417 protein-coding genes, 2 tRNA genes and 7 pseudogenes are annotated in these 457,283 nt (G+C 66.0%); 192 read left to right on the top strand and 234 right to left on the bottom strand.

Annotation, left to right across the window (positions count from 1 at the left end; all coding sequences use genetic code 11):
* Positions 1-157: 157 nt before the first annotated feature.
* The gene (locus AC5Y2S_RS20390; RefSeq protein WP_499957949.1) at positions 158-970 is read right to left on the bottom strand and encodes a DUF3060 domain-containing protein; all 813 of its coding nucleotides are present in this window, start codon (positions 968-970) and stop codon (positions 158-160) included.
* 81 nt (positions 971-1,051) lie between these two features.
* Positions 1,052-1,999, bottom strand: a complete 948-nt coding sequence (locus AC5Y2S_RS20385; RefSeq protein WP_499957948.1) for a 2-oxo acid dehydrogenase subunit E2 — start codon at positions 1,997-1,999, stop codon at positions 1,052-1,054.
* Between the two features lie 218 nt (positions 2,000-2,217).
* On the opposite strand from AC5Y2S_RS20385, the gene AC5Y2S_RS20380 reads away from it, so the two are divergent.
* The 4 genes from AC5Y2S_RS20380 to AC5Y2S_RS20365 are packed head-to-tail and all read left to right on the top strand — an operon-like array spanning position 2,218 to position 5,099.
* On the top strand, positions 2,218-3,510 hold the full coding sequence (locus AC5Y2S_RS20380) for a hypothetical protein (protein WP_499957946.1): 1,293 nt from the start codon (positions 2,218-2,220) through the stop codon (positions 3,508-3,510).
* Between the two features lie 35 nt (positions 3,511-3,545).
* Positions 3,546-3,818, top strand: a complete 273-nt coding sequence (locus AC5Y2S_RS20375; RefSeq protein ID WP_499904256.1) for a type II toxin-antitoxin system Phd/YefM family antitoxin — start codon at positions 3,546-3,548, stop codon at positions 3,816-3,818.
* Complete coding sequence (locus AC5Y2S_RS20370; RefSeq protein WP_499904255.1) at positions 3,818-4,225, top strand: type II toxin-antitoxin system VapC family toxin; 408 nt, start codon at positions 3,818-3,820, stop codon at positions 4,223-4,225. Before AC5Y2S_RS20375 ends, AC5Y2S_RS20370 begins: the two co-directional genes overlap by 1 nt.
* Positions 4,226-4,250: 25 nt before the next feature.
* The gene (locus tag AC5Y2S_RS20365; protein ID WP_499957945.1) at positions 4,251-5,099 is read left to right on the top strand and encodes an SDR family NAD(P)-dependent oxidoreductase; all 849 of its coding nucleotides are present in this window, start codon (positions 4,251-4,253) and stop codon (positions 5,097-5,099) included.
* Here the strand turns inward: AC5Y2S_RS20365 and AC5Y2S_RS20360 are convergent.
* Entirely contained in the window at positions 5,096-6,055 is a 960-nt protein-coding gene (locus AC5Y2S_RS20360; RefSeq protein ID WP_499957944.1) for an SMP-30/gluconolactonase/LRE family protein, read from the bottom strand. The two genes, AC5Y2S_RS20365 and AC5Y2S_RS20360, sit on opposite strands and share 4 nt — an antisense overlap.
* Before the next feature lie 311 nt (positions 6,056-6,366).
* Here AC5Y2S_RS20360 and AC5Y2S_RS20355 point away from each other — a divergent pair, with 311 nt between their 5' ends.
* From AC5Y2S_RS20355 to AC5Y2S_RS20345, 3 genes are all read left to right on the top strand, one after another.
* A complete protein-coding gene (locus tag AC5Y2S_RS20355) occupies positions 6,367-6,639 on the top strand; it encodes a hypothetical protein (protein WP_499957943.1) in 273 nt (90 codons plus the stop codon).
* 384 nt (positions 6,640-7,023) lie between these two features.
* Positions 7,024-8,118 carry a DNA cytosine methyltransferase gene (locus AC5Y2S_RS20350; protein WP_499957942.1) on the top strand — a complete coding sequence of 365 codons (1,095 nt, stop codon included), beginning with the start codon at positions 7,024-7,026 and terminating at the stop codon, positions 8,116-8,118.
* A gap of 62 nt (positions 8,119-8,180) precedes the next feature.
* Entirely contained in the window at positions 8,181-9,233 is a 1,053-nt protein-coding gene (locus AC5Y2S_RS20345; RefSeq protein WP_499957941.1) for a hypothetical protein, read from the top strand.
* 63 nt (positions 9,234-9,296) lie between these two features.
* On the opposite strand, the gene AC5Y2S_RS20340 is transcribed toward AC5Y2S_RS20345, so the two are convergent.
* Positions 9,297-10,493: a sigma-70 family RNA polymerase sigma factor gene (locus AC5Y2S_RS20340; RefSeq protein WP_499957940.1), complete on the bottom strand. Its 1,197-nt coding sequence runs from the start codon at positions 10,491-10,493 to the stop codon at positions 9,297-9,299.
* Positions 10,494-10,586: 93 nt separating this feature from the next.
* Here AC5Y2S_RS20340 and AC5Y2S_RS20335 point away from each other — a divergent pair, with 93 nt between their 5' ends.
* The 6 genes from AC5Y2S_RS20335 to AC5Y2S_RS20310 are packed head-to-tail and all read left to right on the top strand — an operon-like array spanning position 10,587 to position 20,620.
* Positions 10,587-12,206: a nuclease-related domain-containing DEAD/DEAH box helicase gene (locus AC5Y2S_RS20335; protein WP_499957939.1), complete on the top strand. Its 1,620-nt coding sequence runs from the start codon at positions 10,587-10,589 to the stop codon at positions 12,204-12,206.
* Entirely contained in the window at positions 12,203-15,445 is a 3,243-nt protein-coding gene (locus tag AC5Y2S_RS20330; protein ID WP_499957938.1) for a helicase-related protein, read from the top strand. Before AC5Y2S_RS20335 ends, AC5Y2S_RS20330 begins: the two co-directional genes overlap by 4 nt.
* Positions 15,445-17,319, top strand: a complete 1,875-nt coding sequence (gene drmB, locus AC5Y2S_RS20325) for a DrmB family protein (protein ID WP_499957937.1) — start codon at positions 15,445-15,447, stop codon at positions 17,317-17,319. Before AC5Y2S_RS20330 ends, drmB begins: the two co-directional genes overlap by 1 nt.
* A complete protein-coding gene (locus tag AC5Y2S_RS20320) occupies positions 17,316-18,416 on the top strand; it encodes a DEAD/DEAH box helicase (RefSeq protein WP_499957936.1) in 1,101 nt (366 codons plus the stop codon). Before drmB ends, AC5Y2S_RS20320 begins: the two co-directional genes overlap by 4 nt.
* Entirely contained in the window at positions 18,413-20,161 is a 1,749-nt protein-coding gene (locus AC5Y2S_RS20315; RefSeq protein WP_499957935.1) for a hypothetical protein, read from the top strand. Before AC5Y2S_RS20320 ends, AC5Y2S_RS20315 begins: the two co-directional genes overlap by 4 nt.
* A 6-nt stretch (positions 20,162-20,167) precedes the next feature.
* Positions 20,168-20,620 (top strand): very short patch repair endonuclease, encoded by a 453-nt coding sequence (locus AC5Y2S_RS20310; RefSeq protein ID WP_499957934.1) that lies wholly within the window; start codon positions 20,168-20,170, stop codon positions 20,618-20,620.
* A 121-nt stretch (positions 20,621-20,741) separates the two neighbouring features.
* Here the strand turns inward: AC5Y2S_RS20310 and AC5Y2S_RS20305 are convergent, their stop codons facing one another.
* The 3 genes from AC5Y2S_RS20305 to AC5Y2S_RS20295 all read right to left on the bottom strand — a co-directional run bounded on the left by AC5Y2S_RS20305 (position 20,742) and on the right by AC5Y2S_RS20295 (position 24,152).
* Positions 20,742-22,631 (bottom strand): DEAD/DEAH box helicase, encoded by a 1,890-nt coding sequence (locus AC5Y2S_RS20305; RefSeq protein WP_499957933.1) that lies wholly within the window; start codon positions 22,629-22,631, stop codon positions 20,742-20,744.
* A gap of 153 nt (positions 22,632-22,784) precedes the next feature.
* Positions 22,785-23,309 (bottom strand): hypothetical protein, encoded by a 525-nt coding sequence (locus AC5Y2S_RS20300; protein ID WP_499957932.1) that lies wholly within the window; start codon positions 23,307-23,309, stop codon positions 22,785-22,787.
* A 390-nt stretch (positions 23,310-23,699) separates the two neighbouring features.
* Complete coding sequence (locus AC5Y2S_RS20295; RefSeq protein WP_499957930.1) at positions 23,700-24,152, bottom strand: VOC family protein; 453 nt, start codon at positions 24,150-24,152, stop codon at positions 23,700-23,702.
* 87 nt (positions 24,153-24,239) lie between these two features.
* Here AC5Y2S_RS20295 and AC5Y2S_RS20290 point away from each other — a divergent pair, with 87 nt between their 5' ends.
* Positions 24,240-25,508 carry a cytochrome P450 gene (locus tag AC5Y2S_RS20290; RefSeq protein ID WP_499957929.1) on the top strand — a complete coding sequence of 423 codons (1,269 nt, stop codon included), beginning with the start codon at positions 24,240-24,242 and terminating at the stop codon, positions 25,506-25,508.
* Positions 25,509-25,547: 39 nt separating this feature from the next.
* The gene (locus tag AC5Y2S_RS20285; RefSeq protein WP_499957928.1) at positions 25,548-25,724 is read left to right on the top strand and encodes a hypothetical protein; all 177 of its coding nucleotides are present in this window, start codon (positions 25,548-25,550) and stop codon (positions 25,722-25,724) included.
* Between the two features lie 4 nt (positions 25,725-25,728).
* Here the strand turns inward: AC5Y2S_RS20285 and AC5Y2S_RS20280 are convergent, their stop codons facing one another.
* Both AC5Y2S_RS20280 and AC5Y2S_RS20275 read right to left on the bottom strand, forming a co-directional pair.
* Entirely contained in the window at positions 25,729-26,880 is a 1,152-nt protein-coding gene (locus tag AC5Y2S_RS20280) for a serine/threonine-protein kinase (RefSeq protein ID WP_499957926.1), read from the bottom strand.
* Positions 26,881-27,155: 275 nt separating this feature from the next.
* Positions 27,156-28,562 (bottom strand): CehA/McbA family metallohydrolase, encoded by a 1,407-nt coding sequence (locus AC5Y2S_RS20275; protein WP_499957924.1) that lies wholly within the window; start codon positions 28,560-28,562, stop codon positions 27,156-27,158.
* Positions 28,563-28,780: 218 nt separating this feature from the next.
* On the opposite strand from AC5Y2S_RS20275, the gene AC5Y2S_RS20270 reads away from it, so the two are divergent.
* From AC5Y2S_RS20270 to AC5Y2S_RS20250, 5 genes are all read left to right on the top strand, one after another.
* Complete coding sequence (locus AC5Y2S_RS20270; protein WP_499957923.1) at positions 28,781-29,050, top strand: type II toxin-antitoxin system TacA family antitoxin; 270 nt, start codon at positions 28,781-28,783, stop codon at positions 29,048-29,050.
* A 3-nt stretch (positions 29,051-29,053) separates the two neighbouring features.
* Positions 29,054-29,566 (top strand): GNAT family N-acetyltransferase, encoded by a 513-nt coding sequence (locus AC5Y2S_RS20265; RefSeq protein ID WP_499957922.1) that lies wholly within the window; start codon positions 29,054-29,056, stop codon positions 29,564-29,566.
* A 21-nt stretch (positions 29,567-29,587) separates the two neighbouring features.
* Positions 29,588-30,442, top strand: coding sequence for a phytanoyl-CoA dioxygenase family protein (locus tag AC5Y2S_RS20260; protein ID WP_499957921.1), 855 nt, complete (start codon positions 29,588-29,590; stop codon positions 30,440-30,442).
* 298 nt (positions 30,443-30,740) lie between these two features.
* Positions 30,741-30,977: a DUF6400 family protein gene (locus AC5Y2S_RS20255; RefSeq protein WP_499957920.1), complete on the top strand. Its 237-nt coding sequence runs from the start codon at positions 30,741-30,743 to the stop codon at positions 30,975-30,977.
* Positions 30,978-31,188: 211 nt separating this feature from the next.
* Positions 31,189-32,568, top strand: coding sequence for an FAD-binding oxidoreductase (locus AC5Y2S_RS20250; protein ID WP_499957919.1), 1,380 nt, complete (start codon positions 31,189-31,191; stop codon positions 32,566-32,568).
* Here the strand turns inward: AC5Y2S_RS20250 and AC5Y2S_RS20245 are convergent.
* From AC5Y2S_RS20245 to AC5Y2S_RS20235, 3 genes are all read right to left on the bottom strand, one after another.
* Positions 32,565-34,007, bottom strand: a complete 1,443-nt coding sequence (locus tag AC5Y2S_RS20245) for a serine/threonine-protein kinase (protein WP_499957917.1) — start codon at positions 34,005-34,007, stop codon at positions 32,565-32,567. The genes AC5Y2S_RS20250 and AC5Y2S_RS20245 overlap by 4 nt on opposite strands.
* Positions 34,008-34,174: 167 nt before the next feature.
* The gene (locus tag AC5Y2S_RS20240; RefSeq protein WP_499957915.1) at positions 34,175-34,402 is read right to left on the bottom strand and encodes a FitA-like ribbon-helix-helix domain-containing protein; all 228 of its coding nucleotides are present in this window, start codon (positions 34,400-34,402) and stop codon (positions 34,175-34,177) included.
* A gap of 201 nt (positions 34,403-34,603) precedes the next feature.
* The gene (locus AC5Y2S_RS20235; protein WP_499957914.1) at positions 34,604-35,248 is read right to left on the bottom strand and encodes a TIGR03085 family metal-binding protein; all 645 of its coding nucleotides are present in this window, start codon (positions 35,246-35,248) and stop codon (positions 34,604-34,606) included.
* A 34-nt stretch (positions 35,249-35,282) separates the two neighbouring features.
* On the opposite strand from AC5Y2S_RS20235, the gene AC5Y2S_RS20230 reads away from it, so the two are divergent.
* The gene (locus AC5Y2S_RS20230) at positions 35,283-36,578 is read left to right on the top strand and encodes an alpha/beta hydrolase fold domain-containing protein (RefSeq protein WP_499957912.1); all 1,296 of its coding nucleotides are present in this window, start codon (positions 35,283-35,285) and stop codon (positions 36,576-36,578) included.
* Here the strand turns inward: AC5Y2S_RS20230 and AC5Y2S_RS20225 are convergent.
* Entirely contained in the window at positions 36,524-37,111 is a 588-nt protein-coding gene (locus AC5Y2S_RS20225; RefSeq protein ID WP_499957911.1) for a TetR/AcrR family transcriptional regulator, read from the bottom strand. The genes AC5Y2S_RS20230 and AC5Y2S_RS20225 overlap by 55 nt on opposite strands.
* Positions 37,112-37,175: 64 nt before the next feature.
* On the opposite strand from AC5Y2S_RS20225, the gene AC5Y2S_RS20220 reads away from it, so the two are divergent.
* Positions 37,176-37,586: a DUF1707 domain-containing protein gene (locus AC5Y2S_RS20220; RefSeq protein WP_499957910.1), complete on the top strand. Its 411-nt coding sequence runs from the start codon at positions 37,176-37,178 to the stop codon at positions 37,584-37,586.
* A gap of 2 nt (positions 37,587-37,588) precedes the next feature.
* A complete protein-coding gene (locus tag AC5Y2S_RS20215) occupies positions 37,589-38,353 on the top strand; it encodes an SDR family NAD(P)-dependent oxidoreductase (protein ID WP_499957908.1) in 765 nt (254 codons plus the stop codon).
* On the opposite strand, the gene AC5Y2S_RS20210 is transcribed toward AC5Y2S_RS20215, so the two are convergent.
* From AC5Y2S_RS20210 to AC5Y2S_RS20190, 5 genes are all read right to left on the bottom strand, one after another.
* Positions 38,350-39,168 carry a lysophospholipid acyltransferase family protein gene (locus AC5Y2S_RS20210; RefSeq protein WP_499957906.1) on the bottom strand — a complete coding sequence of 273 codons (819 nt, stop codon included), beginning with the start codon at positions 39,166-39,168 and terminating at the stop codon, positions 38,350-38,352. The genes AC5Y2S_RS20215 and AC5Y2S_RS20210 overlap by 4 nt on opposite strands.
* 49 nt (positions 39,169-39,217) lie before the next feature.
* On the bottom strand, positions 39,218-39,697 hold the full coding sequence (locus tag AC5Y2S_RS20205; RefSeq protein WP_499957905.1) for a hypothetical protein: 480 nt from the start codon (positions 39,695-39,697) through the stop codon (positions 39,218-39,220).
* Between the two features lie 43 nt (positions 39,698-39,740).
* Positions 39,741-40,175 carry a protease inhibitor I42 family protein gene (locus tag AC5Y2S_RS20200; RefSeq protein WP_499957995.1) on the bottom strand — a complete coding sequence of 145 codons (435 nt, stop codon included), beginning with the start codon at positions 40,173-40,175 and terminating at the stop codon, positions 39,741-39,743.
* A gap of 68 nt (positions 40,176-40,243) precedes the next feature.
* Complete coding sequence (locus tag AC5Y2S_RS20195; RefSeq protein ID WP_499957904.1) at positions 40,244-41,050, bottom strand: SDR family oxidoreductase; 807 nt, start codon at positions 41,048-41,050, stop codon at positions 40,244-40,246.
* A 4-nt stretch (positions 41,051-41,054) separates the two neighbouring features.
* The gene (locus AC5Y2S_RS20190) at positions 41,055-41,963 is read right to left on the bottom strand and encodes an RNA polymerase sigma-70 factor (protein ID WP_499957902.1); all 909 of its coding nucleotides are present in this window, start codon (positions 41,961-41,963) and stop codon (positions 41,055-41,057) included.
* Positions 41,964-42,047: 84 nt separating this feature from the next.
* Between AC5Y2S_RS20190 and AC5Y2S_RS20185 the strand changes: the two genes are divergently transcribed.
* The 5 genes from AC5Y2S_RS20185 to AC5Y2S_RS20165 all read left to right on the top strand — a co-directional run bounded on the left by AC5Y2S_RS20185 (position 42,048) and on the right by AC5Y2S_RS20165 (position 48,200).
* Positions 42,048-43,100 carry a DUF5685 family protein gene (locus AC5Y2S_RS20185; protein ID WP_499957900.1) on the top strand — a complete coding sequence of 351 codons (1,053 nt, stop codon included), beginning with the start codon at positions 42,048-42,050 and terminating at the stop codon, positions 43,098-43,100.
* Between the two features lie 116 nt (positions 43,101-43,216).
* Positions 43,217-44,809: a Na+/H+ antiporter gene (locus tag AC5Y2S_RS20180; protein WP_499957899.1), complete on the top strand. Its 1,593-nt coding sequence runs from the start codon at positions 43,217-43,219 to the stop codon at positions 44,807-44,809.
* 8 nt (positions 44,810-44,817) lie between these two features.
* Entirely contained in the window at positions 44,818-45,969 is a 1,152-nt protein-coding gene (locus AC5Y2S_RS20175) for an AAA family ATPase (RefSeq protein ID WP_499957897.1), read from the top strand.
* 55 nt (positions 45,970-46,024) lie between these two features.
* Entirely contained in the window at positions 46,025-46,672 is a 648-nt protein-coding gene (locus tag AC5Y2S_RS20170; RefSeq protein WP_499957896.1) for a TetR/AcrR family transcriptional regulator, read from the top strand.
* Positions 46,665-48,200 carry an FAD-dependent monooxygenase gene (locus AC5Y2S_RS20165; RefSeq protein ID WP_499957894.1) on the top strand — a complete coding sequence of 512 codons (1,536 nt, stop codon included), beginning with the start codon at positions 46,665-46,667 and terminating at the stop codon, positions 48,198-48,200. The genes AC5Y2S_RS20170 and AC5Y2S_RS20165 overlap by 8 nt, the downstream gene beginning before the upstream one ends.
* On the opposite strand, the gene AC5Y2S_RS20160 is transcribed toward AC5Y2S_RS20165, so the two are convergent.
* On the bottom strand, positions 48,171-48,836 hold the full coding sequence (locus tag AC5Y2S_RS20160) for a maleylpyruvate isomerase family mycothiol-dependent enzyme (RefSeq protein WP_499957893.1): 666 nt from the start codon (positions 48,834-48,836) through the stop codon (positions 48,171-48,173). The two genes, AC5Y2S_RS20165 and AC5Y2S_RS20160, sit on opposite strands and share 30 nt — an antisense overlap.
* Positions 48,833-49,783: an LLM class flavin-dependent oxidoreductase gene (locus AC5Y2S_RS20155; protein WP_499957891.1), complete on the bottom strand. Its 951-nt coding sequence runs from the start codon at positions 49,781-49,783 to the stop codon at positions 48,833-48,835. The genes AC5Y2S_RS20160 and AC5Y2S_RS20155 overlap by 4 nt, the downstream gene beginning before the upstream one ends.
* 84 nt (positions 49,784-49,867) lie before the next feature.
* On the opposite strand from AC5Y2S_RS20155, the gene AC5Y2S_RS20150 reads away from it, so the two are divergent.
* Together AC5Y2S_RS20150 and AC5Y2S_RS20145 are read left to right on the top strand one after the other, a co-directional pair.
* Positions 49,868-50,650, top strand: coding sequence for a helix-turn-helix domain-containing protein (locus AC5Y2S_RS20150; protein WP_499957890.1), 783 nt, complete (start codon positions 49,868-49,870; stop codon positions 50,648-50,650).
* Between the two features lie 80 nt (positions 50,651-50,730).
* Entirely contained in the window at positions 50,731-51,846 is a 1,116-nt protein-coding gene (locus tag AC5Y2S_RS20145; RefSeq protein WP_499957889.1) for a glycosyltransferase, read from the top strand.
* A 3-nt stretch (positions 51,847-51,849) separates the two neighbouring features.
* Here AC5Y2S_RS20145 and AC5Y2S_RS20140 read toward each other — a convergent pair whose 3' ends face one another.
* The 3 genes from AC5Y2S_RS20140 to AC5Y2S_RS20130 all read right to left on the bottom strand — a co-directional run bounded on the left by AC5Y2S_RS20140 (position 51,850) and on the right by AC5Y2S_RS20130 (position 53,398).
* Positions 51,850-52,554: a TetR/AcrR family transcriptional regulator gene (locus AC5Y2S_RS20140; RefSeq protein WP_499957888.1), complete on the bottom strand. Its 705-nt coding sequence runs from the start codon at positions 52,552-52,554 to the stop codon at positions 51,850-51,852.
* A complete protein-coding gene (locus tag AC5Y2S_RS20135; protein ID WP_499904213.1) occupies positions 52,538-52,984 on the bottom strand; it encodes a hypothetical protein in 447 nt (148 codons plus the stop codon). Before AC5Y2S_RS20135 ends, AC5Y2S_RS20140 begins: the two co-directional genes overlap by 17 nt.
* 84 nt (positions 52,985-53,068) lie before the next feature.
* The gene (locus AC5Y2S_RS20130; protein WP_499957886.1) at positions 53,069-53,398 is read right to left on the bottom strand and encodes a DUF732 domain-containing protein; all 330 of its coding nucleotides are present in this window, start codon (positions 53,396-53,398) and stop codon (positions 53,069-53,071) included.
* Positions 53,399-53,646: 248 nt separating this feature from the next.
* Between AC5Y2S_RS20130 and AC5Y2S_RS20125 the strand changes: the two genes are divergently transcribed.
* On the top strand, positions 53,647-54,498 hold the full coding sequence (locus AC5Y2S_RS20125; RefSeq protein ID WP_499957884.1) for a sulfurtransferase: 852 nt from the start codon (positions 53,647-53,649) through the stop codon (positions 54,496-54,498).
* Position 54,499: 1 nt separating this feature from the next.
* Here the strand turns inward: AC5Y2S_RS20125 and AC5Y2S_RS20120 are convergent, their stop codons facing one another.
* Entirely contained in the window at positions 54,500-55,432 is a 933-nt protein-coding gene (locus tag AC5Y2S_RS20120; RefSeq protein WP_499957883.1) for a phosphorylase family protein, read from the bottom strand.
* A 138-nt stretch (positions 55,433-55,570) separates the two neighbouring features.
* Here AC5Y2S_RS20120 and AC5Y2S_RS20115 point away from each other — a divergent pair, with 138 nt between their 5' ends.
* The 7 genes from AC5Y2S_RS20115 (at position 55,571) to AC5Y2S_RS20085 (ending at position 60,930) form a co-directional block, all read left to right on the top strand.
* On the top strand, positions 55,571-56,377 hold the full coding sequence (locus AC5Y2S_RS20115) for an alpha/beta hydrolase (protein WP_499957882.1): 807 nt from the start codon (positions 55,571-55,573) through the stop codon (positions 56,375-56,377).
* The gene (locus AC5Y2S_RS20110) at positions 56,374-57,156 is read left to right on the top strand and encodes an SDR family NAD(P)-dependent oxidoreductase (RefSeq protein ID WP_499957881.1); all 783 of its coding nucleotides are present in this window, start codon (positions 56,374-56,376) and stop codon (positions 57,154-57,156) included. The genes AC5Y2S_RS20115 and AC5Y2S_RS20110 overlap by 4 nt, the downstream gene beginning before the upstream one ends.
* On the top strand, positions 57,153-58,016 hold the full coding sequence (locus AC5Y2S_RS20105) for an LLM class F420-dependent oxidoreductase (RefSeq protein ID WP_499957880.1): 864 nt from the start codon (positions 57,153-57,155) through the stop codon (positions 58,014-58,016). Before AC5Y2S_RS20110 ends, AC5Y2S_RS20105 begins: the two co-directional genes overlap by 4 nt.
* A gap of 15 nt (positions 58,017-58,031) precedes the next feature.
* A complete protein-coding gene (locus tag AC5Y2S_RS20100; protein WP_499957879.1) occupies positions 58,032-58,406 on the top strand; it encodes a hypothetical protein in 375 nt (124 codons plus the stop codon).
* Positions 58,403-59,134 carry a hypothetical protein gene (locus tag AC5Y2S_RS20095; RefSeq protein WP_499957878.1) on the top strand — a complete coding sequence of 244 codons (732 nt, stop codon included), beginning with the start codon at positions 58,403-58,405 and terminating at the stop codon, positions 59,132-59,134. The genes AC5Y2S_RS20100 and AC5Y2S_RS20095 overlap by 4 nt, the downstream gene beginning before the upstream one ends.
* A 99-nt stretch (positions 59,135-59,233) precedes the next feature.
* Positions 59,234-59,737, top strand: a complete 504-nt coding sequence (locus AC5Y2S_RS20090) for a lipoprotein LpqH (RefSeq protein ID WP_499881047.1) — start codon at positions 59,234-59,236, stop codon at positions 59,735-59,737.
* A 203-nt stretch (positions 59,738-59,940) separates the two neighbouring features.
* Positions 59,941-60,930 carry an alpha/beta fold hydrolase gene (locus tag AC5Y2S_RS20085; protein ID WP_499957876.1) on the top strand — a complete coding sequence of 330 codons (990 nt, stop codon included), beginning with the start codon at positions 59,941-59,943 and terminating at the stop codon, positions 60,928-60,930.
* A 13-nt stretch (positions 60,931-60,943) separates the two neighbouring features.
* On the opposite strand, the gene AC5Y2S_RS20080 is transcribed toward AC5Y2S_RS20085, so the two are convergent.
* The gene (locus tag AC5Y2S_RS20080) at positions 60,944-61,546 is read right to left on the bottom strand and encodes a TetR/AcrR family transcriptional regulator (protein ID WP_499957874.1); all 603 of its coding nucleotides are present in this window, start codon (positions 61,544-61,546) and stop codon (positions 60,944-60,946) included.
* A gap of 128 nt (positions 61,547-61,674) precedes the next feature.
* Between AC5Y2S_RS20080 and AC5Y2S_RS20075 the strand changes: the two genes are divergently transcribed.
* Entirely contained in the window at positions 61,675-62,484 is an 810-nt protein-coding gene (locus AC5Y2S_RS20075; RefSeq protein ID WP_499957873.1) for a TIGR03621 family F420-dependent LLM class oxidoreductase, read from the top strand.
* Positions 62,381-62,911, top strand: coding sequence for a peroxiredoxin-like family protein (locus AC5Y2S_RS20070; protein ID WP_499957994.1), 531 nt, complete (start codon positions 62,381-62,383; stop codon positions 62,909-62,911). Before AC5Y2S_RS20075 ends, AC5Y2S_RS20070 begins: the two co-directional genes overlap by 104 nt.
* Here the strand turns inward: AC5Y2S_RS20070 and AC5Y2S_RS20065 are convergent.
* Entirely contained in the window at positions 62,898-64,097 is a 1,200-nt protein-coding gene (locus AC5Y2S_RS20065; RefSeq protein ID WP_499957871.1) for a cytochrome P450, read from the bottom strand. The genes AC5Y2S_RS20070 and AC5Y2S_RS20065 overlap by 14 nt on opposite strands.
* A gap of 8 nt (positions 64,098-64,105) precedes the next feature.
* Positions 64,106-64,744: a TetR/AcrR family transcriptional regulator gene (locus AC5Y2S_RS20060; RefSeq protein WP_499904199.1), complete on the bottom strand. Its 639-nt coding sequence runs from the start codon at positions 64,742-64,744 to the stop codon at positions 64,106-64,108.
* A 173-nt stretch (positions 64,745-64,917) separates the two neighbouring features.
* Between AC5Y2S_RS20060 and AC5Y2S_RS20055 the strand changes: the two genes are divergently transcribed.
* A complete protein-coding gene (locus AC5Y2S_RS20055; RefSeq protein WP_499957869.1) occupies positions 64,918-65,703 on the top strand; it encodes a spirocyclase AveC family protein in 786 nt (261 codons plus the stop codon).
* Between the two features lie 81 nt (positions 65,704-65,784).
* Here the strand turns inward: AC5Y2S_RS20055 and AC5Y2S_RS20050 are convergent, their stop codons facing one another.
* From AC5Y2S_RS20050 to AC5Y2S_RS20040, 3 genes and pseudogenes are all read right to left on the bottom strand, one after another.
* Entirely contained in the window at positions 65,785-66,978 is a 1,194-nt protein-coding gene (locus AC5Y2S_RS20050; protein WP_499957868.1) for a cytochrome P450, read from the bottom strand.
* A complete protein-coding gene (locus tag AC5Y2S_RS20045) occupies positions 66,975-67,967 on the bottom strand; it encodes an LLM class flavin-dependent oxidoreductase (RefSeq protein WP_499957867.1) in 993 nt (330 codons plus the stop codon). Before AC5Y2S_RS20045 ends, AC5Y2S_RS20050 begins: the two co-directional genes overlap by 4 nt.
* A gap of 69 nt (positions 67,968-68,036) precedes the next feature.
* Positions 68,037-69,098 (bottom strand): annotated as a pseudogene (locus tag AC5Y2S_RS20040) (NAD(P)H-dependent amine dehydrogenase family protein).
* A 220-nt stretch (positions 69,099-69,318) separates the two neighbouring features.
* Here AC5Y2S_RS20040 and AC5Y2S_RS20035 point away from each other — a divergent pair.
* Positions 69,319-70,413 (top strand): NAD(P)H-dependent amine dehydrogenase family protein, encoded by a 1,095-nt coding sequence (locus AC5Y2S_RS20035; RefSeq protein WP_499957865.1) that lies wholly within the window; start codon positions 69,319-69,321, stop codon positions 70,411-70,413.
* Positions 70,414-70,479: 66 nt separating this feature from the next.
* Positions 70,480-71,619 carry a MalY/PatB family protein gene (locus AC5Y2S_RS20030; protein ID WP_499957992.1) on the top strand — a complete coding sequence of 380 codons (1,140 nt, stop codon included), beginning with the start codon at positions 70,480-70,482 and terminating at the stop codon, positions 71,617-71,619.
* On the opposite strand, the gene AC5Y2S_RS20025 is transcribed toward AC5Y2S_RS20030, so the two are convergent.
* A complete protein-coding gene (locus AC5Y2S_RS20025; RefSeq protein WP_499957864.1) occupies positions 71,616-72,341 on the bottom strand; it encodes a DUF2652 domain-containing protein in 726 nt (241 codons plus the stop codon). The two genes, AC5Y2S_RS20030 and AC5Y2S_RS20025, sit on opposite strands and share 4 nt — an antisense overlap.
* Before the next feature lie 109 nt (positions 72,342-72,450).
* Between AC5Y2S_RS20025 and AC5Y2S_RS20020 the strand changes: the two genes are divergently transcribed.
* Positions 72,451-73,356, top strand: coding sequence for a haloalkane dehalogenase (locus AC5Y2S_RS20020; protein WP_499957863.1), 906 nt, complete (start codon positions 72,451-72,453; stop codon positions 73,354-73,356).
* 7 nt (positions 73,357-73,363) lie between these two features.
* On the opposite strand, the gene AC5Y2S_RS20015 is transcribed toward AC5Y2S_RS20020, so the two are convergent.
* From AC5Y2S_RS20015 to AC5Y2S_RS20000, 4 genes are read right to left on the bottom strand one after another with little or no spacing between them, the layout of a single operon-like run.
* Positions 73,364-74,395 (bottom strand): amidohydrolase family protein, encoded by a 1,032-nt coding sequence (locus tag AC5Y2S_RS20015; protein WP_499957860.1) that lies wholly within the window; start codon positions 74,393-74,395, stop codon positions 73,364-73,366.
* Between the two features lie 17 nt (positions 74,396-74,412).
* Positions 74,413-75,417 (bottom strand): VOC family protein, encoded by a 1,005-nt coding sequence (locus tag AC5Y2S_RS20010; protein WP_499957856.1) that lies wholly within the window; start codon positions 75,415-75,417, stop codon positions 74,413-74,415.
* Entirely contained in the window at positions 75,414-76,274 is an 861-nt protein-coding gene (locus AC5Y2S_RS20005) for an alpha/beta fold hydrolase (protein ID WP_499957854.1), read from the bottom strand. Before AC5Y2S_RS20005 ends, AC5Y2S_RS20010 begins: the two co-directional genes overlap by 4 nt.
* A complete protein-coding gene (locus AC5Y2S_RS20000) occupies positions 76,271-77,857 on the bottom strand; it encodes a bifunctional 3-(3-hydroxy-phenyl)propionate/3-hydroxycinnamic acid hydroxylase (protein WP_499957852.1) in 1,587 nt (528 codons plus the stop codon). Before AC5Y2S_RS20000 ends, AC5Y2S_RS20005 begins: the two co-directional genes overlap by 4 nt.
* Before the next feature lie 96 nt (positions 77,858-77,953).
* On the opposite strand from AC5Y2S_RS20000, the gene AC5Y2S_RS19995 reads away from it, so the two are divergent.
* Genes AC5Y2S_RS19995 through AC5Y2S_RS19980 form a run of 4 tightly spaced genes read left to right on the top strand, consistent with a single transcriptional unit; the run spans position 77,954 to position 81,026 of the window.
* A complete protein-coding gene (locus tag AC5Y2S_RS19995; protein ID WP_499957851.1) occupies positions 77,954-78,583 on the top strand; it encodes a TetR/AcrR family transcriptional regulator in 630 nt (209 codons plus the stop codon).
* Between the two features lie 20 nt (positions 78,584-78,603).
* Positions 78,604-79,536 carry an acetaldehyde dehydrogenase (acetylating) gene (locus AC5Y2S_RS19990; protein ID WP_499957990.1) on the top strand — a complete coding sequence of 311 codons (933 nt, stop codon included), beginning with the start codon at positions 78,604-78,606 and terminating at the stop codon, positions 79,534-79,536.
* Positions 79,533-80,534, top strand: coding sequence for a 4-hydroxy-2-oxovalerate aldolase (dmpG, locus tag AC5Y2S_RS19985; RefSeq protein WP_499957850.1), 1,002 nt, complete (start codon positions 79,533-79,535; stop codon positions 80,532-80,534). The genes AC5Y2S_RS19990 and dmpG overlap by 4 nt, the downstream gene beginning before the upstream one ends.
* A 48-nt stretch (positions 80,535-80,582) precedes the next feature.
* Positions 80,583-81,026 carry a hypothetical protein gene (locus AC5Y2S_RS19980; RefSeq protein WP_499957849.1) on the top strand — a complete coding sequence of 148 codons (444 nt, stop codon included), beginning with the start codon at positions 80,583-80,585 and terminating at the stop codon, positions 81,024-81,026.
* Positions 81,027-81,078: 52 nt separating this feature from the next.
* Here the strand turns inward: AC5Y2S_RS19980 and AC5Y2S_RS19975 are convergent, their stop codons facing one another.
* Both AC5Y2S_RS19975 and AC5Y2S_RS19970 read right to left on the bottom strand, forming a co-directional pair.
* Entirely contained in the window at positions 81,079-81,948 is an 870-nt protein-coding gene (locus AC5Y2S_RS19975; protein ID WP_499957847.1) for an alpha/beta fold hydrolase, read from the bottom strand.
* A gap of 80 nt (positions 81,949-82,028) precedes the next feature.
* Positions 82,029-82,772 (bottom strand): 3'(2'),5'-bisphosphate nucleotidase CysQ, encoded by a 744-nt coding sequence (locus AC5Y2S_RS19970; protein ID WP_499957846.1) that lies wholly within the window; start codon positions 82,770-82,772, stop codon positions 82,029-82,031.
* Positions 82,773-82,904: 132 nt separating this feature from the next.
* Here AC5Y2S_RS19970 and AC5Y2S_RS19965 point away from each other — a divergent pair, with 132 nt between their 5' ends.
* Positions 82,905-83,489 carry a hypothetical protein gene (locus AC5Y2S_RS19965; RefSeq protein ID WP_499957988.1) on the top strand — a complete coding sequence of 195 codons (585 nt, stop codon included), beginning with the start codon at positions 82,905-82,907 and terminating at the stop codon, positions 83,487-83,489.
* Between the two features lie 3 nt (positions 83,490-83,492).
* On the opposite strand, the gene AC5Y2S_RS19960 is transcribed toward AC5Y2S_RS19965, so the two are convergent.
* Positions 83,493-84,668: a thiolase family protein gene (locus AC5Y2S_RS19960; protein WP_499957844.1), complete on the bottom strand. Its 1,176-nt coding sequence runs from the start codon at positions 84,666-84,668 to the stop codon at positions 83,493-83,495.
* Positions 84,669-84,825: 157 nt separating this feature from the next.
* On the opposite strand from AC5Y2S_RS19960, the gene AC5Y2S_RS19955 reads away from it, so the two are divergent.
* The 5 genes from AC5Y2S_RS19955 to AC5Y2S_RS19935 all read left to right on the top strand — a co-directional run bounded on the left by AC5Y2S_RS19955 (position 84,826) and on the right by AC5Y2S_RS19935 (position 88,635).
* Positions 84,826-85,338 carry a winged helix-turn-helix transcriptional regulator gene (locus tag AC5Y2S_RS19955; RefSeq protein WP_499957843.1) on the top strand — a complete coding sequence of 171 codons (513 nt, stop codon included), beginning with the start codon at positions 84,826-84,828 and terminating at the stop codon, positions 85,336-85,338.
* 44 nt (positions 85,339-85,382) lie between these two features.
* Complete coding sequence (locus AC5Y2S_RS19950) at positions 85,383-86,255, top strand: alpha/beta fold hydrolase (RefSeq protein WP_499957842.1); 873 nt, start codon at positions 85,383-85,385, stop codon at positions 86,253-86,255.
* A 3-nt stretch (positions 86,256-86,258) separates the two neighbouring features.
* Complete coding sequence (locus tag AC5Y2S_RS19945) at positions 86,259-87,047, top strand: HD domain-containing protein (protein WP_499957841.1); 789 nt, start codon at positions 86,259-86,261, stop codon at positions 87,045-87,047.
* A 102-nt stretch (positions 87,048-87,149) separates the two neighbouring features.
* Positions 87,150-88,208, top strand: a complete 1,059-nt coding sequence (locus AC5Y2S_RS19940; protein WP_499957839.1) for a cupin domain-containing protein — start codon at positions 87,150-87,152, stop codon at positions 88,206-88,208.
* Positions 88,209-88,242: 34 nt separating this feature from the next.
* Positions 88,243-88,635, top strand: coding sequence for a DoxX family protein (locus AC5Y2S_RS19935; protein ID WP_499957838.1), 393 nt, complete (start codon positions 88,243-88,245; stop codon positions 88,633-88,635).
* A 452-nt stretch (positions 88,636-89,087) separates the two neighbouring features.
* Here the strand turns inward: AC5Y2S_RS19935 and AC5Y2S_RS19930 are convergent, their stop codons facing one another.
* Complete coding sequence (locus AC5Y2S_RS19930; protein ID WP_499957837.1) at positions 89,088-89,675, bottom strand: TIGR03086 family metal-binding protein; 588 nt, start codon at positions 89,673-89,675, stop codon at positions 89,088-89,090.
* A gap of 12 nt (positions 89,676-89,687) precedes the next feature.
* On the bottom strand, positions 89,688-90,245 hold the full coding sequence (locus tag AC5Y2S_RS19925; protein ID WP_499957836.1) for a PNPOx family protein: 558 nt from the start codon (positions 90,243-90,245) through the stop codon (positions 89,688-89,690).
* A gap of 57 nt (positions 90,246-90,302) precedes the next feature.
* On the opposite strand from AC5Y2S_RS19925, the gene AC5Y2S_RS19920 reads away from it, so the two are divergent.
* Positions 90,303-91,181: a DMT family transporter gene (locus AC5Y2S_RS19920; RefSeq protein ID WP_499957835.1), complete on the top strand. Its 879-nt coding sequence runs from the start codon at positions 90,303-90,305 to the stop codon at positions 91,179-91,181.
* On the opposite strand, the gene AC5Y2S_RS19915 is transcribed toward AC5Y2S_RS19920, so the two are convergent.
* A complete protein-coding gene (locus tag AC5Y2S_RS19915) occupies positions 91,152-91,520 on the bottom strand; it encodes a bleomycin resistance protein (RefSeq protein ID WP_499957986.1) in 369 nt (122 codons plus the stop codon). The two genes, AC5Y2S_RS19920 and AC5Y2S_RS19915, sit on opposite strands and share 30 nt — an antisense overlap.
* Positions 91,521-91,770: 250 nt before the next feature.
* On the opposite strand from AC5Y2S_RS19915, the gene AC5Y2S_RS19910 reads away from it, so the two are divergent.
* From AC5Y2S_RS19910 to AC5Y2S_RS19900, 3 genes are all read left to right on the top strand, one after another.
* Entirely contained in the window at positions 91,771-93,099 is a 1,329-nt protein-coding gene (locus AC5Y2S_RS19910; RefSeq protein WP_499957834.1) for a magnesium transporter MgtE N-terminal domain-containing protein, read from the top strand.
* Entirely contained in the window at positions 93,096-94,733 is a 1,638-nt protein-coding gene (locus tag AC5Y2S_RS19905) for an NRAMP family divalent metal transporter (RefSeq protein WP_499957833.1), read from the top strand. The genes AC5Y2S_RS19910 and AC5Y2S_RS19905 overlap by 4 nt, the downstream gene beginning before the upstream one ends.
* A 96-nt stretch (positions 94,734-94,829) precedes the next feature.
* Positions 94,830-95,072: an excalibur calcium-binding domain-containing protein gene (locus tag AC5Y2S_RS19900; RefSeq protein WP_499957831.1), complete on the top strand. Its 243-nt coding sequence runs from the start codon at positions 94,830-94,832 to the stop codon at positions 95,070-95,072.
* Positions 95,073-95,084: 12 nt separating this feature from the next.
* Here AC5Y2S_RS19900 and AC5Y2S_RS19895 read toward each other — a convergent pair whose 3' ends face one another.
* A complete protein-coding gene (locus tag AC5Y2S_RS19895) occupies positions 95,085-96,386 on the bottom strand; it encodes an MFS transporter (RefSeq protein WP_499957829.1) in 1,302 nt (433 codons plus the stop codon).
* A gap of 103 nt (positions 96,387-96,489) precedes the next feature.
* Here AC5Y2S_RS19895 and AC5Y2S_RS19890 point away from each other — a divergent pair, with 103 nt between their 5' ends.
* Positions 96,490-97,212, top strand: a complete 723-nt coding sequence (locus AC5Y2S_RS19890) for a GntR family transcriptional regulator (RefSeq protein WP_499957827.1) — start codon at positions 96,490-96,492, stop codon at positions 97,210-97,212.
* A gap of 1 nt (position 97,213) precedes the next feature.
* Here the strand turns inward: AC5Y2S_RS19890 and AC5Y2S_RS19885 are convergent, their stop codons facing one another.
* Together AC5Y2S_RS19885 and htpG are read right to left on the bottom strand one after the other, a co-directional pair.
* Positions 97,214-97,429, bottom strand: a complete 216-nt coding sequence (locus AC5Y2S_RS19885; protein ID WP_499957825.1) for a hypothetical protein — start codon at positions 97,427-97,429, stop codon at positions 97,214-97,216.
* A gap of 67 nt (positions 97,430-97,496) precedes the next feature.
* Complete coding sequence (gene htpG, locus AC5Y2S_RS19880) at positions 97,497-99,422, bottom strand: molecular chaperone HtpG (RefSeq protein ID WP_499957823.1); 1,926 nt, start codon at positions 99,420-99,422, stop codon at positions 97,497-97,499.
* A gap of 92 nt (positions 99,423-99,514) precedes the next feature.
* Between htpG and AC5Y2S_RS19875 the strand changes: the two genes are divergently transcribed.
* Entirely contained in the window at positions 99,515-100,135 is a 621-nt protein-coding gene (locus AC5Y2S_RS19875) for a TIGR03085 family metal-binding protein (protein WP_499957821.1), read from the top strand.
* A gap of 48 nt (positions 100,136-100,183) precedes the next feature.
* On the opposite strand, the gene AC5Y2S_RS19870 is transcribed toward AC5Y2S_RS19875, so the two are convergent.
* The 3 genes from AC5Y2S_RS19870 to AC5Y2S_RS19860 form a co-directional block, all read right to left on the bottom strand.
* Positions 100,184-101,743 carry an AMP-binding protein gene (locus AC5Y2S_RS19870; RefSeq protein ID WP_499957819.1) on the bottom strand — a complete coding sequence of 520 codons (1,560 nt, stop codon included), beginning with the start codon at positions 101,741-101,743 and terminating at the stop codon, positions 100,184-100,186.
* Complete coding sequence (locus AC5Y2S_RS19865; RefSeq protein ID WP_499957985.1) at positions 101,740-102,510, bottom strand: acyl-CoA thioesterase domain-containing protein; 771 nt, start codon at positions 102,508-102,510, stop codon at positions 101,740-101,742. Before AC5Y2S_RS19865 ends, AC5Y2S_RS19870 begins: the two co-directional genes overlap by 4 nt.
* 148 nt (positions 102,511-102,658) lie before the next feature.
* On the bottom strand, positions 102,659-103,372 hold the full coding sequence (locus tag AC5Y2S_RS19860) for a VIT1/CCC1 transporter family protein (protein WP_499957817.1): 714 nt from the start codon (positions 103,370-103,372) through the stop codon (positions 102,659-102,661).
* Between the two features lie 250 nt (positions 103,373-103,622).
* Between AC5Y2S_RS19860 and AC5Y2S_RS19855 the strand changes: the two genes are divergently transcribed.
* On the top strand, positions 103,623-104,174 hold the full coding sequence (locus AC5Y2S_RS19855; RefSeq protein ID WP_499957984.1) for a chitin-binding protein: 552 nt from the start codon (positions 103,623-103,625) through the stop codon (positions 104,172-104,174).
* A gap of 66 nt (positions 104,175-104,240) precedes the next feature.
* Here AC5Y2S_RS19855 and AC5Y2S_RS19850 read toward each other — a convergent pair whose 3' ends face one another.
* Complete coding sequence (locus AC5Y2S_RS19850; RefSeq protein WP_499957816.1) at positions 104,241-105,161, bottom strand: TIGR03619 family F420-dependent LLM class oxidoreductase; 921 nt, start codon at positions 105,159-105,161, stop codon at positions 104,241-104,243.
* Positions 105,162-105,255: 94 nt separating this feature from the next.
* Here AC5Y2S_RS19850 and AC5Y2S_RS19845 point away from each other — a divergent pair, with 94 nt between their 5' ends.
* Positions 105,256-105,576, top strand: coding sequence for a helix-turn-helix domain-containing protein (locus AC5Y2S_RS19845; RefSeq protein ID WP_499957815.1), 321 nt, complete (start codon positions 105,256-105,258; stop codon positions 105,574-105,576).
* A gap of 1 nt (position 105,577) precedes the next feature.
* Complete coding sequence (locus tag AC5Y2S_RS19840; RefSeq protein ID WP_499957814.1) at positions 105,578-106,066, top strand: hypothetical protein; 489 nt, start codon at positions 105,578-105,580, stop codon at positions 106,064-106,066.
* Here the strand turns inward: AC5Y2S_RS19840 and AC5Y2S_RS19835 are convergent.
* The 3 genes from AC5Y2S_RS19835 to AC5Y2S_RS19825 form a co-directional block, all read right to left on the bottom strand.
* Complete coding sequence (locus tag AC5Y2S_RS19835; RefSeq protein ID WP_499957813.1) at positions 106,063-106,698, bottom strand: class I SAM-dependent methyltransferase; 636 nt, start codon at positions 106,696-106,698, stop codon at positions 106,063-106,065. The genes AC5Y2S_RS19840 and AC5Y2S_RS19835 overlap by 4 nt on opposite strands.
* 137 nt (positions 106,699-106,835) lie before the next feature.
* A complete protein-coding gene (locus AC5Y2S_RS19830; RefSeq protein ID WP_499904159.1) occupies positions 106,836-107,132 on the bottom strand; it encodes a hypothetical protein in 297 nt (98 codons plus the stop codon).
* Positions 107,133-107,220: 88 nt separating this feature from the next.
* A complete protein-coding gene (locus tag AC5Y2S_RS19825; protein ID WP_499957811.1) occupies positions 107,221-108,174 on the bottom strand; it encodes a GlxA family transcriptional regulator in 954 nt (317 codons plus the stop codon).
* A 70-nt stretch (positions 108,175-108,244) separates the two neighbouring features.
* Between AC5Y2S_RS19825 and AC5Y2S_RS19820 the strand changes: the two genes are divergently transcribed.
* The gene (locus AC5Y2S_RS19820; RefSeq protein ID WP_499957810.1) at positions 108,245-109,474 is read left to right on the top strand and encodes an MFS transporter; all 1,230 of its coding nucleotides are present in this window, start codon (positions 108,245-108,247) and stop codon (positions 109,472-109,474) included.
* Here AC5Y2S_RS19820 and AC5Y2S_RS19815 read toward each other — a convergent pair.
* Complete coding sequence (locus AC5Y2S_RS19815; RefSeq protein WP_499957808.1) at positions 109,467-110,159, bottom strand: type 1 glutamine amidotransferase domain-containing protein; 693 nt, start codon at positions 110,157-110,159, stop codon at positions 109,467-109,469. The two genes, AC5Y2S_RS19820 and AC5Y2S_RS19815, sit on opposite strands and share 8 nt — an antisense overlap.
* Positions 110,160-110,404: 245 nt before the next feature.
* Between AC5Y2S_RS19815 and AC5Y2S_RS19810 the strand changes: the two genes are divergently transcribed.
* A complete protein-coding gene (locus tag AC5Y2S_RS19810) occupies positions 110,405-111,412 on the top strand; it encodes a YihY/virulence factor BrkB family protein (RefSeq protein WP_499957806.1) in 1,008 nt (335 codons plus the stop codon).
* A 218-nt stretch (positions 111,413-111,630) separates the two neighbouring features.
* Positions 111,631-113,193, top strand: coding sequence for a PE family protein (locus tag AC5Y2S_RS19805; protein ID WP_499957805.1), 1,563 nt, complete (start codon positions 111,631-111,633; stop codon positions 113,191-113,193).
* Between the two features lie 9 nt (positions 113,194-113,202).
* Here AC5Y2S_RS19805 and AC5Y2S_RS19800 read toward each other — a convergent pair whose 3' ends face one another.
* From AC5Y2S_RS19800 to AC5Y2S_RS19785, 4 genes are read right to left on the bottom strand one after another with little or no spacing between them, the layout of a single operon-like run.
* The gene (locus AC5Y2S_RS19800) at positions 113,203-114,285 is read right to left on the bottom strand and encodes a PDR/VanB family oxidoreductase (RefSeq protein ID WP_499957803.1); all 1,083 of its coding nucleotides are present in this window, start codon (positions 114,283-114,285) and stop codon (positions 113,203-113,205) included.
* A 2-nt stretch (positions 114,286-114,287) separates the two neighbouring features.
* Entirely contained in the window at positions 114,288-115,202 is a 915-nt protein-coding gene (locus AC5Y2S_RS19795) for an alpha/beta fold hydrolase (RefSeq protein ID WP_499957802.1), read from the bottom strand.
* A gap of 10 nt (positions 115,203-115,212) precedes the next feature.
* Positions 115,213-116,121: a metal-dependent hydrolase gene (locus tag AC5Y2S_RS19790; protein ID WP_499957983.1), complete on the bottom strand. Its 909-nt coding sequence runs from the start codon at positions 116,119-116,121 to the stop codon at positions 115,213-115,215.
* A gap of 19 nt (positions 116,122-116,140) precedes the next feature.
* Complete coding sequence (locus tag AC5Y2S_RS19785) at positions 116,141-119,392, bottom strand: thioester reductase domain-containing protein (RefSeq protein ID WP_499957800.1); 3,252 nt, start codon at positions 119,390-119,392, stop codon at positions 116,141-116,143.
* Between the two features lie 580 nt (positions 119,393-119,972).
* On the opposite strand from AC5Y2S_RS19785, the gene AC5Y2S_RS19780 reads away from it, so the two are divergent.
* On the top strand, positions 119,973-120,233 hold the full coding sequence (locus AC5Y2S_RS19780; protein ID WP_499904149.1) for a hypothetical protein: 261 nt from the start codon (positions 119,973-119,975) through the stop codon (positions 120,231-120,233).
* 14 nt (positions 120,234-120,247) lie between these two features.
* Here AC5Y2S_RS19780 and AC5Y2S_RS19775 read toward each other — a convergent pair whose 3' ends face one another.
* Positions 120,248-121,315 carry a diacylglycerol/lipid kinase family protein gene (locus AC5Y2S_RS19775; protein ID WP_499957799.1) on the bottom strand — a complete coding sequence of 356 codons (1,068 nt, stop codon included), beginning with the start codon at positions 121,313-121,315 and terminating at the stop codon, positions 120,248-120,250.
* A gap of 175 nt (positions 121,316-121,490) precedes the next feature.
* Between AC5Y2S_RS19775 and AC5Y2S_RS19770 the strand changes: the two genes are divergently transcribed.
* Both AC5Y2S_RS19770 and AC5Y2S_RS19765 read left to right on the top strand, forming a co-directional pair.
* Complete coding sequence (locus tag AC5Y2S_RS19770) at positions 121,491-122,360, top strand: oxidoreductase (protein WP_499957798.1); 870 nt, start codon at positions 121,491-121,493, stop codon at positions 122,358-122,360.
* Between the two features lie 137 nt (positions 122,361-122,497).
* Entirely contained in the window at positions 122,498-123,415 is a 918-nt protein-coding gene (locus AC5Y2S_RS19765; protein WP_499957797.1) for a DMT family transporter, read from the top strand.
* Between the two features lie 12 nt (positions 123,416-123,427).
* Here the strand turns inward: AC5Y2S_RS19765 and AC5Y2S_RS19760 are convergent, their stop codons facing one another.
* Complete coding sequence (locus tag AC5Y2S_RS19760) at positions 123,428-124,555, bottom strand: BTAD domain-containing putative transcriptional regulator (protein ID WP_499957795.1); 1,128 nt, start codon at positions 124,553-124,555, stop codon at positions 123,428-123,430.
* Between the two features lie 17 nt (positions 124,556-124,572).
* Positions 124,573-125,979 carry a serine/threonine-protein kinase gene (locus tag AC5Y2S_RS19755; protein ID WP_499957793.1) on the bottom strand — a complete coding sequence of 469 codons (1,407 nt, stop codon included), beginning with the start codon at positions 125,977-125,979 and terminating at the stop codon, positions 124,573-124,575.
* A gap of 197 nt (positions 125,980-126,176) precedes the next feature.
* Here AC5Y2S_RS19755 and AC5Y2S_RS19750 point away from each other — a divergent pair, with 197 nt between their 5' ends.
* The 7 genes from AC5Y2S_RS19750 to AC5Y2S_RS19720 all read left to right on the top strand — a co-directional run bounded on the left by AC5Y2S_RS19750 (position 126,177) and on the right by AC5Y2S_RS19720 (position 144,993).
* A complete protein-coding gene (locus tag AC5Y2S_RS19750; RefSeq protein WP_499957792.1) occupies positions 126,177-127,361 on the top strand; it encodes a TolB-like translocation protein in 1,185 nt (394 codons plus the stop codon).
* 16 nt (positions 127,362-127,377) lie between these two features.
* On the top strand, positions 127,378-128,343 hold the full coding sequence (locus tag AC5Y2S_RS19745; RefSeq protein WP_499957791.1) for an NHL repeat-containing protein: 966 nt from the start codon (positions 127,378-127,380) through the stop codon (positions 128,341-128,343).
* Positions 128,340-129,002 (top strand): hypothetical protein, encoded by a 663-nt coding sequence (locus tag AC5Y2S_RS19740; protein WP_499957790.1) that lies wholly within the window; start codon positions 128,340-128,342, stop codon positions 129,000-129,002. The genes AC5Y2S_RS19745 and AC5Y2S_RS19740 overlap by 4 nt, the downstream gene beginning before the upstream one ends.
* Before the next feature lie 51 nt (positions 129,003-129,053).
* Positions 129,054-129,794 carry an esterase gene (locus AC5Y2S_RS19735; protein WP_499957789.1) on the top strand — a complete coding sequence of 247 codons (741 nt, stop codon included), beginning with the start codon at positions 129,054-129,056 and terminating at the stop codon, positions 129,792-129,794.
* A 23-nt stretch (positions 129,795-129,817) separates the two neighbouring features.
* A complete protein-coding gene (locus tag AC5Y2S_RS19730) occupies positions 129,818-131,077 on the top strand; it encodes a hypothetical protein (RefSeq protein ID WP_499957788.1) in 1,260 nt (419 codons plus the stop codon).
* Between the two features lie 181 nt (positions 131,078-131,258).
* Positions 131,259-132,002, top strand: coding sequence for a sensor domain-containing protein (locus tag AC5Y2S_RS19725; protein ID WP_499957787.1), 744 nt, complete (start codon positions 131,259-131,261; stop codon positions 132,000-132,002).
* 145 nt (positions 132,003-132,147) lie between these two features.
* Positions 132,148-144,993: a BTAD domain-containing putative transcriptional regulator gene (locus AC5Y2S_RS19720; protein ID WP_499957786.1), complete on the top strand. Its 12,846-nt coding sequence runs from the start codon at positions 132,148-132,150 to the stop codon at positions 144,991-144,993.
* On the opposite strand, the gene AC5Y2S_RS19715 is transcribed toward AC5Y2S_RS19720, so the two are convergent.
* Together AC5Y2S_RS19715 and AC5Y2S_RS19710 are read right to left on the bottom strand one after the other, a co-directional pair.
* Positions 144,977-147,922 (bottom strand): DUF4349 domain-containing protein, encoded by a 2,946-nt coding sequence (locus tag AC5Y2S_RS19715; protein WP_499957785.1) that lies wholly within the window; start codon positions 147,920-147,922, stop codon positions 144,977-144,979. The two genes, AC5Y2S_RS19720 and AC5Y2S_RS19715, sit on opposite strands and share 17 nt — an antisense overlap.
* Positions 147,919-148,536 carry a MerR family transcriptional regulator gene (locus tag AC5Y2S_RS19710; RefSeq protein ID WP_499957784.1) on the bottom strand — a complete coding sequence of 206 codons (618 nt, stop codon included), beginning with the start codon at positions 148,534-148,536 and terminating at the stop codon, positions 147,919-147,921. The genes AC5Y2S_RS19715 and AC5Y2S_RS19710 overlap by 4 nt, the downstream gene beginning before the upstream one ends.
* Positions 148,537-148,669: 133 nt before the next feature.
* On the opposite strand from AC5Y2S_RS19710, the gene AC5Y2S_RS19705 reads away from it, so the two are divergent.
* The gene (locus tag AC5Y2S_RS19705) at positions 148,670-149,665 is read left to right on the top strand and encodes a PE family protein (protein WP_499957783.1); all 996 of its coding nucleotides are present in this window, start codon (positions 148,670-148,672) and stop codon (positions 149,663-149,665) included.
* Positions 149,666-149,701: 36 nt separating this feature from the next.
* Here AC5Y2S_RS19705 and AC5Y2S_RS19700 read toward each other — a convergent pair whose 3' ends face one another.
* The 9 genes and pseudogenes from AC5Y2S_RS19700 to AC5Y2S_RS19660 form a co-directional block, all read right to left on the bottom strand.
* Entirely contained in the window at positions 149,702-151,135 is a 1,434-nt protein-coding gene (locus AC5Y2S_RS19700) for a nitrate/nitrite transporter (RefSeq protein WP_499957781.1), read from the bottom strand.
* 112 nt (positions 151,136-151,247) lie between these two features.
* The gene (narI, locus tag AC5Y2S_RS19695) at positions 151,248-151,991 is read right to left on the bottom strand and encodes a respiratory nitrate reductase subunit gamma (protein WP_499957780.1); all 744 of its coding nucleotides are present in this window, start codon (positions 151,989-151,991) and stop codon (positions 151,248-151,250) included.
* Positions 151,988-152,659 carry a nitrate reductase molybdenum cofactor assembly chaperone gene (gene narJ / locus AC5Y2S_RS19690; protein ID WP_499957779.1) on the bottom strand — a complete coding sequence of 224 codons (672 nt, stop codon included), beginning with the start codon at positions 152,657-152,659 and terminating at the stop codon, positions 151,988-151,990. The genes narI and narJ overlap by 4 nt, the downstream gene beginning before the upstream one ends.
* Positions 152,656-154,254, bottom strand: a complete 1,599-nt coding sequence (gene narH / locus AC5Y2S_RS19685) for a nitrate reductase subunit beta (protein WP_499957778.1) — start codon at positions 154,252-154,254, stop codon at positions 152,656-152,658. Before narH ends, narJ begins: the two co-directional genes overlap by 4 nt.
* 3 nt (positions 154,255-154,257) lie before the next feature.
* Positions 154,258-157,923 carry a nitrate reductase subunit alpha gene (locus AC5Y2S_RS19680; RefSeq protein ID WP_499957776.1) on the bottom strand — a complete coding sequence of 1,222 codons (3,666 nt, stop codon included), beginning with the start codon at positions 157,921-157,923 and terminating at the stop codon, positions 154,258-154,260.
* 304 nt (positions 157,924-158,227) lie between these two features.
* Positions 158,228-159,196 carry a carbon-nitrogen hydrolase family protein gene (locus AC5Y2S_RS19675; protein ID WP_499957775.1) on the bottom strand — a complete coding sequence of 323 codons (969 nt, stop codon included), beginning with the start codon at positions 159,194-159,196 and terminating at the stop codon, positions 158,228-158,230.
* Between the two features lie 73 nt (positions 159,197-159,269).
* The gene (locus tag AC5Y2S_RS19670) at positions 159,270-160,166 is read right to left on the bottom strand and encodes a TPM domain-containing protein (protein ID WP_499957772.1); all 897 of its coding nucleotides are present in this window, start codon (positions 160,164-160,166) and stop codon (positions 159,270-159,272) included.
* Between the two features lie 128 nt (positions 160,167-160,294).
* Positions 160,295-161,335 (bottom strand): annotated as a pseudogene (locus tag AC5Y2S_RS19665) (lytic transglycosylase domain-containing protein); the annotation flags it as partial.
* A gap of 53 nt (positions 161,336-161,388) precedes the next feature.
* The gene (locus AC5Y2S_RS19660; protein WP_499957768.1) at positions 161,389-162,465 is read right to left on the bottom strand and encodes an ABC transporter ATP-binding protein; all 1,077 of its coding nucleotides are present in this window, start codon (positions 162,463-162,465) and stop codon (positions 161,389-161,391) included.
* Between the two features lie 533 nt (positions 162,466-162,998).
* Between AC5Y2S_RS19660 and AC5Y2S_RS19655 the strand changes: the two genes are divergently transcribed.
* The 4 genes from AC5Y2S_RS19655 to AC5Y2S_RS19640 all read left to right on the top strand — a co-directional run bounded on the left by AC5Y2S_RS19655 (position 162,999) and on the right by AC5Y2S_RS19640 (position 167,020).
* A complete protein-coding gene (locus tag AC5Y2S_RS19655; protein WP_499957766.1) occupies positions 162,999-163,691 on the top strand; it encodes a TetR/AcrR family transcriptional regulator in 693 nt (230 codons plus the stop codon).
* Positions 163,692-163,752: 61 nt separating this feature from the next.
* Positions 163,753-164,904, top strand: coding sequence for an acetyl-CoA C-acetyltransferase (locus AC5Y2S_RS19650; protein WP_499957765.1), 1,152 nt, complete (start codon positions 163,753-163,755; stop codon positions 164,902-164,904).
* Positions 164,905-164,907: 3 nt separating this feature from the next.
* Positions 164,908-166,086: an acyl-CoA dehydrogenase family protein gene (locus tag AC5Y2S_RS19645; protein WP_499957764.1), complete on the top strand. Its 1,179-nt coding sequence runs from the start codon at positions 164,908-164,910 to the stop codon at positions 166,084-166,086.
* A gap of 280 nt (positions 166,087-166,366) precedes the next feature.
* Positions 166,367-167,020 (top strand): TetR/AcrR family transcriptional regulator, encoded by a 654-nt coding sequence (locus AC5Y2S_RS19640; protein ID WP_499957762.1) that lies wholly within the window; start codon positions 166,367-166,369, stop codon positions 167,018-167,020.
* On the opposite strand, the gene AC5Y2S_RS19635 is transcribed toward AC5Y2S_RS19640, so the two are convergent.
* Genes AC5Y2S_RS19635 through AC5Y2S_RS19625 form a run of 3 tightly spaced genes read right to left on the bottom strand, consistent with a single transcriptional unit; the run spans position 167,017 to position 170,721 of the window.
* A complete protein-coding gene (locus AC5Y2S_RS19635) occupies positions 167,017-168,312 on the bottom strand; it encodes a phytoene desaturase family protein (protein WP_499957982.1) in 1,296 nt (431 codons plus the stop codon). The genes AC5Y2S_RS19640 and AC5Y2S_RS19635 overlap by 4 nt on opposite strands.
* Before the next feature lie 29 nt (positions 168,313-168,341).
* A complete protein-coding gene (locus AC5Y2S_RS19630) occupies positions 168,342-169,499 on the bottom strand; it encodes an acyl-CoA dehydrogenase family protein (RefSeq protein ID WP_499957761.1) in 1,158 nt (385 codons plus the stop codon).
* A 4-nt stretch (positions 169,500-169,503) separates the two neighbouring features.
* Complete coding sequence (locus AC5Y2S_RS19625; RefSeq protein ID WP_499957760.1) at positions 169,504-170,721, bottom strand: enoyl-CoA hydratase-related protein; 1,218 nt, start codon at positions 170,719-170,721, stop codon at positions 169,504-169,506.
* Positions 170,722-170,950: 229 nt separating this feature from the next.
* On the opposite strand from AC5Y2S_RS19625, the gene AC5Y2S_RS19620 reads away from it, so the two are divergent.
* Positions 170,951-171,643 (top strand): hypothetical protein, encoded by a 693-nt coding sequence (locus AC5Y2S_RS19620; RefSeq protein ID WP_499957759.1) that lies wholly within the window; start codon positions 170,951-170,953, stop codon positions 171,641-171,643.
* Between the two features lie 38 nt (positions 171,644-171,681).
* On the opposite strand, the gene AC5Y2S_RS19615 is transcribed toward AC5Y2S_RS19620, so the two are convergent.
* A complete protein-coding gene (locus AC5Y2S_RS19615) occupies positions 171,682-172,680 on the bottom strand; it encodes a spirocyclase AveC family protein (protein WP_499957981.1) in 999 nt (332 codons plus the stop codon).
* A gap of 511 nt (positions 172,681-173,191) precedes the next feature.
* On the opposite strand from AC5Y2S_RS19615, the gene AC5Y2S_RS19610 reads away from it, so the two are divergent.
* Positions 173,192-174,688 (top strand): carotenoid oxygenase family protein, encoded by a 1,497-nt coding sequence (locus tag AC5Y2S_RS19610; RefSeq protein ID WP_499957758.1) that lies wholly within the window; start codon positions 173,192-173,194, stop codon positions 174,686-174,688.
* Between the two features lie 7 nt (positions 174,689-174,695).
* On the opposite strand, the gene AC5Y2S_RS19605 is transcribed toward AC5Y2S_RS19610, so the two are convergent.
* Entirely contained in the window at positions 174,696-175,796 is a 1,101-nt protein-coding gene (locus AC5Y2S_RS19605) for an NAD(P)H-dependent amine dehydrogenase family protein (protein ID WP_499957757.1), read from the bottom strand.
* A gap of 117 nt (positions 175,797-175,913) precedes the next feature.
* Here AC5Y2S_RS19605 and AC5Y2S_RS19600 point away from each other — a divergent pair, with 117 nt between their 5' ends.
* The 6 genes from AC5Y2S_RS19600 to AC5Y2S_RS19575 all read left to right on the top strand — a co-directional run bounded on the left by AC5Y2S_RS19600 (position 175,914) and on the right by AC5Y2S_RS19575 (position 182,413).
* Positions 175,914-176,546, top strand: coding sequence for a TetR/AcrR family transcriptional regulator (locus tag AC5Y2S_RS19600; RefSeq protein ID WP_499957756.1), 633 nt, complete (start codon positions 175,914-175,916; stop codon positions 176,544-176,546).
* Between the two features lie 100 nt (positions 176,547-176,646).
* A complete protein-coding gene (locus tag AC5Y2S_RS19595; RefSeq protein WP_499957755.1) occupies positions 176,647-177,822 on the top strand; it encodes a spirocyclase AveC family protein in 1,176 nt (391 codons plus the stop codon).
* Positions 177,819-178,610, top strand: coding sequence for a hypothetical protein (locus AC5Y2S_RS19590; RefSeq protein ID WP_499957754.1), 792 nt, complete (start codon positions 177,819-177,821; stop codon positions 178,608-178,610). Before AC5Y2S_RS19595 ends, AC5Y2S_RS19590 begins: the two co-directional genes overlap by 4 nt.
* Positions 178,611-178,705: 95 nt before the next feature.
* Positions 178,706-180,343: a nitric oxide reductase activation protein NorD gene (locus AC5Y2S_RS19585; RefSeq protein WP_499957753.1), complete on the top strand. Its 1,638-nt coding sequence runs from the start codon at positions 178,706-178,708 to the stop codon at positions 180,341-180,343.
* Entirely contained in the window at positions 180,340-181,161 is an 822-nt protein-coding gene (locus AC5Y2S_RS19580) for a CbbQ/NirQ/NorQ/GpvN family protein (protein WP_499957752.1), read from the top strand. The genes AC5Y2S_RS19585 and AC5Y2S_RS19580 overlap by 4 nt, the downstream gene beginning before the upstream one ends.
* 67 nt (positions 181,162-181,228) lie before the next feature.
* Positions 181,229-182,413, top strand: a complete 1,185-nt coding sequence (locus tag AC5Y2S_RS19575) for a spirocyclase AveC family protein (protein WP_499957751.1) — start codon at positions 181,229-181,231, stop codon at positions 182,411-182,413.
* A gap of 18 nt (positions 182,414-182,431) precedes the next feature.
* Here the strand turns inward: AC5Y2S_RS19575 and AC5Y2S_RS19570 are convergent, their stop codons facing one another.
* On the bottom strand, positions 182,432-183,256 hold the full coding sequence (locus AC5Y2S_RS19570; RefSeq protein ID WP_499957750.1) for a hypothetical protein: 825 nt from the start codon (positions 183,254-183,256) through the stop codon (positions 182,432-182,434).
* The gene (locus AC5Y2S_RS19565; RefSeq protein WP_499957749.1) at positions 183,253-184,608 is read right to left on the bottom strand and encodes a protoporphyrinogen/coproporphyrinogen oxidase; all 1,356 of its coding nucleotides are present in this window, start codon (positions 184,606-184,608) and stop codon (positions 183,253-183,255) included. Before AC5Y2S_RS19565 ends, AC5Y2S_RS19570 begins: the two co-directional genes overlap by 4 nt.
* A 79-nt stretch (positions 184,609-184,687) precedes the next feature.
* On the opposite strand from AC5Y2S_RS19565, the gene AC5Y2S_RS19560 reads away from it, so the two are divergent.
* Positions 184,688-185,368, top strand: a complete 681-nt coding sequence (locus tag AC5Y2S_RS19560) for a TetR/AcrR family transcriptional regulator (RefSeq protein WP_499957748.1) — start codon at positions 184,688-184,690, stop codon at positions 185,366-185,368.
* A 24-nt stretch (positions 185,369-185,392) separates the two neighbouring features.
* Here the strand turns inward: AC5Y2S_RS19560 and AC5Y2S_RS19555 are convergent, their stop codons facing one another.
* From AC5Y2S_RS19555 to AC5Y2S_RS19545, 3 genes are all read right to left on the bottom strand, one after another.
* Positions 185,393-186,904, bottom strand: coding sequence for a class I adenylate-forming enzyme family protein (locus tag AC5Y2S_RS19555; protein ID WP_499957747.1), 1,512 nt, complete (start codon positions 186,902-186,904; stop codon positions 185,393-185,395).
* A 103-nt stretch (positions 186,905-187,007) separates the two neighbouring features.
* Positions 187,008-188,210, bottom strand: a complete 1,203-nt coding sequence (locus tag AC5Y2S_RS19550) for an acyl-CoA dehydrogenase family protein (protein ID WP_499957746.1) — start codon at positions 188,208-188,210, stop codon at positions 187,008-187,010.
* 25 nt (positions 188,211-188,235) lie between these two features.
* Positions 188,236-189,150 (bottom strand): LLM class flavin-dependent oxidoreductase, encoded by a 915-nt coding sequence (locus AC5Y2S_RS19545; protein ID WP_499957745.1) that lies wholly within the window; start codon positions 189,148-189,150, stop codon positions 188,236-188,238.
* A 368-nt stretch (positions 189,151-189,518) separates the two neighbouring features.
* Between AC5Y2S_RS19545 and AC5Y2S_RS19540 the strand changes: the two genes are divergently transcribed.
* From AC5Y2S_RS19540 to AC5Y2S_RS19520, 5 genes are all read left to right on the top strand, one after another.
* The gene (locus AC5Y2S_RS19540) at positions 189,519-191,075 is read left to right on the top strand and encodes an aldehyde dehydrogenase family protein (protein WP_499957744.1); all 1,557 of its coding nucleotides are present in this window, start codon (positions 189,519-189,521) and stop codon (positions 191,073-191,075) included.
* Positions 191,076-191,146: 71 nt separating this feature from the next.
* The gene (locus tag AC5Y2S_RS19535) at positions 191,147-191,797 is read left to right on the top strand and encodes a TetR/AcrR family transcriptional regulator (protein WP_499957743.1); all 651 of its coding nucleotides are present in this window, start codon (positions 191,147-191,149) and stop codon (positions 191,795-191,797) included.
* Between the two features lie 103 nt (positions 191,798-191,900).
* Positions 191,901-193,208: a Rieske 2Fe-2S domain-containing protein gene (locus AC5Y2S_RS19530; protein WP_499957742.1), complete on the top strand. Its 1,308-nt coding sequence runs from the start codon at positions 191,901-191,903 to the stop codon at positions 193,206-193,208.
* Positions 193,205-193,387: a hypothetical protein gene (locus tag AC5Y2S_RS19525; protein ID WP_499957740.1), complete on the top strand. Its 183-nt coding sequence runs from the start codon at positions 193,205-193,207 to the stop codon at positions 193,385-193,387. Before AC5Y2S_RS19530 ends, AC5Y2S_RS19525 begins: the two co-directional genes overlap by 4 nt.
* Before the next feature lie 64 nt (positions 193,388-193,451).
* A complete protein-coding gene (locus AC5Y2S_RS19520) occupies positions 193,452-194,702 on the top strand; it encodes a cytochrome P450 (RefSeq protein ID WP_499957739.1) in 1,251 nt (416 codons plus the stop codon).
* Between the two features lie 143 nt (positions 194,703-194,845).
* Here AC5Y2S_RS19520 and AC5Y2S_RS19515 read toward each other — a convergent pair whose 3' ends face one another.
* Both AC5Y2S_RS19515 and AC5Y2S_RS19510 read right to left on the bottom strand, forming a co-directional pair.
* The gene (locus tag AC5Y2S_RS19515; protein ID WP_499957738.1) at positions 194,846-195,985 is read right to left on the bottom strand and encodes an epoxide hydrolase family protein; all 1,140 of its coding nucleotides are present in this window, start codon (positions 195,983-195,985) and stop codon (positions 194,846-194,848) included.
* Positions 195,986-196,141: 156 nt separating this feature from the next.
* Positions 196,142-196,882 carry a TetR/AcrR family transcriptional regulator gene (locus AC5Y2S_RS19510; protein WP_499957737.1) on the bottom strand — a complete coding sequence of 247 codons (741 nt, stop codon included), beginning with the start codon at positions 196,880-196,882 and terminating at the stop codon, positions 196,142-196,144.
* Here AC5Y2S_RS19510 and AC5Y2S_RS19505 point away from each other — a divergent pair.
* Complete coding sequence (locus tag AC5Y2S_RS19505; RefSeq protein WP_499957736.1) at positions 196,839-198,437, top strand: phytoene desaturase family protein; 1,599 nt, start codon at positions 196,839-196,841, stop codon at positions 198,435-198,437. The two genes, AC5Y2S_RS19510 and AC5Y2S_RS19505, sit on opposite strands and share 44 nt — an antisense overlap.
* Here the strand turns inward: AC5Y2S_RS19505 and AC5Y2S_RS19500 are convergent, their stop codons facing one another.
* On the bottom strand, positions 198,438-199,139 hold the full coding sequence (locus AC5Y2S_RS19500; RefSeq protein ID WP_499957735.1) for a TetR/AcrR family transcriptional regulator: 702 nt from the start codon (positions 199,137-199,139) through the stop codon (positions 198,438-198,440).
* 54 nt (positions 199,140-199,193) lie between these two features.
* Between AC5Y2S_RS19500 and AC5Y2S_RS19495 the strand changes: the two genes are divergently transcribed.
* The 5 genes from AC5Y2S_RS19495 (at position 199,194) to AC5Y2S_RS19475 (ending at position 203,368) form a co-directional block, all read left to right on the top strand.
* The gene (locus tag AC5Y2S_RS19495; RefSeq protein WP_499957734.1) at positions 199,194-200,066 is read left to right on the top strand and encodes a hypothetical protein; all 873 of its coding nucleotides are present in this window, start codon (positions 199,194-199,196) and stop codon (positions 200,064-200,066) included.
* Positions 200,067-200,074: 8 nt separating this feature from the next.
* A complete protein-coding gene (locus AC5Y2S_RS19490; protein ID WP_499957732.1) occupies positions 200,075-201,118 on the top strand; it encodes a DUF7064 domain-containing protein in 1,044 nt (347 codons plus the stop codon).
* Positions 201,119-201,146: 28 nt separating this feature from the next.
* Positions 201,147-202,265, top strand: a complete 1,119-nt coding sequence (locus tag AC5Y2S_RS19485) for a phosphotransferase family protein (RefSeq protein WP_499957730.1) — start codon at positions 201,147-201,149, stop codon at positions 202,263-202,265.
* Position 202,266: 1 nt separating this feature from the next.
* Positions 202,267-203,019 carry a hypothetical protein gene (locus tag AC5Y2S_RS19480; protein ID WP_499957729.1) on the top strand — a complete coding sequence of 251 codons (753 nt, stop codon included), beginning with the start codon at positions 202,267-202,269 and terminating at the stop codon, positions 203,017-203,019.
* 133 nt (positions 203,020-203,152) lie between these two features.
* Positions 203,153-203,368 (top strand): hypothetical protein, encoded by a 216-nt coding sequence (locus AC5Y2S_RS19475; protein WP_499957728.1) that lies wholly within the window; start codon positions 203,153-203,155, stop codon positions 203,366-203,368.
* 7 nt (positions 203,369-203,375) lie between these two features.
* On the opposite strand, the gene AC5Y2S_RS19470 is transcribed toward AC5Y2S_RS19475, so the two are convergent.
* Genes AC5Y2S_RS19470 through AC5Y2S_RS19460 form a run of 3 tightly spaced genes read right to left on the bottom strand, consistent with a single transcriptional unit; the run spans position 203,376 to position 206,290 of the window.
* A complete protein-coding gene (locus AC5Y2S_RS19470; RefSeq protein WP_499957726.1) occupies positions 203,376-204,140 on the bottom strand; it encodes a crotonase/enoyl-CoA hydratase family protein in 765 nt (254 codons plus the stop codon).
* Positions 204,141-204,176: 36 nt separating this feature from the next.
* Complete coding sequence (locus tag AC5Y2S_RS19465; RefSeq protein ID WP_499957725.1) at positions 204,177-205,169, bottom strand: acyl-CoA dehydrogenase family protein; 993 nt, start codon at positions 205,167-205,169, stop codon at positions 204,177-204,179.
* Complete coding sequence (locus tag AC5Y2S_RS19460) at positions 205,166-206,290, bottom strand: acyl-CoA dehydrogenase family protein (protein WP_499957724.1); 1,125 nt, start codon at positions 206,288-206,290, stop codon at positions 205,166-205,168. Before AC5Y2S_RS19460 ends, AC5Y2S_RS19465 begins: the two co-directional genes overlap by 4 nt.
* Positions 206,291-206,424: 134 nt before the next feature.
* Between AC5Y2S_RS19460 and AC5Y2S_RS19455 the strand changes: the two genes are divergently transcribed.
* Both AC5Y2S_RS19455 and AC5Y2S_RS19450 read left to right on the top strand, forming a co-directional pair.
* Complete coding sequence (locus AC5Y2S_RS19455) at positions 206,425-206,913, top strand: MaoC/PaaZ C-terminal domain-containing protein (protein ID WP_499957723.1); 489 nt, start codon at positions 206,425-206,427, stop codon at positions 206,911-206,913.
* A gap of 122 nt (positions 206,914-207,035) precedes the next feature.
* Positions 207,036-207,230, top strand: a complete 195-nt coding sequence (locus tag AC5Y2S_RS19450) for a ferredoxin (protein ID WP_499957722.1) — start codon at positions 207,036-207,038, stop codon at positions 207,228-207,230.
* A gap of 14 nt (positions 207,231-207,244) precedes the next feature.
* Here the strand turns inward: AC5Y2S_RS19450 and AC5Y2S_RS19445 are convergent, their stop codons facing one another.
* Positions 207,245-208,399: an acyl-CoA dehydrogenase family protein gene (locus AC5Y2S_RS19445; protein WP_499957721.1), complete on the bottom strand. Its 1,155-nt coding sequence runs from the start codon at positions 208,397-208,399 to the stop codon at positions 207,245-207,247.
* A gap of 313 nt (positions 208,400-208,712) precedes the next feature.
* Here AC5Y2S_RS19445 and AC5Y2S_RS19440 point away from each other — a divergent pair, with 313 nt between their 5' ends.
* From AC5Y2S_RS19440 to AC5Y2S_RS19405, 8 genes are read left to right on the top strand one after another with little or no spacing between them, the layout of a single operon-like run.
* The gene (locus tag AC5Y2S_RS19440; RefSeq protein WP_499957720.1) at positions 208,713-209,588 is read left to right on the top strand and encodes an SDR family NAD(P)-dependent oxidoreductase; all 876 of its coding nucleotides are present in this window, start codon (positions 208,713-208,715) and stop codon (positions 209,586-209,588) included.
* Positions 209,589-209,629: 41 nt separating this feature from the next.
* Positions 209,630-210,862: a cytochrome P450 gene (locus AC5Y2S_RS19435; RefSeq protein WP_499957719.1), complete on the top strand. Its 1,233-nt coding sequence runs from the start codon at positions 209,630-209,632 to the stop codon at positions 210,860-210,862.
* Between the two features lie 5 nt (positions 210,863-210,867).
* Positions 210,868-212,043: an aromatic ring-hydroxylating oxygenase subunit alpha gene (locus AC5Y2S_RS19430; RefSeq protein ID WP_499957718.1), complete on the top strand. Its 1,176-nt coding sequence runs from the start codon at positions 210,868-210,870 to the stop codon at positions 212,041-212,043.
* Between the two features lie 10 nt (positions 212,044-212,053).
* Entirely contained in the window at positions 212,054-212,950 is an 897-nt protein-coding gene (locus AC5Y2S_RS19425) for a hypothetical protein (RefSeq protein ID WP_499957717.1), read from the top strand.
* Positions 212,947-213,699, top strand: a complete 753-nt coding sequence (locus tag AC5Y2S_RS19420) for a Zn-ribbon domain-containing OB-fold protein (protein ID WP_499957716.1) — start codon at positions 212,947-212,949, stop codon at positions 213,697-213,699. The genes AC5Y2S_RS19425 and AC5Y2S_RS19420 overlap by 4 nt, the downstream gene beginning before the upstream one ends.
* A complete protein-coding gene (locus AC5Y2S_RS19415) occupies positions 213,696-214,862 on the top strand; it encodes a thiolase C-terminal domain-containing protein (RefSeq protein ID WP_499957715.1) in 1,167 nt (388 codons plus the stop codon). The genes AC5Y2S_RS19420 and AC5Y2S_RS19415 overlap by 4 nt, the downstream gene beginning before the upstream one ends.
* A 24-nt stretch (positions 214,863-214,886) precedes the next feature.
* Positions 214,887-216,413: a class I adenylate-forming enzyme family protein gene (locus AC5Y2S_RS19410; protein ID WP_499957714.1), complete on the top strand. Its 1,527-nt coding sequence runs from the start codon at positions 214,887-214,889 to the stop codon at positions 216,411-216,413.
* The gene (locus AC5Y2S_RS19405) at positions 216,379-217,041 is read left to right on the top strand and encodes a TetR/AcrR family transcriptional regulator (RefSeq protein WP_499957713.1); all 663 of its coding nucleotides are present in this window, start codon (positions 216,379-216,381) and stop codon (positions 217,039-217,041) included. The genes AC5Y2S_RS19410 and AC5Y2S_RS19405 overlap by 35 nt, the downstream gene beginning before the upstream one ends.
* On the opposite strand, the gene AC5Y2S_RS19400 is transcribed toward AC5Y2S_RS19405, so the two are convergent.
* Entirely contained in the window at positions 217,038-217,700 is a 663-nt protein-coding gene (locus tag AC5Y2S_RS19400; protein ID WP_499957712.1) for a TetR/AcrR family transcriptional regulator, read from the bottom strand. The two genes, AC5Y2S_RS19405 and AC5Y2S_RS19400, sit on opposite strands and share 4 nt — an antisense overlap.
* A 192-nt stretch (positions 217,701-217,892) precedes the next feature.
* Here AC5Y2S_RS19400 and AC5Y2S_RS19395 point away from each other — a divergent pair, with 192 nt between their 5' ends.
* The 4 genes from AC5Y2S_RS19395 to AC5Y2S_RS19380 all read left to right on the top strand — a co-directional run bounded on the left by AC5Y2S_RS19395 (position 217,893) and on the right by AC5Y2S_RS19380 (position 220,378).
* Positions 217,893-218,636, top strand: a complete 744-nt coding sequence (locus tag AC5Y2S_RS19395; protein WP_499957711.1) for a hypothetical protein — start codon at positions 217,893-217,895, stop codon at positions 218,634-218,636.
* A gap of 85 nt (positions 218,637-218,721) precedes the next feature.
* A complete protein-coding gene (locus tag AC5Y2S_RS19390) occupies positions 218,722-219,324 on the top strand; it encodes a cytochrome c oxidase subunit 3 (RefSeq protein WP_499957710.1) in 603 nt (200 codons plus the stop codon).
* A gap of 5 nt (positions 219,325-219,329) precedes the next feature.
* Complete coding sequence (locus tag AC5Y2S_RS19385; protein WP_499957709.1) at positions 219,330-219,599, top strand: cytochrome C oxidase subunit IV family protein; 270 nt, start codon at positions 219,330-219,332, stop codon at positions 219,597-219,599.
* Between the two features lie 74 nt (positions 219,600-219,673).
* On the top strand, positions 219,674-220,378 hold the full coding sequence (locus tag AC5Y2S_RS19380) for a hypothetical protein (RefSeq protein ID WP_499957708.1): 705 nt from the start codon (positions 219,674-219,676) through the stop codon (positions 220,376-220,378).
* On the opposite strand, the gene AC5Y2S_RS19375 is transcribed toward AC5Y2S_RS19380, so the two are convergent.
* The 5 genes from AC5Y2S_RS19375 to AC5Y2S_RS19355 form a co-directional block, all read right to left on the bottom strand.
* Positions 220,375-221,016 carry a TetR/AcrR family transcriptional regulator gene (locus AC5Y2S_RS19375; RefSeq protein ID WP_499957707.1) on the bottom strand — a complete coding sequence of 214 codons (642 nt, stop codon included), beginning with the start codon at positions 221,014-221,016 and terminating at the stop codon, positions 220,375-220,377. The genes AC5Y2S_RS19380 and AC5Y2S_RS19375 overlap by 4 nt on opposite strands.
* Before the next feature lie 133 nt (positions 221,017-221,149).
* Entirely contained in the window at positions 221,150-221,851 is a 702-nt protein-coding gene (locus AC5Y2S_RS19370; protein WP_499957706.1) for a hypothetical protein, read from the bottom strand.
* Positions 221,852-221,903: 52 nt separating this feature from the next.
* Positions 221,904-223,226 carry a protoporphyrinogen/coproporphyrinogen oxidase gene (locus tag AC5Y2S_RS19365; protein WP_499957705.1) on the bottom strand — a complete coding sequence of 441 codons (1,323 nt, stop codon included), beginning with the start codon at positions 223,224-223,226 and terminating at the stop codon, positions 221,904-221,906.
* Between the two features lie 7 nt (positions 223,227-223,233).
* A complete protein-coding gene (locus tag AC5Y2S_RS19360) occupies positions 223,234-224,232 on the bottom strand; it encodes an LLM class flavin-dependent oxidoreductase (RefSeq protein ID WP_499957704.1) in 999 nt (332 codons plus the stop codon).
* Between the two features lie 33 nt (positions 224,233-224,265).
* A complete protein-coding gene (locus tag AC5Y2S_RS19355) occupies positions 224,266-225,309 on the bottom strand; it encodes an LLM class flavin-dependent oxidoreductase (RefSeq protein ID WP_499957703.1) in 1,044 nt (347 codons plus the stop codon).
* Between the two features lie 138 nt (positions 225,310-225,447).
* On the opposite strand from AC5Y2S_RS19355, the gene AC5Y2S_RS19350 reads away from it, so the two are divergent.
* Positions 225,448-226,341: a DUF1295 domain-containing protein gene (locus AC5Y2S_RS19350; RefSeq protein ID WP_499957702.1), complete on the top strand. Its 894-nt coding sequence runs from the start codon at positions 225,448-225,450 to the stop codon at positions 226,339-226,341.
* 1 nt (position 226,342) lies between these two features.
* Positions 226,343-227,899 (top strand): phytoene desaturase family protein, encoded by a 1,557-nt coding sequence (locus AC5Y2S_RS19345; protein WP_499957700.1) that lies wholly within the window; start codon positions 226,343-226,345, stop codon positions 227,897-227,899.
* Between the two features lie 27 nt (positions 227,900-227,926).
* On the opposite strand, the gene AC5Y2S_RS19340 is transcribed toward AC5Y2S_RS19345, so the two are convergent.
* The gene (locus AC5Y2S_RS19340; protein ID WP_499957699.1) at positions 227,927-228,649 is read right to left on the bottom strand and encodes a hypothetical protein; all 723 of its coding nucleotides are present in this window, start codon (positions 228,647-228,649) and stop codon (positions 227,927-227,929) included.
* 219 nt (positions 228,650-228,868) lie between these two features.
* On the opposite strand from AC5Y2S_RS19340, the gene AC5Y2S_RS19335 reads away from it, so the two are divergent.
* A complete protein-coding gene (locus tag AC5Y2S_RS19335) occupies positions 228,869-230,290 on the top strand; it encodes a cytochrome P450 (protein WP_499957697.1) in 1,422 nt (473 codons plus the stop codon).
* Position 230,291: 1 nt separating this feature from the next.
* Here the strand turns inward: AC5Y2S_RS19335 and AC5Y2S_RS19330 are convergent, their stop codons facing one another.
* On the bottom strand, positions 230,292-231,626 hold the full coding sequence (locus tag AC5Y2S_RS19330; RefSeq protein ID WP_499957696.1) for a protoporphyrinogen/coproporphyrinogen oxidase: 1,335 nt from the start codon (positions 231,624-231,626) through the stop codon (positions 230,292-230,294).
* Between the two features lie 407 nt (positions 231,627-232,033).
* Between AC5Y2S_RS19330 and AC5Y2S_RS19325 the strand changes: the two genes are divergently transcribed.
* Both AC5Y2S_RS19325 and AC5Y2S_RS19320 read left to right on the top strand, forming a co-directional pair.
* Positions 232,034-233,080, top strand: a complete 1,047-nt coding sequence (locus AC5Y2S_RS19325; RefSeq protein ID WP_499957694.1) for a phosphotransferase family protein — start codon at positions 232,034-232,036, stop codon at positions 233,078-233,080.
* Between the two features lie 12 nt (positions 233,081-233,092).
* Positions 233,093-234,112, top strand: coding sequence for a DUF7064 domain-containing protein (locus AC5Y2S_RS19320; protein WP_499957692.1), 1,020 nt, complete (start codon positions 233,093-233,095; stop codon positions 234,110-234,112).
* Between the two features lie 28 nt (positions 234,113-234,140).
* Here the strand turns inward: AC5Y2S_RS19320 and AC5Y2S_RS19315 are convergent, their stop codons facing one another.
* A complete protein-coding gene (locus AC5Y2S_RS19315; protein ID WP_499957690.1) occupies positions 234,141-235,238 on the bottom strand; it encodes a phosphotransferase family protein in 1,098 nt (365 codons plus the stop codon).
* Positions 235,239-235,471: 233 nt separating this feature from the next.
* Here AC5Y2S_RS19315 and AC5Y2S_RS19310 point away from each other — a divergent pair, with 233 nt between their 5' ends.
* From AC5Y2S_RS19310 to AC5Y2S_RS19295, 4 genes are all read left to right on the top strand, one after another.
* Positions 235,472-236,245, top strand: a complete 774-nt coding sequence (locus AC5Y2S_RS19310) for an enoyl-CoA hydratase/isomerase family protein (RefSeq protein WP_499957688.1) — start codon at positions 235,472-235,474, stop codon at positions 236,243-236,245.
* Positions 236,246-236,310: 65 nt separating this feature from the next.
* The gene (locus AC5Y2S_RS19305) at positions 236,311-236,934 is read left to right on the top strand and encodes a TetR/AcrR family transcriptional regulator (RefSeq protein WP_499957687.1); all 624 of its coding nucleotides are present in this window, start codon (positions 236,311-236,313) and stop codon (positions 236,932-236,934) included.
* Positions 236,935-237,054: 120 nt separating this feature from the next.
* A complete protein-coding gene (locus AC5Y2S_RS19300) occupies positions 237,055-237,801 on the top strand; it encodes a hypothetical protein (RefSeq protein WP_499957686.1) in 747 nt (248 codons plus the stop codon).
* Between the two features lie 99 nt (positions 237,802-237,900).
* A complete protein-coding gene (locus AC5Y2S_RS19295; RefSeq protein ID WP_499957684.1) occupies positions 237,901-239,160 on the top strand; it encodes a phosphotransferase in 1,260 nt (419 codons plus the stop codon).
* Here the strand turns inward: AC5Y2S_RS19295 and AC5Y2S_RS19290 are convergent.
* On the bottom strand, positions 239,117-239,815 hold the full coding sequence (locus AC5Y2S_RS19290; RefSeq protein WP_499957682.1) for a TetR/AcrR family transcriptional regulator: 699 nt from the start codon (positions 239,813-239,815) through the stop codon (positions 239,117-239,119). The genes AC5Y2S_RS19295 and AC5Y2S_RS19290 overlap by 44 nt on opposite strands.
* Between AC5Y2S_RS19290 and AC5Y2S_RS19285 the strand changes: the two genes are divergently transcribed.
* From AC5Y2S_RS19285 to AC5Y2S_RS19260, 6 genes are all read left to right on the top strand, one after another.
* Positions 239,816-240,925 carry a spirocyclase AveC family protein gene (locus AC5Y2S_RS19285; RefSeq protein WP_499957681.1) on the top strand — a complete coding sequence of 370 codons (1,110 nt, stop codon included), beginning with the start codon at positions 239,816-239,818 and terminating at the stop codon, positions 240,923-240,925.
* On the top strand, positions 240,922-242,274 hold the full coding sequence (locus AC5Y2S_RS19280; protein ID WP_499957680.1) for a protoporphyrinogen/coproporphyrinogen oxidase: 1,353 nt from the start codon (positions 240,922-240,924) through the stop codon (positions 242,272-242,274). The genes AC5Y2S_RS19285 and AC5Y2S_RS19280 overlap by 4 nt, the downstream gene beginning before the upstream one ends.
* 38 nt (positions 242,275-242,312) lie before the next feature.
* The gene (locus AC5Y2S_RS19275) at positions 242,313-243,134 is read left to right on the top strand and encodes a hypothetical protein (protein ID WP_499957678.1); all 822 of its coding nucleotides are present in this window, start codon (positions 242,313-242,315) and stop codon (positions 243,132-243,134) included.
* Between the two features lie 134 nt (positions 243,135-243,268).
* Entirely contained in the window at positions 243,269-244,840 is a 1,572-nt protein-coding gene (locus AC5Y2S_RS19270) for a phytoene desaturase family protein (RefSeq protein ID WP_499957676.1), read from the top strand.
* A gap of 40 nt (positions 244,841-244,880) precedes the next feature.
* Positions 244,881-245,657 carry a hypothetical protein gene (locus tag AC5Y2S_RS19265; RefSeq protein WP_499957674.1) on the top strand — a complete coding sequence of 259 codons (777 nt, stop codon included), beginning with the start codon at positions 244,881-244,883 and terminating at the stop codon, positions 245,655-245,657.
* Positions 245,654-247,114 carry a protoporphyrinogen/coproporphyrinogen oxidase gene (locus tag AC5Y2S_RS19260; protein ID WP_499957672.1) on the top strand — a complete coding sequence of 487 codons (1,461 nt, stop codon included), beginning with the start codon at positions 245,654-245,656 and terminating at the stop codon, positions 247,112-247,114. The genes AC5Y2S_RS19265 and AC5Y2S_RS19260 overlap by 4 nt, the downstream gene beginning before the upstream one ends.
* Here AC5Y2S_RS19260 and AC5Y2S_RS19255 read toward each other — a convergent pair.
* A complete protein-coding gene (locus tag AC5Y2S_RS19255) occupies positions 247,029-248,192 on the bottom strand; it encodes a cytochrome P450 (RefSeq protein WP_499957670.1) in 1,164 nt (387 codons plus the stop codon). The genes AC5Y2S_RS19260 and AC5Y2S_RS19255 overlap by 86 nt on opposite strands.
* A 442-nt stretch (positions 248,193-248,634) precedes the next feature.
* On the opposite strand from AC5Y2S_RS19255, the gene AC5Y2S_RS19250 reads away from it, so the two are divergent.
* From AC5Y2S_RS19250 to AC5Y2S_RS19240, 3 genes are read left to right on the top strand one after another with little or no spacing between them, the layout of a single operon-like run.
* Entirely contained in the window at positions 248,635-250,209 is a 1,575-nt protein-coding gene (locus tag AC5Y2S_RS19250; protein WP_499957668.1) for an AMP-binding protein, read from the top strand.
* A complete protein-coding gene (locus AC5Y2S_RS19245; RefSeq protein WP_499957667.1) occupies positions 250,210-251,373 on the top strand; it encodes an acyl-CoA dehydrogenase family protein in 1,164 nt (387 codons plus the stop codon).
* The gene (locus AC5Y2S_RS19240) at positions 251,370-252,509 is read left to right on the top strand and encodes an acyl-CoA dehydrogenase family protein (protein ID WP_499957666.1); all 1,140 of its coding nucleotides are present in this window, start codon (positions 251,370-251,372) and stop codon (positions 252,507-252,509) included. The genes AC5Y2S_RS19245 and AC5Y2S_RS19240 overlap by 4 nt, the downstream gene beginning before the upstream one ends.
* A 37-nt stretch (positions 252,510-252,546) precedes the next feature.
* Here the strand turns inward: AC5Y2S_RS19240 and AC5Y2S_RS19235 are convergent, their stop codons facing one another.
* The 7 genes from AC5Y2S_RS19235 to AC5Y2S_RS19205 form a co-directional block, all read right to left on the bottom strand.
* On the bottom strand, positions 252,547-253,224 hold the full coding sequence (locus AC5Y2S_RS19235) for a TetR/AcrR family transcriptional regulator (RefSeq protein ID WP_499957664.1): 678 nt from the start codon (positions 253,222-253,224) through the stop codon (positions 252,547-252,549).
* Positions 253,225-253,428: 204 nt separating this feature from the next.
* A complete protein-coding gene (locus AC5Y2S_RS19230; RefSeq protein ID WP_499957663.1) occupies positions 253,429-254,724 on the bottom strand; it encodes a protoporphyrinogen/coproporphyrinogen oxidase in 1,296 nt (431 codons plus the stop codon).
* A gap of 241 nt (positions 254,725-254,965) precedes the next feature.
* Positions 254,966-256,087, bottom strand: coding sequence for a spirocyclase AveC family protein (locus tag AC5Y2S_RS19225; RefSeq protein ID WP_499957661.1), 1,122 nt, complete (start codon positions 256,085-256,087; stop codon positions 254,966-254,968).
* Entirely contained in the window at positions 256,084-256,848 is a 765-nt protein-coding gene (locus AC5Y2S_RS19220; RefSeq protein WP_499957659.1) for a hypothetical protein, read from the bottom strand. Before AC5Y2S_RS19220 ends, AC5Y2S_RS19225 begins: the two co-directional genes overlap by 4 nt.
* A 31-nt stretch (positions 256,849-256,879) precedes the next feature.
* Positions 256,880-257,965, bottom strand: coding sequence for a spirocyclase AveC family protein (locus tag AC5Y2S_RS19215; protein ID WP_499957658.1), 1,086 nt, complete (start codon positions 257,963-257,965; stop codon positions 256,880-256,882).
* Positions 257,953-259,029 (bottom strand): spirocyclase AveC family protein, encoded by a 1,077-nt coding sequence (locus AC5Y2S_RS19210; RefSeq protein WP_499957656.1) that lies wholly within the window; start codon positions 259,027-259,029, stop codon positions 257,953-257,955. Before AC5Y2S_RS19210 ends, AC5Y2S_RS19215 begins: the two co-directional genes overlap by 13 nt.
* The gene (locus AC5Y2S_RS19205) at positions 259,026-260,372 is read right to left on the bottom strand and encodes a protoporphyrinogen/coproporphyrinogen oxidase (RefSeq protein WP_499957655.1); all 1,347 of its coding nucleotides are present in this window, start codon (positions 260,370-260,372) and stop codon (positions 259,026-259,028) included. The genes AC5Y2S_RS19210 and AC5Y2S_RS19205 overlap by 4 nt, the downstream gene beginning before the upstream one ends.
* Positions 260,373-260,441: 69 nt before the next feature.
* Here AC5Y2S_RS19205 and AC5Y2S_RS19200 point away from each other — a divergent pair, with 69 nt between their 5' ends.
* Complete coding sequence (locus AC5Y2S_RS19200) at positions 260,442-261,068, top strand: TetR/AcrR family transcriptional regulator (protein WP_499957654.1); 627 nt, start codon at positions 260,442-260,444, stop codon at positions 261,066-261,068.
* A gap of 10 nt (positions 261,069-261,078) precedes the next feature.
* Here the strand turns inward: AC5Y2S_RS19200 and AC5Y2S_RS19195 are convergent, their stop codons facing one another.
* From AC5Y2S_RS19195 to AC5Y2S_RS19180, 4 genes are all read right to left on the bottom strand, one after another.
* Complete coding sequence (locus AC5Y2S_RS19195; protein WP_499957979.1) at positions 261,079-261,888, bottom strand: CbbQ/NirQ/NorQ/GpvN family protein; 810 nt, start codon at positions 261,886-261,888, stop codon at positions 261,079-261,081.
* Positions 261,889-261,917: 29 nt separating this feature from the next.
* Complete coding sequence (locus AC5Y2S_RS19190) at positions 261,918-263,612, bottom strand: nitric oxide reductase activation protein NorD (RefSeq protein WP_499957653.1); 1,695 nt, start codon at positions 263,610-263,612, stop codon at positions 261,918-261,920.
* Positions 263,613-263,679: 67 nt separating this feature from the next.
* Positions 263,680-264,855 (bottom strand): spirocyclase AveC family protein, encoded by a 1,176-nt coding sequence (locus AC5Y2S_RS19185; protein WP_499957652.1) that lies wholly within the window; start codon positions 264,853-264,855, stop codon positions 263,680-263,682.
* Positions 264,856-264,879: 24 nt separating this feature from the next.
* Positions 264,880-265,710: a mycofactocin-coupled SDR family oxidoreductase gene (locus tag AC5Y2S_RS19180; RefSeq protein ID WP_499957651.1), complete on the bottom strand. Its 831-nt coding sequence runs from the start codon at positions 265,708-265,710 to the stop codon at positions 264,880-264,882.
* A 193-nt stretch (positions 265,711-265,903) separates the two neighbouring features.
* On the opposite strand from AC5Y2S_RS19180, the gene AC5Y2S_RS19175 reads away from it, so the two are divergent.
* Genes AC5Y2S_RS19175 through AC5Y2S_RS19155 form a run of 5 tightly spaced genes read left to right on the top strand, consistent with a single transcriptional unit; the run spans position 265,904 to position 269,883 of the window.
* Positions 265,904-266,377 carry a PaaI family thioesterase gene (locus tag AC5Y2S_RS19175; protein WP_499882368.1) on the top strand — a complete coding sequence of 158 codons (474 nt, stop codon included), beginning with the start codon at positions 265,904-265,906 and terminating at the stop codon, positions 266,375-266,377.
* A gap of 52 nt (positions 266,378-266,429) precedes the next feature.
* Positions 266,430-266,849, top strand: coding sequence for a nuclear transport factor 2 family protein (locus tag AC5Y2S_RS19170; RefSeq protein ID WP_499957650.1), 420 nt, complete (start codon positions 266,430-266,432; stop codon positions 266,847-266,849).
* Between the two features lie 29 nt (positions 266,850-266,878).
* Positions 266,879-268,072, top strand: a complete 1,194-nt coding sequence (locus tag AC5Y2S_RS19165; protein ID WP_499957649.1) for a thiolase family protein — start codon at positions 266,879-266,881, stop codon at positions 268,070-268,072.
* A 24-nt stretch (positions 268,073-268,096) separates the two neighbouring features.
* Entirely contained in the window at positions 268,097-268,864 is a 768-nt protein-coding gene (locus AC5Y2S_RS19160; RefSeq protein WP_499957647.1) for an SDR family NAD(P)-dependent oxidoreductase, read from the top strand.
* Entirely contained in the window at positions 268,861-269,883 is a 1,023-nt protein-coding gene (locus AC5Y2S_RS19155; RefSeq protein WP_499957646.1) for an acyl-CoA dehydrogenase family protein, read from the top strand. The genes AC5Y2S_RS19160 and AC5Y2S_RS19155 overlap by 4 nt, the downstream gene beginning before the upstream one ends.
* 123 nt (positions 269,884-270,006) lie before the next feature.
* Here the strand turns inward: AC5Y2S_RS19155 and AC5Y2S_RS19150 are convergent, their stop codons facing one another.
* Genes AC5Y2S_RS19150 through AC5Y2S_RS19140 form a run of 3 tightly spaced genes read right to left on the bottom strand, consistent with a single transcriptional unit; the run spans position 270,007 to position 272,260 of the window.
* Complete coding sequence (locus AC5Y2S_RS19150; RefSeq protein ID WP_499957645.1) at positions 270,007-270,657, bottom strand: TetR/AcrR family transcriptional regulator; 651 nt, start codon at positions 270,655-270,657, stop codon at positions 270,007-270,009.
* Between the two features lie 17 nt (positions 270,658-270,674).
* Complete coding sequence (locus AC5Y2S_RS19145) at positions 270,675-271,439, bottom strand: hypothetical protein (protein WP_499957644.1); 765 nt, start codon at positions 271,437-271,439, stop codon at positions 270,675-270,677.
* A gap of 32 nt (positions 271,440-271,471) precedes the next feature.
* Positions 271,472-272,260 (bottom strand): hypothetical protein, encoded by a 789-nt coding sequence (locus AC5Y2S_RS19140; protein ID WP_499957643.1) that lies wholly within the window; start codon positions 272,258-272,260, stop codon positions 271,472-271,474.
* Between the two features lie 375 nt (positions 272,261-272,635).
* Between AC5Y2S_RS19140 and AC5Y2S_RS19135 the strand changes: the two genes are divergently transcribed.
* Positions 272,636-274,339, top strand: coding sequence for a phytoene desaturase family protein (locus AC5Y2S_RS19135; protein ID WP_499957642.1), 1,704 nt, complete (start codon positions 272,636-272,638; stop codon positions 274,337-274,339).
* 18 nt (positions 274,340-274,357) lie between these two features.
* Here the strand turns inward: AC5Y2S_RS19135 and AC5Y2S_RS19130 are convergent, their stop codons facing one another.
* The 5 genes from AC5Y2S_RS19130 to AC5Y2S_RS19110 form a co-directional block, all read right to left on the bottom strand.
* The gene (locus AC5Y2S_RS19130; protein ID WP_499957640.1) at positions 274,358-275,512 is read right to left on the bottom strand and encodes an LLM class flavin-dependent oxidoreductase; all 1,155 of its coding nucleotides are present in this window, start codon (positions 275,510-275,512) and stop codon (positions 274,358-274,360) included.
* A gap of 2 nt (positions 275,513-275,514) precedes the next feature.
* Positions 275,515-275,784, bottom strand: coding sequence for a cytochrome C oxidase subunit IV family protein (locus AC5Y2S_RS19125; protein WP_499957638.1), 270 nt, complete (start codon positions 275,782-275,784; stop codon positions 275,515-275,517).
* A gap of 2 nt (positions 275,785-275,786) precedes the next feature.
* Positions 275,787-276,389 carry a cytochrome c oxidase subunit 3 gene (locus AC5Y2S_RS19120; RefSeq protein WP_499957637.1) on the bottom strand — a complete coding sequence of 201 codons (603 nt, stop codon included), beginning with the start codon at positions 276,387-276,389 and terminating at the stop codon, positions 275,787-275,789.
* Positions 276,386-277,114, bottom strand: a complete 729-nt coding sequence (locus AC5Y2S_RS19115) for a hypothetical protein (RefSeq protein ID WP_499957635.1) — start codon at positions 277,112-277,114, stop codon at positions 276,386-276,388. Before AC5Y2S_RS19115 ends, AC5Y2S_RS19120 begins: the two co-directional genes overlap by 4 nt.
* A 66-nt stretch (positions 277,115-277,180) precedes the next feature.
* Positions 277,181-278,224, bottom strand: coding sequence for a hypothetical protein (locus AC5Y2S_RS19110; protein WP_499957633.1), 1,044 nt, complete (start codon positions 278,222-278,224; stop codon positions 277,181-277,183).
* A gap of 192 nt (positions 278,225-278,416) precedes the next feature.
* On the opposite strand from AC5Y2S_RS19110, the gene AC5Y2S_RS19105 reads away from it, so the two are divergent.
* Positions 278,417-279,052 (top strand): TetR/AcrR family transcriptional regulator, encoded by a 636-nt coding sequence (locus AC5Y2S_RS19105; protein WP_499957631.1) that lies wholly within the window; start codon positions 278,417-278,419, stop codon positions 279,050-279,052.
* A gap of 17 nt (positions 279,053-279,069) precedes the next feature.
* Here AC5Y2S_RS19105 and AC5Y2S_RS19100 read toward each other — a convergent pair whose 3' ends face one another.
* Positions 279,070-279,960, bottom strand: a complete 891-nt coding sequence (locus tag AC5Y2S_RS19100; protein ID WP_499957630.1) for a DUF7064 domain-containing protein — start codon at positions 279,958-279,960, stop codon at positions 279,070-279,072.
* Between the two features lie 210 nt (positions 279,961-280,170).
* Between AC5Y2S_RS19100 and AC5Y2S_RS19095 the strand changes: the two genes are divergently transcribed.
* On the top strand, positions 280,171-280,929 hold the full coding sequence (locus tag AC5Y2S_RS19095; protein WP_499957628.1) for a hypothetical protein: 759 nt from the start codon (positions 280,171-280,173) through the stop codon (positions 280,927-280,929).
* 19 nt (positions 280,930-280,948) lie between these two features.
* Here AC5Y2S_RS19095 and AC5Y2S_RS19090 read toward each other — a convergent pair whose 3' ends face one another.
* From AC5Y2S_RS19090 to AC5Y2S_RS19055, 8 genes are all read right to left on the bottom strand, one after another.
* Positions 280,949-282,103 (bottom strand): acyl-CoA dehydrogenase family protein, encoded by a 1,155-nt coding sequence (locus tag AC5Y2S_RS19090; protein ID WP_499957627.1) that lies wholly within the window; start codon positions 282,101-282,103, stop codon positions 280,949-280,951.
* A 113-nt stretch (positions 282,104-282,216) separates the two neighbouring features.
* Complete coding sequence (locus tag AC5Y2S_RS19085; protein WP_499957626.1) at positions 282,217-283,827, bottom strand: FAD-dependent oxidoreductase; 1,611 nt, start codon at positions 283,825-283,827, stop codon at positions 282,217-282,219.
* A gap of 5 nt (positions 283,828-283,832) precedes the next feature.
* Complete coding sequence (locus tag AC5Y2S_RS19080; RefSeq protein ID WP_499957624.1) at positions 283,833-284,024, bottom strand: ferredoxin; 192 nt, start codon at positions 284,022-284,024, stop codon at positions 283,833-283,835.
* Entirely contained in the window at positions 284,024-285,409 is a 1,386-nt protein-coding gene (locus tag AC5Y2S_RS19075) for an aldehyde dehydrogenase family protein (RefSeq protein WP_499957622.1), read from the bottom strand. Before AC5Y2S_RS19075 ends, AC5Y2S_RS19080 begins: the two co-directional genes overlap by 1 nt.
* Before the next feature lie 18 nt (positions 285,410-285,427).
* The gene (locus AC5Y2S_RS19070; protein WP_499957621.1) at positions 285,428-286,219 is read right to left on the bottom strand and encodes a coniferyl-alcohol dehydrogenase; all 792 of its coding nucleotides are present in this window, start codon (positions 286,217-286,219) and stop codon (positions 285,428-285,430) included.
* Positions 286,220-286,226: 7 nt separating this feature from the next.
* A complete protein-coding gene (locus AC5Y2S_RS19065) occupies positions 286,227-287,492 on the bottom strand; it encodes a cytochrome P450 (protein WP_499957620.1) in 1,266 nt (421 codons plus the stop codon).
* Positions 287,489-289,027: an acyl-CoA synthetase gene (locus tag AC5Y2S_RS19060; protein ID WP_499957619.1), complete on the bottom strand. Its 1,539-nt coding sequence runs from the start codon at positions 289,025-289,027 to the stop codon at positions 287,489-287,491. The genes AC5Y2S_RS19065 and AC5Y2S_RS19060 overlap by 4 nt, the downstream gene beginning before the upstream one ends.
* Before the next feature lie 4 nt (positions 289,028-289,031).
* Entirely contained in the window at positions 289,032-289,436 is a 405-nt protein-coding gene (locus tag AC5Y2S_RS19055; RefSeq protein ID WP_499957617.1) for an SCP2 sterol-binding domain-containing protein, read from the bottom strand.
* A 378-nt stretch (positions 289,437-289,814) separates the two neighbouring features.
* On the opposite strand from AC5Y2S_RS19055, the gene AC5Y2S_RS19050 reads away from it, so the two are divergent.
* Complete coding sequence (locus AC5Y2S_RS19050; RefSeq protein ID WP_499957615.1) at positions 289,815-290,576, top strand: PaaI family thioesterase; 762 nt, start codon at positions 289,815-289,817, stop codon at positions 290,574-290,576.
* A 16-nt stretch (positions 290,577-290,592) separates the two neighbouring features.
* Positions 290,593-291,345, top strand: coding sequence for a hypothetical protein (locus tag AC5Y2S_RS19045; RefSeq protein WP_499957613.1), 753 nt, complete (start codon positions 290,593-290,595; stop codon positions 291,343-291,345).
* Here the strand turns inward: AC5Y2S_RS19045 and AC5Y2S_RS19040 are convergent.
* Complete coding sequence (locus AC5Y2S_RS19040; protein ID WP_499957612.1) at positions 291,326-293,008, bottom strand: class I adenylate-forming enzyme family protein; 1,683 nt, start codon at positions 293,006-293,008, stop codon at positions 291,326-291,328. The genes AC5Y2S_RS19045 and AC5Y2S_RS19040 overlap by 20 nt on opposite strands.
* A gap of 30 nt (positions 293,009-293,038) precedes the next feature.
* The gene (locus AC5Y2S_RS19035) at positions 293,039-293,902 is read right to left on the bottom strand and encodes an SDR family oxidoreductase (RefSeq protein ID WP_499957610.1); all 864 of its coding nucleotides are present in this window, start codon (positions 293,900-293,902) and stop codon (positions 293,039-293,041) included.
* A 130-nt stretch (positions 293,903-294,032) separates the two neighbouring features.
* On the opposite strand from AC5Y2S_RS19035, the gene AC5Y2S_RS19030 reads away from it, so the two are divergent.
* Positions 294,033-294,596, top strand: a complete 564-nt coding sequence (locus AC5Y2S_RS19030; RefSeq protein WP_499957609.1) for a TetR/AcrR family transcriptional regulator — start codon at positions 294,033-294,035, stop codon at positions 294,594-294,596.
* A 103-nt stretch (positions 294,597-294,699) separates the two neighbouring features.
* On the opposite strand, the gene AC5Y2S_RS19025 is transcribed toward AC5Y2S_RS19030, so the two are convergent.
* From AC5Y2S_RS19025 to AC5Y2S_RS18980, 10 genes are read right to left on the bottom strand one after another with little or no spacing between them, the layout of a single operon-like run.
* Entirely contained in the window at positions 294,700-295,422 is a 723-nt protein-coding gene (locus tag AC5Y2S_RS19025; RefSeq protein ID WP_499957607.1) for a hypothetical protein, read from the bottom strand.
* 30 nt (positions 295,423-295,452) lie between these two features.
* Complete coding sequence (locus AC5Y2S_RS19020) at positions 295,453-296,646, bottom strand: acetyl-CoA acetyltransferase (RefSeq protein ID WP_499957606.1); 1,194 nt, start codon at positions 296,644-296,646, stop codon at positions 295,453-295,455.
* A complete protein-coding gene (locus tag AC5Y2S_RS19015) occupies positions 296,639-297,994 on the bottom strand; it encodes an OB-fold domain-containing protein (protein WP_499957604.1) in 1,356 nt (451 codons plus the stop codon). The genes AC5Y2S_RS19020 and AC5Y2S_RS19015 overlap by 8 nt, the downstream gene beginning before the upstream one ends.
* On the bottom strand, positions 297,991-299,202 hold the full coding sequence (locus AC5Y2S_RS19010; RefSeq protein ID WP_499957602.1) for an acetyl-CoA C-acetyltransferase: 1,212 nt from the start codon (positions 299,200-299,202) through the stop codon (positions 297,991-297,993). Before AC5Y2S_RS19010 ends, AC5Y2S_RS19015 begins: the two co-directional genes overlap by 4 nt.
* Complete coding sequence (locus AC5Y2S_RS19005) at positions 299,199-299,453, bottom strand: hypothetical protein (protein WP_499957601.1); 255 nt, start codon at positions 299,451-299,453, stop codon at positions 299,199-299,201. Before AC5Y2S_RS19005 ends, AC5Y2S_RS19010 begins: the two co-directional genes overlap by 4 nt.
* 6 nt (positions 299,454-299,459) lie before the next feature.
* Positions 299,460-299,993: an aromatic-ring-hydroxylating dioxygenase subunit beta gene (locus AC5Y2S_RS19000; RefSeq protein ID WP_499957600.1), complete on the bottom strand. Its 534-nt coding sequence runs from the start codon at positions 299,991-299,993 to the stop codon at positions 299,460-299,462.
* Positions 299,990-301,261 carry an aromatic ring-hydroxylating oxygenase subunit alpha gene (locus AC5Y2S_RS18995; protein ID WP_499957598.1) on the bottom strand — a complete coding sequence of 424 codons (1,272 nt, stop codon included), beginning with the start codon at positions 301,259-301,261 and terminating at the stop codon, positions 299,990-299,992. Before AC5Y2S_RS18995 ends, AC5Y2S_RS19000 begins: the two co-directional genes overlap by 4 nt.
* A gap of 22 nt (positions 301,262-301,283) precedes the next feature.
* The gene (locus AC5Y2S_RS18990) at positions 301,284-302,069 is read right to left on the bottom strand and encodes an enoyl-CoA hydratase/isomerase family protein (RefSeq protein WP_499957596.1); all 786 of its coding nucleotides are present in this window, start codon (positions 302,067-302,069) and stop codon (positions 301,284-301,286) included.
* Positions 302,066-302,869, bottom strand: coding sequence for an enoyl-CoA hydratase/isomerase family protein (locus AC5Y2S_RS18985; protein WP_499957595.1), 804 nt, complete (start codon positions 302,867-302,869; stop codon positions 302,066-302,068). The genes AC5Y2S_RS18990 and AC5Y2S_RS18985 overlap by 4 nt, the downstream gene beginning before the upstream one ends.
* Entirely contained in the window at positions 302,866-303,636 is a 771-nt protein-coding gene (locus AC5Y2S_RS18980; protein WP_499957593.1) for an enoyl-CoA hydratase/isomerase family protein, read from the bottom strand. The genes AC5Y2S_RS18985 and AC5Y2S_RS18980 overlap by 4 nt, the downstream gene beginning before the upstream one ends.
* A 177-nt stretch (positions 303,637-303,813) precedes the next feature.
* Between AC5Y2S_RS18980 and AC5Y2S_RS18975 the strand changes: the two genes are divergently transcribed.
* A complete protein-coding gene (locus AC5Y2S_RS18975; RefSeq protein ID WP_499957592.1) occupies positions 303,814-304,611 on the top strand; it encodes an SDR family NAD(P)-dependent oxidoreductase in 798 nt (265 codons plus the stop codon).
* 18 nt (positions 304,612-304,629) lie between these two features.
* On the opposite strand, the gene AC5Y2S_RS18970 is transcribed toward AC5Y2S_RS18975, so the two are convergent.
* The 3 genes from AC5Y2S_RS18970 to AC5Y2S_RS18960 form a co-directional block, all read right to left on the bottom strand.
* Positions 304,630-305,028: a DUF732 domain-containing protein gene (locus AC5Y2S_RS18970; RefSeq protein ID WP_499957591.1), complete on the bottom strand. Its 399-nt coding sequence runs from the start codon at positions 305,026-305,028 to the stop codon at positions 304,630-304,632.
* Between the two features lie 120 nt (positions 305,029-305,148).
* The gene (locus tag AC5Y2S_RS18965; RefSeq protein WP_499957590.1) at positions 305,149-305,523 is read right to left on the bottom strand and encodes a hypothetical protein; all 375 of its coding nucleotides are present in this window, start codon (positions 305,521-305,523) and stop codon (positions 305,149-305,151) included.
* Positions 305,524-305,609: 86 nt separating this feature from the next.
* Positions 305,610-306,407, bottom strand: a complete 798-nt coding sequence (locus AC5Y2S_RS18960) for an enoyl-CoA hydratase/isomerase family protein (RefSeq protein WP_499957589.1) — start codon at positions 306,405-306,407, stop codon at positions 305,610-305,612.
* A gap of 80 nt (positions 306,408-306,487) precedes the next feature.
* On the opposite strand from AC5Y2S_RS18960, the gene AC5Y2S_RS18955 reads away from it, so the two are divergent.
* Positions 306,488-307,291: an alpha/beta fold hydrolase gene (locus tag AC5Y2S_RS18955; RefSeq protein WP_499957588.1), complete on the top strand. Its 804-nt coding sequence runs from the start codon at positions 306,488-306,490 to the stop codon at positions 307,289-307,291.
* Here the strand turns inward: AC5Y2S_RS18955 and AC5Y2S_RS18950 are convergent.
* Both AC5Y2S_RS18950 and AC5Y2S_RS18945 read right to left on the bottom strand, forming a co-directional pair.
* Entirely contained in the window at positions 307,281-307,850 is a 570-nt protein-coding gene (locus AC5Y2S_RS18950; protein WP_499957587.1) for a TetR/AcrR family transcriptional regulator, read from the bottom strand. The genes AC5Y2S_RS18955 and AC5Y2S_RS18950 overlap by 11 nt on opposite strands.
* 12 nt (positions 307,851-307,862) lie before the next feature.
* Positions 307,863-308,990: an acyl-CoA dehydrogenase family protein gene (locus AC5Y2S_RS18945; RefSeq protein WP_499957586.1), complete on the bottom strand. Its 1,128-nt coding sequence runs from the start codon at positions 308,988-308,990 to the stop codon at positions 307,863-307,865.
* A 220-nt stretch (positions 308,991-309,210) separates the two neighbouring features.
* Here AC5Y2S_RS18945 and AC5Y2S_RS18940 point away from each other — a divergent pair, with 220 nt between their 5' ends.
* The 5 genes from AC5Y2S_RS18940 to AC5Y2S_RS18920 all read left to right on the top strand — a co-directional run bounded on the left by AC5Y2S_RS18940 (position 309,211) and on the right by AC5Y2S_RS18920 (position 314,687).
* A complete protein-coding gene (locus AC5Y2S_RS18940; RefSeq protein ID WP_499957585.1) occupies positions 309,211-310,374 on the top strand; it encodes an acyl-CoA dehydrogenase family protein in 1,164 nt (387 codons plus the stop codon).
* Positions 310,375-310,512: 138 nt separating this feature from the next.
* The gene (locus AC5Y2S_RS18935) at positions 310,513-311,751 is read left to right on the top strand and encodes a cytochrome P450 (protein WP_499957584.1); all 1,239 of its coding nucleotides are present in this window, start codon (positions 310,513-310,515) and stop codon (positions 311,749-311,751) included.
* Positions 311,752-311,767: 16 nt separating this feature from the next.
* On the top strand, positions 311,768-311,962 hold the full coding sequence (locus AC5Y2S_RS18930) for a ferredoxin (protein ID WP_499957583.1): 195 nt from the start codon (positions 311,768-311,770) through the stop codon (positions 311,960-311,962).
* Positions 311,963-311,964: 2 nt separating this feature from the next.
* A complete protein-coding gene (locus AC5Y2S_RS18925) occupies positions 311,965-313,536 on the top strand; it encodes an aldehyde dehydrogenase family protein (RefSeq protein WP_499957582.1) in 1,572 nt (523 codons plus the stop codon).
* A gap of 11 nt (positions 313,537-313,547) precedes the next feature.
* On the top strand, positions 313,548-314,687 hold the full coding sequence (locus tag AC5Y2S_RS18920) for a CaiB/BaiF CoA transferase family protein (RefSeq protein WP_499957581.1): 1,140 nt from the start codon (positions 313,548-313,550) through the stop codon (positions 314,685-314,687).
* A 15-nt stretch (positions 314,688-314,702) separates the two neighbouring features.
* Here the strand turns inward: AC5Y2S_RS18920 and AC5Y2S_RS18915 are convergent, their stop codons facing one another.
* The 5 genes from AC5Y2S_RS18915 to AC5Y2S_RS18895 all read right to left on the bottom strand — a co-directional run bounded on the left by AC5Y2S_RS18915 (position 314,703) and on the right by AC5Y2S_RS18895 (position 319,746).
* The gene (locus AC5Y2S_RS18915) at positions 314,703-315,503 is read right to left on the bottom strand and encodes a hypothetical protein (protein WP_499957580.1); all 801 of its coding nucleotides are present in this window, start codon (positions 315,501-315,503) and stop codon (positions 314,703-314,705) included.
* Positions 315,504-315,841: 338 nt separating this feature from the next.
* Positions 315,842-317,797, bottom strand: a complete 1,956-nt coding sequence (locus AC5Y2S_RS18910) for a flavin-containing monooxygenase (protein ID WP_499957579.1) — start codon at positions 317,795-317,797, stop codon at positions 315,842-315,844.
* Positions 317,798-318,093: 296 nt separating this feature from the next.
* A complete protein-coding gene (locus AC5Y2S_RS18905) occupies positions 318,094-318,771 on the bottom strand; it encodes a TetR/AcrR family transcriptional regulator (protein WP_499957578.1) in 678 nt (225 codons plus the stop codon).
* 73 nt (positions 318,772-318,844) lie between these two features.
* Positions 318,845-319,120: a cytochrome C oxidase subunit IV family protein gene (locus AC5Y2S_RS18900; protein WP_499882746.1), complete on the bottom strand. Its 276-nt coding sequence runs from the start codon at positions 319,118-319,120 to the stop codon at positions 318,845-318,847.
* 2 nt (positions 319,121-319,122) lie between these two features.
* Positions 319,123-319,746, bottom strand: coding sequence for a cytochrome c oxidase subunit 3 family protein (locus AC5Y2S_RS18895; RefSeq protein ID WP_499957577.1), 624 nt, complete (start codon positions 319,744-319,746; stop codon positions 319,123-319,125).
* A 206-nt stretch (positions 319,747-319,952) separates the two neighbouring features.
* On the opposite strand from AC5Y2S_RS18895, the gene AC5Y2S_RS18890 reads away from it, so the two are divergent.
* Entirely contained in the window at positions 319,953-320,702 is a 750-nt protein-coding gene (locus tag AC5Y2S_RS18890; protein ID WP_499957576.1) for an enoyl-CoA hydratase, read from the top strand.
* A gap of 70 nt (positions 320,703-320,772) precedes the next feature.
* Here the strand turns inward: AC5Y2S_RS18890 and AC5Y2S_RS18885 are convergent, their stop codons facing one another.
* The 4 genes and pseudogenes from AC5Y2S_RS18885 to AC5Y2S_RS18870 form a co-directional block, all read right to left on the bottom strand.
* A complete protein-coding gene (locus tag AC5Y2S_RS18885) occupies positions 320,773-321,987 on the bottom strand; it encodes an aminoglycoside phosphotransferase family protein (RefSeq protein WP_499957575.1) in 1,215 nt (404 codons plus the stop codon).
* A 5-nt stretch (positions 321,988-321,992) separates the two neighbouring features.
* Positions 321,993-322,592 carry a hypothetical protein gene (locus AC5Y2S_RS18880; RefSeq protein WP_499957574.1) on the bottom strand — a complete coding sequence of 200 codons (600 nt, stop codon included), beginning with the start codon at positions 322,590-322,592 and terminating at the stop codon, positions 321,993-321,995.
* Between the two features lie 203 nt (positions 322,593-322,795).
* Positions 322,796-323,845, bottom strand: coding sequence for an LLM class flavin-dependent oxidoreductase (locus AC5Y2S_RS18875; RefSeq protein WP_499957573.1), 1,050 nt, complete (start codon positions 323,843-323,845; stop codon positions 322,796-322,798).
* A 383-nt stretch (positions 323,846-324,228) separates the two neighbouring features.
* Positions 324,229-324,339 (bottom strand): annotated as a pseudogene (locus AC5Y2S_RS18870) (CAP domain-containing protein); the annotation flags it as partial.
* 289 nt (positions 324,340-324,628) lie between these two features.
* Between AC5Y2S_RS18870 and AC5Y2S_RS18865 the strand changes: the two are divergent.
* The gene (locus AC5Y2S_RS18865) at positions 324,629-325,534 is read left to right on the top strand and encodes an alpha/beta hydrolase-fold protein (RefSeq protein WP_499957571.1); all 906 of its coding nucleotides are present in this window, start codon (positions 324,629-324,631) and stop codon (positions 325,532-325,534) included.
* 43 nt (positions 325,535-325,577) lie between these two features.
* Here the strand turns inward: AC5Y2S_RS18865 and AC5Y2S_RS18860 are convergent, their stop codons facing one another.
* Positions 325,578-326,021: a lipoprotein LpqH gene (locus AC5Y2S_RS18860; RefSeq protein WP_499957570.1), complete on the bottom strand. Its 444-nt coding sequence runs from the start codon at positions 326,019-326,021 to the stop codon at positions 325,578-325,580.
* Positions 326,022-326,225: 204 nt separating this feature from the next.
* Between AC5Y2S_RS18860 and AC5Y2S_RS18855 the strand changes: the two genes are divergently transcribed.
* Positions 326,226-326,738 (top strand): CAP domain-containing protein, encoded by a 513-nt coding sequence (locus tag AC5Y2S_RS18855; protein WP_499957569.1) that lies wholly within the window; start codon positions 326,226-326,228, stop codon positions 326,736-326,738.
* A 205-nt stretch (positions 326,739-326,943) separates the two neighbouring features.
* Complete coding sequence (locus tag AC5Y2S_RS18850) at positions 326,944-327,369, top strand: hypothetical protein (protein WP_499957568.1); 426 nt, start codon at positions 326,944-326,946, stop codon at positions 327,367-327,369.
* A 10-nt stretch (positions 327,370-327,379) separates the two neighbouring features.
* Here the strand turns inward: AC5Y2S_RS18850 and AC5Y2S_RS18845 are convergent, their stop codons facing one another.
* From AC5Y2S_RS18845 to AC5Y2S_RS18800, 10 genes are all read right to left on the bottom strand, one after another.
* Entirely contained in the window at positions 327,380-328,216 is an 837-nt protein-coding gene (locus AC5Y2S_RS18845; protein ID WP_499957567.1) for a hypothetical protein, read from the bottom strand.
* Between the two features lie 92 nt (positions 328,217-328,308).
* Positions 328,309-329,025, bottom strand: a complete 717-nt coding sequence (locus AC5Y2S_RS18840; RefSeq protein ID WP_499957566.1) for an Rv1363c family protein — start codon at positions 329,023-329,025, stop codon at positions 328,309-328,311.
* Complete coding sequence (locus tag AC5Y2S_RS18835; protein WP_499957564.1) at positions 328,989-330,488, bottom strand: MCE family protein; 1,500 nt, start codon at positions 330,486-330,488, stop codon at positions 328,989-328,991. The genes AC5Y2S_RS18840 and AC5Y2S_RS18835 overlap by 37 nt, the downstream gene beginning before the upstream one ends.
* Before the next feature lies 1 nt (position 330,489).
* Entirely contained in the window at positions 330,490-331,611 is a 1,122-nt protein-coding gene (locus AC5Y2S_RS18830; protein WP_499957978.1) for an MCE family protein, read from the bottom strand.
* A gap of 32 nt (positions 331,612-331,643) precedes the next feature.
* A complete protein-coding gene (locus tag AC5Y2S_RS18825; RefSeq protein WP_499957562.1) occupies positions 331,644-333,047 on the bottom strand; it encodes an MCE family protein in 1,404 nt (467 codons plus the stop codon).
* Positions 333,044-334,441 carry an MCE family protein gene (locus AC5Y2S_RS18820; RefSeq protein WP_499957560.1) on the bottom strand — a complete coding sequence of 466 codons (1,398 nt, stop codon included), beginning with the start codon at positions 334,439-334,441 and terminating at the stop codon, positions 333,044-333,046. The genes AC5Y2S_RS18825 and AC5Y2S_RS18820 overlap by 4 nt, the downstream gene beginning before the upstream one ends.
* Positions 334,442-334,467: 26 nt before the next feature.
* Positions 334,468-335,496 (bottom strand): MCE family protein, encoded by a 1,029-nt coding sequence (locus AC5Y2S_RS18815; protein ID WP_499957559.1) that lies wholly within the window; start codon positions 335,494-335,496, stop codon positions 334,468-334,470.
* Positions 335,497-335,541: 45 nt separating this feature from the next.
* The gene (locus tag AC5Y2S_RS18810; RefSeq protein WP_499957558.1) at positions 335,542-336,951 is read right to left on the bottom strand and encodes an MCE family protein; all 1,410 of its coding nucleotides are present in this window, start codon (positions 336,949-336,951) and stop codon (positions 335,542-335,544) included.
* 4 nt (positions 336,952-336,955) lie between these two features.
* Positions 336,956-337,819 carry an ABC transporter permease gene (locus AC5Y2S_RS18805; protein WP_499957557.1) on the bottom strand — a complete coding sequence of 288 codons (864 nt, stop codon included), beginning with the start codon at positions 337,817-337,819 and terminating at the stop codon, positions 336,956-336,958.
* Complete coding sequence (locus AC5Y2S_RS18800; protein WP_499957555.1) at positions 337,816-338,763, bottom strand: MlaE family ABC transporter permease; 948 nt, start codon at positions 338,761-338,763, stop codon at positions 337,816-337,818. The genes AC5Y2S_RS18805 and AC5Y2S_RS18800 overlap by 4 nt, the downstream gene beginning before the upstream one ends.
* Positions 338,764-339,485: 722 nt before the next feature.
* Here AC5Y2S_RS18800 and AC5Y2S_RS18795 point away from each other — a divergent pair.
* Entirely contained in the window at positions 339,486-340,094 is a 609-nt protein-coding gene (locus tag AC5Y2S_RS18795; RefSeq protein WP_499957553.1) for a DUF305 domain-containing protein, read from the top strand.
* Positions 340,095-340,266: 172 nt separating this feature from the next.
* Here AC5Y2S_RS18795 and AC5Y2S_RS18790 read toward each other — a convergent pair whose 3' ends face one another.
* From AC5Y2S_RS18790 to AC5Y2S_RS18760, 7 genes are all read right to left on the bottom strand, one after another.
* Positions 340,267-341,757 carry an MCE family protein gene (locus AC5Y2S_RS18790; RefSeq protein ID WP_499957552.1) on the bottom strand — a complete coding sequence of 497 codons (1,491 nt, stop codon included), beginning with the start codon at positions 341,755-341,757 and terminating at the stop codon, positions 340,267-340,269.
* Positions 341,758-341,766: 9 nt separating this feature from the next.
* Complete coding sequence (locus AC5Y2S_RS18785) at positions 341,767-342,849, bottom strand: spirocyclase AveC family protein (RefSeq protein ID WP_499957551.1); 1,083 nt, start codon at positions 342,847-342,849, stop codon at positions 341,767-341,769.
* 11 nt (positions 342,850-342,860) lie between these two features.
* Positions 342,861-344,051: an acyl-CoA dehydrogenase family protein gene (locus tag AC5Y2S_RS18780; protein WP_499957550.1), complete on the bottom strand. Its 1,191-nt coding sequence runs from the start codon at positions 344,049-344,051 to the stop codon at positions 342,861-342,863.
* A gap of 137 nt (positions 344,052-344,188) precedes the next feature.
* A complete protein-coding gene (locus AC5Y2S_RS18775) occupies positions 344,189-346,876 on the bottom strand; it encodes a helix-turn-helix transcriptional regulator (RefSeq protein WP_499957549.1) in 2,688 nt (895 codons plus the stop codon).
* Positions 346,877-346,936: 60 nt separating this feature from the next.
* Positions 346,937-347,566 carry a TetR/AcrR family transcriptional regulator gene (locus tag AC5Y2S_RS18770; protein WP_499957977.1) on the bottom strand — a complete coding sequence of 210 codons (630 nt, stop codon included), beginning with the start codon at positions 347,564-347,566 and terminating at the stop codon, positions 346,937-346,939.
* Between the two features lie 98 nt (positions 347,567-347,664).
* On the bottom strand, positions 347,665-348,432 hold the full coding sequence (locus tag AC5Y2S_RS18765) for a hypothetical protein (protein WP_499957547.1): 768 nt from the start codon (positions 348,430-348,432) through the stop codon (positions 347,665-347,667).
* 47 nt (positions 348,433-348,479) lie between these two features.
* Positions 348,480-349,547: a spirocyclase AveC family protein gene (locus tag AC5Y2S_RS18760; RefSeq protein WP_499957546.1), complete on the bottom strand. Its 1,068-nt coding sequence runs from the start codon at positions 349,545-349,547 to the stop codon at positions 348,480-348,482.
* Between the two features lie 125 nt (positions 349,548-349,672).
* Here AC5Y2S_RS18760 and AC5Y2S_RS18755 point away from each other — a divergent pair, with 125 nt between their 5' ends.
* The gene (locus AC5Y2S_RS18755) at positions 349,673-350,344 is read left to right on the top strand and encodes a TetR/AcrR family transcriptional regulator (protein ID WP_499957544.1); all 672 of its coding nucleotides are present in this window, start codon (positions 349,673-349,675) and stop codon (positions 350,342-350,344) included.
* A 124-nt stretch (positions 350,345-350,468) separates the two neighbouring features.
* Here AC5Y2S_RS18755 and AC5Y2S_RS18750 read toward each other — a convergent pair whose 3' ends face one another.
* Positions 350,469-351,248, bottom strand: coding sequence for a hypothetical protein (locus AC5Y2S_RS18750; protein ID WP_499957542.1), 780 nt, complete (start codon positions 351,246-351,248; stop codon positions 350,469-350,471).
* Positions 351,249-351,641: 393 nt separating this feature from the next.
* On the opposite strand from AC5Y2S_RS18750, the gene AC5Y2S_RS18745 reads away from it, so the two are divergent.
* The 6 genes and pseudogenes from AC5Y2S_RS18745 to AC5Y2S_RS18720 all read left to right on the top strand — a co-directional run bounded on the left by AC5Y2S_RS18745 (position 351,642) and on the right by AC5Y2S_RS18720 (position 359,442).
* Entirely contained in the window at positions 351,642-352,622 is a 981-nt protein-coding gene (locus tag AC5Y2S_RS18745; protein ID WP_499957541.1) for a glycoside hydrolase family 6 protein, read from the top strand.
* Positions 352,623-352,732: 110 nt separating this feature from the next.
* The gene (locus tag AC5Y2S_RS18740; protein ID WP_499957540.1) at positions 352,733-353,599 is read left to right on the top strand and encodes a cyclopropane mycolic acid synthase family methyltransferase; all 867 of its coding nucleotides are present in this window, start codon (positions 352,733-352,735) and stop codon (positions 353,597-353,599) included.
* A gap of 96 nt (positions 353,600-353,695) precedes the next feature.
* Positions 353,696-356,227 (top strand): annotated as a pseudogene (locus tag AC5Y2S_RS18735) (PE family protein); the annotation flags it as partial.
* A 36-nt stretch (positions 356,228-356,263) separates the two neighbouring features.
* On the top strand, positions 356,264-357,829 hold the full coding sequence (locus tag AC5Y2S_RS18730) for an alkaline phosphatase family protein (protein ID WP_499957976.1): 1,566 nt from the start codon (positions 356,264-356,266) through the stop codon (positions 357,827-357,829).
* Positions 357,830-357,954: 125 nt separating this feature from the next.
* Positions 357,955-358,824: a cutinase family protein gene (locus AC5Y2S_RS18725; protein ID WP_499957539.1), complete on the top strand. Its 870-nt coding sequence runs from the start codon at positions 357,955-357,957 to the stop codon at positions 358,822-358,824.
* 60 nt (positions 358,825-358,884) lie between these two features.
* Positions 358,885-359,442 carry a M15 family metallopeptidase gene (locus tag AC5Y2S_RS18720; RefSeq protein ID WP_499957538.1) on the top strand — a complete coding sequence of 186 codons (558 nt, stop codon included), beginning with the start codon at positions 358,885-358,887 and terminating at the stop codon, positions 359,440-359,442.
* 26 nt (positions 359,443-359,468) lie between these two features.
* On the opposite strand, the gene AC5Y2S_RS18715 is transcribed toward AC5Y2S_RS18720, so the two are convergent.
* The 19 genes from AC5Y2S_RS18715 to AC5Y2S_RS18625 all read right to left on the bottom strand — a co-directional run bounded on the left by AC5Y2S_RS18715 (position 359,469) and on the right by AC5Y2S_RS18625 (position 375,761).
* Positions 359,469-359,879 carry a cupin domain-containing protein gene (locus AC5Y2S_RS18715; protein ID WP_499957537.1) on the bottom strand — a complete coding sequence of 137 codons (411 nt, stop codon included), beginning with the start codon at positions 359,877-359,879 and terminating at the stop codon, positions 359,469-359,471.
* A 126-nt stretch (positions 359,880-360,005) separates the two neighbouring features.
* A complete protein-coding gene (locus AC5Y2S_RS18710) occupies positions 360,006-360,758 on the bottom strand; it encodes an SDR family oxidoreductase (protein ID WP_499957536.1) in 753 nt (250 codons plus the stop codon).
* An 88-nt stretch (positions 360,759-360,846) separates the two neighbouring features.
* Positions 360,847-361,377, bottom strand: a complete 531-nt coding sequence (locus tag AC5Y2S_RS18705) for a cupin domain-containing protein (protein ID WP_499957534.1) — start codon at positions 361,375-361,377, stop codon at positions 360,847-360,849.
* 109 nt (positions 361,378-361,486) lie between these two features.
* Entirely contained in the window at positions 361,487-362,257 is a 771-nt protein-coding gene (locus AC5Y2S_RS18700; RefSeq protein WP_499957532.1) for an SDR family NAD(P)-dependent oxidoreductase, read from the bottom strand.
* Between the two features lie 244 nt (positions 362,258-362,501).
* Complete coding sequence (locus AC5Y2S_RS18695; RefSeq protein ID WP_499957530.1) at positions 362,502-363,935, bottom strand: MFS transporter; 1,434 nt, start codon at positions 363,933-363,935, stop codon at positions 362,502-362,504.
* Between the two features lie 107 nt (positions 363,936-364,042).
* The gene (locus AC5Y2S_RS18690) at positions 364,043-364,273 is read right to left on the bottom strand and encodes a hypothetical protein (RefSeq protein WP_499957528.1); all 231 of its coding nucleotides are present in this window, start codon (positions 364,271-364,273) and stop codon (positions 364,043-364,045) included.
* Positions 364,274-364,331: 58 nt separating this feature from the next.
* Positions 364,332-365,012, bottom strand: a complete 681-nt coding sequence (locus AC5Y2S_RS18685; RefSeq protein WP_499957526.1) for a nitroreductase family protein — start codon at positions 365,010-365,012, stop codon at positions 364,332-364,334.
* Positions 365,009-365,398 (bottom strand): RidA family protein, encoded by a 390-nt coding sequence (locus AC5Y2S_RS18680; protein ID WP_499957525.1) that lies wholly within the window; start codon positions 365,396-365,398, stop codon positions 365,009-365,011. The genes AC5Y2S_RS18685 and AC5Y2S_RS18680 overlap by 4 nt, the downstream gene beginning before the upstream one ends.
* Positions 365,385-366,368 (bottom strand): NADP-dependent oxidoreductase, encoded by a 984-nt coding sequence (locus AC5Y2S_RS18675; protein WP_499957975.1) that lies wholly within the window; start codon positions 366,366-366,368, stop codon positions 365,385-365,387. The genes AC5Y2S_RS18680 and AC5Y2S_RS18675 overlap by 14 nt, the downstream gene beginning before the upstream one ends.
* A 59-nt stretch (positions 366,369-366,427) precedes the next feature.
* Positions 366,428-367,900, bottom strand: coding sequence for a dihydrolipoyl dehydrogenase family protein (locus AC5Y2S_RS18670; protein ID WP_499957523.1), 1,473 nt, complete (start codon positions 367,898-367,900; stop codon positions 366,428-366,430).
* Positions 367,887-368,357: a hypothetical protein gene (locus AC5Y2S_RS18665; protein ID WP_499957521.1), complete on the bottom strand. Its 471-nt coding sequence runs from the start codon at positions 368,355-368,357 to the stop codon at positions 367,887-367,889. The genes AC5Y2S_RS18670 and AC5Y2S_RS18665 overlap by 14 nt, the downstream gene beginning before the upstream one ends.
* A gap of 12 nt (positions 368,358-368,369) precedes the next feature.
* Entirely contained in the window at positions 368,370-368,807 is a 438-nt protein-coding gene (locus AC5Y2S_RS18660) for a cupin domain-containing protein (RefSeq protein ID WP_499957520.1), read from the bottom strand.
* A gap of 18 nt (positions 368,808-368,825) precedes the next feature.
* The gene (locus AC5Y2S_RS18655) at positions 368,826-369,746 is read right to left on the bottom strand and encodes an NADP-dependent oxidoreductase (RefSeq protein ID WP_499957518.1); all 921 of its coding nucleotides are present in this window, start codon (positions 369,744-369,746) and stop codon (positions 368,826-368,828) included.
* The gene (locus AC5Y2S_RS18650; protein ID WP_499957974.1) at positions 369,746-369,979 is read right to left on the bottom strand and encodes a DUF8691 family protein; all 234 of its coding nucleotides are present in this window, start codon (positions 369,977-369,979) and stop codon (positions 369,746-369,748) included. The genes AC5Y2S_RS18655 and AC5Y2S_RS18650 overlap by 1 nt, the downstream gene beginning before the upstream one ends.
* A 108-nt stretch (positions 369,980-370,087) precedes the next feature.
* A complete protein-coding gene (locus AC5Y2S_RS18645) occupies positions 370,088-371,272 on the bottom strand; it encodes an alpha/beta hydrolase (protein ID WP_499957516.1) in 1,185 nt (394 codons plus the stop codon).
* Between the two features lie 503 nt (positions 371,273-371,775).
* Entirely contained in the window at positions 371,776-372,129 is a 354-nt protein-coding gene (locus tag AC5Y2S_RS18640) for a phosphoenolpyruvate carboxylase (RefSeq protein ID WP_499957515.1), read from the bottom strand.
* Positions 372,130-372,781: 652 nt separating this feature from the next.
* Positions 372,782-373,093, bottom strand: a complete 312-nt coding sequence (gene usfY, locus AC5Y2S_RS18635) for a protein UsfY (protein WP_499957514.1) — start codon at positions 373,091-373,093, stop codon at positions 372,782-372,784.
* 121 nt (positions 373,094-373,214) lie between these two features.
* On the bottom strand, positions 373,215-373,595 hold the full coding sequence (locus tag AC5Y2S_RS18630; protein WP_499957513.1) for a hypothetical protein: 381 nt from the start codon (positions 373,593-373,595) through the stop codon (positions 373,215-373,217).
* A gap of 402 nt (positions 373,596-373,997) precedes the next feature.
* Positions 373,998-375,761, bottom strand: a complete 1,764-nt coding sequence (locus AC5Y2S_RS18625) for a sigma-54-dependent Fis family transcriptional regulator (RefSeq protein ID WP_499957512.1) — start codon at positions 375,759-375,761, stop codon at positions 373,998-374,000.
* 300 nt (positions 375,762-376,061) lie between these two features.
* On the opposite strand from AC5Y2S_RS18625, the gene AC5Y2S_RS18620 reads away from it, so the two are divergent.
* The 7 genes from AC5Y2S_RS18620 to AC5Y2S_RS18590 all read left to right on the top strand — a co-directional run bounded on the left by AC5Y2S_RS18620 (position 376,062) and on the right by AC5Y2S_RS18590 (position 388,351).
* On the top strand, positions 376,062-376,277 hold the full coding sequence (locus AC5Y2S_RS18620) for an Rv2628 protein family (RefSeq protein WP_499957511.1): 216 nt from the start codon (positions 376,062-376,064) through the stop codon (positions 376,275-376,277).
* 191 nt (positions 376,278-376,468) lie between these two features.
* Entirely contained in the window at positions 376,469-379,261 is a 2,793-nt protein-coding gene (locus AC5Y2S_RS18615) for a helix-turn-helix transcriptional regulator (RefSeq protein ID WP_499957510.1), read from the top strand.
* An 89-nt stretch (positions 379,262-379,350) separates the two neighbouring features.
* A complete protein-coding gene (locus AC5Y2S_RS18610; protein ID WP_499957509.1) occupies positions 379,351-382,164 on the top strand; it encodes a helix-turn-helix transcriptional regulator in 2,814 nt (937 codons plus the stop codon).
* A gap of 701 nt (positions 382,165-382,865) precedes the next feature.
* Positions 382,866-385,142 (top strand): winged helix-turn-helix domain-containing protein, encoded by a 2,277-nt coding sequence (locus AC5Y2S_RS18605; RefSeq protein ID WP_499957508.1) that lies wholly within the window; start codon positions 382,866-382,868, stop codon positions 385,140-385,142.
* A gap of 275 nt (positions 385,143-385,417) precedes the next feature.
* Positions 385,418-385,942 (top strand): YkgB family protein, encoded by a 525-nt coding sequence (locus AC5Y2S_RS18600; protein WP_499957506.1) that lies wholly within the window; start codon positions 385,418-385,420, stop codon positions 385,940-385,942.
* A gap of 46 nt (positions 385,943-385,988) precedes the next feature.
* Positions 385,989-387,398, top strand: coding sequence for a dihydrolipoyl dehydrogenase (gene lpdA, locus AC5Y2S_RS18595; RefSeq protein WP_499957504.1), 1,410 nt, complete (start codon positions 385,989-385,991; stop codon positions 387,396-387,398).
* A complete protein-coding gene (locus tag AC5Y2S_RS18590; protein WP_499957503.1) occupies positions 387,395-388,351 on the top strand; it encodes an NAD(P)/FAD-dependent oxidoreductase in 957 nt (318 codons plus the stop codon). Before lpdA ends, AC5Y2S_RS18590 begins: the two co-directional genes overlap by 4 nt.
* Before the next feature lie 39 nt (positions 388,352-388,390).
* Here the strand turns inward: AC5Y2S_RS18590 and AC5Y2S_RS18585 are convergent, their stop codons facing one another.
* From AC5Y2S_RS18585 to AC5Y2S_RS18545, 9 genes are all read right to left on the bottom strand, one after another.
* The gene (locus AC5Y2S_RS18585) at positions 388,391-389,047 is read right to left on the bottom strand and encodes an RraA family protein (protein ID WP_499957502.1); all 657 of its coding nucleotides are present in this window, start codon (positions 389,045-389,047) and stop codon (positions 388,391-388,393) included.
* Complete coding sequence (locus AC5Y2S_RS18580) at positions 389,044-389,316, bottom strand: DUF6510 family protein (RefSeq protein WP_499957501.1); 273 nt, start codon at positions 389,314-389,316, stop codon at positions 389,044-389,046. The genes AC5Y2S_RS18585 and AC5Y2S_RS18580 overlap by 4 nt, the downstream gene beginning before the upstream one ends.
* A gap of 18 nt (positions 389,317-389,334) precedes the next feature.
* Positions 389,335-390,114, bottom strand: coding sequence for a ferredoxin reductase (locus AC5Y2S_RS18575; protein WP_499957499.1), 780 nt, complete (start codon positions 390,112-390,114; stop codon positions 389,335-389,337).
* A complete protein-coding gene (locus AC5Y2S_RS18570; protein ID WP_499957498.1) occupies positions 390,084-390,683 on the bottom strand; it encodes a sulfite oxidase-like oxidoreductase in 600 nt (199 codons plus the stop codon). The genes AC5Y2S_RS18575 and AC5Y2S_RS18570 overlap by 31 nt, the downstream gene beginning before the upstream one ends.
* Positions 390,684-390,711: 28 nt before the next feature.
* A complete protein-coding gene (locus tag AC5Y2S_RS18565; RefSeq protein ID WP_499957496.1) occupies positions 390,712-392,079 on the bottom strand; it encodes an NAD(P)/FAD-dependent oxidoreductase in 1,368 nt (455 codons plus the stop codon).
* A 125-nt stretch (positions 392,080-392,204) separates the two neighbouring features.
* Entirely contained in the window at positions 392,205-392,666 is a 462-nt protein-coding gene (locus tag AC5Y2S_RS18560) for a DM13 domain-containing protein (protein WP_499957495.1), read from the bottom strand.
* A 95-nt stretch (positions 392,667-392,761) separates the two neighbouring features.
* Positions 392,762-394,177, bottom strand: coding sequence for an NAD(P)H-quinone dehydrogenase (locus AC5Y2S_RS18555; protein WP_499957972.1), 1,416 nt, complete (start codon positions 394,175-394,177; stop codon positions 392,762-392,764).
* A 10-nt stretch (positions 394,178-394,187) separates the two neighbouring features.
* Positions 394,188-394,622: a DUF5709 domain-containing protein gene (locus tag AC5Y2S_RS18550; RefSeq protein ID WP_499957494.1), complete on the bottom strand. Its 435-nt coding sequence runs from the start codon at positions 394,620-394,622 to the stop codon at positions 394,188-394,190.
* Between the two features lie 37 nt (positions 394,623-394,659).
* Positions 394,660-395,049: a four-helix bundle copper-binding protein gene (locus tag AC5Y2S_RS18545; RefSeq protein WP_499957970.1), complete on the bottom strand. Its 390-nt coding sequence runs from the start codon at positions 395,047-395,049 to the stop codon at positions 394,660-394,662.
* 379 nt (positions 395,050-395,428) lie between these two features.
* On the opposite strand from AC5Y2S_RS18545, the gene AC5Y2S_RS18540 reads away from it, so the two are divergent.
* Complete coding sequence (locus tag AC5Y2S_RS18540) at positions 395,429-396,094, top strand: sigma-70 family RNA polymerase sigma factor (protein WP_499957968.1); 666 nt, start codon at positions 395,429-395,431, stop codon at positions 396,092-396,094.
* A 70-nt stretch (positions 396,095-396,164) separates the two neighbouring features.
* A complete protein-coding gene (locus AC5Y2S_RS18535; protein WP_499957492.1) occupies positions 396,165-396,398 on the top strand; it encodes a hypothetical protein in 234 nt (77 codons plus the stop codon).
* A gap of 30 nt (positions 396,399-396,428) precedes the next feature.
* Here the strand turns inward: AC5Y2S_RS18535 and tal are convergent, their stop codons facing one another.
* The 4 genes from tal to AC5Y2S_RS18515 form a co-directional block, all read right to left on the bottom strand.
* Positions 396,429-397,517, bottom strand: a complete 1,089-nt coding sequence (gene tal / locus AC5Y2S_RS18530) for a transaldolase (RefSeq protein WP_499957490.1) — start codon at positions 397,515-397,517, stop codon at positions 396,429-396,431.
* 156 nt (positions 397,518-397,673) lie between these two features.
* On the bottom strand, positions 397,674-398,231 hold the full coding sequence (msrA, locus tag AC5Y2S_RS18525; protein ID WP_499957488.1) for a peptide-methionine (S)-S-oxide reductase MsrA: 558 nt from the start codon (positions 398,229-398,231) through the stop codon (positions 397,674-397,676).
* Entirely contained in the window at positions 398,228-398,719 is a 492-nt protein-coding gene (msrB, locus tag AC5Y2S_RS18520; RefSeq protein WP_499957487.1) for a peptide-methionine (R)-S-oxide reductase MsrB, read from the bottom strand. The genes msrA and msrB overlap by 4 nt, the downstream gene beginning before the upstream one ends.
* Before the next feature lie 73 nt (positions 398,720-398,792).
* Positions 398,793-399,563, bottom strand: coding sequence for an SDR family NAD(P)-dependent oxidoreductase (locus AC5Y2S_RS18515; protein ID WP_499957966.1), 771 nt, complete (start codon positions 399,561-399,563; stop codon positions 398,793-398,795).
* A gap of 479 nt (positions 399,564-400,042) precedes the next feature.
* On the opposite strand from AC5Y2S_RS18515, the gene AC5Y2S_RS18510 reads away from it, so the two are divergent.
* Positions 400,043-400,354 (top strand): putative quinol monooxygenase, encoded by a 312-nt coding sequence (locus AC5Y2S_RS18510; protein ID WP_499957485.1) that lies wholly within the window; start codon positions 400,043-400,045, stop codon positions 400,352-400,354.
* 116 nt (positions 400,355-400,470) lie between these two features.
* Here the strand turns inward: AC5Y2S_RS18510 and AC5Y2S_RS18505 are convergent, their stop codons facing one another.
* Positions 400,471-401,076, bottom strand: coding sequence for a GNAT family N-acetyltransferase (locus AC5Y2S_RS18505; RefSeq protein ID WP_499957484.1), 606 nt, complete (start codon positions 401,074-401,076; stop codon positions 400,471-400,473).
* Between the two features lie 360 nt (positions 401,077-401,436).
* Positions 401,437-401,513: transfer RNA gene (locus tag AC5Y2S_RS18500), tRNA-Ile, on the bottom strand.
* 253 nt (positions 401,514-401,766) lie between these two features.
* Here AC5Y2S_RS18500 and AC5Y2S_RS18495 point away from each other — a divergent pair.
* The gene (locus AC5Y2S_RS18495) at positions 401,767-404,343 is read left to right on the top strand and encodes a cation-translocating P-type ATPase (protein ID WP_499957483.1); all 2,577 of its coding nucleotides are present in this window, start codon (positions 401,767-401,769) and stop codon (positions 404,341-404,343) included.
* On the opposite strand, the gene AC5Y2S_RS18490 is transcribed toward AC5Y2S_RS18495, so the two are convergent.
* From AC5Y2S_RS18490 to AC5Y2S_RS18480, 3 genes are read right to left on the bottom strand one after another with little or no spacing between them, the layout of a single operon-like run.
* Entirely contained in the window at positions 404,325-405,152 is an 828-nt protein-coding gene (locus AC5Y2S_RS18490) for a carboxymuconolactone decarboxylase family protein (protein WP_499957482.1), read from the bottom strand. The two genes, AC5Y2S_RS18495 and AC5Y2S_RS18490, sit on opposite strands and share 19 nt — an antisense overlap.
* A 10-nt stretch (positions 405,153-405,162) precedes the next feature.
* Positions 405,163-406,536, bottom strand: coding sequence for a metallopeptidase TldD-related protein (locus AC5Y2S_RS18485; RefSeq protein WP_499957481.1), 1,374 nt, complete (start codon positions 406,534-406,536; stop codon positions 405,163-405,165).
* The gene (locus tag AC5Y2S_RS18480; RefSeq protein ID WP_499957480.1) at positions 406,533-408,050 is read right to left on the bottom strand and encodes a TldD/PmbA family protein; all 1,518 of its coding nucleotides are present in this window, start codon (positions 408,048-408,050) and stop codon (positions 406,533-406,535) included. The genes AC5Y2S_RS18485 and AC5Y2S_RS18480 overlap by 4 nt, the downstream gene beginning before the upstream one ends.
* Before the next feature lie 74 nt (positions 408,051-408,124).
* Between AC5Y2S_RS18480 and AC5Y2S_RS18475 the strand changes: the two genes are divergently transcribed.
* From AC5Y2S_RS18475 to AC5Y2S_RS18460, 4 genes are all read left to right on the top strand, one after another.
* Positions 408,125-408,994, top strand: coding sequence for a carbohydrate ABC transporter permease (locus tag AC5Y2S_RS18475; RefSeq protein ID WP_499957964.1), 870 nt, complete (start codon positions 408,125-408,127; stop codon positions 408,992-408,994).
* Positions 408,981-409,805, top strand: a complete 825-nt coding sequence (locus AC5Y2S_RS18470; protein WP_499957479.1) for a carbohydrate ABC transporter permease — start codon at positions 408,981-408,983, stop codon at positions 409,803-409,805. Before AC5Y2S_RS18475 ends, AC5Y2S_RS18470 begins: the two co-directional genes overlap by 14 nt.
* On the top strand, positions 409,802-411,139 hold the full coding sequence (locus tag AC5Y2S_RS18465; RefSeq protein WP_499957478.1) for an ABC transporter substrate-binding protein: 1,338 nt from the start codon (positions 409,802-409,804) through the stop codon (positions 411,137-411,139). The genes AC5Y2S_RS18470 and AC5Y2S_RS18465 overlap by 4 nt, the downstream gene beginning before the upstream one ends.
* Before the next feature lie 79 nt (positions 411,140-411,218).
* The gene (locus tag AC5Y2S_RS18460; RefSeq protein WP_499903974.1) at positions 411,219-412,178 is read left to right on the top strand and encodes an SPFH domain-containing protein; all 960 of its coding nucleotides are present in this window, start codon (positions 411,219-411,221) and stop codon (positions 412,176-412,178) included.
* A 91-nt stretch (positions 412,179-412,269) separates the two neighbouring features.
* Here the strand turns inward: AC5Y2S_RS18460 and AC5Y2S_RS18455 are convergent, their stop codons facing one another.
* The 4 genes from AC5Y2S_RS18455 to ddaH are packed head-to-tail and all read right to left on the bottom strand — an operon-like array spanning position 412,270 to position 416,682.
* A complete protein-coding gene (locus tag AC5Y2S_RS18455) occupies positions 412,270-413,148 on the bottom strand; it encodes a universal stress protein (protein WP_499957477.1) in 879 nt (292 codons plus the stop codon).
* A complete protein-coding gene (locus AC5Y2S_RS18450; RefSeq protein WP_499957476.1) occupies positions 413,145-414,575 on the bottom strand; it encodes an amino acid permease in 1,431 nt (476 codons plus the stop codon). The genes AC5Y2S_RS18455 and AC5Y2S_RS18450 overlap by 4 nt, the downstream gene beginning before the upstream one ends.
* Before the next feature lie 29 nt (positions 414,576-414,604).
* Entirely contained in the window at positions 414,605-415,840 is a 1,236-nt protein-coding gene (gene rocD, locus AC5Y2S_RS18445; RefSeq protein WP_499957475.1) for an ornithine--oxo-acid transaminase, read from the bottom strand.
* Entirely contained in the window at positions 415,837-416,682 is an 846-nt protein-coding gene (ddaH, locus tag AC5Y2S_RS18440; RefSeq protein WP_499957473.1) for a dimethylargininase, read from the bottom strand. Before ddaH ends, rocD begins: the two co-directional genes overlap by 4 nt.
* A 112-nt stretch (positions 416,683-416,794) precedes the next feature.
* Here ddaH and AC5Y2S_RS18435 point away from each other — a divergent pair, with 112 nt between their 5' ends.
* Positions 416,795-417,241, top strand: coding sequence for an Rv2324 family transcriptional regulator (locus tag AC5Y2S_RS18435; RefSeq protein WP_499903969.1), 447 nt, complete (start codon positions 416,795-416,797; stop codon positions 417,239-417,241).
* A gap of 54 nt (positions 417,242-417,295) precedes the next feature.
* On the opposite strand, the gene AC5Y2S_RS18430 is transcribed toward AC5Y2S_RS18435, so the two are convergent.
* From AC5Y2S_RS18430 to AC5Y2S_RS18415, 4 genes are read right to left on the bottom strand one after another with little or no spacing between them, the layout of a single operon-like run.
* Entirely contained in the window at positions 417,296-419,110 is a 1,815-nt protein-coding gene (locus tag AC5Y2S_RS18430) for a sulfatase-like hydrolase/transferase (RefSeq protein ID WP_499957472.1), read from the bottom strand.
* Positions 419,103-419,555: an SRPBCC family protein gene (locus AC5Y2S_RS18425; RefSeq protein ID WP_499957470.1), complete on the bottom strand. Its 453-nt coding sequence runs from the start codon at positions 419,553-419,555 to the stop codon at positions 419,103-419,105. Before AC5Y2S_RS18425 ends, AC5Y2S_RS18430 begins: the two co-directional genes overlap by 8 nt.
* A gap of 2 nt (positions 419,556-419,557) precedes the next feature.
* Complete coding sequence (locus AC5Y2S_RS18420; RefSeq protein WP_499957469.1) at positions 419,558-420,409, bottom strand: CbiQ family ECF transporter T component; 852 nt, start codon at positions 420,407-420,409, stop codon at positions 419,558-419,560.
* Positions 420,406-422,457, bottom strand: coding sequence for an ATP-binding cassette domain-containing protein (locus AC5Y2S_RS18415; RefSeq protein WP_499957468.1), 2,052 nt, complete (start codon positions 422,455-422,457; stop codon positions 420,406-420,408). The genes AC5Y2S_RS18420 and AC5Y2S_RS18415 overlap by 4 nt, the downstream gene beginning before the upstream one ends.
* 118 nt (positions 422,458-422,575) lie before the next feature.
* On the opposite strand from AC5Y2S_RS18415, the gene AC5Y2S_RS18410 reads away from it, so the two are divergent.
* On the top strand, positions 422,576-423,073 hold the full coding sequence (locus AC5Y2S_RS18410; RefSeq protein WP_499903964.1) for a MarR family winged helix-turn-helix transcriptional regulator: 498 nt from the start codon (positions 422,576-422,578) through the stop codon (positions 423,071-423,073).
* An 80-nt stretch (positions 423,074-423,153) separates the two neighbouring features.
* Positions 423,154-425,544: an ATP-binding cassette domain-containing protein gene (locus AC5Y2S_RS18405; protein WP_499957467.1), complete on the top strand. Its 2,391-nt coding sequence runs from the start codon at positions 423,154-423,156 to the stop codon at positions 425,542-425,544.
* Here the strand turns inward: AC5Y2S_RS18405 and AC5Y2S_RS18400 are convergent.
* Entirely contained in the window at positions 425,541-426,107 is a 567-nt protein-coding gene (locus AC5Y2S_RS18400) for a methyltransferase family protein (RefSeq protein ID WP_499957466.1), read from the bottom strand. The genes AC5Y2S_RS18405 and AC5Y2S_RS18400 overlap by 4 nt on opposite strands.
* A gap of 120 nt (positions 426,108-426,227) precedes the next feature.
* On the opposite strand from AC5Y2S_RS18400, the gene AC5Y2S_RS18395 reads away from it, so the two are divergent.
* Positions 426,228-428,168 carry an acyl-CoA dehydrogenase family protein gene (locus AC5Y2S_RS18395; RefSeq protein ID WP_499957465.1) on the top strand — a complete coding sequence of 647 codons (1,941 nt, stop codon included), beginning with the start codon at positions 426,228-426,230 and terminating at the stop codon, positions 428,166-428,168.
* Between the two features lie 35 nt (positions 428,169-428,203).
* Here the strand turns inward: AC5Y2S_RS18395 and AC5Y2S_RS18390 are convergent, their stop codons facing one another.
* Entirely contained in the window at positions 428,204-428,671 is a 468-nt protein-coding gene (locus AC5Y2S_RS18390) for an LppP/LprE family lipoprotein (protein ID WP_499957963.1), read from the bottom strand.
* Between the two features lie 334 nt (positions 428,672-429,005).
* Between AC5Y2S_RS18390 and AC5Y2S_RS18385 the strand changes: the two genes are divergently transcribed.
* From AC5Y2S_RS18385 to AC5Y2S_RS18375, 3 genes are all read left to right on the top strand, one after another.
* Entirely contained in the window at positions 429,006-433,136 is a 4,131-nt protein-coding gene (locus tag AC5Y2S_RS18385; protein ID WP_499957962.1) for a bifunctional nitrate reductase/sulfite reductase flavoprotein subunit alpha, read from the top strand.
* Between the two features lie 104 nt (positions 433,137-433,240).
* Complete coding sequence (locus tag AC5Y2S_RS18380) at positions 433,241-433,522, top strand: hypothetical protein (protein ID WP_499957464.1); 282 nt, start codon at positions 433,241-433,243, stop codon at positions 433,520-433,522.
* 54 nt (positions 433,523-433,576) lie between these two features.
* Positions 433,577-435,223 carry an NAD-dependent malic enzyme gene (locus AC5Y2S_RS18375; protein ID WP_499957463.1) on the top strand — a complete coding sequence of 549 codons (1,647 nt, stop codon included), beginning with the start codon at positions 433,577-433,579 and terminating at the stop codon, positions 435,221-435,223.
* Positions 435,224-435,226: 3 nt separating this feature from the next.
* On the opposite strand, the gene AC5Y2S_RS18370 is transcribed toward AC5Y2S_RS18375, so the two are convergent.
* Genes AC5Y2S_RS18370 through AC5Y2S_RS18320 form a run of 11 tightly spaced genes read right to left on the bottom strand, consistent with a single transcriptional unit; the run spans position 435,227 to position 445,858 of the window.
* A complete protein-coding gene (locus AC5Y2S_RS18370; RefSeq protein WP_499957462.1) occupies positions 435,227-435,712 on the bottom strand; it encodes a CAP domain-containing protein in 486 nt (161 codons plus the stop codon).
* Positions 435,712-436,287 carry a hypothetical protein gene (locus AC5Y2S_RS18365; protein WP_499957461.1) on the bottom strand — a complete coding sequence of 192 codons (576 nt, stop codon included), beginning with the start codon at positions 436,285-436,287 and terminating at the stop codon, positions 435,712-435,714. The genes AC5Y2S_RS18370 and AC5Y2S_RS18365 overlap by 1 nt, the downstream gene beginning before the upstream one ends.
* On the bottom strand, positions 436,284-436,829 hold the full coding sequence (locus tag AC5Y2S_RS18360) for an Rv1363c family protein (protein WP_499957460.1): 546 nt from the start codon (positions 436,827-436,829) through the stop codon (positions 436,284-436,286). Before AC5Y2S_RS18360 ends, AC5Y2S_RS18365 begins: the two co-directional genes overlap by 4 nt.
* A 17-nt stretch (positions 436,830-436,846) precedes the next feature.
* On the bottom strand, positions 436,847-438,331 hold the full coding sequence (locus tag AC5Y2S_RS18355) for an MCE family protein (protein ID WP_499957458.1): 1,485 nt from the start codon (positions 438,329-438,331) through the stop codon (positions 436,847-436,849).
* The gene (locus AC5Y2S_RS18350) at positions 438,332-439,453 is read right to left on the bottom strand and encodes an MCE family protein (protein WP_499957456.1); all 1,122 of its coding nucleotides are present in this window, start codon (positions 439,451-439,453) and stop codon (positions 438,332-438,334) included.
* The gene (locus AC5Y2S_RS18345; RefSeq protein ID WP_499957961.1) at positions 439,450-440,784 is read right to left on the bottom strand and encodes an MCE family protein; all 1,335 of its coding nucleotides are present in this window, start codon (positions 440,782-440,784) and stop codon (positions 439,450-439,452) included. The genes AC5Y2S_RS18350 and AC5Y2S_RS18345 overlap by 4 nt, the downstream gene beginning before the upstream one ends.
* Entirely contained in the window at positions 440,781-441,950 is a 1,170-nt protein-coding gene (locus tag AC5Y2S_RS18340; protein WP_499957454.1) for an MCE family protein, read from the bottom strand. The genes AC5Y2S_RS18345 and AC5Y2S_RS18340 overlap by 4 nt, the downstream gene beginning before the upstream one ends.
* On the bottom strand, positions 441,947-442,975 hold the full coding sequence (locus AC5Y2S_RS18335) for an MCE family protein (RefSeq protein WP_499957452.1): 1,029 nt from the start codon (positions 442,973-442,975) through the stop codon (positions 441,947-441,949). Before AC5Y2S_RS18335 ends, AC5Y2S_RS18340 begins: the two co-directional genes overlap by 4 nt.
* Positions 442,972-444,240 carry an MCE family protein gene (locus AC5Y2S_RS18330; RefSeq protein ID WP_499957960.1) on the bottom strand — a complete coding sequence of 423 codons (1,269 nt, stop codon included), beginning with the start codon at positions 444,238-444,240 and terminating at the stop codon, positions 442,972-442,974. Before AC5Y2S_RS18330 ends, AC5Y2S_RS18335 begins: the two co-directional genes overlap by 4 nt.
* A 5-nt stretch (positions 444,241-444,245) precedes the next feature.
* Positions 444,246-445,094 carry an ABC transporter permease gene (locus AC5Y2S_RS18325; RefSeq protein WP_499957450.1) on the bottom strand — a complete coding sequence of 283 codons (849 nt, stop codon included), beginning with the start codon at positions 445,092-445,094 and terminating at the stop codon, positions 444,246-444,248.
* On the bottom strand, positions 445,091-445,858 hold the full coding sequence (locus AC5Y2S_RS18320; protein ID WP_499957449.1) for an MlaE family ABC transporter permease: 768 nt from the start codon (positions 445,856-445,858) through the stop codon (positions 445,091-445,093). The genes AC5Y2S_RS18325 and AC5Y2S_RS18320 overlap by 4 nt, the downstream gene beginning before the upstream one ends.
* A gap of 787 nt (positions 445,859-446,645) precedes the next feature.
* Between AC5Y2S_RS18320 and cysK the strand changes: the two genes are divergently transcribed.
* Positions 446,646-447,578: a cysteine synthase A gene (gene cysK, locus AC5Y2S_RS18315; protein WP_499957448.1), complete on the top strand. Its 933-nt coding sequence runs from the start codon at positions 446,646-446,648 to the stop codon at positions 447,576-447,578.
* Between the two features lie 2 nt (positions 447,579-447,580).
* The gene (gene cysE, locus AC5Y2S_RS18310) at positions 447,581-448,264 is read left to right on the top strand and encodes a serine O-acetyltransferase (protein ID WP_499957447.1); all 684 of its coding nucleotides are present in this window, start codon (positions 447,581-447,583) and stop codon (positions 448,262-448,264) included.
* 352 nt (positions 448,265-448,616) lie between these two features.
* Here cysE and AC5Y2S_RS18305 read toward each other — a convergent pair.
* Both AC5Y2S_RS18305 and AC5Y2S_RS18300 read right to left on the bottom strand, forming a co-directional pair.
* Positions 448,617-448,904: pseudogene (locus AC5Y2S_RS18305) on the bottom strand (muconolactone Delta-isomerase family protein); the annotation flags it as partial.
* A gap of 76 nt (positions 448,905-448,980) precedes the next feature.
* Positions 448,981-449,053: transfer RNA gene (locus tag AC5Y2S_RS18300), tRNA-Asn, on the bottom strand.
* 163 nt (positions 449,054-449,216) lie between these two features.
* Between AC5Y2S_RS18300 and AC5Y2S_RS18295 the strand changes: the two genes are divergently transcribed.
* Positions 449,217-449,495 carry a hypothetical protein gene (locus AC5Y2S_RS18295; protein ID WP_499904263.1) on the top strand — a complete coding sequence of 93 codons (279 nt, stop codon included), beginning with the start codon at positions 449,217-449,219 and terminating at the stop codon, positions 449,493-449,495.
* Here the strand turns inward: AC5Y2S_RS18295 and dnaG are convergent.
* The 3 genes from dnaG to AC5Y2S_RS18280 are packed head-to-tail and all read right to left on the bottom strand — an operon-like array spanning position 449,470 to position 453,328.
* The gene (dnaG, locus tag AC5Y2S_RS18290; protein ID WP_499957446.1) at positions 449,470-451,404 is read right to left on the bottom strand and encodes a DNA primase; all 1,935 of its coding nucleotides are present in this window, start codon (positions 451,402-451,404) and stop codon (positions 449,470-449,472) included. The two genes, AC5Y2S_RS18295 and dnaG, sit on opposite strands and share 26 nt — an antisense overlap.
* A 27-nt stretch (positions 451,405-451,431) precedes the next feature.
* Positions 451,432-452,040 carry a superoxide dismutase[Cu-Zn] gene (sodC, locus tag AC5Y2S_RS18285; RefSeq protein ID WP_499957444.1) on the bottom strand — a complete coding sequence of 203 codons (609 nt, stop codon included), beginning with the start codon at positions 452,038-452,040 and terminating at the stop codon, positions 451,432-451,434.
* A 10-nt stretch (positions 452,041-452,050) separates the two neighbouring features.
* Positions 452,051-453,328, bottom strand: coding sequence for a deoxyguanosinetriphosphate triphosphohydrolase (locus tag AC5Y2S_RS18280; RefSeq protein ID WP_499957959.1), 1,278 nt, complete (start codon positions 453,326-453,328; stop codon positions 452,051-452,053).
* Between the two features lie 151 nt (positions 453,329-453,479).
* Between AC5Y2S_RS18280 and tnpA the strand changes: the two are divergent.
* The 3 genes and pseudogenes from tnpA (at position 453,480) to AC5Y2S_RS18265 (ending at position 457,161) form a co-directional block, all read left to right on the top strand.
* Positions 453,480-453,894: pseudogene (gene tnpA, locus AC5Y2S_RS18275) on the top strand (IS200/IS605 family transposase).
* Positions 453,895-453,896: 2 nt separating this feature from the next.
* Positions 453,897-455,015, top strand: a pseudogene (locus AC5Y2S_RS18270) (RNA-guided endonuclease InsQ/TnpB family protein); the annotation flags it as partial.
* 148 nt (positions 455,016-455,163) lie between these two features.
* Positions 455,164-457,161, top strand: a complete 1,998-nt coding sequence (locus tag AC5Y2S_RS18265) for a TPM domain-containing protein (protein WP_499957442.1) — start codon at positions 455,164-455,166, stop codon at positions 457,159-457,161.
* The last annotated feature ends 122 nt before the right edge of the window (positions 457,162-457,283 follow it).

The raw sequence follows: 457,283 nt of genomic DNA, 5'->3' as shown, positions 1-457,283 counted from the left end.
CAGCGCCGACAACGAAAAGCTCGTTCTCAACGGTACGCCAGCGGTTCGCCGCGACCTAGCGTGGGTGTGGTTTCGGGGATCGGCGGCCCGCTCCCGGCCGCGGCTGATGCTGGGACTTGGGAACGATGGTGACACCGGTTCCCCACCCGTCGCCGATTCAGCCCCGCTGGATGTTGTTGTCGTAGCCCGAATTTGTGACCTTCGGCGTGCCCGTGTGGTAGGTGATGTTGTTGCCGTAACCCGAGACAGTGATGGCGTCGACGCTGTCGACGCTGACCTTGTTGTTGTAGCTGGAGATCGCCAGGCCGGCGCAGTGGCCGGTCACGTTGAATTCGTTGCCGTAGCTCGAGATCTTCAGGTTGCCGTTGTCGCAGCCTTTGACCATGACGACGTTGCTGTACCCGGTCGATTCGATGGCGTCGGCGTCCTCGACGGTGACGTTGTTGTCGTAGCCGCCCACCAGGAGACTGGCGCAGTGGCCGGTGATCACGTACTTGCTGTCGTACGCGGCGAGGGTGAGCTTGCCGTTGTTGCACGCGATCGTTCTGGCCTGGGAGTTGTCGCTCACGCGCAGCTCGCCGCCCTGCGGCACCGCGGTCGGGCCGCTGGACGTCGTCCTACCGGCACCGCCTCGCGAGATCGAACTGCCCATCGACGACCTGGCGAACATCATCACCAGGCTGATGATGATCGGCACCACGACCGCCAGTAGGACGAGGACGAGGTACCACGGGTAGGACCTGCGCCGCGGCGGCGGGGCGCCCCAGGGGTACTGCGCGCCGCCGGTGTAGGTCGGGCCGCCGGTGTAGGTAGCGCCACCGGTGTACGTCGCACCGCCCGTGTACGGCGGGGGGTTCTCGGTGTACGTCTCGCCGCCCGTGTACGGGGGCGGGCTTTGCGGGGGCCGGGTGACGTCGGCAAGCTCTCGCTCCAGCTCGCGGATCCGCTTTTCGGGATCGTCGTCCTTCATTTGCCAAATGGTTCCACATCCGCAGCTGGGCTGACAGCCCTCAATTTGCGGGCGATTTGGGGGCGATTTGCTCGCCTCCCCTTAGGCGTGGCGCTGCGCCTTGGCCCGCGTTCCTGCGCCCGCGGCCGCCGGCCTCTCGCCGTTGGACCGCGCCGGGGCAGCCTTTCGCTTGCGTGGCGGGATGATCCTGGGCACCGGGTCGAAGGCGGCGGGATCGGCGAGGTACGCGCGGAAGATGCCGGCCATCGTCGCCGCCTGGTAGCCGTCGACGAACCGGTGATCCAGGCCGATCGACAACGGCAGCACCGGACGCACGACGGGTTGGCCGCCCAGCGCCAACACCTTGTCCTTCACCGCGCCGATCATGATCCCCAGGGGCACGTGGCAGAACGTGGGCCACGGGGCGGCGGCCGTGTCGAGGCCGTAGGTGCCCACGTTGCTGACGAGTATCGAGCCGTAAGGGCGAGCCTCCAGCCCAAGGAAAGGAATGGGCAATTGCAGGCTCTCGGTGACGAAGCCCATCGCGTCCATCACCGGGCGAAGGAGCAACGGCGGCAGCCCCTTGACCAGCGCCTTGCTCTGCTTGAACTGGGGATCTTCGTCGTGGCGGATGCGCCCGACGTGATCGGCGAGTTCCTTGGCGATCTCCCAGGGCGGTTTCTCGTTGATACGACGCACCACGGTGCCCGACAGATCGGTGCCGGCGGCTTCGGCTCCGGTTACGAGGTCCGTCCGCAGCGACACCACGAAGAAGCAGTCGACGGTCGGGGACGGCAGGAAGCCGCCGAACACGACCCTGCCGTTCAGCCCGGGCAGCGCCTCGATGACCTTGCCGGCGGCCCTGCCCACGAGGTCCATGGGTGTGACGTGCTGGCCCGTTGCCTCGCGGACCTGGCGCAAGTATTGGAGCAGCCGCGCCGCTTCGACATCCATCGTCGCCCAGATCACCGGGTCTTTCCGCGGCCGCCAGGTGGCCATGGCGATCTTTCGCCAGACGGAGAACGGGATGACGGCTGGAGTGGTCCACATGGTCGGAACTTCCTCTTCGAAGCAGGTACCCGAGTCTCCGCCCAGGGCGGGGATGCAGCCCAGAGCACAAGGTCCCCTCGTCCCGGGTGAATTCCTGCCCAACAGGCGGCGAAGCGGAAGGTTCGCCCTGAAACATGGGTGTAACGTCCGCACTCACCAGACCACCTGCTCACTCTCGGCCTGCTCGCCTGCAAGCCGACGGATTAATAGGGGATGCCGTGAGCACATCCGAGATGTCCGACGTGTCGGCGACGACCGTTACCGACGAGGTCGTGGTCTCGTTGCAGGACGAGGCCCTGCTGCTGGGCGGGGACCCCGCGGCCGTCGACTCCTATCTGGCGCGGCTGCGGGAGACCGCCGGGCAGGCCATGCGGGTCGCCGGCATCGACGGCGCCTCGCTCGCCAACGGGCTCGCCGGGCTGGCGTCCCTGCTGGCCGAGTCGGGCAAGTACGTCCAGCTGCATCGCGACGGCCTCGAAGCGTTGAAGGACGGCAATCTAGTTCCCCTGAGCGACGGCATCTTTCGTTTGACGACGGGCGCCGATGCCTTCCTTGCTCCCCTGCAGTGGCGACCGGCCGGGTTTGGGCCGGAAGCGGTGCTGTCGGCGCAGATGATCGCGGTGCAGGTCGCGCTGACGTCCGCGGTTGCCCAGGTGGAAGACGCCGTGCGGCGCGTGGAGGACAAGGTCGAGTCGGTGCTCGAGGTAGCCCGGGCGCAGCGCGCCGGCGACGTGCTGGGCAACAACCTGACGCTGTCGCGGATGGTCGACTCGCTGGAGAAGTACGGGTCGCTGCCTGATGCGTACTGGGAATCGGTGGCCGGGCTGGGGCCGGCGCTCAACGTCACCGTCGAGCAGCTGCGCAACCACGTTCGGCGCGTCCTGGCAGCTCTGGATGACGCGTCGGGCGTGCAGCACCGCGCCGCGAAGCTGCGAAATGCGGTCAACGACAACCGGCTTGGCGACACGTTGAGCCTGCTGGTCATCGCGGAGGAGGCGCTGCACAAGTGGCAGCGGCTGAACCTCGCGCGGATCGAGTCGACGCAACCCGAGCAGCTGCTGCGCGCGATCGACGAAGCCCGCGAGCTCGTCGACCATCATTTCCGCGAGGACGTCGACATCTATGGGAGCGCGAAGGAAGCGCTCGACCGGTTCGGAAAGCCATCGGTTCTCGATGGCTTCCGATTCTGGGCGGTGCGGGAGCTGGCCAGGCAGCGCGGCGCCCTGCGCGACGAGCTCGACCGTTTCGCCGAGGCCCGCCACCACCAGGTCGAGACCTGGGAGGACTTCCACATTCCGAGCGTGTTCGACGCTGCGTTCGCCACCATCGGCGCCGCCGCGACGACGACGGGCCATGTGCTCGGGGTCGTGGGCCGCGGAATCGTGTGGGTGGGCGCACAGGTGGCGGGGCCGTTCCGGGGCAATGGCAGCAATGGACGGCCAGATATCGGCGACGGCAAGGACTTTGAGCTTCAGCCGGACAGCGCCGGGCTCGAGCACTCCGGGACGTAATTGCTGTAGTACAAATACGTAGTACCATGGCTGGCATGTCTGAGGTGCCGGTGCGCGAGCTGAACCAGAACACCGCTGGGGTGCTTGCACGGGTCAAACGCGGCGAGCAAATCGACATCACTGAGCGCGGAGCCGTCGTGGCCCGCCTGGTCCCGGCCCAGGAAAATCCCCTCGCCGAAATGATCAGCGCGGGAAGGCTTCGTCCCGCCACTCTGAGCGGACCGGCGCCGCGTCCCTCCGGACCGGTGAAGACCGATCACGAGGCCGGCCAACTGCTCCGCGAGCTGCGCGACAACGAGCGCTATTGATGCTTTATCTCGACACGTCGGCCCTGATGAAACTGATCCGGCGTGAACCCGAAAGCGATGCCCTCGCCGACTGGCTCGACGCACAAACACCGGCGCCGTGGGTGTCGTCGACGCTGATCGAAGTGGAACTCCCTCGCGCCCTCCGCCGGGTAGAGCCCTCGCTGCTCGCCGAAGTTCCCGCGATCGTGGCTCGAGTGGCGCGCTACGAAATCGACGAGGTGGTTCGGGCGGCCGCGGCGGCGTATCCAGACACCTCGTTACGGTCACTCGACGCGATCCATCTCGCGACTGGGGACGGAGTATTCGGCACCCAGCTGACGGCGTTCGTCACCTACGACGAACGCCTCTTTACGGCCGCCGCGGCAGCCGGCCTGCCGACCGTTGCTCCGGGCCGCCGAGAGCCGTAAGGATTCATCGGATTGGAGGTCGGCCGTGATCGATATCGGACTATCGGGTAAGCGCGCCGTGGTGTCGGGTGCCGGCTACATCCCCGAGCGCGCGGGCCATGGCTGGTTCACGTCGCTAGCCCTCGCCGAGGCGGGCGCCTCGGTCGCCTGTATCGACATCGACGAGCAGCGCGCGCATCGCGTCGCCGACGAGATCGCCGGCCGGGGAGGCAAGGCCGTCCCAATCGTCGCCGACATGACCGACCCCGTGCAGGTCGGTCGGGCGATCGACGACGCGGTCGCGGCGCTGGGCGGGGTCGACGTGTGCGTCGACATCATCGGCGGCGCCACCTGGTCGAAGGTCGAGGAAACCAGCACCCAGTTGTGGGACGCGGCGATCCACTACAACCTGACCCAGGTGTTCTACCTTTTCCAGGCCGTCGGGAGATACATGGTCGCCCAGCGCACCGGTGGATCGTTGGTCGCGGTCGCCTCGGTCGACGGCATCGCGGCGGCGACCTACCATGCCGCCTACGGCGCCGCCAAGGCCGGCGTCATCTCGCTCGTCAAGACCTTTGCCGACGAACTGGGGCGATACGGCATTCGCGCCAACGCGGTCGCGCCGGGCAATGTGGGCACCGGCAACGAGGACCAGCCGCCAAACGAGTACGCCGTCAACGGAATTAACCCGCTGGCCGCGCCCCGCGCGCATGACATCGCCAACGCCGCGTTGTTTCTATCCTCCGAACTGGCCGCCCGCATCACCGGTCAGACGCTCGTCGTCGACGGCGGGGCCACCATTCGGCAGCTGTGGGGGCTGCCCGAGTCGATGATCCCTTCGGACCCGGATCAGGGGCTGCCCGACTTCATGAGACCCGGGCCGTCGGGCGGCTAGCGCTGGTGTATCAGCGGGAGGCCGGGCACCGAGCTTCTGCCTTTGAGCACGTACGGGGTGGCGATCGAGCCGATGTAGATGTCGCGCATGTCCGGCCCGCCCCAGGCGATGCTGGTCGGGGCGCTCAGTAACTCGCCATCGGGGTCTTCGATAACGGTTATTGCCTGCCCATCCGGGCTGATCGCCACGATCCTATTGGCGAGAACGAGTGTCACCCACAGGTTTCCATCGGCATCGAAGGCGCAGCCGTCGGCCATCCCCCACCGACGACTCGCGTGCGGGTCAGCCAGGAACCGGCCGGCGTCGGGGCCGTATTCGTCGGGTCGCCGGTCGCCGAGCGGCGGCCCAAATCGCTCTGGCCGCCCGAGTGTTTCGCCCCGGATCGGAAACCGCACCACGTCGGTGGCAACCGTGCGGACGACATACAGGTAGTCCTCATTACGATCCAACGCCATGCAATTCGGGAAGCTCACCGCATCGGCGACCACTTGCGCCGACTGGCGATCCGGCGCGACTCGAAAGAGGAAGCCGTCAGCGGTGCCCCGCGCGATTGTATCGAGAAGGTCGACTGCCATCGTGCTCACCGAACACCACAACGCCCCAACGGAATCCACCAGAACGAAGTTCACCCATCGCAGCGGGCATCCATCGAGTTGTCCGCTTAATATCGCGGTGATCGCGCCGGTCACCGGGTCGAGATCCTGCAGCACACCGAGGCTCCAATTGGCGATCAGAAAGTGACCGTCACGGTCGAGCGCGACCCCGTTCGGCTCGCCGCCGGCCTTGCCTATCTGCCGAATGGTCTGCTCATCAATGAGTTCTGCGACGGCCGAGGCCTTGTCGGAAGCGAACACCCGGCCATCACCAGCCACGACAACGTGTTCCGGGCGATCCACGCCGCGCCCAATGGGGTGCAAACCGGTCACCGCGATGGTGGTCTCGCCCGTTATGCTCATCGATGCCTTCGTGAACTGATTAGCAGCCCAGACGCTAGCGGAGCGACACGGTTGACCGGGGCAGACCATCATCGTCTTGCCCACCCGAGTTACTGCGGTTCGCGCCAGCGTACTTCCAGGCGAGGTCGGTCCTACGTCACGGACCGTGCCGACAACCGGACCAGCCGCGTGCATTCTCTACATTCCTACTCCCGGCTCTGGTGAGGTGTCAGGCTGTGTTGCTCTAAATCTGGGTCGTGTTATGACACCACCCCGGTCTCATCGCGTGCCGAGCCCTGTCAGCGGCCGGGGGCGCGTTGCTTTCGGATGAGGTGACATTCGGCGATACAGGCAGCGTGCTATTCGGGACACTAGGCAAGCCAGGCAACGACGGGCCAGGCGACGTGCTGATCGAGGTACTAGGAGACGGGGCAGACGGCGCGCTGCCGCCGTTCTCGCGGGTAACGGCGAAGGTGACGTACACGAATGCGATGGTGGCGAGTGCGAGCACTATCGTCGCGACTGCCAGCACCCACGTTGCCATAACCAAGCGTGCCGAAGTCCTTTCTGTGGCGTTCTTCAGCTCGGTCGAAGTCCTGTCCTAAGCGCGTCAGTTGCCCTTGTCAGCCGGTCGGTGGCACGGCGTTCGGCACGTACTCGGTGTTCTGCGATGAAAATCTCTAGGCGAGCCAGCGCCTCGTTTGAGCTACTAAGGCCCAACGGCCTCATGAACGCATTCAATCTGGTTCGGTCGGCATCTGTGTACAAACGCAGCAGGTCGTCCTATGCATGGACGTCATCGTCGTCACTAGTTGTTGACACAGACTGGACGCTACTGCGAGCAGAGGTCCCCCGCCCTGAGCAACGAGGCTGGCAACACCACACGCATCCAGGTATGGGAGCCCGGTGGCCATCTACATGTCAGGCGGCGGTCTAGATCGGCCTATCGCCGACACGCCGGCCGCGTTCTGTCGGTGGCGGTGGTGACAATGACTACGATCGAACAAACCTTCGGAGGGCGGATGGCCATACTGCGTACGCTGGACCTATTTGCGGGTGCCGGTGGTTTGTCGCTGGGGTTCGAGCGAGCGGACCTTGGCTTCGAGTCGGTGTCGGCCATCGAAATCGATCCCGCTGCAGCTCGTACATTTAAGCGAAACTTCGGGTGCCCTGTCATAGATGGCCCTATCGAGGATATTGATAGGTTTGAAGATGCCGAGATTATAATTGGAGGACCTCCGTGTCAGGGGTTTTCTCCGCTCGGGCGCGATCGTGACCACGAATCACGCGCTCAGCTCAACAGTCTTTGGCGCCACTACTTCCGCGCAGTGCGACAGATGATGCCGCACGCATTTGTGATCGAGAATGTGCCCGAGTTCCAGAAGAGTGCGCAATTTGCCCGTCTGCTTAGAATGATGAAAACCGACAAGAAACTGCGCGAATACAGCTTCGGGTATGGCGTGTTAAATGCTGCTGACTACGGGGTCCCCCAGCGCCGTCGCCGCGGAATCTTTGTCGCTGTTCGTGGGTATATCGGTGACCTGCCATGGCCGCCGATGCCGACGCATGGTCCCGAATCTCCTGACGGTAGGCCACACCGCACGGTGCGGGACGCCATTTCCGACCTCCCGCTGTATCCCACCCAGGCCGAGGTAACCCAGGGTCGGCGAGGTCAACAACTGCACATCGGACGCAATCCCCGCAGCTCAAGCCTCGAACGGTACATTGCCGTCCCGGAGGGCGGCAACCGGTTCGATCTAGCGCGAAACCGTCCGGATTTGCTTCCCCGGTGCTGGGCGAGGAAGCCAACGGGTACGACCGACGTAATGGGAAGGCTGTGGTGGGACCGTCCCGCCTTCACGATCCGAACTGAGTTCTTTAAGCCTGAGAAGGGCCGATATCTGCATCCAGAAGCGCACCGGCCGATTACCCACCGCGAGGCTGCCCGGTTGCAGACTTTTCCCGATCAGTTCGAGTTCGAGGGTACAAAGATTGAAATTGCCCGCCAGATTGGCAACGCCGTGCCTCCCGATTTGGCGACTGAACTTGCGCGATATGTCTACGGCCTACTGCAGCAGGTCTAGGTGCGGCCTCTTCGGATTGCACAACACAGATCAACACGGTCAATCGAAGGACCCGTTCAGAAATGAATGAAGGCATTCCGTCGCAATTCGACCGAGGCAATCTTGATGAGGTAACGGCCGACCTGCTGGATGCACATGCGGACAATCCGGAAGGTCTGCAGGTGGTCCTCTTCGGCCGTTGCTGGCCGAACTCCACCAAGCTCCCTAACGACTTGTCACTAGGAGGTGCTGTCGATATCGAAGTCGAGGCCGGTGAAACCGTCCAAGAGGCTGCACTTCGACTAGGTCAAGGTTGGTCACCCCAGTGGTTGTTCGACGCAGGACACCGCGCGATCGATGCCAGAGGAGCTGTGCTCGACGCCGATGATCGAGCCAGTGCAACAGGGCGCATTTGGTGGGCACCTGAGGTTCGACTACCGAGGGTCGAGGACGGCATCAACAATGGCAGTGCAGAGGATGCCCAGAAGCGCCGTCTCGCGGGCGAAGTTGCACTCACCGCGCTGTGGCGCCATGCAGCAATTCGAAATGGGATCGGCACCGACGGTGATGAAGACATTCGGCCAGCTGGGAACCTCAACGGCAATAGCAGAGGAGCACGTTTTAAGAACGCACTCCTGTACATCCTCCGTCGGCACATGCCCCCGACGTGGCAGCTCGAGGGCGAACTTGCTCTTGAGCAGATTTATGGGCTACATCTTCGCCGTGACGTGGGCACTCGCAGCAGTGACATCGTTGTGTTTGACGAGCGCAAGCGACTGGTTGTGGTAGTCAGCAGCAAGTGGACGTGGCGCTCGGACCGCGGCACCGAAGCCGCCCAGATGGTGCCACTGCGCCGGTACCGGCCAGATGTGCCCTACGTCATGGTGACTGCAGAGTTTCCGAGATTGCGCAGCATCGTCCTCGAAAGCGCCGAAGACAGAGTGTATTGCGTTTGCCCAGACTGGGCCGCGGCCGCGCTCGCCCTTCGGGAATTGGAGGATTACAGAATTGGCCCAGCGAGGTTCCCAGGACTGACACAGCTGTTGGGGGAAGCCGCGCGTCACGTTGAGGTACTCGCACTCGACGACGTCGCGAGCCTGGTCAACGATGTCAGGACCAGCGGTCGTCTTGGTTGACATAAGTCCGCGATATTGGGGCAGTGGAAACCTATGTCGGAATCGAGCTCTTTTCGAATGGGCCTAACTGCTCAAGTCGTACATGTACGGCTTGAGCACCTGGCTGCGAGAGGGATGACGGAGCTTCTTCATCGTCTTATCTTCGATCTGTCGGATGCGTTCACGTGAGACGCCATACACCGTGCCGATCTGCTCGAGCGTCTTCGCCTCACCGTCGGCGAGGCCGAAACGCATAGCCACCACTCCCGCCTCGCGAGCGCTCAGTGTGTCGAGCACCGCTTGCAGCTGCTCATGCAGCTGCTCAAGCTCGATTTCGTGCTGCGGTCCGAGATCGGGGTCCTCCGCATCCACTAGGTCCGCCAGCGTGGTCTCTCCATCAGGGCCGACGGGCATGTCGAGCGATAAAATATCCTGATGTCCGATGATGAGGCACTCCCTAGTTTCTTTGTCGGTCAACTGGCACTCGAGCGCGAGCTGGTGAACGGTCGGTGGCTCACCGTCGACCGTCAGGCGCGTCCGCGTCGCCCAAACCTTGGCTACGCGTTCATACATGTGGACCGGTATGCGGATCATGCGCGATTCGTTGGCGATGCCTCGGGTGATCGCCTGACGTACCCAGTGCATCGCGTACGTGGAGAACTTGTAGCCCAGGGAGGGATCGAACAATTCGACCGCCCGGATGAGGCCGATGATGCCGTGCTGGAACAAGTCCTCGTAGGTCATGCCCGGCGGCGCGTAGCGCTGCGCGACCGAATGCACCAGTCCTTGGTTGTGCAGCAGGAGACATTCGGCGGCCCGCCGTGCTTCACAGGTGAGGTCCGCAAACTCACCCCGGTCTAGCGGGTGGCCACTCTCTCCCCGCACCAGGATGGCCAACCCGACCTCTTCTTCAGGCCGCAGCAGGACCTTGGCCTTGGCTTGGCTCGTAATACGCCCATCCCGTTCTAGCAGGCGACGAGCTGCCGCTACTGCTGCATCCTCACACACGGGGGGCAGGTCTTGGGGCGCGTCGGAGTCGATGTTGCCGATGAACTCGACCGTTGCGGATGCAAGCGTCACCGCCCCTTCGTCGGCCGCGTCCTCCTCGATGGTGATGCCTGCATCTGTGAGCAAATGTTCGACCTCGGCCCGAGCTTCGGCGGCAGAAAGGTGCATGGCGCCGAGCACGCGTTCGAGTCGGGTGCGACGAATCACGCTTTCGCGGATGAACGGTCTCAGCCGACCGAGCACCTGGCCACGGCGCGCTACCGCTACCTCCATCGGTCAGCCTTCCCGTGGCCAAGCCGCTGCGAACTACAGCCTGATTCGTGCAGGATTACATGCGACCGAGTATCTGGGAGCAAAAGTTTGAAAATGATTCCGGCCGAACTTGGCTTCAACGCGACGACGTCTTCCGAGAAACGAGTCTTCGATGCGCTCGCGTCCAGCAATATCGACGGAACGGCTCTGCACTCGTTGAACCTTCCGACCCACGAATACAAACTCACGTCCGAGCTGGACTTCGTACTCGTGCTCGACGACATGGTGCTGGTGGTGGAAGTCAAGGGGGCTCGGGTCTCCTGCAATAACGGCCTGTGGACGTACAGCGACCGCAGTGGGCACTACCGACAAGATCGGGAAGGACCGTTCAAGCAGGTCACCAGCGGCATGTACGCGCTGCGCGACCGGCTCGAGCAACGCCATGGCGCTGCAGTAGAGGACATCGTCTTCGGGTTTCTTGTCGTGACCCCTGACGTGGACCTTGCACTCAGCAGTTTCGAATGGGACGCCGCGACCTACTGCGGCCGCGGGCAGTTCAGCCGCGACTTCCCGAAGGCTGTGCGTGACGCCGTTGATTACTGGTGCGGGCGGCAGCCCCAGAAGGGTCCGATAGTAAAGACGCTTCAGCGCAAGCTGCTAGACGACCTGCGTCCGACCTTCGACCGGTCGCCGTTGCTCGATGCCCGAGCAAGCACCCTTGACGCTGCCTTCGTTCGCCTCACCGACGAACAGTTTTCACGCCTTGACCTCATCAGCGAGGCGCCCCGCGTCATCTGCAGCGGCGGAGCAGGCACGGGCAAAACATTTCTGGCAATGGAGGTCGCACGGCGGCAGGCACTCACGGGACGCTCGGTGCTGTTTACCTGCCGAAGTCCAATACTCGCGTCGTTTGCGCGGGCGTTACTGGTCGACCCGCGCGTTACGGTTCGCGAGGTCGCCAGTATGCCGGCTGGTACGACGTTCGACGTCGTCGTGATCGACGAGGCACAAGACCTGATGAACTTCGAAGCTCTCGAACGTCTGGGGTCAGCCGTCGTGGGCGGCTGGGACAGCGGCCGGTGGGTGATGTTCATGGACCAGAACCGCCAGGCGCACCTATACGGCGACTTTGATCCGGACGCATTGCTGTACGTGCAATCGTTTGCTCCCGTGCCGGCGACCCTGCGCACCAACTGCCGAAATACGCGCGAGATCGTCTTTCAAACACGCGCCTTGACTGGGGCGGACACAGGGGTGGCCGCTGCCGGGACGGGTCCGGAAGTGGAGTATGTGACTGTCGCCGACGTTGCATCGGAAACCGCAGCCCTGGAAGCACATCTCCGCTCTCTGCGCGACCAAGAAGTGTCGGCGGGTCATGTAACCATCGTTTCTATGCGGGGCGATTGGGCGACCAGCGCTGCCAAAGGGTTGCGGGCTGCGCGCAAAGGCACCCTGCGAATGCTCAATGAAGAGTTAGCCGCCAACTGGCCGGGATCGGACCTCACGTGGGCCTCGGCGGTGGACATCAAAGGATTAGAGAACCGTTTCGTGTGCGCGATCGATATCGACTCATTGGAGTCTGAGTTGGACATCGACCTGCTCTATGTCATCTTGAGTCGCCCTCGGGCCGGGCTTTGGATTGCGACGAGTCCCGCCATCGGTTCACGCATCGTCGAGCTTTATCGGACCCACTCAGCGGGCGCCCTCGAAGCGTTCAAAAAGGCAGGCATATGACCACTCTGACAGAATCCCGCGCGGACTTCGTCGCCTACGTTCGACGCCAGCTTGTTGGCCCGTTCGGCGGCCCGAACGAGATCATCTTCGATCCCCCAAATCGCCGCTACCTCATGGGGATACTGTTTCCGAGGCAACTGTCGTTCACGGGTTACGTCGTCGACGAAGAGGGCGAGGAGGAAGATGAATCGGCCACGACGGCCGGAGGCGACGAGAACCAGTTCAGCGACGATCCCGTATCCGCGGCGAATGACTTTCTCCCGGCTTCGCAGGGGTTGTCGTTCTTCACGACGGCGAGCGCGTTGACGGTGACCGCCCGGGCGGCGCGGTACGAAACCCTCAGCGGCGATGCAGCCAATGAAGCCCTCGCCGCCGCAGAAGCCCCCGATGGCGGGCCCACGGAAGAGCAGGATGACGACCCGCGCAAGAAGGCGGCCGGCTCAAGGCGAGTTTGGCGACGTACCCCCCTGCCGGAGGCCAAGGTCTCGGTCTCCGCCGCAGATACGAACCCGAAACCCATCTGGGACAAGCGGGCCGAGATACACGTGCGGTGGCGCCCGTACCCGAACGGCAGCCTGGTCACCATCACGCTGGTCAACGCAATAACCAGCAACGATGAGCATCCAGAACGCGCCTGGGACGACATGCTGCTGCAGGTCGCCTTCGATATTGCGGTGGCCGGCGCCGGCGAGGTCCTGGAGTATCCGACGGTAGCAATGGCCTCATACGATGCTGAGGAACAGGAGCTACGCCTGATCCACCGCGCGTCACGCGTATTTGCCATCGGTCACGGTTGCTCACCCGAGTGGAAGGAAGTCGACGGCACGGTCCTCGCCGTTCGTTCCGAAGTGATGCCGTCGCATGTCGTGCCGCGGGTCAGCGCGAAGGGCGACGATGTGCGGGCGCTTGACATCGCATGGCTGGCTGACGATGCGGTGTCCGCCGACGAACTCGTCCGTGAGCTCAATGCTTTTGTCGACCCGTACGAGACCTGGATTGAGGAGGTCAGAACCGAGGCGGAAACACTCGATCAGCGATACGCGGCCGCAGCGGGTCCCGTACTTGATCGGCTGAAGCGCGCGCGTGACCGGATGCGTGACGGAATCGTGGTGTTCGCCGAGCATCCTGACCGTGCTGCGATCATCGAAGCCTTCCGCCTCGCGAACCGGGCAATGCTTATCCAGATGCGACACAGCGAGGATGATCTGGCTGGAACGCGTCACCCGCGCAGCGCGGCGCCCGACGCACCGACGAGCTATCCGGCCGGGAACGCGTGGTACCCGTTCCAGTTGGGCTTCTTCCTCACGATACTGCGCGGCCTAGTGGACCCGACTCACGACGATCGAAACGTCGTTGACCTCATCTGGTTCCCGACCGGTGGCGGAAAGACCGAAGCCTACTTGCTCGTTGCCGCATTCGAGATTTTTCGCCGGCGGATCCTCGAAGGCGCCAACGGCGCCGGCACCGCCATTATTAGCCGCTACACGCTATCGTTGCTCACTGCCCAACAGTTCCAGCGCACGGCATCAACGGTCGCCGCGTGCGAGCACCTGCGGCGAAAGACAGTGGAGAAGCTCGGCGATGAACCTATTTCCGTGGGCTTATGGGTCGGTGAGGCGACGACACCCAACCGCCACCTCCAAGCGCGCGAACGGTTCGACGAGTTGCGCGATGCCGCCGAAACCGATGACCGGTTCCTTCTCGAACGCTGCCCATGGTGCGGCACCGAACTCGTTCCCCGCGAGCACAGTGATGACAACGCCGACTACGGCATCGTGGCGACCGACCGTTCGTTCAAGTTCTTCTGCACGTCGGAGAAGTGCGAGTTCCATCATGAGCTTCCCGTCCTCGTCATTGACGACTCTCTGTACGACAGCCCGCCAACCTTCCTGCTTGGCACTGTCGACAAGTTCGCTCAGCTCGCCTGGGTGCCCGACTCGGGCAAGCTATTTGGCCGACCTATCGGCAAGCTGCCGCCATCGCTCATCATTCAGGACGAGCTACACCTGCTCACAGGGCCGCTGGGGACCATGGTCGGCCTCTACGAGGCGGCGATCAATTTGCTGTGCGAAGCAGATGCGCCGCCAAAGGTCATCGCCTCTACGGCGACCATCCGCCGGGCAACAGCGCAGATTCGGGGGCTGTTCGGCCGACCGGTCGACCTGTTCCCGCCATCGGGGATCGACGCCGACGACTCGTACTTCGCGCGCGTCGATGACGAAGACCCTGGGCGGCTATACGTCGGCATGATGGCTCAGGGCCACACCTCTGACACGGCCGTCGTACACACCGGCGCCGCGCTCTTGCAGGCGCCGGTTGATCTTGACCTCACCGGCGACGCACAGGACGCCTACTGGACGGTGGTCGCGTACCACAATTCATTGCGCGAGCTCGGCCGCACGGTGACGATCGCCAACGACGACATCCACTCCCGTCTCGATGGTCTTATCGTCAGCAGACCGAAGCGTGACTACGCCGTCGAGGAGCTGAACCGGACGGTACCGCGTGCCCAACAACCACGTCTGCTTGAGCGCTTGAACCTGCGGTGCTCAGATCAGAACTCGGTGGATTTCCTGGCGACCACCAACATGCTGTCGGTCGGTGTCGACGTGCCTCGCCTCGGCCTGATGCTCATGAACGGGCAACCCAAGGCGACCGCCGAATACATCCAGGCGACCAGTCGCGTGGGACGTTCGACGGCACCGGGCCTTGTATTTGGCCTGTTCCGATCGACCAAACCTCGCGACCGTTCCCACTACGAGAACTTCCGTGCATACCACTCAGCGCTCTATCGACACGTCGAACCGACCAGCGTCACGCCGTACTCCCCGCCGTCGCGCGAACGCGCCCTCCATGCCGCGCTTGTCATCCTGGTGCGGCACAAACTGGGCCTTGCAGCCGACGGGCGGGCAGGCGAAATCGTCAATCAGATCGCTGACGTTCGCGCACTCGCCGCAGCGCTGGTGGAGGTAGTGGACCGTGTGGAGCCCCGGGAACGTGTCGGGGCGCAGACATACCTCGACCGCTTCATCGATGACTGGCTCGACCGCGCCAAGCGTGCCGACGACGACAGCAAGGTCTTGTACTACCGGTCGAGCGGCAAAGGACAAATCAACCTCATCAAGCAGTTCAACGCCAGGGGTGACGCATGGCCGACCCTCGGCTCCATGCGCAACGTCGACATGGAGTCATTAATCGAGGTTGCGCGCGGTGGGTCATCAGGGGAAACGAGCAGCTAATGCAGCGAAAGATCAGGCAATCGCAAACCGTCGTTCCTTTCGGAGTGGGCGCAATCTTCGATTTTCAGGGCGAGTCGCTCGTTGGCTGCGACATTTTTCGCTGGGGCGCGCGCGGCGAGACGATCCAGAGTGAGCGACTGGCCGCCGCGCTCGGCGTTGCCCAGTTCCGCGCCGCACCGGCGGTCGATAGCAACGCCTGGGCGCCGCCCACGGCTGGCGTGCCGTACGCACGGTTCCCGACGTGGTTGTTCTGCCAGCAGTGCCGCCGCATGACCCGCTGGCGGCGAGCACTGGAGCAAGAAGGAAAGGCCCCGACCTGCGGAAGCTGCCCTGGCCGCAAGCCGCTTGTCCCGATGCGCTGGATACAAATCTGCCCCAAAGGTCACATGGACGACATCGATTGGAAGCGATGGGCGCACTCCCGCAATCCCAGCCCGGAAGCAAGGCAGTGTCAGAAGGACAACCTGTTCTTCGAAACATTGCCGGGCAAGGGCGGCGGAGGCCTCGACACCCTTCAGGTGCGTTGCGGTAGCTGCAATAGCCGCCGCAACCTCATGGGTATCACTGCCAAAGGCTCGCTCAAATCGATCGGCGTCTCCTGCGGTGGCCGGCAACCGTGGCAACGGTTCGACGATCGCGCCAGTTGCGACCAAGTCCCACTCGCCGTCCAACGGGGAGCCAGCAACGTGTATTTCCCGCGCGTGCACTCGTCCATCGAGATTCCAAATCCGTCGCGTTCGGATGCGTACAGCGATAAGGCGATGGCGATCAAGGCCGACGACTTTTTCCGAGCGTTGCTCTCCGTTAACGAAGGCGCACCGATGTTCGACATGACGGTGCAGATGTTGGCCGAAAGCCACGGTGTCAGTGCCGATTTCGTAAAGGCTTTGGCTCGTGACGAGAAGCAGCGCGAGGCGGGCAGGGGCACGGCGGTCGAGGCAACCCCAGGCGACCTTCTGAGTGAAGAGTGGGCGGCGTTCCTTACACCGTCGGAGAATGCGGACGACCGCTACTTCTGCACGCGTCACGTCGACCTCACGGTCAGCAGTGAGGACGCCGACGAGGTCACGTCACTGCTTGGCGATCGCATCGACAAAGTGGTGCTGGCAGACAGGCTGCGCGAAGTACGCGCGTTGGAGGGCTTCCACCGGGTGACACCCGGCAGCCGGGACACCATGGTGAAGGCCGCGCTCAACCACCCGGTGAATTGGTTGCCTGCTATCGACGTACAAGGCGAAGGCATCTTCCTCTCGCTGGATGAAAGCCGGCTAAACCTTTGGGAAGAATCGGAGGGCGTATGGGAGCGCACTGCCGAGCTGGAAGGTCGCCTCAATGCGTCATTCATGGCTGAGCGGCTCCGTGAGCGGACGGGGCCGATTCTGAGCCCTCGTTACGTCCTCCTCCATACGTTCGCGCACCTGCTTATCCGCCGGTTAGCTTTCGAATCCGGCTATGCCGCAACGAGTTTACGCGAGCGCATCTACGCACGCAGCAGCGGACAAGCCGATGGGCCGTCGAAACAGGCTGGCATCCTTATCTATACGGCGGCAGGGGATTCGGAGGGAACGCTGGGCGGCCTCGTTCGTCAAGGCGAGCCGCCTGCGCTTCAAACGACCATCCTTGAAGCGCTGCAGGACGCCATGTGGTGCTCATCCGACCCGCTGTGCAGCGAGAATCTGGCCTCGACCTTCGCAAGCCTCAACTTTGCCGCTTGCCACTCCTGCACACTCGTCTCCGAAACGAGCTGCGAAAGCGGCAACTACTTACTCGACCGGGCCATGGTGATCGGCAGCGACAAGGTACAGGGCTTCTTCAAACCAGTGCTCGATGCCGCCATCGCTCAGGCCGGTGAGGGCGTCAGGGGCATTGGGTGAAACTCCCGGCATTCCAGGATCTGTCCAAGGAGCAGGACCTCATTTACAACCTCGATCTCGATGGCAACTACCTCGTCAGTGGTCCACCGGGCACAGGGAAGTCAGTCATGGCGCTGTATCGCGCCCAGGTACTGACCTTCGATGATCGTGAGCCCGCGGTGCTCATGTTCTCCAACGTGCTTCAGCAGTACACCGAGCAAGCCTCGAAGGAGGTCGACGTTGCGGGGTACGTCACGACGTTCCACAAGTGGTTTTGGCACTTCTGGCGGACCCGCTACCGAACGAACCCGCCAACACTGACCGGCAGCTCATACGACCCTGACTGGGCTGAGATCGCACGACAGTTCATGACCAACCCGCCCAAACTCGGGACCCTGCCAGACCTGATTGTGGATGAGGGCCAGGACCTCTCGTTGGGGTTCTTCCGCATCGGACGGTTTGTCGCCAAGAACATCACCGTCTTCGCCGATGAGAACCAGCAGCTCCACGAGCACAATACAACGCTGCGTGAGATCGAGACGGCGATCGGCGCGTCCGAGCACATGCAGCTGCGGCGCAACTACCGCAACACCGCGGAGATCGCGGCCGTCGCGGCGAACTACTACTCCGGCACACCGACCGGCATCCCCGACCCGCCCGAGCGCCACGGTGACAAGCCAAGTTTGCGGCAATATGCGAACATCGATGATTTCGTGGAGTTCGTCGCCCGCTACGTCAGGGCACGCACCAACCTGACAATCGGCATCGCATGCCCCAACCCAGCCCTTCAGGTCAGCCTGTACGCCAAGCTGATGTCACGCAGGCTGCCGATGGTGCAGATGTACAAGTCCAACAGCCGCGCCGCCCACAGGAAGCTTAAGTTCGATGAGCCTGCGGTGACGATCCTGCACTACAGATCGCTGAAGGGTCTCGAGTTTGACACGCTGTTCGTGCCCGAGTTGCAGCAGGTGACGATGGACCCCACGTCCGCCTCAACCCGGATGATGTTTTACGTCGTAATGTCGCGCGCTAGAGACGAACTCCACCTCTCGTGGAGCGGAACCTCGGCACCCCCAGATATCGTCAAAGAGCTGAAAGGGTTGGTGCAGAAAAAGTGAGTGACGACGGCCAATTGGGCCTCGACGGCATATCCAATGTCGAGCCCCAGGCCGGGAAGTCGACGGCCGCGAGTACCTCGGATGGCCAAGTTGCCGAAGCGCCTGACGCGCCCCAGCCGACAGCTCAGCCTTTAACATCTGCTGCCGAACCTATCAACCTTCCCGCAACCACGAGATCAACCAAGGCAGCGGAGGCCGGGACGCCGGCGACATCGGCCAACGATCCGGAGTCGGCGACCGTGGCCGGGGAGGCCGCACCATCTAAGGCCGAGCCGCGGCGTCTGTTCTTTCTGACCAACCGGATGAACCTTAATGGCATCCTCAGCTCTCGAATGTTGGCACCGCGCGAATCATTTGAGAAGTACTACTCGGATCTTCTGGAGCTGTGCCCCGGATGGGTGCCGCTTTTCGCCGCGCCACCGCCTGCCGAACTCATCGCACGAGTGATAGCTGAGCGCGGAGCCGGGACGCCCGTCCTCGTCGAGCTATCAGAGTCCGCGCTCGACGGCGGGCATCCAGCCGCGCCGGTGGTCTATGTGCGCGCAGCCCTGTTGTCCGATGTCAAAGCAATCCACTTCCGCGACAAGCGATCGCTTCGTGAGCATCAGGCTCGAAAATACGACAATGTCCATCCGCACGACGAATTACTCCGCGTCAGTCCCGAGCTGTTTGAGTCACGTACGGGGGACGAAATACACATCGCCGCACCGGAGGAGGCCACCACAACCGACTGGAAACACCTCGATAAGGTACGGGGCGCCATTAGCGCCGTACTTGCTGCCGCCGACAGCGGCGAAGGACTCGCTGTCGCAGCAGGCGTCTTGGGAGCCCAGCAACTACCCGAGGGCACAGTCTTGCCGTCTTGGCTGACATGGGACGGGCTGACGAAGGGTGAAGCGGATCGCGCGTCTGATGCTCCGGCTGAGCTGGCCGATCAACTCATCTTCCAGACGGCTTACCGCGTACTCGGCCAACGGGATCAAGCGCAGTCATGGAGTCCGTCCGATGTGCTTGAAACGGTCGCGAGCGAGATCGCAGCGGGCACGCCAGATGACCAGGCGCACGCCATCATCGAGCGGAACCTGCAGCGCATCCGAGAGCTGATCGACGTCGAGCGTGAATTCGAGCCGTTCCGCAATCCTGGCAGCCCGTACGTGTCCGCAAAGGCGTTCTTGATGACTTTGCTCCGTCCCGACCTCGGACAGCTCCTCGACTGGTCGATGGAAGAAACGGGCGCCGACGTCACCACGCGTTTGGTGGCAGCCGTGCTGGCTGGCTGCTTGCGGGGCGTCGCAAGGGAGTCCGTCGCTCTCCGGAGCGTGGTTCTAGACGATATGACAGCGGCGTGGGCCGCCCGCGCCGCACACGGTGACACCGTTCAGGTAGGCAAGGCGACGTTTGTCTCGGATACGTCGAAGACGGCATTGCTGCTTGAAGAGCGCGAATTGCGCGAGTCCACGCCGCTCGTTCCCAGTCCTGTTTCGCTCTACGAAGCCTTGAACGACGACGCGCGGAAGTCGGCACGTGTCCAAGTTTCGCGTCGGCTTAAGTGGCCCGTCGATGTCTGCGTGCGATTGCCCGCCGAATCTGAGGTGCGGCAGGAGAATTCGGTCATCACGATCACGGCCATCGAAACCATCTCGCTGGAAACATCGGTGGACGAAAGGGCATTCCTAGAACGGTTGCGCGCTCTCACAGGCCATGCGCGCCAAATCGCGAACGACACACTCGCACAAGCAAAGTGACGCGCCGTGTCTGCGTTCGATCCGTCCGCGCTCGAAAGAGCTGTGTCAGAGCAACGGTCGCGCAACATGGCGGCTGTCAGGCGGTCGGACACCAAGATCGAGCTTCGTCTGCGATCGCTTCTCCATCGGCGCGGGCTTCGGTATCGAAAGGATTATCCGGTCCGCATCGCGGGACGCCTTATCAGACCCGACATCGCATTCACCCGCTCGAAGATTGCGGTATTCATCGATAGTTGTTTTTGGCATCTGTGCCCGGAGCATGGCCAGATCCCGTCCAGCAATAGAGCGTTCTGGAAAGACAAGCTCGAACGCAACTCGGCACGCGACCGCGAACAGACTGAGGCACTTGAATCCGAAGGGTGGACGGTGCTGAGGATTTGGGAGCACGTTCCTACGGAAGACGCAGTCCAAACCATCGTGAACGCCGCGCGGGGTCCCAGGGTCAGTGACCTCGATTGAATGCGCTCTGCCCGCCGTGCTGGTATCGATATCGACCCACTGGGTGGCGCGCGTCGGCGACTGCGACAAGGTCGGGTTCGGGGTCAACGCAGGATGCAGTTATCGAAGCTGGCGGCCGAACTCATCGCGCGTTCCGCATCTCAAGCTCCAACGATGGATACTCGACGGTCGCTCGCTCGTTTCGCCATCGGATGTTGTCATCAACGTCGATCACCAGACATTGCTTGGTTCCTCCGAACTCGGGTCCTCTCATCCCTCGTCCCACCATTTGTTCGTAGAGGATTGGACTGGCCGTTGGCCTGGCAACCGCCACACAGCGAACACTCGGCGCGTCAAAACCCGTAGTTAACACTCCGTAATTGCAAAGCACCGACAAGTTGCCGCCGCGAAATCGTTCGATTAGGGCTCGACGCGTCGCCGGTCTTGTTGTGCCGAGCACACATGCAGCAGAACGACCACCGCGCTGAAGCAGGATAGCCATAGCCTGTGCGTGCTGAGTCGAACAGGCGAAGAGAAGGACCGGCCATCGCGGGTCGAGCTCGAGAAGCCGCTTTAGTATGCGTCGGTTTCTACGGTGCTCCTCGCCTAGCCTTCTGAGCACCCTTGGATGTACGTCTTCGAAATTTACGTAGTACTGATTGTGAACCGCATTGTCCGACAACTCGATCCGTTGGGCGTCATACTCCAAACTTTCGTACTCGATTCTTGACAGAATGCCTTGCCCTTTCAGGGTCTGAACAGGGTCCTGACCCAAGCTCGGGGCGCTGAGTATGCGGTTGTGGAATCGCCGACGCAACCTCATGGTTTCATCCGCACCGGCGCGGCGCGGCGTGGCCGTTAGGCCTATAAGGCCCGTGGGGGATTCCTTACGGCGAAAGCTGATGCCCAATAAGTTGAGGACTTCGCCGTAGCTCGGCGCCAACGCCCGGTGAGCCTCGTCGATGACGACTACTGCGGCGCTCTGTCCGATGACCTCAAGTTCCTCGGGCGTCATCGCCTGGCCGCTGCCCCGCGCTGCAGCATGCAGCTTCTGGATGGTCGTGACCACGACACCGCATTCGAAGGGAATCGCGTTCCGGTTTCCCCACAAACGACCGATCGTAAGCGTCCGCCGAAAGGGCTGGCCGCGATGACCAAAGTCGAACCAGACCTCTCTGAATGATTGGACTGCCTGCTCGCAGAGCTCATCACTCTGCGCAATCCAGAGAATCATTTGAGGCTCAGGCTGCGATTGCCGCCAGAGGAGTAGTGCTTCGACGGTGGTCCGCGTCTTACCTGCTCCGGTGGGAAGCGTGAGAATGGCGCGGTTGCCGTCCTGCCGACGATTAAGGACTTTGATCAACTGCTCTTGCAGCTCCAGCTGAAAATCTCTCAAAGCGGGGAGCGTGATGCACGGTTCCACGTCAAGCGTGTCGGGTGGAGGTTGTTCACCCTTCGATCCTGCATATGCCAGGGGAAAGCGGAGGGTATGTACGAAATGCGTTGCCCAAGACTTTCCGGGATGCCATTTTCGTCGAGCCACTGCTTCAACCTGGGACCGATGGCTTCGTCTGGGACGAACACTTGATTGATAGTCGTACAGCTGCTGCAAACGCAACTGCCCACAGTTATCGGCGATTACCCTCCTGAGCCCGCGGTCGCTCAGCAGATCAGCGCCTGCCATTTCGACGAACAACGCAACGAGGCTGTTATCCGGAAGCTGCAGCGTCTTGGATGGATGTCCCTCCAATTCGGCTGCAGCGACGATCCATTCGATAGAGCGTCCCCAACTGTATCTCGAAAACCGTCCAAGGGCCGCTCTCGTATCCCGCGGAGTCATGATGCGTTTGAGGTACCTGATCATGCGGTCCTGATCTTCGCGACTCACCTCGCCCGGGTAGTGGTTTGAATCCATCTCCGTGTCCTCTCGACAGGCAGCACACCAAATCTCCCAGGCGATTATCACCGGATACCGCGTGCGGGCAAACTGTAAATGGAGTCCGACGCCGAGCCACTCGGTGTGAACCACCATGACCCGAGTCCATGACATCGTTGCCGCCGTCAACGACCCGCAGGAGCAGGCCGTAGTTTGCAGAAGAGCGTTAGGGAAGATAACGGGGATGGTGGAACCGGCAAGTGAAGTTCCCGGTGCTTGTATTGCGGTCCAACCGGTCAAAGGAGCTATCTAAGCGCAGTTGTCGCACATGCCAGTCGCAGGGAGAACTGTGTTGCATGTCGGACATACCTTCGGCGGCTCGTCCCGCTTGGCCTGCGCCCGCTTGTGGTCCCGAGCGGCCTTCGCTCGTGGCGTGAGTGTCGGCTTTCCACCACCGGGCGGGAGTTCCGCGCCAAAAAATCTATAGCACTCAAAGCGGGCCAGTGCGGCGTGATCGTCCAGAACGTCAAGATCATCCGGCACCGGCTCGCCCGCGACTTCGAGAACCTCACGGTAGCCGGCGCCGACTGTTCCTTCCGCATGCACGACCAGGGACGTGAGGGGCGGCAAGCCTTCCCTCGCACACCGTGCCACGAGCGGACCAAGCAACCTGCCAAGCCAATAGAGCTGGGCGTCATACCGAATACCTGTGGCTTCCTTAACCTTCTGAGCCAACTCCTTGTAAGTGATGACGGCGTTGTAGACCTTTGCAGTCCTGACTAGCTCGTCGAATGCGAAAGGCAGAAACGCATCAATCGCCGCGTCGAGCGACATGTAGTTACCGTCTTTGTCGTAAGGCACAAGCTTCCCCTCTCCTGCCCGGCCTCAACCGTCGCAGACGAAATCAACAACCGATTTGCCGACCACCGGCTCAGCCCTCCGCGCTGCTGCAGACGGTGTGCCCAATCATGCAACGCCCTATGCAAGGCAGTTGTTGCATAGCCGTGCCTCGCGAGATGCCGACATGTTCGGCTGCTCCGGCCGAGGCGGCCTGTCAAAGGCAGTTCCAGCGTCTCGACCTACCACAATCTCGAAGGCTGGCTGCAAGCGCGTCGTCCGACATGATGCCCTCCAAAGAAGACCCGGTCCGAACGAACCCCAAGCCAGCCAGCGACGATGGAAACGAAAGGGGCCGTCGCCCGCCTACACCCTAACGGGCTTACTCTAAGGTCGAGGCGGCAGTGCCGCCAGCCACCCATCCGAAAGCAGTTCCAGCAGCTGCCCATCTGGATCGCGGATCATCGCCATAGCCTCGGTCACGGTCCCGTCCACCACCGCTCCCCCGAACTCCGCGACCTTCTCCAATGCGCCAGCAAGATCGGACACCGAAAACGAGATATGTGTCAGCCCAATCTGATCCATGACGCGTTCCGACCCGGCGTGAACCTGACGCTTCGAGTAGTCCATGAGTTCGAGCACAAACCCGTCGCGCAGCAAGTAGGTCGCATGCACCCCAAGCGGCTCGGGAAGCTGCACAAGCTGTGCGGTGGGGCCGTCGGGCGGATCAAGCTCCCACCAGAACTGAAACCCGAGCACGTTCTCGTAGAACCGCCGCGACCGCTCGCGATCGGAGACGCACAATCCGACATGGTTGAAGGTCGTCCGGTGACTACTCATCGCGGCCTTTCTCGGCAGAACCCATGAGCGTAATAATGCAAAGATAGTGCAAAAAGCAGAGCGCCCGTCCCGGTGGAGGACCTCCAGATGACAACCCGTCCCGACGTCTCCCCCGATGCAATCGTCGACTTCGACCACCACTCCGACGAATACAACCTCAACGAACTGGCCACCAACGCCGACCTGAGAAACAAGTGCCCTGTCGCCTGGAACACCAACTACGACGGTTTCTGGTTCCTCAGCAGTTACGCCGCGGTAAGCCAAGCGGCAAGAGACGGCGACACCTTCGCCCACAAATACGAGCCCAACGCCGACGACGGCGTCGACTACCAGGGCGAGATGGGCGTCCCTCGGCCCGAAGGTCACCCGGCCCTAGGCATCGGCGAGATCGACGGTCCCTATCACCTGGCCCTACGGCACGCGCTGGCCCCGTTCTTGTCCCCCGGAGCCGTCCAGAAACTAAAGCCGTTCATGGAACAAAAGGCACACGAGTTCCTCGACCAGAAAATCGAAGACGGACAGATGGACCTCGTGCTCGACTACGCCAGCCCGGTCCCGGCCGTCCTCACCATGAAGCTGATGGGCCTGCCCCACGACAACTGGCACCTCTACGCCAACGTCTTCCACTCCATGATGGCCATCCCGCAGGACAGCCCCGAGTACATCGACGCCATCTCGCAAGTCCCGGCCATGATGCAAGAAGTCATCGAGTTCGCGGCCAGCAGGCGCGGCAACCCGACAGACGACCTGACCAGCTTCCTCATCCAGTTCGAATTCGACGGCCAGCGCCTCACCGACGAGCAGCTGCTCAACATCCTGTGGAACCTCATCGCCGGCGGCGTCGACACCACCACCTCGCAGACCGCGCTGACCCTGCTGCACCTGGGCACTCACCCGGAGCTGCGTCAACAACTCATCGACCGCCCGGAGCTGTACCGCACCGCGACCGACGAATTCCTGCGCTACTTCTCGGTCAACCAAACCCTGAGCCGCACCGTCACGAAGGACGTCGAGCTCAACGGCCAACACCTGCGCAAAAACGACCGCGTCGTCATCAGCTGGCTCTCCGCCAACCACGACGAGCAGGAATTCGACCGACCCGACGAAATCATCCTGGACCGAACACCCAACCGCCACCTCGCCTTTGGGCTCGGGCCGCACCGCTGCATCGGATCGCACCTGGCGCGCCTGATGTCCGAGGTGATGGTCAAGGCGGTGCTCGACCGCATCCCCGACTACCAAGTCGACGTCCAAAACGTCCACCAATACCTGGGCAACCCGAGCATGACCGGGCTGGGCAAGCTGCCGGTCACCTTCACCCCGGGCGGGAGCACGGGCGCGTCACGCGCCTGGTAAATGACTTGCACGTGGTCGTCATGATGACCACGAGGCCAAGTGCAAGACATCTCCCTGCTTCTTCAGGCCTACCGCCCCGCCGGAGAACACGCATGGCGCCTTTCGCTCTACCAAGCACTGTGGATGCTTGTCGATGCCTGCATCGCCCATGAACACGGGCACAACGTCGATGCCACGTTGCAGCGAGCGATGAACTACCTCAGCGCGACACCGTAACCGGTCAATCGCCTTGTCCGCCTTTGTGTTTCTTGCCCGGCGGCGGCGGTGGCGGCGCCCATGGGGGCATCGGGGTGATGCTGGACCTTACGGCGGATGTGGCGGTCGTCGGTGGCGGCAACGGTGTGCTGGTAGTGGCCGGCTGTGGCGGGGGCCCCGATGAGAACGGCGGGTTGATGATGACCAGGAGGAGCGCCAGCATGAACGCGGCAATAATCGCTGCCACCCACAGCCTGCGCCGTCGATGGTCGGGCATGAGGCCCGCGGGCGTATAGCCCGTCAGGACGGGGAGCGGTGCTTCCATCACACGGGTCCCCGTGCCGAGGCGCACCGGAACCGGCGGCGGGGCCGCGCCGGCCAACGCTGCCCGCATCGCATTGGCCTCACCGAACCGCCACGCCGGGTCGCGCGTCATCGCCCGTTCGATCGCCGCGGCTACGGGCGGCGGCACATCCGGGCGCAGCGCGGCAAGCGGCGGCGGCGACTCGTGCAGGATCGCATGCGCCAACGCACCCAGGTCCTCCTGCGGGAACGGCCGCCGCCCGGTCAGCGCCTCATAACCCACCACGCCGACGGCATACAAGTCGTCGGCCACCGTCGCCGGCCGGGACGTGAGTCGATCAGGGCTGAGATAGGCCATGCTGCCGATGATTTCGCCGGTCATGGTGTAGGCGGCGCCGGATGTCTTGGCGATGCCGAAATCCGCGAGCTTGGGTTCGCCCGTGGCGGTGAACAAGATATTCCCCGGCTTGACGTCGCGGTGCATGATGCCGACGTTGTGCGCCTCGGCGAGAGCGTGCAGGACGCCGTCGAGGACGGTGTGTACGAATGCCGGCGGTAGCGGCCCGCGCGCGATGTGGTCGGCCAGCGTCACACCCGGCAGGCGCTCCATGACGATGAACGGCAACCCGTCGTGCTCGCCGACGTCGTGAACCACGACCACGTGCCGGCCGGTCAGCTGGGCGGCCGCGCGCGCCTCCGCCTCAAACCGCGGTCGGGTGTCCGGCCGGGCGGTGACCCCGGGATAGAGCAGCTTGATCGCGACGGGGCGACTCAGCTTGAGGTCCCACCCGTCGCGCACCTCGGCCATCGCACCGCGGCCCAGAACACCGCGCAGCTCGTAACGACCGCCGCCAACGACTACACCCGGCACCATCCGCACTCCGTCAGTGCCGGCGCCGCGGTGAGGCTGAGTCCCTTCGAGCTCCGTGTCGATCCCGCCTGTCCGAAAGGTGCCCCCCTGCGGGATCGGGATAACCGCTGCCGACGCCCGCTAAACAGCCGAGGCATATTGCGGCACCGGCTCCGAGGAGTCGACGTGACCATAGCTGATGATCCTTAGCCGGTCGGGGCGCACTTCGCAACGGGTGCCGTCGGCCGGGTTGGCGCCATCGGGGCGCGGATTGGCACACACCAACGACGGTGTGGCCGTCATTGCTGGCCGGCGAGCCACACGGGATTCGTCAGCGCGACCATCGCGCCGAGCGGGCGCCGCTGCGCCTCACGTATCTCCAACCGCGCGAAGCGCGCCGACGCGGCGTCGAGTTCCCACCGCAGCATGGTCCGCGCCGGCCCGGTCACCGCCTCCCGGCCCACGCACCCCTCCGCGGTGATCAGGGCGGCGCTCGTGCCGGCGGCGCCGGTGACCATGGCGGTGACGCTGACAGGCGTCTCGGGCGGCACGGGCAGCGTCTCGCCCGGACCGGCGCCCCGGCCCGGGCAGGATGCGGTGAGTTCCACTGTGACAGCGCGTGATCGGGCGATGTACGACCGTCCGCGGCGCAACCCATCCAAAAGCGCGGGCGTCGACAGCTCCCGCGCGTGCACGACGGTCTGCGGCGAACCGACCGCCTGCTGATGGGCATGCGAGTCACTGCCACCGACCGCCACGACGCGCCGGCCCTCGCACAGCAGCCGCTGCCAAATGCGCAGCGACACTTCGTCGTCGAGGTTCCACCGGCCGTTCCACACCTCGAGCCCGTCGACGTGGTCAAAGCCGAACTCCCACAACGATCCCGGCACCGGCGCGGCGGGATGCGCGGCGATCACTAGGCCACCGCCCGAACGGACCTCGGAAGCGAAACGGTGGAACACCCCGTCGCGCGGCGCGTATCGCCAGTCGACCCAGCCGCCCGGCGGCAGGCCGACGGCGAGCCAGTGCCCGTGCCGAGTGGTGACCTCTTCGCCGGGAATCACCAACACCCCGCCGGTGCGGCATGCCGGCCACACCCGGTTGGCGGAGTTGGTGTTGTGGTCGGTGGAGACGATGAAGTCCAGCCCGCTCTCGCGCGCGGCCGCCACCAGCTCATCCGGATGGCGTTGGCCGTCGGAGTGGACGGTGTGCAGGTGCAGGTCCCCGCGGTACCAGCCCGCCCGCCCGACGGACGGCGCCGGATACGCGATCAACGGGCCGCTTTCCGGGCCGGACTGCCCGCGTTCCAGCGTGACGCGCGCCTCCCAGGCCATGCCCCACGGGCTCAGGACCACCGGACCGAGGGCGACCGCCCACAGGCCCGGCTCGATACGGCCCGCCAGGTAGCCCGGCGTCGCGTGGCTGGCGGAGATCACGAAGCCGTCGCGGGCCCCTCCGGACCATCCACGGAATCCGGCCGCATTGCCCAGCTCGTGGCCCGCCGGCCCAAACATGCCCAGATCCAATACGTTTCGGATCGGCCCGCCCACCGCGAAGCGGTCGTGCGACGTGCTGACCCGAATCCGCCGGACCCCCAACGGCACCTCGAACGGCAGGTAGGCCCACTGGTCGATCCCGAACCCGAACCGGCCCGAAAACGACAGCTGGATCGCCTGGCCCTCGCGCTGCCCGGTCGCGATGCTCACGGCCGTCCTCCCCTTTCGGTACCCGCCCAGCATCCCGCACCGAGGAGTAACCACCCGTTACTTCGACGCGAACGCGTGCCGTCGGGCCACTGTCATCTAAAAGCTGACTTACTCAGGCGGCCCCAGCCCCTTGCTGCACGTCACTAGCAATGTACGTACATTCGCCGTACAATCAGGTGGCGAGCAATGATCTACCTAGGGAAGAGGGAGGCGGCGCTGTGGCAGTCAAGACGAAGCGCATCGAGCTTCGCGCGGAGCAAGCGACCTTGGACCGCATCCAGCGTGCCGCCAACCTTGTCCATGAGCAGACGTCGGAATTCGTGCGGAAAGCCGCGATGCAACGGGCCGAAGACGTCCTGCGTCAGGAGTTGGTGACGGGGATGGAGCCCGAACAGTTCGACAAACTGATGTCCTCGCTCGAAGCCGCTGACGACGCCCCGCGGCTGGCGGCAGCCGCACGCAAACCGGCGGTCTTCACAAGGCGTTGACCAGTGTTCGAGTCCGCGCGACTCACTGATGCCCACGCGTTGGAAGGATTCGACTGCGGTAAGGAATCGCTGAATAACTGGCTCATCGCGCATGCCCGTCGCGCGAACAGCAGCGGAGTTGCACACGTCTACGTGTGGACCCCGGTCGGCGAGCAGCAAGTCCGCGCCTACTTCGCCATCTGTCCTACCGAGGTTGTACGCAACGACGACGGGCTCTCGCGATCCATGGCCGGCGGCTTTTCCCGCATACCCGGATATTTGATTGCTCGCCTGGCGATCGACTCATCGCTTCGAGGTCAGGGATATGGCGAGCAGCTGCTTCTCGACGCACTAGGCAAAGTCGTCGCCGCATCGGAAATCGGCGGCGGCCGGCTCATCGTCGTTGACGCGATAGACGACGAGGCGCAATCCTTCTACGAGCACTACCACTTTGTTCCGGTCAGGAGTCGCGAGCGTCGTTTGGTCATGAAAGTGTCCACGGCGGCGAAAGCACTCGGGCACCTTGACCCTCAGTGAAGTTGGGGTCAGGGTCGGGATATGAGCATCGATGACGAGCCGGTCACGACGCTGGACGACCTCAAGGGCGATCTGGCGGGCCGGCATAAGTGGACACCGAGCGGCGGCGCGTCCGTCGACCCCGCGATCGTCGACGCCGACATGGCCGCTCTCGACCGCGACGGCTATGTCATCTGGGAGAACCTGCTCGGCGCCGACGAATGCCAGCGCATCCGCGACACCGTCATGCCCTGGCTCGGCCACACCGGACGCAACGCCTTCGAAGGACGCCGCACCCAGCGCATCTACAGCGTGCTGAGCCGAACCCGCGTGTGCGACCGGCTGGTCGACCACCCGCGGGTGCTGGCGCTGCTCGATCGACTCCTGATGCCCAACTACCTGCTTTCGGCGTTGCAGGCCATCAACATTCAACCCGGCGAGTCGCCGCAGCTGCCCCACCACGACGACGGGTTCTACCCGATTCCGCGGCCGCGGGCTCCCCTGGCCGCCGCGACGATCTGGGCGATCGACGACTTCACCGCCGACAACGGCGCCACCGTGGTGCTGCCCGGCAGCCATCGCTGGGGCAGGCGTCCGCCCGGCCCGGACGATCCCGCGCTGCCCGTCGTCATGCCCGCCGGCTCGTGCGTCTTTTTCGTCGGAACCCTGTGGCACGGCGGCGGCGCCAACACGACCGACCGCTCACGGCTCGCTATCACGGCCCAATACTGCCAACCGTGGCTGCGACCGATGGAGGCGTTCACGTTGTCGATCCCGCGCGACATGGCGCGAACGCTCTCGCCAGACCTGCAACGCATGATCGGCTATAGCATCCACCCGCCGTTCGTCGGCGCCGTCGACGGCCTGCACCCCATCCGGTTGCTAGACCAGCCGTGAGACGTCAGCACGCCAGTGTCGGAGTACGGCGGATCCACTCTTCGATGCGGTAGTCGCCGCGCGCACGGCCGTCGGGCCAGTGTCGCGTTCATGAGCTGTCGCGAGTGTGATGTTGTGCACAGCGACACCGGGAACGCCCAGCGGCGACCGCACAGGCGACGCGAACGCGTGTGATCTGGCCCGCGTTCAAGTTTCCGGACCCGTCACGCTCGGTTAGTCTCTGCGAAACCTCCCGGCCCTGACCAGCCGAGTGCCCGGCGCCAGCGCCGCAATCACAATTCCAATCCGTGGGAGACCCATGTCCGAAAATCCAGCCGATTTCGCATATGACTTGACGCTCGACGAAGCGCGTCGGCGCGCCGCCGTCCTCGAGGCGATCGGAGACGACTGGGATCCCGTCCACGTGCTCGCGGAGGAAGGGCGCGCCTGGGACCGGCTCTACAGCGGGCTCGACGACGACCAGCAGCGGATCTACGACGAGCTGGTCGCTGCGGGAGTGCTCCCGGATCGGGCGGCGAACCGTGTTACCGATTGATCCCCACGCCGATCGCGGCCGACGCGCCTGGCTGCCCTGCCCGCAATGCGACCACGGCCGGCACTGCGACGACTGCCGCGGCCCGCGCAACTGCACGAACCACTGGCAGTACCTGCTGAGCAACCGGGCCTGGGTGGTGCACCTGCAGTGCCCGACCTGCGGTCATCTCTGGAGCGCAGACACCCGGTAACCGCCTATTAGAGTGATCGCGATGAGCGATATCACGGCGCGGTTTTCCGAAATCGTGGGCGAGCACAACCTGCTCGCGGGCGACGCGATTCCCGAGGACTACTGGCACGACGAGGTATTGACGACGGCGCCGCAAAAGCCGGCGTACGTCGCCAAACCGGCCACCGCGGAAGAGGTTTCGCAGCTACTCAAAGCCGCCAGCGAAAACAAGATCCCGGTGACGGCCCGCGGATCCGGCAGCGGCCTGTCCGGCGCGGCGATCCCGCGCGAGGACGGCCTGCTGATCTCATTCGAGCGGATGAACGCGATCCTCGAGGTCGACACCACCAACCAGGTCGCCGTCGTCCAACCCGGCGTGACACTCACCGAACTGGACGCCGCAACCGTCGACTCCGGGCTGAGCTACATGGTGCAGCCGGGCGAGCTGTCCTCCAGCGTCGGCGGCAACGTCGGCACCAACGCCGGCGGCATGCGCGCGGTCAAGTACGGGATCGCCCGCCACAACGTGCTCGGGCTGCAGGCGGTGCTGCCGACCGGCGAGATCATCCGCACCGGCGGCAAGATCGCCAAGGTCTCCACCGGCTACGACCTCACCCAGCTCATCGTCGGCTCCGAGGGCACCCTGGCCCTGGCCACCGAGGTGATCGTCAAGCTGCACCCGCGCCTCGACCACGCCGCCACGGTCCTCGCCCCGTTCGCCGACTTCGACCAGGTCATGGAGGCAGTGCCCCAGGTCCTCGCCAGCGGCCTGGCGCCCTACATCCTCGAATACATCGACAACATGACGATGGCCGCGCTCGTCCACACCCAGAACCTGGAGCTCGGTGTCCCGGACAACGTGCGCGACAGCTGCCAGGCGTATCTCGTTGTCGCACTTGAGAACCGCACCGCGGAACGGCTCGACGAAGACGTCGAGCGGGCCGGCGAGCTGGTCGTCGAGCTGGGCGCCGTCGACGCCTATGTGCTGGAAGGGATTTCGGCACGCAAGCTCATCGAGGCGCGCGAGAAGGCGTTCTGGACCGCCAAGGCGATCGGCGCCGACGACATCATCGACACCGTGGTGCCGCGCTCGGCGATGCCGAAATTCCTCGCGGCCGCGCGCGAGCTGGCGGCGACGGCCGGCGGCGCGGCGGCCGGCTGCGGGCACGCCGGCGACGGCAACGTGCACCTGGCCATCATCTGCAAGGACCCGGCGAAGAAGAAGCGGCTGATGACCGACATCCTCGCGCTGGCAATGGAATTGGGCGGCGCGATCTCCGGCGAGCACGGCCTCGGCCGCGCCAAGACCCCCTACTTCCTGCAGCTCGAAGACCCGGTCAAGGTCGACCTCATGCGCCGCATCAAGCACAGCTTCGACCCGGCCGGCATCCTCAACCCGGACGTGCTCTTTGGCGAACCCTAAGTGGCCCTTGCGTATTGCAGCACCGGCTCCGACGAATCGACATGCCCGTTGCTGATGATCCGAAGCCGTTCCGGGCGCACCTCGTAGCGGACCCCGTTTTCCGGATTGGTGACGTCGAACCCGTCGGAAGACCGCACCGCGTCGGTCAGTTCGATGTGGGCGCCGTCGCGGATGCGCTCGCCCCGGTAGTAGAAATTGCCGGGCGCGGTTTGGCACACCACCGCGAGCGACTGGGCGGTCCGCACCACCAGGGCCGGCGGACTGCCGGGGTCGCAGCGCGCCGTCTCACCGACGAAGCCCAGGCCGTCGGCGCCCTGCACGGGCTGTGAGAGCGACGGCGTCTTCGTCGTCGACGGAGTCGGGGGCGCCGCCGGTTGAGGCGATGCACTGTTGCGCGTGCCGCCGAAGAGAACGAGCGTCACCGCGATGACCGCCGCGACCACCAGCAGGGCCGCCGCCGCCCCGGCGACGAGGACGGGCGCCCGGCTGCCCGGCCGCGGCGGCTCCGGCGCCGGCGGCGGATACGGGCTGTAACCGGTGTTGTCCGGGTTGGGGTAGACCGTCGAGAACGCCCGGGTGCGCGACGGCGACGGCTCCTGGGTCGCCGGCGCCATCCCGAAAGCCGCCCTGGCCAGTTCGCCCGCGGAGGGGAACCGGGCCGCGGAATCCTTGGCCATCCCGCGGGCGATGACGTCGTCGAGCGCCTTGTCGATCCCCCGGCGCATGATGCTCGGCCGGGGCGGCGGCATCTGCAGGTGCGCGGCGATCAGCTGCGGGATCTCCGCGCCTTCGAACGGCGCTTGACCAGTGAGGCACTCGTAGAGCACGCACGCCAGCGAGTAGATGTCGGCTTGCGGCCCCACCGGGCCGCCGTCGAATCGTTCGGGCGCCATGTAGGCACACGACCCGATCAACGGACCGCCCGCCGTCAGGCTGGGATCGCCGTGCGCCTGAGCCAGGCCGAAGTCGACCAGGTACGCGAAGTTGTCGCGGGTGAGCAGCACGTTCTCCGGCTTCACGTCGCGATGCACCAGGCCCTCGGCGTGGGCCGCGTCCAGCGCCGACGCCACCTGCGCCATGATCGCCGCCGCCTGCCCGGGGTCGAGCGCACCCCGCTCGCGAAGCAGATCTTTCAGGCTGCCCCCGTCGACCAGGCGCATGTCGATGAAGAGCACCCCGTCGATTTCGCCGAAGTCGTGCACCGGGATGACGTGCGGTTCCTGCAACCGCGCCGCCAGCTGGGACTCTCGCCGAAAGCGCTGCTGGAAACCCGGGTCCGCCGCCATCTCGGGGCGCAGGAGCTTGAGCGCCACCATCCGGCCCTTGCTCGTGTCGTAGGCGCGGTACACCTCGCCCATTCCGCCCGCGCCGACCAGTGATCGCAGCTCGTAGGGCCCGAACCGGGTGCCGACCCGCGTGCGGCGATAAGGCGTGAACAACTGACATCCTTTCGCTGCGTACGACGGCTGGTGTGCTCCAGGATTCCCGAATCACGGGCGCAGATAACCCCGTCAGCGGACGATCTCGATATGCCGACGCCACACCGAGCCCACCTCGAGGTCGACGAACTCCGGGGCGACCAGCGTCTCGCCGGCACCGCCGAGCGTTACAGCCCACGTTCCGCCCGAATGTGCTCAACAGCGCCCTTGAAGGAAACCCGGCCGCCACGGTAACCGGCGACACGATCCAAAACTTCATCGAGCGTGGGCTGGCCCGCCTCGGCGATCAGACGGCTTCGAAGGTATTCCTGCAGGGACTGGTGCGCGCGGGCGGCCCGCTCACGCAGAACTCGGTGGGTGTCCTCCGGAACGTGTTTGATCTGCACGCTAGGCATGGCGCCATTATGGTGCGCCAACCAGCGAAAGAGCGGATCTGATTCCAAATCCCATGCGTCACAAGAAGTCAGGGATATGCCAATGTGTCCACCTCATTGCGACAACTGTCGGCGCCGCCGGAGATTGTCGCTATGAGGTGGACAAAAATGGTGCCGCCCATTTCCAGAGACGCATGTGGCTGATGTGACTCAGCGCGCCACTCACATCCCGAAGTGCGTGCGACGCACCGCCGCAACGGCCTCGGACGGCCCGCTCACCTCGACCTGTGCGGCCGCCTGGCGTCCAAAGAGATACAACAGCAACTCCCCCGGCGCCCCGCTGAGCAAAGCCGAAGGCGAGCCGGGCCGAACCGTCACCCGCTCACCGCCACCGGCCCACTCCACCTCGAGCCCGCACCCCCGCAGCCGCCGGCTCAAAAAGCGCCCGCCGCGGCGCACGTTTCGCCACAGCCCGGCGTCCAGGGCGGGCGTCAACGCACGAACCCCCAGACCATTGGCCCGCCGCACGTCCTCCTGGTGGACGAAGCATTCGTTGAGGTTCGCCATCTCGCGCACCCACCGAATCCGGAAGAACCCGATGGGCGGCCCGGATCGGATCCGCGCGATCAGCCCCGCAAAGTCCGAGCGCGCCGCCAACGCGGCGCGACGCCGCTCCGCGAACCGCTCGAACGGACCCGGCAGCACCATGCACGGGCCGGCGACGACATCGCGCTCCCGCAACACCAGGTGAGCCGCTAGATCGTGACAAGTCCACCCGTCGAGCAGGGTGGGAACGGACGGGCCGAGCTCGTCGAAAAGATCGCACAGCTCACGACGCTCTTGCGCATCCAGCGGGACGTCACCCACGAAGCCATAGCTTACGAGCGGTTATGGTGACGAAATGCAGAAGGCTCGACTCGCCCACAACCTCCGGCAAGCAGCGTCCCTCGTGGTCACGGCCATCACCGCCACGTCCACCCTCAACGCCTACCGCCCGCTGGCGCGCAAGGGCTACCTGTCGCTGTTCTCGTGGTTGTTCGGCCTGGTCGTCACCGAGTTGCCGCTGCAGACAATGGCCAGCCAGCTCGGCGGACTGGCGTTGACACAGCGCCGGCTCAACCGGCCTGTGCGGGTCCTCGCCTGGATCACCGCGGCCGTGTCGGCGGCGGGCCTGCTGAACTTCAGCCGCGCCGGCCACCAGGCCAACGTCCCGCTGTCCAAGGCACTCGACGCCGGCCTCGGACCGTCAAGGCGCACCGACTCGGCCGACCTGTGGCGCCGGCCCAAAGGCCCCGGGATCGCCAAGGCGCCCGGACTGCTGCGGATGATGCGGATCTACCGCGACTACGCCCACGACTCCAACATCAGCTACGGCGAATTCGGCAGCGCCAACCACCTGGACATCTGGCGACGCCCCGACCTCGACCCGAACGGCAAGGCACCGGTGCTCTTTCAGATCCCCGGCGGCGCCTGGACGACGGGAAACAAACGCGGACAAGCACATCCGCTCATGAGCCACCTCGCCGAGCTCGGCTGGATCTGCGTGGCGATCAACTACCGGCACAGCCCGCGCAACACCTGGCCCGCCCACATCGTCGACGTCAAACGCGCCCTCGCCTGGGTCAAACAGCACATCGCCGAGTACGGCGGCGACCCCGACTTCGTCGCCATCACAGGCGGTTCGGCCGGCGGCCACCTGTCGTCGCTCGCCGCGCTGACGCCCAACTACCCGCAATTCCAACCGGGATTCGAGGACGCCGACACCCGCGTGCAGGCGGCCGTGCCCTTCTACGGGATCTACGACTTCACCCGCCTCGACGACTCCATGCACGCGATGATGCCCGGGCTGCTCGTCAAATCGATCATCAAGCAAAAGCCGTCGACACACCTCGAGACGTTCAAAGCCGCGTCGCCGATCCATCACGTAAACCCCGACGCTCCCCCGTTTTTCGTGCTGCACGGCACGAACGACTCGCTGGCCTTCGTCGAGCAGGCCCGCGACTTCACCAGCAAGCTCCGCGAAGTCAGCAACCAGCCCGTCGTCTACGCCGAATTGCCTTACACCCAGCACGCTTTCGACATCTTCGGCTCGGCCCGCGCGGTGCACGCCGCCGTCGCCGTCGAACAGTTCCTGGCCGAGGTCTACGCGAGCACCCGGGCCACAACTCCCGCCACCATGGCCGCCGGATCTTCCTGAATCCCCACCGCGCTCAGCTCGCCGCCGATGGCGAGCGACGCGACGCCGTGCACCAGTGACCACAGCGGCGCGGCAACCGAACGCGCATCGGCACCGTCGACAACCCCCGTGAGCGCGTCCACCAGGTCGCCGAACGCCTGCTCCCCGGCGGCCGCCAAACCGGGGTGGTCCGCCTTGCCGATGTCGGCGCCGAACATCACCCGGTAGTGGTCCGGATGGGCGACGGCCCAGCGCACGTAGGTCCGGCCGAGTTCGACCACCCGGGCCTTCGGGTCCATGTCGGGCACCGCGACCAGTTCGGCGTGCAACTCGCGGAAGCCCTGCTCGGCGACGGTGGCCAGCAGCGCGGCCTTGTCGGTGAAGTGCCGGTACGGGGCCGCGGCGCTGACGCCGGCGCGCCGCGCCGCCTCGGTCAGCGTGAAGCCCTTCGGCCCCTTCTCGGCCACCAGTGACAGCGCGGCGCTGGTCAGCGCCCTTTTGAGGTCGCCGTGGTGGTAGCTGTCGCGCCGTGCGGAAGTGCTCGAACGTGCCATGTTGACGACATTAACATTCCGTACTATGTTAATGCTATTCACATCCCTACGAAGGACCGGACCCATGACAACCACCACCATCGCTCGCGCCGGCGACATCGACCGGCAAAGGACCGCCACGAACCTGGGCCAGGCGCTCGCGCATGGCTACCTGGAGCTCGACGAGTACGACCGGCGGCTGCAGGCCGCGTTCCAGACGCAGACGGCCGCAGAGCTCAGGCAGCTCGTCGCCGACCTGCCGCTGCATCGCATCCGGCGCGCCGACCCGCGCCGCCGCGCCGCCGCCGCGCGAAAGGCCCGCGCGAGCGTGCGCATCCACCTGGCCGCGTTCGTCGCGATGACTACGATCGTTCTCACCATCTGGGCGGCGACGGGCATGACATACTTCTGGCCGATCTGGCCGATCCTCGGGACGGCGATCGGCTTCGTCAGCCACGCCCTGGCCGTCCGCCCGATCACGAAAAAAGGTGTCTAGCAATGTCTATCGCCGTCATCACCGGCGCCAGCTCCGGGCTGGGCGCCATCTTCGCCGACCAACTCGCCCGACGCGGCCACAGCCTCGTGCTCGCCGGCCGCGACGAAAACCGCCTCGCGGCGGTGGCGCAACGCATCAACGGCAACGCCGAGCTCGTCGTCGGCGACCTCGGGACCGACGAAGGCACCGACGACCTCATCGCCCGCCTGGCCGGCAAAGACGTCGACATCCTGGTCAACAACGCCGGATTCGGCACCTACGGACCGTTCGCGGAGGTCGACGCGCACCGCGAGCACGAGCTGGTCGCCGTCAACGTCGACGCGCTGGTGCGGCTGACCCACGCCGTGCTGCCGGGCATGCTGGCCCGCGGGCGCGGCGGCATCCTGAATGTGGCCTCCACCATCGCCTTTCAGCCGGGTCCCTATCAGGCCACCTACGGCGCATCGAAGGCGTTCGTGCTGTCGCTCAGCCAGGCCCTGTGGGCCGAGACGCGAAAAACCGGTGTCACCGTGACCGCGCTCTGCCCCGGCGCCACCCGCACCGGGTTTGTCGACGCGCTCGGCGAGGACGTCTCGCACACCGCGGTCTATCGGCGCCTCGCGGCGCCCGAACCCGTTGTTGCCGCCGGGCTGAAAGCCCTGGACAAGGGGCGCCCCGTCGTGGTGCCCGGGTGGCGCAATCGGTTCACGTCCACCTTCGCGCGCCTGGGACCGAGTTCGATCTCGGCGCGCGTCGCCGGCCGGATGCTGCAGCCCACGAAGGCCTAGCCGAATATCGGGAAGCGGCGCTTGGCCGCCAGCGCGTCGAGGCCCTTCTGCATCAACCCGCGCACCAGCGCGTCGAGGTGCTCGACGTCGGCGGCCCCGCCGAATTCGGTGGCGACGTCGATCGGCTTCAACACCTCGGTGACGATCTTGGTGGGCAGGGGCACGTTGACCGGGGCGAGGACGCTCAGCCCGAACGGCCACCCGAAAGTTATTGGCAGGATGTCGGTTCGGAAGTGCTTGCGCTCGAAGTTGGTGAGCCGAAGCAGACGCGACAGCCAGGTGCCGCGGCTCAGGTACAGCTGGCCTTCCTGCCCGCCGATCGATACCGCCGGGACGATCGGCACACCGGCCTCCATGGCCGTGGTGATGTAGCCGGTCCGGCCGCCGAAGTTGATGACGTTCTCGCGCATGCTCGGGCGGTAGACGTCGAAATCCCCGCCGGGGAACACCAATACGACGGCGCCGGAAGCCAATGCCTTGGCAGCGTTTTCGCGCGTCGCGCGAATCACCCCGGTGCGGTTGAGGAATTCGGCGGCCACCCCGCCGAACAGCGTGTCAAACCCCAGCGCATACAACGGGCGCTCGTAGCCGTATTTGTCGTAGTAGTCGACGGCGAATACCGACAGGTCAAACGAGGTCAGGCCGCCGGAATGGTTCGATACCACCAGCGACGCGCCGGCCGGGATATTGTCCAGGCCGCGCACCTCGGAACGGAAATAGTGCTTGACGATCGGCCGGGTCAGCGCGACGACGTGCTCGGTCAGGCCGCGATCCCATTTGTCGATCTCGGTCGAATCGGCATGGCTGACGCTCATACCCCGATCTTCAGCCGACCGCAAGTCGGCGAATAGGGCATTTGGTCAACTAAGGCTTGGGCCGCACCCCCGCGGCGCGATACACGAATACCGGGTCGACCCGAAAACGCAGCGTCGTCGTTGGCAGCTTTTCCAGCACATCGGCGGGAATCTTTTTCCGATAATTCAGCTTCATCGAACCGGAAAAGGCGGGATCGACTCCGTGTAAGTCGATCTCGATCCGCAGGCCTTTCTCGGTGATGGTCGCCCGCGCCGGCCCCTTGTCGCTGTCCCATGAGCAATCGATAGAACGCAGGTTGGGGTCCGCGCGAACCGGGAACGTGGCGACCACCCGCGCGATGCTGAAGCCGAACCCGCCCGCGTGGCGGGCCACGCCGGTGGCCGAGTAGACGCCCGGCACGTGGCCGCTGAAGTGCCGGCTCACGCCGACCCTCCCGGCGCTGAAGATGACACCCTCGGCGTCGAGTTCTTCGCGCAGCGGCGCGGGCAGCTTCCCGATCTCGGACCAATTGCGAAGAAAGCCAAACACAGTCAAGACCGTAGCCGGGCGCGCACTTGTTTGCCAGCGACGTTTACTGAACCGTCACGTTGGCCGTGTAGGTGCACGCCGTTTTTGAGTCCTTGCCGACGATGCTCGAGTACGCGGTGGAGATCGTCGTCTTCCCGGGCTTCAGCGCCGTGAACGTCCACACCTCCGTGCCCGGCGCCCCCAGCGCGTCGGACGTCGGTTGCACGTACTCGTGACCGGTTTGCTTCACGATCGTCGGATCGCCGATCTTTGTGTTGATCGCCCACCGGTACGGGGTGGTGTAGTTCGAGCCCAACCGCACGGTCAGCGTGTTGCCGACTCCCAGCGTGACGTCCTGGGTGATGGTGTTCTGCCTCAGCACGTCGCGCATCGCGACCTCGAGGGTGTGGCTGGTCGGCGGGTTGCGGGACGCGAAATGGCAGCCCATCAACGTCGATGAAACGAGTATCGCGACGGTCACCAAGAGCCTGATCTTCACGACGGTCATCGCCCCCATTATGACCCGCAGCCTATGTCGGCAGGCCGGCCCGAGGCGAGCAAATGCTATTAGACGAACGTTAGCCCGCGGCCCGGCAAGTACGCGCGGATGGCGTCGCGATAGGGCAGTTCGCCGGCGGCGACTTGTTCACGCAGGTACTGCTCGAAGGTGATCGTCCCGTCGGCGTGCTCCGGGGCCAGCAGCCCTCCGCCTCGAATCCCGCCAAACACCTTGCCGGGCAACCGAACCGGAACGATAGGCCGGCGCTTGCCGACAATCCTCAGGTAGCTGCGGGCGAGGTCGTCGAGCGTGCGCGGCTGCGGGCCGCCGAGGTCAGGCGCCCGCCCGACCGGCTCACCGAGCGCCAGGTCAGCCAACCGAGTGCCCACGTCGCGCACGTCGACCGGCTGGAACCTCAGCCCCGACGGCAGCGCCATCACCGGCGGTTTCGCCAGCATCCGCAAAACGAATGCGATCAGGTCGTGAAACTGGGTGGCCCGCAGCACCGTCCACGGCACGCCCGACTCGGCGATGATGCGCTCGTTGGCCAGCATCGTGCGATAGAGCGCGAAGGGGATGCGGTCAATTCCGACGATGGAGACGTAAACCAGATGCGGTGCACCCGCCCGTCTGGCCGCCGCCACCAGCTGCTCGGCGGGATAGACGCAGTGCACGATCGCGTCGACGCCGTCCACCGCCGCGTCGAGCCCCACGCCGGATTGCACATCCCCGACGACGTGCTCGACGTCGGCGCGCTGGTGCCGTCGTCGCCCACGGCTGACCACGCGGACCTCTTTGCCCGCGGCGGTCAGACGATCGACGACCACGCGCCCCACGGTCCCGGTGCCGCCGGTTACCAAAATTCGATTCGCCATGCCCCTATGAACCGGGCAGACCCGCCGGATGTGACAACTGCTCGGCGAGGAATCGCAATTTGTCGGGGTTGGCCATCACCCGCAGGGCCGCAATCCGCTCCCCCGCGATCTCGAAGCACAGGACGCCGGCCAGGCTGTCGCCGTCGAACGCCAGCATCGCGGGCTCCCCGTTGACCTCCGCGACCTCGAGGCGCATCGCCGTCGGCCCCAAGTTCCGGCTGAACACGCGCGCCACGTAGTAGGCCATCCGATCGCGGCCCGCGATCACGCGCCGGGCCGCCCCGACCTTGCCGCCGCCGTCGGCCGTCGACGTCACGTCGTCGGTCAGGATCTCCACCAGCCCGTCCACGTCGCCAGCACGGGCGGCGGTGAAGAAGCGGTCGACGAGTCGCCGCCACTGCCCCCGGTCCGGTTGGAACCGCCGCCGCGATTCGCCCAGCCGCTCCTTCGCCCGCCGGTAGAGCTGGCGGGCGTTCGCCTCCGACGTCTGCAGGATCTCGGCGATCTCGAAATGGCTGTACGCGAACGCTTCTCGCAGGACGAACGCCGCGCGCTCGGTCGGGCCGAGCCGCTCCATCAGGCTCAGCAGCGCGATCGACACCGACTCGCGCTGTTCGGTGGTCTCGAGCGGGCCGAGCGTCCGGTCGTCGGTAAGAACCGGCTCGGGCAGCCACGGGCCGGGGTACACCTCCCGTCTCGCGCGGGCCGAAGAGAGCCGGTTGAGGCACAGGTTCGTGGTCACCGTGGTGAGCCAGGCCGGCAGCGACTCGATTGCCTCCGAATCGGCGCCGTGCAGGCGCAGGTACGCGTCCTGCACCGCGTCCTCCGCCTCGCTCGCCGAACCCAGCAGCCGGTACGCCAGCCAGAACAGGCGCGGCCGCTGAGACTCGAAGTCCTGCGCGACGTCGGTCACCCTGCCAGCCTGCCACGCGGCGGTGAGATCGCTGGCACGGCGTTTTGCGGCGCGCGTTTGCTGAACCTCGGGTAGCTTCTGTGCATGTTTGGCATCATCCGGCCCTGCCGTCACCGGCTCGGCGGCGAGCTCGCGGACGCCTGGCGAGCCCAGTTGTGTGGATTGTGTCTGGCGCTGCGCGACGACTACGGACAGGTCGCGCGGATCGCCACCAACTACGACGGGTTGGTGGTCTCCTTGCTGGTCGAAGCGCAGTCGGCCGCCGAGCCCACGCGCCGCAAGGCCGGGCGGTGCCCGCTGCGCGGGATGAAGCGCGCCGACGTCGCCACTGGCGACTGCGTGCGGCTGGCCGCGGTGGTCTCACTGGCGCTCGCCGCCGCGAAGGTCCGCGACCACGTCGACGACGGCGACGGCATGGTCGGCGCGGCCGGGGTTCGCCCGGCGGCGCGGCGCATCGCCGAGCGCTGGGTGCGCCAGGGCACCGACGCCGGCCACACCCTGGGCTTCGACACCGGCGTGCTCGTCGCGGCGATCGACCGCCAGGCCGCGCTCGAAACCTCCGCCTGCCCGGGCAGCCCGCTGCTGGCGGTGACCGAGCCCACCGAGACCGCCGTCGCCGAAGCGTTCGCGCACACCGCCGTGCTGGCCGGCCGCCCCGCCAACGCCGCCCCGCTGCGCGAGATCGGGCAGTTGTTCGGCCGGGTGGCGCACCTGCTCGACGCCGTCGAGGACTACCGCGACGACGTGGCGCGTGGCAAGTGGAACCCGTTGGCGGCCACCGCAACTCCCATCGAAGAGGCCCGCGCCCTGTGCGACGACGCGGCCCTGGGCATCGAGCTCGCGCTGGCCGACGTCGAGTTCACCGACGGACGCCTGGCCCAGCGGCTGTTGACCGGCGAGGTGCGCCGCGCGATCAAGCGCACCTTCAGCCACGCCGGCTACACCGCGCAGAGCGGAACGCCGCGCGGCCAGCAGGAACCCATCAACTTCGGCAACCAGCCCGGTTCCTTTGAGCCGACGGACGAGGGCGAGACCCCCAACCCCGGCAAACGCAAGAAGGGCGGCGACGGCAGCGGCTGCTGGTGCTGCTGCGAGGGCTGCGACTGCTGCTGCGACGACTGCTGCTGCGATTGCTAGGTGGGCCCGACGCCGCGACGCGGCAGTGACCACCCGCACCCTGAAGGTGGCCGTGGGACGGGTGTGACTCAAACCCCAACCGGCGCAAGTCGTACCCGTCCGGCAGGATTGGGCAGGTGTTTGGCCTCGTCCTGATCGTCGCGCTCGTCTCCACCGTCATCGTGGGGACGGTCATCGGCCGGCGCTACCGCGTGGGCCCCCCGGTGCTGCTGATCTCGCTCGGCGCCCTGCTGGGCCTCATCCCAAGTTTCGGTCACGTGCACGTCGACGGCGAGGTCGTGCTGCTGTTGTTCCTGCCCGCGATCCTCTACTGGGAGGGCATGAACACCAGCTTCCGCGAGATCCGCGCCAACGCGCGCGTCATCGTCTTGCTCAGCATCGCGCTGGTGATCGCCACCGCGGCGGCGGTGTCGTGGACCGCGCGATCGTTGGGCATGGACCCCCATGCGGCGGGCGTCCTGGGCGCCGTGCTGTCCCCCACCGACGCCGCCGCCGTGGCCGGCTTGGCGAAAAAGCTGCCCCGCCGGCAGCTGACCGTCCTGAAGGCCGAGAGCCTCATCAACGACGGCACCGCGCTGGTGCTGTTCGCCGGCAGCGTCACGGTGGCCGTCGGCGGGTCCGCCATCACGCCGCTCGAAGTGAGCAGCCGGTTCGTTCTTTCCTATCTCGGCGGCATCGCCGCCGGGCTATTGGTCGGTGGGTTGGTGGTGCTGGCGCGCAAGCGAATCGACGCGCCGCAGGAGGAAGGGGCCATGAGCCTGCTGACTCCGTTCGCGGCATTCCTACTTGCCCAGGCATTCGACTGCAGCGGCGTGGTCGCGGTCATGGTGTCGGCCCTGGTCCTCGCCTACGCCGGGCCGCTGGTGATCCGGGCCCGTTCCCGCCTGGCGGCCTTCGGGTTCTGGGACATCGCGACCTTCCTGCTCAACGGCTCGCTGTGGGTGTTCGTCGGCGTGCAGATCCCGGGCGCGCTGCACGGGATCTCCCACGTCGACGGCGGCCTCCGACACGCCGCCTACATCGCCCTGGCCGTCACCGGCGTGGTGATCGCCTCCCGCATCGTGTGGGGCGAAATCACCACCGGCCTGATTCGCCTCATCGACCGCCGCGAGGTCCAGCGCCAGCGCCGCGCCCCCTGGCGCCAGCGGTTCGTGATCGCCTGGGCGGGATTCCGCGGGGCCGTGTCGCTCGCCGCGGCGCTGGCCGTCCCGGCCACCACACTGAACGGCACGCCCTTCCCCGACCGCAGCCTGCTGATCTTCATCGTGACCTTCGTAATCATGGTCACCGTCTTGGTCCAAGGGAGCACGCTCCCCGCCGTGGTCCGCTGGGCCAAGATGCCCGACGACCTCACGCACGTCCAGGAATTGGAAATGGCCCGCTGTCGGGGCAGTCAAGCCGCCCTCGCCGCGCTCCCGACGGTCGCCGACGAGGTCGGCATCAGCGATGAGCTGCGGCGACGGCTGGAGAAGGAATACGAAGAGAAAGCCGCGCTCACGCTGGCCACCGAGGGTGATTCGGCGAACAGCCATCTCATCAATAAGAAGGAGAAGGTGCGACAGGTGCGCCTGGGCGTGCTCGAACACAAGCGGCGCGAAATCACCGCCCTGCGCAACCAGAACCTGATCGACGACATTGTGCTGCGCGAGCTGCAGAACGAGATGGACCTCGAGGAAGCCCTACTTCTCGACGCCGCCGACGACGAGTAGGGCGCCTCGTGTTGCAGACCGTCGCCATCCGCGGGTACCGGTCGCTGCGCGAGGTGATCGTGCCGTTGGGGCGGCTGTCCATCGTCACCGGGGCCAACGGCGCCGGCAAGTCCTCGCTGTACCGCGCGCTGCGGCTGCTCGCCGACTGCGGCCGCGGCGAAGTGATCGGCTCGCTGGCCCGCGAGGGCGGGCTGCAATCGGTGCTGTGGGCCGGGCCCGAACAACTCGGCGGCGCCCGGCGCACCGGCAAGGCCCAGGGCACGGTGCGCACCCGGCCGGTGTCGCTCGAAATGGGCTTCACCGCAGACGATTTCGGCTATCTCGTCGACCTCGGCATCCCGCAGATGGCCGGGATTCAGTCCGCCTTCGGCCGCGATCCCGAGATCAAACGCGAAGCGGTGTTCGCCGGACCGGTGCTGCGGACCGGCACGACGCTGGTGCGCCGTACCCGGAATCTCGCGGAGGTCAGCGCGGGCCGCGGGTTCGACGAGCTCAGTCGCTCGCTGCCGTCGTATCGCAGCGTGCTGGCCGAGTACGCCAACCCGCACGCGCTGCCCGAACTCGCGGCCGTGCGCGAGCGGCTGCGCGGCTGGCGCTTCTACGACGGCTTCCGCGTGGACGCGGGGGCGCCCGCGCGGCAGCCACAGGTCGGCACCCGCACGCCGGTGCTGTCCGACGACGGCCACGACCTGGCCGCCGCGATCCAGACCATCATCGAGGCGGGATTCGACGACCTCGCGCGCACCGTCGCCGACGCGTTCGACGGCGCCACCGTCTCGGTCGCCGCCCACGACGGGGTGTTCGACCTCCAGCTGCGGCAGCGCGGCATGCTGCGCCCGCTTCGCGCGGCCGAATTGTCCGACGGCACACTGCGATTCCTGCTCTGGGCCGCCGCGCTGCTCAGCCCGCAGGCGCCCTCGCTGATGGTGCTCAACGAACCCGAGACCTCGCTGCATCCGGACCTGGTGCGACCCCTCGGCTCGCTGATCCGCGCCGCCGGCGCGCAGACGCAGGTCGTCGTGGTCACCCATTCGCGCGCGCTGCTGGAGGCCACCGGCGACGACACCGTCGAGATCGAGCTCTACAAGGAGTGGGGCGAGACGCGCATCACCGGCCAGGGCCTGCTGACGACGCCGCCGTGGGAATGGGGCAAACGCTGAACTTGCCCGGCGGGCAATCTTGCCCACCATGCATGTTTCGCGTACGTTGGTGCCCATGCCCGACCAACCGACCGGACTGCGCGAGCGCAAGAAGGCCGACACCCGGCGCGCGCTCAGCGACGCCGCGCTGAACCTGGCGTTCGAGCGCGGGCTGGAAAACGTCACGCGCGACGAGATCGCCGGCCTGGCCGGGGTATCGCTGCGCACGTTCAACAACTACTTCAGCGGCAAATACGAGGCGCTGGCCTACCGGCAGACCGAACGGATGCGCCGCGGCATCGCAACACTTCGCCAGCGCCCCGCCGACGAACCGCTGTGGACGGCACTTACCCACGCGGTGCTCACCCCCCTGGAAGAGGACTTCGACGATTTCTACGGCGCCGAAAGTCAAGTGCCGAACCGCACGGATCTCGTCGAGGTCCGCAAGCTGCTGATGAACCCGCAGGTGCGTAACGCGTTGCCGCAGGACCTCTTTGACGAGTGGCTCGCGGCCGTCGCCGAACGCACGGGCACCGACCCCGAACGCGACCTGTACCCCCGGCTGGTGGTGGCCGTCGTGCGCGCCGTCGGCGACGCGGCGGCCGAGGCCTACGTGCGAGCGGACCCACCCGTCGCGATCACGAAGTTGATCCGCGACGGCCTGGCCGCCGTCGCCGCCGGACTGCCCGAGCCCGCCAAGCGCAAGGAGCCCCGTCGTGGCTGACGAGAACGCCGACATCGTCATCGCGGGCGCCGGCCCCAACGGCCTGATGCTGGCCTGCGAGCTGGCGCTGGCCGGCATCCGGCCCGTCGTGCTGGACGGCCTGCCCGGCCCCAGCGCCGAGCCGAAGGCCAACGGCCTTGTCGGGCAGGTGGTTCGGATGCTCGACATGCGGGGCCTGTACCAGGAGTTCACCGGCGACCCCAATCCCCCGCAACCCGCCTACGGGTGGATCTTCGCGGCCATGACGCTGAACTTCCTCGGCATGCCCGACAACCCGATGTACGCGCTGGCCATCCAACAGCCCCGGGTGGTGCGGCTGCTGGAGAAGCGGGCCCGCGATCTCGGCGTGGACCTGCGCTGGGGACACGAACTCGCCGGCCTACGGCAGGAGCCGGAATCCGTTGCGCTCACGGTGTCCTCGCCGGAGCGCGAATACCGCATCGCCGCCGGGCATCTGGTGGGCGCCGACGGCGGGCGGAGCCTGGTCCGCAAGACCGTGGGCATCGACTTCCCCGGTCATACCTCGCAGACCGTCGGCCGGCTGGCCCACGTGCACATCCCCGACGGGCTTCGCCGCGCCGACGGCGGCATCGACATCCCGGGCTTCGGCATGCTGAGGTTCGGCCACACGCGGTTGGACACCGGCGGGGTGATCTACGCCGAGTTCGAGCCCGGCCGCTCGCTGTTCGGCACCATCGAGTTCGGGCCGCCGGTCGAGGACAAGCCGATGGGCCTGGCCGAACTGCGCGAGAGCGCCCGCCGCGTCCTCGGCGTCGACCTGCCGTTCGAGGAGCCGAAAGGCCCTGGGCCGCACGCCCTGCGCCGGATCAACGGGCAGAACACGCGCCTCGCGGAGCACTACCGCGACGGCCGGGTCCTGCTGCTCGGCGACGCCGCCCATGTGCACAGCGCCATGGGTGGGCCGGGCCTGAACCTCGGGCTGCAGGATGCCATGAACCTGGGCTGGAAGCTCGCGGCCCATCTCAACGGCTGGGCCCCCGCCGGGTTACTCGATACCTATGAGTCCGAGCGTCGCCCCGTGGGCGAGCGCGTCATGATGCACTCGCTGTCGCAGACCGCCCTCATGGCGCCGGGTCCCGAAGTCGCCGCGCTTCGAACACTTTTGGGCGAACTCTTCGCCATCCCCGACGCCGCCCGGCACATGGCGAAACTGCTGGCCGGCAACGACGTCCGCTACGACGTGGGCGACGACCACCCGCTCTCGGGCTGGCCGGTGCCCGAGCTCACCCTCGACGACGGCCGGCGCGTCGCCGAGCTGCTCCACGACGCCCGCCCGGTCCTGCTCGACCTCGGCGGCGTTGGCGCCACGGCGCACGGCTGGCGGGATCGCGTCGACGTAATCGAGGCGACCACCGACGACCCGCCCGCCGCGGCGCTGCTCCTCCGGCCCGACGGCTACGTCGCCTGGGCGGCGGACACTTTCGGGGCGCCCGAGCAAGCAAGCCTGCGCGCCGCGCTACAGCGGTGGTTCGGGCCCTCAGCGGAAGATGTTGACGCTGCCGGGTAAACCCAGGCGTGCGGGATCGCACCGCCCGGTGGCGGCCAGCAGAAAATCGTGCTCCGCCATGCCGGTCTCTTGGGCGAACCGCTCGGTCGATATTCCCAACAGCCGGGCGATGGCCGGTTCCGCGGCGGCGACGTCATCACGCAACAGGGCGCCCAACACAAAGTCGAGGCCGGCGCGCAAACCCGGGCCGTCGTCGAACGGCAGGCCGAGCGCACAACGGATGTCGTCACCGTGCACGTATGCGTCGTGCAGCAGCGCGTGCACGCCCTGGCCGAGCATGAGCCCCGCCACCGGGCTGGGTGCCGACCACGCCGCGTCGTCGAACGCCGCGGCAAGGCTCGCAACGGAATCCGTCGCGGCATGCAGCCTCGCCGCCAGCGCGGCCGGGGATTCGCCGCGCAGCGCCGCCGCCTGATCGTCGGGCGTGCGGGTGCCGATCGCGCCGCTGACCGTGTCGACCACCTGGCCCACCACGTGGCCGGCGACGTCGCGCACCTGCCAGCCGACGCAGCGGGTTTCCCGCGCCCACTCCGAGCTATCCAGGGCGCCAATGAGTTCGGCGAAGGAGCGGTATTCGTCGACAAGGCCCGTGAAGGTCGCGGCTCGATCGGGTCCCGGCCGCACGATCGTGGTCATCGCAACGACTCCGTCGCGGTCCGCAGCTGGCCCAGCTGCTCGACGAATCCGTCGGGGCCGAGGACGGCTATTCGGCAGACCAGATGCCTCGCGCCGGCATCGATATAGCTCGCCAGCCGGGCGGCGACGGCGTCGGGCGTCCCCGCCGCGAACGTCTGGATCTGCTCGACGGCGTCGATGCCGAAGCCGTATGTCTGGGAGCAGAAATGATCCAGAGCCGCCCGACCGCCGTCGGGATCATCGGTGATCAGCACCGTAATGAACAACGCCGGCGTCACGGCGTCGGCGTCGCGGCCCGCACCCCGGGCCGCGGCCCGCACCTCGGCCAGGCCGGACGAATACGCCTGCGGTGTCGGAGGATACGGCAGCCACCCGTCGTAGAGGCGGCCGGCACGGGCCCGCGCGCCCGGCGTGTCGGCGGCCAGCCAGACCGGCGGGTCGGACGCGTCGAACGGCGTGATGCCGGCCGGGACGTTGTCGAGATGCAGCACGGACCCGTGAAACGAACTGGGCTCCTTGGTGTTCCAGAGTTGGCGCCACAGCGCGACGGTGTCGTCGAGGCGGGCGAAGCGTCGGCGCCAGGGAACCTCGCAGGCGGCGTACTCCACCTCGGACAGGCCCGGGAAGCCGGCGCCGACCGCCACCGCCAACCGCCCGCCCGACAGCCGGTCGATGGAGGCGAGGACCTGCGCGGTCTGCACCGGGCGCCGCAGCACCGGCTGCAGAGCGGCGGTGCCCAGGGTGATCCGATCGGTGACCGCGGCCGCCGCCGACAGAAACGTGAGCGCTTCGATGCGCGGCCGCACCAACGAGTCGTTGGCCCACAGCGAGTCGAAACCCAGATCCTCGACGGCGCGGGCGAAGTCGAGGAGCCGGCGCAGGTCGGCGCCGGCCCACGGGTCGGCGGCCAGGGGCGGCATCACACCGAGGCGAAGTGGCTGATTCATACGGCGATCGTGCCGCCGGAGCTGACGCGCGGCAATTCCCGCCAGGGAATAGCGCCCAGCGCCACGAATGGGTTGACTGTTTGCATGTCCACGGCAATGCAGGGCGACTTCGGCATGGCGTTACGCGAATGGCGCAACCGGCGACGGCTGAGCCAGATCGACCTCGCCAACGACGCCGGCACCACCCAACGGCACCTGAGCTTCCTGGAGCAGGGCCGATCGGCGCCGGGGCGCGACATCGTCAGCCGGCTGGCCGACTCGCTGCAGCTGTCGCTGCGGCAACGCAACTCGCTGCTCTCGGCGGCGGGCTTCGCGCCCGCGCATCCGGAGTCGGCGCCCGACGCGCCGCTGTTGCAACCCGTTCGGCAGGCGCTGCAGCACGTCCTCGACGGGCACCTGCCGTATCCGGCCATGGTCATGGACGGCTTCGGCGAGTTGGTCGCCGCCAACGGCGCCTTCGGGCTGCTGACCGACGGGGTCGCGGGGTGGCTGCTGGAGGCGCCGGTCAACGTGCTGCGCGTCGCGCTGCATCCCGAGGGCATGGCGGCGCGGATCGTGAACCTCGACGACTGGCGGCGCCACATTCTGCACGGCCTGCGCGAGCGCGGTCCCCACCCGCGCATCGACGCGCTGATCGAGGAACTCGAGGGCTACGGCACGCCAGCACCGGGCGGGCGACCGATCGAATCGCTCGGCTTCGCGGTGCCGCTGCACCTGCGCTCCCCCGACGGCGACGTGCGGCTGGTGGCGACGATCTCGACGTTCGTCACGGCGCTGGATGTCACCGTGTCGGAGCTGCGCCTGGAGGCGTTTCTGCCCGCCGACCGGGAGACCGCCGCGATCCTCGCCCGCCGTCACGCACAGTGAGGCGATTTCTTCACGGACTGTTCAGGCACGCGTCGGTCCCCCATCGATGACTGCACATGCGCACCGCGTGTCCTCACGTTATGCGCGTTGTACAGGTCGCCAACTTCTATGGCCCCCGCTCCGGCGGCCTGCGCACCGCGGTGGACCGGCTGGGCGCCGAATACTGCGCCACCGGGCATGAGGTGTTCCTGATCGTGCCCGGGCGCAGCCCCGAACGCACGGAGCTGCCGACGGGCGTGGTGCGAATCACGATGCCCGCCCGGCTGATTCCCTTCACCGGCGGCTACCGCGCGGTGATGCCGGGACCCGTCAAGGCGCTCCTGGCGGCACTGAAACCCGACGCGCTCGAGGTCTCCGACCGACTCACCCTGCGGTCGCTGGGGCCGTGGGGCCGCGACTACGGTGCCAAGACGGTGATGATCTCCCACGAGCGCCTGGATCGCCTGGTGGGACAGATACTTCCGCGGCGCAGCGCGGAGAAGTTCGCCGACTTCGCCAATCGGCGCACGGCCGCCAACTACGACACCGTGGTGTGCACCACCGCATTCGCGCGCGAAGAGTTCGACCGGATCGGCGCGACCAACACCGTCACCGTGCCACTGGGCGTGGATCTACAGACGTTTCACCCGCGCCGGCACTCGTACCTGCTGCGGCGGCGCTGGGCCACCCCGCAGCAGATCCTGCTGGTGCACTGCGGGCGGCTGTCGGTGGAAAAGCGGGTCGACCGCAGCATCGACGCCCTGGGTGCGCTGTGCCACGCCGGCGTCGACGCCCGACTGGTCGTCGTCGGCGAGGGACCGATGCGCGCCAGGCTGGAAAGGCAGGCCTCGCGGCTGCCGATCGACTTCACCGGCTTCGTCAACGACCGGCGCACCGTCGCGGAGCTGCTGGCCACGGCCGACGTGACACTGGCGCCCGGCCCCCATGAGACGTTCGGGCTGGCCGCGCTGGAATCGCTGGCGTGCGGGACGCCGGCCGTCGTGTCGCGCACGTCGGCGCTGACCGAGATCGTCACCCCGGACAGCGGCGCCCTGGCCGACAACGACCCGTTCGCGATGGCGTGGGCGGTCGGCTCGATCGTCGGGCGACCCGAATACCACCGTCGCAGCTCCGCGCGGCGCCGCGCGGAGAGCTTCACCTGGGAACGGGCGGCGGCGGGCATGCTGGCGTCGCTGCAGACCGGCAAAACCGCTTAGCGGCTAGTAAATTCGCGGCAGCGCCGCGACCAGCGCCTCGACCTGCTCGCGCGTGAGCGTGGTGACGCTTCCGTCGGCAAGCCCGAGGATGCGGTCGATCGCGAGCCCGTGCAGCATGAATCGCGTTGTCAGGCGGTCGATTGCCGCCTCGCGCGCCGGTTCGTCCGGGGCCTGCAACACCTCCACCACGTTCGAGTTCGTGCGCGCCGCGAGGCCGTAGATCATGTCGGCGACGCCGTCCGGGTCGAACGTGTCGAACAGCCCGTCGGCCACGCCGTCGGATATCAGCCGCGCCAGCAGCGGCAGGAACATGGCCTCCTCGACGGCGAGGATGCGCGCGTACAGGTGGGCATTGTCCGGACGCAGCAGCGACGCCATCGCCGCCAGCTGCTCGGGCCCGCCGGTCTTCATGTTCGCGTCGAAACCGGCTTGCAAGACCGCGTTGAGACGCGCCAGCGCCTCACCATCGCACGTGGCGAGGGCATCCTCGACGAAGGTGAATGTGTCGGCCGCACTGCGCTCGGCCAGGGCGGTTATCAGCGCGTCCTTGGACGGAAACCAGTGGTAGAAGGCGCCTTTGGAGACGCCCGCGTCGGCGATCAGGTCGTTGAGGCTGACGTTGTCGTAGCCGTCGCGCAGGAATAGCCCCGCCGCCCTGTCGAGCAGCTCCGCGCGCCGGACGTCGGGATGCTTAACTACCCGCGGCATTTGGTCGATCCGCGGCCTTCGGCTTCCAGCCCACGTAGGTCAGGTAGAGGCCGGCCGAGGCCAGGCACGCGAACAAAACCCAGATCACCGCCGACGCACCCGAGGTGTAGACGGCGTTGCCGGCCGCATCGTAGGCCCGCGGGACGGTCAGCAGGAGCAACCCGCGTATCGCGAAGAACCAGCCGACGAGTGAGACGATGACGGCCGCGGGACTCCGCCAGTACTGGTGGAACGCGATGATGAACAGGCCGCCCATCAAGAGGATCGCGCCGTAGAGCCACGGCCACATCGGATTGGCCTTGAACTCGTTGAACAGCTCCTCCATGTAGTGCCCGCGCACGGCGACGGTCGTCGGCACGATGGTGAGATACGGGCCCATCACGCGGGCGAACATGCGGGTGCGGAAGTCCGGTTGCTCGGATCGGTTCATTGCGGCACCTCCCTGGTCACCCAGAAAGGGTAACCGACCAGTGGTCGGTATGCCAGACCGTCGGTCGGGAGGGTGCGCTGAGGACTATCCGCCGCTGGGCTTGCTCGGAGCGTGCTTGCCCGGGCAGTAGTCCGCGGTGGCCGCGCCGATGAAGGTCTCGGCTTGCGCCTGGGTCAGCTTGTGCGACCCCGTCAGCTGGTCGATCTCGTCCTTCTGGGTGTAGCCCGCCTCGAGGTCCTTGCACATCGTGCGCGCCATGTTCACGACCTGGGCCGGCGAACCCAAGTTGATGCCGTGCCCCGCCAGGTATTCCGCGAAGTCCTGGTCCGTCTGGTCGGCGTGCGCGACGGCTGCGGGCACCCACGTTAAAGCCAAAAACGCGCCGAACGCGACCGCAGAAAGCTTCTTCTTCATTTCCCCATCACTTTCGAAAACCACACGGGCCGAAAGCCCACTGTAATTAATCCTCGCGTGCGAGCGGTTCCGTGGTCAATAGTCTTCGCGCGGGACCGCCCGCCGAAAGCCAAACTTCAATCCGCCGTTCAGTTTTAGTTCTGGTCGAGTTTAATTCTGAACGCACAGCTCACCCCGCCCGGGCCGGCAAGAGTTCACCGTCAGTTCCAGCTGCGTTTACTTCCCGGCGCGGGACTAGGCTCGCGGGGGTGGAGGCGCGCGACCAGGTACTGATCACGTCGACCGAGCTGGCCGCCCTCATCGAGTCCGGCGACCCGCCGGTGATACTCGACGTGGGGTGGCGCCTCGACGAACCCGATGGCCGTCCGGCCTACCTGGCGGGCCATCTGCCGGGCGCGGTGTACGTGTCGCTCGAGGACGAGCTGAGCGACCACGGCGTCGCCGGCCGCGGACGCCACCCGCTGCCGTCGGGGCGCAGCCTGCAGGCGGCCGCACGCCGATGGGGCATCGACCAAGACGATTCGGTCGTCGTCTACGACGACTGGAACCGCGCCGGCTCCGCGCGGGCGTGGTGGGTGCTGACGGCCGCGGGGCTGGAAAACGTGCGCATCCTCGACGGCGGCCTGTCCGCGTGGCGCGCGTCCGGACGAAGCCTCGAGACCGGCCCGGTCAGCCCGCGGCCCGGGAACGTGACTGTGCCACACGATGATCTGTACGCCGGCGGGCGGCCCACCTTGACGGCCGCCCAAACCGGCGGGGGCGTGACGCTGCTCGATGCGCGTGCCCCGGAACGGTTCCGGGGCGACGTGGAACCCCTCGACCCCGTCGCCGGGCACATCCCCGGCGCGAAAAACCTTCCCAGCGGCGCTGTCCTGGCGGTCGACGGGACCTTCGTCGGCGACTACGCGCTCGCCCAACTGCTGTCCGACCACGGCATCGATCGCGAAGCCCCGGTGGGCGTCTACTGCGGCTCGGGCGTCACCGCGGCCATCACGATCGCCGCGCTCGCCGCGGCGGGCCGAGAAGCGGCGCTGTATCCGGGGTCATGGTCGGAATGGTGTTCGGATCCCAGCCGCCCCGTCGGCCGCGGGCCCGAATAACTCAGACGCCCGCCCAGCTCCGCAGGAAGGACGCGGTCACCCGGGCCGCGTTTTCGGCCGCGATCTGCTTGTAGAAGAAGAACTCGAACGGGAAGCCCGGCAGGCGCAACGGGTCGCCGGCCCCGTCCGAGATCCCGCGGATTCCGAGGAACGGCGTCCCATGCGCGTCGGCGACCGCCTGCACCGCCGCCGTCTCGTTGTCCGTCGCATCGAAGGCCGGGTTGGCCGTCGACGCGATGTTGAGGTTGCTGATCAAGGAATTTCGCAGCCAGGGACCGGCCGCCTGAAAGAAGTTGCCGGTGTAGAAAAGTGAGCGATCGGGTGCGCTGCAGGGTTGGCATCCGAAGACGTCGCCGCCGTTCGGCACGCACGGAAACGCCCGGCCGTTGTTGTTGTCGGAGCTGGATCCGTCACCGCCGACGAGCAGCCGCGGCCGCCGCTTCAGGTCGATCAGCTTCACGCGGGGCGCGTACTTGCATAGGCAGATCGGATTGCCAAGGTAATTAACGCTTTCCAGGTCGACGCTCAGCGCCTGCGCCGCGGCCAGCATGCCGGGGTCGACCGGGTGAAAGGTCGCGCCCTGGTCCAGGGTCCAGCGCGCCGGCACCGCCACGTCCCCGATGTTGACGCCGGCGCCGCCCCCGGCGACGCCCGAGAACACCACGGCGCCAATGGAAACCGATGTCGCGCAGGTGAACCGCTCGAACGCGGTCTGGGCCGTCTCGGTCGCGTTCACCAGGCCGATGCCCGTCATCGCCACGATCACCTTCTTGCCGCCGATCGTGCCCAGATAGAAGCGTCGGCGGTCGGCCCGCACCACGGGGTGGCTGTCGAGCGCGGTGAGGGACAGCACGGCATCGGCTTCGGCCGGGAACGCGGACAGCACCAGCGTGCGCTGCTCTGAGCACGATCCCCCTGGTCTTTCGTCGGTCATGAATGCCGAGACCCGCTGCCTTATCGACGTGGCTAATGTGATGGGTCGATTTTCGCGCATCGGGGACGCGACTGAATATTCGTTATCGTTCTTTTTGTTTAGCGATTTCGTGCCGTTATTGCCGCTAGTCTCAACGGCGTGCTCGAAGTGATCGACAAGGGACCCAGCGGCGGCTCGCGCAAAAAGCCCTTGTTATTCGTCCACGGCGCCTGGCACGGCGCGTGGTGCTGGGACGAGCATTTCCTGGACTTCTTCGCGGCGAAGGGCTATCGGTCGGTGGCGGTGAGCCTGCGCGGCCACGGGAAGAGCCCCGCGCCCAAGCGCATGCAGTTCTGTTCGATGGCGGACTTCGTCGACGACGTCGCCTCGGTCGCCGACGGCCTGCCCGAACGACCCGTCGTGATCGGGCACTCGATGGGCGGCTTCGTGGTGCAGAAGTATCTGGAGTCGCACGATGCGCCGGCCGCCGTCCTACTCGCCTCCGTACCGCCGAGCGGGATCGCCAAATTCCTGCTGCGCCGGTTCCGGCTGCATCCGTGGCTCACCGCGCGGCACCTGGCCATCACCAAGTCGAAGGGAAGCATGGGCCGCACACCCGAATTGGCCCGGGAAAGCTTCTTTTCCGGCTCTACTCCCCTCGCCGAGGTGGCGCGCTACGCGGCCGGGCTCGACGAGGAGTATGTGGGCGGGCATGTCCTCGGCATGTTGTTGCTCGATCTGCCGAAACCCGCCCTCGTCAACACCCCGATGTTGGTCCTGGGGGCCGAGAACGACATCCTTTTCTCGCCGCGGGAAGTGCGTGCGACCGCGAGCGCGTATCACACCGAGGCGGAGTTCATTCCCGGGATGGCACACGACATGATGCTTGAGCCCGGCTGGGCCGGCGTGGCCGAGCGGATTCACGCCTGGCTCGAAACCCGTTGTCCGACGGCGTCGCCGCAATGACCGGGCGGCTGGACGGCAAGGTCGCGATCATCACCGGCGCCAGCAGCGGCCTGGGACCGGTGATGGGCGCGCTGTTCGTGGCGGAAGGCGCCCGCGTGCTGCTGGCCGCGCGGCGCGAGGAGCCGGTCCGCGAGGCCGCGGAGGCCGCGGGCCCGGGCGCCATCGCGATGCGCGCCGACGTCACCAACGAGGACGACGTCGCGGCCATGGTGGCGCGGGCCGTCGACGAGTTCGGGCAGGTGGACATCCTGTGCAACAACGCCGCCGCGCCCGGCCAGGACCGCTGGATCTGGGAGCAGACGCTGGACAACTGGAACGCCACCATCGCCATCGACGTCACCGCGGCCATGCTGTGCACCCGCGAGGTGCTCAACCGGTCGATGCTGCAACGCCGCCGCGGGGTCATCCTGAACTTCTCCTCGACGGCCAGCTACTCCGGCATGGTCCGCAAGACCCATTACGTCGCCGCCAAGGCGTCGCTGCGGGCGTTCACCAAAGCCGTTGCGCTAGAAGTCGGTCCGTACGGCATCCGGTGCAACTGCATCGTGCCCGGCGCCATCGACACCGACCTGTTTCGCAAGTGGGTGCAACGCACCGCCGACGAGCAAGGGGTCGACTTCGAAACCCAACGGGCGAGGTCGCTCAAAGGCGTCGCGCTGCAAGACATTTCCTCGCCCGAGGACGTCGCCAACCTGGCGCTGTTTCTGGCCGGCGACGAGAGCCGAACCATCACCGGGCAATCCATCCCCGTCGACGCCGGAGGGTACATGCAGGGATGAGCGCCGCCGCAGTCAAACTATCGGTCGCGACACCCATCGTCACCATGCTGCCGGGTAGCAGCGAGTGGACCAGGGACGCCTCCATCGAGGACCTCGCCCAGATCGCCGAAGCCGCCGATCGACTGGGCTATCACCACCTGACCTGCAGCGAGCACATCGCGCTGCCGGCGGCCGAGCGCGACCGGCGCGGCGCCCGCTACTGGGATCCGCTGGCCACCTTTGGTTATCTCGCCGCGCGCACCCGGCGGATCCGGTTGGCCACCCACGTGCTGGTGCTCGGGTATCACCACCCGCTCGAGATCGCAAAGCGCTACGGCACCCTGGACAAGGTCAGCAACGGCAGGCTCATCCTCGGGGTCGGGGTGGGCAGCCTGAAGGATGAGTTCGAGCTCATCGGCGCGCCTTTCGATAATCGCGGGCCGCGTGGCGACGACGCGCTGCGCGCGCTTCGCGCCTCGCTGTCGGACCCCGAGCCCGCTTACCACGGCGAGTTCTATTCGTTCAGCGGGATGGTCGTCGACCCCTGCGCCGTACAGGACCGCGTCCCCATCTGGATCGGTGGGCGCACGCTGCGATCGCTGCGCCGGGCCGCGACCCTCGCCGACGGCTGGGCCCCCTTCAACGTCAGCCTGGACCAGGTCCGGGAATGGTTGGGCCGCTTCGACCTTCCTCCCCGATTCGAGGTCGTGCTGCCCCCGTCGCGACCGCTGGATCCGATCAACGAGCCGGAACGCACCCGCGACGCGCTCGGCGAGCTCGCCGCCCACGGTGCCACCATCGTCAGCGCCATCTTCAGACACACCTCGCTGCAGCAATACCTGGACAATCTGGCCGCGCTCGCGGAACTGCAAAGGTCTTAATCCGAAAGGACTTTCATGTCGAAGGCGATCCGAATGCTGGCCATCCTTGTGTTGAGTTGTGCGGGCTCTGTCATCGTTTCCCCGCCGACGGCCACCGCTGCGCCGGACGCCGAGGGCAATCCGGGGTGTTACTACTCCGACGGCTGGCAGGGCTCGGGCGCGGGCATCGAGGTGTGGTATTTCCATGAGCCGCAGAATCTTTCGAAGCCGGACAAGGTCACGGCCGTGGTCCGCAAGAAGGACGGCACCACCGAGTCCCAGGACGCCAGCATCGACGCCGGCCAGCAAGTGCATCGCTTCGAATTCCCCACCGTCGACAAGTCCGCGGTTCAGGAGGTATTGCTCACCAGCAGCACCGGCCGCTGTTTCGTGGTCGGTCCGGGCACGTGAACCGCGTCAAGGCAGGCTTTTTCAGCCTCACCGCTGCGGCGCCGCCCGACGATGACGGCAGCTATCTGCGTTGGCACCTACTGGATCACATGCCCGAGCAATACCAACTGCCGGGCATCGTCCACGGGCTGCGCTGGATCGCCGACGGCGCCTACCCCGAGCACCGCCTGGCGGCCGACGGGCCGCTGGCGCAGCTCGGCAACGTGGTGCACTACCTGATCGGTGATCCCGTTGAACAAACCTTCGACGACTTCGTCGCGCTCGGCCGCTCGCTGCGGGAGAACGGCCGCTTTCCGGTCACGCGGCCGTCGCTGCAAGTGGCCGGCCTGCGCCTGCTGCAGTGGCAGGCCTCGCCGCACGCCCTCGTCTCCCCCGAGGTGGTGCCGTTTCGGCCGCACCGCGGAATCGTGCTGATCGTGGAGGAACCCACCGACGGCCGCCCCGACGCGTGGCTGCAATGGCTGCACGCCGAACACCATCCGGCGCTGCTCGCCACGCCCGGCACCGCCGGGGCCTGGACCTTCGGTACCAGCACCGGATGGACCCACCTGCCCGCGGGCTGGCTGACGGACCACCAATACGTCACGGTCGTTTACCTCGACGGCGACCCGCTCACCACCACCGACGCCGTGGCACCACTGATCGAGGAGCGGTGGCGGTCGGGCGCGGTGCGACCACTTTTCGCGGGACCGTTACGAACGATGGTCAACTGGGAAGCGTGGCGCTGAACTGCGTGGATCCGCCGTTCGGCTGGTCGCCAGAGGCATGAGACCTCACCGCAACGAACGGCCTCTATAGTCCTTCTGAGCTCTAGCAAAGGACGTGAGATGACCAGTTCGCGACTCGTTCTCGCCGCCACGCTCGGCGCGATCGCCGTGGCGGCCACCCTGCCGGCCTGCTCGAGCAAGAGCGGCCAGCCATCCTCTGCCACCACTACGACCGCGGCGCCGCCGAGCACGACCGTGATGATCGGCGGCAACAAGCACACGATCATGAACAAGGTCGAGTGCACCGCGACGGCGGCGCAACCCAGTGCCACGCCGGCGGAGTCCGGGGACCTGACCACCCGCATCACCGTTCACGACGATTCGGCATCGGTGTCACTGGCGCTGTCGGACGAAAAACCGCCGAGCGTCGACGGCTTCTCCCTGTCGCTCAAGGCCGGATCCGGTGAGTATCAGCTGCCCTACCAGGCGCCGCAGTCCGCGACCCAGGTGCAGGCCACCAAGGACGGCAAGAGTTACACGGTGACCGGGACGGGCCAGGGGGTGTCGCCGAATCAAGGCGACGTGCACCAGGTGACGTTCGGGATCCACGTGACCTGTCCCTGAGCGACGTCGTCACTCGAGTCACCGCAAGATGTCGGGTGGCTTTTTGCCCGCCTCACAGCGACAGGCGGGAAACGGCATATATCAGGTTGTCGCTGTGAGGCGGGCACAACGGCGCATCCCAAACTTCCTGTGACGCCTGGGAATCCCCTGTCCGGCACGATGCGTGGTTGTCCAACCGCGACCACCTCTGCGATGCTGGCAGCTTGGACATCTTCGCGGAGTGGCAAAAAGGCGGGACCGAGCTGCGGTGGCGGTCGACAACGGCGGCCAACGACGGGCAGGAACTCACGGTGTTCAGCCGCCGCTGCGGCACACCCGGGGCGCCCGCGCTGGTGCTGGTGCACGGCTTTCCGACGTCGAGCATCGACTATTTCGCGCTGGCCGGTGAACTGGGCTCCGACTTCGACATGTTCACGCTGGACTTTCCCGGCTACGGATTGTCCGACAAGCCGCCGGCGCCGCACGTCTATTCGCTGTACGACGACGCGCGGCTGCTCGTCTACGCGATCACCCAGGTGTGGAAGCTGACCGAATTCCGGATGCTCACGCACGACCGCGGCAGCAGCGTCGGCATGATCGCGCTGGAAATGCTGGCGGCCCAGGACCCGCCCGCGGTGCCCGTCGACCTCATCATGACCAACGCGAACATCTACCTCCCGCTGTCGAACCTCACCGTGTTCCAGACCGCGCTGCTCGACCCCGCGACCGGGCGAGACACCGCGGCGGCGACCACGCCGGAGATGCTCGCCGCCGGTTTGGGTGTCAGCACCTTCATTCCGCGGCGAACGCTGGAGGACCCGGAGATCGCCGCGCTGGCGAGGTGCTTCGCTCACAACGACGGAATCCGCGTGCTGCCGGACACGATTCAATACCTCAACGAGCGCTCGGCGGGTGAAACCGGTTGGCTGGAGGCGCTTTCCAAGAGCCCGGTCAACACCACGGTGGTGTGGGGCATCCACGACAACGTCTCTCCCCTGCGGGTTCCCAACTACGTGTGGCAGACGTATCTGAAGAGCAAGCCCGGCCGTAACCGCTACTGGGTGGTGCCCGGCGCCGACCACTACCTGCAGTGCGACGCTCCCGGCGAGCTGGCCCAGATCGTTCGCCTCACGGCCCAGGGCGGGGACATCCCACTGCAGACGCTCGGGAATCAGCCCGGCGGCGCCGTGCTGGTCGACGAAAGCGCGTCTTAGCCGCCTCGCGAACCTAGAGGAGTTGGGACTTCAACGTGTCCGCCAGCCAGTCGCGGTATTTGGCCTGACTCCAGCCGCGGATACCGACCAGCGCGTGATGCAGGCCGGGGTCGTTGTACACCCAGATGATGTCGCGGGCTTGAGCGACGGAAAGGCCCGAGCGCAGGCCCCCCTTGCGGCGCAGCAGGTCCGCCATCTCCTTCGCCCCGGCCAGACGCTGCTGACTGAGTTCGGTCCACAGTTCGCCGACTTCCGGGTCGACTCCGGCCGCCGACCGCACCACCTCATAGATGGCAGACACGCGCCGTTGGGCTTCGCTGAGCATGCCCGCATATCCCGTGACGATCTCGGCGGGGTCGGTCATGGCGAAAAGCTTGCGCGCCTCGGGACGTTCATGGAACGGGACCTGCTCGTCGTCGCCCACGATGGCCCGGTCGCACGCGGTTTTCAGCAGCCAGGGCTTGCCACCGGCGGCGGCGAACACGGTGGAACGCCCGACCCCCGCCTCCTCGGCGATGGCATCGATCGACGTACCGCCGTAACCGCGTTCGACGAACAGCCGTGTGGCGGCATCCAGCACCAGCCGGCGCGTGGCGGCGGCCTGCTCGGCACGCAATCGCGACTGATACGGGCTGCGGGAGGAATTCATCGGAACCCCAGTATGCCCCTCCCTGGTTCGGGAATTAATCAGACCTATCGAACATTGAGCATACTGTCAGTACGATGAATATTGGAGGAAGCGACATGCGCGATAGACCCGTCCGGCTCGGATTGACGCTGCCCGGCCAGAACTCCGTACCGGAGATGGCCGAGGAAGCGCGTCGCGCCGAATCAATCGGCTTCGACGTCATCCTGCTGCCCGACCACCTCGGATTCACCGCACCCTTGGTTCCACTCGTGGCGATCGCCGCGGCGGCGCCCACGCTCAAGGTCAGCAACCTGGTGCTCAATGCCTCGTTCTATCGACCGGCACTGCTGGCACGCGACCTCGCCGCCGTCGACTCCGCAACCGGTGGGCGGCTGATCATCTCACTGGGCACGGGCTATGTCGAGCACGAGTTCGACGCGGCCGGCCTGCCGTTCCCCAGCCCGGGCCAGCGCGTCCGCATCCTGACCGAACACGTCACCGAAATCCGCAGGCTGCTCTCGGATCCCGGCCACATCCCGCCGCCGGTGCAGACCCCGCCGCCGATCATGGTGGCCGGCGCCGGAGACAAACTGCTGACGATGGCGGCACGGCAAGCCGACATCGTGGCCATCGCGTCGATGGGAACTGAGGCCGATCTTGCCGAACGGGTCGCATCAGCTACTTCACCTTCAACAAGACCTTCGGAACGTCCTGGGAAACCCTCGCGAAGCTCGTCGCGGCCATCAAATAGGAGAGAAAGTCATGTCACGCAAGACCGAAGCCACCGCTACCCGCCTCAGCGTCGGGGACCGTTTTCCGCAACTGGAACTTTCCGGCATCCGGGACGAACCCATCGCGATCCCCGATCCCGGAGTGGCGCTGACCCATCTGCAGTTTCGGCGATTCGCCGGCTGCCCGATCTGTAACCTACATCTGCGCTCGATCACCGCGCGGCTCGACGAGATCACTGCCGCCGGCATCCGCGAAGTGGTCATCTTCCATTCCACTTCGGCCGAATTGCGCAAGTACGAGAGTGACCTGCCGTTCTCGGTCGTCGGCGACCCCGAGCGAAAGTTGTACCGCCGCTTCGGCGTCGAGGCGTCGGCCAGGTCGATCCTCAGACCGGGAGCATGGCGCGCCCTGCCCAGGGGCTGGTGGCATGCCCTCAAGAGCTCGATAACAAAGCGCCGAGCCCCTATGCCGGCCAACCCGACCAACGGCAACCTCGGCCTGCCCGCCGACATATTGATCGATGCCGACGGCCGCGTGGTCGCGGTGAAGTACGGCGAGCACGCCTACGACCAGTGGTCGGTCGACGAACTGCTCGCGATGAGGAGCACTACCCCTCGGTAACGACGGGCAGGCGCGCCCAGCCGCGAACGCTGGCGGTGTGGGCGCGTTCGGCGTTGGCGTAGTCGACCTCCCAATCCGGCCAGCGTTTGAGGACCTCCTCCAGCGCGACCCGGGCCTCCATCCGGGCCAGCGCCGAGCCGAGGCAGAAATGCAGGCCCTGCCCGAAACTGAGGTGGCCGCCCTGACGGTGGATGTCGAAACGGTCCGGATCGGGAAAACGACGGTCGTCGCGGTTGGCGGAACCGTTGAGCAGCAACATGAACGATCCCTCCGGAACGACCCGACCGTAGTGCTCGGCATCGCGGGCGACGTAGCGTGCCTGCACCGGCGACGGCGGCTCGTAGCGCAGCGTTTCCTCGACCGCGCCGGGGATCAGGGACGGGTCGGCGGCGAGTTCCCGGCGTTGATCCGGGTGATCCGACAGCAACTGCCCCATGAAACCGATTAAACGAGCGGTGGTTTCGTTGCCGGCGCCGGCGATCATGGCGGTATAGGACAGCACCTCGGTCCTCGACAGGGGGCGACGGGTTCCGTCGGCTTCTTCGATCTCGGCCCGCAGCAGATCGGTCATCAGGTCATCGGACGGATGCCCGGCGCGCCACTCGATGTACTTGGCGAACATCGCGATGGTGTCCGCGAACAGGTTGGGGTTGACCTCGCCGGGCTTGCGCCCTTCGGCCATTTCGATGAAGGCTCCGTTGCGATCTCGGATGTTCGCCTGGTCCGCTTCGGGAATGCCCAACAGGTAGCCGATGGTCCGCATCGGCATCATCGCGCCGAGGTCCGCGATGAAGTCGAACCCGCCGGCACCGATCAACGGGTCGAGTTCGCGGACGCAGAATCCGCGCACCATGGACTCGACGGCCAGCATGCGCCGCGGCGTGAACACGCGGGACAGCAGGCGGCGATGCAGGTCGTGCAGCGGCGGATCCTCGAACAGCAGGATGCCCGGCGGCACTTCGATGTTGTTGAACAGGATGTCGGCGGTGGTCCCCCGGCCGGATTGATAGGTCTCCCAGTTCGGCAGTTCGCGTGCCACGTCCTCGTACCGGCTCAGCGCGTAGAAGTTGTACTTCTCGTTGTAATACAGGGGCGCCTCGTCGCGCATGCGCTTCCACACCGGGTACGGGTCGTCGTCGATGACGACGTCGTATGGGTCGTAATAAAGCTCGGCCGAACGTAACATCGTGCCCCTCACTCGTTTCGGTGCAGGAAGCCGTGCAGGATCGCCTGGACGAGCTCCTCGACGATCACCTCCCGCGACGGCGGCTTCTTGCCGAAGTAGGTCGACCGCAACGCGGCCATGCCGGCGATCATCGCCACCGTCGAATGCGCGGGCAGGTCGGGGTGATCCGACCGCAACCCGCGCAGGTGCATGCCCTCGGCGCTGATCTGGCCGAGCACCGTGATGGCCCGTCGGACGTCATCGATGCCGGCGTCGGCCTTCTCCTCGTCGCTGAGGGCATCCGATGCCATCAGCGTCAAGAGCAGACCCTGGTGTTCGACGAACACGTCGTAGAGCTGACCCACGAAATGGCCCGCCAGCTCCTCCTCCTTGGTCTCCTCGGGCACGACGGACTGCCACGTGCGCCCGAATTCGTCGACGAAGCTGGTGAAGGGTGAGACGAGGGCCTCGCGGAACAGCGCGGCCTTCGACCCGAAGTGACGGAACAGCAGGTGTTCGGTTACGCCTGCGGCCTGGGCGATTTCGCGCGTGGTGGTGCCGCGGTAGTCCTGACGCGCGAAGAGGTCCCGGGCGGCGTCGAGCAGCAGTTTGCGCGGCGCACCGCGGGGGCGGCGCGTGGCCGCGGTAACGGCGGGTCGCTGGGGCACGGCTTTTAAGATAGCATGCACTATCTTGAGGTTCGACCCGTTACCGGAAGGGGCGCCGACGTGGGTGCAGTCATCATGCTCGGCACGCTGTTCGGGCTGATCGTCCTGATCTTCGGCCTGGTGCTGCACTTCGACCCCGAATCGCGTCGCGCACCCGACCGGGGGCGCGACCGATGAGCGCCGGGATGACGCCCCTGATGCAGGCGGCTAGCGGCTTCGCCCTCGTCGGTGGCATCACCTTCACCGCGATCGGTGTCTACCTGAGCATCCGCCAACGCCGGATACACCCACTGCTGCTTTTGTGCATCTCGGCGATCTCGTTCTCGTGGATCGAGGCGCCCTATGACTGGGCGATGTACGCCCAGTTCCCGCCCGCCATTCCGCGGATGCCGTCCTGGTGGCCGCTGAACGTCACGTGGGGTGGATTGCCGTCGTTCGTTCCCGTCGGCTACATCTCCTACTTCGTGCTGCCGGCCGTGACGGGCGCGGCGTTAGGGAGGTGGGTCAGCGCAAAGTTCCAGTGGCGCAGGCCGATAACGCTGCTGATCGTGGGCCTCGTCGTCGGCTTCTGCTGGGCACTGCTCTTCAACGGGTTCCTCGGAGCCAAGCTCGGCGTCTTCTATTACGGCCGCGTGATTCCCGGGCTCGCGATACGCGAAGGGACCGTTCACCAGTACCCGCTCTACGACTCCCTCGCGATGGGCATCCAGATGATGGTCTTCACCTACCTGCTCGGACGGACCGACGCGCAGGGACGCAACGTCATCGAGATGTGGGCCGACAAGCGAACCAAGACTCGCCTGCAATCGTCGGCGCTGTCGATCGCCGCCGTCGTCGTCATCGGAAATCTGCTCTACGGCGCCGTTTTCGCGCCGCACCTGGCGACGAAGCTGGGCGGCTGGGTGACCGCGGGGCCGACGGGCCAGTTGTTCCCGGGCGTCCCGAACCAACCCAAGTAGCTTCCTCCGTCCAGCGTCGAGTTGTTGCGCCAAAACGGCCGGATCTCATGCAACAACTCGACGTTCGGCGAGCGGGCGAAATCAGGTGAACACCGGCAGCTTCGCCCATCCCCGCACGCTGGTCGTGTGGGCCTTGCCGGCCTTGGCGTAGTCGACTTCCCAGTCCGGCCAGCGCTTGATGACCTCCTCGAGCGCGACCCGCGCCTGCATGCGCGCCAAGGCCGATCCCATGCAGAAGTGCAGGCCATGGCCGAAGCTGAGGTGGGTGTCGCCGCGATGGACGTCGAACGTGTCCGCATCCGGGTACCTGCGTTCGTCCCGGTTGGCGGATCCGTTGACCAGCAACATGATCGAGCCTTCCGGAACTGTCGAGCCATGGCATGAGACCTCGCGGGCGACGTAGCGCGCCTGGACCGGCGAGGGCGCTTCGTATCGCAGGGTCTCCTCGATGGCCATGGGAATCAACGAGGGGTCGGCCACGATTTGCCGTCGCTGGTCGGGGTGCTCGGCGAGAAGTTGACCCAGGAACCCGATCAGGCGCGTCGTAGTCTCGTTGCCCGCGCCGGCGATCATGCTGGTGTACTGCAGCACCTCGATCCGGGTCAGGCGCCGGGGCCCGCCGTCGTCCTCGACCTCGGCGTTGAGCAGTTGGGTCATCAGATCGTCCGACGGGTGGTCGACCCGCCAATCGATGTAGTCGGAGAACATCTCATAGCTTCGCTCGAACATTTCTTGCGTGGCGGGCCGGAACGTGCCCTCTTTCAGGGTGAGCTGACGGCCGCCCTTGTCGCGGATCGCTTCCTGACCGTCTTCGGGGATGCCCAGCAGGTACCCGATCGTGCGCATCGGGACCATCGCGCCGAGATTCTCGATGAAGTCGAACCGTCCCGTCCCCACCAGTGGGTCGAGAGCGCGTGCGCAGAACGCCCGGGTCAGCGGCTCGACCGCCTCCATCCGGCGGGGCGTGAAAACCTTTGAGAGCAAACGCCGATGCAGATCGTGAATCGGCGGATCCTCGAACAGGATGATTCCGGGCGGAACCTCGATGCCGCTCTTGATGATTTCGATCGTGGTCCCGCGACCCGACCGGTAGGTGTCGAAGTTCATCAGCTCGCGGGAGACGTCCTCGTAGCGGCTCAGCGCGTAGAAGCCGTACTTCTCGTTGTAGTACAGCGGCGCCTCGTCGCGCAGCCTCTTCCAGATCGGGTACGGGTCGTCGTCGATGACGAAATCGAAGGGGTCGTAGTAAACCTCGGCGGTTCCCGCCCCCGTCATAGCGGTGCCTTCGTCTCCGCCAGCGCCTCCGGCAGCACGACCTCCCCCACGCGCTTGAGATAGGGCCACGCGACTTCCGGCGGCAGTCCGCCGCACAGCGGCGACAGGTTGAGTATCTCGCCGGCGCGCACCCGCGAAATCGCCTCCGGGACAGAGATGATGACGTGCGACGCCGGGTTGGCGCGCAGCTCGTCGACGGTGTTGACGTGCGAGAAGCCCGCCGTCGTTTCGTCCCCGGGATTCCACGCGGCATACGTTCGCACGTCGTGCAGCAGGTGCTCGCCGAGCTCTTCCCACGCCCGGTCCACGTCGTCGGCGACGAACACGACCGACGGGGTGTCGCGGCTGGGAAACATCGTCGGGCCCGGCGTATGGCCGTGTTCGCGGCAGGCCTCCTCGTAGGCCTCCCGCATGCCGGGTTCGTTGGCGTTGCCCAGCATGCCCAGGCCGTACCTGCCGGCCCGACGCGCCGCCGCGACGGTTCCGCCGCCCCACATCAAACCCGGGCCACCGTCGGTGTGCGGGCGTGGTGTCACCGTGATCCGTCGCCCGTCCTGGTTGACCGTTTTCTCGGAGAGCAGCGAGCGCAGCAGGGAGAGCTTCTCGTCGGCGAGCCGGCCGCGACCGCGCAGCGCCACGCCGAAGTGCTCGAACTCCTCGGGCCGATACCCCAGGGCCAGGATGTACGACGCCCGCCCCTTGCTGATGATGTCGAGGACCGCCATGTCCTCGGCGAGGCGCACCGGGTCGTAGAACGGGAGGATCAGGATCAGGCTGAGCGCCAGGCGCTCCGTTCTCGACGCCACCGACGACGCCAGCAACAACGGGGACGGCAGGTAGCCGTCCTCGGACCCGTGGTGCTCGCAGAACACTGCGGCGAGACCGCCATGATCCTCGGCCCACGCGCACATTTCGGGCACGGCGCCGTACAGCGCTACCCGCGGTGCCCCCCACGACGGGGCTCGCATGTCGAAGCGCAACGTGAACACAGCCGACTCCTAGATAACCTAATATTTGTATCGCGTACGGTACGTGGCCGCCGCGAGCTGCGTCAACGTTCAGTCAAAGGCGTGGCGTGGCAAAGTCGTCGGGATGTCCAGCGAGCTGAGCAGGCCGGGCGGCGCGTCGATGACGTACGGGATCGCGTTGACCACGCGCATGGCCGTGGCGGTCATGGCGGCGCGGCCGGCACCGTGCCCTTCGGCCGCCCCGAGGGTCAGCACGCAGTGGACGTCCGGGTCGCCCTCGATGTCGACTCGATAGGTCGCGTCGCAATCCGACGCCGGCCAGTCGGGGGCGACGTCGCGGGCCATCCGGATGACGTGCTCGATCACGATGCGCTCGCGACCGTGCACCATGCCCGCGGCCCGGGTGCGCACCGCGCCGCACGTGCCGGCCTTGATGGTCCCGAACGCCACGGCGATGTCGCGGTCGGCGAGTTCCCGCTCGAACGAGCCCCGCACCTCCTCGACTTCGACACCGAGGCCGCCCGCGATCAGGAATATCGGTGCTTTCCAAGCCATTTCGATGAAGCCGGGCGTCTTGAGCATGGGCTCGAAATCCAGTGGGCGCCCGAAGCCCAAGCCGTCCATCATCACGTCGGCGACCGGGTAGTGGTCGTTGAGAGCGACCTCGCTGGCCGTGATGGTGCGGATGTTCTTCGACTGCGTCGTCATCATCAACGCCAGCTGATCGGAGGCGAAGCCCGGAAAAATGCCCGACACGTACAACGACGCACCGCCGGACTTGGCCGCGGCCTCCAGTTGGTCGCGCCAGTCCGGGGCGAAATACGACGGTGGATACACCAGGCTCGTCGACGACGTCGACACGACATTGATGCCCGCCTGCAGCAGCCGCAGGTAGTCCGGCACGGCGGCGCCGTCGCGTTCGGGACCGCTCGCGGCGTACACGACGGCGTCGGGGGCCAGGGCGATCAGCGCATCGGCGTCGTTGGTGGCCGTCACCCCCAGCGGCCCGATGCCGGCCAACTCACCGGCGTCCTCGCCGACCTTGTCGGGCGAATGCACTCATACGCCAACGAGTTCCAGGTCCGGTCGGCGGCTGATGGCGTCGATCGCGATCTTCCCGACTCCCCCGGTGGACCACACGACGACGCGCACGAGCACTCTCCTTACCGGTTCGCCGCGGCCACGGCGCGTTCGAGGTTCGGCTGATCAGGTCCAAGACACTGATCTCCCCGGCGAGCCGCACCAACCTGAGCGTGTACATCAGCAGCAGGTTAACCTAAGATTTGTTCTTTAGGATAGTGTGCACTTTCTTAAAGAGTTAAGGGCAACGGCCGTCTCGGCTTTCAATCGCGCGCACCTGAGGAGAAACAAGATGACGGCTCATCGCGTGGTGGTGTGGGCAACGGGCGGCATCGGGTCGATCGCCATCCGCGCCATTGCGCGGCGCCCCAACCTGGACCTGGTCGGCGTCTGGGTGCACTCGCCGGAGAAGGACGGCAAGGACGCCGGCGAACTGGCCAACGGCGAGCCGATCGGCTTGAAGGCCACCAACGACGCCGACGCGCTCATCGCGCTGAGGCCCGACTGCGTGATCTATGCGGCCAGCGGCCCGGAACGCGACGCGCTGGCCATCCCGGATTACGTGATGCTGCTCGAGGCGGGGATCAACGTCGTCACGACCAGCACCACGCGGTTGGTCAACCCGCACGCCTACGAACCCGCGGAGTGGCGCGACCAACTCGTCGCGGCGGCCAAGCATGGGCAGGTGTCGCTGTACGCCTCGGGCATCGAGCCCGGGTTCGCCGCGGACTACCTGCCCCTGGTGCTGTCCACGCAGTCGTCGTCGATCGAGAAGATCCACTCGTTCGAGATCGGCCTGTACGACGACTATGGGGTTCCCGACATCATGAGCGACGCGCTGGGTTTCGGCCGTCCGCTCGAATATCAGCCCTGGATCGGCTATCCGGGCGCGATCGCCGGCGAATGGCAGGGCCAGATCCGCCTGGTCGCCGGCGCGCTGGGGGTCGAAGTCCAGGAGGTCCGCGAGAGTTTCGACCGCGCCGTCACCAACCGGACGCTGGAGGTCGCGATGGGCACGGTCGAGGCAGGGACGTGCGGCGCGCTGCGCATGCAGGCGATCGGGGTGGTCGACGGGCGCGAGGCCATCGTCATCGAGCATGTCACCCGGCTCGCACACGACGTCGCCCCCGATTGGCCGACCGGGATCGGCGACCTGTCCTACCGAATCGCGATCACCGGCGACCCAGACATCGAGTGCACCCTGGCGGCCACGCTGAAAGATCCGCGCAAGGCCGGCGTCGCGGGCATGACGTCGGGTGCGGGCGCGATGGTCGCCACCGCGATGCGCGTCGTCAACGCCGTCGCGTATGTCGTTGCGGCGGAACCCGGGCTGCTGAGTTCGGTCGACCTACCACTGACGATTCCAAAGCACGCGTTCGCCACCTAGTCTGCCGGGGTGGCCTATAACCCACTCGAGGAACTCACGCTGCAGCAACTCCGACTGCGCACCAGCATGAAATGGCGGGCGCACGCCGACGACGTGTTGCCGCTGTGGGTCGCCGAGATGGACGTGGCGCTGCCGCCGACGGTGGCCGAGGCGCTGCGCAGGGCGATCGACATCGGCGACACCGGATATCCCTGCGGCACCGCGTTTGCCGAGGCGGTCAGTGAATTCGCCTCGCGGCGCTGGCAATGGCACGACCTGCAGGTCGGCCGCACCGCGATCGTTCCCGACGTGATGCTGGGCGCCGTGGAAATGCTGCGCCTGGTCACCGACCGCGGGGATGCCGTTGTCGTCAACCCACCCGTGTACGCGCCGTTCTATGCGTTCGTGTCGCACGACGGCCGCCGAGTGGTCGAGGCCCCGCTCGACGTCGGCGGCCGAATTGACCTGGGCGCCTTGGCGGACGCGTTCGCCCGCGCCGTCGCGTCGGGCGGCAGGGTCGCCTACCTGCTGTGCAATCCGCACAACCCGACCGGGTCGGTGCACACGCTCGAGGAGCTGCGCGCCGTCGCCGAGCTGGCCCGCCGGTTCGGGGTGCGGGTGGTCTCGGACGAGATCCACGCGCCCGTCATCCTGCCGGGCGCGCGGTTCGTCCCCTACCTGACCGTGCCCGGCGCGGAGAACGCCCTGGCCCTGACGTCGGCCTCGAAGGCGTGGAACCTCTCGGGCCTGAAGGCCGCGTTGGCCGTCGCCGGCCCGGAGGCGGCGGCGGACCTGCGTCGGATGCCGGAGGAGGTCAGCCACGGCCCGAGCCACCTCGGCGTCATCGCGCACGCCGAAGCGTTCCGCAGCGGCGGCGAGTGGCTCGACGCACTGCTCGACGGCCTCGACACGAACCGGACGCTGCTGGGCGACCTGATCGCCGAGCACCTTCCGGCCGTGAAATACCAATGGCCGCAGGGCACTTACCTCGCGTGGCTCGACTGCCGCGAGCTCGGCTTCGACGAGGACACCGCGGGCGGGCTGGCGGTAGTGGCGGACCTGGCCGGGCCCGCCCGGTGGTTCCTCGACCACGCCCGCGTCGCGCTCAGCTCCGGCCACGTCTTCGGAACCGGCGGGACCGGGCACGTCCGGTTGAACTTCGCGACCTCGAAAGCCATTCTCACCGAGGCGATATCACGAATGGGCGGCGCGCTCGAAACCCGCTAGGCGGGAATGTCCTCGGCGCGGTCCAGGTTGCGGAAGCCTTCCGCGGGCTTCTTGATACCCAACAGGAACGGCAACGCGCTCAGCTCCAACTTGGCCGTGGCGCCGAACCGCCGCAACCGGCTGGGGCGTGGCCGCGCGGCCGGCATCTCCGAGGTGGCGAGGTCGATGTAATGCGTCGAGGTGTCCCCGATGCCCTCGAAGTGGTGGACCAGCGGCTTGCACAGCCCGCGCATCGGGCCGTCGAGGCATGCGGCGACCGGATCGGTCATCAGCACGTACTCGACAACTGGTACCGAATTTTTCAGCATCCGGTGCACCAGGATCACATCGACCCCGGCGAGTTCGACGTGGCGCTTCACCTTCTGCTCGGCGACCTCGCCCTGGTGGACGACGAACTTCAGCGACAGGTTGTCCAGCTGCCCACAGCTCGCGCACTCGCAGGCGATGTCGGACTTGAACCGCTCGCGCTGCGCGAGGAAAGCCCCGCGCATCCGCGACAGCCGCTCGCATACCAGCACTTTGGCGTTGCCTTCCGGCGCCCAGAAGAACGCCGCGTCGCCCTCCAGCTTGGCGAGCTTCAGCCCCTTGCCAGCGTCGATGACGGCTTCCAACAAACCGGCCACGGTTAGCTGCGCATGCGCCAAATGGGTCCGGTTCCAGCTCATGTAGTGGGTGTATCCGCCGATGTCGGCAATGAGCAGTACCGCTTGCCGGATGGCCATGATGTGGCCAGTTTAATTGTTGCCGGTTACCGTCTCAATGAATCTGCCACTGGACGAAATCGCGCTGCCGCGAGAGGCTTGCAGAGGTCCCACCCCGGAGGAGCCGAATATGGATGTGCTGCGAACCCCAGACTCCCGATTCGAAAACCTGGAGGGCTATCCGTTCGTAGCGAACTACATCGACGTGACCGCAAGCGACACCGAGCCGCTGCGCATGCACTTCCTGGACGAGGGCCCGGTCGATGGCCCGCCGATCGTGCTGCTGCACGGCGAGCCGACGTGGAGCTATCTGTACCGCACGATGATTCCCCCGCTGGCCGACGCCGGGAACCGCGTGCTGGCGCCCGACCTGATCGGTTTCGGCCGCTCCGACAAGCCCAGCCGGATGGACGATTACACGTACCTGCGCCACGTCGAGTGGGTGACGTCGTGGTTCGAGCGGCTCAACCTGAAGGACGTCACCCTGTTCGTGCAGGACTGGGGGTCGCTGATCGGCCTGCGCATCGCCGCCGAACAGGGTGATCGGGTCGCGCGGCTGGTGGTGGCGAACGGCTTCCTGCCCACCGCGGAGCGCCCCACGCCGCCGGCCTTCTACGCATGGCGGGCCTTCGCCCGCTACTCCCCCGTGCTGCCCGCCGGACGCATCGTCGCGACCGGCACCGTCCGCCGGGTGCCCCCCAAGGTGCGGGCCGGTTACGACGCCCCCTACCCGCACAAGACCTATCAGGCCGGGGCCCGCGCGTTCCCGCAGCTGGTGCCGACGTCACCGTACGACCCTGCGATCCCGGCCAACCGGGCGGCGTGGAAGACCCTCGGCCAGTGGGAGAAGCCCTGCCTGTGCATCTTCGGCAACCGGGATCCCATCCTCGGGCATGCGGACCGCCCGCTGATCAAGCACATCCCCGGCGCGGCCGGCCAGCCGCACGCCCGCATCAAGGCCAGCCACTTCATCCAGGAAGACGCCGGGCCGGAATTGGCCCGACGCGTGCTGTCCTGGCAGCAGGCCCTGCGCTGAACGGGCGCTATCCGCTGTTGATCAGTCGCGTGATCCCGCGCATCAACACTCTGCTGGCCGCGTGGCGCGCCCGATCGACAGCGGACCCGCTGTCGGGCGGCGCCGCGGCCCCCAGGCGCGGGAACAGCGCCAGCGCATTGGTGCGCTCGATCGCCGTCCGGGCGTCCGCGTCGAGCCCCGGGTAGGTTTCCAGGCCCGAGGCGAACAGCTTGCCGACCGCGACGGGAGCGAAGGGCCAGTCGGAGCCGAAGGTGACGTGCCCGGGTTTGGCGAAGGCGAGCAGGCTGGGCAGCGCGGCGGCGCTCGACGAGAGGGCGGTGTCGAAGTAGAAGCCCGCGAAGTCGTCCAGGACGTCGGTGAGGCTGCGTCCGGTGTCGCCCGTGATGGCCGCCGCCATCCGGTGCGAGGCGTAGGGCACGAATCCGCCCGCGTGGCTGAGGATGAACTTGATGTTGGGGTACTTGCGGCAAATCTGGTTGCGGACAAGCAAATACGCCGCCCGCGTGGTGTCGAGCAGGAAGTCGGCCGCGAAAGGTACTACGCCGTCCACGACGGGGCCGGGCAGGTTGGCAGGGTGGATGAACACCACCGCCGAGCGCGCGTCCAGCGCCGCGAACAGATCGTCCTGTCCATCCTGGCCCAGGTAGGTTCCCCCGCTGTTGGCGAGCAACACGACGCCGTCGGCGCTCAAGGCGTCGAGTGATCGGGCGACCTCGTCGACGGACTCGCTCAGATGCGGCATGGGGATGGTCGCGAAGAATCCGAACCGGTTGGGCTGGGTCCGCGCGACTTCGGCGAGGTAGTCGTTGATGCCGCGGGCGAGCGAGGCGGCGTCCCTCGCGTCCGGCAGGTACGCGGTGCCCGGCGTGGACACCGACAGGATCGCGGTGGCGACGTTCAGTTCGCCCATGGTCCGCAGCGACTCCTCGGGGCTCCACTCCGGCAGCGCACGGCCGCTCTCCTCGTCGATCTTTGCCTTGTGCAACAGGTCTCGGTAGAAGGGCGGGATCGCGTGGTGGTGGGTGTCGATCCGCAACATCGCAGTTCCCCTGTCGATCAACGGTCCGGAATGCCCGCCCCGGCCAGGGCCGGCACGACGTCCTCATGGTGCAACATCGACGCCGCGCCGGTCTTGAACTGGTTGAGCTTGTCGATGATCGTCTGCCCCTCTGGAGTGTGCCCCCAGATGCTGATGCCCTGGTGGGTGGTGGGCTCCCAGGTCGCCTCGTCGACGACGATCGGGTTCCAGCCCAGCTCCCATTCGAATCCCGAGGGCGTGACGGCGTAGAAGGACAGCTCCTTGTCGTTGGTGTGCTGGCCCACGCCCAGCGCCATCCGGAACCCGAGTTGCTTGACGCGCTGGTAGGCGGCCGTCATGTCGTCGAGCTGCGCGACCTGGACGTTGACGTGCTGCACCCGGGTGCGGATCGGGTTGAGCCGCAACCGGTTGACCGCCGCGATCGCCACGGTATGGTGCCGCTCGTTGACCCGCAGGAAGCGGATCTTGAACTTGAGGCCGCTGATCGTCTCGTCGATATAGTCGGACAACCGCGCGTCCAACACCGCGTCGTAGTAGCCACGTAGCTGATGGGGCTTCGTCGTGGTGACGGCCACGTGGCCCAGACCCGCTGCGCCCGTGACGAATCCGCCGCCCGCGGCCATGTGTAGCGGTGCCGCGCCCGTGCGGGCGCGGGTGAAGACCTCCTGGGTCAGGCCGTTGGGTCCGGGGAATCGAACCAGCCGCTCCACGCCGCGCAGCGCGGCCTCGTCGTCGGTGCCCTCGGTCACCGGTACGCCGTGGCGCTTGACGCGGGCGAGGACGGTGTCGAAGGCGTCGTGGTCGTCCACGTGCCAGCCGAGCGCGATGACGTCCTCGGCCGCGCCGCCTTGCAGCAGGAACCGGCACTCGTTGTCGTCGAGGCGAAACCGGATCGCGTCGCTTCCCGCCTCATCGAGGTGCATGCCGATGGCGTCGCGGCCGAATCGCCGCCAGTCGCCGAACTTTTCGGTCTCGATCACCACGTAACCGAGCTGGACCCGCCCGAACACCGACGGCGTCATCGCGCACGCTCCAAGAACTCGATGGCCAGCCGATTGAACATCTCCGCGCGTTCCCATTGCATCCAGTGTCCGGTGTGCGAGGTCATCACCAGCTCGGCGTTCGGCAGCAGGTTGAGCAGTAGCGGCCCACCCGAGGGCTTGTTGACCTTGTCGTCGCGGCCCCACAGGACCAGCGTCGGTGTCGGCAGGGCCGTCAGCCGGCCGTCCCGGGTGAGATCCATCCGCCACAGGGTGCGCAGGGCGGTCGGTCCGGAGGGGCGGCGCAGGGGCGGGTTCGCGACCACCTCGGGGTCGATCGATGCGCGGTAGCGCAGGTCGATCAGGTCCTCGGGCACGGCGGCACCGTCGTACACCAGGTAGGTGCGGATGAACGTGGCGAGCTTGTCGCGGCTCGGTCCGTCGCCGCCGTAGTAGGACAGCAGGCTCTTCAGCCCGGCCGTGGGAAGGCCCCGGGTCGTGCCGATTCCGCCCGGGCCCATCAATACCAGCTTGCCGACGCGGTCCGGGGTGTCCAGGGCGAGCCGCAGCGCCGCCGATCCGCCGTAGGAGTTGCCGATGAGGTGCGCGGTGTCGATGCCGAGTTCGTCGATGAGGCCGCGGATCATGTCGGCGAGGTAGCCGAACGGGTCATTTTGGTCGACGCCCTTGGCCGACCTGCCGTAGCCGGGCATGTCGGGCACGATGACGCGGAAATGCGTTGCGAGAGCGTCGATGTTGCGGGAGTAGTTCGACACGCCCGACGCGCCGGGGCCGCCGCCGTGCAGCATCACGACGGGCGGGCCCGTTCCGGTCTCGGTGACGAAGATGGGTTTGCCCGCGACGGTGACGGTGCGCTCGGTCAGTTCGGTGGTGCTCATGCGGGGACTCCGATCGGGGTGGCCGCCAGCGGCGGGGTCAGGTCGGTCAGCTCTGGCGGCGGGGCGGGCAGCGGGGCGCCGGCGGCCGCGGCGGCGAAGACGAACCCGTCGGGGCGCACCACGACCGCGGCCGCCTTCTTGCCGCGTAGCCAGCCCGTCAGGCTGCCGTCGTCGTCGCGGATTGCGCCGGGCGCCGGCGCGCCGCTGGTGACGCCCAGCGAGACGGCGCCCAGCCGCTCCCAGCGATCGGCGCCGGGCGGCGTCGCGCCGAGGTGCAGGATGGCCCAGCCGCCGCCCAGGGCGTCGTCCAGGCGCGACCTGTTTCCGCTGGGGTCGGTGACCCAGGGCTGCGGCAGCTGCCAACCGGCCGCGGGGTGCGCATCCGGTGCCACAAATCCGTCGGGGTAGTGCGCGGGCGGAATCCAGATCAGGCTCTGCCCGGCCTTCAGCGCCCCGGGGATTCGTGTCACGGCCCGCAGCAGGTGGTTTCGCAACCACGCCAACGACTTCCGGCGCTCGGTGATGATCCGCCCGTTGCGTACCGCCCGGCGGGTGACCTCGGTGACGTGCGGCTTGCGCTCGGCCTGGTAGCTGTCGAGCAGCGAATCGGGCGCCTGCCCGTGCAGCACGGCCGCGAGCTTCCAGCACAGGTTGGCCGCGTCGCGCACGCCGGCCGACATGCCCTGCCCGATCCACGGCGGCATCGCGTGCGCCGCGTCGCCGGCCAGGAAGATGCGCCCGACGCGCCAGCGGTCGGCGACGCGCACGTGGTGGCTGTAGATCACCGCGCGCAGGATCTTGACGTGCTCGTCGGTGATGCCCTGGTCGTTGAGGACCTCCCACACGGCCTCGTCGGTGACGAGCCTCGACTCGTCCTCGCCGGCCCGCGCGGGGTACTCCCAGCGGTGGTGTCCCAGCGGCGTGGGGCAGTCCACGGTCGGCCGGGCGGGATTGCAGTGAAAGCGCAGCCGGTCGTGGCCGTCCCATTCGCGAATCACCTTGGTGTCGATGACAACCCAGCGTTCGGCGTAGGTGCGTCCCTCGTATCCGACCCCGAGCTGGCCGCGGGTCGGCGAGGCCCCGCCGTCGCAGGCGATCACATATGACGCCCGCACGCGTTTGAAGGTGTCGGTGCGCAGGTCGGCCAGCATCAGTTCGACGTCCGACGCTCCGTTGACCGCCCGCAGGCACTCGTGTTCCAGCAGCACATCGACGCCCGCAAACCGGTCGACGCCCTCGCGGAGCACGTGGTCGACCGCGGGCTGGTACAGGAACTGCTGCGGCGGGTGCCCGCAGCCGTGCGGCGTCATGGTGGTTTCGATGAACGGCACGCCCTGGGCGTCGACCCAGGCCAGCGGGCGATCGGGCAGCATGTCCCGCTGCAGGCGGTCGGCCAGCCCGACGGACTGCCAGATGCGCATGACCTCCTCGTCGGTCGAGATGGCCCGCGCCCGCCCGTACACATCGGGGTCGCGCTCGATGACGACCACGCTAAGGCCGAGGCGGCCCAGCAGATTCGCGGCGGTGGCGCCCGTCGGACCGTAACCGATCACCGCGACGTCATAGGTCGGATATTCGTTCATTGCCGTCTCGCCTTCGTGTCCGGCTTGTTCTGTAGCGATCATTACGGTACTGTAGTGATCACTACAGAGTCAAGATCCTGCCGGAGAGGAGTTTCAGTGGCCACCAAAGACAAGCCACAGCGCCGCCGCCGCCTCGACGGCGAGGCGTCCCGGACCCGCATCCTCGACGCGGCCACCGAGATCGCCAGCGAGCGCGGTTACGAGGGCACCAGCATCGGGCTGGTCAGCGCCAAGTGCGGCCTACCCGCCAGCTCCATCTACTGGCACTTCAAGGACAAGGACGACCTGATCGCCGCGGTCATCGAACGCAGCTTCGCGCACTGGCTTTCGGCGTGGGAGATGCCGGCCGAGGGCGCGCCGCGTGAGCGACTCGTCTCGATGGTCATGCAGATCGCCAAGGCCCTGCTGGACTCCCCCGACTTCCTGCGCCTGGGCCTGATGCTCGCGCTGGAACGCCGGCCGGTCGAGCCGCGGGCGCGGGCGATGTTCCTCGCCGTGCGCGCCCGAGCGTTCGAGACGCTCACGCTAGCCGTGCGGGACGTGGTCCCGGGTCTGACCGACGCGCAGGTCCACCAGTTGGCCACCTACGCCCTCGCCGGTGGCGACGGCCTCTTCGTCGCCAAGGAGCTCGGTGGCGACTCGGTCGACCTGCTGGCGCTGTTCGAGCTGCACGCGAACATCCTCTACGACAGCGCGCTGCGGATGGCCGCCGAGGACACGAAGTGACCTCCGCCGCACGATTCCCGGTGGCCATCATCGGCTCGGGCAACATCGGCACCGACCTGATGGTCAAAATCCTGCGCAGCGACGGCCCACTCACCATTGGCGCCATGGTCGGCATCGACCCCGACTCCGACGGGCTGGCCTACGCGCGGCGAATGGGCGTGCCGGCCACCGCCGACGGGGTCGAGGGACTGCTGCGGATGCCGGAGTTCGCCGGCATCAGGCTGGCCTTCGACGCCACCTCCGCCGGCGCGCACCGCGCCAACTGGGCGGCGTTGCGGGACACCGGAATACGAATGCTGGACCTCACCCCCGCCTCGATCGGACCGTTCTGCGTGCCGGTGGTCAACCTCGACGACCACCTGGACACGCCCAACCTCAACATGGTGACCTGCGGTGGGCAGGCGACGATCCCGATCGTCGCCGCCGTCGGCACGGCCGGGATCGTCTCCTACGCCGAGATCGTCTCCTCGATCTCGGCGAAATCCGCCGGCCCCGGGACCCGGGCCAACATCGACGAATTCATCGAAACCACCGCCACCGCACTGCGGGTCGTCGGCGGCGCGCAGCGCGGCAAGGCCGTGATCATCCTGAACCCCGCCGATCCGCCGGTGCTTATGCGCAACACCGTGTACTGCCTCGTCGACGGCGAACCGGATCAGCACAGGATTGAGCGGGAAATCCACGACATGGTCGGCCGGGTCGCCGCCTACGTGCCCGGTTACCGGCTCAAGCAGGACGTGCAGTTCCAGGTGTTCGACCACGACCACCCGCTGTACATCCCCGAGACCGGCAAGTTCACCGGCACCCGCGTCACGGTGCTGCTCGAGGTCGCCGGCTCCGCACACTATCTGCCCGCCTACGCCGGAAACCTGGACATCATGACGTCCGCCGCCAAGGCCGCCGCCGAGCGCATCGCCGCGCACCACAACGAAACCGCCGGAGCCGCAACATGATCTACGTCAGCGACGTCACCCTGCGCGACGGCATGCACGCGGTGCGCCACCAATACAGCATCGAGCACGCGACCGCGATCGCCCGCGCCCTGGACGAGGCCGGTGTCGACTCGATCGAGGTCGCCCACGGTGACGGGTTGTCCGGTTCGAGCTGCGTATACGGGTTCGGAGCACACACCGACCTGGAATGGATCGAGGCCGTGGCCGCGGCGGTCCGGAGGGCCAGGGTAGCGACGCTCCTGCTACCGGGCGTCGGAAGCCTGCGCAACCTCAAGGACGCCCACCGCGCGGGCGCGACCGTCGTCCGCGTCGGCACCCACTGCACCGAGGCCGACATCTCGGCCCCCTACCTCGCCGCGGCCCGTGACCTCGGCATGGACGCCGTGGGCTTTTTGATGATGAGCCACCTGACCAGCCCCGCCAACCTGGCCGGGCAGGCAAGGCTCATGGAGGGCTACGGCGCGGCCTGCGTGTACGTCGTCGACTCGGGCGGCGCCATGACGATGCGCGACGTCGGCGACCGGGTCGAGGCGCTGCGCCAAACACTTTCGCCCACAACCGAAATCGGCATCCACGCCCACCACAACTTGTCGCTGGGCGTCGCCAACTCGATCGCCGCCGTCGAGCACGGCGCACACCGCGTCGACGCCTCGCTCGCGGGCATGGGCGCCGGCGCCGGGAACGCGCCCCTCGAGGTGTTCATCGCGGCGGCCACCCGGCTCGGCTGGGAGCACGGCTGCGACCTGCACCGGCTGCAGGACGCCGCCGACGACCTGGTCCGGCCCCTGCAGGACCGGCCCGTGCGGGTCGACCGGGAAACCCTGACCCTCGGCTACGCGGGCGTGTACTCCAGCTTTTTGCGGCACGCGGAGGCCGCCGCGGTCCGCTTCGACATCGACGCGCGCACCCTGCTGGAAGAGGCCGGGCGGCGCGGCATGGTGGGCGGCCAGGAGGACATGCTCGTCGACATCGCGCTCGACCTCACCGGATCGCGCTGAATGCGTCGTCCCCTAGTCGTCGCAGTCCGGGGATGCGACGATCAGCGAATGGACATGGTGACGATGGGCCTGATGGGCACGGTCGTGGGTGCGTCGGCCGTGGGCATCGCGGGCGTCGCGAGGTCCGCCGCCGATACCTTGCTTCCCGGGATGGTGGGGAACCACAACAACAAGCATCAGATGAAGATGCACCTACACGGGCAGCGCTGTGACGCGGTCCGACGCTGGCGCAGCGGCCTGGCGGATGCGCGGGACGCCTACCGGCAGTGGGCTTGCGGCCCCCGCGACGACGACCCGCCCAACGTCGTCGGCGACGAATGGTTCGAGGGCTTGCGGCCATACCTGCCGACCACAGGCGAAGCGGCGGAATTCCGCACCGCGCACGAGGTCCATTGCGACAACCCGACTCTCACGCTGCTCTCGCTCGAGATCGGTCGGATCGAGCAGGAGTGGACCGAGGAGGCGAAGGGACGCCGCCGCCTACGAAGGTGACTGAGCCCACGGCTTGCAGCTCCACGCCCGCCAGGTGCTGGGCATCTACCGTCTACGCCTTAGTCGCCGCGCGACGTATTAGTTCGGCGAATTGCTCTGGAGATTCGAGCGGCGTGAAGTGGCCGGCGTCGGCCGCGGTGGTCAGCTGAACGTCCGTGAAGAACTCGTCGAGGCGGCCCGACCACTCGCGGGGAAACAGCGGATCGTGTTCTGGCCAAAGCACGGACGCCGGCGTACGGATTCGTTGATCGCGCGGTGGTGGCTGTTCGTCCAGCGCGGTTGCCACCGTTCCGGCGCCGGCCCGGTACCAGCCGATCGAGGCGGTGAAGGCGCCGGGCGGCGAGTACGCGGCGACGAGATGCTCGAGGTCGGCGTCGGCGAGTCCGAACTTCGGGCCGGACCACTCTTCCCAGAAGTGAGACAGGTAGGTGCGGACGGCATCGGGTTTTCCGTCGATCAGGTCGTCGGCCAGTGACAGCTGGTGAAACGCTTGGTACCAGAACTGCTTTTGGGCGTTCGGATCGAGCACGCGGTTCCCGACGCCGGGCAGGGGCGGCGACAAGACAAGGTGTTTGACGAGTTCCGGGCGGTCCTTGGCGACAGTTTGAGCTATGCGGCTTCCTATGTCATAGCCGGCGACGACGGGCCGCCGCAGGCCGAGTTCGTCGATCAGGGAGACGATGCTGCGCGCCTGGGCCGCGGCGCCGTATCCATGGGCTGGGTCGACGCGTTGCTTGTCGGAGTTCCCAAACCCCCGCAAGTCAGGAACCACAACGTCGAAACCCTTGCCCAGCAAGGGGACAACGCGGCGGTAGTCGGTGTGGTCGCCGGGCCATCCGTGCAGCAAAATCACCGCTCGCGCGCCGGCCCCGTGGCGTTGGTAGGCCAGCCGAAACCCCCCGCATGGGGAACTGGTCAGCATTTCTCAAACGTAGTCGCGGGTCCGACCGTCGCGGGGCCGAGCGTCGAGTTGATGTCGGGACCCAGGCCCGATCGGCGCAACTACTCGACGCTGGGCGTCGACGTCGCGGCAAGGACCGCCGCGGCGAGTTCGGGACGGCACACCACCACGTCGGGCAGTTTCGGGTCGGGTTGGTTGTAGGCCAGGGCCGAGCCATCGATGCGGGAGGTGTGCAGGCCGGCGGCGCGGGCCACAGCCACCGGGGCGGCCGAGTCCCATTCGAACTGGCCGCCGGCGTGCACGTACACGTCCGACAGACCCTGGACGATCGACGCCACTTTGGCTCCGGCGGAACCCATTTCGACGAGGACGCCGTCCAGCGCGTCGCGGACGGCCAGGGCGAGGGCGGGCGGCCGCGTGCGCGAGACCACGATGCGGGGCTGATCCGGCGCGGCCGGGGGCGCGGTGACGTACGGCGTCGCCAACGTGACCCCCTGCGCCGGCAGCGCCACCGCGCCGGCGGCGAGCTCACCGTCCTGCCAGAGCGCCACGTGCACGGCCCAGTCGTCGCGCCCGAGCTCGGAGAATTCCCGCGTCCCGTCGAGCGGATCGACTATCCAGACCCGCTGCGAGCCCAACCGCACCGGGTCGTCGGCGCCCTCCTCGGACAGCACCGCGTCGTCGGGCCGCTCGGCGGCGAGCGCCTCCATCAGAAAGTCGTGGGACCGCTTGTCCCCCGCGGCTTTTCGCTCGCCGGCGTCGGCCTCGGCGAATTCCTCGCGGACGCCGAGCAGCAGCCGTCCCGCCTCCGCGGCCAACCGCGCGGCCAGGGCATGATCATCCATCGGTAATCCTCAATAAGTTGGTAGCGTTGACCAAATTTACCCCGCGACGATTCTTGCGGCAGCGCCACCCAGAGGGGCCGGTTCTGCCATAACCTGGTAAACGTGAGCGGCAACGTCTCGTCATCGAGCCGGCTGCGGTTTCCGGGGGGACGCCTGGGGGTCTTGGGTGTCATCCTCGCTGTGCTGCTGATCGGCATACTCGCGGTTGTCGGCGTGAAGCTGATCCAGGGTCACCAGAGCACCCCGGGCTCGGCCACCACCCAGCCGTCGCAATCGACCAGCTTCGCCATTCCCGGCTGTTACAACCCGTCGGTCCCCCCGCTCGAGCGTCCGAAGAAGCTCAGCGTCTTGGGATGCGCCAGCGTAGCCGTTGCGCTGCAAGACATGTCGTGGACGTCGTGGGGCCCCCAGGGCGCCGACGGGACCGGGACCGCGGTCTTCAAGATCTGCGATCCCAATTGCGCCGCGGGTTATCAGCTGACCGACCCGGTCGTCGTGCACGCGTGGAACGCCCAGCCGCCGCGGCCCGAGGCGATCTGCCAAACGGGGCTCAAGATCTTTGCCGACCTGGTCCTGGCCTTCCCCAAGGCGGTCCCGCCGCCCACCGCGCAGAAGACCAACACCCAGTACAACGGAATGCCGGCAGTGCACTACGTCAACTACTCGGGAGCCAACGCGCGCGACGCCCAGTTCATCGGCTATACGTTCTGCAATTAGCGGTCAGACCTCGATGACGACCGCGCCGCCCTGACCGCCGCCCGCACACATCGCCGCGACACCGATGCCGCCGCCGCGCCGCGCCAGCTCGTAGGCCAGCGTGGTGACCATGCGAGCGCCCGAGGCCGCGATGGGGTGGCCGAGGCTGCACCCGCTGCCGGAGAAGTTCACCTTCCCCTCGTCGATGCCGTACTCGCGGCACGCCGCGATCGGCACGGACGCGAACGCCTCGTTGATCTCCCACAGTGCGACGTCGTCGACCGACAACCCGGCGCGCTGCAGCACTTTGCCGATCACCTTGACCGCGCCCAGACCGCAGTCCCGCGGCGGCACGCCCACGGCGCCCCACGCCCGGACGGTGCCCATTACGTTCAGCTTCTCGGCGAGCGCGTAATCACGGTCGACCAACGCGACCGCCGCGGCGGCGTCGTTCGTGCCGCTGCTGTTGCCCGCCGTGATCGAAAATCCCTCGATCTCGGGATGCAGCACCTTGAGGGCCGCGAGCTTCTCGATGGTGGTGTCGCGGCGGGGATGCTCGTCCACCGAGAAGTCGGTCACCGAGCCATCGAGCTGGGTGATCTTCAGCGGGACGATCTCGTCGAGAAACTTCCCCGCGTCCATGGCGGCGATGGCGCGCTCATGTGACCGGGCCGCCCAGGCGTCCATCTCCTCGCGGGTGATGCCCACCGCCTGCGCGGTGTTCCACCCGACGGTGATCGACATGTCCTTGGTGGGCGCGTCGGGCGCCTCGACGTGCGTCGGGGGCAGCCAGCGCTCCTCGAACTTCAGCTCGGGGCCGGGAATCCGCTGGTTCATCAGCGGCGTCATGGACAGCGACTGCACGCCGCCGGCGATCAGCACGCGCTCCATCCCGGAGCCGATCTGGGCCGCGGCGTTGCCGATCGCGGTAAGGCTGCCCGCGCAGTGCCGGTTCACCGCCTGGCCGGGGATGTCCTCCATGCCGGTCGCGGCGGCCGCATAACGCGCCAAATCACCACCGCCGTAGTGCGATTCGGCGAAGATGATGTCGTCGATCGCCGACGGGTCGATCCCCGACCTGCGCACCACCTCGGGAAGCACCGTGGTGATCAGGGTCTCGGGCGGCGTGTTGACGAGCGCACCCTTGAACGAGCGGCCGATCGCCGTCCTGGTGGCTCCGACGATCACGGGTGTGGCCATGTTTTCAACCTCGGACTGTTCGGCTGCGGTCGGCAGCGACGGATGGGTGGAATCGTATCCAATACCGTATGAGCAATAGTAACGGGCTAAGTTCCAGACGCGGCCGGCTGTGACCGCGCTAACACTCGAGCGGCCCCCGGGCGCCTAAACTTGCACCATGCCACTTGGGCGCGACTACACCGGTCAGGACTGCGCGCTCGCCCGCGCGCTGACGATTCTCGGTGAGCGCTGGACGCTGCTGATCGTCCGCGATGCCTTCCACGGCTTGACCCGCTACGACGAGTTCCTGCGCAGCCTCGGGCTGGCGACGAATGTATTGAGCGCCCGGCTGCAGAAGTTGGTTGAGCACGGCGTCATGGAGCGGAGCGGGTCGCGCGGTTCGTACCACCTGACCGAAAAGGGCCGCGACCTGTTCCCGGTGGTGCTGACGCTGATGGCCTGGGCCGACCGCCACGAACCGGGTCCCGCGGGCCCCGAGGTTCTGATCCTGCACAAGGGCTGCGATCACGAGGCTGGCGGCGCGCTGCGATGCGAACACTGCGACCAGCCGATCGAGCTACGTGACCTGCGGGTGGTGCCGGCGCCCGGCGCGGTTGGACCGGACGGCGAGCCGACCACCCTGACACCGCCGCAGCTCGCCGCGTGGGAAGGCCGTCCCGCGCGACATTGAGCCGCGCCATTGCCCGTGTACTTGCACCATGCAAGTATGGTCGCATGTCGATCAGCCCGGATCTCGGCCAGCAGCGCCGCATCGCCATCCCGCACGGCGCGATCGGCTACCGCGAGCGCGGCGATGGCCCGCCGATCGTGTTCGTGCACGGAGTCGGCGTCAACGGCGATCTGTGGCGACACGTCGCGCCCCGCCTGGCGGCAGACCATCGATGCATCACCCCGGACCTGCCGTGGGGCTCGCACTCGATCCCGCTGGAAGCCGACGCCGATCTGTCGCTGCCGGGCATGGCGCGGATCGTCGCGGACTTCCTCGATGCCCTGGACCTCGACGACGTCACGATCGTCGCCAACGACACGGGTGGCGCCGTCGCCCAGGCGTTGGTCGGACGGCACCCCGACCGGATCGCTCGCCTGGTGCTCACCTCGTGCGACGCGTTCGAGAAGTTTCCGCCGACGCCGCAGAAGTACTTGGAGGTGATGGCGCGCTCGCGGCTGCTCACCTGGATCGTCGCCTACACCGCGCAATTCAAGGCGATCCAGCGCCTGCCGACCGCCTACGGGTTTGTGACGTCACGGCCGATGCCACCGGACATCATGCGCTCGTTCACCGACCCGGTGCGTCTCAATCCGGGGGTCAGGCGCGACTTCCGGCGCATGCTGCGGGCGGTCGACACGAAATACACGTTCGAGGCCGCGGACCGGCTCACCGACTTCGACAAACCCGCGCTCGTGCTCTGGGCCGAAAACGACAAGATCTTCCCCCGCGACCATGGCCGGCGACTGGCAAAACTGTTGCCGCAAGGGCGATTCGAACTGATCACCGGGTGCCGCACCTTCATCCCCGAAGAACAGCCCGATCAGCTTGTCACCGCGATCGAGGGCTTCCTTGCCGCGCACCCGACGAGAGCGGAGTGAGCAATGGCCCGCAGCCCCGCACCACCGGTCGGCTCGCTGGAATGGGAAAGGCTGGGCGGCCCGCCGCTGTCGGTGCGCCAGCGCGTGGCTTTGCTCGCGGGCACCGGCGCGGTGCTGCTCGGTGACGCCGCTCCCCGACTGCGCTGGGCCGCCCGTCATATCGCCCCGCCGCGCGCCCCACGAAAGATCGACCTGACCCGATGGGCGCCGCCGCGCACGGAAGCGGTTCGCGCGGCCGAGGAGCGCCTGCGCGCCGTGGCCAGCCCGCACATCGTCGACCACAGTTACCGCACCTACTACTTCACGGCCATCCGCTACGAGTTGAGCGGCCACCCCGACCCGCTCGACCGCGAAGCGCTTTGTGTCGCAGCGCTACTCCACGACACCGGGCTCTTCGACCCCAACCGGCGCGGGTGCTTCACCGTGGCCGGGGCCAGACTGGCTCGCGAAATCACGGCGGCCGCCGGCTGGGCGAGCTCACGCCGGGACAGCGTGGCCCTGGCGATCACGACGAACCTCAACCCGTTCGTCCCCGCGCGTCGGTACGGGCCGGTGGCCCACTGGCTCAGGGCGGGTGGGCTGGTCGACGTCCTGGCCCAGCAGTGGGCGCTGCACCCCGACAACCTCGACGAGATCCTCAGCCTTTACCCGCGCGACGGATTCGCCGAAGACACCGCCCGACTCGTCAAACAAGAGGCCCGCCGCAACCCCGGCTGCCGATTCGCGTGCTTCGGCCCGATCTTTCCCACCGCGGTTCGCTTGGGCAAGTTTCGACTCGATAAGCAACGTTGATCGGCACATCGAAACTCTGCGTTGGACGGGCATAGGCCCGAGGCGGCACGCTTAGCGTAGTAACCCGTCCAAGCCTCGACCCGGAATCCCTTGGAGGATGAAATGCTCACGCGGACAAGCGAACACGTCGCATCGTTAACGGAAGGTGAAATCGTCGAAGAATCCGATCTCGGCTCGATCCGCCGGCTCACCGCCGACACCTTCCCGATCCTGACCGGCCTGTCGATCAAGCGGCTGCTGATCAACCCGGGCGCCATGCGGACCCCGCACTGGCATGCCAACGCCAACGAGTTGACCTACTGCGTCGCCGGTACCGCGCTCGTGTCGGTGCTCGACACCGGCAGCCAATTCTCATCCTTTGTGGTGCGGGCCGGCGACATGTTCCACGTCGACTCCGGTTCACTGCATCACATCGAGAACATCGGCAGCGACACAGCCGAATTCATCATCACCTTCCGCAGCGAACGGCCCGAGGACTTCGGGCTGGGCGCGGCTTTCGGGGCCATGACCGACGCCGTGCTGGGCAACACTTACGACCTCCCGGCCTCAGATTTCGCCGCCATCCGCCGCAGCACCAGCGACCGCGCGTTGGCGGCCCGCGACGGCGATCCGGACGTGCCGGCCACCGCCTACTTCGATGACCCGCACAAGTTTTCGGTGGAGGCGATGACGCCGCCCGTCAGCATCGCCGTCGGCTCGGCCCGGACCGCCCGGCTGCAGTATTGGCCCGCCCTGAAGGACCTGTCGATGTATTCGCTGCGCATCCGCGAGGACGGCATGCGCGAACCGCACTGGCATCCGATCACCGCGGAAATGGGCTACGTCAACCGCGGCGCGGCGCGCATGACCGTGATGGATCCGGACGGCACCCTCGACACCTGGTATCTGCGGCAGGGCGACGTGTATTTCATCCCCCGCGCCTACCCCCACCACATCGAGGTCTTCGACGCCCCCGAGATGCACTTCTGCATCTTCTTCGACCAACCCACCCCCGGCGACATCGGGTATCGCGCGTCGGCAAGCGCCTACTCGCGCAAGGTGCTGGCGGCGACGTTCGACACACACATCGACGACCTGCCCGACTTCCCGTTCACGAAGGCGGATCCGCTCATCGTCAACCGACGGAACCCGCTCGATGCCCACGCTGTGGGAGAGCAGTGACCCACGCCGGCGGGGCGCACGACACAATGGGTCGATGACGACCACCCCCCTCGTTGAACGTGACACCACCCGGACGACCGCCTATCGAGTCGCAGCGATGCTGATGGGCATCGGCACCGTCCACTTCCTGGCGCCCAAACCATTCGACGACATCGTCCCCGCCGAACTGCCCGGCGACGCGCGGTTCTATACCTATGCATCGGGCGTCGCCGAGATCGCCGTCGGTGCGCTGCTGGTGCCCCGGCGCACCCGGCGGCGGGCCGCGTTGGCCGCCGTCGCGCTGTTCGTCAGCGTGTTCCCGGCAAACGTCAACATGGTTCGGTTGTGGTGGGACAAGCCCTGGCCGATGCGCGTCGCGGCGCTCGCCCGGCTGCCACTTCAGATTCCGATGATCACCACCGCGCTGAAGATCAGGCGCAACAGCTGAGTTGCACATTAGCCACACGAGTCCGCGTCCGGCAGCGCGGGCTTTCTCCACTGCGAAGCCACGTACATGACGACTAGAAGTGCGATTGCGCCGCCCACAACGCTTTTCACGAAGTCGGGACCTCGCGACGGGTAAGTTCCGGTCCGCACCAGGTGAACGCGCCCAAGGACCTCTAACAGGATGAACACGATGCCCAACGGGGCGCTGGTTCTCTTGTTCTGCGATAGAGATATGCCAGCGGCAACATACAAGGCTCCGACGAGGGCAGTACGGAAAGACGGCTTCAGCGGCTTGGACAGCAACCTCATCCAGTTACCGGTAATCCCAACCCATATCTCGGACATCCCCGCGAAAATGCAATACGCGGCGACGATCTTTATTCCGGTTCGCCTCGGCTCCGGGAAAGCTGTTGGCTCGCATCGGTCCAGAGAACCCATCGTGACAGCCAGCACTCAGCCGCGGTTTTCGACCGAGCGCCCGAGATAGGCCATAAGCCGCGCCGTCGGAGTCGAACCATCTGGCGCCGACTGCGCCGGCCCGAAGCCGCCGGGTCGCCGCAACACGTTTTCCGGCACCGCCTCCACCAGCCCCCTGCACAGCGCCAGCAGGTCCCCGGGCAGCTCGATCAACCGGCCCTGCGAGGCGTGCACGTCCCAGCTATGCATGGCCAGGTCCGAAACGGGATAGGTCAGAGCCCGATGCAACGAAACCTCGCCCTCCGGCGACTTCCGCGTCGCGTCAAGATCGGCGCCGGGTAGGGCGTCGCGCAGCCTGGTGCTCAGCTCGCGAAGGCGTGCCGCCGGGTCGTCGCATATCCAGTCGGCCGGTTGGGAGGGGCCGTCCCAGACCTTTCCGTTCTCAACAAGCGTCACGATCTTCGCTGCGCTCCCGGTCGCGTGACCGACCAGCTCCCTCACCGTCCAGCCCTCAAGGTTGGACGGCATGTCCCAGCTCTCCGGCGCGATCTCATCCACCGCGTCAATGAGCAGATCCATTGCTTCGGCGGCCAAGACGCCCATCCGCGTCGTCGTGTCGTTCATGTACCTTCGCAATCAGCCAGCGGCCATTTGCCGTGTCGGGGTTCCGACGCGATGCAGCAACACGAACTTGTTCTGTCCCGCGGCACCCGCCAGGAACGGCCGCACCAGCAACGGATAGGCCGTCATCGCCTCTGCCCGCGAAATCACCTCGGGCCGTTCAAGCGCATACTCGGCGCCGTTCCACATGAGCGTGCATTCGCCGGCGGCCAGCACATTGTCCAACCAGTCAACATGGGGGTATGCCGCCGCGAGCACGAAACCATCACCGAGGGGATATGCACTCAGCGGGGTCACGTAGGGCCGGCCGCTGCGCCGACCGACGTGGTGCAACGCGCTCAGATTGAAGTAGAGCCTGCCGAGCCGGGTTCCGGCGACCCCGCGCAGATAGGGATTCAATCGCTTGGTGGCGTGCCGCGTCCGATCGCTGATTCGCTGCACGCGCATGAGCATCCCCCAGCCGAGCAAGAGCAGATAGGCGGCCACTACCGCGCCAACCACAATGGCGGGCAGCATCACAAACCCGTACAGAAGCCTTCGGCGGACCACGAACACCGACTTTTCGCCGTCCACCGCGCGACCGTCTAGGGTCGCAAGTCCCGAGGTGAGTCGATTACATAGGAGGTCCCGGTGGGCAGGACGGGCATCGCGGCGCTGCTCGCGATCGGCGCGGCGTTCATGATCGGCATCGGCGATGTCCTCGAACAGCGATCCGCGCAGCAGGTCACCGACAAGCCGGTCGGCACATTGGCGCTGTTTCGCCGGCTGCTGCGCGACCGCCGATGGTGGACGGGCAGCCTGGTGGCCGCCGCCGGCTTCGGGTTGCAGGCCGCGGCGCTCGGCTTGGGGTCGGTGGTGCTGGTGCAGGCGCTGTCCGTGACGTCCCTGCTGTTCGCGCTGCTCATCAGCGCGGCCGCCAATCACCGCAAAATCACTCGGTGGCAAGGGATCTGGGCCGTGCTGCTTGCCGCCGCCGTCACGGTCGTGGTCACGGTCGGCAACCCGCAGGCCGGAATCCCGCGCGGGTCGGTTCGGACGTGGATCGTCGTGGGCCTGGTCATCGGCCCCTGTCTGTTCCTGTGTGTGATTGGCGCCCAGATGTTCTCGGGTTGGGTCAGCGCGCTGTTGCTGGGACTGATGTCGGGTTCGCTGTGGGGTGTCTTCACGGTCCTGACGAAGGGCGTCGTCGATCAGCTCGGCCACGGCGTGCCCGCGCTGCTGCGCGCGCCCGAGTTGTACGTCTGGGCGCTGCTGGGCCTCGCGGCGACGGCGTGGGAGCAGTCGGCGTTTCGGGCCGGCTCGCTCACCGCGTCGCTACCCGCGGTGACCGTCGCCGAACCCATCGTCGGATCGGTGCTGGGCGTCACCGTATTGGGTGAGACGTTGAGCACCAACCACATCGGCATGGTCGCGCTCGGCGTCTCGGTCTCGGTGATGATCGCCGCGGCGGTGGCCCTGGCGCGCAGCCAGGCCACGGAGTCAGACGTTCCGCGAACCGACCCGGTGTAGGGTTCCGTCGGGATCGACGTAGGCGAATTCCCTTAAACCGTAGTCTGTTTCCTGTGGTTCGATCAGGCGGCCGGGCAGATTTTCCAGCGCCGCCCATTCCGCGTAGAGGGCGTCGGCGTCGCTGACGTAGAGATACACACTGGAGGCGGTGCTCAGCGGGTCGTGCTCGTCCCACTCGGTGAGGTGGATGGAGACGGAGCCGCGGTCGACGAACCCGTAGCGCGCCGGGCCCTCGTAGGCGCGCGCGTCGAAGCCGAGCGTGCGATAGCGGTCGAGCGCGACGTCGAGGTCTCTGACGGGCACGATCGGGGACACGGAGTTGAACGCGATTTCGGGCACACCACAGTGTGCCAGCGAAACGCTGTCGTACGCTCCACCCGCAATCCACCTCTGAATAGCGGTCGGGCCGTATCCCGATGGCCACCAGCCGTTTACCCGTTGACTATAGCTGTGCCCCGCGTCGGCGGCGTAGGCTCTGGCGGCCGAACCGGTCAAGCCACGATACTTGCGCCATCACCGAACCTGGTTGTAAGCCGCACCCGCAGATGGCATTCTGCGGGCGACTGTCGCACAGCGTTGAGGAGGACAAGTGAGCACATCAGAGCAGGCGAAGCCCCCCGGTGGGCTGCCGGTGATCCATCTCTCCGAGCTGCTGCGCGCGCCGATCGTGGCCCGCGCCGGTGAGGCCGTCGGCCGCGTCGAGGACGTGATCGTGCGCCTGCGGGGCGCGGACGACTATCCGGCGGTGACAGGGATCGTGGCCGGGGTCGGCGGCCGTCGGGTGTTCATCGGCACCAAATCCATCGAAGAGTTCGCCCCGAAACGAACCATCTTGACCAAGAACAAAGTTGACCTCCGCGGCTTCGAGCGCCGCGACGGCGAGGTGCTGCTGCGCGCCGACGTGCTGGGCCACCGGCTGATCGACGTGGCCGCCGCGGATTTGGTGCGCGCGTATGACGTCGAGCTCGAGGACACCGGCGCCGGGTGGGTGGTTGCGCGGCTGGACACTCGCCGGCCGCCGACGTTGTTCGGGCTGATCAGGCACTCCGGCGGGCACGCGGCCCGCGACTGGAAGGCGTTCGAACCGCTGATCGGTCACGGTGGCTCCGACGCGGTGCGGCGCCTCTCGGACCGGTTCGGCGAGTTCAAGGCCGCCGAGATCGCCGATCTGCTCGAGGAGGCCGACAAGGCCGAAGGCGGCGAAATCCTCGACCGGGTGCACAGTGACCCGGAACTGGAAGCCGACGTGTTCGAGGAGTTGGACCCGGACAAGGCGAGCCGGCTGCTGGACGGCATGCCCGACGACGAGGTCGCCGCCCTGTTGGGCCGGATGCGCGCCGACGATGCCGCCGACGCGATCGCCGACCTGCGCCAGTCACGACGACGACGCGTGCTGGAGCTCATGCCCGGCCCGCAGCGCACCAAGGTGATCACGCTGATGGGGTTCAACCCCGAAAGCGCCGGCGGGCTGATGAACGTCGACTTCGTTTCCTGCGCGGCCACCGCGACTGCGGGCTTCGCGCTGTCGCTGATCGCCGCCGCCTCCAACGTCCAGCCGGAGGCGTTGATCAAGTTGCACGTCCTAGACGAGGACGGGCGGCTGGCCGGTGTGGTGTCGGTGATTACCCTGCTGCAGGCCGATGCCACCGAAGGCGTTGGGGCACTGATGGATTCCGATCCGGTCTGCGTCACCGCCGACGCCGATCTGACCGACATCGCGCTGTTGATGGCCGACTTCAACCTGTACTCCATCCCCGTCGTCGACGACGAGGACCGCGTGCTCGGGGTGGTCACCGTCGACGACGTCCTGGAAGCAACCATCCCCGAGGACTGGCGCCGCCGCGAGCCCGCTCCGCGTCCGTTCCGCGAGATCACCCAACCGACCGACAGCCACGCCCCTGGAGCCGAGACACCGTGACGTCCAGCGCCGACGAGACCAAACCCGGGCTCAGCGCGGTGCTCGACACCGCACACCTGGGCGATATCGAGGGCGCGTTCGGGCGCATCAAGCTCAGCGATGGCGACCATTCGCGGACGTGGAAGACCCGCCTGCTGACGCTGCTGGCGATCGTCGGCCCCGGGATCATCGTGATGGTCGGCGACAACGACGCCGGCGGGGTCGCCACCTACACCCAGGCCGGCCAGAACTACGGCTACTCCCTGTTGTGGGTGCTGCTGCTGCTCATCCCGGTACTGATCGTCAACCAGGAGATGGTGGTCCGGCTCGGTGCGGTCACCGGGGTCGGTCACGCGCGGCTGATCAACGAACGCTTCGGCCGCGGCTGGGGCTGGTTCTCCGTTGGCGACCTGTTCCTGCTCAACTTCCTGACCATCGTCACAGAGTTCATCGGTATCACCCTGGCCGCCGACTACATCGGCGTGTCCAAATACGTCGTGGTCCCCATCTCGGCGGTGGCGCTGGTCGCCATCATGGCCAGCGGCAGCTTCCGCCGCTGGGAGCGGGCCATGTTCATCTTCATCGCAGTCACCCTGCTGCAGATCCCGATGCTGCTCATGTCGCACCCGCAGTGGGCGCATGCGGCGAAGTCGTTTGTGGTGCCGAGCATCTCGGGCGGGGTGAGTTCCGACGCGGTGCTGCTGATCATCGCCATCGTCGGCACCACCGTCGCGCCCTGGCAGCTGTTTTTTCAGCAGTCCAATGTCGTCGACAAGCGGATCACCCCGCGGTTCATGGCCTACGAGCGCGCCGACACCGTGATCGGGGCCTTCGTCGTGATCGTCGGCGCCGCGGCCCTCGTGATGACCGGCGATTGGGCGGCGCGCTCGACAAACACCGTGGGCGGCTTCTCCGACGCCGGGGCCATCGCGCACCTACTCGGCCAGCACAGCGCTACGCTCGGCGCGTTTTTCGCCATCGTGCTGATGGACGCGTCGATCATCGGCGCGGCCGCCGTGACGCTGGCCACCAGTTACGCCTTCGGCGACGTCTTCGGCCTCAAGCATTCGCTGCACCGCGGGTTCGCCGACGCCAAGCAGTTCTACCTGTCCTACACCGCGATGGTGGCGCTGGCCGCGGCCATCGTGCTCATCCCCGGCGCGCCACTGGGTTTGATCACCACCGCCGTGCAAGCGCTGGCCGGCCTGCTGTTGCCCAGCGCCAGCGTGTTCCTGCTGTTGCTGTGCAACGACCGGGAAGTGTTGGGGCCCTGGGTCAATCGGCGCTGGCTCAACTGGGTCGCCGGGCTGATCGTCGGCATCCTGCTGCTGTTGTCCGGGATCCTGATGGCCACCACCCTGTTCCCCCACATCGACGTCGTCGCCGTCGCCGGCTACCTTTGCCTGGCGCTGGTCATACTCGCCGCCGCGGCGGTGCCGACGCTGCGCTGGATGTCCCGCGGCCAGCCCGCGTCACCGGCCCCGATGCCGCCGGCACGTCCCGTCGACCGCAACACCTGGCGGATGCCGCCGCTGACCCTGCTCGAACCGGTCACCTGGTCCCCCGGCACCCGGCTCGGCATGATCGCCCTGCGCAGCTACCTGGTTGTGGGCGCGCTGCTGCTGGTCGTCAAGGCCGTCCAGCTCGGCCGCTGAACTTCGCCAAAGCGCTTGCCTCACCAATGCTGCACGGTGTTAGCTGAGCTGTCAGCAGCAAAGCACGTGAGCCCGGCGAGGTAGGAGGTTTGTACCATGCTTCAGCGAGCGTTCATCGTCGGAGCAATCGTTATCGGGATAGCGGTGGCACCCGGCGCCAATGCGGCACCGTCAACCACCACGCCGTCGCCCGCCCCGACAACCGGGTCGAACGTCTATTACCCCAACTGCAGGGCGGCGTGCGCCGCCGGAGCGGCTCCGATTTACATCGGACAGCCGGGTTATCGGGCCCCGCTTGATCGCGACGGCGACGGCATCGCTTGCGAGGTGTGCCACTGAACTCGGCACCCCCTATTGGGGCAGCGCCTCGCCCCGCGTCTCGGGTGCCAGCGGGATGACGAAAAGCCCGATCACGAACGCGATGGCCGTCAGGGCCACGGGCAATCCGAGCGTATGCAGGTGCAGCACCGCCGCGCCGAGCAAGAAATTCACGCCCGCGCCGACGAATCGGCCGAACGAGGTGCAGAACGCGAACGCCGTCGCGCGCACCCGTGTCTCGAACTGCTCGGGCAACCAGAGGCTGAAGATTGCGAAGTTGCCGCCGAAGAACCCGAGGACGAAAAGCCACGCGATGAACGGCGCGAGCCCGTTCGGTAGATAGAACGCCCAACCGAAGCTGCCGGTGATCGAAACGGCCATTCCCGCAAAGTAAATCGCGAGTGTCTTGCGGCGACCGATGCGCTCGGAGAGGATCGGCACGACCAGACATCCCAAGATGGTGCCGATGGACAGCAGGCCCGTGGCCCAGGACGCGGTTCTGGTTGCGTCGGCCTTGTCGAAACCCGCATGCTGCGCCAACTGGATCACGGCGGTGGGTTCGTAGACGGCGCCGGCCCACAGGCCCACGATCGCGATAGTCAGCAGCGCGCACGCCACCCAGGTTCGACGCCGGTAGCGCGCGCCGAGAATCTCACGCAGCGGGTTCACGCGGACCGTGGGCTGAGCCTCCAGCTTCTCCCACTTCTCGGTTTCCTTCACCCGCGTCAAGATCAGGATCGCGACGACGACCGGCACCGCGCCCGTCAGAAACATTGCCCGCCAGCCGAAATGGACCCCGATCGTGTAGTTCAGGGCCGCCGCGAGGAAGAATCCCGCGTAGTAGCCGGTCTGGAGATAGCCCGCCCCCATCTTGCGCCGGTCCTCGGGCCACGCCTCCGCCACATACGTGCCCGCCAGCGCCCACTCGCCGCCGATGCCGACGCCCGCGACAAAGCGGAAAATGGCCAGCTCCCATACGTTTTGCGCCGCGGCCGAAAGCCCGGTGAAGATCGCGAAGGTGAAGATGGTCGCGGCCAGCACCTTGGTGCGACCGAACCGGTCGGCGATCGGCCCCCAGATGAACGACAGGCCCCAGCCCACCAGGAACAGGGCAAACAGAATCGAGCCCGCGAGACCGACATTGGTAGACGTCGCGGCGAAACCCGAACGCGGCAGCAGCTCGGTCAGCGCGGGCGCGAGCACGAGCGCGTAGATGAACGAATCCATCCCGTCGAGCGTCCAGCCCGTCCACGCGCCCCAGAAACCCGCGATCTGCGAGCGGTTGAGCGGCGTGCGACGCCTGGTGAGGCTTGCCGGCTGCGTCGTTGACGTCATCTGGCCTCCGTTGACACGGGTGGAACGGCTATTGGGATCCGCGTAAGCGCGAGCCGGTTTGGCGCTAACGACCGACCGGCATCACATTGTATATAATATAGTGATGAGCGTAACAGGTCGGTCCCCGTCGGACAACGCACTGAGCGCGCTACCCACGGCGCTCTCGGTGGCCGAGCGAGGCAGCACGTCACGGTTGATTGCCAACGCGCTGCGCGCCGCCATCGTCGAAGGCACGCTGGGGCCGGGGGTACCGCTGCGCCAAGACGCCATCGCGCGGCACTTCTCCGTCAGCGCGATCCCGGTTCGCGAGGCTCTGCGCCAGCTGGAGAGCGAAGGCTGGGCCAAGGTGGAGCTGAACAAGGGGGCGACTGTCGCCCCGCTATCGGCCGACGAGGCCCGCGAAGTCTACGAAATGCGCGCCGCCCTCGAGAGCCTCGCCATCGGGCTGGCGATACCCGCTCACACGGCCGCCACCCTGCGCCACGCCGAAGCGCTCTGCAACGAGGCCGCGGCCGAAACCGAGCCGTCGCTTTACGTTGCGCGCAACGAGGCCTTTCACACCAGCCTCTACGAGCCGGCCGGGCGGCCACAACTTCTCGCGCTGATCGGCATGCTGCACGAGCGGGGCGAGCGCTACCTGCGGCTCAAGTTCGGGCTGCCGTCCTACAAGGGAGAGTCAGACCGCGAACACGCGGCGTTGCTCAAGGCCGTGCGCGGGGGCGACGTCGAGGGCGCGCAGTCGCTGGTCACCAAGCACCTGCTCGGCACCGGCAACCTGCTCCACCGTGTGCTTGGCGAAAGCCCACCCGAAATGTCGCGTCGGTAAATCAGCGCTTGAACGGACGGCGGCTGGCCGGGGCGGTGAAGCCCTCGGTGTCATCGAAGAATGCCCACTGCCCCGCGTCGTCGACCTCCATGCGCCAGCCCAGCTCGGTGCTGCCCGCGACCGCGTCGGTGAACCACGCGTGTGCGGCATCGGCGCTCTCGAAATCCTTCGTCGCCACAATCCCGCCATGTGGGTCGATGATCCGGAACTTGGCCATGCGATGTGATTATCCCTTCCAGGCAAAATTCAATCGCATTAAACGCCCGCTGGCTACCCGAAAACGCTCAAACCGTGCGGGCCAATCGCTGTGCGAGCAGCTCGGCGAACCGCGCCGGATCGTCGAGCGCCCCGCCTTCGGCGAGAAGCGCTGTGCCGTAGAGCAATTCGGCGGTCTCGGCGACCGACGGGTCGTCGGCGCGGTCCTTGTGCGCGTCCCGTAGCCCGGTTACGAGCGGATGATGCGGGTTGAGTTCAAGGATCCGCTTGCCCATCGGAACGTCCTGCCCGGTGGCGCGGTAGAGGCGTGCGAGTGTCGGTGTGATCCCGAAGGCGTCGGTAATCAGGCAGGCGGGCGACTCGGTCAGCCGCGTCGACAGCCGCACGTCCTTGACGTGCTCGCTCAGCGTCTCCTTTAGCCAGGTCAGCAGGGCGGCGAACTCTTTTTCCTGCTCCTCGCGCTCGGCCTCGCTCTTGCCCTCAGCGGAGTCGAGGTCCACCTCGCCCCTGGCCACCGACTGCAGCGGCTTGCCGTCGAACTCGTCAACCACCCCCACCCACACTTCGTCGACGGGATCTGTCAGTAGGAGCACTTCATAACCCTTGGCCTTGAAGGCCTCCAGGTGGGGTGACTTCAGCAGCTGCTGGGGGGTCTCGCCGGTGGCGTAGAAGATCTGCTGCTGACCTTCCTTCATCCGCTCCACGTACTCGGCCAGGGTGGTGGCCTCCTCCTCGCTGTGGGTGGAGGCGAACGAGGACACCTGCAGCAGCATGTCCTTGTTGTCGGCGTCGGACAGCAGGCCCTCTTTGATGGCCCGGCCGAACTGGGTCCACAGGGTGCGGTAGTCGTCCGGACGCTCGGACTGCAGCTCCTTGATGGTGGACAGGACCTTCTTGGTCAGCCGGCGACGGATCGCCTTGATCTGACGGTCCTGCTGCAGGATTTCGCGAGACACGTTGAGCGACAAGTCCTGTGCGTCGACGACGCCCTTGACGAAACGCAGGTATTTCGGCAGCAGCTCGTCGCAGTCGCCCATGATGAACACGCGCTTGACGTAGAGCTGGATCCCGACGTGGGAGTCGCGGTCGAACAGGTCGAACGGGGCGTGCGACGGGATGAACAGCAAGGCCTGGTACTCGAAGGTGCCCTCGGCCTTCATCGCGATGACCTCGAGGGGGTCCTCCCACGCGTGCGCGATGTGCTTGTAGAACTCGTTGTATTCCTCGGCGGAGACTTCCTCCTTGGGCCGGGCCCACAGCGCCTTCATCGAGTTGAGGGTCTCGGTCTCGATGGTGACCGTCTCGTCGCCGCCCTCTTCGTCCGCGGGGGTGCGTTTCTCGACCTCCATCCGGATGGGCCAGGCGATGAAGTCGGAGTACCTCTTGACCAGGTGCCTGATCTTCCACTCCGCGGTGTAGTCGTGCAGCTCGTCCTCGGTGTCTTCGGGCTTGAGGTGCAGGGTGACCGAGGTTCCCTGCGGCGCGCCGTCCACGGTTTCGATGGTGTAGGTGCCCTCGCCGCTGGATTCCCACCGGGTGGCGTCGCTCTCCCCTGCCTTGCGGGTCAGCAGCTCGACCTTGTCGGCGACCATGAAGCTCGAATAGAAGCCGATGCCGAATTGGCCGATCAATTCCTCGGAGGCCGCCGCATTTTTGGCCTCCCTGAGCTGCTGGCGCAGCTCGGCGGTGCCGGACTTGGCCAGCGTGCCGATCAGGTCGATTACCTCCTCGCGCGTCATCCCGATGCCGTTGTCGCGGATGGTGAGCGTTCGTGCGCTCTTGTCGACATCGATCTCGATGTGCAGGTCGGAGGTGTCGACGTCGAGGTCCTTGTTGCGAAACGCTTCGAGGCGCAGCTTGTCCAGCGCATCGGAGGCGTTCGAGATCAGCTCCCGCAGAAACGAGTCCTTGTTGGAGTAGACCGAGTGAACCATCAAATCCAGCAGTTGCCGGGCCTCGGCCTGAAATTCCAGCTGCTCGACACGCGCGTTCATGACATTCCCTGCACTTTCCTTCCGGATACGACGCTGCAAATTTACCGAGATGCGGATGGTCCGCGCCCACGGGCTGGCCCTACCCTGAACCCATGTCCGTTGCTCAACGCGAACGCGCCGCCCTCGTCGAGACCATGCGGGCTGTCGGCCCCGACGCGCCCACCTTGTGCGAAGGCTGGACAACGCGAGACCTGGCCGCCCACCTGGTGATCCGGGAGTACCGGCCCGACGCCGCGCCGGGCATCATGATCCCGTTCTTCGCGGCCCACACCGCGAAGGTGCAGGACGAGGTGGCCGCGAAGAACGACTGGGATGAGCTGGTGAACAAGGTCGCGTCCGGCCCGCCGGCCTATTCGCCGTTCATCCTGCTCGACCCGGTGGCCAACGTCGCCGAGATGTTCATCCACCACGAGGACGTGCGCCGCGCGCAGCCGGACTGGGAGCCCCGCGTGCTGGAGCAAGGGATGTGCCGGGCGCTGCAGCGCACGCTGTCGCTGATGGCCCGGGTCACGCTTGGCAAGGTCCCGGGCCGGGTGGCGTTGCGCACGCCCGGGGGGAAAACGTTGCTGACGGCCGGCTCCGGCCCGGCGGTCGTGGTCACCGGTCCGCCCGAGGAACTGCTGCTGTTCTCCGTCGGGCGGGAGGCACGGGTCGAGTACGACGGCGACGCGGCGGCGGTGCAAGCGGTTCGCGACGCGCCCAAGGGGTTGTAGCCGGGCCGCGGTGTGACCCGAATCGAAAACTTGATAGCGAATGCGCTATCAAGTTTGCAGACGACCGGCGGTGAAGGCCTCGCGCAGCTCTTTCTTGATCACCTTGCCGAACTGATTGCGCGGTAGCGCATCGACGATAACCAGGCGCTCTGGGTGCTTGTAGCGGCTCAACCCTTGCGAATGGCAGTGTTGCACTAGCGATTCCAGCGACACATTGTCACTTGACGCCGGTACCACCACGGCGCAGACGCGCTCGCCGGTGCGCGGGTCGGGCACCCCGATAACCGCGACATCGGCAACGGCGGGATGGCTCGCCAGCGCGTTTTCGACTTCCTGGGCCGAGACGTTCTCGGCATTGCGGATGATCGCATCCTTGATCCGGCCCGTGACGCGGACGTTGCCGTCCGCGTCGATCAGCCCGAGATCGCCTGTGCGCAACCATCCGTCGGCGTCGAACGCGTCAACGTCAAGCCTGGCATCCGCGTAGCCGAGGAAGCATTGGGGTCCCTTGAGCCGCAGCTCGCCCTCGTGCCCGACCGGCAGTTCGATTCCCCGGTCGTCGACGACCCGGACGCTGACCCCGGGTCCCGGCGCGCCGACGGTGTGGTCGAGCACCTCCGGCGCCGCCACCAGCGGCGGCGAGGTCGCCACCGGAAACTCGGTGAGTCCCCACGCGTTGGCGATGCCAGCCACACCGAAGGTCTCGCGGACCTGGTGTCCCAGTTCGGCGGTGATCGGCGCGCCGCCGGCCAGACAACCCCGCACGAAGGGATACAGCGGCTGGTCGCCGTGGTTTCGTTGGGCATCGAGGAATGCCAGGAAGAACGGGGTCGCCATGCCCAGGAACGTCGGGTTGTGCGCGGCGATGGACAGCGGCGTGGTGGCCGGGTCGAATACCTCGAACAGCGCCAACCGCATGCCGGTCAACAGGCCGGCGGCCAGCATCACGGCACCGCCGATGTGCGCGAACGGAAAGGCGACGGGATCCACGTCGCTGCTGGTGATTCCCATCTTTTCCACCAACCCTGCGGCGGGGGCCATCACCGACGCGTCGGTATGGCGAATCCCCTTGGGGGCCGCGGTGGTTCCCGACGAATAGTAGATCCAGCGCGCACCGGCGGTAGGCCCCGGCGGCGGCCCGAGGGCGTCGGCGCTCGCCCGCGGCAGCCGCAGCTCGCGGGCCGCCGGCGGTGTCGCCAGGTCAACGGTGATGACCTGGAAGCCGCGGTCCGGGGCGAGGGCCCGCGCCAGCCCGCCGTAGTCGAATCCGTGCCAAAACTCGGGCACCACAAAGAATTCCGATGACAGCTGCGCGGTGATGAAGCCAACCTCGTGCTCACGCAGTATCGGGATGATCGGGTTCTGGACCGCGCCGAGCCGCGCCAGCGCCGCCATGACGACCGCGGCCTCGAGCGTCGTCGGCAGCTGCCACGACACCACAGTTCCCGCGCCTATCCCCCGTTCGGCGAACGCGGCGGCCGTCGCGCATGCCTCATCGTGGAACTGACGGGCGGTGAGGCTGCGGCCGAACTCGTCGGCGAGCAGCGGCCGGTCGGAACCGCGCGCTGCGGCCGCGGCGATCAACGCCCAGTAGGTTTCCTCGCTCATCCCGTCGGCGGCTTGAACCCGGAGTGCGCGATGGCGACTGACACGGAGCTACCTATCGGGCCGCTGTGGTCGACGAGGGCGGCCGAACCGGTGGCCACCCCGTCGTTGCTGTAGTGCGTGAGGGAGGCCAGGCCGATGTGGGGCCCTTCCGGCAATCGGGTCAGCGTGAGGGTGTAGTCGACATTAATGAACTGCAATCCGTTTGTGCCCCAATTGGCGAGCGAGGCCGTGATGTCGGCGGACATTGCGGCGCGGGTGAAGGCGCTCAGCGGTTCGCCGTCGATCAGCGAGCGCGTGTCATGCAGCCAGGTGTATTTTGGTCCGAAGGTGTCGGCCCACTCGGGATCGGGGTTCTGAATCTCGGTGCCCCAGCCGTAGGTTCGCATGAAAAGCGAGGGTGCGGGGCCGTCGTCGATCGGTAGCGGCGGCATCTGCACGGCCGGGGACCACACGTCGCCCTCGGGCTGTGGGCCGCGCCGCAGAAACAATGCGCTCCCCCGCGCGACGGGGGCGCCGCGCTGAGTGAGGACGGTCTCGACGAGCCGCAATCGCCGGCGGTCGTGATGCACCCGGGTGTGGACCTCGATCGGTTCCAGCAGGGTCGGCGCGGGAAGGTCGACGGTCAGCCGCGCGGGTTGCAGTTGCGGATCGTCCACCACGCGTTCGGCGGCCCACCCCAAAAGCCCGCCCACGACGTGGCCGCTGAGTGACGGGCCCCAGCCGCCCCGCGCGATTCCATTTGGCACGAAACGGTTTTCGTCGCGCACAAAATACGGGACCTGCGCCTCGGCATCGGCGTCATCGGGCGCGATCTTCGTTTCGGTCAAAGCGCGACCCTTTCTCGTCAGGACGGCAACAGTTGATATTACAGTTTCTGTTTCCAGTCCCGACGTGTGGCGGCCGCCGCCGAGATGCTCACGCGATCGCGGCTCCCACCAGGTGCCCGATCACGTAAGTGACCGCCAACGCGAGCCCGCCGCCGATGACGTTGCGGGCCACCGCCCGGCCCTGCCGCGCACCGCCGAGTCCCGCGGACACCGCCCCCGTCAGCACCAGGGCCAGGAGCACCGCGACGACGGTGGCCGGAATTCTCCAGGCCGTCGGCGGCACCAGGATCACGATCAAAGGCAACAACGCGCCAACGGTGAATGACAGCGCCGAGGACAGCGCGGCTTGCCACGGATTGGTCAGCTCCTCGGGGTGGATGCCCAGTTCGACCTCGGCGTGGGCGACGAAGGGATTGTGGTCGGTGAGTTCCTCGGCCACGGTGCGCGCGGTTGCCGGTGACAGACCCTTGGCCTCGTAAAGCTCGGCGAGCTCGTCCAATTCGGCGGCCGGATCGTCCTGCAACTCCTGCATTTCCTTGGTCAACAGCGCCTGCTCGGTGTCCCGCTGGGTGCTGACCGAGACGTATTCACCCAACGCCATCGACACGGCCCCGGCGGCCAGCCCGGCGATTCCGGCCGTCAAGATCGGGCCGCGGTCCACCGTCGCCGCCGCGACACCGACCACGATGCCGGCGGTGGACACGATGCCATCGTTGGCGCCCAGCACTCCGGCGCGCAGCCAGTTCAGCTTGGACGACACCGAACCCACATGGGGTTCGGCGGGGTGGGAGGTAGTCGACACGACCGCAACCATATACGCCAAAACCGCGTCCGACCAGCAACTATAGCCTCGCCATACCTAGCACAGCCTTGCCTTAATGCCCAAAAGTTGCGCTTGGGTCAGTCACAGCGGATCCATAGATGGGCTATCTAGCCTGTGGTTGTCGGGGGGTTCTAGGTACTCACTTTTGGACAGGTGAAGGACTATGAGATTCAAGCAATTCATTGCGGGGGGAACGATCGTCGGCGCTCTGGGCGCCGCCGCCCTGGGCATGGGCGCCGGTTCGGCGTTCGCCGCACCGGGACAGCCGCCGGCTCCCGGCGGCAACCACGGCGGCCCGGCCCCGGGGGATCACCGCCCGGCCGGACCGAACGATCCGGGCGGACCCGGGGGCCCGGGCGGCCCCGCCGGACCGGGCGGTCCCGGGGGCCCGGGTGGGCCCGGTCATCCGGGCGGGCCCGCTGGGCCTGGCGGCCCCGGTGGGCCTGGCGGACCGCCGCCCGATCACCCGGGCGGACCGGGTGGCCCGGGCGGCCCCGGGTTCGATCATCCCGGCGGTCCCGGCGGCCCGGGTGGACCGGGTGGCCCATGGCGCGGCGATGCGCATCGCGGCTACTTCCACGGCGCGCCGTGGGGGGAGGGGCCCGCGCCCTGGGGCTGGGGTGAGCCACCGCGGCCGGCGTGGGACAGGCCCCTTCCGCCGCCGGGCGGCCCGTGGGGGTATGGCCCCATCAACTACTACGGCTACAACGAGACGCCCGTTTGGGACCCCGGCTTCAACCAGTGGGGCTTCTGGTTCTTCGGGGTCTGGATTCCGCTGTAACGGGTCGACCCGCACGTTGCCCGCCTCGCCGGTCGGTGGGGCGGGCATCGGCGGGATCGTTTGCGCTCAGACGACTTTGGGCTTGATCTCCTCGATGACCCACTGTGCGTAGTCGAGGTACTCGTCGACCCCGCGGACTGCGGGAACCGGCACCGCACTGAAGGTCACCCCCTGCTCGGCGAGCCAGTTCAGGCGATCGACGATCTCCTGCACGCCCCCGCCGGGACGGTCGTCTGAGTCTTTGACGACGCGGTGTCCCTCACCGACCCGCGTCGTGCCCAGCCCGTGCATGACCTCGAACGGGCGCCCGTCGTAGGCGGGTTGACTCTTGATGAACTCGACGCGCTCGGCGATCTTTTCCGGCGGGGTCAGGAACGGCCACCAACCGGAGGCGAATCGCGCGGCGCGCTTCAGCGCGGCATCGGCGTCGCCCCCGATCCATACCGGAAGATGCGGTTTCTGAACCGGTTTGGGCTCGAAGGCGATGTCCCGGAACGACACGTAACGGCCCTCGAAGCGGGGCGAGTCGCTGGTCCACAGCTCGAGGATGGCCTCGAGATACTCGTCGGCGATGCGGCCGCGTTCGCGAAAGGGCACCCCGAGGAAGTCGAATTCGCGCTCCAGCCAGCCGATTCCGAACGTCACCATCATGCGTCCGCCGCTCATCCAGTCGGCCGTCGCGAGCGCCTTGGCGAGCACGATCGGGTGCTGCAGCGGCAGTATCGTGACACACGAATTCAGCCGGATCTTGTCGGTGGCTCCCGCGAGGTAGGCCTGCGCGACGGTCGAGGAAAGGTAATGCGGGCCCGACAGTTCGACGTGCTCGGTGGGTATGACGAAATGCTCGGGGATCGCGATCATGTCGTAGCCCATCGCTTCGGCGCGCTTGGCGATTCGGGTCTGGTCGGCACCGGTGACGCCGGCCTCCCAGGGCTGGGCGATCGCCTTGAGGCGCAGCATGTGCGGTAGCGGGAAAGCGAACTTCATTTGGGCTCCTGGAGTGCTCGACAACCCGTACCTTGCATTCTGACCGGTGCCGCGGCATCGGTCGATGATATAGCAGAGCTGCTATAATGACTGTATGACCTCGTACGGCGGCGATTTGATGCGCGAGGCCCGGCAACGCGCGGGCCTTACGCAGGCCGAGTTGGCGACGCGCGCCGACACGACCCAATCGGCAATTGCGCGTTGGGAGTCCGGGCGCACCGCCGTCAGTCTCGACGACGTACGCCGGGTGGTGCGGTTGTGCGGCTACGATCTCGAGCTCATGCTCGTGCCGCTTGATGATAGTGACATGGCTCAGGCGTCCCGGCTTGCCGGTCTCAGTGGCCAACAGCGGATGGATCGCCACGCCCGATTGGCAGGGCAACTCGCGGCGCTGCGGAGTGCTGGGCGGGATTGAGGTGGACCTCGACCTGCCTCGCATCCTCGAGGTTCTGGACCGGAACAAGGTTGCCTACATCCTCATCGGCGGCCTCGCCGCGGTCTACCATGGCTCCCCCTTCCCGACGGAAGACGCCGACATCACACCAGAAGTTGGACGGCGAAACCTAGACAACCTCGCCGCTGCCCTACGTGAATTGAACGCACGAGTCCGCACCGAGTCAGAACCGCGCGGCCTACCTTTCAGCTGCGACGGTGAAACTCTGGCCGGCGCGGAAACCTGGAACCTAACGACGGACGCCGGCGATCTCGACGTGACCTTCCAGCCGTCTGGCACAAGCGGATATCGTGATCTGCGCCGCGATGCGGACCAGGTCCAGCTCTACGGAGTGAGTGTGCGCATCGCATCACTACGTGACGTCATCCGATCGAAACAAGCAGCGAACCGACCTAAGGACCAGCGAGCGCTGCCAGCCCTTCGCGAAATCCTCGCGCAGCGGCGCGGCTAGCTCTTGGCGCCGACGGTGATCAGGTCCGAAACGATCCGCGTCCAGACCGGTCGCTGGATGCGGTGCTGATCGCTGATCGTGAACCCGGCGTCCTCGAACAGGCTCCGCATCTCGGCCGGCGACGCATTGTGCTGTGGTTTCCACCGATTGGTCGCGGACGACTGCAGCATCGGTTGCCGCGTGCTCAAGGCCGAGACGGCGACCAACCCGCCGGAGGCCAGCACGCGATGGAACTCCCGCAGCGCCGCAGGTTGGTCGAAGAAGTGAAACGCCGACGTGGTCACGACGGCGTCGAGGGCGCCGTCGGCGAAGGGCAGCTGCTCGGCCGGGCCGCGCCGCCACTGCACCCGGTCGGACCGGGCCCGCGCCTGGGCGAGCATGCCGTCGGACATGTCGACGCCATAGATCTCGTCGGGATGTAGCTCACGCTCGATCCGGTCGCTGAGAATTCCTGTGCCGCATGCGATATCGGCGATCTTGCGACAGTTGTGGGCGCGCAGCTGCGCGATCACCTCGTCGTGCGGCGGGCGGTACACCCACCGCTGTAGAAAAGGTAGGTCGTAGGCCGGGGCGAGGAAGCTCCACATCCGGGTGACCGCGTCGTTGAGCCCGCGGCGCTGAGCTGACGTCATCGGCTCAGTATGACGATGCAATACGGGGCAGTGTGCGCTGACGGCTTTGAGTGGGTACCAATGGCGGAGTTTCGGCGATTTTTCCGCCCAGGATGCACACGGAGAGCCCAGGACTCACACGCAAACGGCGGCAGCAACTAGTGCCGGCCGGGACCGCCCGGCCCGGCGGGGCTGCCCGGTAAACCGGGCCCGCCGGGGCCACCCGGTCCGCCCGGGCCGCCGGGGCCGCCCGGTCCTCCGGGTCCATTCGCGGCCGGAAGCCAGAACACGCATTGATTCTCCTCGGCGCTCCACACCCAGCCCGGCGCGCACGGCGGCGGATCGTCGGCCCTGCCGATCGCCGGCGCGGCGATGGCGATCGCCGGCAATCCCGCCAGCGCGAGCGCGAACGCCCCGATCGCGCAACGCGTTCGAAGATGCCTTGCCTCGGTCATGTCGGTCCTCCTCCTGCCCGGTGCCTCGATGCCCGCTAACCACTGATTAAATCGCTGCGCGCGCTCATCTACCGGCGTTTTGCCAATTTCACGGAGCTGCCGTGGTGAACGTCCTGCGGTAGGCGTCGGGAGTGGTGGCAAGCGTGTCGCGGAAGTGCCGTCGCAGCGTGACGGCGCTGCCGAAGCCGCAGTCGGTGGCGATGCGTTCGATTGGTAAGTCGGTGGTCTCGAGGAGCTGTTGCGCGCGTCGTACGCGTTGGCCATTCAGCCAGTCGAGGGGCTTGCTTCCGGTGCGCGTAACGAGTTGTCGGTGAAGGGTTCTGACACTGACGCCGGAGCGCCGGGCGAGGCCTTCGACGGTCAGGGGTTCGTCGAGATGCGTCAGCACCCAATCCATCGTGTCGCCGACGACGTCATTGCTCACGTTCCCCGGAATCGGGTTCGCGTACTGGCGTTGGTGCCCCTCGCGGTGCGGCGGCGCTACCAGCCGTCGCGCAACCTGATTGGCAACCGCCGCGCCGTAATCTTGTCGCACCATGTGCAGGCACAGGTCGGTGCCGGCCGATTTTCCCGCCGAGGTGAGGACTTCGCCCTCGTCGACGTACAGGGCCGCCGAATCCACCCGGATTTGCGGGTAACGCTCGGCAAGCGTGCCGGCGTGCATCCAGTGCGTCGCCGCGCGCCGGCCATCGAGGAGACCCGCCGCCGCGAGCACGAAGGCGCCGGTGCAGATGGACGCGATCCGGGCACCCCGCCGCGACGCCCGCCGGATCGCGTCCACCAGGTCGCGCGGCGGTTCCAGGGCGTCGTCGTGGCAGGCCGGGACGATGACCGTGTCGGCGGTGACGAGGTCCGCGTAGGTGTAGGGCGTTGCCGCGGTGAACCAGCGGTCCACGCGTGCGCCCTCGAACGGGCTGCACACCCTCAGCTCGTACCAGTCCTCCGCCAGGTCCGACCGGTTGGTGCCGAAGATCGCGCACGGCGCCGCGAGCTCGAAGATCGGCACCTGGTTACTCAGCGCGATCGCCAAAACGTGGGCCATGACCGAAATTGTACGGTTTATGTCATATCGGCCACTGGTGCGTCGCCGCCGCCGGTCGGATGCTGTTTGCATGACTCGGAGAACCCTGTCGAAAGACTGGTTGAGGCCCGCCGTCGCGGTCGCGGCGATCGGTTGGGGCGCAAACCAATTCGCACCGCTGATCGTGCTGTATCAACAGCGCAGCGTCTCCGTTGCGGCGACGGAGGTGATGTTCGGGCTTTACGCGGTGGGTCTGGTCCCGGCGCTCATGGTGGGCGGTCGCTGGTCGGATCGCGCCGGGCGGCGCGTCGTGGTGCTGGCGGCGTTGGTGGTGTCCCTGGTCGCCTCGGCCGTCCTGATGGCCGGTTCGGCGTGGCACGGGCTCCTGTTTCCGGGGCGGCTGCTCGCCGGGATCAGCAGCGGCATGGCGTTTGGCACCGGCGCCGCGTGGATCCGGGAGTTGTCGTCGATGGAGGCTCACCACCAGGCGGGGGCGCGGCGCGCGACGATCGCGATGACGATCGGCTTCGGCGGCGGCCCGTTGGTCGCGGGGCTTGTCGCGCAGCATGTTTCGCGACCGGAGCTGTGGCCCTACCTGCCACAGATCGCGCTCTCGATTCTCGCTCTTCTCGCGGTGAGCCGGGCTCGCGGCGACGGCCCGGGCACCTTAGCGCCGACGGCGAGCACCGAACGCCGTGGCGAGCGGGGCGAATCGCTGTGGAAACACTTGCTCGTGGTGTCGGCGCCGTTCGCGCCCTGGGTATTCGGGACCGCCGCGATCGCGCTGGCCTACCTGCCGGCGCTGGTCGCAAACCGGGCCGGTTCGCAACCGCTGACCTTCGCCGCTGTCGCGACGGCCATCCCGGCGCTGGCCGGGGTGATCGTTCAGCCGCTGGCCGTTCGTCTGCGACCCAACGCCCGAACCGGCCTGCTCGCGCCGGCCATGTTGATCGCCGTCGGCGCGCTGATCGTCGCCCTGTGGGCGGCGTTCGTGGCGACCGTGTGGGCAGTCCTGATCGCCGCCGCGGTGCTGGGCGCCGCGTACGGCGTCACCCAGTTCGCGGGCCTGGCCGACATCCAACGCGTCGCCGAGCCGGCCCGGCTCGGGGTCGCGACGTCCGCTTATCAGGCGTTGAGCTACCTGGGATTTGCGGTGCCGTACCTGCTCACCCTGGGCCACGCGCGGCTCGGCTGGTCCCCGGTGACGGGGTTGTGCGTGGTGTTGGCGGCCGCGCTGGCATCGCTGCTGTGGCTTCGCGTCCGAGGGCGCCGGGTCCGCGCCGGCGTCGACGACCGAGCGCTCGCGTCCGCGGCTACTTGAGGACTTTGAGCAACTCCTGTGCAAGCGGGCCGGCCGAGGCGGGGTTCTGCCCGGTGTACAGGTTTCGGTCGACGACCGTGAACGGCTTCCAGATCTCGCCGCGGACGAAGTCGACGCCCATCTTGATCAATTCGTCCTCGGCCGTCCACGGCGCCTTCTCGCGCAGGCCGACGGCGTCCTCCTCGTCGTTTGTGTAGGCGGTGACCCGGTAGCCGGCGAACGGTGAGACGCCCTTGCGCCGGGTGGCCAGCATCGCCACCGGCGCATGGCACACGATGGCCAGGGGCTTACCCGACGCGAGCGCGGCGATGAGCAGCCGCCCCGAATCGGCGTCCCGCCACAGGTCCTCCATCGGCCCGTGACCGCCGGGGTAATAGACCGCGTCATAGTCGTCCAAGCGGGCGTCGGCCAGTTCGATCGGCCTGCGCAACTCTTCGGCCGAACGCAGGGTGTCCTCGAGCTGGCGCGCGATCTCTTCGCTGCCGGCCATCGAGGGACGCAGGCTCATCACGTCCACGTATGGCACCACGCCACGTGGAGTCGCCACGACGACCTCGTGGCCGGCCCCGCTGAGCGCGCTGTACGGGGCGGCGAACTCCTCGGCCCAATAACCCGTCGGGTGCCTGGTCCCGTCGCTGAGCGTCCAGAAACTTGTTGCCGTCATGACGAACAGAACTTTGGCCACCAACCGATCCCTCCGTTTGATTCGGCGAGCACACCGACCGCCGAAGTCTATGTGGTCCCGCGGACAACGGCAATCGCCGGCACCGCCGATTACGAATCCTTTGCCCGGCAACGCAATCGGCGCCGGCGACGGGTCCCGGCTGGCCGGCCTGCCGACGCGGTGGGTTGATCCGCCGCGAATCTGGGTATGACCTGATCATCCCATCGATTGGGAGGACGGCTTTTACAGAGACGAAGTGAGCGCGGATGGTCGGCTGGCTCGACAGGCTGCAGCGGCGGAACCGCCCCGTCGGCGTGGCCATCGCGGTGATCTACAAGTACGTGGACGACCAGGGCGGCTACCTGTCCGCCCTGATCACCTACTACGGGTTCGTGTCGCTGTTCCCGCTGCTGCTCCTGATGACCACGGGACTCGGGGTGATCCTGGCCGGACGGCCCGATCTGCAAGAGCAGGTGTTGCACAGCACGTTGAGCCAATTCCCGGTGATCGGCAGCCAATTGCATCAACCCCAGGGGCTGAGCGGCGGCACCGTCGCCGTGCTCGTCGGCGTCGTGGGCGCGCTCTATGGCGGACTTGGCGTCGGTCAGGCGTTGCAAAACGCGATGGACTCGGTGTGGGCGGTGCCAAGGAACAAGCGCCCCAACCCGATTCGTTCACGCCTGCGAAGCCTGCTCCTGCTGGTGGTCCTCGGCTCGGCCGCCCTCACGTCCACCGCCCTGTCCGCGATCGGCCAGGCAACCGGATCGCTGGGAATCCTCGGCGAGATAGGCGCTACCCTGGCCGCCGTCGCGATCAACGGGCTGATCTGCCTGGTGGCGTTCCGCGTGACCACCGCCCGCCAACTCACCTACCGCCAGGTATGGCCCGGAGCGCTTGCGGCGGCGGTCATTTGGCAGATCTTGCAGCGGTTCGGCGCCGGTTATGTCGCGCACACGGTGAAGTCGTCCAGCGCCACCAACAGCGTCTTCGCGCTGGTGCTCGGGCTGCTGGCCTTCCTCTATCTGGTGTCGTCGACGCTGGTGCTGTGCGCCGAGATCAACGTGGTTCTCGTCGAGCGCCTCTACCCGCGCGCACTGCTCACCCCCTTCGTCGACGACGCGGATCTCACCGAGGCCGATCGCAGGACCTACTCCAAGAAGGCAAAAGCGGAGCGCGTCAAGCCCTTTCAGCGCGTCAGCGTCAGGTTCCGCGACCTCACCCGCAAGGGCGCCCGTCCGCGGACGCCGACCATCGGCAGCCGGCCCGCCGGCTGATCGGCGCTACGCTTCGAGTTCGCCAGCCAGCCGAGCGATCGGGACGGCGCTGCGCGCGTCAACGGCGAGCCCAACAACCTGAATCGATCGAGTTAAAGGGTTAAAAGCCCTGGTGGAAACCCCCAAGCCAGCCGCGCGACCGTGATAAGCTCTGCGATTGTGACGGCTTAACGAGCCTTTGCTCGAACCTCACAGATGATTTGCCACGGAGGACGGAGATGTCATACCTCATCGCGGCGCCCGAGGCGATTGCCGCGGCGGCGGCGAACCTGGCGCAGGTCGGTTCCGCGCTCAGCTCGGCCAACGCGGCAGCGGCGGCCACGACGACGCGAATGCTGGCGGCGGGCGCCGATGAGGTGTCGGCGGTGATCGCGGACCTGTTCGGAGCGCACGGCCAGGCCTATCAGGCCCTGAGCGCGCAGGCCGCAGCATTCCACAGCCAATTTGTGCAAGCCGTCAATTCGGGCGCGGGAGCGTATGCCGCCGCCGAGGCCGCCAACGCCTCCCCGCTGGAAACCCTTGAGCAAGACCTGCTGGCCGTGATCAACGCGCCCACGCAGACGCTGCTGGGGCGCCCGCTGATCGGCGACGGCGCGAACGCACCCGCGGGTAGCGGTTTGAACGGCGGCGATGCGGGGATCTTGATCGGCAACGGCGGCAACGGCGGGTCCGGTGCAGGCGTCGCCGGATCTGGCGGAAACGGCGGAGCCGCAGGCCTGCTGTGGGGCCGTGGCGGCGACGGCGGGGCCGGCGCGAGTAATAACGTGGCCGGCTTCTTCGGCGGCAACGGCGGCACCGGCGGCACCGGCGGGATCTTCGGCGGCGGCGGCAACGGCGGCGCGGGCGGCAACAACACCACCGCAACCGGCGGCGGCGGCGCCGGCGGCAACGGCGGCAGCGCCTTCGGGCTGTTCACCAACGGCGGCGACGGCGGCGCCGGCGGCACCAGCGGCGTGTCCAACGGCAACGGCGGCAACGGCGGCAGCGCCCTCGCGTTGTTCGGCAATGGCGGCAACGGCGGCCCCAGCGGCACCTCGGGTGTTTTCAACACAGACCCCACCGGGGCCGGCGGCAACGGCGGTAACGCCGGCCTGTTCGGTAATGCCGGCAGTGCCGGACTGGGCGTGAACGCCGGCGGCGTGCCCGGCGCCGCCTATCTGGTCGGCAACGGCGGCAACGGCGGGACTTCGCAGGGTGGCGGGACCGCCGGATTCTTCTACGGCAACGGCGGCAACGGTGGGCCCGGCATGGACTTTGCGATCTTTGGCGGCGGGCACGTCGTCGGCGCTGCTGGCCCCGGCGGGGGTGTCGGCCTGATCGGCAACGGTGGGGCCGGCGGCAGTTCGACGATCCTCGCCGGTGCCGACGGAGGTAACGGTGGGTTCCTTTGGGGCAATGGCGGTGCCGGCGGTAACGGCGGCGACCCGCTGGTGCCGTTCGAACCCGGCGCTGACGGAGGTAACGGCGGCGCGGCGCTTGGGCTGTTCGGCAACGGCGGTGCCGGCGGGCACGGCGGGAGCGCGATCGCGGGTGGCAACCAAGCCGGCGGCCAAGGCGGTAGCGGTGGCCGCAGTGGCCTGCTGTTCGGAGACGGCGGTCGCGGCGGCGATGCGGGCAGCCCCAGCGGCACGGGTGTGGGCATCGGCGGCACCGGTGGCAGCTCGGTGCTGATCGGCAATGGCGGTGACGGCGGCAACGGCATCCCCGCCGGGGCGGGTCACGGCGGGCCCGGCGGCCAGCGCGGGCTGCTGTACGGCACTACGGGGACGACCGGGTCGTAGCCCGCGCCGTCAGGCGTCGATCACCACGCGGCCATTCTTCGCCCGGGACACGCAGACCAACATTTCGTCGTCACCTTCCGCACCGCTTCCCCGGCGATCGATCTGTCCCCCAAGCACCTTGACCCTGCATGTCCCGCAGAACCCCTGCTGGCACGAATACGGGGTCGCCGGTTCGCGATCGAGCATGACGGCCAGCGCCGACCGGTTCGCCGGCACGCTGATGACCCGTTTCGATCGCGCCAGTTCGAGCTCGAACGGGACACCGTCGACGACGGGCGGCGGGCTGAACCGCTCGTAGTGCAGTGGCGCATCGACGTGAGCGTCGCGGGCCACACGAACCGCTTCGAGCACAACGGTCGGCGCGCAGACATACACTGCGGTCTTCGGGCCCGCGCCGGCCAGCAGCTCATCGGTGGTCGGGAACCGGCCCCGCTCGTCGTCGGCCCACACGGTGACCCGGTCGGCGTCCACCGCCAGCACCTCGTCCAGCAGAGGCATGTGGTGGCGTCCCCTGCCGGCATAGATTGCGCGCCAATTGATTCCGTGCTGCTGGGCAAGCCGGATCATGGGCAGGATGGGCGTCACCCCGATGCCGCCGATGACAAACAGGATGTCCCGTTCGTCGGTGACGAGATAGAACGCGTTACGCGGGCCTTCGAACTCCAACGTGTCGCCCACGTCGAAGGTGTCGTGCATCTCGACGGAACCGCCGCCACCGTCGGCGATCCGGCGCACGGCGATGCGGTAGTCGGTGCGCCGCCCGGGCGGGCCGCACAGCGAATACTGCCGGCGGCGCCCCGAGGGCAGCCGAACATCGATGTGCGCCCCCGGCGTCCAGGACGGCAGCAATCCGCCGTCGGGGTCGGCCAACGTCAACGCGACCACGTCGGGCGTGAGCGGCTCGCGCCTGACGACCGACGCGGTGATGGTCCGATGCACCTGCGATATCCGGGAGGGCGTCCATCGCGACGCCGACGCGAAGCCGCCGAAGAGCGTGCCCACACTCCACAGCGCCGTGTAGCTCCGGTCGCGCCGGCGGCGCCCGTAGAGGTCGGCGGGTCTGCTGCCCCAAATGCTCTGCGACACGGTCATCCTCATGCCCCGCGGGTTTCTCGTCGGTTAGCGATCTGGTCGACCCACTCACCGGTGAGCCGGGCGATGACGTCGGGATGCGACGCCACCACCCAATGGCCGCCCTCGATCGGGACGATCCTGCTGTCGGGCGGTATGCAACCGGTGTACTGCTGCAGGGCGGGCGTCACGAAGTGGTCCTGACGCGCCACGAGCACCTGCACCGGGACGGTCGTCCGCGGCAGCCGCGCCCCGGGCGCCAGGATCGGGCCGGGCATGTTGGCGCGGTAGAGGTTGAGCCCGTTGACGTAGTCGTCCATCGACCGGAGCGGCGCGGCACGACGCGGGCCGTCAACGCTCGAGCGACCGATGCGTTCAACCGTCTCAAAGACTTTCGCGGTGGCGCCGCACCGGATCGCTAGCTCCGGCACGACCGGGCACAGGAAGAACCAGATGTATCCGGACGCCAGGAACTGCCTCAGCACGTCGGCCATCGCGCGCGCTGTGCGCGGTGACCGCAGGAACCGGCCCGCGTAGTTCAGGTGCGGGCCCGAAATCGAGGTGTAGGAGGCGACCTTGGCCATCACCGACTCGTCGGTGACGGCCGCCCATCCCTGGATCGAGCCCCAGTCGTGGCCCAGCAGGTGCACCTCGCCCACCCCGAGGCTGTCGATCACCGCGCCGACATCGGCGGCCAGCTGGGTGAGGCGATATCCGGATCGGTCTGCCGGCGTTGATGATTCGCCGGCCCCGCGCACGTCGTAGGCCACCACGTTATAGCGTCGGCCCAGCTTCTCGGCGACCCCGTCCCACACGTGGTGGTTGTCGGGGTAGCCGTGCACAACGAGGACGGTCGGGCGCCGCGCGTCGATGTCGGTGTAGGCGTGGACGGCCAGGGATACGCCGTCGGAGGCGGTTACGTTGGTGGACTGAGTCATTCGTCGGCTCTCAATGCGACGCCCGCGCGGCGGGTGACCTGGCCAGGTAGTCGACCGCGCGTCCCACGCCACCCAATTGGGAGGGATGAAAGCTCGGCCGGTAGTACGCACCGATGACGCCCAGGAACTCGAATGGCCCGGGTACCAACCCCCGTCGCGCCGCGCGGAAGTAATCCCGCCAGCGCGGCTTGCTGCCCGGCGGCAGGTTCGGGTCGACCGAGTACATGAACCGCACGCCGCGGATGAACAGCCACAACAACGCGGGCGTCACCAACAGCTGGGTGCGCACCTGGCGCCAGTACCCCGCCCGCAGGTGCTTCATCGTGTCGAACGCGACCGCCTTGTGTTCGACCTCTTCGGCGCCGTGCCAGCGCAGCAAGTCCAGCATCACCGGGTCGGTGCCCAGCGCGTCGTGCTGCGGGGTGTCGAGAATCCATTCACCGAGGATCGCGGTGTAGTGCTCCAGCGCCGCCACCATCGAAACCCGCTCGAGCAACCAGCTTTCCCGTCGTCGCCGGCTCCACCGGGGCCGGTCACCGATGAGCCGCTGAAACAGCCACGCCATCTGGTCGGTGAACGGCGTCACGTCGACGCCCGTGGCGGCAAAGTGCCCGAGCACCCCCGAATGCGCCTGGGAATGCATGGCCTCCTGGCTGATGAACCCCTGCACGTCCAGCCGCAGCTGATCGTCCTTGATCAGCGGCAGGGTGTTCTTGAATGCGTCGACGATGAACTCCTCGCCCGCCGGCAGCAACAGGTGCAGCACGTTGCAGAAGTGGGTGGTGAAGGGCTCGTTGGGCACGTAGTAGAACGGTAGCTTGCCCCAGTCGAATTCGACGTCACGCGCCTGCAGGACGATCCGCTCGTGATCGAGGGACGCGTCGTGCGGGCCCGTCGCCTGGTCGTCGACCGTGAACATGGTGGACCCCCCAACGTCACTAGGCACTGCGTTGCGCCTCCCCCTCAGCCTCGGTGATCAAGCCTTCCTGACGCAAGAACCGCACGAGATTCTCGACCGTCTTGGCCAGGGCCGGCTCCCGCAAATGGACTTTGGCCAGCGTGCGGGCGTGCCGGTATTGGGTGTTGTCGTAACGCTTTTCCCGCATCGCCGCGATCTTGTCCGCCGAGCGGGTGAGGAAATCGACCAGCGGATAGAGCTGATCGCGCGGGGTGCACCGCCGGTTCAGCTGCTCGGTGAAGGACGGGATGTCGTGATAGTCGAAGCGGTAGCCGAAGCGTTCCGAGAGGATTCGCGTGATGTCGGTCAGGTTGTAGTAATCGTCGGCGGTCATGTTGAAAACAACGCCCGCCTCGGCCGGAAGGTCCATCATCGCGACGATGTGATCGGCGATCAGGTCCGCCGGCAGCATGCTGAGCTGGTTGAGCGCGTTCACGGCCACGCCGTGCTCGATCATGAACGCGGTCAAGCGCACCAGGATGTCGTCCTCGCTTCCGAAGCCCGCCCTGGTGGGCGAGATCAGCGAGGGCCGGAAGATGCGCACATCGAGCCCTTGTCGCTGCGCTGCCAGGACCAACTGCTCGGCGACCCACTTGGTCTGCGAGTAGCCGAAGTCCAGGCCGCTCATCTTCGTGTTGGCATCCCACTCCCCGACCACGGGCTCGGTGCTCCAGCCGTAGATGAACGTGCTGGACACCAGGTGGAACGTCTTGCGGTGAGCGGTCATCGCCAGGCGCAAAAGCTCATGCGTGCCAATCACATTGGCGGCGCGCAGGGCGTCATACGTCCTGACGTAGTTGACCAGGGCGCCGTTGTGGAGGATGGCGTCGACGCTCTCGGCCAGCCGCTGGAACGCCGCCGCACCGATGCCGAGGTGGGGCTCGGCGAGGTCACCGCAGACCACGCGCACCCGCGACCGGACCTCGGCTTCGAGAGCCGGGGACCATAGCTGAGCCCGGTGGAGCGAGGCGACGATTCGGTCCAGGCCGTGGGCCGCATCCGTCGCGCGCACCAGCGCGTGGATCGTGTAGGACGTCTGGCCCAGCAGGCTGTTCACCAGGAACGGCCCCAGGAATCCGGTCGCGCCGGTCAGCAGGATGTCGCTGGCCGGGCCCGATTGCGCCAACGGTAGCGCGGGCAGGGGCAGCCGCGCATCGGCGCGCATCTGCTCGATCTCCTGCGCCTCGTACACGGCCGAGATCTGATCCAGCGCCCGCCGCAGCGCCTCCACGGGCTGCCCGGACCGATCGCCGAATTGCCGCATGAGCCGGAAGAACTCGGCGACGGTCAGGCGCTGAAGCAGGCGCGTGTTGACCTCCTCGGCCAACTCACCCGCCCCGTGCTCTTCCAGGAGCGCCTGCAGGTCCGCGCGAAGCTCCGCCAGGGCCAGCGAGTCGATCCCCAGATCCGCGAAGGAGCAATCTTCGTACCCGGTGAGGTCGTAGCTCTCGACGAGGTTGCGGAAGCGTGCGAGCGGGCCCGCGCTGGCGCCCGGCCCGTTGTGGGTGTGGTGGGCCGCTTGGTTAACCCAAGTCGCCAGCGCGGGCAGCTTGTCGTCCAGCCACAGCTGGCGGGTCTGCGACCGCCTGATCTTCCCCGAGGTGGTCTTGGGGATGCTGCGCGGCGGCGCGAACACGATGGTGTGCGGATCGATGTGGCCGTGACGGCGGATCGCGCGCGCCAGGGCCTTGCCGTCCGGGAGGTCGTTACCGTCGCGCACCTCGGCGACGACGACCAACGCCTCTTCCTCGTCGCGTTCGACGGCGAACGCGGCGACGCAGCCGTGCCGGACCTGCGGGGCCGACCGTTCCACGACGGCTTCGATGTCCGACGGGTAGCAGTTGACACCGCGGACGATGATCAGGTCCTTGGTCCGGCCGCAGACGAAAAGCTCTCCCTCGTAAAGGAAACCGAGATCGCCCGTCCGCAGGTAGGTGTGCTCGTCTTCGCCGTGGATACGGGCTTCGAACATCTCCGCGGTGACGTCCGGTCGGTGCCAGTAGCCGCCGCCCTTGGACGGTCCGTCCAGCCAGACCTCGCCGACCTTGCCCTGGCCCAGCGCCCGCCGGGATTCGGGGTCGACGATGCGGACGACAGTCCCGGCGGCGGGCCTGCCGCTGCTCACCAGAGAGGTCTGGTTGTTGTTCTCGGGCAGCGCCTTCTCGACCCGCACCACGTTTTGTTGCAGGGCCCGCTTGTTCACGGCCAGCGTCTGGCGACCCCGCACGGACACGATCAGGGTGTTCTCGGCCAGCCCGTAGTTGCCGGTGAGGGCGTCGGGACGCAAGCCATAGGGGGCGAACCGCTCCCGGAAGCGGGTAAACGTCTTGGCGCGCAACGGCTCTGCCCCGATGAGCAATGACTCGAGGCTGCCCAAATCGATGCCCTCCAGCTCCGACGCGGGAAGCTTGTCCTCACGCAGGCAGTACTCGAGTGCGAAGTTCGGCGCAGGCGTGCGGGTGGCGCGCACCTCGCTGATGAGCCGCAGCCAGGACGAGGGCCGCTTGAGGAAGTCCTCCGGTGACATCGCGTGCGTGCTGCCGCCGATCACCACGATGAACAGATAGGCGGAGATCAAACCCATGTCGTGATGCTGCGGCAGCCAGCTGACCACGACCTCGCTGTCGGGGAAGGCCGACGCGTTGGCGATGACGTTGGCGTGCGTGACGACCACGCCCTTGGGGTCGCTGGTGGAACCGGACGTGTACTGCAAGAAGAGCACTCGGCCGGGCGTGTCGGCGACGGGGTCGCCGCCGAAATCGCGCGTCGCGTCGGTCGTGACCCACGGCAGCTCCGGAAGCCGTTCGGCGTCCGGCCAAGTCGTCGCGCCCTGGCGGTCGCCGAGCAGCTGGTGGAAGGTGCGCTCGAGTTCCTTGGTCGACAGCACCGCCTTCGCTTGGCAGTCGCGTGCGATGAAGCTGAGCTTGGCCAGCCCGGCGTCGAACGACATCGGCAACGGGGGGCTGACCGGGACGGCGATGATTCCCAAGCGTGCGCAGGCGTAGAACGCGGCCACCATCTCCAGACCTGGCGCGTAGACCAGCAGTGCTCGATCTCCCGGCTTCAGCCCGGCTTCCGTGGACAGGTAGGCGGCCAGCTCTTGCGTCCGCTCCGTGAAGCTCCGGTACGTGTAGCGCTCGAGCTCACGACCATCGGAGTCGACGAACCGGAAGAGGGTGTCATGCGGCTTCCGCGCTTCCCACATCCGCAGGTAATCGATCAGCGTCTCCATCAAGGAGTCACTCCCCTTCCAGGTGGTGGCCCGATTTAGGCGAAATCAAAAGAAGAACTGGTTACGTCGTAATTTATTCACGGTAGCGCCGTTAATCGACGCCACGCAAAGCGATTTCAACGCCGCACATTAATCTCACAGCTCCGCGTGATCCATCCCACAGGGAGCCCCAAGCGAGGCCGATTTCTACACGCAAGAATTTATTTATGCAAATACTCGTCTCAGTAGGTAAGGACAGCACGCGTCCGGCGTATACCCTGCTAGCACAAAAATACGTGGATACTGACCTACGGACTTCCGGGGTTCCGTAGTCGATGACTGGCCGGGATCGCTGGCGGCATTTTTCGATAAACAGGGCCGACGGGATTTTGCAAATATCGGCGCCCTCGCGGGTTTATTTTCCACTGGGCCGAAAGGCGGGCAATAGGCGGCGGTTATTCGAAGCGCGAACCCGATGGGTCCTCACGACACCGCACGGGCGGTGCGCCCGGCGGCGACGCGGGCAAGCCTCATAACCTACGGATATACTGAAACTGACTTACTGATCCATCTGTACTGGCTACGACGAGAGACACGTCTGATGAGCACTCCGGACCGCATGGCAGCGGCGCCGACCGATCGCTTCGCGGTCGGGCGAACGCGCAATCCCCGAACCCGACGAACCGTCGACCTCACGCCCGCCCAGCACCGGGCCCTCGACATCTGGCAGCGCGAAGCCGCCGACCGCCTTGGTGTCGCTCGCGTCACCGGGCAAGAGGTTCTCGCGACGCTCGTCGACCAACTGCTCAACGACCCCAAGCTCACGGCCCAGATCACGCGCACCATCCGGGCGCGGCGGTAGCGTCGCGCGCGCTGTCAGGAATCCGAACCCCGCGGATCGTTGCCGCGCGACATCGCATGGCGGAGTGGCCGCGCGTCGAGCGGTAGTTGGCGACCGACCTGTGCGATGCGGATTCGCGGCCCGGCGCGGGCGACGAGGCGGACGATGCCGTCGAAACGCTCGCCGTCGATGATCGGCGACAGCGGCTCGTCCTCGGCCTCGATGATCATCTCGTCGCCATTGACGTCGCGGACCAGATCACCGGGAAGCGTTCCGTTGCGGAGCGCCGCGGGCAGGTGCGCAATGATCCTCGAGGGCCTCAGGTGCCCGGCTTGAAAGTGCAGCGCGCCGGGTTTCGACGCTTTCGGGAAGAGCCGGAAACCGGCGCCGATGTGCAGGTCGATCGCGCCCGCGTGCAGCAATGTGTGTGTGCGCGTTGGGACCTCGACGCCGTCGATCACCACGCGCGCGTGCGTCGGCGCGAACAGTCGGGTCGCGTAGTTTGACCTGTTCGCGTGCCCGGGGACCACCTTGTTGCTCAAGTAGTCGCCGAACGAGCGGGCCATCACTCGAACGACGTCCGCCCGGCCATGCGTGTGGTTGTCGTAGTACTTGTCGTAGAACCGGTTTCCGACGCCCCCGGCGGCCAGCCCGAAGCAGAGCCGATAGAACTTCGCGCCGTCCGCCGTTTCGCCGTCGAGCGCCAGGGTGTCCAGAAACGTTTCGGGCGGAGGCTGATTCGTCTCGGCCGCCGTGACCAGCGCGCGCAGCACCGCTTCGGGCCTCCCCCGCACCCGCGCCTTGCGCGCGACGGCGTTGACGCTGCCGCCATTGCTGGGCACGAACGCCGGCCAGCGCTCCGGATCGTCGGCGCAGTGGCGGGTTTCGTTGATCAACCAGTTCAGCGATCCGTCGCCGCCGTCGCTGATCAGGTGGCTGACCCGCGGGTACAGCCGTTCGACGGCGTCGCGCAGCTCGGCGACCGAGGTGGTTTCGTGCACCTCGCCCCACGGGCCGACGATGCCGCGCATGTCGGCCGCGACGTCGTGCCGCGCGGCCCGATTCTTGCGCGCGAGCGGATTGACGATGACCCCTAGATACATGCGGGGACCCCCGACCCACGCCCTACCCGGCGCGCACTTGGGATTCCGCTGTCCATGTCCGCACGATACCCGCGAAGCCAAAGTGCGCCAGCCGACGCGATAACAGTCGCCGACGCACGACCGCCAAAACCGTTGCCGGAACGGCCCTTGCCGTCTCGCCGCTAGGGTGGCTGCCATGCCAGGTTGGACAGCAGCGGACCTGCCGTCGTTCGCGGGACGCACCGCCATCGTCACCGGCGCCAGCGGCGGGCTGGGCGAGGTGACCGCGCGCGAGTTGGCGCGGGTCGGCGCCCACGTCATCCTGGCGGTCCGCGACGCCGGAAAGGGTGACGCCGCGGCCGGGCGAATGGCCGGCGACGTCGAGGTGCGCCGCCTTGACCTGCAGGACCTTTCCTCGGTGCGACGCTTCGCCGACCACGTCGAAAAGGTCGACGTCCTCGTCAATAACGCCGGCATCATGGCCACCAAGCGCGCCGTCACCGTCGACGGGTTCGAGGGCCAGATCGGCACCAATCACCTCGGCCATTTCGCGCTGACCAACCTGCTGCTGCCCAAGCTGACCGATCGCGTGGTGACCGTGTCCTCCCTGCTGCACCACATCGGCTACATCAGCCGCAAAGACCTGAACTGGCGGTCCCGGCCGTATTCGGCGTGGCTGGCCTACGGCCAGTCGAAGCTGGCCAACCTCCTGTTCACCAGCGAGCTGCAGCGGCGCCTGGATGGGGTCGGTTCTCCGCTGCGCGCGCTGGCCGCTCACCCCGGCTGGTCGCATACGAACCTGCAGGGCAACTCGGGTCGCAGATTCGGCGACGCGGCGGTGCTGGCTGTCGACCGCGTCGTGTCCACCGACGCCGACTTCGGCGCCCGGCAAACGTTGTACGCGGCGTCGCAGGACCTCGCGGGCGACACGTTCGTCGGCCCACGGTTCGGCCTGTATGGCCGCAGCCAGCCGACCTGGCGAAACTGGCCGGCCAGGCGTGCATCCACGGCCGCCGCGCTGTGGGAGCTGTCCGAACAGCTCACCGCCACGAAATTCCCGCTGTGAAACCAAGCGCGCAGCCATCGACCGGCCGCCCCCCGGGTCGAGGTTAGATTGGTGAGTAGTCAGTCAGCCGCTTTCGGTGCGAATCCACGGAGGCGAGCCAGCTAACAGCGAGTGGGTTTGGGTGAGGAGGTCGTGCCATGTCGGATAGGGACCTGGCGGTGCTACTCGCCCTGTGCGCCGCGCTGGCATCCGCGGTTGGCAACGTGATCCGGCAGCGCTCCGCGCAGGAGGTCACCGACAAGCCGGTCGGACATCTGGCACTGTTCGGCATGTTGCTGCGCGACAAGCGTTGGTGGCTAGGCGGTTTGGGGGACATCTCGAGTTACCTCCTGCTGGCCTGGGCCCTCGACGAGGGATCGGTGCTGCTGGTGATGTCGCTTCAGGTGACGGCGCTGCTGTTCGCGCTGCCCATCTACGCGCGGGTGACCCGTCATCGGGTAACCCGTGTCGAATGGCTGTGGGCGATCTTGCTGGCCGCGGCGCTGGCGGTCATGATCGCGGTCGGCCAGCCGGCGGGCGGCCATGAGCGCGGCACGCTGGGAGCCTGGCTGGTGGTGGCCATCGTGATAGGCCCACCGCTGTTGCTGTTCCTGCTGGGCGCGCGGATCTGGTCGAACCGTCCCGCCGCGGCAATGCTTTTGGCGGCGGTGGCCGGTTCGTTGTTGGCGGTGTTCTCGGTGCTGATGAAGGGCGTTGTCGACGTCATCGAACACCACGCCGGCCAGCTATGGCACACGCCCGAGTTCTATGCGTGGCTGTTGACCGGCGTCGCCGGAATGATCATCCATCAGTCGGCCTATCGCGCCGGAGCGCTCACCGCGTCACTGCCGACGATCATCGTCGCCAAACCCGTCGTGGCAGGGGTGCTCGGAATCACGTTGCTGGCCGAGACTTTGAACGCCGACGGCACAGGTTGGTTTCTGCTGGCCGCGGCCGCGGTGGTGGTGATCGTTGCGACCATCGGTCTGGCCCGCGGTGAGGCCGCGACCATGTCCGCCGGTGCCGGGCGCGACGTGAAGATCACCGACCGGCCGAAGGCAGCCTCCCAAGCCTGAAGCTGTTCCCGCTCACCGCATTTCGAAGGTGAATTCGTGGCCGCAGATGTTGATGCGGTCGCCGTCGGCCAGCGTCGCACTGGTCCGGATCCGTCGATCGGCGACGTCGACCCCGTTGGCCGACTGCAGATCGGTGACGACGAAGCTGTTCCCGGTGTCGACGATCACGGCGTGGTAGCGGCTTACGGTGTCGTCGTCGATCACGATGTCGTTGTCGGCGAGACGGCCGATCCTGGTGGTCGCCCCCCGCAGCGGATAACGACCGCCGTCGGTGTCGCGCAGGTGCGCCACCGCGGACTCGCGTGAGACCTCGGTAGGCCTGCGGAGAGTCTCGACAACACGTTTCGCCGTTGCGCGCGCGACCTGTTGGACGTCGAGCGGCTCCTGGCGAAGGATCCGCTGATGCAGGCTGCGCAGGGTGGGCCCCGGGTCGATGCCCAACTCGTCGGCGAGCGTCGTCTTCAGCCGGCCGTACGCGTCGAGCGCGTCGTATTGCCGTTCGCTCAAGTAGTAGGCCGTTATCAACTGTGCCCACAACGGTTCTCGGTAAGGGTGTTCGGATACCAGCGCTTCGAGCTCAGCGATCACGGAATGAATCCGCCCGCAAGCGATCTCGGCTTCCGCACGCGCAGTCAGCGCCACCAGCTTGTCCTCCGCCAGCCCGGCGGCGAAGGCCTCCACGAATTCGAAGTCGCGCAAGTCCTCCAGCACCGGGCCGCGCCACTCGGCCAACGCGGCCGACAGGTGGCGGCTGGCCTGTTCGAACCGGCCGGCCGCGGCCGCCTCGATTCCGGCCTTTTGTTCGACAGCGAATCGCCCGACGTCGCACGCCTCGTCGGGCACGTTGAGCCGGTACCCCGGCTGGGCGCTGACCAGAACGGCCGCCGCATCCACGCCGGCGCTGCCGACCAGTCGGCGAAGCCGAGATACGTGCGCATGCAGGCTCGCCCGCGCCTCGGGCGGCGGGTTCTGCTGCCACGCCGCGTCGATCAGCGAGTCGATCGCAACGGTGCGATTTCGATTGATCAGCAGCGTGGCCAGCACCGCCCGCTGTTTGGCCGGGCCCAGCGCGATGTCGGTGCCGTCGGCGCTCATCTGCAAGGGTCCCAACACCCCGAAACCGAGAGCGTCGTGGGCCATCACACCTCCCTTCGCCGTCACCACAGGTACACGCGGGCGCTGCTGCCGCCGACGCACGTAATCCAGCTGTCGCCCGGGTGCTGCTGGCAGTGCATGAGAAAGTTCGAGCCGTTGCACAGCGCGCCGGGCACGGTCTTACAGTCGACGGCGCCCGGCGCCGAGATGGCCCGGGGCAGCGGGCTGGCGTTGCCGTATTCGGCCCAGTACGACGTCAGCACGCTGTTGGCGAAAAGGCATGACGTTTCCGGAGTCCCGCGTCCGGCGTGGGTGCCGAACCCCGAGGCCGTCGGCAAGGAGAAGCCCTGATCGCAGGACTGATGCAGGCTGCTCAGATCGGGTCCGGTTATCAGCGGGGGCACCGAGGCGCGCGGCGGCGAGATCTGCGGCTGGCCGGCCGGCGATTGGGCGACAAGCACGATGGCCACGCCGATGCCCGCGAGAATAAGGGCGGCCGAGAGCCCAATCACGGTCGGCAGCAGCCATCTCCGCTTGCCTTCGCCCGAATGGCGCCTCGGCAGTTCCCCCGTCGCGATCTCGTCCGTCGCGCCGCCGAAGGCAACGGCGCCCGCCGTAAACGGTCGCGTGCGGTCCCCGTCGCCCGACGGGCCTCCCAATGCGCGCTGCGCGGCGCGGGCGAGGGCGCCCGCCGTTCCGTACCGCTCGTCGGGATCTTTGGCCATGCCGCGCGCGACGACTTCGTCGAGCGCCGCCGGAATGCGCTTGTTCACCGCGCTCGGTCGCGGGGGCGGCAAGACGAGGTGGCCCGCCACCAGATGCTCGAGGCTGTCGCCGGCGAACGGGGCGTCCCCGGTCAGCGCCTCGTACAAGACGCACGCCAGGGAGTAGACGTCGACGGCGGGCGTCGTCGCCTTGTCGTTAAACCGTTCGGGCGCCATGTAATTCAAGGTGCCGATCTGAGTCCCGGCGGTCGTCAGCCGGGGGTCCCCTTTGGTCTGCGCGATGCCGAAGTCGACGAGGTACACGAAATCGGCCGGGGTGACGATGATGTTCTGCGGCTTGACGTCGCGGTGAATCAATCCCTCGGCGTGCGCCGCGTCCAGGGCGGCGGCGACCTGACCGATGATCGCCACCGCCCGCGATGGCGCCAGCGGGCCTTCGGCAATCAGGTCGAGCAGGGTCTGCCCCTGTACCAAGCGCATGTCGATGTAGAGGCTGCCGTCGATCTCGCCCCAGTCGTGGATCGGGATGACGTGCGGTTCCTGGAGCATCGCCGCCGCCTGGGACTCGCGCTGGAATCTGGTCCGAAACGTGTCGTTGGTCGAGAGCTCTTCGGCGAGGATCTTCAGCGCGACGGTCCGCCCTTTGCCGGTGTCGTATGCCTCGTACACCACCCCGCCGCCGCCCTTGCCGAGCTGGCGCGTGAGGTTGTACTTGCCGAATGTCGTACCGACGCGCGCGTCCACTACCACCGCCTCGATTCCTCGGGTACCGACGCAGTATCTCCCGAGGCGGCCGGGCGATGCAGCTCTTTGCTGCGCGAGCCGTCCCGGGCGGTTCGACGACCCGACGCAAGGTTCGCGCAAGAAACGCGCAAGGGGCCCGCCGCAGCCTCTACATGACCGGGCGGCGAAGACCCGGAAGCGCCTCTCAGGAGCCCGATATGACCACCACGTCCCGCGCGATGTCCGCGCTGATGGCAATGGCCGCCGCGACGATCGCCCTCGCGCCCGCCGCGCAGGCCCAACCCGACAACGCCCAGCCGATGGCTGCCCATGGCGTCGAGGCCCCGCTCTCGGCCGTCCCCTGGTCGCAGGTCGGTCCCGGTTGGATGCTCGCTATGTGGAGCCCTGTTCCGGGCTTGCATCCCGGCGAGGCGCCTCCGCCCGGCACACCGACCTGGGAGACGGCAACGACCACGCTCTACTTGGTCGACCCCGCCGGTGGCCGCTACCCGATCACCACCTTCCCGGCGCCGGGCAAGGGTCAAAGCCCCAAGTTGGTCGACTGGTCGGGCGACGGGACGCGCGCCCTGTTCTCCACGGAGGAGACGGACCGGACGGTCGTCACCGAGGTCGACGTGCGCAGCGGCGCGAAGACCACGTTCACCGTCGACCGCATCGGCGTCAATCCGCGCTACACGCTCCCCGACGGCAAGGCGGTGCTGCTGTACAAGTGGAAGGGCTCGAAGCCCGGATCGCTCGAACGGGTCGACCTCGCCGGCAACCATCAGATGACGTATCCGGTGGGGCAGGACTTCGACGGGTATCTGTCCACTCCGGACGGCACGCAGCTGGTTCTGGGCACGGCCTCCGGCCTGGCTCTCATGGGCAACGACGGCGCGGCCGGCAAGGCGCTGCCGATCGCCGGCGCGTCGGACTGCACGCCGACGCGGTTTTGGGACGCCGACTCGACGATCGCCGTCGCGCGCTGCAGTGGCTCCGCCGGATCGCAGCTGTGGCTCGTGCCCATCGACGGCGGGACACCGACCGCGCTCACCGCGCCGAACAACGGGCAGCACCGTCCCGACTACGGCGACTTGAACGCGTGGCAGGTCCCCGCCGGCAGGTACGTTCAGGCAACCGGCGCGTGCGGCGTCATCTTCCTCGCCAAGGTCAACGACGACGGCACGACGTCGAAGGTCTCGGTGCCCGAGGCGAAAAGCGACAGCGTCGCCGTCCTCGGCGTCAACGACGGCCACCTCGAGCTCAAAGCCAGGGCCGGGTGCGGGGGCGGTCAGGCACTGATCGACTTCAACCCCGCCGCAGGCACCTCTACCGTGTTGCTCGGGCCGCCGGTCAACGGCGGTGGTGTCATCCACGCGGTGCCCTACCCGGGCCAGCGGTAACGAGGGGCCGACCGACATGACCAAAACCGCACGCCACCAACGACTTGGAAGGCGTCTGCTGATAGCGGCGCTGACCCTCGCGACTACCACGTTCGGCGCGGCATGCTCGATCAGCACCCCCCACGTGGGCTCAATGCGCCCACCAAGTGGGCCGACGACTGCGCCGGCGCCCCGACAAACCGTGCTGCCGTTCACCGGCCTCGAGAATCCGCACGATCTGGCGGTGGACACCGAGGGCAACGTGTATGTCACCGACCTTCGTCACTCGAAGGGTGAAGCGGGACTGCCCTCCGTGACCACCCGCGTGGTCAAGCTGCCGGCCGGGTCGAACGCCCAAACGGAGTTGCCGCAGTTCGTTCACGCCGGCCTGGTGGCGGACTCCGCGGGCGGCGTGTGGATCCTCGACACGGGACACGAGCAATTGGTGAAGCTGGCCACCGGGTCGGGCACCCAGACCGTGCTGCCGCTGCCCGATCTCGGCTTGCGCAGCGAATTACTAGCAGTGGATTCCGCCGGTAGCGCCTACGGCACCGACGGAGGTGGGGTGTACCCCGACGGCGGGTGCTGCCGGCCCGTCCACGTGGTGAAGGCCGAAGCGGGGTCGCACACTCCGACGGTGTTGCCGTTCGCACACATCCTCGGCGTCGGCGGCATGGCGGTGGACGCCGCTGGAAATGTGTACGCGGGCGACTTCAAACAAGTGTTGAAGCTAGCGGCGGGAACGGACACCCAAACGGTGCTGCCGCTCGACCTTGGCAGCGTCGGAGGCATGGCGGTGGACTCCGCCGGAGGCGTGTATGTGGTCGACTCCGAGCGCAAGCAGGTGCTGAAGTTGGCGGCCGGGGCGGACAAGCCGATCGTGCTGCCGTTCAGCGGCCTCAATCGGCCGGCAACTGTCGCGGTGGACGCCGCGGGCAGCGTCTACGTCGCCGACATCGGCAATCACAACGTTGTCAAACTGAATCCAGGAGACCAGAAATGAAGCTGAAGCTGTCGCTTCTCCTCGCCATCGCGATGGCGTCGTTCGGTGTCTTTATCGCGCCGCCCGCAGTCGCCGACGCGGGGTGTGGACCGGGCGGGCCTCCACCCGGCGCGGCGAGCAAGGACGTCAGCGATGTCTACGGCCAGCCGGCCACGCTGTGGATCACCGACATGGCCGTCGGCATCACGACCGACCAGGGCTACGGCGAGGCAAAGATAGTGAGCGCCAGCCCCATCCGGCGCTCGGCACTGCTGATCGGCGCCCAGCAAGACGGCAATCACCAGATCATCGTCGACACCGGCCGGGACGCGATCCTGTACGCGGTGTCCGGCTGCACCATCACCCCGGTTGTCGATCCGCAGGGCAAGGAATTCCGATTCGACATTGGGCACCGCAGGGGCTTTGGCGACGGCATCGGCTGCAGCGACCTCGGCGACGGCCGTCGCTTGGTCGGATTGCTACAGGTTCGGGACATACTCGAGACACCCCTGTTGACGGTGCGCCGCACCGAGATTGACCTGAATGGCACGACGGCGACGATCGGCCGCTCGGATACCGTCACCGCAACGTCGATTCAAGACCCGGCATGGACCTCGGCGGCAACAATCAGCTGCGGCGACTTGACCATGGCGCGGGACGGCGTGCAGGCCGTCAACTGACGCAAGGCTGACGCAAGGATCGCGCAAGGCCTCCCCCGCAGGCTTTTACGCATGAAGAAATCGATCACCCGAGTCCTGACGATTGGGCTCGCCGTGGCGGCACTCTCGATTGCTGGCTGCTCCACGACAAGCGGCACAGCGACGGCGCCGTCCACGACGGCGACCACATCGACCGCGGCGGAGGGGCAATCGGCGTGCACCGACCTCGGCGGAACCGTTGGATCCAAAGGGATCTGCCAGGTGCGGAGCGCGACCCCCAGCTACGCGACCGACATGAGCTTTCCCATCGACTACGCGGAGATGCCGGCGGTCGCCGCGTTCCTGAAAAAGAATCGTGACGACTTTGTCGACTGGGTCGCCAAGTTCGGCCCAAGCGGCGGACGGAATCGGCCGTATCAGTACGCCGTCACCGCCAAGACCTACCGTTCGGGGAAACCGGACGCCCGCACCCAAAGCCTGGTGCTCAAGATCGACAACGACGCCGGCTTCGCCCACGAAGGTCACCCGAACACCACCTTCCGGGCGTTCAACTTCAACCTCGCCAAGCGCGTCCCCATCACGTTCGACACGTTGTTCAAGCCCGGGAGCAAACCGCTGGAGCTGCTCAACCCCATCGTCAGGGCCGAATTAGACGCTCCGTCAGCCGATCTCGACGAGACGACGTACCAAAACTTCGGCATAACCGACGACGCAGTGATCTTCTTCTTCGGCCAAGACCAAGTGGTGCACGACAACGCCGGGCCCCACAAAGTCGCGGTCCCCCGCATCGAACTCGCAGCCATGCTCGCATGACGCAGGAAAGGAACCGAACCAACATGAACCCCAAGCGAATTCGCATCCACGCCGCCGCATGGCGCAACCGGATGGGTGTCGTCGCGCTGGCGGCTGTGCTGGCCACCGGGTGCTCATCGATCACCGATTCCACTGCGGCGCATAACCCCTCTGGCACGCCGGCCGTGGAGGCGCAGCCGGCGGCCCGCGGTGTCGAAGCCGCGATGGCGACCATCCCGTGGTCGCAGGTCGGCCCGGGCTGGATGCTCGCCCTGTGGAGCCCGGCCATCAGCCATCGGCCCGGCGAGCGGCGGGATCCGAACGAGCCCGACGCGAACAAGGTCACCACGACGCTGTACCTGGTTGACCCCGTCGGCGGGCGCTACCCGATCACCACGTTCCAGGCCGGCTCCACCGCCGGCCTGATCGACTGGTCCGGGGACCGAGGCCACGCGCTTTTGTACGCGGCCAAACCCGGGTCCGTGTACGACGAATCGATCATTGCGGTCGACCTTCGCAATGGCAATCAGACCACATTCGACGTCGTCGATGGCGGCCCCGTCCGCTATGCGCGCCCCGACGGCACGGCCGTGTTGATCGGCAAGGGGCACTATCCGGATCGGCCCTCGCTCCAACGTGTCGACCTCACCGGTAAGCAGGAGCTGGCCTATCCGCTGGGGCCGGACTATCAGGGTGGAGCTCTGCCGACACCCGACGGCACACAGCTGGTCGTCGGCACAACCAAAGGCCTTGCCCTGATGGGCAACGAGGGGACGCCCGGGAAGGAGCTGCCGATGCCTGGGAACCTCACCGCGTGCAGACCGGTCCGGTGGTGGACCTCACCAACCGTGGTGCTCGCCCACTGCACCGACACCGGCCGTTTCTCCCACGTCGGCCAGCTGTGGCAGGTGCCCGTCGACGGCACGACGCCGACCGCGCTGACGGCGGTCAACTCGGGAGATGGCCATGATCCCGGATTCAGCGGCGACCTCGGCGACACCGACGCGTGGCAGTTGCCGAGCGGCACGTTCCTGCAGTCGATCGGCGGGTGCGGCACCGTGTTCCTGTCCCGCCTGACTCCCGACGGGCACGCCACCCGGGTGAAGGTTCCCGGACTGTCCGACAGCGTGGTTGTCGACGGCGTCAGCGGCGTCAAGCTGGTCCTCGTGGCCAAGGCCGGCTGCGGTCCCGGGACTTCGCTGCTGACCTACGACCCCACGGCCAACACGTTCAGCGCGTTGCTGGGGCCGACCGTCAACGGCGGCAGCGTGACCCAGGCGATCGTCTACCCCGGCCGGAAGTAGGCACGCGACACTCTGAGTTCATGCGAAAACCCATAGACAGTTCATAACCGGCATTTCGCAACCACTTTTGCTGTTCCTAACGTCATATTTGATCGCGGACCGCGGCTGAGAAGACGAGACTGTGAATTTAAATCGCAGTTGCGGTGTTGTGCGGGGGGACGACCGGGCAGGAGAACAGCGAATGACTGCAGCATCAGTGAAGGCATCCGGACCCCTCGGTGCCGGTGTGCGCTACATGGTTATCACCGCGGTGGGCCTGTGCTTGATGTTGACCGGCTGCACGGTGTCCACCAGCGGGCGTCCCGTCGCGGCGCCGAACCTGGGCCACTGGCAGCCCGCGCCAATCCGCAACGCGCGCTTGGCGAACTTGCTGCTGAGCGCCCGGGACGTCAACGCCGTCGGGCAGACCACGAGCATGGCGCTGCGCAGGCCGATCTCGGAGATGTCGCACAGCGACGACGTGGTCTCCGATCGGAATTGCCTCGACGCCTACTCGCCGGTCGAGGCCAGCGTCTACCGAGACAGCGGCTGGGTCGCACTGGAAGGGCAGTTCCTCGACAACGCTCACGCGAAGGCCGACCACAACAAGCACGCCCTGCTCCAGGCGGTCGTGCGGCTCCGCGACGCCGACGTGGCCCAGCAGTTCTTCCTTCAGGCCAAGCCGCGGTGGGCCGCCTGCGCCAACCGGCCGCTGACCATCACCCAGCCCGGCGACAGCCCCGTCGCCTGGAAGTTCGGTGCGCTGGCGGCCACCGACACCACCCTGAGCCTCGTACAGAGCCTCGACACCGGCCGCGGCTTCTCGTGCGAACGCGCGTTGGGAGTGCGCAACAACGTCGTCATCGACACGCTCTGGTGTGGATTCGACACCGCCGATCAGGCTGGCGAGGTCGTCAACAAGATCGCCGCCGCCGTCGAGGTGTGACCGACGGTGATTGCTGTCCGACCGTGATCTGCCGGCGCGCAGGGATCCATATCCGCCGAAGATCCAGGTGAGAAGCTTTTACTAGATCTTGACTGCTTGTTGAATCGTCTTACCGACGATTGCGGACGTGACTAGTCTTCTAGAGGTGGAACTGGGGGTTTTGGGACCTCTCCAGGTCCGGCGTGCGGGCGCGCCGGTCGCGATTCCGGGCGCCAAACCCCGCGCAATCCTCACCATGCTCGGGCTGCACGTCGGTTCCGTCGTCTCGGCCGACACGCTCGTCGAGCTCCTCTGGGGCGAGGATCCGCCACGCACGGCCGCCAAGGCCCTGCAAACCCACATCTCCTCGCTGCGCCGCGCCCTGGGCGACGGCTTCGTGTTGACCGAGGGCACGGGGTGGACCCTGGCGGAGAGCGAGGTCGACGCGTCGCGCTACAAGTCGGCCGCGCGACGGGGACGCGATGCCGCCGCGGCCGGCGACACCGGCCAGGCGGTGGCCCGTTTCGAGGAGGCGCTCGAACTCTGGCGCGGCATCCCCGAACTGCCCGACGGCCGCCGGGGAACGTCGGAAAAGACGCGGTGGATCGAGGGCCACGCCGCGCTGGTGGAGGACCGGGCCGACGCGCTGCTCGCGACGGGCCGCGCCGCCGAGATCATCGGCGAGCTCGAGGCCGCGGTCGCCGACGCGCCGCTGCGCGAAAGGCGTTGGGCCCAGCTGATGCTCGCCCTCTACCGCGCCGGCAGGCAAGGTGAGGCCCTGGGCGCGTACCAGCGGGCGCGGACCCTGCTCGCCGACGAACTGGGCGTCGATCCCGGGCCGGAGCTGCGCCGGCTGGAGGCCGCGATCGTCGCGCAGGACGCGGCACTGGAAACCCCTGGCGCACAAAATGTTGCGGCGGTGACCCGCGCCGTGACCTTCCTGCTGACCGACATCGAGGGGTCGACCGCCGCATGGGAGGCGGACGCCGTCGCCATGGGCGCCGCGCTCGCGCGACACGACGAGCTCGTCGAACAGGTCGTCACGTCCCGCGGCGGACGGCTGATCAAGACCCGCGGCGAGGGCGATGCCACGTTCTCGGTCTTCGAGCGGCCGTCCGCGGGGGCCGCCGCCGCTCTGGAGCTGCAAGACGCGATTGTTCAGGAGCCGTGGGCGCTGCGGGAGCCCATGCGCATTCGCGTGGCATTGCACACCGGGGAGGCCGAGTTCCGCGACGGCGACTACTTCGGTCGGGCGGTCAACCGCGCGGCGCGGCTGCGGTCGTTGGCGGCGGGAGGCCAGATCCTGTGCTCGGGTGCGACCGCCGAGCTCGTGATCGACTCCCTGCCCGACGATGTCGTGCTCGCCGACCTCGGCACGCGCCAGCTCCGCAACCTTGCGCGCCCAGAGCACGTCTTCGAGCTCCGGCTGGAAACCGCCAAAGAACGCAGTGAGGAAGCCTCGGGAGAAGCTCCTCTGGAGCGGCCGAGCCTGCCCGCGGTGCTGGCCGGCCCCGGGCCGTTCGTCGGTCGCGGGCAAGAGCTCGAGCGGCTTTTCTCCGCCTGGCAGACCGCGCTCGCGGGCGGCACGAACGCCGTGCTGATCGCCGGCGAACCGGGTGTCGGCAAGACGCGCCTGGCCGGCGAATGGTCTCGGCAGGCCTACGACCAAGGCGCCCTGGTGATTTACGGCCGTTGCGACGAGGACCTTGGAGCGCCCTACCAGCCGTTCGCGGAAGCCCTGCGTTCGCTGGTGCCGTGCCTCGGAAGCAGTCGGCTTCGTGAGCTGCGCGGCGTGGAAGCGCTACTCCCCCTTGTTCCCGGGCTGACTGATGTCCTCCCCGACCTGGCCGCGCCGACCCGCGCCGACCCCGACACCGAACGCTACGCACTTTTCGACGCCGTCGTCGCGCTGCTGGGCGTCGCGTCAGCGAGCGCGCCCGTCGTCCTGATCCTCGATGACCTGCATTGGGCGGCCAAACCCACGTTGCTCCTATTGCGGCATCTCCTGCGTTTCGGCGAGCGGGCCCGCGTGCAAATCATCGGCACCTATCGCAGCACCGATCTCGATCGCTCCCATCCCCTTTCGGCCATGCTCGCCGACCTGCACCGTGACGGCACCGCGAACCGCCTTCAGCTCGGCGGGCTCGACGAGGACGACGTGAGCGCCTACGTCGCCGAGGCCGGCTACAACGACGAGGAGCTGGCCCGGGCGTTGGCGTCAGTCACGGGTGGCAACCCGTTCTTCCTCATCGAGGCCCTGCGCCACGTCGAGGAAAGCGGCGGCCGGTGGGACCAGAGCACCCTGCCGCAGGGCGTCCGAGAGGCGGTGAGCCGCCGCCTTTCTCGCCTGACACCGGAGACGAACAAGGCCCTTGCCGCGGCAGCGGTCGTCGGTAGTCGGTTCGCCTTGGAGTTGGTCGAGCGGGTAGTCGGCGACGACCTGGTCGACGCATTCGACGAGGCCTGCAAGGCGGGCATCGTCATCGAAGAGCCCGGTGGTCGCTACCGGTTCAACCACGCGCTCGTGCGACAGTCGCTGCTCGCCGAGCTGCCATCGGTGCGGCGCATGCGACTGCACCAACGCATCGCCACGACGCTGGAGAACGAGCCCGGCGCCGACGACGAACTGCTCGCCGAGCTGGCGCACCACTACTTCGAATGTGCTTGGGCGGGAAACGCCGTCAAGGCCGTCGAGTACTGCAGGCGCGCGGCAGACCAGGCGATGGCCCGCCTCGCCTACGAGGGCGCGGCCGACCTCTACGATCGGGCGCTGCACGCGTTGGAGGAGATTGACGACGAGCTGCCCGACCGCGACGATCAAACCGCCGAGCTGCTGGTCGCGCGCTGCGAGGCGCTGCTGGCCGCGGGTGACGTGGGTTCCGCGGCCGGTGCGGTCTCTCAATTACAAAGCGCCACCGTCGATTCGGCTCGGCTAGCGGCATGGGCGACTTGCTTCGACGGGCAGCTGTCGATGCTGACCGATCCGGAGCGGTTGGATGAGATCGAGGCCGCGGTCGGCGCGGCTGCCGAAAAGCTGGCCGAATTGGGTGATGCCGCAGGAGAAGCCACGGCGCACACCGTTCGTGCCGGCTGCCTGGCACGACTCGGGAGGATCGGCGACTGCGAAATCGCCCTGGACGACGCCTTGACCGCGGCGCGGCGCGCGCGTGAACACCGCCGGGTAAATGCGGTTTTGGCGCAAGCGCCCCTCGCGGCGTTGTGGGGACCAAACCCGGTCCCGCGCGCCGGCGGGCGGTGCCTTGACGTGGTGCGGCTGCTGCGAATCACGACCGACTCGCCCGCGGTTGAGGCGACGTCGACGCGATGCCAGGCCGTGTTGGAAGCCTTCCGGGGCCGCGCGGCGGCGGCCCGGCGGATGATCGACTCCGCCCGGCGCACGGTGACCGAGCTCGGCCTGCGCCATGCCCTTCTCGAGGTCGAGCAGTTCGCCGGCATCGTCGAGTTGGTCGTCGACGATCCTGCCGCGGCCGAGCCCCATCTGCGCAAGGCTTACAACGGCTTTCGGCGGATGGGCCTCGACGCCGACACCGCCGAGACCGCCGCGCTGCTCGGCCGCACGTGCCTCTTGCTCGATCGCGAGGCCGAGGCCGACGAACTGTGTACGGAGAGCGAGCGCCTCGCGGGCCACGCCTTGAAGCCGTCGATCGCCTGGCGCACGTTGCGGGCACGGCTGTTGTCGCGCGCCGGTGATCACGGCGAGGCTCGGCGCGTGGCCGAGGCGGCCGTCGGCCTGGCCGAGCGGACTGACGCGTTGGTCGATCACGGCGACGCATGCCTCTCCCTGGCAACGGTTTTGCGCGCCGCCGGCGATGTCGCGGGGGCGCTGGTCGCCGCCGAGCAGGCCGTCGGGCTTTACGAGCGGAAAGGCGCTGCGGCTCTTGCCGAGAAGGCGCGCCCCATTCTCGGCGAGCGCGAGCCACCACCAGCTCGGCCGCAAGCGCCGAGCGTCGAATTGACCAACGCTTGCGTACAAATGGGCGGCCGTCTGGTCGATGCTGTCAATCGCGAGGCTTGGGACGAGGTAGAGCGGCTTATTGCCCCGCACGTGTCCGTGGAGAGCCGCCGAAAGATCGTCGGCTTCAAGCGGATCGACGTTCCATCGAACCACTGGCCCCGGGATATGAGGCGTTACATCGAGACGGGCTTGGTGCGCTACCGCACCCAGGTCGTCGCGGTTCGTGGTGAGCGATCCGCCCTCATGCGGCTGGAGTTAGGCACTGCGGATGTAAGTTCGGGGGCGCCGAAGGACGAGATGCTCCAAGTAATCGGCCTAGACGAGGAAGGTCGAATAGCGCTGCAGGTTAAGTTCGACGTCGAAGATATGAATGCCGCGATCGCCGAACTCGACGCCGTGCACGCCCGATTCGAGGAGGAGCAGCCGAGGGCGCGGCGGTTGGAAAATGCGGCGACCAGAGCTCACGACCACGTCCCGCCGGTGACCGAGGCTCCGCCCGAAGCTCCGAGCGTCGAAATAGACAACGCCGCGGTGCGAGTGGGCGAATGCGTGATGGCCGCCATTCACCGCGGGGCTTGGGACGAGGTCGAGCAGCTTTTCGCACCCGACATCTCGATCGAAAATCGCCGGAAGGTCGTCGGTCTTACACTGCCATCCGCCGATTGGCGACGTAGGTGGAGACACGAAGTCGAGACGGGCGGCATGCGGGTCAAGCACGTCGTGGTCGCGGCGCGAGGCGAGCGCCTGGCACTCGCTCGAATGAGGGCCGGCACCGAAGAATTGGACCCTGGGGCCCCGTACGACGAATTGCTTCATCTGTATGCCATCGACGATGACGATCGAATCGCGCTGCAGATGTTCTTCGACGTCGAAGGCTTGGACGCCGCGCTCGCGGAAATCGACGCCCTGGCAGCCCGATTCGAGGAAGAGGCGCAGCGCCCGCCACACCGGCTGGAAAATGCCGCCGCGAAAGTATTCCGGCACGTTTGGTCGCACTTCGCGGCCGGCGACTGGGGCGCCGTGGCAGCGACCGTCGCCGACGACTATTCGGGGATCGATCAACGACGGGTCGTGAACGCGGGGACCCAGCATGGCCGAGACTCCGTGGTCAACGATCTCCGGGCTGCCGCCGGCGTCGGCTTCGCGATATCGATGGTGGGCACGATCGCGGTCCGCGGCGAGCGTCTCGTCCTCGCGCGTGTTCGCGCCTCCGGCCACGACTCTGAGGCGATTTCAAATGATGCCCTGAACGTCGTCGAGATCGACGCCGATGAGCGGATCACGACGACCGTCACGTTCGACGTAGAAGACTTCGATGCCGCCATTGCGGAGCTCGACGCGCGCTATGCGGCCGGCGAGGGGGCGCCGTATGCGCGGACGTGGTCGGTAGTCACCGGTGCCCTCGTTGCCCACAACCGCCGCGAACTTGCAGCGGCGACGCCGGATGCGGCGACTATCGATCATCGCCGGGTGGCGGCCTTTGCGCCCGGTGAAGGTATCGACTACCTCAGGGCGGGTTGGGATCTCGGCCAAAAGCTCGACATCTACATCGAGACCGTGCACCGGCTGAGCGACCTCGGTGCCGTTTTCACTTGGGCGGGATATGGGTCCTCAGACGAGGGCTTCGAGGCCGAATGGCGGGGCGTCAACTTGATGACGGTCGACGGCGAAATGGTCGACCGCGGCGAGGTGTTCGATGATGCCGACGTCGAGGCGGCGGTCGCGAGGTTCGATCAACTCAGCCGGCCAGCACCGCGGCTGGAAAATGCGGCGAGCCGCGTGGACGAACGCTTCCAAACATGCTTCGCGGCCCGCGACTGGGCCGCGATGGGCAAGATATTGGCCGACAACATTGCTGCCGACGATCGCCGGCGGGTAGTGAACGCCGGAATCCGACACGGTCGCGATGCCAAAATCGCCGACATGCGGGCGACCGCCGACCTCGGCACCACGAAGGGGACGTCGACCGCAATCGCCATCCGCGGGGAGCGCCTCGCCCTCGTGCGTATCCGCCTCTCGGGACGAGACCAACGGCCCGACGCCTTCCAGACCGAGATGCTCGGCATCGTCGAGGTCAACGCCGATAACCGGATGACTGCGCGCATCCTTTTCGACCCAGACGACTTCAATGCCGCCATCGCGGAGCTCGACTCCCGATACCTCGCCGGGGAAGCGGCACCGTACGGGCGCACGTGGTCGGTCATCGCGGCGGCCTACGCCGCCCTCAACCGCCACCAATTCCCCGCCACCACGGCAGATTTGGTCAACGTCGACCACCGAGGCGAGACTGCGTTCGGGCCGGCTGACTTGAGTGCATATCTCCGCGACGGGCTGGATCTCGACCAAGGCATCGCTATCTATATCGAGTCCGTGCATCGGCTGACCCACCTCGGCGCGGTCATCATCTACGCAGCCCATGAGACCTCGCGCGAGGGCTTCCAGGCCGAGTGGCGGGGGGTTGCGCTGCTGGCGGTCGAAGGCGACAAGATCAACCGCTGCGAGGTATTCCACGAAGCAGACCTGGATACCGCGATCGCGAAATTCGAACAACTCAGCCGGCCGGCACCGCGCTTGGAAAACGCCGCAAGCCAAGCGCTCGAGCAATGGTTGGCGCGCTTCGCGGCACGCGAGTGGGACGCGATGGCCGCGATAGTTGCCGACGACTACTGCGGCGACGATCGCCGTCCTGTTTTTGGCGCCGGAATCCAGCGCGGTGGGGATGTCATGGTCAGGCAATTCCAGACCGCCGCCGACCTGGACGTCACGCGAGCGGCGTCAGACGTCGTCGCCACCCGCGGGAATCGCGTCGCCCTCACCCATACCCTCTTCTCGCGCATCGACGACGGACCCGATGCGTTCCGCGTGGATGTCCTTTATGTCGTCGAGATCAATGCCGACGAGCGGATTTCGGCGCTGGTCGCATTCGACTCTAGCCAGTTCGAAGCAGCCATCCAGGAACTCGATGGGCGCTACCTCGCCGCCGAAGCGGGCGCCTATGCCCGCACGTGGTCGGTCATCACGGGCGTTTACGCCGCGCTAAACAGACATGAGATCGCGGCAACGACGGCAGACTTCGTGAGCATCGACCACCGCCGGGGTCCGAAGTTCGCGCCCGGCGATCTCATCGCGTATGTCCGGGCCAGCTGGGATCTCGCGCAGGACGGCCGGACGCATATCGAGACCGTGCATCGGCTGAACGACCTCGGTGCCGTCGTAACGCATGTGGTGCATGGAACTTCGCAAGAGGGCTTCGACGCCGAATGGCGGGAGGTCGTCCTGCTCACGGTCGAAGGCGACCTGATCAGCCGTTCTGAGATGTTCGACGAGTCAGACCTCGGTACCGCGATCGCGCGATTCGAGCAACTGCACCCCTCGACACCGCGGCTGGAGAACACCGCAACTCGTGTATTCGAGCGCGTCTATGCGGACATTGCGGCCCGCGACTGGGACGCGGTGGGTCAAACGGCGGCCGAGAACGTTTCCGTCGACGATCGCCGGCGCGTGGTCAACGCCGGGGTCCGACTCGGTCGAGATGACGCGATCAAAGCCAGCCGGGCGACCGTTGATGTCGGCTTCACAATGACGGTGGTGGGCGCCCTGGCAACCCGGGGTGGCCGCGTCGCCCTCACGCGTGTCCGCGTCTCGGGCCGCGACCCCGAGGCGGTTCAAAACGACGCCCTCAGCATCGTCGAGATCGACACCGATGACCGGATCGTGGCGGTCGTCGTGTTCGACCTCGACGACACCGACGCAGCCTTCGCGGAACTCGACGCCCGCTACGTCGCGGGTGAAGCGGCCGCCCACGCTCGCAGCTGGTCGGTGATCGCGGGTGTTTTCGTGGCGCACAACCGTCGCGAACTCCCTGCGACGACACCGGACGCGGTGAGTATCGACCACCGCCGCGGGGCAGCGTTTGCGCCCGGTGAAGGTTTCGAATACATACGTGCGGGATGGGATCTCGACCAAACCCTCAACATCTACATCGAGACAGCACATCGGTTAAACGACTTGGGCGCGGTTTTCATTTGGACGGGCCATGGAACTTCGCAAGAGGGCTTCGACGCCGAGTGGCGGGGAGTTACTCTGATGACGGTCGACGGCGAAATGGTCTCCCGGATGGAGGTATTCGATGAGGCGGACCTGGATTCCGCCCTCGCGAAGTTCGATCAGCTCAGCCGGACGGCACCGCAGCTGGAAAACGAGGCAAGCCAAGCGTACGAACGCTTCCGGACGTGCTTCGCCGCACGCGACTGGTCCGCAATGGCGGAGCTACTGACCGCCGATACGTCGGTCGACGACCATCGACGTGTCGTCAACGCCGAAATCCGGCGTGGTCGGGATGTCGAAATCGCGAACATGCGCGCCTTCGCCGACATCGGGGCAAAGACAAGTACGGCAACGGTCATTGCCACACGAGGCGAACGCCTTGTCCTGTGCCGCACGTGTATCTCGAGCGAAGACAACCAAGCCGGGGCATTCCGCATCGAGATGCTCATTATCGTCGAGACCTCCCCCGACAAACGGATACTGGCACGCGCCGCATATGACCCAGAAGACATCGAAGCCGCCTTCGCCGAGCTCGATGCTAGGTATCTCACCGGGGAGGCGGCGGCTCACGCACGCACGTGGTCTGTCCTCTTGCAGGCCTACGCCGCGCTCAATAAGCATGAAATGCCTTCGACGACGCCAGATTGGGTGAACGTTGACCACCGCCGAGGAGCATCGTTTGCGTCCGGTGAAATGCCTGCGTTACTTGACGCCGCGTGGAACCTCACGACTGACCTCAGGCATTCCATCGAGGCTGTGCATCGGCTGAACGATCTCGGAGCCGTCGTCACCAACACGTCGCATGAGACCTCGCACGAAGGCTTCGACGCCGAGTGGAGGGTGATCACCATTGGGACGGTGGAAGGCGACATGCTCAGCCGCACCGAGGTATTCGACGAGGCTGACCTGGACGTCGCGCTCGCGAGGTTCGACGAACTCACCCAGCCGGCACCAAGGCTGGAGAACACCGCAACGCGGGTGTGGGAGCACCTCTACTCCTACATTGGCGTCGGCGACTGGAATGCCGTGGCTCAGATATCGGCCGAGAACGTCTCCGTCGATGATCGCCGGCGAGTGGTGAATGCCGGGATCCTGCATGGTCGAGATGCCAACATCAAAGATGCGCAGGCGACCGTTGATGTCGGCTTCACAATGGCGATGGCGGGCGTTCTGGCAATTCGCGGGACGCGCGTTGCGCTCACACGGGTTCGCGTCTCGGGCAGCGAACCCGAGGCGATTCAAAACGATGCCCTCAGCATCGTCGAGATCGACGCCGACGAGCGAATCGTGGGGGTTGTCGTGTTCGATCTCGACGACTTCGACGACGCCGTCGCAGAGCTCGACGCGCGCTACCTCGCCGGCGAAGCCGCCGCCCACGCGCACACATGGTCAGTGATCTCCGCGGTGTACGCCGCGCTCAATAGACGTGAAATGCCGGCGGTCGCACCCGACTTGGTAGACGTTGATCATCGTGCGCTTTCAGCGATCGGGTCTGGTGACTTCATGGCATACCTTCGTGCTTCGTTGGAAGATACGGAAGACACGCCTCGAAACCGCATTTACATTGAGGCCGTTCATCAGCTGACTGACCTCGGCGCGGTCACCACCCATGTCGCGAAGTCGACGTCACGAGAAGGGTTCGAGGCCGAGTGGCGGATAACCAGCTTCTTCATCGTCGACGGCGACGCAATCAACCGCTACGAAATTTACGACGACACCGACTTAGATGCCGCGATCGCGCGGTTCGAACAGCTGAGCCGACCGGTACCACGGCTCGAAAACGCGGCAACCCGAGTGAACGAGCACATTTGGGCTTGCTTCGCCGCGCGCGACTGGGACAGAATGAACCCGCTATTCGCCGACGACATGCGCCATGACGATCGGCGTCGGATGGTGGGCGCTGGACTCCTGCATGGTCGGGATGCCCAGATGCGAGACATGCGGGTGTATGCCGATATCGGAATCAACCCGACGATTGACGTCATCGCGACCCGCGGCGAGCGCCTCGCTCTGACTCGTGCCCGCTTCTCGGGCCTCGACCACGAGCCGCAGGATTTCATCGCCGAGGCGCTCATCATTGTCGAGATCGACGCTGACGAAAAGATGGCCGCAATAGTCGCGTTGGACCCCGACGATATCGAAGCCGCCTTCGAAGAACTCGACGCCCGATACCTTGCGGGCGAAGCAGGCCTCCACGCACGGACGTGGTCGGCCATCGCACGGGAATGCGCGGCGTTCAACAGACACGAACTTCCGGCGGCGGAGTGGGTCACCATCGACCACCGGCAGCTCGCGGTAATCGACGCGCGCGAAGGCCAAGCAGCCATGGGCGCCATTTGGGATGTGACGCCGGACCTCAGCATGCGTATCGAGGCGGTGCATCGGCTCAGCAGTTTCGGAGTGGTCGCCAACTATGCGGCGTCTGGGACCTCCCCAGAGGGCTTGGATGTCGAGTGGCCAATGATCCTTCTTTTGACTCTCGAAGGCGACCGGATCAACCGCTGCGAAATCTTCGACGAGACGGACATCGACGCGGCTCTTGAGCGGCTCGAGCAACTGCGTCCACAGGCGCCGCGGCTGGAAAACACGGCGAGCCAAATGGCCGAGCAATTCCTAGCTCATTTTGCGGCCCACGACTGGGACGCCATGGCCGACCTACTGACCGACGACGTTTCCTCAGACGATCGCCGTCGTACCGTAAACGCCGGCATCCGACGCGGTCGAGACGCCGAGATGGCGAACTGGCGCGCCACCGCCGACATCTGGACAACGCGGGTGGAGTCGACCGTGATTGCGACCCGCGGAGAGCGTCTCGCGCTCATCAAAGTCGCCTTCACGAGCCAAGACCGGTCGTCTGATGCGTTTGACGCCGCGGCGTTTGCGATTCTAGAGATCAGCGACGACAACCGAATTGCCGCGGATGTCGTGTTCGACCTCGATGACTTCGACGCCGCAATCACCGAACTTGACGCGCGATACCTTGCCGGCGAAGCGGCCGGCCATCGACACACATGGCCGATGATCACGCGGATCTGCGCCGCTTTCAATCGGAAAGAACTTTTCGCGACAACTCCAGACCCGATTTACATCGATCATCGACCGCTCGTGTCGGTCGAGGGGGCTGATCTAGCCGCATCCATCCGGGCCGTGTGGGACCTCACTTCGAAGGCCAGCGTCTACATCGAGGCCGTGCACCAGCTGAACGAACGCGGAGCAGTCTTCACCGAGGTCCTGAACATGACCTCGCGAGACGGCTTCGACGCGGAAGTGCGGATGATCATGATGTTCACAGTCGAAGGCGACCTAATCAGCGGCGTCGAGGTGTTCGACGAGGAACACCTCGGCGCCGCGCTCACCCGCTTCGAGGAATTTCACCCACCGACGCGGCGACTGGAAAACGCGGCAAGCCGAGTGCACGGGCGACTCAAGGCATTTGTCGCGGCCCGTAACTGGAACGCCGTAGTCGAGATCCTGGCCGAAGACATTGCAATCGACGATCGCCGTCGGGTCGTGAACTCCGGGATTCAACACGGACGAGATGCCGCCATCGCGGATATGCGCAGCGCCGTCGACTTGGGGCTTACGGGTATTTCATTGACCGTCATCGCGACCCGAGGCGCTCGTCTCGAGCTATGTCGGACGTGTATCCGGTACCAAGAGCAACCTGAGGCATTCCACATGGAGTTTCTTAGTGTCCTCGAGATCAATGCCGAAGAGCGGATCGTGGCGCGCGTCGCATTCGACCCGGATGACATCGACGCGGCCTTCGCGGAGCTTGACGCCCGCTACCTCGCCGGCGAAGCGGCCGCCCACTGGCGCGTTTGGTCGGTCATTGCGGAAAGCTATTCCGCGTCCAATCGGCACGTACTTCCCGGCATGAAACCGAATTCGGTATACATCGACCATCGAACGGTCTTAACGAATGAGCTGGAGGATCTGGCAGGATATCTACGTAGCGTGCGGGACCTCACGCCGGACATCAGCGTCCACATCGAGGCGGTGCATCGGCTGAGCGACCTAGGAGCGGTCATCACCCAGGTTGCGCGTGGAAGCTCGCAAGAGGGATTTGACGCCGAGTGGCGGGCAATCGTCGTTGGCATAGTGGAAGGCGACCTCTACGGCCGCGTCGAAGCCTTCGACGAGGCGGACCTCGACGCGGCGCTGGCTCGGTTTGATGAATTGCAGCCGCAGGGCCGGCGACTGGAAAACGCGGCCAGCCAAGCGGACGAACGCTTTTGGATCTGCTATAGGGCCCGCAACTGGGACGCCATGGCTGCGTTGCTGGCCGCCGACGTTTCTACGGACGATCGACGTCGCGTCGTAAACGCGGGGGTCCTACATGGCCGCGAAATTCACATCGAAAACATGCGAGCCCTCGACAAGTTCACAGCGAACATGACGTCTGCCGTCATCGCGACCCGCGGAGAGCGCCTCGCCCTTACTCACGTGAACAGCGAGCTGCGCCAGGCAGAATATGGAAGCGAACTCCTGTACCTCATCGAGATCGACGCCGATAACCAAATCGCGGGGGGTGTGTTCTTCGACGTCGACGACATCGACGTTGCCTTCGCGGAAATCGAAAATCGATACCTCGCCGGAGAAGCGGCCCCCTACGCGAGTGTTTGGAAGGCCGGGCTGGAAACTGTCGCCGAGCTCAACCGCCACGAACCGGGGCCTAGGTTGAGGCAGCTCGCCTACGTCGATCATCGACGCATACCGTTCCCCTCTGGGGAAGACTTTGGCCGCGGCGTCGAGGAGCTGTGGGCGCTCGTACCAGATGCCCACTACCGGGTGCCGTGTGTCCACGCGCTCGACACCCGAGGGACCGTCGTCACCTTCGTGATCGAAGGCACCGACAAGCATGGAAATGAAATACAGTGGCGTCGTACCCTTCTCTTCGCCGTCGGAGGACCCCGCTTGGAGGTTTACGAGGACGAGGACCTCGACGCCGCGCTCGCGAGGTTCGACCAGCTCAACCGACCTGGCTAGCCTCGCCTGATGGCTTGCCCCGAAAACGCCTACGGCGCAACACCAAGACGAGAACCAGCGCCACCACACCCAGCACCGGTATCCACGGGATGAGGAATCCGACCGCCATCACGACGCCGTGGATGGCGGAGAGCAGCGACTGCCACCCGTGTTGAAGTGCGTTCAGGAAACCTGGCTGAGGAACCGCCGCCGGTTTGGTCGAAAGGCTGACGTTGATCGTCGCGTAGGAAACCTGGTCGCCCAGCGTGGCGCGCTGCGCCCGCAGCGAGTCCAACTCGGCCTGTCGCTGGGTCAGCGACGACTCCGCTGCGAGCAGGTCGGCGACGTTGCCGGCCCGCCCCATCAGTTGCAGAAGTCGATTGACCGAGGTCTGCAACGCCTCGATGCGGGCATCGAGGTCGACGCGCTGCGAAGTCACATCGTTGTGCCCGATCGACATCGTGTCGACGGTCCCCAGTTTCTTGGCATCGGCCAGCACCCCGTCGAGTTTGTCGGCGGGAATGCGCAACACGAGATCAACCGTCGGCGAAGATGATCCGGACCGCTCCGAACGTGAATCGACACGCCCGCCGGCATCGTTGACTGCGGTGACGAGCCGATCGGCCACCTGGGCGGGCTCAGAGACGACCATCTGCATCGAGCCCGTCGTGATGACATCACGTTTGAAGGTGGCGTCCGCGGGGGCCTGCGGCGGTGGCGGTGCTTCCGGTAACGTGACGGTGTTCTCGGGAACGCCGGCCCTCGTCCCGGAAGCCTGGCCCGCGGCACCCCTATCCTCTGATGCTGAAATCTTGCCGCTCACAATGCCGTCGGCCGTCGGGCCGGGGTGACCGTCGCGACTCGTCGACCAGGTCCAGCCGCCGCCGATGAGCAGCGCGCCGACGATCGCCGCCGCAATCACGTTGCGCAGCTTGACGGTTCGTGCTTGCGATTTGCTCGAAGGCTCCTTCACGGACGGAACAGGTTGGCTCGGCATCACGGTGGCCCCGGCCAACGGCGACGGTGGCAGGGCTGCCGCAAACACGGCATTGTCTGGCGCCGGCCCCGGCCCCGGCTCCCAACCTGCCGGCACCTCGACGGGTTGCAGCACGCGGTGCGGCACTTCACCGTCGGCAACGACACGGCTGTCCGCCGTGACGAATGCGGTGAACCGGCATAACACGCCAAACCGCAACGACGTCTTGATAATCCGCTCCTCCAGGTCCCGCGTGGCACCCGCGGCGTAGCGGTCCTCGAGGTCACGCAGATGGGCCCGGGCCCACTGCGCGGTCACGGCCGGGGCGTCCAGGCGTCGTCCGGCGACGGTGACCGACCAGTCCCCGCCCTCCCCCGTCGTCCCCCGCAGGGCCAGCGAGCCCGACGCGCTGCCCCGATACCGCCCGCTCACCACGAGCGGCACCCCCGGGAACAGGTCGGGCAGCCGACACGGGGTCCCGGTTTCGTCGATGATCGCCAGCCCCTCGGCACGCAGCGACAGCGAGTGCGCGAGCGGCGCACCGATGCGGCGGTGAATCGCGTCCATCGCCTCGTCGAGGCGGTCCTCGCTTTCCACCAGTTCGCAGCTGCCGCCGCCGACACTGGCCAGGCGCCAAAGGAATCCGGCGTTGACGGCCTGGTCGACGCCGACCGCGTGCACGCGCGCCCGGCGCAGGTCGCCGGACAGCTCGTGCAGGAGTTGGTCCTCGTTGCCGACCTGGCCGTCGGTGACGAGGACGACGACGGCGTCGCGGGCCTCACCGTTGCGTGACCCGCCCAACAACGCGAGGGCCTGACGTAACGGCGCGACCATCTCGGTGCCGCCGCGGGCGTCGACGCGGGCGAGGTGCTCGACGGCGCGGTACCGGTGGCTTTCGCTGGCCTCGACCAGCCCGTCGGGCAGCCCGGCGGGGCGGTCGATCCGATCGTCGAATGTCAAGACCGCGAACCGGTCTTCGCTGGTGAGCGTGTCGACGATGCGGGCCGCGGCGCGGCGGGCCGCCACCATCTTCCAGCCGGCCATGCTGCCGGAGCGGTCGAGCACCAGCACCACGTCCCGCGGGCGCGGCGGCGCGCTGGCCGCCGGCGGCAGCACGGTGAGCTGATAGGTTCCCTCGTCGCCCTCGGAATCGGGCACCAGCACAAGCGAATCGGTGACGTCTTCCGCGCCGTAGCGCAGCCGCAGCACGAAATCCCGGTTGGCGCGCTCGCCGGGGTGGACCCGTATCCGGCCGCCGTCGGTCGACACCGCGTGCAAGCTCGATCGCACCTCCGACAGCGTGAGGCCGGCGGGATCGATGCCCACCTCGATGGACAGCGGAACCGGGTGCGGGAAACCGGGCAGCAGCACCGGCGGCGTGATGCGCGACGCGTCAGGGACCGCGTCGGTGTCGTCGGCGTGTCCGTCGCCGACCGCAACATCGGCAAGCGCGCGGCCCGGGATGTACCGTGGCGCAACCACAAGCGGGAAGCGGAACGTCGCCTCGCCGTCCGCGTAGGCCAGCGGGATGACGAGCGTCAGGGCGACGCTGACCCGTTCGCCGGGCAGGATGTTGCCGACCCGCATGGTGAAGACATCCGGCCGCTCCTCCTCGGCGATGGACGCGCGCCGACCCGACGCGATGGCGTCGTCGTACGCCTGGCGGGCGGCCTCCCGCTCCCGCAGCTCGGCATCGACGACCCGCCCGTCGGCCGTCATCCGCATCCCGGTGACCGCCCCCCGATCCGGCAGCGGGAACACGTAGCTGGCTTCCAGGGGTACGTCGAAGGAGTTGACGAAGTCCTGCGTCAGCTCGACCCGGCTGGTGAGCCCGGTGATCTCGGCACGCACGTCGATGCGCTCCAGCGGCAGGTTGCCGCGCTCGGTGCTCAGAGCGCCAAGTCCGGCCTCGTCGTCCGGGGCGGCCACCCGATTGATCTCAGCGTCGGCCATCGACGTGATGCGGACGGTCATGAGGGGCTCCGTTCATCAGGGGTCAGCAGGCCACGCTCGGCCAGCAGTTCGAGCAGCGGCCGGGCGGCCGCACGGATCGCGTCGATGTCGTCTTCATCGGGTCGGCCGCCACTCCCGGACCCGGCGGGCAGCAGCAACAGTGCCCCGCCGGGCAGGCTGACGGCCGCCAACTTGGTGACACTGTCAGCGCCGTCGCCATTGGCCACCGGCGCGGGGGCGGGCGGTTCGGCCCAGAAGCGTTGTCGGCGAACGGGACTCGGTTCCGGTTCCTCGAGCTCCGCCGCCATCAGCTCGTCGGGCACCGCGGCGACTTTGCGCAGCTTCTCGTCTGTCGCTCCAGCTAGCTCGGCCTGGATGTCGGCGAGCGAGCGGCCCTCGGCCTGGCGCCGTTTGACCGCGACGATCTGCAACAGGTGCCGCGGGCTGTAGAGCGCCGTGCGTCCCTGCATGGTCGGCCGGTCGACGAGTCCGGTCGTCGTGTACCACCGGACCACCCGCCGATCGGGCAGCCCCCGGACCCGCCCGTTGGGCGCGCCCGGGTACGCCGGATCGGCCAGCCCGGCGGCCACCCGCCGAACCAGCTCGTCCAGCGTCCACGTCGCCACGTCGGCCATACGTCGATAGTGACACTGTCATGATGACACTGTCAAGGTTTTGGCCACAGCTCGATTACCGATGCGCCGAAAAACCCACCTGCCGAATTGAGACGTGAATACGCTTCATCGGCAACAGGGATGAGGAGGAAACGTGTCGCTTCTGGTGGTGGCTCCGGAGTTGTTGACGTCGGCCGCCACGGATTTGGAGAGCATCGGCGCGGCGGTGAAGGAGGCGCATCTTGCGGTCGCCGTCCCGACTACGGGGATGGCGGCGGCCGCCGCCGATGAGGTCTCGCAGGCGGTGGCGGCAATATTCGCCGGCTACGGGCAGCAGTATCAGGCGCTCAGCGCGCGGGTCGGCGCGTTTCAACTGCAGTTCGTGCAGGCTCTCACCTCGGCGGCCGGCTCGTATGCGGGCGCGGAGGAGGCGAGCGCGTCGCTGCTGAGTGCGGTCAACGCTTCCACCGAGGCGTTGTTGGGCCGTCCGTTGGTCGGCACCGGCAGTGCGGCCGGGACGGGTGTGGCCGACGCGGCGATCGGCGAGCTGAACCAGCTCGTCCAGCGCGAATTCGGCATCTACAACTTCCGCGACTGGCGCGGTTGGGCCGCGTTTCTGCTGGATTACACGTGGGGCTTCGAGGGCACCGCGCTGGGCTACGGCGTGCAAGCGCTCAATGCGTTGACGCCGAGCGCCGGCGGCTACGATTCCGCGTTCAGTGCGCTCGTGGGTTCCCACGTGTACCGCGGCGGCATCGGGCTGCCCGGCTTCGCCACCACGATGGGCAACGTCACCACCCACCTGGGAACCGGGCCGGGTGCCGATGACGTGATGGTCAACCACGAAGAGGTCCACGTCTGGCAGAGCAGGATCTTCGGCCCGCTCTTCCAAACCAGTTACGCCGCTTGGGCGGTCGGCGGCTACTTCGTGGGGACGGGCTACTGGTTGACCCACCCGAACCTGGACTGGTTCAGCCTGGTCGAGACGGCGTCGTACTACGACAACCCATGGGAGGTATGGGCCTACGCCAACGACAACAACTGGCCGCCGCCGGGCGCGAACCCGGCGCTGCTGTGGCCGGCGTGGACCGATCCGGTGCTGCTCTCGCCGATCTGGATGGACCCGATCAGGCCGTTCTTGCCGACGTGACGCCTCGAATCCCGTTGATTCCCAACGGCGCCGGTATCACGCCGCCGGAGCGAGCGCTTCGGCGGCCACCGCGGCCTTCGCTGCGCGCCGCGTAGCGGGCGTGCGCACGTAGGCGAACCAGGTGATCACCGCGCACAACACGTAGAAGCCCAGGAAGACCCAGAACGCCGTCGTCGCCGATTTCGCCGGCGACAGGTAGGACGCCCGCAGCACGACGTTGATGCCGACGCCGCCGAGCGCGCCGATGGCGCCGGCGATCCCGATCAGCGCGCCCGACATCCGGCGCGACCAGTCGGCCTTCTCGGCCGGGTCGAGGCCGTCGTTGCTCTGCGCCTTGGCGTCGAAGATCGACGGGATCATCTTGTATACCGAGCCGTTTCCGATTCCGGACAGGATGAACAACGCGACGAACCCGACGACGTAGGCGAGCAGGACGCCGCCGGACGGGGCGCGATGTTTGGCGTCGGCCATCCCGCCGAACGCCACCAGCCAGCCGGCGGCCGCAATCATCGTGGCGAACGTGTACAGCGTGACCTTGCTGCCGCCGACGCGGTCGGACAGCCATCCGCCGACCGGCCGCACGATCGAGCCCAGCAGCGGCCCGATGAACGCGATCTGCGCGGCGTGCAACGCCGCCTGCGCCGTCATCGCCGGGGTCACCTTCGCGCCGTGACTCAGGTTGGCCAGGAAGCTGATTTGCAGCACCTGGCCGAACGCGAACGAGAAGCCGATGAACGATCCGAACGTGCCGATGTACAGCACGGCGATCAGCCACGAGTCGCGGTAGGCCATCACGTCGATCATCGAGCGGCCGTTGGTGCGCTGGTTGGTCAGGTTGTCCATGAACAGCGCGGCGCCGACCGCGGCGACCGACAACAGCACCAAATACACCGCGCACACCAAGTGCGGGGAACGGTTACCAGCGGTCGCGATGACCAGCAGCCCGACGACCTGGATCATCGCGACTCCGATGTTTCCGCCACCGGCGTTCAGGCCCAACGCCCATCCCTTGAGCCGCTGCGGATAGAAGGCATTGATGTTGGTCATCGACGACGCGAAGTTGCCCCCGCCCAACCCCGCGACGGCCGCCACGACCATGAACGTCGTGTAGGACGTGCCGGGGTGGGCCATGAAATACAGCGTCAACACCGTTGGGATCACGAGCACCATCGCGGAGAACACGGTCCAGTTCCGGCCGCCGAACGTTGCGGTCGCGAACGTGTAGGGCAGGCGCAGGATCGCTCCGACCAGCGTCGGCATCGCGACCAGAAAGAACTTTCCGGCGGCGTCGATGTGGTAGACGTTCTGCGGCATGAAAAGGACCATCACCGACCAGATCGACCAGACCGAGAACCCGACGTGCTCGGCGAAGATGGACCAGATCAAGTTGCGGCGCGCGATCTTCGCCCCGCCGTTGTTCCACGCGTCGACGTCTTCGGCGTCCCAATCATCAATGGTGTGTTGGCGCATGCGTGAACCGTACGAAAGTGTTGTTGCGGCAGCGCTTGCCCGCGATGACCTGCTTGCTACAAGCCGCTCACAATCTGACCCTGAAGCGCTGTGAGTTAGATGCCGGATCGCGTCATACCCAGCGGTTGCGCGCAGGCGGGGCTTCGGGCGCGGCCCACGCTCTCGCGTAGCGGTTGGCGGACGCCTTCTGCGGGTCCCGGCTGCGGTACACCAGATACGGACGCGTCAGGTAGCCGACGGGGGCGCTGAACATGTGCACCAACCGCGTGTAGGGCCAGATACCAAGCAGTGCAACGACAATCAGCACATGCAGCTGAAAGGTCCACGGCGCGCCGGCCATCAGCTCCATCGCCGGATGCAGCGAAAACAGGCTGCGGAACCACGGTGAGACCGTGTCGCGGTAGTTGTAGGCGGCGAACACGTTGGTCAGCGTGTTGAGCATCCCGGTCACCAGCGCGCCCACCAGCAGCAGGTACATCACCTTGTCGCTACGGGTCGTCGCCCTGCGCACGGCGGCCACCGTGACGCGCCGGTACAACAGGATTCCCGCTCCCGTCACGACCGCGAAGCCCGCGAGCGAGCCCATCGTGACGGCCATCACGTGGTAAAAAAACTCCGAGACCCCGACCGCCGACGTCCACGATTCGGGGATGAGCAGGCCGACGACGTGACCGCCGACCACGCCGAGCAGGCCGAAGTGAAACAGCGGGCTGCCCATTCGCAGCAGTCGGCTCTCGTAGCTCTGCGAAGACCGTGTGGTCCAACCGAACTGATCGGTGCGGTAACGCCAGACGTGCCCGAGCAGAAACGACGTGAACGCGACGTACGGAACCGTCATCCACAACACGGTGTTCATCGCCGGCCGCCCGAGACCATGGGATCCATCGCGAACGGTTCCAACCCGACCTCTTCCTCCGGGGGACCCTCCGCGGCCAGCTCGGCGATGCGGCGTCGGTCCGCGGTGCTGATCGGCGGCAGCGTCGCCAGGACCGCCGCCAGCACTGGGGCGTACGCGGAGCCGGTGTCCGCCAACGACAGTCGCAGGAGCTCGAGCACCGGGACGTGCTCGCCGAGCAGCCGTTCACCCTGCAGCTGATCGATCGTCGCGGCGAATTCCAGTACCAGCGGCAGGAAGTCGGGAAGCTCGCCGTCACCGAGCTGCAGCCCCGCCTGGCGATAGGCGTGCTTGAAGCGCAGCAGCGCCATGCCCCGCTTTCGGGTGTCGCCGTACGCGTAGTACGTCAGGTGCAGGCTGGCGCGCCGACGCATGTCGAACGTTTCGACGTACCGCGCGCCGAGCTGCAGCGGGTGGCCGCCGCGCAGCTCATGCAGGACGTGCAGCAGCGGCTCGCCCACCGAGTCGGGCAATTCCGCTGCGGCCGTGATCAGTTGGTCGGTCATCGCGAGCATGGTTTCGCTCGGGTAGTCCAGCAGCAGGGCGGCGATACGCCACACCAGGCGCCGGTCGCGCTCGGACAGGCCCGCCGAGTTGGCCGGCCTGCGGGTGAGGGTCAGCATCTTCACTTTGTCGGCACCAACCCGTCGGTGCTGCGGCCGTCCCAGTTGAGCAGGTTGACCGGCTTGCCGCCGTTGCCGTTGCTGCCGTTGCCGTTGCCGTTGGTGAGGTGGAACTTCTCGGCCATCGCGTCGAACGCCGTCATGCCGGGCCCGCCGTCGCCGTCGAGGCTGCACCCGGTCGCGAGCGCATCGAGGCGGTGCGCATCCGACCCCGCGCCGTTGGGAATCACGTAGCGGTCGGCATATTTGGCAATGGCCAACAGCCGGTACATCGCTTCGATCTCTTCGCCCTTCAGCCTCACCGACTCCGGTATCGAGTCGTCGAATTCCTCGCCCAGGTTCGCCGCCCGCATGTACGAGCGCATCGCCGCAAGCCGTTGCAGCGCAGCGCGAACCGGCCCGACGTCGCCGGCGGTGAACAGCTCGGCCAGATACTCGATCGGGATGCGCAACGCGTCGATGGCGCCGAACAGGTTGTTGCGGTTCTCGCCGTCGTGGCCGGTCTCGGCGAGCACGTCGACCACCGGGGACAGCGGCGGGACATACCAGACCATCGGCATCGTGCGGTACTCCGGATGCAATGGCAGCGCCACCTGATAGTCGACAATCAGGCGATAGACCGGCGAATTCTGGGCGGCCTGGATCCATTCGCCGGAGATGCCGGCGCGCTCCGCCTCGGCGACGACCCGGGGATCGTGCGGGTTGAGGAACACGCCGAGTTGCGCTGGATAGAGGTCCTTCTCGTCGCGCACCGACGCCGCGGCCGCCACCGCGTCGGCGTCGTAGAGCAGCACCCCGATGTAGCGCAACCGGCCGACGCAGGTCTCGGAGCACACGGTCGGAATGCCCACCTCGACCCGCGGGTAGCAGAACGTGCACTTCTCGGCCTTGCCGGTCTTGTGGTTGAAGTAGATCTTTTTGTAGGGGCAGCCGGTGACGCATTGCCGCCATCCGCGGCAGCGGTCCTGATCGACCAGCACGATGCCGTCCTCGCTGCGCTTGTAGATCGCGCCGGACGGGCAGGACGCCGCGCACGACGGATTCAGGCAGTGTTCGCAGATGCGCGGCAGGTAGAACATGAAGGTCTGCTCGAACTCGAGCTTCACCTTGTCGGACACCTTGGCCAGCAGTGGATCCCGGCCGATCTGCTCCGGTCCCCCGCCCAGGTCGTCATCCCAGTTCGCGCCCCACGTCACCTTGGTGTCCTGGCCGGTGATCAGTGACTTGGGACGGGCCACCGGCGTGGTGTCCATCGCCGGCGCGGACAGCAGGTTCTCGTAGTCGTAGGTCCACGGGTCGTAGTAGTCCGACACCGTCGGCAGGTCGGGATTGGCGAAGATGTTCAGCAGCCGCTTGATCCGAGACCCCGACTTGAGCGTCAGCTTGCCACGCTTGTTGAGTGTCCAGCCGCCCTTCCACTTCTCCTGGTCCTGGTACTGGCGCGGGTATCCCTGCCCGGGGCGGGTTTCGACGTTGTTGAACCAGACGTACTCGACGCCGCCGCGGTTGGTCCAGGCCTGCTTGCAGGTGACGCTGCAGGTGTGGCACCCGATGCACTTGTCGAGGTTCATCACCATCGCGAGCTGAGCCATGACTCTCATGCGTCAGTACTCCACTTCTTGCGAGCGCCGCCTGATCGTGGTGACCTCGTCGCGCTGGTTTCCGGTGGGGCCGTGATAGTTCAGCGCGAAGGACTGCTGGGCGTAGCCCCCGATCAGGTGTGACGGCTTGATCATGATCCGGGTGAGGGCGTTGTGGATGCCGCCGCGCTTGCCGGTCTTCTCGGTGCGCGGCACGTCGACCGCCTTGTCCTGCGCGTGGTACATGAACACCAGACCTTCGGGCATCCGGTGGCTGACGATCGCGCGCGCGTTCACCACCCCGTTGCGGTTGGTGCATTCGATCCAGTCGTTGTCCTGGACGCCGATCTTCGCCGCGTCCACGTCGGATATCCAAATCGCCTGCCCGCCACGGGAAAGCGTGAGCATGTGCAGGTTGTCCTGATAGGCCGAGTGGATGGACCACTTGGAGTGCGGCGTCAGGTACCGCACGGTGATCCCGCCGCTGGTGTCGCCGACCGCCGGCTCGTCGAACAGCGCCGTCATGTCCAGTGGCGGGCGGAAGATCGGCAACTGCTCCCCCAGCTCACCCATCCAGTCGTGATCGAGGTAGAAGTGCTGCCGGCCCGTCAACGTGTGCCAGGGCTTGAGCCGCTCGGTGTTGATGGTGAACGGCGAGTACCGGCGCCCCCCGGTCTCCGAACCGGACCACTCCGGCGAGGTGTTCACCGGCACCGGACGGGACTGCGTGTCGGCGAAGGTGATTCGCCGCCCCTCGTTCTCCTTGGCGAGGTCGGCGAGCTCGATGCCGGTGCGGCGCTGCAGCGCCTCGAATCCCTCGACGGCCAGCCGCCCGTTCGTCGTGCCGGACAGGGCCAGGATGGCCTCGGCGGCGTGAATGTCCTTGGCCAGCGACGGCCGCCCGACCGCCATGCCGCTGACGACGGTGCCGTTGACGCCGCGCAGGTATTCGACCTCCGCGTCGGGATGCGTCGTCACGCCCTTGGTGGTCAGCCCGACGGTTTCCACCATCGGCCCCAGCGCCGCCATCTTCTCGGCGACCGCCGGGTAGTCGCGTTCGACCATGACCAGCCGCGGCATTGTCTTGCCCGGAATGGGGTCGCATTCGCCGGTTTTCCAGTCCAGCACGCGCCCTCCCGGCTGGGCGGTGGCGTCGGCGCTGTCGTGCTGCAGCGGCATCGCCACGATGTCTTTGCGCTTGCCGAGGTGCTTGTCGGCCAGCCAGGAGAACCCCCGCGCGATCCGGTGAAACGCGTCGAAGTCCGTCTTGGTCTCCCACGGCGGGGAGATCGCCGGCGAGAAGGCGTGCACGAACGGATGCATGTCGGTGCTGGACAGGTCGTGCTTCTCGTACCAGGTGGCCGCGGGCAGCACGATGTCGGAGAACAGCGTGGTGCTGGTGTTGCGAAAGTCCAACGACAGCAACAAGTCCAGCTTCCCGATCGGTGCCTCGTCGCGCCAGCGCACCTCCTGCGGACGCACGGCATCCTCGTCACGGGCGGCGACGCTCGAGTCGGTGCCGAGCAGGTGCTTGAGGAAGTACTCGTTGCCCTTGGCCGACGAGCCGAGCAGGTTCGAGCGCCACACCGTCAGGCAGCGCGGAAAGTTCTCCGGCGCATCCGGGTCCTCGCAAGCGAATTGGAGATGGCCGGACCTCAGCCCGTCCACGACATGCGCCGCGGCGTCCTTGCCCAGGCGCTCGGCCTCGTCAGCCAGATCCAGCGGGTTGCGGTTGAACGTCGGATAACTCGGCATCCAGCCCAGCCGGCTCGCCAGCGCGATGTTGTCGGCCGCCGTCCGGCCCGCGAACCGGCCCGCGGCCGTCGGGGACGCCATCACCTCGGAGGTGAACCGGTCGTAGCGCCACTGGTCGGTCGCCAGGTACCAGAACACCGTGCCCTGCATCTGCCGGGCCGGCCGCTGCCAATCCAGCCCGAAAGCCAGCGTGGACCAACCCGTGACCGGTCGGCACTTCTCCTGCCCGACGTAGTGCGCCCAGCCGCCGCCGTTGACGCCCTGGCAACCGGTCAGCATCACCAGCGTGAGGAACGAACGATAGATCTGGTCGGAGTGAAACCAGTGATTGGTCCCGGCTCCCATCAAGATCATCGACCGGCCACCCGAACGCTCCGCATTGTCGGCGAATTCGCGCGCGATCCGTTCGGCCGCCTTGGCCGAGACCCCGGTGATCGGCTCCTGCCAGGCCGGTGTGTACGGCTGGCTCGCGTCGCCGTAGTGCATCGGCCACTCACCGGGGAGGCCGTCGCGGTGCACGCCATATTGCGCGAGCAACAGGTCGAACACCGTCGTAACCCGCTGCCCGGCAATGGTCTTCGTCGGCACGCCGCGGGTCAGCACGTCCGGGCGGCTACTGTCGAACCGGGGCAGCGTCACGGCGGCCGCGTCGCCGTCGGCGCCGTGCAGCGTCAGCAGCGGGTCGACGCCGCGCAGGTCGAGGTTCCAGTTGCCCTCGCCGGATGCGGTGAAGCGATGCCCCAGCGAGCCGTTCGGCACCACCGGGTTGGCCTGCGCGTCGAGCAGCACCGTTTTGGACGACGCGCCTTCGCTTGTGTCCCCGAGATCGGCAGCGGTGAGGAACTTTCCGGGCAGCCAGGCCCCGTCGCGCTCGGTCAGCGTCACCAGGAACGGCAGGTCGGTGTATTTCTTCACGTAGTCGGAGAAGTAGGGGGTGGTCCGGTCGACGAAGAATTCCTTGAGGATCACGTGGCCCATCGACATCGCCAGCGCGGCGTCGGTTCCGGGCCGTGCCGGCAGCCATTCGTCGGCGAACTTGGTGTTGTCCGCGTAGTCGGGCGAGACCACGATCACCTTCTGGCCGCGATAGCGCGCCTCGGTCATGTAGTGCGCGTCGGGGGTCCGGGTGACCGGGACGTTGGAGCCCCACATGATCAGGTAGCCGGCGTCGAACCAGTCGGCCGATTCGGGGACGTCGGTCTGGTCGCCGAACACCTGCGGCGAGGCCACCGGAAGGTCGGCGTACCAGTCGTAGAACGACAGCATCGACCCGCCGATCAGCGAAATGAACCGTGCCCCAACGGCGTGGCTGACCATCGACATCGCCGGTATCGGCGAGAACCCGGCCACCCGGTCGGGGCCGTACTTCTTGATCGTGTGCACGTGCGCCGCGGCCGCGATCTCCGCGGCCTCCCACCACTCGGCCCGGACAAACCCGCCCTTGCCGCGGGCGGCCTTGTAGCGGGCGGCCTTCGCCGGATCGTCCACGATGTCGGCCCACGCGAGCACGGGGTCGTTGAGTCGCGCCTTGGCTTCGCGGTAGTACTCCAGCAGCACGCCGCGCACGTACGGATAGCGCACGCGGGCAGGCGAATACGTGTACCAGGAGAACGAGGCCCCGCGCGGGCAACCGCGCGGCTCGTATTCGGGCTTGTCGGCGCCGACCGAGGGGTAGTCCGTCTGCTGGGACTCCCAGGTGATGACGCCGTCCTTGACGTAGATCTTCCACGAGCACGAGCCGGTACAGTTCACGCCGTGCGTCGAGCGGACGACCTTGTCATGCGCCCAGCGATCCCGGTAGAAGTCATCCGCCGACCGGCCACCGACCTTGTGCAGCGCGCGGTGATCCGCCGAGATCTCGCCCCGATGAAAGTATTTGCTGAATCCGAGCAAGGCGTCGGCGGCGGACTGGCGATTCGCGTTGAGATCGACCATGGCGCCTCCTCTCGAAACGGGGCCTATTGCGCGGTCATTTACCGAGCGTAGGGGAGGTTTTTAGCCGCTCAAAAGATCGCACCGACGCCCTGGTCCGGTTGTGCGCTCGGGTTAACACCGCGGTCATATTCGGCGTCGCGAGCCGCGTCGCGATGTTGCCCACGACGAGGAAAACGCGCTGCTGGATGACCTAATCGGCGGAAACTGCTACGGCAGCTAGCCGTCGCGGCGCCACAATCCCGGGCTCACAATTTTCGTGCCGTTAACACGCGAATCGCGCGTCCGATCATGCAACCAAGAATGTTCACCGACTGCTGACGCTGCCGGCACGTCGACCCACATCGAATTCGCGGGCGACATGACGGCGGTAAAAGCGCCTACCGTGCAGCCGCTGGTAATGCCATGCGGAGGACGGGAGGAGTCCGCGCCGGTGCAGCCAAAAGCCTTCCGGCGGTTGCGCTTTCGGTGCGCAACGGCCCACGTCGATATCACCGACGACGACGCCCTCACCCTGGCCCTGGTCGCGGCTGGCGAGTACCACGCCGTCGCCGCCGACAATCATGGTTCCACCCTCGAAGTGACCGCTGTAATCGATTGCTAGCCAAGGCATCCGGCATCGCAGTGCGCCGGCGTGTGCGGCGTGCAGCACTGGCGCGCCGACGTAGCCGGCGAAGGACTGGGCCGCTCGCCGGGCGGTTGCGGCGTTGCGGGTTTCCATCCAGCGGAAGACGGCCGACGGGTGCCAGTCCGGAACCGACCACCAGCCCGATCCCGTCATCGCCAGGTCAATGCGCCCGCGGAGCCGGTGCACCGTCTGCGTGCGCATGAGCTCCCAGCACATGGCGACGCCCACCGTGAGCTCGCCGGCCGAGATCACGCCGTCGTCGCGGCCGCCGATGTAGAACGCGTTCTCCCACATGGTGGGCAGGTCCTTGTCGTGCCGACCCACCACGCCCTCCGCCGTCACCAGCAGGTAGGCGTTGCGCACGTGTCCGTCGGTGTCCCTGGCCAAGAACGACCCGCCGATCATGGCGCCGTGGCGTTGGGCCAGGCTTCGCAACAGGTCGGTGGCCTGGCCGTTTGGCGGTAGCGCGGCATCGGCGAGTTCCGGCAGAAAGCCGATGCCGGTGGTGAAGAACTCCGGCAGGGCGATCACTGTTGCGCCGGCGGCCGCGGCTTCATCGACCAGGCGCTCGACCGCGGCGAGGTTGGCGCCGACGTCGGCGAGGACGGCGTCCAACTGGACGGCTGCCGCGCGCAGAGTCATGTCCATATGTCGATGCTCACCCGACGGGCGATATCTCGGCAAGGACAACGTCGCGACAATATCGGCCAGGTCTCACCGATCATCGCGCGGCCGTAGTGCCTCGACGTCGCGGCGTGCGGTGTGCTGCTTGGACGTCGGCGTTGGCCAGCGTTTGCGCCTGAGCGGCGAGCGTCGACGCCCGGTTGGCATAGGCAATCGCGTCGGGTTCGTTCGTTGCTTCGTTGCCGTGCGCGGCTTCCAGATGCTGTCGCGCCTCTTCGAACCGGCGCTGGGCCTCGCTACCGATGCTCTGGCGATGCCGGGCCACATAATCGGAGATTTGACGCAATCTGTCGTCCGCGATGGACAACGCGTGCGCCAGCGAGCGTCCTTCAATGCTCACCTGCCCGCCGCCACGCGCGGCGCGCCGCCGCCGGCGATAGAGCACGAACACCACCACCAGCAGCACGACGACCGCGACGACGACGGCGACGGCGACTGCGATCGGCACCCAGTTGCGCTTCGGCGAGGTGGCCGGGCTTGCCGATTTGTCCAGCCCGTCGGCCGCGGCGACCGCGGCGATGCTCCACTCTTTGGCATTGACCGCCGGATCAATTTGGTTGCTGCGCAGCGCGTTTAAGTCCGCCGCCGGCAGACCCGGCACGTCGAACAGATAGAGCTTGGTGTTCGTGGCCACGGCCAGCAGCGCGTCGTGGTCGCCCATGCCGGTGGCGCTGCGGGTTTGGTTCGCCCAGTTGTCGGCCCTGATCCTGGAGAAGTTGTCGACGTAGACCACCCACAGCTGGATGTGCCGGTCGCGGTAGAGCCGGTCGATGGCCGATCTGACCGCCGCGCGGCCCGAGTCGCTCAGCGCCCCGGTGTTGTCAGTGATGTGGTCGGTGAGCTTGGACGGCGGTTGGGCGCCGGCGGGTGCTGCAAGCGGCAGCCCGGCCGTGAGGATCGTCAGGACTACAGCCAGCAAGCGAACAACACGCATAGAAGTAATTTAGCCCTCGATCCAGGGCGGGGCGGCGGGGCTCGAACCCGCGACCAGTGGATTCCCGACGTGTGGATCGTGATAGCTCTCGGTGGTGCTCAGGCCTCTTTGCGCGACAACGAGCCTCACGAGCCAATGCAGATCACGGTGCAACTGGGAAGCTGATCGGTAACCCCGGGTCGGCTGAGGTCGAGCAGCGGCGTCTGTTCCAGCGGATCGGTGGGTTGCAAACCGTGCATGTTGAGCGGCAGCCCCGGACCCAGCCCCTCCGGGTTCTCCAGATGCGGGTCGCCCAGCGCCGGTGCCGGGCCCGTCAGCGACGGCAAATCGACCGGAACAACGCCGATGGCATACGCCGCGGCCCAACCAAGCACATTCTGGGCGTAGGACATCGAGTTGTTGTAGCGCAAGATCGCCGCCATCACCTGGGACGGCTCTCGCAAATTCAGGCCGCCGCTGCACAGATACCGCGCGGCCGCCAACGTCGAGTCGTACAGGTTCTGTGGATCGGCCACCCCGTCGCCGTCGCCGTCGGAGGCGTACCGCGCCCAGGTAGCGGGCAGGAACTGCATCGGCCCAATCGCGCGCGCGTAGCTGACGCGACCGACGCCATCGCTTTCGGCGATGACCTCGTTCCCCGGCAGCGTGCCATCCAGGGCGGGACCGTAGATCGGCTGGACGACCGTGCCACGACCATCCGTCGCACCGCCGTTGGCGTGTCCCGATTCGATGCGCCCGATGCCGGCCAGAAGACTCCAGCCGATTCCACAACCGGGATCGGAGCGGGCCATCATTTGCTCGGCGTTACGGTAGGCGGCCAACGCCGTCGACGGAATACCCAACGCACCAAGCGAATTCACCACAGCGGTCGGCGGGGGAATCGACACAGTCGCCGCGGCAACGTGGAAGTCGCTCGGCGGGGCCGCGACCCCGATCACCTGCGGCCCAGACGGGTCCGCGGAGGCGCGTGTTACCGCGGCCACCGGGGCAATCATCAATCCGCGCATCGCCGAGGCCCTCATGGGCAATCGAGGATTCGTGGCGCCGACGGCGCTCGCGAATACCAGCGGAACGATGATGGCGACAGCAAATGCCCGGCCTCGCGCCCCGTGGATTGCCCTGTGGCGCCCCGTCGCACGGCCGGGGCGGTCCACGAACCGACCGAGCAGCGCAGCGAACGACTTGTTTAGCACGCGGGATCCTTGGTCAGACCTCGGCGCCACTACCGATAGTCAGCCAGGATGCTTTCGGTGGGCGCCTCGTCGGCGCGGTGGCGTCCGTCGCCGTTCTCGTCAGCGAGCTCGAGTTCCGGATACTGGCGGGCGCCTTCCAGGTCGTCGAGGATGGCCGCCTGGGCTTTGGTGGGCAGCGTGTGCAACATCTCGCGGACCCGGGCCTGACGGCGGGCGATGCCCTTGCGCTCGGGCATGCCCGGCGTCGCGGTGATCTGCGGCGGCACCCCCTCGATCTCCTCGACTCCACCGTCACTGTGGCCGGCTTCCAGGTGAGCCTGTTCCTCGGCGATGGTGGCCTCGTCCTTTTCCTCGGACATCCCGATCGGCCCGATGCGCCGGCCGTTGAGGAACTGCCGCACGACGGGCTCGTCGCTGGTCAGCAGCACTTCCCGCGGGCCGAACATGACCAGCTTGCGGCGAAACAGCATGCCCATGTTGTCCGGCACGGTCCGGGCGATGTTGATGTTGTGCGTCACGATCAGGATGGTCGCGTCGGTCTGGGCGTTGATGTCGAGGATCAGCTGGCTCAGATACGCCGTACGCACGGGGTCCAGACCGGAGTCGGGCTCGTCGCACAAGATGATCTGCGGGTCGAGCACCAACGAGCGGGCCAGGCCGGCGCGCTTGCGCATACCACCGGAGATCTCACCGGGCATCTTCTTGTCGTCGCCGCCGAGGCCCACCAGGGTCAGCTTCTCCATGACGATGTCACGGATCTCGCTTTCGCTCTTCTTGGTGTGCTCGCGCAGCGGAAACGCGGTGTTGTCGAAGATGTTCATCGAACCGAACAGCGCGCCATCCTGGAACATGACGCCGAACAGCGTGCGGATCTCGTAGAGCTGCATCGCCGAGCACTTGAGGATGTCGGTGCCGTCGATCATGATCTTGCCGCGCTCCGGGCGCAGCAGACCGATCAGCGACTTGAGGAACACCGATTTGCCGGTACCCGACGGCCCCAGTAGGACACTGACCTCCCCCGGTGGGATGTCCAACGTGACGTCTTCCCAGATCCGTTGGGATCCGAAGGACTTGGTGAGACCCTCAACCTTGATAGCCGTACCCATGCGAATTCCTCCCGTTAAGGCGCACTTACGCCGTTGACGTCCGTGTGAGATCTGCTGACCGGAAAGGCGACGAGAATTGTGGAGCCATGCGCAGCTAACGGTGCCGTCGCAGACTCCGCGGTCGCGGCCCGTGCCTGCGCCGCGTTCCACACGCACAGGCCGAACACCAGCAGAAGGACGGAGCGCAGGACGGTTCTGCTTCGGGCTCTCATCCTGCACTCCAAGAGATGCGTCACGCGCGCGCCAGACCCGGCGACTGACACGCCCGTCGCCCAAGCCCGCACTGCGGCCAATCCAACGTGATATTCATGACCCCCCGGGTCGAGCGACGCAGATCGGCGCGGCTCGATGTGATCGCCGACACTACCCACTTTCTAACCAAGATTCAATACCTGGCTTCCGATCGACGAGCCGGTGCACCTCGTTGCAGATTGGCTGACGGGTCGACCGTTGAAACGGACGTGGCCGCAACTCCGACGTCCGCTTTTGCACTGAGATCGGGCCGCGGACCGCCCCTACGATATCCTTTAACCGTGGCTATAAAACCTGCAGAGGCTTCCAAAAGCGCAGCTACGACCGATAACGAGTCCAAGTCCGCTCGCACGCGAGCCCGCATCCTCGATGCGGCCGCTCACGTCCTGAGCGCGAAAGGGTTTGCCGGGACGAGACTCTCAGATGTGGCCGAACACGCCGAGATACAGGCACCGGCGATCTACTACTATTTCGCGTCCCGAGAGGAACTCATCGAAGAGGTCATGTACTGCGGCGTCGCCGAACTGCGCAAACACGTACAGGAGGCCCTCAACGATCTGCCGCCGGAAACCTCGCCGCTGGACCGGATCATGACCGCCGTTGAGGCCCACCTGCGGCACGAACTCGAGATCTCCGACTACGCCACCGCCTCGATCCGCAACTCCGGACAGATCCCACAGCACCTACGCACCCGACAGCTCAAAGAGGAAACCAGCTATGGACGGGTGTGGCGCCGACTGTTCGAGAATGCGATGGCCGACGGGGAGATCAGGGCCGACCTTGACCCCCGCTACGCGCAGCTGTTGGTCCTCGGAGCGCTGAACTGGGCGGCCGAGTGGCGCGACCCACGCCGCGACTCCGTCGACGGCATCGTCTCCAACGCCCAATCCCTGGTCCGCAACGGCCTGTCGGCGCGCCCCGAATCCCGGTCCCGCGGCACCAGGAAGGCGCGCACAACGGCTAGCAGACGCTGACGCCGGACCTCCACCTCGGAGCGGGTGGCTTAGCTTTTTGATTCTGTGTTAAATTCCTCGGGTGACTGAAGCTTATATTGTTGATGCGGTTCGCACGGCGGTCGGCAAGCGCGGCGGTGGATTCGCCCAGGAGCACCCGGCCGACATGGCCGCCAGTGTCATTCGGACCGTCGTCAATCGACACGACCTGGATCCCGAAGCCATCGACGACGTGATCCTCGGTTGCCTGGACAACATCGGTTCGCAGGCGGGAGATATCGCGCGCACGGCAGCGCTAGCGGCCGGCCTGCCCGAGTCGGTACCCGGGGTGACGATCGATCGGCAGTGCGGATCGGCTCAGCAGGCAGTACATTTCGCGGCGCAAGCCGTGATGAGCGGCACTTCCGACCTGATTGTCGCGGGCGGAGTCCAAAAGATGAGCCAGTTCCCGATTTTGAGTGCGTTCGCCGCGGGTGAGCCTTTCGGGTCCGGCGATCCGTGGACTGGATGCCGCGGGTGGGAGGCCCGCTACGGCACTCAGGAGATCTCCCAGTTCCGCGGGGCGGAGATGATCGCCAGCCAGTGGCACCTCACCCGGGAGGACAATGAGAATTTCGCGCTGAGCAGCCACCAGCGTGCCCTGGCCGCAATCGCCGAAGGTCGATTCGAGCGGGAAATCATCGCTCACGCGGATGTCACGGTGGACGAGGGGCCGCGACCGGACACCTCGTTAGAAAAGATGGGCAAGCTGCCCACCCTGGTCGAGGGCGGGGTATTGACCGCGGCGGTGGCCAGCCAAATCTCCGACGGGGCCGCGGCGCTGCTGATCGCATCGCAGGACGCGGTCGATCGGTTCGGATTGACACCGCGAGCGCGGATCCATCACATGTCGGTGCGCGGTGCCGATCCCGTGATCATGCTGACCGCCCCTATCCCGGCCACCCGGCACGCGCTCAAACGAACCGGGCTGTCGATCGACGACATCGACCTGGTGGAAATCAATGAGGCATTCGCGCCCGTGGTACTCGCCTGGCAGGCGGAGCTTGAAGCCGACCCTGCGCGCGTCAACGTCAACGGCGGGGCAATAGCTTTGGGACACCCCATCGGGTGCACCGGTGCGCGCTTGATGACCTCGCTTCTGCACGAACTGGAACGCACCGGCGGCCGTTACGGCCTGCAGACCATGTGCGAGGGCGGTGGACAGGCCAACGTCACGATCATCGAGAGGCTCTGACCGGTGCGCCGGGCGCTCTATGGCCCCGACCACGAGGCATACCGGGACACGGTTCGGGAGTTCCTGGCTCGCGAAGTTGTTCCGCACCAACATGAGTGGGACCACAACCACCGGATCGACCGCGAAGTGTTCGCCCACGCCGCCAAGGCGGGAATCTATGCACTCGAAATCGACGAGCGCTACGGCGGTGCCGGCGAACACGACTACCGCTACCGGATGGTGGTCTGCGAGGAGATCGCGAAGGTCAACGCGCTGTCGTTCGGCCTGACGGTCAGCCTGCAGGACGACCTGGTGCTGCACTACCTCCTGGATCTCACCGACGAGGAACAGAAACAGCGATGGCTGCCCGGCATCGCCTCCGGCCAACTGATCGGTGCCCTCGCGATGACCGAACCGGGAGCCGGCAGCGATCTCAGGGGGATTCGCACCAGCGCTCGACGCGACGGCGACAGGTGGATCCTCAACGGCCAGAAGACTTTCATTTCCAGTGGCCTGATGGCCGACCTGGTCGTCGTCGCCGCACGCACCGATCAGGAGGGCGGCTCACGCGGGTTCAGCTTGTTCGTCGTGGAGCGCGATACACCGGGATTCCGGCGCGGGCGCCAGCTCGACAAGATCGGGCTGCCTGGGCAAGACACGGCCGAATTGTTCTTCGATGACGCAGCGGTTCCGGCCGAAAACCTATTGGGGGAAGAAGGCCGCGGCCTTCAGTATCTGATGAGCCACCTGCCGCGCGAGAGACTTGGTGTCACCGCTCAGGCGATCGCGACCACGCGCGCGATCTTCGGCCAGACGGTCGAGTACTGCCAGCAGCGCAACGCATTCGGCCAGCCGCTCACCGCGCTGCAACACATCCGTTTCGAACTCGCCGAGATGGCCACAGAGCTCGATGTCACCGAGGCATACGTCGACAAATCGGTTGAGGCTTTCAACGCAGGCGAACTTTCCCCCGTCGATGCCGCGAAGGGCAAGTGGTACGTCAGCGAGTTGCAGCGCCGGCTCCTCGATCGCTGCCTGCAACTTCACGGAGGCTACGGGTATATGGTCGAATACCCGGTCGCCCGCGCGTATCTCGACACCCGCGCCCAGACAATCTACGGCGGAACGACAGAGATCATGAAGGAGCTCATCGGCCGGGAGATTGCCGGATCGAACCCAACTTCTGCTCGCAATGAATATTGATTCGCGGCTTTAATTTAATATACATTAGCTATCGGCGCTGCGAGCCCAGGACTTGCCGTGGCGGGGTGTGTCCATCCCCCGCCCCGGCATCCTTTATCGGGCTGGTCGCCGCAGTCTCTTGCCCTTAACAAGTCACTTAATCTGTGATAGAAATTCCCACTGCTGACCCGCTCCACATGGGTTTGCGCTGTACCAGTGCGCGCGGTGCCACATCGAATGTTGAATAGAAATTTCGTCGCCATAAGGCGGCGTCATCGGCTTCACTGGCTAGAATCAATCAATGACCAGGCGGACCGATGTGGCTGCTGTGACGGGTCCGGCCTCCGCGGCGACCGCCGAGCCGAAATCGGCACAGACACGACGGCGGATCCTCGACGCGGCCGCCCATGTGCTGAGCGTCAAGGGCTATGCGGGATTGCGCCTCAATGACGTCGCGGCACACGCTGAACTGCAGGCACCGGCGATCTATTACTACTATCCGTCGCGAGATGACCTCATTGAGGAGGTGATGTGGGCCGGCATCGCCGATATGCGAGAACATGTCATCGCCGTGCTAGACGGCTTGCCCTCCGAGGTCTCAGCGCTGGATCGCCTGCTCGCCGCCGTCGAGGCGCATCTGCGACACGAGCTCGCGATCTCCGATTACACGACCGCAGCCATCCGCAACGCCGGTCAAGTGCCACCGGGGATCCGAGAGCGACAAATCCTCGAGGAGCAGCGCTACGGCGAAGTGTGGCGCCGGCTGATCAACGACATGGCGCGCTCGGGCCAGCTTCGCACCGACCTCGACCTGTACCTGGCGCAGATGTTGGTCTTGGGCGCTTTGAATTGGGCAGTCGAGTGGTGGGACCCCCGACGCGGTCCCCTGGAAACCGTGGTGGCCAACGCTCAGTCGTTCGTGCGGTACGGATTGGCGGAGCCCACGACCGTTTAGCCCGCGAGTATTTTTTCCACCACCAGCGCCGCCGTCTCCGCGCACGCCGTGGTGCCCCCGTTGGCGTATTCCTTGACCGCGTCACCGACGTTCCACAGACCCGCGAAGGGCGTGTCGTGCGGCAGATCGAAGCCCGCCACCGCACGCTGGGGCGGCCAGTCGTCGCGAGTGACCGCAATGCTCAATATCCGTGCCTGCACATCGAATCCGTCGATGTTGTCGCGCAGATCCTCGAGCAGTAGCTCGGTTTCGACGGCATCGTCGAAGTCCCCGATGGACGGCTTGGGCACCGACGTCCCGACGTAGAGATGCCAACCCGGAGGTGCCATCTCCGGGCAGGTATCGGTGAAATTCGCGATATAGGCCAGCCGTCGCGATGTTGCGAAGCTAAGCATGCCGGGAACATCCACGAGGCGGTTACGGCTCGCGAAGTTCACCGAGATCATCGCGGTCGGGCGGTCGCCCTTTTTGACCAGATCCTGGTAGTCGGCGGGCACATTTTCCTCACCGAGCAGCTTCACTGTGGCGGCAGGCCCGACGTCACTGACCACCACTGGCACAGCGACGCTTACCTTTTCGCCGTCGTCGCGGATCACCTCAACCCCCGTGACACTGCCGCCGTCCGAGACGATCCTGGTGGCCGCCGTGGATAGCCACACCTCACCGCCGTGCGATTCGACGACGCCGGCCAGGCCACGCCACAGCCCGATGGTGCCTTCGGGGTGGAAGCCGAACCGCTTGAACGCGCTCTTGCGGGTGAAGTAGGTGAGGAACACCCGCGCTGGAAGGTCCTCGGAGCCGACGGCGAAGATGGATGCGCACATGTTGCGGAAAATGCCGTGAACGCGTTCGTTTTTGGTGTAGCGCGAAACCCACTCGGCGGTGCTGATCTGGTCCTCGGGCAGCCCGGAGTCGCTTCGGGCGGCGCCGATTCCGGCGACAAGTTTGGCGCCCTGGCGGGTGAGCTTGCTCAGCAGGAAACCCCACCCGCCGCCCGTCACGTCGACATTCTTGCCGCCGATCCGGTACAGCAGCGCGGGTTTCGGTTCGCGAATGTCGAACGGAGCGCCCACCTCGTCACAGGTCTGCTGCGTGATACCGCCGACTTCGATCACGATGGCACCGGTGTTGACTTTGAAGCCGTCGATGTCATCTGTGGAGGCACGCCCACCGACCTTGTCGAGTCGCTCCACGACAAGCGTGCGATATCCGTTGGTGGCCAGCCGGGCGGCCGTGAAGAGGCCGCCGGCGCCGGCGCCGATGACAACTGCGTCGAATTGCGTTCCTGGCATGTACGTTTCCCTTTCAAACGGGTCGGGGCCTAGTAGGAGCGGGGCAGGCCCAGCGAGGTTTGGGCGATGAAGTTCAGCACCATTTCCCGGCTCACCGGCGCGGTGCGCATCAGCCGGGTGACGAACCACAGTTCCGCCAGCCCGTACTCGTGGGACAGGCCGTTGCCGCCGTGCGTCTGAATGGCCTGGTCGAGAGCCTTCAATGCCGCTTCGGAGGCGGCGAGCTTGGCGATGTTGGCGGCCTCGCCCGCCGGCTCGCCGGCGTCGAGGAGCTCGGCGCTGCGCGCGGTTGCCATTCGCCCCAGTTCGATGGCGACGTGGCAGTCAGCCAACGGGTGGGCGATGCCCTGGTGCGCGCCGATGGGCGTCGACCAGACGCGCCGCTGCCTGGCGTAGTCGACGGCCTTGCCGATCGCGTAGCGCCCGATCCCGCTGGACAGCGCGCCGACCAGGATGCGTTCCGGGTTCAGCCCGTCGAAGACCTGCCGCAGCCCGTTGCCTGCGACTCCGATGAGTGCGTCCTCGCCAACCGCGACGTCATCGAGGTACACGGTGAACTGTTTGTCCGGCGACACGATCGACGTGTCAATGGGGGCAAAGGTCAATCCGGGACTGTCGGTCGGGACGGCGAACAGGGACAGCCGGCTGCGTTCCGCGGTCGAATGTTCCGCGTCGCGGGTCACCAGCAGGATTGCGTCGGCCTGATCGACGGCCGAGATGTAGTACTTGGAGCCGGAGATCGTCCAGCCGGTGTCGCTGCGCCTCGCGGTGGTTTTGACGTTGTGGCTGTTGGATCCGGCGTCGGGTTCGGTCAAGCCGAAGGCCATTTTCTTGCTCCCGTCCGCGATCGGCGGAAGCCATCGACGCTTCATTTCTTCTGACGCGTGATGTGCCAGGATGCTGCCGCAGATGGCCGGCGAAATGACCCAGATCAGCAACGGCATCCCATGCGCGGCAAGCTCTTCCACGACGACGACGGCTTCGGCCAGCCCTCCCCCGCCGCCTCCGTAGTCCTCGGGGAGGTGTAGGCCGAGCAGACCAGCGGCGCCGAGATCCTGCCACAACTCGTCGATCCCGCCGCCCGAGCGCCCCCGCTCCAGGAAGTACTCGGGTCCATATCGCTTGGCGATGCCGGCGACACTTTCCCGAATCGCCTTGTGCTCGGGAGAATCGTTGATCAGTCCCATGTCCTTACCTTCCGGTGAAGCGGGGCGCGCGCTTGGAGTTGAACGCCGAAAGCGCTTCTGCGGCGTCGGCGGTGTCGCCGGTGGCCTTCAGCGCCTCGGTTTCCGACTGCAGTTGGGTTGCGAGGTCGGTGTGCCATGAATCGCGCAACAGAGCGCGCATGCGGGCGAACGCGCGGGTCGGCCCGTGCGCCAGGTCGGTGGCCAGCGCCAACGCCCGCGGGCGCAGCTCTTCGGCGGGCACGATCGCGTTGATCATCCCCAACTCCAAAGCCTCGGTTGCCTCGATGGGCCTGTTCCGCAGGTACGCCTCGGCGGCCCGGCGCGCACCGACGAGCCGCGGCAGGTGCCAGGTGCCGCCGCCGTCGCCCGAAAGGCCCAGCGCGGCAAACGCTGTGACGAACTTGGTGCCCTCGGCCGCCAGCACCAGGTCGGCCGCGTAGACGAAGCCCAGCCCGCCGCCGGCGACGGCACCGTGGGCGGCGGTCACAATCGGCGCGTCGATCCGGTTGAGCACGCGAAAAGCTTCATGAAATGGCGTGACCATGCCCTCCAGCACCTCGCCTAGTGGCGTTGACGCGTCGGACAGAAAAGAATCGGTGTCGCCGCCGACGGACAATGACGGCCCGTCACCGCAGATGAGGACGGCGCGCACCGACCGATCATCCGCGATGCGGCGGGCCACGACGAGCGACTCCGCAGCCATCCGGGGGTCAATCGCATTGCGGGCGTCGGGCCGGCTCAGGCAGACGGTCGCCACACCGTCGACCACGGTGTAGTCGATCGTTTCCAGCCGGCCCTGCTCATCGAGCGCTTCGATCCATGCGGCACTGTCGGTCAGCTGATCCAGCGAGGTGATGCGGCCGTCGTCGGCGAAGCCGATCACATGGTGGAACGCCGCGTCGAGCTTCCTGCCGGACCGGCGGGCCTCGCCGCGATAGCGGCCGACGACGAGCAGGCGGCCGTCGTCAAGGGTGTGGAATTCGTCGGGATAGGCCCGGACGTCATAGTGGCGCCCGAGCTGCCACCACACCTCGCGCCGCATCGCGTCCGGCCCGACGTGCTCGCCGCCCACGCCGAGCGGCAGACCCACGGTGGCATGGCCGACGAAATCGGGATGTAGCAGCTTTCCGAGTGTTTCCCGGTCACCGGCGGCTAACGCGCGGTAAAGGTCTCGAACGGCGGCGACCTGCGCGTCGCGGGTCGCTGAGTCGACGTCGACCACAACACGCCCCTCTCATCGCATGACCGACACAACTTAACAAGCATTTAATTTTGATTCGATACAGATCTCAGCAGTTGAAAGCCTGTCCTCTCGGCACGCTAGCATATTTTTCTATTGTGGGTTAAATTCACCTGGACATCGCGACGACGAGCTGACGGCCGGAGGAACTGTGACAACGACGACACGACACGCAGCGCTGCCGAGTGCCCAGAACACGAGTAGCGACTACATGACTCTTCGCCTCGGCTTATGGTCCGTATGCATTTACGCGGGCCTGGGTCTGCTCGGCTTCGCGGTATTCGCGGGCTTTTGGCCGCCCCCTGGGCAAGACCTCGACGCATCGGCGATCTCGCGGTATTTCCAGAGTCACCACACCGGCATCCAGGTGGGGATGGTGCTGATGGTCGTCGGCGCGCCCTGCTACTACACGTGGAGTGCCGCCATTTCCAAGATCATCGGCCGCATGGAGGGCCCCATGGGCATCCTGTCGACGACGGAACTCCTCGGCGGACTGATGACGGGTGTCGTCACCGCCGTGCCGGCGGTGGTGTGGCAGACCGCGGCGTTCCGAGCCGAAACCCGCTCGGCGGAGACCGTACAGACGTCGTACGACCTCGGATGGCTGTTCTTCGACCTCACGTTTGTGTTCTCGCTGCTGCAGAGCGTCGCACTGGGCATCGCGATCCTGCTCGACCGCCGCGCGCAGCCCCTCTTTCCGCGCTGGGTCGGCTACGTGTGCTTCCTGACCGCGGCACTCTACGTTCCGCTCAGCCTCGTGCCATTTGTCCGAACCGGCCCGTTCGCCTGGCATGGCCTGCTCAACTTCTGGGCGGTGTTCGTCATGTTCTTTGTGCTGATCGTCATCGTGACGCCCTACGCCTTCCGCGCGCTGCGCCGCCTGGAGGGTGAAGGACAGGCCTAGGCTTGGTGTCGTATCGCTCTGAGCAACCAGAACGCAGGTTAGCCCGGCAACAGGTAGGTCGGCAGATGTGCCGTCGACGCTCCGACGATGCCTAACCAGTTGAACGGCAGGTGATAAATCAATATGGTTGCCGCGCAGCAGAATCCGATCGCCGCCAGGGTGCGTATCATCGGCTGGAATGCTGGGCGCCAGCGATCGAAACCTCGCTCGACTGGCGACAGACCGTCTGGCGACTGGACGGCCTGCAGCCGCATCCACGTGTAGAGCAGACCCAGCGCTGCCACCAGAAACGACTCGTAGAGCGGAAATTGGAACTGGCTTCCCGCCCAAAGCGTCAGTGGCCCGTAGGTGCGCGCGTAGGCGTAGCCGTGCGTCAATCGGATCGCCAGATTCTCCACCACGAAGTCGAAACCAAACTCACCGATGAACACGATCGCCAGCAACGACACATTGGAGAGCCGAGGCCAACGGGATCGCAAGGCGAAATAGGCCGGACAGCCCACGATGGCCACACCGGCGCAGAAATACACATACATCGGCGGGCCCCACAGCAGCGACTCCGCGTAGCGCGACGACGCCGCCGGATTGTGAAAGGGCAGAAACGCGGTCCAAACACCCATGTTGACGTTATGCGCGTTCCACGCGAACAGATACGTGTAGCAGTTCAGGAACGCGTCGGCGACGAAGGCCGCCATTCCGCCGAGGACGAACTTGCCGTCGAGGCTCAAGGCGCCGGTTCGGCGCCACGGCTTGATCACACAGGACCAGACCAGAAAGCCCAGCAACGCGACACTAATCCCTTCAAAGACCCTCAGCGCCACCAGATTCCACACAGGCATGCGGTCGGGGCCGAGCAGAGGCGCGGGCCCGAAATCACTGGAAGCGATCCATCGCACCAGCGCCTGGGCGGCGATTACCAGCCAGACGACGGCGACTACGGCCCATACGGTGACCCCGCCCGTGCGGGACGGCTCTGGTGCAGTCCTGCCCCGCGGGGGGTCGCTCCGGTGGAGCGTCGATTCCGACACCGCGACCATCACCTCCCGAACTTTGAATTAAGATTAAACACCTAGATCTTCGAGGCCCGCAATCATCTCAGGGCCGCAATCAACTCGTCGGCCGACCCTCGGGCGTCCGCGGCGACCTCCGCGTAGTGACACCGACGGCCCGCCCGACGCGCCCCCTCGTCGCACTGGACCGCCACGATGTTGGCCCGGACGCTGGAGGCCGCCGCATCGACTTGCGATGACGGCCAGCGTCCGGGGCCCTAACGATCGTTTACACGCTCGCATTTGCTTTGCCGGTGGCGAACGTCACACAAGTACGCATCCGACCCCGTGCGAATGAGCTCTATCGTGCAGTTTCGCCACGAAAGATGCGCGTAAGCTGCATGCGAGCCGGGCTCTCCCGAGGTGCGTGAAGCCACAACTCTTACCCGTCTTATGACGTAAGTGGTCGTTTACAAATGAGCGCTTCGGCGCTAACATCGCCCATATCGCAGCCCTTGCGTAGGCGATCTTGCTAAGAGATGAGGACCAGGAGCAGAACATGAGCTACTCCATTCCCGACACGGTGACCACCAAAGGGCCGTTCCAACCGATGCGGTTCGAGGCCACGGTCGAGGAGTGCATCGTCACCCATGGTGAGATCCCCAAGGACCTCACCGGCGGTATCTACCGCACCGGACCGTGCTGGAAGCGGCCGACCAAGCAGGGGACGACACCGTTGCTGGCGATGGACGGCATGGTGCAGGGCCTGGTCTTCGAGAACGGCCGGGCCGATTTCCGCAACCGCTGGGTGCGCACACCGAAGTATGTGTTGGAAGACAAATATGGCCGCGGCATGTTCGACTACTCGGACGGCGGGTTCGGCGATTACCGTGACTACGGCTACGGCGAGGTGGTGCGCACCACGGAGAACGCGCACACGCCGCAGGGCACCGCGAGCATCAACATCTTCCCGTTCGCCGGCGAGCTGATCGTCTCCGGCGAGTTGGGCGCTCCGCCGCAGACGATCGATCCGATCACATTGGAGACCAAGGGCATCGTGGACTGGGCGCCGGCGCTGTCCAGGGGCCCGCACGAGCCCGTGTGCTTCGGGGATGGCACGTTCTGCGCTCACCCGAAGTGGGACGAGGACACCGGCATCCTCTATGGCTGGTCATACAGCGACACGGCACCCTATGTGTCGATGAAATATGTCCACCCCGACGGCACTGTGGAATCGCGTGACCTCTGGGACGCCCCGTATAACACGGTGGCGCACGATATTTGGCTGACGCCGGAATGGGTTGTCATGCCGTTCCAGCCGTTCATCATCGACCTGAAGCGCAATAGCAAGGGATACGCCGTCTTCGGCTGGGAGCCCGAACTGCCGATCACGATCGCGTTGATCCCCCGGCACAACCTGCAGGGTGAGATCCGTTGGATACAAACGGATCTGCCCGCGCAATATGTCATGCACACCATGACGGCCAACGTCAAGGGTGATCAGCTCATCCTCGACGCGCCAATCTTCAACACGCCGCCGTTCCCGATGGAGCAGGAGTTCAACGAAGGCGATCAAGCCGCGCTGTTCTTCAGCAACGCCGCCAGCTACCTGGGCCGGTGGACCGTCAACCTCACGACCGGCGACACCAAGGCCGAGCAGCTCTCGGAGCTGCCGTCCGAGATATGCAAGGTCGACCAGCGCTTCTACGGCAAAGGCCACCGCTACGGCTTCCAGATCGGCGGCCAGCCCAAGAAACGCGGCATGCGCATGGACAGCCTCATCCGCAACGACGTCGACAAGGTGACCGAGCAGATCTACCAGATCCGAGGCCAGGGCGAGCTGGCCGCGGTGCTCGAAGCCTCATTCGCGCCGCGAACGACGAGCGCCCCCGAGGGCGACGGCTACATCATCGTGCCGGTGTCGTGGTGGGGTGAGCACCGCGGTGAATTCCAGATCTTCGACACCGACGACATCACCGCCGGTCCGATCTGCAAGATCGAGCTTCCCTTCCACATGGGCTGGACGCCCCACGGCCACTGGATGGACTTCCGCTAAACGCGCCTCAACTCCAGTCGACCCGGGGTAACAGCACCGACTGATCGGCCGGTGTCACTATTCCAGGCGCGCAACGACATACCTCAGGAATCGAATTCACCGCGCGCGCTGCCGTCGCCATCAACCCGCCCATGATTGCCAGATCCTGGGGGCCCCGCGGCTTTGCCAAGGGGCCCCGGAAAGATTCGTTGCGCGTCCGCGTCGCCCACTGCACCTGCATGTCGGGCTCGCCGGTGATCGCCAGTCGGTAGCCGCCCTCGCCGGGCGCCGGATCCCAGTGCTCCGGGTACTCGCCCAGCCAGTAGCAGCCGGCCTGCGTGATCCGGCGCTTGCCCCCGATGCAACCGTCGAGGTTGAACCGGATCGCCGACACCGTTCCAGCCTTCAGGCTGAACAGCGGAGCCTGCACGTCGCGACTGGCAAGAGCGAACTCCTGGTCCCACCGCACGTCGTCGAACTCCACGCCAAACCAACGCGCGGTCAGGTGCAACGCGGGTCCGAACAGGTACTCGAAAAGCGGTCGCAGATCGTGAGATTCGGCCTGCTCGGGGGTCAGGCCGTAACCGAAGTAACCGAAAACCTCGGGATCCTCATAGGTCTCGAAGTTGTACATCTCGCACAGATAAGTCGACTCGATGCGCTGGCACATGCTGGCCAGGGCCGCGAGCACCGTCTGGCTGCCACTGGCGTTGATTCCGGTCGGATAATACGACGCCCTCCCCTCCCGGCACGCCCTCTCCAGTCGGTCGACAAGGGCGGGTCCATGCGATTGCGGGTAGTTCATCGACGCCTGGACACCCACGACGTTCTTGCCGGTCGCGAGCATCGATGCGATGTCGTCGACGAGTTCGGCCGGTTGCCGCCGCAGGTCGGTGGCGGTGTAGACCACGCAGTCGGCGGGAATCGCCAGCGCCTCCTCGATGTCTGCCGTGGCGGCTACCCCGGTGTCGGCGTAACCGCAGAACTCACCGGCGTCCACCCCCGCCTTGTCCTTGCTGTGCACCCAAAGGCCGCTCAACTCCAGGTCCGGGTGATCGATGATGCCCTTCAGCGTCTGCTTCCCGACGAGACCGGGCGCCCATTGGATGACCCGAACTTTCTGCGACATCTCACTCCTCCGATGACCTCTAAGTAACGGTGTTGCTCTACCGTAGAGCAACACCGTTACTTATGTCCAGGTACAATGTGGATACGTCTACCGGGGGGTGAAGGGATAGAGTCCGGCATGGCCGTGTCCCGTCGCGCCGCACGGCGCAGCACCGAGGAAGTCCGTACATTAATCCTGTCTGCCGCCAACGAGCTCTTCGCCGACCGCGGTTACGCCCAGACTTCGATGCGCGACATCGCATCCCGCGCGGGGCTCAGCCTCTCGGTGCTCTACCGGCAATTCGCCAACAAGGACGACCTGTTTGCCGCTACTCTGCTCGCGCCGTTTCTCGCCTCGTTCGAAGAGTTTGCCTCGGCGTGGAGCAGCCAGGTCGACGAACCGTGGGAGGACGCGCGGCTGGTCGGTGAGTTCGTCCGCGACCTGTACGGCAATCTCGTCAAATATCGACACCTGGTGATCACGTTGTTGGCAGCGGATCAAGACTCGGGTAGCGAGCTCTTGAAAAAGGCCCAACAGGGCATGGCCGACAGCCTTCGCGACCTTCGTTCGATGGCCGAGCATGAAGCCGGCCGACGGGGCTGGCTTCCCGCCGAATCCGTCGCGGACGGTAACACCTTGACCATCGCCATGATTGGCGGCCTGGTTCTGCTGCAGCCGTTACTCGCCGGAGCCTCTCAGGTTGACGAAGACACGCTGATCGACGCGGCAACGCGGATGGCGCTTTACGGCATGCGCCTCGGGCCGCGCTGACCCCGACATCCAGAATGACACATTAAGCAACACTGTTCCTTGACGTAAGTAACGGTGTTGCTTAGTGTTGACTGACCGCACTCGGCAGGCAGGAGACGTCATGAGCATTACGACCAACGCACCCCAGGTGTCGCCGTTCGGAACGCAGCGCGCCGTTCTCGAAAGCCCGTCCGCGAAGAAACCGATCAAGGCGTGGGCCTTCCTCGGCGGACTGTGGCTGGTGTTCTACCTCTACCTGTTCGTGCGATGGGTATCTGGCCCGGATACCGAGCGAGTACCGCAAGGACCCACCCAGCTTCCGGGCTGGATGTCGACGTTGTTTCACTTCTACCTGCCGGTCGGCGTCGCGGTCACGATCGGCGTCCTCTATGTCGTCGTCGTCCGTCCGCGCATCCGCGAAAGGCGGATGACCACCGACGGGCTACTGCTGCTGTCGTTCGTGCTCTTGTGGTTCCAGGACCCGTTTATCAACTTTTATCAGCCGACGTTCACGTATAACTCCGCAATGTTCAACGCCGGCTCGTGGATCGCCTACGTCCCGGGCTGGCAGTCGATCGCGGCCGGTACACCGGGTCACATGTTCCAGGAACCGTTGTTCTTTATCCTGCCGGCATATCTGTACATGCTCTTCCCGATCGCTCTGGCCTGCACATGGGTGATGCGTAAGACGAAAGAGCGCTTCCCGAATATCGGTGTGCTGGGCCTGATCTCGGTCTCTATGCTGTTCGGCTTCGTGCTCGACCTCGTCTGTGAAGGCGCCTGGGTCCACTTAGGTTTTTACAACTACTGGGCGACGGTGCCTCAACTGACGGTGTTCGCCGGCCACTGGTACCAGTTCCCGCTGTATGAATCGTTGCTCACGGCGGCCTGGTGGACCGGTTTCGCCTGCCTCCGGTACTTCAAAGATGACAAGGGCAACACCGTCGTCGAACGAGGCGCCGACGAGATCCGGGCAAGCGCGGGAATCAAGACCCTGCTGCGGTTCCTGGCGATATTGGGTGCCGGCAGCACCATCTACATGGTCACCTACAACATTCCCTATCAGGTGTTCAACTTGCAGGCGCACTCATGGCCTCGCGAGGTGCAGGAGCGCTCGTATTTCACCAACGGAATATGCGGACCCGACACCGACCAGGCCTGCCCGTCGAAGGACTTGCCACTCTCGCGTCGTGACGCGGTGCATTTCGACCCGCACGGGAAGGTCGTGGTGCCACCGGGCATTCCCGCCCCCGCGTCGGACACGGCTACGCAGTTCTCCACCGGTGGCGGAAAGTGACCGCCGAAGGCTTCGTCACGGGCGGCGCCGTCAAAGCTGTTGTGCAGCACGGTGATCTAGGCGTCGATCAGCCCGGCAAGCCGGCGATCAACAGACGCATGCAGATGGCATGCGTCTGGGCAGGACCGGTCATGGTGGTGGGGTGGGTGGCCAGCTTCGTTCTGCTCGCTCGCTTCATCCCGCCGCCGGCTCCCGGCAAGTCCCCCGAGCAGGTCCTCGACATGTATCAGCACCATCCCGACCTGATTCGGCTGGGCTTGATGCTCACCATGTTCGCGTCCGCGCTCTTGGTCCCATTCGCCGCGGTCATCTCCGCCCAGATGAAGCGGATCGAGGGACCACGTTCGGTGCTGGCGTCGACGCAATTGGTTTCCGGCGGCCTGTTGTCGCTGGAATTCATTATCCCCCTGATGGTTTGGCAGACGGCGGCGTACCGGCCCGATATCGGGGGCGTGACGATCCGCATGCTCAATGACATGGGATGGCTGATGTTCGTGGGGGTCATCTCGTCGGCGGTGGTGGAATTCGGGTCTATTGGCGTGGTGATCCTCAGCGACGAGCGAAACACGGGGGTATTTCCACGGTGGGCCGGATACTTCAATATCTGGGTGGCAATGCTCGTAGCACCGGCCGGGGTAGTCCCGTTCTTCAAGCACGGTCCACTCGCCTGGAACGGGGCATTCGCGTTCTATCTGCCACTTACCGTGTTCGCGATTTGGATCGCGGTCATGGTCGTGCTACTGCGCCGGGCCATCAATACGGAAGAGCGCACCACGGTGGCCGCCTGACCGTAACTGAGCAGTAGGGAGTGCTCGGCCAAGTGTCAAGAATTGCTCAAGGGTCGCGGTTTACGCTGCTCGCACGCGCCGTCGCGGACCGCCCGTTGTTCGTCGTCGAGGGCGATCACCCGCTGGCCTATACCGATGGCGAATCGATATTCCTGCCGGCGCGGCCCGCGCATCTGCAGTGCTGCTCGGTGATCGCGCAAGCCGGCCTCATCGGGGTTGGAAGTTTCGACCGCCATGTGATGGCACGGATCGCCGGGCGGCACTCGCTGCAACGACGCTATCTGCTGCTGGAGTGTGTACGCGCGGTCTCGGTGCTGAGACAGGCACTACCGCTTCAGCTGTTCGAGTTGACGGCGGAAATCTATGACGGCCCCGCGCCGTCATGCCCCCAGGAATCGCTGGCCTGGGCCCGCCACGCCAGGCGCCGTCTCCCGGTGCCCCCCGACTGGATGGGCACCATCAAGCCCTTGAGTATCCTTCGGGCCACCAACCGAATTGACGCCTCGCCCGCGGACCACCGGGAAGCGCCTGCCTCCCCCGAAGACTCGCTGCGCGAACTCGACGATGACGAGGAATCCGACCGTAGCCGAATTCTCGAGCTGTTCTCGGCGCCGATCCAAACCCCGCTGTCGTCCATGATCACCCGATTCTTCGGGATGGGCCGGGCGCCAGGAGGTGATCGCAATGGCGGCGCGGCGACTCCCGTAGGCGGGCATGGTGTCGGTCCGGTCGGACAGCACGCAAACCCGGTCGAGTCCGTCCGCCCGGTTTTCGCTTCCGCACCAGCGCTTCCCGTCGGGTTTCGTTATCCAGAATGGGACTCCACAGCCAACCGCTACCGCCCCGATTGGTGCACCGTCGCCGAGTACGATCCCCCTCAGACAGCCGCCGAGTTGCGCCCGATGCCCGACGGCGATCGCCTGTTGCGTCGTGAACTCGCCCGCCTCGGCCTCACCCATGAGCGACATCGACGCCAACCGTACGGCGACACTTTGGATCTAAGGGCGCTGGTCGACATGGTGGTGCACCGAGCCGCCGGCGTGGACGCCCGCCCGGACATCTATGAGTGCATGCGCCGCACCGCCCACGATTTGAGCGTGCTTGTGTTGCTGGATGCGACCAGTTCGACCCGGGACGAAGGGTCGGGATGGCGTGTGTTCGACCAACAGCGAGAGGTTGCCCGGCGGCTGAGCGCAGCACTCGACGAGTTGGGTTGCCGGGTTGCGTTATTCGGCTTCTTCTCAGCAGGCCGCAATGCGGTGCGATTCATGCGGATAAAGGAATTCGATGATCGACATGACAGCGCCGTGCACCGACGCCTGTCCGCTTTGGAACCCAACGGTTTCACCCGGCTCGGCGCTGCCGTTCGGCACGCGTCGCACCTGTTGAAGACACGGGCCGGCACCACCCAGAAACTTCTGATACTCGTCGGCGACGGCTTTCCGTACGAAGAGGGTTATGAGGGCACCTACGCGGAACAAGACAGCCGGCAAGCGCTGCGTGAGTCAGCCGCCGGCGGTATCGGATGCGCTTGTCTCAGCATCGGTTCCGCCACCCGGGCGGACGTGATCCAGCGGGTATGGGGCGAGGTCCCGCACTGCCGGCTGGATGGCCCATCGGAACTCGCAGGATCACTGGTCCCGATCCTGCGCACATCGCTGCAGAGGGCCAAGGCTACGTCACGTTCACTGGGATCTACTGATGGCCAACGAAGTCGAGGAGAATTGCGATGACGCAGGATGCGATGACCAAAGCGGTTGCCGGCAACGGGCAGCGGCCGTTCTATCACCCGGTCGGTCACGAAGTCGCGCTGTTCAGCGCCGCCATGCGCCGAGGTTTGCCGGTCATGTTGAAGGGCCCGACCGGTTGCGGCAAGACCCGCCTCGTCGAATACATGGCAGCTACTGCCGGTGTTCCGCTCTACACGGTCTCCTGCCACGAGGACATGACGGCTTCCGATCTGCTGGGCCGCTACGTCCTTTCCGGGGGCTCGACAGAATGGGTCGACGGCCCGCTGACTCGGGCGGTTCGCGCGGGCGGCATCTGCTACCTGGACGAAATTGTCGAGGCCCGACAAGATGCCACGGTCATCATCCATTCCCTCACGGACCATCGCCGCGAACTCAATATCGAACGCCTGGGCGGTGAGAGCCTCAGCGCCGCAGACGGATTCCAGCTCGTCGTCAGCTACAACCCCGGCTATCAGAGTGTGTTGAAAGATCTGAAGGCCTCGACGCGGCAACGCATGGTGTGCATCGAACTCGACTTTCCTCCGCCGGACGTGGAGCTCGAGATCCTCCGGCAGGAATCGGGAGTCGACTCGGTGACCGCCGAGGCGCTGATCCGGCTGGGAACCGCGGTCCGCCGCGTGCGGGATGCGGGGCTTCGCGAGGTTGCCTCAACCCGCACATTGATCGCAACCGCCGTGTTGATCGACGAAGGGACGCCCTTCATCGACGCCGCGATGTCGGCCATCGCGGGCCCGCTGACCGATGACCGCCAGCTACGCGACGGGCTCACGGCACTGATCGAGGCCCACGCACCGAATTGAATTCCGCTCGCGGGCAACATTGCGTCAGCGTTGACAATTTGATACGCAAGGTTTCATTATTAAATGCATGGTCAAGGCGTCCGCCACCGCAATAAGAAGCCCCAGCTCAACCGATATTGCCGCCACCTCGGCCCCGGTGGCGCAGGAGCCGCGCCGCCTGGTTCCCGTGAAGTGGTGGGCCGGCCTCGGCGCGGTAATCCTGACCTTCATCGCCTACGTGTTGATCGACTGGATAACTGGTCCGTTCTTCAAGCGGGTGCCGACCGGTCCCATGGACCCACCGACATTCATGAAAGTGGCCATGGTCCTGTTCCAGGCCGTGTCGATTCCCGTCGGCATCGGCCTCATCGGTTGGTTCGTGGTACGCCCCATCATCCGGCAACGCCGATTGACCCTCGACGGCATGCTGGTGCTGGCCTTCTCGACGCTGTGGTTCCAAGATCCGCTATCGGCATACGGTGGGCACTGGTTCAGCTACAACTCGTGGCCCATCAACTACGGCTCATGGGTCCACAGCGTCCCCGGTTGGCTCTCCAACGGGAAGCCGGGCGCGATGATTGTCGAACCGATCCTGATCATGCCGGGCCTGTATGTCTACGTCTTCGTCATCACGATGTTCCTCGGCTGCGCGGTCATGCGACGGGCCAAGGCCAAGTGGCCCCGGATCGGCACACTCGGACTGATCTCCGCCTGCTTCGTCGCGATGGTCGGCTTCGACATCATCCTGGAGGGCGTCATCTTCATGCCGCTCGGCATCTGGGAATACCCCGGCGGGCGCGGCTTCGCCATCTTCAGCGGGACCTACCACGCCTTTCCGCTTAACGAAGTCGTCACCGTCTCGGCGACGTTCACCGCGGTCGCGTGCCTGCGCTACTTCCGCAACGACAGAGGCCAGACGCTGGTCGAACGCGGCGCCGAAAATCTTCGGATGTCCGACCGCGCGCAGATGGTGGTGCGGGCGCTGGCGGTGGTGGCCGGCGTGCACGTGGCGTTGTTCCTCACCTACAACGTCCCCAACTACTGGATCGGGACCCACTCCAAGGAATGGCAGCGCGACCTCGTTGACCGGTCGTATTTCACCGACGGGCTGTGCGGGCAGGGCACCGACCACGCCTGCCCAGGTCCGGGTGTTCCGTTGAGCCGCAACGACAACAGCGGCTCCGGCAAGGGCTCGGTCTACATCACTCCCGACGGGAAGGCCGTCATACCGCCAAACACCAAACTGCCGGCGCAGTACCCGTTCGGACCATAGCCGGGGCGCTCACGTCATTCACGCCTGCTCCTGCAATTGGCGTGCCGACTCGGCGGCCCGTCGCATCTTCAGGGTGTGTGAATAGATCCAGCGTGCCGACGCATCGAGTATCGCCAAACCGATCGCGCAGGAAGCGAATGCGCTGACCCACGTTAGCCACGTCGGGGCGCCGGGCACGTGCAGGGCGTTGTACACGGGCAGGCCTACCGCCGCGCTGCAGCCGGCGTCGGTGACCAGCGGCAAGAACAGCACCAGCGACGCGCGCCAGCCGGTGAAATAGCCCGGTGCCGCAAACAGGATGGCCGCGCACAGGATTGGGCCGGTGGTGTTGATGAACAGCCAATACAAGGGGAATCCGCCGACACTCATCGGCACGGTGCCGTAGCCGAAGTACGTGTAGAGCCGAAAGTGCAGCAGCGGCAGCTCGATCAGCAGATCGGCGGCGAAGGTGATCGCGATCCCTATCCAGAATGCGCGTGGGGTGAAGGTCAGCCTGCGCAGTTCCAACAGCAGCACATAGGCGATGCCGCCGAAGAAGATGATGTAGGTGGGCAGCCCCCAGTGCGGTATCGGGCCCATCGTCTCGAAGACGACGTCCTGTCCCGGGCGGGGGTGGTGCACGAGACCCAAGATGTCGTCGAGCGGTTCGTTCAGCAGCGCGATTCCGCCGCCCGCCAGGAGCACCAGTCCCAAGGGCGATCCGGTCCGTCGCCACTGGCGCACCGCAAACCCTACGAAGGCGACCACCGCGGTCCACAGGACGATTTCGGCGATGGTTTGGGGTGTCCGCGGGAAGACCATCTGCGGCGGCGTCGGGACGTTGAATTGGGCCATAATGCTCACGCAGTCAGGACGGCAGCGGGTGAAAGTGCCTGCAACAGTTCGCGTGCGGCCCGCTCGCCGGCCGTGGTGGCGGTGTTGACGTTGCCCGACGAGTTGTAGGAGCCGGCGAGGTGAATTCGGCTTGTCAAATCCCGGGCGGCGTGGAAGCGACCGAGGGCGCGATACAACCCGGGGTGGCTGTACACCAGCACCGGATACCACCGATTGACCCGCGCGAACTCGATGGCATCTCCCAAACCCGGGATCGCCTTCTCCGCGTCGGGCAGCACGTCGGCCAGGATGTCGTCGTCGGTGGCGTCCATGTGGTCGACGGCCCACTGGTTCATCATGAACAGCGACACCAAGCCCTTGCCGGCCGGCGCACGCCCCGGCGCCTTGTTGTGTTCCAGAATGATCGCGAACAGCCCCTCGGACACCGGCCGGGGAACGACGACGAACGATGCCGGGCAGTCCGGAATTCGCTTCAGGCCCAGGTTGATCGACATCGTCGAGGTGTAATTCAACTCCCGCAGGAACTTGGCGCGTTCGGGATCAAGCTGCGGGACGATGTCGGGAACTCTGTTGCCCATGGAGCTCACGACGGCGCCGGCGCCGCGTTCGGTGTATTGCTCGCCGTCGGGCCCGACGCAGGTGATCGTCACGCCGCCGGCGTCTTCGACGACTTCCACCACTTCGGTGTTGAGACGCACGTCGGGGATGGCGGCGGCCAGCCGCTCGGGAAACGAGGAGTATCCGTCGCGGAAGGCGTACAGCTTCGAGCCAAGCACCTTCTGCCACAGGAAGAAGAACTCGACCACCGAGATCACGCTGGCCGGCACGCCGGCTCCCCCGCGCACGGTGGGCTCGATGAGATAGTCGTACAGCTCACCGTCGAGGCCCCGCCTGCGGCAGTACTGCTCGGGCGTCTCGGTGTCGAAGGCGCCGGCGATCGACAAGTCCTCGTAGCTCAGCAGTTTGCGCAGCCTGAACGAGTCCGCGGCGAGCCGGGCGACCTTCAACTTGGAGCTCAGCGACAGCAGCTTTGTGCGTGCCGCGTCAATGACGAGCCGGTTCGCGCGCAGGTAATGCATCTGGCTGCCGCGCATGAATCCCATCAGCGAGTTCGCCGGTATCAGCTCGTCGGTCATCCCGATGTCGTCGATCAGCTGCATCACGCTGTCGTAGGCGGCCGGCAGGATCGTGGTTCCGGCTTCCATCAGATAGCCGTCGCGCTTGATCGACAGCAGTTGGCCCCCAACACGATCCCGGGATTCCATCACGACTACGTCGCGTCCGGCCTCTTGCAGCCGCCAGGCCGCCGCCAGCCCCGACGGCCCCGCGCCGACGACGTACACCTTGGACAAATCGGACATGCCGTCCACGCTATCAAACAGTTCATCTGAGTAACAGACATTCTGTATGATCCTCTGAACAGTGCGTATACTTCGTCGGGTGGACGCTTCGACTCCCCGGCCGCTGCAACTGTCCCGGCCTCAACGCCGCAGCATGCTCAGCCGGCATTTCGTCACCGTGGTCGAGGATCTGGTGGAGAACGGGCCAACGTACGCCGACCTGAGCGTCGAGGCGATCATCACCGCAGGCGGAATCTCGCGCTCGACGTTCTACGTCTACTTCGAGGACAAGGGCGACCTCCTGGTCGCCATGGCGCAGGACGTCATCGGTGACCTTTTGGCCGACGGCGCATCGTGGTGGGAACTGCCCGTCGACGCGACGCGCGCAGACCTGCACAAGGCCCTGCGCGTGCCGATCGACACGTATCGCAAACATCGGACGATCCTGGGCACCGTCGCCGAGACCGCGGCCTACGACCCGCGGGTGCGAGAACAGCAGCAAAAATTGATCGACCAAGTCGTCGCGGCGCTGACCGCCTACATCGGCGAAGCGCAGGGCGCCGGAGTTGCCGATCCCCAGCTGGACGCCGCACGCACTGCGCCCTGGCTGATCTGGATGATCGAGCGCGGGCTCTATCAACTGATCGGGGCCGCCGACGAGGAGGAGGTCGAGCGACAACTCGATGCGTTGACCGAGATCGTTTGGCGAGTGGTCTATCTCAGCGGTCCCCCGGCCCCGGGCGGGCGAACCCACAGCCGCAAAAAGAAGTCGGACAACTAGTTCGCGAATCCGAGTTCGCCAGGGTCAAACACGGCTCACATTCAATTCGCCTCGGAGCAAGTGTTTTTGGACCTTTCCGGCCCCATTGCGCGGGACGACCGCAAAGATGAACTCGCGGGGAATCTTGTAGTCGGCGATGCGCCGGCTGCAGTGCTGCCGCAGCGACGCGGGCGTGAGGTCGGACCCGGGAGCCGCAGTCAGGAACGCCACGACCGTTTCTCCCCATTCCACGTCTGGCCGACCCACCACGGCCACGTCGATCACATCGGGGTGGTCGGCGATGGCCTGCTCGACTTCCGCGGAGTACACGTTGCGCCCGCCGGTGATGATGACGTCTTTCAACCTGTCGACAAGACGCATGGCGCCGTCCTCGTAGACCTGCATCAGGTCACCGGTGTGCAGCCAGCCGTCGCGGATCACTTCCTGGGTGGCTTGCGGTTGGTTCCAGTAGCCCTTGGTGATCGCCTCGCCACGAAACACGAGCTCGCCAACCTGGCCCGGTGGCGTGTCGTTACCGTGCTCATCGACGACGCGCGCCTCGACGAACGGCTGGGCGAGGTGGCCGCTCGACTGCGGACGGGAGCGCACCTGCTCCATCGTGGAGTAAATGCCCGTGGGTCCAGCCTCGGTCTGGCCGCACTGTTGAAAGAACGAGACGCGCGGAAACGCGGCCAGTAGACGCTCGACGGCCGCGGGCGGCATCGGCGCGGCACCGAAGACTCCAACACGCCATGATGTCAGGTCGCGGCCGCTGGCCTCGTAGCAGCGAAGGACTTGCTGGTACATGGTTGGAACGCCGAAAAGCCATGTGGTTCGGTGCCGTTCGATCGCATCGAGCACCGTTCGCGGATCGAACTTCGGGACGACGATGTGCGTTCCGCCCAGCAGCGTCGTCGCGTTCATGAATGTCATCCCGCCCGAGTGATACATCGGCGCCAAATGCAGGTAGCGATCCCCGTCACGCAGGCCTAGCGAGACGATCTGCGCCATCGCCGCCCACACGGCACGGTGGTGATCCAGCAGCACGCCCTTGGGTTTTCCGGTGGTACCGGAGGTGTAGAGAATGAACGCGTCGTCCTGCTCGACGGCCCGATCCTCGTGTAGCGCATCGGAGTAGCCGCCGGCGAGCAGATCGGGATAGCGACTCGACGGGCCCAGCGAAAGTAACGTGGTGGCCGCCGCGCGGCCCGCGGCCTCCGCCAGATTGGCTTCACCGGCGCTGAACGCCAACAGGGTGCTGCCGGAATCCTGAAGGATGTGCACGAGCTCGGGCGCGGCCAATCTGGTGTTCACCGGCACGACGATCGCGCCGAGGCGCGACGCGGCGTGCGAGGCGATGATGAATTCCGGCGAGTTCGACGACAGGACGGCGATCCGGTCGCCTTTGCGCAACCCGAAAGCCTCGAGCGCCGACGCGGCATTGGCGATGTCGGTCTCGAGTTGTCGCCACGTCCAACGCCGCTCAGCGGTGACGATGGCCTCGCGTTCGCCGACCCGAGTCGCGTTCAGTAACGCCGTTCCGCCTATGGTCGGCATGACCTGCCTCGCTCTTGTACCTATTATTGAGCCCAGTTATATCAATATAGGGAGCGTCGGGCCGCGAGGTCAACGCCGTCAGCTGCCTCAGCACCGACGCAGGTCAATATGAGCGCGGTAGGCCCAAACTGTGTTCTGCCACGAAGTTGAGAATCATCTCCTTGGATACCGGCCCCATGTTGAGCATGCGCACCACCCAGAAATACGGCGCGAGTTGATATTCGTAGGTCACGCCGTTGCCACCGTGCACCGCGACCGCGGCGTCCAGCGCTTCCAGCCCCGCTGACGCGCCGAGATATTTCGCCGTGTTGGCGAGTTCCCCAACTTCGGCTCCAGTGTCGTAGAGCGCGCATGCGCGGTCGGTAACCAGTTCGGCTGCCTGCAGGTGGATGTGCGCGGCCGCCAACGGGTGAGCCACGGCTTGGTGTGCACCGATGGGTACGTTCCAAACCCGTCTGTCGTTGGCGTAGCTCACCGCCTTGCCCACCGCATAGCGCCCGATCCCGGTACACAGCGAACTGGTCAGGATGCGCTCGGTGTTGAGGCCGGTGAAGGCGACGGCAAGTCCTTTGTTCTCCATCCCGATCAGATTCTCGGCAGGTACTTCGACGTCGTCGAAGAAGACTTGGTGGCTCTTGTCGGGCTGGTTCATCACGGTGCGGATCGGCGTCCACGACAGCCCGGGCGAATCCCGTTCGACCATGAACACCGACAGCCGGCCGCGCCCGCTGGCCTCGTCCAGGGTCGTACGCGCAACCACCATCACCAACTGGGCCGACTCCATCCCGGTGATGAATACCTTCTGGCCGTTCAGGACGTATCGGTCACCGTCGCGGCGGGCGGTCGTCGCGATTCGGTGCGCGTTCGAACCCGCGTCCGGTTCGGTGATTGCGAACGACAGCCGCACGTCGCCGCTGGCGACGCCGGGTAGCCAGCGTGCCTTCTGCTCCTCGTTGGCGCTGCGTTCGAGGATGGTGCCCGTGACACCGGATGAGAACAGCATTGACTGCATCGGACAGCCGGCAACAGCCGCCTCGTGCACCACGATGGCCAGCTCACTGAGGCCGCGCCCGCCACCGCCGTACTTCTCCGGCAAATGCACGCCCAGATATCCGTTGGCGCCCAACGTCTTCCAAAGCTCCGCACAGTGACCACCATCATCGACCTGTTGCTGGTAGTAGTCCGGCCCGAACTTGGCGACAATGTCCCCCACGGCCTCACGCATCGCGCGATGCTCCGCACTATCGTCCAGAACGGCACCGCTTTGAATCGCCATCGTGGCCCTCCTATCTTTCCCGCCCAGCAAGTCTGGTCGTGTCTGCCCTGTGGCCCTACAGATCTCTGACGATCGGTAGCACGCGGCCGGCAAAGGTTTCGACGATCCTCGAGCGGTTCTCGGTCGAATCGGCGGCGACCTGTATCAGCACGGCGCCCACTCCCGCCGCCGCGAACTGGGCCAACCGATCAACGACCTCCTCGGGCGCGCCGATCAGCAGGTAGCGGTCGGCGAGCATCGAAAAATCCTGGCGATAGGCCGCGCTGACGGCGCCGACACCGACGGTGCGCGCCCAGGACGAGTCCGCGTCGACAGCCGTCCAGGCGAACAGCGCCACCGACACCGCGTCCACACTCCGCTCATGCTGTTCGGCCATGGCGCGGACCTTGGCCAGCCCGTCGCGCGCCTGCCGCGGTTCGACCATGTAGGGCATCCACACGTCGGCGTAGCGTCCCGCGCGGCGAAGGGCGCCGTCTTTGCGTCCACCCAACCAGATCGGTGGGCCGCCGGGCTGACGCGGCGGCGGGTCCAGGGCGACGCCGGAAAGGTTTGCGTAGGTGCCCTCATACGTCACCGGTTCGCCGGTAAAGAGTTGACGGATGACCTCCAGACCCTCGTCGAGGCGGCAGAACCGCGTGCCCGGATCGATTCCCGCCGCGGCGAATTCGGGTGGGTACTCACCGCCGGCCCCGACACCTAGATCGAAACGGCCGTCCGAAATGCAGTCGATGACACTGGCCAACTTGGCGACGACGGCCGCAGGATATAGAGGCAGGAGCGCGATCGAGGTGACCAGCCGAATGCGCGACGTCACCGCCGCCGCGGCGGCGAGCATCGCGAACGAATTCGGTGTCGGGCCATGGAAGAACAGGTGCTCGCCGCACCCGAGAAAGTCGAAACCGAGCGCTTCGGCACGGCGCGCTTCGGCAACCACGCTGCCCGGATCGTCGACGGTGATCCCGACCTTCATCTTGACCTGCATCCCTTCCGTAACGACTCCGCCGACAAGTCGGCCGAGCGTGCGCCCCGCTGCTACCTCGGAGAGTTCATCGACACGATACTGAAACCGGCACCAGCGTAGGCGATCTCACCATTCGATCGATGTCCTCCATCCGCCGTGCGACATCATCGAGCTGGACATTAGTTTCGACGTTGTCCACTCGATGCGGCGGCTGCGCGCAACGCGATCGCGCACGGCCGCCAAGTACGGTCTCAGACTGCCTAGGAACGATCGTTCACATCTTCATTTACCGACGACGATAACATTCTCTGGACGGAACGGCACTCACATGCTCATACTCGCTTCTGATCGCGAACGATAGTTACACAGGAGGTACTGTGGTCGCCCCATCCACCGACAAGACCGGCAGCGCCATTCAGGCCCGGCCGGAGATAGAGGTATTTTCCCCGGCCGATGGTCGGCTGGTGGGCACCGTTGCAGATATGCGCGCCAGCGAGGTCGAAGCCATCGCCCAACGGCTGCGCAGCGCCCAGCCGACCTGGGCCGCCATCGGCTTCGCGGGCCGCCGCATGTGGCTCGAACGCTTCCGGGACTGGATCCTCGACAACGAGGACCGCCTGCTGCGAACGGTTCAGGATGAGACCGGCAAGACCTGGGGAGACCTACCAATCGGCGAGATCGTCGCGTCCGTCGACGTGCTCAACTATTGGGCACGCAACGCAGAGAAGTTCCTAGCGCCGCAGAAGGCCAGCCCGCACAACGTGATGATGGCGACCAAACGCATGCGCGTCACCTACCAGCCGTACCAACTGGTCGGCTCAATTACGCCGTGGAACGCTCAACTCGCGATGCAGATGCTCGACATCCCGGCCGCGCTCATGGCAGGCTGCGCCGTGCTCACCAAGGCCTCCGAGGTGACACCTTTGGCCTGGGCCGCAGCGGTCGACGGCTGGAAGGAAATCGGCGCCCCGGATGTGCTCGATGCAGTCACGGGCCGCGGCGAGGCCGGGGCCGCCGTGGTCGACGTCGTCGACATGATCCAGTTCACCGGCAGCGTTGCGACCGGACGGCGCATCGGTACACGTGCGGCCGAACGCATGATCCCCTGCTGCCTCGAACTCGGCGGTAAGGACGCGATGGTCGTCCTGGCCGATGCGGACATCGACCGCGCGGCCAAGGCCGCGGTGTGGGGCGGTTTCTACAACGCCGGCCAGATCTGCGTGTCAATCGAGCGCGTGTACGTAGAGGCCGCGGTCTACGACGAGTTCGTCGCCAAAGTCGTCGACCTCACCAGGAGGCTCCGCGTCGGCACAGACGCTCCCGGCTCCTACGACGCCGATATCGGAGCCATTGCCACGCCCCAACAGCTGTCGATCATCGAGCGTCACGTCGCCGATGCCGTCGCTAAAGGCGCAACGGTCGCCACCGGCGGTGACACCGTGCCCGGGCCGGGATTGTTCTACCAGCCCACCGTGCTGCTAGGCGTCGACGAATCGATGGCCTGCATGGTCGAGGAGACGTTCGGGCCGACACTGCCAATCGTCAAAGTCGCCGATGCAGACGAAGCGGTGCGACGCGCGAATGACTCGGATTTCGGGCTTGCCGCCAGCGTGTTCACCCGCGACCACGCCAAAGGCCGAGCAATCGCCGAACGCATCGACTCCGGTTCGGTCAACGTCAACAACGTCATGACCAATGTGTTCCAGCTGCCGGTACCGTTCGGCGGTCGCCGCAACTCCGGGTTGGGCGCCCGCCACGGCGGCGCTGAGGGCATCCGCAAGTATTGCTGGAGCAAGTCGATCATCGAAGAGCGCTTCAACATGCCGTCTGAGATCTACTGGTACCCAACCAAAGTCCGTAACATCCGGTTGATGACCCGCGCCGCCCGTTTACTATCAGCCGGCGACTGGCGGCGCCGCCTCCTGAAGCGCTGATGGCGATTCCCCCGCGACCTGCCCGACGAGGTTCTATCGCAATCGCACATCTTTGCGGGACGATCACAGCCATGGGCACAGCGAATAGGGCAACAACTCCGATCCGCACGCGGCGGCGCTCAAGGGAGCTGCGGGCGATGATCGTGGAGGCCGCCGAGTACGCGTTCAGCCAACTCGGCTACAAGGGCGCCACGATGGCCGGCATCGCCCAGCGGGCCGGGGTCACCCGATCGGTACTAACCCGCCACTTCGCTACCAAGGCCGAACTCTTCGCCGAGGTGATGACCAAGCCGCTGCTGCAGTTCATTGACGAATGGACCCGGCGGTGGACCAGCCGGCTGGACGGGCAGCCCACCGAGCCCGAATTGGTGTATGAGTTTGTGTCCGATCTCTACCGCAACAGCCGCGCCCATGTCGGCGCGCTGCGGCTGTTGATGTTCTCCGATGAGCACCTCGAACCCTCAGTGCGACAACAGGTCTGGAAGACCCTCAACGAGGGGCTGGGCGCGGTGTTGGACATCGCGAACCGCGAGATCGGATCGCACGGCTATCCGACGCGCCATGTCGACGTGACCGTCCGGGCGATCATCAGCATGGTGATGGGATACGTGACTTTGGACCCGGCGCTCTTGCAGACCGCCACCGCCGACGAAGACGATGTGGTGACGCACCTGGCTTCCCTGATTCTCTACGGCTTGGCGCTGGAACCCGAGGACGGCTAAGGGACAATATTGTCCCTTGACAGATATCGGCTTGACCCTCCACACTGAGGTCGCGTCGGCGCACCGTGAAGGTCGCTGAGACTCGGTCAGCAAGGAGTGCCAGATGACTACCGGCATGGTTTCGGATCCCACCGCCGCCACTACGCACAGCGGGGATACTTCCGTCGGCACACAGCCGGTCCAACCGAACTCGATCACCAGAGGCGTGCTCAATCCGCAGTACCCGGTGTCGTACTGGCAGATCGCCTTCTCCCATGACGTGGCCAAGGAATCGGTCATTCCGCTGCGGGTTCTCGAACGCGACGTGGTGTTGTGGCGCGACTCTGGCGGGGTGCTGCACTGCGCGGCCGCCCACTGCCTCCATCTGGGCGCCAACCTCGGGTACGGCGGCGAAGTTGTCAATGACACACTGCGCTGCCCCTTTCACGCCTGGCGCTACAACGGCGACGGGAAGGTCGTACACGTACCGGGCCTCAGGGAAGCACCAAAGATCAAGACGTGCCTGCCGACATACCGGGTGATCGAGCGCTACGGCACCGTCTTCTTGTGGAACGGACCCGAGCCGGCCGACCACGAGCTGCCGGACTTTCTGGCCGATGAGGGCATCGAGGAGGGGTCGATCGTCTTCGAGCACATCCGATACAAGCTGCCGTTCCCGGCCAAGTGGTTCGTCGAGAATCTGCCCGATTCAGCACATTTCGCGGGCCTGCACCGGCTGGGGTCGTGGGGCAACACCGAGATCCTTTCCAAGTCTGACACCAGACTCGAATACATCTGCCATTTCTACGGCCGCGCGCCCTACGTCGGCTGGGAGGACCTCAAGCGGAGCTACCGGCGCGGCGAAATGTGGGGGGTGTCCGACGCGGCCGGCGGCGACTTCCATGCCACGACTTACGGCGGCGGCCTGCACCTGATCGACCTTACGGCGTCCCCGCCGGAGTTGGTGGAAAGCCGCTCCAAGGTGACCGCGCGTCTGCCGCGGGCGATCATCGCGCTCACAGAGAAGATCAACCAGCTCAGCGACAGCGCGCGGCTGATCCTCAGCTTCACGCCGGTCGACGCCGACAGTCACATCGTCTACCTGACGATGATCGTGCCCAAGATCAAAAACCCGGCGCTACGCCTGATCGGTCGCCCGGTCTTGCGGTCATTGCTGGTGCGGCGCAACTGGTTTGCCATCATGCAGGACACCGCGCTGATGCTGCATCGCCAGGAGCCCGAACAGCCGGCCTACAACCGGTTCGACCGCGGCCTGGTCAAATTCCGCAGGTTCTGGGACAGCCGGCTACTCGACCGCAGCCTGTGGGCCGGTGACAACGTGCACAGCGCCGGAGCCCGGGCCAGCTGTGCCTGGCCGGACGACCCTACTCGGACCGCCAGCGGCACCGGATCGGCCGGCGGTGCGCAGTGAACCGCGACCTGGTCGGCAAGATCGCCGTCCCGTTGGCGGCGAGCGTCGCGGGTTGGCAAGCGTACCGCCGGCACCGGCGCCGTCAGCTGGAGCTGATGCCCAAGGGAATCAACGCGGCGCACGGAATCACGATGCGCAGCACCATCAATGCGGCGCGGCCCACCACCGTAGGCCATTGAGCGCCATCCACTTTCGGGGCTGTATCCGAACCCGTCCCGGCCGAATACCCGAACGGAGCTCACCATGACCGCTGCCACCGAACGCCGCGCCGCTATCGGCGTGCTGGACCCCGACGTCTATGCCAACGGCAACCCAGACACCTACGGGTTGCCGCTCGATCAGTACACCTACCTGCGCGACAACGAGCCGGTCTACCTCCAGAACTTCGACGACCCGCTGCTTATCAAACAGGTGTGGGTGATCTCGCGCTACGACGACATCTCGGCCATCGACCGCGACCCGGAAACATTCGCCGCCAACCTTGGTCATGTCAACATCTGGACGGTCAACCCGATCGACCCGACCATTGGCGGCAAACCCGCGATGCTCACCCAGGACGGGGACGATCACAAACGCCACCGGCAAGTCATCAACCGTGGCTTCACGCCGACGGTCGTGCGGCGCCTCGAGGAAAAGTTCCGCGGCTACGCCCGCACCGTCGTGGACGAGGCGTTGGCGAAGGGCACCTTCAACTTTGTGACCGATGTCGCGCACGCCATGCCAATGGAGGCACTCGGGGATGTCCTCGGAGTGCCGACGACCGAACGGCCCCAGTTCTTCGACTGGGTGGACCGCTTCGCGGCACCGTTCGACACGCGCCTCACCCCGTCGTTCGAGACAGCCTTGGAGGCGATCTTCAACCTCACCGCATATGCGGGCGACCTGGCGGCACGTAAGAGGCTGTCTCCCGCCGAGGACGTGGTTTCGCAGATGGTGCAGGCCGACAGGGACGAGACGCTCTCGGAAGACGAGATCCTGGGCAACATCGTGCTGCTGGCCAGCGGCGCCGCCGAGAGCACTCGCACCGCGTTGAGCCACGGACTGCATCAATTGATGCGCGACCCGGACCAGATGGCTTGGCTGCGGGCGCACGCCGACGACATCCCGGGCAGCGCGATCCAGGAGATTGTCCGCGTCGCAACACCTTTCCTGCACTTCGTGCGCACCGTCACCAAGGACATCGAACTGCACGGCCAGCCCATCGCTAAAGGTGAGCGGGTCTGCATGCTGATGGCCGCGGGGAACTTCGATCCCACCGCGTTCGACGACCCCAATCGCTTTGACCTGTCGCGCACCCCCAACCGGCACCTGAGTTGGGGCCGCGGCCCGCACACGTGCCTGGGCAAGCATGTGGCCGCCCTGGAGATGAAGATCCTGATCGAGGAACTACTACAGCAGACGAAAGACATCCGCCCGGCTGGTGAAATCTCCTATGTTCGTGACGTATTCACCCGTGGCGTGTACGAACTACCTGTGACGGTGACCCCGACCTGATCTGCATCGCCCGTCGCGATTCTGCCGGATCGGTCCGAGCACCGGAGCGCTCGGACCTCCAACGAGGTTCTTCGTCATGCCGGTGTGATGGTGACGGGCAACTGATAGACACCGCGCAAATCTGGGACCTCGGCGCCGGCTAATCAGGCCAGCGCGCGGATGCCGGCGCGGACCTCGTCGACAAAAACTTCCGACTGTTCCAAAGCGGCGAAGTGACCGCCTTTGTCGACGGAGTGGTAGTAGCGCAGGTCGGTAAATCTGGTGCGAAGCCACCGTTCGCTGACGTTGACGATTTCCTTGGGGAACCGGGTGTAGGCCGACGGCGCGACAACCTCGTCGAATGAGCTGATCATCGAGAAGCTCTCCCAGTACAAGCGCGCCGAGGAGGCGGCGGTGTTGGTCAACCAGTACACCATCACGTTGTCCAGGATCACGTCGCGCGACACCGCGTTTTCCGGGTGCCCGTCACAGTCGGTCCAGGCGTAGAACTTCTCGGTGATCCAGGCGAGTTGACCGACCGGAGAGTCGGCCAGCCCGTATCCCAGCGTCTGTGGCCGGGTCGCCTGCTGCACGGCGTAGGCGCCCTCCTGCTCCATGTACGCCGGCAACCCCCCGACGGCCTGCTCATCAGGCGTCAGCTCACCGAGCCCGGCCAGCGCCTCCGGCGAGGCAAGCGCCATGTTGACATGAATCCCGAGGAGTCCGGCTGGGGGCTTGGTCGCCATCGCCGTGGTCACGAACGCGCCCCAATCACCGCCCTGCGCATAGTAGTTGCGGTAGTCCAGGGCCACCATGAGTTCGTTCCACACCTCGGCGATCCGCTCGATGCCCACCCCGGGGGCCGACGGCTTGTCACTGAATCCATATCCGGGCAGGGACGGAATGACCACGTGAAACGCGTCGTCGGCGTGACCACCGAAGCGTTGCGGGTCGGTCAGCGCGCCGATGACGTCGAGAAACTCGACCACAGAGCCGGGCCAACCATGGGTCAATATCAACGGCCGGGCGTCGTCATGCGGAGAGCGAACATGCAGAAAGTGGATGCCCAGGTCACCGATGGTCGCGTGAAACTGGGGATACGCGTTGAGACGGTTGGCGACCCGGTACATGTCATAGTCCTCGGCCCAGTACCGGACCAACTCGCGAACATAATCCTGCGGGATGCCCTGGGACCAGTCGGACACGGTCTCGGCGTCTGGCCACCGTGTCCGCGCCAGGCGGGCGCGCAGATCGGCGATGTCGGCCTCGGTAATTTCAACGGTGAAGTCGCGGATTTCGACCATGGCGGGCAACGTTCCTTCCACAGCGTTAACGAGTGCTTACACGTGTGCTGAGACCTATATGAACGGGTTACTGCTCACTTCAACGACAATAGTGCTCAGCCGCACTTGGTCAAGAACATTCGTTCGCATCCTTGTCCACACACCCAACGGCTGCAGCTACGGCAGCGGACGGCGGGAAATCTCCCGCGCTGCAGCCGCATCGACGCCGAAGCCGCGCAGCATCATCTCCGCGCCTCGCGACTCGGTTTTCGGGCCCGGCGGAATCCGGCCGGCCAAAATCGCCCGGATAGCGGCGAGCGCGGCTCCGACGATCGACGTGAGGGCCAGGTCCAGATCGTCTAGGACGAATCGACCCGATTTCCGGCCACGCGACAGGGTTTCCATGGCCCAGGGCGTCACCGCGTCCTCGAAAGTCGAATTGGCACGATCGAGTTCGACGAGGACCCGCGCCAGTTCGGGTTCGTCCCGGCTGAACCGGAGGAAACGCCGGTAGGACACCGACGCGGCCTCCGCGGGGTCCGTGAACTCGAGCGCATCCGCTCCGATCCTACTTGCGAGGCCGGCGAGTACCTGGGCCACGACCGCCTCGATGAGCGCGTCCTTCGACGGGAAATAGGTGTAAAAGGTGCCGAAGCCGAGGTCGGCGAGATCGGTGACGTCGCCGATTCGAAGGTCGGACACCCCGTTCTCGGCGATCAGCCGCTGGGCGGCGTTCAGCAGACGTTGGCGGGCTTCGGCCTTGCGGCGATCGCGACGTCCCATCGGGGCGGTTGACATCGTCACGACAGCAGTATCGCATTCGATCTCTATCTCAATCTTGATTTTGATATCGAGTTCGATCAGGATCGCAGATATGACGAACCCCGCCCTACCCACCGAAGCCGACTTCGTGATCATCGGTGCCGGACACAACGGCCTGACCGCCGCGTGTTACCTGGCCCGCGCGGGATTTCGCGTGGCCGTGCTGGAGGCATCGCCGACCGTGGGCGGGATGACCTCCACCAACGCCACCCTGTCCAGCGCGCCGGGCCACTACTTCAACGAGGGCGCGATCCAGCTGACCGGAATCTTTCGGCTGTCCGGCGTCGCCGAGGACCTCGAATTGCACAAGTACGGGCTGCAGCAGATCTCGGTGGACCCCGCACACATCCAGTTGGCCCCGGACGGGAGCTCCTTGGCGATCTGGAAGGATGCCAGTCGCACTGCCGATGAGCTGCGACGATTCTCGCCGAAGGATGCTCGAACCTGGCTGGACATGGCCAACGCGCTGGCTCCGATCATGGACGTGGTGGTGGCTTACATGAAGTCGCATCCGCTGCGGCCGTTCAACCGCGAGATGGCCGGCTCGCTGCTGGGCGCCACGCGTCACATCAAGGACGTTTGGGCCCTGCGGCACATGATGACTGCGTCGCACACCGAGTTTCTCGAGGAGACCTTCGAGACCGAGTTGCCCAAGGGCGCGCTGGCGGCGATGGCCGCGTTCTCGCAGATGCGTCTGGACGTGACCGCTTGGGCCATGATCTATCTCGGTGTCGTGCAGAAGGTTTCGAACGCGATGCCGGTGGGGGGAACCGGGGCGCTACCCGCCGCATTGCATCGCTGTCTTACCGCGCACGGCGGCACGGTGCACACCGACAGCCGGGTGCAGCAGCTCGCCGTGTCCAACGACCGGGTGACCGGGGTGCTCCTCGAATCCGGCCAACTCGTCCGAGCCCGGCACGGCGTCCTAACCACCTGCAACCCAGTCGTCACGCTCAACGATCTGTTGCCGGCGGGCACGCTGGATACCAAACTTTCCGCGCGCGCCAAGGACATTCCGATCCGCAAGACACACGCCACGTCGCTCAAGATCAACGTCGCCCTCGAGGGCCGCGTGACGATGAAAAAGCACGAGAAATGGCGCGGCGACGGTCTGGACCTGCGCAAGTACCTCATTGCCTGGCACACCCTGGAAGAACAGGACGCCGGCTGGAACGCCCTGGTTCGCGGGCAGTGGCCCGACCCGGTTCCGGTGAGCTGCGCCATCATCCCGACGGCGGTCGATCCGACCCAAGCCCCCGAGGGGCACGACAATTTGTGGCTGTGGTCCGGTGTTATCCCGGTGACACCGGAGGAGCCGTGGGACGATGTGCGCGACAAGATCGGCGACGCCGTATTGCGTGATTCTGCACAGTATTACGAGGGACTCGACAGACTCGAGATCGGTCGGGCGGTACTCGGTGGGCCCGACCTCGAGGCTCGGTTCAACGCTCCGGCGGGCAACGTCTACCACGTCGACCCGCTGATCTCACGGTTCGGGCCGCTAAAGCCGGCGGCCGGGCTGGCCGGATACCGGACGCCGGTCAAGGGGCTCTACCTCAGTGGCGCCGGCACGCACCCCGTCGGCGGCGTGTGCGCACTTCCTGGAAAGTTGGCCGCCCAGACGGCGATTCGCGATCAGAAAGCGCGATGACTAGTTGGGTTTCTGCGCCTGGCCTCGATCGGCCGCCGCGCGAACGATGGCTTCGGCCTCGTTCGGCGGCAGGCCGAGTGACGCCAGCACGTGCCGGGCAAAAGCCTCGTGGGCGTGCGCCCCGTGCCGACCGTCAAGGATTTCTCGAATCAGCGCGAACGCGCCGCCGATCACCGCGGTGAGCAGGACCTCGATATCGCCGACGACGAAGCGCCCACTTTCGATTCCGCGCTCGACGGCGATGCGCGCGTACGGATGCACCGCGTCGCCGAACAGCGCCTCGGAGTGGCCGATGTTGACGATCAGGCGCGCGAAGTCGGGTTCGTCGTAGGCGAGCTGGATGACCTGAAGGTTGGCCACTGCCACGACCTCGGCCGGGTCGGTGTCGTCGTCGACATTGGCGATGATCGCCGACGTCAGGTCGGAGAGGCTTTCGGTGATGACCGCCTCGAGGAGCTCCTCTTTGGACTGGAAGTAGTTGTAGAAGGATCCCAGCGCCACATCGGCTTCTTCGGTGATGTCCTGGATGCGCAGACCGGCCACGCCTTTGGCGGCGATGAGCTTCCGGCCGGCGTCCAGCAGCAGCCGCCGAGTGCGCAACCGCTGACGCTCGGTGCGCGTCGTCGCCCTGCCCTCGGTTTCGGACGTCACACCCGGATTCTTACCGGATGAATCGATTTTCACTCTTGAAACTATATTCATCTGATGCTAGCTTAGGCCTGCCGAGGTGAACTGGCTCACAAATAGGGGGCGACGATGATCACGACGATTTTGGCGGCGACGATCCCGCAGCCGCCGGTCGACGCGGAGATGCCCAAGACCGCGGAGACGATGTTCAACGTCTTCATCTTCATTCCACTGGGCATCGCGCTGGCGCTGGCGCTGCGCAAGCTGCTCAAGGGGCAGGGTCCGCTGCTGCTGTACTGCATCCTCGGCGGGGCGCTGGCGTGCAGCTTCGAACCGGTCGTCGACGTGCTCGGCCTGGTGTTCTTGAAGGAGCGAAATGCGTTGGGCACGTTCACGATCCTCGACCGCACGATGCCGCTCTACATCTGTTTCGTCTACCCCTGGTACGTCGGCGGCCTCGGCTACCTGGCCTACAAGCTGTTCAAGCGGGGCGTCACGATGCGAGACCTGTTTCTGCTGTGGGCGACGGACTTTCTCGTCGACATCTTCCTGGAAAGCCCGGGCATCCTGGCGGGCACCTACCTGTACTACGGTCATCAGCCGTTCAATATCTGGGGATTTCCGTTGTGGTGGGGATTCGTCAACCCGGTGATGCCAATGGTGGCCGGCGCGTTGATCTTCCACATCCTGCCGCGCCTGAACACGGGATGGAAGTTGCTCGCAGTCATACCGTGCATCCCGATGGCCGACGGCATCGCCAACGGCGCCACCGCCTGGCCGATGTGGGCGGCGCTCAACCAGGCGGATGTCTCCTACGTCTGGACCTACCTGGCGTCCTTCGTCACCCTCGGGCTGGCGCTGTTCTCGGTGTGGATCATCGGGTTGTCCGTTGTCGGTCACGGCGACCTCGCGCACCCGGAGTCGGAGACGTTGTGGCAAAAGCTCAAAGCGATCTCAGCGCCTGAGCCGCGGACGACTGTCCCCACCCCCGTCAACGCTTAGGAGCGGACATGGCACTCGCCACACATTCCGGCTTCACCGACCTGCTGCTGCCGCTGCCGGCGGCCGGGGAACAGTGGGATCCCCACCTGATCCACACCCACTACTTCGGTTTCTCCGTTCCCGAGGCGGCGATCGGCGCGTTCCTGTACGTGCGCTACCAGCCGGCGTTCCCGCTGTCGCAGGGCGGTGTCTGCATCTTCCAGGGCACCGACAACGTCGAATACACGGACATGGCCTTTCTCGACTACGAGGTCACGATGCCCTGGCCGCGCGTCGAGGGCAGCACGATCACCACCGACAACGGCTTGCAGATCGATTTCGTCGAGCCGGGCCGGACCGCGCGGATCACCTACCGCAGCGGTGACGGGGCATGCGCCGTCGACGTCGTCGCCGAGGCCGTGACCCCCCTCCTGGCCCGGGGGCATGTCATGCCGGGCGAGGAAAACCACCACGACGTGACCCGCGAACCGGGCGGCAGCGAGCAATTCATGCGCATGACCGGCGAATTGGTGCTCGACGGCACGACCTATCCGGTCGACTGCTATGCGCCCCGGGACCGCTCCTGGCGCCAGATCCGGGTGGAACGCCGCGGCGCGGTCCCGGTTCCGCCCGTGGGCTGGTCACCTATGTACTTCGGTCCCGACCTCATCTTCAACCAGATCAGTTTCGAGCCGCTGGACACCGACCCGGCCTGGGCCGGGCTGTACAACGTCGGCGACCGCCCATCGCATCACTTCGCCTGGATCCAGCGTGGCGACGAGACCCGCTCGATCAAGTGGGTGCGCCGCAACGTCTTCGAATATCACCCGCGCATTCACCTGCCGATCCGCCAGGAGATCACGGCCGAGGACGAAGCCGGCGAGGTGTACCGGTTCCTGGGCGAGGCGATCGCGTGCGCGTCGCTGCCGGCCTGGCCCAACACCTCGTTTCACGACAGCGTGTACCGCTGGACCGACGAGCGGGGCCGAACGACGCATGCGACGTATCAGGAACTGTGGTTCGACAACTACCAGCGGATGATGAAACGCCGGGCGCTGGCGGCCTCGCACTAACGGAAAAAGACGCAAATAGGAGCAAACGATGGCCCTGAAGAACATCATCGACACCGAGCTGGCCGCCAAGCGGCTCGCCGACTGGCTGGCGACGAAAAAGCCTGAGGCGCAGGACATAACCGTGACCGACGTGTCCGTGCCGGGTGCGGGGGGACTCTCCAACGAGACGGTTCTGTTCACGGCGAACTGGCGCGATGCCGACGGTGAGCAGTCCCAGGGCATGGTCGCCCGCGTGCAACCCGACGGGCCCGGCGTGTTTCAGGAGTACGACCTGGCCAAGGAGGCCGCCGTCATCCGGGCGCTCGCCGATCACTCGCCGGTCCCGGTGCCCCGGGTGTACTACTTCGAAGACGACCCGTCCGTCTTCGGTGCGCCTTTTCTGGTGATGCAGCGGATCGACGGTCGCATCCCTGCCGATGATCCCCCGTTCACCGCGACCGGGTGGGTGTTGGACCTGACGCCGGACCAGCGACGTCAGATGTGGCACAACAGCATCGACGTGCTGGCACAGATCCACAGCGTCGACTGGCGCGCACTCGGGCTGGAGTTCCTCGACACGCCCGCGAACCACAGCGGCCTCGACGCGGGCCTGGCTCAATGGCGAGGCATATTCGACTGGGCGGCCGAGGGCGAGCCGAACCCGACGATCGAGGCGGCGTTGCGTTGGCTGGACGAACATCGGCCGGACCGCGACCAACCCAAGGTTCTCAATTGGGGAGATGCGCGGGTGGGCAACATGATCTTCTCCGACGAGCTTTCGCCGCTCGGCGTGCTCGACTGGGAGATGGTCGAACTGGCCACCCCCGAACAGGACCTTGGCTGGTGGCTGTTCTTGGCGCGCCACCACACCGAGGGCGTCGGGCTTCCGTTGCCGGCGGGCATCCCGGACCGCGGCGAAACAATCGACTATTACCAGCAGGCCACCGACCACACGCTGCGCGACCTCGACTACTACGAGGTCTTGGCGGGCACCAAGCTCGCGATCCTGATGGTCCGCGCCGCGCACATGATGATCGCGGCCGGACTGCTGCCGCCGGACTCCCCTATGGCGCAGAGCAATCCGGCCAGCCAACTCGTCGCGAAGCTTCTTGACCTGCCGGCGCCTACCGGGATCACCACCAGCTTCATCGGCAATCGAGGCCAGTGACATGAACGCTCAGGTGACGTTCCAGCGGATCTGCGCGTACAGCGGCATCATTTGCGTGCTGCTGTTCTTCGGCGGATTTGTCGCCGCCGGTTTCCTGCCGCCGCTGTCCCCGGGCATGTCAGCGGCGCAAGTCGCGGCGCACTATCAGGCGCACACCGCGGGAATCCGGCTGGGCGCCGGCCTGATCTTCCTCAGCTCCGGGTTCTACGTGTGGTGGACCGCGGTCATCTCCGGGCAGATGCGGCGCATTCCCGGCGTGCATCCCACCGTCATGAACGCGCAGCTGGCCGGAGGGGCGTTCGCCTGCCTGACGTTTTTGGTGCCGGCGCTGATGTTCGCCATCACCGCGTTTCGTCCCGACCGCTCACCCGACGCGACCCTGCTGCTCAACGATATGAGCTGGATCATGCTGGTAATGCCCTGGATACCGTTCATGGCCCAGTACTTCGCGTTTGCCTTCGCGATCCTGTCGGACCCGAGACCACAGCCGCTGTTTCCGCGCTGGCTGGCCTATTTCAACATCTGGGCGGAGGCGATGTTCACGCCCGCGATCATCCTGCCGTTCTTCAAATCCGGCCCGTTCGCGTGGAATGGCCTGTTCGTCTTCTGGATCCCGGCCACGGTGTTCACCGCGCTATTCGTCGTCAACGCAGTCTGCCTCATCAAGGCCATCAACTCCGAGGCCGACGAAGCACTCGGTGCCGGTACCACCGGCGACCACGAAAAGCTGAGCCGCGAAGCGAGCCACACCTAGGGCAAAGGGCCTACTTGACGCTTGTGTGAGATATGGCGTCTCAATATACTGGCTTGGCCTCGCAGCGCTGCCGACTGGGGAGGGAGCCTTCATGTCCGCCTTGACGAGGGCCGCAATCATTGTGCTAGGCGCCGTGACGACCGGCCTGTGTGTTGCCGCACCGGCCGGTGCCGACCCGGGCTTCGATCCGTGCCACTCGAGTGTTCCGTTCCTCTGCCGCATGTTCCCGATGATGCCCGACCTCGACCACGACATCGATCTCAGCCAAGATCCCGACGCCTGGACCGGACATGGACCGGTCAGCCAGCCTGGCGTCGGTCAGCCGGGTGCCGACCTCAACGGCGGATAGCGGACCGCTACCTGCCCTGCCATCGGGGCGCGCGTTTTTCCGCGAAGGCCAGCGCGCCTTCCTTAGCGTCGGCCGATTCCCGTACTCGACCGGTGATCTCGCGTTGCCATTCGAACGCCGGGAGATCGGTCCAATTGCTTTGGTGCGCAAGAATCTTCTTTGTCGCCTTGACCGCCAGTGGACCGTTGGCAGCAATTTTCGCCGCGATGTCGCGGGCCGCGGCCAACGCCTGGCCGGGTTCGGCGAGCACGGCGACGAGTCCGTGGCGCTCCGCGTCTTCGGCGCTGATCGGTTCGCCCGTCAACGCGGTCAGCATCGCCAGCGAGTACGGCAGCGCCTTCGGCAGCCTGAGCAACCCGCCCGCGGCCGCGACCAGGCCCCGTTTGACCTCCGGCAAACCGAATCTGGCGGCGGTGCTCGCCACCACGATGTCCGCACTCAGGGCCAGTTCGCAACCACCGGCCAGCGCCCAGCCTTCCACCGCCGCAATCAAAGGCTTTGTCGGGGGGCTTTCCGTGAGGCCGGCAAAGCCGCGGCCCGGAATCGATGGTGACTCACCACGCAGAAACGCCTTGAGATCCATACCGGCACAGAATGTTCCGTCGGCACCGGTCAGGATCGCCGCCGTGAGGTCGTCGCGGGATTCCAAGTCGTCGATGGCCGCGGCGATGCCGGTGGCAACCGAGCTGTCAATCGCATTCTTGGCTTCCGGACGGTTGATCGTGATGACCATGACTCGATCGGCGGTGTCGACCAGGACGGTGTCGCTCATTGTCTGCCTCCTGAAGTTTTGCCGGTGCCCCGTCGGCTAAGCCGAGATGCTTTCCCACAGCTCAATTTCGCCTTCGTCTCGCACCCGTGCCCCGAGCCGTCGGCAGTAGGCGAATTCCGACTGGTCGGCGTCTCGCAGCGCCCACAACTTGCTGGTGTAGCGATGCAAGTCGTACTCGGCGGTGATGCCGACCGCCCCGTGCAGTTGGTGCGAAGTCCGTGCCACCAGCGTCGCCGCAGTGGCCGCGCCGATGCGGGCAGCCGACATCGCGCCGAACCGTTGTAGCTCGGACGCGTGGGCATCCGCGCACGCCGCCGTCGCCTTGTCGAGCGCCGACTGGGCGAACCTGGTCCGCACCGCCATTTGCGCCAACGCGCTCGACACCGCCGGAATCTTCACCAACGGGGCGCCGAACTGCTCGCGCTCCATGACGTACTTGCGGGTGAGCTCGTAGGCCCCCCAGGCGGTGCCGAGCAATGCGGCCGCCCGGGTGAGTGACAGCCGGTCGATCACCTGCGCAGCGCCGGGTCCGCCCGGTATGGGCGCGACGGAGGTGCCGGCAAGGCTCACCCGCGCGTCGGGCAGGCCGGCGATGTCGTGGCCGGGTTCGACGGTCACCGACGCCGCCGACAGCGGAACTGTCACGACTGAGGATGCAGTCACGATCACCAGCTCGCGGGCCCGGTCGGCGAACGGCACTCGAGCCAAGTTGGCGGTGACGGGATTTGACGAGACGTCCAGGTCGGGAGCGATGACGACGGTGTCGAAACGTTCGCCGGCCGCCACGGCGTCAGCGGCGTAAGCACTCGTCGTCGCCTCGACGATCGGGGTATTCAGCCCGGCGCGTGCCAACTCCCGGACGACGACCACCAGGTCGGCCACGCTCCCCCCGGAACCGCCTTTGTCGTCGGGCATACCGATCCCGGCGAGGCCCAGCTCGCAGACCTGGCCCCATACCCAACCCGGATCGCCCGCGTCGGCTGCGAGGTTCCTGATGAGCTCCGTCAACTCGTGCGCGAATTCACTCATGGCCGGGTCTCGCTTTTCGTGACGATCGAAAGCAATACGTCCGAGGCGCCTCCCCGGAGGGTGAACCCGGGTGAAGCCAAGAGTGCTTCCGCCAGCGGGTCGGTGCGCGAGGTTGGCAGCCCCACTCTGCGGGCGAATTCGACGACGTCGTTCTCGAACTCCGTGCCGAGATACTTCAGACTCGCCGCCTCCACGACGGGCGCCCGGCCGGCGTCCATCGCGCTGGCGATCTCCCAGCATTGTCTGCGCAGCGTGGCGAGGCGGGCGACCAGCGCGCCGAGTTCCACATCGTGACGGTCATCAGACGTGCGACGCAGGTGACCGAGAACTTCGACCAACAGCGGGTACGTGCTCAACACTCGCTCGGGACCGCCGCGTTCGAACGACAGTTGCTCGACCACCTGACGCCAGCCGTTTCCCTCCGCGCCGAGCAGGCGATGCTGCGGAATGAAGACGTCGGTGAAGGTGACCTCGTTGAAGTGGTGCTCCCCCGACATGTCGACTATCGGGGAAACCTCGATCCCGGGTGTGGACATGTCCACGACGAATTCCGACAGGCCTTCGTGCTTTTTGCCGATCGAATCGGTGCGGGCCAGCAGATAGGCGTGCGTCGCGCGATGCGCAACGCTGGTCCATATCTTGCGGCCGGTGACCAACCAGCCCCCCTCGACCTTCTTCGCCGCCGTCCGGACGGCGGCCAGGTCCGATCCCGCTTCCGGCTCGCTCATACCCAGGCAGAAGATGTACTCGGCTTTGACGATGCCGGGCAGCAACTCATTTTGCAGCTCGTGGGTGCCGTGACGCAAAATCGCCGGGCCGATCTGCCGATCGGCGATCCAGTGGGCGGCGACCGGCGCTCCGGCACGCAGCAGCTCTTCGGTGACGACGAGGCGTGACCGGGCGTCCAGGCCGCCACCCCCGAATTCCACCGGCCACGTGATCCCGATGAGCCCCCGCGCCGCGAGTTCGCGGGAGAACTCCAGGTCAAAGGAGCGCAGCCAGCAGTCGCTGCGCGGCGTGTAGCGGCCCGCGGACAACCACGAACCGGTCAGCTCGCGCACCTGTTCGCGCAGTGCGCCGAGCGGCCGCGCCGTATCGGCGCGTGAGTCGTGTTCGGTCATGGAGGCAGTCTCCGTCATGCCCGCAGTCCCGTCTCCGAGTGGCGCACGACGCAACGATAACATTTTGAGTTTTTATGTCTCAAATCAGTGCGGGCGGCCGAAGCGCGGCCGGGGCCACCCGCTAGCCTGGCCGAATGAGCCTGCCCCGTCACGAGGGCCGCGATCTTGCGTCCGTGAGCCCCGGTCAAATTCTCTACGCGGAAGACCTCGCCGTCGGAGACTGGATGGAGCTGGGGCCCGTCGGCGTGACTCGGGACGAAATCGTCTGCTTCGCACGGAAATTCGACCCGCTCCCCATCCACGTCGATGGAACCGAATCACCGTTTGGTGACGTGATCGCCAGCGGGATGCACACGTTGTCGTTGTTCGCGAGCATCTCGTCGCCCAAGTTCATGGCCCGGCTCGCCTTGGTCGCGGGCAAGGGGTTCGACCGTTTGCGGCTGCCGAATCCTGTCCGTCCGGGTTCGGTCCTCCACGGATCCCTACAGGTCGTCGAGGTCAGGATGGGCGCACGAAAAGCCGACGTGCACTGCCTATACGAGATGGCGGATCAGGACGGCGACCTGGTGATGACGATGGTAGGAATCCAGGTCGTTCGTCGCCGACAACCCGTGGCCGACTGACTCTGAACACTGGTCGGAAGTCAACGTGCGTTAACCTATTGTCATGAGGTTTCTGTCGGCGGGCGGGCCAGAGTGACGCCAGCAAGCGGCGTGGCACATAAACGAAGTGGAGGCAGCGGGTGATGAAGGTGCGCCTTGAACGCGGTAAGTGCGCCGGACACGCGCAGTGTTACGCGCTCGAGCCCGACTTGTTCCCGATCGACGACGACGGTTACTCAACACTGCAGGAGCACACCGTCGCCCCCGGCGACGAGGAGGCCACCCGCCAGGGTGTCGCGGCATGCCCGGAGGTCGCGCTGGTGCTCGAAGACGACTAGCGAGCCGCTAGCGTTCAACCACCGGCCATCAGATCCCGGCGAACGATCTCTCGCATGATTTCGTTGGTGCCCCCGTAGATTCGCTGAACCCGCGCGTCGATGAAGGCCTTCGCGACCGGGTATTCGGGCACGTAGCCGTAGTCCTCATGCATCCGGACGCCCGCGTCGATCACCCGACCCTGTAGTTCGGTCGCCCAATATTTGGCCTTCGCCGCATCGACAGCGGTCAGTGCGCCTTGGTTGTATGCGCGCACACAGCGATCCAAGTACGCGCGGGATACCTCGATAGCCGTCCGCAGCTCGGCCAGAACGAATCCCGGCGCCTGGAAATCGCCGATCCGCTCGCCCGACGCCCGCCGCTGCGTGGCGTACCCCATCGTCCAGTCGAACACCGCCTCCGCCGAGGCCTGGGCGGCGATCGCGATCCCCAGGCGCTCCAGCGGCAGGCTTTGCATCAGGTAGGCGAAGCCGGCCCCCTCGTCGCCGAGCAAGTTGCCCTCTCCGAGACGCACGTCGTCGAAGATCTGCTCCGCGGTGTCTTGAGCGTGCAGCCCCACCTTGTCCAGCTTGCGACCGCGGTGAAACCCCGCGGTGCCATCTTCGACCACAAACAAACTGAAACCTCGGGAGCCCGCGCCCGGATCGGTCCTGGCGAACACGATCACGAGATCACACAGGATGCCGCTGGTGATAAAGGTCTTGGAGCCGTTGAGAACCCAGGCGCGCCCGTCTTTTCTGGCGCTGGTCTGGACGCCGCGCAGGTCGCTGCCCGCCCCGGGCTCCGTCATCGCGATGGCACCAATGTTCTCGCCGGTTACAAATCCGGGAAGCCACCGCTCACGCTGGTCTTCATTGGCATGGCGCAGTAGATAATTCATCACGATGTCGTCGTTGGTGGAGAAGCCCGACTGCAAGGCCGACGCGCCCACCCGGGCGATCTCCTGCTGGATCACCACCCGATAGCGGTAGTCCCGCTCCCCCGCACCGCCGAACTCCCGCGGCGCGGCCAAGCCCAGGAGGCCCCGTTTGCCCGCGGCCCGCCAGGTCTCGCGGTCGATCAAACGGTCGGCGTCCCACTGCTGCAGCTTCGGGACCACTTGTTCATCGACGAATGCGCGCACCGACGCGCGAAACCGTTCGTGGTCCTCCCCGAAGAGGTCGCTGTCCATCACACCTCCGCTGCCGCCATAAATCTTTTTCTCATAGATTACCGTTCCAACGCCTTGACCCGCGTACCAGGTGTCAGCGGTGCGCGTCTCCGTCTTTCTGCACTGCCTGGACACAGGGATTATCCGCTTACCAGACTTGGCCGGCCCGCCGGCTCACGAACCAGCTGACATTTTTTGATTGACGTCTCATACCTAGTGTCGTAAGTTTAATGCCAGTCGGAGCGCAGCGCGGCCCATACCGCTCGTCGACCACATCGATGCTCCGACGCACAAGACTTCTCGACGCCGGGGCAAAGGCCCACAAAGGAGGACGATGAAACTCGAAGGCAAGGTCGCCTTGATCACCGGAGCGGGCTCGGGCCTCGGCAGGCAGGCGGCGCAACTATTCAGCGCAGAGGGCGCCCGGGTCGCGATCGTCGACATCGATGCGGACCGTGCCGAGCAGACGTCAAAGCTGGTCGAGCAGCAAGGTGGTGACGCCATTGCGATCACGGCCGACGTCGCCCAGAAAAGCCAAATTACTGCCGCGGTGACCAGCGCCGTCGACCACTTCGGGAAGCTCGACATCGCGTGGGCCAACGCGGGCGTTGTGTCACGCGGTGGCGCTGCGGCCCTCGGCACCGAACCGGCCGTCGAGTTCGAGGACATGACCGAGGCCGATTGGCAGCACGTGTTGGGCGTCAACCTCAGTGGCGTTATCTATACGGCTCAGGCCGCGATTCCCCACCTCAAGGCCAATGGCGGTGGCACCATTCTGGCCACGTCATCGGCGGCGTCGTTGGTCGCCTACCCAAAGATCGCCTTGTACTGCGCGACGAAGGCCGGCGTCAACGGGTTGGTACGCGCCCTCAGCCTGGACCTGGGCCGCTTCGGCATCCGGGTGAATGCCATCGCGCCGACCCACGGCATGTCGCCGAACTTCTTGCTGCCCCCGGGTGCACCGGTGGTTGGCCAATCCTACGAAGAGGTGGCGGGCCCGTGGAATCCCACCGTCTCGCCGATACCGCTCAAGGTGCCTCGCCCCCCATCGCTGCTGGACAACGCCAAGGTGGCGCTGTTCCTGGTTTCCGACGACTCGGCCTACATCTCCGGGGCCACCATCGGCGCGACCGACGGGGGCACCCTTGCCCGCGTCGGAATGTGGTTCCCCGAGGACCTCAATCCCGAGCTCGCATCGAACGCGAATTGAGCAGGCGCCGCAGATGATTCGAAGGAATGGAGAGTAGCGAGATGACCACAGCAATGGATCGGGTGCCGCCGAACCTCGTCACGGACTTCGACGTTTACGATCCGAGCCTGGCCACCCCGGTGGACGTGTTTCAGCAGCGGGTCGCCGAGCTCGCCGCGAAAGGCCCGGTCCTTTACTCGCCGGCCTACGGCGGGCACTGGGTGGTGACCGGGTACGACGAAGTCCACCAAGTCCTTACCGACCATGAGACCTTTTCCAGCTACCCGAACAACCTGGTCACCCCGGTCGATTTCGGCAAGTTCATTCCGCTCGAGCTCGACCCTCCGGAGCACACCGCCTACCGGCACGTGTTGCAGCCCCTGTTCAGTCCCCAACGCATGAAGAAGCTCTCGGACGACATCCGTGCAGTGGTCAACGAGTTGATCGACGGGTTCGCACCAAAGGGCCACGCCGAGTTCATCTCTGAATTCGCCCACGAGCTACCGGCCCGGATCTTCTTGGCCTTGATGGACTGGCCGCTGGAAGACGCCCCGCTGTTCACCGAGGCCACGGACATCGTGCTGTTCGGCAAGCCGGGCGGTACCGCGGAGGAGTCCGACCAAGCCCGCATTGCCGCCGGTTTGAAGGTGGCCGGTTATTTCCAGCAGGTGATCGAGGATCGGCGCAGCCATCCTCGCGGAGATGCGACGTCCGTGCTGATCAACACCAAAGTCGAACTTGCCGACGGCGCCCGGCTGCTTCAAGACCAAGAACTCATCTTGATGTTCTACCTGCTGTTGATGGGTGGCCTGCACACCGTGCAGGGATCACTGGCCTGGGCAATCATGCATTTCGTCGAGAGCCCAGACCAACGGGATCTCATCATCGCCGACCCGGCGCTGATCCCGAAGGCCGTGGAGGAGATCCTCCGCATCGAAGCGGCAGTCTCCGCCGGCCGGCGTGCGACGCGCGCCGTCGAGCTGGGCGGCGTCAGCATCGCGGAGGGCGACCAGCTGCTCCTGGTGCTCTCTTCGGCGAACCGCGACCCGAAGACGTTTTCTGAGTCCGTCAACTTCGACATCAACCGCTTCCCCAACCGGCACTTGTCATTCGGGGCCGGGGTGCACCGGTGCCTGGGCTCGCACCTCGGCCGCGTCGAATTGACGATCGCGCTCGAGGAACTGCACCGGCGGATCCCGGACTATCAGCTGGTGGAGTCGGATCCTCCCGTATACCACTCGACGCAGGTGCGTGGCTGCCTCCGAATGCCGATCACCTTTACACCAGAGAAGTAAGCCCCATGACGACATCGCTTCCCCGCCAAGACCGAATCCGTCGGGCACTTGAGCTGTTACGTAACGAAACCACCGACAAGTTCGACGACGTTGTCGGTTTCTCCGCGAGCGAATTCACGGATCCGGTTCTCGCGCAGCAGGAGCGTGATCTCATCTTCGGCCGGGTTCCCTCGATCGTCGCCCACGGCTCCGAGATCGCCCGCCCGTATGACTTCATCACCGCGCAAATGCCACGCAACAACATCATCGTCGTGCGCCAGAAAGACAACGGTGTCAAGGCGTTCGTGAATCTGTGCCGACACCGCGGCGCCCTACTCGAGGACAGCGAGAAAGGCCGCTGCCGAGTTTTCTCCTGCCCATATCATCGGTGGTCCTACGATCCCGACGGGTCGCTGCGGATGGTCACCCGCGATGCCACCTTCGGCGAGGTCGATCGAAAAGAGCATGGTCTTGTGGAGCTCCCGTGCGAAGAGCGGCATGGCTTCGTCTGGGTGGTCGACAATGCTCACGCCTCGATCGATGTGGCGGCCTGGCTTGGGCCGGATATGGATTCGATCCTCGCCGGTTATCGCATCGACAAGCTCCAGTGCGTCCGGTCGGCCGGATTCGACGAACCGACCAACTGGAAGATCATGCAGGACGCGTTCCTCGACGGCTACCACATTCAGTACGCCCACCCCAATACCGCGGGAAAGATCATCCACACCAACGTCATGGCCTTCGAAGATTTCGGGCGGCACTGCCGGTTCATCGCGCCACGCAAGTCGATCGACCGCTGGCTGGAGGAGGATCCCGGCGACCGCCAACTGGATCGCTATGTCACCGAGACTCACTTCCTGCTGCCGAACAGCACGTTGCTGCGCCAACCGGATCACTTCCAGCTGCTGACGTTCCGGCCGCATCAGAGTGATCCGACCAAGTCGCGGATGGAGCAACGGCTGATGGTCCCAACGCAGGAAGACGCGGGCATCGACGAGGCTCACTGGAATCGCCTCTGGGACAAGAACTGGGAAATTCTCCTCGCCGTGTTGCACAACGAGGATTTCCCGCTGCTGCGCAATTCGCAGCGCGGGATGGCGAGTGCGGACGCCGGCGATATGCTGCTGGGCCGCAACGAGACCGCCAACCAGGTATTCCGCCGGGAGACCAAGAAGCTGCTCGCCGAGGGCCACGGCACCTAGTGACCGTTCGATGATCAAGTACGAGTGGCGAACCAGTCTGAGTCCCGACGAATCGTCCGAACTGTCCGGCCTGCTCGGGCGTGCCGCCGAGTACGACGCCGAGCCCGAATACAACACGATCGACTTCGCCGACGTCGATCGTGCGATGTCGCGGTCCGATTCGTCGACACGCCATCTCGTGATTTGGATGCTGCCCTACGCCACGGCGATGGGCGAGGCCGACCAACCCGAGCGCATCGCCGGGCTGATCCGCCTGAAGTGCTCGTCGGACGGTTCGGCAACGGCCAGCGCCGTGGTCGATCCCGGCTTGCGTTCGATCGGGATCATGACACTGCTGCTGGAACGCGTCGGCTTGGACACGGCGCGTCCGGGTGGCTGGCTGGACACCGGTGCCCACACGGTCACCGCGTGGGCACAAGGTAACCACCCCGCGGCGAGCAGGCTTTCCGACCGGTTCTTGATCCCGCGCACCCGGCGGGTCTGGAAACTCATCCGCTCCGCCGATGCCCTCGATAACGCCGCCGCGGCACCCGTTCTGGAACCAGTCGACGATGCGGCACTGGCCGACCTCGCCTGGTTGTCAGCGCCCCCCGAAAGCGCTCACACCTATGCGTTGCGTGAGGCCGGGCGCGTTGTCGGGGTGGCGGCGCTGGATCTGCGCGCCGTGGCGTCCGAGGAGTTCGGCCGCTGCGCCACCATCGTGTCGGCCTTCGCCGCACCGGTCGCCCAAGCGCCGCAGCGCCGCCGGTTGCTCGAGGGTGCGGCGGCCCTGGCCCACGAGGCCGGCATGACCGGCATCGCGATTCACGTCGACTCGGGTAACCCCGAATTGGTCCACGCCTGTCGACTGGCGGGCTTTCAACACGACCGCACCGACGTGCGCTACCAAATCGGCGGCCAGCCATGACCGACACGATCCCGGCCGACCTGGCAAGCACCGTCGATGCCCATGGCAAGGCCGTTGCCGCGGGCGACAATGACTCGGTGCTGGCCGATTTCCTGCCCGACCGCATCGGTCAGCTGATCGCCTCGGCCGACGTACCCGCCCGCCTCAAGGGGGCCCAGGTACGCACCATCACCGAAGCCGAGCCCGGGCACTACGACGCCATCATCCGCTACACCAAACTCGATGACCAATGGTTTGAACTGCGCAGCCGCTGGGTGCTTTTCGCCGACGGCAGCTGGCGCGTCGCCAGCGTCCGCAACATTCCCGACTCGCCGCCGTGGGTGGGCCTCACCGGTCCCTCCCCCGACGGCCTCGACGCGGCCCACTGGGAAGGGCTGCGCGCCGGAAGGCTGCTGCTGCAACGCTGCCGGCAGTGCGCGACGTGGGTCTGGTCGCCGCGCCCGATCTGCCCGGCCTGTCATAGCTTCGACCTGAATTTCGAGGCCGTCGACCCGGTGGGCATCATTTACTCGTGGACGCGAACCTGGCAGCCGTTCACCCCGGAGGCCACCGGTCACCTGCCCTACGTCGTGGTGCTGGTGGAACTACCCGCGGCCGGCGCCCGCCGGGTCCTGGGAGTCCTCCAGCACGCGGACGGGCTGACCCCACGCATCGGCGCGATGGTGCGCGGGGTGATCGAACGGCCCCCGGACGAAAAGTACTGGCCGCTCGTCCGTTGGCACCTGGATCCGGGCTTGGAAGCTCGGTGAGCGGGTTTCGCGCGTCGACCGCGGTGGTGGGGGTCGGTTCGACCGACTATTACAAGCGAGGCACCAGCCCGCTGTCGTCAGCGCAACTGGTGCTGCAGGCGATCCTGCGGGCCTGCGACGACGCCGGCGCCGACCCGCGCGGCATCGACGGTTTCGTCTCCTACGCCGGGGATTCCAGCGAAGGCCTGGCCATCGGCGCGGCGCTGGGTGTGCATGAGGTGCGCTGGTCGACTCAGGTGTGGGGCGGCGGAGGCGGCGCGGTGGCGGCGGCGGTCAACTGCGCCGCCGCGGCGGTGCACAGCGGACAGGCCAGCTGCGTCGCGGTCTACCGCGGCTTGTCGCAGGCCACCGACGGGCGCGGTGCGTACAACAAAGGGCACATGGGTCACCTCTACGCCGCACACGGCATGATCGCCCCCGCCCAGGTGTGCGCGATGCGCACCCAGCGGATGTTGGAGGTCGACGGGGTGCCGCCGTCGGCCGTGGAGGCCGTGGCGCTGGCCGGCTACCACCACGCCCAGAACAATCCGCGCGCGGTGGCGTACGGCCAGCCGCTCGACCACGGCCGCTACCAGGGTGCCCGGCTGATTTCCGAACCGCTGCGACTTTTCGACTGCTCGCGTGAAAATGACGGCGCCACCGCGATTTTGGTCGTCAGCGCCGAACGGATCGGCGAGTACCGCGGGACACCGACGTATATCCTGTCCGGCGTGCAGGGCGCCTCGGCGGGCTGGACCGAGTCGGTGGAAAACGAAGCCGAGTACACCAGCGCGGGATTTCACCCCGCTTTGGTACAGCGATTGTGGGACGGCGCCCGACTCACAGCGGCCGACGTCGATGTGGCCCAGGTGTATGAGAACTTCACCGGCCCCGCGGTGGCGTCGATGATCGACCACGGGTTGTGCCCCCCAGGGCCAGCCGCCGGTGAGGTTCTCACCCTGGACAACTTGACCGTCGAGCGCGGCCGGTTGCCCATCAACACCGCCGGCGGAAACATCGCCGACGGCTTCGTGCACGGCATCGGCCTGGTGGCCGAGGCGGTGCGCCAAATCCGCGGCGGCTCGCCCAATCCCGTTGCCGGTGCCGAGGTTTCGCTGCTGATCGGCGGCCCGATGGCCCCACTGGTCAGCTCGACCGTGTTCGGGTCCGCGGCCACGATCTGACGCACCGGGGAATCGAGGAGGAAGATGGCCGCGACAGTCGGCTCCGCACTGCACTGGTGGGCACGAACCAAGGGTGAGGCGCCCGCGGTCGTCCTCGGAACCGATGCGCTCAGCTATCGCCGACTGCACGACTGGTCCGGCCGGTTGGCACGGCGGCTGGCCGATGACGGCGTCAAACCCGGCGACCGCGTCGGGCTGCTGGCACCCAACACGCTGCAATGGCCCGTGGCGGCGTTGGCGATCATGAAGGCCGGCGCGGTGCTGGTGCCGTTCAATGCGCGCCTCAAGCCCGCCGAGGTACGCAAGATTGCCGACGACGCCGGCCTCAGCCGGATGATCGCCGCGCCCTCTCATACCGCCGTCGCACACGAGGCACGGCAAGCAGGCCGCGAATTCGCCGTGCTGTCCTTTGACAGTGTCGACGCCGAGCGATTCGGCGATCCCGACGATTTCCGCATCGACCGTGCCGGCGACGAGCCGATCGCGGTGATCTTCACCAGCGGGTCCACCGGCCTGTCCAAAGGCGTCATCCTGACCAGCAACACCCTGCTGGCCATCGTGCTGGAGAACACGCTGACAGAGGAAGGCTTCCGACCCGGCACGGTGACGTTGCTGGTGTTGCCGCTGGCGTTCACCCCGGGCCTGGTGTACGGGCTGCTGATCACCACGGTGCTGGGCGGAACCCTCGTCGTCGAACGAGAACTCAATCCCTCCCGCGCGGTCAAGCTCATCCAAGAGCACTCGGTGCGCGCGATCTTCGGTGTCCCATTGATCTTCGAATCCCTTTCTCGCGCGGAAGGATTCGACGACGCCGACCTGAGCTCGCTGCAGACCGCTATTGTGGGCGGGGCCGCCGTGCCGACGGATCTACTGAGGCGATGGGCCGACAAGGGCGTGTTGCTTCGCCAAATCTACGGAATGACCGAGGCGGGAGGCGTGGCAACCGCGACGCAGAAGGCCGAGGCTTTGGACCACCCCGATTCGTGCGGCATCGGCTCGATCTTCACCGAAGTGGCGGTGATGGCGGACGACGGATCGCTGGCCGCACCGGGCGAGCAGGGCGAGATCGTGGTGCGCGGCCCCGGGGTCACGCCGGGTTACTGGGACGATCCGGAAACCACCGCGGCGGCGATCCGTGACGGCTGGCTGCACAGCGGTGATTTGGGAACCCGCGACGAACGCGGGCGCGTCACGTTCGTCGACCGCATGAAAGACTTGATCATTTCCGGTGGAATCAACATCTCGCCAGTGGAGTTGGAGGCGGTCATCGCGGGGCTCGACGGCGTGGCCGAGGTCGCCGTCATCGCCGCTTCAGACCCGCGCTTCGGTGAGACGCCCGCCGCGATCATCACGGTGGCACCCGACGCCGCGGGCCTCGACGAGGCCGCGGTGATCGCGCACTGCGAACAACTGCTCTCCGACTACAAGGTCCCGCGGTATGTCGTGCTGCGGTCGGAACCGCTGCCCCGGCTGCCCAGCGGCAAGATCGCCAAACAGGCGGTCCGGGAGGAATATCGTGACATCGGTCAACGGTTTACCCGCGCCCGGTGAAGCCCGGCGGGGCCGGACCGGACGGCGCACCAACAGCAGCGTTCTCAGCACCGATACCGCCGAGGCACGCCAGCAGATCCTGGCCGCGGCCGAAAGCGTGATCGCGCGCTACGGCGTCTCGAAAACCACGATGGACGACATCGGCAAGCAGGCCGGCGTCTCCCGTCCCACGGTGTATCGCTATTTCGGCGACCGCGACAACCTGCTGGCCGCGTTGATCGAGCGGCGCTCGCGGATGCTGTTCGACGGGGCCCGTGACTATATCTTCGGGTTCGAGTCCTTCGCCGAACAGCTCGTCGAAGGACTGTTGTATCTGATCGATCATGGCCGCAAGGACCCGATCGTCCGGATTCTGGTGGGCCCCGAACATCTCGGCGTCACCAGTCCGATCGTGAACGGTTCCGCCCTGGCAGCCGAGCTGACCGCCGAGATGTGGGAGCCGGTGCTCCGGCGGGCAATCCTGCGCGGCGAAATCCGTTCGGACCTTGACGTTTTGGATGTCGGCCAGTGGCTGGCACTGGTGCAATTCGTCATGGTCGGGCGCCGTGATGTCACCGGGGCCGACGACCCCGGCATGCGTGCACTACTGAAGACCTTTGTGTTGCCCGCGTTTATTCCGCCGGCCTAGCGTCCCGTCACTCCGTACAGAAGCATCTGCACCACCTCCTCAATCTGCCTGTCTCTGCCCGGACGGCGCCGATCCGGCGGAAACAACCAATCGTCGAGCAGCACCAGCGACAGCACCGACCCAACGGACATGGCGACAGTAACCGGAGCATCAAGTTCACGGAAATGCCGCGCGGCGGCGTGTTCCCGCAGCACGAGTTGCACGGCGCGCAGGTTATCCGCGAGTTGGCCGCTGACGCGCGCGGCGGCCTCCGCGAGCGCCGGTTCGCCGCCCTTGACTTGAGCGGCCACGAGCGTGCGAAATAACTCTTTGTGCTCGGAGGCCAGCGCGTAGAAGCCCTTGACGAACGAGCGCGCGATCTCGGAAGGTTCAGTTTCCGATGTCACGCTGACGTTCCAGGTTTTGGCCCAGTTGTTGACGAAGTCGGAGAACGGCGAAAGGATCGTCGTCTCGAACAGTTCCGCCTTGCTTCCGAAGTTGCGGAACAGAACCGATTCGCCGACACCGGCCACCTCGGCGATCTGGCGCGTCGTGGTGCCGTGATAGCCCTGTTCTGAAAACAGGCGATGCGCAGCTTTCAGGACGAGCTCTCTGATCTCGTCGCCGCCGCGGCGTCCGTTTCGAGGATTTGGCACAGGATTGTCCCTACTGAACGACATTTTCACTGACTTTAACCCGAGTCGTCTTCGGGCCCGAACTTCTAGCCGGTGCCGGCGTGCGATAAGGCGCCGGGCCAGCCCGTCTGGGATGACCTGGCGCGCGGTGCCGAATGTGCACTTGCCCCTATCGTAAGCGCCACTCACCACTTAAGCTAGTGTCACTTATCATCGTCTAGTTGGGAGTGAAGACTCATGGCGAAACGGATTGAACTGGACTCGGGCCTGGCCAAGGCCGCCGTCTGGTCGGGCATCGCACTGATCGTGGCGATGATCGTGGCGCAGGGGTTCATGATGCATTTCATCCCACCACCCTCGCCCGCGCTGTCGGCGAAGGAGCTCGCCCAGAGGTTCATCGACCGACGTAACGAAATCCGTCTGGGCTGTTTGATCCAGTGCATCTTCTGGTCGTTTTGGGCGACGTGGTGCATGGCGATCACCATCTTCATCCGCAAGATGGAACGTGGCTGGCCGATCCTGACGTACTCGTCGATCGCACTGCAGGGCGGCGGCTATGTCTTCTTCATTCTGATCCCGATGACTTGGGGCGTCATCGCGTTTCGGCCAGAGTCGCTCGACCCCGCGGTGATGCAGATCATGAACGACTGGGTGTGGTTCGACTTCCTGTTCACCTGGCCGCCATTCGCGTTGTGGATGGCCGTGATCGGCCTGGCGATCATCAAGGACCACAATGTGCCCACGCTGTATCCGCGCTGGGTCGCTTATCTCAACTTCTGGTGCGCAATCCTGATCTTCCCCGCCGGGCTGATCGTGTTCTTCCACGACGGATTGTTCGCCTACAACGGCGTCGGCGCGTTCTGGATCCCGTTCGCAATCTTCTTCGGGTGGATGATCGCCATGTCGGTGCTAACCCTGCAAGCCATCGACAGGCAGAAAGCGAGCCGGCCCGAGAACCAGATTGCGATGGCCGCGGTCTGAGGTCGTGCTGCGGGGGTGGCCCAGGCCGCCCCCGCACGTCGCCATACGACCGATCGCCCGCCCTTTGACCAGGAAGCATAGCCGCGTGCAACCCACCACCACACAGCCGCTAGCGCCACCCGCCGCGAAGAAGACGAAGAAAGTCCCCGGCGAAGCGGGCGTCTGGATCTTTATCCTCGGCGACATCTGCGTTTTCGCCGTTTTCTTCACTTACTTCCTGATCCAGCGCAGCAAGCACGTCGACCTGTTCGATCTATCCCAGTCCACGCTGAACAAGAACCTCGGCGCCGTCAACACGGTGTTCCTGCTGATCAGTTCGCTGTTCGTCGTGTTGGCCGTACGCGCGATGAGGGTGGACGAGCGGGTGCTCGCGCAACGCCTGATCGTCGGCGCCTTTGTCTGCGGTGTGGCGTTCATTGTCGTCAAGGCATTCGAGTACTCCGAACGGGTTGCAGCACACCAGATCCCCACCACCAATAGTTTTTACCTGCTCTATTTCGTACTCACCGGCTTGCACCTCTTCCATCTGATCATCGGCTTGGGTGTGCTCGCCACGCTGTTCGTCCTGGCCCGCAAGACCGGCCTGTCCACGCACCAGTGGGCCTTCTTCGAGGGCGGTGCGTGCTTTTGGCACATGGTCGACCTGCTTTGGCTGGTCCTTTTCCCGCTGATTTTCTTGGTCAGGTGAATCGAATGACGAGCTTGCTTCGCACGCCGGCAACGGCGGTGTGGTTGGTGTTGGTCAGCGCCACCGCCGTGTCCTGGGCGCTCGGAAGTCAGCACGGAACGCACAATCATGAGCTGGCGAGCGTGATCATCTTGCTGATCGCATTCATCAAAGTCCGCCTGGTCGGCATGTACTTCATGGAGCTGCGGGAGGCGCCGAATGTCCTGCGGGGGTTGTTCGAAGCGTACTGCCTCATCGTTTGCGTGCTGCTGTTAGGAGTGTTCCTCTTCCTTTGAGCCGCAACATGATTCCGGAGTCCGCAGCATCGTCAACGACAGAATATCGGCAACAGCCCGTTAGGGAGGTCACTATGGAAGCTAAAGTGCAGCGCGTCCTGATCTGGACGGGGCCGGCGATGATCGTCCTCTGGCTCGGCGCCTTCCTCTTTATCGCCGGGTTCATTCCACCGTCGTCCCCAAAGGCCAGCGCGGCGGACATATTCGCGCTGTATCAAGGCCACACAAACGCCATCAAGATCGGGATGGTGATCTCGATGGCCGGCTCGGCTCTGCTGGTGCCGTGGGCGGTCGCGATCTCGGGGCAACTGAAACGGATCAATGGCGCCAAGGCCCTTGCGGACACGCAGATGGTTTCGTGCGCCCTGCTGTCGCTGGAATTCATCACGCCGATCGGCATCTGGATGGCGGCCAGCTATCGTTTCGACGACCGCGCGGCCGACGTCACCCGAGCGCTCCACGACGTCGGTTGGATCCTGTTCATGACAGTGATCTGGTCGCTGTGGCTGCAGCTTCTTGCCATTGCCGCCGCCATTTTGATCGATCGCGGCGCCGAGCCGGTGCTTCCGCACTGGCTCGGATACTTGAGCTTGTGGGTGGCGCTGCTCATCATCCCGGCGGGCCTCGTCTTGTTCTTCAAGCAAGGCCCGTTCGCCTGGACGGGCATTGTCGGGCTCTACATACCGCTTACGGGATTCGTTGTCTGGATAATGTCGATGACGATCACCGTCCACCGCAACCTGACGCGAGAGATCTCCGCCACCGCAGACGTCCGCTAGGAGGCCGTCGACTTCTCGAGATCGGTTGCTGCCAAGTCCAAATGCCCCCAATGCTGCGGCGGCGGCGCCGCCTCCGGCACGGTCGGCGCGGCGCCGCGCAGGAAACTACGGATGGCTTCGGCGAAGGCCCCTGCCGCGGATCGCTGGTTGGCAGCCACCGCCGCGACCAGCGCAGGTTCGGTGGCGGGATCGGCGTTGGCGAATGGGCGGCCTCCGGCGTCGTCGCCGTGCATTGCCTCGGTGATGCCGGCCCCCAAGGTCAGCTTGTCCAGGCCGTCAAGGATCAACACCACTTGCTCCGGGGGCACCCCGATCTCGATCAGGTGCGTCGCGGACTCGTTATAGTTGCGGATCAACACATCACGCGGCATGAATTGCAGCAGCAGGGGCACCGCATTGCGGTGCCGCAGCATAGATTCGCGAAACGCCAAACTCAGCGCGACAAGCCATTCAATCCAATTCGGCACCGATGTGGGGTCGGGTAACCGCGTCTCCACCACGATCGCCCGCGCTACCGCTTTGAGGATCGCCGCCTTGTCCTCAAAGTGGTGATAGAGCGACGGTGCCTGCACGTTGAGTTCCCGCGCGAGCCTGGGCAGGCTGAGCGCGTCCAGGCCCTCCGTGTCGATGATGCGCAACGACGCCTCCACCACGGCGTCGCGGCGGATAAGCGGCTTGGAGGGGCGAGCCATGAGCACATTATCGGATATCGGCCGTGAAAAGCACCAATAGCCGAGCTCAGAAATCTAATAGCGACAGGTTTTCGCCTCTTTAGCCAAGTGTGGGCTGCAATCTCGCCACACCCGCCTCTTCGGTGCGCTCAGCGGCGCGACTCGCCCGCAACATGAGCCAGGTCATGGCGACCATCCAGACGAAGAACGACACACACAGCACCCACCAGGCCAGTATCCCGTTCCATGCCAGGGGTCCGGCGTGAACGAACACGACGAAACTGCCCGGCGCAACACCCAGCGCGGTCCAAATGTTGAGGTAGGCACACCAGCGCGGCAGCAGCGGCTGCGGACGATGATCCTGGAGTACGGCGATCGCGATGATCGCCATCTGGACCATCGCCGTTCCGACGATCCCCACGTACGGCAGCCACGCGAGGTCGTTGAGCATCTGAAGCATCTCGGGGCTGCGTCCGCTTCGATAGGCGGCCGTCTGCCAAACCAGTTGCGGGAAGAGGAACTCGAGGATCAAACACGAACCGGCGATCAGCTGCGCCGTCGCAAGCGGCGAATCGCGACCGGCGATGCGCCGGATCTGATGGGTGAGCGCCGCGACGAAGAACGCCAGGAAGGGCGCCGCGGCAGAGGCGATCCAGATGCCGATCCGGATCCGACCGCGTCCCTCGGCGAACATCCGCGCTACCGCGTCCACGCTCATGCCCGGTGAGGGCGGCGGTATGAAGCCGGCGAAAAGCCAAAAACCTACGAAGAATAGCGGAGCAAAAGTGATGCCGCCCCACACGCATACACGCTGTTGTCGTTCAGTCATCATGGCCGCGCCTTCCGTGCGATCGTCAGGACAGGACTTGGCTAGAGAGCAACCGCTCAGCCGCCCGCAGACCGGATATCGTTGCCGATTCCAGATTTTGGAACGCTTGGGAGTCGCCGGCCAGCTGGATGCGCCGATCCCGACCGCACAGCTGCCGGAACTTTCCAAGGTCGCGGTAGAAGCCGACCGTGGTGTATTCCTCGCGCCACCGGTACACATCGGCGAACTCGATGCAGTCGGTCGTGCCGGGCAGGATCTGCTCAAGCGCGCCGAGGATGGCCTGGCGAATCTGATCGTCGCTATCGTCCCAATGCTCGGCGCTCCATGAGTCCAGGACCGCGACGGTGAGCAGTGCCTTGCCCGCGGGGGCGCGACCGGGCGTCTTGTGATGGTCGAGCATGACCCCGGTTAGGAAGGGGTGACTGGCTCGCGGGACGAGCACGTAGGTGGATCTCACATCCCGCGGTCGACGAGACAGGCCGACCTTGAGCAGGAGCAATTTCCCGTTGCGCACCCGGTCGAGGAACGATCGCCGCCAAGCATCCAGTCCGGGCACGATCCGTGCGGTCGTCTGCCCCGGGGTCGCGACCACACAGGCCGCCGCGCGGTCGACGCGTTCGACGCCACCCTGATCTGTCCAGGTGACTGTGACGCCACTTCGGTTGTCCTCGACCGAGATAACCTCCGCGCCGACTTCTGTTTTCACGTCGCGAGCCAGCCGATCCGTGTACGAACCCATCCCACCGCGGAATCCGACCAGCTTCGCGCCACCCAAGAGCGCCAGAATTGACAAGAAATCGGCCCGCGACGCCGTGTCGCCGCTCGTGGCGGCGATGCCGCGCAACACCGTCTCGGCGAGGTACTCCTGAAGTTCGGGACTCAACCGCGAGCGCGACCACACCGACAACGTCTGGGTGTCATAGCGTCCGACCTCGGGCATCCGCGCGTAGCCGGCTTTTCGGGCGCGCAGCAATTCCGGAACGAGCTTGATTGCCTCCGCTTTCGCCCGGATCGATAGCAGCCGGGTGCGAACCAGGGAGGAAACGAGATGATTGCCATCCAGATCGTGAATAACCCCGTCCCGGACGACCCCGAGGATGAATCCGCCCGGGACGATCTCGTCGGCCATTCCGATGTCGACGGCGGTGGCCAGCAGGGTCCGGTGGGTGGTCGGCAGGAAGAACGCACCCTCGTCGAGGACGAAACCGTCCCGGTGCGAGGTACGCATCTTGCCGCCCACCCGGTCGCCGGCCTCCAGCACCCTGACCGAAACGCCCGCCCGGGACAGCCGGTGCGCGGCGACCAATCCCGAGGGACCACCTCCGACGACGACGACGTCGTCCGTCATGTCAGCCCTACCGCTTGAACGCGTCGATGATCTGCAGGTAACAGTCCTCGGATTCCTCGGCGGTGAACGGCGGCACGTAGGATGTGTGCAGGGCCAGATGCGGTAAACCCTTGTAGTTGTCCAGTTTCTGGCGGCACTCCTCCGGTGTCCCGGTGATGGAGAACAGTTCGACGAGCTCTTCGGGCGTATCCTCGAAGGCCGCCAGCCCCTTCTGCATCATCGACACGCGCAATCCGTTGACCAGGTCCTGCACGCCCTCGATTTCGGCGACCACGTCGGAGATCGGGTGCGCGATGTAGAACCCGACATGCTTCTTGGCCCGCGCCAGCGCGACGTCGCGGTCGGGGTGCACACAGCAGATGACCTCGCACGCCAGATCCAGTGCCTCCGGATCACGACCGGCCGAGCGCGCACCCTCCGCGATGTTGGGCAATACGACCAGATCGAAAAACTTTGGCGTCCAAAGGTATCCGATCCATCCGTCGGCCTTCGCCCCGGCCAGTTTCAGCAGCGCCGGGCGCATGCCGGCGAGCAGGATAGGAATCTGTGGCCGGACCATCTCGCGCAGGCCCCAGGGGTTGATCGGCGGCGCGGCGAACTGATAGTGGGCCCCCGAGAAGCCGTTCACCTGCTCGCCCGCCAGGTACGCCCAGGAGCTGCGCAGCGCGTCGATGTATTCACCGATGCGCCTGACCGGGGTCTTGAAGTCGGTCGAGTGAAACGCGCCGAGGAACTCCGGCACCCCCGTTCCCAGACCCAGTTTCATCCGCCCACCGGACAATTCGTCCACGTCCGCGGCGGCGTTGGCCGCCTCGAACGGAGACCGCGTGAAGGCGGTCGCGAGCCCCGTGCACAGCTCCGCACTCGACGTGGTCAGCGCCGATGTGCACAGCATCGCGAACGGGTTTCGGTACAGCTCATAGCTCCACACCGACTCGAAACCCGCCTCGTCTGCCATTCGCGCGTACTCCGGTATGCGCGCGAGCGGCGCCGTGCGACTGGGCATAGTGATACCGAGTTTCAAATCCCCTACCCCTTCTCAGGTTGAACTGCCGACGGTCTCGTACAACGCGGGCATGACGGCCCGCGCGAAGCGTTCCTGGTTGGCCACCGCGACGTCGGAAGCCAGGTTTCCGAACGCCGAAACGACGATGAGACCGCCGGCGTCGGTGCGCCGCACGATCTCTCGGGTCTGCTCGATGACTTCCTCGGGCGTCCCCCGCGGCTGCAACTCGGCCAGAAAGTGCGCGAACTGCTCGCGGCCGTGCTTTGCGATCGTGCGGGCGATGTTGCCGTAATACTCGTAGCCGGGGATGGCCGCCATCGCCTCATCGGCGAACCCGTAGTGGTCAATCGTCGACCGGTAGTAGGCGACGACCTGCTCGAACAGCTGGGCGGCGATGTCGCGGTCCTCGTGGCAGGCGTTGAAGATCACCACCATCGGCTTGGGCGGGTCGCCGCCGCGGTATCGGCGGTAGTGCTCGCCGTAGCGCTCGAGGTCCCCCACCGTCTGCTCCCACGGCTTCTGCAGAAAGATCATGATTCCGGCGCCCAGCCGCGCCATCACCTCGGCCGACTCCGGCGAGATCGAGGACGCGAACACCCGCCCGCGTAGCGGGGCCAGCGGCGCCGGGCGTAGCTCGACGCCGCGGATGCGCCCGGTTTCAAACGCATCCAGCAGCTCGGCGGCGTACTCGTCGAAGAGCTGCCGGGAGCGCGCCATCTCGACGCCGAAGCCGTCGAACTCCTGGCGCGCCAGACCGCGCCCCATGCCCAGGATCAGCCTTCCGCCCGAGAGGTGGTCGAGCACACACGCGTGCTCAGCCAGCCGGATCGGATCGTGCCATGGCAGGACGGAAACCATAGTGCCCAACTGCACGCGCTGGGTCCGGGCCGCGACCCAGGTCAGGAACTGCAGCGGGTCCGTCGACATCGAATAGCCGGCGAAATGGTGCTCGACCGCCCACACCGAATCAAAGCCAAGGTGCTCGGCGCGGTCGGCAAGTGCCATCTCGGTCCGCCAGACGTCGTGATCGGCCCGTCCGTCGAGATTCTGAAAGAAATGACCGTGTCCGATGCGCATCGGTCAGCCCCGTTCCCGACAGCCCTGCGATATCTGAACGATCGTAAACGTCCGGTCGGAGCGGCGCATGTGAAGCACCATAGCAGTGTTTCGAATTTTTGTGACCGATCGTTCTCGTTATTTGTTAGAGTGAGCGACGTGAGCGGTCTAGTCAGCAGCTTGGGCGTAAACCCGTCCAGCGACCTCAGCGTCTTCCTGTTCTGCGCGATCTTCACCTTCGCGGTGGTCACGATCCTCTGGGGCGTCGGCCTGATTCAGGGCAACCACTCGATGATGGACGGCTGGTACGGCTTCGCCTACGCCGTTCCGGCGTTGTTGGCGTACCTGATCGTCGGCGCCCAATCGGTCACCGCGGCGCTGCTGCTGTTCATGGTGATGCTGCACGGCGGCCGGCTGGGCTGGTATCTCGCGGCGCGCTGGCGGCGCTACGTGCCCGTGTACGGCGGCGACCCGCGCTACCTGAACTTCGTCAAGGAGATGTCCCCCGGCTACTGGTGGAAGAGTTTCTTCCGGGTGATGGAGCCCCAGGCGGTGATCATCGTGCTGATCGGCATGCCGGCCGTCGTCGGGATCCTGAAAAACCGGGCGCCCGATGGCGGCATCGGCCTGCTCGCGTTCGCCGGCCTGCTGGTGTTCATGGTCGGCCTCTACTTCGAGACGGTCGCGGACGCGCAACTGCAGGCCTTCCTTGCGCTGGATCAGCGCCCGCGCTACCTCAACACCGGAGTGTGGAAGCACAGTCGCCACCCGAACTACTTCGGGACCACCACGGTCTGGTGGGGCATGTGGCTGGTGGCCGTCGCGGGTAACCCGGCCTGCTGGTGGACGGTGGCCGGCCCGATCATCAACACGATCATGCTGACGTCGGTGCTGGGTTCGGCGTTCCAGGACAACTACATGGGCGTGCGGCCGGAGTACCAGGAGCTGATGGCCCGCACTCGCCGCTTCCTGCCGTTCCCGTTGTCGGCCGACGCCATCGCGCGCAATCAGGCCCGGCTGGCCGAGCAGCGCGCCAAGGCAACCGCCGCCTGACGTGTACGACGCCATCGTCGTGGGTGGCGGCCACCACGGCCTGACCTGCGCCACCTATCTGGCCCGCGCCGGCAAGCGCGTGGTGGTCCTGGAGCGAAACCCGTGGCTCGGAGGCATGACCTACTCGCGTGAAACTGTCTCGGAGGCACCGAGATTCGTGATGAATCCGTGCGCGGTGGACCTGCTGTTCACCAATTTGGAGCCGTCCATCATCAGCGAGCTCCGGCTGGAATCGTTTGGGCTGCACCAGGCCAGTCCCGAGCCGTGGGGCGCCTACCTCGGGCCGGAAGGCCAATCGATCGGGCTGTGGCGTTCGCTCGATCGCACGGTGGAGGAGATCCGGCGGTATTCGAAACGAGACGCCACCAAGTTCGCGCAGCTGTGCGAGATGTGGTGTGACTTCTGGTATGTGGCGGCGCCTTACCTGATGGACCACCCAACCCGGCCGCGGGTGAAGACGGTCGCGGAGCTTGGTTGGCGAGCGGTCCGCAAGCGCCGCAACCTCGCACCCGTCGCGCGCATGCTGATGGCCTCCCCGCATCAGCTCATCGAGACGATGTTCGAGTCCGACGAGGTCAAATCGCTGCTGGCGATCTACGCCTCGGGTTCGGAAGCCCCACTGCGGGAACCGGGATCGGGCGCGGTGCTGGGCGTGATCATGCTGCACATCGGATGGGGAATCAAACGCCCGGTCGGCGGCATGGCCGAGTTCACCCGCGCGCTGGCCGCATGCCTGCGCCACCACGGTGGCGAGGCCCGCACCGACGCGGCGGTCGAAGAGATCCTGGTGCGCGGCGGACAGGCGACCGGGGTGCGGCTGGTCAGCGGCGAAGTGCTGCACGCAAGCCAGGTCGTCGCGGCGGTCGACCCGATCACGCTGATGTGCAAGCTGGTCGACCCGGCCCACGTCTCCGATGAGGTGCTCGACGAGGTCCGCAACATCCGCGTCAACGGCTGGGGCATCAACAACGCCAAGATCGACGTGGCGCTATCGCGGCGCCCAAAGCTGTTGTGCGACAGGCCGGAACTGTGGGGCAGCTACATGCTGATCGGCGACAGCAAGAACTACGTCGACCGCGCGCTCGACGGCGCCATGCACGGCACGATTCCGCCCGAGACCCCGATGTGGGCGCTGATGCCCTCGGCCTTCGACCGCTCGCAGGTACCGCCGGGCAGCGCCGGCGACACCATGTACCTGTTCTGCACCGCGGTGCCGCAGTCCTTCGCCGACGGCAGCGCGTGGGCGTCGCACCGCGAACCCCTCGCCACTCAGGCGATAGGCAAGGTCGACGAGGTAGTGCCCGGTTTCGCCGACGCCGTCATCGGCAGCTGGGTCAAGAGCCCGGACGAGCTTCGGGAAATGACCCACGACGGCAGCTACGTGGTCGTCGACATGTCGCTCAATCAGATGGGTCTGAACCGCCCGACCGCGGCGCTGGCGGGCTACCGCACGCCCATTCCGGGCCTCTGGCACACCGGTGCGGGTGCGCACCCGATGGGCGGCGTGCACGGCTGGGCCGGTCGGACCACCGCGCGCACCGTCCTGAAGTCGCTGTAATCCGGTTGCGTGCGGCCCGGTTCCCGGTTACGCCGGCACCGGTACCGCAGAGGGTTCACGCATGTCGCGCAGCACCGCGCGCCGCAGCAAGACGAACACCGTGACGAACCAGCCGCCGAACAGGGTCAGTGGTATCCCAAGGATGCCGTTCCAGGCGAAGGGACCGGTCTTGAAGAAGAACAACATCTGGTCGGGCAGTAGCCCGATACACGTCATGATGCTCTGGTAACCGAACCAGCGCGGGAATACCGGGTCTTGACTCTTGTCCGCCAGCGCGACGATGGCCGCGGTGATGTACATCGGCACCACCAGGGAGACGCCGCCGATGAATTGCAGCCACGCGATGTCGTTCAGCAGGTAGGTCAGATCCGCGGACCGCTGGGCAGGGCGGAACGCGCAGATCAGCCACCAAAGCGGCGGGTAGAAAGTCAGCATCGCGTTGCTATATCCGGCCATGGTCATCGTCCGGGTGAGCGGACCATTGCGCCCCTCGAATCGAGCTACGGCATCGGCCATCGTTGCGACGAACGGCAGGAAGACCGCTGCGGACCACATGACGATGAGCAGGCCGAGGCGAATCCGCGTCAAGTCGCCTAGATAGAACTCGGTCACCTCCTGAGCCCCGGCCGAGGGCCGGTGCAGCGGGAAGTACCCCCCTACCAGCCACCAGCCGGTAAGCACCGACGCGATGTAGATGACACCGCACCAGGCGCCGATCAGCTTGGTGCGCTCGACAATTGCGTTATGCATTGGTGCCCCTTCCCGCGGGCCACGCATCGCCCGGGTGGTGTCGCATCGCTCGGTGAACTTAACGATCGTTTACGAAGTGTACACGGGCGATGGCTCATGAACGTTCGCCGCTTCAACATGCCCTGTGGCGGTCCGCCGCCGGTCCGGGAGGGGCACGTTTGCCCCCGCTTATCCGCGAATCGCTATCGCCTCGGCCCCGACCACTCGTATGCTTCGATCATGGGTGAATCCAAGCCGGGCCCACTGCCGCCCGGCCCCCCGCTGCCCCAGTCGGTGCAGACCGCGCTGCTGCTGCGCTACTGGCCGCGCTTCGTCGCCGCCTGCCGGCGCCGCTACGGCAAGGTGTTCACGATTCGGGTCGCGTCGGTGGGAACGCTGGTTTACCTGGACGATCCCGTCGATATCAAGACGGTATTTGCCGGTGATCCCGCCGTCTACCATGCCGGCGAAGCCAACTCGATCCTGGCGGGTGCGGTGGGCGAGAGCTCCGTGCTGGTGATCGACGGCGACGTGCATCGCGATCGCCGTCGGCTCATGATCGGCCCATTTCAGCGCGAGGCGGTTGCGCGGCAGACCGCGGTGATGGCCGAGGTCGCCGCCGCCAACATCGCCCGTTGGCCGGTGGGAACGGAGTTCCCGGTTGCCCCCCGAATGTCGGAGATCACCCTCGAGGTGATTCTGCGGACCGTCATCGGGGCCACCGATCCGGCCCGGCTGGCCTCGTTGCGCGAGGTGATGCCGCGGCTACTCAACCTGGGGTCGTGGGCCTCGCTGGCGATCGCCAATCCCGACCTTCAGCGCCGGCGCCCCTGGCGATACGTGCGTCGGCGCATAGACGAAGCCGACCGGCTGCTGTACGCCGAGATCGCCGACCGCCGCGCCGATCCCAACCTCGGCGCGCGCACCGACGTACTTGCGATGCTCGTGCGCGCCAGCCACGACGACGGCCGAACGATGACCGACGCTGAGCTGCGTGACCAACTCATGACACTGCTGACCGCCGGGCACGACACGACTGCGACGGCGCTGTCGTGGGCGCTGGAGCGACTCATTCGCCATCCGGACACACTCGAGAAGGCGGTACGCGCCGCCGACGCGAGCGCTGCCGGCGATCCCGCGGGCGACGAGTACCTCGACGCGATCGCGAAGGAGACGCTGCGTATCCGCCCGGTGGTATTCGACGTCGGCCGAGTCCTGACCCAGCCCGTCGACCTCGCGGGCTACCGCCTGCCCGCCGGGGTCATGGTCGCTCCGGGCATCGGCCTGGTGCACAGCAGCGCCAAGCAGTACCCCGATCCGGACCGGTTCGACCCGGATCGGATGCTCGGCGTCACCCTCAGTCCCACCACCTGGCTGCCGTTCGGCGGCGGCAATCGCCGCTGCCTCGGTGCGACGTTCGCGATGGCCGAGATGCGGGTCGTGCTGCGCGAGGTGCTGCGCCGCGTCGAGTTGAAGACCACCACGGCCAAAGGCGAACGACAGAAGGTTAAGCACGTCGTCCTGGTGCCGCACCACGGCGCGCGCATCTGTGTCCAGGCCAGGCGACCCGCCGTGACGGCATCGCCCGCAGCCGCCCGGCTGCCCGAGTGCCCGGTCACAACCCGCGGCACGGCGGCCTCGCCCACCTCGACAGGCGGCTAAGTCAGCCCGAGGCCGCCGAACGAATCAGGTTGCGCGCGGCGCGATTTCCGAATTCCACCGCGGTGTTCTGCCCGGCGGCCGACATGAAATCGGCCGCGTACTGCACCGGCGACGCCGGATCGAGTTGAGCGTTGAGCCGCCCGATGTCCTGGTAGGCGCCGATACGAGTGAACGGCAACGCCCGCCGCCACCGGGTCACGTGGGTGAACTCGACGGTGTGGCGCAATTCGGGGAATACCTTGAAGACCGTCGCCAACGTGTGCTCAACGACCTGCTCGTCGGGCGCCTCGATCATTCGCTCGGACGCGCCGGTCTCCCACAGGCAGCTCAGCAAGCCGTGTCCGGCGGGCGCCCGATCCGGAGCCTTGTGGTGATCGAGGAACATCAGCGCGATGTCGGGGTTCTCCACTGACGGGAACATCAGGAGAAACGCGGGGCAGTCAGGTGGCCTGGTGGTTCCGACCGCGACGCTGACGCATTGGGTATAGCCCAGGCTGTTCGCAAGCGGGCTAAGGATGCCGCGATCGTCGACGCAGATCGCCGCCGCCTCGGGCAGCGGACAAGTGACGACGCAGACGTCGTACTCCGAGGTCGTTCCGGAATGGCTGACCCGGACGCGGTTTTCGGTGCGCCGCACCTCGGTGACCGGTGTCTGCAGGTGCACCTTGAGGCGGTCGGCCAGCGCCTCGGGCATCCTGCCCTGGCCACCGGCAACGGCAAGGATCTTGGCAGTGAAGATGTTGCTGATCCCGGAGAACAACTCCACCTTGGACACCTTGTCGGAGTCGGCGATCAGCATGGTGCGCACAATCGGCTCGCACAGGTAACTATCGAGCTCGGCCGACAGCGCGCGCGTCGCATACGCGCGAGCGCTCTCGGTGTCGATCGGCGCGGCCTTGCGCATGTCGGCGTAGTCCAGCCGGCCGCGCGCTTTTGCCAGCGCCACGTCGAGCGCCAATCGCGGGACGCGCAGCTTGGCGCCCAACGACAGTACGCCGGTCTTCATCCCAGATCGCACCATGTGGTCCATGTCGAGTAGGTGCGTCGCCCCCGCCCGACGGATGGCGATATATGGTGCGGTGCCTCGGGTTTCGATGCCGAGCTCGCGTGCCAGCGCCAGGTAGCCGTGGTACGTCGATCCGAGCGCCGACGCGCCGGTGTCGATCGCGTAGCCGTCACGCCGCACCGTCTGCACCCGGCCACCCGGCGAATTGGTCGCTTCGAAGACATCGACCTGCCAGCCAGCCTGCTGGAGCCGATAGCCGGCCGTCAGCCCGGCGATTCCCGCTCCCACGATGGCTGCGCGCATCCTCACGCCGCCTTGCGTCGACAGCATTTCGCATCCTCCCGGTCGCCCGCAGTGCCCCGAGCCGACGAATATCGAGACGCGTAAACGATCGTTACCGTTCGCATCGACACACTACCTCTTGGAGCGCGCTTTTGGCTCTGATTATCACCATGCGACCGGCCAGACAGTACCGGCTTGCCGCCCGGTCAACTCACGAGTCGAGGTAAACGATGGTTGACACCGCCGATTTATAAACTTAATGTCTCAAAATAACATCCGCACGAGATTCGTAAAGCCACACGTGTCCCGACCATCGATCGTCAAACCGACCTCTCGGATCATGTTGGCCGGTAACGTCGCGCCGGGCATCCGCGCGGCGACGAACCCGCAGAGGCACCACGGCCACCGCACCCACATGAGACGCGAGGAGCTCACCCATGGCTGACGTGCAGTCGATGCTCAGCTCGGTGATCGGCGCGGGCAAGACCGCGGTTCACAAGATCGGTGCCGACGAGATTCGCCGCCTCGTCGAGAGCCAGCCCGGCATCGGTGGCGAGGTCGAAGTGGCGGTGCTCGGCGATGGCGGTGAAGTCGGCGCGTCAAGTGGCACAGTGCTGTTCGACGCCACCTTCGACACCAACCAGGCCCGTGTCACACGCGAACTGGTACTGCGGCACGCGCCAGTCAGCGACAAGCGGTTGTTTTTTGAATACGACCTGCCGAGACAGTTCCACGTCCAGCGCGCCCTATACGGCAGCGAAGTGCCGGTGCCGGAACCGCTGTGGCTCGATCCCGACGGCCGCTGGCTCGGCGCACCCGGATACGTAATGACACGCGCACGCGGCAGGGGTCAGCATCCGGCTGCCTTCATCCAGGGCCCGATCGCCGAGGCCTCACCGGCCGATCGCGAGGAGATGCTCCGCAAGGTCATGGCGGCGCTGGTCGCGATTCACAACACGGATATCGAGGCGCGCGGTCTGGAGAACTTCGTGATGAACGCGCCCGGCGCCGCTCCGCTGGAACGCTGCATCAACTGGTATTGGCAGACCTGGGAGTGGGTGCAGCTACCGCTGTTCGAGCGGTTGGTTCCGGTGCGCAGCTGGCTACTCGATCACCTTCCCGATGGCGAACCCGAGCTGATGCACGGCGACTCGACACTGCAGAACTACTTTTTCGACGGCACGCGGTTGGCCGCCGTGTTGGACTGGGAGATGTCGAGCCTCGGCCGCGCCGAGGCGGACCTCGCGCTGCAATGCGTCAGCAACCGGATATTCGCGGCCCCGCCCGAAAGCGGGCTGTTGCAGCCGCCGAGCGAAGCGGAATGGCTGGCGATGTACCGCTCCGCCGGCGGCCGCGAATTGCGCGACTTTGACTACTTCAAGAAATTCGCGGCCTACATGATCCTCGTCGCGGTCGGGGCTCTGCAGCGCAACCTGACCGAAGCCGAACAAGAGGCGCAAGCGCCGCTGTTGCAGCCGTGTTGGGAGCTCGTGGAATCGTGAGGGGAGATCGTGATGTCCACTGAAACGCACGAGAAGGCGTTCTGGGAAGAAAAGAACACATCGTTCAAAACCGCCACACCCGAGGACGACCTGCTGCATCGGCAGTTCATGGAGTCGAATCGAACACCAAGCCTGACCGAAACGCAGTATTTCGGCTTCAGCGTCCCCGAGGAAAACATCCACGCGCTGACCTATCTGTGGCATCACCCAAACCTGGGGGTCGTAAGCGGTGGGGCCTGGGTGTGGCAGGGCATCAAACGACACGTGCTGCAATCCGACCTGTTCAACTGGACTTCCTTCGCGAGCGAGGACGTCGTCGCGAAAGACTTGTGGGACTACGAGTTCGACAACGGCTATCACGTGCAGACGATCGAACCCCTCAAGAGGCATCGGCTGCGCTACACCGACGAGCTACGTCAGAACGCATTCGACATCGAGACACAGGCGCTCATGGAGCCGATGCTGCTGCAAAGCGGCAAGCACTTCGAGCAGGCGGTGCGGGCGCGCGGCGAACTCACGTTGCGCGGCAAGACCTACCAGGTGGACTGCACGCATGTCCGCGATCGGTCGTGGGGAGAAAGCCGCAGCGAACAGCACGCGCCGACGCCGCCGATCGACTGGATGACCGGAGTCTTCAACGAGAACTTCATGTTTGGTTGTACCGCGTTCGACCATCCGGATCTAGAACCCGACTGGAAGGGACACCTGCAGGTGCCTGGTGGCGATCCCACCAAGGGCGGCTGGGTTTACTGGGAGGGCTCGCTGATTCCGGTCGTTTCGACCCGCAAGCGCGTCCGCAACGACCATTCGACGCTGGCGCCGATGAACGCCGAGATGGTGATGACCGATGCGAACGGCCGCGACTACGAGATCCGCGGCGACGTCATCGCGGCCAATCGCATTCCCGTGTGGCCGAATATGGACACCTGGGTCTGCCTCGCGCGGTGGGAGTGCGACGGACAGGTCTGCCATGGCGACCTGCAGCAAGTCCAGTGGCACGACTATGTCCGGCAGTTCTTAGGCGCTCACTGATCGGAGAGACCTTTGGTTCTTGGCCTTCTCAGTTCTTCGTGATGTACTGGGCGGCCTTCGCCGAGGGTGACGGCAAGCCCATGAGCGTTGCCATCAGCTGGAGCGCAGGGTTGGTGACCAGCAGGTCTGTGCCCGCAGGAAGCTGGCCGGCGTCGATGCGCATGGTGAACATCCGATGGGCCACAACGGCGCCGCGGAAGGCCGCGAACGGCTCGTAGAAGCTTAGGTGGCGGGCCTCGCGGCCCGACAGTTCCTCATAACGAGCGATCACCGCATCGCGGTCGGGGAAGCCATCGGGCCGCGATACGCCTATGCCCTCGGTGTGCATTCGATCGAAGAAACACCACCAGCCCAGGTCGAGCTCGGGGCTGCCGAGCGTCGCCATGTCCCAGTCGAGCACCGAGAGGACCGCAAGGTCCGTCCCGAACACCATGTTGCCGAGGCGCGAGTCGCCCCAGCTGAGGACGACGGGCTCGGACTCACGCGGCAAGTGCTCGTCGAGCCAGGCGAACCCGGCCTCGATCGTGGGTGAGGGCCTGTCGCCCATCGCCCACGCGTAATAGTTTCGGTAGTAAGCGATCTGCTGCGCGATCGGTGCGGCGCCGAGCTCGGGGTAAGCCAGGAAGCCCAGGCCCCGCTCCCCCGCGTCCAGCCGGTGCAACGCCGCCAGGGCCGCGAGGCCGTTGTCGTAGAGTCGGGCGCGCTCCTCTGGCGACAACTCCAGGACCCAGCTGGCCACGGTGAACGGCGGGTCGTCGGCGGGCACGCGGCCGTACAGCCGCTCCATGACGAAGAAGGGTGCGCCGAGTATCTCGGGATCGTCGCTACCGCCGATAACACGCGGCGACGGCACCGTCGGGCAGTCTTGGAGGATCTCCAGGATCCGCCGCTGGCGATCGAGGCCGACGGGAGGGTAGAGCGTCGGCCCGCTCGGATGCAGGCGCGCGACCAGCCCGGTGTGCTGTCCGTGACTGTTGACGGCATCGAACATCAGTGTCTCGTTGGAGTAGCCGCTGCCGGTCGGAGCCTCGAGCCCCAGCACGTCGAGCGGCCCCTCGAGCTCTGTCTCCTCCGCCAGCCATCTGGCCAACCGCCGGCTGGCGGCATTGTCATCGGTCCCACTCATCGTCGATCTCCTCGTCGCGCCGGCCAACGCCCCACGGAGAACGTGAGTAAACGTTAACTGGCTAGCAGCATGGCCCATTCCGCGATCTGCGCGCAAGTGTTCTACCATTGCTGCGATGTGTCTGCGCCGGATCGCCGCGCGCATAACGATCGTTCACCACAGCATGCTAACCTACTCGGATGACACTGTCGGCTCCCTCGACTTCAAGTGCAGACGACCAGCACGCTAGCGACGTGCTCATCGACCGTGACGGCGCAGTCGGCGTCATCACGATCAACCGGCCGGCGCGACTCAACGCGGTTACCCCGGAGACTGGCGACACCCTGCGATCAGCTTTCCTCGAGTTGGAGGCCGACAGTCGCATCCGCGCTGTCGTACTCACCGGCGCCGGCCGCGGATTCTGTGCGGGCGCAGACATTTCCGGCGATGTGGGCAACGCCCGGCAGGTACTCCTGGAGGCATGGAACCCACTGGTGATGACCATGCGGTCGCTGCAGCTACCCATCATCGCGGCGATCAATGGCGTGGCGGCCGGCGCAGGGGTGTCGCTGACGCTGGCGTGCGACCTGCGCGTCGCCGCCGCGTCGGCGCGATTCGAGTTGTCGTTCGCGAAGATTGGGCTGATGCCCGATGCGGGGCTGACCTGGCTGCTCCCCCGCGTTGTCGGGCTGGGCCGAGCCAACGAAATGGCACTGCTGGGCGGGCGACTGTCGGCCGCCGAGGCACACGACTGGGGACTGGTGAACCGTCTGTCCGAGGATGGTGAGGCGCTTAGCGATGCGGTCGCGGTGGCCCGGCGTTTCGAGGAACTATCGGTGAGCGTGGCCGCCATCAAACAGGCGCACCGTCGGACCTTCGAAGCCGAGTTTGCGAGCCAGCTTGACTACGAAGCGGAGACACAGGGTTGGCTCCAGCAGCAACCCGATTTCGCCGAGGCCACCCGGGCGTTCGCCGAAAAGCGGCCACCGCGGCTGGCCGAACGCACGCCGCCGGACACGAGGAGCTGAAAGGCTGCGTTGCGCCGGTCGGGCGAATACCGGGCTCACTGAGCGAGTTGCGCTACCGTTGAGCAATGGCCAATCGTAACGACCGTTCAGAACAGATCCTGCGCACGGCGATGCACCTCTTCCACGAGCGGGGCTTCGACGGTGTCGGGGTGGATCTCATCGGCGAGAAGGCTGGCGTCTCCGGGCCGGCGATCTATCGCTATTTCAGCGGCAAGGACGAAATCCTGATGACGCTGCTGGACGAGGCGATCGACCGGGTCCTGATGTCGACGGGTGGCGAGTTCGACGACCCGCGCGAGGAGCTGGAGCACTTGGTGCGGGGTCACGTGCAGCGGGCCCTCGAGGAGCGCGAACTCATGAGCGTGTGGACCAGGGAGCGCAATTCGATTCCCAAGGCATACCGGTCGAGGTTGCGCGCCCGGATCAAGCGCTACATCGACCGGTGGGTGGATTGCCTCGATGCGTGTTACCCGAATCAGTCGCAGGACGTGCTGACCGCTGCCGTCCACGCGACCCATGGACTGATTGACTCGGTCTCGATGTGGCCCGAAAAGTCACTGCGGACGGTCGGGCTCGAAGACGTCCTCACCGGAATGGCCCTACAGGGCTTGGAGTGGTTGGGCACCGACGCGGCGCGCCCCACGTCCGGACCGAAGAGCGTTCGGCAAAAGAGACCTCGTTCGGCCTGAGGCGCACCCAGTCCCGATCTTGTGAACGTTCGTTAACTGGGATACCATTCGCGCAGAAGATGCGCTCGCAGGGGTGCCCTATTCGTCGCGGCGGCCACGGGCGAACTCGAGGAGATGCCAATGGAGCCCCTGACCAGATCACGAGTCCAAATGTTCGGCGTGTGGTGCGCCATCGGCTATCTCGCCGCCCTGTTCATCGGCTGGGGCGCGATAGCCGGGTTCTTGCCGCCGACAGCTCCGTCGGCCGACGCCGCACAGATCGCCGCGCTCTACCACGGCGACTACACGCGAATCCGCATCGGCATGCTCGTCGTCATGCTCTCCGCGCTGATCTTCATCCCGTTCGCCGCGGTGACGTCGCAGTTCATCGCTCGCATCGAGGGGAACGCCGGCGTGTTGACCTACACCTTCCTCCTCGGCGCGGCCGGCAACATGGCGCTGACCTTCTACCCCGCGATCTGGTGGTTGACCGCGGCGTTTCGTCCCGATCGCCGGGACGAGCTGATCTACCTGATGAACGACATGTCATGGTTGCAATTCCTCGGCGGCGTAACCATGTACCTGGCCATGCCGCTCTCGGTGATGGTCGCATCGCTGTGCGACAAGAGCGCGGAGCCCGCCTTCCCACGGTGGTGCGGATACACCAACGGCTGGCTGGCGTTGACCCTCCTGCCCGACCAGCTGCTGTTCTTTTTCCACAAGGGTCCGTTCGCGTGGAACGGCTTGTTCGGTATCTGGATCCCGGTCGTCGTCTTCAGCGGCTATTTCATCGTCAACTTCATCGTCTTGCGCCGAGCCGTGCTCCGCGAGCGCTTTTCCATCCCGCCGCTGCCCGCCTCGTCCGTAGCGGCAGCACACAGCGCCTGACATAACGAGTCTCCGCCGCTGGCAGAAATCTGCGTGCATAATTTTGATATCGATGATATCAATAACCGAATGGTCTCGTCGGCGCGAAGGAAGAACCTCATGCCCGAATCGCTCACCCAGAAGGTCCGGGTCGCCGGCCAATTGGGCCGGATCGGCGCGCACATCGTCAACGAGCGTTTGCGCAGGCCAAGACCCACGACCCTGGCCGAAATTCCGCCGTCGGTGGACGCGCTGACTCCTGAGTGGCTGACGGCCGCCTTGTGCCGCGCACACCCGGGCGCATGGGTGACCTCGGTTTCGACCGCATCGGGAAGCGACGGGTCGACCACCAGGCGAGTGCTGAGCATCGACTACAACGATGTGGGCCGCCGAGCCGGGCTTCCGACGTCGGTGTTCACCAAGTCGACGCCCAAGTTCACGTCGCGAGCCGTGACCGTCCCGTCTGCGGCGCTGACCTGCGAGGCCCTGTTCTACGACCGCATCCGCCCCACCCTCCACATCGAGGCGCCCCGTGGCTACTACATGGCGGTGGACAACAGATCCGGACGCTCGATGTTCCTGATGGAAGACGTGGCGAGCTCCAAGAACGCGACGTTTGGCGATCCGACGAAGCACTACATCGACCGGACGCGGGCCGAATCGATCGTCAGCACCTTGGCCACCGTCCACGGAACCCTTTGGGAGAGCCCGCGCTTCGCCGGTGACCTGGCCCTCGTCAAGGACGCATACACGTGGCAGACCGACGTCAACGGGACGATCGACTTTCCGCGCCGGACCCTGATCGGCTTCGACCGCGCGACGTCGGTCTTCCCCGCCGGGTTCCGCCGTCGGCGGGCCGAGGTCTTCCCGGCGACGATGGCCTCCCTGGCGATGCACAATTCGGCGCCCAACACGCTGCTGCATTCCGACGTGCATTCCCGCAACTGGTATCTGACACCCGACGGCGGGATGGGCCTGTACGACTGGCAGCTGATCAGTCGCGGCATTTGGGCCCTGGATGTCGCCTATGCGCTCAGTTCCGCTTTGACCGTTGAGGATCGGCGCGCGTGGGAGCGCGAGCTTATCGAGTTGTACGTCGACCGCCTGCATGCGGCGGGCGGCCCCGCGCTCTCCTTCGAGGAAGCGTGGCTGGCATACCGGCAACAGGCGTTCCACGGATTGGTGTTCTGGCTGTACACCATCGGCGCCGGCCGGCTCCAGCCGGCCATGCAACCCGACGAGGTATCGCTGGCCAACCTCGAGCGCATGACGAGCATGATCGACGACCTGGATTCGTTCGGCGCCTTGGAGCAGTCTTCGGCCGCGTCCAGACGCGTCAGGCCGAATAGTGTTGCGCGAGCCGGGCACGCCACGCCCTGATCTCTCCGACGAAGTCGTAACCATCGCGGCGCAACGCAGACCTGAAGCACAGACCGATCGCGTAGGACACGAAGATTTCGGCCTCGCGCTCGGGTTCGAGGCCGTGTCGGACCGAGCCGTCCGCCTGCCCCGCCGCGAGGTGGCCGGCGAGTTCCGCCTCGTACTGGGCGATGAGGCCGTCGAACCAGCCCGAAAAGTTCTGCAAAGCGGCAGGCGTCTCGAACGTGAGCACGATCATCGCCCGCATCGTCTCGGGTTCCCGCTCGACCGCATCCAGCAGATCGTCGAGCTGGCCCAGGACGCGATCCAAGCCCGTACCGCCCCGCTCGCGCCGCACGGCGGGAAGCAGGAGTTCGGCGAAGGTTTCGAAGACCGACTGCAGCAACGCCTCTTTGGAGCCGTAGCGGTCACGGACCATGTTGCGGCTGAATCCGGCGTTGATGCCGATCTCCACCGCGGTGGTGCGTTCGTAGCCCTGGCGGGCGAACAGCTGGATCGCCGACGCGATGAGGGCGAGCGTCGATTCCTCGACACGCTGCTGATTCGTCCTCGGGCGGCGCGTGATCGCACTGGGCACCTCAGAAGTGTACGACGATTCTGTCCGAAAACAGATATTTATCTGTTCATCGACAGATCGACGTGTTAACGTCGTCACGTGCCCGATGAACGCCCGTTAACGGCGACGAGGCCGGTGGGGCTCGGCGCGGCGGGTCCGGATCCCGACGCGGCGCAGCGGACATGGGCGAAGGTCTGGATCGTGCACGGCTTCCTGTGGCTCGCCCTGATCGCCTACTGCTGGACCATGTGGGTCGTCGGCGGCGACTTCACGCCCAACACGCTCGGTCGGGGTCAAGAGCCCACGTGGTACGTGGTCCTGGTTCGCTGCGTCGAAGTGATCTTTGGGATTCTCATCACCGGCTGGATCTTGTGGCACTTCGTGATCGGGCCGAAGCTGCGCACCGGTCGGTTCAGTTTTGACGGCCTGTTCTTCCTTGCCGGTTGGTTGATGTTCTTCCAAGAGCCCTGGATCGATTGGACCACTTACCAATTTCAGTACGCCACGACGTTCGTCAACTTCGGCAGCTGGCTGCCGCACATCCCCGGCTGGAGTTCGGGCAACGGGCAGTTGATCCCGGTGCCGATGGTGTACTTCACCGCCTACCTGTGGATGTGCGCGATGTCGGGCTACGCCGGATCCCGGTACATGACCTATCAGCGCAGAAAAGACCCATCGCGCAGCGTATTTTGGCTCATCGCGCAGACCTACCTGGTGATGATCGTCGGCGATGTCATCGTCGAGCTGATCATGACCAGGACCGGGCTGATCAGCTACTCGTCGACCATCCCGTGGCTGACGCTGTTCGCCGGCACCGATCACCAGTTCCCGCTCTACGAGCCGCTGAGCTGGCCGGGGACATTCATCATCTTGAGTTGCCTGCACTTCTTCCGCGATGACCGCGGCCGGTCGTGGCCCGAACGCGGCATCGACAAACTCGCGTTCAAACACGAAGGGGTCAAGACCTTCGCGAGGTTCTGCGCGATCGCCGGCGCGGCACAGCTGGCGATCCTGATCGCCTTCAATTTCCCCTACGGGTTCTACGCCTTGCACTCCGGTCCCATGCCCCAACCGCACATCGAACGGGCATGGCGCAACGGTGGGGTGTGTGGCCCCACGACCGCCTTCAACTGTCCCGATCCGAAGCTCCCGATCTCGCGTCAATCGGCACCGGATCGGCCGGAGCTCCTACCAGAAAGGCATCGATGACACAGCACAGCACGGCCGCGGTAGTCGGGGGCGGCATCGCCGGCATGGCTGCCGCTTACGAACTGATGAAAGCCGGTTTCCACGTCACCGTGTTGGAGACCCGCGATCGAGTGGGCGGGCGAATCTGGACGGTGCGCAAGGGCGACTTCGTGATGGACCTGGGTACCGCGGTGTATTTGGGGACCTACCGCGAGGCGGTCGCGATGATCCATGAGGTCGGCTTGACCAACGAATTCGTCGAAACTCCGGTGATTTTCGGGATGCCGCGACAAGGCAAGCAGCATTATCTCGATCTGGCAAAGCCAATCCGGGCGAGCCTGAGCACGCAGGTCATTTCGTGGCCGGCCAAGATCAAAGCGCTACGCCTGTTCGCGGATATCTTCAAGCACCGGGCGAGCCTGGGCTACGACACCGATGACGGGCTCGCCGACATCGACGACGAGACTGTCTACGACTACAGCCACCGGGTGCTCAACGAGGAGCTCGCCCGCTACCTGGCGGCACCACTGGTCAGCGGCACCTGGGTCCACGAGGATCACGACACCTCGGTGGCTTTGCTGCACTGGACGGTGCGCAACATGTTGGTCAAATCGGTGTTCAACCTGACCTCCGGTGTGGCCGGGCTGCCGACAAAACTGGCGACGCTGGTGGAAACCAGGCTCGAGCACACGGTCACCAACGTCACAGACAACGGCTCCGCCGTCGAGGTCACCTACGTGACGCCGTCATCCGGAGAACAAACCGAGACATTCGACACCGCGGTCATAGCGACGACGGCCCAACCCGCGCTGGGCATGTATCCGCAGATGGACGAGAACCACCGCAATCTCTACGAGACCGCCCGCTACCACAGATTGGGCAATGTGTCGCTTGGGTTTTCGGCGCGGCCCGACGATCCCGGAACCTTCTCGATGGTTTCCCCCTACGACGATCCGGACACCATCGCCGTCATCGCCGACCACAACAAGGCGCCGGGACGGGCGCCCGCGGGCAAGGGCCTCATCTCGGTGCTGCTGTCCCCCGCCTATCTCGACCGGACCGACGACCGCGACGACGATTATCTGATCGACCACGCGCTAGGACGGGTCAAGTACTACTACGGCAAACTTCCCGGCGACCTCGAGCAGCACGCACTTTTCCGCTGGCCGGAATCCGTTCCGGTGCTCGACAAGGGCCGGTTCAAACGAATTGCCGACTTCCGCAAGAAGATCGACCGCACTTCGCGTGTTCAATTCGCCAGCGACCTGGATCGCATCCCTGGCCTCAACGGAGGCCTCGTCAGCGGCAAAGAGGCGGCCGCGCGCGTTTCGGCCCTGTTCGCCGACAAAGTGTCTGCCGGCGTCCGCTAGGCGCGCCTCATCGGTCTCGCAAAGGAGGGAAGGACGCAATGACAACCTCGGTACTCGCGATCGCTCAGCCGCCCTGGGAGATGACCACCCCAGGCACGGCGCAGACGATCATCACCGCCGTCCTCGCGGTCGTCGCGGCGGCCTTTGTGGTTGCCGCCCTGGTCGATTGGAGACGATCCGGCTCGCCGACCTTCCTGCTCATCTTGATCGGCGGTTACGTCTGCTCGTTCAACGAAGCGACGGTGGACGTGCTGGGCCATTGCTTCTTTCCCGTCGGTGGGGTGATCGCCTATAGCGCCTTCGGGCGGCCCATTCCGGTCTGGGTGGTGCTGGCGTACGTCGTCTTCTTCGGGGGGCTGTCTTACGTGATGGCGCTGGCGTTCAAGCGCGGTGCCAGCCACCGGACCATGTGGTTGGGCATCGTCATTTTCGGCGTGCTCAACGCCATGCTGGAGCTACCGATGCTGCGCTCGGGTCTGTATGTGTATTACGGCTATCAACCCTTCGCGGTTGGTGGCTTTCCGCTCAGTTGGTTGGTGATCAACAGCCTGGGAGCGCTGTTTGGCGCCGTGGTGGTCGTCCGTCTCTCGTGGTTCTTCACCGGCGCACGGCAATCGCTGCTCGTCTTCGTGCCCTTCGCGACATATATGGCGTCTTGGGTGCTGGCGATGCCGCACTTCGCGATCACCAACACCGACTTGCCGACCGGCGTGCGGATCGCGGCGGCGCTGCTGAGCATGGCCCTCGGGGCGATCGCGATCGACGGTCTCATCCGGCTGGGAACCGGTCAGTGGCGACTACTGCCGCCGCGGCCGGAAGATACATCCGCGGAGCAGCGAACACATGCGCTCTCCCGTTAGTTTCATAACGATCGTTCATATTGATACCACCGGGGGGCTTGTGAAAGGTGGCGTTCAGCGTAGTAACAGCAGCTAGATGGCCTGTATTTCTCTGTCCTTTACTGCCCAATCCGACTGACCTAGGATTCTGATTTATGGAAACGTTCGATTACATCGTGGTGGGAGCGGGGCACAACGGGCTCTGTGCGGCGGCGACCCTCGCCGAGCAGGGCCGGTCCGTGTGTGTCGTCGAGCGACTGCCGGTACTCGGCGGTCTGTCGGCGAGCTATCCCTACCTGCAGGATGCGCCCGAGCACAAGCTGAGCATCGGGGCGATGGACGACCTCTTCATGGCACAGACCCCGCTCGCCCGCCAGATGCGACTGGCCGACTTCGGTTATGACACCGTGCCGCTCGCACACCCCTACGGCTGGATGAACGAGGACGGCGACACGTTGTTGCTGTGGGGCGATTTCGCCCGCACGCTCGAAGACATCCGCTACTTCTCCCCGAAGGACGCGCGCACCTACGAGCAGCTCCGTGGACCGATCGATTGGGTGATGGACCTCATCGACGTCCTCACCGTTCAGGACCCCTCAGCGTGGGGCAAGCTTGACTTCGCCAAGTACCTGCTGAGGCACCGACCCGATCGGGCCACCCGCCGCTTCCTGGGAAGCATGCTGTCGCTGAACGTCTTCGAGCTCATCTCGGAGACGTTCGAGTCCGACGCCATGCGTGGCCTGTGGGCCTACTGGTCGTCGATGGTGGGCCCGGCGGACTCGGTCGGCTCGGGCGCCTACTTCCTGGGCTTCGCAGGGGTGCACCGCCACCTCGGTGTCCAGCGTCCCCGCGGCGGGATGACGAACCTGGTCGAGGCGTTCAAAGGCAAGCTGGAGAGCCACGGCGGCGTCGTGCGGCTCGGCAACGGGGTCAAGCAGATACTCGTCGACGCCGGCCGCGCCACCGGAGTCCTTCTCGAAGACGGCACCGAGCTGGCCGCTCGACGCGGGGTGGTCTCAAACGCGGCCGCACAGGTCACTCTCGGCAAGCTCGTCCCGCAGGACCAACTCACCCGCGAAGACCGCACCAAAGTCGCGCTGATCCCCGCGAATTCGGTCAACGCCGCCGCATTCAAGATCGACGTCGCGACGGCGGGTCGCATCGGATACCCGAAGGCCGAAGCGGCCCGGGCCAAGCGCGACGGCGAGGACATCCGAACCACCACCTTCATGACCGGAACCCTCGAGGACCACATCGAGCAGATGTACGCGATGAAGCGAGGGGTCAACGTGGACACTCCGCCGGTCTACATGGCTATCCTGTCCGCTCCGGACCGATCGATCGCGTCGGCCGAGGGCGATGTGCTTTACCTGCATTCGAATGTTCCCGCGTACCCGAGCAACGGGTGGGACGTCAACAAAGACGCCTACACCGAACAGATCTGGAAGTCGAGCCTGCGCTTCCTCGGTGGCCTGGAGACCGAGATCGGGCGGATCGTGTCAACCCCGCAGGATCTGGAGAACCGCTTCGCCGCACCGGCGGGCGCGTACTTCCACGTCGACATGCTGGTCACGCGGATGGGCAAGAATCGTCCGGCACCCGGCCTCGGGGGTTACGACACCCCGATCAAGGCGCTCTTCCAGACCGGCGCCGGCACGCATCCGAGCGGCGGGGTGGTCGGGTGGCCGGGACGGCTGGCCGCCCAGCACGCGCTGCGTAACGAGTAGGCGTGACAAGGCAATTCGATGTGAACGAGGAGGACGGCCGATGCCGAACATGAATGTGACGGCCCAACGGCTCTGCGTATGGTGCGGCCCGATCATGATCGCCATCTGGGCATCGGCGTTCGCATTCCTCTGCCACTTCATCCCTCCCCCCAGCCCCGCCAAGTCGCGCGCGGCGCTCGTCGCCCAGTTCGGCGAGCACACCAATGTGATCCGGCTTGGCCTGGTGATCAGCCTGTTTGCCTGTGCGCTGCTGGTGCCGTTCTGCGCGGTGATCGCCGCCCAGATGCGCCGGATGGAAGGGGTGCGGTCGGTTCTCGCCGAGTCGCAGCTGGTCTCGGGCGGCCTATTGTGCGTCGAATTCCTGGTGCCCTTTGCTATCTGGCAGACCGCGCTGTACCGCCTCCACGAGTGGAGTCCCGAAATCGTCCAGATGCTCAACGACATGGCCTGGTTGATGTTCCTCGGGATCATCTCCTCGGCCTGCATCCAAGTCGCGTCGCTGGGCGTGGCAATTCTGCTCGACAAGGGCGCCAAGCCCGTCTTTCCGCGCTGGGCAGGGTACTTCAACATCTGGGTCTCGATGATCTGGGTGCCCGCAGCGATCATCCCGTTCTTCAAGACGGGCCCGCTGGCGTGGAACGGGCTGTTCGCGTGGTGGGTCCCGCTGTGCGTCTACTTCTGCTGGTTCGTCGTGATGGTCGTGCTGCTACTGCGAGCCATCCGAGACGACGAGCGTGCACAGGAACAAGCGAGCGTGAACGACTGGCTCACCGGTAACAACCCAGAACTCGCGAGGCCCGGGCTGAGCGCGACGTGACCAGCGAACCCAGGGGAACCGTTGCGGTCATCGGCGCCGGGCTGGCCGGTCTCACCGCGGCATATCGACTCCAACAACGCGGCTTTGACGTCACAGTGTTCGAGGCGCGCGACCGAGTGGGCGGCCGGGTATGGACGGTCCGCAAGGGCGACTACATCATGGATCTGGGTGCCGCCTTCTACCTCGGTACCTATCGCGAAGCGATCGACCTGATCCACGAACTCGGCCTCGGTCCGCTGTTCACCGAGGTTCCGGTGTGGGGTGTGATGCCGAAGCGGGGTGAGGCGCACCTGCTCGATTACGGCAAGCTGCTGCGCACCGGTTTGACCACCCGGGCATTGTCGGCGCGCAGCAAGCTGAAGGCCCTGAAGTTGGTCAGGCCCATGGTCAAGGCCAGGGGCAGCCTCGGCTACCACACCTACGACCAGGTCGCCCAGCTGGATACCGAGACCGTCAGCGAGTATTTCCGTCGCGAACTCAATGAGGAACTGCTCCAATGGGCCGGTCGCCCGCTGGTCAGCAGCACCTGGGTCGCCGACGACGCCGATACCTCGATCGCCTTGCTGCTCTGGACGATACGCAACATGCTCGTCAGCACGATGTACAACCTCCGCCCCGGGGTGAGCGGGCTCCCCGAGGAACTCGCCCGGCGGCTCCCCGTCCGGTTGGGGCACCCCGTGGCCAACGTCGCCAACAACGGACTGGCCGTCGAGGTCACCTTCACGCCCGATGACGGCGGCGCCCAACGAACGGAGTCCTTCGACGCCTGCGTCATCGCCACCCAAGCCCAGCACGCGCTGGCGATGTTTCCGCAGATGGACGACAACCACCGAGGGTTGTACGAAACCACCCGCTACCGCCGCCTCGGCAGCATCTGCCTCGGGCTATCGGAACGCCCCAGCGACCCCGCGACCTACTACATGGTGTCGCCCCACGAGGACCCCGACACGATCGCCGTGATCGCCGACCACGCCAAAGCACCCGGCCGCGCGCCCGAGGGCAAGGGCCTGCTGACCGTCCTGCTGTCGCATGAATACCTAGAGCGCACACTGGATCTCAGCGATGAAGAGGTGTTGGAGTACGCGATCGGCCGCGCCCGCCGCTACTACGGCGGTGTGGTGGACTCCCTCGAGGAGCACGCCGTCGCACGCTGGCCCGAATCCGTCCCGGTCATGGACAAGGGCCGGTTCGCGCGAATCGCCGATTTTCAGAAGCGCCTCGATTGGACCGCGCGAGTCCAGTTCGCGTCCGATTTGGACCGGATATCCGGGCTCAACGGCGCTTTGGTCAGCGGCCAGGAGGCCGCCGACAGAATTGTCAACTCCCTACTGGCGCCAAAAGCCAACGCGGTGTCGGCCGGCGGGGCCCAAATCAGCCGATTTGCAACTGCAGCTCCTGGAAGTGGAGTGTCCCGCACGGCCAGCCAACCGTGGGTTCGCGCAGCACCGAGTACCTAGGGATCCGACGGTTCCATTCCTCGATGATCAGGCGCAATTCCAAGCGAGCCAGGTGCGAGCCCAGGCAACGGTGCGGACCCCGGCCGAACCCGAAGTGGTTGCTTCGATTTGGGTGGATGGCGTCGGGGTCCTCGTATCGATCCGGATCACGGTTCGCGCTGCCAAGCCCAAGCCAGCACGTTGACCCGGCGGGAATCGTCACCCCGGCGACAGTGACCTCGGCCGTCGTGACCCGAGGAACGTAGGGGACGGGTGGGTCGATGCGCAAGACCTCCTCGATGAAGTGGGCGACTGCTTCGTCGTCGTCAATCACCTTGGCCCGCAGCACCGGGTCGCGGGCCAGCTCGTAGAGGGCGAACCCCGTCGCGGCGGTTACCGTGTCCAACCCGGCAAGCACGAATAAGAAGCACAGCCCGATCATTTCGTGCTCGGTCAGCGCGCCGTCGCTTGTGTCGCTGAGCAGCAGGCTCAGCAGGTCATCACCGTCGCCGCCGCGGCGATCGGCAAGGTGCCCATTCAGATAAGCCAACAGTTCGCCGGCTCGTGTCAAGGTCTCCTGCGACGGTGTGGAACCCCGCGCGGCGGAAAACTCAATAACCGAGTTCTTCCAGCCGATCAGCAGGTCCCGGTCGACAAGCGGCAGGCCGAAAAGCGTCAGGAAGACCTGCGAGGGAAACGGGACGGCGAGCGCGCTCATGACGTCGCAGCTGTCGCCGGAAACCCTGATCTGCTCGATCAGCTCGCCCACCTGCCTTCGCAACTCGGGTGCGCGCTCGGCCATCCGGCGTGGGCCGAAGAACTTGTCCAGCACTCGCCGGAAGCGGCTGTGCTCCGGCGGATCGAAGGCGATCGGCACCAAGGGAAAAGGGCTACCAAGCAGATCGAAGGCGCCCTCTGAGGAAAACACCTCCGGATTGGTGGCCGCCGCCTCAACGACGTCCGCGCCGCTGAGGAAGTACACGCCGGCGTCGGACACCGCGACCTTGCCGGACGCCAGTAGCGTGTGCCATGCCGTGTCGCGGTCGTGCGCGAAGGGCAAGGATTCCATCGCCGGCAGCGCGGGGCAGACGACCTCCATGATTTCCTCCGACCTCGAAACCTGGGTTAACCAACGTTAAATATTAGTCTTGTTTTAGTGCTGCTGTACCTAACTATCGGACACGGATCTAATTGGAAGGATGTGACCTGCATCACACCAGCCCGGCCCCATCGCCAGCGACCTCGCCCGGCGTACAGTGCCGCTCGAAATGGCGGGCCGATCCCACCTTCGGTAACGCGTTGACACCGTTGACATGCAGAATTTATAGCCGTACTGTCTCAAAATAATCGCGGATGTTCAGAGAGTGTCACCAAAACCCGGGATACCGCGGAGGAAAATGCGTAAATGGGCGTTAACGCACCCTCGAAGACGGAAGACATGCGACACCGACTAACCTCTCCCCCAAGGCTTGCCGGTCCGCCGGCCCGGCGCGTCAACGACCGCTATCACCCCAACCCCGCTCTCAGAAGGGGTCTTCGAAATGGTTCGTGACGCCATTGGCAACATCCTGCGCGAACGTGCCTTACAAACGCCCGATCGTGTCTGCTGCGCGATGGACGAGAACGTTTTCACCTATGCCGAAATGGATCGACGGTCCGACGCGCTCGCGGCCGGACTGGCTCGGCTCGGCGCCGCCCGGGGCGAGCAACTCGCAATGCTTGCTCCCAATCGCATCGAGTTGCTCGAACTGTTCTACGGCGCGGCCAAGACCGGGGCGGCGCAGGTGCCGCTCAACGCATACCTCAAGGGCGAGTTTCTGCTGCATCAGCTGCGCCAGTCGCGGTCTGGCCTGCTCGTCACCGACGCCGCGGGCCGCGAGGCGGTCGCTCCGCTGCGGAGCCAGCTTCCCGACCTGCGAGCGGTGATCATGCTCGATGACGCAGAAGGTGACGAGATTCCGTATGCGAGCCTGTTCGACCGGGGAGACGCACCGCCCCGGGTGGAATTGACCGCCGACGACACGATGTCGATCCTCTACACCTCCGGCACCACGGGGTTGCCAAAGGGATGCGTGGCCAGCCACGGCTACTACTGCCGCAGCGGGGAGCTCATCGGCCGGGCGCTCGAGGTCACCGAAGACGACGTCCTTTTCGCGGGCCTGCCGTTGTTCCACGCCGGCGCGCGCCTGGTGACCGTGACACTGCCCTTGGTCTACGGCATTCCCACCTACCTGCAGGGGACGTTCAGCGCCCGGGCTTACTTCCCGCGCGCAAAGGAGGTCGGCGCGACACTGATGATCGCCGTGGGCGCGATGGGCGCGGCAATCCTCGCGACGGAGCCCTCGCCGGGCGACCGCGACCACAAGGTCACCCGGATCATGTGCGCGCCGCTGTCACTCGAGGCGCAGGCGACCTTCCGGGACCGCTTCGGGGTGGAACCTTGGGTGGACGTCTTCGGCCAGACGGAATGCATGCCAACGACATTGACGCCCCTCTCGTCGGACCGGCGGGACCCGAACGGCTGCGGTATCGGGGCACCCGACCTCGATGTAGCCCTCCTCGACGACGAGGGCAGCGTCCTCAACGGCGAGGCGACCGGCGAGATCTGTCTTCGGCCCAAGGCAAAGTACGCGATGTTCGACGGCTACTTCGAAAACCCCACGGCGACACTCGAGGCGCTTCGCGGCCTCTGGTATCACACCGGCGACTATGGCCGCCGCCTTCCGAGTGGGGCGTACGCGTTCGTCGACCGGAAAAAGGACAGTCTGCGCCGCCGCGGCGAGAACATCGCAAGCTTCGAACTCGAACAGGCCATCGACGCCCACCCGTCGATCGTCGAGTCGGCGGTGGTCGCCGTGCCTTCCGACTTGGGTGAGGACGACATCAAGGCCTGCGTCGTCGCCGGCTCGCCGATCGAACCGGCCGAGCTGTTCGACTTTTTCAAGAACAACTTGCCCTACTTCGCCATCCCCCGCTACGTGGACTTCCTCGACGCACTCCCCCGCAACGGTGTGGGCCGCGTGTTGAAGCACAAATTGCGTGACGCCGGGAATACCGAGGAGACATGGGATTTCGAAGCGATGGATCTGACCGTCGCCAAAGAGGAGCGCCGCTAGATGGACTTCACCCTGACACCGAAGCAACAGGACCTGCAGGCACGCGCCGAGAAGCTCGGCCGGTCGTTCGCCGACCAGGCACGCGAGTGGGACGAGTCCGACGAGGCGCCCTACCGTGAGATCTTCGACCGCGTCGGCGCCGAGGGGCTTTTCGGCGTCGCGATGCCCACCGAGTACGGCGGCCAGGGTGGTGGCGCGGTCGAGTACCTGATCGTGGTTGAGGCGCTGTTCCGTTATGCCCAGTCCTGGCTGCCGCCCGAGCCGGTGTTCTGCACCAGCGGTCCGGGGCCGTCGATGTTCCTGCTTGGCGGCGACGCGGTCCGGGAGAAGTACCTGCATGACATCGTCGCCGGCCGTCGCGCATGCAACATCGCGCTCACCGAGCCGCAAGCCGGCTCGGCCCTGACGCATCTGAGCACCACCGCCGTCCGCGACGGCGACGCGTACCTCCTCAACGGCACCAAGAGTTTTCTGACCGGTTCGAACGTCAACGATCTCAACGCGACCTTCGTGCGCTTCGACGACGTGCCCGGCGCCAAGGGGATCGGCGCCATCGTGGTGGAGGCGTCGATGCCGGGCGTCGAGGTCCAGCGCGGCCCGGTCTACATCGGCGACCGCGGGATCCATCACGGCGACATGGTGCTGCGCGACGTGCGGGTGCCGGCCGAGAACGTCATCGTCGGCCCCGGACAGTTCGCCCGGCTGATGACGGCCTTCAACCTCGAGCGCCTGCACAACTGCGGCTTCTGGCTCGGCTTCAGCCAGGCCGCCTTCGACGAGGCGGCCAGATACACCCAAGAGCGTGAGGCGTTCGGCAAGCAGATCATCGACTTCCAGGCCGTCTACCACTCGCTGGCCGACATGTGGGTGCAGATCGAGGCCCTGCGGCTGCTCGCCTACCGGGCCGCGTCGTCGGCGATCGAAGGTCGATTCCCGAAACTCGCCGAAGTCACCCAGGCCAAGCTCTTCGGCGCCACGGTTGGACCGCAGATCACCCTCAAGGCGATGGAACTGCACGGCGGCTACGGCGTGACCACCGATTTCCCCATCCAACGCATTCATCGGGACTGCGTCACCAACGTGGTGGCCGGGGGCGCGCCGGCCGTGCTGCGCAACGGCGTGGCCGCGGGCCTGTTCCCCGACCGAAGGTTCCCCCAAGCATGACCCTCACCGTCGAACAGCGAGACTTCCAAACGGCGGTGCGCGACTTCTGCGCGCGCGAATGCGGCACCCGCGACCAACGCGAGGCGCTGCTCGACGCCGACGAGGAAGACCAATCCTCAGTCCTGTACAAGAAACTCGCCGAACTTGGCTGGCTGGGCGTCGCGATCCCCGAGGAATATGGCGGCTCCGGCGGCACGTACGTGGAACAGACGATTCTGTTCGAGGAACTCTGGCGCGGCCTTGCGCCGGTCAAGGCGCTCGGCCCGACGAACACCGTCGCCGGGTGCTACAAGCGTTTTGGCTCCGAAGAACAAAAGCGGGAAGCGCTCTCCGCGATCGCGAACGGTGAGATCATGTCGATCTCGATCTCCGAGCCCGGCGCGGGGTCCGACGTCGCGGCGATCGCGTGCCGGGCCGATGCGGTCGGCGACGGCTACGTGCTCAACGGGCAGAAGACGTGGTGCTCCTACGCGCACCGCGCCGGGCGCATCGTGTTGGTCGCCCGCACCGGCCGCGACGGGAAGCCCCATGCCGGTTTGACCATCTTCGAAGTGCCCCGCGACGCCGAAGGCGTTGACACCCGCCGCATCTCGACGCTGGGCGGCCGCGAGGTCAACGACGTCTTTTTCACCGACTGCTTCGTGCCCGCCGACAACGTCGTCGGCGAACTGGGGCGCGGCTTCCCCCAGATCATGGCCGGGCTGGATGGCGAGCGGCTGCTCGGCGCGGCGGTCGGCCTCGGCATCGGCCAGCGCGCGCTGGACGACACCATCGCATACGTCAAGGAGCGCAAGCAGTTCGGGAAAGCCATCGGCACGTTCCAGGCGCTGCGGCACCGGATCGCCGATCTGGCTACCGATCTGGAGTGCGCCCGCCTGCTCACGTACGAAGTCGCCGAACGACTCGAACAGGGGCCCGACCCGGTGACGACGCGCATGACGTCGATGGCCAAGGTCAAGACCTCCGAGGTGGCCAAACGCATCGCGCTGGAGGGCATGCAGATGATGGGCGGCTACGGCTACGCGACCGAGTACGACATGGAAAGCCACGTCCGCCACTCGCTGGTGCTGCCGATCTACGCGGGCACCAACGAGATTCAGCGCGAAATCATCAGCGGTTCGCTGGGCTTGCGGTAGCCCGTGTCCGGTTGCCCGGTGGGCCGGCAAGCTCCGCCTAGCCCAGGCGGCCGTCGCCCGATCTACGGCGCCGAGCAGCCGGCCGACGGGCGTTGGAACGCGGGCGCGGTCGTCGTAGTCCAAGCAGGCTGATTGCGGCGTCCGCGATCTCGGCGGGAGTCGTCTTCTCGGTGGGCCGATACCATCGTGACACCCAGATAAGCATGCCCAGAATCAGCCTGGTGGACACGCGTGGATCGGCCTCGTCCAGCGAACCGGCACGCATGTTGGCGGAGACCACTCCGACCCACATCTTTTCGTATCGGCGGCTCCATGTGTGCCAGCGCCTGTAGACATCCGGCGGCAAGTCGCCGCCGCCGAAGAAGACCGGCATATAGCTCCGCATTTGCACCGCGGCCTGCGCATGCAGGTTGATCATCTCGATCAACTGCTCACGGGGATCGTCGAATTCGGCGATCGCGGCTTTGACCCGATCGGCTAGTTCGCGGGTGCTGCGTTCAAACAGAATGCCCAGCAATTCTTCCTTGGTTGGCACCGTTCGATAAAGCGTGGCGCGAGACACCGACAGCTTCTCGGCGATGTCGACGATCGACACCGCCTCATAGCCACCCTCGGCAAAGAGCTCGGCCACGGCGTCTGCCACCGCGTCCCGGTCGATGCTCAGGCGCGGGCGGCCACGCGGACGCCCGTTCGTGGTGGTGGACTCTGCTGCCATCACTCGCCTCCCACGCGGTCCGGTGGCAACGCTCGGTGTCGAGCACTTCGGGGGGGTATACCCCCGCTCGCCGAGTTTAGAGCCTCACCGTCGCCCGAATCCTCGTCAACGCTCGCGGCGCGCTGCAGATGTGCCAGGAGCTCGTCACACCCACCGTCGCCAGCTTCCGATCTGCTATTTCGGCGCTGAAGAACGTTCGCTGTGTCAGCGGCGCCCGAGGATGCGCTGGGCGGCATGGTCTCCCCAGCGCGTAGCGGACTCCATCGAACCCGCCCCGAAAAGATCGCCGGCGACGTGGACCGGACCCTCGTGAAGCGCGTCGCGCAACGCGCTGACTCGCCGCCAGAAGCCGGGATCAGCCAAGTAGCCAGCGTATGGCCAACGCGTCACCACACAGAGTTCTCTATGCCCGGCAAGCTCGGGACAGATCCGCTCGATGACGCCCGCCGCCCACGCCTCCAGTTGCATGTCGGTGTAGTCGAGAAACCTGTCGGTAACGGTGGTGTCGGTGTAGACGGTAACGAGGCTGTGGTCGCGGGGTGCGCGATCGGCACTCTTGTTGTGCTGCAGGAAGATCAGCAGCGCCTCGGGAGATTCTACCGTGGGGACCAGCACGGGATAGGCCCTGCTGTTGGTCGGTGCCCGGTAACCCAGCGAGATGCTGATCAACCTGACGTTGCGCAGCTTGTCGCCGAATTCCGGCGAAGCGGCCGACAGCGACGGCCACATCTCGGTGGCGCGGTGATACATCGCGCTGATGACACAGTGCTCGGCAGTCAGCTCGTGGACGCCGTCGCCGTCGGTGTAGGACACCGCCACCCCGCCACCGGTCTCATCGATCCGGGTGACCGTCGCGCCGTAGCGCACATCGAGCCGCGACGCGAGCGCGGCGGGGACCGTGGCCAGTCCACCACGTATGTTACGTAACGTGCTTGACCACGCGCCCAATGCGCCAAGCACGTTGACGCTCGACGCCTCTCGCGCGCCGCTGCCGACGGTCAGACGCATCATCGGATCGATCAGGTACTCCGCCACTTCCGCGCCGAAGTGGCGGACCGCGAAGTCGCGGGCCGTGACGTCGGGATCGTCCAACGCCGCCGAGCGGCACATGTCATAGGAGTCGACGTTCTTGATCGCCCCGCGGAGCTTGAGGAATCCGGTAACCAGTCGCCGCTTGCCCCTGAGCGACAAGGCCGGGGTGAACGGCAGGCTCAGCGGCTTGGCGGGATCGAGGTCGATCAGACGCCCACCACGAACCAACCCGATGACCGCGCTGGTGTCCACCAGACGGTCGGTTAGCCCGAGGTCCTCCATGAGCCGCAGATAGCTTGTATAGCCGGCGGTAAGAGCGTCCGGGCCCGTGTCCACGAGGTAGCCGCCGTGGCGCTCCGTTTGCACACGACCGCCCGCCCCGCTGCCGGACTCCAGCACAGTGACCGCTAAGCCGGCCTGCTGCAGGCGGAAGGCGGCAGTCAGCCCCGAAAGCCCCGCACCGACCACGACGGCCGACGTCACGGCCGACCGGCCCGGTGTTCGATTAGATATCCAGCAGGATTCATAAGACAACTCCACCAGGCTTGGATTCGCCAAAAAGTAAACGATCGTTATCAGTACTCAAAGTTATCACAGGCTCTCGTGGGGCCGCGTCGATCCTGCGGACGCGCCTACGAGCTCGATGTCATGTACCTATGCAAGAAGACGGCGCTGCACGCGCTGATCATTTATCCTGAGGTCCCTCGTCTTACCCACGGTCGTACCGAAAATCCGGCGGGTAGTTTCGCCCGAAGTCCCGGCCGTTGGCGCCGCGGTCGCGGTTATCGTTGCGCAGCAACGGGATATCGGGCGCCGGACAGGCGATGCCCGGACCTTCGCCGCACGTGTAGGTCAGATACGAGCGGGTTTGGATGTCTTTGTTCCACGCGGTGGAGTGGGCGCCGAACCACGTGTTCGGAATCGTGTAGCCCAGCGTCATCGCAAGCGTGACCAGCCCGATCACGGCCAGCGCCCTGACCGCGTTGACGCGCACGGGTCCGCCCCCGAGCCGTTCGACGCCCCGCTCGGCCAGCGATTGGCCGCGGTCGTTGGTGAAGTACTTGATGCAGGCGAACATCGTGAAGATGGCGCCGGTCGTAAGTGCCTCGTTCAGCGGATACGCGTGGAAGGTGTCGGCGAAGATCTTGACGTGTCCGCCCGGGTACTCCCAGGAGCCGAGGGGCATGAAGACGATGCCCTCGAAAACCAGGTCGAAGGGCACCATGACCGCAAAGCAGATGGCCACCAATCCGATTCGCGGGATCGCGGCCCAGCGCGCCTTCGCTCGGCGCATGATCGCGACGCCCATGGCGGTCACCAGCAGGAAGATGACGACGTACGCGCCGGGCACGATGAGCAGCGGGTAGGCGACCTGGTGATCCGGGGTGCCCGGTGACAGCGCACCGGGCACACTCTGCAGCCACGAGCCCATGTTCACCTGCCAGGCGTTGTAGGTGTACCAGTGGCCGACGTAGGCGCTGAGCGGGTCGTGAAACGACAGCGTCAGGAACGCGATCGCCATCAGCCCGTCCAGCCCGACGCGTCGCTCGCGTCGCCACGGGCGAAGCACAAACCAATACAGGCAACAGATTCCGGCAACCGGCAACACGATCTGGCACAAGGTGAGGGCGATTTTCATCCAGCCGGGAAGCGGCGTCGGCCCGGGCTCGACGTGCCTGAAGTACGGCCCGGTGAGCCAGCGGACCAAGACGAACGTCTGAAACGCCAGGATCACCGCGCCAAGCGTCGCCCACCATTTCGCGGGAACCGTCACGCGGTCCGCGACGATCGTGGCACGCGCTGGGATCCCGGTCGCGGCGGTGACGTTCATGCCGGCACTTGCCGGGTCGCGTGGGGCAGCGCTTCACGACCGGCGACCGGACTCGCCACCGCGGCGGCCACCAGTTTGACGGCGTAGAACGCCGCTACGAAGGTGGCCAGCCCGCCCACCTGTGTCAGTGCCCAGCCGACGTCTGTGTTGACGACGAGCCACGACGGCCAACCCACCGCCGCGTTGACCGCCGCGCTGGTGGTCAGCGCCAGCGGGATAATCGCCAAGGTTCGCCAGCCGCGGAAGTAGGAATCGAACCGGTAGATCAGTGCGGCCAAGACCAGCGGGATGGCGGCATTGACCGCCATCCACCCCAGTGGAAACTTGCCGAGCATCAGGGGCTGATGCCCGTAATAGACGTAGGGATTCATGGTCAGCAGCACCGTTTCGAAGGCCAGATCCCCCAGCATCGCGGCGCAGAACACCAGCCAGACTTGCCGCTGTGTCAGGCCTTTGCGCATGGCGGTCCAGATGGCGGAGGTGGCGATGCCGAAGTAGAAGAAGTAGGCCAGGCACAACCAGACCGGCATTGGTCTGCCCCAAGCGGAAAAGGCCGTCCAGGAATTCGACGGGAACCAGCAACCGCCCACGGTGTCGACCATCGGTTCGAAGATCATGATGGCGCCGCCGGAAACCATGAGAGACAAGACGAGTGGCCGTCCGGTTCGATACCAGTCAATAAACGACGCGATCAGTGCGACGGCCACTATGCCAGCTAGGGCAACAGTGATGCCGAATTCCGCGGTCTTGTCGACGACCATATCGAGCGGGGGTTGGGGCGTGAGCATGCCGTCATCTCCTCGGGCCGGGGCCGGACTGGCTCTGGTCGATGTGGTTGGTCCTGCTGTCCCGCCGCGGGATCGGGACGCCGGGCCCTGGGCAATCGAAGTCGGTGTTCGGACCGCACACGCCGCCGAGCCGCCACGGTTGCTTCAGGTAAACGCTGGACATGTCCGAATGCAGCGCATACAGCTGGTAAGGGATGTTGTAGGTCAGCAGGATCGACAGCTGGCACATGCCGACAATCGCGAGGAAGCGAAAGAAGGTCTTCAACCGGTCACCACCGACCCGAAAGGCGTCGATCCCGCGTTCGGGTAGCGAACGGCCGTGATCGTCACGGAAGAAATGGACACTGGATAGGAACACGTATGTGCCTGCCCAGCTGATCGTCTCGTACACCGGAAATTGGTGATCCGTCCCGGCGAAAAGGCTCAGCCGCGGGATGACGCTGGCGTAGCTGAACAGATTGGTTCGGGTGATGAAGGCTTCCAGCACCAGATCGAACACGCAAAACGCCAGGTATGTCAGCATGATCAGGCGCAGCTTGCTGATGCCCGGGGTGCGCCGGGTCAGCCAACCCATGAATCGCGAGCCGGCGATCGCGGGAATCGCGACCAGCCAAAAGTACGCGGTGCCAGCCCACATGGAGACGGGTATCAGCGAGGCGTTCGGCGAGCTCCACCCTGGGATGTGACCGAGCCAGCTGCCGAAGTTGATCGAGGTGGTGCTGTAGAGGAATTGGTAACTCGTCCAGTTGATCCACGGCTCCTGGAAGAACATCAAGCCGCACGCGAGGACGAACAGTCCGTCGAAGGACAGGCGACCGTTCCGGAGTTTGGGCCGGATCACGAAGACCCACAGGATGACAACGGTGACGACGAGCGCGAAGGCCTCCCAGCCGCGCATCAATACCACGTACCAGCCGGGCTCCTGACCGCGTCCGAGCGTGTTGGTCTTGAAGTCTCCGCTGACCACCCACGCCGTCCAGCAATAGCAGATCAGCCCGAACCACAGCGCGCCGTGGGCCACCCACAGGGTCGCTGTGTTGCTTTGGGCGACTTGGCGATCGACCGACGGACCGCGATCTAGGGTCGCCATGGCTCCCTCGGCATCGGCACGCCGGGTCCCGGGCATGTCCCTCCGTCGCCGCCCGCGGCACACATGTTGTTGATCATGTAGGACTTGTACCCGGCCGGGAACGGGCCGGAATGCACCGCAAACCATTGCTGCGGAACCATGTAGAGCACCAGGAAGGCCAGGTGTACGGCGCCGAAGATGGCGAGAAACTTGATCAGCTGCTTGGACTTCGTACCCACGCGGAGCTTGTCGAGGCCGCGCTCGACAATCGTTTGACCGCGGTCGTCGCGGAAGTGGCTGAGGCACGCGATCGCGCCTAGCGCGACTCCCCCGAACAACACCGTCTCCGACAGGGGCACCTGGTAGGTGTGGCCGGCGAACAACGTGATGGTCCGGATCCCCCCGGGATAGGCATATATTTCGCTGCGCAACAGCAACGTTTCGATCGTCGTGTCGACGAGGATCAGGCCGAAGAAGATGATCGCCACGCTTGCGCCCACGCCGAGGCGCGGCCGGCGCGCCTTGATCTTGCGCAGGATCCACAACACGAGGACGACTTGCGAGAACACCAACGCGACGTATCCGGGGATCGTGATGAACAGCGACTCCGGCAGGTAATTGGCGTTGGGACTGACCCACCCCGGCCACGATCCGTTCGCCCACGCACCCCGGTTGACCAGGTGCGAGTTGTACACCAGCGACACCGACGTGTAGTTCATCGACATGTCCCAGAAGAAGACCATGCCGGCGCTCAAGGTGAGCATGCCGTCGGTGGTCAGCCGTCCTTCGCGCCGCCAGGGACGGAACACCCAAAAGTACAGGGCGACAACGGCGGCAAGCGGCACAGCGATCTGCAGCACAGTGAAGAGGGCCTGTTGGCCCGCGGAAATCTGATCGGGTCCGGGCGGTGTGGATTTGAAGTTGGGCCCCAACACCCATCGCGCCAGCACCACCGCTTCGAACGCCAGCAGCGCCGCCCCGGCGGCAGCCCACGCGAGCACGGGGCGCCAGGGGCGTGACACCTCGTCGTCCACCTCGGGGGGCGCCTGCCGCGGTGTGGCCTGGCTGATCGGAAGGGCACTCATACCACCACGCTCCTGATTGCGGCCAGCTGGTCAACGATCCGATAACCGGCCGCCTGCCCGGACACCAAGGCCCCGTTGACGCCGGGAATAGGCCCGATGTCGCCGGCGAGCTGGACGCGTGCGGTCGGGTCGACCTCGCGCATGAAGCGATCGACCGCGCGGAACCGTCCCTGCCGCATGATCGGCACGACGTCGCGCCAGCGGCCGATCTCGTAATCGACTATCTGCGAACTCAAGTCGCCGTAGTACGGCGCGACAAATTGCAACACGCTGTCGATGATCTTGTCGTCGGGGCTGTCCAGGTTGTCCAGGCACCACTCATGGCGACAGAACGTCGTCAGCAAGCCGTTGTCAGGGGGGCAGCGGTTGGCGGCCTTGAGATGGTCGACGATCACGCCGCAGAGGTCGGGCTGCTCGCGTGGTGAACACATAATGTAGGTCGCCGGATTCGACGGCCGTTCCGCCAGCGCAATATGGCAGTTGACGCTGCAGATGTAATCGGTGTTTTCGTAGTATTCCCGCGCGAATCCGGACAGCTGTGGGTAGATGCGCAGCGCGGTTCCGGTCGGGGTGGTGATGACAACGTTGGCGAATTCCTCGGTCCGCTCCTGGCCGGATTCGACGAACGTCACCTCGACCCGGTCGCCGGCGTCGGTGACGTTGGTGACGGGCGTGGCCAGCCGCACGTCGCTCAGCTGCGCCGCCATCGCCCGCGGCAGGGCGTCCATGCCGTCGTCGAGGCCGTAGAAGTAGGGCTTGAAGAAGTTCTTCAGCGTCCACAGCAGCTGGCCGACCGACGCGTATGCCGGGTCGGATAGCCACGGTCCCCGGACCACCACGGCCGCAACGTAATCTAAGAGTTCCTCGCTGAGTTCGCGCCGGCTGTACGAGGTGACCGTGTCGGTGTCGATCGCCGCGACGCGCGACGCGTCGGCGTAGTTGAGGTCCTTCCAGTGCCTGGCGAGGAAGAACAGCAGCTTGGCAAGCTTCAGCTTGGCGCGACCGGACACGTAACGGGTCCTCAGCAGGCTCAGTGGCTTGCTCAGGTCGAGGAAGTTGAGCTCTCCGCCGCGAGGCATCGCGCCGAATGCGTCGAATTTGTGCATTTGTGGACCGAGTCCGACGTCCCGCATCTCCTGCGCCGCCTCGGCGTAGCTGCCGAGATAGATGAACGCACCCACGTCGAAGACGAAGCCGTCACGCCGAATCGTCTTGATGCGTCCGCCAACTCGGTCCTCGGCGTCGAACACCACCGGCGTGCCACCCGACTGCTGGATTCGCCGCGCCGCGCCCAGGCCCGCTATGCCCGCGCCGACGATCGCGGTCCGCCCCTCGAAGCTCACCGCTTCACCGTAGCGATTTATGATCTGCTATTCAAGAATGATTTGATAATCAGATCTAGACTCGCCTTTGTGACAACCGAAACGGCGTCCGGCATGTCCCGCACGGCGCGCAGGCAGGCCAAGACGAGGGCAGACCTGATCAGGGCCGCGCGCGAGATCATCGCCGAGCGGGGGCTCGAGAGCCTCCGGGTGAGCGAGGTAACCGAACGCGCGGACGTCGCATTCGGCACCTTCTACAACCAGTTCAAGACCAAAGACGACATCGTCGAGGCCGTCGTCGCGGATACCCTCGTCGGCCTGGCGAACTCGATCGCCGACTCCCCCGCATTCGCCGACCCCGCGGAGGCGCACGTCGCGTCGACGCTGGCGATCGTGCGGATCGCCTACGAAGACCCCGATCTGGCAAGGCTATTGGTGAACCTCAGCCAAGCCGAAGCTCGCTTCGAGCGCATTATTCGCCCCCAGGCCGGGGCGTTGCTGGAGCGTGGCGTGGCCGACGGCGTTTTCGCCATCGATGACCTCGAGACCACGCTGACGATGTCCATGGCGGCGGCCTTCGAGGTAATCCACGGCATCGTCGACGGGCGGCTCGGCGACCGGGCCGATCTGGCGTGCGCGGAAGTGTTGCTGCGAATGGCAGGGGTGCCGCCGCGGCGCGCCGCGCGGTATGTTCGCGCGGCCAGCGCCAAGTCCTGAGGCGTCGCCGTCAGATATACGACTCGATCAACACGGCCAACCGCTCACGGGTCTCCGGGTCATCGGTCAGCGGACTTGCGATGGCCGACACGGCTGCCGCGCGCGGGCGTAAACCGGCGCGGACCAGGGTGGCGGTCGCGACGAGCGCGCGGGTGGAAGCGGTCTCGCGCAGCGCGGCGTCGTCGAGGCGCCGGATCGCCTGACCGAGCCGGATGATGTCCTCCAGCAGGTCGGAATCCAGCCGGCTCTCCTGCCGCAGAATCTCGCGTTCGATGTCCGGCGGTGGAAAACCGAGGTCGATGCCCACGAGGCGCTGCCGCGTCGACATCTTGAGGTCCTTAAGGATGCTCTGGTACCCGGGGTTGTATGACACGACGAGCTGGAATCCCGGCGCCGCATGGATTTTGAGCCCGCCGAGGCGCTCGATGTTCAGCTCCCTGCGGTGATCGGACAGCGAATGGACCGCGACGATCGCGTCCTGCCGGGCCTCCACCACCTCGTCGAGATAGCAGATGCCCCCCTGACGCACCGCCTGTGTCAACGGGCCATCCACCCAGTCGGTGTGCGAATCGCGCAGCACGAACCGGCCCAGCAGGTCCGACGACGTCATGTCCTCGTGACAGCACACCGTGAAGAGCGGCACGCCAACCTTCTTTGCCACGTGCTCGACCAGCCGGGTCTTGCCGCAACCGGTCGGGCCCTTCAGCATGACCGGAAGACCGGACCGCCACGCGGCGGTAAAGACCTCAACCTCGTCGCCGACGGGTATGTACCCGTGTTCCTCCCGGTCACCTTCTCGCGTCAAATCCGTTTGGTCCATCGTCAATTCGCTCATTTCCACCTCGCGGTTCAACTGTACGTGTTCATGGCGCCGCGCCTGGCCGCATGGGACCGCAGGTGGGCGTGGTGTTCTTCGGTCAGGTACTCGCGCCGGCGACCGTTGCTTCGTGTCGCGCTCAGCGCATTGATCAAGAGCCCGCGCAGGTGACGGCGGATGTCTTCGCTTTGTCCAATCACCCGAAACGACGCGTCCGACCACACGTCCTCCAGTACCTGGGCCTCGGTCGACGATCGGATGCCGATTCCGGCGACCCCGATGCCGCGCCGCACGGCCTCTTGGATCGCCTGCCGGGCGTCCGCGCGCGCGTAGCGGTCCTCGTAGCCGTCGTCGTAGGGCAGTCCGTCACCGATCACCAACAGCACCATATTCTTTGCCAGCGCCTGCGACTCCAAAACATGGGTGGCGTGCCGGATCGCGGCCCCGATCCGGGTGAAGCCGGACGGTTGAACCGACTGCAGGCGACGCTTGGCGGCGGTGTCGAACCTTGCGGCGAAACCCTTTATCCTCAAGAAGCGCACCGCGTCCTTGCCGCGCGAATAGAACCCATAGGTCCCGACCCGGTCGCCCAGCCTTTCCAAGGCCACCGTGACGTCTCCGGCCAGTCGTCGTTCCTCTTCGAAGACGACGTGACCGCCTGAGGCTTCCGCGGTCGAGCCGGAACAGTCCAGCAGGACGAGTACCGACAGGTCACGTTTGGTCAGGCGGCTGCTTTCATAGATGTACGGGTCGGGGTTGTCGCCGTGCCGGCGGTCGGTCTCGTAGTCCAAGAGGGACGACAGATCCAACGAGTCACCGTCGGCCTGGCGGCGGTGGCGTTCCGGCTCGATTCCGACCCGCGCCAGGGGCCGCTGCAACGACGGCCCGGCGATGGCCACGCGCTCGGACGCGGACTCGACGTCGGCGGGGTCATATTCGTTGACCGTGCACCAGTCCGCGCGGTAGGTGCCCTTGTGGCAGTCCCATTCCGGATACCGGATGCCCGCCGCCGGCACCGTCGCCAATGCCGCCGAAATGATCTGGCCGAGTCGACGCTTCGCGGCGTTGCGGCCGACCGGGCCGAAACGTTGCTTCGCGACCGGGATTTCGGCCGAGCCCTGGTTCTTGTCCAGACCGCTGCGGCCCATCCCGAGCAGCTTCTGGATGGCGTCGCCAAGAGGATTGGGGATGCCTGGGGCGGACAGGAGGTTGACGATCTTGCTCTCGTCGGTTTCGTCGGCCGATTCGTCATCCTGCTGGGAGGGCTCATCTTCCAACTGGCCCAGGCGTGCCAGGTCCCGGTCGGTCGGGGAGGCACGCAGTTCCTCGGCGCGCACCCGGCGCAGCCGGGACGGCCTCAACACGCCGGCCCATTCCGGTACCGGCGGGATGCGCTCGTGGCCCAGCGCCCGATCGAATGACTCTTCGCTGCAGCTCGGGACCGGCTGTGCCCCCGCGGATTTCATGCGACGTGCCGTCGCGGTCGGCAACACATGGTCGAGTCGCTCGGCGATACGGCCCAGTTCCAGGGCGAGGTAACGCTGCGCGACACGCGGGCGATGCCGTGCCAGCCTTGTCATCAGGTCTTTGCGCAGCGCGCCGCCGCCCAGCAGCGCGGCCTGCACCGCGACCGCGTCGCGCGCGTCCGCGGCATCCAGACCCGCGGCGACGAATACCTTCCGCCCGTCGGTGTGGATGGGTTCGGTATGCGTCTCCTCAACGGCCAACGGACGTGAAGCTATTGCGGACGCGAGGACTGCGAACCTACCGATGGATGAAATGTCGCGCCTCGCACTACTTCCCGCGGTCGAAGGGCACCACGTTCGGCAGCGCGGTGTTCGGGGGCACGACCAGGTTTCCGTTGGGGTCCAGGTGCGCCGATCCACCGCTGGGGTCGTGGTTATTGTTGCGGAACTGGGGAACGGCCGGTCCGGGGCACATTTGGTCGGTTCCCTCGCCGCAGAGACCATTGGTGAAATACGAGCGCTTCTGGAAGTCCGCCGGCCATTCGGCCTGGCGCGTCGCGGTCCACGTGTTGAGCACGTTGTACAGGACGAAGAACAACATGTTGACGAAACCGATGATTGCCAGCGCTCGCAACACACTCTTGCGAAGATCCGACACCTTCAGCGATTCCAGACCGCGGTCGGCGAGCGTTTCGCCGCGGTCGTTCTTGAAGAAGCGCAAGATAGCGACGGCCGCGAACGCCGAACCGGCCGTGATCATCTCGGTCAGCGGGAACTTGTGGTACGTGTTCGGGAAGATGTTGAAGTGCCCGCCCGCGTACTCCCAGATGCCCAACGGCATGAACATGACGCCCTCTAACACGACGTCGAAGCCCCACATCGCGACGACGCAGATGGCGGCGAGTTTGACCGCGCTCATCTGCGGCCAGCGGTTGCGCGCGGCGCGCATCACCCAGGATCCGGCGAACATCGCGACAACAAAGCAATACACATAGGCCCCGGGAACGATCAGGATCGGTTCGACGAGCATCGCACCTGGTGCGGCCTTGCCCGTGGCGAACGGAATGCTGTTCGTCCAAGAACCGTAGTTCAGCGCCCACGCGTTGTAGGTGAACCAGGTGCCGCTGTAGGTGGACAGCGGATCCTGGAACCAGACCGTCGCGAACGCGATCGTCAGCGCCCCGTCCACGCTGAGCTTGCCCTCACGCCGCCAGGGCCGCACGACCAGGAAATAGAGGCAAGCCAGCACGGCCGGAATCGAGATGACCTCGAAAAAAATGACCGCGACCTTCATGAAGGTCGGCACCGGCGTCGGACCCGCCGGCACGGTCTTGAACAACGGGCTCAGCACCCACGCGGTCAGCACGGCCACCATGAACACCAGGTAGGCGGCGCCGACGGCCGCCCACCACTTCACCGGTGTCGACGCTCGGGGCGTCGCATCGACTGGGCGCAGAACCGGCGACTGCCTCGCGTGGTCCAACCTTTCGACCATCTGGGTCATCGTCGACCCCCTTTCGATGAGCGACTAGCGGTTGTTGGTGAACCCGGCGTCCATCACGTAGGTGGTGCCGGTGATATAGCGGCCCGCGTCCGAGACCAGGTGCATGATCGAATCCGTAACGTCTTGCGGCTCAAGCAATCCGTTGGGCACCGGCAACGGGTTCTGCAGGTTCTGGGCGATCGTCGGGAACTCCTGCACATAACGACCGAAGGCTTCGTTGGCGATCATCGGCGAGTTGACGCCGGTGGGGTGGATCGTGTTGACGCGAATGTTCTCCGGCGCCAGCACGTTGGCCCAGGCCCGCATCAGGCCGACCACGCCGTGCTTGGAGGCGGTGTAACCCAGCACGCCCGGCGAACCGTCGCCGAGCCCGCCGACCAAACCCGCGGTGGAGCTGGTGATCACGATCGATCCACCGCGCCCGCCGGCCCGCAGGTGCGGGATCGCGGGCATCACCGTGTTGAACACGCCGACGAGCATGATGTCGATCCCGGCCAGGAAGGCCTCGCGCTGCAGCCGCTGCTCGCCGGTGATGGCCATGACGCCGGCATTCGCCAAGACGATGTCCAACCGACCCAATTCGGCCACGCCGTCGTCGACGACCCGCTTGACGGCCTCGAAATCACGAACGTCGACGACCGACAGCAGCGCCTTGCGCCCGAACTTCTCGATCAGCTTGCCCGTCTCGTCGAGATCGTCGCGGGTGGCAAGGGGGTATTCAACCGCGTCGTCGTTGGCGCAGATGTCGAAGCCGATGATGTCGGCGCCTTCCTCGGCGAGCCGCACCGCGTGCGAACGGCCCTGGCCCCGCGCCACCCCGGAAATGAAGGCGACCTTGTTGTCGGCGAGTCCCATAACCTAGCTGTCCTTGTCTTCAGTCCTTCCCGAACGGACGTTCTGCCGACGGGTCACCTTTTTAAGGTTCAACGTCTCATAATTGCCGATCGCCGCATTTGTGTCAATGGTCACATCCACCTGGGGCGGCGGTCATCGCCGCATAAACGATCGTTTACATTTGCAAAGGAAAACCAAGGAATTGGAGCCGACGATGTCGCACGACGGTACCGCGCCCGAGACGGCGTGGTGGCACCCAGCCTCTGACGCGGAGCTCGACTGGCTGACCTGGGCCAACTCCCTGCCATACTGCCGGGACCTCGGCCTCGTGTGTGTCGAGTTGAATGCGGATTCGGCGACCTTCCGGATGGAACGTTCGACCCTGACGCCCAACCCGAACGGCGCCGTGAACGGCGGTACCGTGGCCGCCGCGGCCGACCAGATCATGGGCGCGCTCACCATGCGGCAGAGCGACAAGGGCCTGTTGCCCGCGACCGGCTCCCTACACATCCAGTTTCACCGGCCCGCCGGGGCCCCTCTCACGTTCCGCGCCACCGTGCTGGGCGGTGGCCGGCGGACCAAGTTCGTCGAAGTGGTCGTGGAGGACCGAAACGGCGATCGCTGCGCCACGAGCCAGGGCACGATGATCGCCGGCGGCTCGTCGGGACCGCCGTTGCCGAGCACTTAATGAGACGATAAGGTTCTAAATTGTTCCCCGACCCCGAACAGTGAGGTGCCCGATGTCGCAGCGCCCGAATGCCCAGATCGTCGCCGACTTCTATGCCGCGCTCGCCGGCGCCGACCCCGATGCGGTGGCGGCGGCCATCGACGCCCACTTCGCCGAGGACGTCGCGATCGAGTGGCCGCCCTCGCTGCCACACGGCGGGCGGGTCGAAGGAAGCCGTCGGCTGCGCGGGCTGTTCACGGGGATCGCCAAGGCGGGTAACCAGGCCGGCGCCACGAACCTGAAGCTGTTGCGGACGATCGGCGACGGCGATCACGTGGTCGCCTGGATCACCTTCGACTGGAAAAACCCCGGCTCCGACGACGTCGTCCCTAACTCCGCCCTAGAGGTGTGGTCGTTCGCCGACGGGCTGGTGCACGAAATCCGCGCGTTCTATTGGGATGCCGCGGCGATCACCCAGCCGCAGCACGCCTGACGCCACAAGAAACCTCGAGGAGAACCCAAATGTCGCGCAGCGCAGTCATTATCGATGCCGTTCGCTCGCCGATGGCCAAGGGCAAGCCACCCAAAGATGGGCGCCCCGGCGGCGCCCTGAGTGGCGTGCATCCGGTGGAGTTGCTGGGCCAGGTAATCGGCCAGCTGATGGCCCGCAACGATGTTGACCCCGCTCGGGTCGACGATGTGATCGCCGGCTGCGTGAGTCAGGTCGGCGAGCAGTCCGGCCCGGTTGGGCGCTGGGCATGGCTGTCGGCGGGGCTGCCCGAGAGCGTGCCGTCCGTAGCGGTGCATCGTGCCTGCGGGTCCAGCCAGCAGGCCGCCGACTTCGCCGCACAGGCGGTTATCGCGGGTGCGTGCGACATCGTCGTGGCGGCCGGTGTCGAATCGATGAGCCGCATCCCGATGTTCACCGCGCGGATCGGCCAGGACCCCTACGGGCCGTCGGTGACCGAACGGTATGCGCCCGGGCTTGTGCCCCAGGGCGTCTCGGCCGAATTGGTGGCCGCCCGCTGGAAACTCGACCGCGAGTCCATCGACGAGTTCTCCGCCCGGTCACACACGAACGCCGCCCGTGCCGACTTCACCCCCGAGATCGTGCCGATCACCACGCCGGACGGCGCGGTTGTGATCACCGATGAGACCGTCCGGCCGTCCACCACGGTCGAGGGGCTGGGCGCGCTCAAGTCATCGTTCTACTCCCCCGAGATGGCGGCGCGGTTCCCCGAGATCGCCGACTGGCACATCACCGCGGGCAATTCGTCGCAGCTCGCCGACGGCGCCGCGGCGGTGTTGATCATGGCGGACGATGTCGCCGACGAGCTGGGCCTGACCCCACGGGCGCGCTTCCACGCGTTCGGTCTGGCCGCCGATGATCCGATCACGATGCTGACCGGTCCGATCCCGGCGACCGAGCGGGTCCTTCGCCGATCGCGGCTCTCGCTGGCCGACATCGACCACTACGAGGTCAACGAGGCGTTCGCCCCGGTGCCAATGGCGTGGGCGCAGCATTTCGGGGCCGATCCGGCCCGGCTCAACCCGCGCGGCGGCGCCATCGCACTCGGCCACCCGCTGGGGGCGTCGGGCGCACGGCTGCTCACCACGATGTTGTACGCACTGGAGGCGACCGGCGGTCGCTACGGGCTGCAGACCATGTGCGAAGCCGGCGGGATGGCCAACGCCACCATCATCGAACGGCTGTGAAGGCCGCGAAAGGAAAAGCAACGCATGCAGATTGAGGGAATCACCGCGGTCGTTACCGGAGGCGCGTCCGGGCTCGGGCGCGCGACCGTCGAACGCCTGGTCTCAGGCGGCGCCGCCAAGGTGGTCATCGCCGACCTGCCGTCCTCCGACGGCGAGACGGTGGCCAAGGAACTCGGCGACACCGTGCAGTTCGTCGCCGCCGACGTTCGCAGCCCCGAGGACGTCACCGCGGCGATCAACGCGGCTACCGAGTCGGGTCCGCTTCGGGCGGTGGTGCACTGCGCCGGGCGCGGCGGACCGGTCCGCGTGGTCAACAAGGACGGCTCACCCGGCTCGCTGGAGACCTATTCCGAGGTCATCGGCATCAACCTGATCGGCTCGTTCAACGTGCTGCGGCTGGCCGCAGCGCAGATGGCCACCAACGAGCCGCTCGACGGCGACCGCGGCGTGGTGATCCTGACCGCGTCGGTGGCCGCATTCGAGGGCCAGATCGGTCAGATCCCGTACGCGTCATCCAAAGCCGGCATCGTCGGCATGACCATCGTCGCCGCGCGGGATCTCGCGTCCAAGGCGATCCGCGTGTGCACCATCGCCCCCGGCACGTTCGACACACCGTTGCTGGCAAAGGTTTCCGACGAGGTGCGGGCGTCATTGGCGAAGACCGTGCCGCACCCGAGCCGGCTGGGCCTGCCCGACGAGTTCGCCCGGCTGGCGCTGTCCATCATCGACAACGGCATGCTCAACGGCGAGACGATTCGGCTCGACGGCGCAATCAGGATGGCACCCAGGTGATTTCGAGCCGTCGGCGTATCTACGGCGACGACCACGACGCCTTCCGCGACAGCGTCAGGCGATTCATCGCGACGGAAGTCGCGCCGAACCTTGACGAATGGCGGCGCGCGGATGGCGTGCCGCGCGGCATCATCGTGGCCGCCGGCGGCGCCGGGTTCCTCGGCGCCGCGGTTCCCGAAGAGTATGGCGGCGGGGGCACCGACGATCTCGGCTTCCTCGCCGTCCTGATCGAGGAGACGATCGCGGCCGGGGCGACCGGCCTCGCGCTGATCTGGGCACTGCAAGCCGGTGTCACAATCCCGTTCTTGCTAGAACACGGCACGGCGGCACAAAAACAGCAGTGGCTACCCGGGCTCAGCGCCGGCGAGTTGATTGCCGTCCCCGCACCCGCCACGTTGTCGAACGTCGCCGCCGCGCGCATCGCCGACGCGCTGCTGGTGCCCGACAGCGACGGTTTTGCCCTGGTGCCGCTCGACCAATCGGGCGTCACCGTCACACCGATCGATCAGAACCTGGCCGGACGCGACGCCGGCCTGGCCGACGTGTCACTCGGCGGGGTCGACGCGGATACCGCCGTGGCCTCCCCGGCCTTGCGTCGCGACCTCGATCTGTGGTTCGCCGTGCTGGCGCTGGCCAGCGCGCACAACGCGATGGGCTTGGCGGTCGACTACGTGCACGCCAGGAAGGTGTTCGGCCGTCCGCTGGCAGAGTTCGAAAACACCCGGTTCCGGCTGGCCGAGCTCTGGGCCGAGCTGGCCGGCCTGACCGCGTTCGTCGATTCCTGCGTGCACGCGCGCGGCAGCGGTGGGCTCGAGGGCGCCGACGCGGCGGCCGCTCGCCTCACTGCCGGCCGGGTCTGCGAGCAGGCCGTCGACCAGTCCCTGCAGCTGCATGGTGGATACGGCTACATGCGCGAATACCCGATTTCGCACGCATTCGCCGATGCCCGCTTCCTTCAGGTGATGGCCTCGGCCTACTCCAACGCCCACGAAACGCTGGCATCGAGCGTCACCGGTTAGACGCTTGGCCCATTGCTGGCAGTACGTCGGCATCTGCGCCGCAGCGTGCGTGTGGAGTGTCGTGATCCATCACCGACGCCAAACGCGCTGGCGTGCCTATGACTTCGTGGCGACTGCGCCCGGCTACTTCGCCGATGTTCCCCGACTCTCGATACCGCGCAGGGTGAGCGCCACGACCTCGTTCAGGATGCGGTCCTGACGGGGACGGTCGTTCGGTGGGAACAGGAAGTCGTCGTAGAGAACCAGCGACAACACCATCCCGGTGACGCACCGGACGACCACGGGCACGTCGACACCGACGAGGCCCTGGTCGGTGATGGCGCTCTGCACGCGCTCGACGACGCTGCTGAGTTCGCGGCTGAGCACCGACTCTTCGGCGTCGTCGCGTGATCGGTTGTGCAGGTACGCGGTTACTAGCTCGCGATTGTCTTTGAGCAGCCGCACCAGGCTCTTCATGTACAGGCGGACCGCCGCGGCGTTGTTGGCCCGGTCGGGGCCGAGGAACTCCCAGTCCTGCAGGAATCCGTCGACGGCCAGGTGCAGCGGCTGCTCGACCGCCGCCTCGAAAAGGCGTTCCTTGCTGCCGAAGTGGCGATAGATCGCCGGTGCCGTCACCCCGGCTTCGGCGGCGATGTCGCGGGTACTGGTGCCGCCGTAGCCATGGATCGAGAACAGCCGGCGCGCAGAGACCAGTACGAGCCGACGCACCTCCTCGGTGCTGCGCCGGGTCTGCGCCCTGCGATGACGGGTCGCGCCGCGTTCAGCTCGTGGCAATGCCGTTGCTCTCCTTGTCACCACACCGTTCTGCGCCCGTTAATGATGGCAGGTTTGGGAGCGAAGCTCTTGACGAGGAGCACGTTGTAGATGGCGTAGCCCGTCGCCACCAGCCCGCTGGCGTAGAACCAGGGCGTGTCGAAATACGACGACGCGGTGGTCCACATCCCGTATCCGCGAGGGAGATAGGTCGCGACGATGGACAGCAGGACCATGATGGCCAGTCCCATCGACGTTCCCCTCCTCGTCCTGCGGGCTGCGCATAGGTAGGCGGGACCCACCGCGACGATGAGGTTGGTCCACACGTACCACTTGAACATCGCCGCGTCGCGGAGTCCGCCGAGGAAGTAGTTGGTCAGGTTGACGACACACAGGAACCACAGGGTCTGCGCCGCGGTTCGCCCCACGGCCTGCCTCGGGCTGACCGGCTGGTCGTAGTAACGGCCCCAGATCTCTTGCCGCTCAAAGCGAACGGCCATGTACAGCGACCACAGCTCACAGAGCACCCAGATCGCCATCGCCGCGGAGCTGGCAGCGAAGAACCAGAACCAACCGTGCTGTTTCGCGAGCAGGAACCAGAACACGGTGCCCGTCGCGTCGCACGCCAAGTAGAAGGTGTGCATCCACACCGGGTACGGGCTGGTGCGCTCGCGGACCAACAGGAGAATGCAGTAGATGTAGACGCCGTAGCCGAACCCGAATGCGACCGCCGACACGACGAGCAGACGCACGATACCGGGACTGCCGAGGTCGTAACTGCGCAGCAGATCGTCAAGCAGCAACGGAAATAATCCTCTTCTCTTGAGTCGGGCGCTCAGCGGATCGAGAGCGCTTCGAGGCGGTCGCGCAACTCGGTGACCTCGCGTTCCAGACGGGCGTCGCGCCCGGAGGGCACGCCGTCGTCGGCGTCAACAGCGCGCAGTAGGCACACGAAGTTGGGGAGAAACCAAACCAGGAAGGCGCACAGCGGCACCCACCAGACCAGTAGCCCATTCCAGGCGAGCGGACCGGTCTTGAAGAACACGAGAAATGTGGCTGGCGTGAATGTCAGTGCGAGCCAGATGTTTACGTAGCCGAGCCAGCGAGGAAAGATCGGCTGTGGCCGTGAGTCGATCAACACCGCGACACCGAACAGCACCAGCTGCAGGACGAATGTGGAGATGACACCGAGGAAGAAGAACCACCCAATGTCGTAGAGCGCCCGCGTGACATCCGGATCCTGATCCGACCGGTAGGTCGACACGAGCATGAAGACGTAGGGGATGACAAACTCGATGGTCGCCAGCGCGCCCAACGCGAGTTGGGTGTAGGCCATGACCGGCCGGACCCCCTCGATTCGCTTCATCTGGATCGTGAACGACGCCAGGAACGGCATCAGCAGAGGGCAGGATGCGAGGCAGATGGCGATCCCGACGCGGATCGCCATGCGATGCTGATCGATCAGCGCCGCGACCTCGGCCCCGGTCTTGTTGGGAGACGGCGGCGGGAAGAATCCGGCTACCGCGAAGCCCACGACGAAGAGTGCCCCCATCGCCGGCCCGGTCCAGATGCAGGCCTTCTGAATCCGTCGCGTGGTCGCGAACTCGTACGTCTCACGCGCCATTTCGCACTTTCGCCCCTTTCTCGAAACCCGCGGCGAAGGCGCCGCCGCGCCCTTGGTGCCCGACGCACATCCTCCCTGCAGCCAGACGCTCGCGAAATCTTGGATAGAGATATCGATCGTTTCTCTACTAGATATCAAATGTTATCTGCGCCCAGTGGAAAATCAAGAGCCGCGGCAGACCGCTTGCGCGGCATGGCGGTGGCATGGCCCGCACATCTCCACCGGACTCCGCGCGATTCCCACGCGGCGACGGGGTACCGACATTCGCCCTGGAAGCGTGATCGACATCGCGGATTCGTTCGGATAAGATTTTAATGACAGTTAGATTCAGCTTGAGGCGAGCGGTGCTCGCTCGCATAAATCGAAGGACTGGTCATGAAGGTCGCTTCCCCGCCGCGTGAAGCCGACGTCGTCGTCGTCGGATCCGGACACAACGGGCTGGTCGCAGCTGCCTATTTGGCCAAGGCGGGGCTCGACGTGCTCGTGGTCGAGGCTTCCCCGACCGCCGGTGGCATGACGTCGACGAATTCCTTTGCGCCCGAGGCGCCGGAGTACACGATCAACGAGGCGTCGATCCAGGCGTCACTGTTCCGAACGACCACGATCGACCGCGACCTCGGGCTGTCACGTCACTACGGGCTGCGCCAGACGGTCATCGACCCCGCCCACTTCCAGCTCGCCGCCGACGGCGCGTCCCTCGGCCTGTGGCGTGACCCGCGCAAGACCGCCGCCGAGCTGGAGTACTTCTCCAAGAAGGACGCCCGCGCGTTGCTCGAGCTCTACGAAGTGATCGACGCCGCGGTGGAAATCGGCCTGCCGATGATGCAGACCAATGTGGTGGAGCCCGAGATCAAGAACATCCTCAAGTCGGCGCGCGCGGTCGTCAAAAACCGTAAGCAAATGGCCGCTCTCGGCCGCTGGATGTCGAGTTCGCAGGCCGAAGCGGTCGAGGAAAGCTTCGAGCACGACATGATCCGCGCGCCAATGCTGGCCAGTCTGCCGTTCATGCCGTTCGATGCCGACATGTCGGGCTGGTCGCTGATCTACCTCGGCGTGCTGAGCAAGTATGGCGTGGCGATGTTCCACGGCGGCACCGGATCGCTGCCCAAGGCGTTGATCGGTGTCATCAAGGACAACCACGGCGACGTGATCACCAGTTCGCCGGTCGAGGAGCTGATCGTCACCAACAACCGCTGCACCGGTGTTCGGATCAAGGGTGGCGCCGAAATCCGGGCTCGCCGTGCGGTTTTGACGGCATGCAGCCCGAAAACCACATTGACCAGGCTGCTGCCCCGCGGTGTGCTTGAGCCCAAAAAGCAGAACGCCGCCGACCATATTCCGACCCGCAAGCGCGGCATTGCCGACGCCAAGGTCAACGTCGCGCTGTCGGGGCGGGTGGACATGTCAAAGCATGAAAAGTGGCGCGGCGACGGCATCGACATGCGGCAAGCGTGCAACTGCTATCACACCTACGAGCAGGCGCTAGAGGCGGCGCGGGCGTGTGTGCGCGGCAAGGTGCCCGACGCGATTCCCGGTCTGGCCCAAGTAACCAACTCGTTCGATCCGTCGATGTCGCCCCCCGGCAAAGACCTGTGGTGGTTCTGGACCGGCCTGACCCCGTCCTACCCCGAGGACGGCTGGGATGTGGCGCGGAAGAAGATCACCGACAGCATCCTCAAAGACGCGGACATGTACTACAAGGGCGTCGAGGACCTGCAAGTCGCCGTCCGCCCGTTGGTGCTGCCCGACATCGAGGAACGGTTCTGGGCCATCGACGGTTCGGTCTACCACGTCGACCCCACCATCAGCCGGTTCGGCCCCAACAAGCCGGTGGCCGGCTTTGCCGGCTACAAGACCCCGGTCGAGGGCCTCTACCTCACCGGGTCGGGCACCCACCCCGTCGCCGGCATCAGCGGCATGCCCGGCCAGAACGCCGCCCGCACCATGCTCAAACACTTCCACCTCGAGGACAAGGGCGGCCGGCTGGGCGTACTCAAAGAGCTGGTGACGCGCCGCAAGAAGGCCGATGCGGACCCGTACTCCAGCGGTCAGAACGACCCCTTCCCCGCCGATCTCTGATCGGCGGGGGCCGGTCCCCTAGTCTTTCGGTCCAGCCTGCTTGATCAGTCGGCAGATCTCCGCGGAAGCCTCGATCGTGGCCTCGGGTTCCGCCGGGACCAGAATCGGTCCGAAGTCCGCGACGAGGTTGATCGTGGAGCCCGCCTCGACGAAAGGCCTTATTTCCTTGGCGATATCGTCGGGGGTGCCGTAGAAGAACGTCTTGCGCACCATCTCCGGCGTCACCCGGTCGGTGATCGCCTTGATCTCGTCGAGCGTCATCGAGTTCGGCTTCATGTGGAAGGCGTAATGCCAATCCAGCGGCATCACCGGTTCGATTCCCTCGGGCTCCCATTCTCGCTGGTTGATCCGCCCCCCGGTCGCCGCGTACCACTTGACCAACGGGTTGTCGACGTATTGTTCGAAGTCGTCCTTGCCCTTGGTGATGAAGGCGATGTGGTGCAGGGCGAAATGGAAAGTGTCGTCTTCGCGGCCCAATTCCTTCAGCGTCTGCTTGTGGCCTTGCACCAGGGCGGCGTACTTGGCGGGGTCGGCGTAGACGAACGGCGCGCCGGTGCCGAAGCCGTCGGCGTATTTGAGTGCCATCTCGGTCAGCCGCGGCCCGCCCCCCATGGCGATCACCTCCGGGCGGCGGTCTTTGCCGGCGTTGCCGATGAACGCGTCCTTGAGTTTGAAGATCTCGCCGTCGAAATCGACCGGCTCTCGGGCGGTCCAGAGCAGCCGCAGCACCTGCAGCGTGTCGCTGAGCCTCTTGAGACCCAGCGATCGCTTGCGGCCAAACGGACTTATGTTGCGCACCTCGCCGGCGCCCAACGACAGCAGCGCGGGACCCGTCGTCGAACCGGCCAGAGTGAGCATGGTTTGGGCCAATTCGGGGGCGTCCCGCCTGGACGCGTCGGTGCATACTGCAAAACCCAACCGGTCGACGGCGCTCAGGGCGAACGCCATGGTCGCGAACGGGTCCTGCAGCGAGTCGATGTCGGGGAACGCCGCGGCCAGCGGCGTGTTCTCGGGGGTGAACAATTTATTGGGCCACCAGCTGGTCAGCTGATCCCAGATCACCGCGTAGTCGATCTGCCCGGTGGCCTGCAAGGCTGCCGCATACGGCCCCGCGACCTTGGGATCGAGGTGCCTGGACGCCCAGATGCCAATGCCGGCGAGGATTTCAGTCATGGTTATTGCCTCACGAAGATATCGAAAGCGGCCAGAACCACGAAGACGGCCAACACGTAGCACTCGAACAACGCCCGCAGGGCACGCGGGGCCGCCCGCACATCCATGAAGTGAAGCCCGATCAGCCGCACCTTGAACATCGCGATCCCGATGATGATTGCGGCGCCGACCGAAGCGAAGCCAGCGCCCTGCTCGACCCCGACCACAAACGACCCGAAGGTCAACGCGAGTAGCAGCGCCCACACCAGGGTCACCCGACGCGTCGCCGTCATCGTCACCTCACCAGATAGAACAGTGCGAACAGGACCACCCAGAGCAAATCGACCATGTGCCAGAAGATTCCGCCCGATTCGCACAGCCGCGCGTGCTTATGGGTGAACTCGGGTTGCCGGAGGACCGCAATCAGCCGGCTCAACACGGCAAGACCGATCAGCACGTGCAGCAGGTGGATGCCGGTGAACATGAAGTAGTACGAGTAGAACTCGCCGCTGCCGACCCCTTTGCGGGCGGCGAACAGCTGGGACCATTCGACGACCTTGACGGCGACGAAGCCGAGTCCACAGCACAACGCGGCCGTTATCAGCCGCGGGGCGCCCGCGCGGCGCCCGTCGAGGGCCCGCTGGACGGCCAGCACCACCAGAAGCGAACTGGTCAGCAGCAGAACGGTATTGACGGTGCCCAGTGCGATGTGCAGCGCGGCGTGATCCCGCGCGAACACCGCGTGGTTCTTGCCGCGGGAGTACATGAATGTCGCGAAGAACAACGCGAACACCGTCATGTCGCCGAGTACGAAGACCCAGATACCCTCTTCGCCCGGGACTTTCCGTGGTCGATCGGCGTCCACGTCCCGCGCGTCCGGCTGCCGCACCAGGGTCATCGTTGCAACTGGCTGTGCCGCGGTTCGTCCTCACTCAGCGCAGAGTTTCCTTCCGGCGCCGCAATGCTCACCCACAGCTGCCACGCCATGATCAGGAACCACATTCCGAAGAACACGGCGACCAGCCAGAACGCCAGCAGGCCGTTCCAGGCGAACACGCCATCCTTGAACAGGACCACCAAACCGCCGGCGGCGAAGATGAACCCGCACCAGACGTTGAAGTAGCCCAGCCATCGGGGCCAAATCTCTCGTGCCGCAGCGAAGATGGCAAATCCAATGGCCAAGCACTGGATCGTGGCGGCCGGCCAGTTCATGACGAACGGCAGCCATCCTAGGTCGTTGAGGGCCTGGGTGATCTGCGGATCGCGCTCGGGGCGGTAGGACGCGGCCGCGAAGGCGAAGGTCGGCATGATGATCGCGACCACCGCCAGCGCCGTCCCGACGAGCTGCGTGTAGGCGAGAGCGGAGTGTCGCCCCGCCTCCATCTGCCTGATCCGGACCGCGATGAGCGCGCCGAACGGCGCCTGCAATCCCGAAGCGGTCAGCAGGAGGACGAGTCCGAGCCGCTTCAGGCCGGTGTTCGTCGACCAGAATTGAGCTATCTCGTTGGCGTTCCGCATCGGCGATATCGGCGGAAGCAGGCCGGTCATGATGATCGCCGGGAACAACAGCAGCACGAACGCCGCGCCGCTGAACGCCATCGTCTTCTGAATACCTGGTGTCATCGCACAGTCCCCTTCGCCTCGTGGGTCGCCCGAATATGTCCTGAACGACCCACGACTGCAACGGTTTTAAACCGAGGCTTCGCGTCGACGCGTCGTCGCGCTTGCCCCATCGGCGAAGACAACGGTGGGGCCGACCATCAGTGCCTGGGTCGGATCCTCGGGATTGGTGGCGATCCCATCGCCGGGTTTCACGCCGCCTTCCTCGCACATCTTCTGCCACATCGCCATTCGCGTCGAGCGCTTCGGCGTCAGCTTCCCGTATGCGAAGATCCGCCATAGTGTCCAGTTCGGCGCCGGCAGGGACTGTGGCCGCCCGACGAGCTTGTGCAGGACGAACATCCAGCCGACCATCATCGCCATCATGATCGTCGCGGCCACCCAGCGCGCCGCGACCGGCAGCGTCGAGTTGTGCGCGAGCAGGTGAATCCAGCCGATCCCGAAGTAGTTCATCATCATGCCGGTCGGCGCGACGAGCAACAACCACAGCTTGTGCGCGCCCTTCAGCCGCGGCACCGCGAAGGCCAACATCGCGCCGATAGTGACGAATGAGCCGCCATTGATGAAGCCCCACCAGTAAGGGAAGTTGAGGAACTTGTACGGCTGCACGCCGTAGTACTCGTAGGTCCGCAAGTTGATGCCGATCGTCTCCATGACCGCGTCGGTGACGATGCCCAATCCCAGCAGCATGATGAAGTGTCGCGCATGCGCTCCGTTGCGGATGACGAAGTAGCAGAAGTACGACTCAAGGCCGAGGAACGCCACGTAGCACAGCGGGATGAGCGCGGGCACGGTGATGCCGAAGTTGGTGAAGGCCGGAACCAGGTTCTTGGCCCAGTGCAAGTGGCCCAACATGTCGAGCATGGGTTCGCACTGGCTACAAATGAACCCGCTGGCTATGACCAGCAGAGGAATGTAGTTCTTGCTCCGCACCGCCGCCCTGATCGCCCAGGGCAGCGCAAAGATGACGGCGGCGGCGCCCGCCACGAAGAAGAAAGTGAGCTGGGCCGGAGCGCTGGCGATGAAATCGCCGGGGCTCGGCTTGATGTTCGGGGGCCATCCTTCCTCACCCACCAGCGGCCACCAACTGCTGCTACTCAGCGTCAAACTCATCGATATCCGACCTTTCTCCCCCGCGGTGAAGTGCGGTTTTTGTCGTGCCAGTGGTTGCGGCAACCCTCGGCTGGTGTGAACCAGCTCACCCTAACATGATGTTCAGACAGCGTGTATACCTCTTTTGAAAATTGCATAGATTCTTCTGGTGGGACGCGTAAAGATGCGCACATCGCAGGTAAGGTGTCGCCGATGACCGAGATGACGCGGCGAGCGGTCGGTCGACGACGGGTGGCGGACACCGAGGCATCGGCCGCTGAGAGCATCTTCGCGGCCACCGCGCGCCTGTTGACAGGGCAACCGTTCAACGACGTCAGCGTTGCGCAGATTCTCACGGAGGCGAAGGTCTCCCGTGCGACCTTCTACTTCTATTTCGCCTCCAAGTTTTCGGTGCTCAGCGGTCTACTCGAGCGCGCCATGGACGACATCTTCGAGACCGTGCAACCGTTCCTGGCCCGTTCCTCCGAAGACTCTCCGACGGACGCCCTGCAGCGCAGCATCCGGGCTGTCACACACGCGTGGCATCGCCACCGTCCGGTGCTACAGGCGGCGAATCACCACTGGCACTCCGAGCCCGAGTTGCGCAATCTGTGGTTGGCGATCGCAGAACGCTTCATCGCCGCCGGCGCCGTGGAGATCGAGCGCGAGCGCGCGGCGGGGATAATCACCTCGCAAGTGCCGAGCAGGACGCTCGCGGCAACGCTGTTCTGGGGCACCGAACGCGTGCTGTACATCGCCGGGCTGGGGGTTGAACCGAATCTCGCCGACGAGGAAGCCGCCGTCGACGTGTTGGTAACGATGTGGCGGGGCACCCTGTACGGACCGTGATCGCGGCTCGCACGCGCTCAGAACACTCGGTGCAGGATGCCCTGTTCGAAAAACCCACCGCCGGTGCCGCTTTCGCTATCCAACGTCATAAAGTCGTCGTAGGTGCCGAACGACGGCCCCTCGGAGTCGGCGCCCATCGGCACAAAAAACCCGGCCACCCGCGACGAAAGCGTGACCAGCCGGGTGCCGCCCTCGGCGTCGCGCAGCCGGGCCAGCCGGAACTGCCCGGCGGCGTTGCGCCCAAACGTCACGTCGGCGACCGTGAGCGATCGGTCCGCGTCGATCAGAAATCCGTCCGATCGCAGCGTGCCGTCGGCACCCAGAAACTTCATCACCGTGATGAAGGTGTCGCCGATGACCGCCACCAGACCCGCGTACTCGATCCACATCGTGGATTCGTCGCGGAAACCCCAGGTGCGGTCGCGCATTCCGCTCGCGCGCACCGGTGACTCGGCGCCGTCCAGCACCAACGTGCCGGTGACCTGACACGCCTGTTGAAAATGTTGCAGCGGCTTGCCCGGAACCAGTTCGGGGACCACGCCGCCCGCCGCGTAATCGGCCGCGACGAACAACGGGGTGTTCACCAAATCGGCCCGCAACCGTGGATGCCGGACCCTTATCGCGCCGTCGAGCCCGAAATCGATCGACGCGCTTGCGAAGCTGCCCGGTGCCAAGTCCTCGATGATCTCCAGGACCTTGCCCCGGACCGAGGCACTGCACCGGGCCCGTCGCGCGCCCGTGCCGTTTGGCGATGTCGAGACGTGGAAGCTGCAGAACACCGCGCTGGAGGTGTCCCAAAAGGACAGGTAGGCGTTGTCTTTCCACACCGGGTCGGCCGGCCCGGCGGCGTCGGGGTGGATGGGCTCGGCCAGCGGTCCCCAGGCGTCGGCGAGGTCGGTGACGGTCATCGGCGTGTTACTCCCCTTCGTTGCAGGACCTCGACGATGTCCGCGTCGGCGGGTCGTCCCTCCGGCAGCATGGCCGTCCGCGTCAGCCCGATACGGCAATTTTCTTAGTCAGATTAAAATTTTATCAGCATTTCAGTCAAGCGCCCTGGGTCGCCAGGCGAATGTGAGTGATCGTTTACAGGCTGGCCCGACTCGCTTAGGATCCAGCTGATGTACGACGGACAGCAGCTGATGTACGACGGACACCAGATGCTCGCCCAAATTGACAACCACAAGGTCGCGATCCTGGCGTTGTGCGCGCTGGCAATGGCCTGCAATTACACGTGGTTTTTCGCCGCCTATGTGATCGCTTGGCGCGAGAAGGTGTACTCGATCCCGATCTTTTGCACCTTGTTCTGGTTCGCAGGTGACGCGACGTTCGTCGCCCGCTACGGCACGTGGTTCCACACCTACCATCACTGGTACGTCGAACTATTCTGGGGCGCACTGCTGTTCACCGTCACATTCGAGATCGCCTACATCGTGCAAGCGGTTCGGTACGCCAGAAAGGAGCTGCTACCGTCGTCGACCCCGCGCCAGTTTGCCGCCCTGATCGTCGCCGGCGCCGCCGCGGCGGTCATCGTCTGGAATGTGTTCAACCGCTCGATGGGTGACCCTCTCGCGATCGCGTATTTCTCGGTTGCAAACACCGCCTTGCCGTTGATGTACGTCGGCATCCTGATGCGGCGCCGCAGCAGCGCCGGAACCGCCCCCGTGGTGTGGTGGGGATACCTCGGGATGATCACTTGCTGGTTCGCGGCCATCGCGGCGTTCTTCGGACCGCAATTCCGCTCGTTCTGGTACCTCGGATTATGGGCAATCTGCACCATCGGTGGAATCGGCGTGCTTGTCGCAGTCAAACGGCTGCCGAAGACGCCCCCGCAACCCGTCACCGTACCGCCGGCCCACGGCGTGCCCGTTACGCGCTAAGCCTCGCCGCGATACGGCGTCAAATGCCTCCGCGGGCGATGAGCTGGCCGGCGATCACATTGCGCTGGATTTCGTTGGTGCCTTCGCCGACAATCATCAGCGGTGCGTCGCGGAAGTAGCGTTCGACGTCGAACTCCGTGGAATAGCCGTAGCCGCCATGGATTCGCACGGCGTTGAGTGCGACCTCCATCGCCACCTCGGACGCGAAGAGCTTGGCCATCCCGGCCTCCATGTCGGCGCGGTCGCCACGGTCATAACGCTCGGCGGCGTAAAGCGTGAGCTGCCGGGCGGCGGTGAGTTTCGTTGCCATGTCTGCCAGATAGTTCCCGACCGACTGGTGTTTCCAGATCGGCCGACCGAAACTCTCCCGCTGTTGCGCATAGGCGAGCGCGTCCTCGAGGGCGGCGGTCGCCACACCGAGCGCGCGCGAGGCAACCTGAATGCGACCGGTCTCCAGGCCCTTCATCATCTGCGCGAACCCTTTACCGGGAACGTCGCCGAGGATCGCCGAGGCGGGCGCGCGGTATCCGTCGAAGGACAGCTCGCAGCTCTCCACGCCCTTGTAGCCCAGCTTGGGCAGATCCCGCGACACCGTCAGTCCTGGCCCATGCTCCACCAGCACGATGGAGATCCCGGTGTGCCGCGGTGTCGCCTTCGGATCGGTCTTGCACAACAACGCGATGAGGTCCGAACGGCGGGCATTGGATATCCAGGTTTTCGCGCCGGTAATCACCAGATCCTGACCGTCGGGAACCGCCGTCGTCGCCATGTTCTGCAGATCCGAGCCGCCGCCGGGCTCGGTGAGCGCCATCGTCGCGCGAACCTCGCCGGAGGCCATCCTCGGCAGGTACGTCTGTTTCTGCTCCTCGGTGCCGAACAGCGTCAGCAACTTGGCCACCACCGTGTGGCCGCCCATCGCTCCGGCCAGGCTCATCCAGCCGCGCGCGAGTTCCTGGGTCACCAGCACATAGCAGGGCGTCGATACCGGCGAGCCGCCGTACTGTTCGGGGACCGCCAACCCGTAGATCCCGATCTGCTTCATCTGCTCGATCCACTTCTCGGGATACTCGTTGGCGTGTTCGACATCGCGGACCGTCGGTTTGACGTCACGGTCGATGAACGCTCGAACTGTCTCGACCAGCAGGCGTTCTTCATCGGTCAGCGCAGAACTCACAGCATCACCTCGCGAGCAGATTTTTATTCCATATTAAACGGTGGCTCACCCGGCCCCGTGCCGGGCCGGTCGCTCACGTTCAGGTGCGCCGGAGCTATCCCCCGCGGCGCGTCCTACGCACCACACATGTTGGCGACGGCCAACATGTCGGCCAGATCGACAAACTTCACCCGAGGCCGGGAGGCTTCGGTACCGCGTTGGCGCTCGGCGGCGTCGATCGCGCGCCACCCCTGCCAGTCCACCGGCTCGACACCTCGATCAGCGAACAGGGCACCCACCGCGGCCCGATCGCCCACATCGCGCTTCAGCACGCCCGCGTCGAAGTCTTCCCAGAGTTTGGTCAGCGTCTCGGCGGCGCAACTGCGGTTCGTTCCAATCACTCCGCGCGGACCCCGCTTGATCCAACCGGTGACGTATGTGCCCGGGACAGGCCGGCCATCCTCGCTCACGACGCGACCATTCCCATTGGGCACCAACCCGGTGGACGCGTCGAAGGGAACCCCGTCGATCGGCGAGCCGCGGTATCCGATGGAGCGCAGGATCAGCGGAGCCTCGATCGACTCGGTCTCTCCGCCCGGATGCACGACCCGTAAACCCTCCGCACGACCTTCGCCCACCACTTCGACCGGGGAGGCGTGGAAGCGGAAGACAATTCGCTTGTTGTCCGGTTGCCGCGCCCGTCGCGTGAACTCCCGAGCGATCTGGAGTTTCATGATCGTCTCGACGTCATCACCGGGGTGCGGCTCCAGCTCGTCACTGTCGACGATGACGTCCACGCCAGGCAGGTGGCCCAAGGCCAGGAACTCGCCGACCGAAAACGCCGCGTCCCTCGGCCCGCGGCGCGCCAAGATCACCACTTCACGAACCATGCCGGCCGTCAGGCTGCGCAGCGCATGGGGGGCGATGTCCGTCTTCGCCAGCTCTTCGGGCCCCATCAGCAAGACGCGGGCGATGTCCAACGCCACGTTGCCGTTGCCGACGATGACGGCCCGCTCGGCGGACAGGTCGAACGCGTGCCGCGCGTGCTCCGGATGCCCGTTGTACCAACCGACGAAGTCCCCCGCCGCGTGGCTTCCGGGAAGCCCTTCGCCCGCGATGCCTAACTCCCGGCCCTGTGACGCCCCCACCGCGTAGATCACCGCGTGATACAGCCCGAGCAGCTCCTCGTGGGTGATGTCGCGGCCGACCTCGACGTTGAGATGGCAACCGAACCCGGGGCTGGTAAACGCGGGATCGAAGACCTCGACCACCGACTTGGTGTGCTGATGGTCCGGCGCCACCCCGGCGCGGACGAGACCGAACGGTGTCGGGAGACGGTCGAACAGGTCCACCTCGACACCGGCGACCCGGGCCAGCCCGGTCGCCGCGTAGCACCCCGCCGGGCCCGCGCCGACGATCGCCACTCGTAGCGAACCGGCCTGCACGGCTGCGTGATCGTGGTCGCCCGCGCGAACGGCCGCCTCCAGAGGCTGGTGCGCGAAGTAGGTCGCGTTGATGTCCAGGAACCGCGCCAATGGAGGCGGCAATTCGTCTTCGTGATAGATGGCGCCGACCGGGCACTCCTCGGCGCAGGCGCCGCAGTCGATGCACGCCTCGGGGTCTATGTAGAGCATCTCGGTTCCGGTGAACTCACCCGCCCCGGCCACGGGCCCGATGCAGTCCACCGGGCACACGGGGACACAACTGGCGTCCTTGCAGCAATTTTGGGTGATCACGAAAGCCATTGCGTCTAGTCCTCGAGGGATAAGGCGCCGGTCGGGCAGCTGTTTACCGCCTCTTCGACCGCCGCGCGTTCGTCGTCCGACGGTTCGGGGTTGATCACGTGCGACTGGCCGTCATCCCCGATCTCGAACACCGTCGGCGCGGTTGCCTCGCACAACCCGATTCCCGAACACTTGGCGGTGTCGACCCTCACCCTCATCAGAACAACCTCCGCATGAGGGCCAAGGCCCGTCTGCTGTACGGCGGGTAGACCAGCCGTGGATCGGGTTTGGCCGGTTTGGACAGCACCGCGCGCCGGTGGCTGAGCGTCTCGAACCCCCACTTGCCGTGGTAGGCGCCCATGCCGCTGGCGCCGACACCGCCGAATGGCAGTGACGGCACCAGACAATGCATGGCGACGTGGTTGATCACCGCGCCCCCGGACGGGATGCGGTCGATGAGATCGGCGCCGAGCTGTCCCGAGGAAAAGATGTACAGGGCCAAGGGCTTCGGACGGCTGTTGACGAAATCAACTGCCTGATCGAGCGATTCGACTGTCAGGACGGGCAGTATCGGTCCAAAGATCTCATCGGCCATCACCGGGTCGGCGGGCGATGGGTCGACGATCACGGTCGGTTCGATCCGAAGCGTCGAGGCCTCCGACCGCCCGCCGGTAACCACCTTGCCGTCGGTGGTCGCGATCAGCGAGACCAATCGGTCGAACTGGCGTTGGTTGACGATCCGCAGTGCCGGATCCGGTTCGGCGGAACGGAACTCGCGCACGTTGGCGACGATCTTGGCGACCAATTCTTGGGCGATCCGGTGATCGGCCAGCACATAGTCCGGCGCGATGCAGGTCTGACCGGAATTCAACAGCTTGACCCAGGCGATGCGCCGCGCGGCGACGTCGATGTCGGCGTCGGCCGTGACGATCACGGGACTCTTGCCGCCCAGTTCCAGCGTCACCGGGGTCAGGGTCGGTGCCGCCGCGGCCATGATCTTCTTGCCGACCTCGGTGCCGCCGGTGAACAAGACGTGGTCGAATCCGGCCGCCAGCAGCTCCTGGGTGATCGCGGCATCGCCCTCGACGACCCGCACGGCCTCGGGATCGACATAGCGCGGCAGCAGCCTGGCCAAGAGCGCCGACGTGGCGGGCGCCAGCTCGGAGGGTTTGATCACCGCACAGTTGCCGGCCGCGACCGCGGCGACCAGTGGCGCCAGGCTCAGATACAGCGGGTAGTTCCACGGCCCGATGACCAGCACGACACCCAGTGGGTCGTATTGCACCCATCCGCGGCCGGGCAGCTGCGCCAACGGCAATGCCTCGCGGCGCTTCTGCATCCACCTTTTCAGATGCTTGCGCGCGTAGACAGCTTCGCCCTTGGTCGATGCGATGTCACCCAGCCACGCCTCCGCAGGGGAGCGACCCAGGTCGTCGGCCAGCGCCGCGGCGATCTCAGGCTCCCGCTCCTCGACGAACCGCTCGATCCCGCGCAGTTGCGCCAATCGCCACTCCACGGGACGGGTGCGCCCGGTGGCGAAGACCCGCCTGAGGTCGGCGAGCACGCCGGCGCTATCGGTCGTCTGGACGGCATGGATAGTCACGGATACTCCTTGGGCAGCTCAGATTTCGGGGGCCGGCACGACGCCACTCGCAACCGCTCCACTGATGCCGCCGTCGACCGCGAGCGCCTGGCCGTTGACCCACCGGGCGTCGTCGGAGGCCAGGAAAAGCACCACGCCGGCGATGTCGTCCGGGTCGGCGTGCCTGCCCAGCAGATTCTTCAGCCCGTCGAGGGTGTCCTTGCCCATCGACTCCTCGAAGTCAACCAGGATCGGCGTCTCCACCGGCCCGGGCAACACCGCGTTGATGCGAAATCCCATCTCCGCCAACGCCAAACCCATCGACATGGCGTAGACGGTGGTGACTTCCTTGGAAAAGTTGTAGGCGTTACCCTGCTGAGGGTTGGCCTTGAACCAGGCCGCGCCCTCCTCGTAGGTATCCGTGGCCAGCAGGTCACGAATCGTGTCGAGCCGCAGCGGCCAGCCAAACCCGGCGGTCGAGGACACGATGGTGACCGAACCGCCCAGCCGTAGGCGTTCGAAGAACGACTCGGTGAGGTGGCGCACGGCGAGGCTGTTGACGGCCAACACCAACTCGGCGGGCGCGGTGCCCGGAATGCCGGCGATATTCATCAGGCCGTCGAAGTCGCCGTCGAGTTGCTCGAGGGCGGTGTCGATGCTGTGCGGGTTGGCCAGGTCGACCTCAATGTGTTGGGTCACTTTGGCTTTCGGTTGGTTGCGGTCCAGGCAGTAGACCTCGGCGCCCGCGGATAGGAGTCGCTCGGCCACCGCGTGGCCGATGCCTGATGCGGCGCCGGTGACGACGTAGCGCTCGCCCCTGAAGTCGGCCATGATTCTCCTAATCGAGGGTGTAGGGCAGGGATTTGACTGCCGTGATGAAGTTTCCGGTCAGATACTCGGGCTCCCCGACCCGCAGGGTGGGCGCCCGGAAGATCAGCTCGCGGAAGATCGATTCCAGCTGCATCTTCGCCATGAAGGCCCCCATGCAGAAGTGCGGGCCGCCACCGCCGAACGCGACGTGGGGGTTGGGCGATCGGGTGATGTCGAACTCGTAGGGGTTGGTGAACACTCGCTCGTCGCGGTTGGCCGAGGAGTAGACCATCGTCACCCAGTCACCCTCGCGGATGTGCTGGCCGTGCAGCTCGGTGTCCTGGGTGGCGGTGCGCCGGAACGTCATTACGGGGGTTGTCCAGCGCACGAATTCTTCGATGGCGACCTTGATGCGGCCGTCGAAGTCCTGCTCCAGCAGCGCCTTTTGCTCGGGGAATTGCTGCAACGCGAGGGTGGTGAAGGTGGTGGTGGTGCGGGTGGTGTCGTTACCGGCCACGGACAGCAGCACGAAGTACGGGCCGAGGTCGTCGTCGGTAAGTCTCCGGCCGTCCACTTCGGCCTGCACCAGCGAGCTCATCAGGTCGTTCTGCGGGTGCTCCCGCCGTTTCTCGGCCAGGCCGATCCCGATGTTGAGCAGTCCGACGAGCGAATCAGTCAGCACTTCGGCGGGTTCGCGACCGGCCGCGACGTCCGGGTCGGCCCAGGCCACCATGCCGTCGGCCAGGTGCGCCGCCTCGTCGCGCTCGTCCTCGGGCAGGCCGAGCATCTCGTAGATGGTCCACATCGGCAGGCGTTTGGCCACCTGCTCGACGAAGTCACCCTCCTTCGTCTTCAGCAGATCGTCGACGATGGACTTCGCCTGGCGGTCGATCTGGTCCTTGATCTTGGCGACCTGCCGTGGGGTGAACACCGAGCTGACGAGCCTGCGCAGGCTCGAGTGCTTGGCGCCGTCCATGCCCAGGAACGACTGGGCAGCCTCGAGCATCTCTTCGGGAACCGCCTCGAATGTGATGCCCTGCCCCGAGCAGAAGAGCTCCGGATTCTTGCTGACGTAGCAGACGTCCTCATTCCGGGTTACCACCCAGACCCCATCGATCTCGGGCTCCATCATGGAACCCTCGATCGGGGGGTGCCAGCTGACCGGGCGTTCGTCGCGCAGGATCTTGAACGCCTTCTCGCGTTCGTCGAAGCTCTGCGCCCAGAACTCGAGCGAAGAGATACTTACCGGATCGAAGGGCGGGCGGTCGATCTTCGGGGTTGTCTCAGTGGTCATGCGCGTGCCTCCATGTAACGGGCTTTGAGAGTTCTTTTCACGAGCTTCCCGGTGGCTGTTCGCGGTAGCTCGTCGACGAAGTCGACGCTCCGGGGCGCCTTGTAATGGGCGATGCGGTCCCGGACGTAGTTGATGATCTCGTCGGATAGTTCGGCCGATGGCGTTGTCCCGGGCCGCAATTGAACCACCGCCTTGACCTGTTCGCCCATCTCCGGGTCGGGCACCCCGATCACCGCGACATCGAAGACCTTCGGGTGCAGCGCGAGGACGTTCTCGACTTCCTGGGGGTAGATGTTCACCCCGCCGGAGATGATCATGAATGCCTTGCGGTCGGTCAAGAACAGGTAGCCATCCTCGTCGACATAGCCGATGTCTCCGACGGTGGCCCAGTTCTGGTGTGCCGAATGCCTTGAGGCGGCCGTGTTTTCGGGATCGTTGTGATACTCGAAGGGCACGACGTCGCGTTCGAAGTAGACGGTGCCAACCATGCCCACAGGTAGCTCGGTGCCATCGTCGTCGCAGATGTGCAGGACGCCGAGGGCGGCCTTGCCAACCGAGCCACGCTTGCTTTCCCACTCGGAAGCGGTGATCACAGTTGTGCCGTGCTGCTCCGTCGCGCCGTAGTACTCGACGAGGATCGGGCCCCACCAGCCGATCATCGCGTCCTTGACGTCCGGTGGGCAGGGGGCGGCCGCGTGCACCGCCATGCGTAGCGAAGAGACGTCGAAAGAATTGCGAATGGTCTGCGGCAATTGGAGCATGCGCACGAACATCGTCGGAACCATCTGAGTGACGGTCACACGGTACTTCTCGATGGCGGCCAGTGCCTTCTCGGCATCGAAGCGCTCCATCAAAATCACCGTGCCGCCCAGCGCCTGAACGCCGCCGCACCACTTCAGCGGGGCGGTGTGATAGATCGGCGCCGGTGACAGGTAGACGTCCTCATGAGAGATCTGGAAGGCATGCGCCAAAAGCCCGATCAGTGGGTCGCCCGGCTCGTCAACCTGGATCGGCAACAGGTGCGGCTTGATGCCCTTGGGCCGTCCCGTGGTGCCCGAGGAGTACAACATCTCCGAACCGCGCGGCTGATCGCTCAGCCGGCTATCCGTCGTGGCCAAGAGCGCGCCGTACGGCAAGTACCCGGTGATGGCGGCACCGAAGGAGTACCAATGCCGCACCTCGGGAACCATTTCGGGCAGCCGCTCGGCGAGTTCGGCCACTCCGGCGGAAGCGATGACCACTTGCGCCCCGCTGTCGCTCACGATGTAGGCAGCTTCCTCGGCCGCCAGATGCCAGTTGACGGCCGTCACGTACAGACCGGAACGTAGCGCAGCCCAGTAGATCTCGAACGCCTCAGGGGCGTTGTCCGACACCATGGCGATGACGTCGCCCTTGCGCAAGCCCAGCGCATGCAGCGCCGACGCCAGCCGAGCCGAATTGTCGTCAAGTTCTCGGTAGGTAAGTGTCCGGCCGGACTCGGCCACGATCACGGCCGGCCGATCGGGCGCAGAAGCCGCATGGGTACCTGGAAACATGTGATTAGACGAGGAGGTCGTCGCGACCGTCGTTCTTCAGCCGCTCGATATAGCCGGGGTAGAGCTTCTTGCCGAGTGGAGCCAGCTTCAGCAGGCTCGCCACGTTGCCCTCGACTTTGATCTTCTTCTTGGCCATGGCCAGCGGCAGATTTACCTTGCCCTGCCAATATCCGTTACCGGTGTCGGCCGTCATCGACATCGTCGCGGTCGGCGCCGCTCCGCCCTCCAGCCCCTCGCGTACCGACTTGTTCGCCATGTCGATGACGACGAGGGCTTCGGGGTCGGTGAAGGCGAACGCCACCACGAGCCCGGTGTCAACCAGTTTGGGAGCGATCTCCGGATCGTCGAAGGCGGTCTCGAAAATGCCGCCGATGTACTTCGCGACCTCCGCCGAGTTCTTGAACCCCATTGTTCTTGTTCTCCCAAATCTATTTTTGATTAGATTCTGATCCGAGCAACTGGGGGCGTCGCATGATCAACCCTTGTTGGCCACCTATGACCCCCGTCACAGAGACAGTACCATAAGCCGACTTATGGTCAAGGCCCCCTGAGTGTTCGACTTTCCGCCGCGGGCGCGTCCCCTTAACCGGGATTAAACCCCAACCACGCAGGCATACCGCTGCGATACGGGCTGCCAAGCCGGAATTTTCTAGAGCAGGTTAAATTCGTTTGGTAGGTTGGCCCGCATCGGTTTCTACCAGGCCAGCAGGGGTGACATGTGACGACGAGGCCCTGTGAGGTCGACGACCCCACATCGGTGGAGGTCCAATTTGGGCTGCAGAACTGTGTGGGCTCCGGCAGCCAGCGGCAGTGCGATGTCGTGCTGGGTCCGTGGTCACGAAACACCCTGGGGCAGACGCAATCCGGCGTGATCGTCACGGCGCTGGATCACGTGATGGGTGAGAGCATCTTCGCTCAACGTCCCGCGGGCTGGTGGTTGGTGACGTCGCAAATCGCGGTTGACTTCCTGGCGCCCGTCCCGGTGCTCACCAGGCTGCGGGCGGCCGCCGATGCCGCGATGGTCGATGCCGGCGGCGGCTACGCGCGGGGCCAGCTCAACGATGAGCAAGGCAATCTCCTCGCCACCTACGCCGCCTGGCTACATCGTCGGCCCGTGCCGGCCGAGGCCGTTGCGCCGCGCCAGGCGCCGCCGGCGACGCCGCCTACGCGCCGCCCGGCCGCGAACATCGACGACTACCTGGGTGTCGATCACAGCGCGGGTGACGGCGCCGTCCTACTCACGTTGTCCGAGCCGTCGCCATGGACCAACTTCATGGGCTTCGTGCACGGCGGCGTGTGGGCCTGCCTGGTGGAAATGGCGGCGTCTCGGGCTGTCGCGCACCATAATCCGGCGTTGGTTCCAGCAGGGTTGCACACGATATTTCTTCGACCCGGACGTGGCGACACAGCGATCACGGTGCGAGCCGACATACAGCGCGTCGGGTCCACCTCCGCTGTGGTCGACGTGCTTGGCCGGGCCGCGGATGGCGGCGTGTGCACTCGATCGACCGTTACCTATCGTGTACGACAACCAGACGCCCGCGCATAACCGATACCATTCGTGAATGTACGACGCGCACACGATTCTCGAAGCCATCGACAACCACACGGTTCCGATCCTGGTGGGCTTCGGGCTTTCCATGGTGCTACAGAGCATCGCGATGATCGCCGCGGTCATCATGACGCGGCGCGAAGGCTGGATCTCGATCCCGTTGCCCTGTACCTTCTTGTGGTTCGCCCACGACCTCGGCGTCGTAGCCCGCTTCAATACCTGGTTCAACGTATACGACCACTGGTTCCTCAAGCTGTTCTGGTTGGGCCTGCTCAGCGCGCTGATCCTCGAGTTGATCTTCTTCGCCCAGGCCATCAAAGTCGGGCGGGCAGAGTACCTTCCGAACGGCACGCAGGCACAATGGACCGCTCTGGTTGTCGGCGGCGCCGCGGCATTCGTGATCATCTGGGAGTACATGAAGGTCGTCTGGGACGATCCGCTCTACCAGGCCGTGCCCGCGATCACGCTGTTCCTGCTTCCGGTCGCCACCACGGCTCTGCTCCTGCGCCGGCGATCCGCCGTGGCGCAAATCCCACTCATTTACGGCTGTTTCGCCGCGATGGTCGTGCTCTGGTGGGGAGTGACGGCCGGCTACTACGGCGGCGCCTTTGCGAGCTGGCAATACCTTCTTACCGGCGTCGCCGCGTTCGTGATGTTGGTCGGCGTCACCGTCGCGGTCGCGCGGATGCGGGCGCGGACCAAGACGAACGACGGGGTTGCCGGCGTCGGCACGACAGCTGACCGCGTCAATGCCCCGTCGACGTGAGTTGCTGCACGAGCCTGAACTTTTGCACCTTGCCCGTCGCCGTGGTGGGTAGGTCCTCCGCGCGGTAGAACACCACCCGTTTGGGCACCTTGAAGCGTGCCAGCTTCGCCCGGCAGATATCGAGCACATCGCTTTCGGTCAGGATCGCGCTTGGCGCCGGAACGACGACGACACAACCGATCTCGCCCCAGCGGTCATCGGGCAAACCGATGGCGAAGACCTGGCTGATCTCGTCATGCCCCGCCAAAAGGTCCTCGATCTCTTTGGGCATCACCAGTTCCCCGCCGCTCTTGTACAGTTCTCTGCTGCGGCCGGTCACTTGAAGGTAGCCGTCGGCGCGTACGCGACCGAGGTCCCCGGACAAGAGCCACCCGTCCCGCAGGGTCGCCGCGGTCTCCTCGGGCCGGTTCCAGTACCCCAACATCGCAGTCGGCCCCGATGACGCCAATTCGCCTTCCTCACCGATGGGCAGATCCTCGCCCGTTTCGGGATCCACCGCTTTGTAGACGACGAGGGCATCGGTGCCCGAAACCGACGCGGCGCCGGCCATTTTTGGCTTTCCGACGGTTTCGGATGTGAGGCGCAGCGACTCTTCGGGTCGGGTCAGCGTCATCGCGCCCCCGCACTCGGTCATCCCGTAGCCGGTGACGATCTCACTGACGCCGAAATCCGCCTCGATTCGCCGCCACAGCCAGGCCGGTGCCGGCGCCGATCCGCACAGGATCGCCTTCAGCGAGCCGAGGTCGTGCCGCTCGCGGGCCGGGCTTTCAATCATCGCGACGGCCATGGTGGGAACACACAAGATGTCGCTGGCGCGGTGGCCCTCGATACCGGCGAAATAGCCCTTGGCGCTGAAGGTGGTTTGCGGGATGATCGCGCCGCCGACGAACGTGACCGACAGCAATCCTTCGATATAGCCGAACATGTGATAGCAGGGCAGCGAGAACAATATGCGCCTGCCGTCCTCGTACGCGCGGGTCAGCGCCGATGCGTACGCCGTTCGCAGCACGGCGTCGTGGGTGACCAGCACACCCTTGGGTGAGCCGGTGGTGCCGGAGGTGTACAGCATGTCGCCAGCATCGTGGGGGTCGACGACCAACCCGGCGCTGGCGCCGTTGTTCTCGTCCCCGAGCGCGGCGAGGCCGGCCACCGTCAGGCGTCCCAGTCGCGCCCGCCCATCGGTGTCGAGCAGCACCGCGGTCCATGGCGTGGCGGGCGTCGGCGAGTCCCAGCCCGGCGCGATCCCGTCGAGCATCGACTGATAGTCGAGACCGCGGAATTCCGTCATGGTGACCACTACCCGGCATCCGGAATCGGCAAGGACGTAGCGCAATTCATCCTGCCGGTAAAGGTAGTTGAGCGGCACCGCGATCGCACCGACCCGAGCGATCGCAAACTTCACGGTGACGAATTCCCGGTAATTCGCCATGACCATGGCCACGCGATCGCCGGGCCGAACGCCGAGGGCGGCGAGACCGTCGGCCAGCCGTCGGGACTCGGCGGCCACGTCGGCATAGCTGAGTCGCGTGTCGTCGGTCAGCACGAGGGGCCGGTCGCCATACCGCTCGGCGCATAGGTCAAGCCATTCGGCGAGCGCGCGCGGTAGCCACACCGGGAAGCGCTCGCGAAGCGACTGCCGTCGCGCCTCGATGCTCGTGGTCAACGGACCGCTCCAACCACGTTGGCCCCGTTGTTATCCCACTGGATTGGTGCCGAGCTTCGCGTTCGACATGTCGCTGATCTCCGCCCAGCGACTGGTGATCTCCTCCAGAGTCGGCGGTTCGGCGAAGGTGACACCGTCGTTCTGAAACTGTGCCACCCGCTGTACCAGCCCGCCGCCGACGACGAACACCGAGCCGGATTCCTGATTCTCTTCGGACAGCAGGTATCCGACCGCGGGTGCGACGTGATCGGGACCCAGCCTGTCCAGGACCTCCTGGGGCGCGATATCCGCCGTCATCCGGGTGGCCGCCATCGGAGCGACCGCGTTCGCCGTTATCCCGTACTTCGCGCCTTCGATCGCCAGGGTGTTGATCAGGCCGACCAGTCCCAGCTTGGCGGCCCCATAGTTGGCCTGACCGAAATTGCCGTATATCCCGCTCGTCGACGACGCCATCACGATGCGCCCGAACTGCTGCTCGCGCAGGTGCGGCCACGCCGCTCGCGTCACGTGGTAGCCGCCGTAGAGGTGCACCGTGAGCACGGCATGCCAGTTCTCGTCGGTCATTTTGTGGAACGCCCCGTCACGCAGGATTCCCGCGTTGTTGACCACACCGTGCACGGCGCCGAAGTGCTCGATCGCGGTGGCGACGATCGCCTCGGCGCCCTCGCGGGTGGCCACGCTGGAGTAGTCGGCGACCGCCCGGCCGCCGTCACCCCGGATCTCCTCGACGACCGCGTCGGCCATGCTGGTGCCCGATCCGGACCCGTCGCGCGCCCCGCCGAGGTCGTTGACGACGACGAGCGCGCCGTTGCCGGCGAGGAACCTTGCGTAGGCCCGGCCCAGTCCTCCCCCGGCTCCGGTGACTATCACGACCTTGTCCTGCACTCCGGGCACTTCTGCTTCCTTCGCTCGTGTGACGCGCTGACGGCTTAGTTTAACGTAGATTAAAATATGGACGGGCGTCAACCACATCGGCGGCCGAGACAATCGGTCCAGCGGGCACCTACCAGCTAGAGTCCCAAGCATGGTGAGCGGCGTGTCGCGGGTGGCCTACTTGGAAACGGGCCTCGACGTGCTCTCCGACCTCGGCTACGGCGGGCTCAAGCTGGCCGAGGTGTGCAACCGGCTCGGGGTCACCACCGGCTCGTTTTATCACTTCTTCGAGAACTGGCCGACATACACGAAGGAGCTGGTCGACTACTGGCGGCAGGCCAACACCGTCCGGCTGGTGGAGTGGATTCGAACGGAACCCGATCCACGACGGCGCATCGACCGCATGATCGACATCGGTTTGAACCTGCCGCACCACGCCGAAGCCGCGATCCGCGCATGGAGCAGCGCGGATCCGGATGTGCACGCGGTCCAAGTCGACGTCGACGCTGAGCGCCACCAGATCCTGCGCGAGTCCGCGATGGAGATCCTGCGCGACGAACGCCAGGCACAGCTGTTCGCCGATTGGGCGGTGTACCTGCTCGTCGGCTACGAGCAGGCGACCCTGCCTCCCGACAAGGCCGCCCTCGAGTGGATCGTCGGCCAGCTGCTCGACGCGCTCGACGCGGGCCGATTCGCCTCCGTCCCCCGCGATTGAGTAGCTGCTCGTTCCTGCCCGAGAGTGCTATCGGCGATACGGCCGGCCGTCGCGCACGCGATTTAGCGATGCCCGCCCCGGCGGCGCCGCGATGGCGCAAACACTATCTGCGATCAGGGTTTGCGCCGGCTGGTTGCTCGGGTCTGCGGATCACCGCCTGACGCATGACCCAAAACATCACGACGAACCACGCGACGAAAACCGCCACCGGAATCCAGAAGGCGAGGATGCCGTCCCACGCCATCGGACCGGTCTTGAAGAACGGTATGGCGCTGGCCGGTATCAGCAGTATCGCGACCCAGAAGTTGACGTACGCGACCCAGCGCGGAAACACGGGCACTGGGTTTCTGTCCTGCAATATCGCCAGGCCGATCACGAAGTACTGAAACGTAAACGGGGCGACCGGCGAAAACGTCATCACGAAGCCCAAATCGTGCAGTGGCTGAATGACTTGGACCGGTTGCTCGGGCCGATAGGCAACCACCGCCAGCACCATGAAATTCAGGGAGAAGAACACCGTCCCAAACGTGCCCAGGGCAGTTTGCGCGGTGGACAGGACGCGGTCACCGGTCTCGCTGCGGCGCAACAGGATTCCGACCGCGACGGTGAATGGGACGTAAAGGCAGCCGCCCCAGATGCACAGAACCATTCCGAGGCGTTTAAGGTTGGTGTGATCCGACCAGACCTCGGCGACCCTGTCCGAGGACAGCGCGGGTGAGGGCGGTGGCAGAAACCCGGCGAGCACCATCCAGCCCAACAAGACGAGGGCGATGCCGACCGGACCGGTCCAGACCAACAGCATGAGGTTGCGGGAAGTCGTCGTCACGTCGGGCCCTCCGGGTTCTACGCCACGCGCCTAGCTCGGCGACCGGCCCACGACCGACACGAACGACACGCAGCCGCCCGGTCTTCCACCGAGGTTGTGCGTGAGCGCGGTGTGCGGATCGGACAGCTGCCGCTCGCCGGCCTCGCCGCGGAACTGCAGCCAGGCCTCGTAGAGCATCCGCAGCCCGCTGGCGCCCACCGGATGCCCGAACGACTTCAACCCCCCATCGGGGTTGACGGGCAACCGTCCCTCGGCATCGAAATCGCCTGCCAGCACGTCTTTCCAGGACTGGCCGGGATCGGCGAAGTCGAGGTCCTCCATCAGAACGATCTCGGTGGGGGTGAAGCAGTCGTGCACCTCGACCAAGGAAAAGGCGGTGCGGGGATCGTCGATGCCGGCCTGCTGGTAGGCGTCTCGGGCGGAGCGCACCACTTCGGGAAAGCTCGTGTAGTCATAGCACGAATCCATCGCGCCGCGTCCCGAGCCGGCGATCAGCGACAGCGCCCGCACGTACATCGGCGTTGCGGTGTAACGCAGCGCATGCTCGGCGGGCACGATGATCGCACATGCGGCACCGTCGGACACCCCGGAGCAGTCGAAGACACCGAGCCTTCCAGCGACCGTCGGCGCCTTCTCGATGGTCTCCTTGGCGACGGGAGACCGAAACTGTGCCTTGGGATTACGGGCGCCGTTGGCATGGTTCTTCCACGCCACGTGCGTCATCGCGGCACGCATCTCGGCGGCGTCGACGCCGTACTTTGCGCAGTACGCCGGGTCGAGCAGGGAGAAAGCGGCGGGCGCGGTCATCGACAGTTCGGGCGCGGTGCCATCGCCGGGCGGGTCCTGGCGCAGCAGCCCGGAGAACCCCGAGTCCTTCAGCTTCTCCACCCCGACCGCCATCGCGACGTCGTAGGCGCCGCAGGCGACCGCATAACACGCGTTGCGGAACGCTTCCGATCCACTGGCACACATGTTCTCGACGCGGGTGACCGGCTTGTCCCCGATGCCCAGCGGACGGCTCAGCGTCAAACCCGACATGCCCGAGCTCAGGGTGCCGAGCCAGTACGCGTCGATGTCCTCGGCGTCCAACTCCGGGACCGACGCCAGACATTCGCCGATCGCCTCCACCAGCAAATCGTCGGCGGAGCTGTCCCATCGCTCGCCGAACCGCGAGCAGCCCATGGCCACCACCGCGACCTTGCCGGCTATTCCCCTGCTAGCCATCGCGTCCATCCAATCTGGCTTTCCAGAAGTAGTTGTGCACGTTTGCCGCGGTGAACAGCCGCCGGAAGGCGAATCCGACTGTCGAGCCGACGCGGATGCGTTCGGGCTCGGCGTCGGCCACCTCGCAGGTGAAACGGCCCCCGCCGGCCACGTCGACGACGGCCTGAACGACCGGAGGTGACGGTGAGTACGCCAGGTGGTCGACGGTGAAGGTGGCGACCGTGCCGCTCAGGCCCGCAACGGGTGCGACGCTCATCTGATCGGTTGCGCCGCAGCCCTTGCAGACGCGGCCCGGGGGCAGGTGAACAAAATCGCAAGCGGCACAACGTGACCCGGCGAGGCTGAACTTCCACGGCGCGGATCGCCCCGCGGCCGGCCCCGACGGCCGGTCCGGTTCGGGACGGCGCGGCGGTTCCAACTCGACCAGCCCACGCCACGACAGGTACGTCAGGTGGGCGACGGGCAAACCGCCGGCCCGTTGCGCGACGACAGGGTGTGGTTGCCGCGCCTTGGACAGCGCGCCGGTCGTCCGCAGCAGCATCGCGTCGCAGCCGTCGACCGCCGACAGCACGAGGATGGTCTCCCCCGCCTCGGCGGTGTCGAGCACACCGCAAAGTGTGAGCGCCGCGTCGCAGGCGCCCGAAAAGCCGATCGGTGAGGTCGTCACCGACTTCTCCCCCTTCACCAGGGTTGCCGCTCGCTTGACGACCCCGCTGTTCGGGCACGTGAGGACCACATGGTCGGCGCCGACCACTCCCCCCGCGGCGAGCACCCGCTCGACCGCGGCACGGATGAGGTCCGCGTAGCGCTCGGCGCCGAACCGCTCCTCCCACTGCTCCCCGGTGACCGAAGTCGTTGCGCGCCAGCGGTCCAGGAACTCCGCCGTCAACGACGCCGTGGCGATCACCTCGGCGATGGCGGCACCGCCGCCCCCGAAGAACAGGGCGGCCGCGCCGTCGCCGCCGAGTTTCTCGTCGGCCGACCCAGGCCGGCCGACCCGGACGTCGGCGCTGAGCGCTAGGCCACCGGTGCTGGCGGCCGCGACGATGGCGGCAAACCCGCTCCGTCCCGATCCGCAGAAGTCGACCGCCAGGCTGTCTTCCGGCAGGCCGAGCGCGGCGTGGATCGCGGTGGCGTTCGTCTTGTCGGCGTAGGCCGGCGTGCTGGTGGCGAAGTACAGCGCATTGGCGGTGCGCGCACCGGGTATGTCGGCAGCGGCGGCCACCGCCATCGTGGTGCTGTCCTCGTCGAACGCGGCGACGACGCGATCGCCGCGGCGCAGCCCGATGTCCTCACCCGCGAGCCGGTAGTGCGGCAGATAGGCGGCGTAGCCGACGAGAGCGGTCACGACGGGGCCCCCCGGAAGATCGCGGCGATACCCTGGCCGCCGCCGATGCACATCGTCTCCAGCGCCAAGCCGCCGCCGCGCCGGCGCAGCTCGTGCAGCATGGTGGCCAGGATCCGGACCCCGGTGGCACCGATCGGGTGCCCCAGTGAGATACCGGAGCCGTTCACGTTCAGCCTGTCGTCGACGTCGTCGAGCTTGAGTCCCCACCCGGCCAGGACGGCCAGCACCTGCACGGCGAATGCCTCGTTGATCTCGATCAGCGCCAGGTCGTCAAAGTACAAACCGGTTCTGCGGAAAAGTTTTTCGACCGCGCCCACGGGTCCGATGCCCATCCGGGACGGCTCGCAGCCGATCGCCGCCCACCCTTCGAGGTAGCCGAGCGGCTGCAGGCCGAGGTCGTCGAGTCGATCCTCGGCGACCACCAGGCACGCCGCCGCGGCGTCGTTCTGCTGGCTGGAGTTGCCGGCCGTCACCGTGCCGTCGCCCATCAGGGGGCGCAGGCGGCCCAGCGTGTCGGGTGTGGTGTCGGGGCGGATCCCCTCGTCGTCGGCGAATTCGATCGGCGCGCCCTTGCGCTGCGGCACCTGCACGGCAACGATCTCGTCGTCGAAGCGGCCCGCACGCTGGGCCGCGTCGGCGCGCTGGTGGCTGCGTGCAGCGAAGCTGTCGGCGGCGTCACGGTCGACGCCGTAGTCGACCGCGAGGTTCTCGGCGGTCTCGATCATGCCGCTGATCGGACCGAATCGCCAGACGGGCTGCGACAATTCGCGGCCGCGATCGAGCCGGTCATACAGCGTCTGGTTGCCGGAGCGTGCGCCCCACCGAGCGGTGGTGGTGTAGTGCTCGATGTTGCTCATCGATTCGACGCCACCGGCCAGCACGACGTCGGCGGCGCCGGTCTGCACCATCATCGCCGCGGTGAGCACGGCCTGTAGGCCGCCACCGCAGCGCCGGTCGATCTGTAGGCCGGGGACGCTGATCGGCAGGTTGGCGTGCAGCGCCGCCCATCGTCCGATGCACGGTGCCTCGGAATTGGCGTATGACTGCGCGAAGACGACGTCTTCGATGGCCGCCGGATCGACGGCGCTACGCTCCACCACCGCCTCGATGACGCGGGCGGCGAGGTCCTCGGCGCGCAGGGGACGCAGGCTGCCGCCGAACGTGCCGACGGCGGTGCGAAGCGGGCTGACGATCGCGGCCCGCTTCACGCGTTTCCCCGCCAGCGTCCCGCCGACGGATCCATCAGCGCGGTCAGGCGTTCCTCGGGCAGCCAGATGATCGTTTCCAGCTCAAGCGCGTCGAGGTAACGCACCCGGCCGGAGCGAAGGTCCTCCAACCTTAGCCGCGGCGAATTTCCCGTGGTGTCGAAAGTCACCGATACTTGGGCGAATTCGCTGCCGATCACCGGGCCGTCGCCCGGCACGTTAACGGACTCGCTGTCGCCGAATTCAATCGTCATGGTGAGTCAGATCAGGAAGCCCAGCGTGGGGATTGGCCGATCGTTGTCCACCAGGACGACCTTCTTGTAGGCCAACCGCAACCCGCCGTCCTGGCGGCGCAGCCGGTAGGTCACCCGACCGCCCCACAGGTGGTTGCCGCGGGCGCGGGACTCCAACACGAGGAAGTTCGCACCGACTTCCAGGTCATCGCCACCACTGGGATTGGCGCGGCCGCCCAGGAATTCGATGTTGGACAGCATCCGCCGCAGGTTGGACGGCGGCGCCTGCGCGTGGCGCTTTCCGGTGCGAACCTGCTTGAGCCGGGTCGCGATCCGATTGCGGTTGTCGTAGATCACCGACATCGTCCGCAGCGGATCTTCGGTGGAGGCTACGGGAACCCAGTAGAGCGCGTCATCGGTCCACAACGCTTCCCACGCGTCGTAGTCACATTCGTCGGCGTAACGCGCTTCGCGGTAGAGGAACTGCTCCACGTCCCAGCGGTCGAAGCCGTCGGGGACGGGCCCGAGCGCCGCGGCGTTGTCCAGGGCTGTGCTCGTCATGAGTGCGCCTCCATCAACGTCTTGTACTGCGACCAGAATCCGCGCATTCCGGTCTCGTCCGTGGCTCCGCCGATGGTGAAACCGTTCTCGTCGACGCTTTCCCGGCTGAGTCCGCGGCGCACGTCGAGCCACTCGGGCGTCAGGGCCTCGATGCCGAGCTGATTGCGCTCGTACATTTCGGTGTCGTCGGCCAGCAGCATGCCGGCGGGTCCCACCGAGCCCATGCACTGCGACACCATCCGCTTGTTCAACTCCGGCGCGCCGGCCAGCTGGACGGCCGTGGAGTACTGGATGCACTCGCCGACCGCGACCGGTTGGATGTTGAAGACCTGGATCTCGGCGATGAACAGGTTCGGGAAGATCATGACGTGAGGGCCGCCCTCGATGAGGATTTTTTCCGCGTCGGCCCCGTAGCGTTGTCGTATCGCGGCGACATAGTCGGGCACCCGGTCCTCGGTGGTGCCGAACCAGCGCATCGGCTCGGCGAACTTACGGAATTCGGGCCGCAGATCGTTTTCGCTGTGACCGTTGCCCAAATCCCGCGTCACCGCTGTCGAGGTGTCGCTGTACAAAGCGGCGATCGGACTGCCGGTGACGCCGAAGATCGAGCCGTGCACGAACTGCGGGTGATACCCATCGGTTTCGTTCTCCGCCAATAGCTTCCAGTTGGCGCGTGTCTGATGCTGCAGCCAGCCGGCGTTCAACTCGACTCGGCCTTCGGGCGACAGCCTGGCCAGCCGGTCGATCTCGCCGGCCGCGGCGCCGAGATGCTCGACAAGGCTGGGGCCATCGGTGGCGAAACTGCCGAACACGAAACCGCGGTAGGTGTCCATTCGCGGCACCCGCCCCAGCGGCAGGTCCAGGTCGCGCCCGCCGTAGCCTTTGAAGAACGGGAAACCGACGAGCTCGCCGGTGTTGCGGAACGTCCACCCGTGGTAGGGACAGCGGAAGGTCGACGAATTACCTTTGGCGTCGGCGCAGACCTGGTTGCCGCGGTGCGAACAACGGTTGAGCAGCAAGTGCAGCTGGCCGTCCCGGTCTCGGGTCATAATGACGTCCTGCAGTCCGAGCCGCTTCCGCACATAGTCGCCGGCTTGGGAAACCTCGCTCTCGTGTCCGACGAATACCCAAGTGCGATACCAGATCTTGCGCAGTTCCTCGGCGAAGATGTCCGGGTCGGTGTAGAGCGAACCGTGCACCTTGTCGGGTTTGATCAAGCGCTCGTAGCGGCTGCCGGCGGCGGCGGCCGATTCAATCAGCGAGGTCACTTATGGCTCCTCTCGGGACAATTCATTGCCGTACCGCTCCGAACTCCGGTCGGCGCTTTTCGCGGAATGCCGCGACCCCCTCGGCGAAGTCATCGCTGCCGAACAACTGTGCCTGGTTCTCGGCCTCGCGATCGAGGATCTCCATCGGGCCGAGGGAGGCCGCCGCGGCGAGCATCGATTTAATCGCCCCATAGGCTTGTGCGGGACCAGCGGCCAGGCGCTCGGCATCGGTCAGCGCCACCTGCAACGCCGTTCCCGGTTCGGCGAGCGCGTCGACGAGGCCCATCTCCAGTGCGGCGGGCGCCCCGACGGGGGCCGGCATCATCAGCATCTGGCGAGCGCGGGCGATTCCGACCCGCCTGGGCAGCGAGGCGAATATGCCCATGTCGCCGGCCAGTCCGACGTTGGTGAACGTCGTCGCGAAGCGCACATTCGTGGCGGCGACGACGCGGTCGCAGGCCGCGGCGAGCGCGGCGCCTGCGCCGTAGGCGGAGCCTTCCACCGCGGCAATGACGGGCTTGGGCGTTTTCCAAATCGCGCGAATCACCTTCTGCGCCAGCTGCACCCGCTCCATGGCCGGCTCGGGTGCGAGCGGCTCCATCGAGGCGATGTCGCCGCCCGAGCAGAATGCAGGGCCCGCGCCGGTGAGCACGATGGCCCGGATCGAGCGGTCGGCGTCGGCATCCTCGAGCGCTTTGGCGAGCTCGAGGCGGACCGGGATGTCGATCGCGTTGCGCTTGTCGGGCCGGTTCAGCGTAATGACCCGCACCGCGGCGCGGTCTTCGACCAGGACACAGTCGGCGCTCATTGGCCGGTGAAATTCGGTTTGCGGCGTTCTATGACGGCCCGCAGGCCTTCCAGCGCGTCGGCGGTTCCGGACAGTTCCGAGACGGTGCGCGCTTCCTCGGCCAGACGTTCCTCGACCGATGAACCGAGCCCACTCCAAACCAGCCGTTTCGTGGCGGACAGCGCCTTGGCCGACATGGCTGCGAGCTCGGTCGCCAGTTGTTCAGCGCGGCTTGCTAGTTCGTCATCGTCGACCACCTCGGTGATCAGGCCGATCTCGAGCGCCTCGGTGGCTGTCAACGTCGGATTGGTCAGCAGGATTCGCAGCGCCTGGCGCAGGCCGACCAGCTGGGGCAGCGTGACCGACGAGCCGCCGTCGGGCGCCATGCCGACCCGGACCGCGCCCGAGAAGAACTTCGCCGAGCGTGCGGCGACGACGATGTCGGAAGCGCACACCAATCCAAGTCCGCCGCCGCCCGCGGCGAAACCCTGGACAGCGGTCACCACCGGCGCCTTGAGCTGAATCAATGCAGCCGTGGCCAGTTGCAGCCACGCCGTCGCCTCGCGCAGGTAGTCCGGGAGGCTCGAACCCTTCGACTCGAAAGTGTGGATATCCCCACCCGCACAGAAATTGCGACCCGCACCGGTGAGCAGAACAACTCGCACCGCGGGATCGGCGTGACACGCCAGTATCTCCTCGTGCAGCGCTTTGAGGAGTTCGACGTTCATCCCGTTGGACGCCGCGGGTCGATTCAGGCGCAGCCGGGCGACGCCGTCGGCGACGTCGAGAGCGACCGGTGCGGTGGTTCCTGCGGTGCTCATCGCTGCACTCCTCGCTGCCGAAATGCGGACACCCCGTTCGGACCGGCGTGCCCGCAGATGTGGTCGACCACGGAATCGATTTCGTCGTCCAATCCGGTCGACAATGCGACGTCGAGGCTGGCGTAGACCAGCCGCTTCACCGACGCGACGGCATCGCGCCGGCGGCCCGCCAGATCGGCCGCGAACCGTCGCACGCCGTCGTCGAACTCGGGCTGGGGGAAACTGCGATACGCCAGGCCGAGACGCACCGCGTCGGCGCCGGAGATCCGGTCCCCCGATAGCAGCAGGCCCAGCGCCTGCTGGCGGCCGACCAGGCGCGTCAGCCGCTGACTGCTGCCGCCGCCCGGGATCATCCCGAACTTGATGTGGTTGTCGGCAATCCGGGCGTCCTCGCTGACCAGCGCGATGTCGGAGGCCTGCATCAGCTCGAACCCGCCCGCCATCGCGACGCCTTCGACCGCCGCGACCACCGGGGCCTCGACGCGCGAGACGGCTTCGCAGGCGCCGCGGAATGCCGCGAACAGTTGGCGCAGCGCGTCCGGCCCTTGGGACCGCAAGGACTCCACTTCATCGAAATCACCACCGGCGCAAAAGTTTCCCTCCGCACCCCGAATGACGACAACGGTGACGGCGGGGTCGTTGCCCAATTCGACGATCGCCTGCTCCAACTCACCGCCCAGGGCGAGGGTGATGGCGTTCATCCGCTCGGGTCGATTGAGCGTGATCCAGGCGATCCCGTCGGCTACGTCGCGTAGCACCAGTGTCATCGGCGCATCCCCCGCCCGCGCCGGTAACCGCCACCCGTGACGACAGCGACGCGCTGGTCAAGGAGCGACACGGCCATGAACTACCTTTCCCTACCGAAACCATGGAATCATGGTTTCTAATCCACGTTAAACTAACATTACAGCGGTCACAACAGCCGCCCGGACGAGGAGCAGAGGATGGACCTTGGATTGGCAGGCGCCCGGGTGGTGGTGACTGGAGGCGCATCCAACATCGGGCGCGGCATCGTTCACGTGTTCGCCGCGGAGGGCTCCCGAATCGTGATCAGCGATATCGACAAACCGCAGGCGGAGCGCGTGCGGGGTGAGGCGCAGGCCAGGGGCGCGGCCGACGTCGAACTCGCGATCGATGATTTGACGGTTCCCGGTGGAGCCGAGTCCGCGATTGGTGCCGCCGTGGAAAGTTGGGGCGGCATCGATGTCCTGGTGAACAACGCCGGGTGGAGCGTGCCCGGGTTCATCGCGACCGACACAGATCGTGACAAATGGCAGCGCACCATCGAAATCAACCTTTTCAGCGCTGTCGCTGCGACCCAGGCGGCGATCGGTCCGATGAAAGAGGCCGGGGGCGGGGCGATCGCGTTCATCGCCAGCGACGCCGCGTTCGGGCAGATCCGTCAAGGCATCTATGGCGCGTCGAAGGCCGCGGTGGTGGCCCTGGCCCGCACCGTCGCGCGCGAGCACGGCCGCCACGGGATCAGGTCCAACATCATCTGCCCCGGCCTGGTGATCCCCGAGGGCCCCGAGGCGGTCGGAGAATCGAGCCTTTGGTCTGCTGGCCAGGACAACGTATTCAACCCGGATCAGATCGACTACATGATCAAGGGCACCCCGCTGCGCCGCCTGACCACCGCCGAGGACATCGGCCGGGCCACAGCGTGGTTCTGTTCACCGACGGCGGCTCGGCAGGTGACCGGGCAGCTCATCTCGGTCAGCGGCGGCTACACGATTCCGTAGACAACGTCGTCCGGCTGCTCATTCGGCGCCGGGACTACCGAAGTACTCCTGACCGGGCGGTGGGCGATACCCCTGCGCCGAGTTGCGCAGCTGCCAGATCTGGGCGGGGCACAAGATGTCGACGGCGTACGAGACCAGATAATTCGCCGCGAACTCGTCGTTGGGTGTCACGTCGTTTTTCACATCGCCCATGATTTGGGGGTAGCCCTCTCCCCCGGTGACCTTGCCGCAGATCCCGTAGCCATAGCCGATCGCGTCATTGTTCGGAAAGTTGTAGTGCCGCCGCACCGACACGTCGTACATGTATTCCACCTCGGGCGCGGGTTTGGCGTGCGCCCGAGGGGCCACGGCCCCCAAGGCTGCGCCGACCGCAACGACGCCGACGATTACGGTGGCCAGTGACATGCGACGCTTCATGGCTTACGTCCTTTGCAGTCATTCCGGAAGATGAGATCAACAAATTCCCGGCGGATTGTCAACCCCGGAGGATGGGCCTGCCCGCCCTGCACATAACGCTCGTTTACGTCCACCGTCGTGTTACTGGCAGTCGACGCGGCCCGGAACATGACAGTCGGGAATGATCCAATCGCTCAGCGCATCGCTCGGATTGAGGCGCAGTGAGCCCATTGGCAGCTCAGGCACCTTGCCTGGTTCGAGAACGCGCGTGTCCGCGAATAGGGTGGGCATCATATTGGACAGGCGGGAAAGGACCCCTCCCTGCCGCGCGCAGATGGTGCCGACGGGTTTAGCGGGATCCGGCATCGCTTGAGAGCCCGGCCAAACCAGGTTGCAGAGATCTTGGGAACTCAGGACGTGGAAGGGAGGATCGTCGGCATGCGCCGGCGGCATGGACACAAACCCGACGCCCAGAACGCCCAATCCGACCACGGTCACTGCGATCCACGGCACCATTCCCCCTCCTAAACGTTGGTCCTGACCCGGTTTACCCGCCACCGATAGTGCGGTAAGGGGTTGTGCCACAACGTGTCATGAGTCCATCACCGACCGACGAAGTTGGCCGCGCGGCCTTCTTTGAATGCGGCGATGCCCTCCAACAGGTCGTCGCTGGTTAGGGTGTGTTCTTCGAGTTCGAAAGCCAGCTCGACCACTTCGTCGCCACGAAGCGACGTCACACGGTTCAGCGCACGCTTCGTGCCCTGGACGGCCAGCGGCGCCAGAGCCGCGATGCGTTTTGCGATTTCGCGGGCGCACGGCAACACATCGCCCGGCTCGTCGACGATGTCAGTGACCATGCCGAGCTGATAGGCGGCGGCCGCGTCGATTGAATCGCCGGTGAGCAGGTGGCGTCGCGCCCGAAGCATGCCGGCCGCCTGCGGCCAGACCAGGCAGCCGCCGTCGCCCGCCACGAGCCCCACCTTTACGTGGGTATCGGCGAGTTTCGCGGTCCGCGCCGCAACCACAACATCGCACATCAGCGCCACCGTTGCGCCCAGCCCAATTGCGGGGCCCTGCACCGCCGCAATGATGGGCTGGGGCAGATCAAGGAAAGAGCGCAGCAGCCTCGCGCCGGCGTCGACGGTGTCGCGTCGCGCATCGGCGTCGTCGTGGGCGGCCCGCATCAAGGCGAAGTCGCCACCGGCGGAGAACGCGCTTCCGGTGGAACCCAGCACGATCACGCGGACGCCGTCGTCTTTGGCGACCTCTTCCAGCACCGAAGCCAGTTCAATTTGCAACTGATTATCGAAGCGATTCAACAGTTTTGGGCGGTCCAACGATATCTCGCAGACGCCCTCGCCGACGGGGCCCACGGACAGTGCTTCAAGGCTGGTGCTCATGAGGCCTCCCCCGTTATTATTAAGACTTATAGACTCATAAATCTAGGCGTCAATCTACATGATCGAGGGTGAGATCAGAAGTGGCACTTATCGAAGTCGATGGTGGCGTGCGGATCCACGTGCAAGATCTCGGCGACGGCCCCGTCGTGGCGCTGATTTCGGGCTTCGGCCTCGACCACGAGCTGTGGGATCGCCAAGTTCGGGTCCTCACCGAGCGCGGACTTCGCGTGCTGTGCGTGGACCAACGCGGCCACGGGTTCTCCGATAGCCCACTGCGCGGCTACGACGTCGAGCACCTCGCAGCCGACCTGCTCACGGTGCTCGGTCGGCTCGAAATTGGGGGCGCGACGGTGGTCGGCCACTCCTTCGGCGGGCAAGTAGCCTTTCGCGCCGCCGCGGCGGCACCCGAATTGGTCACCGGGCTGGTGCTGGTCGGGTCAAACGGTGTTCGCGCGAGCCGCAGCGAAGGATTTCCGTTCGGCGGGCCGCCCGGGCCGATGCTCGAGGCCATGGTGGCTGACGAGCACGCCAACCGGGTGGGGGCACGGTACCGCACGATCGCGTCGGCGTTCGGTCACGAGCCGGATCCGCGAACGGTCGATTGGCTGGTCCGCTGCTCCCTTCGGATGCCGTCGTGGGCCGCGGTCGCGTGCTATCGGTCGCTGCTGACGACCGATCTCCTCGCCGACATCCCGCGAGTCACCCTGCCGGTGCTGCAGATCATCGGTGCCATCGACCCGGTGCACTCGGCCAAGGGGGCCCGCTGGCTGCAGCAGCAATTGTCCGACGCCACCCTTATTGAAGTGCCCGATTGTGGACACTATCCGATGCTCGAGGCACCGGATGCGTTCGAATCCGCGCTGCTTAAATTCGTCAGCGCTTAGCGGCGGGCTCCGGCTCCAGGGCGCGAAGAGATGCCAGTGCCATCTGGGCCAGGAGTTCCTCGGCCTGCTTGGCACGCCGCCCGCCCGGCGGGCGCAACGCCTCGGACAGCAACAACAATTGGACACCCCGTGTGGCGGTGATGATCTCGTCGGTCGAGCGGTCCGGATAACACCGTCCCAGGCAATCCGTCCACCGTTGGTTGATACGGCGTTGCCGGCGATCGTGTTCCCGGCGATAGCGCTCCGCCAGTGAGCGCTGCTCGCGCAGCCAGATCGACACCAAACGCTCATGGCTGTTGGCCAGGCCCACAAACGCGCGCACGAGTTTGTTGAGCTCGGCCATGGGATCGTCGTCCGGCTCGCCTAGGCGCACCAGAATCGTGTCGAGGGTCTTGTCGAACAGGGCCGCCAAAATCGCGTCCTTACTCGGAAAGTGACGATAGATCGCAGACCCGGTGGTGCCGGCGACTTTGCCGATCTCATCGACGCCGACACCGTCGAAACTGCGCTCGAAGAAGAGCCTCTCGGCGGCGGCCAGGATCTTTTCGTCGCGCGTCACCGTAGCAGCGTCTCACAGGCCGAGGCTCTGGCCGATGATTACCTTCATGATTTCGCTGGAGCCTCCATAGATGCGGCTCACCCGGCCATCGAGATAGGCGTTGCCCAAGCGGGAGTCGCCGCGCAGGGCGGTCGACGGCTGCGACAGCGCCAGGCAGCGGTTCACGACCCGACCCTGCAGCTCGGTGCAGTACAGCTTCGCGATCGCCGCGTCGCTGCCGCTGAGCCGCCCCTCGACGTGGCGCGATAACGCCTGGTCGATGAGCGACTGACCGGCCGCCACCTCGGCCGCGCACTGCGCCAGCGTGAACTTCACCTCCTGGCCCGCATTGCCGGCGCGTTGATGATCCTCAACCGCCCAGGAAAGGGCCGCCGCGGCCGCCGCTTGCGAATTGACCGCGATCGACAAGCGTTCCTGCGCGAGGTTCGACGTCAGGTAGGTGAACCCCTCGTTCTCCTTGCCAAGGAGATTCTCGACGGGGACCCTCATGTCGGTGAACGAGATCTCGGCCAGGTCCTGCGCACGAAGGCCCAGCTTGTCCAGCTTTCGGCCCCGCGCGAAGCCGGGCGTCGAGGTGTCCACCAGCAGCAGGCTGATGCCACGCCGACCGGCGTCCGGGTCGGTCTTGACTGCCAGGATCACCAAATCGGCGGCTGCACCGTTGGAGATGAAGGTCTTCGCGCCGTCGACCACGTAGTGGTCTCCGCACTTGCGGGCTCGCGTCGACATGGCCTTGAGGTCCGAACCGGCGCCCGGCTCGGACAGCCCCAGCGCGACAACGACATCACCGGAAGTCATTCGCGGCAGCCAGGCGGCGCACTGTTCGGGCGATCCATGGTGCAGCAGGTAGGGCAGACAGATATCGGTCTGCACGCGCAAACCGCCGATGGCCAGGCCCAGCGCCTGGATCTCTTCGGTCACGACGGCACTGTGTCGGTAATCCGAACCGGGCATGCCGCCGAACTGTTCGGGCACCCCGATCCCCAGAATGCCGACGCCGGCCGCTTCTCGCCAGAACCGCCGCGACGGCTTTCCGTCTGCCAGCCAGGCTGGATATTCCGGCGCCACGTGGTCGTTGAGGAACTTGCGCACTGCGCCGCGGAACTGCTCTTGCTCCTCGGTGAAAACCGAGCGGGTCATAACGCTCCTTCGTATACCTCAGAGGCATCGTCAACGATCGTTATCCCCGTTGGCGTGCTTGCTCGCAACCGACGGCAGGCGGTCAGTCCCCAGCAGCCGGCAGTGTTGACCAGGCCAAAGCCTCATGTCTACTATTGAGACTAGTTGACTCATAATCTTTGGAACAAACGCTGGCCTCTGATCTTCACACCGCGAGCGATCGTTCTGCTAAGGAGCTGAGATGGACGCGGTGGGACTTACTGACGAACAACGTGAGTTCGCCCGTGCCGTCCGGGAATTCTGTCGCAAGGAATGCGGCACCCGCGAACAGCGCGACGCGTTGACCGACAACGGCGCCGAGCAACACCATGCCGGCCTGTATCAGAAGCTGGCCGACGTCGGCTACCTCGGAGTATCCATTCCCGAGGAGTACGGCGGCAGCGGCGGCGGGCTCACCGAGCAGGTCATCCTTTTCGAGCAACTGTGGCAGGGCCTCGCGCCGGTCCACGGAGCGGGTAGCTCCCACACCGTCGCGGGCATCTACAAGAGGTTTGCCACCGAGCAGCAGAAGCAGACCGCGCTGGGCGCGATCTGCTCTGGCAAGGTGATGTCGATCAGCATTTCCGAACCCGGCGCCGGCTCGGATGCGTCGGCGGCCAGCTGCAAGGCCGAGAAGGTCGACGGTGGCTGGCGCGTGCGGGGGCAGAAAACGTGGTGCTCCGACGCACAATTCGCGGCCGCGATCCTGGTGGTCGTGCGCACCTCGCGCGGTGTGCGGCCCCACGACGGCCTGACGCTGCTGGAGGTCCCCACCGACGCGGAAGGGCTGCAGATCCGCCCGATCTCGACGATGGGCGGCAGCGAGGTCAATGACCTGTTCTTCACCGATGTCTTCGTCCCGGAGTCGGGGGTGGTGGGCACGGAGGGCAACGCGTGGAAACAGATAATGGCCGGCCTGAACGGCGAGCGGCTGGTCTGCGCGGCGCAAGGCCTGGGCATGGCGCAGCGCACCTTCGACGACCTGCTGGCCTACGTCACCGAGCGCGAGCAGTTCGGCGCGCCCATCGGGTCGTTTCAGGCGCTCCGGCACCGCATCGCCGACCTGGCCATCGAGATCGAGGCCGCACGGGCGCTCACGTATGCGACCGTGCACCACATCGAGCATCAGGTCGGCGCACCCGAGGAGTGGGTGCGCGCGACGTCGATGTCCAAGGTGAAGGTAACCGAAACGGCGAAAAAGGTTGCGTTGGAAGGCGTCCAGATGATGGGCGGCTACGGCTACAGCACCGAGTTCGATATGGAGCGACACTTGCGACTCAGCATCGCTCCCACGATTTACGCCGGAACCAACGAGATCCAGCGCGACATCATCTCCGCTACCCTGGGCCTGCGCCCAGCCCGCTGAGGAAGATCTGGGTATGACGCTTGACACTTTGCGCACCGAACAACCACAATTGAGACTGCTCAACTCATAATTCTTACGGGGGTGGTCCGGTCCGTGGGTCTCAAGCCCCTCCGTCACCTCCCGGTTAGGAGCCAGTAGATGACCACGGCCAAGCCCGACATTCGCGTTCTGGACGCCGACACATACGCCGACGGTGACCCCACGACGTTCGGTCTGCCGTTGGAGCAGTACGCGTACCTGCGCGACGAGGCACCCTGCTACCTGCATGAGTTCAATGACCCGATGCTGATCGACCGGGCCTGGATCGTGAGCCGCAACGCCGACATCTGGACCGTGGACCGTAATTCCGAGCTCTACGCCGCCGATCGCGGGGGCGTGAACATGTGGAAGGTGACCCCGCTCGACCCGAAGGTGGGCGGCAAGCCGGCGATGCTGACGATGGACGGGGCCAAGCACCGCACCCAGCGGGGGGTGATGAGCAAGGCCTTCACCCCGGGCATGGTCAAGAAGCTCGAGGAAAAATTCCGCGAGTACGCCGTCAACATCGTCGACGCGGCGCTGGAGAAGGGCACCTTCAACTTCGTCACCGACATCGGCCACGCGATGCCGATGGAGGCCCTCGGGGATGTGCTGGGTGTCCCCAACGGTGACCGGGAGAAGTTTTTCGCCTGGGTGGACACCTTCGCCGCACCGTTTGACACCCGCATCACGCCCTCGTTCGAGTACGTCATGCAGGCCATCTTCGACCTGCTCGGTTATGCCGTGGAGCTGGGCGAGCTCAAGCGCCGCGAGCCCGGCGAGGACGTCATCACCCAGCTGGTCCAGGCCGGCGCGGACGTCATTTCGGAGGACGAGCTGATGGGGAACGTGGCGTTGCTGGCCTCCGGCGCCGCCGAGAGCACGCGGACCTCGCTGTCCCACGGCATGCACGAGCTGATGCGCAACCCGGAGCAGATGGCCTGGCTGCGCGAGCACGCCCACGACATCCCCAACACCGCGATCCAGGAAATCGTGCGCATCGCCACGCCGTTCACGCATCTAGTGCGCACCGCCACCGCTGATCACGAGTTGCACGGCCAGCAGATCAAAGAGGGCGACGTCGTGCTGATGCTGTTCGCCGCGGGCAATTTTGACGAGCGCGCGATCGACAACCCCAACGCGTTCGACCTGGCCCGCGAGAAAAATCCCCACGTCAGCTTCGGCCGCGGCCCGCACCAGTGCCTCGGCAAGCACGTCGCGGGACTGGAGATGAAAATCCTGCTCGAAGAACTGCTGCAACGGACCAAGGACATCACCCCCGCCGGCGACATCGACTACGTGCGCGACGCCTATTCGCGGGGGGTATACCAACTGCCCGTCACCATCACCCCCGCCTGAGAGGGATTGGCGCGCAATGAAAGTCATCGTCGACGCCGGCCGGTGCGAGCTGCACGGGGAATGCGTGATGGCCGCACCCGACGTGTTCGCGATCGAAGACGACAAAGACAGTGTGACCCTGCTGAATGACCAACCCGGTGAGGGGCTTCGGTCGGCGGTTGAGGAAGCCGCAATGATGTGTCCGGTCAGCGCGATTCGCATCGAGGACTGAATATGACTACCGCCGAAGAAACCACGGTAAGCAAGGACGCGGGCGCGCCCGGCGCCCCGGTCGTCGAGGTGCGCAACCCGGCCGACGGGTCGCTGGTCGGGGTGGTTGCGGACATGCCGGCCGACCAGGTATCACAGATCGCCTCCGAGTTGCGGTCGGCCCAGCCCGCGTGGGAGGCGCTGGGTCCGGAAGGCCGTGCGGTTCATCTGCGGCGGTGGCTGGACTGGATCGTCGACAACCAGGACCGCATCCTGGGCCTGGTGCATCGTGAGGCCGGGAAGTCCTGGGGGGATGCGCAGATCGAGCTGCTGGTCTGCATGGAAGTCATCAATTACTACACCAAACACGGCGCAGAGTTCCTGGCCGACGAGACCCGCCGCCCGCACGGACCGGCATCGGCGGCCAAGAACCTCAAAATCCGTTACCGCCCTTACGGACTCGTCGGCGTCATCACACCGTGGAACTACCCGCTGGGAATGCCGATGCTCGACGTGCCCCAGGCGTTGATGGCCGGCGCGGCCGTGCTCACCAAGCCGTCCGAGGAGACGCCGCTGGGTTGGGCCGAGGTCGTGCGTGGCTGGAATGAGGAAATCGGCGCGCCACCCGTGCTGGGTTGCGTGACCGGCCGGGGTGAAACCGGCAAGGCCGTCGTGGACGTCGTCGACATGGTGCAGTTCACCGGATCCACCAAGACCGGCCGCAAGATCGGCATCCAATGCGCGGAGCGGCTGATCCCGGTCAGCCTCGAACTGGGCGGCAAAGACGCGATGATCGTGCTGTCCGATGCGCCGCTGCAGCGGACCGTCCGCGGGGCCATCTGGGCCGGGCTGTTCAACTCGGGCCAGTCGTGTGTCGCCGTGGAACGGATCTACGTCGAGGATTCGGTCTACGACGAGTTCACGTCGCGTCTCGTCGACGAGGTCAACAAGCTCCGCCAGGGCCACGATGCACCCGGCAGCTTTTCCACCGACATCGGGGCGCTGGCAAACGAAGCCCAGATGGCGATCGTCGAGCGGCATGTCAACGACGCGGTGGCCCGCGGCGCACGAGTCCTGACCGGCGGAAAGCGAGCCGAGCGTGGGCTGTTCTACCCGCCGACGGTGCTGGTGGATGTCGACCACACGATGGCGTGCATGCGCGAGGAAACGTTCGGGCCGTTGCTCCCGATCATGAAGGTTTCGAGCGAGGACGAAGCCATCGCTCTGGCCAACGACAGCGCCTACGGTCTGGGCGCCAGCGTCTGGACGGCGAGCAAGGAGCGCGGCGAGCGGGTCGGCAGGAGGATCGAGGCCGGCGGGGTCAACATCAACAACGCGATGATGCACGTGTTCCAGTTCCCGCTGCCGATGGGCGGCTGGAAGGAATCCGGCCTCGGCCACCGCATGGGCGGACCCGACGGCATCCGAAAGTACTGCCGCGCACAGGCTGTGGTCAGCGAGAAGCTCAACCTGCCCACCGAGACGCATTGGTACCCGTACTCGCCGCGCAAGGCCCGGATCTCCGGCGCGGTGCTTCGACTGCTCGAAATGCACGACTGGCGGCGTCGGCTGGGCCTGGGCCCCAAGGCTCGCTAGGCCAAACGCGGATGGTGGATTCCCGGGGCCCGCTGGACGGGCTCAAGGTCATTGAACTCGCCGGCATCGGCCCGGGGCCGTACGCGGCCATGCTGCTCGCCGACCTGGGCGCCGACGTCGTTCGCGTCGAGCGCCCCGGGCCCGCCGCCAGCGGGGTGCCCCCGGAGAAGGATGTGTTGCGCCGCAACCGCCGATCGATCGTGGTGGATCTGCGCGATCCCGACGGCGTACGCACCGTGTTGTCGATGGCCGCGAAAGCCGACGTGCTGCTCGAGGGCTTCCGCCCGGGTGTGACAGAACGCCTCGGGTTGGGCCCAGCCGACTGCTGGAACGTCAACCCACGACTGGTCTACGGACGAATGACCGGCTGGGGGCAGTCGGGTCCGTTGGCGTCGACCGCCGGCCACGACATCGGCTACATCGCCCTTACCGGGGCGCTGGCATCGATCGGCCGGGCCGGCGAGGCGCCCGTGCCGCCGGTGAATCTGCTGGGCGATTTTGGCGGTGGCTCAACGTTTCTCGTGATCGGGGTGCTCGCCGCGGTGTGGGAGGCCGGCCGGTCGGGTCACGGACAGGTCGTCGACGCGGCGATCGTGGACGGTGCGAGCTCGCTCACCGCGCTGTTGCACGGGCTCATGGCAGCCGGGCAATGGGTCGATCGGCGGGGATCCAATTTTCTCGACGGCGGGGTGCCGTGGTACGACACCTACGTGACCGCCGACGGCCAATGGATGGCCGTCGGGGCCCTGGAGCCGAAGTTCTATGCCGAATTCGCTGGACTGCTCGGGCTTTCCGACGATGTCGCCGCGCTGCGTGATGTTCCATCGGAGTGGCCGCGACTGCGCGACGCGATCTCCCATGCGTTTGCCGCCCGGACCCGCGACGATTGGGTGGCGGTGTTCGAGGGCACCGATGCGTGCGTGGCGCCGGTCTTGTCACTGACCGAGGCGGCCACTCATCCGCACCTGGCCGCGCGCGAAACGTTCATCGAAGTTGGCGGCGTCACTCAACCGGCGCCTGCCCCCCGGTTCAGCCGAACCATCCCGCGGCATCCGACTCCGCCGTCGCCGGTGGGTGCTGACACGCTGGATGTGTTGCACGACTGGATGATTGCCGACAGCGCGGTCGCGCCCGACACCAGCGCTCAGTAAGAGCGCGGCGGCCCGCTAGTCGGGCAACTTCAGCAGCCTCTGCTCGTCTTTGGCGATCAGTTTCATCATCACCACCGACATGACCACCATCCAAACGAAGAAGTCGACGGCGACGACCCAGAATGCCAAGATGCCGTTGTAGGCAAGCGGCCCCTTCTTGAACAGGCCCATGAAACTGGCCGGCGCCATGCCGATCGCGGCGTAGAGGTTGTAGTAGGCGACCCAGCGGGGAAATATCGGTTCCGGGTTGACATCGCGAAATATTGCGATGGCGATGATAACCATCAGAATGCCGAACGGCGGCCACGTGTAGAGGAACAGAAAGAAACCAAGGTCGTTGAAGGCCTGAACGATGGCCGGATCCTCGGCGCGGAACGCCATCACGGTCCACGCCACGGCGATGGTCGTGATCACGGCCGCGCCACCGCCGACGTTGGCCAGGGTCATGAAGGTAAGGAGGGGTACGCGCTCCATCCGCCGTATGTAGAGAATGATCGGTGCCGCCCAGGTCACCCAGAAGGACCAGAAGAAGGTGACCAGCGCCGCGCCAATGAGTATCGACGTCTGGTGCGCGCTCACCCACCTCAACGTCTCCTGCTTGCTGTCGCTCGGTGATGGCGGTGGGACCATGTGCATCAGCCAGCCGAAGCCGATCACGGTCATCAAGACCAGAACCAGCCCACTCCACACGGCCAACCGCATCAACAACGGGTCGATTCGGAAGGATGCAAGCCAGCCGGTATGAGGTGGCTCGGAGTGCGCGGTCCCGCGCAGTTGTGCCCGCGTCATATCCTTCGAATCCTCCTTGTCCCGCACCGGACCGTAGACCAGTTCGAGGTCTCGAACGGACTCGCTTAATGAGTACTACTAGCTTAGAACAGTAGTGACACTTTCGATAGAGGCAGTATCAAAAGGAGCGGCCTCGGCGAACGATCGGTGGATCACGCCAGGAATCGCTGGCAGATAAGGAAGTTCAACCCGCCGCGGACAGCGAACGCCGATCAACCGTCAGTAAGAGCGGGGCAGCCCGAGAGAATGTTCGGCCACGCAGTTCAGGATCATCCGCGAATCGCCCGTTCCTCTTCGCCGGTTGCGAACACGGTGTCAGTGTCAGCAGCCATCGATCTTCATCCTCATCGCTGACGGAGGGTCACCTAGGCGGTCAACTCTGCGGCCTCCGATGATGCCGTCACCTCGTGGTAGTCACTCGGGTTGAAGTCATGAATCCGTTCCCAGTAGTCGATGTACTTCCACGGGCCGGTCACAACGATGCGTCCGGCGCCGTTGCGGTAATAGGTTGTCATTCCCTTGTGCGACCAGATACAGCGCGCCAATGCTTCGTCGAGCTCTTCGTTGTAGCGTTCGAAAATGCCACGATCCACCTCGACGGCGGCGGTTTCGTTGACGAGCAGATCGCGGATCGCCTGCATGATGTAGCGCACCTGAAACTCGGTGGGGTGGATCGCGCTTCCACCGTGACCGGCATTGGTATTCGGGCCGTTGACGATGAAAAAGTTCGGAAAGTCTGGAACCGTCACCCCAAGGTATGCCCGGGCGTCGTCGACGCCCCACTGCTCGCGCAGTGTCCTGCCCGATTTGCCGACGATATCCATCGGCCAGAGGAACTGGAGAACCTTGAACCCGGTGGCCAACACGATCACGTCGGAAGGCACCTCGACGCCCGAGCACGTCACGACGTTCTGGCCGCTGACGTGATCGACCGCCTCGGTGAAAAGCGTGACATCGTCACGGCACATCGTCTTGTACCAGTGATTGTCGATCAGCGGCCGCTTACCGTAGGGCGGATAGTCCGGCAGGCAGGCGTCCAGCAAATCGGTCCGATCGCCGAGCTGCTCCTTGATGTACTTGGTGAGAAAGACCCGGTGGCGATCGTTGGCCTCGTTGACGGCGCGCTCCGGGTGGGGCCAGCTCGGATCGATCTGCAGCGCCGAATGCAGCCGGTCGCTGAAGTTCCAGAACGACCGCAGCCGGTACCACTGAACGTAGAAGGGAACCTCTTTCATCAAGAACCGAACCGATTCCTTGACCGCGCGATGGTAATTCGGATGCGGCAACGCCCATTGCTTCGATCGCTGAAAGATGTTCACGTGACTGGCGGTATCGACGATCGCCGGCACCACCTGCATCGCGCTGGCGCCAGTGCCGATCACTGCGACGCGCTTGCCGCTCAGGTCGACCGAGTTGTCCCATTCCGCGGTGTGCATTACCGGGCCGGGGAATTCGTCCAGCCCGGGGATGGGCGGGATCGAGGGCCGGTTCACCATGCCTACCGCGCTGACCAAGACGTTGGCAGTTAGCGACTCCACGTCGCCGTTCGCGCCTCTCACGTCGATCTGCCATGTCGCGTTGGCGGTTTCGTAGCGCGCGCACACCACCTCGGTGCCGAATCTGATGTGTCGCTTGACGTCGAATTCGGTCGCGACACGCTGGATGTAGTCCTCGACTTCGTTTCGCCTGGCGAAGTACCGGGTGATGTCGGGGTTGGGCGCAAACGAGAAGGTATAGAGATGACCCGGCGTATCCACGCCACAGCCCGGATAGACGTTCTCCAGCCAGGTGCCACCCATGTCAGCATCTTTTTCCAGCACAACGAAGTTGATGCCGGCGGCAGCGAGTTTGATGGCCATGCAGAGCCCGGACAAGCCGGCTCCGATGATGGCGACACGAAAGCTCTCGGGGATTGACTCCGCGGGCACCTCGACGTCACGCGAGATGAAACCCATTTCCTCCGAGAGGAGTTCGCCGTACTCGGCCGGGACCTCTTCCACCATCGCGCAGCTGAGCATGCGTGTCACCTCGTCCGGGGACGGAGTGACCGGTTGGAGCCTGCCTTCGTAAAACCCGACGATCGCTTCTTGCGCCGCCGCCCGTACCTCAGCCTGGACTTCCGGCGGGAGTCCTCCGGAGTCGTTGTCGTCCAATGGCTTTCCGCGCGCCGGCCGGTACGGCGGATGGGTCCATTTGGCGTCGCCGGTGAGATGCTGCAAGACGAGTAGCAACGTCGGGATGTTGGCATCCTCGAGCGCTACCTGAAGGCTCTCAATCCAGTTGGGGATCCTCGTCCAGGGCGCCGACGCGGCAGTGGTCATAAACGTTCCGCCTCCGACCTTTGACTGACGACACTCCGCGCCCCCGCCGGACGACGAACCTTCCCGGCATCGTGTCGCCAATTTCTTTTTTGAACTGACGCGTCTCAATATACGGCAGATGCCGCGGCCGACGCAATATCTCACCCGAACCGGTTACGCGAGGGTTCGTTCGCCAATTTGCGGTATCGAGACTGGTCTTAGTACCTTAAGCAGCCCGATTAGCCGTGGGCTACCTCGGCCTATGTTCGAGAACGATCGTACACGCACGCGGCAATCGCCGGGTCAATCAACGGGTACTAGCGGCTCGAGTTGCGCCGACGTCGCTGTGACGCCCCGGACTTGCGCTCCCCACTTTCGGGGGGTACGTAGCCCAGCCGCAGGAGCCGGATGGCATCCTCTGCGATCTGTTCCGCCGTGATCTTTTCCTTGGGCCGGTACCACCGCGATACCCAAAGGATCATCCCGAGGATCAGTCGCGTCGTGATGACCTCATCACCCTTTTCTATGTAGCCGGCCTCCATATTGTCGGCGACCACCGAGAGCCACAGCTTCTCGAATTGCCGGCTCCATTTGTGCCAGCGCTGGACGACATCGCTGGGCAGGTCACCGCCGTCAAAGAAGACGGGCATGTAGCTGCGCATTTGCACCGCCGCCTCCGACTGCAGCCGGACCATCGCTTTCAACCGGTCGGCGGGATCGGAGATGTCGCGGATCGCCGCCTCGACTTGCTCCGTGATCTCACGTGTACTGCGTTCGAAAAGGATGCCGAGCAGGTCCTGCTTGGTCGGGACAGTGCGATACAGCGTGGCACGGGAGACCGCAAGCTTTTCGGCGGTGTCGACGATGGAAACGGCCTCGTAGCCGCCCTCGTGGAATAACTCCGCGACCGCGTCGGCGACCGCATCCCGGTCGATTGTCAGACGCGGCCGGCCACGCGGGCGGCCGTTGGTCTTGCCGTTCTCATTTTTCGGCACTGGGCTCCCTTACCTCCGCGCCCAGTTTAGAGGCTATATGTCGCACAATGTGGCGGGACATCGCTCCGACCGATCAGGCGAACAGGAACATGGCCGTTAGCAGCCCAAACAACGCCAGGCAATAACCCTCGAAAAGGCCGCGCAACACGAGCGGGGCCATTTTCAGCTCCATGAAGTACAAGCCGACCAGGCGAACCTTGAAGATCGCGACGGCGAAGATCACCAGGCTGGCCGGCGTATGGTGTCCCCCGCCGAATCCGTGGTCGGTGCCCAGCGCCCACGAGACAACGGTCAGCGCGCACAACAGAAACCAGATCAGCGATGCGTTGGTCCGTACCACCGAGCTCATGTTCACCTCACCAGGAAGATCAGGGGGAAGATCACGATCCACAGCAGATCGACCATGTGCCAAAAGCACGCGCCACCCTCAAAGAAGGCGATATGCGTCTTGGTCGGTTCCGGTTTGCTCGCCAGGGTCGACAGGACCGTCAGGACGATCAGCCCAATGACCACGTGCGCCAGATGCAGCCCAGTCAGCACGAAGTAGTACATGAAGAATTCGTTGGTGCTCGGGGTGATTCCGGCCGCGACCTTTTCGTGGTACTCGTAAGCCTTGATCACCACAAAACACGCGCCCACCAGCACGCCGCCAAGGGTCAAACGCCGGGCGAGGTAACGCAGTTCGGGGCGCCGCAAAGCGCGTGTCGCGAACACCACCAGAATCGAGCTCGTGAGCAACACGAGCGTGTTGGTCGCGCCCAGCGCTCGATTGAGTGCCCCCTGCGACTCGGCGAAAAGCTCTGGTCGAGCACCGCGCTGATGCAGGTACACCGTGAACAACACGGTGAAGACCAGCATGTCGCCGAACAGCAGCACCCAAATACCCGGCTCGCCTGGCACATGACGCTCGGAGGTGCGTGATGCGCTGAGGCCGGCATCGTCGGCCGCACGCGCCGATCCGATAACGTCGGTCATCCACCGCCCTTTGCCAACGTCTTATCTTTGAGATAATTCGTCTCAATAGTAGGGGTAAGCGTTTAGTCCGTCAACGACGATCGCTCCGGCGAACGATCGCTCACGTCCGGATTGATTTCGCAACACCCGATCTCGTAGCGTGAGGCGCGAACGTCGATGCCCTCCCCTCGCGCGGCTCGACCTTACCCAGAAAGGGCCGGTTTGCAGTGGATCACGTCCTGCTCGAGGTCGACGGCGGCGTCGCCCTGATCACCGTCAACGACCCAGATCGGCGCAACGCGGTCACCGACGAGATCTCCGCCGGGTTACGCCGGGCGGTCAGCGATGCGCAAAACGAACCGAACGTTCACGCCGTCGTTGTAACCGGTGCCGGCAAGGCATTCTGCGCCGGCGCTGATCTCAGCGCGCTCGGCGCGGCGGCCGAGGACGGGTTACGCCGCCTCTATGACGGCTTCCTCGCCGTCGCCGACTGCGCGCTGCCAACGGTGGCCGCCGTCAACGGACCGGCCGTCGGCGCGGGGCTCAACCTGGCCCTGGCCTGCGACGTGCGGATCGCCGGACCGGCGGCGATGTTCGACCCGCGCTTCCAAAAGCTCGGCATCCACCCCGGTGGCGGCATGACGTGGATGCTGCAGCGAGCAGTCGGACCGCAGGTGGCGCGGGCCGCCCTGTTGTTCGGGATGCGCTTGGACGCCGACGCCGCGGTCAGCCACGGCCTCGCGCTCGAGGTCGCCGACGATCCGGTGGCCGCCGCCCTGAAGCTGGCTGCCGGTCCGGCCTCGGCACCGCGAGAGGTGGTGATCGCGACGAAGGCCACCATGCGTGCCACCAGCAGCCCGGGGAATTTCGACGCCGAATTGCATGCGCTCGCCGTTCGCGCCGAATTGGGGCCGCAGGCCACGTCGATCCGGGCGCCGGAGTTCGCGGAGCGGCTCGCACTGGCGCGCCGCAAATGATCCTCACTGAGGCGCAAACCGGCGCGTCGCTGCTGGGCAGATGGCCGGTCGGCCGTGTCGCCGGGGTTCCTCAACCGCCCAGCGACACTCGGCCACGCTCGTGGGCGGCGATCGCCTCTAACGAGTCCAGATCCTCTGCCGCCTGGCAGGTTCGGCGCACGCTCTCGAGCGTGATGTCCTTCGGCTGCATGTCGGGCTGCAACGAGTAGCGCCCGATCGTGCCGAGCCACATGAACATCGCGTGCGGCATCTGTTGTCGGTAAGCCAGAAATGCCTCTTCAGCGCTGGGCGGCCGGTGACCGGCCGCAGCCAGCCGGTCGCAATAGCGAGACACTAAGTCTCGCTCCCACTCGCGCCGGTTCTCGACCGTCAGATGCGTCGACAACGCATAGGCGAGGTCGCGCGCCCATCCCCCGCGCACGACACACTGCCAGTCGTACAGGCCCATCCGGTTGTCGCCGGTCACATACCAGTTGCCGGGATGCACGTCGCCGTGCAGCAGGGTCTGCGGGCCCGCGGTGTTGATCTCTAGGGAGCGCATCAGCATCGCCGGCACGTCTTTCCGACGTCGGTAGAGCCGGGGCGGTATCACGTCGCGACCGCGCTCAAACCCCACCAAAATCCTTTTCGGCGCGTTGATGGTGATGTTCAGTCGGGCCATCCATTCGTGCGAGTCGAGCAGCCAATGACCGAAGCGCTTGCGCAGCGGCGCATCCCAAAATGCGATGTGCAGCGCCGCCAGCGTGTCGATCACCTGCTCGGCCTGTTCGCGGTCGAGCCGCCGCGTAAGGATGTTGCCGAATTGCGCTCCGCGGGTTCGTGATACGTCGTCGACGATCAACAATTGGCGGTTGGTGACGGGGTCGAAGGCGGAGTACTGCGTGGTCGGCGCCTCGATGACCAACGTCGGGCGGATCTGCGCGTAGAACGTCGACTCGATCACGCCCAGCCCTGCCGCCGCCGACACCATCCGTTTCATGAATCCGGGTCCGGACTTCGTGAAGAGCCACTCAGTCAGGCCCGCCGCACGCCCGGCAGCGTTGAACTCGACGCGCAACGTCCGTCGCGACGATGTTCCGTCATTGCGTGGACCAAGTTCATGGTCAACGACTTCGGCCCCGGCTATCCCGTCGCACAACGCCAGCGTCAACCACCGGTTGGTTAGATGCTCGGGCGACGGCGGAACCTCCCGCAACGTGACCGGGCGAGGGCTGGTGATGCGCTCCTTGGCGACCTGGTATGCGATGCGACCGGTTAGGCCAACGAGTTCCAGGCGAGCACCCACGGGAGCTACCTAGTGGCCCGGGCGAGTAGCTCGTCGACGTCGGCCCGCAGCCGGATAAGCTCGTCGCCGCCGGTGGGCGCGGCTTCGGTTGCCACCAGCGGGTCGGAATCCATGGTGTCGACGGCTTTGGAGAGATAGATCGAGTTGATGATCGCCCAGGTGGCGAAAACGGCCAGCGGGAGGTACCAGGCGATGATGCCGTTCCACGCCAGCGGGCCGTTGTGGAAGAAGACGTTGAACGTGCCGGGGGTGAACATCAGCGCGACCCAAAGGTTGTAATAGCCCAACCAGCGCGGGAGGACGGGGCGCTCACGCCGGTCGGCAAGTATGGCGATACCGAAGCAGGCGATCTGCAGCACCGCTGTGGACGTCAATCCGACGAACGGTATCCACGCCATGTCGTTGAGCAGTTGGACGAGTTCGGGCGCGCGATCGACGCGGAAAGTCGCGGTCTGCCAGAAGAAGAGCAGGTAGATGAATTCGAGGGTGAAGAGAGTGCCCAGCCCGAACTCGATCATGGCCAGTGCCGGAAATCGCCCTTCGATGCGGCGCACGTGGATTGCCATCGACACCGCGAACGGCACCAACAAGGATGCCGAGAACATGCACACGATCATCCCCCAACGAATCCTGTCTCGGTGACCGAGGATGAATTGTGCTGTCTCAATGGCGTTTTCGCTCGGAGACCGGGTGGGAATGAACCCGGCGATCAAGATGAACCCGATCGCCATCGTAACGAGACACAGCGTGCCACTCCAAGCGCAGAACTTGTGAACAGTTCGATTCATCCCAACCTCCACACCAGGACTCACGCGTTAGCCCGCGCGAAAGTGTCCACCATCGAACGGAATGCGTCGTCGCTTGAGGCTTGATCGATCGGTGGCACATACGGTGTGTGCAAGACGATGTGGGGAAGCACTCCGTCGTAGGCGGCGAGCTGTTCGGCGGCTTCGTCCGGAGTGCCCGCGATCGCGAAGGCGCGCAGCAGCTCATCCGATGCGGCGGTGGCCAGCGCCGCGGGCCCATCGGTGAGGAGCCGCCGCAGCACGTGGTCGCGAACCTCTTGCAGTCCCATGAATTCGATTACCGTGGAGCTCACCGGGTAAGCCACGTAGTTGCCGACGTTGATGCGAGCGCGCCGCAGCGCTTCGTCGCGGTCGTGCGACACGCTGCAGATCACCAGCGCGGTCACGTCGATCTCCGACGGGTCCCGGCCAGCCTTCGCAGCGCCGGCAGCCACGTTCGGAAGGACGTGCTGTTGAATGAAGGCGGGCGTGGGCAGGAAGCCGAGCACGCCATCGGCCACTTCGCCGGCCAGTCGCAGCATCCCCTCTTTCAACCCGGCCAGATAAATCGGTATCTCCGGCCGCACCAGATTGCGGGTGCCCCACGGGTTGAGAGGCGGGCTGGACGCGCGGTAGATCTTGCCCCGGAAGTCGAACGGTTCGTCGGTTTCGAAGTGTCTCCAGATCTGGCGTATCACATGGATGTATTCGCGCATCCGTGTGAGCGGGCGGTCGATGTCAGTTCCGTTGAAGCACTCCATCCAGCCCGCCCCGCCGGTGCTGAGACCTAGCAGGGTCCGCCCGCCGGACAGTTCGTCGACGTCTGCGGCCGCATTGGCCATCTCGTAGGGGGTGCGGGGTGCCGCGGTAGCGATCCCGGTGCCCAGCTGGATCCGGGAGGTAGCCCGCGCGTTCAAGGCGTGAGTAATGAACGGATTTCGGTAGAACTCGTAGTCCCATACGGAATCGAATCCCGCGTCCTCGGCGAGCGCGGCGAACTCGGCGTACCGCTCGTAGGGCTGGTTGAGCATCGGCAGCGACACTCCGATGCGGCTCTTGGTGGATTGCGTCAAGGTTGCGCTCCTTGGATCGACACCGTTGTACGACCGGTGCGAACGATCGTTCGCAAGATCACCATAACCGATTGGATCGCAATCTGCACGAGCCTGCTCTCAGGGGCGACCGTCGTCTTTATCCGCGACTGCGCTTAGGCGTCTACTTAGGAGGGCGGTGTTTCCCAGCTGACGTATACGCATTCGGCTCGGCAGCGAGGAACTGTTGCGATTGAGCGCCTGCGCACCGCCCCCAAGCAGCGACGCCATTTCAGCGATTTGAGGTGGGATGTCTCGATTCACCAAGTGCTGGCCGAAGGGTGCGACCAGTCAAACTCGGGTCTGGGTATCACCTAGCGCGGGCCGCGGCCGACCCGCCGCACCCAGCCCATACCGAACGGTCGCTAGTTCGATCCGTAGTAGGGCGGCGGATATTGGCCCCGGAGGAGCCAGGCGAACGCCGCGATGCCGTATTCCAGCTCGTCACTCGCGTCGTAGTCAGGGTTTGGATCCATACGATCACCTTCCGTCGAACATCGGCAACGCCCCCCGCACCGACCCTGTTGGAGTCTAGGGCAAACCGGGTCGAGAGCGAAAGGTCGTTCACGTGGCGTCCCGCGCCGAAAGCCCGGTTTTCGGTAATGAGCTGGGCGAACGAGCGCTCGTCCCCGCGCCAATGGGCGATTCTAATACGAGTTATAAAGACCTGGCTGCGTACCTTGCCGCGCCGCCCGGTGGAGTGGTTGACTGTTCTGACATTGTGTGTCCAAAAATTACGGCATCAGTACGCGAACGAGGTTGATTGTGAGAGGTCTGTCGACGCGGCTGCGGATACTTTGCGTTGCTCTGCTCGCCATTGCGGTGTGGGGCGTCACGACGACGGCCGGTCGCACCGGTGCGGCCAATGCAGCGGGGAACGTCGAGTCCCTCATGGTGCCGTCGGCAGCGATGGGCCGCGACATCCCGGTGTCGTTCATGGGTGGCGGCCCGCACGCGGTGTACCTGCTCGACGCGTTCAACGCGGCCCCGGGAGTCAGCAACTGGGTCACGGCGGGCAACGCAATGAATACGCTTGCGGGTAAGGGCATCTCGGTGGTCGCGCCGGCCGACGGCGCCTACAGCATGTACACCGACTGGGAGCAGGACCGCGGCAAACAGTGGGACACGTTCTTGTCGAGCGAGCTTCCCGATTGGCTGGCCGCCAACAAGGGATTGGCGCCCGGCGGACACGGCGTTGTCGGCGCCGCCCAAGGCGGTTACGGCGCGGTGGCACTCGCCGCGTTTCATCCAGACCGATTCCGCTACGCCGGATCGCTGTCCGGAGTGCTCGCTCCCGAGAGGACCGGGGTCGACGGAGCGGTCACCGCGGCCCTGAAGAATGGCGGCGCCGACCCCGTGAACATGTGGGGGGCACCCCAGTTTGGCCGGTGGAAGTGGCACTCCCCAAATTCCCACGCCGCGCGCCTGGTAGACCAGAACACCCGGCTGTGGGTGTACAGCCCAGCTGCCGGAAGCCCGAGCGATGGTGCCGCCGTGGGCGACTTCCCCGATATCTGGCAGAGCACCTGCAGGGATTTCTATGCCAGCTACCGCGGATCCGGCGGCCACAACGGCCACTTCGATTTGGGGGCCGGCGGGGGCAACGACTGGGGGACGTGGAGCCAGCAGCTAGCAGCGATGTCGAGCGACCTAGCCGGAAACATCGGGTAGCCTCCGGCCAATTGTTTCAGCAACTTGCGTGACGTGTGGTGCGTCAGCACGACACCTTGATGGTGAATGGCGCGGTCGTCGGTTCGGGCGATTTCGAGCCGTAACCGAATGCGGCACCGGCGATCTGATAGGTATTGTCGGTGAGCGTGATGGTGGCGTCGCTTCCCAGCCCCCGGTTGTAGTCACCGGTAAAGCCGTTGAGGTTGCGGATCCGAACAAGCTCAACCGTGAGTTTTCCCGCGTTGGACACCATTACCGTCGCGCCCGACGTGTCGTTGCCGGTGGTGATCGTGGTCAGATATTCCTCCCGCGGTGCACATTCCACCGTCCGGCTGACCGGCAGGTCCTTGCCGTCAATGCTGAGCTGCGCAGCGCCGGGAGGCAGCGTCTCGTGTTTTGGATTCGCAGACTGGTGCCCCGATGAACAGGCGGCGCTGCCACCGATCATCAGGGCGGCGGCACCGATGAAAACCACCCTGTTTCGCACGGCAATCCTCCTGTTCGCCGATCGTGTCTGAAGTGTATCGGCACTTAGGCGCCCTCGCGCAAGCATTTTAGGACGCTGAGATTCAGAATTTCCGCCCGTTCGTCATCGACCCGGGAACAGTGACTGCGATTTTGGCTCAAATCCAGCCCCACAAGTGATCTCAACTCATAGACCTGCCGGATCAACTATGAAAAGATCGAGGTTATGGCAGTCTGCGATACCGCACGATACGCGACGCCGCTGCGGACTTCGACCGTGCTCGGTGGGATCGCTGCGCTCTGCGTCGTCACCGCCGCGCCGACAGCAAACGCGGACAACAATCGGCTCAACAACGGCGTCGCCCAAAGTGTCTACGTCATCAAGCGCCAGGCCGGCTGCACGACCGACCTCAAGCCCAACGCGGCACTCGAGCTTGCGGCGCAACGGCATGCCGACGACGTGCTCAACAACCGCGCGCTCGACGGTGATATCGGCTCGGACGGGTCGGTGGTGCAAGACCGCGCCCGAGCCGCGGGCTACAACGGTACTGCGGCCGAGACGGTGGCGATCCTGCCGTCGATGTCGATCAATGGCATTGACATCCTGGGGAACTGGTACTACCGGCCTGACTACTTCGCGATCATGTCCAACTGCGCCAATACCCAAATCGGAGTGCGGACGTCATCGAATCAGTTCGATCGCACCGTGACTGTGGCGGTCTATGGCCAACCGGGCTGAGCGTCGGCCCTACTGTTTAACCGGCATATGAAACCTACTCGAGCTTCGAAGGCCAGGCGGCGCCGACGGCCTTCTGTTTCGCCGACCACAAATCCGGCATCTCAACCAGCGGCTGTTGATGCCCAAGTGATAATTGGTGCGTCTGCGCCGCAGGTGTTAACAAGCGTTCATTCCCCGAAAAACGCCTGTGCGCTAGGCTAATCCAATGATCCGATCATTCGGCGCTGTTTCGGCCCTTTTGATAATTTTCCCGATCGGGCTCTACTGCGCGGGCCCCTCGGCCGCGTCACCACCGGGTGGAACCGGGCAGTGTTCGTTTGTGCTCGACGGGCCGAAAGTCGTGAATGTATCGGGCGTTAACTATGTGACGGCAACGGTGCATCCTGGATCATGCACGTTGCATGCGCACACCGAAGCGACGGTCTGCCTGTCCGTCGAGGGCGACGACTCGGCCGGACAATGCGGCTCGGGATACGATCCCAACCCGGCGGTGGTCTACTACCCCTACCGTCCGGGTGCGACGTATGTGGTCAAGGGCCAGGGCTGTACCGACACATTGGAGGGTAGCGACAGTCCGGCGAAGCCTTTGACACTCTGCCAAGACATCTCGCCCTCGCGCGTCACGCTGTAGGGCGCACGAACTACACCGGGTCGAACCCGGAGATCAGCCAGTGACCGTTGATCTTGTCCAGAGTCACCCGCACGCTCGAAGTGCTGTCGGTCGGCGGCTCCTTGTCCACGACGGCGGTCTGGTTGACGAAGAGCAGCGTCACCGCGTGGCTGGGTGTCGCCGACACCAAGGCCGCGGCGGGGACGGTGGCCGTCGTGGAGATGTGCCCGCGCTTCGCGCCCGGGATCACCACGTCGCTGATCAACTGCGAGTAGGACTCCTTGAACGTACCCGTCAACCGACCTTTAGCGGCGTCAAGGTCCTTCTCAACGGTGTCGGCCTTGTACGACAGCAAAGCGATCGTGGAATCCTTTGCGGCCGCCAGCGATTCGATGCCCGCAAGCTGCGATGCACGCGCCGAGGAATCCTGCCACTTCAAGAATCCCGCGGCGCCGGCCAATAACAGCGCAATCCCGGGAATGACGCCATAGGCCAGCACCCGGGACCAGCTCACGCGGAACTTGGCCTTGGCCGGCCTACCCTCCTCGGCCTTCTCCTCGGCTGTGGCCTCTTCGGCTTCGGCGGCGTCGGATTTCGCGGCCTCGGAGTCTTCGCTGTCCTGCGCGTCCGCCTTCGTGGCGTCCGAATGCGCTTGCTCGTCGCCTGCTCGTGATCCGTCAGCGGGTTGGTCGGTTTCGTCATCGGCCTCGTCAGAAGCCGGCTTGCTGACACCGCGAGCACGCGTTCGTGCGCCCCGGCTTCCTACACCGCTGGCCCGCGCCCGCTGCCGCCTGACGGACCCGGTGGCCTTGTCCGGCTCGGCATCTTGCGAATCCGGCTCGGATTCGGCGGTCTTTTCAGTGTCCAACTCGCTTGCAGCATCGGTTCGTACCCGCACAGCGGCTGATTCCCCCTTCGGTTTGGCGGATTTCCGGTCGGCGTCGTCGGAACGGGGCTTGGTCATGGCACGAAAGCGACGTTGGAGATCTTTGCGTCGGCGCCCGACTTTTCCACCGTGATTCGCATCCTCCACTCCCGCGGCTGCTGGTCACTCGCGCCGAGGTTGGTGGTCTTGATGGAGACGGCGACCAGCACCTGCGCTTTGTCGCCCGACTCGGATTCCACGCCCGCTTCGGTGATTGTTCCGACCGACTTCGACTGCGCCTTCTTGACGACGTCGATGAAAGGCTGCTTGCGCTTGGAGAACTGGTCGTAGAACTGACCGGTCGCCGAGTCAAGAACACGCTGAACGTCACCCTCGGCGTGTTGCCAGTCGATCGTCGTCAGATTCAGCGCACACTGACGACCGACCTGAAGAAACAGCTGCCGCTGCGTTTGGGCCTGATGCGACTGATAGGCCCGGAAGCCCAGCCACCCAACAGTTCCCGCCAGGGCCGCGACGATGGCCAGGCCGACAATCATCGCCAGGCGGACATGCGACGTCGACCGCGAATTGGCCGCCGCGTCTCCAGAGGCAGTATCGGCCTCTTCTTCGACCGCGGCGTCGTAGTCCTCCGGCTCTTCGGCGTCGCCGCTCTCTGAGGCGGACGTCGCCGACTCGCCGTCCCCCGGGGAGTCGGCTGAACCGTCCTCAGTATCGTCGCGCGATGCCGGTGAGGATGTTTCCCCCGCTGCCTCGTTTAGTTCCCCGTTGGGGGTGTCAGCATTTGCTGCCATGTTCGCTCCTTGCCGGCACTGCCAGCCAGCGTGGGCTGCTGGTACCTTTGCCCGTCCGGACCAACGTACTCCCCGGTGGTCGGATCATAGTCAGCCACCGCGTTGGGTGGCGGCGCCGCCGGCGCCTGGCCCGGCGCGGCCGGCGGCCCCCCCGGGAATCCCGCGGGTATCGGCGTCCCGGGGTCGAATTGTGGGACGCCCTGCCCGGTCAAAGTGGCGTTGGGGTCGCCCTTCCAGTTGAAGCCATCGTTCAACGGAACATACGGCTCGTCGCTTTCGCACTGCTTGACCGTCGGGGCCCGCTTGCCCGGTCGGGTCTCGCACGGATAGTTCCGCGCGCCGCGAACCGCGTTGAAGTTCGAATCCTGCGGAATGCGGCAATAAACCAGGCCCGGCGGGCGCGGCGGGGTGTCCTCGAAGACGGCCGAGCGCTGCTGCTGGACCGGAAAGAACCCGGTGGTGCACGGGGGCGGCCAGTTGAGGTTCAGGTTGAAGCTCAAGCCCAGACCTTTGTAGGGGCCCTTGAGGTCCTTATCAGCTAGCTGTAGCGCTTGGGAATCGGCCACTATCTGGGGTGCCTCCACCAGCAGCGCTTCGAGGTTGTCGCGGTAGGTCAGCGCGACGTCGCCGACGGGAACCAGGTTGTTCACCACATCCGGCAGCGTGGGCTGAAGTCGATCGGTCACCTCGTGCAAGGAATCGAAGAGCGGCCCGACGTTGTGCAACGTGCCGGTGAAATCACCGTTGTTTCGTTCGACGGTCTCGAGCTGCTTGGTGAGGCTCGCCAAATGCGCCGCCCAGCCCTGAATCGCGTCCGAGGTGTCGATTTGGCTGTCCAAAACCGGTTTCGACTCGTCGATCAACGTCAGGATCGAATCCAGGTTTTGGCGCGCACCCGTGGCCAGTTTGGCGCCCCCGCCGATCAGCCGGGACAACTCCGGCCCCAAGCCACCCACGGCCACATACGACTCGTCGACCACCGTCTTGAGCTCTTGTCGCGGGATCGCGTTCAGGCCGCGATTGACCGCCGCCAACAGCGAATTGATGTTCGGCGGAACGCGGGTGCGGTCCGCTGGGATCACATCGCCGTTCTTCAGCAGGGGCCCCTTGCCGCTGCGCGGCACCAGGTCCACATACTGCTCCCCGATGGCCGACGCGCTGTGCACATACGCCGTCAAGTCGGCGGGTATGTCCGTACCCGAATTCAACGAGAGGACCGCCTCCACACCGGAGTTCGTCAGATGCACCTTCGACACCTTGCCGACCTCGACGCCCCGATAGGTCACGTTCCCGGCGCGGTACAACTCGCCCGACCGCTCCAACTCGACCTTCACCGTATACCGGCCAATCCCCAAGTAGACCGCGGGGAGATGCGCGTAGTACAACCCGACCAGCCCCGCGGCAACCGTCGAAATGACCGCGAAAACCGCCAAGGTAATAATGGTTCGCCGATGTAAACGCATGTCATGGCCCCTGATTGAACTGGTAGGGGGCAACCAGCGGGTTGCGGGCGGTGTACGGGCTGGGCATCACGCCGAGGGTGCGGCCCCACTGCATCTCGAGCTCGGTCAGGTTGCCCTCCCACCGAGTGCCGGTGAAGAACGACGAATCAAGCCGGCTCAGCGTCAAGTCGAATATCCCGGTCAAGTTCCCGTAGTCGCCTTTGATCCATTTGGACACTGGCGGTTTGGAGAACAGCGGGACAGTGAGGTAGTCGAGGCCTCGGGTCAGTGCCAGCCCGGAGTTGGCCAGTGATTGCTCCACCGGACCGACATCTCCGAGCTCTTTGATGAGGTTCTCCTTGGTTTGCGCGAGCACATCGCCGGTATCCGCGCCGAATGAGCTCAGCGGGCCAAGGGCGTCGGCGAGTTTTTCCCGTTCGTCCTTCAAGACGCTTATCGCTTCGGGGATGGTTTTCAGGGCCTTGTCGAGTACCGACTTCTGGCCTGCGACTTGACCGACCAAGTTGTTGAAGCTGTCCAACGCGGCGATGATGTCGCTTTTTTGGTCGTTGAGGTACGCGGTGAACTTATCCAGTTGCCCGATCAGGCTCCTCATGTCCTGTTCGCGTCCGGAAAAGGCGGTGCTCAACGATTGAGTGATGTCCTGGAGTTGGCCCAGGCCGCCGCCATTGAGCACCAGCGACAACGCGCCCAGAGTCTGTTCGGTGGAAGGATAGGCGCTCGCCGACGACAGCGGGATCATCGAGCCGTCGTGCAACTTGCCTTTGGCCGCCGCGACACCGGGGGGCGTCGCCAGTTCGACGTGCAACGTTCCCAGCAGGCTGGTCTGACCGATCGCGGCCGTCACATTGGCCGGAACGTCAACGTTGGGTTCGATCGTCATGGTGATCAGCGCGTGCCAGCCTTGACGTTCGACCTTGGCCACGTTACCGATGAGCACGTCGTTGAACTCGACCCGCGAATTCTCTTTGAGGTTCTGGACGTCGGGCATCTGCGCCTGGATGGTGTAGGACCCGGGGCCGACACCGACCCTGCCCGGCAGCGGAAGTGAGTTCGCACCCCGGAAGTCCCGTAGGGCGCCGCAGCCGGAAACCGCTGCGACCGCCAGGGCGATCAGAGACATCGCCCCGCAGCGACGCCAGTAGCTGCGCCGGCTCAATGCCCACCTCCTACGTCGCCCATGTTGTCTACAGCGCTCGGCAACATCATCGAGCGCAGCCCGGTGGCCGGATCTTCGGGCAGCGGATTTGCCGGCTTGGCCGGCACATTCGGCGCGTTCGTGTTGATCATCCCGTTGCCGAAGAAGTTGAAAATCTCATTCGCCGGTGGCAGCGGCCCATTGGGGGGAGGCGGCACCGTGCGGAACGCCTCCGTGGGCGGCGGCCCGGCCGGGGGGATGTAGTCGGGCCGCAGCCAGTCCTCGCTGTACGTCACTTCGTTGGGACGCGCCGATTGGCCGACGAACGGGTTCAATCCCAGCGGTAGGAAGTTGGCCTGCCGGTTCTTGATGATCGGCGCCAGATATTGGACGCACAGCTTGGCCGACTGCTCGGCGCCCAACCTCGACGCTGCCTGCACGCCCGAGCACAAGAACTGCAACGGGTTTGCGAAGTTTTGCAGCGCCAGCGCACCGGTGAAGGCGGCCTGCGAAGGTTGATAGATGTTCAGCACGTTCTGGAACACATTGGGGCCTATGTGCAGGGCCTGCTTGATGTCGTCGAGGCTCTGGTCCAAGGCGGTGGTCAGCTCGGCGAGCTTGTCCGCACTCACGCCCAGCGTCTCGCGATTGTCGTCGAGAAACTTCTTGCTCTTGACGAGCACCTCGTTGAGCGAAGTAGCCCAGTCTCCAACCTCGTTGGGGTCGTTGGTCAACACCCTCGTCACCGCAGACAGGTTCTGGTTCAGCTGACGCAGCAGGCCGCCGCTGTCATGCAGCGCCGAAACCAGCGCCGCCAGGTTCTTGAACGTGCCGTACAGGTCGCCGCTGTGGTCGCCGAGCGCGGAGACCGCTTGGGACAGCTTGACAACGGCCTCCCGAATCTCTGCGCCCTGGCCGTGCAAGTTGGCTGCGGCGGTATTGACGAACGCCCCCAGCGTGCTCACACCGCCAGGCCGGGTCGGTTGCAGAATGTCGGTGAGCTTCTCCAACTGCCCACGAAGGTCATCCCACTCCACCGGGACGGCGGTGCGGGCCAGCGGGAGCACCGCGCCGTCGGCCAGGGCCGGCCCACCCGTGTAGGCGGGCGTCAGCTGCAGGGCCCGGACCGTCACCAGGTTTGGCGACAGGACAACCGCTTTCGCGTCGGCGGGCACCTTGTACTTGTCGTCATACGAGAACGAGATCTTGACGCGGTCGGGTTGCGGTTCGATCTTGTCGATCTTGCCCACGGCGACGCCGAGGATCTCCACGGCGTCGCCCACGAAAATGCCGTTGGCGTTGTCGAAGTATCCGACGACATGCGTACGGCCTCCCGAGGATTGCATCAACGCCGCCGCCCCACCGATCAGCGCCACCACCAGGACGGCGGCCAGCGCGATCCGTGTCTTACGCGAATTCACTGTTGGCCTCCCTCAGCGGATTGCGGCGGCCCGGGCCGGGGACCGAAGGACTCTCTCGGCGCGATGACGGGACCTTGGTTCGGCGGCATTTGGCCGGGCGCCGGCTCCTGGATCGGCCCCGTCGAGGCGTTGCCCGGACCCGGACCTTGAGCCGGTGGTCCCGGCGGCGGCCCGCCCGGCGGCGGCGCCGGCGGTTCCTGCCTGAGGGGATAGCACCCGGGAGCACCCGCCCGGCCCGGCACGCTGCATGGCCGGTCGCCGGGGTTGCCGGTGATGGCGTCCGGAATGTTCATGCGTGGGTCACCGCCCTGGCCGGTCCGTGGGTACGGCATCGGCAACGGCGGAGTGGCCGGCTGACCGGTCTGCGGATCGGTGAGCTGCGAGGGCAACAGGGTCGCGGGGTCTATTCCGAGGTCGGAGAAGGCGCTGTCGATGAACGGCTGAATGAACTGTCCCGGTAGCAGGTTGACGAGGTACGCCTTGAAGAAGGGACCCGAGGCAACCGCTTCGCCCAGCGCCAGCGCAAAGCTGTCGAGCCCCTTCAGCGCCTCCTGTATGCGTCCTTTGCGGTTGTTGAGGAGCGCCACCAGCGAGTTGAGCTTCTCCAGCGAGGGCCGCAGCGTCGCGTGGTTGTCGTCGACGATTCCCCCCAGCGCCCGGGCGATGTTGGCATTATCCACCAAAACCTTGTCGAGCCAACGGCTTTCGGATTTCAGCGCGGCCAGCAGAGAATTGGTGTCACCGACGAGTTTGACAATCTCGTCGCTGCGCTTCCCCAACACGTCGGTGACCTTGCCGGCGTTGCTGAGAAGGTTTCGCAGCTCCTTGTCACGCTCGTTCAATGTCTGCGAGAACCGCGCCACGCCTTCCACCGCCGCCTTGAGTTCCGGCGGGGTGCCGTTGAATTCGCCGGCCAGCACGGAAAGCGCGTCGGACAGCTGGTCGGTGTTCAGCTTGGCAACGGTTGTCGAAAGATCACCCAGGACATCCGGCAGCTGATAGGCCGGCGTGGTCCGTTCCAGCGGTATCGGCCCGGTGAGCCGGCCCTCGCCGCGTGGCGTGAGCTCGATGAGCTTGCTACCCAACAGAGTCTTCAGCTTGACAGCGGCCTCGGTGCGGTCACCGAGCCGCACATCGCCGGGAATGCGGAACTTGATCAACACCCGTGGGCCGTCCAGGCTGACACTGGAAACCCGCCCAACCCGGGCACCCGAGACCTCGACGACGCTATTGGTTTCCACCCCGCCCGCCTCGGCGAAATACGCCGAGTACTCCTTTTCGCCGGTGATGAACGTCAGCTTGTCGTAATTGGTCGCGAGGAGTATCGCCACAACCACGACGGCGATGCCGATCCCGCCGATGAGATACAAGTTGCGTTCGGAGAACTGTCGCATTTGGAAAAGCCGTCTGTAGAGGCGTCTCATTTCGGAGCGCACCTCCCCGACCGCTGGCTCGCCAAGGTGATGTAGGTCGGTTGCCCGTTCTTGCCGTTCACCTTCAGAATCAGGTCGCACAGATAGAAGGTGAAGAAGTCTCCGTAAAGCCCTTCCCGGCCGATGATCTGGTAGTCGTCGGGCAGCGTATTGATCAGATTGTCGACAAAGTCTTTGTCGGCCATCACGGTGCCGGCAACCCGGTCGGTCTGGTCGACGACCTTCTTCAACGGAGAGCGGGCCCTCCTCAGCACCTCAGCGCCCGTCGAGAAGAGTTGGTCGGCGCCCTTGAACCCCTGGGCGATGTCGTCCCTGCGGGCCTGCAGGGTGGACATGAGTGTCGACAACGAGTCGACAGCCTTGCCGACCTGACCGTTCTGGTCGCCGAGCGAGGCGAGTGCGGTGTTCAGGTTGGTGATCAGGTCGCCGAACAGCTTGTCGCGGTCGGCCAGGGTGTTGGTCACCGCCGCGGCTTGGGTCAAGACCGACCCGATCGTCGGACCCTGGCCCTGCAGCGCCTGGATCAGCTGGCCACTGATCGTGTTGACCTGGTCCGGGTTCAGCGAGCGAAATACCGGTCGCAGGCCCCCGATCAATGCGTCGAGGTCTAGCGCCGGCTGGGTCCGGCTCAGCGGGATGGTTGCCCCCGGATCAAGCCTCTTGAGTGCCCCCGCGCCTTCCTCCAGCGTCATGTATCGGCCGCCGAAGAGGTCGTCGTAGCGGACCGCCGCCCTGCTGCCCTCGGTCAGCACCACCGAATCATCCGCGGTGAATTCGACCCGCACCGTGGAATCGGGCTGCACGGCGATCTTTTTGACCTTGCCGACCTCGACGCCGGCGATGCGGACAAAGTTATTTTCCCGGAGCCCGGACACGTTGGCGAACACCGCGCTATAGGTGTTCGACTTCTCGAAGCGGTACTGGGAGAACACGAGAAACAGCAGCGCGATGCCTGCCAAACACACGGCAGCGTAGACGGCAAAGCGCAACATTATGCCTCGAAAGTTCTCGTGCAACGTCTGCCTTTCTTGGACGCGGGTTGGGGTGCGCTGGCGGCGGCTCTAATGGGGCTTGACCGGTGTCCCCGGGAAGGGCGGTACGAACGGCTCCGAACCTGCCGGGGGATTGCCCATGCCCGGGTCCTTCGGCCTGCCGGGCGGAGGCGCCGGGGGCAGGCCCGGATAGAGGGGCGTTCCGTCTGGGGCGTATCGCTGCGCACCATAGGGTGGCGCGCCCGGGTATGGCACCGGACCCGGCGCAGGACCCCCCTGGTCTTTCATGGTCGGCGGTAGGGGTGTCCCGCGGGTGGACGGGAAGTAGTTGACGTAACCCGGGAAGCCGACACCGGGGTTGGGCCGCACGTCCATGCCATTGCCAAATCCGGAGTCGGTGATCAGATACCGCTGCGGGAAGTTCTTTTCCACGTCGGGCAACGAACCGCAGCTGGGCGTTCCGCCGGGGCCGCCCTTGATGTCCAGCACCGGCAGGTTATCCGGATACTTATACGTGTCATCCCCGAAGAGCAGCCCGGCATCGGCGATGAACGACCGTCCGTTGTAGGTGAACGAATCGGCGTAGCCCCGGTCCATGAGGAGCTTCGCGCCGAGGAACATGCACGTGTACTCCGGGTTGTATTTCATCAGCAACCGCGTCGTCGGCTCGAGCGAGTTGATCAAGTGGATGATGTTGCCCTTGTTCGGGCCGATCAGATTTTCGCCGCTCTTGGATAGACCGGACAGCGAAATGAGGGCAGCGTCAAGGTCTTTCGCGGACTTGGTGATCACCACACTGTCTGCGCTCCCGGCGTCCAGCGTGGCCATCAGGTCCGGGGCGGCGGCGCTGTAGGTGTCGCTGAAGCCCTGGAACGCGTTCCAGTCGGCCCGGATCAATTCGCTCCGCGGGTTGACCGCCAGCAACACCTGGTTGAAGTCGGTGATGGCCTGCCCGATTGCTTCGCCCTTCCCGCGAAACCCCTCGGCCAACGCGGAGATCACCGCGTTGATCTTGGCCGGGTCGATCTGATTCAGCACACCGACCAGGTCCTTGAGGACCGTGTTCGCCTCGATGCTCACCTTGGTGGTGCTCAACACCGCCCCCGATGCCAGCCGCTTGCGACTCGGGTCGCTGGGCGGACGCAGATCGACGTATTTCGCCCCGAACACGGTGGGCGAGCTGATCTGTGCCTCCACGTTGGCTGGAATGTATTGCAGCTGGTCGGGATCCAGCTCCAGCTGAAGAGTCGCTCCGTCTTTCGGATCGATCGACGCCACCCGGCCGACCTCCACGCCGCGGTACTTCACGATCGAGTTGGCGTCCATGACCAGACCGGCGCGCTCCGCCACCAGGGTCACGTTGGCATACGACGTGAAATCTCTCTTGAAGGCGATGACGATGAGCGGGATGGACCCGAGGATGGCGCTGACCAGGAGCAGTGCCCACCAGCCCGGGTGCACCTTGCGCTTCTGTCTCATCGCGCTATCCCGACAGGTGGAAGTCGCCGGACTTCCCGTAGAGGACCAATGACAGCACGAACGTCAGGGTTATCGATACGACGATGGAGGCGCGCACCGCGCGCCCGACCGCCTCGCCAACGCCCGCGGGCCCGCCGGAGGCGGTGTAGCCGTAATAGGTGTGGATCAACATGACGATGACGGCCTGCACTGTGCACTGGAACCCTGACATGAGCACGTCGCGTGGCAGCAGGAACGTGTTGAACCAGTGGTCGAAGCCGCCTGCCCCCTGGTGGTAGGCGAGGATGACGACAGTTCGAGTCGTGAATACCGATCCGACGAAAGTCACGCAATATAGCGGGGGCACTACCAGCAGACCGCCCAGCACCCGGGTCGAAACGAGGTAGGGAATCGAACGGATGCCGATGACCTCCAGTGCGTCGATCTCCTCGCTGATCCGCATCGCGCCGAGCTGCGCGGTGGCACCGGCGCCGATAGTGGCCGCCAGACCGTTCGCGACGATGAGCGGAAGCTGCAGGCGCACGTTCGCATAGGCAGAGAAAAACCCCGCGATCGCGCCAACGCCGAGGCTGCTCGCTTGGACGTAGCCGAAAATGCCGACGATGGCCGCGGCACTCCCCGTCAAGACCGCGAGGATCACCACTTCGCCGCCGATCAGGGCGAGCGCGCCGACGCCTAAGCCCATGTCGGCGACGACCCGGAGCGTCTCCGCCTTGTATTTCACGATGGCGTCTCGAGTGGACACGAGGGCCTTGACATAAAAGGCCGTCTGTTCGCCCAGGCGATTCCATTCGCCCGCCCAGTTCCGCGCGCTGCGCGTCACCCGCGGAAAGCGGGCGCTGGTGACCGTCTTTATGTCGTCGATCATGTCGCCAACGTCGTCGTCGCGGTGATGACGCTGATGATGATGTTCACGATCAGCAGGGCCATGAACGTGTACACGACGGTCTCGTTGACCGCGTTGCCGACGCCCTGCGGACCGCCGCCCGCGGTGATGCCCTTGTAGCAGGCGATCAAGCCGGCGAGCATTCCGAAGATCGAGGCTTTGATAAAGCTGACAATGACTGTGGGAAAGTTGGTCAGCAGCGTCACGCTCGACGCGAAGGCACCTGGATTGCCGTTCAAGGCGTAGGTGGCGAACATATAGTCGGCGCACAACCCAGCGATGATCACCACGCCGTTGATCAAATTTCCGGTGATGAGCAACGCCGCCACCCTGGGTACGACCAATCGGTGAATCGGGTCGATGCCCAACACCTTCATTGCGTCGATCTCCTCCCGGATGGTGCGTGCCCCCAGGTCGGCGCACATCGCCGTGGCTGCCGCACCGCTGAGGACAAACACGGTGGTAACCGGGCCGATCTGCGATATCGTGGCCAGTCCCGAGGCCGCCCCGTTGATGTCACCCGCGCCGAATGAGACCGCTGCGACGCCGAAGAGGAACACAACCATTCCGTTGAAAGCTATTGACTGCGCGATGGCGGGCAAGGTCGCGACCCGAGCGACGAACCAGCACTGCTCGATGCACTCACGCCAGAAGAACGGCAGACGCATGGCTTGCACAAAGGTGTCGAGCGCCAACGCCATAAAACCGCCGACCTCTCGGAGCGGCGTTCGCAGCGGCTTGATTAGCCCGACCAACGGGATGCTCGAGCTCGCTGCCGAACCCCTGACACGTTGCTCGATGCCGTTTGGAATTGCTTCCTCAAGCTTTTGAATCTGTCGTGCCGACCGTGCCTCTCCCGTGTCACCAACCGCGCTTGCCGACCGCACCGGGGCAGGGCGCGACTCGGTTTGCGGCAATATGTCCATCTCCCCCATCCCTGCCCATCTCGCTCTTTCCTCGGGTCCGGCTTCGAGCTGATGTGTGCGGGACCACACACTCTCGCCTGACGTGTGCGGGACCACATTATGCAGCGGCCGGTCCTAAGTCAAGGGTTTTCTGTCCTCGCCGTCTCAAAACTTTCGCCATAGGCTCGAGCGGGTCAGGTGCGTTAGTCGACTTAAACTGGCTTGCTTGATCTTTGATGAGATCACCAAGCGAATCGCGGAGCCCGAACTGCGAGGTGCTCGAGCATTGGGAACAGCATAGTTTTATCAAGATTAAACAACATTTCGAGACCGGCCGTCGCGCATTCCGGCTACACCTGGACCTGCCATCTGACCGGGCGACGAATGTGACCGGAGGTCGGCCCAGCCGGCGAATGATCTTTAAGCGCTATGGTTTAGCGCCGCTATACTCTCGACGGCTGTGGCAGGGAAGCGCTCTCGCCGCGGCCGAAGCGCGCCTCTCCGGGCGAGTATTCAGCCTCCACCTCGGCATCGCTCTTTTTAAGACACCTTCAGAAATGTTCGGTGACCGCCGTGATCGTCTGGCCGGACAATTCCTGGCCCTAATCGGTTGGACCACAACGCAGGTCACAATTTGACGCGTGAGTAAAAAATCTGCCGGCTGGTAATGGCGTCGCCGTGGGGCTCGCAGTCGATGACTAGATCAAGAGTAAGGGAATTGCGATATCCACTACGCTGGCGCCGTGCCGTCGCTCATCGACCGAATCGCCGTCGCTCTCGCGGCGTGGTCTACCGCGTTGCTCTTGGCGTCCTGTAGCGGCTCGCCTTCTGGTGACCACGCGCATCCCACCGGAGCAGACGAGAAGCCACTCATCACCGGCGAACCGGCCGCCAATAACGCCGCCGATGTCACGTTTGCGAACGACATGACCGCACTCGAGGAGCAGGGGGTCAGCGTGTCGCGGCTGGTCCCGGATCGGTCCGGTAACGCCGACCTGGTCAGTTTGGCCGCCAAGACCGCGTCGGCCCTGGAGGTGGACACGCAGGTGCTGAAGGCTCTCCGGGCCCAGTGGAAGGAGGGTCAGGGCAACAAGCCCGGCGAAGTTGGGCCTGGTGGCACACCTGGAGGAACGATCGATCACAGCACTATGGCGAACCTTGAATCGCTGCACGGCCCGGAATTCGACACGCTCTGGTTGAAGTCAATGATCGGTCTCGATCAGGGGGCGATCGAGGTGGCCAACACCGAAGTCGCGAGTGGAAAGAACGTGGACGCAACCAGCCTTGCCAGGCAGATCGCTAAGACGCGCCAGGCCGAGATCGGCCAGATGGAACAGCTCTTGGCAGGCTAAGCGCTGGTTGCACGCGGTCATTCACCGCCGCGTCGACACGGCACTGATTCTTGGAGTGGGTGCGTGGCCGGTCGCCTCCCGGCAGCAACTGGCCGGCCGTTGGGTTGGCCGCTCCCCGCCGTCGAGCATCGACGGTTTGTGTCCAGGTGGTGAACGGACGCTAACGGCGCGGTCACCTACCAGAGGGTGTGAGCATTTGTTGCCATGTTCGCTGGTTGCCGGGGCCGCCGGCCAGGGTGGGTTGGTCGTATCGTTGGCCGTCGGGGCCGACGTATTCTCCGGTGGCTGGGTCGTAGTCGGCCGCCGCGATGGGCGATGGAGGCGCCTGGCCCGGCGCGGCCGGTGGCGCCCCGGGAAATCCCGCGGGGATCTGCATCCCCGGGTCGAACTGCGGCACGCCTTGTCCGGTCAGTGTCGCGTTGGGGTCACCCTTCCAGTTGAACCCGTCGTTGAGCGGAACATAGGGTTGCTCACTTTCACACTGCTTGACCGTGGGAGCCCGCTTGCCGGGCCGGGTCTCGCACGGGTAGTTGCGCGCCCCCCGCACCGCATTGAACGTCGAATCCTGCGGGATCCGGCAATACACCAGCCCCGGCGGACGCGGCGGGGCGTCCTCGAACACCGCCGAACGCTGTTGCTGGGCCGGGAAAAACCCCGTCGTGCACGGCGGCGGCCAGTTCAAATTCAAATTGAAACTCAACCCCAGACCCTTATGGGGACCCTTGAGGTCCTTGTCCGGCAACTGGATGGCCTGCGAATCGGCCACCACCTGGGGCACCTGTACCAACAGCGCCTCGAGATTGTCGCGATAGGCCAGCGCGGTATCGCCCACCGGCACCAAATTGGACACCACACCCGGCAGCGACTGCTCCAATCGATCGGAGAGCTGCCGCGCCGAATCCAGGACGGGGCCGGCGTCACGCAACACAGCACTGAAGGCCGCATCGTTTTGTTCAGCGATCTGCAGCTGCCTGGTGATGCCGGCCAGGTGAGACGCCCAGCCCTGGATCGCGTCCGAGGAATCGATCTGGCTATCCAAGATCGGCTTGGTCTCATCGATCAACGTGGTGATCGCATCCAGGTTCTGACGCGCCCCGCTGGCCAGCTTGGCACTCCCACCAAACAACCGGGACAGCTCCGGGCCCAGCCCGCCCACCGCCAGATAGGACTCGTCGACCACCGTCTTGAGGTTCGCGCGCGGGATCGCATTCAATCCCCGACTCAGGGCCGCCAACAACGAATTGATGTTCGGTGGAACAGAAGTGCGATCCGCCGGGATCACATCGCCATTCTTGAGGAACGGCGCCGTGCCGCTGCGTGGTACCAAGTCCAGATACTGCTCACCGATCGCCGACGCGCTATGCACGTGCGCGATCAGATCCGCCGGAATATCAACACCCGACCGCAATGACAACACCGCTTCGACACCGGCATTCGTCAGGTGCACCTTGGACACCTTGCCGACCTCCACCCCGCGATAGGTGACATTGCCGGCACGGTACAACTCCCCCGCCCGATCCAGCTCCACCCTCACGGTGTAGCGGCCAATCCCCAGATACACCGCCGGCAGCTGCGCGTAATACAACCCAACCATCCCCGCAGCGACCATAGAGATCACCGCAAAGACCGCCAAGGTGAGGATGGTTCGCCGATCGAGGCGCACGTCGGCGGCCTAGGGTGACTTGCCGGGAAGTGAGCCACTCACGGGCATCCGGTAGCCAGGGCTGCCGGGGCAGGGTCCGTACCGCGTGCCCTCGATAACCCCGGGCTGATCACACAGCCCGTTGTTGACCGAAAGCGGCAACTTGGCCCACTCGGTTGCCCGCCATCCCAGGATCCAGTCCGGCATGGTGCCCGGAATCCACAACACCAATTGGATCGCCGTGTAGGTCGCCAGGAAGATGATCAGCGTCCGCACACCGGGCCGGTAGCGGTCCAGGCCGCGTTCGAGAACGTTGCGGCCCCGGTCATCTCGAAGGTTGCGCAGCGCTGCCGGCAGGCCCGCGAAAAGGATGAAGACGAAGTATTCGGGGAAGATGGGCCAGCGCCACGCGTCGCCACCCAGGCGAATCGCCCACGGGCCCCCCGGGTAGCTCCACAGGTGCAAGGGGATGATCGCCAGCGGCTCGGCGAGCGAGATCACCGCGGTGAAGACCAGTATCAATCCCAACAGCTTGGCGTTGGACAGCTCCGGCCACCGGCGCCGCGCCGGGCGGACGACGACGACGTTGGCCAGCATGGCGATGCCCGGCAATCCGAACGTGAACAGCAGGCCGAGGAAGATCAGCGGGAAGGGAAGGCGGCCGCAGTCGGGGTTCACCACGAACGGCAGGTGGCCGCACGGGTCGTTGAGGTTCACGAACTCCGAGGTGTAGACGAAGTTCGGCTGGAAGACGTTCAGGCCGCCGCAACCCCAGATCATCAATGCCGTACTGGCACAGAGCATCACGTCGAAGGTGAGGATCCGTCGTTGCCGCAGACAATCGCGCACCACTTTGGTCGCCACGATCGCGGAGATGACGATGACAGCCGCCTCCGTGATGCGGGCTCCCCACCACTCAAGACCGTGACTGTGGCCGCGGTACATGGTCACCTGGTGCGGCCCGTCCATCAGCCAGGCGATCAGCGTCCAACCCTCGAGGAACAGGAACGGCACGGCCGCCACGGCCAGCCACTGCGGCCAGCCCCACGATGGCGTTCGCGGCTTGAGGCGCGCGGGCTCGCGGATCCCGAGCGGCTCGTCGGTCATGGTCATCGCGCCCCACCTCACAGGAACGCCGTGTCGGGGTCCAGGCCGCACAGCACGCGCCCGTAGACCTCGGAGTTGGTCGTCGGCAACAGCAGCGAGTGAACGGAGATCACCTGCATGTCACGCAACATGCGCTGAAGCGCGTCCTTGCGGTGGATGGCGCTCGCGCCGGACGCGGCCTGAATCACGTCCGCGGCCTCGCGGCACAGGCGAACCGTCCATCCGGTGTCTGCGCGGCAGCGGGCGCGGGTCTCGATGTCCAAGTCGGACGCTCGCTTCGACGCCGTGTCGGCGAGGCGTTCTGCGTGGAACCGCGCCTGATCCAATTTCATTGTCGCGGTGTCTATCTGGTGGTGGGTGAGCGCGGCATCGGCCTGCCGCAGGTAGGAGGTGTAGGTGATGCCGCGCTTACCGACGCGACTGCGGAAGACTTCGAGCGCGGCCGCGACGACGCCCAGCGGGGTGCCGGGCAAGCAGGCCAGCGTGAAGGCGGCGGCGGGATGCTGGTAGTAGGGGTTTTCGCGGACCAGGCTGGAATCCGACCGTCCCGCAAGGAAGTCGCCGATGCGCAGCACCCGCTCCTCCGGAACGTAGATGTCTTGTCCGGTGAGCGTGTTGGACGCGGTCGCGCACAGGCCGGTCACATTCCAGTCGTCGAGCGGGACGATCTCGTGGCGGGGAATGAGGAAGAAGCCCGCATCCGGGACGTCGCCGTCGCCCTCGATGAGCGCGGCGGCGAAGCACCAGCCGGAGTATTGCTGGCCGGTCCCGAACGGCCACTTGCCGGAAACCCGATAACCGCTTCCCTCGCGAACCGCGGTGCCACCGGGGTTGACGGTGATGGTGGAAGTGGGGTTGTCGCTGGCGACAAACGCCTGCCAACCGGGATCGGGCAGCTGACAGATCAGATACGCCGCGGCCGTGTACACGGTATTGATGAATGACGTCGAGGCGCACCCACGGGCCAGCGCCTCCGTCACGCCGACGATGGTCCTCGGCGAGGCCTCCAGGCCACCGACGCTCTTGGGCAGCGCCATCCGACGGATTCCGAGGTCGTCGAGTTCGCTGATCGTCGTCTCGGGCAGGCCCGCCTGGCGCTCCGCATCGTCGGCGCGGGCGGCGAGTTGAGGGATCAGCGCCTCGGCCGCTTCGATGAGAACGTCGTCCACTTCGACGGCGGGGGAAACAATTTCATTCGTGGCGGTCACCTGGCACCTCATTCGTCTCGGCATGGGAGTGGTCGCGGCAGCCGGGGTCAAGGCGGGCATGCCGACAGCGGAGATGCAACCAGCGCGAGATTGCGCGCGCATGGGTAGCCACTACCCAAATCGGCCGACGGCGGCCCTCAGTGTGTCGGGGCGGGCAGCACGCCGGCCAGCTCGTCCCGCCGGGAGATGCCGAGCTTGTCGTAGGCGCTTTGCAGCTGGTGCTCGACGGTCCGCACCGATAGGTGGAACTCCTCGGCGATCTGCTTGTTTGAACAGCCCACCACGGCCCGCATCGCCGCCCGCAATTCGGCCGGGGTAAGCGCGGTTTCGTTGCCGAGCCCGCCGACACCGAGCACAACCGCCCCGTCACAGCGTTGCAGCAAGGCGTCGGCGCGACGTCGGGCGGCGGTGGCCTTCCGGCAGTCACCCCTTCGCCTTCGGATGGATACCTCCGCCGCCGCGGCCTCCGCCGCAAGCAGATGTGCGCCCATCCCTTCGAAGACCTCGGACACCTCATGCAGCCGGTCGGGGTTGGCCCGAGCGAGTGCCCTCGCATGCGCGCCCCGGGCGGCGAAGAGGTCGCCCTCGATCTCGCCGGCGAGCGCGGTAAGGCGCGGCGCGACGCGCCTGGCCTGCCCGAGGCGCGCCAAGCCGTGCAGGGCGGTGGCCTGCCCGATGAGATCACCGGTTGCCTCGGCGAGCGTAAGCCCCTCCCGGAGAAAGTCACGGGCGGCCTTGATGTCGCCCTGCGCGACGGCGGTCCATGCGCGTGCCTGCAGTAGGTCGCCGCTATAGGCGAACAACCGGGGCGAAAGGTCCATCGCATCCAGGCCCGTCAGGGTCTCGACCGCGTCGTCGGCCCGGCCTCCGAGGGCGAGCGAGAGCGATAGGTGAACCAGGCAGTGCCGGACGAAGAATGGCCGGCCGAGCTGCTCGTAGAGCGCGCGGGCCTCACGGCAGCGTTGAATCGCCGAGCGGACATCGCCGTGCTCCCCCACGCGCGTCGCGAGTTGCCAGGCGAAGAAGGCCTGGCGTTCAACCGACCGTTCCTCGATGCCCTTCTCGTACTGCTCGACGGCAAGCGCGCCGGCCTCATGCAGCCGGCCGAGCTGAGCCAGGGCTTCGCCGCGACTGTAGTTATGGATCCACGGATGCCACTCGATGGGCTGCTGCAGCTTCAGGTGTTCGGAGGCGCCTTCGTGCGCCCAGTGCAGCGCCTCGTGCATGCGGCCGACACGGGTAAGGCTGCACGACACGGTAAAGCAGGCCCACACTTTGGCGCTGCCGGTGGTCCGCTCGAGCAGCGGCGCGGCCGCGGCCACGGCGGCTCGTGGGCCACCCGAGGGGGCGACCAACAGAAGGCTGGCCCGCCGGGCGCGCACCTCGTCCTTCCACGCCGGATCGGCGATCTCCGCCTCGGCGCCCTCCGCCAGCCGCAATGCGTCGTCGATCTTCGCGAGGCTGAACGCGACGTTGTCGAGCCGGGTCAGAGCGATGGCTCCCCTCTCCGCATCGGTTCTCGCGAGCGCGGCGAGCTTCTCGAGGTTGCGCTCGACCTCCGCACCGCGTCCGCGCAACGCCGCCACCTGTATCGCCAACAGTCGCGCAGGGAAGCCGGCGCCACGTTCGACGGCGGCCTCGGCGAGCCGGGCGGCAAGGTCGAAGTCATAACTGCCACGCGCTGCCTGGGCTGCCTCGAGCATCAGCGAGGAGGACCCGCCTCCGCACTCGAGGTGCCAGGTAGCGATCCGAAGCGTGTCTTCCGGGCGCCGCAGATCATCGGTTTCAAAGGCGGATTCGACCGCTTCGGCGAGCGCACGGGCGACGGAGACGGTCCGAATGGCGGGCGTTCTCGCGCGGACGACGTCCGCATACAGCGGATGCGCCAGTCTCAGTTGCAGTCCCCGGTCACACGCCTCGCTGACGATCAGGCCGCGGCGCTCCAGCTCCTCGATCGATTCCGGGTCGGCGAGCACACGCAACAGTTCGGATCCCAGCGGTTCGCCGAAGGCCAAGAATTCCAGCACGGCGCGCTGCGCCGGGCCCAACAGCGAAAGCCTCGCCTGCACCAGCTCCACCAGCCGCTCCGACGGTCTGATGGCACTCACCTGGCGCCACAGGCCTTCGTCGTTGCGGAGGCTGCCGTCCTCGACCGCACCCAAAACGAGTTCCCGAATGAACAGCGCGTTTCCCCGAGTGCGCGCGACCAGTCGTCGCACCAGCCCATGATCGACGGGGCCGCCAAGCACCGCCCCGAGGATTTCTCCGACCGACTCCGGGCCGAGACCTTCGACCGTAATGCGTTCAGCGTGCCGGTCTTTCCAAAGGTTGAGCACCGCGTCGGGCACGGGCTCGGACGACCGCACGGTCAGCAACACGAACGCGGCGCCCGAGCTCGCGAGCTGATGAACGAGTGTCGCAGTCGCATCGTCGAGGAGGTGGGCGTCGTCGACCAGCAAGGCGGGCCGCCGTGGCGCCACGCGCTCGACCAGCGCTTGAGACACGCGATGGATCATCGCGGCACGATCGTTCAACGCCGATGAATGCGTCGACAGCGGAAGGATGGTCGCCACCGCCCCGAAGGGGATGCCGCGCGCGGTGTTGGTCGCCGTCGCTCGCATCGCGGCGAATCCGTGGCGCTCAGCCAGCGCGAGCGCCTCGACCGCCAACCTGGTCTTACCCACACCGGCCACGCCGGCGAGCACCACACCGCTGCACAGACCTTCGGTACGGACGCGCTCGATTTCTGACAGCGCCTGCGCGCGTCCGACGAAGGGCCAAACCGTGAGCACGTCGCCCACGATACGACGACCGGGCCGCGGCACAGGCGGATTCCCTTATTATCCGTGAACGGCGGTTAACGAGCGGATGCCGCTAAGCGTCGCTCACGGTGCCGCAGGTGGCCCGACGCCCTCCGGATAGGCGCCATAGATGGTCAGACGTGCCATTTCGTCGATGAAAGCCTCGACGCTTGGGCGCGGGCGGGTTGCGCCCTCAAACATCCAGTCTCCGTATATCGCAACGGAAAACACAAGCCCGAACATCAGCCGGGTCATGACCGCGGGATCGAAGTCACGGAACCCGCCGGCGTCGCGCTCGCGCTCGATGAATTCCTCGAAGCGTTCGAGGAGCACGCCCAGCTGGGGCGTCGCCATGGTGTCGGCCGCCAGTGAATCCGTTGCATGGCCACCGATCATCTCTCGAATCAGTCGCCGATTCTCCGTCAGCACGTCGTACACCCCGCGATAGAAGTCGCGCGCTTCCATATACGGGCTTTTCACGCCGCGTGGGCGCGCGGCCCAGTCGGCGATGTATTCGGACACGAAGGTGCTGAATGGGGCCAGCACGGCTTCCTCGAACAGTTTCGCCTTGGATCCGAAATGCCGGAAGATCATTGGCTCCGTCACGGACGCCGCTCGCGCGATCTCCCGTGTGCTCGTGCCTGCGTAGCCACGCTCCGCAAACAGGGCGCGGGCCGATTCCAGGAGTAAACGCCTCCCCTCGCCACGTGCCACCGGCTGACCGTCGACCTTTGGCTTACTCGACACCCCCTCATTTTGGCATCGACCGCCGCCTTCTGAGGTCCGAACGTCGCCTTCTTTTGTGGGACCGATCAACAGGCGGCGACGGCGTCTCTCAGCTGCTCGGGCGTATCTGTGGCCGGCTCTCGCGCGGCGGCCTCGGCGTTGATGGCACGCACCGTCAGCACGGTGAACACCACGATCCAGGTGAAGAACACGATCATCGGAACATAGAAGACCAGGACTCCGTTCTGGGAGAACGGTCCGGTCTTGAAGAACAGTAGAAGGCTGGCCTCGCACATGAAGAAGCTGGAGAACAGGTTGAAGTACGCCGACCACCGCGGAAAAGCCGGGCGCGCACTGTGATCCATCAAGATGCTCACCGCAAGCATAATTTGGAAGAGCGCGAAGGGGGCGCCGGTGAACAACACGCCCAGCCAGCCCAGGTCGTTCAGCGCCTGTGTCACTTCGGGGCTGGTCTCCCCCGGCCGCCAGGAGGCCGCGCCGAAGAAGAATCCGATGAACATCACCACCACGACCTCGCAGGCCACCGAGATCAGCATGATGTTGAACAGAATCGGCCACTGCCGCTCCCGCAGTCGTACCATCTGAATGATGCTCGCGCTCCACGTCGTGTAGAGGATGCTCGAGAAAATGAAGATGACGGTCGCGATCCGGATACCCGTCGTGTGCGCCAGGTATTCCGATACCACCTTGGTGGCGGGGTCGGCCGCCGACGGCGGCAGGATGTACTGGCCATGAGCCACCACGTTGGCCGCGAACGGCCAGAAGAACGCGAAAGCGATCCCGGTGTAGGCGCAGATCTTCAGGATCCGCGGGTTAAAGCCGTCGGCGCGCATGGCATCTCCAATCGTGGGTGGGCGGGAGTCAACGGACGGATGGCAGGTCACGGATGGCTCGGGGGCCTCGGCATCGGGACGCCCGGCCCGGGGCAGGTGTGACCGTCGGCGCCGGAAGCACACATCTCGTTGACCATGTAGGACGGGTATCCAGCCGGGAACGGGTCCGAATGGGTGGCGAACCACTGCTGCGGAATCATGTAGAGCACAACGAAACCCAGGTGGACGGCTCCATAAATTGCGAAGAACTTGACCACCTGCTTGCCCTTGAAACCCACCTTGAGCGTGGTGATGCCGCGCTCGACGACGGTCTGACCACGGTCGTCGCGGAAATAGCTCAGGCATGCGATGGCCCCGAGTGAGAAGCCGCCGAAGAGAACGGTTTCCGACAGCGGAATCTGATACGTCTGACCCGTGAACAGCGTGATCGCGCGGATGCCGCCCGGGTAGGCATACACCCCCGTGCGCAACACGGCCCCCTCGACGAAGGTGTCGGTGAGCGTCAAGCCGACAACGATGGTCAGCACGATGCCCACAACGCCGACGCGCGGCCAGCGCGCCTTGACTTTGCGCACCAGCCAAAGAATCACGATCACTTGCGAGAAAACCAGGGCGGTATAGGCCGGTGGAACTATCAGCAGCGGTTCGGGCAACCTGTTGGCACGCGGGCTGGTCCAAGTGGGCCACGCACCGTTTGCCCAAGCGCCCCGGTTGATGAGGTGCGAGTTATAGAACAGGGTGACCGACGTGTAGTTCATGACCATGTCCCAGAAGAACACCGTCGATGCCGCCAGCGCGATCATCGCGTCGGTGGTCAGGAATCGATGACGCCGCCATGGCCGGATCACCCAGAGGTATAGCAGTACCACGGCCGCAGCCGGGACGGCGATCTGCAGGACGGTGAACGCAACCGACTGCCACGCCGGCAGCGCGTCCGGCCCGGGGTCGGTGGACCTGAAGCTCGGCCCCAGCATCCACCTGGCTAGGACGAAGGCCTGAAAGCCAAGAAGCGCAACTCCCGCGCTCGACCACCACAGAACCGGACGCGGCCGATGAGCATGCGGCTCTGGAGTCGGCGCTCCGGAAGAAAGCTCCTCAAAGGGGGCCGTCGCCACGCCTCGTTCCTTAGTCACCGGCACCGCGACCTCCTAACGTATGAAAGTGGCACTTGCATTATGAGCCTGACCGACTCAAATTTGCAAGTGCCGCTTACATACGACTGCCAGTTGCGCCCGCGAGATTGATCGCCGGTCACCTAGAATGTCCCGCTATGCAGCCAGATTCACCAAAAAAGCCGGGCATCCGCGATCGTGCGCGGGCCCGGACGCTCGCTGCCGCGCACCAGCTCTTCGCCGAAAACGGCTATCGAGCGACGACGACCAAGCAGATCTGCCTCATGGCCGGAATCGCCGAGCCGACCCTTTTCCGCCAATTCGGTTCCAAGGCACGCCTGTTCGAGATGACCGTGCTGGAACCGTTCACCGAGTTCATTGACGGCTGGATCACGTCATGGCGCGAGTTTTCCGCCGAGTCCTCCGTCCAGGACCTCGCCGAAAGCCTCGTCCGCGGGCTGTTCACCCTGGTGCGCCAGGACCGCAGACTGTTTCAGGAACTCATGGAAGCTCGGGCGGACCCCAAAAACGATTTGCACGAATCGGCCGTCGCCATCAGCACCCGCATCCGCGAGGGCATCCGGGCCGTGCAGGAGGTCGGCCTCGAGATTGCCGAAGAACGCGACCTGACACGGCTGGACCCGCCGGCGACGATCGCCTCGGTGGCGGCCATGGTCATGGGCGCGGTGCTGCTCGAGGACTGGGTGGTGCCAGCCGGCGTCCGGCGGCCCAGTCAAGAGCGGATGATCCACGAGATGACCATGATGGTCACTCACGGCATCACCGGCCGCCCAGCATGATCCGGCGTCGGCGGCTGTCCTCCGCTAAGGCGTGCTCCGTAACCGTTTGGCGCGGGCGTGCACAGATGTACGGGGTTTACGGCGTGGCGCCGCACATACACGCACGGTCGCGGGGCTGAAAGGCCTACGCGAAGTAATTCTCGTCGGGGTCTTCGCGCTGGGCTCGGATGGCCCGGAAGCAAAGGTTGCTCTGGATGATGATCCAGATTGTGAACAGCACGAACGGCGACCAGAACACCAGGAGCCCGTTCCACGCGAACGGGCCGGTGCGGGGCAGGAAGGCGAACGCGCCGGCCTCGAACATGAACGTGATCCAGAGCGAGCCGTAGGCCCACCAGCGCGGGAAGGGGTTGTTCCTGATCCGCTGGGTGGCCGGCCGCAGGGCGATCACCGTGACCGCGATCCAGGCGAAGATGTACGCCTGGTCGGTCGTCGTCATCGTCAGGGACGCCAGCTCGTGCATGAGGGTCGTCACCTCGGAGTTCTTCCGCGGCGCGGTGTAGGCCGCCACCCCCCACATCATCGGCGGAAGCGCCAGGTAGATCGACATCAGGGTGCCGCTGGCCAGGGTGAGGGCGCTCCACACTTTCCACCGCCCCGGTTCCACGCGGGCCATCTGTGCGGCGAACACGCCCCAGATCGGCATCATGAAGCAGCCGGTCCAGCTGCAGATGACCGCGCCCCACTTGACCTTGGTCGCGTTGTCCACGTACCACTGCGCCACCTGCTCGGGCGACCACTGCGGGCTCTTCAACGGGCACTGCTGCAATAGGAATACGAAGGCGAGCCCGTAGACGATGGCCAGAACAACACCCCACCACAGGATCGCGCGCTGGCTCGCCAGGGAGAAGTGGCCGCGGTTATCGACACTGCTGTGCGGCTGCGATGTCGTAGACGAAGTCATCAGTTGCCCTCCCAAACGATGCGATCGATCGATCATCCGTGGCGCGGCGCATCACGAGCAAGACGCGATGTGCCGTGCTTCACATACCATAACGATCGTTCGCAGAAATCGAAAGGGCTATGTCGGGTTTCTAGGCGCTAAACCTCATCACACGCTGCTGAATTACCCATAGACGCGAGCGGGAGAGCGAATGGACGTTTCGACGAAGCGCCCCGCCGTTGCTCGGCCATGCGGCACCCGCCGTAACGGCACGAGACAAGCCGTCGGCGATAAGTCGGCGAGTTTGGACGGCGGTTGGGCGCGCATAACGGTAATTTGGTCCGCCGCCGGCGGAGCCGACCGCGCCGTCACCTGCCGTCGGCGACGGGTGGCCAATGCACTAATTTTCCTGGGGTGACGTTCTCAGCTGCCGGCGCAGTCGCGCGCTGGATCGCCCCCCTCCTCACCGTTGCGGCCGTTGTCGGGTCGAGCCAACTCGTCGACCCGGCGGTGCGGTTGGCGGACGACGCCAATCCGTTGGCCGGCATGCCCTTCTACGTCAACCCCAACTCCGCCGCGATGCGCGCCGCGCAGCACGCCGATCCGCCGAGTCCCGAGTTGACCGCCATCGCCAACACTCCGCAGGCCTACTGGATCGTCCCGGGCTCCTCCGCATCGACGGTCGGGAAGTACACCGGCGACGCGGCGGCCGCCGGCGCCATCCCGGTTCTGGCGATTTACGGGATTCCGCACCGCGACTGCGGCAGCTTCGCTGCGGGCGGCATGGCGACGGCCGACGACTATCGCGGGTGGATCGACGGGATCGCATCCCAGGTGGGCGGTACCCGGACGGCGATCATCCTCGAACCCGACGCCCTCGCGATGGCCGACTGCCTGTCGGCCGACCAGCGCCAGGAACGCTACGACCTGATTCGCTACGCCGTCGACACGCTGACGCGCAACCCGGGCACGGCCGTCTACGTCGACGGCGGCCACCTGCGCTGGCACAGCGCCGAGGACATGGCAGCCCGACTCAACAAGGTCGATGTCGCCCGGGCGCGCGGTTTCAGCCTCAACACCGCCAACTTCTACACAACGGGGGACGAAATCGGTTACGGCGAGGCGATTTCGGGTCTGACGAACGGCTCGCACTACGTGATCGACACGTCGCGCAACGGCGCCGGCCCGGCGCCCGACTCAGGGCTGAACTGGTGCAACCCCAGCGGCCGCGGGCTAGGCACTCCTCCGACCACCGCCACCGGGGGCGCGCACGCCGACGCCTACCTGTGGATCAAGCGTCCCGGGGAATCCGACGGAACGTGCGACAAGGGTGATCCGCCGGCGGGCACCTTCGTGAATCAGTACGCCATCGATCTCGCCCACGCAGGGGGCTAGACGCATCTCTGGCAAGGATGACGGGCGTCGTCGTAACCTCAAGCCACGGTCACCCCGGGTGGATCGATCCACAAACCCCTAGCCGCAGAGGGATTGGAGGCTACATAACGATGGCTGAGGAGCTGACGCCGCATTTCGAGGACGTGCAATCGCACTACGACCTCTCCGACGACTTCTTCCGCCTGTTCCTCGACCGCACCCAGATGTACACGTGCGCCTACTGGCTGGGCGGCGACGACATGACTTTGGAACAGGCGCAGGTCGCCAAAATCGACCTCTCGCTGAGCAAGCTGGGCCTGCAGCCCGGCATGACGATGCTCGACCTCGGCTGCGGCTGGGGCGCGGCCATGATGCGAGCCATCGAGAAATACGACGTCAACGTCATCGGCATCACGCTGTCCAAGAACCAGGTCGCCCACGTCGAGCAGCTGTTCGCCGCATCGGACAGCCCGCGTTCGAAGAAGGTGTTACTCGAGGGCTGGGAGCGGTTTCACGAGCCGGTGGACCGGATCCTGGCGATCGGCCCGTTCGAACACGTCGGCTACGACCGCTACGACGCCTTCTTCGAAAGAACCTACGAGCTGTTGCCGAGGGGCGGCACGATGCTGCTGCACACCATCACCGTGCTTTCGGAAAAGGAGATCATCGAGTCCGGCTTGCCGCTCACTCCGGCGATCGTCGAATTCAGCGACTTCATGAAAACCGAAATCTTCCCGGGCGGCTTTTTGCCGACCATCGACATGGTGCAGCAGTTCTCGGCGAAGGCCGGCTTCAAGCTGAAGCGCCGCCAATCGCTGCAGCGGCATTACGCCAAGACTCTGGATGTCTGGGCGCAGGGCCTCGAGGCACACAAAGCCGAGGCCATCGAGATCCAGTCCGAAGAGGTCTACGACATGTACATGAAGTACCTGACCGGCTGCGCGAACCTCTTCCGCAAGGGCTACACCGACCTCAACCAATTCACCCTGCGGAAATAGTCGTCGTGTCGCGCCCAGAAGGGCTTCACATTCCCGGGTTTCATTAAATAGAGTTAGCGGTCCGAGTCTCCCCGTTGAACTTGATGGGAGTCGAAAATGTCGACTTTCCTGATCGCAGCACCAGAGGCCTTGACCGCGGCCTCGGCGGATTTGAGCGGAATCGGGGAGGCGATCAAAGAGGCGACGGCGTCGTGGGCGCCGCCGACCACTGGGATCGCGCCGGCGGCCGCCGACGAGGTGTCGGCCGCGATCGCGCGGTTGTTCGGCAACTATGCGGAGGCGTATCAGACGCTGGGCGCGCAGGCGGCCGCGTTTCAGCAGCAGTTCATGCAGGCGTTGAGCGGCGGCGCGGGCTCATACACGGCCGCCGAGGCCACCAGTGCGGCGTTTCTGCAGCTCCCCGGGCTGCAGTCCGTGGAGCGCAACCTGCTGGACACCTTCAATGCGTACAGCCTGACGTTTACCGGCCGACCGCTGATCGGCAACGGCGCTCCCGGGACCCCCGGGACCGGGGCCCCGGGAGGGGCCGGCGGGTGGTTGCTCGGCTCGGGCGGGGCCGGCGGGTCCGGCGCGGCGGGTAACCCCGGCGGGGCCGGCGGCCCCGCGGGCCTGATCGGCACGGGTGGGGCCGGCGGGGCGGGCGGCAGCGGTGCGGCCGGCGGACCGGGCGGGCAAGGCGGCTGGCTATTGGGCACCGGCGGGACAGGCGGGACAGGCGGCTTCGCGACGGCCGGGCCCGGCGGGACGGGTGGCACCGGCGGGGCCGGCGGATTGTTCGGCGCCGGCGGGCCCGGCGGGGTCGGCGGGTTCTCGTCGACCGGCACCGGCGGCGTCGGTGGGACCGGCGGGGCCGGTGGGCCGCTCGGCGGGCTGCTCGGCGCCGGCGGCGGCGCCGGCGGGGTCGGTGGAGCCGGGGACACCGGCGGGGCGGGCGGTGCCGGCGGAGCCGGCGGCATGCTGGTCGGTGCCGGTGGCGCCGGCGGCACCGGCGGGTTGGGCGCGACCGGGGCCGGCGGGGCCGGTGGGCCCGGCGGCGCCGGAGCCCTGCTGGTGGGCAACGGCGGTCCCGGCGGTGTCGGCGGCACCGGCTTCGGCGGCGACGGCGGGGCCGGCGGTACCGGCGGCCACTCCGGCTGGCTGGTCGGCTCGGCCGGCTCGGGCGGCGCCGGCGGCAACAACTTCGGCAGCGGCACCGGCGGCCACGGTGGGGCCGGCGGCGACGCCGGCGTGATCGGTTTCGGCGGGACCGGCGGGGCCGGCGGGTTCGCGTCGGTCGGGGGCGGTGGGGCTGGTGGGACCGGCGGCGCCGGCGGCCTGTTGGCCGGCGACGGCGGGGCTGGCGGGGCCGGCGCACAGGCCGCCGGTTTTGCCGGCGGGATCGGCGGGGCCGGGGGCCGGGCGGTGCTGCTCGGGATTGGCGGGTCCGGCGGGACCGGCGGGCTCGGTGCGCCGGCCGGCGGCAACGGCGCCACCGGCGCCAACGGGGTGTTGTTGCCGGCGGCGGCGCTCAACGTCATCAACGCGCCCAGCGTCGCGCTGACCGGGCGGGCGCTGATCGGCAACGGCGCCGCCGGCGCCGCGGGCAGCGGGGCCCCCGGTGCGCCGGGCGGATGGTTGCTCGGTTCTGGCGGGGCCGGCGGTTCCGGCGCAAACGGCCTGCCGGGCGGGGCCGGCGGCGCTGCCGGGCTGTTGGGCAGCGGCGGGGTCGGCGGGGCAGGCGGGTTCGGGGCGTCGGGCCCCGGCCGGGCCGGCGGCATGGGTGGCCACGGCGGTTGGCTGTTCGGTGACGGCGGTCCCGGCGGGGCCGGCGGCGTTGGCGCCGCCGTGGGAGCCGACGGGAACGGCGGCAGCGGCGGGTCCGGCGGCGCCGGCGGGTTGTTGGGCTCCGGTGGGGTCGGCGGCACCGGCGGGTTAACCGGTCAGCTGACCAGTGGTTTGCGACCCGGCGCGGGCGGGGCCGGCGGGACCGGCGGGCCGCTCGGTGGGCTGTTCGGCGCCGGCGGCGGAAACGGCGGGGTCGGCGGAGCGTCCATCCAATCCGACGGCGGGGCCGGCGGACCCGGCGGCAGCGGCGGCTCGCTGTTCGGTCCCGGCGGGGGCGGCGGCGACGGCGGATCCAGCAGTCAGGGCGCCGGCGGGGCCGGCGGGACCGGCGGGGCGGGCGGCCCGCTGTCGGGCACCGGCGGGGGCGGCGGGACCGGCGGATCCAGCACCAACGGCGCCGGTGGGCCCGGCGGAATCGGCGCCACCGCGGGCTGGGTGGGCTCCGGCGGGGCCGGCGGCGCAGGCGGCACGTCGGGCGCAACCGTCGGCCCATTCGCCGGCGGCCAGGGCGGGCCCGGTGGCAGCTCCGGCTTCGTGGGCTCCGGCGGGGCCGGCGGTCCCGGCGGATTCGCCACGGCCGGCCCCGGCGGGAACGGCGGCCACGGCGGCAACGGCGGGTCGCTGGTGGGCAACGGCGGTCCCGGCGCGGCCGGCGCCGACGTCTCCCTGGCCTCGACCTTCAGCGGTGGCCAGGGCGGCAGTGGGGGCAGCTCCATCCTGGTCGGCGTCGGCGGCAACGGCGGCAACGGCGGCCACGCCGGCGCCGGGCTGTTGGGCGGCCCCGGCACCGTGGGGGCCGGTGGACTGCTGCTCGGCCGGAACGGGATCCCGGGATTACCGATGAGCCCAAACCTGTTGGTCAACCCCGGCTTCGAAACGGCCGACCCGTCCGGGTCCGGCTACAGCGGCGTGACCATCCCGGGCTGGACGGTGAGCGGCACCCCGACGATCATCGCCTACGGCACCCCGCGCGGCTACCCGGGACCCTTCTCCATCCCGGACCTGCCGGGCTTCCTGGGCTTCCCCGGCAGCGCGCCCCCGGGCGGCGGCAGCAACTTCGCCGGCGGCGGGCCCGTGGCCACCTCGACCATCAGCCAAATCGTCGACCTGAGTGCTGCGGCCGGCAAGATCAACACCGGCACAACGCCGTACACGCTGAGCGGAACGCTCGGCGGCTACCTGGGGGACCCGTCCTCGGCGTCACTGAAGGTCACCTTCCTCAACAACAGCGGCGCCGTTCTGGGCACCGGCACGACCACGTCGGTCACGTCGCTGGATCGCTTGGGCATCACCGGATTCCAGGGACGGGACGTCTCCGGGACGATTCCGGTGGGCACCACCAAGGCCGTGGTGACCGCGACCTTCGCAGACCACAACCCGGTCCTCGGCAACTACAACAACGCCTTCGGCGACAACCTGTCGTTCACCGTCGGCGATCCGAACCTCACCGCGCCGACGCTCACCACCCCGACGTCCAACGTCGGCCACCTGGATCACGTGTTCCTCATCTACATGGAGAACCACGGCGTCGGCGACATCCTCGGCAGCCCCAACGCGCCGTACATCAACAGCCTGATCGGCAGCTACGGATACGCGAACAACTACTACGCGCTCGGCCACCCCAGCGACCCCAACTACTTCCGGGTCCTGGGCGGAACGGACTACGGCATCGACGTCAACCCGCCGCCAAACGTCATCTTCGGAAACAACAACCTCATGGCGAAGATGGATGCTTCGGGCGTCAGCTGGGCCGGTTACGCACAGAGCATGCCCGCCCCCGGCACCATCGTCGACTCGGGTGACTACGCCGTCGACGAATTGCCGTTTGCGATGTTCAACTACGTCTATGCCAACCCCAACCCGAACTACCTGACGACCCACCTGCTCCCGCTGGGGAATTTGAACCACGATCTGCAAAACCCAAGTACCGCACCGAAATTCACGTGGATAGCCGCCAACGAGTCGAACAATATGGAAGGCCCCGTCAGCACTCCGACCGGCGCGCTGAGCTTCCTCGGCAGCCAGCTCACGACGCACCAGTACAACATCGCTGCGGGCGACCAGTTCGTCCAGCAACAGGTGTCCACCATTATGGGCTCGAACACGTGGACCGACCCGACGCAGCACGACGCGATCATCATCACGTTCGACGAGGACTACAACAACCTGTCGCTGGGCATCGGTAACCAGGGCAACAACGTCCCGATGATCGTCATCCCGAACGCGGGTGCCGTGAACGCCGCGACCGGGGCGATGCAGTCCGGCCACTTCGTCGCCACCAGCCACTACGACCAGTACAGCCTGATGGCCACCATCGAAGACGCGCTGAGTCCGTCGCCGGGAGCGCTGGGACCGCTGACCGTCAACGACATGTACGCCCAACCCATGAACGAATTCTGGAAGTAACGGCCGACTCTCGCGGGCGCGCTGGACGCGGAACTTCTGTGTGTCGGTTTGCCCAGGATGGGGCACTCCACCTTTGAGCGCTGGTTCACATTTCAGCTGAAAGGTGCATGATGCCGCACATAGTGATGACCGTATCGGGAACCGGTGTCGACATGTGGAACACCGCGCCACCGCAACCCGCCGGCGTCGCTGCCGCACTGGCGGCCGCGTCTCCCGACCTGTTCTACTGGCAGCCCGTCGGCAACTATCCCGCCAGCGTGTTCCCGATGGGCCCAAGCGTGGACGCCGGCGTCGCCGAGCTGAACAGGCTTTGCACACAGATCAATCCGCCCGATGGCGCGCCGTCTTATCCGGAGAATTCCATTATCTTGCTTGGGTATTCGCAGGGCGCTATCGTCGTGTGCCAATTCCTGCACACGATAGCGTGGCTGAATCCGCGGATCGCGAACCGCATTGTCGCGGTGGGCGTTTGGGGAAACCCCCTCAGGCTGCCGGGGTTCGCTTCGGGCAACCAGTTCGCCGGATGGCCGATGCCCGCCAATGTAGACGGCGTCGTCACCGGCGGCGTATCGGGTCCGGCGTGCATGAGGCCGGAGGATGTCGCACCACACCTACTCACGCCCGTCAGGCATTTCTGGGGCGATTTCGTCAACACCATCGGTGTCGGTAACGATATCTACACGGATGCCCCGGTCGGTCCCGACCCGTGGACGGCCGAGGCAGGCCCGGGGGTCATCGAGACGCAAATCTACAACATCGTCCAAAACGCCAATAGTCCAAACATTTTCGCGATTCTGCGCGACGCGTTAAAGCTGGTGAACCCGGCCACCTCGGTTGAAGAAATCATCTCGATCACCGAGGCGATCTACAACGGCGGGATGTTCCTGGCCGCCGGCCCCAACGCATCTCACTACACCTACGACACGACGCCGATCTATAACTTCATCGCGTTGGCGGGCCAAGAGACGCAAACGTTTTCCACCAGCCAGGTTTGACGAGGCGCTCCCCCGGATGCCCCATCGGTAGAGTGTCAGAAAACAGCCGGGAGATGGAGCATGCGATCAGTTGCGTTGGCCGCGGCCTGTGCCGTGGCGTTGGGTTTCCTCGCGCCGTCTGATCCGCCGGGGAGTCCCGTCAGGCTTGCCGACCACTCCGTCCCGTTGGCCCCTCCGGCCGACCCCGGCGACGGTTCCCTGCCAAATGGGGGTCAGCTGACGCCGTTCGACGTGCAATACTCGGCGATCGCGCGCCTCGACCCGGCGTTGTTGAAAGCGATTCAGGCCGCCGCCACCGCGGCTGCTGCGGACGGTTTAACCATGACCATCACCTCGGGTTGGCGGTCGCCGGAGTTTCAGCGGCGGCTATTGGACAACGCCGTGCAGACCTATGGCAGCCTCGCCGCGGCGCGGCAATACGTGCAGACCCCGGCGATGTCCAAGCACGTCACGGGCGAGGCGGTGGACGTCGGGGGCGCCGGCGCCGACGAATGGCTCATCTCCAACGGGTCGCGCTTCGGGCTGTGCCGGATTTACGCGAACGAGCTATGGCACTTCGAACTGGCGACGGACGCGACGGGAAACTGCCCGGCGCTCCTTCCCAACGCGGCGGGGTGACCGGCGCGGGCGAGTGCCCCGGCCAGTCAACTGGTGACACGCAGTCCCTTTCGCGTCTCAAGCTCCACTTCGGTAACCCGTTCGAGCATCGGTCGCCCGGGCACGCCGAACAGTGTAAGGACGAAGCTACAAGGAATGTCGGTACGGTTGTTGGCGTCCTGATAGTGGATCACGTCGCCGCCTGGTCCCCAGAACGCGTCTCCGGCGCGTAGGACGCGTGGCGCTTCACCCTCGATCTCGAACAACATTTCACCGTCGATCATGTAACCGAATCCTGGACCGCCAGGGAGGCGGTGTGGCGGGTAACCAGGGGCACCGGGTGGATGTTTGATGAGAACGGTCATCACGTGGGCATCGCCAGGAATCGATGGTGACCGTACTTCCTGCACTACCTTCATTGTTGATTTCGAATCGGAGTCAGTCGTATCGTGCAACATTCGTTATCCCTCATATGGTCACCCTACGGACGCACGGCCGGAGCCCCGTCAAGGTTGTACGGGCAGCCGGGCGACCCGGCCGGGCGGGAGCGACGCACGGTAACGCTCGAGTTCGATTTGATTTGGTTAAGCGCGGTGGCTGGCGTCGATCCAGTCGGAGTATCGAGTGGTGAAGATTATGGCGTTCTCGTTGGGCGCGAGGGTGCGGTCGTCGATCACGGCACCGAAGTACGGAGCCCGGACGTCAGTCACGACCCGCCGTGGATCACCAATGGCGGCAAGGCTCGTTCGGACAAAGTCGTCCATTCCCATCGCTTCGGGTCCAGCGATCTCTGTCACTCCGTTGATAGGGTTCCCAGCGGCTACGCGGGCCACGGCGGTGGCGACATCGTCAGCGGCGATTGGACGGAACAATGCGTGCGGCAATCTGACAATGTCTCCATCTGTCGCGGAATCGGCCAAGCCAACTGCGAATTCGTAGAAGGGAGTTGCTCGCACGATCGAATAAGGCCGGCCAGAATCCCTGATGAGCTTTTCCTGAGCTGCTTTCGCGATGTTGTAGCCGCTATCTGGCATAATTTGCGCACCGACTACCGACAACGCCACATGGTGCTTGACTCCCGCCTCCTGTTCAGCGGAGAGAAGGTTTGTGGTCGTGGTGGTGAAGAAGTGCATCACAGGCTCGTCGTCGAACAACGGTGAATCGGCGACGTCGACCAGGACATCCGCACCGGCCATGGCGTTGGCAAGGCCTTCACCGGTGAGTGAATCGACACCCGATCGGCGTGAGGCGGGCAGCACGTCGTGTCCCTGCGCGCTGAGTTTGGACGCTACTTTCGAGCCGATGAGCCCGCGCCCGCCGATGACTACGATCTTCATGATGTCCTTTCCAGGGTTACTGTTGATTGGTTACGGCTGCACCGACATCACTTGGACAGGGGGTGATTTCGAGGCCGCCGGCTCAGCACTAGATGGGTTCGCCGGGGAATTTCAGCGCGAAGCGTTTGCATAGTTCGGGAACGCTGTCGACATCCATCTCCAGTTCGTACCGCGCGCAGAGTTCGTCTAGGGTCTCTGCTGATATCTTGTCTATGCCCCCGAGGTCAGCAAGCTCGTCGAAGAACTGCTCGAATCCTGCGGGCGAAATGATCTCAAGGATGCGGGCGGGCTCATCACTCGCGTTCCAAAACGTATGCCATTGGCCTCGTGGCTTGAAAATGAAGTCGCCAGGTCCGCCGTAAAGCACGTCATCGCCCAGCAAAGCGCCTATGCGTCCCTCGATGATCCAGCTGTACTCATCTTCGTTGTGATGGCGATGAAGCGGTGCGGCTAGCGCTCTGGGGGACATCGGATGCTCAAGGACAGAGAAGCGCCCTTCCGCCTGGGCCCTATCGAGGATGTGGCGGACACCGATCGTCCCATTGAACACGGACTTGCCTTCAGTGCGGCCGACAGACTTAGCGGGCGGGCCGCCAGGCCTCAAGATGTCGAGTGTCAATGCAATTTCTCCTTTTTCGGGTTTCAACGCGCCGATCGCGGCAGGATGTTGTAGTCGTGTGACACGGGTGCTCCTTGGCTGATCCAATCGGCGCAGGAACCTGATTGGGTTAGTTGCGGCCGGCCATGAAGCCGCCATCGACATTGAGAATCGCGCCGGTGACCCAGCTGGCCCGGTCGGAGAGCAGATAGGTGACGGCGTTGGCGATGTCGGCGGGGGTACCGACTCGTCGCAGAGGATGAAGCGGCGCGAAAGCGTCAAGCGTGTGGTCAATCTCGTCCTTCGGGACCCACCGCTCGAGAGCGGGGGTCTTCACGGCGGCCGGCGCCACCGCGTTGACGCGGATCTTGTGCCCGGCAAGCTCGATGGCCAGGTTATGGGTGAGAGCATGCAGCCCAGCCTTCTGCATGGAGTGCCCCGACGATGGGGTCTCACCGATCGCCTGATACGCCCACATGCTGCCGATGTTGACGATTGCCCCGCCCTCACCGCGGGCGATCATGCCCGCAACGACGGTCTGCGTCAGGAAGAACAAGGCATAGTTGAGCTCCATATACGAGTCGTAGAACTGCGCGTCGTACTCGAGAAATGTCTTGGGGATGAAGAATCCGGCCGCGTTGACGAGCAGTGTCGCATCGCTGTGATCCTCGGAAATTTCGCGCTGCACCTCCGCGATAGCGGCGCGATCCGTGAGCTCGGCGGCGATGCCCCGGGCTATGCCCGACCTGCTCACCAGCTCAGCGACGGTCTCCTCGACACGGGATTTCGAGCGTCCGACGATCACCGCGCTCCCGCCGTGATCGACGACGTCGACTGCGACCCGCCGGCCGATGCCGGCGCTGCCTCCGACAACGATGACCTTCTTGGCCTCGAAATGCATTCAGAGTCCTTCCTGATTCTCCTGTCGGCTTCGACTGGACCGGGGCTCTTCGTATCAACGACGCGTAAGGGCCTCAGCCGGGCGCGCGCTGGCGGGTCAAAAATCCCTCTCGGTTTTGTTCGTACTGAGACTGCATCTGCGCGGGGTGAGCTGTCATCACCCCGGCCTGCTAATTCACCCGGGTGAGTCGTGCGCCGCCACGATCCGAAACATTGGGTGGAAAAGCTGTCGTGGCGGTGAACGATTACTGCGGAGGGGATGGTTCGGTCGCGGTCGAGGAGCTGCTGGCCAGCGCCGGTTGCACACCGGGCCGGTCGCGGCACAGCGCCGCGATGTCGCAGGGCACAGGTTGGCACCCGGCAGGGGGATCGGTTATCAAGAGGGCGGCGAACAGCGCGCCCAGGGCGAATAGTGCGGCGCTCACCTCTAACACGTGGGCGAATCCGGTGGCGCTCGCCGTGCCAACGCTAATCAGTCCGAGGGACCCGATCGACACCAATGCGGCCAGCCGCGAGACGGCGTTGTTGATTGCCGACGCCAGGCCGCTATGTTCGGTCGGCACCGAGGCCAGCGTCACCGCGATCAGCGGTGTGATAGTCGCGGCCAGCCCGATGGCGAGCACGGTCATCCCCGGGACCAGGTCGGTGATCGCGTGGAATCCATTGGGTTTCGGACGAATCAGCAGCAACCCGATCCCCGCCATTGCGGGGCCGGTGATCAAGAACGCGCGTGGTCCCACCCGCGCGGCGATGCGGCCGACATGACGGGCGAACACGAACGACACCGCCGGGATCGGCAGGGTGGCCAGTCCGGCCGCGGTGGCTGAGTAGCCGCCGATTTCTTGGGTGTAGAGGGCGATGGCAAGCGATCCTAGCGTCAACGCACCGTAGACGAACGCGGTGACGAGGTTGGCGGCAGCGAAGTTGCGGAAGGCGAACAGCGGCAACGGAAGCAACGGGTGCCTGCTGTGGTGTTGCCAGCTCACGAAGCCCGCCAGTGCGGCAACCCCGATGACCGCTGATGTGACGACCATTGGGTCGGTCCAGCCGTCGCGTTGCGATTCGATTAACGCATACACGGGCGCGGCCAGCCCTACCGCCGACAGGCCTACCCCGGCGGCATCGACGGAGGCACCTTCGACCCGCCCCGACATCGGACACAACCAGAACGTCAGCGCGTACCCGATCGCCATAGGGATCGCCGACAAGACGAAAATCCAACGCCAGCCAAGGAAATCGACGCACATTCCGCCCAGCAGGGGGCCCAACGCGAACGCGGTTCCTGTCCACCCAGTCCAGACGCCGATCGCCGCAGACCGGCGTGCTTTGTCGAACACCGTATTGATCAGCGCGAGCGAGCCCGGCACGAGAAACGCCGCACCCAGGCCCTGGATGAGGCGCGCGGTGATCAGCATCGTCGGTGAGGTGGCAGCCGCCGCCAGAACCGAGCCAGCCCCGAAAGCCAACAGCCCGAACCGCATCACCGGAACGCGACCAAACAGATCCGAGATGGACCCGCCGGGTAGAATCGCGGCCGCCATCGCTAACAGGTAGCCGTCGATGATCCATTGCTGCAGCGCCAGTCTACCGCCGAGGTCGTGCTCGGTGGCCGGCAAAGCCAGGTTGACCACCGTGGAGTCGAGAAACGCGACCATCGATACCATTACTGCGACCACCATCGCGCGACTGGTCGCTGCCGCGCCGCGCAACCTCACTGCGGGGACCGTTCTGCGCGTGACGATGACACGGCGCCAGATCCGTTGCGTGCGCTGGTCATCGGCGTTTCTCACAGCGCCTTTCTCAAAAGTTTCAGCTGCACCAACGCATCAATGTCGCGGCTGGTGGTCTCTTTGTCCCAGTTGGAGTACGCGGGGACCTGACGCTCGTCGACCGAAATCCAGCGGTTGGCGGCATCGACCACGACGCCCCCGTCGCCATCGCGGACGTCATCGCAAACGAGGGATTCGCCGTGCACCCGGCTGTTATCGGTTGCCGGGTCATCGTAATCGCCCTCCATCATTGTCCTCCTTGATATTCCGTTCGTGCAGCGGTGACTGGCCGGCGAGTGGAATCGCTCACCACCGGTCGAAATGCACCACGTCGTCGAGTGGAATCCGTTTGGCACGGCGGAAGGTCGTGCCGGTGTAGTAGGCGGTGGGGATTGTCGTGGCGTGATAGACGTTGTCGGGCAGCCCGAGGATGGCCCGCATCTCGTCATCTGCCATTACGGTCACTCCGGTCCAGGTGGTTCCCAAACCTCGAGAACGCGCGGCGAGCATGTAGCTCCACGCGGCCGGCATGATCGAACTCCAATACTGGTTAGCGTTTTCGCCCGTCAGCCTGCCGTCACCATCGATGACCTCGACGCACGGGATCGTCAAGACGGGGACCTCGCCGATGTGCTCGGCGAGATACGCCGCGCTGTCGGACACTTTGCGCTGCTCGCGATTGCGCGCGGCGTCGTCCTTGAATCGATCGGCGACCGCGAAAGGGGACGCGGCGATCAAGTCCCATGTGCGGCGGTACACCTCGCCGATCGCACGACGCTGTCCGGTGTCGGTGACGATGATGAAGCTCCAGTTCTGCACGTTGGCCGACGTCGGTGCCTGCACCGCAATTTCCAGGCATTCCCGGATCAGGCTGATGGGAACGGGTTTGGTCAAATCGAGACGTTTGCGTACCGAGCGGGTCGTGGTCAGCAGTGCGTCGGTGGACAAAGCGGCGAGGGGGTATTCGCTCACGTTCGGATCGCTCATTCCGGCAGGATCGCGGTGACTTCGACTTCCACGCGGATGTTGGGCCATACCAGTCCGTCGATGATGCTGAACATGGCGGCGGGTTCGTGGCGGATGATCTCTTTGCTCACCGCCAGGTAGGCGGACGCATTGTCACGGCTGGTGACCCATTGGCGCATGTAGACAATGTCGGTGAGCTTCGCACCGGCCTTGCCGAGCGCTTTTTCGACATTGGCCCAGCACTGCCGGGCTTCGTCTGTGAAGTCCTCCGGCAGGGTGCCGTCTTCGCGCACTCCGGGCGTTCCGGAGACGAAAATCTTTGTGCCGCCGCCGGATACGGTGACAGCGTCGGCGTATTTGCCAATGTGAGCGGCCACTCCGGTGTGGATCCGGCTAATGATGGTCATCTCGAGACTCCTTGGTGATGTGGTTATTTCGGCGAATTGGTTGGATGTCGTTCGTGATGACCACTCCGCTGGGCTGATGGCCCGCGACGACTTGGGCGAGAGCCGAGGCGGCCTGATCCAGGCCGCAGGATCGCGGGGTCGGCATCCTCAGCTGATGAGAGTCGAGCAGCGCGGTCAGGCGGCCGAGTTGAGCGCCATCGGAGCGGACGTAAACTGCGGTGACGCTGACGCCTCGGGTGGCTGCGGGCAGGTCGGGAGTGATGGTGGCCAGCCGGCCGCCGTCGGCAAGAGCGGTCATTGCCGCGACAGCACCACCGGGCGCGGCGTTGGCGGCGGCGTCGATGGAGCCCTTCGCCAACGCGCTTGCGTGTTGGGGCCACATCGGATCGCGGTAGTCGATTACTTCGCGGGCCCCATACCCGCGGACTCGGTCGGCGCTGCGAGGGCTGGCGGTGGCGAGCACATCGACCCCACGCAGGGCCGCGAGCTGGACGATCAGGCCGCCCGTGATTCCACCCGCGCCATTGACGAGCAACGTCTCTCCACGGTGAACGGCCAACGCCTCATCGACCACCTGCTCGGCGGTCAACGCCGGCACCGGAAAGATCGCTGCGGTCTCCCACGAAACCGTGGGCGGTTTGTGGGCGAGCGATCCGATGGGTGCGATCAGAAACGGCGCCCACGTGCCTTGGTCGCGGAGCGGCACAGGGTGGCCCAGCACCTCATCCCCCACGCTGAACATGCCCGGGCGAGCCCCAACGGCCGTGATGACACCGGCAGCCTCGACGCCGAGCGCCAGCGGCGGCCTCGTGCCAACGTCCCAACCGCCGGTGCGAATGATGTCGTCCCAGTTACCCACGCCGGCGCTGCGAACGTCGATCAGGACCTCGTCGGCTGCCAACGGTCGCGGCTCGTCCACTTCGAGCGCCTCTACTTCGCCGCCGAGCGTGCGCACCCCGGCTACAAGCATGGTCACGGTAACAAGACCGACGAGTCGTAGTTCATTTTGGTTCCTCGGGTTTCATTCACTTAAGCGCTCTTCTGTGCTTGCTGCGCCTCGTTCTTCAGCAGCGAGGCGAGTTCAGACTCTTGGGCGAGTAGCGGATCCCAGACCTGATTGACCGTGGGATGTGGCGCGACAGCATGGCGTAGCAGATCGACTGGGACCTTCGCGAGGATAGCCAGGGTGGCTGCCTGAACCAGTTCGGAGAACTGCGGGCCGACAAATGTCGCTCCGAGCAGTGTGTTGGTCTCGTCGTCAATGACCAGCTTCGCCCATCCTCGGAAGCCATCCCGGTAAAGGGCCAGGAATGACACTGCGCCAGGGTAATGGGCAGTTCGCGTCCGCACCGCGAATCCTTCTGCTCGGGCCTGACTTTCGGTGCGGCCTGCCCAGGCCACTTGGGGCTCAGTGTGGATAACCTGCGCCAGATTGCCGGCATCACGGGCGGTCAACTCGTCCCCGGACAGTTCGAGCCCCGCGGCCCGGGCCGCGATGATGTCGGCCACGAGACGGCCGTGGTAAGTGGAGATATGAGACAGCCGAGCTCGCCCGGTGGTGTCGCCCAGAGCGTAGAGCCAGTCGCCTGTGACGCCGACCGCCTGGAGATGGTCGTTCACAGAAACGATCCCGCCGCCCGGCAGGCCAAGGGTTTCCAGTCCGATGTTGTCGGTGTTGGTGCGCCGTCCGGCGGCCAGGACGATCTCGTCTATCTCGATGGTCTGGCGGTGAAAAGTTGCAGTGACGGGGCCGCCCGGCACGGGGCGAGTTACCGCCGACAACTCTGTCTCGAAGTGAATCTTCACGCCTTTGTCTCGCAGCGACTGCGTGACCAGCTCGCGAGCTTCGGGTTCGCAGGTGGTAAGTAGGGTGTTCTCACGTACGAAAAGCGTTACCGCGGAGCCCAAACCGGTCAGGATGGTCGCGAACTCGACGGCGACGGGGCCGCCACCCACCACCAGCGCGCGACGTGGCACCTTTGTCATGGTCGTTAAGTCCCGATTGGTCCACGGGCGTGCCTGCGCCAGCCCAGGTATCGCCGGCACGTTAGGACGAGTGCCGGTGGCCACAACGACGGCGTGGCGTGCAGTCAAGACGGCTTCGGTGTTATCGGCGTGCGTCACGCGTACTGTTCGATCGCCGCTCAACCGGCCGAACCCATGAACCACTGCTACACCGGCTTGCCGCAGTGATGCTGTTCGGTCTTGGTCCGAGAGGTGCTCGATGATCGCGTCGCGCTTCGCGAACACGGCCTTGATGTCGAGTCCTACATCCGGAATAACTTCTCGCACACCAGGAACCGCTTTCGCCAGATTGAGGACCTCGATTGGCCGAAGCAACGTTTTGCTCGGGTTGCATCCCCAGTAATGACACTCCCCGGCGACCAGACGATCCTCAACGAGCGCTACCGAAAAGCCTGCGGACGCGAGCTTCCGCACGGCGGCCACACCCCCAACCCCGCCCCCGACGACGACCACGTCGAACTCTCTACCGGCTTTCATCTATCCTCGCTTCAGCAAGACTGGATAGGACGCCAGTGGGGTGAGGCGGCGATGTTGTGCCAAGTATCGCGTAGGCGGCGGCTGCGCTTGCTGCGGAGAAGACACTGTAGCTAAGCGGTTTTTCGATACCGAGGGATACGGCCATCGCGGTTCCAAAGATTATGAGCACCAGGCAAGTTGCCGCCCCGACGAGTTTCGGCCACCGGCCCGTCAGGAGCAGGACTCCCAGGGTCGCTTCTGTGACGGTGACAGTCCACACAGTGACGGTCAATAACCAACCGGAAGCAAGCGGAACAAGCTGATGGGTATAGTCGGCGAAGGCGCTCATGCTCCCCCAACCACCTTGCCCAAACGGCTTCCACCAGCCGAATCGGTCGGCCACGGCGGACAGAAAGGCCGTCGCGAGTGACAACCCTAGTGCGACCCGGACAATCCGGATAGCGCTTGGCGTGTGCATGATCTCTTCCTGCTAACGCGGCGGCTCGGTGTCGTCCGTGGTGAGCGGCCCGTCTCCGGTGTCGAGCAGGAAGACGGCGAGTAGTTCAGCGGGTTCGGTTGTGCTGGCATTTTCGCTGATCGTGTGATGCGCGCCGGGAGCTTCACTCCACGTCTCACCGGGGTGATAGATGCGTTCAGGCTGACCCTCGACTTGACTGCGGATTGCTCCGGAGATCACGTAGGCCATGATGAACGCCGATTTCGCGTGATGGTGAGCCCCGCTTTTAGCCCCGGGTGGATAGCTGACGGTCACCGCTTCAAGTGATTTGCCTGGAACGTTGGTGGATTGATTGAAAACTGGTCGGACAACCGGGTTTTGGTCCGAATTCTGTGGCGCCGGCTCGGCGCGGACCACGGGCGCGAGCATCACAACGGCGATCACTGCGGCCAGTATTACTTTTAGCGGCATTATGGCTGCCTTTCCTTGTCAGTCTTCGGCTACGCGCAGGATCGTCTTGCCGGAGATGCGCTTGTCCGGAGCGAATGCGGTGGCGGCTTCGGCGAGTGGCACCACGGCGGCGACGACGGGCTTGAGGCGTCCATCCCGTACCCGCGCGGCGAGGCCTGCGAGTTGGGCGCGATCGGCTTCGACAAGGAAGAAGATTGCCCGCCCGTCGTGCGGCTGGGTCTTCGGCGGCTCGGCGATGGTGACCAGCGTCCCGCCGGCCCGCACCAGAGCCGCCGAACGGGCCAGAATGTCCCCGCCGATCACGTCAAACACCACATCGACTTCGCCTGCGTCCTCCAGCTTTTCGGTCTCCAGGTCGAGGAAGGTGTGGACGCCGAGCTCCCCCGCCCTGTCTCGGTCTGCGGTCCGGCCGGTACCGATGACGCGCGCACCGGCCTCGCGAGCGAGCTGCACTGCTATCGACCCAACGCCACCCGCGGCGCCGTGAATCATCACCGTTTGTCCGGCGGCGAGGCGGCCGTGGTCGAATAGGCCCTGCCAGGCGGCCAATCCAGAGATCGGCAGCGCCGCGGCCACGGTGTGGTCGATGTCCATCGGTAGCGGTGCGAGGTTGCGGGCTTCCACCGCGACGTACTCCGCCAGCGAGCCGTTGCGGGCCCAGTCGGCGAGCCCGAACACCCGCTGGCCGACGGTCAAAAGGGTGGTGCCGTAGCCCAACTCAACCACGACGCCCGACAGCTCGTGGCCGGGGACGCTCGGTGTGCGGTCACGGCCCCCGCGGTCGATCCAGGTGTGCGGCCAGTCAAGCTCCCCGCGCGTGAAACCCGCGGCGTGCACCCGCACGACGACGTCGTTGTCGGCCGCCTGGGGGTAGGGCACGTCCGTCAGAGACAGGCCAGCGACGCCGGCGTCACGATCTGAAACAGTGATGGCTTGCATTACATGTCCTTCCTGATGCGGGGTGTTGTCATGGGGTCAGCCGCGGGCTGCGGTTGTACGCTGACGAGTTCAAGGCCAAGGTCACGGACCCGGTCAAGGAGTCCGTAAAGGTGTGACTGGTCCCGGATTTCACCAGTGAACTCGGTTTCGGTCGCACCGGCCTCGAGACGCATCCCTTCTAATGCCGACCCGAGCCGCTCGGTCACGCGGCCTCGAATGCAGATCCGGTACATCGTTGGCTGCACTTGACCTCCGCTCGCCAGCTGTTGATCAGCATTCATCGACGCGGGGTGAGTCGTCATCACCCCGCGAGCCAATTCACCCGGGTGAGCGCAAAGGCGTCACTCGCCGCCCCGGACGGGCTCAGAGTTCACGCCTTCATGCGCACGGCCGGGTCGCGATCGTACGGCCCGGAGTTGCTTCCGGTGGCTACGCCTCCGAGGTCCATGCTCGACAGCCGCAGAGTCCCTTGATAATCCGGTCGCTTCGCGGATGTAGCGGCCGATCTGGCGCAGTGAGCGGGCGGCTTCGGGGATCATCGGCGCGGCGAGTTGGAACACATGGATTTGGCCCGGCCATACCTTCACTTCGACCGGCACACCGGCGGTGGCCAGTCGTTGGGCCGCCAGCTGCGCGTCGTGCAGCAGCACCTCGGAACCGGACACATGGATCAAGGTGGGTGGCAGGCTCGGGTGGATGTGATCGAGCGGCTCGTAAGGCGCATCGGGACGGCCGTCGGCGTTCCGGTGAGCTGCGGCGCGGGTGATCAAGCCGTGCAAGGCGTCGAAGGCTCTGGGCGGAAACATTGCATCCGAGCCGGTGTTGGAGTAGGTCGTTTTGGGGCGTGTGGACAGTTGCAGCAGGGGCGACATGGCCACCAGCGCGGCGGGCTGTTCACCGCACTCGACCAGGCGTTGGGCCAGCGCTAGCGCCAGGTAGCCGCCGGCGGAATCGCCGGCCAGCACGATCTGATCGGGTCGATAGCCCTGTCCGCGCAACCACGAGTAGCCGTCGTAGCAGTCGTCGATTGCGTCGCTGATCGAATGTTTGGGAATCTTGCGGTAGTTGGGCACCAGAACGGGGCTGTCGGCGAAACTTGACAACATACTCACCAGTCGGCCGTGCGAGTAGGCGCCGCAGGTGAGGAACGCCCCGCCGTGTAGATACAGCACGACGCGGCGGGTGCCGTCGGCCGGTAGCACTCTGGCGGCACGTACAAGCTGCGCGGTGCAATGCGCCAGCGCGATGCCGGCACGTACCGTGCCCGGTGGCGGCGTGATGGCGCGGGCCGCGAGCTCGACGATGCCCCATGGCCATGGCGCCGAGGGCAGGTAGCTGCCCACGCTCAACGTGGGCCGGATCACTAGCCGAGCGCTCAGCCAGGCGATGCGTCCGGCCATGCTCGGACCGTCCTGGACGACGTCAACGACGGCTCCCGCGCGCCGCGGGTACCGTCGAGCTTTTCGCTCCCGGGCTGCTCTCGGACCGGGGCGCGGTGAACCCGACACGGTGGCGGGCGCGCTCACGTCAACGCTTCCAGGCCGGGGAGATCGGGTGCCTTAAGCCAACCCAACCGAATTCACGTGACGCCAAAAAGCGGTTCGCCGTCCACCGGCCCGCTCGCTGACGTTGCTCACTCATCAAAACGGGCGCCGAGACAGACCGCCGGCTCATCGTGCCGGCTCCTGATTGAGGGATGACGCGCACGCTCCGCATAAGCGCGTGCCCTGCCGCTCAACGAATCTAGGTGAGTCATTAGGCTTTTGGCGCGCACCCCCACATACCGGGCACTGCTCATCGGCGGCGGCCGCCTGCAGGTCACGGCGCGACCAGACGACCAATCGTCCCCGCGCCACGGCCTTGCGGCGTCGCCTGCCCGCGTATGCGATCAGCCCGGCTACGACCAAAGATGCCGCAGTTACGGCGGCTGCGACGCTGGAATCGACGAGCTGACCGATGATCAACATGAGGACCGCGTAATCACCGGCCACCACAGCCACACTCAGGGAGGCAATGCGTAGTGGGGTGGTCATGTCAGTCCCTCAAGCCCAATCGGGCGCACCGCGAAAACACTGCGCAGGTATCCAGTGGGACGACCGCAGGTGCTGCACACCGGGTGGTTGCCGCATCGCGACGCCATCTCGCGTTTGTCGCCCACGTAGGTCGCCATCGCCCATTGCACAGTAGCCAGACAGGGTTGACAGACTGTCTCGACGAGGTCGCCGTCTGGGCTTAGCCCCATCTGGTCGCACCCGTCGACGGCGTGTATCTCCGCGACCGCCACCGCCGGCGCACCGCATGTAATGCCAGTCGACAGCTGCTGCGCGCTGCAGATGGGCTGCAGCGCGCGAAGTTGGTCCTCGATCGTCCGGACGGTGTCCATCGCGGCATCTCCTTTCCGATGCGCCCAACGCCGGGCAAAGGCGGCGACGTCCCGCATTCGATGCGGCAGCCATGGTGTTCGCGCAGCGCCCCAGCCGTATTCAGCAGGCGATCGTTGAAATTGGTGACGCTTCATCTGTCTTCTCCGATTTGTCGCGATGGTGCCCGCCGGGGTGATTAACGCAGCCAGATCGTCTTCCCGTTATCGCAAACGGCTGCTGCATAATGCGCCCGGAGCGCAGATCCGCCATATGGTCGGCTCCACTTGGCCGGTAGTCGTCATCTACTGGGCCAGCATTCACGGATGCCGGATGAGTGGTCATCACCCGGCAAACTGATTCACCCGGGCGATTTGGCGAGCATTGCGAATATCCGAAAACCGCTGCGGGCCAATTCACTAGGGACGGTGGTCGTGTGACTACCGAAGGACGCTAGGTGCGGGCAAGCAGAAGACAACGGCTAGCTGGGACGGCTCTAAGTTGCTCGTAGCGGCCCGAAAACGGTTGACGTAGTGCGGATGCCGCACCCGCGGGAAATAATGGCACCAACAGAAGTGTGAAACCTCTTGGAGTGCAACATGATAGCGACTGCGCAGAGGTTGCGATTTGGGCACCAGTGAACGCCGCTGTCGACCGGATGCCCGGCTGTTGCGATTAGGGAGTGCGCCTGTGCGTCTGGCTATCTTGGTGCGCGGCGTCCCATTGCGCATCGATGCGGGTCACGCGGCGATATTCCACGGCGATCCACAGCGCTCCGGCGACCGCACCGAGAACGGCGATAAGTACCGTGGCGGAAAGCCATTCGTAATGTCGATAGGCGGCGGCTGCCGCCGCGCTAATCAGCCCCAACATCGCTACCACCAGCAGGATCAACCCAGGCCAGAAGAAGTTATCCTTCACCGTCATACCCGCGTGCGGTTGCGTGGTCCGGCAGTGATCCGTCGGATCGTCGTGCGTGTCTCCCATTACCGCTCCCTCCATCGTCGGATGGATAAACAAAGCCCTAATCACCGCGCGGACCCAGTCGAAATACGGAATCTCGAATCCGACCAGCGACGCACACCTGTTCGCGCCGGCGCGTATTTGGTCAGGTCCAGCCGGCCGCATCGCGGATGAGCAGCTCCGGCAGCGTAATCGCCCCAATCGTTGTCACGAGCCACACCACCATCGTCGTGGCCAGCCAGGATGCCATGCCGTCGACGGTGAGTCCGAGCGACGATACTGACGCGAGGATCAATGCGACGATCGTCAATGCCAAGCCGGTGCCCCCAAGGAGCAGCGGCGCATACCGATGGGGCAGCTTCACGATCGACACGGACAAAATCGCCTGCATGACGGAGAACATCACTACGGCGACGATGAACCCGGGTATGGATACCGAAACTCCAGGAACGATCCACGCCGCAACCAGGAGTCCGATCGTCCACGACACAAGGAGCATGATTGCCTGCAGCAGGATTGGCCTCATGGCAATGAGGGGAAGTCGCGGAGCTGGGCCCATGTCCACCCGTTTGAGGCGCCGACCTCGTCTAGCGTCGAATTCTGCGCCCATCGCTCAGTCCCCTTTCCAGGATTTCTTCACCTGCTACGCCGTTCTGAACGTTGGTTGTGTGGCGCCGAAACAATCGGTCGTTGGCGCGCATGTCGTCGTAAGCAAGCCTGGCCCGGTGCGGGGTGAGCTGTCTTCATCCTGCAGAGCCAATCACCCGGGTGAGAACATTCGGAGGCCGTTACCGCGGCATCGAGTGCGGCTTAGCGACTGGTAGCCAGACCTTTGTTGTGCCCGTGTTGTTATGGCTGGCCATCCGCGAGGACAGTTGCGGAGCCCGCCTGCGAACCCATCCCCCAACCTCAACTCTGGCTCGCCGGATCAGGCGATGCCGTAATCCCTCATCTTGCGATAGATCGTCGCCCGCGACATTCCCAAGGCTATCGCCGCCTGCAGCTTGTTGTTGTCGTTGTCCTCCAGGCTGCGAACAATGGCGTCTCGCTCAAGCGCCTCCATCTGGGTGAGCTTTCGCTTCGCAAGCGATCGACACTCGGGCGGCAGCTTGTCAGCACCGATAACGCCCGAACGTTGTCGCGCAACGGTTTCCGCAAGGACTCGCCGCAACTGTGCCACGTTACCCGGCCACGGCAGTTTACAGAGTTGCCGCATCGCATCGGCAGCAAGGCGCACATCAGCGCCGGAGGTCAGCTCGCGCAGCAGGAACGGCACCAGCACCTCGATGTCTTCAATCCGATACCGCAGCGCGGGCACTGTCACGGTGTGGATGAAGAGCGGCAGCAGCAGCTCAATCATCGGTGAAGGCGTCGATGAACTCATCGTCGCGGCGATCCATCCGCGACTTGCACGCGATTGCAACACCGAAACGACGGCTGCGAGTGTCCCCTCGTCGACACAGTCCACGTCGGAAATCACCACGGCAAAGTCATCACCGTCGGTTTGGGTCACGATCTCGGCGACGAAAAGCGCTGGCGTCGGGAATGTTTCAGCCCGCATCACACGCACCGTCTTCGTCGGATGTACGTACTGTGCGACCGCCTGCGCCAGCTTGGCTCGTCCGGATCCCTTCTCGCCTTCGAGCACAACCCAATCTCGGTCTCGGCAACAGCGCTCGACCTGCTGACAGCTGCGCCGCCATGAGCTGCTACGCCCAACGATGCCAGGAATGTGCGACGCGACCGATTGGCGAGTGGCGACAGGGTGCGCTATTGCCTCGGTCGACAGATGCACATGGAAAACAACGTTCGTCCTGCCACGGATCTCCGCATAGTCGACGACAGAGATGTTGGCCGTCGTTCCACTCGGCAGCACCGCCAGCGGATGCCGCGTAGCCGTAGTGTGAAGCAGATCCGAGGCATGTTCGAGCAGAGCGATTTGATCATTGGTTTCCAGTGTCTGCCGCAGGTAGCGGTTCATCAGCAACACGTCACCGCCGATCGCCAGCACACCGAGTGGGAGCCGTCGCGCCTGGTTGCGATACGCCTCCAGAAGCGCGATCTCGCTCGCGTGGGCCGACTCTCTCAGCCGGTCCTCGATCTGGCTTCCCAGGCTCTTGACCAACGGCAACAACACCGGATTCGATCGGCTGGCCCAGCAGGTGAGATCAACGACGCCGACCAGTCTCTGGGTTATCGGATCACGGATCGGAGCTCCCGCACAGGCAAGCTCACCCAGCGGCCCGACGAAATGCTCGCCGCCACAAATGAACGCGGGCCGCCCGGTCTCGATCGCGGTCCCAATCCCGTTGGTACCGGCGAATTCCTCAGCGTAGCTGTAGCCGGGGGCAAGGCTCACCGAATCCAGTGCGTTCATGAAGACCGCTTCCGAGGCGGAGCGATCCATCACTACACCGTCGGCCGAGGTGAGGATGACCGACATCGCCTCGATGGTCACGTCCTGCGTGATGCCCTGTAGCACAGGCTCCGCGGCGTGAGCTAATCGTGAGTCGGTATCCGGCTGCCGAACATAGGGCAAATCGAGCCGGTCGGGGTGAACCCGCATGGCCTGGGACCGACGCCAGGAGTCCAGCACGCTTGGGGGCACGGTGTCCGCCACCAAGGATCCGTCGCACAAGAACCGTTCCCTCAACCGGCGAACGTCGGTTTGGATGTCGGCCCGCAAGCTCATCGATGCATGGACCTCGCTCCCCGAACCGAGCGGCGCAGCCGCCCCCCAATACCGGCGTCTCAGATTGAGACGCGCAACCCTGCTCAGATTGAGACGTTCAGTCTACGCCCGCGGCGGTGTCATGGGTCACATCAGCTAACACCGGACGGATCGGAGAAATGACGGTGAGGCAGCAATGGGCACACAGCGTCGAACGCAACGGCGGCTCGGCTGTCAGGCGATCCGATGCCGGTCATCGCCGCCCGAGCCGCCCGATGCGGTGTGACAACCACAACGTTGTCCAGCGAAAGGCATAGAGAAATGACTATCTATCAGCTGACCGATCGCCTACACAACGGCCGTACCGTACGCGTCCAAGCAGATCAAATCGCGGCGACGGTTGGCTCATGGCTGGCCGAGTTGGGCGCCTGCAGTCCACTAGTAGATTTGCTCAGCCAAGCGGTGCGCGATGGTGACTGGCCTGCGACACACGGGATAGCCGACTACCTGTCGGTGGAAGTCCAGGTGGCGGCATGACACATCCCCGTGCACCCGGGCGCGCGTGTCTGCCGGGTCCGTCGCAAGCAATGGTCGACCGCGATCCACAGCAGGTCCGGTGGAGGAGCACGCCTACACTGGCTTCCAGCGCTAGCGGTGCCGATAACTGTGGACGACACAACGGGGAGGTCTTCCGCCCGCCTACTTCACGTCGGCGGGCGGCGGTTGGCGTGAGCACCACGAGGGCGTCAGGGAACGTGCACATACCGCCGATTCGCGGGCGGGCGGGCGAGCTGAAGGTGATCGGCGCGCTGATCGCGGCGGTTGCTCAGGGACGCGGGGGCGTACTGGTCATCGAGGGGCCGCCAGGCATCGGGAAGAGCCGCTTGTTGACCGAGGTCTTAGCGCTCGCCGAGACGGCCGGTGTTCGAGCACTATTCGGCGAAGCCTTCGAATACCAGCAGGCGGTACCGTTTTTCTCGCTATTCATGGCGACCCTGCGCGCGGATCCCCCTGTCGGTGATGCGGAAGCGTTGCGCCGGCTGGGCGGCTCGGCCGATCTGCGTTACTGGGTGGTACACGATCTGGCCGACGCGATTCATGCGGCAGCCGCGGAAACCCCGCTGGCGATTGTGCTGGAGGACATCCACTGGGCCGATAACGGCACGGCGTTGGCGCTACGGTCGCTCGCCACAATGCGCCCGGATGTTCCTGTCTTGTGGGTGTTGACCGCCCGCGCCGGGGCTGGCGGGCCGGCGGTGCAGGAGACCTTGTCGGTGCTGCACCGCGCGAACGCCACGTTCGTGCGATTGGCCGCCATGGCGCCGGACGCCGTCGCCGACATGGTCTGCGACGCCGTGCGGGCGAGGGCAGATGCATCGCTACTCGATCTGGCCGCCAAGGCGCACGGCAATCCGTTTTTGGTCACCGAGCTGGTCGGGGGTCTGGGCGAGGAAGGCCGGCTCAATCTCTCCGGGGGCCGTGCGATGGTCACTGGAGACGCGTTGCCGCGGCGCCTGGGCGCAACAATGCATCAGCGGCTGGACCTGCTCTCCGAGGGTGCTTCCGAGGTGGTGCGGGTGGCCGCGGTGCTGCCCGACCGGTTTTCGGCGGGCTTGCTTGCCGCGATGCTGGAACGGTCGCCGGCGTCGTTGCTCTCTGCGCTCGAGGAGGCGGTGCGCGCGGATCTGCTCGTGGAAGATGGTGAGCGGCTGAGGTTTCGGCATGATTTGCTGCGTGAGGCCACCCGGCAGTCACTACCCCAGTCGCTGCGCCGAGCGATGGAGCGCCAGTCGGCGTCGGTCCTGCTGGGCATGGGCGCGGCCCCGGCCGAGGTCGCCACCCAGCTGGCACGAAGCGCAGAGCCCGGGGACAGGGAGGCGGTCGGCGCCCTGCGGCAGGCCGCTCAGTCGGTGGGCCGCGGCGATGCGAGTGCGGCCGCGGACTTGTGCAAGCGTGCCTTGGATCTGTTGCCTGACGATGACGCTGAGCACGGGTCACTGGTAGCGGAAACGGTGGAGTTGCTCAACCGGGCCAGCCGCTACAGCGAGGCCGAAGAATTGGCGGTTGCGGCGCTCTCCGAGGCAGCGTCGCCGGAGGAAGAGGCCGAGATTCGCCTCCGGTTCCCGACGATCAATATGCACAGTGCCCAGCGGCGGGTGGAAGAGAATCGCCGAGCGCTGCAGTTGGGCGGCATCAGCGAGGTCACCCGGGCGCGACATCTGGCATTGCTGGCCTACAACCTGCTCTACGACCAGCGTGGGCAAGAGCGCGCGGCGGCCGACGAGGCCGCTGCGGCTGCGGCAGCGACCGGCGATATCGAGTCCAAGATCGTGGCCGCTGTCACCCATGCTTGTCTCGACTGTGCGGACGGCTATGCGGGCCGCGCCCTCGGCCACCTCGAGGAGGCCGGCGCGCTCGCACGCGCGAGTGATCCGACACCAGCCCATGATTTGCTCGCGGCGCACCACGCGAACCTGCTGGCGGTGGTCGGCCGGTTGGACGATGCCGCAGCCCAGATCGCCAACGGAATGGAGCAGGCGCGCCGGGAACGCAACGCGATGGCCCTTGATATCTGGGCCGACATCGACGCCTGGGTTCATCTCGCCGCGGGCCGGTTGTCCGCAGCTCGCGCCGAGGTTGAGTCCCTGCCACGCGCGCGGCGGACCGGCGCGACCGACCTGGACGTGATCCGCATGGCCCTTCTGGCCAAAGTTGCGGCGCACACTGATGACCGAAACCTGCTGCAGCAGACGGCCAATGACGCGCGTAATGCTTACCCCACCGGCGCATCTACCGTACGTCGGGCAGCGGCGCATGTGCTCGCGCTGGCAGCGTGGCAGCGCGACGACGTCCATGACGCGATGCGCTGGCTCGGCGACATCACCTTAATCGGGACACCACTCACGCCTGAGGTCTTGGATCTGGTTGTCTTGGGTGCGCGGGTGGCCTCGGCGGGCGGCGATGCCGGCTTACGCGCACGTGTCCTGCAAGCCACCGAGGCGCTGGAGCGTGAGCGGTCACCGGTGCCGCTGTTCTCGGGGGTGGCCGGATATGCCCGCGGAATCCTCGAACGTGACATCCACGCATTGGTGGCTGCCGCGGAGTGGCTTCACTCGTCTTCGCGACCGCTCCTCTACGCGAGCGCGGCCGAGGACGCCGGCGGCGTGCTGAGCCATGCACCGCGCAACGCTGAGGCGCTCGACTATCTCAACGCGGCATTCGACACCTACGTCGAGCACGAAGCGATTGCCGATGCCCGCCGAGTCGGCCGCGCGCTGCGCCGACTCGGCGTGGAACGCCGCATCGTCACACACTCGCGCCCAACAACGGGCTGGGACAGCCTCACCGACTCCGAACTCACGATCGTCCATTTGATCGCCGAAGGCGCGACCAACCGCGACGTCGCCATCGAACTGCACCTCTCCCCCCACACCGTCAAGACCCACGTCCACAACGCATTCGCCAAACTCGGCATCACATCCCGCGCCCAGTTGACGCAGCTCATGCGCCCCTCGGATTGACCGACAGCAAATCTGGTCGATGACGTGCGCGGCCTACAATGACGTGCACTTTAATGACAGTCTGGTGAATCCGTTAGACAGGACACCCGATGGGGTCTTCGACCGGCCTATTCGACGTCGGCGGTCAGCGCCTAGTCACTCCGCCGATTCGCGGGCGGTCAGCCGAGCTGAAAGTGATCGGCACGCTGCTCGCGGCGGTCGCCCAGGGGCGCGGGGGCGTACTGGTCATCGAGGGGCCGCCGGGAATCGGGAAGAGCCGCTTGTTGACCGAGGTCCTGGCGCTCGCCGAGAAAGCGGGTCTTCGGGCACTATTCGGCGAGGCCTTCGAGTACCAGCAAACGGTGCCGTTCTTCTCGCTGTTTATGGCGACGCTGCGCGCCGATCCCCCGGTTGGAGACGCCGAGGCGATGCGCGAACTGGGCGGCTCGGCGGATCTGGGCTATTGGGTGGTCAACGATCTGCACAATGCGATCAATGCCGCGGCGGCGGAAACCCCGCTGGTGATCGTGTTGGAGGACCTTCACTGGGCCGATACGGGCACGCTGTTGGCGCTGCGGTCGCTGGCCGCCGCGGGCCCGGATGCGGCGGTTTTGTGGGTCTTGACCGCCCGCACCGGGGCCGGCGGGCCGGCGGTGCAGGAAACCTTGTCGGTGCTGCACCGCACGAACGCCACATTCGTGCGATTGGGGGCCGTGGCGCCGGATGCGGTCGCCGACATGGTTCAAGACGCGGTGCGGGCGACGGCGGATGAGTCTCTATTGACGCTGGCCGCCAAAGCGCACGGCAATCCATTCCTTATCGGTGAGCTTGTGCAGGGTCTGGGCGAGGAGAACCGCCTGAACGTCAGCGGCGGACGGGTGATGGCCACCGGAGATGCGCTGCCGCGCCGGCTGGGCGTCGGTATGCAGCAGCGGCTGGACTTGCTCTCCGAGGGTGCTTCGGAGGTGGTGCGGGTGGCCGCAGTGCTGCCCGACCGGTTTTCTGCTGGCCTGCTGGCCGCGATGCTGGAACGGTCACCGGCGTCGCTGCTGTCGGCGCTCGAGGAGGCAGTGCGCACCGATCTGCTCGTGGAAGATGGTGAGCAGCTTAGGTTTCGGCATGATTTGCTGCGTGAGGCCACCCGCCAGTGCTTGCCGCAATCGCTGCGGCGGGCGATGGAGCGCCAGTCGGCGTCGGTCATGCTGGGCATGGGCGCAGCCCCGGCCGAGGTCGCTACCCAGCTGGCGCGCAGCGCAGAGCCCGGAGACCGGGAGGCGATCGACGCGCTGCGCGAAGCCGCGGAATCGGTGGGCCGCGGCGACGCGAGCGCGGCCGCGGACTTGAGCAAGCGTGCATTGGAGCTGCTGCCCGCCGACGATGCGGAGCACGGATCCCTGGTCGCGGATGCGGTGGAGTGGCTCAACAGGGCCGGTCGCCACGGCGAGGCCGAAGAATTGGCCGTCGAGGCGCTCGCAAATGCGGTCTCACCCGAAGTCGAGGCCGAGATCCGCCTCCGGCTCCCGGCGCACACCAAGCACACTACCCAGTGGCGGGCGGAGGAGAATCGCCGAGCGCTCGAGTTGAGCGACATCAGCGAGGTCACCCGGGCGCGGCACCTGGCGTGGTTGGCATACAACCTTGTGTTGCAGGACAAAAGAGGGCAACAGCGCACGGCGGCCGACGAGGCCGCCGCAGCCGCGGCAGCTACCGATGATCTCGAAGCCACGATCATGACCGAGGTCACCCTGGCTTTGCTCGACATTGGCGAGGGGCACAGGGTCCGCGCCCTAGGCCGCCTCGAACAGCTTTGTTCGCTCGGCTACACGAATGATGCGGCCTTGGCGCATCACTATGCCGGGATGTACTACGCAATCCTGCTGGCAGTGGTCGGCCGGTTGGACGATGCGACGACCCGGATCGCCGACGGCGTAGCGCAGACCCGCCGAGAAGGGAACGCGATGGTCCTCAATATGTGGACTGTCATTGGTGGGATTGTTCACCTCGCTGCGGGCCGGTTGTCGGCCGCTCGCAATGCGGCTGAACCCCTGCCATCCCCACAGCCGGCAGGCGTGAGTGAGCCGGACCTGCTGCGCATCGTGATTATGGCTTCGGTGGCGGCGCGTACGGATGACCGAAACATGTTGCAGCAGATGGCCAATGACGCACACGACGCCTACTCCACCGGCTCGCCTGCCATCCGTCGAGGAGCGGCGTATGCGCTCGCGCTGGCGGCATGGCATCGCGACGACGTTCACGAAGCGGTGCGCTGGCTCGGCGGCGATATCGCCCTACTCGGAACACCACTGCAGGTCTATGCCTTAGATCGCGTGATCTTGAGTGCGCAGGTGGCGTCGGCCGCCGGTGATGCCGGCTTGCGCGCACGGGTCCTGCAGGCCGCCGAGATGCTGGAATCCGACCAGCCCGCCGCGCCGCTCCTGGCAGGGGTGGCCGGGTACGCCCGCGCGATACTCGAGAGCGACGCCTCAGCATTGGTGGCTGCCACCGACGCGCTTCGCCCGTCGTCGCGGCCGCTCCTTTACGCCAGCGCCGCCGAGGACGCCGGCGGCGAACTGGCTCGCGCGCGGCGCATCGCCGAGGCGCTCGACCACCTGAACGCGGCATTCGACACCTACACTGCGTGCGAAGCGATTGCCGATGCCCGCCGCGTCGGCCGGGCGCTGCGCGGACTGGGCGTGGAACGGCGGATCGTCACACATCAGCGGGCAAAATCGGGCTGGGACAGCCTCACCCACTCCGAGCTGAAGGTCATCAACCTCATCGCACAAGGCGCGACCAACCGCGACGTCGCCGCCGAACTGCACCTCTCCCCCCACACCGTCAAGACCCACGTCCACAACGCATTCGCCAAACTCGGCATCACATCCCGGGCTCAACTGGCGCAATTCATGCACCGCTCGGATTGACCAGTCCGTCAAATATCAAGGCGGCTAGGCCTACACCGTGCCGGCCCTAAAGATCACCCGCTGGGTGATACGACCAGGGCGCCCGCCCTGCCAACGTAGTCATTGGACTCCGGATCGCCGCAACCACCGCCCCTCAACCTGGAACCGGCGCCCGAGAGCAACGAAACACATGAATTGAGAAAACGATGATGAGCGCAGTGTGGGGAATGTTGATGATGATGCCGGTGGTCTTTGGCGTCGGTGGATACGTGTTGGTGACCCGACGACCATGAGCACCCGAAGACGACGGGCCGCTCGCCGACGCCCAACGACGTCTCACTTTGAGACGCAAATTCACCTCATGTTGAGACGCTGACTCGCTGCCCGCGGCGGTGTCATGAGTCGTACGAGCATTGCATCGATTGGAAAAGAGGAGAAATACGGTGAGCGGGCATAGCGTGAGCGCGGCTCACGAGAAAGTCCTTAGGCCGTCGGCGCGACGTGGGTCCGCCGGTTTAAACGGGCACCGCGAGCGTGCGCCGGAGGTCATCGGGGACAACGCATCTGATTCAATAGGATCACCCCGATTGCCGGGCAGAACAAGCCCGCTCAACCCTGCAGGTAAAAACTGGGATGCCGCGACGCCAGCGACCACGCATGACGCGTCAACGCCACGTGTTCCCGCCCGGCCACCGGGTTCAACGGGTTCGCAAAGTCCGGACATGACCGGCTCAGCTGGACGTAGCGTCAACGGTGTCGGTGAAGCCGCTGCGCGAGCAGTTCTACTCGCCACCAAGCTGCACGTCCCGGCCATCGGAGCCCAGCTCGTTCACCGGGCCGCCCTGCTCGAGGCACTGTCGGCGGGACGCGGCCGCAAGCTAACCCTGCTGAGTGCTCCGGCGGGCTGGGGCAAGACGACATTGCTGGCGCAGTGGGCCCTCGGTGCCGGCGAGGACCAGCGATTCGGCTGGCTGTCGCTTGACTCCTCTGACACCGACCCGGTGTGGTTTTGGATGTACGTGGTCGCCGCGCTGCAGAAGATGAGTCCGGGGGTCGGGGTTCGCGCGCTCGAACTCCTGGGGATGGGCGCCGACCCCGTGCAGGTCGTACTGCCCACCCTGCTGAATGATCTCGACACGATCGTCAGCCCGATGGTCCTCATCCTCGATGACTACCACCTGGTGGTCAGTCGAGCGGTGCATGAGCAGCTGGCATTCTTCACGAGCCGGATTCCGGCGAATCTGCACTTGGTGTTGGCCACCCGATCGGATCCGATGTTGCCCTTGGCTCGGCTGAGGGCCAGCGGCGAGCTTGCCGAAATGCGAACCGACGATTTACGTTTCGGCGCTATCGAGGCGGGTCATCTGCTGAACGATGTCCTCGGGCTCGACTTGGCTCACGAAGATATTGAATTGTTGCACCAGCGCACCGAAGGGTGGGCCGCCGGCCTCTACCTTGCCGCGCTCTCGCTTGCCGGGCGTGCTGATACCGGCGCATTCATCAGAACGTTCGCCGGCGATAACCGTCATATCGTCGACTACTTGATGGCCGAGGTGCTCGACGCTCAGCCACCGGAACTGCGCAACTTCTTGCTACACACCTCCGTGTTGGGACGACTCAGCGGTGCGCTGTGCGACGCGGTGCTGCAAACGTCTGGCTCGGCCTCGGTATTGGCAAAGATCGAGCGCGAAAACCTGTTTGTGGTGCCACTGGACATGTCGCGTCAGTGGTATCGGTATCACCAGCTGTTCGGAGAGTTGCTGCGCACCGAGCTGCGCCGCAGCAAGCCTGATCTCGTCGCTGACCTGCACCGGCGAGCCGCGACCTGGTTCGAGACCGAGGGCCTCATTGATGAGGCGGTGCGCCACCTAGTCGCTGGCGGTGACATCGCGCGCAGTGCCGATCTGATCGCCGCGGACTGGGGCGACGAAGTCAACGGGGGCGGCGTCTCGACCGTCTCCAGCATGCTTGATCTGCTGCCCGAGCAGACCGTCCTACAGGATCCGAGGCTGAGCGTGGCCCGCGCCTGGGTCTCGCTCAGCGTTGGTCAACTCGACGACGCCGCCGAGTGGATCGAGGCAGTAGAGACCCGATCCACGGCCAACAGCGCAGATGGTGCCGCCATCGACGCCCAAATCGTCGTATTGCGCGCGGTTCACTCGTTCAAGACGGGCGAAGTCGCCGCGGCGCTCGAAGCGGCTCGCCGGGCGATCAACCTCGATCTCGGCAAAGCGCCGTTGGGCCGATCAAATGCCTACTGCATCTATGGATCCGCGCTGTACTTTTCGGGCAGCACCCGCGAAGCGCAAGCCGCCTTCCGGCGGGCCGTGGAGCTGGCCGAGAAGATGGGCGATCGTCGCGCCCGCATCTACGCGCTGGGTCATCTGGCGCTGATTTCGGCCGAACAGCGCCAACTCGCAGACGCCGAAAGCCAGATCCGCCGGGCGTCCGGCAGTTCTCGAGACCTTGCGGACGCCGAACACCTCGTGGACGTGATGGTGTCGCTTGCCACGGCCGAGCTCCTCCGTAGGCGCGGTGACGCGACTGCAGCGTTGGCCGCCGCCGACGTGGCCGTCGTGTCGGCGCGCCAAGGCGGAGCGACACTCGAGGTGGCCAAGACGCTGCTGGTCAGAGCGGAGGTCTTCGCGCATCTCGGTGACCACCAGAGGGCGAACGCCACCCTCGAAGAGGTCGGCACCCTGCTACGCGGTTGCGCGGACGCCGGCATCGCCTCGACCTTGCTCACTTCGGCCGGGCTGGGCGCGGGCGTCGCGGTGACTTCACGCAACGACGGGTACGCGCTCGGTGAGGAGCTGACTCCCAAGGAGCTTGAGGTTCTTCGCCTGCTCGCCACCCGATTATCGCGGCGTGAGATCGGTGAGCGGCTGTACGTCTCGCTCAACACGGTGAAGACCCACCAGCGCGCCGTGTACCGCAAGCTCGGCGTCGAGCACCGCAGCGCGGCGGTCAGCCGGGCGCGAGAACTCGGCCTGTTGTAATTCACCTTCCGGCATCCCGCGGGATGTGACCAGTCACAAATTGCCTTGTTGGACAACGCCTCCCGTTTAATCACCCGGGTGAACGGGCCTCGAGGGTGACGACATGTCACCCCGCCCGGCAGCACCCTCATAGATGACAAAGGGCCGCGGATCCTTCGCGCTTGCGCATGCCCTCCGACAAAGCTGCAGGTGGCCCGCCGATGGGGCCGCCGGAAAACCGTGGCCAAACCACGACCGGGTGGCCAAGTAAGTGGAAATGAAGGGAGACGGATCTGATGGCTGTGAGTGAGACCACCGAGGACGGTCGGCCGACAAGTCGTGTGTTGCCACTGGCCGGAGCCGCACCGCTGATCGCGCGCTATGGCCTGGTCATCGTCCTTGCCTGGTTCGGCGCAATGAAATTCACCTACTACGAATCCCACGGCGTTTCACCGTTCGTGGCCTACAGCCCATTTCTGGGCTGGGTCTACCACTTCATGTCGATCAGCGCGTTCGGCCGAGTGCTAGGAACGACGGAGTTGATGACCGCAGCGTTGCTGGCCTTGAAGCCTTGGTATCCGAAAGCCTCCGTCGTGGGCGGTGTGTTGGCGACGGCGTTCTTCCTCGGCACGCTGAGTTTTATGGTCAGCACGCCGGGGATTGGTGAACCTACCGCGGGCGGCTTCCCCGTCCTATCGGCCAATGGCGAATTCCTCATGAAAGACATCGCGCTCGTGGGCTTGGCCCTATGGCTGTTGGCGGACTCCATCCGTGCGACTCAACGACGCCAGGCACCGGATCCATGCGACGTTGAGAGATGAAGCGACACAACCGGTTTACTCATCCTGAAAGGAGGAATGCGGAGCGATGAGCACACCGGTCCCCCGCCATTACGACCTGGTGGTCTTGGGCGCCGGCTCGGGCGGATACGTCGCCGGGATCCGCGCGGCCCAACTCGGTCTGACGGTCGCGATCATCGAAGAACGCTACTGGGGCGGCGTCTGCCTCAATACAGGGTGCGTCCCCTCAAAAGCCTTGCTGCGCAACGCCGAGATCGCCTCCATCCTGACCCATCAGGCAGACGAGTTCGGTATCCAGGGTGACATTCGTCTCGACTATGCCCGTGCCGTGTCACGCAGCCGCGAAGTCGCCGACGCCCGGGTCCGCGGCGTGCACTTCCTGATGCGCAAAAACAAAATCACCGAAATCGACGGTCGCGGCCGCTTCAGCGGCTCCCATACAGTCGACGTACAGCTACGTGGCGGCACCACCACCAGCCTCCGCTTCGACAACGCCATCGTCGCCGCGGGCTCACGGGTGCGGATGCTGCCCGGGGTCAGCCTCGGCGACAACATCGTGACGTATGAACAGCAGATCCTCGACGCATCTATGCCCGAGTCCATCATCATCATCGGCGCCGGCGGAATCGGGATGGAATTCGCCTACATTCTCAACAGCTACGGCGTCGACGTCCAAATTCTTGAGTACGCCGACCGCGCACTCCCCAACGAAGACGCTGACGTCTCAAAGGAATTGACGCGCCAATACCGACGCCGCGGCATCGCCATCCAGACCAACACACGAGTCGACTCGGTGACCGACCACGGTGGCCACATCACCGTCACCTACACTGATCGCAACAGCCACACCACCTCAGTCGACGCCGGCCGCGCGTTCATCTGTATCGGATTCTGTCCCAACGTTGAAAACATCGGCCTCGAAATGCTGGGCGTGCGCCTCACAACAGGCGGGGCGATCGACGTCGACGACTACATGCGCACCTCGGCTCCCCACATCTTCGCGGTCGGCGACGTCACCGCCAAAGCGCAACTCGCCCACGTCGCCTCAGCCCAGGGAATCATCGCCGCCGAAACCATCGCCGGCTCCCCGACCATGCCCTTGGACTACCGCATGATGCCACGCGTGACCTTCTGCCAACCCCAAGTCGCCAGCTTCGGCTACACCGAAGACCAGGCCCGCGCCAGCGGCCTTGATATTCGAGTCGCGAAATTTCCCATGCAAGCCAGCGCCAAAGCGCACGGGCTGGGCGAACGGGCCGGCTTCATCAAACTCATCGCCGACGCCGCCCACGGCGAGCTGCTCGGAGCTCATCTCGTCGGTGCAGAAGTCAGCGAGCTACTCCCCGAACTGACCGCCGCCCAACTGTGGGACCTGACCGCCACCGAGCTGGCCCGCAACGTGCACACGCACCCCACGCTCGGCGAGGGGCTACAGGAATGCTTCCACGCCCTGACCGGCCACGCCATTAACCTGTGATCACACCGAGGGCAGGCACGACCCGGATTCGTGATGTCCTCGTCGTCGGGTCGGGCCCAGCCGGTTACACGGCGGCGATCTACACGGCTCGGTCGGGGCTGGACACCCTTGTCGTCGAAGGCCGTGAGCCCGGCGGTGCGCTGGTGGCCGCCGGGCGGGTAGACAACTACCCCGGTGTCGGCCCATTCGTCTCGGGTCCCGCGCTCGCTGACGCGATGCGGCGACAAGCACAGCATTTCGGCGCCGAGTTATGCCGCGGCCGCGTCGACAGATTCGAGTTCGGTGACGGGCTCAAGACGGTCAGCGTAAGCGATGCCCAGCACCATGGCCGTGCCGTGATTCTTGCCACGGGCTCGGCCCCGCGGTCCCTCAACGTGCCCGGCGAACACAGGCTCCTCGGCCACGGCGTGAGCACCAGCGCGAAACGCGACGGCGCTCACTTCACCGGACGCGACGTCGCCGTCATCGGCGGCGGCGACGGCGCCGTTGAAGAGGCGCTTCACCTTGCACCGCTGGCCCGCCACGTCACCCTCATCCACCATCGCCCACAACTACGGGCATCCGCCATCGCCGTTGCTCGTCTTCAGGCACATCCCAACGTCGCGATCCTGACATCCGCCGAAGTGCTGGCCGTACACGGTGGCCAACACGTCAGCGGGGTGCGCATACGCGACAGGCGCCGCGCCGGCGATTTCACCATCGAGGTTGCGGCTGTCTTCGTCGTTGTCGGCCAGACGCCGTGCTCGGATCTCTTGACCGGACTCGTCGAGCTCGGTGCCGGCGGCCACATCCTGACCGAAGGCGATACGAACCATACCTCCGCGGAGGGCGTGTTCGCGGCAGGCGACCTGATCGACCGCCGCTACCGCCAAGCAGTCACCGCCGCAGCCAGCGGCTGCGCGGCCGCACTCGACGCGCAGCGCTGGTTGAGCCAATCGCGCTGTCCCCGATGAGAAACCACTGCCAGGAAAGCAAAGAGCCCTCATGAGAGGTCAGCGTTCAGTGTCGTCGGTTGACGTGGATGGTGTCTCGTTCCGGATGGCCGCGACCGATTGAGCGTCCTCCACGGTGATCTGGCATGCCCCTTGAAGAACGCTTCGCACCTCGTTGGCAGGTATGGCCACAGCGCCCGAGTGGTCGGCGAAGATGTAGTCGCCGGGATGGATCCCGACCCCCGCGAGTACTACCGAGCGGTTGGCCTCGTAGGGGGTAACCACGTCACCACCCCAGCGCGTTGCTTCGCCTCGGCAATAGATGGCTAGGTCCAATTGCGAGAGCTCCGCGAAGTCACGAACTCGACCGTCCGTGAGAATGCCCGCCAGCCGGTGGTTTTGGACACGCGACAGCTTAGTTCCGCCGCCAACTGAGGTGTCGGTGTATCCGTTACTGGCCAAGACGAGCACACGTCCTTCAGCGCCATCAGCGATAGCCTCGTAGAAGAGCCGCTTGAAGTTATAACGTTCAGGAGCCAGCGCGATTCGACATGTCGGGAAGTAAGAGATTGTCACGGCCGGTCCAAAAAGCACGCGGCCGGGCGTGGGACTCACCAGATCGAGCAGATCGCAGCGATGTTGATGTAGTCGCCAGATCGCGTCCACCACGTCAGCGGTACGGACACGACGAGCGAGCGCGTCGAGCGACTCGGTCACTGAACCGAGATCGGGACACGCCAGGACTGGGCGCCCCGGAAGTCGAGCCACACATCGGTGCGCGTTTGCACGAGCCGGGCCAAAACCTCCCCGCAGCACGGGCAGCGCACCACGATGCCGGGCCCGCGGTGATAGACGTGACCTTCGGCGAATGCCCTGGTGCAACGACATTTCCCGCAGGTCAACATCGCGGTGGTGACATCGAATCCCAGCACTTCGGCGAAGGCGCCCGCGGCCGCATTACCGTCGACGTGAGTCGGCTCGGTCATCTGTGCCTCGTTTCCGGATTAGTTGCTCGGTCCGAACCGCTCGGTCCGGATGGCCGACGGCTGATGCCCCTGCTCGATCAGCGTCACGGTCACCGATTCCACGAATCCCGTTGGTCCGCACACGTACACGCGCGCACCGTCGGCCGGTGCCCACCCCGCCGTTGTGAGATCAGCGCCGCGGACCCGGCCGGGCGGCCGGGCGGCCCGCGGCGGAGTCACGCGGGTGTAGACCAGCGCGACCTGCAGCCAGCCGCATTCGCGTTCGAGCCGGCCCAACTCTTGGGCGTAGTACACGTCCTCGGGGCTACGGACCGAATAGACGAGCCGAAACTCGTTGCTACCCTTTTCTACCCGCTGTCGCAGCATGGCCATCAACGGCACGATTCCCGATCCGCCGCCGACGAGCAGAACCCGAGCCTTCTCCTCAGGCCGCCAGACGAACCAACCGCCGATGGGTCCACGAAGTTCGATCTCGTCTCCAGCAACAAGTCCGGTGAGGTAGGGCGAGACCTCCCCGTCGGGAATCTGTTGCACCGTGAGCTCGATGCGCTCACCGTCGGCCGGCCTGCTCAGTGAATAGCTACGCTGCGCGCTGTACCCGTCCTCAGCGGTCAGCTTGAGATCGATATGCTGGCCGGCCAAGTGACCGCTCCAGCCGGGGACGGTCAGCCCGATAGTCTGCGCAGATTCGGTCTCGGATTCAGAGTCCACCACACGCGCGACCCGCCAACGCAACTTCGGTGTCACGTGGGCGTTCACAGAATTCGTCAATCTCCGGCGTAGCGTTGTTCTTGCCATGGGTCGCCGTAGTTGTGGTAGCCCAACCGCTCCCAGAATCCCGGTGCGTCGCTGTCGCGCAGCTCGATGGACCTCACCCACTTCGCGGACTTCCAGAAATACAGGTGAGGCACCAGGAGCCGCGCCGGGCCGCCGTGCACCGGGCTAAGCGGTGCGCCCTGGTACGCGTAGACGATCCAAGCCTTACCACCGAGAAGGTCGCTCAACGGGAAGTTGGTGGTGTAGCCGCCGTAGGAACCGACCAGTGCGAATCCGGCAGCGGTATCGGTCGATTCGAAAAGCGTGTCCAGGGAGACGCCTTGCCACTCGGTATTCAACTTGGACCAGGTGGTGACGCAATGGATGTCCACGTTGAGCCGCTCGCTTGGCAGGGACTTGAACTGGTCCCAGGTCCACGAGCGTTCGACGCCGAGCTCATCGCGAATGGTGAATCGCCAGTCATCAAGATTGATCCGCGGTGTCGGTCCTGCTTGCAGGACGGGAAAGTCCGCGGTCAGATGCTGGCCGGGCGGCAGGTCGGGGGCCGATGCGGCGCGGCGTCCGCGAAAGCCTTTGTTGACGACACTCATTGGTGTTCACGACGCTGGTCATCGATTATCATTCTGCCCCTGCCGCCTTCGGTAGCTGGAGGACTTCGCCGGCCGTGAACTGGGCGTCGGCAGCGCAAGCGAATCCCATCGACAACACCGTACGGGCGAATAAGACATCGGTGAGATATGCGAGCGCGACCGCCCAGCGGTTGACCAGCCGCGGAAGCGCGTAGAGGTGGTAGCCGCGGGCGACAATCTTGGCGGGATAGCCCGATAGGTGCACGCCGAGCGGGTTGGCGACGGCGTAGCGCGGGCCCAGGTCGACCACCATTCCCTTGTCGCTGTGACGGTAGTCCTTCCGCTCGCCGTATCCGAGGCTTGCGGCGACGTTGTGGGCCAGCGTCTTACCTTGTCGGATTGCGTGCTGGGCGGTCGGCGGCGCGATCTTGCCCGGCTGGGTTAGGTCCGGAACGGCCGCGGCGTCGCCCGCGGCAAACACGTCCGGGTGACCTGGCACCTGCAAATCGGTCCGCACCTTCAGCCGACCCCGCTCGGTCCCCAAGCCCAACGCGGCGATCAGCGGTGACGGGGCCACGCCGGCCACCCACGCTACCGTATAAGTACCGACGCGCGAATCATCGGTGAGCACAACATGATCGGCGTGAACCTCCTTTAGGGTCGTGCCCAACCGTATGTCGATTCCCCGAGAGCGCAGCACACGCATCGCCGCGTCGCCGAGCTTCTGCCCCAGCTCGGGCATGACGTGGTCGGCCAAGTCCAGCAGCACAAACCGCACCGAGGCCCGATCGAAGCCCATCTGCTTCGCCGCCGCATCGGCGAGCGCACGCAGCTGCGCCGTCAATTCGGAACCGGAATATGACGCACCGACAACGACAATCGTGCGTCGCGCGGCCGCGCGCGCCTTGTTTTCGTCGACGCAAGCAAGTTCCAACTGCTCGATCACACGATCACGCAGGTACAGCGCCTCGGCCGTCGACTGTAGCCCGTGTGCGTGTTTGGCCAAGCCGGGCGTATCGAAAGTCCGGGTCACCGAGCCGGGGGCTAGGACCAGCCGATCCCACGACAGCGTCCCTGTGTGGCCCTCCGGATCGGTGAACGAGACCAGACGCCGATCGAAGTCAACACCGTCGACCCGGCCGCGCACCGCCTGCACGCCCTTGAGCGTCCCGGCCAGCGGAACACAGACAAACCGCGGATCGACCAGCCCACCGGCGACGTCTGGCAGCAATGGCGTGTACTGCAGATAATCGACCGGCGAAACGATGGTAACCCTCACATCCGAGGCGCGCGCCTTACCCAGCCGTCGGGCCAGTCGGCGCGCGCATTCGAAAGCGGCGAACCCGCTGCCGACAATCACAACGGACGTGGCCGGTTTCGCCTTCTCCGGTTGACGGTGAAGTGGGACCGCACTCATATCGCTTCTCCTGTTCGGTATTCGGGTGTCCACACACGGTTGAGGATCTGCGGGGTGGCGGTCAGTTAGCTGTAGAGATCTCCAGCAAGAGCATCGCCCGACCCAGATCGGTCTGTCACCACCCCTCAGCACGATTCACCCGGGTGATAACTCGAAGGGCGCGGCAACAGGCGCAGTTGGGCCGCACCGAAGGAAACCCTGAAGCGCTCGCACCACAGGATTACGCTGCTGAGTGCGTGGGCATCGGCGCCGTTGGGCACCGCGTAACCGGCATCGCCCCGGTTGGCGCGCAGGCGGCCAAGGTCTATGTGGTTGCTGTCTGCAAACTTTCGCCAGGGAAACCTGGCATGGTCGACCGGCGTGTCGCTGAGCCATACGCGTAATCGCGGCCCCAGAGTGGTCTGCAGGTTTTCAAGCCACAGGATCCGTGCCCCGTCACCGAGGACAATGAGGCGCGCCACACCGCTGGTTCGGTGGATGTGAGCGGTAAATTCTCCGCAGTGGGTGGTCTGCGCTTGAGACGGCAGCCGTTCATTCGCAACAGTCCTGATCAACAACTTCCACGGCTGTAGCCACCACAGGGCCATAGGCAGTCCAACGATGGTAATCGCTCGCCGAAAGACGGAATGCGGCATCAGCCCCGGGAACCACAGAGCCCTGGTCGGCCCAATTACTTTGCGCATCAGTTCAGATCATCGTTGGCAATGAGTCGCCGCGCAGCCTCGGTGATCGAGCCGGACAGCGACGGATAGACCGCGAGCGTCTGCGCCAAATCGTCGACGGTGATCCGGTTTTGCACAGCCATCGCGATCGGCAGTATCAATTCCGAAGCGATCAGCGCGACCACCACGCCACCGATTACGACGCCGCTGTCCTGCCGGCAAAACAGTTTGACGAAGCCGTGGCGCAGCTCCGAAATTTTCGCCCGCGCATTGGTTTTCAACGGCAACATGATGGTACGGGCCTGAATCGAGCCGTCATCGATCGTGGTCTGTGAGACGCCTACCGTCGCGATCTCGGGGTGGGTGAACACCGTCGCCGCGACGGTGCGCAACCGGAGCGGATTAACGGCTTCACCGAGCGCGTGATACATCGCGATCCGGCCTTGCATCGCGGCAACCGAGGCCAACGGCAGGACGCCAGTGCAGTCCCCCGCAGCGTAAACGCCCGCGACCGGCGTCCGCGAGACCCGGTCGACGGCAATGTAGTTTCCCGGCCCGGGTTCGATACCCACGCGCTCCAGACCTAGCCGGCCGGTGTTGGGCACTGACCCAAGTGTCATCAATGCGTGGCTTCCTTCGACGGTGCGCCCGTCGGTCATCGTCACCAGCACCCCGTCGTCGGTGCGCGTCACGGATTGTGCCCGTGCCTTTTTGATCAGCTTGACGCCGCGTTGGGCGAATGATTCCTCGAGCACCTGCGCGGCGTCGGCGTCCTCATGCGGCAGCACCCGGTCGCGGCTGGCCACCATCGTCACGGCCACACCGAGTTCGGTGTAGGCATTGGCGAATTCGATGCCGGTCACCCCGCAACCCACCACGATGAGGTGGTCGGGCAGCGACGCCAGGTCGTAGAGCTGGCGCCAGGTCAGGATGCGCTCGCCGTCGGGCTGCGCCGACGGCAGGATCCGGGGGCTGGCGCCGGTTGCGATCAACACCACGTCGGCATCGCGCATCGTGATCGTGCCGTCGCGCGCAGTCACCTTGACGCGGTGACGTGCCAGACTGGGTGCGGCATCCACCAGCTCGCCACGTCCCGCGATCAACTCGACACCCAAGGTCAGCAGCTGGTCGGTGATATCCAGGGATTGCTCGGTAGCGAGCGTCTTGATCCGCTGGTGGATATCTGCCAAACAGATCTTCGCGTCGTCGAAGTCGGCGTCGAAACCGAGGCGGGTTGCCCGTCGCAGTTCGGTGCGAAGGCCGGTGGAAGCGATCAATGTCTTCGATGGCACGCAGTCGCACAACACCGCGGCACCGCCGACCCCGTCGGAGTCGACAACGGTGACGCGGGCTACGGCGGGACCTCGCGCAGCTGCAACCAATGCCGCCTCGTACCCGGCCGGGCCGCCACCGAGGATCACAATGCGGGTTACCACAGTTCGAATTTCACCAACTGGCGTCTTCATCGGCGACGATATGCATGGCGGCTTCCTCAGCCGAGGCAGCGCCGCCATCGACGCCAACGTCGTGGGCACGGTAATCCGTACCTGGATCCGTAGCGTCGATGTCGAAGGCGACGAGCCGACCTGCGCGCACGTCGCCGACCTGATCGTCGATTGGCTCACCATCGCTGTCGGTGCTGTCACCGATTCCGTCACCATCCCACTGATCGGTCACGTCGGGCACCTCCCGGGCCAGTCGGCGCGCCAGACTTTCATGGGTCCGCGCTTCCCTCGCGGTGATGCCCCACGCCCGTAGTTCACGCGGGCGTTCCGGGGGCGAGTAGCCTTCGTCGAGGTCAATGCCAGTCTGTTCGGAGTCCAGGCTTTCTTCTGGTTCCAGCAGATGGGCTTGCACGTCATCGAATTCAGAGATACCCATCAGCCCGGTATCCCTTCACACCCGTCCGGTGGTTGTCTCATCCGAGCGCCTCAAGAAGGTCGCTGCAGGCCCGCTCACAGCGACGGCATACGTCGGCGCACACGCGGCAATGCTCGTGTTTCGCGGCATGCTGGTCGCACTCGTCTGCGCTCGTCTTACAGGCGACGACGCACGTTTGGAGCACGGCCCTGGTGAGGTTCGCGTCGTAGTCCGTGTGCCGGGACAAGACGCGGCCCGTTGTGGCGCAGACATCCGAGCAGTCAAGGCAAGTACGGATGCATTTGGTTAAGTGATAGACATCGTCCTCACTGAGGCAGGCGTCTGCACACGCTGTGCAGGCTTGATCGCATTCAAAACAGGCGTCGATACATTCGATCAGCTTCGCTATATCGATCTGGCCGAGATCGCGTGGATAGGTCTCCAGCATTCTCCTGGCAGCGCTCACTATGTCCTCCCTGTTCTGTACCAGCCTTTGCCACGCAAGGTGCCGCTAGCATGACGCGGCGGGGGGTGAACTGTCGTCGCCCATCACCGTCATTCACCCGGGTGATAGTGGACGTGCGGATGGCGTCCTCGACACCACTGCAGCGACCGTTCCCAGCACCGAAGGCCGACTTGATCGAGTAGGTGGCGCGGGCGCTCATCCGGATGAATTGCATCGGCGGGTGATGACCACTCACCCCGCGGTGGTGGATGCTGGCACCAGATTGAGAAGCGGAGGCGGAACTCCCTGGTTCGCGCAAGTGGAGGCCAGCCTCGGTGCACACAAACACTTTTCGCGACAGGAGGAACATGCCGTGGCTCGCATGCGCGCGGAATGTACACCGGTGCCGGGCGACCCGACGGCCGCTCAATTTGGAAGCGCTGTCATCCCGCTGCTTGAGCCTCTCTATCGGCAAGCTCTTCGGATGACCTCCAATCGATCGGATGCGGAGGATCTGGTGCAGGAAACGATGCTCAACGCTTATGCCGGTCTACGGAACTTCGAGCCAGGGACGAACCTCAAAGCATGGCTGCGGCGGATCATGACCAACACGTATATCAGCAGCTACAGGACCCAAAAGCGCCGTCCGGTGCAACACCCGACTGGTGAGATCAGCGACCAACAGTTAGCGGCGAGTGCCCCACGTATGCCTGGGGGCCTGCGGTCGGCCGAAGATCACGCGCTTGAGATGCTGCCACACCCCGACCTCAAGGCGGCAATGATGGTCTTGCCTGAGCAACTTCGCGTGACGGTGTATTTCGCCGACATCGCGGGATACTCGTATAAGGAGATCGCCGCCATGACGGGGGCCCGGCAAGGCACCGTAAGTTCGAGGCTCAACCGCGGACGAAAACAGTTGCGTGATTTACTATCCGACTCGCCGATCAACCATGCGCCCAGAACAATCGACGGGCCCGAGCGGAGCCACCCAACGGCGTGCAATTGTCAACGGCGCCGAGCGCAGCGGGCGTCATCCGGCCGGCAATGAGCACTATTCGAGGAAGTTCCCGGCATGGGTATCGAGTTCATCCGACTCGATCAGTAGAGCAGCAGGCCTGATGAATAACTCGACCGCTCAGCGCACGGCGAAGACTTCCCGGTCGTCACCCCGGAATGACCTGGCTCTACCTGCACCGGAACACCTGGCGTTCTATGCCGGCGTCGCCGCACTGGCCCTATTTGGGATTATGGAATGGCCTGTCGCCGCTGCGTTGGTAGTGGGGTACACGCTTGTCAACGCACAGCACAACAAGGTTCTTCAATCACTCGGCGAGGCGCTGGAAGAAGCCTAGACCGCTGAAAGTTGTACCGTTTCACCGTGTTTAGCGTTGGAGTGCTCGCGACCAGGACGCCGCGAACTTGGACACCCCGTCACACTCCAGCACAGCGAACACGTTCGGCAGATCGACACCGACGGCGGTCAACCGGTCGAACACCTCCTGGGCCTGCACCGCCTTGCCGGTCACGGTGTCGCCGGCGACAACGCCGTGATCGGCCACCGCCTCCAACGTGGGTTCCGGAATGGTGCTGACCGTGTTGGGCGCCACCAGTTCGGTCACGTACATCGAGTCGGGGTAGGCGGTGTTTTTCACTCCGGTGGAGGCCCATAGTGGCCGTTGCACACGAGCACCCGCGGCGCGCAACGCGGCGTAGCGCGGTTCGGCTTCGAAGACATCCTGATATGCCGCGTACGCCAATCTCGCGTTGGCAATGCCCGCCTGTCCCCGCAAGGTGAGTGCCTCATCGGTGCCGATAGCCTCGAGCCGCTTGTCGACTTCGGTGTCCACTCGGGATACGAACAGCGACGCCACCGAATGGATTTGGGATACATCAGCGCCCGCCTGCTGTGCGGTTTCGATGCCAGCTAGATAGGCGTTCATCACCGCTCGGTGACGGTGGACGGAAAAGATCAGCGTCACGTTGACTGAGACACCTTTGGCCAACGTCGCGGTGATCGCGGGCAGCCCCGCCGCGGTTGCCGGTATCTTGATAAATACGTTGGGTCGGTCCACGATCTTGGCCAACTCGACCGCCTGCGTGACTGTCGCATCGGTGTCGTGCGCCAGCGACGGGTCGACCTCAATGGACACTCTTCCGTCGACGCCGTCGGAGGCCTCCCACTGCGGGCGCAGTACATCGCATGCCGCCCGGACGTCGTCGGTGATCGCTGTGCGGACTGCGGTGTCGATGTCCGTACCGCGAGCCGTCAGCTCCGCGATCTGGCCATCGTAGGCGCGACCGTTTGCAAGTGCATGCTCAAAGGTGGACGGGTTAGTGGTCACGCCGACAACGCTTCTCGTGTCGATCAGCTGTCGCAGCTTGCCGGATTGCAGCAGGCTGCGGGACAAGTCATCCAGCCAGACCGACACCCCCGCCGTCGACAGTGCAGCCAGATTCGGGTTCTGAGTCATCGCGTAGCCGCCCCCCGTCGACTGTTGGGCCGCAGTAGAACCCATCCTGCGGCGTATGCTGCGCCACACAGCACCAATGGCGCGTACGCGCTCAAAAGCACCTGCCAATCAGGCGGAGTTGCCGCGCCCCTGCCTTGTGTTACCGGGCCCATGTCGTTATTGAGTGGGCTCGACACGTTCAGCCGTCGTCACCCTTGCGCCGGCATCGTCACCCCGGTTGGGTACTTTCCAATCGGGGCGGACGTAGTGGCAGGTGTAGCCGGATGGGTAACGTTGCAGGTAGTTCTGGTGCTCGGGTTCGGCTTCCCAAAACTCGCCAGCCGGGGTGACCTCGGTGACGACCCTGCCGGGCCACCGACCCGAATCCTCGATGTCGGCGATGGTGTGCACCGCGATTTGTTTCTGCTCGTCGTCCAGATAGAAGATTGCCGACCGGTAACTGGTTCCGACATCGTTACCCTGACGGTTCTTCGTGGTCGGGTCGTGGATCTGGAAGAAGAATTCCAACAGTGCCCGGTAACTGGTCTCGTCTGGGTCATAGGTGATTTCGAGTGCCTCGGCGTGGCCGGGGTGATTGCGGTAGGTGGGGTGAGTGTTGCTGCCGCCGGTGTAGCCGACACGGGTGGACACCACACCGGGCTGCCCGCGGAAGAGGTCCTCCATGCCCCAAAAGCACCCGCCGGCGAGAATGGCGATCTTGTTGTGGTCGGTCATGATTGCTGCTCACCGACGCTTTGTGGTTGCTGCTCTGAAACATCTTTCGTGAACAAGCGCAGATATTGCCCATAACCCTGGGCTTCCAGCTCGTCGCGGTGGATGAATCGCAGCGATGCCGAGTTGATGCAGTAGCGCAAGCCGCCAGCTTCTGTGGGGCCGTCCGGAAATACGTGCCCCAGATGGCTGTCTGCGTGGGCTGAGCGCACCTCGACCCGTTCCATGAAGTGGCTGTGGTCGCGCCTCTCAACGAGGCTATCTGCGTCGATGGGCTGGGTGAAGCTCGGCCAGCCGCTTCCGCTGTCGAATTTGTCCACCGAGGCGAAAAGCGGTTCGCCAGAGACGATGTCGACGTAGATACCGGGTTCATGGTTGTCGCAGTACTCGCCGGTGAACGGGGGCTCCGTGCCGCTCTCCTGGGTAACGTGGTATTGCTGGGGGCTGAGCGCGCCGACCGCGGCGGGATTTTTGCTGTATTGGTGTGACACCTGGTCTCCTTCGTTCGCGCACACGTGATATTGATGCGCTTGGTGTTTCGGTAGGTTCGCGGTTGGCGTCCGGTTAGTTGCGACCGGCCATGATGCCGCCGTCGACGTTGAGAATCGCACCGGTGACCCAACTGGCCTCATCAGACAGCAGGTACGTCACGGCGTTGGCAATGTCGGCCGGGGTGCCGACTCGTCCCAGCGGATGAAGCGGCGCGAAGGTGGCAAGTGTGGCATCGATCTCGTCCTTCGGGATGAACCCCTCGTACAGCGGAGTCTTGACGACAGCCGGTGCCACCGCATTGACGCGAATCTTGTGCCCGGCAAGCTCGATGGCCAGGTTATGGGTCAGCGCGTGCAGTCCGGCCTTTTGCATCGAGTACACGGACGATGGGGTCGCACCGATCGCCTGATGTGCCCACATGCTGCCGATGTTGACGATGGACCCGCCCTCGCCGCGACTGATCATCCCGTCAACGACGGTCTGCGTCAGGAAGAACAGGGCGTAGTTGAGCTCCATGTACGAGTCGTAGGTCAACGCGTCGTACTCGAGAAACGGCTTGGGGACAAAGAATCCGGCTGCGTTGACGAGCAACGTCGCGTCGCTATGATCCTCGGAAAGCGCCCGCTGGACGTCGGCGACCGCGCTGCGATCCGTCAACTCCGCGGTAATCCCCCAAGCCTGTCCACCTGCGCTGGTCAGTTCGGTCACGGTGTCATCGACACGGTCTTTCGACCGGCCGACGATAACCGCGCTACCGCCGTGGCGCACGATATCGACGGCGACCTGCCGGCCCATTCCGGCGCTGCCGCCGACGACGATGACCTTCTTGGAATCGAAATGCATTGTGAGACCCTCCTGCGAATCATTCTCGAGTGCTCCCGCGGGGCCATTACTGCCTTGCCCGCAAGAAGATTTGTTGCCGTCGCGTCGACACACAGCACCCCGTATGTCGGCGTTGAACTGGCTTTAGTCTGGCGCGCCGCGGGGTGAGCCGTCATCACCCCATCGTCGTTTCACCCGGGTGAGTTTGGATCTCCGAGGCCCAATTGCGGCAGACGTCGTCGATTACGCCAGGAGCGGTGCGGATCCGCGACAAGGTTCTTAGGCTGGCGTACTCACGGGGAAGTGCCGCTGAATTATTAACGCGCAGTGGTCAATTCGGCGCAGGCGTAATCGCCGAGCGTAGGCACGCGTATACGCGGGTTGTAGTGCTGGAAAAGAAGCGAGCAAAACGGTGGCGAATGTCGTTCACCAAGTCGGCGGCCATATCCCGACCCGGTGATGGCGCAACGCCTTGAGTAAGACCGTGAAGGAGGTCAACCATGTACGGGCCGGATGAAGAAGTGGTGCTGATCACCGAGGCAACGGCTTTGCCAGGCAGAAGGGGCGACCTGCGATGCGCGTTTGTGAGGCTAATCCCTCAGTCGCTGGCCGAAGGAGCCGTTAGCACCTTCCGGCTGCACGAAGATCGCTATCGGCCTGGGCATTTCACACTTTATCAGCGGTTCCGCAACCAGCACGGTGTCGACCTCCATGTCCAAACCGATCATTTCGCGCTCAGCGTGGAAGCTTTGGCCCAGTTTGCTGAGGGCGGCAAGGCCCAGACCACCTTCTACCGTGTACTGAGTTGCTAGGCGCTCGGGGTCGAACAGATGATCCGGCTGCTGCCCGAAAGCGACGTCGGCGTCCTCCCACGCCTGCAGCTGAAGCCCGAGTGACCGCGCAAGTTTGGGCGCGCTGATATTCGGCGCTAGGGCCATTCCGGCGCCGGTGCACAGGCCGGTTCAGGCAGATCCAGATCCGCTTTGTTAAGCCGGTAGATCTCAAGGGTCAGGTCGTAGTACTTGTCGGTCTCGCCGACCCACTCCATGCCCACTCGTCGCGCCGTGGCCACCCCGCGATGATTGCCTGGCCGCACAACAGCGAAGACCTCACTGACACCGATATTTGTGAATGCTTGATGGGCCACCGCATGACCGGCTTCGGCGCCGTAGCCGTTACCCCACAGCGTCGGTGCAACCTGCCATCCGATCTCGAGATCGGTGCCGCCGGGTGGAAGCGGTAGCAGTGCCACTCCACCGATCAGGTCGCCAGAGCCTTTATCGGTTATCGCCCATCGGCCAAGGGGCAGTCCGGTTGCATCGGTCTGGGCGATCCATTCGCTTAGGAGTCGGCGCATGTGCGCCTGGTCGGTAATCAGGGGCAGCGCAGGACACAGCCAATGCGAAACTTCCGGCGCTCCGTATATCTGGTGGGCGGCGACGTCATCGTCGAGTTGCCACGGGCGCAATAGGAGCCGGGCCGTGCGGATGCGATGCGTGTCCGGGTCCCATTCGACGTGCCGATGCTCAACCATGTCGCCTCCTGGGTTTGCGATACACGTATTGGGTCAAGTCGCCCAATCGTGGGTCATGTGCTAATCGCGAAGACCGCGCAGCTGGCCGCCACGATGCTCTAAAGCCCACAACGTGTACGCCGCCCTAAAAGCTCCTCGCTCCCGACCCAAGACCCGCCGTGGTCGGTGACCATCCCGGGCTCACGTGGACACGGCACCAACCCTGGCGCGTTGCGACTCCCAAGCAGACACGATGCACGGCGCCCGTCTCGATGCCAGTGTCAAGGATCAACCGAAGTAACTGTCAAGCATCAGCCGAAACACTGTCAGGCATCACCCGAAGGCAAAATGTCAAGCATCAGCCGAGGTCATACAAGCATTTGGTGGGGCGGGCGGGGCTCGAACCCGCGACCAACGGATTATGAGTCCGCGGCTCTAACCAACTGAGCTACCGCCCCCAGATTGATCTTTCCGTAGGAAACGGTAGCCCAGCGCCTAGAGTCACCTTTGATTGGACGACCCCGCCGAGCGGGCAGGTCAGGGTCGGGTCCCGCCTGGCAGGCGCCATCTCCCCGTCGCTAGGTCTGCTCAATCTCTGCTCGGGCCCGCGGTTAGCGCCATCATGAGTAAGAGAACTCGACGGACGTTCATTAGCGCGCTTGTCATCGCGGTCGGAAGATCACGCGTCGCGGCTCAGCTGAGAGGAGATCCATGGCCGACGTGACGACGCCAGGCCTGACCACCGCGGAGGCCACCGAACGCCGCGCACGGAGCGGCGCCAACAGGCTGCCCGAGTCGAAACGGCCATCGGTCGCACGCCGATTGCTCGGCGAGTTGACGCACTTCTTCGCGCTGCTGCTCTGGGGGGCCGCAGCGCTCGCGTTTTTCGCGAAGCTTCCTCAACTCAGTGTCGCGATCATTGCGGTGATCGTGCTCAACGGAGTCTTCGCGTTGATCCAGCAAGCACGGGCCGACCGGGCAGCCGATCGGCTCCAGGAAATGCTGCCGACCCGCGTCACGGTCTGGCGTGACGGCCGTCGGCAGGTGATCGAGTCCGAGGACGTGGTGGTGGACGACCTACTGCTGCTCGAAAGCGGCGACCGGGTGCCGGCCGACGCCGTGGTGCTCACCCAGAATCGACTACTGGTCGACTCCTCCATGCTCACCGGCGAGAGCGAGGCCGGCTCCGTCGCCGAAGGGGAAGCGCTGTTCGCCGGCACCTTCGTCGTCGAGGGAGATTCACGCGCTCTGGTCACCGCGATCGGCCAACAGACGCGCCTGGCCGGGATCACCCGGCTGACAACGTCGACGACCAAGCCCGACACTCCGCTGACCCGCGGCCTGCGCAGCGTCGTTCGACTCATCGCGGCGATCGCGATCGGCGTGGGCGTGCTGTTCCTGCTTATCTCAGTCGTCGTGGGCAACCCGATCCAGCAAGCCTTCGTGTTCGCGATCGGCGTCACGGTTGCCCTCGTCCCGGAAGCCCTGCTTCCCACGGTCACGCTGTCCCTCGCCTGGGGCTCCGAGCAAATGGCCAAGCGGCAGATCCTCGTCCGCAATCTCGAGGCCGTCGAGACGCTAGGCTCCACCACCTTTATCTGCACCGACAAGACGGGCACCCTCACGCGCAACCAGATGACCGTCGTGGAAGCCTGGACGCCCGCCGGGTCCCTGACCATCGAGGGGGCCGGCTACGGGCCAACGGCCAAACTGGCGTGGTCCTCATCCGCCGCAGCGGATTCCGTCCGCGCGCTCGCCCTCGCCGGCGAGCGCTGCTCCACGGGATACGCCGAAGAGGTCGATGGGCAGTGGCGGGCGCACGGGGATCCCATGGAGGCCGCCCTCGATACCCTCGCCCGGCGACTGGGCATCGACACGGTCGAGGACCGTCGTATCGGCCCGGCGGAACTGCGGTTTCCTTTCGATCCCCGGCTGCGCCGAATGGCCGTGGCGTTGGCCGACGAGATCTTGGTGAAGGGAGCGCCGGACGCCGTGCTCCCGCTCTGCGGTGACGACCCGGCGGCCCATCAAGCGGTCGAGATCCTCACCGCCCGCGGGCTGCGGGTACTCGCCATCGCAGCGAGTCCGCGTAACGGCCGTACTCCGCGGGACCAGAAGGAGTGTGATCAGCAGTTGCAACTGCTGGGACTCGTGGCGCTGGAGGACCCGCCTCGGGACGACGTCTCGGAGTCGCTCCAGGCCTGCCGGAGGGCGGGAGTCAAGGTGGCGATGGTGACCGGTGACCATCCGGCCACCGCCACGGCCATCGCCGACGAGGTCCGGCTACGGTTGCCGGACTCAGCGGTGCTATCGGGGGCAAGCCTGCCCGACGACGAGCAGCATCTCGCCGCTCTGCTCGACCGCGACGGGCTCGTGATCGCCCGCGTCGCCCCGGAGGACAAACTCCGCATCGCCCGCGCGCTTCGCTCACGGGGTCACGTCGTGGCGATGACGGGAGACGGGGTCAACGACGCGCCCGCGCTGCACGAGGCCGACATCGGTGTGGCCATGGGCCGGTCCGGCACCGACGTCGCCCGCGAGGCAGCCGACCTGGTCCTGCTCGATGACTCGTTCGCAGGGATCGTGGCCGGCATCGAGCAGGGCCGAGCGACCTTCGTCAACATCCGCAGGTTCCTGACCTACCACCTGACCGACAACGTCGCCGAGCTCGCACCGTTTCTCGTCTGGGCGCTGTCGGGCGGCCTGTTCCCGCTCGCACTGGGTGTCCTGCAGATCATCGCGCTCGACATCGGCACCGACACGCTGTCCGCTGTCGCGCTCGGCGCCGAGCCGCCCGCCAAGCACCTGCTCGAGGGACCCCCCGTTCGCGGCCGGCTGATGAATCACACCGTTCTGCGCAGGGCCTTCGGGGTGCTGGGCCCGCTGGAGGCCGCCCTATCTCTCACCGCCTTTCTGGTGTCCCTCATAGCGCTCGGCTGGCGCCCCGCGGATCCATTCCCCACCGGGCACCACCTTGCGATGGCTTCCGGCGCGGCGTTCATTACCGTCGTGTTCGCTCAGACGGCGAACGTGTTCGCCTGCCGGTCCTCCTCACGCTGGCCCGGAGCGCTGGGCTGGGCCACCAACCGGCTCTTGATCCCGGCGGCGCTCGTCGGGCTGACTATTTCCTTGATCCTGCTGTGGGTGCCACCCGTCGCACGACTGCTCGGCCAGTGGAGCCCGCCGCCGTGGGGATGGGCCGTCGCGCTGGGATCAATGGCCATACTGCTCGGCGTCGATGCGTTGGATAAGTACGTGCGGGCGCGCCGTCAGCTGAAGACCGTCTGACCATCCGCGTCGAGCAGGTACCGCTCGGTGCCCTCCTCGACCCGCGGGGCGTCGGCGCCCAGCGACACGGCGACCTTGTTGCTGGCGTTGCGCATGACGTCGAAGGTGAGCTCGACGGCCTCTGCCTCGGAGAACCGTGAGCGCACCTCGGCGGCAACGTCGGCGACGAGGTGCGCAGGCGTCCAAATTAACCCATCGGTGTAGCGCAGCGCTGCTTTAGCGCGGCGGGTTAACTGACTTGAGTCCTCGTAGCCCTCGACGTCGCCGTACAGCGACTCCGATCCGCCGGCGTCCAGCGCGGTGGTCTCGCGCAGCGATTTGCACAGCCGGCAGTTGTGCTGCGCGGCCCCGCGTAGCCGGACCAACTCGGCGGTGACCGGGTCCACCGCGCGCATCCGCGCCACCGCGGGCAGAAACTCGTTGAACACCACGTCCGCAGGCTCGGTCGTGTGGTCCCAGTCGACCGGCCCGCTCACCCAACCGAGGTGCTCGGAGCCGACGCCCAGCGCCTCCAGCCCGGCCCGCACCCGCGGCACGAAGTCGGCGATGTACATCTGCGTCACCACGCTGAAGGTGCTGTCCCCCAGCTGTTTCCACAACCGGGACCGCTGTTCACCGGTGATCGCCGAGACATCGGCGCTGAACTGTTCGGCGAACTCGGCGACGACGGCCTCCGCCTCCGACGTCGGCTCGGAAACCTCGATCGCGGAGGGCAACGGCGGCAACGACATCGTCTGCGCGCACACCCGCCGGACCAGGCCCGCAAGACGCCCATCTCCCGGAGACAAAGCCACCAATTGCGCCAGCATTTGTCACACGCTACTGCGCCTGGCTCACCGACGACATATAGAAATCGGGGATCCGCAACGACGGCATGGCCGCCCGGGTGGCCCAGTCGCCCCACTCCCGCGGCAGCGTTTTTTCGCTCATGCCGGCCTCGGTGGCCCGCCGCAACAGGTCCAGCGGGCTCTCGTTGAACCGGAAGTTGTTGACCGACGCGGTCACCTCGCCGTCCTCGATCAGGTAGACCCCGTCGCGGGTCAGGCCGGTGAGCAGCAGCGTGGTCGGGTCGACCTCGCGGATGTACCACAGCGTGGTCAGCAGCAGGCCGCGCTCGGTGGCCGCGATCATGTCGGCGGGCTCGGCCGACCCGCCGGTCATCACCAGGTTGTCGGCGGCGACCGCCACCTTGGTGTCGAATTTCTCGGCCGTGGCCCGCGGATAGGCCAACGCGTTGATCACCCCGTTGCGGATCCAGTCCACCTGGCCGAGCTCCAAGCCGTTGTCGAACACCGACACCGTCTCCGACGAGGCGCTGACCGCGACGAACGGCGTGCACACCAGCCCCGGCGCCATCGGGTCGGAGAACATCGTCAGCGGCAGATCGGTCAGCCGCTCCCCCACCCGCGTCCCGCCACCCGGCGCCGACAGCGCGGTGCGGCCCTCCTCCGCGCCGCGGCCGGCCATCGACCAGGCCAAGTAGATCATCATGTCGGCCACTGTCGACGGCGGCATGATCGTCTCGTAGCGCCCCGCGGGCAGGGCGACGCTGCGCTTGGCCCAGCCCAGCCTCGTCGACAATTGCTCGAGCAGCGAATCGGTCGGCACGTCAACGAAATCCGCGGTGCCGATGCCCGCCCAGGCGCTGGCGTCGCCGCGTTTGGCGTTGATCTCCACCGCGCCGGTCGGCTGGCTGAAGCGCCGGCGCAGCCCGGTCGATGACGCGAGGAATGTCGTCGAAACACTGTGGTGCGCAAAGCCGTACAACCGGTCGGCGCCGCGGAAGCCCCGGCTCAGCGAGTCCGCGACGTCGGCGAACACCAACGGCCCGGTGCCCGGCACGGGCGCGTCCCAGTCGGCGGGCACGCCGGTATCGACCAGCAGCGGCGCGGCGTCACCGGCCTCCGGCGCCGAGCGGGCCGCCTCCTGGGACCTCGCCACCAGCCCCGGAATCACCCGCGGATCCACCTCGGCGGAGACCACCGTGCCGATGTGTGCGTTGTCGCCTTGCCGCACCACCGAAATCACCGTGACGCTGCGGTTGACCGAAACCCCGTTGGTGGTCATGGAATTGCCCGCCCAGCGCAGCGTGGCCTCGATCTTGTCGGTGACCAGCACCATGGTCTCGCTGGCGCCGCCGAGCTTGGCCGCCTCGTCCAGCACCAGGTTGACGACGTGCTGCGGGGTGATCATCGGGCGCCCTCGCTGACCGTGTTCAGCACGTTCACCCCGCGGAACAGCGCCGACGGGCAGCCGTGGCTGACCGGGGCGACCTGCCCCGGCTGCGCCTTGCCGCAGTTGAACGCGCCGCCCAGCCGCCACGTCGACGCGCCGCCCACGGCTTCCATGGAATTCCAGAAATCTGTGGTGGTGGCCTGGTAGGCAACGTCGCGCAGCTGGCCGTCCAGACGCCCGTCGCGGATCCGGAAGAACCGCTGCCCGGTGAACTGAAAGTTATAGCGCTGCATGTCGATCGACCACGACTTGTCGCCCACGATGTAGATGCCGTTCTCGACGCGGCCGATCAGATCGGCCGTGCTGATGTCCTCGGGGCCGGGCTGCAACGACACGTTGGCCATCCGCTGGATCGGCACGTGATGCGGCGAGTCGGCATACGAGCACCCGTTGGAACGCGGCTGCCCCAGCCGCGGGGCGAACACCCGGTCGAGCTGGTAACCCACGAAGATGCCGTCGCGCACCAGATCCCAGCTCTGCGCGGCCACTCCCTCGTCGTCGTATCCGACGCTGGCCAGGCCGTGTTCGACGGTGCGGTCGGCGGTCACGTTCATCACCGGCGAGCCGTAGCGCATGGTGCCGAGCTTGTCGGGGGTGGCAAACGACGTTCCGGCGTAGGCGGCCTCGTAGCCGATCGCGCGATCGTATTCGGTTGCGTGGCCGATGGATTCGTGAATGGTCAGCCACAAGTTGGTCGGGTCGATCACCAAATCCGCCGGCCCGGCCACCACGCTGGGCGACTTGACCTTCTCCGCGAGCAACGACGGCAGCTGGGCGAGCTCGTCGGTCCAGTTCCATATCTCGTCGTCGGCCAGCGCCTCCCAGCCACGCCCCATCGGCGGGGCCAGCGTGCGCATCGAGTCGAAACTGCCGGCCGCGGGGTCGACGGTCACCGCCTCCAGCGACGGCAGCACCCGCACCCGCTGCTGGGTGATCGACGATCCGAAGGTGTCGGCGTAGAACGTCTGCTCCTTGACGGCGGTCAGGCCCGCCGACACGTGGTCGACGCCGTCGGAGCCCAGCAGGCGCCCGGAGTACTCCTCCAGCACGGCGATCTTGTCGGGACCGGGCACCTCGAACGGGTCGATCCGGTAGCTCGACACCCAGGTCGCGTCGGCGTACACGGGCTCCTCCGCGAGCTCGACGCGCTCGTTGTTCAGCATCGCCAGCGTGGTGGCCACGTGCACGGCGCGGCGCGCGGTCTCGGCGGCGACGGCGGGCGCCAACTCCGCGTGCGAGGCGAATCCCCAGGTGCCGTCGACGATCACCCGAACCGCCAAGCCCACCTCGCGGCTCACCACGGCGGTCTCCAGCTCGCTGTCGCGCAGCTGGATGATCTCGCTGCTCAGGCGGTGAAGCCGCAGGTCGGCGTAGCTGGCCCCGGCCGCTTTGGCCGCCGACAACGCGGCGTCGGCGAGCTCGTGGCGCGGCAGGCCCAGGAAGTCGGGATCGATGCCCCGGTTCGGTGTCACCGCACCACCGTAACGATCGCTCGCCCCAAACGACGGCGGCGCCCGCTTTAATTACCTGCATGGCCAGCGCCGTGCTGAGGAAACAGCCTCGATCCACCGCGCTGGGCTACGCCCTGTTGGCGCCCAGCCTGTTCGGTGTGCTGGCCTTTCTATTGCTGCCCATCCTCGTCGTGATCTGGCTCAGCTTGTGCCGGTGGGACCTGCTGGGCCCGCTGCGCTATGTGGGCCTGGCCAACTGGCGCTCGGTGCTGGCCGACTCGGGCTTCGCCAACTCGCTGATCGTCACCGCCGTCTTCGTGGCGATCGTGGTTCCCGCGCAGACGATCCTCGGGCTGCTGGCCGCCTCCATGCTGGCGCGCCGCCTCCCCGGGACCGGGCTGTTTCGCACCGTCTACGTGCTGCCGTGGATCTGCGCGCCCCTGGCGATCGCGGTTTTGTGGCGCTGGATCCTGGCCCCCACCGACGGCGCCGTCAGCGCCGTGCTCGGGCACAGCATCGGGTGGCTCTCCGATCCCAGCTTCGCGCTGCCGCTGGTGTCGGCCGTCGTGGTGTGGACCAACGTCGGCTACGTCTCGCTGTCGTTCCTGGCAGGCCTGTTGGCCATCCCCGACGACATACACGCCGCCGCACGCACCGACGGCGCCAGCGCGTGGCAACGGTTCTGGCGCATCACCCTGCCCATGCTGCGCCCGACGACGTTCTTCGTCCTGGTGACCGGGATCGTCAGCACCGCACAGGTTTTCGACATGGTGTACGCCCTGACCGGTGGGGGGCCGGGCGGCAGCACGGACCTGGTGGCCCACCGCATCTACGCCGAGGCGTTCGGGGCGGCGGCGATCGGGCGGGCGTCGGTGATGGCGGTGGTGCTGTTCGTCATCCTGATCGGGGTCACCGTCGTCCAGCACCTCTACTTCCGGCGACGGATCAGCTATGACCTCGTCTAGCCGCCTCTTCAACACGGTCGTCTATGCCGGGCTGACGCTGGGTGCGCTGATCACGTTGGCGCCGTTCGCGCTTGGATTGCTGACCTCCTTCACCTCGGCGCACCAGTTCGCCACCGGCACGCCGCTGCAACTGCCGCGCCCGCCCACGCTGGCCAACTACTCCGATCTGGGCGGGGCCGGGTTCGGCCGCGCGGCGGCGGTCACCGCCCTGATGACGGCGGTGATCCTGGTGGGGCAGCTGACGTTTTCGGTGCTGGCCGGATACGCGTTCGCGCGCTTGCACTTTCCCGGTCGCGACGCGCTGTTCTGGGTCTACATCGCCACGCTGATGGTGCCCGCGACGGTCACGGTGGTGCCGATGTATCTGATGATGGCGCAGCTGGGCCTGCGTAACACGTTCTGGGCTTTGGTGCTGCCGTTCATGTTCGGCTCGCCGTACGCGATTTTCCTGCTGCGCGAGCACTTTCGCATCATCCCGAACGACTTGATCAACGCGGCGCGCCTCGACGGGGCCACCACCATGGACGTGATCGTGCACGTGGTGATCCCGTCCAGCCGTCCCGTGCTGGCCGCGCTGGCGTTGATCACGGTGGTGTCGCAGTGGAACAACTTCATGTGGCCGCTGGTGATCACCAGCGGGCACAAATGGCGGGTGCTCACCGTGGCGACGGCGGATCTGCAGTCGCGGTTCAACTCCCAGTGGACGTTGGTGATGGCGGCGACGACGCTCGCGATCGTGCCGCTCGTCACGCTGTTCATCGGCTTCCAGCGCCACATCGTCGCGTCGATCGTCGTCTCGGGGCTCAAATGACCCGGCCGCGCTCCTCGACGCTGGTCGCCGGCGCGCTGGTGCTGGTGGCGGTGCTGCTGGCCGCCATGGCCGTGCTGTTGGACTATTCCGCCGAACCCCACGGCGGCAAGATCGTCATCAAAGTGCGGGTCTGGGCCGACCAGATCGCCGCGGCGTATCAGCAGTCGTTCGCGGAATTCAACCGCATGCACCGCGATATCGAGGTCCGCACCAATATCGTCGCCTACTCGACGTACTTCAACACGCTGCGCACCGACGTCGCGGGCGGCAGCGCCGACGACATCTTCTGGCTGTCCAATGCGTACCTCGCCGCCTACGCCGACGATGGCCGGTTGCTCGACGTCGGCAAGATGCTGGGGCCGGACGCCACCGCCGACTGGGACCCGGCGGTGGTCGAGCAGTTCACCCGCGGCGGCGTGCTGTGGGGGGTGCCGCAACTGACCGACGGCGGGATTGCGCTCTACTACAACGCCGACCTGCTCGGGGCGGCCGGAATCGACCCCGCCCAACTGGACACGTTGCGGTGGAGCCCCGACGGCGGCGACACGCTGCGGCCCCTGCTGGCCCGACTGACGCTCGACGCCGACGGAAATGCCGCGGGCACAACGCGTTTCGACCCCAGTCGGGTGCGGCAGTGGGGCTACAACGCGGCCAACGACCCGCAGGGCATCTACCTGAACTACATCGGCTCGGCGGGCGGCGTGTTCCAGCGCGGCGACGAGTTCGCCTTCGACAACCCCGCGGCGGTGTCGGCATTCCAATATCTGGTCAGTTTGATCAACGACGACCACGTCGCGCCGCCGGCCTCCGACACCAACGACAACGGCGACTTCTCCCGCAACCAGTTCCTGGCGGGCCGGATGGCGCTGTTCCAGTCCGGCACCTACAACCTGAAACCGGTGGCCCGCGATGCGCGCTTCCGCTGGGGCGTGGCCATGATGCCCACGGGGCCGGCCGGCCGGGTGAGCGTCACCAACGGCATTGCCGCGGCTGGTAATTCAGCGACCAAGCACCCGGACGCGGTGCGCCAGGTGCTGGCCTGGATGGGCAGCCGCGAGGGCAACGCCTACCTCGGCCGCGACGGTGCGGCCATTCCCGCGGTGCTGTCGGCTCAGCCGGTCTATTTCGACCACTGGGCCACCGAGGGCATCGACGTCAGGCCGTTCTTCTCCGTGCTGAAGGGCCCCCGGATCCCCGCGCCGGGCGGCGCCGGCTTCGCCGCGGGGTACACGGCCCTGCAGAGCTATTTCGACGAAATGTTCTTGGGTCGAGGTGATGTCGCCGTTACCCTGCGGAAGGCGCAGGCGGCGGCCAACGCCGCCGCGCAGCGCTAGCCGCCGGTCCCGCGAAAGCGTTCCCACGCCCGTCGACGGGCGGTACGCTGGCCCGACCTGCATAAAGGGAAGGAATGTCATGCCCGGGTGGTGGATTATTGCGATCCTGTTCTTCCTGGTGGCCGCGGTGGCTCTCGTCGCGAGCCTGCTCCTGGACAAGCGGTCGACGTGGTGGGGCATCACCGCGACCGCGGCGTTGTTCGGCGTGGTCTTCACGCTCATCAGTGCCTACGACCGGGTGGACACGCGAAACGTCGGCATCATAACCGAATTCGGCAAGCCGGTGGGTGTGCACGGCGCCGGGATCGTGTGGCATGCGCCGTGGCGCAAGGTGAGTGAGCTCTCGGAGGCGATCCAGTTGCAGGCGTTCGAGTCGAACAGTTTCGACGACGCCAGCCAGGGCAGGGGCGCCAACAACAACCCGGCGGCGATCAACGTGCGGCTGGCCAACAACTCCAACGCTTACGTGGACGAGAACTTGAACTGGCGGCTGCGCGAGGGCGCGGCCCCCAAACTGTTCCAGGATTACGGCGGGGCCAACGTGTTCCAGACGATCAAGGAGCAGTTGGTGGACCGGCAGGCGCAGGTGGCGTTGTCGAAGGTGTTCGCCACGTTCAACCCGCAGGTCATGTTGGCGGCGGCGGCGAACGCACCGGGCGCGTCGGCGCAGATGACCGCGCCGGCCCAGGGCGCGGACTTGCCCGCGATGGCCGGCCAGGTCAAGAAGGATCTGCAGGACGCGGTGGGCTCTGAGATCGAGATCCTCGACGTGCGAATCCCGCGGATCTTCTACGACCAGCCGACCCAACAGCGCATCGACGCCTACAACCAGAAGGTTCAGGAAACGATCAATGCCCAGCAGGACGTCAAGACCGCGGAGCAGAACCGGTTGGCCGCCGAGCAGCGTGCCAACCAGCCGCCACCGGATCTGCGGATCGCGATCTTCAACTGCCTGAACGATCAGGTGAAGAACGGGCGCGACCCCGCCGGGTGCTGGGGCCAGATCGGCGGCCAACCGCTGGTGCAGGTGCCGCGCTAACCGCGTGGCGCTGACAAAGCCATCGGACGCGACCGTCACGCTCGCGTGGCGGTCGACCGCGAGCGCCACGCTGGCGTGACGCTCGGCAGCGCTAACCGGGGAGCACCAGCACCGGCACCGGGCTCTCGCGGATGATCTTGGCACTGCGGGAACCGAGGAAAACCCTGCGGATTTCGTCGCGCGGTCGGGTCCCCAGCGCCAGGATGTCGCCGTCGCGCCAGTCCGCCTTGCCCAGCGCCTCGTTCCAGTCATGACCGGTAACCACTTGCAGCGCAACGTCTTCGCCGACCACACCGTCGGTCTTCAGGTTCGCCATGATCTCGCGCGCCTGCGACGCCCACGCCTCGAGGATCTCGTCCTCGACGTCGAATCCCACCTCCGGGGGATACATCGTCTTGCCCCGGACGGCGAAGGTCATCACCCGCAGCGGCACCCCGAATCGCTGGGCGGTCTCGGAACAGCGCCGGACCACCTCGATCGAGTCGGCCGTGGCGGCGTAGGCGCAGGTGATCCGCGTCAATCCGCCTGTGTGCGCACGATATCCGCGGGGGCTGATGGCCACCGGGACGGGCGACGCGTGCAGCAACCAGTCGGCGGTCGTGCCGATGACAACCAGCCCGGGCCCACCGCTGGGCAGCGACCCGAGCACGACGATGTCGGCGCCCACCTCCTCGACCACTTCGATCAGTCCCCCGGACACCGAGCGGTGAGCGCGATGCAGGTAGGTGACGTCGACGCCGTCGCACAGATCGTGCAGGTACCGCGCGGCCTCCTCGGCCGAGTCGGCCGCCAGACGCTCGGCCCACTGCTCGTACTCGGCATCGACACGCGCGAATGACGGAGTCAGCCAGGGCCTGGGCACGATGGTCACCACGGTGAGCGTCGTCCCGAGCGTCCGCGCGGCGCGGACGGCCAGGTGCAGCCCCGACAGGCCCACCTCGCCGGCCCGGTAACCGGCGACCACGGTCACGGCGTTTCCTCGTTGAGGGCGCTATGGTGGCGGCCCCAGGCGAAGTAGAAGACCAGCGCCACCGCGATCCATCCGGAGAACGCTATCCAGGTGTACCAGTGCAGGCTGACCAGAATGTAGCCGCACGCCAGCACCGAAAGCGCCGGCGTGACAGGGTAACCCGGCACCTTGAACGCCCGCGGCAAGTCCGGTTCGCGCACCCGCAGGATGATCACGCCGACCGACACGACGATGAACGCCGTCAGCGTGCCGATGGACACCATGTCGGCCAGCTTGTCGAGGGGCACGAAGGCCGCCAGCGTGCCTGCCGCGACCGCGACGATGGCCGTGTTGCTCACCGGGGTCATGGTACGTGCATTCACACTGGCGAACCGCGACGGAAGCAGCCCGTCGCGGCCCATCGCGAACAGGATGCGGGTCTGGCCGTACATGGAGACGAGCGTGACCGAGAAGATCGAGATCACCGCGCCGGCCGCGAGAATCGTGCTGGCCCACCGGCCCTGGGTGACGTTGTCGAGGATCGTGGCGAGGCCGGCCTCTTGTTGCGCGGCGAAGTCTCGCCACGACTGGGTGCCGAGCGCGGCCACCGCGACGAGGAGGTAGACGGTGGTGACGATCGTCAGGGCCGCGATTATGGCGCGCGGCATGGTCTTCTGCGGATCCTTCACCTCGTCGCCGGCCGTCGACACCGCGTCAAGGCCGATGTAGGAGAAGAAGATGGTGCCGGCCGCCGAGCCGATGCCGGCGACGCCGAACGGGGCGAAGTCCTTGAGCCGGTCGGCGTCGAAGGCGGTGAACGCGAGGATCACGAACATGACCAGCACCCCGAGCTTGGTGAGCACCATGATCGCGTTGACCCGTGCCGATTCGCTGGCGCCGCGGATCAGCAGCAGCGCGCACATCACGATCAGGATGATCGCCGGCACATTCACATAGCCCGGTTCGGCGTCCCAGGGCGCCGCCGACAAGGCATGCGGCAGTTGGAATCCGAACAGATTGCTCAGCAACTTGTTGAGGTAGCCGCTCCAGGTGACCGAGACCGCGGCGGTGGACACGCCGTATTCCAGCAGCAGGCACGCCGCCACTCCCATCGCGACCACCTCGCCCAGCGTGGTGTAGGCATAGGAGTACGACGACCCCGAAACCGGCACTGCGGCAGCCAATTCGGCGTAGCAGAGGGCCGCGAGTCCGGCCGCGATGCCGGCGATGAGGAATGAGACGATCACGCCGGGGCCGGCCTCGGGCACCGCCTGGGACATGACGAAGAAGATGCCGGTGCCGATCGTCGAGCCGACCCCGAACATGGTGAGCTGGAACGTGCCGATGCTGCGCTTGAGGTGGTCGGCCGCCCCGCGCGCGGCATGGGCGCCGACGACGGGACGGCGCCGCAGCATTTGGTCCGTCAGGCTGATCGAGCTGGATGGCACGTGCGCCCCCTGTTGCGTGGATCAGCTGATTATGCGCGAGCCTCCCGCAACACCGTAGCGAACTGGTCAATCGCCCAGTCGATCTCCTCTCGGGTGATCACCAGCGGCGGCGCGAACCGCAGCGTCGAACCGTGGGTGTCCTTCACCAGCACGCCGCGCCGGGCCAGCCGCAGACTGATTTCCTTGCCGGTGCCCAGGGCGGGTTCGATGTCGACGCCGGCCCACAGCCCGAGGCCCCGCACCGCCACCACACCGTCGCCGATCAGCCCCCGCAGCCGGCGGTGCAGGTGCGCACCCAATTGGGCCGACCGGGCCTGGAATTCGCCGCGCGCCAGCATGGCGACGACCGTGGTGCCGATCGCCGCCGCCAGTGGGTTGCCACCGAAGGTCGAGCCGTGTTCGCCGGGCCGCAGCACGCCGAGGATTTCGCGGTTGGCGACCACCGCCGACAGGGGCAGCACGCCGCCGCCCAGCGCCTTGCCGAGCAGGTAGACGTCCGGCACGACGCCCCACCGGTCACACGCGAAGGTGTAGCCGGTGCGGGCCAGCCCCGCCTGGATCTCGTCGGCGATCATCAGCACGTTGTGCTCGCTGCACAGCGCGCGGACGGTGGGCAGGTAGTTGGCGGGCGGGACGACGATCCCGGCCTCGCCCTGGATCGGCTCCAGCAGCACCGCCACCGTGTCGTCGTCGATCGCGCGGGCCAGCGCGGCGGCGTGGCCGAACGGCACCGAGCGGAAGCCCGGCGTGAACGGCCCGAACCCGTCGCGCGCCGCCGGGTCCGACGAGAAGCTGACGATGCTGATGGTGCGGCCATGGAAGTTGTTGTCCGCCACGATGATGTTGGCCCGGCCCGGGGCTACGCCTTTGACGTCGGCGCCCCATTTGCGGGCGACCTTCAGGCCGCTCTCGACGGCTTCGGCGCCCGAGTTCATCGGCAACACCATGTCTTTGCCGCACAATCCGGAGAGCGCGGCGCAGAACGGGCCGAGCGTGTCGGAATGGAACGCGCGGCTCACCAGCGTGACGGTGTCCAGTTGCGCGTGCGCGGTCGCGGTGATCTCGGGGTTGCGATGACCGAAGTTGACCGCCGAGTAGGCGGCCAGGAAGTCCAGATAGCGGCGGCCGTCAATGTCGGTGATCCAGGCGCCCTCGGCGCTTGCCGCGACCACGGGAAGCGGCGAATAGTTATGCGCCGCGTGCCTTTCGACCAGTTCGATCGCCGCGTCGGTGTCATGTGCGGCCCGGGCGTCGAGGACGGTCATGGGAATACCTCCAATGTGCAGCACTTGACGGAACCGCCGCCCTTGAGCAATTCGGACAAGTCCACGCCGACCGGCTCGAAGCCGGCCTCGCGCAGTTGTGCGGCGAAACCCGTTGCCGCCGACGGGAGCACGACGTGCAGCCCGTCGGAGACCACGTTGAGGCCGAGCACGTAGGCGTCGGCGCTTCCCACCACGATCGCGTCGGGAAACAGTGCGTGCAGTCGGTCTTGCGCCGCCGCGCTGAACGCCGGTGGGTAGAACGCGATCGTGTGATCGTCGAGGACGGCAAGCGCGGTGTCGAGGTGATAGAAGCGGGGGTCCACCAGCTCAAGCGAGACGACCGGAACGCCAAGCGCCGCGGCGATTTCCGGGTGTGCGCGCCGGTCGGTGCGAAACCCGTAGCCGGCCAACACCATATCGCCGAACATCAGCAGATCGCCCTGCCCCTCGTTGACGTGGCGGGTGGCCACGGGCCGATACCCGAGCGATGACATCCATTCGGAGTAAGCCCGGGACTCGCCGGCCCGCTCGGCGAACCGGAACCGGGCGACGACCGCGATGCCGCGGGCGATGAAGCCGCCGTTGGCGGCGTAGACCATGTCCGGGAGCCCGGGCACGGGCTCGACGAGGTCCACGTGGTGGCCCAGCCGCAGGTACGTCTCGCGCAGGGCGTCCCACTGCGCCCGGGCCAGGTGGGCGTCGACCGGCGTGCCGACGTCCATCCAGGGGTTGATCGCGTACTCGACGGCGAAGAAGTCCGGCGGGGTCATCGCGTACCGGCGGGCCCGGGGCATCCGGACGGGCGTGGCGGGCGCCGGCGCGGCAACGTATGAATCCGTCATAAATCAACGGTATTTGCCACAGTTCAAACAAGCAAACGACGAATATTGCGCGCCTAGTGTCGATCTATTGCGCTAGGATGGTTGATGCGGCGATTTGTTAAGGGGGTGGCGGGTGGACCGTCTCGACGAGACCGACGAGCGCATCCTGACCGAGCTGACCCAGAACGCACGGGCCACCTTCGCCGAGATCGGCCAGACGGTGAACCTGTCGGCGCCGGCGGTCAAGCGCCGCGTCGACCGGATGCTCGACGACGGCGTGATCAAGGGCTTCACCACGGTCGTCGACCCCAACGCGCTCGGCTGGAAGACGGAGGCCTACGTGCAGGTGTTCTGCCACGGCACGATCTCCCCCGAGCAGCTGCGGGCGGCGTGGGTGAACATGCCGGAGGTGGTCAGCGCGGCCACCGTGACCGGCACGTCGGATGCGATCCTGCACGTGCTGGCCCGCGACATGCGACACCTGGAGGCGGCGCTGGAGCGCATCCGTTCGAGCGCGCACATCGAGCGCAGCGAAAGCATCGTGGTGCTCTCGAACCTGATCGACCGCATGCGGACATAGCGATCCGCGAGCCTAACCACACCGCGAAATTCCGGTCGATTTTTCGCAGTGCGGTTAGGCGCGCGAACGTACCCATCCAACGAGGCGCCTCGGCCTCGATGGCCGCGGCGCGGGTGGCCGGCGAGATACATAGGGCCACGGCCGGTTTCGCTCCGGGACGGAGACCGCCCGGGCGTGCTTGAGCTGCGTCCGCAAGTGCTGGCGCAGGTCATGCAGCTCGGGATCGGTCCACCGGTTGTCGGCTTCGATCGGGTCGGCGGTCAGGTCGTACAGCTCCCATTGGTCGTCCACGGGAGACGTCCGGTACGCCTCGCCGCCGAGCCCGTTGGCCGCGAGGTGGCGCACCCCGGGTTCGGTCCAGGTGGCCGGGTCGTCGAAGGTGCGGACCAGCTTCCACAGGTGCCCGGCGCCGCCGGATGCCGTCGCGTTGTCGACGCGGAGCACCAGCCCCTCGAAATTGGACGCGGTGTGGGCGGGCACCCGAATGCGCAGCGGGGCAGGCGGATTGACGGTGCGCTTCAGGCGGCGCGCGAGCCCCGAGGCGCCGCTGTCGCCCTCGAGCATGTTGTCGCGGGTCATCAGGTAAACGGCCCGCGCGTCATCGGCGGGTGCCCCGTCCACCACGGGCATGAGGTCGCGGCCCGGCAGCTCGTGGACTTCGGAGAACGACTCGGCCAGCGTGGCGGCGACGGCGGCGACTTCGATGCCGGCGGCCGAAAGCAGCGTCGGCACCAGGTCGACGTGCGACGTCGGCGCGGTGACGGTGCGGGGCCGCGTGGCGCCCGAACCAATCCGCGCGATCACGAACGGAACGCGGGTGGCCTCGTCGTACAGGTTGAACCATTTCTGGTGCAGCCCACCGTGGGCGCCCAGCAGGTCCCCGTGATCGGCGGTGCGCACCAGCACCGCCTTGGCCGAACCACCTTCGGTCACCGCCCGCCTCACCCGGTCGATCGGCCCGTCCACCTCGGCGTGCAGCCGGTAGTACAGGTCGCGGTAGCGCTGGGCGTTGCGCTCGTAGGTCCGGCTGATCGCCGGCGCCGGACCGTAGCCGGAGTAATACGCCTCGCGGAAGGCGATTTGGGCGGCCGGCTTCGTCGACAGGTCCTCGTCGGCGGTGGGCGCCGGGGGCACCGGCGGCGGATCCAACGGCGACGGCTTGACCGGACCCCGGCGCGACCAGGTGGGGAACAGAACGATGTCGTGCGGATTGACGAAGCTGGCGACCAACAGGAAGGGGCGCAGCGCGTCGGGGTCGCCGGCGTGACGGCGGGCATAGCGGTCGGTGAGCCAGCCGACGACGCGATCGGCGATCAGGGGATCCCGGCGAATGCCCGCATTGGCCAGCAGCGCGCCATGCGGTTCGGGGCCGACCCATCCCGAAAAGCCGAACGGCCCAAGCGGATCGGCGTCCAGGTAGCGCCGCACCGCCGCGTCATCGACGACGCCGTCGTCGTCGTTGGTCGGCAGTGAACGCCCGGTGGACTGATCAACGAGATCGGCGTGCGAGATGTGCCACTTGCCGTCGTAGTGGGTGTCGTATCCGGCTGCCCGGAACCAGCTGCCGAGGGTGGGCACCTCGCCCTGGCGCAGCCAGCGCATGCGGGAATCGTCGGCCGTCTTTCCGATGCCGTCGGTCTGGGTGACCCCGTGCAGGTCGGGGTACTGGCCCGTGAAAATCGTTGGGCGGCTGGGCACGCAGGCCAGGGAGCCGGTGTAGTGCCGGGCGAAGCTGACGCCGTGGTCGTCAAACCACTTGCGGCCGCTGAGTATTCGGTTGCGCCACGCCAACACCTCGGGGGTCTCGTACGGCGGGACCGCGCGCTCCTCGTCGGTCATGATGATGATGACGTCGGGGCGATCAGACACGGGCGTTCTCCAATCGATTCGCCAGCCCGGCGAGCATCACGTCGGACTGTCGCGCGAGAAAGCGACACAGCATGCGTTCGGCCAGTTTCTGTGCTGGGCTGTCACCGATTTCGACCGTGCTGGTGAGGGTCACGACGGTCGAGCTGGAGGGGCCCGGGGCGAGCGTCCAGCGGTTGGTCATCCTGCGCACGCGGCCGGGCAGGCCCTCGACGTCGTAGGCCAGGGCGCGCGGCGGGTCGAACTCGGTGATCCGTTCGACGAGGGCGTCGCGTTTGACCTGGACGCGCCTCGCGGTACCGATGGCGGCCCCGCCGGCTCCGGAGAACAGGATGCACGAGTGGTCGACGTTGCCGGCCCACGAGCTGATCGCGCCGAAGTCCGCGAGGACGTCCCAGATCGGTTGGGGGCGGGCCGCGATGCCGCGGCTGCGGGCGATGTCGGCCATGCCTAGCGCATTGCGTGAATCATCGTCTCGAGCACCACCGCCAGGCCGCTGACCGCGAGGGTGATCGCGATGGTCACCCAGTCCGCGAGCTTGGGCCGGGCCGGGTTGGCCGAGAGCTGACCGGTGCCGCCGCGGGCAGTGATCGCGTCGCCCATCTCGTCGGCGCGCCGCAGGGTCACGGTGGTGGCGGCGGCCAGCAGGTCGATCAGCTCCAGGGCGTGCCTGCGGCGACGGGCCTTGCGGCTCCGCGGTATCCGTTTGGGCCGCAGCCGGCGGGCGGCGTAGAGCACCTGGAACTCGTCGATCAGCATCGGGAAGGCGCGCAGCGCCAGCGCCAGGGCCGCCGCCCATTCGTCGACCGGGATCCGCAACAGTTTGAACGGCCGGCCCAAAGTGGCCAGCGCGGGCCCTATTTCGGCGACGTTGGTGGTCCAGGACACCATCGCGCCGAGCGCGAGCAGCACGATCGACAGCGCGGTGATCCGCAGGAACTGCAAACCACCCCCGAGGCCGAGCTCGAGGCCGCCGATCGAGACTTTCGGGCTGCCGCCGCCCAGCACGGCGGTGATGCCGCCCAGGGCGATGACGATCCACAACCACCGCGGGATCGACGGCACCGCGCCGCGCGGGATGCGCGCGATCCGGACCGCCGCCAAGACCAGCGCCGCCACCAACCCGATCGTCACCCAGCCCGGGTAGAACGTCAGCAGCGCCGAAACACCGAAAACAACAAGCAGTTTGGTGCCCGCCCACAGCTCGTGAATGGTCGACGTTCCGGGCACCGGGACGAGCAGCACGACCGGACGCGGCGTGCGTCGGGTCGAGGCGCGCTCCGAGGCGGAGGTTGCGGTCATGCCATGCCCCCCGTCGGGGCCGGAACGGGCTCGAGCGCGCCGTTGCGCAGGTGCAGGGTGCGCGGGCACAGGTCCTCCAGCCCGACGAAGTCGTGCGAAATGACCACCACCGTCAGGTCCTGCTCGCGGCGCAGGTCTTCCAGCAGGCGCAGCAGGCCGCGCTGGCTGGCGGCGTCCAACCCGGCCAGCGGCTCGTCGAGGATCAGCGCCCGCGGTGAACGGGCCAGGAGTCCGGCCAGCACCACGCGGCGCATCTGCCCGCCGCTGAGCTGGTCGATCGGCCGCCTGGCCAGCGTGGGATCGAGACCGACGACGGCCAGCGCCGCGGCGACGCGATCCTGCTCGCGCGGCGAAAAGCCCGCTGCCGAGGCGACTTCCAGGTCCACGCGGCCGCGCATCAGTTGCAGCCGCGCCGCCTGGAATGACAACGCCACCGCACCGACCTGCTCGTGGATGGGCCGACCATCCATGAGGCAGGTACCGCTCGTCGGCACCGTGAGCCCGGCCATGATCCAGGCCAGCGTCGACTTGCCCGAGCCGTTGCCGCCGTGGATCAGCACGCCGTCTCCCTGCTCCACCGTGAAGCTGACGTCGCGCAGCGCGGTTTTGGCCCACGGGGTGCCGCTGCCGTATTCGTGGCCGACGCCGACAAGTTCGATCACCGGCGCCTGCGAGCCGTGGCGCACCGCGGCTCCATTGGTTCCGGCCGGCGCCGGCACGGTCTCGACCATCACGGAGTTGTCCGGGGAATCGCTGAGATCGACTGTGCGATCGGCGGACTCGGCCTCGGCGTTGTAGTGCGTGATGTGCACCAGGGCGGTGCGGTGGCGCTTGGGAAGATCGGACAGCACGCGTAGCAACGCATCCCGGCCCTGCTGGTCGACCATGGTGGTCACCTCGTCGGCGATGAGCAACGCCGGCTCCCTGGCCAGCGCCGCGGCGAGCGCGAGGCGCTGCAGCTCGCCCCCGGACAGGCTTCCGGTGTCGCGTTGCGCGAGCCCGTCGAGGCCGACCTCGCTGAGCAACCGGTCCACATCGATCTTGGTGCCGGGCGGCAGACCCCACACCACGTCGTCGGCGACCCGCGTGCCCAGCACCTGGCTTTCGGGATGCTGCAGCACGACCGCGGTGCCGCCCAGCTTGCCCAGGCCCACCGCGCCGGGGCGCTCCACGGTGCCCGACGTCGGTTCGCGGCCGGCCAGAACCAGCATCAGCGTGGTCTTTCCGGATCCGTTGGGTCCGGTGATCGCGACGTGTTCGCCGACCCGGAGGTCCAGGCTGAGCTCGCGCAGCGCGTCCTGGCGGGCACCCGGGTAACGGAAACGCACCTTGTCCAGCCGCACCGGAACCGGGCCGACGGCGCCCTGCTCGGCCTCGCCGTCCCGGGCGTCCAGCTGGTGCACGTCGGGAATGCCGCGCATCCGGTCCAGCAGGCGGGACAACGCCCACCAGCCGATCAGCGACACGATCAGGATCCCGATCACGTAATAGATGAGCACCAGCAACTGCCAATGCTGCACGCCGAGAGCGAAATAGCGCTTCAAGTCCGCGCCGACGCCCGGCATGTGCAGCCGGGTCAGGAACGCCGCGACCCCGTTCACGTCCGCGGTGATGACATCGAAGATCAGGCGACGCAACCGGCTCATCACGGTCAGCCCGATGACGTCCGCAGCGCCGAAGGCCAACCCGGCGATCAAGGACCAGAAGATCACCGTGGGCAGGCCGCGGCGCTTCCGCTTGATGATTCCGGTCAGGCCGCCGATGTAGACGCAATGGATGACGGTCATGAGACCGCCCAACCCGGCGATCAGGAAGGCGATCATCGCGGCCGCGACCGTCGCGGCCATCAGCACGCGGAACCGGTAGCGGTAGGCCAGCAGCCCGGTGGGCACGGTACCCAGCAGGGCGAGTCCCGCGGCGAACGGGACGATCACCGAGATGATGGCGATGACCGCGCACAGCGCCCCCATGACGGAGGCCTGCGCCAACTCGACCGGCCGCAGCGGTCCACCCCGTTGGTGTGAACGGGATGGTCGGGGGACGGTCACCTCACCGATTCTGCCAGGCCGCGCCGGCAAGTCCCCGCGCCACACCACATACGCTGGGTTTTTGCGCCGACGCGTGTGGCGCTCGTCTCGCTTAGCAAAGCTATGCAACCATGGGTGTATGAACGCATCCGCCGCCAACCACACCGATGTCGTTGACGCCGCAACCACCGAGTCCCAGTCCGGCCTCGGAGCCGATCTCCTCGCCGTCGTCGCCCGCCTGAACCGACTGGCGACCCAGCGCATCCAGATGCCGCTGCCCGCCGCGCAGGCGCGGCTGCTGGCCACCATCGAGGCCCATGGGGAGGCGCGAATCGGCGACCTCGCCGGCGTCGACCACTGTTCGCAACCGACCATGACCACGCAGGTGCGCCGCCTCGAGGACGCCGGCCTGGTCACGCGGACCGTCGATCCCGGCGACGCCCGGGCCGTCCGCATCCGCATCACGGCCGACGGGATACGCACGCTCGACGCCGTCCGTTCCGACCGGGCCGCCGCGATCGAACCGCAGCTGGCCCTGCTCGAGCCGGCGGACCGCGAGGTGCTGAAGGAGGCGGTCGGGGTCCTGCGGCGGCTCCTCGAGAACGCCGCGTCGACGCCGCGCCGCCACACCCTGTGATGGCATCGTCCGGTGGATGCATCGCCGCGGGCGGGTAGACACTGGAAGTTCGGACTGACCGGTGACGAAAGGTGGCGGTGATGCGGCCCGAGGCTTCCGCCTTCCCGGCCTCCCCGTTGACCGTATGGGTCGGACCGACGAGATATGTCTTCGCGCCCGGTCGCGACGTGCTGGTGGGCTACGGACCTGGAGTCGACATCGCGCTCGGACCACCGGGCAAACCGGCGGCGCCCCACCCCGATGTGGTGCTGCGGTTCACCGGTAGGCACTGGGTGGCCATCGACAACAGCCCCCGCGGGATGTTCGTCAACGGCTGGCGGGTGCCGGCCGTCGACATCCACTCCGGCCAGGCGATCACGATCGGCGATCCGCAGCGCGGCCCGCGGCTGGTTTTCCAGATCGACCCGCCCGGGCGGCCACCGGGCCCACCGCCGCCGCCGCCGCGGTTCCGGCAGCCCCCGGGACCGCCCCGTCCGCCGCAACCCCCGCCTCCCGGCACCGGGCAGCGCCCGAACGACCCCAGCTTGCGGGCGCCGACCGAGCGCACGACCCAGCGGATGCGCATCCCGCCACCCCCACCGCCCGCGGTCGAGCCGCCGGGTCCGCCCGCCCCGCCGGAACCGCCCGCGCCGCCCGTCGCGGAGGCGCCCGAGGCGATCGAACCCGAACCGTCCGACGGTCCGGGCCTGATCGAGCGGATGACCACGCGCAAGCTGCGGACCCCGAGCCCGTCCTTGCGCACTCAGGAAGGCAACTCCACGTATCGGCTGCCGCTCAGGTCCGGGGCGCGGACCAGCGGGGTCGCGGCATACCAGCTGGGGCTTACGGTCGACGGGCACGAGGTGCTCACCGACATCTCGTTCACGGCGGGTCTGGGCACCATGACCGCGATCGTGGGACCGTCGGCGGCGCGCAACTCGGCACTGCTCGAACTGCTCTCCGGCACAAGGGAACTCAGCTCCGGCCGAACGACGGTCGACGGCCACGACGTGCACGCCGAGCCCGAGTCGATGCGCGCCCGCATCGGTGTCGTGCGCGGCGACGACTGCCTGCACCCGCGGCTCACAATCGAACAAGCCTTGGGATACACCGCCGAACTGCGCCTGCCGCCGGACACCGCGGCCGAACACCGTCGGCGGGTGGTGGACCAGGTGATCGAGGAGCTGGAGCTGACGCCCCACCGCGCGACGCGGATCAGCAAACTCCCACCCGAGGTGCGCCGGCGTGCGTCGCTGGCGGTCGAACTGGTCACCCGGCCGACGCTGCTCGTGGTCGACGATCCGGGCGCCGGGCTGGATGCGCCGCAGCAAGACCGCGTGATGGCTGTCCTGCGTCGCCAGGCCGACATCGGCTGTGTCGTGGTGGTTGCGATTCCGTCGCACGCATCACTGGGCAATCTCAACCTCTGCGACCAGGTGTTGGTCCTCACCGCGCGGGGCGCCACGGCTTTCCTCGGGACCCCGTTGCAGGTCGAGGCCGCGATGGGCACCACCGACTGGGCCGACGTCATCGAGCGGGTCGGGGCGGATCCCGACGGCGCGCACGACGAGTTCCGGGCCCGGCAGCAAGGACTGGCCCCGCCCACGCCGCCGGAAGTGGCAGCGCCGTGGCCGCCGCCCCAAGGGCTCGCCGCGAAGCGGCAAGTCCGGGTGCTCGTGCGCCGCCAGCTCCGCCTGCTCTTCGCCGACCACATCTACATGCTGTTCCTGGCGATCCTGCCCTTTGTGTTGGCGGCGCTGACGCTGTTGATCCCCGGCGAGTCCGGCCTGGAACGGCCCAACCCGAGCAGTTCCAACCCGCACGAGGCCATCGAGATCCTGGCCGCGCTCAACATCGCCGCGGTGATCGTGGGCACCGCCCTGACCATCCGCACGCTGGTCGAGGAGCGCCGCGCCTTCCGGCGCGAGCAGGCCGTCGGGCTCTCGGGCCCGGCGTACCTGGGCGCCAAGATCGTCGTCTTTGGCGTGGCCGCGCTCGTCCTGACCGGCATCTTCTTCGCGATCGTCGTCGTGGTGAAAGGCGGGCCGGTGCACGGCCCGGTGCTGTTGGGCTTTTCCGGCGGGGCCACCGCCGAGCTCTATCTGGGCGTGGCCGCGACGGCCCTCGTGTCGGCGGTCGTCGGGCTGGCGTTGTCCGCGACGGGCAACCGGCTGCGCGAGGTGCTGCCGCTGCTGGTGCTGGTGGTCCTGGCCTCGCTGCTGTTCAACGGCAGCCTGGTGCAGCTGGTGAGCAAGTGGGGCTTCCAGCAGATTTCCTGGTTCGTTCCGGCCCAATGGGGTTTCGCGGCGGCGGCGTCGGTCGCCGATCTGCGCAGGGTCGACGCGCTGGCCGCCAACGCCCAGATGTGGACGCACTATTCGGGCTGGTGGGTGTTCGACATGGTGATGCTCTTGGGCTTGGGCGCCGGCGCGGCCGGCTTCGCCCTTTTCCGGCTGCGCGCGCCGAAGCGGCCGTCCGCCGGCTCGGGCTAGACGTAGCGCCGCACGCGGCGGCAATAGTCGGCGAATTCGTCGCCGTAGCGCTGCCGCATGAACGCTTCCTCGCGCAACACTTGCCGGTGGAACAGCGCGGTTGCGGCGACCAGGTAGATCAACGGAACCCAGTTGGGGAACGCCAGGAGCTGGCCGACGAGGAAAACGAAGAACCCGACGTAGATCGGGTTGCGGCTCACCGCGAATATGCCGGTCGTCACCAGCCGGCCGGGCTGGTCGACGTCGATGCCGACGCGGAAGCTGGCGCCGAATGACACCAGGCTGAACACCAGGACCAGGACCCCGACCAGGCAGAGGGCCACTCCCAGCCAGGCGAGCAGCGTCGAGTGGAAAAACCGCTGACGGCTGGCCAGCGGCCACCCGAAGGCGGCGGCGAACACCGTGTAGAAGTAGAACAGCGCGACGGGCGGGATCAGGAAGTCGGTCTTGTCCAGCTTCCCGAAATGCATTGCTTGGGTGCCGGTTCTGCGCAGCAGCATGACTCTGGCGAGGACGGTGCCGATCAGGAGCACGATCATGGCAGCGGCGAAATACTGCGGCATCGCTCGATCATGACACTCGCAGCGCGGCGCCCAGCGTGTACTCGGCGCGAAAATGCGGGCGTTGCGCGATTGTTGTTCAGGGCCTGTTTCAACGCCTGAGCAGCGGGTTACCGTCCCTTTATGGCGCCAGACACGAAAAGCACGGCCGAACACCTGCGCAACGCCCTGGACGGGCGGTGGCGCGACGTGAAGAACCGGATGCGGGCCACGATGACCGAGGAGCTGTTCCGCCCGCATTACACGCCGAACACCGTGATCGCCCGCACCAAGGTGGCCGAGCAAATGCGGATCATGGCGGCCTTCGGGGTCGCCGCCGACAACTTCCGCAAGGAGCACGGCGGGACCGGCGACGTGGGCGCCGCGATCACGATGATCGAGATGCTCGCGATGTCCGACCTGTCGCTGATGGTGAAGGCCGGTGTCCAGTGGGGGCTGTTCGGCGGTGCCGTCGAGAACCTGGGCACCGAGCGCCACCACGAGGCCTATGTGAAGAAGATCATCAGCCTCGAATTGCGCGGCTGTTTCGCCATGACCGAGACCGGGCACGGCAGCGACGTTCAGTCGGTGGAGACCACCGCGACCTACGACCCCGAGACCGAGGAGTTCGTCGTCGACTCCCCCACCCCGACGGCCCGCAAGGACTACATCGGGGGCGCCGCCGAAACCGCCACCATGGCATCGGTTTTCGCGCAACTGATCACCACCGAGGACGGCAAGCCGGTCAACCACGGCGTGCACTGCCTGCTGGTCCCGATCCGCGACGCCGACGGCAACGACCTACCCGGGGTCACGACGTCGGACTGCGAGTACAAGGGCGGCCTGCCCGGTGTGGACAACGGCCGCATCGTCTTCGACCATGTCCGCGTCCCGCGGGTGAACCTGCTGAACAAGTACGGCGACGTGGCGCCGGACGGCACCTACAGCTCCCCGATCGACAACCCCAACCGCCGGTTCTTCACCATGCTGGGCACGCTGGTTCGCGGCCGCATCACGGTGGGCGGCAGCGCGGGCGCCGCCGCGCGCGTCGCGCTGGACATCGCCACTCGATATGCGTTGCAGCGCAGGCAATTCAATGCGCCCGGCGAGGACACCGAGGTGCTGATCATGGACTACCTGGTGCACCAGCGCCGGCTGTTCCCGTTGATCGCCCGGTCATACGCGCTGCAGTTCGCCCAGAACGAGCTGGTCAGCAGGTGCCACGACATCCAGACCGCGGACGCGCCCGACGCCGACGAGCAGCGGGAGCTGGAAGCGCGGGCCGCCGGACTGAAGGCGGCCAACACCTGGCACGCGTCGCGAGCAATCCAGGAGGCGCGGGAGGCCTGCGGCGGCGCGGGCTACATGGCCGAGAACCGGCTGATCGGGCTGCGCGGCGACACCGACGTCTTCACCACGTTCGAGGGCGACAACCACGTGCTGACCCAATTGGTGGCCAAGGAGCTGCTGACGGCCTATGCCGACGACATCCGCAGCATGAGCCCGGTCGAATGGGTGCGCTTCGCCGCCAACACCGTCGGTCAGCGGGTGCGGAAACGCACTGCGGCCGAGGCGATTATGCAGACGATCATCGACGCCCGCCAGGACAGCGAAGAGGAAGGCAGCCTGTTCAACCGCGGCACCCAGGTCACCATGTTCGAGGAGCGTGAGGACTATCTGCTCTCGTCGGTGGCGCGTCGGCTGCAGGGCAAATCCAAAGAGATGTCGGAATTCGACGCGTTCAACGCCGTGCAGGATCACGTGCTGCACGCGGCGAGCGCGCACATCGACCGAATCGTGCTGGAAGCGTTCGTCGCCGGGATCGACTCCTGCGAGGACAAGGAGGCTCGCGAGCTCCTCGAAATGGTCTGCGACGTGTACGCATTGTCGGTGATCGAGGACGACAAGGCCTGGTACATCGAACATGGCTACCTGTCGACCGGGCGAGCCAAGGCGGTCACCCGTGGCATCAACGATCGATGCCGCAAGCTGCGCCCGTACGCGGAGACGCTGGTCGACGGGTTCGGCATCCCGGAGCCGCTGCGCTACGCCGAGATGCTGCACCCAGAGAACCTGCCCGACTGAGGCTTTGGCGGCGCGGCTTTGTGCGCCGACGAGCACTACTGATGCGGGATCTTGCCGAGCGCCTGCAGCTTGCCATCCGAGCCGATCTGGAACTTCACGGTGCCGATTCCGGTGGGACAGCACGGTTCGTCCTTGCCGACCTGCCATTGGTACTGGACGGTGATCGTGTCGTCGGACGGCGGCAGCACGGTGATGTACGGCTTCGGGTTCGGCGTGGGTGGGCCCAGCGGGGTGTTGTGGTCGAAGAAAAGCAGCTGCTGCGGAGTTGATTCGCTGGCGATGGTCGGGATGATCTGAACCCAAAACAGGCGGCACTTCTTGGTGTGCCCCCGCGCGATTTCGACCCAGGTCGAGCCGGACACCTCGACCGGGACGGAGGCGATGGCCTGCCGCACCGTGTCGGCCGTCGGAGCGTCGGACTCCTTACACGTATCGGCCCGCGAGGCCGGCGGTGTCGTCGGTTTTCCGCCACAAGCCGACGCCAGCAAGATCAACAGAATCACAAACGGGCGGCGCACATCGTGAGCTTAACGAAAACTGTGAATGTCCCATTTGTTTGGTCGGAAGCGCCCTTCTGAGAGGCAAATCACCGGGGTCCACGGGTAATCTGGCCGACGTCGCGGATCGGTGCTGACCTGCGATTACGCGGCATTCCGGCGACCTCACACGCCAGTGCGGATTCGGTGCAAGCAAGCCGTAAAACGGCGGAAACATCGGGCGCCCGATGCCGAAACATCATTGCCGCACCATTTGGCGCATTAGGCCCTTGCGCGCGAGGGGAGGAAAGTAGGCGTGGCCAAAGAGCCCCATGGCGTTCGCACGGACGCCGTGCAGAGCATGTGCGCCTACTGCGGTGTCGGTTGCGGCATGGTGTTGCACGTCACAGCGGATCCGGCGAGCGGCGGCCGTCACGTTACGAAAACTGTTGGAAACAAGAGCCACCCAGCCAACTTCGGCCGGCTGTGCACCAAGGGCGCGACCACGGCCGACCTGCTGGCCGCGCCGGGCCGGATGGAATCGGCGCACGTGCGAGCCGACCGCGGCGAGCCCCTCGAGCCGATCGACATCGGCGAGGCGATAACCCAGTCCGCCAAGCGGCTCCGCGAGATCATCGACCAGGATGGCCCCGACTCCTTCGCAATGTACGTGTCGGGCCAGATGTCCATCGAGGCGCAGTATTTGGCGAACAAGCTGACCAAGGGTTTCATCCGAACCAACCAGATCGAGTCGAATTCGCGGCTGTGCATGGCCAGCGCGGGCTCCGGATACAAGCTGTCCCTGGGCGCCGACGGACCGCCCGGCTCGTACCAGGACTTCGACGCGGCAGACGTGTTCCTCGTCATCGGCTCCAACATGGCCGACTGCCACCCGATCCTGTTCCTGCGCATGATGGATCGCGTCAAGGCCGGCGCCAAGCTGATCGTGGTGGACCCGCGCCGCACCGCGACCGCCGAGAGGGCCGACCTGTTCCTGCAGCTCGCCCCCGGAACCGATCTCGCGCTGCTCAACGGGCTGCTGCACCTGATCGTCCAAAACGGGCATACCGATCCCGAATTCATCGCCGAATTCACCGAAGGCTGGGAGGTGATGCCGAGCTTCCTCGCGCAGTACACGCCGGAACGGGTCGGCGAAATCACCGGCATCGCAACCGAAGACATCCGCACCGCGGCGCGCTGGATAGGCGAAGCCGAAAACTTCATGAGCTGCTGGACGATGGGTCTCAACCAGAGCACCCACGGCACCTGGAACACCAACGCGCTCTGCAACCTGCACCTGGCCACCGGCACCATCTGCAAAACCGGCAGCGGTCCCTTCTCGCTCACCGGGCAGCCCAACGCCATGGGCGGGCGCGAAATGGGCTACATGGGGCCGGGTCTGCCGGGTCAGCGCTCGGTGGCGTCGGCGGCCGACCGCGAGTTCGTCGAGGACCAGTGGGGCATCCCCCGCGGCTCGCTGCGCACCGAGGTCGGCACCGGCACCGTGGACATGTTTTCCCGGATGGCCGACGGTGAGATCAAGGCCTGCTGGATCGTCTGCACCAATCCTGTTGCCTCGGTGGCGAACCGGAAGACAGTGCTGGCCGGCCTGGAAAGCGCCGAGTTGGTGATCGCCCAGGACGCGTTCCTGGAGACCGAGACCAACGAGTACGCCGACGTGTTGTTGCCGGCTGCCCTGTGGTCGGAGTCCGAAGGGGTGATGGTCAATTCCGAGCGGAATCTGACCTTGTTCCAGCCGGCCGTCGAGGCGCCCGGCCAGGCGCTGCCGGACTGGCAGATCATCGCCCGGATCGCCTGCGCGATGGGGTTTTCGGAGGCGTTCAGCTACCACTGCGCGGAGGAAGTGTTCGAGGAGATCAAGAGATTCTCGAACCCCGCGACGGGCTACGACCTGCGCGGCGCCAGCTATCAGCGGTTGTGCGAGACGCCGCTGCAGTGGCCGTGCCCGCCGGACGGCGCCGGCGACCGTCACCCCATCCGCTACCTGAATGACGGTGTGAGCCAGGCCCGGCTGGTCCGCGAGGACGGCACCGTGCCCCGGCTGGCGTTCCCCACCGCGAGCGGGCGCGCGGTGTTCTTCGCCCGTCCACACCTGTTGCCCGACGAAATGCCCGACGACGCCTTCCCGTTCCTGCTCAACACCGGGCGCCTGCCGCACCAATGGCACACGATGACCAAGACCGGGAAGGTCGCCAAACTCAACAAGCTCAACCCCGGACCGTTCGTCGAAATCCATCCCGACGACGCGGCCCGCCTGCAGATCCGTGACGACGACCCGGTCGAAATCGCCTCGCGCCGTGGCCGGGCCGTGCTGCCCGCCGTGATCACCGACCGGGTCCGGCCCGGCAATTGCTTTGCGCCCTTCCACTGGAACGACGCCTTCGGCGAGTACCTGTCGATCAACGCCGTCACCAACGACGCCGTCGACCCGGTTTCCCACCAACCGGAGTTCAAGGCCTGCGCCATATCCCTCACGAAGGTCGCCGTCGCGCAACCCGATTCGAGCGGCACACTGCCGAACGACGACGAGATCAGTCCGGCCCGCGTCGATGCTCTCGCCGAACTCCTCGGCGTGACGAACGAACCGGCGCCACAGTTCGGCCCGCTGGGCCGCGCCTACCTGGCCGGCCTCGTCTCGGGGCTGCGCTCGGAGGCCGGCAGCCGCCTTGCCGGAGTGCCGACCCTGCCCCAGAACGCCCCGTTCGATTCCAACACCCGGCTGTGGATCGACGGCCTGCTCGCCGGGCTGTTCGCCCGCACCGAGACGCCGGCCGTCCAGGAACCGATCGTCGAGACACCCGGCCCCACCCCCGAGCGGTCGGCCGTCGTGGTGTTGTGGGCGTCGCAGACCGGAAACGCCGAGGAACTCGCCGCCGACGTCGCTGCGCAGTTGCGCGAGGCCGCCCTGCCGGTCGCGCTGCACGCCATGGATGACTTCCCGCTGGCGCAGCTGCCGGCGACGCGAGAGCTACTGCTGGTCACCAGCACCACCGGTGACGGCGAACCACCGGACAACGGCACCGGCCTGTGGCGGGCGTTAACTTCCGATGGCGCACCGCGATTCACCGACACCCGCTATGCGGTGCTTGCGCTGGGCGACTCCAACTACGACGACTTCTGTGGCCACGGCCGTAAGCTCGACGAGCGGCTCGCCGAGCGCGGAGCCACCCGAATCGTCGACCGGGTCGACTGCGAGCCCGACTACGAAGACGGCGCGGCAAAATGGTTGAGCGGGGTCCTCGAGGCGCTGGCCCGCACACCGGCGCCGGTGGGCCGGGACGGTGGGGCGCCGGCGGCGCTCGCCTCCCCGGTCGCCGCGCCATCCCGGCCGGCCAACGAGCCCGGTGCCGTCGGTTACTCCAAGAAGCAACCCCTGATCACCGACATGGCGCGCAACATCAAGCTGGGCGGCCCGGAGTCGGCAAAGGACGTGCGGCAGTTGGTATTCCGGGTGCCCGAGGACACGATCAGCTACGAGGCGGGCGACGCGCTCGGGGTGTGGCCGCGCAACAGTGATCGGCTTGTCGACGAATGGCTGTCGGTCACCGGACTGGATGGACAGACCCCGGTCGAGGTCGGCGAGCACGGTTTGATGTCGTTGCGCTCGGCGCTCACCGAGCGAACCGAGATCGCGCACATCAGCCGTGATTTGGTGCGGTTCGTGCAGGAGCGCACCGGCAACCGGAAACTGGCCGAACTGCTGCGCCCGGAAAACAAGGCCGAGCTGAACAACTGGACATGGGGACGCCAGTTGGTGGACCTGTTGGCGCAGCTGCCGGTCTACGCGTCGGCCCACGAGTGGCTGCGGGTCCTCAAACGCCTTCAGCCGCGGCTGTACTCGATCTCGTCGAGCCCCAAAGAGTGCCCGGGCGAAGTTCACCTGACGGTGTCGCCGGTGCGCTACAACTTCCAGGGCGTCCCACGCCGCGGGGTGTGTTCGACCTACCTCGCCGACCGCTCCCCCGGCGATCGCGTCGCCGTCTATCTGCAGCCGTCGAGCAACTTCCGGCCGCCCAGCGACCCCTACACCCCGATGATCATGATCGGACCAGGCACCGGGATCGCGCCGTTCCGCGGCTTCCTGCAGGAGCGCCGCGCGCTGGGCCACACCGCCCCCAATTGGCTGTTCTTCGGCGAACAACACGCCGCGACCGACTACTACTACCGCGACGAGATCGAACAGATGCGCGCCGACGGGCTGCTCACCGAGCTGGACCTGGCGTTCTCGCGCGACCAGCGCGACAAGATCTACGTGCAGCACCTGATGCGCAAGCGCGGGGACCAGCTGTGGCGCTGGTTGCAGGAGGGCGCGCAGCTGTACGTCTGCGGCAACGCCGACCCCATGGCCAAGGACGTCGACCGTGCACTCTGCGAAATCGCGGCCGAACACGGCAACCTCGACCCGGACGCGGCGCGGGAATACGTGCGCTCGCTGAGCGCCGACAAGCGCTACCACCGCGACGTCTACTAGGGCGCGTGACCTGTAATACGACGGAAACGTCGCACACCCGCAGCTGAAACATCGCTGACGCACCATTCACTCATTAGGTCGCGCACCAAAAGGAGTGACGTAGCGTGGCTCGCGATTCTGAAAGGCCAATCTGCCCGCGGCGGCAGTGTCCGCTGCATCCCGACGGCAGGGCGGCGGCGCCGGGTCAAGTCGACTGGGCGGGGTTGCCGATCAACCTGGACATGGCGTTCTCCCGCGTGCAGCGCGACAAGGTCTACGTGCAGCACGTGATGCGCAAGCAGGGTAGCCGGCTATCGCGGTGGGTGCACAACGGCGCACAGCCCTGCGCCTGCGAAGTCGCCGAAGACGGGGCCCTGAACGCGACCGAGTCCGTCTCCAGCAGTTAGCGATCTTCATCCTCCGTTCCCAGCGCTGACCACGATCGGCGCTACGGTGTTGTGATGAGCGATCCCCACACGCCACGGATCCCGCCGGCACTGGCCGCTCCCAGCCTCAATCGGGGGGTGGGATTCACCCATGAGCAGCGCCGACGCCTGGGGCTGACGGGCCGGCTCCCGTCGGCGGTGCTCAGCCTCGATGAGCAAGCCGATCGGGTGTGGCATCAACTGCAAAGCCTCGGTACGGATCTGGGCCGCAACCTGCTTCTCGAGCAACTGCACTACCGGCACGAACTGCTGTACTTCAAGGTGCTGCAGGACCATCTGCCCGAGCTGATGCCGGTGGTGTACACGCCCACCGTCGGTGAGGCCATTCAACGCTTCTCGGATGAATACCGCGGGCAGCGCGGGCTCTTCCTGAGCATCGACGAGCCGGACGAGATCGCCGAAGCGTTCGAGACTTTCGGTTTGCGACCCGACGATGTCGATCTGATCGTGTGCACCGACGCCGAGGCGATCCTGGGTATCGGTGACTGGGGCGTCGGTGGTATCCAGATCGCCGTCGGCAAGCTGGCGCTCTACACCGCGGGCGGCGGGATCGATCCGCGCCGCTGCATCGCGGTGTCGCTCGACGTGGGCACCGACAACGAACAGCTGCTGGCCGACCCGTTCTACCTGGGCAACCGCCACGCCCGGCGCCGCGGCGAGGAGTACGACGCGTTCATCAAGCGGTACATCGAGACGGCGCACAGCTTGTTTCCGCACGCGATCCTGCATTTCGAAGACTTCGGGCCGCTCAATGCCCGGAACATCCTGAAAACCTACGGTGACGAGTACTGCGTCTTCAACGACGACATCCAGGGAACCGGCGCGGTGGTGGTCGCCGCCGTCTACGGCGGTTGTCATGTCACCGGTATCCCGATGCGCGACCAGAAAACGATCGTCTTCGGGGCCGGTACCGCCGGGATCGGGGTCGCGGATCAGATCCGTGACGCGATGGTCGCCGACGGCGCGACGGACGAGCAGGCCGCGTCGCAGATCTGGCCGATCGACAAGCAGGGCCTGCTCTTCGACGACATGGACGATCTGCGCGATTTCCAGGTGCCCTACGCGAAGAACCGCCAACGGCTCGGGGTGGCCGCCGGGGATCGGGTCGGGTTGGTGGACGCGATCAAGCTCGCGTCGCCCACCATTCTGCTCGGCTCCTCAACGGTATTCGGGGCGTTCACCGAGAAGGTCGTCGACGCGATGACCGCTTCCTGCGAACGCCCGATGATCTTCCCGCTGTCAAACCCGACCTCACGCATGGAGGCCATGCCGGCCGACTTGCTTGAATGGTCCAACGGTAAGGCGCTGATCACCACCGGCAGCCCGGTCGCTCCCGTCGAATTCGGCGGCGTCACCTACACCATCGGTCAGGCCAACAATGTGCTGGTGTTCCCGGGCATCGGGTTGGGCATCATCGTCTCCCGCGCGAGGACGGTCACCCCCGGCATGCTGCAGGCGGCGGCGAAAGCCGTTGTGCACCAGGCCAGCCCGACGAATGCCGGCGATTCCCTGTTGCCGGACGTGCAGAACCTGCGCGAGATTTCGGTCGCGGTCGCCGAGGCCGTCTATCACGCCGCCGTGCAAGACGGGGTCGCCACGAAGACGCACAAGGACGTCGCGCAAGCCGTGACCGACACGATGTGGGCGCCGCTCTACGACTAACCGCTATCGCCTGGATGGCTCCGGCTGCCCGTACACGGCGACGACGACGGTGCGGTCCAGGCTGTTGTCCGACCACACCCCGATGTTGGTGTTGGCGCAGTCGCGGATGATCGCCATGTCGTCGGGGTTGTAGTACCACTGGTTGACCAGTTCCAGGCTGCTGATCGCTATCGCGGGGTTGATCGCCACCGTTTCGGCGGCCTTGCCGCGGAAGCCGGCGGCGTTGGCGCGATCCTGCGGTGTCGAGCCATCGGATCCGGTGTCGTCGTTGATGTTCCGGTTGTTGATCATGTCTTCCGCGTGCCATTCGGCGGCCAGCGTCAGCGCGTTGTTGCGGATGACATCGTTGGTGCAGCCCGACTGGTGCTGCAGGGTGTAAACCGCGGAGACGACGGCGCTGTTGAGCCGCTTGTTGTCGGCGTGCGCGGCGGGCGCCGGCAACGCCGCCGTCGCGATCACCGCGGCGGACACGATCGGGATCCGCCTCATCACACCGGGTCGAAGCGCGAAACCAGCCACCGGCCGTTGACCTTGTCGAGCGTCACCCGCACAACCGGCTGGGTATCCGTGGGGGCGCCGGTGCCGATGGTGACGGTCCGGTCAACGAACGCCAAGACCACGGCGTGGTTGGCGGAGGCCGAAACAGATGACGCCGCAGTGACTTTGGCCACCGACAAGATGTGCTTCTCTTTGGCGCCCGGAATGACAACCTTTCGGGTCAGCTCGGTGTACGCGTCCTTGAAATCGCCGGTCAGCCGTTCGCGCGCCGCCGTCAGATCCTCGTCCACCGAATCCGCCTTGTAGGACAACAAAGCGACCGCGTCGTCGCCGGCGACGCGCACCGATTCGGCCCGCGCCCGCGCCAGATCGTCGGCTGACCCGAGCACCCACTTGGAATAGCCCGCGCCCAGCGCCAGCAGCAATGCGATAGCGGGCAGGACGCCGCGCGCAAGGATGCGCGACCACCTGATGGGCCGCTTCTGTGCCGTCTGGTCTTCCACCGCAGGCTCCAAATCCTCGTCGTCGGTGGCGGCGGCCTCGGTGTCGTCATGGAGTGTCGTCATGGCACGAACACCACGTTCGAGACCTTGGCGTCGTCGCCGACCGACCGGACCTCGATCCGCATCCGCCATTCCTTCGGCGCCTGCTCGCCGCCGGCAGTGCGGGACTTGACGGGGACCGCCACCAGCACCTGCGCGGAGTCGCCCCGCTCAGATTCCAGCCCGGCATCGGTGACGGTGCCTTCCGATTTCGACTGCGCCACCTTGACGGCCTCGACGAACGACTTGGACCGTTGTTCGAAGTCGTCACGGAACGCTCCGGTGGATAGGTCGACGATCCGCTGCACGTCGGCGTTGACGTCGGTGTAGTTGATCGTCGTGAGGTTCACCGCGCCCTGGCGGGCGACCTGAACGAACAAGTCGCGCTTGACCTCGGCCTCGTGTTTCTCGTAAGCCCGGTAGCCCAGCCAGCCGGTCAATCCGGTCAGTGCCGCGACCACCGCGACGGCGGCCACCAATGCCGTTGCGGCGCGCGAGATCCGGGGAGTGGCCCGGCGCCGCCAGCGCGCGAGCCGGCGCTCGGATTCCTTGCTGTCTTCGGTCATGTTGCTCCTTTGAATGCTTACGGCGCCGGCACCAGAAGTGACTGCCAGTTCTTGGCGCGCGGATGCGCCAAGTCCGCCTCGTTGTAGCGGTGGCCGTCGGGGCCGACGTAATCCCCGGTGGCCGGGTCGTAGGTCGCGACGGCGAGCGGCGGCTGCGACGGCGGCGGAGCCGCCGGCGCGGTTCCGCGCGGTGGCGGGAGCCGCGGGTCCTGTCCCGGCGGGTACTGCGGTACGCCCTGTCCGCTGTATGTCGCGTTCGGGTCGCCCTTCCAGTTGTAGCCGTCGTTGAGCGGCACGTATTCTTCGTCACTCTCACACAGTTCGACCGTGGGCGCGCGTTTCCAGGGCTTGGTCTCGCACGGAATGTTGCGCGCCCCGCGCACATTGAGCTCGGAGTCTTGCGGAATCCGGCAATACAAGTCCGCAGCGGGCCGGTCCGGAGCGTCGACGCTGGCCGGCGAGCGCCGCTGCGGGGGCGGCAGAAAGCCGGTCGTGCATGGTGGCGGCAGGTTGAGGTTCAGGTTGAAATCCAGGTAGAAGCCACGATAATCCTGCTTGCTGTTCAGGTTCGGGACGAGGGCCGCCGACATGACCGCGATGCCCTGCGGGAGCAGTACCAAGAGTTGCTCGATGTCGTGGCGGTAGACGACGGCGATATCACCGAGACTCACCAGGTTGGCCATCAACACGGGCACCGCGGGCACCATCCGGTCGAACAGCGCGCGACCTTCCTCCAGCCCGGGACCACCCTGGGTCAACAGATCTCGAAGCGCCGTATCCTGCGCCTTGAACTGCGCCATGATGGACGCGGTTCGGTCCGCCCATGTGGCGATGGCCTGTGACGTCTGGACCTGGGAGTCGAGCACCGGGGGCGACTGGTCTATCAGCGCGGCGAGCGGGTCGCTCGTCCGGCCACCCCCGATGGCCAATGCCGTGGACCCGTCAACGATCCTCGACAGTTCGGGCCCGAGGCCGCCGACCGCCTTGTTGGTCTCGTCGATCACGGTTCGCAAGTTGTCACGCGGAATCGCCTGCAACGCAAAGTTGGTCAGGTCGAGCAGGTGCCCGATATCGACGGGCACGTCGACACGGCCCGCGGGAATGACATCGCCGCCACGCAGCGCCCTGGAGTGTTCCGCGTCCTTGCCCGGCTGCGGCGTCAGTTCGATGTACTGCTCACCGATCGCCGATCGGCTGTGCACCGAGGCCTGCACGTCGGAGGGCACCTCGACCCCGGCTCTCATGGCGAGCGCCGCACGCACCCCGCTGGCGGTGACGTCGACCGACTTGACCTGGCCCACGTCGGTGCCGCGGTAGGTGACGACCGATGTCTGGTAGAGGCCGCCCGACGCGGGCAGGTCGACCGTGACGGTGTATTCCCCGATCCCGAACAGCGTCGCCGGTAACTTCATGAAGTTGAATGCCATTGCGCCACAGGACACCACGGTCACCAGAGTCAAGATCGACAACTGGATCCACGTCCGGCGATTCAGACGCAGCATTCAGTATCCCCCGTTGTGGTACGGAACGGTCAGCGGGTTGACTGCCGTAACCGGGCTGGGCTGCATTCCGATCGTTCGTCCCCATTGCAGTTCGAGTTCGGTGAGATTGCCTTCCCACCGTGAGCCGGTGAAGAGGCTGGTGTCGATGCGGCTCAACGTCAGATCGACGATCATGGTGAGGTTGGCGTAGTCGCCGCGAAACCAGTTGGTCACCGTGGATGTCGGCCAGGGATAGGTGGCCAGTCCATCCAGGCCCTTGGTGAGCGCCGGCCCGGCGTCGGCCAGCGACCGCAACACCGGCGCGATGTTGCGCAGGTTGTTGACCAGAGATTCCTTGCTCTGGTGAATGGCGTCGGCCGCGATCGCGCTGAACTTGCCCAGCTGATCGATCGCGTCGGCGATCTTCGTCCGCTCTTCGGCCAGCACCGCAAGCGCTTTCGGCACGGTCGTCAAAGCCTTGTCGACGACGGCGTCTTTGGCGGCGACCTGACCCGCCAGCGAGTTGAGATTCTCGGACGCAGCGATGATGTCGTCGGTCTGGTCGTTCGTGCCGCGGATGAACTCGTCCAGTTGGCCGAGCAGGCTGCGCATGTCGCCTTCCCTGCCGGCGAATGCTCTGGCCATCGCCTGGTTGATTTCCTGCAGCTGACCAAGTCCCCCACCGTTGAGCAGGATTGAGACTGAGGCCAAGGTCTGCTCGGTGGTCGGGTACATGCTCGCGTGCGACAGCGGGATGACGGACCCCTCCTTGAGCTCACCGACGGGCCTCTCCCCCTTGGGCGGCGCGAGTTCGATGTGCATCGAGCCGAGCAAACTGGTCTGCCCGAGCTTGGCCGTCGAATTGGCCGGCACGTGGACGCCGCCGTCGATGCGCATGGTGACCAACGCGTGCCAGTCCTGGAGCTCGATCTTGGTGACATTGCCGACGTTAACGTCGTCAACCCGGACACGCGTGTTCTCTTGAATGGTGACGACGTCGGGCATTTGGGCCTGGATCGTATAAGCGCCCGGCCCCCCGCCCGCGGTGCCGGGCAGTTTGAAGGAATTCAGGCCCCGCCATCCACACGCGGGCAGTGTGGCAATGCACAGAAATCCGAGCCCCGCGGCCAGCGCGCGCCTCATGAGGGCCCCACCGGAAGCATCAGATTCTGCAGTACCTCAGTCGAGTTCGAAGTGGTGTTCGGCGGCGGAGGCGTGTCGGCGAGTTGCGGCCGATCGGGTGGCGCCTCCTGCGGCCCGTCCGCAGGCGGGGGCGGCTGGGTTGCGTCGGGTGGCGTGTAGCCGGGCCGAAGCCAGTCCTCGCTGTAGGTGATCTCGCTCGGCCTGGCCTGGGTCCCGACGAACGGGTTGATGCCCGCCGGAATGTAGTTGTAGATGCGGTTTTTGATGATCGGGTTGACATATTGCAGGCACAGCTTCGACACTCGGTCGAGGCGCAGCCGGGAGGCCGCCTCGATAGAGCTGCAGATCCACTGCGGGATGTCAGCGAAGTTGTTCAACGCCAGGATGCCGGTCATCGCGCTCTGCGCCGGCTGGTAGATGTTCATGAAGTTCTGGATCACCGTGGGGGCAACATGCAGGATCTGTTTGATGTCACCACGGCTGTCGTTCAGCGCGGTCGTGATGGAAGCCAGCCGGTCGAACGTGACGCCCACGGCTTCGCGGTTTTCGGCGAGAAAGTCGCGTAAATCGCGAAGCGCCCCATCCAGACCCTTGACCGCGTTGGCGATTTCATTCGGGCTGTTGGTGAATACCGTCGTCAGGCTGGCCAGGTTCTCGTTGAAGGAAGCCAGCAGGTCGCTGCTCGAGTACAGCGCCGAGACCAGCAACTGAAGATTGCGCACCGTGCTGAAGATGTCGTCGGCGTGATCGCCGAGCGCCGAAATCGCTTGGGACAGCTTGATGACGGTATCGCGAGCAGTATCTCCCTCACCGCGCAGGTTGTCCGCGGCCGAGTTGATGAATTCTCCCGCCGAGTTCACGCCGCCCGGCCCGGTGGGCTGCAGCGCATCGGTCAGCTTTTCCAGCTGCTTGCGGAAATCGTCCCATTCGACCGGCACCGCGGTTCGGTTCAACGGGATGGATCCGCCGGGGCTCAACTTGAGCCCACCGGAGTACGCCGGGACCAGTTGGATCGCCCGTGAAGTTACCAGCGACGGTGACAGGATCGCGGCGCGCGCGTCGGCCGGCACCGGATACTGCTTGTCGACGGAAAACGTCACCTTGGAGCTGGCGGGCTGCGGCTCGATCTTGTCCACCACGCCGACTGCGACGCCTAGGATGCGAACCTCGTCACCCACAAAGAGACCGTTGGTTTCCGCGAAATATGCTGAGTAGCTGTTCTTTTCGACATCGCTCCACAGCTTCCTGGCAACCACCAAAGAGGCGATCGCAAGGGTCGCGACCAGGCAGATGGCTGTCGCGCTTCGGAGAGTGCGTCGAGTCATGTTCAGCGTCCCCCGGTTTCGGCGGGCCCGGGTGCCGGCGGGGGACCCGGCGCCGGCGCCGGCGAGGGCGGTTGCGACCACAGCGGGCGGGGAGCGTCCTCGGGCGGCACGGGTGGAGTTCCGGTCGGCGGATCGACCGCCTCCGAGGGCAGCTTCTGATCGGGGTCCAACGGCCGGTCATACATTCGTGCGTCGAGGGTGGGTCCGCCCAATTGGCCGGGGATCAGGTTGGCCACGTAGGCCTTGAAAAACGGGCCGGATCCCAGCACTTCGCCGAACGACATCGCATACCGCTTGAACTTGGGCAGGGTCTTCTGCAGGTCCTCCTTGCGGTTGTCCAAGATCTCGAGTACACCGTTGAGCTTGTCCAGCGCCGGCTTGAGCTGAGTCCGGTTATCGTCGACCAGCCCCGAAATCTGATGCGAAACCGCCGTGAGGTTGTTCATCAACGCGTCGAGTGAATCCCGTTCGTCCAACAGCGCCGCCAGTAGCGCGTTGGAATCGGCGACCAGACCGGCGATCTGCTGACTGCGCCGGCCCAGCACCCCCGAGACCTTGTCGGCATTCCCCAGCAGGCGACGCAGCTCGGAGTCGCGGTTGTTGAGGGTCTCCGAGAACCGGGCCACGCCCTGCAGGGCGGGTTTGAGATCCGGTGGAGTTTCCTTGAAGGTGTTGGCCAATGTCGTTAGCGCCGAGGATAACTGGTTGGTATCCAGGCCGCTGATCGTGGTCGTCAAATCGCCCAGCGCCACGGGAAGGTCGTACGGCGAGGTGGTGCGTTCCAGCGGAATGGTGCCCGTCAGCGCGCCGTCGCCACGCGAGGTCAACTCGAGCATCTTGCTGCCCAAAATCGTCTCCGTCTTGATCGCCGCTTCCGTGCGATCGCCCAGCTGGACGGTCTTGCGAACCGTGAAGCCGACCCGGACCTTGGTGCCCTCCAGACGGACGTCCGAGACCCGGCCGACGCCCATGCCGGAAACCCGAACGGTGCTACCGGTTTTGATGCCACCGGCCTCGGCGAAATACGCCGAATAGTCGTTCGTGTCCTTGACGAACGGCAGCTTGTCGTACTGGAAGGCGGCGACGACCAGGCACGTCAGGATCACGGTGCCCATCAGTCCGATCACGACGGGACTGCGCCGACCGGACAGCTTGAGTTTCGGTAACTTCATCGCGGCGTGCACCGTCCGCTGGGCTGGTCGAGCAGCTTGACGTAGATCGGGTTGCCCCCTTTGCCGTTGAGCTTCAGCAAGACCTCGCAGAAGTAGAAGCCGAAGTAGTCGCCGTTCAAGCCCTGCCGGGCCAGCACCTGATAGGTGTCGGGAAGCTGCTTGAGCAGGTTGTCCACGTACTCGCGGTCAGCCAGCACCTGCGCCGACATGCGGTCGGTCTCGTGCACCACGTCCTTGATCGGCTGGCGCGCCTGGACGAGCAGATCGGCGACCGATCCGGCTGCCGCGTTGACGTAGGCCAGCCCGGTGGAGATGTCTGCTTTGCGCTGCGTCAAGCCGTTGACCAGCTGGGACAGCTTGTCCAGGCCGTCTGAGAACTCGTGATCGCGCGTGGCGAAGGTGTGCAGCACGGTGTCCAAGTTGGTGATCAGCTCGCCGATCAGCTCGCTGCGCCCGGCCAGGGTCGAGGTCAGCGTCGAGGTCTGCGCCAGCACTGAGGCGATAGTGCCGCCCTGCCCCTGAAAGATTCGCAGCAGCTGGCCGGACAGCGCGTTGACCTGATCGGGATCCAGCGCGCGGAACAACGGGCGGAAGCCACCGATCAGCGCGTCGACGTCCAGTGCGGGCGAGGTCCGTGCCAGCGGGATCGTCGCACCGGCCGGCAACCGGCGCGGCGACCCGGGGCCCTCTTCGAGGGCGAGATAGCGGTCACCGATGAGGTTTTCATAGCGCACGACGGCTTTGGTCCCCTCGGTGAGGCGCACTCCCTTGTCCACCGCGAAGCCGACGGTCACCGTGCCGTCGCGGTGCAAAGTGAGGTCACCGACCTTGCCGACCTCCACCCCGGCGATGCGGACGAAGTTGCCCGATTTCAGCCCGGATATGTTGGTGAACAGCGCTTCATAGCCGGTGCGGTCCTCGAAGCGCAACTGCCCGAATACCGCGATCAGCGTGAATGTGAATACCAGGCAGACGGCCGTGAACAGCGCGACACGGGTGACGATGCTGGGCATGGTTCTTCTCATGGTGGCGGCTGCCCTCCACGGAAGAAGTAGCGCGGCGCCTCCGGGGGGTTCTTGGTGGTCGGGAAGTAGTTTGACCACCAAGGGTTTCCGGCGGCGACGTTGGTGCGGATCTCATTCGGCGCGCCGCCCCACCCGGTGTCGGTCACCAGGGAACGCACCGGGAAGTTCGCGCTCGGGTCGGGCAGCGAGCCACAACTGGGCTTACCGCCCGGGCCGCCGGTGGCGTTCACTTTGGGCAGGTGTCTGGGGTATCGGTACGGGTCGTCGCCGAAGAGCAGACCGGCATCCATGATGAACGAATATCCGTTGCCACCAAGCATGTCCCGGCCGCCGTGATCGACGTACCACTGCGCACCCTGGAACAAGCAGGTGAAGGTGGGCGAGTACTTGTTCAGCAGCGCCGTGGTCGGATCGAGCAGGTTGACCGAGCGCACGATGTTCGATTCGTTGTTGCCGATCACGCCGATGCCGGCTTGGCTGAAGCCCACCGCCGACAACAGCATCGCGTCGAGCGAGCGCTGGTCCTCGGTAACGGTATTGCTGGTCGTTGCCGCCGAGTCGAGGATTGACAAGATGTTCTGCGCCGCATCGGAATAGGCGGCGGCGGTCTTGCCGAACAGCCGCCAGTCCTTGTGAATCGTTGCCATGCGGGGGTTGACGGTGAGCAACACGTCGTTCGCGCCGGTGATCGCCTCTCCGAGCCGATCTCCCTTGCCTCGCAACGATTGTGCGAAGGCCGACAAGATCGCGTTCAGCTTCGCCGGATCGATCGCCTGCATTACCGACTGCAGGTTCTCGAAGACGGTGTTGACTTCAACCGTGACGTTGCGGGAGTGCAGCACCGCCCCGGGCTTGAGCGCTGTGTGGCTCGGTTGGTCCGGCGCGATCAGGTCGACGTACTTGGACCCGAACGCGGTGGTCGACTTGATCTCCGCTTCGAGGTTGCTCGGCAGGTATTTGAACGCGCCGACATCCATCTTCAGCTGCAGCTGAGCGGCTTTCACGTCGGTGCCGATCGAAGCGACCTGGCCGATTTGCACACCTCGAAACTTCACCTTGGCGCCGGGCTCCATCACCAATCCTGCCCGGTCCGACACCAGCGTGAGGGGGATGAATTCCTGAAACTTGCCGGAGAACGACGCCGCGGTCAGCGCGACCAGTACACCGACAACGATGAACAGTGTGGGCGCCCACCAGATCGGATCGATCCTGCTGCTGCGGACCCTGTTTCGCGCGCGTGTTCGGCTGTCCCGGTGATTGCTCATGCGCGTCATCCGGACAGGTTGAAGTTGCCGGATTGCCCGTACACGGACAGCGAAATCATCAGGCAGACAAACGCCGTGACGATCATCGATGACCGCACTGAACGACCGACGGCCTCCCCCACACCGGCGGGACCACCCGTCGCGGTGAAGCCGTAGTAGGTATGTACGACCATCACACCCGTCGCCATGGCCAGCACCGCCGCGAACGACCACAACAGGTCGGTGGGCCGCAGGAACGTGGAGAAATAATGCTCGTACACGCCGCGTGACTGGCCGTAGATGTAGAGCGTGCCGAATTTGGCCGCAAAGAATGACATCAGCACCGCGACGGCGTACAGCGGAATGACGACCAGGACACCGGCGATGATCCGCGTCGACGACAGATAGGTGATCGCGCGGATACCCATCACTTCCAGCGCATCGATTTCCTCGTTGATGCGCATCGCGCCGAGCTGCGCCGTCGTGCCCGCGCCGATCGTCGCGGCCAAAGCCACGCCGGCCGTGCAGGGCGCGATCATGCGCACGTTGAAGAACGCCGAGAGAAAGCCGGTCAGGGCCTCGACGCCGATGTTGGACAGGGTGTCATAGCCCTGCACCGCCACCAGGGCGCCGGTGGTCAGCGTCAGGAAGCCGATGATGCCCACGGTGCCCCCGATCACCGCCAGCGCACCGCTGCCCATACCCATCTCGGCAATAATTCGCAGCACCTCGCCCGGGTAGCGCCGGACCGCATCGCCGGTGGCGGCCAACGATTTTCCGTAGAACTCGGTCTGTTCGCCCAGCCGACGGGCGGTGGCGACGAACTTGGGTCCGAGAGCGACCAACCATACGGGCTCACGTGCGGCATCGGTCATTTGGCGGTCACCTTCACACCGAGGGCCGTGATCACGATGTTGATGAAGAACAACGCCATGAACGAAAACACGACGGTTTCGTTCACCGCATTGCCGACACCCGTGGGCCCGCCACCCACCGACAGGCCCTTGTAGCAGGCGATCAGCCCGGCCGACAACCCGAACAGGGTCGCCTTGATGAGCGAAATCACCACCTGGGGCAGGCCGGTGAGCAGTGTCATCCCCGCGATGAAGGCGCCCGGCGTGACGTGCTGAACGAAGACCACGAAGATGTAGCTGCCCGTCAACCCCGTCACCGCGACCACCGAGTACAGCAGCAACGCGACGAACGTGGCGGCGATGATTCGCGGAACCACCAGCGCCTGAACCGGATTGACGCCGATCACCTTCATCGCGTCGATCTCCTCGCGGATGGTGCGTGCGCCCAGGTCGGCGCACATCGCGGTCGAACCCGCGCCGGCGACGGCCATCGCGGTGACGACCGGTCCGACCTGGGTCACCGATGCCAGCGCGGCGCCGGCGCCCGAGAGGTCCCCGGCGCCGATCTCGACGAGCAGGATATTCAGGACGAACACAATGAGCACGGTGTACGGGATCGACAGCATGATCGTCGGGAAGATGGAAACCCGGGCGACGAACCAGATCTGCTCGAGGAGTTCGCGCCACGCCCACGGCCCCCTTACCGCGGCAACCAGTGCCTCGCCGCTGAGCAGGAAAAACTGGCCCAGCGCGTTCATGGGCCGTGCGATGGCGGTGCCGTTCATGGGGTTCGGTCAATCCCCCCGCGTCGTCCAGATATCCATACGGCTCATGCAGTCCCCGTTTACGTGAAAGAAGCGAAAAACATCGTGATTAGCGTCACCGCAAAGGATTAGCGGTGTGCAGCGCGCAATCCGGCCACTCCGCCTGGCTGCACACACAAAACACTCCGGAAGCCTAAAGCCAAGCCGAAACAAGTCGCAGGGTTGAAATCAACAAGAAGAAATCTGGCGAAGTCCCACAGACCAATTCCGCCCATTGCACCCGTCCGTTGTCAAAGCAATTGCCGTCAAACCGCATTGGCGTGACGTGCGAACCCGGGCTGCACGCCACCGTGCGGGCAAACGATCAATCGGTCCGGCAACGGGAGACCCGTGGAGCGAACGTCTCCCCCGGCATCCGCTGCCTGGCGTGGTACCGCGAAACCGCCGTCGGATCGGCCGGCGCTCGTCCCGGCCCTTAAACGGCACGACGCCGTGGCGCCGGGTGGCGGCCGGGTCGACGGCCGCACGCGCGTGAGCGGTAAAGCCGCCGATCAGCCAGGGGTTAAGCGCGGGGTCAAGTAAAACGGGCGCAATATGGGGATGTCCTATAGTTGGGGCTATGCAACAGGCCACACCGCCGCGCCTCGTCCTAACGCGCCGCCCCGCCGTGGATTCTTGTTGTCGTGGTTGTTGTTGAGTCACTGACGCCTTCCGACGCTCAACGAGAGCCTCGCGCTTTCCGCCAGATGTGGGCGATAAGAGCCACCGAATGCGTACCGACCTGAACCGAGACCGCTAAGGAAGCTTCATGAGCATCGCCGATGACGTCACACAGCTGATCGGAAACACGCCGCTGGTGCGGCTGCGCCGCGTCACCGAAGGCGCCGTCGCCGACGTCGTCGCCAAGCTGGAATCCTTTAACCCGGCAAACAGCGTGAAGGACCGCATCGGGGTCGCCATGCTGGACGCGGCCGAAAAGGCCGGCCTGATCAAGCCCGACACGATCATCCTCGAGCCGACGAGCGGAAACACCGGCATCGCGCTGGCAATGGTGTGCGCGGCGCGCGGCTACCGATGCGTGCTGACCATGCCCGACACCATGAGCGTCGAGCGGCGCATGCTGCTGCGGGCCTACGGCGCCGAGCTGATCCTGACCCCCGGGGCCGACGGCATGCCCGGCGCCATCGCCAAGGCCGAGGAGCTGGCCAAGACCGACCAGCGGTATTTCGTGCCGCAGCAGTTCGAGAACCCCGCCAACCCGGCGGTCCACCGCGCGACGACCGCCGAGGAGGTGTGGCGCGACACCGACGGCAAGGTGGACTTCTTCGTGGCCGGCGTCGGCACCGGCGGCACCATCACCGGTGTCGCCCAGGTCATCAAGGAACGCAAGCCGTCGGCCCAGTTCGTCGCCGTGGAGCCGGCCGCGTCCGCGGTGCTGTCCGGCGGGCAGAAGGGGCCTCACCCGATCCAGGGCATCGGCGCCGGATTCGTCCCGCCTGTCCTCGACATGGATCTGGTCGACGAGGTCATCGCCGTCGGCAACGAGGACTCGCTGACCATGGCCCGGCGGCTCGCCCGCGAGGAGGGACTGCTGTCCGGCATCTCATCCGGCGCCGCGGTGGTGGCCGCGTTGCAGGTGGCCCGCCGGCCCGAGAACGCCGGCAAGCTCGTGGTGGTCGTGCTGCCCAGCTTCGGCGAACGCTATTTGAGCACGGCGCTGTTCGCCGACTTGGCGGATTGACCATGCTCGCTGCCATACGGCGGGACATCCGGGCGGCCAAGGAGCGCGATCCCGCCAAGCCCACCACGCTGGAGGTCGTCTTCGCCTACCCGGGCGTGCACGCGATCTGGGGCCACCGGATCAGCCACTGGCTGTGGAACCGCGGCGCCAGGGTGGCCGCGCGGACGTTCTCCGAGCTCACCCGCATCTTCACCGGCGTCGACATCCACCCCGGTGCCGTCCTCGGCCCCGGCCTGTTCATCGACCACGCGACCGGCGTGGTGATCGGGGAGACGGCCGAGGTGGGCGAAGACGTCATGCTGTATCACGGCGTCACCCTCGGCGGCAGCGGCGCGGAGACCGGGAAACGACACCCGACGGTCGGTGACCGAGTCATCATCGGCGCCGGAGCCAAGGTCCTCGGCGCGATCAAAGTCGGCGACGACAGCCGGATCGGCGCCAACGCCGTGGTGGTCAAGCCGGTGCCGTCGGGCTCCGTCGTCATCGGGGTCCCCGGGCAGGTCATCAGCCGCCACGGGCGGAGCACCCCCGACGACTCGAAGATGCCCGATCTGGTGGGGGTCAGCCTGCAGTCCCTGCTCACCAGGGTGTCCAAGCTCGAGGCCCTGAACGACGGCCCGCAGAATGGCCGGGTGATCCGCCCGCCCGAGGCCGGGGTGTGGCACGGCGAGGACTTCCAAATCTGAGCGCGTGCCACGGGCGCAAGGCTTAAATCCCTTGTGAGCCAATTAGATATCTCACACGGCGGCCGACCGGCCATGCCCTACGGTGGACCAATGCCACACGTTTTGACGCGCTGTTGCCGTTGATTCGCTGACGCCGCGTGTCGCGGCGAAACGTGGCGTCTCCCAACCTCTTTCACGAAGAAAAGCTTCTTTCATTGCGTGGCAAAATGATTCATTTCTGGGGAGTAGTCGACGAATGATCGAAAGTCTCGGCCCTGGTGGCCCTGGCCAGCCGGAGCGACGAAATTCGGACCGGCGTCGACGCGGCCCCGCTGGCCGCCGAAAAGGAATGGGGCCTGAACTACTTGCTGTGACCCGCGGGGTCGTTGGGGTGCGGGGTCAGCGGCGTCACCTCGTCGGTGCGCCAGACGCGCAGCGGCATCGAGGCGAGCACCCGCTCGAGTTCGTTCGCGTCGGTTGCGGCGAACAGGCCCAGAGTGCGCCACTCGCCCGGTTGCAGCGGCGGACGCCACAGCCGCAGCAGGTGCCCCTGTTCGGCCAGTTCGCGGGAATGCGCGGCCTCGCGGGCCCGGACGCCGTCGACGGTCTCCGGTGGCGTTCCGTCCGGGACGTGCGTGGTCATGGTGACGAGGAATTCCATGAGACCTCCTGCGAGGCACTGAAACTTCCATGGCCGACCTGGCGGCCAGAGCGTGGACGACTGAGGCTCAACCTCGCTCCCCCGGGTGGACTCGAACCACCAACCCTTCGGTTAACAGCCGAATGCTCTGCCAATTGAGCTACAGGGGATTAAACCGATCGCCGGACGACTCTAGCGTACTGGCACGACCGCACCCAACTAGGCGGGAGGTGCCTGGCCGTTACCGGCGCGTGGGCCTGACGCCCACCCGCCCCGCGCGCCAACCCCCGAAGGTGAGGCAGGATGGAGCCAACGATCGTCGGGAGGAACGCTTTGATCCGGTATGTCGTGGTGCTTGGACTGGGTTATGTGCTGGGCTCGAAAGCCGGACGCCGCCGATACGAGCAGCTCGTCGGTACGTATCGCGCGCTGACCAGCAGCCCCGTGGCCAAGTCCATGATCGAGGGGGGTCGCCGCAAGATCGCCAACCGGATCTCGCCCGACGCCGGTTTTGTCACCCTGACCGAGATCGACGAGCAGACGGCCGTCATGGAACGCGGTGGAGAACAACCGGCGGATCCGGCCCTCACCCCGTCAGATCGTCGCCGCTAGCCTGCTCCAGCAGGCTGCGCCGATAGGCCTCCATGGCGACCAGGTCGCCGAATAGCGCGTGATACTCGTCGCCCTGCTCGATGGGCGACATGCGCTGCAGTTTGGACTTCACCTCGGCGATCTGCCGGCCCATCCAGACCTCCTGCAGGCGGGCGAGCACGCCCCCGATGTAGCGCGGCAGCTTCTCTTCGTCGACCTGGATGGTCTCCACGCCCAGCTCACTGATCAGGCCCGTCGTCAGGGCCGAGGTGGTCTGCTGCCGCACCGCCTCGAGCCACTCCGCCCCGGTGGCGCCGGTCGAGGTACCGCCCGCGGACTCGATGGCCGCCCGGACGGCCGCGTACCCGGGGTGCGTGAAGCTCTCCACGGTCAGCGTGTCGAACACCGGGCCCGCCAGCGCCGGGTACTGCAACGCCGACTTGAGGGCCTCGCGCTGGGCCCACAGGGTCGGGTCGCGCGGGTCGGGCCGCGCGGCTCGCGATTCCCTGGCCTCGGTCGGGGCCGGGGCGGCGGGCTGCCGCTCGGCCCGTCGGGGCGCCTCCGACCCGGCACCACCCCGGGCCGGCGAAGCGGTCCGTTTGGCCTCGCCGCGGACCCGCTCGATGACTTGCGCGACGTCGTCCCAGCCGACCCAGCCCGCGAGCTGGCGGGCGTACTCGTCGCGCAGCGTGGGGTCCTTGATCTGGCTGACCATGGGCACGCACCGGCGCAGCGCGGCCACCCTGCCCTCGGCGCTGTCCAGGTCCATCTCGGCGATCGTGGTGCGAATGGCGAACTCGAACAGCGGGGTTCGCCGGGCCACCAGGTCGCGCAGCGCGGCGTCGCCCGCCTTCAGCCGCAGGTCGCACGGATCCATGCCGTCCGGCGCGACCGCGACGAAGGACTGCCCGGCCAGGTTCTGCTCACCGCCGAACGCCTTGAGCGCCGCGGCGCGGCCGGCCGCGTCGCCGTCGAAGACGTAGATCAGTTCGCCGCGAAAGAAGCTGTCGTCCATCATCAACCTGCGCAGCATGGCCAGGTGCTCCTCGCCGAACGCGGTGCCGCAGGAGGCGACGGCGGTGGTGACGCCGGCCAGGTGCATCGCCATCACGTCGGTGTAGCCCTCGACGACGACGGCCTGGTGCCCCTTGGCGATGTCGCGCTTGGCCAGGTCGATGCCGAACATCACCGACGACTTCTTGTAGAGCACCGTCTCGGGCGTGTTGATGTACTTGGCTTCCATCGGGTCGTCGTCGAACAGGCGGCGGGCCCCGAACCCGATCACCTCCCCGGCCGCGGTGCGGATGGGCCACAACAACCGCCGGTGGAAGCGGTCCATCGGCCCGCGGCGCCCCTCCCGCGACAGGCCGGCCGCCTCCAGCTCCTTGAACTCGAAACCCTTGCGCTGCAAGTGTTTTGTCAGCGAGTCCCAGCCCGACGGGGCGAATCCGCAGCCGAAACGGCGCGCCGCCTCGGCGTCGAAGTTCCGCTCCGTCAGATACTGGCGGGCCGGCGCCGCCTCGTCGGACTCCAGGGCCGCCGCGTAGAACTCGGCGGCGGCCGCGTTGGCCGCGACGAGCCTGCTGCGGCTGCCGCGGTCGCGCTGCACGTTGGTGGCGGCGGCGCCGGTGTAGGTGATGGTGTGGCCGACCCGGTCGGCGAGCAGCTCGACCGCCTCGACGAAGCTGACGTGCTCGATCTTCTGCACGAACGCGTACACGTCGCCGCCCTCGCCGCAGCCAAAGCAGTGGAAATGGCCGTGGTTCGGGCGGACGTGGAACGACGGCGACTTCTCGTTGTGGAACGGGCACAGGCCCTTGAGCGAATCGGCGCCGGCGCGCTTGAGCTGGACGTAGTCGCCGACGACATCTTCGATGCGGGCCCGTTCGCGGATGGCGGCGATATCGCGATCAGAGATCCGGCCGGCCATCGGCCCAGTGTAAGACGCCGGACCGGATCAGCTTGCCGGCCCGATGACGCCGCACGCGATCCGGTCCATCGCCTGGTCGCTGTTTTGGGCGCCGTGGATCATCAACGCGGTCTTGTCCCCGGCCAGCAGCTGGTCCCGGGTGAACGCGTCGGAGGTGGTCACCAGGTACGCCGAACCGTCCTGGCGCACTTCGAGCATGGTCAGGTCGCCGCTCTCGGGCATCCCGGAGTGCCCGGGCGCCTGGAAATGCCCGCCCGCGGACAGGAAGTTTCCGGGCGGGCCGCCGTTCGGGGCGACCGAATTCGGCTCACACTTGCCGACCGCGTGGATGTGCATGTCGTGGAAACCGGGCGTGAGGATGCCGCCGGCGACCGTCTTGACCGTGACGGTGGCGTAGCCGTTGCTGAAGTCGAAGGTGGCCGTCGCGACGTCCTTGCCGTCCGCCGATTTCAGTTGCGCGGTCAGCGATCCGGCGGCGGGCGCCGGGCCCGACGTCGCCGACGATGCCGGAGAACCGCTTTGGACCGGGGGTGTGGTGCCTGTCTGGCTGGTCGCGTGCTGGGGCGAACTGCACGCGTTCAGGGCCACGACGGAAAGCGACAGCAAGGCGGCGGCAACGGTGCTGAGTTTGGTCATGCGGGTAACGCTATCCGGTCGCCTCATGGGCGTCGATCCGCTCCAGCCGGCCCTCGGTGTAGGAGGCGATCTGATCGACGACGACCCGGAGCCGGGCCCGTTCGTCGGCCGCGGTGTTGAACGCCGCGGCGAACACGGGGTCGAGGGTTCCGGGCGCCCCGGAGTACAGCCATTGCGCCACGCGGTGGACGCGGTCGCGCTGCCGCGCTTGGGTTTCCAGGTGCCGAGGGTCGGACATGATGAACTGCAGCGCCAGGATTTTCAGCAGGGCGACCTCGGCCCGCACCAAATCGGGAACCTGCAGGTCGGCCCTGTAGCGCACCAGCGGCCCGGCGCCGGCGGCCGCACGCGTGGTCGCAATGGCGGCCGAGGCGAACCGGCCCACCAATTCACTGGTCAATTGCTTGAGCGCCACCGCCGCGGCCAGCGTGGCGTCGTACTTGCCGACGGCTGCGACGACGGGCAGGCCCGACAACCGTCGCGCGGCGGCCATGAAGTCGTCGGCGCTGACCCGGGAGAATTCGCTCTCCCCCAGCTTGGCCAGGGCTGCCGCCTCGTCGTCGTCGGCGAGCACGCGCAGGTCGATGCGCTGGGAGACGACGCCGTCCTCGACGTCGTGCACCGAATATGCGACGTCGTCGGCCCAGTCCATCACCTGGGCCTCCAGGCACGTCCGATCCGCCGGCGCCCCCTGACGAACCCATTCGGCGGCCTCGCGGTCCTCGTCGTAGAAGCCGAACTTGCTCCCCGGCCCACGACCTCGGGTCCACGGGTATTTGGTGACCGCGTCCAGGGACGCCCGCGTCAGATTCAGTCCCGCGCTATTTCCTTGCGCGTCAATGATTTTGGGCTCGAGGCTGGTCAAAATCCGAAAATTCTGGGCGTTACCCTCGAACCCGCCGTGCGCGGCCGCGAACTCGTCGAGCGCGCGTTCGCCGTTGTGCCCGTAGGGCGGGTGCCCGATGTCGTGGGCGAGGCCGGCCAGCTCCACGAGGTCAAGGTCACAGCCCAGCCCCACCGCCATTCCACGCCCGATCTGGGCCACCTCCAGCGAGTGGGTCAGCCGGGTGCGTGGGGTGTCGCCCTCGCGCGGGCCGACCACCTGCGTCTTGTCGGCGAGGCGGCGCAGTGCGGCGCTGTGCAGCACCCGGGCGCGGTCCCGGGCGAAGTCGGTGCGGTGCTGGCCTTCCGTACCCGGCAGACCCGCCGTCTTCGCCGCTTCGCGCACCCGCCGCTGACGGTCGAAGTCGTCGTAGGGGTCGTGCTGTTGCGTACTCGCCTGCCTTATCACCGAGCACAGTCTGCCAGGGAACGCGGGCTACATTGACCGAAATGTTCTTCGGCGCATGCCCTCGACTTCAGTCGGGGGATAGCCGGTCCCGTCTCTTGGCCCGCGTAGCGGACCGTTGTTGTCGTAGGTGGAGTTTATCGTGAGGTTCATGCAGTACCGGTCGACGCGTAAAGCAGTGTTTTCGGTGAAGTACCACGTGATTTGGGTGCCCGAAGTACCGCCGCCGCGTGCTGGGCGGCGAAGCCGAACGGCGGTTGAAGCAGATCATCGACGAGGTGGTCTGTGAGTTCGGCGGCACGGTGATCGAGGTCGAAACGATGCCCGATCACGTACACCTGCTGATCGAGCTGCCGCCGCAGGTGGCGGTATCGAAACTCGTGCAGATCCAAAAAGGCCGGTCCTCGCGGCGCCTGGGGCAGGAGTTCCCGTATCTGGCGCGGATGAACTGCTTGTGGTCGCCGTCGTGGTTCGTCTCCACTGTGGGCGGGGCGCCGCTGGAGGTGGTACGCCGCTATGTGGAGAATCAGAAACTCGCGGCCGCACGAAAGACGAAGGCCGCGTAGCGATGGCGCACCGCTACCGCATGTATCCGACTGCCCAGCAGGCGGTGTTCATGCTGGAACGGCACTGCGCCGATGCCCGCTACGTGTGGAATCTTGCCGTCGAGCAGTTCAACTGGGGACGGTCTGGTCGATCGGCGCCGGGTCCGGCGGCCCGGCAGAAACAACTTGCTGAAGCCAGGCAGGAGTTTGAGTGGCTGGCGACGGGGTCATCGGCGGTGCAGCAGCAGGCCCTGCGGGATTTCGACCGCGCCGTCGCGGGATTCTTCGATGGTGTGTACCAGCGGCCGACGTGGCGGCGCAAACACCTCGACGAGGGCTTCTGTATTCGCGACAGCCGTGTCGAGACGGTAAATCGTAAATGGGCGCAGGTGTTCGTCCCGAAACTCGGGCTGGTGAAGTTCCGGCTCTCCCGCCCGCTGCCCGATGGCAAGCTCGGCATGGCCAGGGTCACGTGCAAGGCGGGCCGCTGGCATGTCAGCTTCCCGGCTCCACAGCCAGAAGTGCCGGCCACGCCGGGCAGGGAAGAGCGCATGGTCGGCATCGACCGGGGCGTGAAGACAACACTGGCGTTGTCGGACGCGACGATGCTGCGGGCTCCGGTCATGCGCCCCGGCGAGCAGAAGAAGCTGGTGCGCCTGCAACGCCAACTGGCCCGCTGCCGCAAACGCAGTGCGCGGCGCGGCAAGGTGCAGGCCCGTATCGCCAAACTGCACGCTCGGGTGGCGGATCGGTGTCGCGACTGGGTCGAGAAAACCACGACGCGAATCACCGCGACCTACGGCGTGATCGCGGTCGAGAAGCTCCCGACCCGCAACATGGTGCGCGCACCGAAACCGAAACCCGACCCCAACAACGAAGGCCACTACCTCCCGAACGGCAAAGCCGCGAAAGCAGGTTTGAACAAAGGGATCTATGCCAACTGCTGGGGTGTGATCGCCCAGCGCTTGGAACACAAAACGTCCGCGTCCGGCACCGCCCTCATCGAGGTCCCGGCCGCGTACAGCAGTCTGGAGTGCCGCAACTGCGGCCACAACGTGCAGGAAAACCGTAAGAGCCAAGCGGAATTCCGGTGCGTGCAATGTGGCCATGAAGACCACGCGGACATTCAGGCAGCCAACACCATCCTCGCCCGGGCGATCCAGCCCGCGCTCACCTCCGGACCGGAGGCAACACCCGCCACCATGGGTGTGCTCGCGCAAGCGAGAAGACCCATGACGCGCAAGCGGTATAGGGAATCACGCGATCTTCAGTCGCGTGAGAAGGTCAACTATGCGCTCTGCTCGGCTGCTGCTGCTCGGCGTGATCCTGACGATCCTCGCGGGTCTCGGCGCCGGGCTGCTGCTGGCGCCGACGGCGGGCGCCCACCCGCCGTTTCGGCTGCCGGATCAGATGACCGACAACGCGAACGCGCTGTCGGATTCCGGTCGCGCGGCGGTGGCGTCGGCGACCGACAAGCTCTACGCCGATCGCCACATCCGGCTGTGGGTGGTCTACGTCGACGACTTCTCCGGGGAGAGCCCCGAGAGCTGGGCGAGGCGCACCCGAAGCGTCAGCGACCTGGGTGACTACGACGCGCTGCTGGCAGTCGCCACCACCGGCCGGGCGTACGCGTTCTTCGTCCCGTCCGCGATCAAGAGCGTCAGCGCGGGTCAGGTCGATCAGCTGCGGCGCACCAAGGTCGAACCCGCGCTGCACGACGGCGACTGGAGCGGCGCCGCGGTTGCGGCGGCCAACGGGCTCGACACGACGCCGCCGTCGTCGGGCCGCCTGGTCCTGCTGGTCACGCTGGGCGTCGTCGCCGTCGCCGTGGTGGCCCTGCTGGTGGCGATGCGCTATCGCCGAGGACGGCGGCGCGCCGCCGAGTTGGCCGCGGCGCGGCGCGTCGACCCCACCGATCCGAACGCGCTGGCCGCGGTGCCGCTGGCGGCCCTCGACGACCTGTCACGCTCGATGGTGGTGGAGGTCGACAACGCGGTGCGCACCAGCGCCAACGAGTTGACGCTGGCGATCGACGAGTTCGGCGAGGAGCGGACCCAACCGTTCATCCAGGCGGTGAACAACGCCAAAGTCGCTCTATCGCAAGCCTTTACCGTCCGCCAGCAGCTGGACGACAGCATGCCGGAGACGCCCGCGCAACGCCGGGAGATGCTCACCCGGGTGGTCGTCTCGGCGGCGCGCGCCAACCGGGAACTCGAATCACAACGGGAGGCGTTCGAAGAGCTGCGGGTTTTGGTGGTCAACGCGCCGTCGCGGCTGGACGCGCTGACCCAGCAGTACGTCGAACTCACCGCCCGCATCGCCCCCGCCGAGCAGCGGCTGGCCGAGCTGCGCAAGGAATTCGACGCCGCGGCGCTGACTTCGGTGTCCGGCAACATCGCAAGCACCAAGGAGAGGCTGGCGTTCGCGGACCGCAACATCGGCTCCGGCCGCGATCTGGCCGGCGTAGCGGGCGGACAGCAGACCGCGTTGGTCGACGCGATCCATGCCGCCGAGGCGGCGCTCGGGCAGGCCCGCGCTCTGCTGGATGCGATCGACAACGCGGCGACGGACGTCAGGCATGCCGTCGCCACCTTGCCCGCGCTCATCGACGAGATCCAAGCGGGTATCAAGCGCGCCGACGAGCAGCTGCAGAAGCCGCGTGGTGCCGGGGCGGGCCGCACCGCCGAACTCGGCGCCGCGCGCGACGAGGCGGCCGCCGCCATCACCGGGGCCCGCGGCGGTGGCGCCGCCGACCCCCTAGGCGCCTTCGCCCGGCTGACGAAGGCCGACGCCGGCCTCAACCGAATCCTGGCCGCCGTCGCCCAGGAGCAGGCGACCGCCGAGCGACTCGAGCGTTCCTTCGAGCAGGCCGCGTTCACCGCCCAGGCGCGGGTGCGCGGCGTCTCCGAATACATCGACACCCGTCGGGGGAGCATCGGAGCCGAGGCCCGGACCCGGCTCGCCGAGGCCAAACGACACCTGCAGGCCGCACAGGACAAGAGGACGACCAACCTGTCCGAGGCGATTGCCCACGCCAACGCGGCATCGACGCTGGCCGCCAACGCCCAGGCGCTGGCGAACGCGGACGTCCAGCAGGCCCAGCGCTTCTATGCCCGCCGCGGCAGCAGCGACACCGGCGCCATGATCGGCGGGATCATCATCGGCGACCTGCTCAGCGCGGGCATGCGCGGCGGGTTCGGCGGGTGGGGCCCCGCCTCATTCGGCGGCGGTCCGAGCGCCTCGGGCTCATCCGGAGGCGGCCTGATGGGCGGCGGCGGGCGGTTCTGAGACCCGTTAGACAAAGAACGGGGCCGCACACCGATCGGTGTGCGGCCCCGCCTTGAAGCTGCGAATCAGGCCCAGCTGGACCCGACGGCGCTGTCCGTGCTGGACATGTTGCTGCCAGCCGA

The sequence above is a fragment of the Mycobacterium sp. NGS69 genome (assembly GCF_059812165.1).
The sequence above is the reverse complement of the archived record's forward strand: the minus strand, read 5'-3'. Positions and strand labels throughout refer to the sequence as shown.

Coding starts and splice junctions, on each gene's coding strand:
- AC5Y2S_RS19430 (WP_499957718.1), top strand. CDS start 210,868: ATGACGACATCGCTTCCCCGCCAAGACCGAATCCGTCGGGCACTTGAG.
- AC5Y2S_RS20155 (WP_499957891.1), bottom strand. CDS start 49,783: ATGAATCAGCCACTTCGCCTCGGTGTGATGCCGCCCCTGGCCGCCGAC.
- AC5Y2S_RS18465 (WP_499957478.1), top strand. CDS start 409,802: ATGACCCGGCCGCGCTCCTCGACGCTGGTCGCCGGCGCGCTGGTGCTG.
- AC5Y2S_RS18895 (WP_499957577.1), bottom strand. CDS start 319,746: ATGACCGACGTTATCGGATCGGCGCGTGCGGCCGACGATGCCGGCCTC.
- AC5Y2S_RS18835 (WP_499957564.1), bottom strand. CDS start 330,488: ATGCGTTTACATCGGCGAACCATTATTACCTTGGCGGTTTTCGCGGTC.
- AC5Y2S_RS19400 (WP_499957712.1), bottom strand. CDS start 217,700: ATGTCGTTCAGTAGGGACAATCCTGTGCCAAATCCTCGAAACGGACGC.
- AC5Y2S_RS19355 (WP_499957703.1), bottom strand. CDS start 225,309: ATGCGCATCGGACACGGTCATTTCTTTCAGAATCTCGACGGACGGGCC.
- AC5Y2S_RS19440 (WP_499957720.1), top strand. CDS start 208,713: ATGAAACTCGAAGGCAAGGTCGCCTTGATCACCGGAGCGGGCTCGGGC.
- AC5Y2S_RS19800 (WP_499957803.1), bottom strand. CDS start 114,285: ATGACCGTGTCGCAGAGCATTTGGGGCAGCAGACCCGCCGACCTCTAC.
- narI (WP_499957780.1), bottom strand. CDS start 151,991: ATGAACACCGTGTTGTGGATGACGGTTCCGTACGTCGCGTTCACGTCG.
- AC5Y2S_RS19710 (WP_499957784.1), bottom strand. CDS start 148,536: ATGGCCGACGTGGCGACGTGGACGCTGGACGAGCTGGTTCGGCGGGTG.
- AC5Y2S_RS19325 (WP_499957694.1), top strand. CDS start 232,034: ATGCTCAGCTCGGTGATCGGCGCGGGCAAGACCGCGGTTCACAAGATC.
- AC5Y2S_RS19980 (WP_499957849.1), top strand. CDS start 80,583: ATGGACATGGTGACGATGGGCCTGATGGGCACGGTCGTGGGTGCGTCG.
- AC5Y2S_RS20090 (WP_499881047.1), top strand. CDS start 59,234: ATGACCAGTTCGCGACTCGTTCTCGCCGCCACGCTCGGCGCGATCGCC.
- AC5Y2S_RS19945 (WP_499957841.1), top strand. CDS start 86,259: ATGGCCCGCAGCCCCGCACCACCGGTCGGCTCGCTGGAATGGGAAAGG.
- AC5Y2S_RS19735 (WP_499957789.1), top strand. CDS start 129,054: ATGAAGAAATCGATCACCCGAGTCCTGACGATTGGGCTCGCCGTGGCG.
- AC5Y2S_RS19385 (WP_499957709.1), top strand. CDS start 219,330: ATGACGAGCTTGCTTCGCACGCCGGCAACGGCGGTGTGGTTGGTGTTG.
- AC5Y2S_RS19825 (WP_499957811.1), bottom strand. CDS start 108,174: ATGGCCCACGTTTTGGCGATCGCGCTGAGTAACCAGGTGCCGATCTTC.
- AC5Y2S_RS18335 (WP_499957452.1), bottom strand. CDS start 442,975: ATGAGAAGAACCATGCCCAGCATCGTCACCCGTGTCGCGCTGTTCACG.
- AC5Y2S_RS19555 (WP_499957747.1), bottom strand. CDS start 186,904: ATGCCGACCATAGGCGGAACGGCGTTACTGAACGCGACTCGGGTCGGC.
- AC5Y2S_RS19330 (WP_499957696.1), bottom strand. CDS start 231,626: ATGCTGTCGACGCAAGGCGGCGTGAGGATGCGCGCAGCCATCGTGGGA.
- AC5Y2S_RS19320 (WP_499957692.1), top strand. CDS start 233,093: ATGTCCACTGAAACGCACGAGAAGGCGTTCTGGGAAGAAAAGAACACA.
- usfY (WP_499957514.1), bottom strand. CDS start 373,093: ATGGGAGACACGCACGACGATCCGACGGATCACTGCCGGACCACGCAA.
- AC5Y2S_RS20015 (WP_499957860.1), bottom strand. CDS start 74,395: ATGTTGCGGATCGACACCCACCACCACGCGATCCCGCCCTTCTACCGA.
- AC5Y2S_RS18580 (WP_499957501.1), bottom strand. CDS start 389,316: ATGACCGAGCCGACTCACGTCGACGGTAATGCGGCCGCGGGCGCCTTC.
- AC5Y2S_RS18690 (WP_499957528.1), bottom strand. CDS start 364,273: ATGGAGGGCGATTACGATGACCCGGCAACCGATAACAGCCGGGTGCAC.
- AC5Y2S_RS18765 (WP_499957547.1), bottom strand. CDS start 348,432: ATGCGCGCCGACGGCTTTAACCCGCGGATCCTGAAGATCTGCGCCTAC.
- AC5Y2S_RS19745 (WP_499957791.1), top strand. CDS start 127,378: ATGACCAAAACCGCACGCCACCAACGACTTGGAAGGCGTCTGCTGATA.
- AC5Y2S_RS19465 (WP_499957725.1), bottom strand. CDS start 205,169: ATGAGTGAATTCGCGCACGAGTTGACGGAGCTCATCAGGAACCTCGCA.
- AC5Y2S_RS19955 (WP_499957843.1), top strand. CDS start 84,826: ATGCCACTTGGGCGCGACTACACCGGTCAGGACTGCGCGCTCGCCCGC.
- AC5Y2S_RS19470 (WP_499957726.1), bottom strand. CDS start 204,140: ATGAGCGACACCGTCCTGGTCGACACCGCCGATCGAGTCATGGTCATC.
- AC5Y2S_RS20345 (WP_499957941.1), top strand. CDS start 8,181: ATGAATGAAGGCATTCCGTCGCAATTCGACCGAGGCAATCTTGATGAG.
- AC5Y2S_RS19380 (WP_499957708.1), top strand. CDS start 219,674: ATGGAAGCTAAAGTGCAGCGCGTCCTGATCTGGACGGGGCCGGCGATG.
- AC5Y2S_RS19055 (WP_499957617.1), bottom strand. CDS start 289,436: ATGGGGTTCAAGAACTCGGCGGAGGTCGCGAAGTACATCGGCGGCATT.
- AC5Y2S_RS18830 (WP_499957978.1), bottom strand. CDS start 331,611: ATGTCTCTGATCGCCCTGGCGGTCGCAGCGGTTTCCGGCTGCGGCGCC.
- AC5Y2S_RS20025 (WP_499957864.1), bottom strand. CDS start 72,341: ATGGCCATCCGGCAAGCGGTACTGCTCATTGCCGACATCGGCGGATAC.
- AC5Y2S_RS19630 (WP_499957761.1), bottom strand. CDS start 169,499: ATGGGACTGATCAACGATTCTCCCGAGCACAAGGCGATTCGGGAAAGT.
- AC5Y2S_RS19280 (WP_499957680.1), top strand. CDS start 240,922: ATGACACAGCACAGCACGGCCGCGGTAGTCGGGGGCGGCATCGCCGGC.
- AC5Y2S_RS18940 (WP_499957585.1), top strand. CDS start 309,211: ATGGACGCGGTGGGACTTACTGACGAACAACGTGAGTTCGCCCGTGCC.
- AC5Y2S_RS19675 (WP_499957775.1), bottom strand. CDS start 159,196: ATGGACATGACTCTGCGCGCGGCAGCCGTCCAGTTGGACGCCGTCCTC.
- cysE (WP_499957447.1), top strand. CDS start 447,581: ATGCTCGCTGCCATACGGCGGGACATCCGGGCGGCCAAGGAGCGCGAT.
- AC5Y2S_RS18365 (WP_499957461.1), bottom strand. CDS start 436,287: ATGACGACACTCCATGACGACACCGAGGCCGCCGCCACCGACGACGAG.
- AC5Y2S_RS20030 (WP_499957992.1), top strand. CDS start 70,480: ATGAAATGGCGGGCGCACGCCGACGACGTGTTGCCGCTGTGGGTCGCC.
- AC5Y2S_RS20105 (WP_499957880.1), top strand. CDS start 57,153: ATGAGCGCCGCCGCAGTCAAACTATCGGTCGCGACACCCATCGTCACC.
- AC5Y2S_RS19300 (WP_499957686.1), top strand. CDS start 237,055: ATGGAGCCCCTGACCAGATCACGAGTCCAAATGTTCGGCGTGTGGTGC.
- AC5Y2S_RS18605 (WP_499957508.1), top strand. CDS start 382,866: ATGACCGGCTCAGCTGGACGTAGCGTCAACGGTGTCGGTGAAGCCGCT.
- AC5Y2S_RS18960 (WP_499957589.1), bottom strand. CDS start 306,407: ATGAGCACCAGCCTTGAAGCACTGTCCGTGGGCCCCGTCGGCGAGGGC.
- AC5Y2S_RS20225 (WP_499957911.1), bottom strand. CDS start 37,111: ATGGCACGTTCGAGCACTTCCGCACGGCGCGACAGCTACCACCACGGC.
- AC5Y2S_RS19930 (WP_499957837.1), bottom strand. CDS start 89,675: ATGAACGACACGACGACGCGGATGGGCGTCTTGGCCGCCGAAGCAATG.
- AC5Y2S_RS20055 (WP_499957869.1), top strand. CDS start 64,918: ATGAGCGCCGGGATGACGCCCCTGATGCAGGCGGCTAGCGGCTTCGCC.
- AC5Y2S_RS18355 (WP_499957458.1), bottom strand. CDS start 438,331: ATGCTGCGTCTGAATCGCCGGACGTGGATCCAGTTGTCGATCTTGACT.
- AC5Y2S_RS19750 (WP_499957792.1), top strand. CDS start 126,177: ATGACCACCACGTCCCGCGCGATGTCCGCGCTGATGGCAATGGCCGCC.
- AC5Y2S_RS19070 (WP_499957621.1), bottom strand. CDS start 286,219: ATGGCCGACTTCAGGGGCGAGCGCTACGTCGTCACCGGCGCCGCATCA.
- AC5Y2S_RS19110 (WP_499957633.1), bottom strand. CDS start 278,224: ATGAGTTTGACGCTGAGTAGCAGCAGTTGGTGGCCGCTGGTGGGTGAG.
- AC5Y2S_RS18665 (WP_499957521.1), bottom strand. CDS start 368,357: ATGCACACGCCAAGCGCTATCCGGATTGTCCGGGTCGCACTAGGGTTG.
- AC5Y2S_RS20170 (WP_499957896.1), top strand. CDS start 46,025: ATGCCCGACCAACCGACCGGACTGCGCGAGCGCAAGAAGGCCGACACC.
- AC5Y2S_RS18625 (WP_499957512.1), bottom strand. CDS start 375,761: ATGAGCTTGCGGGCCGACATCCAAACCGACGTTCGCCGGTTGAGGGAA.
- AC5Y2S_RS19185 (WP_499957652.1), bottom strand. CDS start 264,855: ATGACCCAGATGGTCGAAAGGTTGGACCACGCGAGGCAGTCGCCGGTT.
- AC5Y2S_RS20035 (WP_499957865.1), top strand. CDS start 69,319: ATGACGGCTCATCGCGTGGTGGTGTGGGCAACGGGCGGCATCGGGTCG.
- AC5Y2S_RS19000 (WP_499957600.1), bottom strand. CDS start 299,993: ATGACGAGCACAGCCCTGGACAACGCCGCGGCGCTCGGGCCCGTCCCC.
- AC5Y2S_RS18720 (WP_499957538.1), top strand. CDS start 358,885: ATGCGATCAGTTGCGTTGGCCGCGGCCTGTGCCGTGGCGTTGGGTTTC.
- AC5Y2S_RS20135 (WP_499904213.1), bottom strand. CDS start 52,984: ATGAACCGATCCGAGCAACCGGACTTCCGCACCCGCATGTTCGCCCGC.
- AC5Y2S_RS19420 (WP_499957716.1), top strand. CDS start 212,947: ATGACCGACACGATCCCGGCCGACCTGGCAAGCACCGTCGATGCCCAT.
- AC5Y2S_RS19395 (WP_499957711.1), top strand. CDS start 217,893: ATGGCGAAACGGATTGAACTGGACTCGGGCCTGGCCAAGGCCGCCGTC.
- AC5Y2S_RS20195 (WP_499957904.1), bottom strand. CDS start 41,050: ATGGCGAATCGAATTTTGGTAACCGGCGGCACCGGGACCGTGGGGCGC.
- AC5Y2S_RS20255 (WP_499957920.1), top strand. CDS start 30,741: ATGTCCGAAAATCCAGCCGATTTCGCATATGACTTGACGCTCGACGAA.
- AC5Y2S_RS18375 (WP_499957463.1), top strand. CDS start 433,577: ATGAGCGATCCCCACACGCCACGGATCCCGCCGGCACTGGCCGCTCCC.
- AC5Y2S_RS19900 (WP_499957831.1), top strand. CDS start 94,830: ATGCTTCAGCGAGCGTTCATCGTCGGAGCAATCGTTATCGGGATAGCG.
- AC5Y2S_RS20335 (WP_499957939.1), top strand. CDS start 10,587: ATGATTCCGGCCGAACTTGGCTTCAACGCGACGACGTCTTCCGAGAAA.
- AC5Y2S_RS19715 (WP_499957785.1), bottom strand. CDS start 147,922: ATGACCGTCCGCATCACGTCGATGGCCGACGCTGAGATCAATCGGGTG.
- AC5Y2S_RS19935 (WP_499957838.1), top strand. CDS start 88,243: ATGACGACCACCCCCCTCGTTGAACGTGACACCACCCGGACGACCGCC.
- AC5Y2S_RS20250 (WP_499957919.1), top strand. CDS start 31,189: ATGAGCGATATCACGGCGCGGTTTTCCGAAATCGTGGGCGAGCACAAC.
- AC5Y2S_RS19490 (WP_499957732.1), top strand. CDS start 200,075: ATGGCACTCGCCACACATTCCGGCTTCACCGACCTGCTGCTGCCGCTG.
- AC5Y2S_RS19670 (WP_499957772.1), bottom strand. CDS start 160,166: ATGCGTGTTGTTCGCTTGCTGGCTGTAGTCCTGACGATCCTCACGGCC.
- AC5Y2S_RS19085 (WP_499957626.1), bottom strand. CDS start 283,827: ATGGCTTTCGTGATCACCCAAAATTGCTGCAAGGACGCCAGTTGTGTC.
- AC5Y2S_RS19105 (WP_499957631.1), top strand. CDS start 278,417: ATGACCGAGATGACGCGGCGAGCGGTCGGTCGACGACGGGTGGCGGAC.
- AC5Y2S_RS19255 (WP_499957670.1), bottom strand. CDS start 248,192: ATGGAGGTCGTCTGCCCCGCGCTGCCGGCGATGGAATCCTTGCCCTTC.
- AC5Y2S_RS19615 (WP_499957981.1), bottom strand. CDS start 172,680: ATGGTCGCGGTGTCGGAATCGACGCTCCACCGGAGCGACCCCCCGCGG.
- AC5Y2S_RS18855 (WP_499957569.1), top strand. CDS start 326,226: ATGGCAGTCTGCGATACCGCACGATACGCGACGCCGCTGCGGACTTCG.
- AC5Y2S_RS19360 (WP_499957704.1), bottom strand. CDS start 224,232: ATGCCCAGTCGCACGGCGCCGCTCGCGCGCATACCGGAGTACGCGCGA.
- AC5Y2S_RS19170 (WP_499957650.1), top strand. CDS start 266,430: ATGTCGCAGCGCCCGAATGCCCAGATCGTCGCCGACTTCTATGCCGCG.
- AC5Y2S_RS18425 (WP_499957470.1), bottom strand. CDS start 419,555: ATGGCCGACATCGCCCGCAGCCGCGGCATCGCGGCCCGCCCCCAACCG.
- AC5Y2S_RS19005 (WP_499957601.1), bottom strand. CDS start 299,453: ATGACGATTGAATTCGGCGACAGCGAGTCCGTTAACGTGCCGGGCGAC.
- AC5Y2S_RS20260 (WP_499957921.1), top strand. CDS start 29,588: ATGAGCATCGATGACGAGCCGGTCACGACGCTGGACGACCTCAAGGGC.
- htpG (WP_499957823.1), bottom strand. CDS start 99,422: ATGAACGCGCGTGTCGAGCAGCTGGAATTTCAGGCCGAGGCCCGGCAA.
- AC5Y2S_RS18550 (WP_499957494.1), bottom strand. CDS start 394,622: ATGGGTATCTCTGAATTCGATGACGTGCAAGCCCATCTGCTGGAACCA.
- AC5Y2S_RS19135 (WP_499957642.1), top strand. CDS start 272,636: ATGAAGGTCGCTTCCCCGCCGCGTGAAGCCGACGTCGTCGTCGTCGGA.
- AC5Y2S_RS19835 (WP_499957813.1), bottom strand. CDS start 106,698: ATGACGTCAGCTCAGCGCCGCGGGCTCAACGACGCGGTCACCCGGATG.
- AC5Y2S_RS19600 (WP_499957756.1), top strand. CDS start 175,914: ATGGCCGTGTCCCGTCGCGCCGCACGGCGCAGCACCGAGGAAGTCCGT.
- AC5Y2S_RS20110 (WP_499957881.1), top strand. CDS start 56,374: ATGACCGGGCGGCTGGACGGCAAGGTCGCGATCATCACCGGCGCCAGC.
- AC5Y2S_RS19950 (WP_499957842.1), top strand. CDS start 85,383: ATGTCGATCAGCCCGGATCTCGGCCAGCAGCGCCGCATCGCCATCCCG.
- AC5Y2S_RS18930 (WP_499957583.1), top strand. CDS start 311,768: ATGAAAGTCATCGTCGACGCCGGCCGGTGCGAGCTGCACGGGGAATGC.
- AC5Y2S_RS18675 (WP_499957975.1), bottom strand. CDS start 366,368: ATGCTTGTAGCCGGGGTGCGCACGCTCGGCGGCGAAGTAGAGGCGCTC.
- AC5Y2S_RS20370 (WP_499904255.1), top strand. CDS start 3,818: ATGCTTTATCTCGACACGTCGGCCCTGATGAAACTGATCCGGCGTGAA.
- AC5Y2S_RS19240 (WP_499957666.1), top strand. CDS start 251,370: ATGACCCTCACCGTCGAACAGCGAGACTTCCAAACGGCGGTGCGCGAC.
- AC5Y2S_RS19030 (WP_499957609.1), top strand. CDS start 294,033: ATGGTGAGCGGCGTGTCGCGGGTGGCCTACTTGGAAACGGGCCTCGAC.
- AC5Y2S_RS18510 (WP_499957485.1), top strand. CDS start 400,043: ATGTACGGGCCGGATGAAGAAGTGGTGCTGATCACCGAGGCAACGGCT.
- AC5Y2S_RS18700 (WP_499957532.1), bottom strand. CDS start 362,257: ATGCATTTCGAGGCCAAGAAGGTCATCGTTGTCGGAGGCAGCGCCGGC.
- AC5Y2S_RS20185 (WP_499957900.1), top strand. CDS start 42,048: ATGTTTGGCATCATCCGGCCCTGCCGTCACCGGCTCGGCGGCGAGCTC.
- AC5Y2S_RS18730 (WP_499957976.1), top strand. CDS start 356,264: ATGAGCCCAAACCTGTTGGTCAACCCCGGCTTCGAAACGGCCGACCCG.
- AC5Y2S_RS18470 (WP_499957479.1), top strand. CDS start 408,981: ATGACCTCGTCTAGCCGCCTCTTCAACACGGTCGTCTATGCCGGGCTG.
- AC5Y2S_RS18515 (WP_499957966.1), bottom strand. CDS start 399,563: ATGCATTTCGATTCCAAGAAGGTCATCGTCGTCGGCGGCAGCGCCGGA.
- AC5Y2S_RS20340 (WP_499957940.1), bottom strand. CDS start 10,493: ATGGAGGTAGCGGTAGCGCGCCGTGGCCAGGTGCTCGGTCGGCTGAGA.
- AC5Y2S_RS20160 (WP_499957893.1), bottom strand. CDS start 48,836: ATGACCACGATCGTGCGGCCGGGACCCGATCGAGCCGCGACCTTCACG.
- AC5Y2S_RS18945 (WP_499957586.1), bottom strand. CDS start 308,990: ATGACCCGCTCGGTTTTCACCGAGGAGCAAGAGCAGTTCCGCGGCGCA.
- AC5Y2S_RS19045 (WP_499957613.1), top strand. CDS start 290,593: ATGTACGACGCGCACACGATTCTCGAAGCCATCGACAACCACACGGTT.
- AC5Y2S_RS19850 (WP_499957816.1), bottom strand. CDS start 105,161: ATGAAGTTCGCTTTCCCGCTACCGCACATGCTGCGCCTCAAGGCGATC.
- AC5Y2S_RS19270 (WP_499957676.1), top strand. CDS start 243,269: ATGGAAACGTTCGATTACATCGTGGTGGGAGCGGGGCACAACGGGCTC.
- AC5Y2S_RS18685 (WP_499957526.1), bottom strand. CDS start 365,012: ATGAGCGATCCGAACGTGAGCGAATACCCCCTCGCCGCTTTGTCCACC.
- AC5Y2S_RS18265 (WP_499957442.1), top strand. CDS start 455,164: ATGCGCTCTGCTCGGCTGCTGCTGCTCGGCGTGATCCTGACGATCCTC.
- AC5Y2S_RS18565 (WP_499957496.1), bottom strand. CDS start 392,079: ATGAGTGCGGTCCCACTTCACCGTCAACCGGAGAAGGCGAAACCGGCC.
- narH (WP_499957778.1), bottom strand. CDS start 154,254: ATGAGAGTCATGGCTCAGCTCGCGATGGTGATGAACCTCGACAAGTGC.
- AC5Y2S_RS19855 (WP_499957984.1), top strand. CDS start 103,623: ATGGGCGCCGGTTCGGCGTTCGCCGCACCGGGACAGCCGCCGGCTCCC.
- AC5Y2S_RS18810 (WP_499957558.1), bottom strand. CDS start 336,951: ATGAGACAGAAGCGCAAGGTGCACCCGGGCTGGTGGGCACTGCTCCTG.
- AC5Y2S_RS19225 (WP_499957661.1), bottom strand. CDS start 256,087: ATGAACGTCACCGCCGCGACCGGGATCCCAGCGCGTGCCACGATCGTC.
- AC5Y2S_RS20210 (WP_499957906.1), bottom strand. CDS start 39,168: ATGAGCGTCAGCCATGCCGATTCGACCGAGATCGACAAATGGGATCGC.
- AC5Y2S_RS20120 (WP_499957883.1), bottom strand. CDS start 55,432: ATGACCGACGAAAGACCAGGGGGATCGTGCTCAGAGCAGCGCACGCTG.
- AC5Y2S_RS20150 (WP_499957890.1), top strand. CDS start 49,868: ATGTCCACGGCAATGCAGGGCGACTTCGGCATGGCGTTACGCGAATGG.
- AC5Y2S_RS19020 (WP_499957606.1), bottom strand. CDS start 296,646: ATGGCTAGCAGGGGAATAGCCGGCAAGGTCGCGGTGGTGGCCATGGGC.
- AC5Y2S_RS20140 (WP_499957888.1), bottom strand. CDS start 52,554: ATGCCGCGGGTAGTTAAGCATCCCGACGTCCGGCGCGCGGAGCTGCTC.
- AC5Y2S_RS20005 (WP_499957854.1), bottom strand. CDS start 76,274: ATGAGCACCACCGAACTGACCGAGCGCACCGTCACCGTCGCGGGCAAA.
- AC5Y2S_RS18910 (WP_499957579.1), bottom strand. CDS start 317,797: ATGACCACTGCCGCGTCGGCGCCCTGGACGAGGATCCCCAACTGGATT.
- AC5Y2S_RS18985 (WP_499957595.1), bottom strand. CDS start 302,869: ATGAGCACCGCAGGAACCACCGCACCGGTCGCTCTCGACGTCGCCGAC.
- AC5Y2S_RS19975 (WP_499957847.1), bottom strand. CDS start 81,948: ATGCTGACCAGTTCCCCATGCGGGGGGTTTCGGCTGGCCTACCAACGC.
- AC5Y2S_RS19890 (WP_499957827.1), top strand. CDS start 96,490: ATGAGCGTAACAGGTCGGTCCCCGTCGGACAACGCACTGAGCGCGCTA.
- AC5Y2S_RS19095 (WP_499957628.1), top strand. CDS start 280,171: ATGTACGACGGACAGCAGCTGATGTACGACGGACACCAGATGCTCGCC.
- AC5Y2S_RS18340 (WP_499957454.1), bottom strand. CDS start 441,950: ATGAAGTTACCGAAACTCAAGCTGTCCGGTCGGCGCAGTCCCGTCGTG.
- AC5Y2S_RS18840 (WP_499957566.1), bottom strand. CDS start 329,025: ATGGCAGCAAATGCTGACACCCCCAACGGGGAACTAAACGAGGCAGCG.
- AC5Y2S_RS19780 (WP_499904149.1), top strand. CDS start 119,973: ATGAGCACTCCGGACCGCATGGCAGCGGCGCCGACCGATCGCTTCGCG.
- drmB (WP_499957937.1), top strand. CDS start 15,445: ATGCAGCGAAAGATCAGGCAATCGCAAACCGTCGTTCCTTTCGGAGTG.
- AC5Y2S_RS18410 (WP_499903964.1), top strand. CDS start 422,576: ATGAACGCATCCGCCGCCAACCACACCGATGTCGTTGACGCCGCAACC.
- AC5Y2S_RS19895 (WP_499957829.1), bottom strand. CDS start 96,386: ATGACGTCAACGACGCAGCCGGCAAGCCTCACCAGGCGTCGCACGCCG.
- AC5Y2S_RS20375 (WP_499904256.1), top strand. CDS start 3,546: ATGTCTGAGGTGCCGGTGCGCGAGCTGAACCAGAACACCGCTGGGGTG.
- AC5Y2S_RS18560 (WP_499957495.1), bottom strand. CDS start 392,666: ATGGCCCTGTGGTGGCTACAGCCGTGGAAGTTGTTGATCAGGACTGTT.
- AC5Y2S_RS18505 (WP_499957484.1), bottom strand. CDS start 401,076: ATGGTTGAGCATCGGCACGTCGAATGGGACCCGGACACGCATCGCATC.
- AC5Y2S_RS19885 (WP_499957825.1), bottom strand. CDS start 97,429: ATGGCCAAGTTCCGGATCATCGACCCACATGGCGGGATTGTGGCGACG.
- AC5Y2S_RS18980 (WP_499957593.1), bottom strand. CDS start 303,636: ATGACACTGGTGCTACGCGACGTAGCCGACGGGATCGCCTGGATCACG.
- AC5Y2S_RS19970 (WP_499957846.1), bottom strand. CDS start 82,772: ATGGATGATCATGCCCTGGCCGCGCGGTTGGCCGCGGAGGCGGGACGG.
- AC5Y2S_RS20050 (WP_499957868.1), bottom strand. CDS start 66,978: ATGACGGGGGCGGGAACCGCCGAGGTTTACTACGACCCCTTCGATTTC.
- AC5Y2S_RS20065 (WP_499957871.1), bottom strand. CDS start 64,097: ATGTTACGTTCGGCCGAGCTTTATTACGACCCATACGACGTCGTCATC.
- AC5Y2S_RS18490 (WP_499957482.1), bottom strand. CDS start 405,152: ATGCTGGCGCAATTGGTGGCTTTGTCTCCGGGAGATGGGCGTCTTGCG.
- AC5Y2S_RS19635 (WP_499957982.1), bottom strand. CDS start 168,312: ATGCCAGGAACGCAATTCGACGCAGTTGTCATCGGCGCCGGCGCCGGC.
- AC5Y2S_RS19495 (WP_499957734.1), top strand. CDS start 199,194: ATGATCACGACGATTTTGGCGGCGACGATCCCGCAGCCGCCGGTCGAC.
- AC5Y2S_RS18710 (WP_499957536.1), bottom strand. CDS start 360,758: ATGAAGATCGTAGTCATCGGCGGGCGCGGGCTCATCGGCTCGAAAGTA.
- AC5Y2S_RS19410 (WP_499957714.1), top strand. CDS start 214,887: ATGGCCGCGACAGTCGGCTCCGCACTGCACTGGTGGGCACGAACCAAG.
- AC5Y2S_RS18970 (WP_499957591.1), bottom strand. CDS start 305,028: ATGAAGCGTCGCATGTCACTGGCCACCGTAATCGTCGGCGTCGTTGCG.
- AC5Y2S_RS18575 (WP_499957499.1), bottom strand. CDS start 390,114: ATGGCAAGAACAACGCTACGCCGGAGATTGACGAATTCTGTGAACGCC.
- AC5Y2S_RS19100 (WP_499957630.1), bottom strand. CDS start 279,960: ATGACCGTCACCGACCTCGCCGACGCCTGGGGACCGCTGGCCGAGCCC.
- AC5Y2S_RS18965 (WP_499957590.1), bottom strand. CDS start 305,523: ATGGTGCCGTGGATCGCAGTGACCGTGGTCGGATTGGGCGTTCTGGGC.
- AC5Y2S_RS19125 (WP_499957638.1), bottom strand. CDS start 275,784: ATGACGGCGACGCGTCGGGTGACCCTGGTGTGGGCGCTGCTACTCGCG.
- AC5Y2S_RS18620 (WP_499957511.1), top strand. CDS start 376,062: ATGACTATCTATCAGCTGACCGATCGCCTACACAACGGCCGTACCGTA.
- AC5Y2S_RS18820 (WP_499957560.1), bottom strand. CDS start 334,441: ATGCGACAGTTCTCCGAACGCAACTTGTATCTCATCGGCGGGATCGGC.
- AC5Y2S_RS19845 (WP_499957815.1), top strand. CDS start 105,256: ATGACCTCGTACGGCGGCGATTTGATGCGCGAGGCCCGGCAACGCGCG.
- AC5Y2S_RS20295 (WP_499957930.1), bottom strand. CDS start 24,152: ATGAGTAGTCACCGGACGACCTTCAACCATGTCGGATTGTGCGTCTCC.
- AC5Y2S_RS18670 (WP_499957523.1), bottom strand. CDS start 367,900: ATGAAAGCCGGTAGAGAGTTCGACGTGGTCGTCGTCGGGGGCGGGGTT.
- AC5Y2S_RS19130 (WP_499957640.1), bottom strand. CDS start 275,512: ATGACTGAAATCCTCGCCGGCATTGGCATCTGGGCGTCCAGGCACCTC.
- AC5Y2S_RS18495 (WP_499957483.1), top strand. CDS start 401,767: ATGGCCGACGTGACGACGCCAGGCCTGACCACCGCGGAGGCCACCGAA.
- AC5Y2S_RS19505 (WP_499957736.1), top strand. CDS start 196,839: ATGACGAACCCCGCCCTACCCACCGAAGCCGACTTCGTGATCATCGGT.
- AC5Y2S_RS19700 (WP_499957781.1), bottom strand. CDS start 151,135: ATGCGCCAACACACCATTGATGATTGGGACGCCGAAGACGTCGACGCG.
- AC5Y2S_RS20145 (WP_499957889.1), top strand. CDS start 50,731: ATGCGCGTTGTACAGGTCGCCAACTTCTATGGCCCCCGCTCCGGCGGC.
- AC5Y2S_RS19605 (WP_499957757.1), bottom strand. CDS start 175,796: ATGTCGCAGAAAGTTCGGGTCATCCAATGGGCGCCCGGTCTCGTCGGG.
- AC5Y2S_RS20010 (WP_499957856.1), bottom strand. CDS start 75,417: ATGACGCCGTCGGTGTTCGGGCGGGTCCAGCTCGGTTACGTGGTGATC.
- AC5Y2S_RS20305 (WP_499957933.1), bottom strand. CDS start 22,631: ATGGTGGTTCACACCGAGTGGCTCGGCGTCGGACTCCATTTACAGTTT.
- AC5Y2S_RS18610 (WP_499957509.1), top strand. CDS start 379,351: ATGGGGTCTTCGACCGGCCTATTCGACGTCGGCGGTCAGCGCCTAGTC.
- sodC (WP_499957444.1), bottom strand. CDS start 452,040: ATGACCAAACTCAGCACCGTTGCCGCCGCCTTGCTGTCGCTTTCCGTC.
- AC5Y2S_RS18630 (WP_499957513.1), bottom strand. CDS start 373,595: ATGAGGCCAATCCTGCTGCAGGCAATCATGCTCCTTGTGTCGTGGACG.
- AC5Y2S_RS19060 (WP_499957619.1), bottom strand. CDS start 289,027: ATGTTTCCAGGTACCCATGCGGCTTCTGCGCCCGATCGGCCGGCCGTG.
- AC5Y2S_RS19960 (WP_499957844.1), bottom strand. CDS start 84,668: ATGGCCACACCCGTGATCGTCGGAGCCACCAGGACGGCGATCGGCCGC.
- AC5Y2S_RS19460 (WP_499957724.1), bottom strand. CDS start 206,290: ATGACCGAACACGACTCACGCGCCGATACGGCGCGGCCGCTCGGCGCA.
- AC5Y2S_RS18360 (WP_499957460.1), bottom strand. CDS start 436,829: ATGACCGAAGACAGCAAGGAATCCGAGCGCCGGCTCGCGCGCTGGCGG.
- AC5Y2S_RS18785 (WP_499957551.1), bottom strand. CDS start 342,849: ATGACCATGACCGACGAGCCGCTCGGGATCCGCGAGCCCGCGCGCCTC.
- AC5Y2S_RS19640 (WP_499957762.1), top strand. CDS start 166,367: ATGACCAGGCGGACCGATGTGGCTGCTGTGACGGGTCCGGCCTCCGCG.
- AC5Y2S_RS19515 (WP_499957738.1), bottom strand. CDS start 195,985: ATGGTCGAAATCCGCGACTTCACCGTTGAAATTACCGAGGCCGACATC.
- rocD (WP_499957475.1), bottom strand. CDS start 415,840: ATGACCGTCCTCGACGCCCGGGCCGCACATGACACCGACGCGGCGATC.
- AC5Y2S_RS19265 (WP_499957674.1), top strand. CDS start 244,881: ATGCCGAACATGAATGTGACGGCCCAACGGCTCTGCGTATGGTGCGGC.
- AC5Y2S_RS18545 (WP_499957970.1), bottom strand. CDS start 395,049: ATGCTGGAGACCTATCCACGCGATCTCGGCCAGATCGATATAGCGAAG.
- AC5Y2S_RS19775 (WP_499957799.1), bottom strand. CDS start 121,315: ATGTATCTAGGGGTCATCGTCAATCCGCTCGCGCGCAAGAATCGGGCC.
- AC5Y2S_RS19575 (WP_499957751.1), top strand. CDS start 181,229: ATGGTCAAGGCGTCCGCCACCGCAATAAGAAGCCCCAGCTCAACCGAT.
- dmpG (WP_499957850.1), top strand. CDS start 79,533: ATGATCTACGTCAGCGACGTCACCCTGCGCGACGGCATGCACGCGGTG.
- AC5Y2S_RS19620 (WP_499957759.1), top strand. CDS start 170,951: ATGACTCTTCGCCTCGGCTTATGGTCCGTATGCATTTACGCGGGCCTG.
- AC5Y2S_RS19275 (WP_499957678.1), top strand. CDS start 242,313: ATGACAACCTCGGTACTCGCGATCGCTCAGCCGCCCTGGGAGATGACC.
- AC5Y2S_RS18330 (WP_499957960.1), bottom strand. CDS start 444,240: ATGAGCAATCACCGGGACAGCCGAACACGCGCGCGAAACAGGGTCCGC.
- AC5Y2S_RS20230 (WP_499957912.1), top strand. CDS start 35,283: ATGCAGAAGGCTCGACTCGCCCACAACCTCCGGCAAGCAGCGTCCCTC.
- AC5Y2S_RS18920 (WP_499957581.1), top strand. CDS start 313,548: ATGGTGGATTCCCGGGGCCCGCTGGACGGGCTCAAGGTCATTGAACTC.
- AC5Y2S_RS19810 (WP_499957806.1), top strand. CDS start 110,405: ATGGTCGGCTGGCTCGACAGGCTGCAGCGGCGGAACCGCCCCGTCGGC.
- AC5Y2S_RS18650 (WP_499957974.1), bottom strand. CDS start 369,979: ATGTACCGGATCTGCATTCGAGGCCGCGTGACCGAGCGGCTCGGGTCG.
- AC5Y2S_RS19785 (WP_499957800.1), bottom strand. CDS start 119,392: ATGGAGACGCTGATCGATTACCTGCGGATGTGGGAAGCGCGGAAGCCG.
- AC5Y2S_RS20290 (WP_499957929.1), top strand. CDS start 24,240: ATGACAACCCGTCCCGACGTCTCCCCCGATGCAATCGTCGACTTCGAC.
- AC5Y2S_RS19445 (WP_499957721.1), bottom strand. CDS start 208,399: ATGGACAGCGACCTCTTCGGGGAGGACCACGAACGGTTTCGCGCGTCG.
- AC5Y2S_RS18640 (WP_499957515.1), bottom strand. CDS start 372,129: ATGGACACCGTCCGGACGATCGAGGACCAACTTCGCGCGCTGCAGCCC.
- AC5Y2S_RS18715 (WP_499957537.1), bottom strand. CDS start 359,879: ATGTTGCACGATACGACTGACTCCGATTCGAAATCAACAATGAAGGTA.
- AC5Y2S_RS19530 (WP_499957742.1), top strand. CDS start 191,901: ATGACTACCGGCATGGTTTCGGATCCCACCGCCGCCACTACGCACAGC.
- AC5Y2S_RS18880 (WP_499957574.1), bottom strand. CDS start 322,592: ATGTTCTCGGCATCCTTGTTGGTGCCGTTCGCGGTGTCGATGGCAATC.
- AC5Y2S_RS19875 (WP_499957821.1), top strand. CDS start 99,515: ATGTCCGTTGCTCAACGCGAACGCGCCGCCCTCGTCGAGACCATGCGG.
- AC5Y2S_RS19765 (WP_499957797.1), top strand. CDS start 122,498: ATGTCGGATAGGGACCTGGCGGTGCTACTCGCCCTGTGCGCCGCGCTG.
- AC5Y2S_RS20220 (WP_499957910.1), top strand. CDS start 37,176: ATGACAACCACCACCATCGCTCGCGCCGGCGACATCGACCGGCAAAGG.
- AC5Y2S_RS19450 (WP_499957722.1), top strand. CDS start 207,036: ATGAAGGTGCGCCTTGAACGCGGTAAGTGCGCCGGACACGCGCAGTGT.
- AC5Y2S_RS20100 (WP_499957879.1), top strand. CDS start 58,032: ATGTCGAAGGCGATCCGAATGCTGGCCATCCTTGTGTTGAGTTGTGCG.
- AC5Y2S_RS18925 (WP_499957582.1), top strand. CDS start 311,965: ATGACTACCGCCGAAGAAACCACGGTAAGCAAGGACGCGGGCGCGCCC.
- AC5Y2S_RS19770 (WP_499957798.1), top strand. CDS start 121,491: ATGCCAGGTTGGACAGCAGCGGACCTGCCGTCGTTCGCGGGACGCACC.
- AC5Y2S_RS19940 (WP_499957839.1), top strand. CDS start 87,150: ATGCTCACGCGGACAAGCGAACACGTCGCATCGTTAACGGAAGGTGAA.
- AC5Y2S_RS20390 (WP_499957949.1), bottom strand. CDS start 970: ATGAAGGACGACGATCCCGAAAAGCGGATCCGCGAGCTGGAGCGAGAG.
- AC5Y2S_RS19210 (WP_499957656.1), bottom strand. CDS start 259,029: ATGAGTGCCCTTCCGATCAGCCAGGCCACACCGCGGCAGGCGCCCCCC.
- AC5Y2S_RS18725 (WP_499957539.1), top strand. CDS start 357,955: ATGACCGTATCGGGAACCGGTGTCGACATGTGGAACACCGCGCCACCG.
- AC5Y2S_RS18405 (WP_499957467.1), top strand. CDS start 423,154: ATGCGGCCCGAGGCTTCCGCCTTCCCGGCCTCCCCGTTGACCGTATGG.
- ddaH (WP_499957473.1), bottom strand. CDS start 416,682: ATGACGGATTCATACGTTGCCGCGCCGGCGCCCGCCACGCCCGTCCGG.
- AC5Y2S_RS19120 (WP_499957637.1), bottom strand. CDS start 276,389: ATGACCCTGGTGCGGCAGCCGGACGCGCGGGACGTGGACGCCGATCGA.
- AC5Y2S_RS20000 (WP_499957852.1), bottom strand. CDS start 77,857: ATGAACGAATATCCGACCTATGACGTCGCGGTGATCGGTTACGGTCCG.
- AC5Y2S_RS19510 (WP_499957737.1), bottom strand. CDS start 196,882: ATGATCACGAAGTCGGCTTCGGTGGGTAGGGCGGGGTTCGTCATATCT.
- AC5Y2S_RS18420 (WP_499957469.1), bottom strand. CDS start 420,409: ATGACCGCAACCTCCGCCTCGGAGCGCGCCTCGACCCGACGCACGCCG.
- AC5Y2S_RS18570 (WP_499957498.1), bottom strand. CDS start 390,683: ATGAGTGTCGTCAACAAAGGCTTTCGCGGACGCCGCGCCGCATCGGCC.
- AC5Y2S_RS18400 (WP_499957466.1), bottom strand. CDS start 426,107: ATGCCGCAGTATTTCGCCGCTGCCATGATCGTGCTCCTGATCGGCACC.
- dnaG (WP_499957446.1), bottom strand. CDS start 451,404: ATGGCCGGCCGGATCTCTGATCGCGATATCGCCGCCATCCGCGAACGG.
- AC5Y2S_RS20350 (WP_499957942.1), top strand. CDS start 7,024: ATGACTACGATCGAACAAACCTTCGGAGGGCGGATGGCCATACTGCGT.
- AC5Y2S_RS18660 (WP_499957520.1), bottom strand. CDS start 368,807: ATGCCGCTAAAAGTAATACTGGCCGCAGTGATCGCCGTTGTGATGCTC.
- AC5Y2S_RS19335 (WP_499957697.1), top strand. CDS start 228,869: ATGGGTGAATCCAAGCCGGGCCCACTGCCGCCCGGCCCCCCGCTGCCC.
- AC5Y2S_RS19180 (WP_499957651.1), bottom strand. CDS start 265,710: ATGGGACTCGCCGACAACAAGGTCGCCTTCATTTCCGGGGTGGCGCGG.
- tal (WP_499957490.1), bottom strand. CDS start 397,517: ATGACTCAGAACCCGAATCTGGCTGCACTGTCGACGGCGGGGGTGTCG.
- AC5Y2S_RS19065 (WP_499957620.1), bottom strand. CDS start 287,492: ATGACCACTGAGACAACCCCGAAGATCGACCGCCCGCCCTTCGATCCG.
- AC5Y2S_RS18740 (WP_499957540.1), top strand. CDS start 352,733: ATGGCTGAGGAGCTGACGCCGCATTTCGAGGACGTGCAATCGCACTAC.
- AC5Y2S_RS18695 (WP_499957530.1), bottom strand. CDS start 363,935: ATGGTGGTCGCAGTAATGGTATCGATGGTCGCGTTTCTCGACTCCACG.
- AC5Y2S_RS19365 (WP_499957705.1), bottom strand. CDS start 223,226: ATGACGGACGACGTCGTCGTCGTCGGAGGTGGTCCCTCGGGATTGGTC.
- AC5Y2S_RS20360 (WP_499957944.1), bottom strand. CDS start 6,055: ATGAGCATAACGGGCGAGACCACCATCGCGGTGACCGGTTTGCACCCC.
- AC5Y2S_RS19215 (WP_499957658.1), bottom strand. CDS start 257,965: ATGGCGACCCTAGATCGCGGTCCGTCGGTCGATCGCCAAGTCGCCCAA.
- AC5Y2S_RS19680 (WP_499957776.1), bottom strand. CDS start 157,923: ATGGTCGATCTCAACGCGAATCGCCAGTCCGCCGCCGACGCCTTGCTC.
- AC5Y2S_RS18540 (WP_499957968.1), top strand. CDS start 395,429: ATGCGCGCGGAATGTACACCGGTGCCGGGCGACCCGACGGCCGCTCAA.
- AC5Y2S_RS19480 (WP_499957729.1), top strand. CDS start 202,267: ATGAACGCTCAGGTGACGTTCCAGCGGATCTGCGCGTACAGCGGCATC.
- AC5Y2S_RS19175 (WP_499882368.1), top strand. CDS start 265,904: ATGTCGCACGACGGTACCGCGCCCGAGACGGCGTGGTGGCACCCAGCC.
- AC5Y2S_RS20385 (WP_499957948.1), bottom strand. CDS start 1,999: ATGTGGACCACTCCAGCCGTCATCCCGTTCTCCGTCTGGCGAAAGATC.
- AC5Y2S_RS19115 (WP_499957635.1), bottom strand. CDS start 277,114: ATGACACCAGGTATTCAGAAGACGATGGCGTTCAGCGGCGCGGCGTTC.
- AC5Y2S_RS20215 (WP_499957908.1), top strand. CDS start 37,589: ATGTCTATCGCCGTCATCACCGGCGCCAGCTCCGGGCTGGGCGCCATC.
- AC5Y2S_RS18975 (WP_499957592.1), top strand. CDS start 303,814: ATGGACCTTGGATTGGCAGGCGCCCGGGTGGTGGTGACTGGAGGCGCA.
- cysK (WP_499957448.1), top strand. CDS start 446,646: ATGAGCATCGCCGATGACGTCACACAGCTGATCGGAAACACGCCGCTG.
- AC5Y2S_RS18800 (WP_499957555.1), bottom strand. CDS start 338,763: ATGGACATATTGCCGCAAACCGAGTCGCGCCCTGCCCCGGTGCGGTCG.
- AC5Y2S_RS19160 (WP_499957647.1), top strand. CDS start 268,097: ATGCAGATTGAGGGAATCACCGCGGTCGTTACCGGAGGCGCGTCCGGG.
- AC5Y2S_RS18460 (WP_499903974.1), top strand. CDS start 411,219: ATGCCCGGGTGGTGGATTATTGCGATCCTGTTCTTCCTGGTGGCCGCG.
- AC5Y2S_RS18325 (WP_499957450.1), bottom strand. CDS start 445,094: ATGACCGATGCCGCACGTGAGCCCGTATGGTTGGTCGCTCTCGGACCC.
- AC5Y2S_RS18370 (WP_499957462.1), bottom strand. CDS start 435,712: ATGAGGCGGATCCCGATCGTGTCCGCCGCGGTGATCGCGACGGCGGCG.
- AC5Y2S_RS19250 (WP_499957668.1), top strand. CDS start 248,635: ATGGTTCGTGACGCCATTGGCAACATCCTGCGCGAACGTGCCTTACAA.
- AC5Y2S_RS19500 (WP_499957735.1), bottom strand. CDS start 199,139: ATGAATATAGTTTCAAGAGTGAAAATCGATTCATCCGGTAAGAATCCG.
- AC5Y2S_RS19870 (WP_499957819.1), bottom strand. CDS start 101,743: ATGAGCGAGGAAACCTACTGGGCGTTGATCGCCGCGGCCGCAGCGCGC.
- AC5Y2S_RS19580 (WP_499957752.1), top strand. CDS start 180,340: ATGACGCAGGATGCGATGACCAAAGCGGTTGCCGGCAACGGGCAGCGG.
- AC5Y2S_RS19545 (WP_499957745.1), bottom strand. CDS start 189,150: ATGAAGGTCGGGATCACCGTCGACGATCCGGGCAGCGTGGTTGCCGAA.
- msrA (WP_499957488.1), bottom strand. CDS start 398,231: ATGACCGACCACAACAAGATCGCCATTCTCGCCGGCGGGTGCTTTTGG.
- AC5Y2S_RS18320 (WP_499957449.1), bottom strand. CDS start 445,858: ATGAACGGCACCGCCATCGCACGGCCCATGAACGCGCTGGGCCAGTTT.
- AC5Y2S_RS19425 (WP_499957717.1), top strand. CDS start 212,054: ATGATCAAGTACGAGTGGCGAACCAGTCTGAGTCCCGACGAATCGTCC.
- AC5Y2S_RS19725 (WP_499957787.1), top strand. CDS start 131,259: ATGACTGCAGCATCAGTGAAGGCATCCGGACCCCTCGGTGCCGGTGTG.
- AC5Y2S_RS19305 (WP_499957687.1), top strand. CDS start 236,311: ATGGCCAATCGTAACGACCGTTCAGAACAGATCCTGCGCACGGCGATG.
- AC5Y2S_RS19080 (WP_499957624.1), bottom strand. CDS start 284,024: ATGAGGGTGAGGGTCGACACCGCCAAGTGTTCGGGAATCGGGTTGTGC.
- AC5Y2S_RS19730 (WP_499957788.1), top strand. CDS start 129,818: ATGAACCCCAAGCGAATTCGCATCCACGCCGCCGCATGGCGCAACCGG.
- AC5Y2S_RS20075 (WP_499957873.1), top strand. CDS start 61,675: ATGCGCGATAGACCCGTCCGGCTCGGATTGACGCTGCCCGGCCAGAAC.
- AC5Y2S_RS18535 (WP_499957492.1), top strand. CDS start 396,165: ATGAATAACTCGACCGCTCAGCGCACGGCGAAGACTTCCCGGTCGTCA.
- AC5Y2S_RS18805 (WP_499957557.1), bottom strand. CDS start 337,819: ATGATCGACGACATAAAGACGGTCACCAGCGCCCGCTTTCCGCGGGTG.
- AC5Y2S_RS19660 (WP_499957768.1), bottom strand. CDS start 162,465: ATGGGTACGGCTATCAAGGTTGAGGGTCTCACCAAGTCCTTCGGATCC.
- AC5Y2S_RS19140 (WP_499957643.1), bottom strand. CDS start 272,260: ATGGCGCGTGAGACGTACGAGTTCGCGACCACGCGACGGATTCAGAAG.
- AC5Y2S_RS18385 (WP_499957962.1), top strand. CDS start 429,006: ATGTGCGCCTACTGCGGTGTCGGTTGCGGCATGGTGTTGCACGTCACA.
- AC5Y2S_RS20130 (WP_499957886.1), bottom strand. CDS start 53,398: ATGAAGAAGAAGCTTTCTGCGGTCGCGTTCGGCGCGTTTTTGGCTTTA.
- AC5Y2S_RS20240 (WP_499957915.1), bottom strand. CDS start 34,402: ATGCCTAGCGTGCAGATCAAACACGTTCCGGAGGACACCCACCGAGTT.
- AC5Y2S_RS18680 (WP_499957525.1), bottom strand. CDS start 365,398: ATGACCATCATTAGCCGGATCCACACCGGAGTGGCCGCTCACATTGGC.
- AC5Y2S_RS19340 (WP_499957699.1), bottom strand. CDS start 228,649: ATGCATAACGCAATTGTCGAGCGCACCAAGCTGATCGGCGCCTGGTGC.
- AC5Y2S_RS18900 (WP_499882746.1), bottom strand. CDS start 319,120: ATGAGCTCGGTGGTACGGACCAACGCATCGCTGATCTGGTTTCTGTTG.
- AC5Y2S_RS20020 (WP_499957863.1), top strand. CDS start 72,451: ATGGATGTGCTGCGAACCCCAGACTCCCGATTCGAAAACCTGGAGGGC.
- AC5Y2S_RS19435 (WP_499957719.1), top strand. CDS start 209,630: ATGACCACAGCAATGGATCGGGTGCCGCCGAACCTCGTCACGGACTTC.
- AC5Y2S_RS19485 (WP_499957730.1), top strand. CDS start 201,147: ATGGCCCTGAAGAACATCATCGACACCGAGCTGGCCGCCAAGCGGCTC.
- AC5Y2S_RS19820 (WP_499957810.1), top strand. CDS start 108,245: ATGACTCGGAGAACCCTGTCGAAAGACTGGTTGAGGCCCGCCGTCGCG.
- AC5Y2S_RS18350 (WP_499957456.1), bottom strand. CDS start 439,453: ATGAGGCGCGCGCTGGCCGCGGGGCTCGGATTTCTGTGCATTGCCACA.
- AC5Y2S_RS18485 (WP_499957481.1), bottom strand. CDS start 406,536: ATGATCACCCCGCAGCACGTCGTCAACCTGGTGCTGGACGAGGCGGCC.
- AC5Y2S_RS18750 (WP_499957542.1), bottom strand. CDS start 351,248: ATGACTTCGTCTACGACATCGCAGCCGCACAGCAGTGTCGATAACCGC.
- AC5Y2S_RS19165 (WP_499957649.1), top strand. CDS start 266,879: ATGTCGCGCAGCGCAGTCATTATCGATGCCGTTCGCTCGCCGATGGCC.
- AC5Y2S_RS19795 (WP_499957802.1), bottom strand. CDS start 115,202: ATGACTCAGTCCACCAACGTAACCGCCTCCGACGGCGTATCCCTGGCC.
- AC5Y2S_RS19565 (WP_499957749.1), bottom strand. CDS start 184,608: ATGTCCGATTTGTCCAAGGTGTACGTCGTCGGCGCGGGGCCGTCGGGG.
- AC5Y2S_RS18600 (WP_499957506.1), top strand. CDS start 385,418: ATGGCTGTGAGTGAGACCACCGAGGACGGTCGGCCGACAAGTCGTGTG.
- AC5Y2S_RS18935 (WP_499957584.1), top strand. CDS start 310,513: ATGACCACGGCCAAGCCCGACATTCGCGTTCTGGACGCCGACACATAC.
- AC5Y2S_RS19235 (WP_499957664.1), bottom strand. CDS start 253,224: ATGGCAGCAGAGTCCACCACCACGAACGGGCGTCCGCGTGGCCGCCCG.
- AC5Y2S_RS19535 (WP_499957743.1), top strand. CDS start 191,147: ATGGGCACAGCGAATAGGGCAACAACTCCGATCCGCACGCGGCGGCGC.
- AC5Y2S_RS19790 (WP_499957983.1), bottom strand. CDS start 116,121: ATGTTCACGGTCGACGACCAGGCGACGGGCCCGCACGACGCGTCCCTC.
- AC5Y2S_RS18990 (WP_499957596.1), bottom strand. CDS start 302,069: ATGAGCGCCGACTGTGTCCTGGTCGAAGACCGCGCCGCGGTGCGGGTC.
- AC5Y2S_RS19455 (WP_499957723.1), top strand. CDS start 206,425: ATGAGCCTGCCCCGTCACGAGGGCCGCGATCTTGCGTCCGTGAGCCCC.
- AC5Y2S_RS20300 (WP_499957932.1), bottom strand. CDS start 23,309: ATGTCGCTCGACGCGGCGATTGATGCGTTTCTGCCTTTCGCATTCGAC.
- lpdA (WP_499957504.1), top strand. CDS start 385,989: ATGAGCACACCGGTCCCCCGCCATTACGACCTGGTGGTCTTGGGCGCC.
- AC5Y2S_RS18850 (WP_499957568.1), top strand. CDS start 326,944: ATGATCCGATCATTCGGCGCTGTTTCGGCCCTTTTGATAATTTTCCCG.
- AC5Y2S_RS18655 (WP_499957518.1), bottom strand. CDS start 369,746: ATGCAAGCCATCACTGTTTCAGATCGTGACGCCGGCGTCGCTGGCCTG.
- AC5Y2S_RS19520 (WP_499957739.1), top strand. CDS start 193,452: ATGACCGCTGCCACCGAACGCCGCGCCGCTATCGGCGTGCTGGACCCC.
- AC5Y2S_RS20330 (WP_499957938.1), top strand. CDS start 12,203: ATGACCACTCTGACAGAATCCCGCGCGGACTTCGTCGCCTACGTTCGA.
- AC5Y2S_RS19610 (WP_499957758.1), top strand. CDS start 173,192: ATGAGCTACTCCATTCCCGACACGGTGACCACCAAAGGGCCGTTCCAA.
- AC5Y2S_RS19245 (WP_499957667.1), top strand. CDS start 250,210: ATGGACTTCACCCTGACACCGAAGCAACAGGACCTGCAGGCACGCGCC.
- AC5Y2S_RS18395 (WP_499957465.1), top strand. CDS start 426,228: ATGGCGCCAGACACGAAAAGCACGGCCGAACACCTGCGCAACGCCCTG.
- AC5Y2S_RS19760 (WP_499957795.1), bottom strand. CDS start 124,555: ATGGCCCACGACGCTCTCGGTTTCGGGGTGTTGGGACCCTTGCAGATG.
- AC5Y2S_RS19295 (WP_499957684.1), top strand. CDS start 237,901: ATGCCCGAATCGCTCACCCAGAAGGTCCGGGTCGCCGGCCAATTGGGC.
- AC5Y2S_RS20280 (WP_499957926.1), bottom strand. CDS start 26,880: ATGGTGCCGGGTGTAGTCGTTGGCGGCGGTCGTTACGAGCTGCGCGGT.
- AC5Y2S_RS19595 (WP_499957755.1), top strand. CDS start 176,647: ATGAGCATTACGACCAACGCACCCCAGGTGTCGCCGTTCGGAACGCAG.
- AC5Y2S_RS19830 (WP_499904159.1), bottom strand. CDS start 107,132: ATGACCGAGGCAAGGCATCTTCGAACGCGTTGCGCGATCGGGGCGTTC.
- AC5Y2S_RS19805 (WP_499957805.1), top strand. CDS start 111,631: ATGTCATACCTCATCGCGGCGCCCGAGGCGATTGCCGCGGCGGCGGCG.
- AC5Y2S_RS19740 (WP_499957790.1), top strand. CDS start 128,340: ATGAAGCTGAAGCTGTCGCTTCTCCTCGCCATCGCGATGGCGTCGTTC.
- AC5Y2S_RS19220 (WP_499957659.1), bottom strand. CDS start 256,848: ATGGTCGTCGACAAGACCGCGGAATTCGGCATCACTGTTGCCCTAGCT.
- AC5Y2S_RS19315 (WP_499957690.1), bottom strand. CDS start 235,238: ATGAGTGGGACCGATGACAATGCCGCCAGCCGGCGGTTGGCCAGATGG.
- AC5Y2S_RS19195 (WP_499957979.1), bottom strand. CDS start 261,888: ATGGACCAAACGGATTTGACGCGAGAAGGTGACCGGGAGGAACACGGG.